General features: G+C 51.2%; 320 protein-coding genes, 2 tRNA genes, 1 other RNA gene and 2 pseudogenes (1 of these 325 running past the window's edge). 191 read left to right on the top strand and 134 right to left on the bottom strand.

Annotation, left to right across the window (positions count from 1 at the left end; genetic code table 11):
• Positions 1-139: 139 nt before the first annotated feature.
• The 12 genes from J3P34_RS21110 (at position 140) to J3P34_RS21055 (ending at position 8,258) form a co-directional block, all read left to right on the top strand.
• Positions 140-832, top strand: a complete 693-nt coding sequence (locus J3P34_RS21110) for a helix-turn-helix transcriptional regulator (protein ID WP_210490600.1) — start codon at positions 140-142, stop codon at positions 830-832.
• Positions 833-909: 77 nt separating this feature from the next.
• The gene (locus J3P34_RS21105) at positions 910-1,302 is read left to right on the top strand and encodes a RidA family protein (protein WP_210490599.1); all 393 of its coding nucleotides are present in this window, start codon (positions 910-912) and stop codon (positions 1,300-1,302) included.
• 1 nt (position 1,303) lies between these two features.
• Positions 1,304-1,885: a YdeI/OmpD-associated family protein gene (locus J3P34_RS21100; protein ID WP_210490598.1), complete on the top strand. Its 582-nt coding sequence runs from the start codon at positions 1,304-1,306 to the stop codon at positions 1,883-1,885.
• A gap of 100 nt (positions 1,886-1,985) precedes the next feature.
• On the top strand, positions 1,986-2,342 hold the full coding sequence (locus J3P34_RS21095) for a hypothetical protein (RefSeq protein WP_210490597.1): 357 nt from the start codon (positions 1,986-1,988) through the stop codon (positions 2,340-2,342).
• Positions 2,343-2,437: 95 nt separating this feature from the next.
• Positions 2,438-2,875, top strand: coding sequence for a VOC family protein (locus J3P34_RS21090; RefSeq protein ID WP_123128710.1), 438 nt, complete (start codon positions 2,438-2,440; stop codon positions 2,873-2,875).
• Between the two features lie 28 nt (positions 2,876-2,903).
• Positions 2,904-3,296, top strand: a complete 393-nt coding sequence (locus J3P34_RS21085; RefSeq protein WP_210490596.1) for a DUF1801 domain-containing protein — start codon at positions 2,904-2,906, stop codon at positions 3,294-3,296.
• Position 3,297: 1 nt separating this feature from the next.
• Positions 3,298-3,663, top strand: a complete 366-nt coding sequence (locus J3P34_RS21080) for a DUF2200 domain-containing protein (protein ID WP_210490594.1) — start codon at positions 3,298-3,300, stop codon at positions 3,661-3,663.
• Between the two features lie 91 nt (positions 3,664-3,754).
• On the top strand, positions 3,755-4,222 hold the full coding sequence (locus J3P34_RS21075) for an SRPBCC family protein (protein WP_210490593.1): 468 nt from the start codon (positions 3,755-3,757) through the stop codon (positions 4,220-4,222).
• Positions 4,223-4,294: 72 nt separating this feature from the next.
• Complete coding sequence (locus tag J3P34_RS21070; protein WP_210490592.1) at positions 4,295-5,572, top strand: outer membrane beta-barrel protein; 1,278 nt, start codon at positions 4,295-4,297, stop codon at positions 5,570-5,572.
• Between the two features lie 354 nt (positions 5,573-5,926).
• Complete coding sequence (locus tag J3P34_RS21065; protein ID WP_210490591.1) at positions 5,927-6,661, top strand: cupin domain-containing protein; 735 nt, start codon at positions 5,927-5,929, stop codon at positions 6,659-6,661.
• A 512-nt stretch (positions 6,662-7,173) separates the two neighbouring features.
• Positions 7,174-7,608: a hypothetical protein gene (locus tag J3P34_RS21060; RefSeq protein ID WP_210490590.1), complete on the top strand. Its 435-nt coding sequence runs from the start codon at positions 7,174-7,176 to the stop codon at positions 7,606-7,608.
• 65 nt (positions 7,609-7,673) lie between these two features.
• Positions 7,674-8,258, top strand: coding sequence for a c-type cytochrome (locus J3P34_RS21055; RefSeq protein ID WP_210490589.1), 585 nt, complete (start codon positions 7,674-7,676; stop codon positions 8,256-8,258).
• Positions 8,259-8,334: 76 nt separating this feature from the next.
• Here the strand turns inward: J3P34_RS21055 and J3P34_RS21050 are convergent, their stop codons facing one another.
• A complete protein-coding gene (locus J3P34_RS21050) occupies positions 8,335-10,170 on the bottom strand; it encodes a glycoside hydrolase family 10-like protein (protein ID WP_210490588.1) in 1,836 nt (611 codons plus the stop codon).
• Between the two features lie 248 nt (positions 10,171-10,418).
• Here J3P34_RS21050 and J3P34_RS21045 point away from each other — a divergent pair, with 248 nt between their 5' ends.
• From J3P34_RS21045 to J3P34_RS21025, 5 genes are all read left to right on the top strand, one after another.
• Positions 10,419-11,246, top strand: coding sequence for an ion transporter (locus J3P34_RS21045; protein ID WP_210490587.1), 828 nt, complete (start codon positions 10,419-10,421; stop codon positions 11,244-11,246).
• Positions 11,247-11,325: 79 nt separating this feature from the next.
• The gene (locus tag J3P34_RS21040) at positions 11,326-11,673 is read left to right on the top strand and encodes an MmcQ/YjbR family DNA-binding protein (RefSeq protein ID WP_210490586.1); all 348 of its coding nucleotides are present in this window, start codon (positions 11,326-11,328) and stop codon (positions 11,671-11,673) included.
• A gap of 699 nt (positions 11,674-12,372) precedes the next feature.
• Positions 12,373-13,458, top strand: a complete 1,086-nt coding sequence (locus tag J3P34_RS21035) for a 3-oxoacyl-ACP synthase III family protein (protein ID WP_210490585.1) — start codon at positions 12,373-12,375, stop codon at positions 13,456-13,458.
• Positions 13,459-13,518: 60 nt separating this feature from the next.
• The gene (locus J3P34_RS21030) at positions 13,519-14,655 is read left to right on the top strand and encodes an FAD-dependent monooxygenase (RefSeq protein ID WP_210490584.1); all 1,137 of its coding nucleotides are present in this window, start codon (positions 13,519-13,521) and stop codon (positions 14,653-14,655) included.
• Between the two features lie 265 nt (positions 14,656-14,920).
• On the top strand, positions 14,921-15,808 hold the full coding sequence (locus J3P34_RS21025; RefSeq protein ID WP_210490583.1) for a DUF3822 family protein: 888 nt from the start codon (positions 14,921-14,923) through the stop codon (positions 15,806-15,808).
• Positions 15,809-16,015: 207 nt separating this feature from the next.
• Here the strand turns inward: J3P34_RS21025 and J3P34_RS21020 are convergent, their stop codons facing one another.
• The 3 genes from J3P34_RS21020 to J3P34_RS21010 all read right to left on the bottom strand — a co-directional run bounded on the left by J3P34_RS21020 (position 16,016) and on the right by J3P34_RS21010 (position 17,415).
• On the bottom strand, positions 16,016-16,648 hold the full coding sequence (locus tag J3P34_RS21020; RefSeq protein WP_210464627.1) for a cytochrome c oxidase subunit 3: 633 nt from the start codon (positions 16,646-16,648) through the stop codon (positions 16,016-16,018).
• Between the two features lie 203 nt (positions 16,649-16,851).
• Complete coding sequence (locus J3P34_RS21015) at positions 16,852-17,205, bottom strand: hypothetical protein (protein ID WP_210490582.1); 354 nt, start codon at positions 17,203-17,205, stop codon at positions 16,852-16,854.
• A gap of 3 nt (positions 17,206-17,208) precedes the next feature.
• Positions 17,209-17,415 carry a hypothetical protein gene (locus tag J3P34_RS21010; RefSeq protein ID WP_210490581.1) on the bottom strand — a complete coding sequence of 69 codons (207 nt, stop codon included), beginning with the start codon at positions 17,413-17,415 and terminating at the stop codon, positions 17,209-17,211.
• A 162-nt stretch (positions 17,416-17,577) separates the two neighbouring features.
• Here J3P34_RS21010 and J3P34_RS21005 point away from each other — a divergent pair, with 162 nt between their 5' ends.
• Together J3P34_RS21005 and J3P34_RS21000 are read left to right on the top strand one after the other, a co-directional pair.
• The gene (locus tag J3P34_RS21005; protein ID WP_210490580.1) at positions 17,578-18,321 is read left to right on the top strand and encodes a TapB family protein; all 744 of its coding nucleotides are present in this window, start codon (positions 17,578-17,580) and stop codon (positions 18,319-18,321) included.
• A gap of 66 nt (positions 18,322-18,387) precedes the next feature.
• Complete coding sequence (locus J3P34_RS21000; RefSeq protein ID WP_210490579.1) at positions 18,388-18,885, top strand: DUF4920 domain-containing protein; 498 nt, start codon at positions 18,388-18,390, stop codon at positions 18,883-18,885.
• A gap of 112 nt (positions 18,886-18,997) precedes the next feature.
• On the opposite strand, the gene J3P34_RS20995 is transcribed toward J3P34_RS21000, so the two are convergent.
• Together J3P34_RS20995 and J3P34_RS20990 are read right to left on the bottom strand one after the other, a co-directional pair.
• On the bottom strand, positions 18,998-19,432 hold the full coding sequence (locus J3P34_RS20995) for a hypothetical protein (RefSeq protein ID WP_210490577.1): 435 nt from the start codon (positions 19,430-19,432) through the stop codon (positions 18,998-19,000).
• A 28-nt stretch (positions 19,433-19,460) separates the two neighbouring features.
• Positions 19,461-20,291, bottom strand: coding sequence for an alpha/beta fold hydrolase (locus J3P34_RS20990; RefSeq protein ID WP_210464621.1), 831 nt, complete (start codon positions 20,289-20,291; stop codon positions 19,461-19,463).
• A gap of 494 nt (positions 20,292-20,785) precedes the next feature.
• On the opposite strand from J3P34_RS20990, the gene J3P34_RS20985 reads away from it, so the two are divergent.
• Positions 20,786-21,502 (top strand): 3-ketoacyl-ACP reductase, encoded by a 717-nt coding sequence (locus J3P34_RS20985; protein ID WP_210490576.1) that lies wholly within the window; start codon positions 20,786-20,788, stop codon positions 21,500-21,502.
• A gap of 110 nt (positions 21,503-21,612) precedes the next feature.
• On the opposite strand, the gene J3P34_RS20980 is transcribed toward J3P34_RS20985, so the two are convergent.
• Together J3P34_RS20980 and J3P34_RS20975 are read right to left on the bottom strand one after the other, a co-directional pair.
• Positions 21,613-22,758, bottom strand: coding sequence for a DEAD/DEAH box helicase (locus tag J3P34_RS20980; protein ID WP_210490575.1), 1,146 nt, complete (start codon positions 22,756-22,758; stop codon positions 21,613-21,615).
• Between the two features lie 61 nt (positions 22,759-22,819).
• Positions 22,820-23,338: a gluconokinase gene (locus J3P34_RS20975; RefSeq protein WP_210490574.1), complete on the bottom strand. Its 519-nt coding sequence runs from the start codon at positions 23,336-23,338 to the stop codon at positions 22,820-22,822.
• Positions 23,339-23,486: 148 nt separating this feature from the next.
• Here J3P34_RS20975 and J3P34_RS20970 point away from each other — a divergent pair, with 148 nt between their 5' ends.
• The 4 genes from J3P34_RS20970 (at position 23,487) to J3P34_RS20955 (ending at position 28,709) form a co-directional block, all read left to right on the top strand.
• On the top strand, positions 23,487-23,855 hold the full coding sequence (locus tag J3P34_RS20970) for a GxxExxY protein (protein ID WP_210490618.1): 369 nt from the start codon (positions 23,487-23,489) through the stop codon (positions 23,853-23,855).
• Positions 23,856-24,245: 390 nt separating this feature from the next.
• Positions 24,246-26,297, top strand: a complete 2,052-nt coding sequence (gene ligA / locus J3P34_RS20965) for an NAD-dependent DNA ligase LigA (RefSeq protein WP_210490573.1) — start codon at positions 24,246-24,248, stop codon at positions 26,295-26,297.
• Positions 26,298-26,772: 475 nt separating this feature from the next.
• Positions 26,773-27,780: an amidoligase family protein gene (locus tag J3P34_RS20960; RefSeq protein ID WP_210490572.1), complete on the top strand. Its 1,008-nt coding sequence runs from the start codon at positions 26,773-26,775 to the stop codon at positions 27,778-27,780.
• Positions 27,768-28,709, top strand: coding sequence for a gamma-glutamyl-gamma-aminobutyrate hydrolase family protein (locus J3P34_RS20955; RefSeq protein WP_210490571.1), 942 nt, complete (start codon positions 27,768-27,770; stop codon positions 28,707-28,709). Before J3P34_RS20960 ends, J3P34_RS20955 begins: the two co-directional genes overlap by 13 nt.
• A 213-nt stretch (positions 28,710-28,922) precedes the next feature.
• On the opposite strand, the gene J3P34_RS20950 is transcribed toward J3P34_RS20955, so the two are convergent.
• Complete coding sequence (locus J3P34_RS20950; RefSeq protein ID WP_246853828.1) at positions 28,923-30,851, bottom strand: OmpA family protein; 1,929 nt, start codon at positions 30,849-30,851, stop codon at positions 28,923-28,925.
• A 3-nt stretch (positions 30,852-30,854) separates the two neighbouring features.
• Positions 30,855-31,436, bottom strand: coding sequence for a 7-carboxy-7-deazaguanine synthase QueE (locus J3P34_RS20945; RefSeq protein WP_210490616.1), 582 nt, complete (start codon positions 31,434-31,436; stop codon positions 30,855-30,857).
• Between the two features lie 342 nt (positions 31,437-31,778).
• Between J3P34_RS20945 and J3P34_RS22290 the strand changes: the two genes are divergently transcribed.
• From J3P34_RS22290 to thrC, 4 genes are all read left to right on the top strand, one after another.
• On the top strand, positions 31,779-31,901 hold the full coding sequence (locus J3P34_RS22290; RefSeq protein WP_282597098.1) for a hypothetical protein: 123 nt from the start codon (positions 31,779-31,781) through the stop codon (positions 31,899-31,901).
• Positions 31,902-32,002: 101 nt separating this feature from the next.
• Positions 32,003-33,409, top strand: coding sequence for an aspartate kinase (locus tag J3P34_RS20940; RefSeq protein WP_210490570.1), 1,407 nt, complete (start codon positions 32,003-32,005; stop codon positions 33,407-33,409).
• Between the two features lie 115 nt (positions 33,410-33,524).
• Positions 33,525-34,490 (top strand): homoserine kinase, encoded by a 966-nt coding sequence (locus J3P34_RS20935; protein WP_210490569.1) that lies wholly within the window; start codon positions 33,525-33,527, stop codon positions 34,488-34,490.
• Complete coding sequence (thrC, locus tag J3P34_RS20930) at positions 34,487-35,806, top strand: threonine synthase (protein ID WP_210490568.1); 1,320 nt, start codon at positions 34,487-34,489, stop codon at positions 35,804-35,806. The genes J3P34_RS20935 and thrC overlap by 4 nt, the downstream gene beginning before the upstream one ends.
• 381 nt (positions 35,807-36,187) lie before the next feature.
• Here the strand turns inward: thrC and J3P34_RS20925 are convergent, their stop codons facing one another.
• The 7 genes from J3P34_RS20925 to lepA all read right to left on the bottom strand — a co-directional run bounded on the left by J3P34_RS20925 (position 36,188) and on the right by lepA (position 44,923).
• Positions 36,188-37,069, bottom strand: coding sequence for a bifunctional 5,10-methylenetetrahydrofolate dehydrogenase/5,10-methenyltetrahydrofolate cyclohydrolase (locus J3P34_RS20925; protein ID WP_210490567.1), 882 nt, complete (start codon positions 37,067-37,069; stop codon positions 36,188-36,190).
• Between the two features lie 388 nt (positions 37,070-37,457).
• Positions 37,458-39,005, bottom strand: coding sequence for a DHA2 family efflux MFS transporter permease subunit (locus J3P34_RS20920; protein WP_210490566.1), 1,548 nt, complete (start codon positions 39,003-39,005; stop codon positions 37,458-37,460).
• A 3-nt stretch (positions 39,006-39,008) separates the two neighbouring features.
• The gene (locus J3P34_RS20915) at positions 39,009-40,049 is read right to left on the bottom strand and encodes an HlyD family secretion protein (RefSeq protein ID WP_210490564.1); all 1,041 of its coding nucleotides are present in this window, start codon (positions 40,047-40,049) and stop codon (positions 39,009-39,011) included.
• Between the two features lie 18 nt (positions 40,050-40,067).
• On the bottom strand, positions 40,068-41,441 hold the full coding sequence (locus tag J3P34_RS20910; protein ID WP_210490563.1) for a TolC family protein: 1,374 nt from the start codon (positions 41,439-41,441) through the stop codon (positions 40,068-40,070).
• Positions 41,425-42,069: a TetR/AcrR family transcriptional regulator gene (locus J3P34_RS20905; RefSeq protein WP_210490562.1), complete on the bottom strand. Its 645-nt coding sequence runs from the start codon at positions 42,067-42,069 to the stop codon at positions 41,425-41,427. The genes J3P34_RS20910 and J3P34_RS20905 overlap by 17 nt, the downstream gene beginning before the upstream one ends.
• Before the next feature lie 258 nt (positions 42,070-42,327).
• Positions 42,328-43,086, bottom strand: a complete 759-nt coding sequence (locus tag J3P34_RS20900; protein WP_210490561.1) for a DUF4184 family protein — start codon at positions 43,084-43,086, stop codon at positions 42,328-42,330.
• Positions 43,087-43,135: 49 nt separating this feature from the next.
• The gene (lepA, locus tag J3P34_RS20895; protein WP_210464604.1) at positions 43,136-44,923 is read right to left on the bottom strand and encodes a translation elongation factor 4; all 1,788 of its coding nucleotides are present in this window, start codon (positions 44,921-44,923) and stop codon (positions 43,136-43,138) included.
• A gap of 230 nt (positions 44,924-45,153) precedes the next feature.
• Between lepA and J3P34_RS20890 the strand changes: the two genes are divergently transcribed.
• Positions 45,154-45,717 (top strand): DUF1003 domain-containing protein, encoded by a 564-nt coding sequence (locus J3P34_RS20890; RefSeq protein ID WP_210490560.1) that lies wholly within the window; start codon positions 45,154-45,156, stop codon positions 45,715-45,717.
• 60 nt (positions 45,718-45,777) lie between these two features.
• Here the strand turns inward: J3P34_RS20890 and J3P34_RS20885 are convergent, their stop codons facing one another.
• Positions 45,778-46,404 (bottom strand): trimeric intracellular cation channel family protein, encoded by a 627-nt coding sequence (locus tag J3P34_RS20885; protein ID WP_210490559.1) that lies wholly within the window; start codon positions 46,402-46,404, stop codon positions 45,778-45,780.
• Between the two features lie 281 nt (positions 46,405-46,685).
• On the opposite strand from J3P34_RS20885, the gene J3P34_RS20880 reads away from it, so the two are divergent.
• The 3 genes from J3P34_RS20880 (at position 46,686) to bamJ (ending at position 51,301) form a co-directional block, all read left to right on the top strand.
• Entirely contained in the window at positions 46,686-50,093 is a 3,408-nt protein-coding gene (locus J3P34_RS20880) for a methylmalonyl-CoA mutase family protein (RefSeq protein WP_210490558.1), read from the top strand.
• 353 nt (positions 50,094-50,446) lie between these two features.
• Positions 50,447-50,575, top strand: coding sequence for a hypothetical protein (locus J3P34_RS22285; RefSeq protein WP_262897555.1), 129 nt, complete (start codon positions 50,447-50,449; stop codon positions 50,573-50,575).
• A 102-nt stretch (positions 50,576-50,677) separates the two neighbouring features.
• Complete coding sequence (bamJ, locus tag J3P34_RS20875; RefSeq protein WP_210490557.1) at positions 50,678-51,301, top strand: BamJ family beta-barrel-assembly machinery protein; 624 nt, start codon at positions 50,678-50,680, stop codon at positions 51,299-51,301.
• A gap of 225 nt (positions 51,302-51,526) precedes the next feature.
• Here bamJ and J3P34_RS20870 read toward each other — a convergent pair whose 3' ends face one another.
• Positions 51,527-51,946 (bottom strand): hypothetical protein, encoded by a 420-nt coding sequence (locus J3P34_RS20870; RefSeq protein ID WP_210464599.1) that lies wholly within the window; start codon positions 51,944-51,946, stop codon positions 51,527-51,529.
• 376 nt (positions 51,947-52,322) lie between these two features.
• On the opposite strand from J3P34_RS20870, the gene J3P34_RS20865 reads away from it, so the two are divergent.
• A complete protein-coding gene (locus tag J3P34_RS20865; RefSeq protein WP_210490556.1) occupies positions 52,323-54,281 on the top strand; it encodes a KUP/HAK/KT family potassium transporter in 1,959 nt (652 codons plus the stop codon).
• A 125-nt stretch (positions 54,282-54,406) separates the two neighbouring features.
• Here J3P34_RS20865 and J3P34_RS20860 read toward each other — a convergent pair whose 3' ends face one another.
• On the bottom strand, positions 54,407-56,203 hold the full coding sequence (locus J3P34_RS20860) for a M61 family metallopeptidase (protein ID WP_246853827.1): 1,797 nt from the start codon (positions 56,201-56,203) through the stop codon (positions 54,407-54,409).
• Between the two features lie 125 nt (positions 56,204-56,328).
• On the opposite strand from J3P34_RS20860, the gene J3P34_RS20855 reads away from it, so the two are divergent.
• Positions 56,329-56,931: a C40 family peptidase gene (locus tag J3P34_RS20855; protein WP_210490555.1), complete on the top strand. Its 603-nt coding sequence runs from the start codon at positions 56,329-56,331 to the stop codon at positions 56,929-56,931.
• 613 nt (positions 56,932-57,544) lie between these two features.
• On the opposite strand, the gene J3P34_RS20850 is transcribed toward J3P34_RS20855, so the two are convergent.
• Positions 57,545-57,913, bottom strand: a complete 369-nt coding sequence (locus tag J3P34_RS20850; protein WP_210490554.1) for a hypothetical protein — start codon at positions 57,911-57,913, stop codon at positions 57,545-57,547.
• Between the two features lie 117 nt (positions 57,914-58,030).
• Between J3P34_RS20850 and J3P34_RS20845 the strand changes: the two genes are divergently transcribed.
• Positions 58,031-58,462 carry a DUF2147 domain-containing protein gene (locus J3P34_RS20845; protein WP_210464595.1) on the top strand — a complete coding sequence of 144 codons (432 nt, stop codon included), beginning with the start codon at positions 58,031-58,033 and terminating at the stop codon, positions 58,460-58,462.
• Between the two features lie 137 nt (positions 58,463-58,599).
• On the opposite strand, the gene J3P34_RS20840 is transcribed toward J3P34_RS20845, so the two are convergent.
• From J3P34_RS20840 to J3P34_RS20830, 3 genes are all read right to left on the bottom strand, one after another.
• Positions 58,600-59,070 carry a hypothetical protein gene (locus J3P34_RS20840; protein ID WP_223808909.1) on the bottom strand — a complete coding sequence of 157 codons (471 nt, stop codon included), beginning with the start codon at positions 59,068-59,070 and terminating at the stop codon, positions 58,600-58,602.
• 216 nt (positions 59,071-59,286) lie between these two features.
• Positions 59,287-61,275, bottom strand: coding sequence for a M1 family metallopeptidase (locus tag J3P34_RS20835; protein ID WP_210490553.1), 1,989 nt, complete (start codon positions 61,273-61,275; stop codon positions 59,287-59,289).
• A 102-nt stretch (positions 61,276-61,377) separates the two neighbouring features.
• Positions 61,378-62,475 carry a T9SS type A sorting domain-containing protein gene (locus J3P34_RS20830; RefSeq protein ID WP_210490552.1) on the bottom strand — a complete coding sequence of 366 codons (1,098 nt, stop codon included), beginning with the start codon at positions 62,473-62,475 and terminating at the stop codon, positions 61,378-61,380.
• A gap of 147 nt (positions 62,476-62,622) precedes the next feature.
• Between J3P34_RS20830 and J3P34_RS20825 the strand changes: the two genes are divergently transcribed.
• From J3P34_RS20825 to coaD, 3 genes are all read left to right on the top strand, one after another.
• Positions 62,623-64,761, top strand: coding sequence for a sensor histidine kinase (locus J3P34_RS20825; RefSeq protein ID WP_210490551.1), 2,139 nt, complete (start codon positions 62,623-62,625; stop codon positions 64,759-64,761).
• 31 nt (positions 64,762-64,792) lie between these two features.
• A complete protein-coding gene (locus J3P34_RS20820; RefSeq protein ID WP_210490550.1) occupies positions 64,793-65,530 on the top strand; it encodes a response regulator transcription factor in 738 nt (245 codons plus the stop codon).
• A 638-nt stretch (positions 65,531-66,168) separates the two neighbouring features.
• Positions 66,169-66,660 carry a pantetheine-phosphate adenylyltransferase gene (coaD, locus tag J3P34_RS20815; RefSeq protein ID WP_210490549.1) on the top strand — a complete coding sequence of 164 codons (492 nt, stop codon included), beginning with the start codon at positions 66,169-66,171 and terminating at the stop codon, positions 66,658-66,660.
• Here coaD and J3P34_RS20810 read toward each other — a convergent pair.
• Positions 66,611-67,342, bottom strand: coding sequence for an NUDIX hydrolase (locus J3P34_RS20810; protein ID WP_246850160.1), 732 nt, complete (start codon positions 67,340-67,342; stop codon positions 66,611-66,613). The genes coaD and J3P34_RS20810 overlap by 50 nt on opposite strands.
• Before the next feature lie 56 nt (positions 67,343-67,398).
• Between J3P34_RS20810 and pyrE the strand changes: the two genes are divergently transcribed.
• The gene (gene pyrE, locus J3P34_RS20805; RefSeq protein WP_210490548.1) at positions 67,399-68,037 is read left to right on the top strand and encodes an orotate phosphoribosyltransferase; all 639 of its coding nucleotides are present in this window, start codon (positions 67,399-67,401) and stop codon (positions 68,035-68,037) included.
• 209 nt (positions 68,038-68,246) lie between these two features.
• On the top strand, positions 68,247-68,744 hold the full coding sequence (locus tag J3P34_RS20800) for a metallophosphoesterase family protein (protein ID WP_210490547.1): 498 nt from the start codon (positions 68,247-68,249) through the stop codon (positions 68,742-68,744).
• A 101-nt stretch (positions 68,745-68,845) separates the two neighbouring features.
• Here J3P34_RS20800 and J3P34_RS20795 read toward each other — a convergent pair whose 3' ends face one another.
• Positions 68,846-69,025 carry a hypothetical protein gene (locus J3P34_RS20795; protein WP_210464587.1) on the bottom strand — a complete coding sequence of 60 codons (180 nt, stop codon included), beginning with the start codon at positions 69,023-69,025 and terminating at the stop codon, positions 68,846-68,848.
• Positions 69,026-69,101: 76 nt separating this feature from the next.
• On the opposite strand from J3P34_RS20795, the gene J3P34_RS20790 reads away from it, so the two are divergent.
• Positions 69,102-70,130, top strand: coding sequence for a threonine aldolase family protein (locus tag J3P34_RS20790; RefSeq protein ID WP_210490546.1), 1,029 nt, complete (start codon positions 69,102-69,104; stop codon positions 70,128-70,130).
• A 72-nt stretch (positions 70,131-70,202) separates the two neighbouring features.
• On the opposite strand, the gene J3P34_RS20785 is transcribed toward J3P34_RS20790, so the two are convergent.
• On the bottom strand, positions 70,203-71,717 hold the full coding sequence (locus tag J3P34_RS20785; protein WP_210490544.1) for a hypothetical protein: 1,515 nt from the start codon (positions 71,715-71,717) through the stop codon (positions 70,203-70,205).
• Positions 71,718-71,919: 202 nt separating this feature from the next.
• On the opposite strand from J3P34_RS20785, the gene J3P34_RS20780 reads away from it, so the two are divergent.
• From J3P34_RS20780 to J3P34_RS20715, 14 genes are all read left to right on the top strand, one after another.
• Entirely contained in the window at positions 71,920-72,645 is a 726-nt protein-coding gene (locus J3P34_RS20780; protein ID WP_210490543.1) for a hypothetical protein, read from the top strand.
• A gap of 12 nt (positions 72,646-72,657) precedes the next feature.
• On the top strand, positions 72,658-73,239 hold the full coding sequence (locus J3P34_RS20775) for a hypothetical protein (RefSeq protein WP_210490542.1): 582 nt from the start codon (positions 72,658-72,660) through the stop codon (positions 73,237-73,239).
• A 371-nt stretch (positions 73,240-73,610) separates the two neighbouring features.
• Positions 73,611-74,645, top strand: a complete 1,035-nt coding sequence (locus tag J3P34_RS20770) for an aspartyl protease family protein (RefSeq protein WP_210490541.1) — start codon at positions 73,611-73,613, stop codon at positions 74,643-74,645.
• Positions 74,636-76,117 carry a glycogen-binding domain-containing protein gene (locus tag J3P34_RS20765; RefSeq protein ID WP_210490540.1) on the top strand — a complete coding sequence of 494 codons (1,482 nt, stop codon included), beginning with the start codon at positions 74,636-74,638 and terminating at the stop codon, positions 76,115-76,117. The genes J3P34_RS20770 and J3P34_RS20765 overlap by 10 nt, the downstream gene beginning before the upstream one ends.
• Before the next feature lie 69 nt (positions 76,118-76,186).
• Positions 76,187-76,897, top strand: a complete 711-nt coding sequence (locus tag J3P34_RS20760) for a hypothetical protein (RefSeq protein ID WP_210490539.1) — start codon at positions 76,187-76,189, stop codon at positions 76,895-76,897.
• Between the two features lie 202 nt (positions 76,898-77,099).
• Entirely contained in the window at positions 77,100-78,722 is a 1,623-nt protein-coding gene (gene pyrG / locus J3P34_RS20755; protein WP_210464579.1) for a CTP synthase, read from the top strand.
• Positions 78,723-78,737: 15 nt separating this feature from the next.
• Entirely contained in the window at positions 78,738-80,561 is a 1,824-nt protein-coding gene (gene yidC, locus J3P34_RS20750) for a membrane protein insertase YidC (RefSeq protein ID WP_210490538.1), read from the top strand.
• Positions 80,562-81,402: 841 nt separating this feature from the next.
• Complete coding sequence (locus J3P34_RS20745; RefSeq protein ID WP_210490537.1) at positions 81,403-82,083, top strand: metal-dependent hydrolase; 681 nt, start codon at positions 81,403-81,405, stop codon at positions 82,081-82,083.
• A gap of 8 nt (positions 82,084-82,091) precedes the next feature.
• A complete protein-coding gene (locus tag J3P34_RS20740) occupies positions 82,092-82,871 on the top strand; it encodes a ParA family protein (RefSeq protein WP_149091568.1) in 780 nt (259 codons plus the stop codon).
• A 23-nt stretch (positions 82,872-82,894) separates the two neighbouring features.
• Entirely contained in the window at positions 82,895-83,824 is a 930-nt protein-coding gene (locus J3P34_RS20735; RefSeq protein WP_210464576.1) for a ParB/RepB/Spo0J family partition protein, read from the top strand.
• Between the two features lies 1 nt (position 83,825).
• Positions 83,826-84,479, top strand: a complete 654-nt coding sequence (locus J3P34_RS20730) for a DUF5683 domain-containing protein (protein ID WP_210490536.1) — start codon at positions 83,826-83,828, stop codon at positions 84,477-84,479.
• Positions 84,480-84,482: 3 nt separating this feature from the next.
• The gene (gene dapB, locus J3P34_RS20725; protein ID WP_210490535.1) at positions 84,483-85,202 is read left to right on the top strand and encodes a 4-hydroxy-tetrahydrodipicolinate reductase; all 720 of its coding nucleotides are present in this window, start codon (positions 84,483-84,485) and stop codon (positions 85,200-85,202) included.
• 10 nt (positions 85,203-85,212) lie between these two features.
• Entirely contained in the window at positions 85,213-86,319 is a 1,107-nt protein-coding gene (lepB, locus tag J3P34_RS20720) for a signal peptidase I (RefSeq protein WP_210490533.1), read from the top strand.
• A 282-nt stretch (positions 86,320-86,601) separates the two neighbouring features.
• Positions 86,602-87,324 (top strand): class I SAM-dependent methyltransferase, encoded by a 723-nt coding sequence (locus J3P34_RS20715; protein ID WP_210490532.1) that lies wholly within the window; start codon positions 86,602-86,604, stop codon positions 87,322-87,324.
• Between the two features lie 123 nt (positions 87,325-87,447).
• On the opposite strand, the gene ung is transcribed toward J3P34_RS20715, so the two are convergent.
• Positions 87,448-88,110 (bottom strand): uracil-DNA glycosylase, encoded by a 663-nt coding sequence (gene ung, locus J3P34_RS20710; protein ID WP_210490531.1) that lies wholly within the window; start codon positions 88,108-88,110, stop codon positions 87,448-87,450.
• Between the two features lie 106 nt (positions 88,111-88,216).
• Between ung and apaG the strand changes: the two genes are divergently transcribed.
• Both apaG and J3P34_RS20700 read left to right on the top strand, forming a co-directional pair.
• On the top strand, positions 88,217-88,603 hold the full coding sequence (gene apaG, locus J3P34_RS20705; protein ID WP_149091575.1) for a Co2+/Mg2+ efflux protein ApaG: 387 nt from the start codon (positions 88,217-88,219) through the stop codon (positions 88,601-88,603).
• A gap of 29 nt (positions 88,604-88,632) precedes the next feature.
• Positions 88,633-89,403, top strand: a complete 771-nt coding sequence (locus J3P34_RS20700; protein ID WP_210490530.1) for an O-methyltransferase — start codon at positions 88,633-88,635, stop codon at positions 89,401-89,403.
• Between the two features lie 97 nt (positions 89,404-89,500).
• Here the strand turns inward: J3P34_RS20700 and kdsA are convergent, their stop codons facing one another.
• Both kdsA and J3P34_RS20690 read right to left on the bottom strand, forming a co-directional pair.
• On the bottom strand, positions 89,501-90,313 hold the full coding sequence (gene kdsA / locus J3P34_RS20695) for a 3-deoxy-8-phosphooctulonate synthase (protein ID WP_210490529.1): 813 nt from the start codon (positions 90,311-90,313) through the stop codon (positions 89,501-89,503).
• 169 nt (positions 90,314-90,482) lie between these two features.
• Positions 90,483-91,100, bottom strand: coding sequence for a methyltransferase domain-containing protein (locus J3P34_RS20690; RefSeq protein ID WP_210490528.1), 618 nt, complete (start codon positions 91,098-91,100; stop codon positions 90,483-90,485).
• Positions 91,101-91,205: 105 nt separating this feature from the next.
• Here J3P34_RS20690 and J3P34_RS20685 point away from each other — a divergent pair, with 105 nt between their 5' ends.
• Entirely contained in the window at positions 91,206-92,147 is a 942-nt protein-coding gene (locus tag J3P34_RS20685) for a hypothetical protein (protein WP_210464567.1), read from the top strand.
• A 152-nt stretch (positions 92,148-92,299) separates the two neighbouring features.
• Here the strand turns inward: J3P34_RS20685 and cphA are convergent, their stop codons facing one another.
• From cphA to J3P34_RS20640, 9 genes are all read right to left on the bottom strand, one after another.
• A complete protein-coding gene (gene cphA, locus J3P34_RS20680; protein ID WP_210490527.1) occupies positions 92,300-94,939 on the bottom strand; it encodes a cyanophycin synthetase in 2,640 nt (879 codons plus the stop codon).
• Positions 94,940-94,979: 40 nt separating this feature from the next.
• On the bottom strand, positions 94,980-95,879 hold the full coding sequence (locus J3P34_RS20675) for a cyanophycinase (protein ID WP_210490526.1): 900 nt from the start codon (positions 95,877-95,879) through the stop codon (positions 94,980-94,982).
• A 682-nt stretch (positions 95,880-96,561) separates the two neighbouring features.
• A tRNA-Cys gene (locus J3P34_RS20670) sits at positions 96,562-96,632 on the bottom strand.
• A gap of 133 nt (positions 96,633-96,765) precedes the next feature.
• Positions 96,766-98,658: a 30S ribosomal protein S1 gene (gene rpsA, locus J3P34_RS20665; RefSeq protein WP_210490525.1), complete on the bottom strand. Its 1,893-nt coding sequence runs from the start codon at positions 98,656-98,658 to the stop codon at positions 96,766-96,768.
• 402 nt (positions 98,659-99,060) lie between these two features.
• Positions 99,061-99,672 carry a hypothetical protein gene (locus J3P34_RS20660; protein WP_210490524.1) on the bottom strand — a complete coding sequence of 204 codons (612 nt, stop codon included), beginning with the start codon at positions 99,670-99,672 and terminating at the stop codon, positions 99,061-99,063.
• 21 nt (positions 99,673-99,693) lie between these two features.
• The gene (locus J3P34_RS20655; RefSeq protein WP_210490523.1) at positions 99,694-100,203 is read right to left on the bottom strand and encodes an HNH endonuclease; all 510 of its coding nucleotides are present in this window, start codon (positions 100,201-100,203) and stop codon (positions 99,694-99,696) included.
• A gap of 266 nt (positions 100,204-100,469) precedes the next feature.
• A complete protein-coding gene (locus J3P34_RS20650) occupies positions 100,470-101,249 on the bottom strand; it encodes a C40 family peptidase (RefSeq protein WP_246853826.1) in 780 nt (259 codons plus the stop codon).
• Positions 101,250-101,390: 141 nt separating this feature from the next.
• Positions 101,391-101,864 carry an SsrA-binding protein SmpB gene (gene smpB / locus J3P34_RS20645; protein WP_210490522.1) on the bottom strand — a complete coding sequence of 158 codons (474 nt, stop codon included), beginning with the start codon at positions 101,862-101,864 and terminating at the stop codon, positions 101,391-101,393.
• Positions 101,865-102,260 (bottom strand): thioesterase family protein, encoded by a 396-nt coding sequence (locus J3P34_RS20640; RefSeq protein ID WP_210464560.1) that lies wholly within the window; start codon positions 102,258-102,260, stop codon positions 101,865-101,867.
• Between the two features lie 84 nt (positions 102,261-102,344).
• Between J3P34_RS20640 and J3P34_RS20635 the strand changes: the two genes are divergently transcribed.
• Entirely contained in the window at positions 102,345-103,604 is a 1,260-nt protein-coding gene (locus tag J3P34_RS20635) for a serine hydrolase (RefSeq protein WP_210490521.1), read from the top strand.
• 59 nt (positions 103,605-103,663) lie between these two features.
• Here the strand turns inward: J3P34_RS20635 and J3P34_RS20630 are convergent, their stop codons facing one another.
• A complete protein-coding gene (locus J3P34_RS20630) occupies positions 103,664-103,897 on the bottom strand; it encodes a hypothetical protein (protein WP_210464559.1) in 234 nt (77 codons plus the stop codon).
• Positions 103,898-104,127: 230 nt separating this feature from the next.
• Positions 104,128-105,120 (bottom strand): MBL fold metallo-hydrolase, encoded by a 993-nt coding sequence (locus J3P34_RS20625; RefSeq protein WP_210490520.1) that lies wholly within the window; start codon positions 105,118-105,120, stop codon positions 104,128-104,130.
• Positions 105,121-105,326: 206 nt separating this feature from the next.
• Between J3P34_RS20625 and J3P34_RS20620 the strand changes: the two genes are divergently transcribed.
• From J3P34_RS20620 to J3P34_RS20610, 3 genes are read left to right on the top strand one after another with little or no spacing between them, the layout of a single operon-like run.
• On the top strand, positions 105,327-108,422 hold the full coding sequence (locus J3P34_RS20620; protein ID WP_210490519.1) for a SusC/RagA family TonB-linked outer membrane protein: 3,096 nt from the start codon (positions 105,327-105,329) through the stop codon (positions 108,420-108,422).
• A gap of 53 nt (positions 108,423-108,475) precedes the next feature.
• The gene (locus J3P34_RS20615; RefSeq protein ID WP_210490518.1) at positions 108,476-109,897 is read left to right on the top strand and encodes a SusD/RagB family nutrient-binding outer membrane lipoprotein; all 1,422 of its coding nucleotides are present in this window, start codon (positions 108,476-108,478) and stop codon (positions 109,895-109,897) included.
• 20 nt (positions 109,898-109,917) lie between these two features.
• On the top strand, positions 109,918-111,150 hold the full coding sequence (locus J3P34_RS20610) for a hypothetical protein (protein ID WP_210490517.1): 1,233 nt from the start codon (positions 109,918-109,920) through the stop codon (positions 111,148-111,150).
• Positions 111,151-111,341: 191 nt separating this feature from the next.
• Here the strand turns inward: J3P34_RS20610 and J3P34_RS20605 are convergent, their stop codons facing one another.
• The 5 genes from J3P34_RS20605 to tsaD all read right to left on the bottom strand — a co-directional run bounded on the left by J3P34_RS20605 (position 111,342) and on the right by tsaD (position 117,994).
• Positions 111,342-112,574 carry a nucleoside recognition domain-containing protein gene (locus J3P34_RS20605; RefSeq protein ID WP_210490516.1) on the bottom strand — a complete coding sequence of 411 codons (1,233 nt, stop codon included), beginning with the start codon at positions 112,572-112,574 and terminating at the stop codon, positions 111,342-111,344.
• Between the two features lie 368 nt (positions 112,575-112,942).
• Positions 112,943-114,010 (bottom strand): mandelate racemase/muconate lactonizing enzyme family protein, encoded by a 1,068-nt coding sequence (locus J3P34_RS20600; protein WP_210490515.1) that lies wholly within the window; start codon positions 114,008-114,010, stop codon positions 112,943-112,945.
• Entirely contained in the window at positions 114,007-115,080 is a 1,074-nt protein-coding gene (locus J3P34_RS20595) for an N-acetyltransferase DgcN family protein (protein WP_210490513.1), read from the bottom strand. The genes J3P34_RS20600 and J3P34_RS20595 overlap by 4 nt, the downstream gene beginning before the upstream one ends.
• 91 nt (positions 115,081-115,171) lie before the next feature.
• Positions 115,172-116,704 carry a M14 family metallopeptidase gene (locus J3P34_RS20590; protein ID WP_246853825.1) on the bottom strand — a complete coding sequence of 511 codons (1,533 nt, stop codon included), beginning with the start codon at positions 116,702-116,704 and terminating at the stop codon, positions 115,172-115,174.
• 285 nt (positions 116,705-116,989) lie between these two features.
• Complete coding sequence (tsaD, locus tag J3P34_RS20585; RefSeq protein WP_210490512.1) at positions 116,990-117,994, bottom strand: tRNA (adenosine(37)-N6)-threonylcarbamoyltransferase complex transferase subunit TsaD; 1,005 nt, start codon at positions 117,992-117,994, stop codon at positions 116,990-116,992.
• 117 nt (positions 117,995-118,111) lie between these two features.
• On the opposite strand from tsaD, the gene J3P34_RS22405 reads away from it, so the two are divergent.
• The 11 genes from J3P34_RS22405 (at position 118,112) to J3P34_RS20530 (ending at position 130,698) form a co-directional block, all read left to right on the top strand.
• Positions 118,112-122,662, top strand: a complete 4,551-nt coding sequence (locus J3P34_RS22405) for a translocation/assembly module TamB domain-containing protein (protein ID WP_210490511.1) — start codon at positions 118,112-118,114, stop codon at positions 122,660-122,662.
• A gap of 217 nt (positions 122,663-122,879) precedes the next feature.
• Positions 122,880-123,779, top strand: coding sequence for a cell division protein FtsX (locus J3P34_RS20575; protein WP_210490510.1), 900 nt, complete (start codon positions 122,880-122,882; stop codon positions 123,777-123,779).
• 14 nt (positions 123,780-123,793) lie between these two features.
• Positions 123,794-124,009, top strand: coding sequence for a DUF3098 domain-containing protein (locus J3P34_RS20570; protein WP_210490509.1), 216 nt, complete (start codon positions 123,794-123,796; stop codon positions 124,007-124,009).
• Positions 124,010-124,849 (top strand): undecaprenyl-diphosphate phosphatase, encoded by an 840-nt coding sequence (locus tag J3P34_RS20565; RefSeq protein WP_210490507.1) that lies wholly within the window; start codon positions 124,010-124,012, stop codon positions 124,847-124,849.
• Between the two features lie 2 nt (positions 124,850-124,851).
• On the top strand, positions 124,852-125,562 hold the full coding sequence (gene truB / locus J3P34_RS20560; protein ID WP_210490506.1) for a tRNA pseudouridine(55) synthase TruB: 711 nt from the start codon (positions 124,852-124,854) through the stop codon (positions 125,560-125,562).
• Entirely contained in the window at positions 125,540-126,466 is a 927-nt protein-coding gene (locus tag J3P34_RS20555; RefSeq protein WP_210490505.1) for a bifunctional riboflavin kinase/FAD synthetase, read from the top strand. Before truB ends, J3P34_RS20555 begins: the two co-directional genes overlap by 23 nt.
• A gap of 97 nt (positions 126,467-126,563) precedes the next feature.
• A complete protein-coding gene (locus J3P34_RS20550) occupies positions 126,564-126,968 on the top strand; it encodes a hypothetical protein (RefSeq protein WP_210490504.1) in 405 nt (134 codons plus the stop codon).
• A 115-nt stretch (positions 126,969-127,083) separates the two neighbouring features.
• On the top strand, positions 127,084-127,776 hold the full coding sequence (locus J3P34_RS20545) for a CoA transferase subunit A (protein WP_210490503.1): 693 nt from the start codon (positions 127,084-127,086) through the stop codon (positions 127,774-127,776).
• 88 nt (positions 127,777-127,864) lie between these two features.
• Positions 127,865-128,146 carry a four helix bundle protein gene (locus J3P34_RS20540; RefSeq protein ID WP_345890387.1) on the top strand — a complete coding sequence of 94 codons (282 nt, stop codon included), beginning with the start codon at positions 127,865-127,867 and terminating at the stop codon, positions 128,144-128,146.
• A 121-nt stretch (positions 128,147-128,267) separates the two neighbouring features.
• On the top strand, positions 128,268-128,924 hold the full coding sequence (locus J3P34_RS20535) for a CoA transferase subunit B (protein WP_210490501.1): 657 nt from the start codon (positions 128,268-128,270) through the stop codon (positions 128,922-128,924).
• A gap of 220 nt (positions 128,925-129,144) precedes the next feature.
• On the top strand, positions 129,145-130,698 hold the full coding sequence (locus tag J3P34_RS20530; protein ID WP_210464540.1) for a GNAT family N-acetyltransferase: 1,554 nt from the start codon (positions 129,145-129,147) through the stop codon (positions 130,696-130,698).
• Between the two features lie 93 nt (positions 130,699-130,791).
• Here J3P34_RS20530 and J3P34_RS20525 read toward each other — a convergent pair whose 3' ends face one another.
• Complete coding sequence (locus J3P34_RS20525; RefSeq protein WP_210490500.1) at positions 130,792-131,703, bottom strand: chain length determinant protein; 912 nt, start codon at positions 131,701-131,703, stop codon at positions 130,792-130,794.
• A 263-nt stretch (positions 131,704-131,966) separates the two neighbouring features.
• Here J3P34_RS20525 and J3P34_RS20520 point away from each other — a divergent pair, with 263 nt between their 5' ends.
• The 16 genes from J3P34_RS20520 (at position 131,967) to J3P34_RS20445 (ending at position 151,071) form a co-directional block, all read left to right on the top strand.
• Positions 131,967-133,439 (top strand): oligosaccharide flippase family protein, encoded by a 1,473-nt coding sequence (locus J3P34_RS20520; protein ID WP_210490498.1) that lies wholly within the window; start codon positions 131,967-131,969, stop codon positions 133,437-133,439.
• Entirely contained in the window at positions 133,426-134,550 is a 1,125-nt protein-coding gene (locus J3P34_RS20515; RefSeq protein WP_210490497.1) for a glycosyltransferase family 4 protein, read from the top strand. The genes J3P34_RS20520 and J3P34_RS20515 overlap by 14 nt, the downstream gene beginning before the upstream one ends.
• A 13-nt stretch (positions 134,551-134,563) precedes the next feature.
• Positions 134,564-135,682, top strand: a complete 1,119-nt coding sequence (wecB, locus tag J3P34_RS20510) for a non-hydrolyzing UDP-N-acetylglucosamine 2-epimerase (RefSeq protein ID WP_210490496.1) — start codon at positions 134,564-134,566, stop codon at positions 135,680-135,682.
• Positions 135,683-135,687: 5 nt separating this feature from the next.
• Positions 135,688-136,779 carry a glycosyltransferase gene (locus tag J3P34_RS20505; protein ID WP_210490495.1) on the top strand — a complete coding sequence of 364 codons (1,092 nt, stop codon included), beginning with the start codon at positions 135,688-135,690 and terminating at the stop codon, positions 136,777-136,779.
• Positions 136,780-136,799: 20 nt separating this feature from the next.
• Positions 136,800-137,741 (top strand): glycosyltransferase family 2 protein, encoded by a 942-nt coding sequence (locus tag J3P34_RS20500; protein ID WP_210490494.1) that lies wholly within the window; start codon positions 136,800-136,802, stop codon positions 137,739-137,741.
• A gap of 9 nt (positions 137,742-137,750) precedes the next feature.
• Complete coding sequence (locus tag J3P34_RS20495) at positions 137,751-138,734, top strand: glycosyltransferase family 2 protein (protein WP_210490493.1); 984 nt, start codon at positions 137,751-137,753, stop codon at positions 138,732-138,734.
• Positions 138,731-140,041 (top strand): O-antigen ligase family protein, encoded by a 1,311-nt coding sequence (locus J3P34_RS20490; protein ID WP_210490491.1) that lies wholly within the window; start codon positions 138,731-138,733, stop codon positions 140,039-140,041. Before J3P34_RS20495 ends, J3P34_RS20490 begins: the two co-directional genes overlap by 4 nt.
• A complete protein-coding gene (locus tag J3P34_RS20485; protein ID WP_210490490.1) occupies positions 140,022-141,143 on the top strand; it encodes a glycosyltransferase family 4 protein in 1,122 nt (373 codons plus the stop codon). The genes J3P34_RS20490 and J3P34_RS20485 overlap by 20 nt, the downstream gene beginning before the upstream one ends.
• A 67-nt stretch (positions 141,144-141,210) precedes the next feature.
• Entirely contained in the window at positions 141,211-142,326 is a 1,116-nt protein-coding gene (locus J3P34_RS20480; RefSeq protein WP_345890386.1) for a glycosyltransferase family 4 protein, read from the top strand.
• Positions 142,292-143,545: an O-antigen ligase family protein gene (locus J3P34_RS20475; protein ID WP_210490489.1), complete on the top strand. Its 1,254-nt coding sequence runs from the start codon at positions 142,292-142,294 to the stop codon at positions 143,543-143,545. The genes J3P34_RS20480 and J3P34_RS20475 overlap by 35 nt, the downstream gene beginning before the upstream one ends.
• Before the next feature lie 136 nt (positions 143,546-143,681).
• Entirely contained in the window at positions 143,682-145,064 is a 1,383-nt protein-coding gene (gene hisS / locus J3P34_RS20470) for a histidine--tRNA ligase (protein WP_210490488.1), read from the top strand.
• Positions 145,064-146,569 (top strand): histidine ammonia-lyase, encoded by a 1,506-nt coding sequence (hutH, locus tag J3P34_RS20465; protein ID WP_210490487.1) that lies wholly within the window; start codon positions 145,064-145,066, stop codon positions 146,567-146,569. Before hisS ends, hutH begins: the two co-directional genes overlap by 1 nt.
• Positions 146,566-148,215 carry a T9SS type B sorting domain-containing protein gene (locus J3P34_RS22400; RefSeq protein WP_210490486.1) on the top strand — a complete coding sequence of 550 codons (1,650 nt, stop codon included), beginning with the start codon at positions 146,566-146,568 and terminating at the stop codon, positions 148,213-148,215. The genes hutH and J3P34_RS22400 overlap by 4 nt, the downstream gene beginning before the upstream one ends.
• Positions 148,216-148,374: 159 nt before the next feature.
• Complete coding sequence (locus J3P34_RS20455) at positions 148,375-149,463, top strand: acyltransferase family protein (RefSeq protein ID WP_210490485.1); 1,089 nt, start codon at positions 148,375-148,377, stop codon at positions 149,461-149,463.
• Positions 149,464-149,693: 230 nt separating this feature from the next.
• Positions 149,694-150,029, top strand: a complete 336-nt coding sequence (locus J3P34_RS20450) for a YbaB/EbfC family nucleoid-associated protein (protein ID WP_210464526.1) — start codon at positions 149,694-149,696, stop codon at positions 150,027-150,029.
• A complete protein-coding gene (locus tag J3P34_RS20445) occupies positions 150,019-151,071 on the top strand; it encodes a glycosyltransferase family 2 protein (RefSeq protein ID WP_246853824.1) in 1,053 nt (350 codons plus the stop codon). The genes J3P34_RS20450 and J3P34_RS20445 overlap by 11 nt, the downstream gene beginning before the upstream one ends.
• Here J3P34_RS20445 and J3P34_RS20440 read toward each other — a convergent pair.
• Positions 151,036-151,254, bottom strand: a complete 219-nt coding sequence (locus J3P34_RS20440) for a PspC domain-containing protein (protein WP_210464525.1) — start codon at positions 151,252-151,254, stop codon at positions 151,036-151,038. The genes J3P34_RS20445 and J3P34_RS20440 overlap by 36 nt on opposite strands.
• Positions 151,255-151,384: 130 nt before the next feature.
• On the opposite strand from J3P34_RS20440, the gene J3P34_RS20435 reads away from it, so the two are divergent.
• From J3P34_RS20435 to J3P34_RS20425, 3 genes are all read left to right on the top strand, one after another.
• Positions 151,385-153,166, top strand: coding sequence for a tetratricopeptide repeat protein (locus J3P34_RS20435; protein ID WP_210490484.1), 1,782 nt, complete (start codon positions 151,385-151,387; stop codon positions 153,164-153,166).
• A gap of 141 nt (positions 153,167-153,307) precedes the next feature.
• Positions 153,308-154,291 carry a pyruvate dehydrogenase complex E1 component subunit beta gene (locus tag J3P34_RS20430; RefSeq protein ID WP_210490483.1) on the top strand — a complete coding sequence of 328 codons (984 nt, stop codon included), beginning with the start codon at positions 153,308-153,310 and terminating at the stop codon, positions 154,289-154,291.
• A 104-nt stretch (positions 154,292-154,395) separates the two neighbouring features.
• The gene (locus tag J3P34_RS20425) at positions 154,396-154,815 is read left to right on the top strand and encodes a hypothetical protein (protein WP_210490481.1); all 420 of its coding nucleotides are present in this window, start codon (positions 154,396-154,398) and stop codon (positions 154,813-154,815) included.
• 104 nt (positions 154,816-154,919) lie between these two features.
• On the opposite strand, the gene J3P34_RS20420 is transcribed toward J3P34_RS20425, so the two are convergent.
• On the bottom strand, positions 154,920-155,636 hold the full coding sequence (locus J3P34_RS20420) for a class I SAM-dependent methyltransferase (RefSeq protein ID WP_210490480.1): 717 nt from the start codon (positions 155,634-155,636) through the stop codon (positions 154,920-154,922).
• Between the two features lie 443 nt (positions 155,637-156,079).
• On the opposite strand from J3P34_RS20420, the gene J3P34_RS20415 reads away from it, so the two are divergent.
• The 8 genes from J3P34_RS20415 to J3P34_RS20380 all read left to right on the top strand — a co-directional run bounded on the left by J3P34_RS20415 (position 156,080) and on the right by J3P34_RS20380 (position 163,843).
• A complete protein-coding gene (locus J3P34_RS20415) occupies positions 156,080-157,603 on the top strand; it encodes a sensor histidine kinase (RefSeq protein ID WP_210490479.1) in 1,524 nt (507 codons plus the stop codon).
• A complete protein-coding gene (locus tag J3P34_RS20410) occupies positions 157,584-158,291 on the top strand; it encodes a sensor histidine kinase (protein ID WP_210490478.1) in 708 nt (235 codons plus the stop codon). The genes J3P34_RS20415 and J3P34_RS20410 overlap by 20 nt, the downstream gene beginning before the upstream one ends.
• Before the next feature lie 45 nt (positions 158,292-158,336).
• A complete protein-coding gene (locus J3P34_RS20405; protein WP_246853823.1) occupies positions 158,337-158,813 on the top strand; it encodes a response regulator in 477 nt (158 codons plus the stop codon).
• Between the two features lie 62 nt (positions 158,814-158,875).
• A complete protein-coding gene (locus tag J3P34_RS20400; protein WP_210464519.1) occupies positions 158,876-159,304 on the top strand; it encodes a response regulator in 429 nt (142 codons plus the stop codon).
• Positions 159,305-159,319: 15 nt separating this feature from the next.
• Positions 159,320-161,653, top strand: a complete 2,334-nt coding sequence (locus J3P34_RS20395; protein WP_210490477.1) for a hybrid sensor histidine kinase/response regulator — start codon at positions 159,320-159,322, stop codon at positions 161,651-161,653.
• 74 nt (positions 161,654-161,727) lie between these two features.
• Positions 161,728-162,249, top strand: coding sequence for a DinB family protein (locus tag J3P34_RS20390; protein WP_210490476.1), 522 nt, complete (start codon positions 161,728-161,730; stop codon positions 162,247-162,249).
• A 71-nt stretch (positions 162,250-162,320) separates the two neighbouring features.
• On the top strand, positions 162,321-162,803 hold the full coding sequence (locus tag J3P34_RS20385; RefSeq protein WP_246853822.1) for a nucleoside deaminase: 483 nt from the start codon (positions 162,321-162,323) through the stop codon (positions 162,801-162,803).
• A 281-nt stretch (positions 162,804-163,084) separates the two neighbouring features.
• Entirely contained in the window at positions 163,085-163,843 is a 759-nt protein-coding gene (locus J3P34_RS20380) for an OBAP family protein (protein WP_210490475.1), read from the top strand.
• 46 nt (positions 163,844-163,889) lie between these two features.
• Here the strand turns inward: J3P34_RS20380 and J3P34_RS20375 are convergent, their stop codons facing one another.
• The gene (locus J3P34_RS20375; protein ID WP_210490474.1) at positions 163,890-165,200 is read right to left on the bottom strand and encodes a family 8 glycosyl hydrolase; all 1,311 of its coding nucleotides are present in this window, start codon (positions 165,198-165,200) and stop codon (positions 163,890-163,892) included.
• 298 nt (positions 165,201-165,498) lie between these two features.
• The gene (gene ffh, locus J3P34_RS20370) at positions 165,499-166,836 is read right to left on the bottom strand and encodes a signal recognition particle protein (RefSeq protein ID WP_210490473.1); all 1,338 of its coding nucleotides are present in this window, start codon (positions 166,834-166,836) and stop codon (positions 165,499-165,501) included.
• 217 nt (positions 166,837-167,053) lie between these two features.
• Between ffh and J3P34_RS20365 the strand changes: the two genes are divergently transcribed.
• The 3 genes from J3P34_RS20365 to J3P34_RS20355 all read left to right on the top strand — a co-directional run bounded on the left by J3P34_RS20365 (position 167,054) and on the right by J3P34_RS20355 (position 171,405).
• Positions 167,054-168,373: a glycosyltransferase family 4 protein gene (locus J3P34_RS20365; protein WP_246853821.1), complete on the top strand. Its 1,320-nt coding sequence runs from the start codon at positions 167,054-167,056 to the stop codon at positions 168,371-168,373.
• A gap of 80 nt (positions 168,374-168,453) precedes the next feature.
• On the top strand, positions 168,454-169,773 hold the full coding sequence (locus tag J3P34_RS20360; RefSeq protein WP_210490472.1) for a polysaccharide deacetylase family protein: 1,320 nt from the start codon (positions 168,454-168,456) through the stop codon (positions 169,771-169,773).
• A gap of 129 nt (positions 169,774-169,902) precedes the next feature.
• Positions 169,903-171,405: an oligosaccharide flippase family protein gene (locus tag J3P34_RS20355; protein ID WP_210490470.1), complete on the top strand. Its 1,503-nt coding sequence runs from the start codon at positions 169,903-169,905 to the stop codon at positions 171,403-171,405.
• 34 nt (positions 171,406-171,439) lie between these two features.
• Here J3P34_RS20355 and J3P34_RS20350 read toward each other — a convergent pair whose 3' ends face one another.
• The 4 genes from J3P34_RS20350 to J3P34_RS20335 form a co-directional block, all read right to left on the bottom strand.
• Entirely contained in the window at positions 171,440-172,525 is a 1,086-nt protein-coding gene (locus tag J3P34_RS20350) for a glycosyltransferase family 4 protein (RefSeq protein ID WP_210490469.1), read from the bottom strand.
• Positions 172,526-172,545: 20 nt separating this feature from the next.
• Complete coding sequence (locus tag J3P34_RS20345) at positions 172,546-173,232, bottom strand: class I SAM-dependent methyltransferase (RefSeq protein ID WP_210490468.1); 687 nt, start codon at positions 173,230-173,232, stop codon at positions 172,546-172,548.
• Positions 173,233-173,259: 27 nt separating this feature from the next.
• Positions 173,260-174,273, bottom strand: a complete 1,014-nt coding sequence (locus J3P34_RS20340; RefSeq protein WP_210490467.1) for a Gfo/Idh/MocA family protein — start codon at positions 174,271-174,273, stop codon at positions 173,260-173,262.
• A 106-nt stretch (positions 174,274-174,379) separates the two neighbouring features.
• Entirely contained in the window at positions 174,380-175,510 is a 1,131-nt protein-coding gene (locus J3P34_RS20335; RefSeq protein ID WP_210490466.1) for a DegT/DnrJ/EryC1/StrS family aminotransferase, read from the bottom strand.
• 224 nt (positions 175,511-175,734) lie between these two features.
• Between J3P34_RS20335 and J3P34_RS20330 the strand changes: the two genes are divergently transcribed.
• Positions 175,735-176,601: a DUF6565 domain-containing protein gene (locus tag J3P34_RS20330; RefSeq protein ID WP_210464507.1), complete on the top strand. Its 867-nt coding sequence runs from the start codon at positions 175,735-175,737 to the stop codon at positions 176,599-176,601.
• A gap of 102 nt (positions 176,602-176,703) precedes the next feature.
• Here J3P34_RS20330 and J3P34_RS20325 read toward each other — a convergent pair whose 3' ends face one another.
• The 5 genes from J3P34_RS20325 to ffs all read right to left on the bottom strand — a co-directional run bounded on the left by J3P34_RS20325 (position 176,704) and on the right by ffs (position 179,689).
• The gene (locus J3P34_RS20325) at positions 176,704-177,591 is read right to left on the bottom strand and encodes a glycosyltransferase family 2 protein (protein ID WP_210490465.1); all 888 of its coding nucleotides are present in this window, start codon (positions 177,589-177,591) and stop codon (positions 176,704-176,706) included.
• A complete protein-coding gene (locus J3P34_RS20320) occupies positions 177,581-178,291 on the bottom strand; it encodes a cell division ATP-binding protein FtsE (RefSeq protein WP_210490464.1) in 711 nt (236 codons plus the stop codon). The genes J3P34_RS20325 and J3P34_RS20320 overlap by 11 nt, the downstream gene beginning before the upstream one ends.
• Before the next feature lie 113 nt (positions 178,292-178,404).
• On the bottom strand, positions 178,405-178,608 hold the full coding sequence (locus J3P34_RS20315; RefSeq protein WP_123128844.1) for a fructose-6-phosphate aldolase: 204 nt from the start codon (positions 178,606-178,608) through the stop codon (positions 178,405-178,407).
• Between the two features lie 89 nt (positions 178,609-178,697).
• A complete protein-coding gene (gene fsa, locus J3P34_RS20310) occupies positions 178,698-179,354 on the bottom strand; it encodes a fructose-6-phosphate aldolase (protein ID WP_210490462.1) in 657 nt (218 codons plus the stop codon).
• Positions 179,355-179,589: 235 nt separating this feature from the next.
• Positions 179,590-179,689: signal recognition particle sRNA small type (ffs, locus tag J3P34_RS20305), an RNA gene on the bottom strand.
• 215 nt (positions 179,690-179,904) lie between these two features.
• Here ffs and J3P34_RS20300 point away from each other — a divergent pair.
• The 4 genes from J3P34_RS20300 (at position 179,905) to J3P34_RS20285 (ending at position 184,474) form a co-directional block, all read left to right on the top strand.
• A complete protein-coding gene (locus J3P34_RS20300) occupies positions 179,905-181,248 on the top strand; it encodes a TolC family protein (RefSeq protein ID WP_210490461.1) in 1,344 nt (447 codons plus the stop codon).
• Positions 181,238-182,359 carry an efflux RND transporter periplasmic adaptor subunit gene (locus tag J3P34_RS20295; RefSeq protein WP_210490460.1) on the top strand — a complete coding sequence of 374 codons (1,122 nt, stop codon included), beginning with the start codon at positions 181,238-181,240 and terminating at the stop codon, positions 182,357-182,359. The genes J3P34_RS20300 and J3P34_RS20295 overlap by 11 nt, the downstream gene beginning before the upstream one ends.
• Positions 182,360-182,370: 11 nt before the next feature.
• Positions 182,371-183,618 (top strand): ABC transporter permease, encoded by a 1,248-nt coding sequence (locus J3P34_RS20290; RefSeq protein WP_210490459.1) that lies wholly within the window; start codon positions 182,371-182,373, stop codon positions 183,616-183,618.
• A gap of 166 nt (positions 183,619-183,784) precedes the next feature.
• Entirely contained in the window at positions 183,785-184,474 is a 690-nt protein-coding gene (locus J3P34_RS20285; RefSeq protein WP_210490458.1) for an ABC transporter ATP-binding protein, read from the top strand.
• A gap of 256 nt (positions 184,475-184,730) precedes the next feature.
• On the opposite strand, the gene J3P34_RS20280 is transcribed toward J3P34_RS20285, so the two are convergent.
• Positions 184,731-185,393, bottom strand: a complete 663-nt coding sequence (locus J3P34_RS20280) for a hypothetical protein (protein WP_210490457.1) — start codon at positions 185,391-185,393, stop codon at positions 184,731-184,733.
• Between the two features lie 272 nt (positions 185,394-185,665).
• Here J3P34_RS20280 and guaA point away from each other — a divergent pair, with 272 nt between their 5' ends.
• The 3 genes from guaA (at position 185,666) to hemL (ending at position 190,305) form a co-directional block, all read left to right on the top strand.
• Positions 185,666-187,195, top strand: coding sequence for a glutamine-hydrolyzing GMP synthase (gene guaA / locus J3P34_RS20275; protein ID WP_210490456.1), 1,530 nt, complete (start codon positions 185,666-185,668; stop codon positions 187,193-187,195).
• A 26-nt stretch (positions 187,196-187,221) separates the two neighbouring features.
• Entirely contained in the window at positions 187,222-188,907 is a 1,686-nt protein-coding gene (locus J3P34_RS20270; RefSeq protein ID WP_210490455.1) for an ABC transporter substrate-binding protein, read from the top strand.
• A gap of 99 nt (positions 188,908-189,006) precedes the next feature.
• Positions 189,007-190,305 carry a glutamate-1-semialdehyde 2,1-aminomutase gene (hemL, locus tag J3P34_RS20265; RefSeq protein ID WP_210464497.1) on the top strand — a complete coding sequence of 433 codons (1,299 nt, stop codon included), beginning with the start codon at positions 189,007-189,009 and terminating at the stop codon, positions 190,303-190,305.
• 79 nt (positions 190,306-190,384) lie between these two features.
• On the opposite strand, the gene J3P34_RS20260 is transcribed toward hemL, so the two are convergent.
• A complete protein-coding gene (locus tag J3P34_RS20260; RefSeq protein WP_210464496.1) occupies positions 190,385-190,615 on the bottom strand; it encodes a hypothetical protein in 231 nt (76 codons plus the stop codon).
• Positions 190,616-190,784: 169 nt separating this feature from the next.
• On the opposite strand from J3P34_RS20260, the gene J3P34_RS20255 reads away from it, so the two are divergent.
• From J3P34_RS20255 to J3P34_RS20215, 9 genes are all read left to right on the top strand, one after another.
• On the top strand, positions 190,785-192,101 hold the full coding sequence (locus J3P34_RS20255; protein ID WP_210490454.1) for an NCS2 family permease: 1,317 nt from the start codon (positions 190,785-190,787) through the stop codon (positions 192,099-192,101).
• Positions 192,102-192,284: 183 nt separating this feature from the next.
• Positions 192,285-192,983: an SDR family NAD(P)-dependent oxidoreductase gene (locus tag J3P34_RS20250; protein WP_210490453.1), complete on the top strand. Its 699-nt coding sequence runs from the start codon at positions 192,285-192,287 to the stop codon at positions 192,981-192,983.
• A gap of 112 nt (positions 192,984-193,095) precedes the next feature.
• Complete coding sequence (locus tag J3P34_RS20245) at positions 193,096-193,497, top strand: acyl-CoA thioesterase (RefSeq protein ID WP_210490452.1); 402 nt, start codon at positions 193,096-193,098, stop codon at positions 193,495-193,497.
• A gap of 59 nt (positions 193,498-193,556) precedes the next feature.
• Positions 193,557-194,429: an alpha/beta hydrolase gene (locus J3P34_RS20240; RefSeq protein ID WP_210490450.1), complete on the top strand. Its 873-nt coding sequence runs from the start codon at positions 193,557-193,559 to the stop codon at positions 194,427-194,429.
• A 127-nt stretch (positions 194,430-194,556) separates the two neighbouring features.
• Positions 194,557-196,491, top strand: a complete 1,935-nt coding sequence (locus tag J3P34_RS20235; protein ID WP_210490449.1) for a sialate O-acetylesterase — start codon at positions 194,557-194,559, stop codon at positions 196,489-196,491.
• Positions 196,492-196,516: 25 nt separating this feature from the next.
• Positions 196,517-196,804 carry a GIY-YIG nuclease family protein gene (locus J3P34_RS20230; protein ID WP_210490448.1) on the top strand — a complete coding sequence of 96 codons (288 nt, stop codon included), beginning with the start codon at positions 196,517-196,519 and terminating at the stop codon, positions 196,802-196,804.
• A 201-nt stretch (positions 196,805-197,005) separates the two neighbouring features.
• Positions 197,006-197,989, top strand: a complete 984-nt coding sequence (locus J3P34_RS20225; protein ID WP_246853820.1) for a glycoside hydrolase family 5 protein — start codon at positions 197,006-197,008, stop codon at positions 197,987-197,989.
• 206 nt (positions 197,990-198,195) lie between these two features.
• On the top strand, positions 198,196-198,732 hold the full coding sequence (gene dcd, locus J3P34_RS20220) for a dCTP deaminase (RefSeq protein ID WP_210464489.1): 537 nt from the start codon (positions 198,196-198,198) through the stop codon (positions 198,730-198,732).
• A gap of 225 nt (positions 198,733-198,957) precedes the next feature.
• On the top strand, positions 198,958-199,437 hold the full coding sequence (locus J3P34_RS20215) for a hypothetical protein (protein WP_210490446.1): 480 nt from the start codon (positions 198,958-198,960) through the stop codon (positions 199,435-199,437).
• A 65-nt stretch (positions 199,438-199,502) separates the two neighbouring features.
• Here the strand turns inward: J3P34_RS20215 and gldC are convergent, their stop codons facing one another.
• From gldC to J3P34_RS20165, 10 genes are all read right to left on the bottom strand, one after another.
• Positions 199,503-199,865, bottom strand: a complete 363-nt coding sequence (gene gldC / locus J3P34_RS20210) for a gliding motility protein GldC (protein WP_394344096.1) — start codon at positions 199,863-199,865, stop codon at positions 199,503-199,505.
• Between the two features lie 546 nt (positions 199,866-200,411).
• On the bottom strand, positions 200,412-201,536 hold the full coding sequence (dnaN, locus tag J3P34_RS20205; RefSeq protein ID WP_210464487.1) for a DNA polymerase III subunit beta: 1,125 nt from the start codon (positions 201,534-201,536) through the stop codon (positions 200,412-200,414).
• Positions 201,537-201,945: 409 nt separating this feature from the next.
• Entirely contained in the window at positions 201,946-202,713 is a 768-nt protein-coding gene (locus J3P34_RS20200) for a hypothetical protein (RefSeq protein WP_210490445.1), read from the bottom strand.
• A 319-nt stretch (positions 202,714-203,032) separates the two neighbouring features.
• Entirely contained in the window at positions 203,033-204,127 is a 1,095-nt protein-coding gene (locus J3P34_RS20195; RefSeq protein ID WP_210490444.1) for an AMP-binding protein, read from the bottom strand.
• 210 nt (positions 204,128-204,337) lie between these two features.
• Positions 204,338-205,162, bottom strand: a complete 825-nt coding sequence (gene menB, locus J3P34_RS20190; RefSeq protein WP_210490443.1) for a 1,4-dihydroxy-2-naphthoyl-CoA synthase — start codon at positions 205,160-205,162, stop codon at positions 204,338-204,340.
• A gap of 109 nt (positions 205,163-205,271) precedes the next feature.
• Complete coding sequence (locus tag J3P34_RS20185; protein ID WP_345890385.1) at positions 205,272-205,745, bottom strand: DoxX family protein; 474 nt, start codon at positions 205,743-205,745, stop codon at positions 205,272-205,274.
• A gap of 294 nt (positions 205,746-206,039) precedes the next feature.
• A complete protein-coding gene (locus J3P34_RS20180) occupies positions 206,040-206,516 on the bottom strand; it encodes a DoxX family protein (RefSeq protein ID WP_210464483.1) in 477 nt (158 codons plus the stop codon).
• A gap of 65 nt (positions 206,517-206,581) precedes the next feature.
• Complete coding sequence (gene menD, locus J3P34_RS20175; protein ID WP_210490442.1) at positions 206,582-208,294, bottom strand: 2-succinyl-5-enolpyruvyl-6-hydroxy-3-cyclohexene-1-carboxylic-acid synthase; 1,713 nt, start codon at positions 208,292-208,294, stop codon at positions 206,582-206,584.
• Positions 208,291-209,508 (bottom strand): chorismate-binding protein, encoded by a 1,218-nt coding sequence (locus tag J3P34_RS20170; protein WP_210490441.1) that lies wholly within the window; start codon positions 209,506-209,508, stop codon positions 208,291-208,293. Before J3P34_RS20170 ends, menD begins: the two co-directional genes overlap by 4 nt.
• A 7-nt stretch (positions 209,509-209,515) precedes the next feature.
• The gene (locus tag J3P34_RS20165; protein ID WP_210490439.1) at positions 209,516-209,935 is read right to left on the bottom strand and encodes a hotdog fold thioesterase; all 420 of its coding nucleotides are present in this window, start codon (positions 209,933-209,935) and stop codon (positions 209,516-209,518) included.
• A 52-nt stretch (positions 209,936-209,987) separates the two neighbouring features.
• Here J3P34_RS20165 and J3P34_RS20160 point away from each other — a divergent pair, with 52 nt between their 5' ends.
• Together J3P34_RS20160 and J3P34_RS20155 are read left to right on the top strand one after the other, a co-directional pair.
• Entirely contained in the window at positions 209,988-210,602 is a 615-nt protein-coding gene (locus J3P34_RS20160) for a histidine phosphatase family protein (RefSeq protein ID WP_210490438.1), read from the top strand.
• Between the two features lie 137 nt (positions 210,603-210,739).
• On the top strand, positions 210,740-212,476 hold the full coding sequence (locus J3P34_RS20155) for a pyruvate dehydrogenase complex dihydrolipoamide acetyltransferase (protein WP_210490437.1): 1,737 nt from the start codon (positions 210,740-210,742) through the stop codon (positions 212,474-212,476).
• Between the two features lie 496 nt (positions 212,477-212,972).
• Here J3P34_RS20155 and nagB read toward each other — a convergent pair whose 3' ends face one another.
• The gene (gene nagB / locus J3P34_RS20150; protein WP_345890388.1) at positions 212,973-214,913 is read right to left on the bottom strand and encodes a glucosamine-6-phosphate deaminase; all 1,941 of its coding nucleotides are present in this window, start codon (positions 214,911-214,913) and stop codon (positions 212,973-212,975) included.
• Positions 214,914-215,239: 326 nt separating this feature from the next.
• On the opposite strand from nagB, the gene hslV reads away from it, so the two are divergent.
• The 5 genes from hslV (at position 215,240) to J3P34_RS20125 (ending at position 220,038) form a co-directional block, all read left to right on the top strand.
• Positions 215,240-215,779 (top strand): ATP-dependent protease subunit HslV, encoded by a 540-nt coding sequence (hslV, locus tag J3P34_RS20145; protein WP_207431224.1) that lies wholly within the window; start codon positions 215,240-215,242, stop codon positions 215,777-215,779.
• Positions 215,780-215,888: 109 nt separating this feature from the next.
• The gene (locus J3P34_RS20140; RefSeq protein WP_210464477.1) at positions 215,889-216,860 is read left to right on the top strand and encodes a deoxyhypusine synthase family protein; all 972 of its coding nucleotides are present in this window, start codon (positions 215,889-215,891) and stop codon (positions 216,858-216,860) included.
• Between the two features lie 139 nt (positions 216,861-216,999).
• Entirely contained in the window at positions 217,000-217,704 is a 705-nt protein-coding gene (locus J3P34_RS20135) for a VOC family protein (protein ID WP_210490436.1), read from the top strand.
• A 105-nt stretch (positions 217,705-217,809) separates the two neighbouring features.
• Positions 217,810-218,406 (top strand): DUF4136 domain-containing protein, encoded by a 597-nt coding sequence (locus tag J3P34_RS20130; protein ID WP_210464475.1) that lies wholly within the window; start codon positions 217,810-217,812, stop codon positions 218,404-218,406.
• 198 nt (positions 218,407-218,604) lie between these two features.
• Entirely contained in the window at positions 218,605-220,038 is a 1,434-nt protein-coding gene (locus J3P34_RS20125; RefSeq protein ID WP_210490435.1) for a pyridoxal phosphate-dependent decarboxylase family protein, read from the top strand.
• A 54-nt stretch (positions 220,039-220,092) separates the two neighbouring features.
• On the opposite strand, the gene J3P34_RS20120 is transcribed toward J3P34_RS20125, so the two are convergent.
• Positions 220,093-220,668, bottom strand: coding sequence for a 2'-5' RNA ligase family protein (locus J3P34_RS20120; protein WP_210464473.1), 576 nt, complete (start codon positions 220,666-220,668; stop codon positions 220,093-220,095).
• A gap of 398 nt (positions 220,669-221,066) precedes the next feature.
• Here J3P34_RS20120 and J3P34_RS20115 point away from each other — a divergent pair, with 398 nt between their 5' ends.
• Complete coding sequence (locus J3P34_RS20115) at positions 221,067-222,995, top strand: ABC-F family ATP-binding cassette domain-containing protein (RefSeq protein ID WP_210490434.1); 1,929 nt, start codon at positions 221,067-221,069, stop codon at positions 222,993-222,995.
• 223 nt (positions 222,996-223,218) lie between these two features.
• Positions 223,219-224,547, top strand: a complete 1,329-nt coding sequence (locus J3P34_RS20110; protein ID WP_210490433.1) for a type IX secretion system plug protein — start codon at positions 223,219-223,221, stop codon at positions 224,545-224,547.
• Positions 224,548-224,809: 262 nt separating this feature from the next.
• Here the strand turns inward: J3P34_RS20110 and J3P34_RS20105 are convergent, their stop codons facing one another.
• From J3P34_RS20105 to rsmA, 3 genes are read right to left on the bottom strand one after another with little or no spacing between them, the layout of a single operon-like run.
• On the bottom strand, positions 224,810-225,784 hold the full coding sequence (locus tag J3P34_RS20105) for an NAD(P)-dependent oxidoreductase (protein ID WP_210490432.1): 975 nt from the start codon (positions 225,782-225,784) through the stop codon (positions 224,810-224,812).
• 47 nt (positions 225,785-225,831) lie between these two features.
• Positions 225,832-227,184, bottom strand: a complete 1,353-nt coding sequence (mgtE, locus tag J3P34_RS20100) for a magnesium transporter (protein ID WP_210490430.1) — start codon at positions 227,182-227,184, stop codon at positions 225,832-225,834.
• Positions 227,174-227,956: a 16S rRNA (adenine(1518)-N(6)/adenine(1519)-N(6))-dimethyltransferase RsmA gene (rsmA, locus tag J3P34_RS20095; RefSeq protein ID WP_210490429.1), complete on the bottom strand. Its 783-nt coding sequence runs from the start codon at positions 227,954-227,956 to the stop codon at positions 227,174-227,176. Before rsmA ends, mgtE begins: the two co-directional genes overlap by 11 nt.
• Before the next feature lie 54 nt (positions 227,957-228,010).
• On the opposite strand from rsmA, the gene J3P34_RS20090 reads away from it, so the two are divergent.
• The 9 genes from J3P34_RS20090 to accC all read left to right on the top strand — a co-directional run bounded on the left by J3P34_RS20090 (position 228,011) and on the right by accC (position 236,297).
• Positions 228,011-229,450 carry a leucyl aminopeptidase family protein gene (locus J3P34_RS20090; protein WP_210490428.1) on the top strand — a complete coding sequence of 480 codons (1,440 nt, stop codon included), beginning with the start codon at positions 228,011-228,013 and terminating at the stop codon, positions 229,448-229,450.
• On the top strand, positions 229,451-230,458 hold the full coding sequence (gene pdxA / locus J3P34_RS20085; protein WP_210490427.1) for a 4-hydroxythreonine-4-phosphate dehydrogenase PdxA: 1,008 nt from the start codon (positions 229,451-229,453) through the stop codon (positions 230,456-230,458).
• Positions 230,459-230,777: 319 nt separating this feature from the next.
• Complete coding sequence (locus J3P34_RS22180) at positions 230,778-231,338, top strand: YceD family protein (protein ID WP_210490425.1); 561 nt, start codon at positions 230,778-230,780, stop codon at positions 231,336-231,338.
• Between the two features lie 32 nt (positions 231,339-231,370).
• Complete coding sequence (rpmF, locus tag J3P34_RS20075; protein WP_062544815.1) at positions 231,371-231,565, top strand: 50S ribosomal protein L32; 195 nt, start codon at positions 231,371-231,373, stop codon at positions 231,563-231,565.
• A 64-nt stretch (positions 231,566-231,629) separates the two neighbouring features.
• The gene (plsX, locus tag J3P34_RS20070) at positions 231,630-232,571 is read left to right on the top strand and encodes a phosphate acyltransferase PlsX (protein ID WP_210464458.1); all 942 of its coding nucleotides are present in this window, start codon (positions 231,630-231,632) and stop codon (positions 232,569-232,571) included.
• A gap of 36 nt (positions 232,572-232,607) precedes the next feature.
• Positions 232,608-233,606: a beta-ketoacyl-ACP synthase III gene (locus J3P34_RS20065; protein WP_210464456.1), complete on the top strand. Its 999-nt coding sequence runs from the start codon at positions 232,608-232,610 to the stop codon at positions 233,604-233,606.
• A gap of 123 nt (positions 233,607-233,729) precedes the next feature.
• On the top strand, positions 233,730-234,293 hold the full coding sequence (efp, locus tag J3P34_RS20060) for an elongation factor P (RefSeq protein ID WP_210464454.1): 564 nt from the start codon (positions 233,730-233,732) through the stop codon (positions 234,291-234,293).
• A gap of 4 nt (positions 234,294-234,297) precedes the next feature.
• Positions 234,298-234,792 carry an acetyl-CoA carboxylase biotin carboxyl carrier protein gene (gene accB, locus J3P34_RS20055; protein ID WP_210490424.1) on the top strand — a complete coding sequence of 165 codons (495 nt, stop codon included), beginning with the start codon at positions 234,298-234,300 and terminating at the stop codon, positions 234,790-234,792.
• Positions 234,793-234,953: 161 nt separating this feature from the next.
• Positions 234,954-236,297 (top strand): acetyl-CoA carboxylase biotin carboxylase subunit, encoded by a 1,344-nt coding sequence (gene accC, locus J3P34_RS20050; RefSeq protein WP_210464450.1) that lies wholly within the window; start codon positions 234,954-234,956, stop codon positions 236,295-236,297.
• A 194-nt stretch (positions 236,298-236,491) separates the two neighbouring features.
• On the opposite strand, the gene J3P34_RS20045 is transcribed toward accC, so the two are convergent.
• Entirely contained in the window at positions 236,492-237,067 is a 576-nt protein-coding gene (locus J3P34_RS20045; protein WP_210490423.1) for a DUF3109 family protein, read from the bottom strand.
• 403 nt (positions 237,068-237,470) lie between these two features.
• On the opposite strand from J3P34_RS20045, the gene J3P34_RS20040 reads away from it, so the two are divergent.
• The 10 genes and pseudogenes from J3P34_RS20040 (at position 237,471) to J3P34_RS20000 (ending at position 251,988) form a co-directional block, all read left to right on the top strand.
• Positions 237,471-238,202: a hypothetical protein gene (locus J3P34_RS20040; protein ID WP_210490422.1), complete on the top strand. Its 732-nt coding sequence runs from the start codon at positions 237,471-237,473 to the stop codon at positions 238,200-238,202.
• Positions 238,183-239,013, top strand: a pseudogene (locus tag J3P34_RS22485) (carboxypeptidase-like regulatory domain-containing protein); the annotation flags it as partial. The gene J3P34_RS20040 and the pseudogene J3P34_RS22485, both read left to right, overlap by 20 nt.
• A gap of 87 nt (positions 239,014-239,100) precedes the next feature.
• Positions 239,101-241,053: a TonB-dependent receptor plug domain-containing protein gene (locus tag J3P34_RS20035; protein ID WP_428480485.1), complete on the top strand. Its 1,953-nt coding sequence runs from the start codon at positions 239,101-239,103 to the stop codon at positions 241,051-241,053.
• A complete protein-coding gene (locus tag J3P34_RS20030; RefSeq protein ID WP_210490420.1) occupies positions 241,053-242,195 on the top strand; it encodes a DUF4249 domain-containing protein in 1,143 nt (380 codons plus the stop codon). The genes J3P34_RS20035 and J3P34_RS20030 overlap by 1 nt, the downstream gene beginning before the upstream one ends.
• 150 nt (positions 242,196-242,345) lie before the next feature.
• Positions 242,346-244,682 carry a hypothetical protein gene (locus tag J3P34_RS20025; protein ID WP_210490419.1) on the top strand — a complete coding sequence of 779 codons (2,337 nt, stop codon included), beginning with the start codon at positions 242,346-242,348 and terminating at the stop codon, positions 244,680-244,682.
• Positions 244,683-244,799: 117 nt separating this feature from the next.
• Positions 244,800-247,037 carry an ATP-dependent helicase gene (locus tag J3P34_RS20020; protein ID WP_210490418.1) on the top strand — a complete coding sequence of 746 codons (2,238 nt, stop codon included), beginning with the start codon at positions 244,800-244,802 and terminating at the stop codon, positions 247,035-247,037.
• A gap of 212 nt (positions 247,038-247,249) precedes the next feature.
• Positions 247,250-247,912, top strand: a complete 663-nt coding sequence (locus tag J3P34_RS20015) for a DUF4290 domain-containing protein (protein WP_210464438.1) — start codon at positions 247,250-247,252, stop codon at positions 247,910-247,912.
• A gap of 6 nt (positions 247,913-247,918) precedes the next feature.
• Complete coding sequence (murA, locus tag J3P34_RS20010) at positions 247,919-249,223, top strand: UDP-N-acetylglucosamine 1-carboxyvinyltransferase (RefSeq protein WP_210490416.1); 1,305 nt, start codon at positions 247,919-247,921, stop codon at positions 249,221-249,223.
• A 514-nt stretch (positions 249,224-249,737) separates the two neighbouring features.
• The gene (locus J3P34_RS20005; RefSeq protein WP_210490415.1) at positions 249,738-250,559 is read left to right on the top strand and encodes a DUF4349 domain-containing protein; all 822 of its coding nucleotides are present in this window, start codon (positions 249,738-249,740) and stop codon (positions 250,557-250,559) included.
• Between the two features lie 184 nt (positions 250,560-250,743).
• Entirely contained in the window at positions 250,744-251,988 is a 1,245-nt protein-coding gene (locus tag J3P34_RS20000) for a serpin family protein (RefSeq protein ID WP_210490414.1), read from the top strand.
• 148 nt (positions 251,989-252,136) lie between these two features.
• On the opposite strand, the gene J3P34_RS19995 is transcribed toward J3P34_RS20000, so the two are convergent.
• Positions 252,137-253,318 (bottom strand): THUMP domain-containing class I SAM-dependent RNA methyltransferase, encoded by a 1,182-nt coding sequence (locus tag J3P34_RS19995; protein ID WP_210464433.1) that lies wholly within the window; start codon positions 253,316-253,318, stop codon positions 252,137-252,139.
• 233 nt (positions 253,319-253,551) lie between these two features.
• Between J3P34_RS19995 and J3P34_RS19990 the strand changes: the two genes are divergently transcribed.
• The 3 genes from J3P34_RS19990 to J3P34_RS19980 all read left to right on the top strand — a co-directional run bounded on the left by J3P34_RS19990 (position 253,552) and on the right by J3P34_RS19980 (position 256,567).
• Positions 253,552-254,847, top strand: a complete 1,296-nt coding sequence (locus J3P34_RS19990; RefSeq protein WP_210490413.1) for a sugar MFS transporter — start codon at positions 253,552-253,554, stop codon at positions 254,845-254,847.
• 148 nt (positions 254,848-254,995) lie between these two features.
• Positions 254,996-256,015, top strand: coding sequence for a UDP-N-acetylmuramate dehydrogenase (gene murB, locus J3P34_RS19985; RefSeq protein WP_210490412.1), 1,020 nt, complete (start codon positions 254,996-254,998; stop codon positions 256,013-256,015).
• Between the two features lie 18 nt (positions 256,016-256,033).
• Positions 256,034-256,567: a hypothetical protein gene (locus tag J3P34_RS19980; RefSeq protein WP_210490411.1), complete on the top strand. Its 534-nt coding sequence runs from the start codon at positions 256,034-256,036 to the stop codon at positions 256,565-256,567.
• Positions 256,568-256,668: 101 nt separating this feature from the next.
• Here the strand turns inward: J3P34_RS19980 and J3P34_RS19975 are convergent, their stop codons facing one another.
• From J3P34_RS19975 to J3P34_RS19960, 4 genes are all read right to left on the bottom strand, one after another.
• On the bottom strand, positions 256,669-259,077 hold the full coding sequence (locus tag J3P34_RS19975; protein ID WP_210490410.1) for an endonuclease MutS2: 2,409 nt from the start codon (positions 259,075-259,077) through the stop codon (positions 256,669-256,671).
• A gap of 418 nt (positions 259,078-259,495) precedes the next feature.
• Entirely contained in the window at positions 259,496-260,275 is a 780-nt protein-coding gene (locus J3P34_RS19970) for a TIGR02757 family protein (RefSeq protein ID WP_210490409.1), read from the bottom strand.
• 222 nt (positions 260,276-260,497) lie between these two features.
• On the bottom strand, positions 260,498-261,514 hold the full coding sequence (locus tag J3P34_RS19965) for a septal ring lytic transglycosylase RlpA family protein (protein ID WP_210490408.1): 1,017 nt from the start codon (positions 261,512-261,514) through the stop codon (positions 260,498-260,500).
• A gap of 287 nt (positions 261,515-261,801) precedes the next feature.
• Positions 261,802-264,267, bottom strand: a complete 2,466-nt coding sequence (locus tag J3P34_RS19960) for a type IA DNA topoisomerase (protein ID WP_210490407.1) — start codon at positions 264,265-264,267, stop codon at positions 261,802-261,804.
• Positions 264,268-264,578: 311 nt separating this feature from the next.
• Between J3P34_RS19960 and J3P34_RS19955 the strand changes: the two genes are divergently transcribed.
• Positions 264,579-265,955 carry a hypothetical protein gene (locus J3P34_RS19955; RefSeq protein ID WP_210490406.1) on the top strand — a complete coding sequence of 459 codons (1,377 nt, stop codon included), beginning with the start codon at positions 264,579-264,581 and terminating at the stop codon, positions 265,953-265,955.
• A 121-nt stretch (positions 265,956-266,076) separates the two neighbouring features.
• Here J3P34_RS19955 and J3P34_RS19950 read toward each other — a convergent pair whose 3' ends face one another.
• The 10 genes from J3P34_RS19950 to J3P34_RS19905 form a co-directional block, all read right to left on the bottom strand.
• Entirely contained in the window at positions 266,077-267,639 is a 1,563-nt protein-coding gene (locus J3P34_RS19950; protein WP_210490404.1) for a SulP family inorganic anion transporter, read from the bottom strand.
• Between the two features lie 376 nt (positions 267,640-268,015).
• The gene (locus J3P34_RS19945) at positions 268,016-269,401 is read right to left on the bottom strand and encodes a HAMP domain-containing sensor histidine kinase (RefSeq protein WP_210490403.1); all 1,386 of its coding nucleotides are present in this window, start codon (positions 269,399-269,401) and stop codon (positions 268,016-268,018) included.
• Between the two features lie 2 nt (positions 269,402-269,403).
• Complete coding sequence (locus tag J3P34_RS19940) at positions 269,404-270,081, bottom strand: response regulator transcription factor (protein WP_210464410.1); 678 nt, start codon at positions 270,079-270,081, stop codon at positions 269,404-269,406.
• Positions 270,082-270,284: 203 nt separating this feature from the next.
• Entirely contained in the window at positions 270,285-271,367 is a 1,083-nt protein-coding gene (locus J3P34_RS19935; protein WP_210490402.1) for a hypothetical protein, read from the bottom strand.
• A 2-nt stretch (positions 271,368-271,369) separates the two neighbouring features.
• Entirely contained in the window at positions 271,370-272,998 is a 1,629-nt protein-coding gene (locus J3P34_RS19930) for an FAD-dependent oxidoreductase (RefSeq protein ID WP_210490401.1), read from the bottom strand.
• Positions 272,999-274,510, bottom strand: coding sequence for a polyamine aminopropyltransferase (locus J3P34_RS19925; RefSeq protein ID WP_210490400.1), 1,512 nt, complete (start codon positions 274,508-274,510; stop codon positions 272,999-273,001). It lies immediately after the preceding gene.
• A gap of 11 nt (positions 274,511-274,521) precedes the next feature.
• Entirely contained in the window at positions 274,522-274,740 is a 219-nt protein-coding gene (locus J3P34_RS19920) for a DUF350 domain-containing protein (protein ID WP_240337098.1), read from the bottom strand.
• Between the two features lie 5 nt (positions 274,741-274,745).
• Positions 274,746-274,919 carry a hypothetical protein gene (locus J3P34_RS19915; RefSeq protein WP_210490399.1) on the bottom strand — a complete coding sequence of 58 codons (174 nt, stop codon included), beginning with the start codon at positions 274,917-274,919 and terminating at the stop codon, positions 274,746-274,748.
• 7 nt (positions 274,920-274,926) lie between these two features.
• Positions 274,927-276,246 carry a DUF4178 domain-containing protein gene (locus J3P34_RS19910; protein WP_210490398.1) on the bottom strand — a complete coding sequence of 440 codons (1,320 nt, stop codon included), beginning with the start codon at positions 276,244-276,246 and terminating at the stop codon, positions 274,927-274,929.
• On the bottom strand, positions 276,233-276,724 hold the full coding sequence (locus J3P34_RS19905) for a hypothetical protein (RefSeq protein ID WP_210490397.1): 492 nt from the start codon (positions 276,722-276,724) through the stop codon (positions 276,233-276,235). The genes J3P34_RS19910 and J3P34_RS19905 overlap by 14 nt, the downstream gene beginning before the upstream one ends.
• Positions 276,725-277,676: 952 nt before the next feature.
• On the opposite strand from J3P34_RS19905, the gene J3P34_RS19900 reads away from it, so the two are divergent.
• Both J3P34_RS19900 and xrtN read left to right on the top strand, forming a co-directional pair.
• On the top strand, positions 277,677-280,220 hold the full coding sequence (locus J3P34_RS19900) for an XrtN system VIT domain-containing protein (RefSeq protein ID WP_210490396.1): 2,544 nt from the start codon (positions 277,677-277,679) through the stop codon (positions 280,218-280,220).
• Positions 280,217-281,590, top strand: a complete 1,374-nt coding sequence (xrtN, locus tag J3P34_RS19895; protein ID WP_210490395.1) for an exosortase N — start codon at positions 280,217-280,219, stop codon at positions 281,588-281,590. The genes J3P34_RS19900 and xrtN overlap by 4 nt, the downstream gene beginning before the upstream one ends.
• Before the next feature lie 124 nt (positions 281,591-281,714).
• Here the strand turns inward: xrtN and J3P34_RS19890 are convergent, their stop codons facing one another.
• From J3P34_RS19890 to J3P34_RS19880, 3 genes are all read right to left on the bottom strand, one after another.
• The gene (locus tag J3P34_RS19890; protein WP_210490394.1) at positions 281,715-282,941 is read right to left on the bottom strand and encodes a multidrug effflux MFS transporter; all 1,227 of its coding nucleotides are present in this window, start codon (positions 282,939-282,941) and stop codon (positions 281,715-281,717) included.
• 728 nt (positions 282,942-283,669) lie between these two features.
• Complete coding sequence (gene glgP / locus J3P34_RS19885; RefSeq protein ID WP_210464406.1) at positions 283,670-285,328, bottom strand: alpha-glucan family phosphorylase; 1,659 nt, start codon at positions 285,326-285,328, stop codon at positions 283,670-283,672.
• An 865-nt stretch (positions 285,329-286,193) separates the two neighbouring features.
• The gene (locus J3P34_RS19880) at positions 286,194-286,700 is read right to left on the bottom strand and encodes a cupin domain-containing protein (RefSeq protein WP_210490393.1); all 507 of its coding nucleotides are present in this window, start codon (positions 286,698-286,700) and stop codon (positions 286,194-286,196) included.
• 649 nt (positions 286,701-287,349) lie between these two features.
• Here J3P34_RS19880 and J3P34_RS19875 point away from each other — a divergent pair.
• Entirely contained in the window at positions 287,350-287,700 is a 351-nt protein-coding gene (locus J3P34_RS19875; protein WP_210490392.1) for a hypothetical protein, read from the top strand.
• Between the two features lie 187 nt (positions 287,701-287,887).
• Here the strand turns inward: J3P34_RS19875 and J3P34_RS19870 are convergent, their stop codons facing one another.
• A complete protein-coding gene (locus J3P34_RS19870; protein WP_210490391.1) occupies positions 287,888-289,024 on the bottom strand; it encodes an AI-2E family transporter in 1,137 nt (378 codons plus the stop codon).
• 250 nt (positions 289,025-289,274) lie between these two features.
• Positions 289,275-290,759 carry a tetratricopeptide repeat protein gene (locus J3P34_RS19865; RefSeq protein WP_210490390.1) on the bottom strand — a complete coding sequence of 495 codons (1,485 nt, stop codon included), beginning with the start codon at positions 290,757-290,759 and terminating at the stop codon, positions 289,275-289,277.
• Between the two features lie 466 nt (positions 290,760-291,225).
• On the opposite strand from J3P34_RS19865, the gene cysM reads away from it, so the two are divergent.
• Together cysM and J3P34_RS19855 are read left to right on the top strand one after the other, a co-directional pair.
• The gene (gene cysM, locus J3P34_RS19860; protein WP_210490388.1) at positions 291,226-292,104 is read left to right on the top strand and encodes a cysteine synthase CysM; all 879 of its coding nucleotides are present in this window, start codon (positions 291,226-291,228) and stop codon (positions 292,102-292,104) included.
• Positions 292,105-292,165: 61 nt separating this feature from the next.
• Positions 292,166-292,789, top strand: coding sequence for a TlpA family protein disulfide reductase (locus J3P34_RS19855; protein ID WP_210490387.1), 624 nt, complete (start codon positions 292,166-292,168; stop codon positions 292,787-292,789).
• A 25-nt stretch (positions 292,790-292,814) separates the two neighbouring features.
• On the opposite strand, the gene J3P34_RS19850 is transcribed toward J3P34_RS19855, so the two are convergent.
• The 12 genes from J3P34_RS19850 to J3P34_RS19795 form a co-directional block, all read right to left on the bottom strand.
• Positions 292,815-292,967 (bottom strand): hypothetical protein, encoded by a 153-nt coding sequence (locus J3P34_RS19850; protein WP_210490386.1) that lies wholly within the window; start codon positions 292,965-292,967, stop codon positions 292,815-292,817.
• An 83-nt stretch (positions 292,968-293,050) separates the two neighbouring features.
• Positions 293,051-295,618, bottom strand: a complete 2,568-nt coding sequence (locus J3P34_RS19845; RefSeq protein WP_210490385.1) for an alpha-L-arabinofuranosidase C-terminal domain-containing protein — start codon at positions 295,616-295,618, stop codon at positions 293,051-293,053.
• A gap of 120 nt (positions 295,619-295,738) precedes the next feature.
• Entirely contained in the window at positions 295,739-298,144 is a 2,406-nt protein-coding gene (locus J3P34_RS19840) for a glycoside hydrolase family 127 protein (RefSeq protein WP_246853816.1), read from the bottom strand.
• Between the two features lie 460 nt (positions 298,145-298,604).
• Entirely contained in the window at positions 298,605-299,981 is a 1,377-nt protein-coding gene (locus J3P34_RS19835; RefSeq protein ID WP_210490384.1) for an aminopeptidase P family protein, read from the bottom strand.
• A gap of 171 nt (positions 299,982-300,152) precedes the next feature.
• Entirely contained in the window at positions 300,153-303,341 is a 3,189-nt protein-coding gene (gene lacZ, locus J3P34_RS19830; RefSeq protein WP_210490383.1) for a beta-galactosidase, LacZ type, read from the bottom strand.
• 171 nt (positions 303,342-303,512) lie between these two features.
• The gene (locus tag J3P34_RS19825) at positions 303,513-305,495 is read right to left on the bottom strand and encodes a glycoside hydrolase family 97 protein (protein ID WP_210490382.1); all 1,983 of its coding nucleotides are present in this window, start codon (positions 305,493-305,495) and stop codon (positions 303,513-303,515) included.
• A gap of 101 nt (positions 305,496-305,596) precedes the next feature.
• On the bottom strand, positions 305,597-307,807 hold the full coding sequence (locus J3P34_RS19820; protein ID WP_210490381.1) for a S9 family peptidase: 2,211 nt from the start codon (positions 307,805-307,807) through the stop codon (positions 305,597-305,599).
• Positions 307,808-307,968: 161 nt separating this feature from the next.
• Positions 307,969-309,741: a DUF885 family protein gene (locus tag J3P34_RS19815; protein WP_210490380.1), complete on the bottom strand. Its 1,773-nt coding sequence runs from the start codon at positions 309,739-309,741 to the stop codon at positions 307,969-307,971.
• A gap of 90 nt (positions 309,742-309,831) precedes the next feature.
• Positions 309,832-311,079: an NAD(P)/FAD-dependent oxidoreductase gene (locus J3P34_RS19810; protein WP_210490379.1), complete on the bottom strand. Its 1,248-nt coding sequence runs from the start codon at positions 311,077-311,079 to the stop codon at positions 309,832-309,834.
• A 1-nt stretch (position 311,080) separates the two neighbouring features.
• Positions 311,081-312,082 carry a 4-hydroxyproline epimerase gene (locus J3P34_RS19805; RefSeq protein ID WP_210490378.1) on the bottom strand — a complete coding sequence of 334 codons (1,002 nt, stop codon included), beginning with the start codon at positions 312,080-312,082 and terminating at the stop codon, positions 311,081-311,083.
• A 6-nt stretch (positions 312,083-312,088) separates the two neighbouring features.
• Complete coding sequence (locus J3P34_RS19800) at positions 312,089-313,543, bottom strand: aldehyde dehydrogenase (NADP(+)) (protein WP_210490377.1); 1,455 nt, start codon at positions 313,541-313,543, stop codon at positions 312,089-312,091.
• 114 nt (positions 313,544-313,657) lie between these two features.
• The gene (locus tag J3P34_RS19795; RefSeq protein ID WP_210490375.1) at positions 313,658-314,590 is read right to left on the bottom strand and encodes a dihydrodipicolinate synthase family protein; all 933 of its coding nucleotides are present in this window, start codon (positions 314,588-314,590) and stop codon (positions 313,658-313,660) included.
• A 204-nt stretch (positions 314,591-314,794) separates the two neighbouring features.
• Here J3P34_RS19795 and J3P34_RS19790 point away from each other — a divergent pair, with 204 nt between their 5' ends.
• Positions 314,795-315,703 (top strand): AraC family transcriptional regulator, encoded by a 909-nt coding sequence (locus tag J3P34_RS19790; RefSeq protein WP_210490374.1) that lies wholly within the window; start codon positions 314,795-314,797, stop codon positions 315,701-315,703.
• 70 nt (positions 315,704-315,773) lie between these two features.
• Here J3P34_RS19790 and J3P34_RS19785 read toward each other — a convergent pair whose 3' ends face one another.
• From J3P34_RS19785 to J3P34_RS19745, 9 genes are all read right to left on the bottom strand, one after another.
• Positions 315,774-318,089: a S9 family peptidase gene (locus J3P34_RS19785; protein WP_210490373.1), complete on the bottom strand. Its 2,316-nt coding sequence runs from the start codon at positions 318,087-318,089 to the stop codon at positions 315,774-315,776.
• A 107-nt stretch (positions 318,090-318,196) separates the two neighbouring features.
• Entirely contained in the window at positions 318,197-319,861 is a 1,665-nt protein-coding gene (locus tag J3P34_RS19780; RefSeq protein ID WP_210490372.1) for a M1 family metallopeptidase, read from the bottom strand.
• 134 nt (positions 319,862-319,995) lie between these two features.
• Positions 319,996-321,966, bottom strand: coding sequence for a glycoside hydrolase family 127 protein (locus J3P34_RS19775; RefSeq protein ID WP_210490371.1), 1,971 nt, complete (start codon positions 321,964-321,966; stop codon positions 319,996-319,998).
• Positions 321,967-322,532: 566 nt separating this feature from the next.
• On the bottom strand, positions 322,533-324,125 hold the full coding sequence (locus tag J3P34_RS19770) for a RagB/SusD family nutrient uptake outer membrane protein (protein ID WP_210490370.1): 1,593 nt from the start codon (positions 324,123-324,125) through the stop codon (positions 322,533-322,535).
• Positions 324,126-324,141: 16 nt separating this feature from the next.
• Positions 324,142-327,141, bottom strand: coding sequence for a SusC/RagA family TonB-linked outer membrane protein (locus J3P34_RS19765; protein ID WP_210490368.1), 3,000 nt, complete (start codon positions 327,139-327,141; stop codon positions 324,142-324,144).
• A gap of 972 nt (positions 327,142-328,113) precedes the next feature.
• Positions 328,114-329,799 (bottom strand): cytochrome-c peroxidase, encoded by a 1,686-nt coding sequence (locus J3P34_RS19760; RefSeq protein WP_210490367.1) that lies wholly within the window; start codon positions 329,797-329,799, stop codon positions 328,114-328,116.
• Positions 329,800-330,001: 202 nt separating this feature from the next.
• Complete coding sequence (locus tag J3P34_RS19755; protein ID WP_210490366.1) at positions 330,002-331,504, bottom strand: PhoX family protein; 1,503 nt, start codon at positions 331,502-331,504, stop codon at positions 330,002-330,004.
• A gap of 347 nt (positions 331,505-331,851) precedes the next feature.
• Positions 331,852-337,569, bottom strand: coding sequence for a PAS domain S-box protein (locus J3P34_RS19750; RefSeq protein ID WP_210490365.1), 5,718 nt, complete (start codon positions 337,567-337,569; stop codon positions 331,852-331,854).
• 279 nt (positions 337,570-337,848) lie between these two features.
• A complete protein-coding gene (locus J3P34_RS19745; protein WP_210490364.1) occupies positions 337,849-338,571 on the bottom strand; it encodes a winged helix-turn-helix domain-containing protein in 723 nt (240 codons plus the stop codon).
• A gap of 142 nt (positions 338,572-338,713) precedes the next feature.
• Here J3P34_RS19745 and J3P34_RS19740 point away from each other — a divergent pair, with 142 nt between their 5' ends.
• Positions 338,714-340,045: a S41 family peptidase gene (locus J3P34_RS19740; RefSeq protein WP_210490363.1), complete on the top strand. Its 1,332-nt coding sequence runs from the start codon at positions 338,714-338,716 to the stop codon at positions 340,043-340,045.
• A 139-nt stretch (positions 340,046-340,184) separates the two neighbouring features.
• Here the strand turns inward: J3P34_RS19740 and J3P34_RS19735 are convergent, their stop codons facing one another.
• The gene (locus tag J3P34_RS19735) at positions 340,185-341,861 is read right to left on the bottom strand and encodes a GH39 family glycosyl hydrolase (RefSeq protein ID WP_210490604.1); all 1,677 of its coding nucleotides are present in this window, start codon (positions 341,859-341,861) and stop codon (positions 340,185-340,187) included.
• Between the two features lie 620 nt (positions 341,862-342,481).
• Between J3P34_RS19735 and J3P34_RS19730 the strand changes: the two genes are divergently transcribed.
• The 7 genes from J3P34_RS19730 (at position 342,482) to J3P34_RS19700 (ending at position 349,889) form a co-directional block, all read left to right on the top strand.
• Positions 342,482-343,564: a glycoside hydrolase family 5 protein gene (locus tag J3P34_RS19730; RefSeq protein ID WP_246853814.1), complete on the top strand. Its 1,083-nt coding sequence runs from the start codon at positions 342,482-342,484 to the stop codon at positions 343,562-343,564.
• 632 nt (positions 343,565-344,196) lie between these two features.
• On the top strand, positions 344,197-345,498 hold the full coding sequence (locus J3P34_RS19725; protein ID WP_210490362.1) for a site-specific integrase: 1,302 nt from the start codon (positions 344,197-344,199) through the stop codon (positions 345,496-345,498).
• A gap of 54 nt (positions 345,499-345,552) precedes the next feature.
• Positions 345,553-346,545, top strand: coding sequence for a hypothetical protein (locus J3P34_RS19720; RefSeq protein WP_210490361.1), 993 nt, complete (start codon positions 345,553-345,555; stop codon positions 346,543-346,545).
• Positions 346,546-346,844: 299 nt separating this feature from the next.
• Positions 346,845-347,168 (top strand): helix-turn-helix domain-containing protein, encoded by a 324-nt coding sequence (locus tag J3P34_RS19715; RefSeq protein WP_210490360.1) that lies wholly within the window; start codon positions 346,845-346,847, stop codon positions 347,166-347,168.
• A complete protein-coding gene (locus tag J3P34_RS19710) occupies positions 347,158-348,510 on the top strand; it encodes a DUF3987 domain-containing protein (RefSeq protein ID WP_210490359.1) in 1,353 nt (450 codons plus the stop codon). Before J3P34_RS19715 ends, J3P34_RS19710 begins: the two co-directional genes overlap by 11 nt.
• 99 nt (positions 348,511-348,609) lie before the next feature.
• Entirely contained in the window at positions 348,610-349,539 is a 930-nt protein-coding gene (locus J3P34_RS19705; RefSeq protein ID WP_210490358.1) for a DUF6371 domain-containing protein, read from the top strand.
• Positions 349,540-349,580: 41 nt separating this feature from the next.
• Positions 349,581-349,889, top strand: a complete 309-nt coding sequence (locus J3P34_RS19700) for a hypothetical protein (protein ID WP_210490357.1) — start codon at positions 349,581-349,583, stop codon at positions 349,887-349,889.
• A 158-nt stretch (positions 349,890-350,047) separates the two neighbouring features.
• Here J3P34_RS19700 and J3P34_RS19695 read toward each other — a convergent pair whose 3' ends face one another.
• Complete coding sequence (locus tag J3P34_RS19695; protein ID WP_210490356.1) at positions 350,048-350,491, bottom strand: hypothetical protein; 444 nt, start codon at positions 350,489-350,491, stop codon at positions 350,048-350,050.
• 273 nt (positions 350,492-350,764) lie between these two features.
• Between J3P34_RS19695 and J3P34_RS19690 the strand changes: the two genes are divergently transcribed.
• Positions 350,765-351,433, top strand: a complete 669-nt coding sequence (locus tag J3P34_RS19690; RefSeq protein ID WP_210490355.1) for a recombinase family protein — start codon at positions 350,765-350,767, stop codon at positions 351,431-351,433.
• A 610-nt stretch (positions 351,434-352,043) separates the two neighbouring features.
• Here J3P34_RS19690 and J3P34_RS19685 read toward each other — a convergent pair.
• Positions 352,044-352,697: a hypothetical protein gene (locus J3P34_RS19685; RefSeq protein WP_210490354.1), complete on the bottom strand. Its 654-nt coding sequence runs from the start codon at positions 352,695-352,697 to the stop codon at positions 352,044-352,046.
• A gap of 400 nt (positions 352,698-353,097) precedes the next feature.
• Between J3P34_RS19685 and J3P34_RS19680 the strand changes: the two genes are divergently transcribed.
• The 16 genes and pseudogenes from J3P34_RS19680 to J3P34_RS19605 all read left to right on the top strand — a co-directional run bounded on the left by J3P34_RS19680 (position 353,098) and on the right by J3P34_RS19605 (position 379,774).
• Positions 353,098-354,435 (top strand): hypothetical protein, encoded by a 1,338-nt coding sequence (locus tag J3P34_RS19680; RefSeq protein ID WP_210490353.1) that lies wholly within the window; start codon positions 353,098-353,100, stop codon positions 354,433-354,435.
• Between the two features lie 430 nt (positions 354,436-354,865).
• A complete protein-coding gene (locus J3P34_RS19675; RefSeq protein ID WP_210490352.1) occupies positions 354,866-356,350 on the top strand; it encodes a hypothetical protein in 1,485 nt (494 codons plus the stop codon).
• Positions 356,351-356,368: 18 nt separating this feature from the next.
• Positions 356,369-359,779 (top strand): hypothetical protein, encoded by a 3,411-nt coding sequence (locus tag J3P34_RS19670; protein ID WP_210490351.1) that lies wholly within the window; start codon positions 356,369-356,371, stop codon positions 359,777-359,779.
• A complete protein-coding gene (locus tag J3P34_RS19665) occupies positions 359,766-360,614 on the top strand; it encodes a hypothetical protein (protein WP_210490350.1) in 849 nt (282 codons plus the stop codon). The genes J3P34_RS19670 and J3P34_RS19665 overlap by 14 nt, the downstream gene beginning before the upstream one ends.
• A 5-nt stretch (positions 360,615-360,619) precedes the next feature.
• On the top strand, positions 360,620-362,287 hold the full coding sequence (locus J3P34_RS19660; RefSeq protein WP_210490348.1) for a hypothetical protein: 1,668 nt from the start codon (positions 360,620-360,622) through the stop codon (positions 362,285-362,287).
• A 3-nt stretch (positions 362,288-362,290) separates the two neighbouring features.
• The gene (locus J3P34_RS19655) at positions 362,291-363,070 is read left to right on the top strand and encodes a hypothetical protein (protein ID WP_210490347.1); all 780 of its coding nucleotides are present in this window, start codon (positions 362,291-362,293) and stop codon (positions 363,068-363,070) included.
• 9 nt (positions 363,071-363,079) lie between these two features.
• Entirely contained in the window at positions 363,080-363,823 is a 744-nt protein-coding gene (locus tag J3P34_RS19650) for a S1C family serine protease (protein ID WP_210490346.1), read from the top strand.
• A 384-nt stretch (positions 363,824-364,207) separates the two neighbouring features.
• A pseudogene (locus tag J3P34_RS19645) lies at positions 364,208-366,601 on the top strand (type I restriction-modification system subunit M).
• Complete coding sequence (locus J3P34_RS19640) at positions 366,594-367,856, top strand: restriction endonuclease subunit S (RefSeq protein ID WP_210490345.1); 1,263 nt, start codon at positions 366,594-366,596, stop codon at positions 367,854-367,856. Before J3P34_RS19645 ends, J3P34_RS19640 begins: the two are co-directional and overlap by 8 nt.
• Positions 367,857-368,152: 296 nt before the next feature.
• On the top strand, positions 368,153-371,404 hold the full coding sequence (locus J3P34_RS19635) for a type I restriction endonuclease subunit R (protein ID WP_210490344.1): 3,252 nt from the start codon (positions 368,153-368,155) through the stop codon (positions 371,402-371,404).
• Positions 371,391-372,077 carry a M48 family metallopeptidase gene (locus tag J3P34_RS19630; protein WP_210490343.1) on the top strand — a complete coding sequence of 229 codons (687 nt, stop codon included), beginning with the start codon at positions 371,391-371,393 and terminating at the stop codon, positions 372,075-372,077. The genes J3P34_RS19635 and J3P34_RS19630 overlap by 14 nt, the downstream gene beginning before the upstream one ends.
• 21 nt (positions 372,078-372,098) lie before the next feature.
• Positions 372,099-373,985: a hypothetical protein gene (locus J3P34_RS19625; RefSeq protein WP_210490342.1), complete on the top strand. Its 1,887-nt coding sequence runs from the start codon at positions 372,099-372,101 to the stop codon at positions 373,983-373,985.
• Positions 373,972-374,985 (top strand): hypothetical protein, encoded by a 1,014-nt coding sequence (locus J3P34_RS19620; RefSeq protein ID WP_210490341.1) that lies wholly within the window; start codon positions 373,972-373,974, stop codon positions 374,983-374,985. Before J3P34_RS19625 ends, J3P34_RS19620 begins: the two co-directional genes overlap by 14 nt.
• Positions 374,986-375,039: 54 nt before the next feature.
• A complete protein-coding gene (locus tag J3P34_RS19615; RefSeq protein WP_210490340.1) occupies positions 375,040-377,175 on the top strand; it encodes an AAA family ATPase in 2,136 nt (711 codons plus the stop codon).
• On the top strand, positions 377,165-378,424 hold the full coding sequence (locus J3P34_RS19610; protein WP_210490338.1) for an McrC family protein: 1,260 nt from the start codon (positions 377,165-377,167) through the stop codon (positions 378,422-378,424). Before J3P34_RS19615 ends, J3P34_RS19610 begins: the two co-directional genes overlap by 11 nt.
• 780 nt (positions 378,425-379,204) lie before the next feature.
• Complete coding sequence (locus tag J3P34_RS19605) at positions 379,205-379,774, top strand: hypothetical protein (RefSeq protein WP_210490337.1); 570 nt, start codon at positions 379,205-379,207, stop codon at positions 379,772-379,774.
• A gap of 115 nt (positions 379,775-379,889) precedes the next feature.
• Here the strand turns inward: J3P34_RS19605 and J3P34_RS19600 are convergent.
• Positions 379,890-379,963, bottom strand: a tRNA-Ile gene (locus J3P34_RS19600).
• Positions 379,964-380,035: 72 nt separating this feature from the next.
• Here J3P34_RS19600 and J3P34_RS19595 point away from each other — a divergent pair.
• Together J3P34_RS19595 and J3P34_RS19590 are read left to right on the top strand one after the other, a co-directional pair.
• Positions 380,036-380,680, top strand: coding sequence for an HAD family hydrolase (locus J3P34_RS19595; RefSeq protein ID WP_210490335.1), 645 nt, complete (start codon positions 380,036-380,038; stop codon positions 380,678-380,680).
• Positions 380,670-381,794, top strand: a complete 1,125-nt coding sequence (locus J3P34_RS19590; protein WP_210490334.1) for a site-2 protease family protein — start codon at positions 380,670-380,672, stop codon at positions 381,792-381,794. The genes J3P34_RS19595 and J3P34_RS19590 overlap by 11 nt, the downstream gene beginning before the upstream one ends.
• 563 nt (positions 381,795-382,357) lie before the next feature.
• On the opposite strand, the gene J3P34_RS19585 is transcribed toward J3P34_RS19590, so the two are convergent.
• The 4 genes from J3P34_RS19585 to J3P34_RS19570 are packed head-to-tail and all read right to left on the bottom strand — an operon-like array spanning position 382,358 to position 388,003.
• Entirely contained in the window at positions 382,358-382,663 is a 306-nt protein-coding gene (locus J3P34_RS19585) for a rhodanese-like domain-containing protein (RefSeq protein WP_210464345.1), read from the bottom strand.
• Complete coding sequence (locus J3P34_RS19580) at positions 382,660-384,495, bottom strand: T9SS type A sorting domain-containing protein (protein ID WP_210490332.1); 1,836 nt, start codon at positions 384,493-384,495, stop codon at positions 382,660-382,662. The genes J3P34_RS19585 and J3P34_RS19580 overlap by 4 nt, the downstream gene beginning before the upstream one ends.
• A 10-nt stretch (positions 384,496-384,505) precedes the next feature.
• Positions 384,506-385,300: a PASTA domain-containing protein gene (locus J3P34_RS19575; protein ID WP_210490331.1), complete on the bottom strand. Its 795-nt coding sequence runs from the start codon at positions 385,298-385,300 to the stop codon at positions 384,506-384,508.
• Positions 385,301-385,303: 3 nt separating this feature from the next.
• Positions 385,304-388,003 (bottom strand): D-alanine--D-alanine ligase family protein, encoded by a 2,700-nt coding sequence (locus J3P34_RS19570; RefSeq protein WP_210490330.1) that lies wholly within the window; start codon positions 388,001-388,003, stop codon positions 385,304-385,306.
• Positions 388,004-388,294: 291 nt separating this feature from the next.
• Here J3P34_RS19570 and J3P34_RS19565 point away from each other — a divergent pair, with 291 nt between their 5' ends.
• The 4 genes from J3P34_RS19565 (at position 388,295) to J3P34_RS19550 (ending at position 392,385) form a co-directional block, all read left to right on the top strand.
• Complete coding sequence (locus tag J3P34_RS19565) at positions 388,295-389,665, top strand: serine hydrolase domain-containing protein (protein ID WP_210490329.1); 1,371 nt, start codon at positions 388,295-388,297, stop codon at positions 389,663-389,665.
• A gap of 280 nt (positions 389,666-389,945) precedes the next feature.
• On the top strand, positions 389,946-390,692 hold the full coding sequence (locus tag J3P34_RS19560) for a hypothetical protein (RefSeq protein WP_210490328.1): 747 nt from the start codon (positions 389,946-389,948) through the stop codon (positions 390,690-390,692).
• Positions 390,693-390,938: 246 nt separating this feature from the next.
• Complete coding sequence (locus J3P34_RS19555; protein WP_210490327.1) at positions 390,939-391,289, top strand: hypothetical protein; 351 nt, start codon at positions 390,939-390,941, stop codon at positions 391,287-391,289.
• Positions 391,290-391,932: 643 nt separating this feature from the next.
• The gene (locus J3P34_RS19550; RefSeq protein WP_210490326.1) at positions 391,933-392,385 is read left to right on the top strand and encodes a GNAT family N-acetyltransferase; all 453 of its coding nucleotides are present in this window, start codon (positions 391,933-391,935) and stop codon (positions 392,383-392,385) included.
• Positions 392,386-392,483: 98 nt separating this feature from the next.
• Here J3P34_RS19550 and J3P34_RS19545 read toward each other — a convergent pair whose 3' ends face one another.
• The 6 genes from J3P34_RS19545 to J3P34_RS19525 all read right to left on the bottom strand — a co-directional run bounded on the left by J3P34_RS19545 (position 392,484) and on the right by J3P34_RS19525 (position 400,277).
• The gene (locus J3P34_RS19545) at positions 392,484-393,317 is read right to left on the bottom strand and encodes a class I SAM-dependent methyltransferase (RefSeq protein ID WP_246853813.1); all 834 of its coding nucleotides are present in this window, start codon (positions 393,315-393,317) and stop codon (positions 392,484-392,486) included.
• Between the two features lie 84 nt (positions 393,318-393,401).
• The gene (locus tag J3P34_RS22280) at positions 393,402-393,530 is read right to left on the bottom strand and encodes a hypothetical protein (RefSeq protein WP_282597097.1); all 129 of its coding nucleotides are present in this window, start codon (positions 393,528-393,530) and stop codon (positions 393,402-393,404) included.
• 260 nt (positions 393,531-393,790) lie between these two features.
• Positions 393,791-395,224 (bottom strand): TolC family protein, encoded by a 1,434-nt coding sequence (locus J3P34_RS19540; protein ID WP_210490325.1) that lies wholly within the window; start codon positions 395,222-395,224, stop codon positions 393,791-393,793.
• Positions 395,214-398,420 (bottom strand): efflux RND transporter permease subunit, encoded by a 3,207-nt coding sequence (locus J3P34_RS19535; RefSeq protein ID WP_210490324.1) that lies wholly within the window; start codon positions 398,418-398,420, stop codon positions 395,214-395,216. Before J3P34_RS19535 ends, J3P34_RS19540 begins: the two co-directional genes overlap by 11 nt.
• Positions 398,421-398,445: 25 nt before the next feature.
• On the bottom strand, positions 398,446-399,528 hold the full coding sequence (locus J3P34_RS19530; RefSeq protein WP_210490323.1) for an efflux RND transporter periplasmic adaptor subunit: 1,083 nt from the start codon (positions 399,526-399,528) through the stop codon (positions 398,446-398,448).
• Positions 399,529-399,842: 314 nt separating this feature from the next.
• Entirely contained in the window at positions 399,843-400,277 is a 435-nt protein-coding gene (locus J3P34_RS19525; protein ID WP_210490321.1) for a hypothetical protein, read from the bottom strand.
• Positions 400,278-400,522: 245 nt separating this feature from the next.
• On the opposite strand from J3P34_RS19525, the gene J3P34_RS19520 reads away from it, so the two are divergent.
• Positions 400,523-401,536 carry a zinc-binding alcohol dehydrogenase family protein gene (locus J3P34_RS19520; RefSeq protein ID WP_210490320.1) on the top strand — a complete coding sequence of 338 codons (1,014 nt, stop codon included), beginning with the start codon at positions 400,523-400,525 and terminating at the stop codon, positions 401,534-401,536.
• A gap of 232 nt (positions 401,537-401,768) precedes the next feature.
• The gene (locus J3P34_RS19515; RefSeq protein WP_210490319.1) at positions 401,769-402,977 is read left to right on the top strand and encodes a phosphoglycerate kinase; all 1,209 of its coding nucleotides are present in this window, start codon (positions 401,769-401,771) and stop codon (positions 402,975-402,977) included.
• Between the two features lie 421 nt (positions 402,978-403,398).
• On the opposite strand, the gene J3P34_RS19510 is transcribed toward J3P34_RS19515, so the two are convergent.
• On the bottom strand, positions 403,399-405,132 hold the 3' portion of the coding sequence (locus J3P34_RS19510) for a RecQ family ATP-dependent DNA helicase (protein ID WP_210490318.1). 180 nt of this gene lie beyond the right edge of the window; 1,734 of the gene's 1,914 nt are visible here — the last part of the coding sequence; its start codon lies off the right edge, out of view; it ends in the stop codon at positions 403,399-403,401.

The raw sequence follows: 405,132 nt of genomic DNA, 5'->3' as shown, positions 1-405,132 counted from the left end.
CCAATTGTCCATGAACAATCCAGACGGTAAAAGCCCAGCAAATAACCACACCTATACGGTAGCTACGCCACCGCATAGCCCAGTACGTTAGGCGTAATACCACCAAACACTCTACAAACATTAACAGTCAGACAAATAAATGAACGAAAACGATACAAAGCGACTTTCACGGCTGACTGCAATTTTGACACAACTGCAAACGAAACGACTGACGACAGCGGCAAGCCTAGCAAGCAAATTCAACGTTAGCATCAGGACAATATACCGAGACATCAGGGCATTAGAACAAGCAGGTGTTCCTATCCTGACAGAAGACGGTAAGGGGTATTCCTTAATGGAAGGATATAAAATCCCGCCTGTCATGTTTTCTGAAAGTCAAGCCAATGCTTTGATCCTTGCCGAACAGTTAGTGCTGAAGAACAAAGACACGTCTTTCATCAGGGATTACACTGAAGCAATAGACAAAATAAAAGCAGTTTTAAGGCAGACAGAAAAAGACAAAGTCAACTTACTCGCTGACCGTACCCGTTTTGAGCAAAATTTAAACAGAGAAAGAAACAGTGACAATATTTCACAACTACAATATGCTCTAACCAATTTTTATTTGGTTAGAATAGACTATACCAATGAACAAAATAAAACAACCCATCGCACCATTGAGCCTTTTGCCCTAATTAGCACCACAGAAAATTGGTTGCTAATAGCCTGGTGTCATCTAAGAAATGGATTTAGATATTTTAGGTTAGACAGAATTACGGCATTGGAGATTTTAACCGAAAAGTTTGACCAACATAAAATGACGTTACAGGAATATTTCGATAAATTTCATTAACTCAGTCTAACCCCTGACATAGGGCTGTCATAACGGTGCTTCACCTTTGCATTGTAAATTTTAAAACACTGCAAAAAATGGAAAAGCAAACATTTGACCTTTGGGTTTGGGGTAAAAACACCAATTCAGTACAGGCCGTTGAAGTAAAAAACGTTACTGGGACCCTTTATTGCTCAGGACAAGTTGCCCTTGATGTCCACGGAGTTCCAAGCAATGCAGATATGCGTTCGCAGTTAATCCAGGCAATTGCTAATTTAAAGCAACTGATTGATGAATCGGGTTACGAATGCAAAAACATTGTCAGACTCAATATCTACACAACCTCAACGCAGGAATTTTTCACTACTTGTATGGATGTATATGTGCCATTTATACAAAAACATGGCATCCAGCAAGCAACAACTTTAATTGAAGTAAAAGGGCTTTTTGCCACTTTAACAGTTGAGCTTGAGGCTACTGTGGTCAAGTAAAATGCAAGAGAAAGAGATAGAAATATTTCATGCTACAAGCTATACAGCGTGGTGGAAGTGGTTAGAGAAAAACCATCTTTCAAAGCAGGCTGTATGGCTTGTGTTTTACAACAAAAGATCTGCAAAAAAAGCTATTACTTGGAGTGAAGCCGTAGATGCGGCACTATGTTTTGGATGGATAGATAGTAAAAAAATAAAGGTTGACGAAGAAACAGCACATCAGTTTTTTAGCAAACGCAAACCAACTAGTACCTGGTCAAAAATAAATAAAATGAAAGTGCAGGAACTGATTGGCAACGGACAAATGACAGATGCTGGTTATAAAAGCGTTGAAATTGCCAAGCAAAATGGTTCCTGGACCCTATTAGATGAAGTGGAAGATTTAATCATCCCAAAAGATTTAGAGACAGCATTCGCCAGCAAACCATTTGCAAAAGACTTCTTTTTAAGTTTGAGTAAGTCTGCCAGGAAAGCAATATTACAATGGCTAGTACTTGCCAGGCGGCCTGAGACAAGGAATAAACGAATAATTGAAATAGTAGAACTTGCAGGCCAAAAATTAAAGCCAACACACTTGCTGTAAAAGGCACATATACCTAACATTGTGTAAACACTATGCCACGGCCGACGGCTTTGCACATTGTTTACACTAAGCCGTTAGGCGTAACTGCTATATTTTCAAATTGTTCAATATCAAAGGAAAGCTAACCATAGAAGATGTTCATCTTTGGATGGACGGAGGATCGGTAACTCTGGTTATGCAAGACCAAAGTTCTCAAACTTGCGAAATTGAGTTTGTGCAGAGAGCAACCTTAAAAAGATTTGACAACCTTCCCCGGCCAGGAAGCCTTCTGCTAAACAGAAAAGAAGTTGAAGTAAGATCAGACCTTGAAAAGGAAATATTGCTTGCAATTCAAGGAGCTGTGTGGGGAGCCGGAATTTCTCAAGATGAAAAATTCCTTCTGAAAAGGGCCATAGAAGACTGTGTTGATTTTACTAAATCAGAACACTACATAAAATCAGCCCAAACATTTAAATAAAAATAATTTAGAATCCAAGATTACTTATAGCTTTTGGTTACGGGTGTCTTGAATAAGGTTAGTTAAATATAAAAATCAAGTCACAATTTGAAATTATGGCGAATATCAACCCACACATTAATTTCAACGGAAATGCAGAAGAAGCATTCAACTTTTACAGATCAGTATTTGGCGGAGAGTTCGCCAGAATAATGCGTTTCAAAGATTTGGCAAGCGCTGAATTCCCAGTAGCAGATCATGAAAAGGATAAAATCATGCATATTGCTTTACCCATAGGCAAAAGTGTCTTGATGGCCAATGATGTACCTGAAGTACTGGGGCGAACAAACGAAAATGAGAACAGAAGTAAAATTGTGATTAGTGCTGAAAGCAAAGAAGAAGCCGACAAACTATTTCATGGACTCTCGGCAGGCGGGCAAATTGAAATGCCTATTTCTGATAGCCCTTGGGGCTCCTATTTTGGTATGTTCAGAGACAAATATGGAATTGAATGGATGGTAGACTTTGACCCAAACCATAAGGGACAAATATAGCCGAGGAGCCACCCCCAAGAAAACCACCATGAAAGAGAAAATACAAGCCTATCACCACAGTCAAACAGCGGCCGACCAGGAAATCTGTGACCTTCTGGCAAGGGTTATTGACGCCGAACTGACCGAGGCAGAAAGCAAAATCTGGCATGCCCACCCGGTATGGTTTCTGGAAGGCAACCCTATTGTTGGGTACAGCAAATTGAAGGGCGGGGTCCGGCTCATGTTCTGGAGCGGTGCAGATTTTGGGGAAGAGCAGTTGAAGTCGGGCACCGGCAAGTTCAAAGATGCCTCCATCACCTATACCTTAGTTGAACAGGTGGATGAAACCCAGGTGAAGAACTGGCTGAAGAAAGCCAGGGAAATTCAGTGGGACTACAAGAACCTGGTGAAAAGAAAAGGACAACTGGAAAGATTGAAATAACATGAAAGCAACACCCGAGCATGATGCCAGAATAGCCAGCATGACCTTCTCCTCGGTTTACCCGCACTATGTCACCAAAGTAGAGCGCAAAGGGCGCACCAAAGAAGAACTGCACCAGGTCATCCATTGGCTCACGGGGTATGAGGACCAGAAGCTGCAGGAATTGGTGAACGAGAAAGCAACGTTTGAGACATTCTTCCGGGAGGCCAACCTGAACCCCAATGCCCACCTGATTACCGGCACCATCTGCGGCTATAAGGTAGAGGAAATTGAAAACCCCTTGACCCGGCAGGTCCGGTACCTGGACAAGCTGATAGACGAACTGGCGAAAGGCAAAAAGATGGAGAAAATTCTGCGCCAGGGATAAAGGCAGAGGATAATCTATCTGCCTGTTTTATATATTATACTTCCTAGTGACCATTGCATAAAACGCTTTACTCTATCCCCTTTTCCTCGGTATGTTAGCAGAACCTATCCCCTCTTCCCCCGACGAGTGCGAGATTGTCTGCACCCGTGTTTTTAAGGGCTCCAAAGAGCTGGTTTTCTTGGCCTGGGCTAATCCAGAGCATCTACAGAACTGGTGGGGTCCGGCGGGGTTTACCAATACCTTCCATGAGTTTGATTTCAGGCCCGGAGGTATGTGGCGTTTTACCATGCACGGCCCCGAGAAAGGGAATTACCAGAATGAATGTGAGTTCATCAGGATAGACGCCCCATCCCTTATTCACTGGAAACGGCACTCTCAACCGCTTTTCCAGGTATTGGTAACCTTTGAAGAAGTAACCGCCAACGCCACCCGCGTCATCTTCAAGATGCTTTTTGACACTGAGAAAGAGTGTTCGAAAATCAAGAAATTTGCGGTTGACAAGAATGAAGAAAACTTTGACAAATTACAGGTAGAATTAACCAGGATGGCTTCTATCTAATACCAATAACCAATTCCTATCTTGCCATTTTATAACCCAATTCATACCCATAGCCTATCATTACAACTTTACATGATTTCTTTTAAGTACAAGATTGCCTTTTCCCTACTTACATTTCTTTTCCTTTTTTCAGAAACTAAAGCCCAAACAGATTTCAGGCCTGGTTACATTATCACATTACAAGGTGATACGGTAAAAGGCTTCCTCAATTACCGGAGCGGTATAGCCAACGCCAAAAACTGCGTCTTCAAAAAAGAGCAGGATCAGGACAAAGTGGTCTATACCCCTGATCAGATCAGGGCTTACCGGTTTCAGGATGGAAAAAATTACCTATCCAGCATTCAATTTAATTACGGGTTAGAAGAAGACGTTTTTATTGAATCTGTCTCCCAGGGATTGATTAGTGTATTTTATTACAAAGAGGATGTCAAAGACCACTTCTTTGTGTCAAAAGGAAACCAGGTGGTGGAACTGGACCATCATGATAGGTTTGCCGGGAACTTAAGGAATGGCGGTATTAACCAAGGGCAAGCAGTTCCGGAGAAATTCAGGGGGCAGTTGAAGTATCTCATGTGGGATCAGCCCTCTTTACACCCCAGTATAGAGAGAGCCTCTTGTACTATCAAAGATCTGGTATCCCTGGCCAAAGCCTACCAGCAACTCAGTTCTCCCTCCCAGGAATATGTGCAGTTTGAAAAACCTGCCCCTAAAGGAGTTAAATCAAAGTTTGGGGTATTTGTAGCAGGAGGCCTCTCCCACCTGGATTCTCCGCCTTACAACATGTATATCAGTGATTATGATGTAAGGAAGTACTTAGATTTTAAACCAAGTTTCACTTATGAAGTGGGTGTACTGGTAGACCTGAGTCTGAACTTTATAGGGGAGAATAAATACTTCCTGCAGTTGGCTCCCGCTTTGAATATTGCAGAGTATATATCGCAAAAAGAACTAGCGCTATATCCCTTATTATATAGCTACAAAACAAACATCCAATTCACCACTCTTAAACTCCCCCTCATGTTTAAGTACTCCTTCTATAGAAGTAACGCATCGGTTTTGCCCTTCTTTAAGTTTGGACCGGGCTGTGACATCTATTTAAATCAGAAAGGAAGGTATGAATACACGTCTGGGCCCTTGGATGGCGCTTCAAACCAAGAAACGGTATATACAGCGTCTTTAGATACAACTTATGATGACAAGCCTATCATGTTCTATTTTATGGGAGGTGCTGGGGTTGACATAAAGACGGGCAAAAGACCTTTTTCCATAGGCGTAACTTATAAAAAAGGAGCAGGTCCTTTAGATAGTTACAGATCTGATTTACAGTTGCAAATGGGTTTTCAATTCTAACCTGTTTTCAGCGGCAAGAGCAAGTTAAAACCAAGTCAAATGGGGACCTTTATGTTTGGGACCTATTTTCCGCCAAAGGAACCCAAAACACAGGACTGCTCATCTGTACATCACCAACACCCAATATCCTTCTCCCCGCTATTAGGAGGAGTATCGCTTGCGGGACGACAAACTGTCTGATCCGCAAGTGATACTCCTCCTTTTATTCTAAAGATAAACCTTTGGGAGTCAACTATTTTGGTTAATTCTTTAGAAAATAGCCTCAAAATAAAGTATATTTAATTACACCATCCGGATCTGCCATGTGAACTGAAATGCTGAGGAAAAAATCTTTCATTTTAAAAACCACTTATCATGAAAGCCTTCTCGCCCTTCTATTTAGCGGTTTTTGTACTGCTTCTTCTTTCTTCCTGTACTAGCCGCTCGGCCAAAAAAAACGACACCCCTACCAGCAAAACCTCCACTGAGAGCAAGGCCAAAGAGACCTTCCCCTTAAGTAATCTGGTAAAGGAAAACAAAGTAACTCCAGACCAAGCCATGGTAAGGCTGCATGCCCAGCACCATCCGCACAAAGTACTGGAAAGACGAACCGTGCCGGGTCCGTTTACCGCCCCATCCATGAAGTACTACTCCCACCACGCCGTCACCCTGGACAAAATGCCCACCATTAACCCAGGCCCCGGCGAATACGTGCATGTCATGGAAGGTCAGAGAAATGGGTACAACAACCTGACCATTGGTATCACCGAGACTTTCCCGGGCGGTTATCCGCCCATGCACACGCATGAAGGCGAAGAATCACATGTGTTGCTGGAGGGGGACATTTTATATGCCTTAGGCGATACTACCTTCACCATCAAGGCCCCCTACATGGTGAACATCCCGCCTATGGTTCCGCATGCGTTTAAGAACGTGGGAGAAGAAACAGCAAACCTGGTGGTGATTTTCCCCACCAACGTCTGGAAATATGATGTGGTAGATTATTTCCCTTTTGACAAAAGCAAGCAGGCTAAAAAGCAGGATAATACCCAGGGCGCACCATCCACAAAAGTGGCTGTTTCAGACAAAAAGCTGAGCGCTAAAAACTAAGAATTAGCCCTTAAAGCAGGTTCAAACATAGGTTGCTAAAATTAGGAGCCATCGCTCCTAACCAGATTCCTATTGCCTGCTTTGAAGAAATACCCTGCCTCCTGCCTCCTTCCTTTTTCTCACATGGTCAGGTTTACTTTAAATCCCCGTAGTTAAAACCCTGTCAGGAAAGCGCTTTAATACTGCTGCGTTTGGAACCTGTGTTTAAAGCCTTTTTTCTACAAATGAGCCCCAAACGGGAACCCGCATAAAAAAACAGCCGCACCAAATAGTGGAAATCTTTGTTCAGGCTGTCTTCCTGATAAGAAGGCGAAAGTACCAGCCACAAAGCGCGACCTGTAAGCTGGGATTGTATCAGCTTACATAGGGCGTATCAGCCATTCCAAAGTACCCTAACATCGGCACCAGGAAATCGCCTTTATTGAGTTCACATTACCTCAAAACCACCATTATCCCGCAGGTGGCTTTATGGTCTAAATAGATTCCAGATTAAATCATAAAAACGCAAACATATGCAAGTAAAGGCACTTTTTTCAAACTGGACCCGGGTAGCAGCCCTGTTATTGATTGGCGGCGCTTTGGCCTGGACCATCAAGCTGGGGGTTATTATTTCCACAGACGGCAGGATCATAGACACCGGCGCCGCTGCCTTTTTGATGAAGGTGGGCATTATCCTGCTGGCCATAGGATCCACCGGGGTGGGCTACAGGCTGAGCATCCATCGGCCGGTATGGGTTCGGGTTCTGGCCATTATTCTTTCTCCGGTGGTGGTATTTGGCCTGTTTCTGCTGTTTGCCAGAATAGTAGCGCCTTTTCTGGTTGAACCGCTGCTGAAGAATAGCAACATCTGGTATGCACAGCAGGAGGCGCCCATTGGCTTGGCCGTGTTGTTTTTCTCCATTGTAGGGTTCCTGCTCTTGAGAAGCTATAAACCGGTTCCCAGTTAAACCCCAGGATTTTACTTATATCCTATTCAATATTCTATTCCTCAGGCTATACCCTGTCAAATACCATGGCGCGTAAAATCTTTAAATGGACCGGACTGGTCTTGTTGGTCCTGATTGCCGGGGTCGCGGTGGCTACCATGCTTCGCCAGCACCTTACCTACGAAGCACCTTACCCAGATATCAAAGCCTCTCAAGATCTGGTAGTGATTGAGCGCGGGAAGAACCTGGTTCTGGTCACCAGAGGATGCGTGCAGTGCCACAGCCCGGTCCAGAACGTAGACTCAGTTTTGAAAATGGGGCATGAGCCTTCCCTGGCCGGGAATAAGAAAGTGGAAACACCCTTCGGAACGATCTTCACCACTAACATCACCCCAGATGTAAAAACCGGGATTGGGGGCATGACCGATGGGGAGATTGCCCGCGTGCTCCGCTACGGGGTAAAAAAGAACGGGGAGGCAGTGCTGCCTTTCATGCAGGGACAAAACATGAATGACGAAGAACTCACCGCAGTTGTCTCTTACCTGAGATCCATAAAACCGATAGAGAACAAAGTACCTGACCACGAATTTACCCTATTAGGCAAGTTTGCCCGGGCCTTTGTGCTCAAACCCTCCCTCCCTGAGCAAACGGAAACCCTGGCCAGGAATTAACTTACCACCCTCCCCAAAACAGAGAAAGCTTGCCGTTGGCAAGCTTTCTCTGTTTCTATCTACAAGAATCAAGAGCCTAATTAAACACCACTTTCTGCACGCTTCTTTGGCCGGCGTACTCCAAAACCAGCATGTAGGTGCCTGGCGCCATTTTGCCCCTTGGGATAGCCAGAGTGTGGTTACCGGCTTTGTATTTCTCCTTCAGAACGCGGGTTTTCTTTTTGCGGTCCATGGTGTACAGCTCGGCCTTTACCCCAGATTTCTTCTTCAGGTTGATGGTCACATAAACGTTATTGGAAGTGGAAGAAACAGGCGTGCCAGGAGAAGCTACCGTCTCCGGGGCTCCATTGCCGAGGCCTAATTGGTCTACGGTTAAGATAGGCTTTTCTTGCTGGGCCAGCACTGGTACCGTGTTTCCTACCACCACCACGTTGCTCAATTCGCTCTCTTGGTTTGCGGGACTCAGTTCCGTCACGGCCCAGAATGCTGTGGGCGAAGGAACCTCCGCGGCGGGAATGGTCACCGCTTCTGCGGTGGTGAAGGCCCTAACAGAACCATCCGGGATTAGCGCGCCCGTGGCCGGCATAGAAGCAGTGGTGTACAGCAGGTACCGTTTGAAGGCGTGGGTATTCAACGAGCTTCGAGTCCAACGCACTTCGTAGTTGCCGGTGGCTTCGTTCAGGGTCACCGTAAGGCCAGACGGAGCGGCGGGGGCTTTGCCCGTCATCCAGGACATGGCAGGCGGCGCAGCCGGCAACCGGAACGTAGCGGCTTTGAAAGAGGTGGCGATGAGGTTGGAGTTATTGAGGATATTGGCGGCCCGAAAGATGACACTGCCCAAAGCGTTCTTCTCCTGGTTTGAGCGCGAGATCTCAATCTGGTGGGGCACTTCCTCTGGCGTAAATCCTGTTTGCTGCACGATATGGCCCGGGTACAGGTGCCTGGAGGCATTGGCCGCTTTGTCTGACCACCAGTACAGCAGTTTGCGGTAATCCTGGCGGCCGCCGATGGCCCAGTAGAGCTGCGGCGTGAGGTAGTCTACGTAGTGGTTGTCCAGCCAATAGACGGCATCGGCGTAGATGGCGTTGTAGGCATCCATCCCTGAGATACCCGCCGGTTCATTGTTCTTCCAGATCCCGAAGGGGCTCACCCCAAACCGTACCTGGGGCTTGGTTTCTTTGATCTGGGCATTGACCAGGCGCAGGGTCTCATTTACGTTATAGCGCCGCCAGTCTTTAATATTGGCAAAACCAGACCCGTACTGCTGGAAAGTCTGGGCGTCTTCGTTGGAGATACCGTTGAAAGTGCCTTCAGGGTACGGGTAGAAATAATCATCGAAATGGACGCCGTCAATGGCGTAGTTTTGGGTTACTTCTTTGATGAGCGAGGCAATGTACTGGCGCACCTCGGGCAGGCCCGGGTTCAGGATCTTTTTGCCATTAGAGAAACTCAGAAGCCACTCGGGCCGTGATTTGGAGACGTGCTGGGCATTGTACACCGCCGGGTTGGGAACCGTGCTCACGCGGTACGGGTTAAACCAGGCGTGCAGTTCCAGGCCGCGGGCGTGGGCCTCCTCAATGGCAAAGGCAAGGGGGTCATAGCCAGGATCTTTGCCCTGGGTACCGGTCAGGAACCTGGACCACGGCTCCTTGCTGGACCGGTAAAAAGCATCGCACTCGGTCCTAATCTGGAAGAAAACCACGTTCAGGTTGGCTTCCTTGATCTTGTCAAACATTGCGCGCAGGGCGGCTTTCTGGCTCTCAGGGGAGGCGCCCCGCACGGGCCAGTCCAGGTTGGCCACAGTGGCTACCCACACGCCCCGGAACTCGCGGTTGGGCAATTCCTGGGCAGTAACCTGGGTCAGGGAGAGGAAAAGGGCAAGCGCAATAAGAAGTCGAAAAGGCTTCAGCATAAGTGGTAAAGGGTGATGTAGCTGGGGTAAGTTCTGGGAAATGTTCTACAAAGGTAAGGATAAGGGAGTTAAATACAGGTTTCGCCTCAAATTTAGCTGCCCCCTGTCCCTCTGAGAACCTCGCCCGTACTCAGAATTTATGCCATCTTATAGAATTTAGTCCTGGTTCCTGCGCAACTCTGCGGTATTTTCTGTGTACTATTGGCAGTTTACCTTTATTCTTCGCCAGAACATCAAAAAAATCATTTATGGGAAATGCCGCGCTGAGGAAAAAGATATACATTATCATTCATGGCACAGACACGCCTGCCGGCCGCCGGTTTGACGTGGTCCTGCTCTGGATGATTCTGCTCTCTACCCTCACCGTTTGCCTGGAGAGCGTTCCTTCTTACCGGCAACAGTTCAATGTGTACTTCAGGGCCCTGGAAATGGTCTTCACTGCGGCTTTTACCCTGGAATACCTGCTGCGTATCTACAGTAATCCCCGGCCATTGAAGTACATGTTCAGCTTCTTCGGGATCATAGATTTCTTATCCGTCATTCCCACTTTCCTGGCGATCTTCGTGCCCAGCCTCCGGTACATCATGGCCATCAGGATTCTGCGTTTACTGCGCGTTTTCCGGATTCTGAAGCTCACCAGCTACGTAGAGAACGCCCAGATCATTAAGAGTGCACTGGCTGCAAGTTTGCAGAAAATCACGGTCTTCATTCTTACTGTATGTGCCCTGGTGCTGGTGATTGGGACGGTGATTTACGTAGTAGAAGGGGAAGAAAACGGGTTCACCAGTATCCCGCAGAGTATCTACTGGGCCATTGTCACCATCACCACGGTGGGGTACGGAGACATTACCCCTAAGACGGCCACCGGACAGGTGATTTCCTCGCTGGTAATGCTCATTGGTTACGCCATTATTGCGGTGCCAACCGGTATTGTAACGGTAGAGTTGTCCAAAGTGAAAGCGGCAGGAACCGGCCCTACTGGCCCTCCCCTTACCTGTGGCAACTGTGACCGGGAGGTAAACAAAACCGATAACTATTGCTCCAACTGCGGGAACCCGTTGGTGCGCATGAAGTAAGCTTCTCTATTTTAAGCCCGGTTTTACTAAAGTGCCCTAAAACCGGCTTATCTTTCGGGACCTAAATTGAATTGACCACATGAATCTTGAATCATTACGGGCGCTTTGCCTGTCTTTCCCGGCCGTGACCGAAGACATTAAATGGGGCCACGACCTTTGTTTTTCTTTGGGTGGCAAAATGTTCTGCGTGGCCAGCATGGAACCGCCCTTCACATTCTCTATGCAGGTGCTGGACCATGAATTTGAAGAGCTGATTGCCCTTCCCGGCATTATTCCGGCCCCTTACCTGGCCCGTTACAAATGGGTGCTTCTGGAAAATCCTTTTGCCCTGGAGAAAACCAGACTGGAAAGCCTCATCAGGCAATCTTATGAGCTCAAGAAAAACAAACTCTCCAAAAAGGACCTGAAACTGGCCGGGCTGGTGTAGCCTTAAGTGGAGTTCTTTGGGCCTGAATCTCTTGCTTTGGGCCTATCAACCTTCTCCTGTCAGTTGACTATAGGGTAATTTCCTCAGTTATCTGGCAGGGATAAAGGAGGCTAGCTTTTCACTTTTTGTGGAGGAGGCCAGTGAACGGGTGTTTCCTCTTTTTGAACTGTTTTATACAAAATGGCTTAAAAACACGTTTGTTCCTGGTAGCTTTCAACGTGCGTATTTTCGTATAACCCCTATTTAAGACTATGTCAAACTGGAAAAAAGGCTTAAAAAGGATAGGCATTGCCGGATTCCTGTTTTTCCTGATCAAAGGCTTGATCTGGCTTTTCGTGCTTTTGGGTGGCTGGAAACTGTTATTTGAATAGTTATCCGCCCTTGCCTCACCTTGTCTTCCGTAACCAGTACATCTACTGGGTTCTTAGAGAAGCTTTACGTATTTATTCCTAATCTCCCGTTTTAGGGCTTATTTCTTAAAACTAGGTAAATTACTACACTACAAGCACTTGCCCATTGGTTTCGCTTTTTCCGGGCTGGCTTTTTTTGGTTTCCGAAAAATAATCTGCACCTTGACTTTGCAGCGGATAATAACCGGGCTTCCTCTTTCATTTTACCTGGAGGAACTCCCATCCAGGCCCATCCCCCAGAACGCCTGAAACCTGCTGCTACCCTTCACCACTTGTCTTTTTACCTATTATGTTGCCCCATACGCTTTCAACTGTCATTACCGGGTCCGGGAGATTCCTACCTACTAAAATAGTACCCAATGAAGATTTCCTGGAGCATTCGTTCTTTGATGCCGCGGGTAAGAAATTGCCCAATTCCAATGAAGTCATCATCCAGAAATTCACCCAGATCACGGGCATCAAAGAGAGAAGATACGCCACCGATGACCTGGTGGCCTCAGACCTGGGATTCAGGGCCGCGCAGGAAGCCATTGCTGATGCCGGCATTGACCCCGAGACCCTTGACTACATCATTGTGGCCCACAACTTCGGGGATGTGAAAGCCTGCTCCCGGCGGGTGGACATGATGCCGCCGCTGGCTGCACGTATCAAGCACAAACTGCAGATTGCCAACCCCTACACCGTGGCATATGATTTGCCTTTCGGGTGCCCGGGTTGGCTACAGGGGGTGATTCAGGCGCACTATTACCTGCAGTCCGGCGATGCCAAACGCATCTTGGTTATCGGGACGGAGACGCTGTCCAGGGTTTCTGATGCCCATGACCGCGACAGCATGATTTACTCAGACGGTGCCGGGGCCGTGATTCTGGAGGCCCGGCCGGGAGAAGCTAAAAACGGCATTCTGCAGCATCTTACCGTTTCAGACACCCTCACGCAGGCCTTCTGGCTCAACTCCTCCCCTTCTTATAACCCAGATCTTTCCCGCGAGAACCTCTACATCAAAATGGATGGTCGCAAGATCTATGAATACGCCCTGACGCGGGTTCCGCAACTCATCAAAGACTGCCTGGATAAAGCCAACATACCGCTGTCCGAGGTAAAGAAGGTGCTCATTCACCAGGCCAACGAGAAGATGGACGAAGCCATGCTGGACCGGTTGTTCAAATTGTATGGGGAGGAAAACATTCCCGTAGACATCATGCCGATGACCATCGGGACGCTGGGCAATAACTCGGTGGCTACCCTGCCGGTGCTTTATGATTTGGTGGCCCACGGCGAAATGGACGGCTACCGTTTCCAGAGCGGTGAGGTGCTGGTGTTCGCCTCCGTAGGAGCCGGCATGAACGCCAATGCGGTGGTTTACAGAATCCCTTAATGGTTTCTCCTACCGTATCTTCGCCTCACCTTTGACGTTCAGGAACCAGCAACAGAGCACATGAAGATTGGAATTATTGGGGGCGGCATAGCCGGACTGACCACCGCCATTGCCTTGCAGCAAATTGGCCTTACCGCGCAGGTGATTGACGCCGCGCCCAGGTTTGAGCCCGTGGGTGCCGGTCTGGCTTTGGCGGCCAATGCCATCAAAGGTTTTCAGCGCATAGGCATTGCTGAGAAAGTCATTGCCGAAGGGAACTGCCTTGATGGCTTCCATATTTTTGACGAGCACGGCCGCCTCATCAACCGCACCGATAGCCGAAAAATTAGTGAGAAGTACGGCCTTGACAACTTTGTCATCCATAGAGCCTCCCTGCACCGGGTTCTGGTGAACCAACTGCCTGGAGATACCCTGCACCCCAATAAACGCGCCCTAAGCACCACTTCTACTCCCGCGGGAATCAACGTGCATTTCCAGGACGGGGAAACCGCGACTTTTGACCATCTGCTGGTAGCGGACGGGATTAACTCCGCCATCCGGAAGCAGTTGCTGCCGCAATCGGTGATCCGTTACGCGGGTTACACCTGCTGGCGCGCCATCATTGAGAACCCCGGGCTGGACAGTATATTCGCCTCAGAGACCTGGGGCAAAGCCGGTCGCGTGGGTTGGACACCTTTGAAAGGAAACAAGATCTACTGGTTTGCCTGCATCAACGCGCCGGAACAAGACCCCAGTATGAAAGCCATGCGGGTAGGGGATCTGCAGCGGCACTTTAAGCATTATCACACCCCCATCCCTGAGCTGTTTTTGCACACCAAACCCGAGGAATTGCTCTGGCACGATCTCTATGACCTGACACCTTTGCCGCAGTTCGCTTTCCAGAATGTGCTGCTGTTGGGCGATGCCGGGCACGCCACTACCCCCAACATGGGCCAGGGAGCCTGCCAGGCGGTGGAAGACGCCATTGTCTTCGCCGATGAACTGCAAAAAGACTTTGATTTCAACCGGGCGGCTAAACGCTTTGAGGCCCGCCGCATGCCCCGCACCCATTGGATTACCCGCCAGTCCAGGTTCCTGGGAGAAGTGGCCCAAAATGAGAACCCGTTGTACATGAAAGCCCGCAATTTTGCGCTGCGCCACCTGCCCACCTGGATCAATGACAAGCAACTGGAGAAGATCTACTCCGTGGATTTCTGATCTGCTTCTTTTTATTTGGGCTAAAACCGCAGTTAATGTTTTACACCTCTTTTCTAAAAAAACAGGTGCAAAAGGGAATATACTTTCACGGGAAATGGCAGCTCCTCATCCGGTTCTGGTGAGTTCTTTTTTCCCCCTTTAGGCTAGTAGCCAATGGCCTAGGGCTTGACTAAACGGGCGAATCCGCAGCAATCTGGCGGGGCGGCATGGGGAGTAGGCATAATTTGAGTAATATTGTAATTCATTTTTCACCTAAGACTTACCCTTGACTACGTCCGTGCCGGCTTTCAGACAGACGCAACGCGTCCTAGATGACGCTTTTGACCCTAGCTCCAGTGCCAGCGCTCACCTATACATCAATTTCGGGGCCCACCGCATCCGTTTGGGGGTGCTGGATGCCCAGCGCAATAAATTCGTTGCCCTAGAAGACTATGAGGCCGAAAGCCCGTCCTCAGTGGAAAACGCCATCTCGCAGCTACAGCAATTGCGCAGCGTCTCTCCCCTGCTGGAGGAAAGAAAATGGCAACAAGTACGCATCGGGATCAAGAACCAGCAGTTTACCCTTATTCCAGAGGCCCTTTTTGACCTGAATGCCCGCGAAGAGTACCTGAAGCTGAATGCCGTGGTAGAACCGGAACTGGAGGTAGTGCACCACCACGAACATCCCCGGTTAGAGCTTATCAACGTGTTCACGGTTCCGGCCTCCCTGGAGGCTTGGTCGGGCACCCATTTCCAGAATAGCCCCATTGAGTTTGTGCACCAGACCTCGGCGCTGATGGAAGGGATTCTGCACATGGCGGAGCGCAGCTCCCGGCCCCAGCTTTTCATCTACGTAGACAAGAACTACGTGACACTGGTGGTGCTGCAAGGCCTGAAACTGGAGTTCTGCAACTCTTTCTTTTTCACCTCCTCAGAAGACTTCATCTACTACGTGCTGTTTGTGCTGCAGGAAAAGAAGATGAACCCCGACCAGGACCAGGTCACCGTGTGGGGAGAATTACTCCTGGACTCGCAGCTGCATGAAGTTCTCCGGACCTATATCCGGCACGTGCAGTTCGGGAAAAAACCCACGGGCGTGGGGTTCAGCTACCGTTTTGACACCCTGTTCAACCACCAGAACTTTGACCTCTACAGCCTTCACTTTTGCGATTGAGTGTGTTATTGAGTGAATAAGTGATTAAATGATTGAGAGAATGAATAAGGAGTGGTTGAGTGAAGGAATGAATGGACGGTGAAATCTGATAGCTTGAAAAATTTGAATCCACCTATATCTGATAAAATAAAGAGGCGAGGCCGGTAAATTCAGTTTACCAACCTCGCCTCTTTATTTTCTTGCTTTATTCTCTCAATCACTCATTCCTCACAGCGCAAACAGGAAAATAAAGAACAGCGCAATCCAGATTACGTCCAGGAACTGCCAATAGCTACGCAGCATCTGCACCTGCATGAGGCGGTAAGGGTCACGGTTGAAGATAAGTGAACGGATTGGGTCTGTGGAGGCTCTGTTCACTTTCACGTAGAGGTAGGAGGCAAATGCCAATCCTCCGGCAATGTGCAGCAAGTGCAGAGCCGACAAAAGGTACAGAAAAGTGCCCGCCGGATGCCCGTCAAAGAAAACCCTGGCCGAGGCCATTTCATACCAGGCCACAATCTGCGCCACGGCAAACGCCATGCCCAGGACCAAAGACCACATCAAGCCTTTCTTCATTTGCACCAGGTCGTCCTGAAGGTAGAAACCGGGCACCTGCTGCATAAAGAAGCCACTTACCAGGATAAGAACGGTACTTACAGAAAAAAGCTTAGGCAGTACAAAGGAGGTAACAGAGGCAGACTCGCCGGTCTTATAGAGAAACATCACCGTCAGCATGAAAAACAACATGGCCATACCAGCCATGCTGACATAAAGGAGCATTTTGAGCGGCGGTACCTTCTCTATTTTTTCAAAGCTGGACATTTTGCCAGCGCCTATTTTATTTTGATTCTCAGATTTCATGACTTAAAAGTTCATTAGCCTTACATGCTTACCAGACTGTTTGAAACACTTCCTTTTCTCTTATGTACTACCTTGAAAATCAATAGAATGTTTACAGGTTTTCTCATATTTGATGCACTTTTCTGCAAGAACGTTGCATCCACCTATTTTTATATTAAATAATCCATTTTCAGGGAAGTTTCTGGGCGCATGGAAGGCAGGAATCAGCTTCTTTTAAACCACGAACCCACCTGCCCAAACACCGCACTGGCCGTAATCCGGGGCATGTTACCGGTACCGAATTCCACGTACGTTTTGTTGTTGACCCGTACATCTACCACCAGGCCGGCCCGTAGCATCCAATGGTTCAGCTCTTTGGCTTTTTCCATCTTGGAAGCGAACCCACCGCTGCTTTTTCCCTGGCCCGAAGGCGGCAGCACATTCTGGAGCACCCGCTCCAGGGCCGGGTGGTCTTTAAAGTTCACGATGACGTAATTCTCCTCGGCCACTACCAGCACGTGGTCTTCCAGTACGGTGAGCACCAGTTTACCGGCAATTTCAAACGGAAACGCATCCATGGCTTATGATTGGTTAGCGCCTGAGGACTTGGTTTTGAGCGTGAGCTTGCCGTTGAGTTTCCACTGGCCAGGCTGGCCTGCGGGGCCAGGTCCCTGCACAGACATTTCCTGAAAATCCAAGGTGATGTCTGTCTGGGCGGCCTTCAGTTTCTCCAGGAGGATGGCGGCAAGGTCAGACAGTTTCTGAACGGGTTGGGTAGAGTTTTCCATATTCTCTAAGTTGGTTTGCAGATGCGGTTACAAAGACAAAAAATACGAAGCTTAAAACGCCTCGTTTCATTCCCTATTATAATTTGAAAAGTCCAATATATCCAAGCAAGGGACTGCTACGTATAAATAGCAGCTATCTACCCCGGAGTGGGGTAACTCTCTATGAAAAAAATTTACTTCTACGTGCTAGGCCTGGTGTGGCTTGGGGCTTCCGGCATGGTGCCCGGAGCGGCACTGGCCCAAAACTGTCTGCAACCGCTGGGCTTGGCCAAGAATACTGAGTTCGTCTTTCAGGTAACCGACAAGGGGCGCAACAAAGGCACCCTCAACAACAAAGTGGTACAACAGGTAACCGACAAGGACGGCGCTTACGTGACCACCTTCAAAAGCGCCCGCAGAAACAAATCTAACCGGCCAGAAACCGCTGAGGAGTACCACATCCGGTGCGTCAATGACACCGTTTACCTTGATGCCATGCTTCTGCTCAGGGAACAGGTAATGAAAGCCTTTGAAGGAAAGGATTTTGACTTTACCCCGGTAGATATTGCCTATCCGCAGCAGATGAAAATAGGCCAGAAATTGCCCGACGGAAAACTGGGTGTCAAGGTCCGCTCCTCTTCAGTAAATATAACCCAAATTTCCATGGTAGCAACAGACCGCAAGGTAGAAGCCATAGAAAAAGTAACCACCCCGGCCGGCACCTTTGACTGCTTTAAAATCACCTACAACTATGAGGTGGATCTGGACGCTATGGGCCTGCCCCTGCGCGATGTTTTCAAGGTAGAGGAGTATTTCTCCCTGGAGCACGGCCTCATCAAATGCCAGTACTATAACAAGCGCGGCAAGAAAGCCAAAGGCCTGGAACTCATAACCAAGCGGAACGCGGCCCAGGCCCTACAGAAATAAACAGTTCTGTGTTTGCACCTTAGCCTAAGTTGAGTAGCTTTACTCATAGTTAAATCCAAGACTGCTATGAAAAAGCTTCTCTTCCCAGCCTCCCTTGCTTTGGCCCTTCTTTTTGGAAACTGCGCCAGAAACCCTGAGGCCCCTGCTTCTGCTGCCCAGAACTCTGCGCAACCGGTGAAAACCTTCGGTACCAAGATCACTCCCAAAAACGCCATTGCCGCCACCCAGCTGCCCACCATGCTGGAAACCCAGGACTCAGCCAAGGCAACCATTGCCGCCAATGTGCTGGAGGTTTGCCAGGCCAAAGGCTGCTGGATGAAAGTAGCCTTAGATGGGCAGGAGCCCATGCGGGTCACCTTCAAGAACTACGCGTTCTTTATGCCCAAAAACATTGTAGGCAAAGAAGTGGTGTTTGAGGGGGTGGCGTTCAGAGACACCGTGAGCGTGGCAGACCAGCGCCATTTCGCCGAGGATGCCGGAAAAAGCAAAGAAGAGATTGCCGCCATCACCAAACCAAAAGCCACCATCACGTTTGTTGCTTCCGGCGTACAGGTCAAAGAATAGTTCTTTGGTTATAGATATTGTGGCCTCCGTTTCAGGGTTGATTTTTGGAAATCAGCCCTGAAACGGAGGCTGTTATTTTATGTGTAGAGTATTCCTAAAGGAAGAGAAGAGATTAAGCCAATTGCTTGAGGAGCCATTGCTCAGCCTGGGTTTGTTCTTCAAAAGACCTCACAATGATCAGCGGCTCTTTCATTTGGGTCTGGAACTGATCAAATGACCTCTTCCCGAATATGCCCGGGGACAAGACATGGGCGAAGTACCTCAGGCCCAATGAGCTTGCGGCCGGTGCCCATTTAAAAGCCATGTATGGCACAGCCACCTCCCAGGGGCCTATGAGTTCGCGGTTGCTGTTGAGTAAACCCCGGCAAGGTTTTTCCCGCAGCATAGCAAGGATTTGATTACCGCCCATCACTACCGTTTCAAGAGACTGGATCCCAATCCAGTTCACGTGAATGTACCCATTCAGCAGCAGCCTTTGCGCCTCAAAATAAACATCACCATTCGCCTTCTTGAGCTCCGTTTTATCCATTGAGTTGATTTCCCACATTCTGTTCTGCCTTTTAGGGGCCAGAACTTTACACTGTGCTTTTGGCTTTCTCCTCAGATTTTACATCAAGGCTTAAAAATTCTTTAATGGCAGCAATGGTCTCTTCCGGGGCACTAAGGTTAGGGCAATGCCCGGTGGCTTTCAGGAGCTTGAAGGTGCTGTTGGGCAGGTTCTGGTGCATGTACTCCCCTACCGGCAGAGGCGCAATCACGTCATCAGAGCACTGCAGGATCAGGGATTCGGTTTTCACGTTCTTCAGGTCGGCCCGGTTATCTGAGAGGAAAGTGATGCGGGCAAATTCCTTGGCCACCTCTATGTTGCTTCGGCAAAAGCTCTGGGCCAGTTCCTGCCCCAATTCGGGCCGGTCTTCGTTGCCCATGATAATGGGCGCAATGCTGTGTGACCAGTTCAGGTAATCGCTGTCCAGCGAAGCCAGCAGGCCATCTATGCCCTCCTGGGTAAATCCTCCGGTGTAATCTTCATCGTTGATGTAACGGGGCGAGGGCCCGATCAACACCAGTTTGGAGAACCTGTCTGGGTCAATGATGGAAGCCAGCACCCCGATCATGGCACTGACCGAGTGGCCCACAAAGATGACATCCTCCAGTTCCAGCTCCTCGCAGATTTCCAGGATGTCTACGGCGTAAGACTGCAGGGAGGAATAGCGCTCCAGAACGTACGCAGAGGTATCTGCCTTCCCGAAACCCACATGGTCAAAGAGTATTATTTTGTAATCTTCTTCAAAGGCAGGCGTAACGTAGCGCCACATAGACTGGTCGCAGCCGTAGCCGTGGGCAAACAGCATGGGTTTCTTCCCCTTGCCTTTGACCTGTACATAATTTCTTTTGGTAGCTTTCATATTTAGGGGGGTAATGAAGGGCAAACACATATGTCCTGCGTTTCAGGAGGAGCTGACGAAATATACGAATCTTCTATATAAGAAACGGACTTTAGGGCTTTTTTATCAGAACAGCCTATGAATAAGCCTGGTTCTAATTTGCACCCACACAAGATAATATTAAATTTTAAAAAGCAGCGTAAGTCACCATTCCAGGAAGCCATATTAGAAATACAGGTATTTTAAAGCAGGAATTATCCTTTGAAATGGGAGAAACTGTTTCTTTTTGCTTTACAGAAAACAGGCTCAAAACAGCTTTTGCCATTCTGTATTCCTACTCTGCCGGTAATGCAGGGAATCTACTCAAACCAGCTCCATTCCTTAAAAAGAAATCCAACTACCAGAAATTTTGCCCGTTTAACCCATGACAAGAAGCACAGTAGTTGGCAGGAAATGGCCCGCACCAAGGTGTGCAGGGCCGTATCTGCAGGTATTAGAAATTATAAGTACACTTTATGGAATCTTTGAAAGGAAAAACTGCCCTTATTACGGGCGCCGGCAAAGGAATTGGGCGCGCCATTGCCCTTGCGCTGGCTAAAGAAGGAGTGAACATTGGGTTGCTGGCCCGCACCAAAAGTGATCTGGAGAAAGTGTCTTCTGAGATAGAAGCCCTTGGCGTGGAAACATCCATCGTGACTGCCGATGTCACCCAGATCCGCAGCGTGAACGAGGCCGTGGAGCAGGTGCAGCAGGAATTGGGCTTTGTAGATATCCTCATTAACAACGCTGGTACAGCTTCCTTCGGGAAGTTCCTGGACCTGGAGCCGGACCAATGGGAGCACATCATCAAAGTAAACCTGATGGGGCCTTACTACGTGACCCGCGCCGTACTGCCCGCCATGATCTCCAAGAAAACCGGCGATATCGTGAATATTTCCTCTACTGCCGGGCAACGCGGCTCCGCGGTGACCAGTGCCTACAGCGCCTCAAAATTCGGGCTCATTGGCTTGTCTGAGTCCCTGATGCAGGAGGTCCGGAAGCACAACATCCGGGTGACTACCCTCACCCCCAGCACCGTGGATACAGGTTTATCGGCTGGCCTGAATCTCACCAACGGCAATAACGACAAGATCATGCAGCCTGAAGACTTCGCTGAGTTTGTGGTTTGCCAGCTGAAGCTGAACCGTCGGGTTTTCCTCAAAGAAGCGGGCATCTGGTCTACCAATCCTTAGGTGAAAATATCGGCTACCGCCGGATAGAAAACTATAAAGGGTTTCGGGGCTGTTTTTCAAAAAACAACCCCGAAACCCTTTATAGTTATTGCTCTCTTTCCAGAGCTATATCAAAAGCCTTTCAAATCAATGTCGCCGGTTTCCTGAGTGGGAATCACCCGTTTGGTTTGCTTCTGGATGATCTTGAAATGGTGGGCATCCTCGGGAGTAACCAGCGTGATCGCTTCCCCCGCCGACTCTGCCCGGCCCGTGCGGCCAATCCGGTGGATGTAGTCTTTAGACGAGCGCGGCAGGTCATAGTTGATCACGTAGGGCAGGTACTGCACGTCAATTCCCCGCGAGGCCAGATCAGTAGCCACCAGCACTGTTACTTTCCCTTTCTTAAACAAGGCCAGCGCCTCGGTGCGGGCTCCCTGGCTTTTGCCGCTGTGCAGCGCCACCGCTTTAATGCCGTTGTTCGCGAGTTTGGTCACCAGATGATCGGCGCGCTGGGTAGCGGAGACGAACACCAGCACCTGTTGCATGTTGTTGTGTTTGATGAGATAGCGCAGGAACGGACCTTTCCTTTCAGTGGCCACCAGGTAAGCCATCTCGGAGATCAGCGACGGCCCGGCGTCTTCCTCTTCTTTGATGTCCACCACAATAGGCTCATGCAGCAAAGTTTCCTGGATGGCGTCTACCTTCTTGTCCAGCGTGGCTGAGAACAAAAGATTCTGACGTCTTTTTGGTAAAAGAGCTAGAATTTGGCGCATCTCCTCCTCAAAACCCAGGTTCAGCATTTTATCGGCCTCGTCCAGCACCAGCGTTTCTACCTCAGACAAATGCACGGCTTTTGACTCCACCAGGTCCAGCAAGCGGCCCGGCGTTGCCACCAGGATATCGGTTCCCTGCAGTTTCATCATCTGCGGATTGATAGACACGCCTCCAAACACCGCCAAGGTCTTGATCTGGATAGGAATATGCGCGCTGAAAGTCAGGAATACCTCCCCCACCTGCAAAGCCAGTTCCCGCGTGGGCACCAGAATGAGCGCCTTCACGTAGCGGTTCCTGAAAGCCCGGTTCGTCTGCATTCTGTCCAGGATAGGCAAGGCGTAAGCCGCGGTTTTCCCCGAGCCCGTCTGCGCAATTCCCAGCAAATCCCGTCCCTTCAAAATCTCCGGGATGGCGATTTTCTGCACCGGGGTGGGTTGAGGGAAATTCTGAGTGGCCACGGCTTTGACAATGGCGGGCGATAAACCTAACTCTGAAAAGGACATACTTTAGTCTTGAAGGATATTGTAGCCCAAAGATAGCCTTTAAATACGGGTTCTGGATTGCTTAGGCCTCGGCGCCGGTGTCGGCAGCACTGCCTGGCGGGAAATTACGGATGATTTCCTCTGCCAGCACCTCCGGCGGATGCACCACATCCAGAGACAAGGCCTGAACGGGCACCTCCAGCGTGTTCAGCTGGGAGGCCAGCAAAGTAGCAGGCATGTAGTGCCCCTCCCGCGCGCTCAGGCGGCTCTGGAGCAAGGCCGCATCACCATTCAGGAAAGCTATTTTGAGCTCGTTTTTCAGGTTCTGCTGCAAAACCAGGCGGTACTTCTCCTTTAGCGCCGAACAGGCCAGTACAATCTCCTGCCCCGCTTTTTCCGCCTCCTGCAAAAGTCCGTTCAGTTTCAGAAGCCACTCAGCGCGGTCCTCGTCCGTAAGTGGAATGCCGCTGCGCATTTTCTCAATGCTGGGCGCCAGGTGGTAATCATCGGCGTCAAAGAAATGTAAGCCAAGTTTCTGCGCCAAAAGCTTCCCCACCGTGGTCTTTCCGCTCCCCGATACACCCATTACCATGTATGACATGTTCTTGATTTTTTTCCTCAAAGAAGCAGGATTTTCAGGATTGAACAAATTTTTTGGATTTAAGAATTAATAAGCAGGAACATTCAAAGCAATAAACAAGATTTTGAAATTTCGTAATGACGTAAAACCGGTACCTACAAAAAAACAGATGAGCTTGGACCAGATTACCTATAAAATCATTGGGTGCGCCATGGCGGTACACAGAACTTTGGGTAGCGGTTTTCAGGAAATTATCTACCAACGTTGTCTGGCCATTGAGTTGGAAAAAACAGGGCTTGGGTTTGAGCGTGAAAAAGAGCAATCCATCTTTTACCATGGTATTCAGGTAGGCTCCAGAAGGGCAGACTTTATTGTTGAAAAGGACATTGTGGTGGAGCTAAAGGCTTTACAGGCGCTGGAAGACATTCATTTTGTTCAGACCAAAAATTACCTGGTTGCTTATGGCTTACCTCTTGGTTTATTGATCAACTTCGGAGGCGCAAGCCTGCAATACAAGAAAATATTTCCTCGTCCCTGAAGCAGGATTTTCAGGATTGGAGGAATTTTCAGGATTGATCATGGAGATTTGAGTAGAGAAAAAATTAATATTAAGAGCGGCTTGGTAATTCATCAATCATACTTGAAAGTATACGCTTGTATTCTCCGTCCAAGTACATGCTCCTGTTTTAAGCCTGTATTCAGGAAAGTAGCTGCGAAATAGTGATGATAGCAAGTAAAGGGAAGCGTCCTTTATTATAGAAGAAAAGGATGAGCAAATTCCCGGTACTCCAATTTCATTTTAGCACCTACTTACTATAGTATCTCCCCTCCCCAGAATAGAGCAATTTTCAACTTTCAAATCCTAAAAATTTATTCAATCCTGAAAATCCTGCTCTACCTTTGCCCTAGATAAAAACACCAAGCACCCATGCCAGAGCAGAACCCTGAAGCCCGCATTTTGGAGCTTACCCAGCGCCTGAACTACCTTAACTACCAATATTACCAGAATAGCGTCTCGGAAGTGTCTGACTATGAGTTTGACCAGATGCTGAAAGAGCTGCAGCAGTTGGAAGAGCAGCACCCGCAATTCCGCTCAGACAACTCCCCCACCCAGCGTGTGGGCGGCACCATTACCAAGAGTTTTCCTACGGTAAAGCATAAATATCCCATGCTCTCCTTGGGCAACACCTACTCTGAGGATGAGGTGCGGGAGTTTGACACCCGCGTGCGTAAGGTCACCGGTGACCACGTGGAGTACGTTTGCGAGCTTAAGTTTGATGGGGTAGCCATGAGTCTCACCTATACCAATGGCGCGCTTACTGCCGGCGTCACCCGGGGCGACGGAACCCGCGGCGATGACATCACGCCTAACGTGCGCACCATCCGTACCATTCCGCTGCACCTGCATGGTGAGAACATCCCGGCAGAAGTAGAGGTGCGCGGTGAGGTATTCATGCCTTTCTCCGTGTTTGAGGAACTGAACAAAGAGCGCGAGGAGATTGGGGAGGCATTGATGGCCAACCCTAGAAACGCCACCTCCGGCACGCTCAAGCTGCAGGATTCCAAAGAAGTGGCCCGCCGCCGCCTGAGCATGTTCGCTTATAGTCTGCTCAGCACCCCTACCCTGTTCGACAGCCACTCACAGAGTTTAGAGGCCTTGCAGCGTTGGGGACTAAACGTATCGCCTACCTGGCGCGTGTGCGTCACCATTGAAGAGGTAATGGACTTCATCCATGAATGGGAAACCAAGCGTTTTGAACTGCCCATCGCTACGGACGGTATTGTGGTGAAGGTGAACTCCTATGCGCAGCAGGAGGAGTTGGGCTATACGGCCAAGAGTCCGCGTTGGGCCATGGCCTACAAGTACAAAGCCATGGAAGCCATCACTGATCTGCTGGGCATTGAATACAACGTGGGCCGCACTGGCGCTGTGACGCCAGTGGCGCTCATGAAACCAATACTGCTGGCGGGCACCACCGTGAAGCGTGCTTCCCTGCACAACGCCAACGAGATAGAACGCCTGGGGCTGATGATCGGGGACAAAGTGGTGGTAGAGAAAGGCGGCGAGATCATTCCCAAGGTGACGGCGGTAAAAACTGAACTGCGCCCGGAGAACGCCGAAGCTATTATCTACCCTACTATTTGCCCGGCCTGCAACACCGCACTGGTGCGCACCGAGGGTGAAGCCAACCACTATTGCCCCAATGAGAAAGGCTGCCCGCCGCAGGTGAAAGGCAAACTGGAGCACTTCATCAGCCGAAAGGCCATGAACATCATGAGTCTGGGCGAAGGCAAGATTGAGTTGCTGGTGGAACAAGGTCTGGTCACCAGCCCCGACCATCTGTATGATCTCACTTATGACACGCTGTTCGGGCTGAAAAAGACCTTTGTGAACGAAGAGACCGGCAAAAGTCGGGTGGTGACGTTTCAGAAAACCACCGTGGAGAACATCCTCAAAGCGTTGGAGAACTCCAAGGAAGCACCATTTGACCGGGTGCTGTTTGCCCTGGGTATCCGGTTTGTAGGGAACACAGTAGCGCAGAAACTGGCCCAGCACTTCCGGAACATAGACGCCCTGCGCACCGCCACCGAGGAAGAACTCATTGCCGTGCCCGAGATCGGGGGCCGCATTGCCGCCTCGGTGCGGGAGTACTTCCAGGATGTAGCCAATGTACATTTGGTGGAACGCCTGCGCATTCATGGGTTGCAACTGGACCTGGGTGAGGTGGCCGTGGTAGAACCCCAATCCGATAAACTGGCGGGCCTCACCTTTGTGGTGTCCGGGGTATTCTCCGGCTACTCCCGCGAGGAACTGCAGGATACCATTGTGGCCAACGGCGGCAAGATTGTCTCCTCTATCTCCAAGAAACTGTCTTACCTGGTAGCCGGCGACAAAATGGGTCCTAGCAAACTGGAGAAAGCCACTACCTTGGGCGTGAAAATCTTAAGCGAAGAGGAATTCAACCAGATGTTGACGTAAACGGTTTTTGGCACAGACGCTCGCAGGACCTCCGGACGCTGCGAGGTCTTTTGAGCACACGGTAATACCATCGGCTAATTGTTCTCCTTTAAAGCGGGAAAAGGATGCATCCCTTGTAAGCGGTATATTGAGACTGCTACAAGGTTGTTGCATTGCTTCTGGGCAAATAGGGAAAATGTAAAAGGTGATTTAGGCATCGTTTTAGAAAAACAGGCCTAAATCACCTTTTTTGCTTAGATTCTGGGATAGCGCCTGCTCAAAAGACCTCGCAGCGTCCGTAGGTCCTGCGAGCGTCTATGCCAACTGATATCCCCAGTCTTTACATCTCCTCAAACTTCTTCTCCTCCCCAGGAAATCAAAAAACCTACTGGGAAAGACCATCCTTTCGTTTCAAAACACAATAAAATTGTACAAAAGGTGTAACGCTTCGCTTCTATCCTCGTTCGTGTAGGAAACTGTGTAGACCTTTAAAACTATGACATTCAAGCCACTGCCAATTGAGAGAAACAAGGAAGGAAAGGTGCGGACCGTGGGTTTTGAGTTGGAGTTCGCCAATGTGGGCATCAAAGAATGCCTGGAGATTGTGCAGGTGCTGTACGGGGGCGATATTGAATGGGAAAACCGATTCTCGGCTAAGCTGGTGAACACCCGGCTGGGAGACTTCAGCGTGGAGATAGACCTGAAGCTGCTCACCGAGAAACAATATAAAACGCTCTTCGAGAAGCTGAACATTGACGTGGAACATGTCAAACTGGGCAATGAGACCTTGGAGAGTTTCATAGACGATGCCCTGGAGGCCGTGATCCAGAAAGTGATTCCCTATGAAATAGGGGTGCCGCCGCTTCCCTATGACCAGCTGGAACAATTGGAGGTGCTGCGCCAGACCTTGTATGAGCACCACGCCAAAGGCACCGAGGCCTTCATCACCAATGCCTTCGGGACGCACATCAACACCGAGATCCCCGATACCGAGCCTGACACCATCCTGCGGTACATCAGGGCGTTTCTGCTTTTGTACCCCTGGCTTCTGGAGGCTGGCGAGACTGATTTCGCCCGCAAGAACCTTACCTCGTTCATTAATCCTTTCCCGGCCGAGTACAACCGGCTGGTGTTGGACCCGGCCTACGCGCCCACGCTGGAACAACTCATAGACGACTACCACCAGTATAACCCAGACCGGAACCGCCCGTTGGATATGTACCCCCTCTTTGCCTCCGTGCGGCCTGAGCAAGTGAACCAGTATACAAACCTGGGCAGCGTAAAAGCCAGAAAGACTTTCCATTACCGCCTGCCCAACTCCTGTATCTCTGACCCAGACTGGACCCTGGCCCAGGAATGGAACAATTGGGTAGTCATTGAAGAACTGGCCAATGACCCAAACCGCATCACCCAGATGAGCAAAGAATACCTCAGCCTGAAAGAGAACACCCTCATTGGGTTTGAAAAAAAATGGTGCAAACAAACTGAGCAGTGGCTACCGTAAAGAAGACCAACTATAAGATCCACCGTAACCGGCCCACTATTGGCATTACCGGCCCAGACAAGGGCGGCGAGGTGGCGTGGGTATTCACGGCCTTCGGGGTTTTGCTGGCCGGCGGCCGACCCGTGCATATCACCCCGTCAAACCCGCGTACCGCCGATGGCCTGCAGGGCCTCATTGTGGGCGGCGGCGCCGATGTGGATCCTAAGACGTATCAGCAGGAATCGGTCTTTCAGGAGTACCTCAAACGCACGCTCAAGAACCCCAGGAAAAACTTCTTCCAGAGAATCTGGCGCTTCACCCGCTGGATCTACTACCCTGCCCTTTTCTTCGTGCGCAAACTCTTCAGCCGAAAGCCGCAGTGGTCACTGGACCATGACCGCGACCACCTGGAGTTTCAACTCATAGACCAGGCAGTAAAAAAGAACCTGCCGGTGCTGGGCATCTGCCGGGGCTCACAGCTATTGAATGTGTACTTCAGGGGAACCCTGCACCAGGACATCAGCGATTTCTACAAAGAAGAGCCCAATCCGTCCAGCATTTTTCCGGTGAAGAAAGTCACCTTCAAGCCAGGCAGCAAACTGGAGCAGATTATAGGGGCCCCAAAACTCAAAGTGAACGCGCTGCACCACCAGGCGGTACATACCCCCGGCAAAGGCCTTGACATAGTGGCCACAGAATCTAACGGGGTGGTGCAGGCCATTGAACATGTGGGGCGGGATTTTATCATGGGCGTGCAGTGGCACCCAGAATACCTGCCCCGAAGACAGGAACAACGCCGGCTCTTTCAGACCCTGGTGCAGAAAGCCAGGGAGGTGAACCGGCAGATTGAAGAACCAGATATGGCAGATGCCCTGGCCCAACCACGTGATGCCGCCCTGGTGTCACTGGACCAGCAGGTAGCGGAAACCGCCGAGAAAAGCGCACTGTAAGAATGGCTTGACAATATCTTGTTGCAAAGGACAAGCTGATTGTGTTTCAGCCTTGTTTTGGTGAAATCAGCTTTAAAACAAAAAAAGCGGCCGGATTAAATCCGGCCGCTTTTCCTTTCTACTAAATCAATTAAACAACTAAACCTTAGGTTTTACTAGCACTAATACAACCAGCAAGGCTTTGGATTGTTTGTTCTTTTCTAAAATTTATTCTTACAGAATACGCATCTCTATGCGGCGGTTAAGCTGGCGGTTCTCTTCTGAGGTGTTGGGGGCATCTGGTTGGGTCTGGCCGTAGCCTTTGGCCTGGAAAATAGAAGCCGGGGCGCCTTTGGAGACCAGGTATTTCACCACGGCTTTGGCCCGGGCCTCGGAGAGTTTCTGGTTTGCGGCTGGCTGACCTACGTTATCGGTGTGGCCGGCAATCTCCACCTGTATCTTGGGGTTAGCCTTTAGGAACTGGAAGATTTTATTCAGTTCTGTCTGCGACTCTGGCCGAAGTTCGGCTTTGCCGGTGTCAAAGAAGATGTTGCTGAGCACGGCTTTGGCGCCTTTACCCAAAGGCTGCAGGTAGAAGTCCAGGGCCAGCGGCGCCGAGGTGGAGGTTGCTGCAATATGGCGGCTTTCCAGCACGTGGTCTGGCGCTGTCACATACAAGGCGTAGCGTTGCTTCTGGTTCAGGACAATGGTATACGCGCCCGAGGTGCCATCTGAGTTCACCTGCTGGGAGATCACGCTGGCTGAATCCAGGTCATACACCTGCACGGTGGCTTTGAGCGGCTTTTTGGTGACGGCGTCAAACACCCGGCCCTGGGCAAAGGAAGAAACCGTTTTGCTTTTCCAGACCTCAGGCACCTCAAACTGCAGCAAGGCTACTTCGGCTTTGGTCCCCGCCACCGCCTGACCCGAGTAATAACCGGTTTTGTTGTCGGGGGAAATGAAGATGGAGCTTTCGTCGCGGTGGGTGTTCAGCGGGTAGCCCATGTTCTGGGGCGTGCCCCAGCCGTTTTGCTCCCGGTTTACCTTAAACAGGTCCAAACCGCCCATGCCCTGCAATCCATCCGTAGCGAAGTACAGGGTGTTGCCACTGGCGTGCAGGAAAGGCGAGTTCTCGCGGCCCGGGGTATTCACTTTGGGCCCCAGGTTCACCGGCAGGCTCCAGTTGCCGTCATCCTGCTGTTTGGTCATCCAGAGGTCCTCGCCCCCTTGCCCGCCTTTGCGGTTAGAGGCAAAGTAAATGGTGCGCCCATCCGCCGAGAGACTTGGTTGGGAATCCCAGGAAGGGGTGTTCACGGTTCGGCCCATGTTTTTGGGTTTGCTCCACTCATTACCCTCGCGGTAGCTGATGTACAGGTCGCAGGAGCCATAGGAATCCTGGCGGTTGCAGGAGGTGAAGACCAATACCCGGCCATCACCGGATAGTGAGGCGGCTCCTTCGTTCAATTCTGAGTTGATGGCATCTGAAATAGGAACTGCGGATTGCCACTGCCCATCCTTGCGGGAGGCCAGGTACAGATTTTCATCGTCCAGTTCCCCGCTGCCGTTGCGGGCAGTGAATAGCAGCGCCTGTTGGTCGGCAGTGAGCACCGGGGAGTACTGCAGGTTGAATTTGTTTACCCCCTCACCCAGCGGCTGGGGTTTGAAGTCTACCGGCGTTTTGATGGCGTTTTGGGCAAATTTGGCATTTTCCAGTTGCTGGGTCGCGCGCTGCATCTGGCGGCTGTTCTTCTTCCCGTACTGCATGTAGTGCTGGTAATAGGTAGAAGCCTGGTCATATTGCCCCCGGGCGAAGGCCAGATCAGCGTAGTTGTAATAATCGGCGGAGCGGCCGGGTTTTAAGTCCATTTTGGCCAAACCACGGCGGAAATACTGGTAAGCCTCCTCCTCTTTCTGCAGTATACGGTACAAACCAGCGGCCTCCAGGTAAGCCTCGCCAAAGGTGGTATCCCGTTTCACGGCGTCATTGAACGATGACAGCGCCTTCTCAAAATCCCGGGCCTGGATGTATTTCAATCCTTCCTGGTAAGCGTTCTGGGCTTTTTTATTCGCAGAGCCACCTTCTATTGGCTTTTGGGCAGATGCCTGGGTGGTTAACTGGAGAAAGAAGAAAAAGAAAAGGCAAAGAAGCGGGAGACGCTGCATGGTTTAGGGGATATTCAGGAATTTATGGGTTTGCAACGAAATGCGCCACTTAGGGTTGCTTTTCACATACTCCACAATCTGGGGCATCATCACGTCAGCTTTGCTCCACTCGGGTTGCAGGTAGAGGCGCGTGTTAGGTCCCACCTGCGAGGCATGTTCCTCGGCCCAGGCGAAATCGCTTTTGTTGAACACAATCACCTTCAGTTCGCCGGCGTGCGGCTGTACGCTGGGGTGCGGACCCTTGAATTTCTTGGGCGAAAGGCAGATCCAGTCCCAGGTTCCGCTCAAAGGGTAAGCCCCCGAGGTCTCTATGAATGTCTGGATGCCGCGTTTCTGCAGTTCTGAGGTAAGGTAATCCAGGTTGTAGATCAACGGCTCGCCGCCCGTCACCACCACGGCTTTGCCGGGGTATTGCTCGGCCTGCTGCACAATCCAATCGGTATCGGTGAGGGGGTGCAGGTTCGCATCCCAGGACTCTTTCACGTCGCACCAGTGGCACCCTATGTCGCAACCGCCCAACCTGATGAAGTAGGCGGCTTTGCCGGTGTGGTACCCTTCGCCCTGGATGGTGTAAAAATGCTCCATCAAAGGCAGTTTGGTGCCGTCTTTGGGTACTGTGTGCACTGAGGCAATCTTGATATCTGCTGTCGCTTCCAATTTCTGAGTAATAAGCTAAACGGTTTAGGACCCGTTTTCATGAAAACTGTCCCAAAACGTGAATTGTTGTATTAACCCAACATCTATTCAACGGTATAAGTTGCCGCGCGGGCATGCTTTACCAATTGGATTTTGCTTGGGCGCCGCAAAGTTAACTATTCCTGCCCAGAGTTGCAGACCGGCTTTTTCGAGTGATTTCCCGTGGTCCAATAAAATTTTTTCAGCTTTTCACTTTTTCCTTTGATAATTTTTCAGAAATTGCCAGTACCAATGGCACAAACTCTCAACATAGTATCCCTTCTGCTTTCTCCTGCCATTCAGGAGACGGGTACCGGTGTGTTGGCGTTTTCCATTACCACAGGCATTATTACCATTACCCCTCCGGGGGTATAGCTGCACATATCGTCCCTTCCAAAGGCCAAATTCTAGCTGGCCTTTTCGGCCTGCGGCCGGAAATCACCGTAACAATTATCGTTTCCTAAAAGCCTGATCTTATGCTGGTTTTGAAATTTGGAGGTACCTCCGTGGCCAATGCCGGGGCCATCCGTCAACTGATCTCCATTCTGCGGGAGAAAAACAACCCTAAAATGCTGGTGGTGGTCTCCGCCATGTCCAAAGTCACCGATCTGCTCATCAGCCTGTACCAGAAGGCCGCGGCCCATGACGTCACCTACCTGGAGCTCCTTTCGCATCTGGAGAGCAAGCACATGGAGGCCATTGAGGAACTGGTACCCATGAGCCAGCAGATTGACATCAAAGGCCGCATCAAGATGATTTTCCGGGAGTTGGAAGACTTGTGCCGCGGCATTTACCTTTTGGATGAGCTCAGCGACTCTACCAAGGCTCGGGTTATGGCCTACGGCGAGCGCCTGTCCTCGGCCATTGTGTCGGTGGCGTTCCAGCACCACGGTCTGCCCAACGTGCTGGTAGACAGCCGCGACTTCATCCAAACCGACAACAATTACCTCAACGCCAAGGTGAACCTCAAAGCCACCTACGCCTTTATGCGAGACAACCTGCCACAGGCGGATCTCCTAGTGGCACCCGGCTTCATCGCCCGCTCCGGCGATGGCAAAACCACCGTTCTGGGCCGGGGCGGGTCTGACTATACCGCTTCACTGTATGCTGCTGCCTTGAATGCTGATCTGCTGGAGATCTGGTCCGATGTGGACGGCATGTACACCACTGATCCGCGCAAAGCGGCGGCCGCTTACTCAATTGAGGAACTGAGCTACGAGGAAGCCATGGAGCTGGCCTATTTCGGGGCGAAGGTGCTGTACCCGCCTACCATCGCGCCCTTGGTGGCGGCCAAGATTCCGCTGGTGCTCAAGAACACCTTCAACCCTTCGCATAAGGGAACACTCATCTCGGCCAACCCCACTCCTAGTCCGCAGAACGTGAAGGGAATTTCCTGCATTGACCACATTGCGGTGCTCACCATCAGCGGGAGCGGTATGGTGGGCGTGCCCGGCGTGGCCATGCGGCTGTTCAAGGCCGTGGCCCTGGAGTGCATAAACGTCTACTTTATCACGCAGTCCTCTTCCGAGCAAAGCATCACCATTGGCCTGGCCGAGGCCGAGGGAGAAAAAGCGGCGCACGCCATCAACGAGGAGTTTGCCGGTGACATTGAGCAGGGCCTTCTGAACCCGGTAAGTGTAGAGACGCCCATGAGTATTGTGGCCATTGTAGGAAACGGCATGGTGCAGCAACCCGGCATCGCGGGCAAGGCTTTCTCGCTACTGGGTGACCATAACATCAACATTAGGGCCATCGCGCAGGGTGCTACTGAGCGGATTATCTCCGTGGTTTTGAACACCAATGACGCCCACCGCGCCGTGAATCTGCTCCATGATAGGTTCTTCCTGGCAGTCCCGGAGAAACCAACCGCTACGCTGGCTTAAACGCTTTACCCGAAGTTTTCAAAATTCAAGCAATAAACTAACCATCTTAAACTGATTAACAGACCTCTACCAGTTTAAAGTCTTAGGTCTGACATACAGATACAGCGCCTTTCTTATGGATAACAACGATTTTGTCAAAGCCTACGCCCCGGCTACGGTGGCCAATGTCTGCTGCGGCTTTGACGTGCTGGGCTTTGCCCTGGACGCTCCCGGAGATGAAGTATGGGCCCGTAAAACCGATACCCCGGGTGTCACCATCTCCGCCATCCACGGCATTAATGGACTTTCCACTGATGCCAACGAGAACGTGATAGGCGTGGTGGCCCAGAAAATGCTGGAGGCCCTGAACATAACCCACGGTCTGGAGTTGCAGCTGCACAAAGGCATGCCCGTGGGCAGCGGCCTGGGGAGTAGTGCCGCCAGTTCGGCCGCCGCGGCCTTCGCCGTGAACGCACTGTTAGGTTCGCCTTTCACAACGCAGGAACTGGTAATGTACGCCATGGAAGGCGAGCGCAAAGCCTCTGGTTCTGCCCACGCCGACAATGTAGCCCCTTCTCTTCTAGGTGGGTTTGTGTTGGTACGGGATTATGAGCCCCTGGATGTTGTGTCGTTAGGGGTGCCGCTGGAATTGTATTGCACCATTCTATACCCGCAGATAGAACTCAAAACTTCGCTGTCGCGCAGCATCCTTAAACAGGAAATCCCGCTCAAGAAAGGCATCCGGCAGTGGGGAAATCTGGCGGGTTTGATGGCTGGACTATTGAAGAAGGATTATGGCTTGGTTGGGCGCAGTTTGCATGATGAGATCTTTGAGCCAGAGCGCTCGGTGCTCATTCCTTTGTTCAAGCAGGTCAAAGATGCCGCCATAGGTGCTGGGGCTTTGGGAGCCGGAATTTCGGGCTCGGGGCCATCTATTTTCGCTTTGTCGGCTACGCTGGAGCAGGCCCAGGAGGTGAAGAAAGCCATGGAAGCCGTTTACGCCGGCAGCGGAATTGAAACCAAAACGTATGTATCACAGGTGCCGGACCAGGGCGTACGCTTGGTGGCCCAGTCAACCTTCCAACCCGCCGTATCGCTATGAAATACTACAGCACCAATGACTACGCTGCCCAGATGAGTTTCAAGGAAGCCGCCATTAAAGGACTACCCCAGGACAAAGGGCTCTTCTTCCCGCATGAGATCCCTACCCTGGGCGAAGACTTTTTTGAAGCGCTCCCTTCCCTCTCGCTGCCCGAGATTGCCTTTGAAGTTTTACAACCCTATGTCACCCCAGATATTTCACCGGACGACCTGCGTAAGATCTGCGCCGAAGTGTTCAATTTCCCGATTCCGTTGGTGGAGGTGGAGAAGGACGTCTACGCCCTGGAGCTGTTCCATGGGCCTACCTGCGCTTTCAAAGACGTAGGCGCCCGGTTCATGTCCCGGTGTTTGCAGGCCTTTGCGGAGCCTGGCCGTCCGGTTACCGTACTGGTGGCCACCTCAGGCGATACCGGCAGCGCCGTAGCCAACGGTTTCCTGGGCCTCGACAACATTGACGTAGTGGTCGTGTACCCTCAACAGGGCGTGAGCGAGATCCAGGAAATGCAGTTCACCACCCTGGGCCAGAACACCAGCGCCGTAGGCATTGAAGGCACCTTTGATGATTGCCAAACCCTTGTGAAACAGGCTTTTTCAGACGAAGAGTTAAACCAGAAGAAGAACCTTTCCTCGGCCAATTCTATCAATGTGGCGCGGTGGCTCCCCCAAATGGTGTATTACTTCTATGCCTGGGGCCAATGGAAAAGTCTGAACCCAGAGGCTGCTGAGATCACTATCGCGGTGCCCAGCGGAAACTTCGGGAACCTGGCTGCCGGATTGTTGGCCCGCCAGATGGGCTTACCCGTTACCTACTTTGTAGCCGCCACCAACCGCAACCGCATTGTACCCCATTATCTAGAGACCGGGGAGTATGCACCTGCTGCCTCGGTATGCACCATTGCCAACGCCATGGATGTGGGGAATCCCAACAACTTTCCGCGCATCCAGGAGCTGTTCCGCCATGAACTGGGGGCCATGCAACAGGTGGTCAAAGGCTTCTGGGCCGATGACGAGGAAATCAAAGGCACGATTAAACTGGTGCACCAGGACACAGGCTACCTCTTAGACCCGCACGGCGCCATCGGGTACCTGAGTCTGCGCCAATTACTGCCTGAGCTGAAAACCCCGGGAATTTTCCTGGAAACCGCGCACGCGGCCAAATTCAAGAAAAGCATGGAAGAAGTCTTAGGCCAGGAGATAGAACTGCCGGAGCAACTGAAGGTCTTCCAGGGTCGGCAGAAACAAGTCACCGATATGCCCAATGACTTTGCCGGGTTCAAACTGCTCTTGATGCAGGAACATAAGGAAGGAACCCTGTAATGACGTTTAGAAGTGCTTTTACCTTAAGTGAGTCCTAAACGGAAAACGCCTCACCTGCTCAGGGCAGGTGAGGCGTTAAATTTATTGAGGTTGTGCTTTATTTAATTTGAGCGTTGAGTTAGCGTAGCGCTCTACGCTACAAAGGACAGCCAATCTCCTGATTGGCGGGCTATCAGCGCAGACGCTCGCAGGTCCTCCGGACGCTACGAGGTCTTGGAGCAGCCTGTATTGCCTCGGCAACCATTTCATATTTCTATGGCGCTGAAGTTATAGTTCTAGAAGGTGATTCTTCATTTAGGGCTGTTTTCAAAAAATCAGTTTAAATACAGAAACGCCTCAGCTGCATTGTGCAATTGAAGCGTTTCTGTTTTATGGCTTATTCTAAGCGTGTACTTCTTTCTTAGCGGCCCTAAGGGTGTTCTTCAGCAGCATAGAGATGGTCAACGGACCTACGCCGCCAGGTACCGGGGTGATGTAGCTGCATTTAGGGGCTACTCTCTCAAAATCCACGTCGCCGCGTAGTCTCCAACCTCTTTCGCGGGTGGGATCGGTAACGCGGGTGGTTCCTACGTCAATCACCACGGCGCCTTCTTTCACCATGTCCTCGGTGATGAGGCCGGGTTTGCCAACGGCCACGATCAGAATATCCGCCTGGCGGGTGTGGTGCGCTAGATCAACAGTGTTGCGGTGGCAGATGGTGACGGTAGCCTCGCCGGGGATGGTGCATTTGCTCATGAGAATGCTGATGGGCGTTCCCACGATGTTGCTGCGGCCCACTACCACGCAGTGTTTGCCTTTGGTTTCAATGTTGTAGCGCTCCAGCAATTGCATGATGCCGTAGGGTGTGGCGGGCAAATAGGCCGGCAGACCGGCTACCATGCGACCTACGTTCACCGGGTGGAAACCGTCCACGTCTTTCTTGTAATCCAGCACTTCCAGCACTTTGTTCGGATTGATATGCTTGGGCAGGGGTAACTGCACAATCAATCCATCAATGGCGTCATCCTCATTTATCTCCCTGATCTTATCCAACAGTGCTTCTTCGGTGATATCGTCCTCGTAATGCAACAGCGTGGACTCAAACCCTACGCGCTCGCAGGCCAGTACTTTGTTGTTTACATACGTCATTGAACCACCGTCATGGCCAACCAGAATAGCGGCCAAGTGTGGTACCTTTCCTCCTTGTTCTTTGATGTGGGCAACTTCTGCGGCAATCTCGCTTTGGATGGCTTCAGAGGTTTTCTTTCCGTCTAAAAGGGTCATGGGTAAGAGAATGAGAGATGATACGAAGCACAAAAGTACATGCCAATGGGGAAAGGTCCACGGGTTTTCGCAGTTATTTCCTGAGCCTGAGTTATATATAAGAAAAAAGATATTCCAGTTTGGCTTAGTGCAAGTCTTATTGCACCTAACACCGTAATTAATCCTGTCTTATAGCCTTTTATGAAAAAAGAAGCTTAAAACGAGACGAGGAAAATCCGAAGTTTGAACTGTCCATTACAGAAATTACAAGGTCCGTTCATCAGCTTTACTTCACATCAAAGGCATCTCTATGGACCCGAACTCGTCTGTAAAAGAAAAATCCCTTTCGGAGCTGTTATTGGGAAAACGGGCCTGAAAGGGATTTCTGATTATTGGTGTTCAGGGTAGATCAATGCACGTCTACCGGCACGTTGGAGTTCTTCTTGAACTTCTGCAAGTAGAGCAGCGGAATGGAGCAGAGCATGATCATCCCCGATACCCAGAAGGCATCGGTGTAGGACAAGAGCGCGGTCTGTTTCATCACCATGCCTTCAATGGCTTTGTAAGCGGCTTTCTGCGCGTCCATGAACGTGTAGCCTTTGCTCAGGAAGTTCTGCATAAGGCCATTCAAACGCTGCGTGAACACGGGATTATACTCGTTGATGTTCACCAGCAGGTTATTGCGGTGGAAGCCCTGGCGCACGTGAATGAGCGTGGTCAAGGCCGCTATCCCGAAGGAGCCGCCCAACTGGCGCATCATGTTGTTCAGACCGGTCCCCTGCCCTACCTCAGGTCCTTTCAGGTCCTGAATCGCCAGCGTGGTCAAAGGCACGAACAGCAGCGCCATCCCGATTCCCCTGATCGCCAGGGGCCAGAAGAAGTCACCGGTGCCCGAGAGCAAGGTGGAGTGGTTCATCATCATCGCGAAGACAAAGAACAGGAGCATCCCGCCGGTTGCCATAAACTGGGCCGGCACACCGCGCTGCAGCATCTTCCCGATGAACGGCATCATCATGATGGTGAACAGACCACCCGGCAACAGCAGCTTACCCGATTGCTGCGCCGTGAAGCCCAGCAGCCCTTGCGTAAATACCGGGAACACGAACATGGAGCTGTACAACCCGAAACCCAGCACAAACGAGGTGAACATGCCCACCGAGAAACTCCGGTGCCGCATGATCTTGAAGTTCACAATGGGGTACTCAAACGTGAGCTCACGCCAGATGAAGAGCAGCGTCCCGATGACCGCCGTGGCGGAAAGCACAATGATGTAGGTGGCCGCAAACCAATCCTCGGTCTCGCCTTTCTCCAGCACAATCTGCAGACTGCCCACGGCAATGGCCAGCAGCGCAATGCCCCACCAATCCACGGGTTTGCCGCCCAGCTCGCGTGGCGTCTTCTTGATGAAGAGGTACGTGGCAATGGCAGCCATAATGCCCACCGGAATGTTCACGTAGAAAATCCAGGGCCAGGAGTAGTTATCGGTGATGTACCCCCCGATGGTGGGTCCCAGCGTGGGTCCTACCACCGCGCCCAATCCGAACAAGGCCGTGGCGGTTCCTACCTGTTCCTTAGGCCAGGCCTCCAGCAGGATGGACTGCGAGGTGGACAGCAATCCGCCCCCGGCCAAACCCTGCAGAATCCTGAAGATCACCAGTTCTTCCAGGCTGGTGGCGTTCCCGCACAGGAAAGACACCAGGGTGAACACGATGATGGAGAACAGGAAGTAGTTCTTGCGGCCAAATCGGCTGCCCAGCCACCCCGACATAGGCAGAATGATCACGTTGGCCACCGCGTAACCCGTCACAATCATGGCCACGTCTTCCAGCGTGGCGCCCAGGTTCCCCTGGATCTGCGGCATGGCCACGTTCACGATGGTGGTGTCAATGAGCTCCAGCAGCGCCGCCGAGATCACCGTAATGGTGATGGCCCATTTTCTTAATCCAGTTTCAGCCATAGCTTATTCTTGCGTCAGGACCGATGTTTTCACGCTCATGCCTGGGCGCAGTTTCTTCATCAGTTCTGGAGAGGCTTTGATTTTGATTTTCACGGGTACGCGCTGTACCACTTTCACGAAGTTACCGGTAGCGTTGTCCGGGGGCAGCAATGAGAACTTGGCGCCGGTGGCCGGTGAGAAGTTATAGATCTCCCCTTCCACGTTGGCTTCCGGGAAAGCGTCTACCTCAATCTTCACTTTCTGTCCCTCGCGGATGTTCTCCAGTTGGGTTTCCTTGAAGTTGGCGGTCACGAAGATGCTGTTGTCATTCACGATGGAGAACAGGCTCTGGCCGGCTTGCACCAACTGACCTTTCTGCACGTTTTTCTTCGATACAATGCCGCTGGCCGGCGCCGTGATGGTGGTGTAAGACATCTGCAGTTTGGCAAAGTCCACATCGGCCTGGCGCTGGTTTACGCCCGTGTTGGTCACCGCCAGTTGCGAGCGGGTAGTACCTACCTGCTGCAAAGCGGCTTTGTACTGGTCCTGCGCGGCCTGGTAGTTCGCCTGGGCCACGTCGCGGTCGGCTTTGGCCTGGTCAAACTGCTGCTGGGTAATAGAACCGTCTTTGATCAGGTTCGCGAAGCGGTTGTAGTCCTGGGTAGCTTTCCAGAGACGCACGCGGGTGGCCTCAATGTTCGCCTTGGCGGTGGTAGCAGTGGCGGCGGTGGCGGTAATCTGAGCCTGATTTACGCCGGTGCTGGCACTGGCGCCTTGTGAAGCAGCCATAGCCTGCTCTACTTTGATGGCGTAGTCACGGTCATCCAGTTTCACCAGCACCTGGCCTTGCGTTACGTGGGTGTTTTCCTCAAACATGATGGTATCCACGTAGCCGCTTACGCGCGCCACCACTGGGCTGATATCGGCGTCAATCTGGGCGTCATCGGTGTCTTCGTGCTTGCTGAAATACAGGTATTCTTTCACGCCAAAGAATCCACCAATGATCAGGACCAGGCCCAGGATGATGGGAATTACTTTGTTCGATTTCTTTTTCTCAGTTTCCATTTGGGTTATATGCGGTAATTAGTTAAGGATATTTCCGGTTGATTTTAATAAGGTATAGTAAGCCAGGCCAGCGTCTGCTTTGGCCAGTTCCAGGTTGATGAGCGCCTGGTACAGGCGGGTCTGCGCCTCAATTCTGTCGGTAGCCGAGGCCACTTTGTTCGTGTAGCGCGAGGCCTCGCTGCGGTCGTTCTCCTCGGCTTGCGCGATGGAGGTCTGCAGGATGTTGATTTTGTCCAGGGCCAAGAGGTAGCGCTGGTAGTTCTGGTTCACCTCGGTTTTCAGTTGGTCGGTGGTCAGCTCGCGGCTGATGTCCAGCTGGGTTCTCTGGATTTTCGCCTCAGCAATCTTGTTTTTATTTGTCCAGAGGCGGTCAAAGTTCCAGGCGGCAGTCAGACCTACCGTCCCGATGGCCAGATAACCACGGGCCGGCGGAATCACGGAACCGCTGGGATTGATGTGGTAGGCATCGGCGGAGGCCACCAGGGCGGGCAGCGCATCGGCTTTGATAGACTTGATGTTGTTATCGGCGGCGCGGCTGTTCAGGTCAATGGCCTGCAGTTCCTTCCGGTTGGCCAAGGCAGAATCCACGTAAGCGGCCAAAGACACGTTGCGGCCGTCCGGCGCGGCGGCGTTTTCCACTACCAGGTCATTGTTCTCCGGCAAGCCCAGCAGCACGTTCAGGTTATAGACCACAATCTTGCGGTTCGTCTCCAGGTCGGCGCCGGTGAGCTCCACATTGCTGCGCTGCAGCTGGAAGCGCAACACATCGTTCTTGGTCACAATGCCCTGCTCAAAGAACCGCTTCGCCTGCTTTATCTGCTTGTCAATGGCCTGCAGGTTCTGCGCCACCACTTTCTGGCTCTGCTGCAGCTTATAAAGGTTGAAGTAGGCATTGGTCACGTGGAAGGCAATCTCGTCTTTGTCCTTCTCGGCGTCCAGACGAGCCACCTGGGCCATCAGGTCAGTGGATTCTTTGGCGTACTTCAGTTTGTTTCCGGCAAAGATCACCTCCTGAACAGAAACCGTTCCTAAGAAGGCATCGGCGCGCTTGGGCAGGAAAAACGGCTCAGCGTCTTTGGACATCTGCAGGATGTTAGAAGGGATCTCGGCGTGGTTGTAGGTGTAGCTGGCGCTGGCTTTAGGCTTGGCCTCGTCTTTCACCTGGTTGTAGCGCGAAATGGCCTGGTCAATCTTGGTTTGGGAAAGGCGCAGTACCTTGCTATTCTGCACCCCTATTTGCACGGCTTCCTGCAGGTTCAGGTGTTTGGCTTCCTGGGCCGCCACCGGTTGGGCAAACGCCATCAGGAAACTAAAGCCTCCTACCACGGCCGCCGAAAGGACACTCCGTCCAAAGGCAGGACGCTCAGCAGAAGCATTATTTCTCAGTTTCATTTTTAAGTAAGTGTGTTTTAAGAGAATCTTGTAAATAAGCCAGCAGGCGCGGCTTCATTTCTTCCTGCAGCACCTGGTCATCCATCAAATCCATTTTCAGGATCTTGGAGGCCAGCCGGCGGGAGTTGATAAGATAGTTTACCGTCCCGAAGATGCCGGCCACGGTCATTTCAATGTCTACTTCCCGGAACTCGCCTTTCCGGATGCCTTCTGCCAGCACCTGGTGCACCAGCATCACATTCTGGTAAAGGTTTTCCAGCACGAAGTCGGTCACCTCGGACCCGGTGCGGATCACGGAGATCTCGCGGAAGATGATTTTGTGGAAGTATTTGCTCGTGGCCACCCGGCTCACATACAGCTGCACGATCTGGTTAATTTTCTCCCAGCACGGCATGTCTTGGTGGGCGATCATCTCAAACTCTTTCCTGGTTGAGGACATCCGGCGTTCTACTACCGCCTTCAGCAGGCCGTCTTTGGACCCGAAGTAGTAATTGAGCATGGCCATGTTCATGCCTGCCTCCTGGGCCAGCAACCGGGTAGAAGCGCCATCGTAGCCCATCTCGCCAAACACGCGTTCCGCCACGTTCAGCAGGTGCTCTTTCTTGTCTATTTTTTCTTTCTCTGCCATTTTATAAAGTGGCGCAAAGTTAATCAATCGATTGATTAATAAACAAGGCAAGATTCTGTTTTGTTTCCGATTTTATGAAAATGCATGAAAAACGAAGGGAGTTGTTCTCGGAGGAAGTCTACCCGGAAAACCGTTAGAGGCAGTTTTCCATGTCAACCAGACCCGGTGCTGTCTCTACGCTGCTTTCCTTGGAGTTGAAAAGATCAGGTTTCCATATCAGGCCTACTTTCAGGAAAACAGCCCCAAAATATTTGCAGGTTACACAGGGCTGATGGGCGCACGTTGCTTTTTTCTGGCGAACTGGGCGGCAGAGGAAGCGATGACAATCCCCAGCAAACCAGCCGCAATGGCGGTCATAATCATGTCATTCATGATCATCTCACGGTCCCGGAGGGCAAAGCGCAGGAAAAAGGTAGGAACGGCGACCAGCGCCACCAAAACCCAGTACCGGAAGAAAGCAGCTTGTTCATCGGCGGAATGGATGGCGGGCAGGCGCAATGCCTGGATGACAAGGAGGACGCCCAAGACTAGGCTGCTCAGGTATTGGTTGAGGTGATAGCCTGGCACTTCCCGGCCAAAAATGTCATAGGAGGCGGCCAGCACGGGTATATGCTGCGCGGTATAGCCATAGTGGTGGGTGAAGTCATCGCAGAGCAGGTGCAGCACCACGCCCAGAAACCCCGAGGTAATCACCACTACCCAATTCTCTTTGAAGTAAGCCGTCCAGTTGAACCGCGTGTAAACCGATAACCGTTTCTGCAGGAAAACCGGTAAATGACCCAGAAACGGGTTCCTCACCCAGCAATGGTACAGAAACGCCATGACCACCACCACCGGAATATCAAACAGGAAAATGCCTTTCAGGGTGTGACTGATATCAGTTTCGGCCCGCATTCTGAAAAAGAACTCGAAATCAGGCGCCATGCTACCCAGCACCATAGCGGTAAGGGAGACTTTCTGGCCGGAGACCGACTTGAACGGCAACACAACCGCGGGGTGGGAAAAGGTGAAAGGCATGGATTACGACGTAAAAGAAAACCCGGTGCAGTGGCACCGGGTTCTGAAATCAATCTAGTTTTAGAACTGCAAGGAAGGCTTCCTGCGGAATCTCCACGTTGCCTACCTGGCGCATACGCTTCTTCCCTTTCTTCTGTTTCTCCAAGAGCTTCCGTTTACGCGAGATATCCCCGCCGTAGCATTTGGCCAACACGTTCTTTCTGAGGGCTTTCACCGTCTCACGGGCAATAATCTTCTGCCCGATGGCGGCCTGGATGGCGATCTCAAACATCTGGCGCGGCAACAGCTCCCGAAGTTTCTCGCAGAGGCGCTTACCCCAGTCATAGGCCTTATCGCGGTGCACAATGGCAGAAAGGGCATCCACTTTCTCGCCGTTAAGCATGATGTCCAGCTTCACCATGTGCGACTCCCGGAACCCGATGAGTTCGTAGTCAAGGGAGGCGTAGCCCCGGCTAATGGTTTTGAGTTTATCGAAGAAGTCGAACACGATCTCTGCCAGTGGCATCTCAAAGATGAGCTCCACACGGTCTGAGGTCAGGAAGTTCTGGGCTTTCAGGATACCGCGCTTGTCCATACACAGGGAGATGATCGGACCGATGAACTCGGCTTTGGAGATGATCTGCGCCTTGATGAACGGCTCCTCAATATGGTCAATGAAATTAGGCTCTGGCATCTCAGACGGCGCGCTTACCGCAACCTCGCCATCTTTGGTGGTGAATGCCTTAAACTGCACACTGGGTACCGTGGTGATCACGGTCATGTCAAACTCGCGCTCCAGACGCTCCTGCACAATCTCCATGTGGAGCATGCCCAGGAACCCGCAACGGAATCCGAAACCGAGCGCCGCGGAGGTTTCCGGTTCCCATACCAGAGAGGCATCATTCAACTGCAACTTCTCCATTGAGGAACGCAGCTCTTCGTACTCCGTGGTTTCTACCGGGTAAATACCGGCGAATACCATGGGCTTCACCTCTTCAAAGCCTTGGATCTGGATAGTATCTGGGTTGGCGGCGTGGGTGATGGTATCCCCTACCTTTACTTCTTTCGCGTTCTTGATACCCGAAATGAGGTAACCCACGTTTCCGGCCCCCATCACCTGTTTAGGCTCCTGGTTCAGTTTGAGTACGCCAATCTCGTCGGCCTCGTACTGCTTGCCGGTGGCAATGAATTTCACCTTATCGCCTTTGCGCAGCGTACCGTTCATAATCCGGAAGTACACCTCAATACCGCGGTAAGAGTTGAACACCGAGTCAAAGATCAAGGCTTGCAACGGCGCCTCGGGGTCGCCTTTGGGCGCCGGGATGCGGTCACAGATGGCCGCAAGGATCTCCTCAATACCAATTCCCGCTTTTCCAGAGGCGTGGATGATGTCTTCCCGTTCGCAGCCAATCAGGTCTATGATCTGGTCACTTACCTCCTCGGGCATGGCGTGCGGCAAATCAATCTTGTTCAACACCGGGATGATCTCCAGGTCGTTCCCAATGGCCAGGTACAGGTTGGAGATGGTCTGCGCCTCAATCCCCTGCGAAGCATCCACAATCAGCAGCGCGCCCTCGCAGGCGGCGATGGAACGGGAAACCTCGTAGCTGAAGTCCACGTGGCCGGGCGTGTCAATAAGGTTCAGGATGTAGTCCTCGCCTTTGTAGTTATAGTTCATCTGGATGGCGTGGCTCTTGATGGTGATGCCGCGCTCCCGCTCCAGGTCCATGTTATCCAAAAGTTGGTTCTGCATTTCCCGCTCCGTCACTGAGGAAGTAAACTCCAGCAGGCGGTCGGCCAGGGTGCTTTTGCCGTGGTCAATATGCGCAATGATGCAAAAATTGCGGATGTTCTTCATAGAAATCGATTACAATCAACAAAGATAATAAAGAAATGCGAGCCGCTGGAAAGCATCTGGGAGCCTGGACTTACTTTTTACGTTTTCTGGCCTCTTTTGGGCCTGTTTTCTGAAAATAAGCATAAATACAGACTTAGCTCAATAATCTGGCCCGGTTCAATGAATTTTCTTTTGTTTAAAACCCCCTCTTTTCGCGGCAGCCGTATAACCCGTGTTGAAATTTATCTGATATGGCTGAAGAGAAGGACGTTAGTGTGTTCCGGGGAACGGAGGGCCACATGGCCGAGATAGTAGAACGCAACATCAAGGCGCTGCTGGACCGGCGCAAACAGGAAGATCGTTCCCGGAATTTGTCTGAACGCATTTCTGACGCGGTAACCAAATTCACGGGCAGCATGCTGTTTGTGGTTATTCACCTGTTGCTGTTTGGCACCTGGATTGCCTGGAATTCTGGTTGGTTGGGCCTGAAACCCTTTGATGAATCCTTTGTGGTACTGGCGATGTTCGCCTCGGTGGAGGCCATTTTCCTCTCTACCTTCGTGCTCATTAGTCAGAACCGGTCCAACATCCAGGCCGACAAACGGGCTGATCTGGACCTACAAGTCAGTTTATTGGCCGAGCACGAGATTACCCGCCTGGTAACCCTGGTGACCGCCATGGCCAAACAGATGGGCATTGAAGCAGCCCATGACCCTGAGATTGATGAGCTCGCTAAGGATGTCCAGCCAGAGAAAGTGATGGACACCATGGAGAAGCAGCAGGAAAATCTGGAGAAGGAAAAAAGCAAAAGTTAATAACTCGCCGCCTGTATCCGTTTCAAGACTATTTATCTGAAAACGGCTGAAAAACGAATATCACTCTTCTGGTTTCAGGTTGGGGAAAGCCCACTTCAGCCGCACGGCCAGGATTCTGATGAGAATAATAATCCCGATGGCGATCCAAACGGGTACCCCGGGCGGCACCGGGGCCAGGCGCATGAGCAAGTAAGAGGCGCCGCCCGCCAGGCAAGCCGTGGCATATACCTCCCTTCTGAAAATCAGGGGAATTTCGTTACAAAGGATATCGCGCACCACACCCCCGAATACCGCTGTCACCACCCCCATCACCAGGGCAATCAAAGGCGGCACGTTCAGCCGGAGGGCTTTTTCCATGCCCAGAATGGTGAACAGGGCAATTCCCACGGTATCAAACAGAAACATGGTCCTTCTGAATCTACCGATGATCTTTCTGAAAAACACGGTCACCATCACCGCTGCAAAAACCGTAATCAGGAGCCGTTCATCCTGTACCCAGACTGGTCGTAGGTTCAGCAACAAGTCCCTTACCGTTCCTCCCCCCAAGGCCGTCGCGAAAGCGATAACCGATGCCCCAAAAGGGTCCAGCTTCTTATCGGCGGCAGTTAAGGTGCCACTGATGGCAAACACGAAGGTACCTACCACGTCAATAAAGGGAATGAGGGCGGGGGCGGGCAGTTCAGGCATAGGCAGATTTTTTAGTAAACTACGCAAAAGCGGGTTAGTAGCGGCAACCGTCTCTGAACGAAACCTGGTTTGAGCCTGTTTCAGGAAAAATAAGGCCTAAACTGCCAGCCTGCGCCAGGCACTTTTTCCAAGGCTTTGAACCCATTCTCTTCTTCTGTAAATCCGTAAAGAACGGTAGAGTGGCCTGCACTGAAACTTGCTCGCCCGGTACTAAGGATTGCGCCTCCACCATTCGTCTAAAATTCGTACTTTCGCACAACGTTCACCAGCTAAGCTAACAAATGTCAGTTACCACTGTACAACCCTACAAACCGGTTAACCACATCCGCATTGTCACTGCTGCCTCTTTGTTTGACGGCCATGACGCGGCTATCAATATCATGCGCCGGATCATTCAGGCGTCTGGCGCCGAGGTCATCCACCTGGGCCACAACCGCTCCGTGCAGGAGATTGTGGACTGCGCCATCCAGGAAGATGCCCAGGCCATTGCCATCACCTCTTACCAGGGCGGTCACCTGGAGTACTTCAAGTACATGTATGACCTGCTTAACGAGCGGGGCTGCGGCCATATCCGCATCTTCGGGGGCGGCGGCGGCGTGATCCTGCCCACTGAGATTGAGGAACTGCACGGTTACGGCATCGCCCGCATCTATTCCCCAGACGATGGACGCGCCATGGGTTTGCAGGGCATGATCAACGACATGCTGCAGAAGTGCGACTTCCCTACCGGCCAAAACCTGAACGGCGAGGTGAAGCACCTGAAAGAAAAAGACATTAAATCCATTGCCCGCCTTATCTCTGCCGCCGAGAACTTCCCCGAGGAGTTCGCCAAGGTAAAGGATCAGTTATTGAATGGCGTTGAACAGCAATCTACCAGCCCACAGCAGGTAAGCACCCCGGTTTTAGGTATCACCGGTACAGGCGGTGCGGGTAAATCGTCTTTGGTGGATGAACTGGTGCGCCGCTTTCTGATGGACTTCCCGGACAAGACCATCGCCATTATCTCGGTGGACCCTAGTAAGCGGAAAACCGGCGGTGCCCTGCTGGGCGACCGTATCCGGATGAACGCCATCAGCAACAGCCGGGTGTACATGCGCTCCCTTGCCACGCGCCAGAGCAACCTGGCCCTGAGCCGCTATGTGCAGGACGCTGTGGACGTGGTGAAAGCCGCTCAGTTTGACCTGATCATCCTGGAAACCTCAGGCATTGGGCAGTCAGACACAGAGATCATTGAGCATTCAGATGCCAGCCTGTACGTGATGACGCCCGAGTACGGGGCCGCTACCCAGCTGGAGAAGATTGACATGCTGGATTTTGCGGATATCATTGCCCTGAACAAGTTTGACAAGCGCGGCGCCCTGGATGCCCTGCGCGACGTGAAGAAACAGTACAAGCGCAATCACCAGCTGTGGGACGTGAGCGATGACCAGATTCCGGTGTTCGGGACCATCGCCTCGCAGTTCAACGACCCCGGCATGAACCGCCTGTACAAAGCCCTGATCGCGAAGATTTCGGAGAAAACCGGCGTCTCTTTTGACTCCAGTCTGCAGGCCACGGGTGAGATGTCTGAGAAAGTTTACATCATCCCTCCTGCCCGTACGCGCTACCTTTCTGAGATCGCGGAAAACAACCGCAGCTATGACAAGTGGGTACAGGACCAGGCCGCCGTGGCTCAGAAACTCTACGGCATCCGCCAGTCAATTGAAGCCATCCAAGCCATTGAGGTGGAAGATAAAGACCGCCTGATTAAAGGTTTAGAGTACGCCTACGAAGAAACTGCTTTAAGGCTTGACGGCCAGAACAAGAAGCTGTTGGAGCAATGGCCCGAGAAGCGCCAGAGCTACAAAAACGAGTTCTATGAGTTCAAGGTGCGGGACAAAGTGCTAAAGGTGAAAACCCACACCACCAGCCTGTCGCAGTTGGAGATACCTAAGGTGGCCACGCCGCGCTACGAGGCCTGGGGCGATTTGCTCAAGTGGAACCTGCAGGAGAACGTACCAGGCGAGTTCCCATACACCGCGGGCGTGTTCCCCTTCAAACGTGAGGGCGAAGACCCTACCCGTATGTTTGCCGGCGAAGGCGGACCGGAACGCACGAACCGTCGCTTCCACTACGTAAGTAAAGGATTGCCAGCCAAGCGTTTATCCACTGCCTTTGACTCCGTTACTTTATACGGAGAGGATCCGGATCTGCGCCCGGATATCTATGGCAAGATCGGTAACTCCGGGGTAAGCATCTGCTGCCTGGATGATGCCAAGAAGCTGTACTCTGGCTTTAACCTGGCTGATCCGATGACCTCGGTGTCCATGACCATCAATGGTCCGGCCGCCATGCTCACCGGTTTCTTCATGAATGCCGCCATTGACCAGCAGTGCGAACTCTACATCAGAGAGAACGGCCTGGAAGCAGAGGTGAACGACCGTATTGAGGCTATTTTCCAGAAATCAGGCCAGAAGCGCCCTACTTACCAAGGCGATCTGCCAGAAGGCAACAACGGCTTAGGCCTGATGCTTTTAGGCGTAACTGGTGACCAGGTGTTGCCGGCTGATATCTACGCCCAGATCAAAGAGCGTACGCTGGCCTCGGTACGCGGTACCGTGCAGGCCGATATCCTCAAAGAAGACCAGGCGCAGAACACCTGTATCTTCAGCACCGAGTTTGCCCTTCGCTTGATGGGTGATGTGCAGCAGTACTTCATAGATCACAACGTGCGCAACTTCTACTCGGTGTCTATCTCCGGGTACCACATCGCTGAGGCGGGCGCCAACCCTATCTCGCAGTTGGCTTTCACGCTGGCCAATGGCTTCACGTTTGTGGAGTATTACGTGAGCCGCGGCATGGACATCAACGCGTTTGCGCCTAACCTGAGCTTCTTCTTCTCTAACGGTATTGACCCAGAGTATGCGGTAATTGGCCGTGTGGCCAGAAGAATCTGGGCCAAAGCCATGAAGCTGAAGTACGGCGCCAACCCCCGCTCGCAGATGCTGAAGTACCACATTCAGACCTCAGGCCGCTCCCTGCACGCGCAGGAAATCGACTTCAACGATATTAGAACCACGTTGCAGGCGCTGTACGCCATTTACGACAACTGTAACTCGCTGCACACGAACGCATATGACGAGGCCATCACCACGCCTACCGAAGCTTCTGTGCGCCGTGCCATGGCGATTCAATTGATCATTAACCGGGAATTGGGTCTGGCCAAGAACGAGAACCCACTGCAAGGTTCCTTCATCATTGAAGAGTTGACCGACCTGGTGGAGGAAGCCGTACTGCTGGAGTTTGACCGCATCACCGAGCGGGGCGGCGTGTTAGGCGCTATGGAAACCATGTACCAGCGCGGTAAGATCCAGGAGGAAAGCCTGTACTACGAGACCCTTAAGCATACCGGTGAGTACCCTATCATTGGGGTGAATACTTTCCTGAGCAGCCAGGGCTCGCCTACCGTGATTCCGTCTGAAGTGATCAGAGCCACCGAGGAAGAAAAGCAGTACCAGATCTCCATGCTGCAGGAATTGCACGCCCGGCACGCAGACAAAGCTCCTGCCCTCTTGAAGCAACTGCAGGAGGTGGCCGTGCAGAACGGCAACATCTTTGAAGCCTTGATGGAAGCCTCTAAGTATTGCTCTCTGGGTCAGATCACAAATGCCTTGTTTGAGGTAGGTGGTCAGTACCGCCGCAACATGTAAAAATCAGCTCAGCGCTTAGATTCATTTTTGGCCTGTTTTTAAAAAAGGAGCCTGCATTTGCAGGCTCCTTTTTCATTTAAGAGAAAATGAAAAAGGATTTTTGAGCAGAAAAAGAGATTGTGAGTAAGTCAGGAGTGGGCTACAATCAGATGAACAACTTTGAAAGTCTTCCCACTACTTCCCAGCCAAGCAGGATGCATCCTGTAGTAAATTCACCAGTGTAGATATTCTTTCTCTTCTTCAAAAATAATCTTGTGCCCAACTATTTAATTTAATACAAGAATAATGTAAATTTTACCTGGGAGTTAACAAGATTGAAGAATTTTACGTTTGTTATATAAACGCAACAAGCCATGAAAATCATTACAACCGTTACCACTATTTTAGTGATTGGTGCCTTAGGCTTTTTAGCAACCACTTGGTTATCGCCCGGAAATATCCCGCTGGACCTTTCCGATGAAGATTACCATCTGTACCTGTAAGGTGAAAAACTAAGGCAAGGAACTCCGCCGGAGGGCGGATTAGCGTTCTTGTACCATCCAAATTCCATAGAAAACGTACCTTTACCTAACAAAAGATAAACTATGGAATTAAACGACCTTTCAAAAAGAATCAGCTACATCATTGGCCGCGACATGGCAGCCAACTTTGCCAAACAGGGCATTGAAGTAGAACCAGAGGCCTTGCTTTTCGGGCTGAAAGAAGCCATTAGCGGAAATCCCTCCAAACTGGACCAGAACGAGGTGCAGCAAGCCATGATGCAACTGCAGATGCAGATGCAGGAAAAACAACAAGCCCAGGCCGGAGCGTCTGGCGAGCAAAACAAAAAAGAAGGCGAAGCTTTCCTGAAGGCCAACCAGGAAAAAGAAGGAGTTCACTCCCTGCCAAGCGGTCTGCAATACCAGGTGCTGGAAAGCGGCTCAGGCAAAACCCCGTCCAGAAACTCTAACGTAACTACCCATTACCACGGCACGTTGATTGACGGCACCGTATTTGACTCATCCTATGAGCGCGGGGAGCCGGCTTCCTTTCCGGTTAGCGGCGTAATCGCCGGCTGGACTGAGGCACTTCAACTAATGAAAGAAGGCGACAAATGGCGCCTGTTTATACCAAGCAACCTGGCCTACGGTGCCAGAGGCGCGGGCGGAGACATTGGACCAAACGCCACGTTGATCTTCGATGTGGAATTGATTACGGTTAACAACTAAGCTTTACCGGCAGAATAAACCAAAGGAGGATGCGCTCAGGAGCCGTCCTCCTTTTTTATTGTATAGGCATAGAAGGCTTAACTGCGTGGTAAGGACCCATGATTTTGGGATACCTAAACAGCTGATTCACACACGTATCCCAAGCTCTGCTATGACGCAGAACAGTTTAGGGTGCATTTTTACTTTATTGAACCAGAAACGGAAAGATTGTTGCCCAGAGATAAATCAGGAGGGAATGGTTGACTGGTGTTCTAACCAATCAATGGCTTCGTCTACCTGGGTAAAATAATGAATATGGATGGGTAAGTTGATCTTGCAGACCTTGTTCAGGGAATAGTCATGGATCATCTGCTGGTATCTCTCCTCAGACATAACCAACGCCACCTGCAAACCCTCGGGCACAGAGGGAAGGGCCTCGTTTTGCAGGATACTTAATTCCCACTCCTCGGCTTCAATAGAAAGAACTCCCCTGCTAGAGTTGTTGATAAGGCATTTCTCCAACTTTTCGGCAGAGATCAAATGAAACAATTCATTCATCCCTTGCTGACATTCCTCCAAGCCCACATCTTTCTTCCAATTCAACACTGCTACTCTCCGAGGGGTATCTAACCAGACTTTAAAATAATCAGTCTCAGCTTGAACCATAAATCCATCTTTTAAAGAAATATAACTTTTCAAATTATTTAATATTACTATTTAATTATTTTATATACTTTTTTTAATCAATATATAATGTTGCTACATAAATTCCAAATAAATTTTGGAATAATGCATAATACAAGGTTGTAGAAGGCTTCTAGATCAAGGTTAGAGGCTTAAAAAGGCCATTTAGCATCCCTTTATAAGGCAAAATTTAAACCTTGAAATTCAGTGAATAAGTGCATTGAATTTACAGTGCACCTGTTAATTTTGCCCGCTTTCTTCAAAGGAACGCTTATTGGTTTCCTTTTGGAGAAATCTACTATTTGCCCCTTCAGACTTCTAATAAGCCAAAGGGGAAAAATTTTACCGGATTACAATAATGAATACCAACAATCACTCCCAAAGTCACTCTCAGGGAGTATCGGGTGCAGGTTTGCTCATTGCCTTAGGTATCATTTACGGCGACATCGGGACTTCTCCGTTGTACGTGATGAAAGCCATCATTGGATCTACTCCCATCAATGCCACCTTGGTGTACGGCGGCATTTCCTGCGTGGTATGGACCCTTACCCTGCAAACCACCATCAAGTACGTGATCCTGACGCTTCAGGCAGACAACAAAGGCGAAGGTGGCATTTTCTCGCTTTACGCCCTGGTGAGAAGGAAAGCGAAATGGCTCACCATCCCGGCCATGCTGGGCGGAAGCGCCCTGCTCGCCGATGGGGTTATTACTCCCCCCATCTCCGTCTCCTCGGCGGTAGAAGGTCTGCTGCTTTTGAACCCGAATATTCCCACTGTTCCCATTGTTATCGGCATTCTGGTGATCCTGTTTCTGTTGCAGAGCTTCGGGACACAGATTGTGGGCAAGGCTTTCGGTCCGGTGATGTTCATCTGGTTCAGCATGCTGGCTACGCTGGGCATCCTGTCGGTGCTGGAACACCCGGAGATCCTCAAATCACTGAACCCCTACTACGCTTATGACCTGCTGGTGAATTACCCGGGCGGTTTCTGGCTTTTGGGGGCTGTGTTCTTGTGTACCACCGGGGCCGAGGCGCTTTACTCAGACCTGGGCCACTGCGGCAAGGGCAACATCAGGATCAGCTGGGTCTTTGTGAAAACCTGTCTCCTGCTCAACTATTTCGGGCAGGGTGCATGGTTGATGCAGTTCGAGGGGAAAGAGTTGGTCTCTCTGGGAACTACCAATCCCTTCTATGGCCTGATGCCTGACTGGTTCCTGCTCATCGGGATTATCATTGCCACCATTGCTGCGGTCATTGCCAGCCAGGCCCTCATCACCGGGTCTTTCACCCTCATCGGCGAAGCCATCCGGCTGAACATGTGGCCCAAGGTGCGCCTCATTTACCCTACCAACGTGAAAGGCCAACTCTATGTGCCCAGCATGAACTGGCTGCTGCTCCTGGGTTGCGTGGGTGTGGTACTTTACTTCCGGGAATCTGCCAACATGGAGGCGGCGTACGGTCTGGCCATTACGGTTACCATGTTAATGACCACCACCCTGCTCAGTTACTATCTTATCATCAAAAAGGTAGCCAGAGTAGCCATCCTCCTTTTTCTAGTGGTGTACCTGGGCATTGAGGGCTCTTTCCTGCTGGCTAACCTCATCAAGTTCCCGCACGGCGGTTGGGTTACCCTACTGATCGGGTTCCTGCTGATCTCAGTGATGTACATCTGGCTCAGGGCTTTCTACATCAAGCGCCGGTTAACGGAGAATGTGTCTTTGAAAGAGTACGTACCGGCCCTGCGGGAGCTGAGCGAGGATGAGACCATTCCTAAATATGCCACCCACCTGGTGTTCATGACCAGCGCCGAGCGCACTACGGAGATTGAGTCCAAGATCATCTACTCCATCTTCCAGAAACGCCCCAAGCGCGCAGACATTTACTGGTTCATTCACGTGAACACTGTGGATGATCCGTATACCATGGAGTACAAGGTGAAGGTGCTGGCCAGCCAGGATGTGGTGCGCATTGACTTCAACCTAGGTTTCCGGGTAGAGCAGCGCATCAACCTCTTCTTCCGGAAGGTGGTGGAAGACCTGGTGAAAAACAAAGAGGTGGACATCACCAGCCGCTACAGCTCTCTGAACAAGCAGAACCTTATAGGGGACTTCAGGTTTGTGGTGCTGGAGAAGTTCCTGAGCTACGAGAACGACCTGCCTTTCTGGGAGAACACCATCATGCAGTCTTACTTCAACATAAAACAGTTCACCACCTCAGAAGGAAAATGGTTTGGCCTGGACACCAGCTCGGTGAAAATTGAAAAGGTGCCGCTCATCATCAAACCGGCCCGAGAAGTTGAACTGAAGCGCATCAAGTAAAGGCCAGTTTTCAGGTCATATTATTGAAAACAGGTACAAAACAGAAAGGCCGCCCCTGAGGAGCGGCCTTTCTGTTTTTAAAGAATACGGTTTTAAGGCTGATTTGGAAAAAGCAGCCCTTAAACCTATTTAGCGCTGGTCCACTTTAAATAGCTTTTCTTCTGAACGTCGGTGGCGTTTGGCGCCAAATCAGCGCGGAACTTGATGGTTTGGTCTTTGAGAAGCGTCACCGGCAAGATCATCAGCTGTCCGCTGCGGCTCACCACCAGTTCCAGCACATCGCCAACGGCGTAGGCTGGGATGGATTTGTTGATGTCATCAGCCACGCGGTAGCCGTTCATGCCTATGATTTCATCGTTCACGTTAAGGCCCGATTGCCAGGCACTGCCGTTGCGGGTAACGGTAGTCACTACAGGTTTGCCGGTGGTGGTAGAGATGGCCGCGCCCAACAAGGGATTATTGGTGCCTTTGTTCAAATCCGTAAGGGTGATGCCTACGGCGCTGAAGAAGGTGTTATAATCCGGGGTTTCCACGCCGTACACGTAGCGGCGGAAGAAATCATCCATAGATCGGCCCGTGAACTTCTCTATGCCCTGCTGGAATTCCTGATCGGTGAAGCCGCGCTTCTTTTTCTTGTAGTACTCATCATACATGGCTCTCATGGCATCGTCCAGGCTTTTGGAGCCGTTGGAGGCCTTCAGGATCTCCATGTCCAGGAGCATTCCCAGGAGACCGCCCTTGCTGTAATAAGAGAGATGCGTGTTGTAGGAGTTCTCATCCGGGCGGTACTGCTTGATCCAGGCATCAAAGCTGGATTGCGCCGCTGACACTACCTTATTTCCCGGGGTGTTCTCCACGCTGGTGATGCTGCTCCCGATCTTCTCCAGATGCTCCCGCTCAGAAGTGAACCCGGCCCGGCGCATGATCACATCGGCGTAGTATGAGGTGAAGCCTTCAGAGACCCACAGCATACGCGAATAGTTCTCCTGGTTATAGTCAAATGGCCCCAGGGCGATGGGGCGCAGGCGCTTTACGTTCCAAAGATGGAAATACTCGTGGGCCACCAGGTTCAGGAAGCCTTCATAGCCTCTCTCGGTTCCGTAAGTGGTGCGGGTGGTAGACAAAGTGGTAGAATTGAGGTGCTCCAGTCCGCCGCTGCCACTGGCCAGGTTATGCACGATGAACAGGTAGTAGTTCACCGGCAACTCACCGAACACCTTGGCCGCTTCTTCGGTTACCTTCTTCATATCGGCGGTGAGGCGCTGGGCATCATAGTTGGCGTCGCCGTACATGGCCACGTCGTGCTTTACCCCGTTGCTTTCAAAGGAGAGGATCTCATGGTTGCCTATTTCAAAGGGAGAATCGGCGAGGACATCATAGTTGGGCGCTTTAAAGGTGAAGGGTTGCCCCGCAACCGCCGGAAGGCCAGTAGACACTTTGCTCCAGCTTTTAAAAGGCACTACGGTGACGGTGGACGGCAGGTCTTTGTGGCCCTCGGGGTACATGAACACGCTGGTACCGTTCAGGTATCCGTGGCTTGCGTCAATGAAGCTGGTGCGCACGCTCAGTTCAAAAGCATAGACCTTGTATTTCACGGTGACGTCTTTTCCGCCGGAGACTACCCGCCAGGTGTTCTTGTCCAGCTTGCCTGAGGAAACCCGGTTACTGCCTACGTAAGCCTCAAAAGCCTCCACGTTCTTGGGAAACTCCCTGATGAGGTAGGAGCCCGGCGCCCAAACAGGCATGGTAAGGTCCAGGTTTTTGCCTTTGAAGTCCTCCAGCCGCATCTCCACTTCAAAGTAGTGGGTCTGGGGTTCGGGCATGGAAAGGCGGTAAGAGATTTTAGGCGCCGCAGAAGCTGAAAAAGCCACTGCCAGCAGCAGAAACACTCCGGCTGCCCAAGAATGGATTATTTTTTGCATAAAGTTGTTTGGGTAGTAAGTACAAAGGCGCATAATACGGCTAAAAACCGGCTAATACAAGGAAAGAACCAGCACCGGTAACCGCAAACCGCGGTAAATACGTATGTACAGCAAAGGAAAATAATATGAAAAAAATATGGATTCTTTTTGGGGTGCTCCTTTCTGTACTCATCCTGTACAAGGTCTTTTTCGCACCCGGTGATTCCCTGGGCGGCGCGATCAAACGGACCAGTTCAGATGGTGGCGACAAGGCATTCCACAACGACTCCACCCTGGCTCACCCCGTGCGCAACGCAGCCTCCGCTCCGGGTTTAGGGGTGCTGAAAGGAAACTACGCTACCAAATCAGACAGTCTGGTGGCCTTTGCCCTGCAACGCTATGGCACAGAATATACCTATGGCGGGGTCACCGAAGAAGGCTTTGACTGCTCTGGCTTTATCACCTATGTCTATAACCAGTTCGGGCTCAACCTTCCGCACGGCTCCTCGGCGCAGGCCAAGTTAGGCGAGAGCGTACCGGTTCAGCAAGCCAAAAAAGGCGACCTGGTCATTTTCACAGGCACGGACCTCAAGGATAGAACGCCCGGTCACGTGGGCATTGTCATCACCAACTCACCCAAAGCCGTGCAGTTTGTGCACTCTTCCTCCAACGGAGGCGTGAAAGTAAGTGAACTGGAAGGCACTCTTTACCAGGACCGTTTCCTGGATATCAGGCGGGTTATTCCCTGATTTCTGCCATCCTGTTTCTGGGCAGGTTTAGGAAAACAGGGCTTAAAACAATCTAAACCAATTGTTTGGCTACCGACCCGTATGGGCTTTGGCAGATGGTATCCTCCTATCCTTTCCTCTTTAACCCTCACTCCCTGAGGTTTGCTGTATTATTCCCGGGATTATAATCAGGTCTAAAATGCTGGTCATCTTTTAAATACAAATTTCAACCAGCTGATTATCAGTACATACTGAGGCATTTTCAAAAAGTACGGACAAAAAAATACCCGGCCACTGCAGTAGCCGGGTATGGAATCCTTTGAAATGGTATCAAGCGACACGAAAGAGAACTGCCTCTCAGTCGCATTGGGCTACCTCATGCCGGATTCGCCAGTAGACGAAGTCTAGTTAGCAAGCTTCAACACGGTTAACGGTTGACACATGAGCTAGGCTTAATACATTTTTACTGGGATTAGACACTTTTACCTCCTTTCTTTAAGTCCGACATAAACCCGACCGCTTACACCAAGTAAATTATGGGTTTGCCAGAGGGGCCCGGAGCACTCGCTTCCGTTTTATAAAGTTAAAAGACGGAAGGATAGTTCAAAAGGTTTGATGAAAAAATTTATGTTTTTTATTTCCCGGTAGATTCCCGGGTTTTGAAAAATACATAGACCCAAGCCAGCGCCAGCAAGAACTCCCCCACGGCATCCAGTAGGTACACATCTCTGATCACTTCATGGGTGGCGTACCGCACATCCACTGCCCCTAAACCCACTGCACTAAAGAAGCCCAGCACCCCGGCGCTCCGCTCTTCCTGCCGCTGGAAAGCCGCCGTAAATAGGGCCGCCCCAATAGCCAGCACCAGTATGCCCACCGTTACCACCAGCCACACTTCATTCTTAGGTCCTGTGACCGCCAGGAAACTGGGCATGTGCACCAAGGGCCAGATTCCGGTTAGGGCATAATAAATGCCCTGGGTGATGAGCAGCGTTTTTAGCATGGGTTTTCTGTTTTTGGGCTTCTTTCAAACATTCTACGGCAAACGGGCGCAGCGGAATATTTTTGGATTATAATTTGCTTATATTTAGAAAACCATAAAACAAACATCAACACACGTATGAGAAAGATCTTTTTGTTTGCCCTTTTCCTTTGCCTTGCCTCCACCCTTGGTTGGGCTCAGAAAAAATCTCCAATTGGCGTTTGGACCAACGAAGAGAAAGAAGCCCGTTTTGAAATTTACCAGTGCGGCGATAAACTATGCGGAAAGATCATATGGCTCAAAGAACCCAACCGGGATGGTAAACCCAAAGTAGATCAGTTCAACCCAGACCCTAAACTGCAGAAGCGCCCTATCATGGGCTTGGTTTTCCTGAAGAACTTCTCACCGGTAGGCGGAGACAAATGGGACGATGGCACCATCTATGACCCTAAATCTGGCAAGACCTATTCTTCATACATGAAATTACTGGGCCAGGATAAATTGGAGGTGAAAGGCTACATCGGCATTTCCCTTATCGGTCGGTCCCAGACCTGGACGCGGGTGCAATAATCAACCACACCCCTATAAAAGCAAAGCGGGAACCTCATGTGGGGTTCCCGCTTTGCTTTTAGGCCCGTGCTTCTTCTAGGGGGGAAGAGCGCTATCCCTAAATATTTTTTGTTGATAGGAATGGTGTGAATAGAATACTACAACAGGTCCAGGATGGTGATTTTCTTGTCTCTGAAGATGAAAGACTCTCCTTTGGTTTTGCCGGCCATGGCCTGGAAAACCGGCGAGGCCGCTGAAATGGCGAAGTATTTCTCCCCATCTACGTTGATCTCACCCAAACTCACCGAGATGAAATAGTTCTGGGCGTCTGTGCGCACAATGGACCCTAAAGAAACATCCTCATTCACTTTGCTGCGCACGATCCGCTTAAGGATGCTCAGTTTCCCAATGGCCTCATCCAATTGCTTAGCGAACATATCCCGCTGGATCTGGCAAGCCTCCCTGAATGACTCAAACTTATCTTCAATTGCCCCCTGGCTTTCATTGGCGCTGGACTGGGCTTCTTCCATGGCTTGCCGGGCGTGGTCCACAAAATCTGTCTGCTGGCGCAGGCACTCGTCTAATAACCTATGCTTTATATCTAGGTCAAGGGCGGTTTCAGTAGTCATAGACATAGTTTTATAAGGTACAATTTATATATCCAACAATGGTTTATCTGTCTGCAGATGGAATACATCTGACCAGTAGACAGGGCGTTTTAAGGCTATTTTGAGGAAATGAGACGTAAAACAGCAAGGGAGCAGTTCAGAAGAACTTGCAAAGCTTTAAACTGAAAAACTAAACTTTTGTTGGCAAAAAACAACTAAAAAAGAAGAATAATATTATTACAGCTTCAGTACGCGTACTTGCGTGAATTTGTCTCCGTATTTAAGCCGCAGGAAATAGGCTCCCGCGCCCAAATCCGCAATGGAAAAAGAAAGGCCCGTTGGCTCAAAAGTCCGGATGTGCCGGCCTGCCATGTCATAGATAGAAATCTGCTCAGGCACGCCCTGCAGGCTTTTCAGGTTCACCTCGCCCTGGGTGGGATTGGGATACACCAGCACCGTTTCCTGGTCTGTCGGGATTATGGAGGCATCCTGCTGCACGCTGCTCACCGATTCCAAAAGCCACTGGTCTGGGTCTACCTCAATGCCCAGGACCTCCCCCGCCACGGTAATTTGGTAATCCTGGGTGGGTTGGTTCTGCTGCACCACCACTACCGTGTCTTTCACCGAGGTACTGATCTTGTACTCCACCTCGGTGGTGAAAAAAGGCGTCGCCTGGCTGGTACCTGTTTGTTGGCTTTTGAGGAATAGTTGCTTTCCCCGCTGCGCCCAAGAGATATTGAATACGGGGAATCCCTCGCCATAAACCCACTGGTCAAAAAAGTACTGCAGTGAGCGCCCGCTCACGCGCTCCACCACTTTCTGGAAATCACGGGTGGTAGCCACTTTGTACCTGAATTCGTTCCGGTAAGCCTGAAGCGCCTGAAAGAAGAGTGCATCGCTCTGCAGAGTGTGCCGCAGCATGTGCAACACCATGGCTCCCTTGCGGTAAGAAAGGGCAGCGCTGAAGATGCGGCCCACGTTGGTGCTGTCCTTCACGAACACCGATCCCTGTGGCTGGGTCTGGGCGCTCTGCACCGACCGGTTCAACCAGTTCAACCGCTGGGCCGGCAGCAGTCTCTCAATGGCCAGGAACTCGCCGTAAGAGGCAAAGCCCTCATTGAGCCAAATGTGGCTCCAGTCAGCGCAGGTCACCTCATCGCCCCACCACTGGTGCGCCAGTTCATGGGCCGTGAGCGAAAACTCGAAGGTAGACTGGGTGGTCATGGTCTGATGCTCCATACCGCCGCCAATGGGCGCCATGCTGTGCCCGTACTTCTCTTTGTAAAAAGGATATAGCCCGAACAACTCAGAAAACAGCTGCAGGAATTGCCCGGTGCGGTCTACCTCGGTTTTGAAAGTGCCCAGCGCTCCCGGGTAAAGGAAGTTCTGTACCAGCATGGGCTGCGCGGCTCCGGGCAACGGCACCTGGTAAGAATACTCCTCGTACTGCCCCACAGCCACCGAGATCAGGTAATACGCAATGGGGTAATTGGATTTCCACTCATAGCGGTGTTTCTGGTTTAGCAGGGGCGTCACCCGCTGCAGCAGCCCGTTAGAACCTACTTTGTTTGAGACATCTGTGGTCACCCACACTTCCACAGAGTCTGCCTTGTCTTCCAGCAGCTGCTTCACCGGGAACCACTCATGGGCCGCGAACGGTTCGCTCAGGCTCCAGGCTACCTGCTGGTTCCAGGGCTGGGCTACCTCGGTAGAGAATCCGTTCCCAATGGCGGCGCTGGCGCCAGCGGGAGCTTTCCCTGAATAGAACACCTGCACCCTGACCTTCTGCTGCCGCGCCTTTGCGGTGGGCAGCACCGCCACTACCTCCACCCCGTTGCGGCGCACAGTACAAGGTGCACCGTCCAGCAGCACCCGCTGGATGGCAAAATTAGGGTGCAGCTCAAAGGCGAACTCGGTTAGATTATTGGCCTGCACAGAGGCATACAAAGTCACGCTGCCGCTGATGTCCAGGGAAGTCCTTTCCAGCGCCAGGTCCAGTTTATACCAGAGCATATCGTACTGGCGCATAAGGCCCCTATGGTCCTCAGAAGTGATACCATCGGCTAACAGCATGGGGGTACCGGTAACCCTGGCGGCCGCGCAGGATTGGGTTTCAATGCTTTGAGCAAAAAGACAGCCAGAAGACCCTATCACCCAGACAATCAAGGCTAAAAGGAGGTTCTTTGAAGCATAAAAGGGAGAGAGAACGGGTAAGGGTATTTTCATACTCCTGCTATACGGTAGTGCGTGAAAAAGTAGTAAATCTTGAACGCAAAAGAGGCCCGGAAATTACTTCCAGGCCTCTTTGCCAAACATACAAATAAAAAGCTATTGCACTACTACTTTCCCCGATTGGGCGGTCTTACCCAGTTGCAATTGCACCACGTACACGCCCTTGCCATACCTGGCCAAATTCATACGTTTGTACACTTGCCCTTGCACCGCGCCCAGGTCTTCCTGGTACACTGTTTTGCCCTGACTGTCTACCACCCGCACCTGCGCTTTGGTCTTCTTTTGCGAAAAGAAGTTTATATTCACCTCCCCGTTCGTAGGATTGGGAAAGAACTGCAGGTCCAGTTTGGCAGGAACCTCTGCTTCTTTTTTCTTACTCTTTTTAGAGGCTTTCAATGACTGCTTCTTTTCATCCGGTTTGCCTGCTTTGGAAGGCCTCAGGATGATGAGGTTGTTCTGGCCAGGGTTTCTGAGTTTGATGACGTTGTATTCACCAGTTTCCAGGGCATCTCCCGCCCTGCCCGGCCTAACCCGAATGACCTTTACCTTGCCATCGCCTCCGTCCTTCTCCACCCTTATGGTTTCATTCAAAAGGAAAGTATCGACTTTCAGTTGAAGGGCACTGTCTAACCGGATGAACTTATGAGGGCCAAGGAGGGAATCAACCTTGATGGACTCCCGGAAGATAGCCGGATGTCCCATTACCCGCACGGCTTGGATTTTGTCTCCTATGAGGCTATCTACTAAAATGGTGCGAGCCTCAAAGACCCTTATAGGACCACCTTTGGTGAATACGGTATCTGAAATGGCTCTTTTGAACACCACGGTTCTAAGGGAGTCCTGGCCAGAGGTAACCAGGTACCGGGTACCTTTGAATTCTTTGGCGGCCGAAATCTTTTGGGGTTTCAGTTCTTTTGCCCCCATGCTTTTAAAGGAGACGCCGCTGGTCTCCAACCTTCTCACGGCCTCTTCATGAGACATGCCATCGGCGATGGTGAGGGTGGTGTCCAGCACAAAATAGGAGTCGCCTTCCTGCTTCACTATCTTCACCCGGGCCTGCTTGCCGGGAATGGCCTTGGTTTTCTCTTTGGCCTTACCCTGTGCCTTTTCCTGTGCCTGGGCGGGCAGAAAAGAGGCCGTTGTCAGGAACAGTAAGGACAGCAGGCAGAGGAACGTGTATTGTTTCTTTCTCATAACAATTGTAATTTAGATGAGGCTATGGTGTTGATTCATACAATATTACCGGGTATCTTTTTGGAAAGAGGTTAAGGCTCCGTTAAAGTCTGTTAATGAAAAGTTAAAGTAAGGTTTGCCCTCATTTAAGCCTTTATCTTTGTAGAGATGAGAAAGAAAACATTGCTTTGGGTCATTGTGCTGATGACTATCTCGCTCATAGGGCTGATAGGGTTCCAGGTCTACTGGATCCACCATGCAGTACGGATGGAGGAAGAGGTTTTTGACCGGAACGTGCATGATGCGCTGCAACAGGTAGCCCGCCGGTTAGAAACCAAGGAGGCAGTGTATTACCTCCAGGAGAAGGCTCCCCAGATCAGGGCGGCGGCCTTGTCTACCGAGGCTCCGGTGGCTGTAGAGAAAAGCCGGCCTGTTTCGGCTTTAAAAGCGAAAAAACAGCCTAAAAAGACCCATGCCCCCGCCCCTGCGGCACCCGTCAATGTCACTACCGTGCCCCCCGCCCGACTTACCTTGTCTCCTGTGAAAGTAATGGTCACCCAAGCCGAAGCCATTACCATGGGCCGGGCCCAGGAAGCAACCAGGTACCAGGAACTGCATGGCAGAACGTACGTGCGCGATTCCCACAGCGGCCCGGTGAAAGACAACCTGGAGATCTTCGGGAAAGGCCCCGCAGATTCAGTCATCGTCTGGAAAATACTGGCTTCCCAGAAACCGCAGATAGACTCCCTTTTCAAAAAAAGCAGCCCCACTCATTTCCAGCGGTCTAAAGTTGACTCAGCCTTCGTCCTCCGGATGAGCTATGACTCGGTCACCCGGGCCAGGCAACAGCAGTTGCTACGGCTCCCCACTAAGAACATTAGAGCGGTGAACGTGCGCGGCAATGTCATTGACGTGGTCACGGATACCCTGCTGGGTAATCAGGTCTGGCAAGCCCTTACCATTTCCAAGGACACGGTGGTGCATGGCCATAAAATGGCGCGGTACTACCCGGCTACCAAAGCGGCCGCCAAAGGGAGCACCATTGTCCTTCAAGGGGCCAGAACGCTTACCCCAACGCAGATTCCTTTGGCTGTGCAACCCGGCAAGGCACCCACTGTGGCGCCCGCACAGCACGTATTCCATGAAAAAAACAAAAACCAGAAAGCCGTAGCCAAAGCCCAGTCCCTGAATAAAGTGATGCAGCAGATGGCCGTGGAGTACGTACGCAAGGAAAAACCGCTGGCCGAGCGACTGCAGGAGCTGAAGGTAAATGACCTGCTCATCACCGAACTGGCCAACCATAACATCAACATCCGCTATAACTGCACCTTGCGCACGGCAGCCACCCCGGGAAATAGCAACCTCATACTAACCTCCTCCCCCAACGTGCTCATTCCTTCCAACCTCCGGGAGAATGAATACGCGGTGCGCCTTTTCCCTAATGACGTGATGACCGCGCCAGGCTTCCTGCTTCTGAACTTCCCAGACCGTAACCTCTATGTCTGGCAAAGCCTACTGCTCCCGTCGGCTATCTCGGTGCTGTTCACGCTTATCATTATCCTGACTTTCTCCTTCACCCTGTACACCATCCTGCGGCAGAAGAAGATCTCCGAGATCAAGAATGACTTCATCAATAACATGACGCACGAGTTCAAAACGCCCATCGCCACCATTTCGCTGGCCTTGGATGCTTTGGTGAACCCTAAAGTGCGGAAAGACGAAGTGCGGGTAGACTATTACGCGCGCATCATCAAAGACGAGAACCGGCGCATGCACCAGCAGGTGGAGAAGGTACTGCAAACGGCCCAAATGGAGCGCCGAACCCTGCAACTAGCCTTTGAGGAAGTAGACGTGCACCAGCTGATCAAGAAAGCGGCCGAGCCGTTCCAACTCCATATTGAGCAGCGCCAGGGCACTCTGGACCTGAAACTAGACGCCCGCACCCCTTACGTCTGGGCCGACCCCGGTCACCTGTCTAACATGATAGGCAACCTGCTGGACAACGCCAACAAGTACTCGCCCAACGCACCCAAGATCGTGATCCAGACCACTACTATTTCCAAGGGCCTGCACATCTCCGTGGAAGACCAGGGCTCTGGCATGTCGCGCGAGGCGCAGAAGAAAGTGTTTGAGAAGTTCTACCGGGTGCCCACCGGCAACGTGCATAACGTGAAAGGCTTCGGGCTGGGCCTGAGCTACGTCAAAACCATGGCCGAGGCGCACGCCGGCAGCATCCACCTGCGCAGTGAATTAGGCAAAGGCAGCAAATTCACTTTATGGCTTCCTTTCCAAAAACATGCAGTTTAACGCAATTCAATCATCCTTAAAGTAAGATTTCATGACAACAAACCCTGACACCCGCCTTTTACTGGTAGAAGATGATCCTAACTTCGGGATGGTTCTGAAAGATTACCTTGAGCTGCATGACTATGCGGTAACACTTTGCACCGATGGCATGCAAGGGCTTCACATGTTCCAGAAAGAGACATTTGACGGTTGCATTCTGGACGTGATGATGCCCCTGAAGGATGGTTTCTCCCTAGCCGCCGATATCAAGAAAGCCGACCCATTGATGCCCGTGATCTTCCTCACGGCCAAAGCCATGAAAGCCGATATGCTGGAAGGTTTCAGGATTGGTGCCGATGACTATATCACCAAACCTTTTGACTCTGAGATTCTGCTCTGCAAACTCAAAGCCATTCTGCAGCGGAAGGCCGCCCCGGCTCCGGCCGAGAAATCCACCGCCACGGAGTACAACCTGGGCTCTTACCATTTCAACTTCAAGACCCGCCTCATTACCCGCGGCGCGGAAACCCAGAAACTATCGCCTAAGGAGGCCGAGCTGCTCCTGCTGCTATGCCAGTACCTTAATGACGTGCTGCCGCGCGAAGTGGCCCTTAGTAAAATCTGGAAAGACGACAACTATTTCACCGCCCGAAGCATGGATGTGTTCGTGACCAAACTCCGGAAATACCTCAAAGGAGACCCTACCGTGGAAATCATCAACGTACACGGCAACGGCTTCCGGTTGGTGGCACCCGTGAACGAGGCCCAGGTCTTGGCTCCTTCTGTTTAAGCTCCGCATTCATTAGCCCTAAAAAATTTAAGCGTGTTTTCTGCCCCTTTATGTAAAACGGGGCAGAAAACACGCTTAAATTTTGCTCACGATATAGGAATGTAGGGGCAATCCCTTGTGGTTGCCCTTTCGCAGGCCACCGCAATACATATTATTGGTAATAACACCAACAAATGGAACCAAGGATTCTCCCCTTGAGAGGAGCGCAGAGGGGTTTTGACACCTGCAGGTCATGGCATTCCCGAGAATCATTTTGAATTGTTTCTTAGCCGGCACTGATGGTTCTTCTAACGGTACTGTCATCCCCCTAACCCCTTCAAAGGGGGACGGAATACGTGGTTGTTTCCTTTATTTTATGGGCTTGGTAATCTTCTATTGAAAAGTCTCCGCCGTTGTTGGTGTTATCACCAACAACTTGAAATGCAGTAAGAGACGCATGGGCAACCACAAGGGATTGCCTCTCCAAAATCACAAAAGAGGAAGGAAAAAAGCCTAAGGCTTAGAAGCTGTTTTCCGGAAAAGAGGATTATATCAGCAGAGGTGGAAACATTTGGGGAAATGGAAGGGTACAGGAACAGAATATTTTCAGCATCTTCACCGCCGGAAATTCTTACAACCCACCTCTCACCTGCTACCCTATGAAGCGCATTGCCATCTTTCCTGGTTCTTTTGACCCTTTCACCAACGGCCACTATGATGTAGTGCAGCGGGGTTGTGAGCTGTTCGACAACATTATTATTGCAATTGGCAACAACAGCAGCAAGAACCGCTATTTTCCGGTGCAGGAGATGGTGTCCATCATTGAAGTGGTGTTCAAGGATAATCCGCAGGTGTGGGTGCAGGCCTACAAAGGCCTCACCGCCGATTTCGCGAAAGAAGTGGGCGCCAGGTTCCTGCTGCGCGGTTTACGCAACACCACAGATTTTGAGTACGAGAACACCATTGCGCAGGCCAACCGGCACATTAATCCGGAACTGGAAACTGTTTTTCTCATTACCTCACCATCGCTGGCGGCCATCAACTCTTCTATTATCAGGGAGATTCACCGTTTTGGCGGCAACGTGCAGGAGTTTATTCCTTTCAGCCTTTCTTCATTGCCTTCAGATAGTCCCGCACCACAAACTGAATAGAGGTGTAAGACTCGGGCAGCACCTCCAGTACTTCGTCTGGGGTCATGAAGCGCACTTCTTCAATGAATTCCTCGGCCTGCGGTTTCATGTAGGTGTCATCCAGGCACTGCATGGTAAACCAGCTGGTCTTCTTCAGGATCTTGTTCCCTTTATAGGCATAGGAATGCCAGGTGTTGGGTAGTTCACCGGTGATGGCCACTTTGATGTTGCACTCCTCCTCCACCTCGCGCAGGGCGCCTAAGGTTGTTTCCTCAGATTTCTTGATTTTGCCTTTGGGCAGATCCCACATACCCATGCGGTAGATCATCAGGATCTTTCCTTCTTTCACCACCAAGCCACCGGCTGCCTTAATGATCTTGAACTGATCTTTGAGGTGCGCAATGAGTTTCTTCTTTTTGTCGGTGACCAGCGTGAGGGACTCCAGTTTCTTGAGTTTCTTCACTTCCATGAGCCGCACCAGACGGTCAATAAGAACAGAGTCAACGTCGCGGATGAGCACATCGCCCACCAAATCCTTGGAAGTAAACTGATCGTCTTTACCGAGCACTAAATCGTATTTGTGCTTAAAGATCTTTTCACTGCTTTTTTTAATAATCAGTGGGATGTCGTTGATAAAGACATTCATGAAGTTGTCGCTTATGTAAGGCGCGTAAGGAGGTACAAAATAAGAAAGAATTTTCATAGGGCACAAGAAGTAGGATGCAGGAAAACATTACTACTATTTGTGTAATTTCGCCCATGCCACACACAGAAACTGCCGCTCAGATTGCGGCTTACCTCCTTGAAACCCAAGCGGTGCGGCTCCGTCCGGAGCAGCCATTCAAGTGGAGCTCCGGCTGGAACTCCCCCATCTACTGCGATAACCGCGTTACGCTCTCTTATCCGCATATTCGTTCTTATATTAAAAATGCCTTGGCAGAGGCCATTCAGCAGCAATTTCCGGGCGTACAAGCCATTGCCGGGGTAGCCACCGCTGGCATTGCGCAGGGTGCCCTGGTGGCAGATATACTGAACTTGCCGTACTTATACGTACGCCCCGAGCCAAAGAGCCATGGAATGGGGAACCAAATTGAAGGAAAATTACAGCCCGGCCAGCGGGTTGTACTTATTGAGGACCTGATTTCCACGGGCGGATCCTCGCTCAAAGCCGCCAAAGCCGTGCAGGCCGCCGGAGGCGAGGTCATAGGTATGGCCGCCATTTTCACCTACGGCTTTGCCCAGGCCGATGAAAATTTCTCCGCCGCCGGTATCCCCACCATCTGCCTCAGCAACTACAACGCCCTCCTGGAAACCGCCGCTACCCAAGGCTACATCTCCCAGGAAGCCATCGCCACCCTGGAGCAATGGCGCAAGGCACCCGAGACTTGGGGAGTTTAATGTGCTAATTGATTAATGTGCTGATGTGCTATTTCTTTAAATTGGAAATTTGGGGATGTGCAGATTTGGAGATGAAAACCTCAGTTTTCGGCTTGTTTCCATAAAACAAGCCGAAAACTGAAGCTCCGGTGAGGCCGTATCCTACCTTATCTGCCCAACAGGTATTCTGAATAGCACATCAGCACCTTAAATAATTAGCACATTACCACATGAAAATCGGCCTGATCTCTGATACGCACAGTTACCTGGATGACCGTATTCTGGCGTTGCTGGAGGGGGTTGATGAGATCTGGCACGCGGGCGATTTCGGGGTTGCGGCCGTTTCTGAGCGGCTGGCCACGGTAGCGCCGGTGCGGGGCGTATACGGCAACATTGACGGGCCCGATGTGCGGGCGCTTCACCCCAAGAACCTGCGGTTCGATTGCAATGGGCTGGATGTGTTGATGACTCACATCGGGGGGTACCCCGGCAAATATGCGCCAGAGGTGCGCGCGATGATCAAAGAAAATCCACCTGGCCTGTTTATCTGCGGGCACTCCCACATCTTGAAAGTAATGCAGGACCCTAAGCACGGCAACCTGTTGCACCTTAATCCCGGAGCGGCCGGGCGGCACGGCTTTCACACCATGCGCACCATGATGCGGTTTGAGGTACAAGACGGAAAGGTGCAGAAACTCCAGGCTATTGAGCTTGGCAAAAGGGCATAAAAAAAGTGTAACCAACAGAGGTTACACTTTCAACTATCTTGTAGTAAGAGTAATCGCGTACAGTTTGCCGAAAGGCAGTAGGCGAACGAAAAAACGCAGAATTACTCAGCTGTAGCAACTTCCGCGCTAGCGGCTGGAGCAGAAGTGAAACGAGCTTTCAGCTCTTCAACATCCACGTTCTTAATTACCGGAGTAGACAACAATTGCTTGATCACACGCACTTTGTTGTTCTGTCTTGCTTTATTCTTACGATCTTTTCTTTTTAATCTAGTAACTGCCATCGGTCAATATTTAAAATTGAATCGCAAAAGTAAGTTATTACTTTTACATTCTCAATAGTTCAGCTTAAAAAAACACATGAATCCTTTGATTGATCTGCGGAGCGACACCGTTACCAAACCCACTCCGGCCATGCTGGAGGCCATGTTCCAGGCCCAGGTGGGTGATGATGTGTACAGTGAAGACCCCACCGTGAACGAGTTACAGGAATACGGCGCCAGCCTGTTTGGCATGGAAGCCGGCCTCTTCTGCCCTTCCGGTACCATGACAAACCAGATTGCCATCAAACTGCATACCCAGCCGCTCACCGAGGTGATCTGTGACCGCACCAGCCATATCTATCTTTATGAAGTGGGTGGCATCGCCTTTAACTCTGCCGCTTCTGTCAAACTGATTGAGGGAGTGCGGGGCCGAATGAGCCCGCAGCAAATTGAAGCGGCCATTAATCCAGACAATATCCACTACCCGGTTACCAGCCTGGTGTCGCTGGAAAATACCAGCAACAAAGGAGGCGGTTCTTATTACACGGTAGAGGAAATTGCCGCTATCTCAGAAGTTTGCCGGCGGCATAACCTGCCTTTGCACTTAGACGGAGCCCGGGTGTTCAATGCCCTGGTAGCTACCGGTGAGAACCCGAAGGAATACAGCCGCTACTTCAACACCGTCTCGGTTTGCCTTTCAAAAGGATTGGGCGCGCCGGTAGGCTCCCTGCTGCTGGGACCGAAGCGCATGATTGAACAGGCGAAAAGAGTGCGCAAAGCTTTAGGCGGCGGCTGGCGGCAAGCTGGTTTTATGGCGGCAGCCGGATTGTACGCCCTCCAGAATAACATTCAACGTTTGCAGATAGACCACGACCGGGCCAAACTCTTAGGGAAAGCTTTGGAGGCTGCGCCTTACGTAACCGAAGTGCTTTCTGTGGACACCAACATCGTCATCTTCACCCTGGCCCCTGAGGTTAACCCCGATGGCTTCATCAGCTACCTGGAGACTCAAAACATCCTGGCCACCACCTTCGGGCCGCAGCAAATCAGGTTTGTGACCCACCTAGACCTGACAGATGACATGATCTCCGGCATTATCAACGCCATTTCAGATTTTAAGGCCTAAGCCTCCCAGTATGCCAAGTCCCCGTTTAGAGCCAGTTTCACTAGAATTTGGCCCTAAACGGGGATTTATCTTTTAAGAAGCATGGGCCAGTTCCAGCAGCACATCATAATACCGACGGCCCTGCATCTTGGCCTTGAGCCAGGCATAGAAGCTCATGGCCTGCAAATCCTCCTGCTCGGCGGGCACAAACGTGAGCATGGTTTCAACCTGCTGCAGAAACAGCTTGCGGGTGGCCAAATCAGGTTGTTCTATCAAAAAGGTGATGAGCTGAAGGAAAGAACTGGCGTTGCTGTAAGCCGGAAGAGACAGCAGGTCTTTATAACTGCGCCGGATGACTTTGGCCCGGTCCAGCGCCAGATCCAGGTTCCCGAACTCATATTGGATGATCAGCTCGCCCAGGTTCTTCTTGAGCACCCACTCCCGCCCCATGATCCGTTCGCACCATTTATCTGAGTGGTTGATGTACACCAGCAGGTTGTTGGCCTTCTGGAAATTACCCTGCGCGAAATACAGAAAGCTCAGGCCCATGCGGGCGGTGAGCATGTCACGGTGCGGCAAGGTGATGGTTTTAGCCTGCAGCAGTTCTTCCAGCAGTTGGATGGCCTGCGGCAGGTTCCGCTGGAAGGCCCCGTTGGCGCTTTTCAGGAAAAGATATTTGGGGTAGAACGTGGTGAGATAACTTCTGCCCTGGGTCTGCAGCACCGCGTGCATCTCCTCCAGGTACCCGTTTGACTGGGCAAACTTGCGGTTGCGGTACAGTACGTGCGCAATCATGTACAGTAACCTGATCTTGTAGTACTGGTGCGCCTGGGTCATGTTCAGGTGGGAGGACATGGCCCGGTAACGCTCTATTATATAAGGCTCAAAGGTATAGTAGTCGCGGCGGGCCAGGACGGCAGCCCGGGCAATGGACATGAGTTTGAAGAACAGCGGCGGCCGCTGGCTCACCGCCTCGGTAAGGCCGTAGGTCTGCAGCACCGCTTGGATGGTGGCCGCAAACTGGAGATCCCGCCCCTCACGCCGGGAGCGTTCCAGCCGCTTGCCTATGATACTGCTGGCAATGTTGGCGCGCTCGTCTTCATCGGCGGCGGCCTTATTTTGGTTCCGTTTTTTGATAATCAGGTCCAAATCGTCGGCGAACTCGCTGTCGGCTTTTTCAATCTGGAGGTTGTACACTGAGTTGAGGAGATCAAACTGCTCATGGGCGGCGGCCAGTTGCTCGGCTTTCCGGAGGAGGTTCCAGGCCAGGCGGTCCGCCTGCGCCTCAAACAGGTAGCGGGCCATGGAAAGCGCTCCCATAATGCTGGAATCTGCGGTGGGGTCTTCCTGCATTCGCTTCAGCACTATGTAATCGGTGAGGTGCTGCATGAGGCGCTTGCGCAGCGCGTAGTACGCCGATTGATTCGGCTCCGGGCCATACAGCCTGTCCATGATCTGCGTCGGACCCAGTTTCTGCTTTTGCAGCAGCAACTTGAACAACTCATAATCCTTCCTGTCCTTCCTTTTCTTGTGCCGCTGAATAAAAGAGGCGAACTCCTTCACACCCTCCGGGGACAATGTGGAAATGGTGATTCTCAAATCATCCATTGATAGTAGTAAGTGAAGGCTTAGAAGAGTTCACGTGAGTTCTTAAAGTAAGATAAAATAAACACTTCAATCTATTTTTCAAATACTTACGCCATATTATAAGCTTATACAAAAGTAAGGATTCCATAAACTTAATATTCTTTTCCTGAAATCCCAATCTACCTTCACTGCACCTTATAGTTTAACCATTACCTGGACAATTATGAAAAAAGCTTTACTCTTGCTGGTGGTCCTTTTCTCCTGGGGTATGGCTCAGGCTCAGGATTTGATCATTAAGCGCAACGGCGAGGAGATCTCGGCCAAGATTCTGGAGATCACCCCTGATCTGGTGAAGTACCAACGGGCTGATTACCTGGAGGGACCTCTCATCTCTATCCTCAAAAAAGAGGTGTTCATGATTAAGTATGCTAATGGCAGCAAGGAAACCTTCAACGCGCCGGTGCCCTCGGTGAGTAACAGTGTCACTACCCCAACTGCCACCACTTCTGATAACCAACTGATGCCCCACGTGAAGCTAAGCGGCCCCCGGCTGGGGTTCACCCTCATCTCCGGTTCCCTCGCAGACAAAGCCAAGGAGGAATTCAATGTAAACCCGTTTCTCACGCAGTTTGGCTGGCAATTTGAAACCCGGATTTTCACCACCTCCAAGGGCATGTCTGGTTTGTTTGAGTTCATTCCCTTGGTGGGCGGTCTGGAGCAAGGTAAGTTTGTGCCAAGCCTCAATGCCATGGTGGGGCTGCGCGGACCCAAAGGCTTTGAGTTTGGGGTGGGGCCCAACCTTACGCCCGCCAGTGCCGGGGTGGCTTTCGCCATTGGTACCAACTTTAAATCTGAGGGAATCAATTTCCCTGTGAACCTGGCTTTTGTACCCGGTAATGGCGGCGTGCGGTTCAGCCTTTTGTTCGGGTTCAATTCAAGACAATTTTAACTGCGTACACCTATGAAAGCCTTTACTTACCTGTTCCTGCTCTTCTTTTTAGGCGCCTTGCACCAGACCCTGGCCCAGGATATCATCTTCAAAATCTCGGGTGAGGAGATTAAAGCCAAAGTGCTGGAGATTACCCCAGACAAGGTGCAGTACACCCAACCAGCCAAGTTTGCCGACAGCCTCTTCACCCTCGCCCGCAAAGAGGTTTTCATGGTGAAGTACGCTAACGGGGAAAATGAACTGATGCACCCACCCGTAGAGGAGAAAGGAACCACACCTGTTCTTTCTTCTCAGGATATGTACCGGCAGGGCCAGATGGATGCCCGGCAGTATTACAGGGGCACCAATGCCGTGCTGGGGTCTATAGGGGCAACGCTGTTGTTGGGCATCCCGGGCACCGTGCTCATCGCGGCCATACCGCCCAAAGTCAATCCCAAGGAAGTACCCAACCCTGCCCTGCTAAGCGACCAGTATTATTACAATGGTTACCGGCACCAGGCCCACAAACGCAAAGTAGGCAAAGCGGCCATTGGCGGAGGCATCGCCTTGGCCGCGTTTGTGGCTATTCTGGCCTCTATACCGTCCACCCAATAATTGAAAAAGCTGTTCAGGGGTCGTTTTTTAAAAACGCACGGGTAACACAGGTTAACCTTGTCAACTGCCCTGCGCTTTGGGCCTGTTTTTAGAAAAGCAGGCCCAAAGCGCAGGGCTTTACTATTGAGAGAAAACAGTTACCCGAAACCAAAGAATGCCTCCCGTTTATCTTGAACAGGAAGACCGCTCAATTGAATTTCCCCGGATAAAAACAGAATAGGCCAAAGCGTTAATCTTGTGTTAAATAGGGAAAGGTTGTTTTATCAATATAAAGATTTTGCTATCTTTTATGCTACTTTGCTTTGGCAAACCCAGACCTGCGAAATACTGGCTCCAGACTTCCCTACAGCATAAAGCAATCTCCTTACAATATGCTTTTTCAGTTCCGTTCCATAGTGGTGAGGCTTGTGGCATTGCTCCTGCTGATGTTGGGCAATGGTGTGGTGGATGCGAAAACAAAGGAGACCGGCAAACCCCGCAACCACCCCAAACTGTCTCTGCCAGCTTTGGGCAGAACGCTTTCCTCCTTTTCCATCCCCTTCCTTTTTGCCGGGGATGATTCTGCCTCCTCCGTAATTCCCTTCACCCGGGCCGGCAACCTGATTCTGCTGCAGGCCCGTGCCGATACCACCTTGGGCAACTTCATTCTGGATACCGGCGCCCAAAACCTGGTCCTCAACATCACCTATTTCCGGGATTACCCCAAGACCCGGGACAGCGGCGCGCAGCGGACCAGTGTTACCGGCTCCACCGCCGGGGTAAGTAAAACGGTGGTAAAGAATTTCACCCTGGGCACCCTCCGCTACAACCGGCTCAAGGCAGATTTAACCAGTTTAGGGCACTTAGAGAACACCAAAGGGGTTAAGATATTAGGGCTGCTGGGCATGGAACTGTTCAGGCAGTGTGAGATGATCATAGATTACGAGCGAAGCCTCATTTACCTGCACCAGATAGGCAAAAAGGAAGCCGATACGTACCGAAGCGCTTTCCTGCGGGACACTTCCACTTACCACAACATCCCCATTGACCTGAAGGACAACCGCATCATTGCCCATACCGAGATGGCTGGCAAGAAAATTGATTTCATCATTGATTGCGGCGCTGAGACCAATATCCTGGACAGCCGTCTGCCCAACAAGGTCTTTGAGAACGTAGAGATTACCGGCAGGGTCTTGTTGAGCGGCACGGGCAACCGGAAGATTGAGGCCCTTCGCGGCGATATGAAGAACGTCAGGTTCGGAACCCAGGACATTCCCTCGCTGCCGGTGCTTATCACCAGCCTTGAGAACACCTGCTTTTCCTACAACGGCTGTATCAATGGGGTGCTGGGGTTTGACTTCTTGGCAGTGAACAATAATAAAATAGGCTTTAATTTTGTGAGGCGCGAATTATACATATGGAAATAAACACAGACCGGTCCTGTCTACTGCGGCTTCTCCGCCTTTGCTGGTGCACCCTCTTGTTGGGGTTGGCCCTGCAGGTGCAGACCTATGCCCAGGCGCCGGTTAAAAAATACATGGTCAGAGACGGCAAGATGTTCATTGAGCTGAGCAAGAAGATCTCCCCGGCCGCCCTTGACTCTTTCCTGGTGCAGTTCAATCTCACAGACGTTGGCCTGAAACAGTTCTTCAGAACCCAATCCGCTGATTCCCTCTTTCAGCAGGGCTGGCGGATGGAGCAGAACAATAACCAAGTGGTGGTGTTCAGCAAGCCCCTCATGGTGTTTGAGGATATCAAAGACCCGGTAGACCGCATCATCTTCAGTGACAAAGAGGGTTACCGACAGGCGCTTTTCCCGGTCATCAACCAGAATGTGGTGTTTGGCCATAACCGGTTCAAAAACAAGAAGGCTTTCCCAGAGAAAGACTCTGTGGTCACTTTTTACCTCCGCAATGCCTTGCAAGCCAGGAACGTGTTTCTGGCCGGCAGTTTCAATCTATGGGCCCCTAACAAGCTGACCATGGCCAAAACTGACAGCGGCTGGATCGCCCGCGTTCCGCTGCAGCCCGGTAAGCACTGGTACAAGTTTGTGGTGGACGGCAATTGGACCATTGACAGTGAAAACCAACTGCGGGAGAATGACGGCCGGGGGAACGTAAACTCTGTGTATTACAAGACCAATACGGTTTTCAGGCTTCCGGGCTACCCCAACGCCAAGCGCGTGTACCTGGCGGGTTCCTTCAACAACTGGCGCGAACGCGACCTCCTGATGAACAAAACCGCTAAAGGCTGGGAGTTGCCTCTGTTTTTATCCCAGGGCACGCATATCTACAAGTACATAGTGGACGGAGAGTGGCACCATGACCCCACCAACCCCGAAACCGTTCCCAACGAACACAACAGCGTCAACTCCATCCTGCGGGTGGGGCCAACCCGCTTGTTTAAACTGGATGGCTATACCTCAGCCAAAGCGGTCTTCCTGGCGGGCTCTTTCAACAACTGGCGGGATTTTGAGTTGCCCATGAAAAAGACCGCCACTGGTTGGGAGCTTCCTTACTCCATCGGGCCGGGAAACTACTCCTACAAGTTCAAGGTGGACAACCAATGGATACTGGACCCGGCCAATCCCTTGAAAGTGGGCAACCCCGAGGGTACGGGCAACTCTTACCTCATCATCTCCCCCAACCATACTTTCCGGCTGAAGAATTACGGCAAGGCCAAGGAAGTCTATGTGGCCGGGGACTTCAACAATTGGGATCCCAAGGCGCTTCTTATGAGAAAAGAAGGAAACGACTGGGTTTTCAATGTCCATTTACCCATAGGTAAGAACCGCTATAAATTCATTGTAGACGGTGAGTGGATCATTGACCCGGACAACAAACTCTGGGAACAGAACGAGCACCACACTGGAAACTCCATTATCTGGATTGAACAATAGTTGTTTATCTTAACAAGGATTTTCCAGCCAGACTTTGTCTGTTTTAAGGCCATTTTGCGCAAAACACCCATGAAACAAAACCTCGCTTCTGTCCTTTCCTGCCTTCTGCTGAGCGCATGTACTGTTACCCAACCAGAGGTGAGACCGTCTTTGGAACAACAGGGGCTTATTTCTTTCGTGGATCCCCTGACCCAGTCCCTCTTCAATGACAAGGCCTCCACCATCTCCGAGGAGAACATCCAGCGGATGCTACAAGCGTCTTACAAGCTTCCATCCCCCATAAGGGTGGCGGTGGTGAACCTGGAAAACGCCGCGGTAAAAAGGTACCAGTGGACCGATGAGACCTACCAGAAAAGCCAGCAGGCGTACGCCGATCTTCTGGAAGACCACCTGAAAAAATCCGGAAAAGTAACCAAAGTGACCATTGTCCCTGACCTGCTTCTGCCTCAGCCGGCCACTTTCACGGGCTTGCGGGAAGCTGCCGTGCGGATGCAGGCTGACCTAGTGCTGGTCTATTCCTCTACCCATGACATGTACTCCCAGTACAAGCTCTTTTCCAAGTCTGATATCAAGGCCTTTGCCACTACTCAGGCTCTCCTGCTGGACGTAAGAACCGGCATAGTGCCTTTCTCGGTCATCATCACCAAAGACATGCTTGGTCAGAAAAAGGAGAACGAGTTAGACCAGCAGGAAGCCAGAAGACGCATCCAGCAGGAGGCCGTGATGCTCACCCTCCAGGAAATGGGCCAGCGCCTGCAGGACTTCCTCAAAAACAGCTAAGCTGGTATTGACCTCCGGTTGATTTTTGCAGATTCTGACTGCCTACAGCCTTGGAAGCCAATTCAGGCCTGATTCTGTGAAAACAACTCTAAAATGCCCGGTATCGTTTTAAGAAGTTGGACTTTCAGGGCAAAGCCAAACATTTTCCCTGCTGTTCAAATAATTTAGAGTAACTTTGCAGTCCATAAGACAAACTCAACTTATGGCTTCTGCTAAATACATTTTCGTTACGGGAGGTGTTACTTCTTCACTAGGAAAAGGCATTATCTCCGCTTCTTTGGCTAAACTTCTGCAAGCGAGAGGTTTCTCTGTAACCATCCAAAAATTCGATCCTTATATCAATATCGATCCGGGTACGCTGAACCCCTATGAACACGGGGAATGCTACGTAACCGAAGACGGCGCCGAAACGGACCTTGACCTGGGTCACTACGAGCGCTTCCTCAATACCCCCACTTCGCAGGCCAACAACGTGACCACGGGTCGGATTTACCACAACGTGATCACGCAGGAACGTAAAGGTGAGTACCTGGGCAAAACCGTGCAGGTGGTACCCCACATCACTGATGAGATCAAGCGCCGCATGCTGGCCTTGGGCGAGACCGGAGAGTTTGACGTGGTCATCACCGAGATTGGCGGTTGCGTGGGCGATATTGAGTCTTTACCCTTTATTGAGGCGGTGCGCCAGCTGCGTTGGGACCTGAACCCCAATGACACCGTAGTTATCCACCTCACCTTGCTCCCCTACCTCAAAGCCGCCGGCGAACTCAAGACCAAACCAACCCAGCACTCGGTGAAAGCCCTGTCTGAGTCCGGTGTGCAACCAGACATCCTGGTTTGCCGTTCTGAGCACCCTATCCCTTCTGAGATGCGCCGCAAGATTGCCTTGTTCTGCAACGTGGCCCCTAACGCCGTGATTGAGTCGCTGGACGCCGAGACCATCTATGACGTGCCGCTGCTCATGAAAAAAGAGAAGCTAGACGAGCGCGTGATCAAGAAACTGAAACTCACCAGCCGCCAGGACATCAACCTGGACTCTTGGAAAGAGTTTCTGGGCCGCCTGAAGAACCCCACCGAGGAAGTCAGCATTGCCCTGGTAGGAAAATACGTGGAGCTTCCGGATGCCTATAAATCCATCATAGAGTCTTTCATTCATGCGGGTGCAGCGAACGAGTGCAAAGTACACCTGAAATCCATCCAGTCTGAGTTCATCACCGCCGAGAACGTGCACATGCACCTGGAAGGCATGAACGGCGTGTTGGTGGCCCCTGGCTTCGGCGAGCGCGGCTTTGAGGGTAAACTGGAGGCCATTCGCTACGTGCGCGAAAGCCACATTCCGTTCTTCGGGATCTGCCTGGGTATGCAGTGCGCGGCCGTTGAGTTTGCACGCAACGTGCTGGGGCTGAAAGATGCCGCCTCCACTGAGATGAACCCTAACACACCCTATCCTGTTATTGACATGATGGAGGAGCAGAAGAACATAACCCAGAAAGGCGGCACCATGCGCCTGGGTTCTTATATCTGCGACCTGAAGAGAGGCTCCAAGGCCCAGCACGCCTACGGTAAAAGCCATATCTCAGAGCGTCACCGCCATAGATATGAATTCAACAACCAGTACCTGCAGGCCTTTGAGGAGGCGGGTATGGTGGCATCGGGCATCAATCCAGACACCGGCCTGGTGGAAGTGATTGAGTTGCAGAACCACCCTTGGTTTGTGGGCGCCCAGTTCCACCCAGAACTGAAAAGCACGGTGCTTGCCCCGCACCCACTGTTCGTGCGCTTCATCAAGGCCGCCATCACCCAGTCTAAAAACAAAAACAAATAACCCTTCTTATCACTTATGGATAAAAATTCAGCAATAGGCATGGGCCTGATTGCCATTCTCATACTGGTATACAGTATTTTCTTTATGAAAGGGCCGGAAGAACAACCGGCGCAAAAAGTAACAAAGTCTACTACCGCCTCCGCGGCCACCCCAAACCAGACACCTGTAAATGATTCTTTGGCCAACGCCCAACGGGCGGCACAGCTAGGGGCCTTTGGGGGGCTGGCTACCGGGCAGAACCAGACCACCTTACTGGAGAACAAAGTGCTTCGCGTGTCTCTGGGCACCCAGGGAGGTAAAGTAGAGGAAGTAGAGCTTAAAAATTACAAAACCTGGGACAAGAAGCCATTGGTGCTGTTTGACACCCAGACAAGCCAGCAGGAATTCAGCTTCCAGACCAAAGACGGCAAAACCATCCGTTTGTCAGACCTGTTCTTCCAGCCATCGGCGGTATCTAACGTCACGGTGAACGAAAAACCGGCCAAGGCCATCACCTTCACCGCACAGGTGGCTCCAGGCCAGTCTATTGAGCAGGTGTACACTTTGCAGGACGATTCTTACGAGGTAGGCTACCAGCTGAACTTCAGAGGCATGGAAGCCCTGGTAGCCCAGCAACCTATTCTCCTTACCTGGACCGATAAGCTGAAGCGCCTGGAGAAAGACATCAAGCAGAACCGCAGCCACTCCACCATCAACTACTACACCGCCGACGAGAGTTTTGACAAGCTTTCTGCCAGCGCCACGGAGACCGAGACGGAGAAACTGGAGGAGCCGGTGAAATGGGTGGCCAACAAGCAGAACTTCTTCACCGCCGCCATCATCGCGCAGAACAACTTCGCCAATGCCGAGTTAACGGTTGAACCCAACGATGCAGACACCACGCAGGTGAAAACCCTGCGCTCCAAACTGACCATTCCGGCAGCCGATGCTCTGACCGGGAAAGCCAACTTCACCTACTTCTTCGGCCCCAATGACTATGATGTCTTGAAGAACGTGTCAGAAGGCTTTGACCGCAACCTGGAACTGGGCTGGGGCATCTTCTCCTACGTGAACAAGTACCTCATCATCCCAGCGTTTGACTTCCTGGAGGATTTTGTGCCTTCTTACGGCATCATCATCATCCTGCTAGTACTCTACATCAAACTCCTTTTGAGCCCACTGACGTACAAGTCTTACATCTCCATGGCCAAGATGAAGGTGCTGAAGCCGGAGATCGATGCCATCAAAGAGAAGAACGACGGTGACATGCAGAAGACGCAGGCCGAGACCATGTCTCTGTACTCCAAGATGGGTGTGAACCCCATGAGCGGCTGTATTCCTATGCTGCTGCAGATGCCTATCCTGTTCGCGATGTTCAACTTCTTCCCTAACTCCATAGAGTTACGCCAAGAGCCGTTCCTGTGGGCGCATGACCTGAGCACCTACGATGTGTTCGCGATGCTGCCGTTCACCATTCCGTTCTATGGAAACCACGTGAGTATGTTCACGCTCCTGATGACGGCCTCTACCATTCTGTACACGTGGTCTAACAACCAGGTGAGCACCGTGCAGGGACCTATGAAGTTTTACTCATACCTCATGCCGGTGATCTTCATGTTCGTGCTGAACAGTTTCCCGGCCGGTCTGAGCTTCTATTACTTCGTGTCTAACATCGTTACCTTCGGGCAGCAGGCCTTAATCAGACGCTTCGTAGACGATGCCAAGATCCGGAAGAACCTGGAAGATTACCAGGAGAAAAACAAAGGCAAGGAGCCAAAAGGAGGCTTCCAGAAACGCCTTCAGGAAGCCATGAAAGTAGCCGCTGAACAGGAAGCCAAACGCAAGAAAGGCACCAAATAAGGTCAACTTCACCAATGAGAAAAAGCCCGGTTTGTACCGGGCTTTTTTGTTTTTACAGCCTTTCCACCCACTTAATACCTTTCTGTTTTACAAATAATTACAACATAACAGACTTAAAACAACTTTAACTCAATCACCCGCTTCAAGGCAATCATTTTGATTTATGGTTGAGTTGTTTGGGGCTGTTTAAGGCTCGATCAACTTATAAGCCCATGAAACGGATTAGCCTCTGGCAGGGCTTCTGCCACGCTCAAAAAACCACCCCTAACCCTTGCAAGGAGGGGAATACCTACTTTCCCGGTTTCGAGCTATCCCATTCTAGACAAATCTCTTTTAAAAGCCATTTAGGTGGCTTAAAACATGGATTCCAAGCGAGAATGCATTAGACAACCGTTTTGAGCTTATTTTGCCGTAAATGGGCTTAAAACGGCATTTATGGCAATGCTTTGCAAAGGGGGAAGCCAGCACAGACCTGTTTAGCTGATCTCTTGTCTTCCCATGTAAGAATGCCCTAAAGTGAGCCCGAAACGATTATCCAGCACCCAATTTGGCAGGTGCCTGTACCCGTAGCAAGAAAGCCTGTAAAGCCGTGGAACATCAAGGAAACAGGTGCCTGCCACCTCAAGAAATAGTCTCACTAACACCGTTTGCCAGCGCACCTAAGAAGATAAAGATCAAGCAACTATGCTGACTTGATTCAACCTGATTGCCAAGCCAGATTTTAACCTAAAATGGGGATAAATAACTTAAAAGTGTTAATAAGTCTCTCTCCATTTTACCTTATCTTTGTAAAAGCGTATGCTCGATCTTGTAGTTAATCGTCTACCTTGCCTTTACACAGATGAAAATCACTTATTACGGACAATCCTGCTTTCTCTTTGACATGGGTGGTACCAAGGTTCTGTTTGACCCTTTCATCACCCCCAACCCTTTGGCTTCGGAGATTGATATAGATTCCATAGAATGCGATTACATCCTGCTCTCCCACGGGCACACAGACCACGTGGCAGACGCAGAGTACCTACTCAAGAAGACCGGTGCCACCCTAGTGGCCACGTTTGAGATTGTGAGCTGGTATCAGAAAAAGGGCATTGAGAACGTTCACCCTATGAACACCGGCGGCAAGGTGCATCTGCCCTTCGGGACGGTGAAAATGGTGAACGCCATCCACTCAAGTTCCCTGCCAGACGGTTCCTACGCCGGATCAGCAGCAGGCTTTGTGGTGGAGAGCGCCGAGAAATCCTTCTACTTTGCCGGAGACACGGCCCTGCACATGGATATGAAACTCATCGGGGACCGCTACCACCTGGATTTCGCGCTGATGCCCATCGGGGACAACTTTACCATGGATGTGGAAGATGCGCTGATAGCCGCCAACTACGTGAATGTGAAAAAAATCATCGGGATGCATTATGACACCTTCCCGTACATAGAAATTGATCATGTGGAGGCGTTGGAACTTGCCCGGCGCCAGCAGAAGGAGTTGATTTTGATGGAGATTGGTCAAACTTTAGAACTGTAACCTGAAGAATGGGAAAGATAATTGCCGTTGCTAACCAGAAAGGCGGGGTGGGAAAAACCACTTCGGCCATTAACCTGGCAGCCAGCTTAGCCGCATTAGAGTACAAAACCCTGCTGGTAGATGCTGATCCGCAGGCCAATGCCACTTCTGGCATCGGGTTTGACCCGAAAGACATTGAGAACAGCATCTATGAGTGCATGGTGGACGGTGTGAAAACCGAGGACATCATCCTGACCTCTCCTATTGATTTTCTGGACCTCATCCCTTCCCACATTGACCTGGTAGGTGCTGAGGTAGAGATGATTAACCTGCCCAACCGCGAGGAGAAGATGAAGCAGGTGTTGGTGCCGCTGAAGGAGAAATATGATTTCATCATCATTGACTGCTCTCCTTCCCTGGGCCTTATCACGGTGAACTCTTTGACCGCTGCAGACTCGGTGATTATTCCGGTGCAGTGTGAGTACTTCGCCCTGGAAGGTCTGGGCAAGCTCCTGAACACCATCAAGATCATCCAGTCAAGGCTGAACCCAGACCTGGAGATTGAAGGCCTGCTGCTGACCATGTACGATGTGCGTCTGCGCCTGTCTAACCAGGTGGTGGAGGAAGTGAAGATGCACTTCCAACAGATGGTGTTTGACACCATCATTCCAAGAAACGTGAAGTTGAGTGAATCTCCTAGTTTTGGAGTGCCGGCCATTCTCCACGACGCGGAAAGTAAGGGAGCCATCAGCTACCTGAACCTGGCGCGTGAAATTGTGGAGAAGAACGGTGTGGCAGTTGCCCAATAGTACCTTTAGTCTAAAATATTTACATGTCTGATAATTCAGCCAAGAAGAAAGCAGGGGGCCTTGGAAGAGGCCTCAATGCCCTTATCACGGGGCAATATGATCGTAAAGCCCCAGCAGAACAACCAGAATCAACATCATCCACCCCTAACGCTGCCAACACCATCGCAGATATCAGCTTAAACCAGATTGAAACCAACCCCTTCCAGCCGCGAACCCACTTTGACCAAGTGGCCCTGGAAGAATTGGCTGAGTCTATCCGCATCCAAGGCATTATCCAGCCTATCACGGTTCGTCAGCTTAGCGCCGATGCTTACCAGTTGATATCTGGGGAGCGCCGCTACCAGGCCGCCAAAATGGCTGGTCTGGAAACCATTCCGGCGTACATCCGCAAAGCCGATGACCAGCAGATGCTGGAGATGGCTTTGATTGAGAACATCCAGCGGGAAAACCTCAACGCCATTGAGATTGCCTTGAGTTACCAGCGCCTGCTTTCTGAGTGTAGCCTGAAACAGGAGGAACTGGGGGAGCGCGTGGGCAAGAAACGGACCACCGTTACCAACTACCTGCGTCTGCTCAAATTACCCCCGGACATCCAGATCGGGATCAGGGACAACCTCATCTCCATGGGCCACGCCCGCGCCGTCATCAACATTGAAGACGTGGATAAGCAGCTGGAGGTATACCGCAAGATTGTAAACGAAGAACTGTCTGTGCGGAAAGTGGAGGAACTGGTGCGCAATATCAACCTGGCGAACAAAAAACCAGACCCACAGACGAAATTAGACCTGCATCCGTTTGAGAATGAAGTGAAACGTGTGGAGTCCAGGTTGTCTTCCTATTTTGGCACCCGCATCCACGTGAAAGCCTCTGCTGAAGGCAAAGGGGAAATTAAAATCCCGTTTGTGTCTGTAGATGAGCTCAACCGTATTCTGGAAATCTTAAACTACGCCTAACATGCGGCAGCTCGCGGCCCTGTTTCTCTTCCTGGGTATTTCTTTCGGCACTAGCCTCACCAGCACCGCGCAGGTGGTGACCACCGGGGCAGACTCCGCCCGGGTGGCTACCCCGGCAGTGGTGGAGGCGCCAGATACCACCCGGAAATGGAAACCCATTAGCCAATGGAGCCGCCCTGCCAAAGCCGCGTTCTATTCTGCGGTGCTGCCCGGCCTGGGCCAGGCCTACAACAAAAGCTACTGGAAAATTCCTTTGGTGTACGCCGCCGGTGGGGTCATTGGGTTCTTCATCTATGACAACAACCGCAAGTACCAGGACTTTGCCAAGGCACTGCGGATAAGACTGGACGGTGACTCCACCACCGTAGATGCTTACGCCAACACCACCGGTGTGTATTCGGCAGACTTAGCCAATAACCAGGGCACCCTTAACCTGCGTCGCTCCCGCGATTTCTTCCGGAAGTACCGTGACCTGGACATCATCCTGGGGGTGGTGGCCTGGGGCCTGAACATTATGGAGGCGCACGTAGATGCCCACCTCAAAGCCTTTGACGTAAGCGAGGAGCTTTCCCTTCAATTAAAACCCAATCTTCAGCACATGGGCGGTACCACCTCCTACTCGGCAGGCCTTACCCTCCAACTGAACCTCAAATAAACTATGCGCATATTACTCATTGGCTACGGCAAAATGGGCCAAACTATTGAGCGCCTTGCTGTGGCCAAAGGCCATGAAATAGTGGGAGCCCTCACCGTACATGACGCCGATAAACTTTCTGGCTATACCGCAGACCAGGTAGACGTGGCTATTGAATTCACCAGCCCAGACGTGGCCCTGGGCAATATCATCACCTGCTTTGAGAAAAAGATTCCTGTGGTAGTAGGCACCACCGGTTGGTTGCAGCATCTGCCCCAGGTGAAAGCCAAACGCCATGAATTGCAGGGTGCGCTTTTCTACGCCTCCAACTTCAGCGTGGGCGTGAACCTTTTCTTCCACTTCAATGAGTACGTGGCCCAGAAAATGCAGCAGTACCCAGAGTATAACGTACAGGTAAAGGAGATTCACCACGTGCACAAGCTGGACAAACCCAGCGGAACCGCGCTTTCCATTGCCGATGGTATTCTGAAGCACTTTCCAGAGAAACAGGGTTGGATCAATGACGTGTCACAGGAACCTAACTTATTGGGTGTGGTCTCTGAACGCGAAGGTGAAGTTGTAGGAACACATATTGTGCAATACACCTCAGAAAACGATACCTTTGAGTTACACCACATTGCCCACAGCAGGGAAGGATTTGCCTCTGGCGCTCTTTTGGCCGCTGAGTGGTTGCCCGGTCGCCAGCCAGGTATTTACGGCATGACTGATCTGCTACAACTCTAACCTTGATTACATGAGTATCCGATTCTGGACCAAGAAAGAAACCAAGCCCAAACAGAAGAAAGGCTTTTTCAGAGAATGGGGAGACGCCATTCTTTTTGCCGTTGTAGCGGCCACCTTAATCAGGTGGGCTACCTTTGAGGCCTACACCATTCCTACGCCGTCCATGGAGAAGTCTTTGCTGGTGGGAGACTATCTCTTCGTGAGCAAACTGCACTACGGGCCGCGCACGCCTATCACACCGTTGCAGGTGCCCTTGACGCACCAAACCATCTGGGGCACCAACATTCCCTCCTACTCAGATGCCATCCAGCTGAAATCTTACCGCCTGCCCGGTTTCTCTACCGTGAAGAACAACGATGTGGTGGTGTTCAACTGGCCTGCCGATGTGGCCCACCCCACTGACCTCCGGATGAATTACATCAAACGCTGCATTGGTATTGCCGGCGATAAGATCCAGATGAAGGACATGCAGGTGTACATAAATGACAAACTGGTGCCTGAGCCGGAAAGAGTGCAGTACGCCTACGGTCTGCTTACCACCACGCCCATCAACGAGAAGTTTTTCAAGGAGAACGACATCACAGATGTGCAGGAGGCTTTCGGGGGCGTGGGTTACGTGGTGCATACCACCCCGGCAACGGCAGCCAAACTCAAAGGCTTTGACTTCATTAAAGAAGTGGTTTTGTACAAAGACAGCATCGGCTCTGTGCGGGCAGATGTATTCCCGTTCAAGCCGTCCATGTACCCTTACAACAAAGACAACTTCGGCCCTTTTATCATCCCCAAGAAAGGCATGACCGTGGACATCAACCCCCAGACCATTCCTTTTTACGAGATGGCCATCAGGAAATACGAAGGTTTTGGCAAAGATGAAGTGACTGTCTCAGATGACAAAATCCTTATCAAAGGCCAGGAAATCAAGCAATACACCTTCCAGCAGAATTACTACTGGATGATGGGCGATAACCGCCATAACTCTGAAGACTCCCGTTACTGGGGTTTTGTGCCCGAGGATCACGTGGTAGGAAAAGCCGTCCTGATCTGGATGTCCGCTGACCCTACCGAGACCCTGTTCAACAAAATTCGCTGGAGCCGCATCTTCAAAGGCATTGAATAACTCATTAACCTTTGGGATTATTGAAATAAAGAGACCCTGAATTGAAAAACCCCTCCTAAAGTGATCTCAACAATTGAGTGCTTAAGGAGGGGTTTTTCTTTGGTACCTTTCTTACGGGTAGATCCAACTACTCCTTTCTCTTATTGGTGGATCACCTAGTTTGGGCCTTCTGTTTTAGGGCTGATTTTTAGAAACAAGGAGAGAAACGGTGCTCTTTATAGCTTGAAAATTGTAGATTGTACTGGTATACTATAATCAGCTGTACCATTCAAATCTTCTGCGATGACCTTAGCATTACATGAAAAATCCTCCCCAAAAGAGATAGAGGAAAGATTCAACAAGGATGTGGATCGCTTCTCAAACTTAGACACGGGGCAACTCTCCACCATTGACGCCCCGCTTTGTCTGGAACTGATGACGGCCGCTGCACAGCATGCCAACCCAAGGGCAACCCATCTTCTGGACCTTGGTTGCGGCGCCGGTAATTTCACCTTAAAGATGCTCTCCAGAATACCAGATCTCAATTGTACGCTGCTGGACCTAAGCAATCCAATGCTGGAAAGGGCACAACAAAGGGCTATGCCTGCAACCAAGGGTGAGATAACCCTGATACAGGGAGACATCAGGGAAGTAAATCTGCCGGAAGAACATTTTGACATCATTCTAGCCGGGGCCGTACTCCATCACCTAAGGGAGGAGGCCGAGTGGGAAGCTGTATTCCAGAAACTCTACAACGTGCTCACCCCCGGTGGCTCCCTCTGGATTTCAGACCTGGTTGTGCATGATGATCCTGGTATCCACCAACTTTTCTGGAGCCGCTATGCAGATTACTTAACAGGTGTAGGCGGAGAAGACTACAAAGACCATGTGCTGGCCTACATTGAAAAAGAAGATTCACCGCGCTCCGTCACCTTTCAACTTGACCTCTTACGCAGAGTAGGATTCAGGCACACCGAGATTTTGCACAAGAATGCTTGCTTTGCAGCTTTTGGGGCTATCAAATAACAGGTCTTATAACTGCCCTCAGAAACTGTGTTCTGAGGAGTTTGCGAAAGACCAAAATTGAACAAACTCTAGGCCTGTTTCCAGGCTGGTTCACAAAAACCAGCCTGGAAACAGGCTTTGCTTTTACCAGTCAATCTCAGGTAAACCGTGCTCGCGCAGATAAGCGTTGGCTTTGCTGAAATGGCGCGTCCCAAAGAAGCCCTTATCAGCGGCGAAGGGCGATGGGTGGGCTGCCTTTAACACCAGGTGCTTTTTCTCATCAATGATGAGGCCTTTCTTCTGAGCGTAGGCCCCCCACAACAGAAACACCACGTGTTCTTTCAGATCAGAGACTTTCTTGATAACGGCATCGGTGAACTCTTCCCAGCCCTTCTTCTGGTGGGAACCGGCCTGGTGCGCACGTACGGTGAGCGTGGCATTAAGCAGCAATACCCCCTGCTCTGCCCAGCGCTCCAGGTTGCCAGAGCGCGGAATAGGTTTACCAAGATCTGCCTCTATCTCTTTAAATATGTTCAATAGAGAAGGTGGGGTTCTGATTCCTTCAGCCACTGAGAAAGCCAGGCCGTTGGCTTGCCTTGGGCCGTGGTACGGGTCCTGGCCTAGGATGACTACGCGCACCTGGTCGAAGGGGCATTCATCAAAGGCATGGAAAATCTGCTTGCCCGGCGGATATACTTCAGCTGTACTGTATTCCGATTTCACAAACTCAATCAGGTTCTGGAAATAGGGTTTCTCAAACTCATCCTGGAGTACCTGTTGCCAGCTACTTTCAATTTTTACCTGCATAAGGGAGGTATAGGTTAACGGTTTTTGCGTATTTTTACTTTAGAATCCGGCTGGTCAAACTAAATGGCCAGAAAGCCTGTTCCCAATATACCAAAATAAGGCACGCATGGATACGAAAACAACCCAAGGAGTCACTGTCAACGTCACGACAAATTATCTCCCTGACTATTCCAGTCCGGCCCAGCAGCACTTTGTCTTCGCCTACAGGATCACTATCCAGAACAACAGCGAATTTACGGTAAAGTTATTACGCCGCCACTGGCACATATTTGATTCCAACAACGAGGTACGCGAGGTAGAGGGCGAAGGTGTGGTAGGCCAGCAACCGGTGCTGGAACCCGGCGAGAGCCACCAATACGTTTCGGGCTGTAACCTCAAAACCAGCATCGGGAAAATGGCGGGTACTTACCTCATGGAGCGACTGGTAGACGGCCGGCAGTTCTACGTGACCATCCCGGAGTTCACGCTCATTATTCCTTACAAGTTAAACTAATCCCGCTTCTGGCTTTGCAGCACGCCGCCATGATCTACAGGTACGCCTCCTTCTGGTGGCGTTCAGGGAATGCGCATGGTCTGCACTCCCCTTTCGTTTTCAACCTCTATTGTCATATCATCCATCACGAGGGGCATTTCCCGGCGTATGATGCCGTGGAAAGCCTGCGCGAGAATTTGCTGCAGAACCAGACGCTGCTGCAGGTCACCGACTTTGGGGCCGGTTCCCACACCAGCACTACCCGCCAGCGGAAGATTGCCGATATTGCCCGCACCGCCGCCAAGCCTGCGCGGCTTGGGCAGTTGCTGTTCCGGCTGGCCAACCACTTCAAACCCGCCACCATTCTGGAGCTGGGCACTTCTTTGGGGCTGACTACCAGCTATCTGGGCCTGGCCCGTAAAACCGCTGACCTGTACACCTTTGAGGGCTGCCCTGCCATTGCCGCGGAGGCCCGGAAGAACTTTAAAAAGCTAGGGCTGGAGAAGGTACAACTGGTAGAGGGCAATTTGGATGTGACGCTTTCCCAAACCTTAGCCAGCTTGGAAAAGGTGGATTTTGTATTCTTTGACGGAAATCATCGGTACGAGCCTACCGTGCGGTACTTTGAAGTGTGCCTTGCCAAAGCCCACGAAGGCAGCGTCTTTATCCTGGATGACATTTATTGGTCAGGCGAGATGGCGCAGGCCTGGAGAGAAATAAAGCAGCACCCGCAGGTACTGCTCACTGTAGACCTTTTTTACCTGGGCCTGGTTTTCTTCCGGACTAACCAACCCAAACAGCACTTTACCTTAAGGTTTTAATCCGCTTAATATAAAAATCAAAAACCCGTTTAGGAGCTGATTTCTGCAAAACAGCTCCTAAACGGGTTTTCTTGTTCTAACCGGAGTTATCCTTTTTCTACCGGATAGCTTCTCTGATTCTGATCAGCTGGCGCATCAGACCTTCTAATTCGGCCAGGGGCAGCATGTTAGCTCCGTCTGAGCGGGCAGTGAGCGGCTCTGGATGGGTTTCAATGAACAGACCATCGGCACCTACCGCAATGGCGGCTTTGGCGATGGTCTCAATCAAGGCTGGGCGGCCGCCGGTTACCCCTGAGGTCTGATTAGGTTGCTGCAGGGAATGGGTAACGTCCATGACCACCGGCACCTGGTTTCCGCGCATGATGGTGATGTTGCGGAAATCCACTACCAGGTCTGAGTACCCGAAGGAGTTGCCCCGATCCGTCAGGATCACATTGGGATTGCCGGATTCCTGGATCTTCTCTACGGCAAACTTCATAGACTCCCCTGACAGGAACTGACCTTTCTTGATGTTCACCACTTTGCCGGTCTGGGCCGCCGCGATGAGCAGATCGGTCTGGCGGCACAGGAAAGCCGGGATCTGCAGCACATCCACGTACTCAGCGGCCATGGCAGCCTCGTGGGTCTCGTGGATATCCGTTACCGTTGGGATACCGAAAGTTTCGCCCACTTTGGCCAGGATCTTCAGGGCTTTCTCGTCTCCGATGCCGGTGAAAGAGTCTTTTCTGGAGCGGTTAGCCTTGCGGTAAGATCCCTTGAAAATTAAGGGAATCTGCAGGCGGTCAGAGATCCGGACCAGCTCCTCGGCAATGCCCATGGCCATTTCCTCGCCTTCAATGGCGCAAGGGCCGGCCATCAAAAAGAAGTTGCCCGACTCTGTATGCTTTAGTTTGGGAATGTTAATCGTCATATGGTAAAAAGAATAGGTCTTGAGAATTAGCTTCTAGAAGTACTCAACAAATACTGAAAGATCCTTTTGGGGTTGTTTTCATAAAATCGGGCCCAAAACCAATTAGACGGTTTCGCCAATTATCTGGATGCTCGGCCTGATTTTCCCTTCGGCTCAAAAGTACAGAATTCTACGCGATAAACTGCGGCTTGGGTCGGCGCTCCAACTCTATAAACAGCTCTCTTCCCTGCCGTGGCTTGATGGAATTGGTGCAAGGCTCAAAGCGCAGGAACTGGAAATACGGCTCAAAGTAAGCCTGGTACTCTATCGCTGAGCCTCCGAACGGCGGACCAGGGTTCTGGAATTCCTCGGAGAAAAGGACACCGGCCAACCTGCCCTGCGGCTTTAGCACATCGAAAACCTGGCGGGCATAATTGGCGCGCAGGTTCCGAGCCAGGGCGCAAAAGAACGTCTGCTCCAATACCAGATCATACTGGCCCGGCGTTAAATGAAAGAAATCCTCCTGCAGTAAGTGGTCTGATGGAAAAGATGGTACCCGGGCCTGAAAGTTGGCCAGCGGTGATGCCGCGAAGTCAAGGAGGAAGACATTTGAGAAACCCTTCTGGTGCAGGTACTCGGCTTCGTAGCCGTTGCCGCCGCCCGGCACCAGGATACGGATACCCTTATCCGGCAGTTGGTCAATATAGGACTTTATTGGCGGGGTGATATCGCCTACATCCCATTGGGTGTTATTCTGCCTATACCTTTGCTCCCAATACGCGTGGTCTAAATTGTCTTTTTCACTCATGCCCGGAAGTAAGTATTTTACCCTCTTATTTGCAAAGGATAGATGAAAACGTATTTTTGTAAGAATAGGTAGTGCCTTAAAAACCCTAAACCACCTTCATCCGCTATGTCGACTGAAACACCCGAAAAGGATAGCAACCGCAAACTGTTAGTAGTAGGCCTCATCATTGTGCTGCTCAGCATTAACGGTATCCTTATTTACATGCAGCAACAGAAAACCCAGGAAAACGAGGAGCAGAAGGAAATTATCAAAGTAAAGAGCACTGAGCTGGAGAACCAGATCAAAGTCTACGAAGACCTGAAGGCCAGCTACGAGAAGCAAAGCGCCGAACTGAGCGCCATGGGCATCACCAACGACTCCCTGGAGTCAAGGATAGCAGCCATCAACGCAGACCTGGCGCAGCTCCGTTCGTTCAGAAACAGCTCTTTCACCGTAGCTGACCAGAGACGCTTCCAGCAGAAGGCCCAGAGCCTGGAATTGGCGCTTAAAAAGAAAGATGAAGAAGTGGCCAAACTCCACGATGACAATGAAGAACTGTTCACCGAGGTAAAAGGCCTGAAAACCACTCAGAACAAACTCACCGATTCCATTACCACCCTGGCCACTGACAAAAAAGCGCTGGAGGAAAAAGTGAGCCTAGCCTCCAAACTGGAAGCCCAGAACATCATGGTTTCTGTCATCAACGCCAAGGGCAAAGAGAAAGAAGACACTGAGGAAGAATACAAAGCCAAGCGTGTAGACAAAATCAAGCTTTCTTTCCGGTTAGGCAAGAACGAAGTGGCCCCCAAAGAAAGCAAAGAGATCCTTATGCGCCTTATTGAGCCAGACGGGTCGGCGCTGTACAACCTGGCTACTGGTTCCGGCACCTTTGAGTTTGAGGGCAAAGAGCAGTTCTACACCGCCAAGCGCGACATCGTGTTTGACAACACCCAACAGCAGGTTTCCTTCATCTACTCCAAAGGCACCCCATACAAAACCGGCAAGCACCTGATTGAGATCTACGCCGACGGTTACCTCATTGGGACAACCTCTTTCACGTTGAAATAGCCGCTTCTACCTTACATCATAAAAAAGAGCCCCGAAACGTTGGTACGTTTCGGGGCTCTTTTTTATGATGTAAGGTGCTGAATGAGTGATTGAATGATTGAGAGAATGTTGGCAATCATATTCTCTCGATCATTCAATCACTCATTCTCTCACTAGTCTACCATCACTCTCCGGTCCTGGATTACTTTGAAGTTCTCAATCATTCTGATGGCCTCCGGAATATCCTCTGAGAAGATAGTGATGAAGGAGTTGCGCTCGGCGTGCTCCAGCGCGTAGGCGATGGCCACCATTTCCTGACCGATTACCTTATATGGTTTGTTAGGGTCTACCTGTTCAATGCCCTGGATCACGTAATGGTTGATTTCCTCGGCGGTGCGGCCCCGCAGGTCTTTGTCTGACCTAATGATGATTTCATCAAACATCTGCGCCGCCATTTTACCCAGTTCCACCATGTCCTCGTTGCGGCGGTCACCTACGCCAGCCACAATACCCACGCGCTTGCGGGCATCCACGTTCTGCAGGAAGTCGGCTACCCCTTTCATCCCGGCCGGGTTGTGGGCGTAGTCTACCAGCACCTCAAAGGTCGGGAACTTGAACAGGTTCATTCTGCCCGGAGTCTTGGTGGCCGATGGCAGGAACGTACGCAGCGCCGTCTTGATCTCTGATATCTCAAAGCGGGAAACATACCCAGCAAGCGTAGCGGCCAATACGTTCTCAATGTTGAACTTGGCGCGCCCCCCGAAGGTGAGTGGGATATCGGCTACACGGTCTACCCGTATTTTGTAGGTGTTTTTGAAAATAGAGATGAAACCGTTCTCAAATACGGCCGCCAAACCACCCTCGGCCACATGCTTCAGGATGCGCGGGTTGTTCTCATCCATACTGAAGAAAGCCACCTTACATTCCAGTTCCTTGGCCATGTTGAAGACGTTGTCATCATCGGCGTTGAGGATGGCGTAGCCGGTTTTGCTTACGCTTTTTGGCACCACGGCTTTCACGCGGGCCATGTCCTCCAGGGTATTGATATCACGGAGGCCCATGTGGTCTTCGGCTACGTTGGTTACAATGCCAATGTCGCATTGCTGGAAACCTAAGCCTGAGCGCAGCATCCCGCCCCGGGCGCACTCTAATACCGCGAAGTTCACGGTAGGGTCCCGCAACACAAACTCGGCGCTTTTAGAGCCCGTGGTGTCGCCTTTCTCCAGAAGTGTATCCTGGATGTATATGCCGTCTGTGGTAGTGAAACCAACCTGGTAGCCCACCGATTTCACCATATGCGCAATGAGGCGGGTAGTGGTAGTTTTGCCGTTGGTACCCGTAATAGCGATTATCGGAATACGGGAAGGGCAATTGTCCGGGAAGAGCATTTCGATTACCGGATCGGCTACGTTGCGGGGCAGGCCCTCTGTAGGTGATACGTGCATCCGGAAGCCGGGCGCGGCATTCACCTCAATCACGGCACCGCGTGCTTCAGGCAATGGGATGGCAATGTCTGAGGTCACTACGTCAATCCCGCAGATGTCCAGACCAATGGTGCCGGCAATCCGCTCGGCCATCAGAACGTTGTAGGGGTCAATCAGGTCGGTCACGTCGGTGGCGGTACCACCGGTAGAGAGGTTGGCGGTGCTTTTCAGGAAGAGCTGCTCCCCTGCGGGCACAACGGTATCCAAGGTGTAGCCTTTCTTCTCCAGCATGCCGTAGGTGTCTTTGTCCACTGTGATGCGGGTGAGCACCTTTTCGTGGCCTACCCCGCGGCGAGGATCGCTGTTGACCTGGTCAATGAGTTGCTGCACGGTAGAGGCGCCGTCGCCCACCACCATGGCAGGAGTGCGCTTAGCCGCCGCCACAAACTTCTTGTTCACCACCAGTAACCGGAAATCATAGCCTTCTATGAACTGTTCTACGATGACGGCTTTGTCAGCCTTGCAGTACTGCAGGGCTACCTCAAAGCCAGCCACGGCATCTTCCCAGTTCCGGATATTGATACCGGCGCCTTTGCCATGATTTCCGTCCAGGGGTTTGGTCACAATGGGGTACCCAAGCCACTGGATAGCGTCCCTGAGTTCTTCTACGGTGTACACGATCTCTCCTTTGGGCACCGGTACGCCAGCCTCGGCCAGCATGTCTTTGGTGGCGCTCTTATCGCCGGCGATCTCCACGGCAAAAGCAGCCGTGCGGCAGGTCATAGTGGCCTGGATGCGCTTCTGGTGCACGCCGTAGCCTAATTGAATAAGAGAGCTTTTGTTCAGGCGGATATAAGGAATGCCCCGCGCCACCGCCTCAGAGACGATGGAATAAGTGCTTGGCCCGATGTGTTCATCTTCGCGGATTTCGTGCAGTTCCTCTACATCCGGGGTAATGTCATATGGTTCATTTCTGGCGAGGGCCGTGGTGACCCTGATGGCTGCCTCCGCCGCATACTCCCCTGCTTTCTCTTCCTGGTAAGAAAATACCACGTATTCAAAACCTGGCTGCGGGGCGGGGTAAGTACGGCCGAAGCCTGAGTTCATGCCGCCCAGGGTTTGCAGCTCCAATGCCACGTGCTCCACTACATTGCTCAGCGGTACGCCTTCTTCTCTTACTCTTCTCAGGTAGCCTCCCTCCTGGCCTTCGGTGCTACGGTGCAGGACCATTCCGGGGAACATGGTTTCCAGCCTGTCAGGGAAACCGGGGATATCGGTGGTGAGCACCCCGGCAAATTCATCCATGTCCAGTTTGAGCACTACAATTTTGGGGTGTTTTACAGACCAATAGTTTGGTCCTCGCATAATGCGTAGTTCAGCGATTTTCATAGATTGTTTAATCTAATATGAATGCGGCGATTTTGAATAGTTAAAAAATTTCCAGCGTGTACGTATCTCCTTTTCCCAGAAGATGCACCTTTAGGTCTCTCATGGTGACAGGAACACCTTCCTCCACCTCATATATATTGGTATGCGTACTGCCGCGGCCATCTACAATTACCACCAGGCCACTTCCTATTACTTCAAGTTCTTTTCCTTCTTTCACTACTATTCCGGTGTCTTCCTCCAGCCCCACCCCAATAAAAGTTGGGTTGGTGGCCAGCATCTGCGCCATACGTACTATACGGCCCCGGGTTATAAAATGGGTGTCAATGGCCACATCATTCAAAAGCTCCAGACCAGCTGTAATACTCACCGATCCTTTGATGAAGCCAGCCCCGCTCATACCCTGGTAGATCATCTGGGTTGACATGGCGGCCGCTCCAGCACTGGTGCCGCCCACCACCAAAGAATCGTTGTAATACCGTTCTTTAATCAGGCGCATGAAATCCGTTCCACCCAGAATAGAAGTAAGCTTGAGTTGGTCGCCGCCTGTGAACATGATTCCGGCCGCTTTCTTTACCAACTCTATGTATTCTTCTTTACAGGCATCTTCCCGGTTGCGAATATCCACCACTTCCACGTTTTTCACCTTGAGATCATGGAAAACCTTCACATAAGAAGGCCCCAACTCTTCTGGTAAAGACGATGCCGTAGGAATAACCAGCACCAAAGGATTTCTTCCTTTCAACTCTGTTACAAACCGACTGAGAATCTCAGTCTTTTCAAAGTTGGCATTTTCTGAGTTCATGGACTCATCCTCCGGCTCGTCTCCTTTATTTTCTGCACCACCTATGGCAATCAATGTTCCACTAGGCACCTTACCCTCAATAGCTTGCCTTAAATTATCGGTTTTAGACCCTGCTTTATCTGTTTGTTTTTTGCTCATGTTCCTGCAATTATCAATTGCCAGAGCCAAAAGTTTCAGCTTTTATTTTTGTTTTACCTATTTCTTTTAAAGGGAAATTGAAAGCTGTTTAACCTAATATGGTCCTGGCGGATGTCTCGGCATACGCATAACCAAGCCAAAAGATTACAGAATTAGAATATATAGGATTTACCGTAAAAAAAGCTGCGGAAACTACTTAGATGAAGGTTAAGTGCAGCTCAAAAATAAAGTATATACTAAATTATACGTATAAGTTTAAAAAATGTGTAATAAACCCCAGCTAAAATGCGGCAAGATTCACAATTTGTTATATTACTATACTTTACACCCAAACCGGCACTTGCTGGTATGGTTAGGTAATTCTGTCTTTTATTGGCTTTAATTTGCGAAGTGAATCAAGGGTAATTGATAATGAGTTACTTACTGTAATTAGGTGCACTTAATGGCAAGCTATATAAATTTATATAGAAGGATAAAACAAAATACAGAATATCTCTATTAAAGGAAGAGGCAAATAATAAAGGCAAATAAATAGGGGATGAATTAGAAGGGTGTTCCGGATTGTATGGCCTGAATTGTTTTGCCCTAGCCTGACTTGGAGGAATAGCCCGGTTATGTAGAAGAGACGTTTTGGGCCTGAAAACAGAAAAGCCTGCTCAAAATGAGCAGGCTTTTTCAGGAGAGGTAACGAGCGGATTCGAACCGCTGTACGAGCTTTTGCAGAGCTCTGCCTAGCCACTCGGCCACGTTACCGTGATTGGGAGTGCAAATATAGACAGGAATTAATACGGTCACAACCCTGACGCAACTTTTTTCAAAAAAGGTGTAAAAAAAAGAGCCTCCTTGCGGAGGCTCTTTCCAAATCTGGTAGTTTCCTACCTATGAATTACTCAGCAGATTCAGTTGTGTCAGCGTCAGCAGCATCGGTAGACTTGCTAGCACGGGCCTGAGCGGCAGCGGCTAATTTTTTCTCACCGGCTTCTTTTTCGCTTTCCATCATCTGGTCTTTCAGAGCAGAAAGGGCATCCAGGTCACCTAAAGTAGAACGTACTTCTTCTTTCTTAGGAGTAGCTGGGGCTGCGGCAGCTTTAGGGGCGCCAGCAGCAGGAGCATCTTTCTTCTCAAACTTCTTACGCTTGGCGTCTTCTGGCTGGGCAGTGTGAACGGCAGTGTGCGACAAGATGATCTTACGATCTTCTTTAGAGAACTCAGTTACTTTGAATTCTACTTGCTCACCAGCTTCAACCGGAGAACCGTCTTCTTTCACCAAACCTTTAGGGAAGGCGAATCCTTCAATACCGTAAGGCAGTTCCAGGGTGGCACCACGGTCAGATTTCTCCAACACGGTTGCTTTGTGCGTAGAACCTACGTTGAATACGGTAGCGAAAGTATCCCATGGGTTCTCTTCCAGTTGTTTGTGACCAAGGGCCAGACGACGGGCAGCAGCATCAAGCTCCAGAACCACTACGTCTAATCTGTCACCAACTTTCACGAACTCAGAAGGGTGTTTGATTTTCTTAGTCCAGGACAGGTCAGACACGTGAACCAGACCGTCTACACCTTCTTCCAGTTCAATGAACAGACCAAAGTTTGTCAGGTTTCTAACCACACCAGTGTGCTTAGTTCCAACTGCGTATTTGGTCAATACATCTTCTTTGGTCCAAGGATCTTCGGTCAATTGCTTAATGCCCAGAGACATTTTGCGGTCATTGCGGTCCATTGTCAACACAACAGCCTCAATCTCGTCACCTTGCTTGATGAAGTCTTGTGGGTTGCGCAGGTGCTGAGACCATGACATTTCTGATACGTGGATCAAGCCTTCTACGCCTGGCATCAGTTCTAAGAACGCACCGTAATCTGCTACGTTCACGATCTTGCCACGTACGCGTGAGCCAACTTCCACTTCGGCAGGAAGAGCATCCCAAGGGTGAGCAGTCAATTGCTTCATGCCCAAAGAAATACGTTTCTTGTCGTCGTCGAAATCCAACACTACCACGTTTACTTTCTGGTCTAGCTCCAACACCTCTTGCGGGTGGTTGATGCGTCCCCATGAAATATCGGTGATGTGCAACAGACCATCTACACCACCCAGGTCGATGAACACACCGAAGTTGGTCATGTTTTTGATCACACCTTCCAGAACCTGACCTTTTTCCAGGTTGTTCAGGATAGCGGCGCGCTGCTGCTCCAGATCTTTCTCGATCAGGACTTTGTGCGATACTACTACGTTATCAAAAGCGGCGTTGATTTTCACCACTTTCACTTCCATCTTACGACCTACATAAATGTCGAAGTCGCGGATAGGCTTCACATCGATTTGTGAACCTGGTAAGAAGGCTTCTACGCCATACAGGTCGGTGATCAGACCACCTTTGGTTCTGCGTTTCACTACACCTTCCAGTACAGTGTCGTTCTCCAAAGCGCCGTAGATCATCTCCCACGCTTTCACGATTTTGGCTTTCTTGCGGGACAGGATCAATTGGCCGTTAGGGTCTTCCTGGTCCTCAATGAATACCTCCACCTCGTCACCGATTTTCAGGTCCGGCATGTCGCGGAATTCTGAAACCGGTACCAGTCCATCGGACTTGAAGCCGATGTTCAGGATCACGTCGCGATCGGTGATACCAACAACGGTACCTTTGATCACTTCCTCTTCCTGAACGGTGTTCAGGGTGTCGGCATACATTTGTTCCATCTCAGCACGCTCTGCAGGAGAGTACGCGCCGCCGAAACCCTGAGACTCAAATTTGCCCCAGTCAAAATCTTCTAAATTTGCCATATTGCTATGCTGGTTCACAAAATATAACGACATGGCACAGAACCACTTGCCAAGCCGTAGCTTATTTTACATCCCTTTCCCAGACATTGGGCCAGGGGCATTCACCTTGAACGCGGCGCAAAGGTACAAAAACCTCTTCCGCTATCCAAGATTTGCGCCCACACTTCTGGAAATCTCTTTGAAAACCAATTACATTGAGAAAGCCCTATAAATGAAAAGCCGTTTTAAGCCCCTTTTCAGAAAAGGAGGCCTAAAACGGTTTTAGTTAACCTTAAACAAAATTCAACTTGCGGTAGCTATCCCGCAGAAACTGCCAACAAGGAGAGAATCTTAAATTCAGGGTTTTAGACCTGTTTTCAAAGAAAAAGGCGCTAAACGCTTCCTGCTTTTAAGTGAACTCTTTTAGTTTTTATTTCTAAGCTGGTTGAGAACATGCTGTTCCTTCTCCGCAGCAAGGGTGATTAAGATCACCCCGTTCTCTCCCTGCTTTTTAAACCGCTTTTCGGCCTCAGCCCCCTTCAAGACATTAATAGATTTGATCCATTCTGGGTTCAGGCTGGAGATGGCTTCTTTGCTCACGGCCACTTCCCCGGCTTTGGTTTGGATAAAGTACAAAGGGTCAGCCATGGTTTTGCCTTCTCCACCGTCTAACCGTATGTTCTTCTCCGCAGCAGCTGTGTATTTGGGGTCCTTTAAGGTTTGCAGGAAAGTGCGCTCCTGCGCTGGCTTTATCTCAATCAGGATTACACCGTCTTTGCCCTCTGGCCCGAACTGGTCTACCGCATTCTTGTCTTTCAGCACCGTGATGGATTCAATCCACTCCTTATCCATTACCTGGATAGCCGCAGCAGAAAGAGGCACGTTGACCGAATCAGTTTTCAGGAAGTACAGGGGACTTGCTTTGGCTTCCTTCACGTTGGCAGCCTTTTCTTTGGCAGGGACAACCTGGGCCTCTGCAGCAAAGGGCAGCAAACCGGCTGCCAAGAACAAGCCTAATACAATAGGTTTATACATAAGGGTAATTTTAGTCAATTTCTAGGCTCTGGCGCGTTCGGCCAAAAAAGGAATCCAGACGTGGTCTGTGTCCTGGATACTGTCTCTGAGGAACGATACCAGCGAGGGCTTGTAAGGTTTCCGGGAAAGTTTCATGGAAACTTCTTCGGGGGTGCGGTCTCCTTTCTTGGAGTTGCAGCGGGCGCAGGCGGTGATAAGGTTGTACCAGGTGCTCTCTCCGCCGCGGGACCGGGGCACCATGTGGTCTAGCGTGAGATTTCTGGTAGAGCCGCAGTACTGGCACTGGTTGCGGTCACGGCGCATGATGTTCTGCCGCGTAAGTGAGATGCCTTTGTAGGGCATGCGCACGTAGCGATGCAGCCGAATCACCAGAGGTCGGGGAAAGGCTTGCCGCACCGTGCGCAACACATTCAACTGATCTTCCGCAATGAGTTCTGCTTTCTGGAGATAAATCAAGACAAATGCCTTGTGCAGACTGCACGTGGCAATGGCGGAGTAATCTTGATTAAGTAAGAGTACCTTATCATTCATACGAATTCCTGCTCAGTAGATCCTTCCGTAAGTTACGTAAAATAACGCAACAACAGATTTTACTAACTGATTTTCAGGGATTCGTGTTGCAAATTTTATCTCAACTCACCTGGTTTGAGGCTGAATTTTAACTTTTTTGAGGCTCGGTACTTAAAGTCTACTGGCTAAGGTGTTCCAGTTTATTCTATAAATGATTACAGACTAACAACCAGAAACCTGCGTAGCAAATCCACAAATAATCCTCGGCAAAAAAAGAGAAGCTTGAATTAGTCAGGGAGGATTCTTTTGATGATGCGCAGTTTGTGGGAATAGCGCTTACGCTCTCGGTTGTAGATGCCGTGGTGGTCCAGTTGGTCAATGCGCACTTCGCCGGAGGCGTGGATAATGCGTTGGTCTTCCAGCACAATGCCCACGTGCACAATGCGGCCTTCCTCGTTGTCAAAGAAAGCGACATCACCGGGGCGGGTCTGGGTCACGAAATGCACTTCCTGCCCATGGACAACCTGCTGGTAGGCATCGCGGCGGAGCTGGTGGCCACACACCCCGTACACCTGTTGCACAAACCCGGAGCAGTCAATCCCGAAGATAGATTTGCCGCCCCACAGGTAAGGCGCGCGCAGGAACTGCAGGGCTATTTTTTGCAGGAAATTCTCGCGGTAAGGCAGATTGGGGTTGGAGGCCCGGCCGTTGTAGAGCATGCGCTCCTCTCCTACCCTAATGCTCATCCCGTCAAAGAAAGGCAACACACTTCCCATCCCAATAGGCGTAATTCCCTCCTCATTGCTCACAGTCTGCACAAGGTCTATAGAACGGGAATGGCTGGTATTGCGCCACTCCTGGAAATAAGCATCAGAAACAGGGAAATGCTGCTTGAAATCAATCCAACCTTCGTAGTCATCGGCGGCGTTCCTTACCTGTATCCACTTTTCCTGGGTCTGCAGCACCTCATAGCACTCGCCAAAAACCAATTGGGTGATCTGTTCGCTTTTATCAGAAGGCTCCCGGCGCACCGGCACCAGACTCAATTTACAAATCCCGAAGTTCAAGGTGATAATTAAGAATTAGGAATGAAGAATTAAGAATTAGGATTATAAATTAAGAACTACAGAAAGGAGAAATGAAAAACTTTAATGATTCTTAATTCCTAATTCTTAATTCCTAATCGAACGATTTTGGTGCTTTCAGCGCTAGTATCGTTCGCGGGCCATTTCGCGCTTGACGTCGCGCTCTTTGATGTCTTCGCGCTTGTCATAGAGCTTTTTACCTTTGGCCAGGGCGATCTCCACCTTCGCGAAACCGCGGTCTGAGATAAAGAGCCGGGTGGGGATGATGGTGACCCCTTGCTCCTGTGCCCCCTCCTTCAGCTGTTTCAGCTCACGTTTGTTCAAGAGCAGCTTGCGGTCGCGGGTGGGTTCGTGGTTGTAGTGGGTACCCTCGGTGTATTTGGAGATGGTGATCTGGTGCAGGAACAATTCATTGCCGTGGAAGGTGCAGTACCCGTCAGACAGGTTCACCTTTCCTTCCCTGATAGATTTGATCTCGGTGCCGCGCAGCATGATGCCGGCGGTATACTTCACTAGAAACTGGTATTCATAGGATGCCCGCCGGTTTGAGATATTTACCGTTTTCTGCAGCCTGTCTTTCTCTTTTGATTTCGCCATTTAGTTTCTACTGTTCTTCAAAAGTCGGTGGATCTTCTCTTTTTTCAAAATTTTTTGGCCGGTTTGCCCGGAGGCCACCAGCCGCTGACCAGCCTTTACGGTGATGTCACAGCGTAGTTCGTTCTGTTGCAAGGTCTTGAAAACGGCCTCCACAATTAAGGTCTCGCCTTCAAAAGCGGGGCTGTGGTGGTCAATGTGTACCATGGTGCCAATGCCTTCCTCATCTTCATCCTTCATCTCCAGCACAAAAAGCCTTGAGGCCCATTCCATGGCCTGCGCCAGCGCGAAGGTGGAACAGACCGGGTGCACCAGCCCCGCTTCAAACTGTGCAAAATCAGCCTCGGTTACGGGCTTGTGGTACGTTTTGGAATCTCCTTCCTGAAAGGGGTTCTGCATATTTTCGTTTTTCCGGGAACGAAGATTAAGAATTTCTACGCATATTCAACCCCGTCCGGCTAAATATCAACCCTTGCCATGAAAATGTATTTGCTTTCACTGCCCCTGCTCTTGGGTACGACCCTAACGTTGGCCCAGGCCAAAACCGACAAACTTCTGACCCGTCTTTTGGAAGAAAACCCTGCCAACTTCAAGACTTTGCTCGCTGATCCGGAGAAATACAGAATCCAGATCCTCTACACCCAGATTGACCGCGACAAAAACAACAAGCCTTCTTTCAAGACTTACCATTACCGGGTAAACGCGCAGGAATACTTCAATCCGGCCAGCACCGTGAAACTGCCCGCGTCCCTCATGGCGCTGGAGAAAATCAACACGCTAAAGGTGCCCGGCCTGAATAAGGAAACCACCATGCTTACCGACAGCGCCTACCAGGGGCAGACCAAAGTGCTACAGGATTCCACCTCGGCCACAGGCTTTCCGTCCATCGCGCACTACATTAAGAAGATCCTAGTCACCTCTGACAATGACGCCTACAACCGCCTCTATGAATTCCTAGGCCAGGAGCCCCTGAACGAAGGCCTTAAAGCGAAAGGCTATAAAAGCATCCGGCTGCCCATCAGGCTGTCCAGGTTTTTGCCAATTGAGCTGGACAAGTACACCAACCCGGTGCGTTTTATGCAGAACGGAAAGGTGATTTACCAGCAGGGCATGGTGAAAAGCAGCAAAGACTACAAGAACCCCACCCCCATTCTCCTGGGCAAAGGCAACATGACCAACGATGACAAACTGGTGATGGAGCCCCGTGATTTTGCCTTTTCCAACACCTTTGCCCTGGAAGACCAGCACCTGATGCTGCGGGCGCTGCTGTTCCCTGAGTCGGTACCGGCCCAGAACCGTTTCAACCTCACCCCCGACGATTACCGGTTCCTGTACCAGTACATGTCCCAATTACCGCGCGAGACAGCTTACCCTCAGTACCCCGAAAAAGAATACCCCGATGCCTTTGTGAAGTACCTACTCTTCGGCGGACCTCCCCGCACGGAGAGAATCCCGGACCACATCCGCATCTTCAACAAGATTGGCCAGTCGTTCGGGTTCCTGACGGACAATGCCTACGTGGTGGATTTCAAAAACAACGTGGAGTTCCTGCTCACCGCCACCGTACATGTGAATGAAGACGGCATCTATAACGACGGCAAGTATGAGTACGATGAAATTGGCTTCCCTTTCCTGCGCGACCTGGGCCAGGTGGTGTATGACCATGAACTGCAGCGCAAAAGAAAGCACGCGCCAGACCTGAGCCGTTTCAGGCTCGTTTATGACAAAACCGCCCAAAACTAAGTAAGACGGCCCCACCTGATAGACCAGGTGGGGCCGTCTTACTTTAAGGAGGAAAGTCCTTAGTGGCTTCCGGCAGAGTTACCGCTTATATCGCCTCCGTCCTCGGAGCTGATATTACCTCTGCGGCCAGTGCCGCTGGGCGTAGTGCCCGGTGCTTCGCCGGTATGCGGATTTGTGGCAGGCACATCGCCGCGCAGCGGAGCGCCTTCACCGGGGGCCTTGGTTTTGCCGGAGCTTGGGTTGCCTAATTTATCTTTACGATCGTCTCGGTTCTTATTCGTTTCGTTTGCCATCTTCTTTAAGATTAAAGTGATTACTCAATACCTTATTTCATACGGAATGGCAGCAGAACAGATACCTTTTTATAGATAGAACAGCAGGTGGCAGCATTTAAATGCTACAAAAGCCACCGCCATTTTTAAGCTCCTTTTCCAAAAACAGGCCTAAAACAAGGCATTTGCCATTTCTGCCTTATCAGATAAAACCCGATCTCAGATAGTCTTAATTGGCTTTGGATTCCCTTTCAGCTCAAAGGCATGGCTTCGCCGATGTCCAGGATTCTGAGTTTTCCCGGAATCTCCCCCTGGGCCTCCAGGCGTTTGAGCCAGCGTACCGGCTCCCCGAGGGGTTCATCAGACAAATCAAACGTGCCGAAGTGCATGGGCACCAGGGTACCGCCTTTGAGGTCTTTGAACGCCTGCACGGCCTCGGCGGGGTTGGTGTGGCTGGGCTGCATGATGAAAGCCGGGTTATAGGCCCCCACCCCCAGAATACAGGTGTCTATCCGGGGGAACAGCTTCTGGATTTCTTTGTAATGCTGATCGTACCCAGAATCGGCGCCAAAATACAAGGTATAGGTTGGGGTCTGCAGCATAAAACTGCCCCACAGGATCTTGTTGTTGTCCGTCATGCCGCGCTTGTGCCAGTGGTAGGCCGGTAGGTAAAACACCCGGGGACCGTTCTTCTTAGTCTGGTATTCCTGGTACCAGCCGGCTTCCTGCACCGGGTTAGATGGCATCCAGCTCTGGATCAGGCTCTTCATCTTGAGGGATGTGAGCACGGTAAAGGAATGGGTTTTGGATAGTGTCTTGAGGCTGGTCTTGTCGCAGTGGTCAAAGTGGCCATGGGAAAGCAGCACGTAATCTATGTGCGGCAGCTCATGAGGCTGCACCGGGAAAGGCACTTTGCGCTTGAGCATGGAAACTCCGTAGAACAGCGGGTCGGTGAGGAACGTGACGCCGCCCAGCCTGATGAAGAACGTGGCGTGCCCCAGCCACACTATACCATCTTCTTTTCCTTGCAAAAAAGGCCTGGGGTCTCTTACCCCAGGTAGCCAGTTATCAGATTTTTTCTCCTCTCTCTGCGGGTTTTTGGTCAGTTTCCACCGCAAGGCCAGCAGCATGGACTGGTTTCCCTGCTTGAATTCCCCTACAAAGCGGCCATCATTAAGTGGGTTGCCTTTCCAATCGTTTCGGATGACCCTAAGATCGGGGTTCAATAAAAAGCTTTGTGTCATGTTAAATTATACTGAACTAAGATTTCCAACCCGGCACACCTTACTCCACAGGGGCTAAATTAACGCAAAAAAGTTGATAACCCATTTAAATAATTGTACCTACATACTTATGCCTCAGCCAATTAATCCATTCTAACTATTGGATTCTACGCCAGAATCTATAAATTATAACCAAATCATTTCCCTCACTACAAATCCCAACGCACATGAAAAAACTCTACAGATTGCTTTTGTTCTTTTGTGCTTTCTGCTGCATGGAGGAACTGGCAGCCCAGGAACGGCAGATTACCGGCCGGGTACTGTCTTCCGCCGACGGCACACCCGTGATTGGGGCTAGTGTGGTGGTGAAAGGCACTACCAGCGGCACCAACACCGATGCCTCCGGGAATTACACCGTGTCTACCACCGCTGCCGCCACTACCCTGGTGGTTTCTTTTATTGGGTTCACCACGCAGGAAGTACCCATCAACGGCAGAACCTCCATCACCGTTTCCCTGGTGCCGGACGTGCAGCAACTGAATGAAGTGGTAGTGACGGCCTTCGGGCGGGAGCAGGAGAAAAGAACCCTGGGATACTCGGTGCAGGAAGTAGGCGCCGAGCAGATTGCCCAAACCCGCAACCCCAACGTGGTAAACTCACTGCAGGGACGGGTGGCCGGGGTGCAGGTGCTGGGCACCGGGGGTACGCCGGGCGCTGGTTCCCGCATCCAGATCAGGGGCATCAACTCCCTCTCGCCGGGAGCCAATAACCAGCCTTTGTTCGTGATTGACGGGATTCCTATCAGCAACGAGACCATTGCCGGTAACCAGCTGCCCAGCGCGGGTACCGTGGCCACCGCCGAAGCCGGCGGAAATGAGCAATCCTTCGCGTTCACCAACCGCGCCGCCGATATCAACCCCGAAGACGTGGAAAGCATGACGGTGCTGAAAGGGGCCGCGGCCACCGCCTTGTACGGTTTGCGGGCGGCCAACGGCGCCATCATCATCACCACCAAGAAAGGCCGGGCAGGTGCAACCACCGTTAACTTCAGCACCAACTTTGGGGTAGATGAAATCAACAAGACGCCGGAATACCAGACCAAATACCGCGAAGGGTTGGGGGGCCGCCTCAGGGTTACCTCAGCCGGCGCGCCTAACCGTTTCCAGACCTTCGGGCCGCTCATCACCGATGAACCCTTCTATGACAACTTCAAGAACTTCTTCCAGACCGGTACCCGCTTTGATAACAACCTCAGCGTATCGGGCGGGAACGAGAAGGCCACTTTCCATACCTCAGCTTCGCATTACAACCAGGAAGGCATCGTGCCCAACTCAGACTGGAAACGCACCACTGTGAAATTAGGCGGGAACGTGAACTTCTCTGAGAAATTCGCGGTGAACGGTACCGTCAGCTACAGCCAGTCGGGCGGGAATAAAGCAGCCTCTGGTGACAAAGGCATCATGTCAGCGCTCACCTATCACACCACCACCTTTGACGTGAATGATTACATCAACCCCGACGGTACCATGAAGGTGTATGCGCCCGGCGTTATTGATAATCCGCGTTACCTCGCGGAGAACAGCACCCTGAAAGACGATGTGAACCGCGTCATAGGGAACATAGGGTTCAACTATGATTTCCTGCCCTGGCTGCGCTTCAACTACAAATTAGGCGCCGACGTTTACAGCGATAACCGCACACGCCTGGTGCCGGGTCCTATCTTCCAGGGTGCGCCCACGCTGGACATCGCGGCCGGTACGGGGGGCTTTATCATTGAAGAGCGGGTCAATTACCGGGAGATCACGTCCAATGCCTTTTTGACCGCCGAGCACTCTTTCTCAGAGAACCTCAATGCCTCCCTTATGCTGGGAAACAGCATTGAGAACCAGGCCTCAGATATCCTCAACACCCGCGGTGAGCGCTTCACGGTTCCGTTGTTCTACCATTTGTCCAACACGGCCAACATTTTTACCACCAACGCCATCAGGGACCGGCGCCTGATTGGGGCCTTCTTTGACGCCAAAGTAGATTACCGCAACATGCTGTTCCTGAACGTGACTGGCCGCAATGACTGGACCTCTACCCTGCCCAAAAAGAATCGCTCGTTCTTCTACCCATCGGTGAGCACCAGCTTTATCTTCTCTGAACTGCTGGGACTGGAGGATAACCGGTTCTTTAATTTCGGGAAAGTGCGGGCCTCCTGGGCCGAGGTAGGAAAAGACACCCAGCCTTACCAGGTGGGCACTTACTTTGGCGCGGCCACAGGATTCCCCTTCGGTAACCGGAACGGCTTTGTGGTAAGCACCGCCGTGGGTGACCCCGAACTGAGACCCGAAACCACCACTTCCATTGAATTCGGATCTGAGCTGCACTTCTTCCAGAGCCGCTTAACCGTAGACGCCACTTATTACCGGTCCAGAAGTAAAGACCAGATCATACCGGTGCCTACCAGCGTAACGGCTGGTCTGCTCAGCTATACCACCAACGCCGGCGAGATCCAGAACACCGGGGTAGAATTGCTGGTATCGGGCACCCCGGTGAAGATCAATGAATTTTCCTGGGACGTGGTGCTGAACTGGTCCACCAACAAAAGCAAGGTGCTTTCCATTACACCTGCCGTGCCGGAGATCATCTTCCAGGATGACCGCATCATGAACAAACTGGTGGTGGGCGGCTCGGCCGGCGACCTGTACGGCCGTCCTTTCCTGCGCGATGACCAGGGCCGCCTCATCATCGGGACCAACGGCTTACCTACCTTGAGCCCGGCCACGCCGCTGATCAAGGTGGGCAATGCTTTACCAGACTGGCAAGGCGGTATCACCAACACCATCACCTGGAAAGGCCTGAGCTTGACGGCGCTCATTGACATCCGCCAGGGCGGCGACGTTTATGACGTAAGTTTGCGAAATCGCATCAGAAACGGGATTGACATTAGAACGGAGAACCGCTACCAGCAGATCATCTTCAACGGGGTAAACGCCAACGGCGAGCCGAACACCATTCCGGTGGTGCTTGATGAAAATTTCTACCGCAACGGGAACAGTTTCAATGATGCCTCAGACGTGCTGCTCCAGGATGCCTCCTGGGTGCGCCTCCGCAACGCCCAGCTTTCCTACACCCTGCCGGCCAGCGTGATTGGTAAATCGCCTTTCAAGAGCATTCGCCTGAACGTGACCGGCAACAACCTTTTCCTGATTACGCCATTTGAAGGTTTTGACCCCGAGACCCCCACCTATGGCTCTGGCAGCAATGCCCTGGGTTATACCGGCTACGGCATCCCGGCGGTGAGAAGCTACACCTTTGGCCTGAATGTAACCCTTTAATCCCCCTACAGACTATGCTACATATTTCCAGAAAATACATAAAAATCGGGTTGATGGCATTGCTCCCGCTGGCGGGATGTGACTCATTCCTGGACGTGAACGACGATCCTAACCGGGCGAATACGGTGAGTTCAGACGCGCTGCTCTCCCCCATTCAGGTATCCACCGCCGATGCGCACTACCAGTTGGGCCAGTACACCAGTTTGTTTTCGCAGCAGCTGGCCGCCTACACCTCGGGTCCGCAGATCGCCGACCGGCATATTGATGTACGGGTGAACACCGCCTGGAACACCATTTACCTGCACAACCTGAACAACCTGCATTTGCTGGTGCAGCAGGCGGCTAATGAAGGCTCTTCTTACTATGTGGGCATTTCAAAGGTGCTGCAGGCCCTGAACCTGGGCTTACTCACCGATACCTGGGGCGACGTACCTTTTTCCAATGCCTTTCAGGGTCCGGCCGAGCTGACGCCCCAGTACGACACCCAGGAACAGCTGTACACCACCATCCAGACCTTGCTGGACGAGGCCATTGTAGAGCTCCAGAAGCCTAACTCCACCCTGAAGCCCGCCGCCGATGACCTGATCTACGGCGGAAGCACCGCCAAATGGATCAAAGCCGCCAACGCTTTGAAGGCCCGCTACACCATTCACCTGGTGGAAAAGCAAGGCACCTCTGCCGCCAACGCCGCCCTAGGCTATGTGGCCAAGGCCTTCTCTTCCAACGCCGATGACATGCAGGTGATCTTCAACGACCGCAATCTGAACCCTTGGAACCGGAATATCGCCATAGGCACCACCACGGGTAACTTCATTGTGGCCCCATCGCAGACCTTGATTAACCTGCTGAACGGAACCGCCATCCCGGGCCTGGTAGATCCCCGCTTGCCGCTTTTGGCAGACAGAGGCACCAGCGTGGCTCCGTACGCCGGTTACCGGAATGGCGCCGGCACCGGCGGCAATACCAACATCACCGCCAACACTTTCTACGCCAAGCCGGCTTCTCCCCTTTTAATGGTGACGTACAGCGAGATGAAGTTTATTGAGGCCGAGGCCCGTTTCATCGCCAACGGGGGCACCGCTTCCTCTACCGGCAGCACCGAAGAAGCTTATCAAGCTTACCTGGCGGGCATCAGGTCGCACATGGATAAACTGGGTGTGGCCGCCACGGACCGCGAGGCTTACCTCAGTAACCCCCGTGTGGCGGTAGGGGCTGCCAACCTCACCTTGTCCCTGATCATGAAGGAGAAGCTCATTGCGCTCTACCTCAACCCTGAGGCCTGGGTGGATGTGCGCCGGTACGACTACTCACCGGACATTTACCCCGGCATGGCCCTGCCCGCCGAGCATAACCCGGCCCTGAACGGCCAGTTCATCCGGCGGGTACTTTACCCAGAATCTGAGGCAGCCCGCAACGCCGATGAGGTTGCGAAAGCCACCAAAGGCCTGGCCGAAAGAATGTGGTGGGATCAATAAAAGCGCAAAAACCTAAAGACATGAAAAGAATCATCAGCTATATCTTCCTCCTGGTCCTGGGTTGTACTGCCCTCACCTCCTGCTATGACGAGCCCGATTTCATCAAGGACAACACCACCCCCACGGGCAAAGGCAGCGTGCCGGTGAGCGGCAATGACCTCATAGACTTGGCCAACGGCCGCATCACCATCTCTACCTCGGCCACGGCCCCTAACAGCTACGCCTCCGGCGAACTGATTTCCTTTGAGTTGGGCTTTTTCTCAGAAAGTCCGGTGAAGGAGATCAACGTGTACGAGACCATTGGCGCGGGCACCCGCACCAAAGTGCAGACCATTCCCTACAAACCTGCCTTTTCTGCCACCGACCGCCTGGACACGCTCATCATCAACTACACCGTGCCGCAGGCCCCCAGCAGATCAGTCATCAAGGTGGAAACAGAGATCCTGAATGAAAACGGACTGAACCTCATCCGGACGTTCTACGTGCAAGTGGGTCTGGCCCAACCCACCATTGCGGTGAAGAGTGTTCTCAATGTGCCTTCCAACGGCGTCACCGCCGAGGGGGACTCGGTGGTCTTCAACATCGCCCTGAATGAAAGCACAGCTGAACTGTACCGCCCGCTGGATTCCCTGAGGATTTATTCTACCGTGGAGGGCGAGGCCGAGCAGTTAGTCCGCCGGGAGGCGCTCACGGGCAACACCCTCACCCGGAACTTCGGCGTGAAAATCCCGGCGGGTACCGCGGGCAAGTCTATTACCTACCGCTTTGTGGTGGTATCCCGGAGACCCAAGCTGACAGCCTCGGCTTCATCTACCCTGCAGGTGAACAATCCCAGCCCGCTGTCTGGACAGGCTACCGGCATGGTGACTTTCGACAATGCAGCCCCGGATGCGGCCGCCTACAACCTGTTGACCCGCACCAATGTACCGGCCACCGGCAGTGATGCAGACAAGGACCTGGTGGTTACCTCGGCATCGGGTAGCGCCTTTACTTTGGGCAGCAAAAACGAGACGCGCTTTGTGAAATCCACGGCGGCGGTTTACAATGTGGCCAACCACAACTCCATTGCCTACCAGTATCTGCGGGGCAGCGCCACAGCCAGTGCCACCATTGCCAACGCCAGCGTGGGCGACGTGTACATTGCCAAGCTTAGAGGCCAGAACCAGTTTGCCATCTTCACCGTGACCAGCATCACCAAAGCCCCGGGCACCGGCTCTCCGGCTTCTATGAGTTTCACCGTGAAGTACCTGTAGTTTTAGCTCTGTTTTACAGAAAAGGCTCCCAAATGGGAGCCTTTTCTTTTAGCGAAGTGAATTATGCGGCGTGCCATTCACTTTGCTAAAAGAAAAGAGCCCGGGCCAGCATGAGTATTTTGCTGGCCCGGGCTCTTTAGCTAATCTATTTTGCGGGTACTTTCGGCAAAACAGACTTGAAACATTTTCTATTAATGAAAGAACAGGTACGCCAGCCAGATGGCCGCCACAATACCCACCAAATCGGCGATAAGGCCGCAGATAACCGCATAGCGGGTTTTCCGGATGCCCACGGAGCCAAAGTAAACAGCCAGGATGTAGAAGGTAGTCTCAGTAGAGCCCTGAATCACGGCAGCTACGTTCCCAACGAAAGAATCCACGCCGTAGGTTTTCATGGCATCCACCATCAGGCCGCGGGCGCCGCTGCCGCTCAGGGGTTTCATGAGCGCCACCGGAAGCGCCGGCACGAAATCGGTGTTAAGCCCCAGGAAGCCCACCAAGGCTCCAATTCCCTGCACCAGGATATCCAAAGCCCCGGATGCCCGGAACACCCCGATAGCCACCAGCATGGCAATGAGATAAGGGATAATGGAGATCGCCACCCCGAAGCCCTCTTTCGCGCCTTCAATAAAGGCCTCGTATACATTCACCTTCCGCACCAAAGCCAGCGCGATAAAGGAAATGATCACCGAAAACAGGATGATGTTACTGGCTACCGAGGAAATTAACGCAATTCTTTCCTGCGAGATGGTACTGAAATAATAGATCAGCCCTCCGATCAAAAGTCCCATAGTGCCCAGGTAAAGCAAAATCACCTTGTCCAGCAGGTTAATGCGCTGGTAAATGGCCACGGCCAGCAAACCGCCCAGCAAAGAGAAAAAAGTACCCAGCAGAATAGGAATAAACACCGCGGAAGGATCTACCGAGCCCATCTGAGCCCGAAACACCAGCACGCTTATAGGAATCAAGGTGAGGCCGGCGGTATTGAGCACCAGGAACATGATCTGGGCATTGGAGGCGGTATCTTCGCTGGGATTCAACTCCTGCAGCTCTTTCATGGCTTTCAACCCCAAGGGCGTGGCCGCGTTGTCTAAGCCCAGCATGTTGGCTGAGAAGTTCATCAGGATGGACCCGAACACCGGGTGGTTTTTGGGCACCTCGGGGAAAAGGCGGTTAAAAAAGGGACCCACGGCTTTCGCGAAAATGGCGATGATGCCACCGCGCTCCCCCACTTTCATGAGGCCCAGCCAAAGGGTCATGACCCCGGTAAGGCCCAGGGATATCTCAAAACCCAGTTTGGCGTTGTCAAAAGTACTGGTAACCAGTTGCTGAAAAACGGCGGTATCTTGTAAGAATATAAGTTTAAAGAGCGCAATGCAGAATGCGACCAAAAAGAACGCAACCCACAAATAATTTAAAACCATGCGTGATGAATGAGAGAATGAATGATTGAGAGATTGAGTGATTATTAAATTAGTGATTATTAAAAATGAGTGAATGCGAGATTTAGAGAATGAGTGATTGATTTTTATTCAGTGTTGCGCCAGCGCTTTTCTTCGCTCAGATTCAAGGCAAAACTGACCGAAAGATACACAGCCGGAAAATAAAAACCGCAGGCGCGTCTAGACGGACCTGCGGTTTTATAGAAGGAATCGTTTTGTTCTTGTTTTACATCTCGTGAGGGGGACTTGCTTGCGAAATCGTTTATAGGGACATTTTCAGAAAACGCCTTGAAAACCGTTCATCAAGGCGTAAGCCACCGCGTAAATCCATAGGAAAATCCACTCACTCACTAAATCCGCTCCACACCTAAGCCGGGTTTGCCGTTGGGGCGCATGATTCCGTTCTCCAGGATAAACCCACCCGAGACTACATCGCGGGCCAGGTCCAGGCTGCCGTCAAGGTCAATAAAGCGGGTGTTGGCGCAGGAGAAAGCCACGTGCAAGGCCCCCGAGATACTCACTATGCTTTCATCATTACAACCCCACATAAGGTCAATACCGGCTTGCTGCGCTATGGTGGCAATCTGCCGGGCCGCATACACGCCGCCGCATTTCATGAGTTTGATGTTATAGATGCCGCAGGCACGCGGCGGCGTGGCCAGTTGAAACGCATCCAGGGGAGAAAGCAACGATTCATCAGCGGCCACCAAATCTTTGACGGCATCAGGCAATTCCCGCAGGTCATCAATCATGGGGGCGGGCAGCGGCTGCTCTATCAGTTCAATGTCCAGCGGTTGGGCCTGGGTGCAGAAGTTGGCCAGGTCATAGGTCGTCCAGCCCTGGTTTGCGTCTATCCTGATGGTGACTTTGTTGCCGTGGGCTTCGCGCAGTTTCACCAGCCGTTCCAGGTCCTGCCCCACGCTTTCGCCCACCTTCACCTTGAGGTGCGTAAAGCCGCGGCCCACGTACTCCTCGGCCTCGGCCAGGGTTTCCGCCACAGATTTGATCCCGATGGTGATAGAGGTAGGCAAAGAATCCAGGCGCTGACCCAGGAAGGACACCAGCGGCACGCCCAGGAATTTGGTGAACAGATCATGCAGGGCAATATCCAGGGCGGCGCGGGCTGCCGGATTATGAGTAAGGCGCACGGGCAACTCGGCGCAGATGGCCTGGAACTCCCGCAGGTCGCGGCCCAGGAGCCACTCCAGGTGCTCGGGTTGCAGCACGGCCAATGTCTGGGACAGCTCCTCTCCCACTACCTCTTTGCTGGGGTTCCCCGCGCCTATGCCCGTAAGGCCGTTTTCCGCCACCAGTTCCACCAGCACGTTCTCTACCGCCGATACGGTTTTAAAGGCAATAGTATATGGACGGGTAAGTTCAAGATCGGCTTTCCAGACGTTGATTTCCTTTATCTTCATACCGCCGAGGCCTCTTTCTCCAAAACTTCTTTCACCAGGTCTATGATCTGACCCACGCCCTCTTCCAGCGGCAGCACCACCGGGATGTTCAGTTCTTCCTGGTATTGCTTCTGGTATTCACGGGCTTGTTCCAAAGTAAGCCCCGCGGTATTGAGGGTAAGGGCCAGCACTTTGGCGCCGTACAGTTCAATCAACTGGATCTCGGTGGAAACCGGCGGGATTTTGATGCCCCATTCTTCGTTGTCGTCAAAGTAGACCCGGGCAGGCGCGTGCTGCAACACCACATATTTCACCTGCCCAGAAACCAAATATTCAGAGCCGCAGGGGCCGCTTGGGTTGCGCAGGGCGGCCTGACCTTCTATGAAAAAGACATCGGGGCGGTTTTCCCAATAGCTGGAGAGGATGGCGTGCTCCAGTTCCCCCGATACGAAATCATTGTAGGTAGAATCCAGGATAAAGCCTTTGCCCCGTCCCTGCATCCAGCCGGTCTGGCCGGTGAAGATCATCTGGGCTTTGAGGCCGGCGGCCTCGGCGGCCTGGGTGAGCAGCCGGGTGGTGGTGCGCTTGCCCATGCGTACATCGGTGCCCAGCACGGCCACGCGCGGCGCCCGAACGTCTTTGATCTTGCCGGTCCAGAAATGCAGCTCACTTTTAGGTTTGGGCTTGCGCACGTCAATGAGTTGTACGCCGTGTTCCTGCGCCAGCGCGGCCAGTTCGGGCATGTCACTGATGTACTCATGCAAACCACTCACAATGTGCATCTTCTCCCTGATGGCCTGGGCAATGGTCTCCTGCATGCTGGCGGGTAGTTTCCCGCCCTTCGGGGCGATGCCCACAAGGCAGTACTGCGCTGTTTCGGGGCTGTTTTTAAGAAAATCGGCTAAATCTGCGTACACCGGAATATTGCGTTTCTGGCCGTCCACTACTTCGCCGGCATCAAGTCCGGCGCATTCCGCGTCTATGACGCCAATGATGCGGAACCGCTCCGTGCCCCTGATGAGGCCGTGCGCGGTTTTGGCAGGATACTGTCTGAGCAGTCCATCGGTAAGGATAATGGCATTTCCGTCCATTGTAAAGATGTGTTTTGGGAGAGAATGATGAAGGAGTTTAAGGTTTGTTTAAGGGCCGATTTCTCTAAAACGGCCCCTAAACAGTAAGATATTATAAAACCAAGCCGTGGAAGAGCGCAGGCATCTCTTTGCTCAGGTCATAGATGAACCCGTTGACAATAGCGTAGCGTACCTGCCCGTCTGGGGTTCTGAGGGTGAAGTTGGCGCCCCGGTCCAAAGCCAATGAGTGGTTTACTTTTCCGTTCACTGCCACCACGTTCAGGCGCAAATCCACTGGGTTGTATTCCACTGGAATTTTCTGGAGCCTTACGGTGGTGTAGCCAGAGGCCAGCAACTCGCGGGTTCGTTCAGGGGTGAGGACCTCTACGTTGTCCAGTGGGGTTTCGTAGACTTTGCCGGGCGTCAGGACCAAGCCATCGGCGTTGACTTCCTCGTAGCCGGAGAACACGCTCATGTCGCCTATCTCCTCCACCGAACTGCGGTGGAAAAAGCCCTGAGGCGTGTTGGCGTTGCTTTCATTCCGTAGAATACCTATGTCTAGCAGCGTGTCGCGGCCCTGGTCACGGTAGCGCACTTTCCGCAGCACCACGTCAAACAGGTAACGCTCATTCTGCGGAATTTTGAAGTAGTCCTTCTTGTCATAGCGGGTGTAGCCTTGCTCGCCAATGATTTGCAGCGCAGAAAGGATTGCCGCGAAGTTCAGCTGCCGGATGTACTGCTTCTCCGGATCGCCCTGGTATCCCCCGGATTCAATTAGGATGAGGCTGGTGCCCCACTTCTGGATATTGTCACCGAAGGCCCTGGGCTCATGCTCATCTGAGTACTTGGCCACCTGCCCGGGTATAAACTGCTGGATGCTCTCGTTCATGCCTACAATGGTGCGCATGGCCCGCTCCCGCACAGGATTTATGGTCTGGGCGTGGTTGAAGGCCGGAGCCAGGAACGAGATGGTGGCCGGTTTGCCGGTGGCGCCCACTGTGTACAGGCGGCTCTGGTCATGCAGGTTGAACCCGAAATCAGGTTTGATGCTGTCGCGTAGGGACTTGAGAAGCTTGGCCTCAGGACTCTGCAGGCGCAGCGCGTCGCGGTTCAGGTCAATCTCCAGGGCATTGCGGCGTATGAACCGCTCGGCACCATCGGGGTTGAGCATGGGCACGAAGTACAGCGTGTTGTTCTTCAGGATCTCCTGCCGGATGGGATCCAACTCATCAGAGGCTTGCAGGAAGTTGAAGATGTCCAGCAGCGCCATGGTGGCCGTGGACTCATCGCCGTGCATCTGCGACCAAAGCAGGACCTTGTTTTTGCCCGTGCCAGCCTTTACCAGGTAGATATCGCGTTTCTCCACGGATTTGCCCGCCACCTGCACCTGGAACAAGGGGTTCTGCCGAAGCTTCTCCAACAGCGGCACCAGGTCTTTGTGCTTGAACCGGCGGTGGGTTATACTGGCTTCTTTATAGCGCCCGTGTTCATCAAATACTAGTCGGGCCATTTCAGCGGGTTGGTTGCTTACGGAGATTTTGCTGGCCTTGGACGGAGGATTGCTCTTCCCGGAGACCATACTGCTTTGGCACTGGGTACCCAAAAGTGTCATGAAAGATAAAAGGTAAATGAGGGGTTTTCGCATGGTACCACAAGCTGTTTTAAGTGGTGGCAACTCAGCAAGCCCAAGAAAGAGATTTACCTGTGGGCTGCCAAGAAAGTTAAGGGCGTTAATGTAAGTACGATTTCCGGGTTCATGAAAAGATTTCCGCAGAAATTGCCCCGCTGCGCACCAGACGCACCTTGGCCCTACCCTATTTCCTGCAGGATGGTATTGAATATCAGGTTAGGTCAATGAAGAGTACTTGGTAAAAGCACGAAGCCGTTTTAAGGCCGATTTTCACAAATTGGGCTTAAAACGGCTTTGCGATTACACCTTCAGCCTTGGATCTGGGCTGGCGTATTGGGTGGTGAAGTCGCCGGCGAGGAACTGGTAGTGGGCGGCCATGGCGATCATGGCGGCGTTATCGGTGCAGTACTCAAAGGCGGGGATGTAGACGTTCCAGCCGTGTTTCTGGGCGTATTCCTGTAAAGTAGCCCGTAAACCCGAGTTCGCCGAGACGCCCCCGGCGATAGCGATTTCCTTGATGCCCTGCTCCTTGGCGGCCAGCACCAGTTTCTTCATGAGCGTCTGGATCAAAGCCCACTGGATGCTGGCGCAAATATCCGCCAGGTTGTGCTCTACGAAGTCAGGATCGGCGGCGGTGTTCTTCTTCACGAAGTTGAGGATGGAAGTCTTGATGCCGCTGAAAGAGAAATCGTAGCCATCCATGTTCACGATGGGGAACGGGAATCGGTTAGGGTCACCGGTGGAAGCCAGTTTGTCCAGCATGGGTCCGCCAGGGTACGGAAGCCCCAACAGTTTGGCAGATTTATCGAAGGCCTCGCCCACGGCGTCATCGGTGGTCTGGCCCAGCACTTCCATGTCCAGGTGGCTGCGCACGAGCACAATCTGGGTGTGGCCGCCGCTCACGGTGAGGCACAGGAACGGGAAACTGGGCTTAGGATCGTCAATGAAATGGGCCAGGATGTGGGCCTGCATGTGGTTCACCTCAATGAGCGGTAAATCAAGGCCTAAGGCAAATGATTTGGCGAAGGAACAGCCTACGAGCAAGGCACCTAAAAGTCCTGGACCGCGGGTAAAAGCCACCGCATCTAATTGGCTTTTTGCTATATTTGCTTTTTGCAAAGCCTGGGAAACCACGGGGATGATGTTTTGCTGGTGCGCCCGCGAGGCTAACTCTGGCACCACGCCACCGTATTGCTCATGGATTGCCTGCGTGGCTACAATGTTTGACAACACGTGGCCGTTTTGAATGACAGAGGCCGAGGTTTCATCACAGGACGATTCTATTGCTAAAATTGTAGGGTTCATAATCCGTTGGAGACGCAAGACCAAGAAGAGACGCTAGAAAAAAAGAAAAACTACCCGCAAGTTATAGCAAAAGCTCTGTTAAAAATAATTCTGGGCCTGCTAATCCTGGTGGTAGTAGTGGCGGGTACCCTCGTCCTGGCGCTGCGTTTTCCGTCGGTTCAGACCAAAGTAGCCCAGAAAGCGGCCAAGACCCTCTCCCAGACCATCCACCACCAGGTCACCATCGGGAGCGTGGACATTAGGTTCTTCAAGAGCGTGCTGCTCAACGATGTGCGGGTGCTGGACCGCCAGAAAAAGACGCTCTTCTACGTGGGCGAAGTGGATGCGAACATCGGCTTTTTCCAACTCTTCAAGGCTGACAAGTGGCGCATTCCGGTAGGAAGTGACAAAGTTCTGGCCATCCCCACCGTGAAATTCCAGCCCGACCGGCTGCACATCGCCTCGCTCACCCTTACCCGGCCCGAGGCCAACCTCATCAAATACGAAGGCACCGATACGCTCAACATGAGCACGTTCATTACGGCTTTGTCTAACCTCATCACCAAAGACACCACCAAGGCCAAAACGCCCTTCGATTTCAAGATTGACGAGATTGTTCTGAAGGATGGGCTTTTCACCTACCACAACTACAACTCACCCCGCACTGACTATGGCCTGGACTACCAGCACATGGACCTGGAGCGGATTAATGGCCGTTTTTCGGAAATCAACCTCAAAGGAGACACCATCCATACCGTGGTCACCAGCCTCACCACTATGGACCGGAATTCCAAAACCTACCTCAAAGACCTGGACACCCGCATGACGTTCGCCCCTACTTTTTGGGAGTGGGACAACCTGAACCTGCGCGTGAACAACAGCCACCTGGCCAAATACGTGCGCTTTGACTACCGGGTCTTCTGGAATTTCAAGGAGTTCAACGACAGCATGAACGTGACGGCCAACTTTGACAGCACCTACGTCACCTCAGATGACATCGCCCTTTTTGCCCCGGTTTTGAAAGACTTGAACGAAAAGGTGCTGCTCTCCGGTAAGGTCAAAGGCAAGGTGCGGAACTTCGATGCCCGGGACATAGACCTGCGCTACGGCCAGTACACCCACATCACCGGCGATGTCTCGGCCGACGGTTTGCCCAATTTCAAGAACACCTTCGCCGATCTGCACCTGGGGCCCAGCTCCATCAATGCCAGGGACATTAAGAAGTTCCTGCCCAACAAAGCCTATGAGATGGCGGCCCGGGCGGGCACCGTGCGGCTAGAAGGCGAATTCACCGGTTTCTACAATGACTTCGTGGCCAACGGCTCCTTTAAAACCCCGCTAGGGAACCTGGTCTCCGATATCAACCTCAAGTTTGACAAGAACAACATTGACCGCTCGGCGTACCGGGGTTACCTGCGCACGGGCGGTTTTGACGTGGGTGGTTTGTTGGGTGACCGCAGCGTACTGAAAAAAGTAGCATTAGATGGCAGGTTGCAGGGCAGCGGTTTCAGTCTGGAGACGGCCCGCCTGAACATGGACGCCAAGATCAACGCCATTGACCTCAACAACTACAACTTCCGCAACATTGTGGTGAACGGTGACCTGAGCCGCCAGACCTTTAATGGCGACCTCAGCATTAATGACCCCAACCTGAAAATGTCGGCCACGGGCCAGATCAATATGCAGAACAACCGTCAGGTCTTTGACCTGAAAACCAACATCAAAACCGCCGATCTGCGTGCCCTGGGCTTCACCAAACAAGGTATTGTGGTATCTACCGTCGCTGACGTTGACTTCACGGGCATTAAGCTGGACGAGATTCATGGGTTGGCCAACTTCAAGAACACCAAACTGCTGTACAGCGGCAAGCAGGTAGCCATTGACTCGCTTTCCATTGAGTCGCACTTTCATAATGGTATCCGGGAGCTGCACGTGGGCTCTGAGGTGCTGGCGCTGCAGTTGGGCGGTAATTTCCTGTACTCCACTTTCTTCCGTGACCTGGAGACGCTTTATGAAGAATACCGCCTGAACCTGGAGAACAACCCCTTAAGAATAGACAACTACTACCGCCGTAAGTCCCCTATTCCCCCGGCTTATTACGAGGTGGATTTGGATGTGCACCTGCGGCGAATCAACCCGGTGCTGCACGCCTTTTTGCCCGATGTTTCCATCTCTGACTTTTCTACTATGAAAGGTACTTTCCGAAACGGGCCTACCACCATGTTAACACTTGTAAGCCAGATAGATACCATCTTCTACGGCAAGAATGAGTTTTACGGCAATAACCTGGAAGTCACCTCCTCCAAGCTCTGGAATAGCCCCGATGTGCTGGCCAACACCCTCATCACTTCTGAGCGGCAGAAACTGGGCAGCGCCGGCGATACCGAGAAGCTGTATGTGGAAGGCGTCTGGAGCGACCGCCTCATCAGGTTCTCCAGCAACATCGCCCAGACGGGCACCACCAACCGCGCCAACATCAGCGGGAACGTGTCTTTTGAGCGGGACCAGATCCAGGTGGTCTTCAACCAGTCCAACATCAACGTGCTGGACAAAGTCTGGAACATCTCGCCCAACAACACCATTGTGTTTGACGGCGGAGCCGTGCGTTTTGATAACGTGACCCTGTCCAACGGGCCGCAGAGCGTGAACATCTTCGGGGTGCTGTCCCGGAATCCGCAGGACCTGCTCACGGTGAGTCTGGCCAATTTCCGGCTGGAGAATCTGAACCCGCTCCTCCCAGACAAAATAGACGGCCGCCTGAATGCCGAGCTGCAGATCCGGGACCTCTACAATGAAATACAGCTGTCATCGCAACTGGCCGTGGACACATTTATGATTGGGAATCAGCTCATCGGTAACGTAGCGGGCACCACCAGTTGGGAAAACCGCCTGCACCGCATGAACGTGGACCTGGGCATCAGCCGCGAAAACAAGAAAGTGCTCTCCCTCACAGGTACCTATGCCCCCAGTGCCCCAAAAGATGAACTGGACCTTTTGGCCGTCTTAGACGATGCCCAGATGAAACTGGTAGAGCCAATTCTCAAAACCATCATGTCTGACCTGGGCGGAACCATGGACGGCCGCGTGCGGATCTCGGGGAGACTCTCCGGGCCCATCCTGAAAGGCTCGGTGATGGTCACCGATGGCTCTTTTGTGTTCAATTACCTCAAAACAAAGTACACTTTCTCTGACCGCGTCTATTTCACTGAGAATGACATTTCTTTCCAGAATGTGCGCGTGCGAGACATCTATAACAACGTGGCCGTGCTCAACGGTGGCATTTTCCATGATGGCTTCCAGAACATGGTGCTGGACCTCAGGGCCCGGTTCAACAAGTTCATGGTTTTGAACACCACCCGTGCCGATAACCCGCTGTACTACGGAACCGCCTTCGCCACGGGCGAGGTTACCGCGCTGGGCGCCACCTCTAACCTGCAGGTGAATGTGACCGCCCGCAGCGAGGAACGCACCAACATCGCCATTCCGCTGGATAACACCACCGCCCTGGAACGGCAGAACTTCATCACGTTCGTGAACAACAACCCCGCCCGGCAGGATACCACCACTGCCCGGGACACCACCCTGGTGAAAAGAGGCGTGGATCTGAGCGGCATCCGGCTTAACTTCAACCTGGACGTGAATGAGAACGCCTACATAGAACTCATCTTTGACGAGCGTACGGGAGATATCATCCGGGGCCGGGGCCGCGGCAACCTCCGGATGGAGATTGACACCCGCGGTGAGTTTGCCATGTACGGGAACTACGAGATCGTGCAGGGTCGCTACAACTTCACCCTGCTGGGCGTGATCAACAAGGAATTCAACGTGCGGCCCGGCGGCACCGTCACCTGGAACGGCGACCCGCTGGAAGGGCTCCTCAACATCACCGCCGAGTACACCCAACGGGTTTCCCTGGCTCCTATTCTGGCTGATTTAAGTGAGCAGCAGCAGCAGAGTGCGGCGGCGCGCTCCCGCTACCCGGTAACGGCCGTAATGGACCTGGACGGGCCGCTCACCACCCCCCAAATCAGGCTGAACCTGGAGTTCAATGATACGCCCAGCTTGCTGGAAGACCAGATCACCCGCTACCTGAACAACATCAGGAACGATGAACAGGAACTGAACCGCCAGGTCTTCTCCTTGCTGGCTTTCAAGCGATTATCAGCCAGGGATGAATTACAGGTAGGTCTGGGCGTGGGGGATCTGGGCAGCAGCGTGGGCGAGCTTTTCTCAAACCAGCTCAGCTATTGGCTCTCGCAGATAGACAGCAATCTGGAAGTGGACATTGGGGTGAGCGGCAACGGAAACCAGGTTCTGGACGATGTGCAGCTGCGGCTGAGCTATACTTTCCTGGAGGGTCGCCTCAAAGTAACCCGCGAGGGCAGCGTAAACAACAACCGCCTGGGCAACAATCGCTCCACCGCCGCCGGCGACTGGTCAGTGGAGTATTACCTGAGCCAGAGTGGTCAGTTAAGGCTGCGGGCCACCTACGAGACTACCCCGCGGGACTTCGAGGCGAACGCCACCGCCAGCCGCCAGACCGTAAGCGTGCTGCACCAGGCCAACTTTGACCGTTTCGGGGAGCTTTTCCGGCGCCGCAAGCTGAGTAAGCGAGCCCAACGCGCCGCCGAGCGTGAGCGCATCCTGCAAATCCAGGATGATACACCTACCAGCATCCAGGACCTTTAAGATGGTTTAGGGTCTGTTTCTGAAAAATCGGCCCTAAATCAGGCAGTAAAAACCTTTCAGAGGACAGAAGAAGCTGGTTTCAGGTAGTTAAAAAGTGAATCGGCAGAGGCTTGGGCAAGGCCTCGGTTTTAGGACTCTTTTTCAGAAATCAGGGGAAAAACGGCTGGTGCGCCGTTCTTCTTCTAAATAATTACTATTTTTGCCGGCACACGTTTTTATGGCTGCTAAACCGCTCAAACATACCCGCAAGAAAAAGCTAGGCAATTACCCGCACACCATGGTGATCTTCAGTATCACGTTGGCGTTGTTTGTAATAGGTTCCTTTGGGCTGCTGCTCATCCATGCCGGCAAGCTTTCTAACCTGGTGAAACAGAATATAGAAGTGCAGGTGTACCTGGACCGCGACATTACCCCGCTGGAGGTGGAGAAGCTGAAAAAGACGCTGGGCCGCAAAGAGTACATCGCCTATGAGGAAAACCAACCCCAGGTCCTGTTCATGTCCAAAGAGCAGGGCGCCAAAGAATTCATAGACGAGAGCGGCGAGGATTTCCTCACCTTCCTGGGCGAAAACCCGCTCCGCGACGCCTTTATCCTGCGCATTAACCCTGAGTTTGCCACCTCTGAAAACCTCAAAAAGATAAAGCAGGACCTTCAGAACACCCTGGGTGTGTACGAAGTGGATTACGTGGAAAGCCTTATAGATTCCATCAACCATAACCTGCGCCGGGTGAGCATCGTACTGCTGGCCTTCGCGGGCATTCTGGTGCTGGTGGTCATCATCCTTATCAACAACACCATTAAACTGGCCCTTTTCTCCCAGCGCTTCCTTATCAGGAGCATGCAGTTGGTGGGCGCCACTTCCTTTTTCATTCAGCGTCCGTTCCTGAACCGGGCTACTTTCCAGGGCTTAGTAAGCGGGGCACTGGCCTCCATCCTGCTCTATGCTTTGCTTCAGTACGCCTACCACGAGATTAGCGAACTCTACCTGCTCCGTGATGAGCGCCAGATGCTGCTGCTCATGGCCGCGTTGCTGATTCTGGGCGGGGTGCTGGGCTTTTTCAGTTCTTACCGGGCGGTTAAAAAGTACCTCCGGGCTTCTCTAGACGATTTATATTAAAGACAATATCCTTTATGGAAAACAAGACCCCCTTTTCTTTCGGTCGGCGCAATTACCAGATTATGATTTTAGGTTTAGTGGTGATGGCCATTGGGTTCATACTCATGGCTATGGACACTGAGCCGTATGGTTACGGTTTCCTGGGACTCACCCTGGGGCCTATTGTTTTGGTGGTAGGTTTCATTATCCAATTCTTCGCTATTCTGGCAAAACCCCGCAAAAACGTTTAAATGAGTATTTGGCAAGCCATCATCCTGGCCATAGTGGAAGGATTGACGGAGTTTTTACCGGTGTCATCTACCGGGCATATGGTCATCGCCTCCAGCCTGATGGGCATCAGTGCTTTTCAGTTCACCAAGATGTTTACCGTGGCCATCCAGTTTGGGGCTATCCTGTCTGTGGTGGTGCTGTACTGGAGACGGTTCATCAATTCCTTTGACTTCTATAAAAAATTGATGGTAGCCGTGATTCCGGCGCTGGCCATTGGTTTTGTGCTGAAGGACGTTATTGACGCCATGCTGGAGCGGGTGGAGATTGTAGCCATAAGTCTATTGTTGGGCGGCTTGATCCTCATCTTTGTGGACCGTTGGTTCAAAGCAGGTCCAAGGCCGGTGACTACCCCCAGCTATAAGAATGCGTTAGTGGTGGGCCTGTTTCAGTGTATTGCCATGATTCCAGGGGTTTCCCGGTCGGCTTCTTCCATCATTGGGGGACTTACCCAGCACATGACTCGCAAATCGGCGGCTGAGTTCTCTTTTTTCATGGCCGTTCCCACCATGCTGGCTGCCGCTACCTACACCGTCCTCACCGATCTGCTGCACCTGGAGATTTCAGACGTAGTTAAGTTTAACCTCCCCAAGATCCAGGCGGGCTTTGCCTCCATCACCCCGCAGGAGTGGCAGGTGCTGGCGGTTGGCAATATAGTGGCGTTTCTGGTAGCCATGGCGGCCATCCAGTTCTTTGTAGGCTTCCTGACCAAACACGGCTTTAAGCTGTTTGGCTACTACCGCATTCTGGTGGGCCTGGTGATTCTGTTGTTATTGTCCATGGGGGTTGATATTCAGTTATAGTAATGCAGGAAACTCCGTATGATTTTGAGGCCGGGGCCATTCTTTTGATAGACAAGCCCCTTACCTGGACCTCCTTTGACGTGGTCAAGAAAACCAAGTACGCTCTTCGCATCAAGAAAATAGGCCACGCTGGCACGTTGGACCCATTGGCCACTGGCTTGCTGATTTTGTGCACCGGTAAGTTCACCAAGCGCATTGAAGAAATCCAGGCGCAGGAAAAAGAATACACCGGCACGTTCGTCCTGGGCCACACTACGTCTTCCTTCGATCTGGAAACCGAGATAGATAGCACCGCTCCTACAGAGCACCTTACCGAGGAAATGCTAAGAGAGGCCGCTACTTCTTTCCTGGGCGAAATCGACCAGACCCCTCCTATTTACTCGGCGGTGAAGGTGAACGGCGAGCGAGCCTATGCCCTGGCTCGCCGTGGCGAGGAAGCCGAGATCAAATCCAAGCGCATCACCATCAAAGAGTTTACGCTTACCGGCGTGGAGGGCAACCAAGTGCACTTTAAGGTAGTATGCTCCAAAGGAACCTATATCCGTAGTTTGGCGCGGGACTTTGGTCTTAAACTGGGCTGCGGGGCTTACCTCTCCAAGTTGGTGCGGACCCGCATTGGGGACTACCGTTTGGAGGATGCCATGAGCTTAGATCAACTTCAGGAGCTCCGCGAAAAACAACAGGCGCACTATGATCGTCATCCGGGAGCTTAAAGACTTTCCTTCCCTTTCCCATGCCGTAGTCACCTCCGGTACGTTTGATGGCGTCCATATAGGCCACCAGAAGATCCTGTCCCGGCTTATTGAGGCTGCCCGCCAATGCGATGGGCAGAGCGTGGTGATTAGCTATTGGCCCCACCCGCGCACCGTGCTGCACCCCGAGGACAGTTCCCTCCACCTGCTTTCCACCATTGAGGAACGGATTGAGGCCCTGAGAGCTTTTGGGGTGGATTACCTATTACTGCTGCCTTTCACCCGTGAGTTCGCGCAGCTCTCCTCAGAAGAATACATCCAGCAGATTCTGATCCAGGCCATCGGGACCAGGAAACTAGTAATTGGCTATGATCACCGTTTCGGGAAGAATCGGGAGGGCGGTTTTGACTACCTGCAGCAGAATGCCCAGCGGTACGGCTTCACTGTAGAGGAAATCCCGCGCCAAGATATTGACGCCGTGGGCGTGAGTTCCAGCAAAATCAGAACCGCACTGGAGCGCGGCGACGTGGTCACTGCCGCCAAATACCTGGGCAGACCTTATTCCCTTGCCGGTACCGTGGTCAAAGGCAAACAACTGGGCCGCACCATTGGCTACCCCACCGCCAACGTGGAGCCCCAGGAAAAGCTGAAGCTGGTGCCCGCCCAGGGCATCTATGCCGTCACAGTGCTAACGCCAATGGGCCGATTCAAGGGTATGCTGAGCATCGGCATGAACCCAACGGTGCAGGGCACAAAACAAACCATTGAAGTGAACATCTTTGATTTTGAGGCTGACCTGTACGGCGAGGAAATCACCCTTTCCTTTGTCTCCTACCTGCGCGCCGAAGAGAAATTCGATGGGTTGGAGGCACTTACCCAACAACTCCATTTAGACAAGGTAGCAGCCTTACAAGTGTTAGGATAAATCTGGCAAATCCGTAACTTCACCCCGGGCTTTCACGAAAAAGGAAGAGGGGTAAGGAAGCCGGGGGCTGGTTTTTCATCTAACACTAGACTGTTCCATGTTCAGAAGCATTCTCGCAGTTTTAGGCGGAACGGCGGTTGGCGTATTTACCATCAGCCTGGTCCAGACCATGAGCCAGCAGCTCTACCCTACTCCGGCGCAAATCATTGTTCCGGAAGTGAATGTCATAGCTGGTTCCCTTCCCGGATACCCCACTGAAGGTCTTTTAGTGAACTTACTAGGCTTTGCCCTGGGCTCTTTCTTCGGGGGTATGGTGGCAGCCAGGGTTACCCATCATAGATTAATTCTGCATGCCCTGCTGGTGGGCATCTTTTTACTGGCCATGGGCCTGGCCAATCTCCTGCCCGCTTCTTACCCGCTCTGGTTTAAAATAGTCGCTTTCCTCATTTTCCTGCCCATGGCTTACTTTGGCGGAATGATGTCGGCACGCCGCATGCCATGAGCTGGGTTCATTTCAAGACTGTTTTCTTAAAAAGAAGCCCTAACCAGAGGGATGGCCAGCAACTTCGCTTTATAAATAAAGATTATATACTTCCTACAGATACTGACCTAATTCTATGATAAACAAAGTAGTACAAGACGCCGCATCAGCCTGTGCAGACATCCCCGATGGCGCCACCCTCATGCTGGGCGGTTTCGGCCTGTGCGGTATCCCTGAGAACTCCATCCAGGAAATCCTGCGCAAAGGCATCAAAGACCTCACCTGTATCTCCAACAACGCCGGGGTAGACGACTTCGGCATCGGGTTGCTGTTGCAGCGGCGCCAGGTGAAAAAGATGATCTCCAGCTACGTAGGCGAAAATGCCGAGTTTGAGCGCCAGTTGCTTTCCAGCGAGTTGGAGGTGGAGTTGATTCCGCAGGGCACGTTGGCCGAGCGCATCAGGGCCGGCGGAGCGGGCATCCCAGCGTTCTTCACCCCGGCCGGCTACGGTACCGAGGTGGGTGAAGGCAAGGAAAGCCGCGAGTTCAACGGCAAGATGTACCTCATGGAATCCTGGCTCAAAGCCGATTTCGCGCTGGTGAAAGCCTGGAAGGGCGACACCGCCGGCAACCTCATCTACAAAGGCACCGCCCGTAACTTCAACCCCATGATGGCCACCGCCGGCAAGATCACCATCGCCGAGGTAGAGGAACTGGTCCCCGTAGGCGAACTGGACCCCAACATGATCCATACCCCCGGCATCTACGTCCAGCGCATTTTCCAAGGCAAAAATTACGAGAAACGCATTGAGCAAAGAACTACTCGTTAATGTGCTAATTTTTTAATGTGCTCATGTGCTATTCCTTGATAATTGATCAATAATGGAAAATGAGCCTGTTAAGAAAGGGAATGTCATTGTGGCAAAGTCATTTGACTTTGCCTTGTCAATCGTTCAATACAGCGAATCGCTGGAAGAACTTCGGAAGTTTGTGGTGGCCAACCAATTTTTGAAAAGCGGCACTTCTGTTGGCGCCAACGTCTGGGAAGCCCAGCACGCGGAGAGCCGCGCTGATTTTGTCCATAAACTCAAGATTGCCGCCAAAGAAGCAAATGAAACGGATTACTGGCTCTTGCTCAGTAAACACAGCCAACAGTATCCTACCATCGAGGACAGACTGGAGAAGCTGTTAGAACTATAGAAACTACTTTCCAGAATCATCTCCTCCTCAAAAATCAAATAGCACATTAACTAAATATCACATTTCACAATTAACCATTACAAATAGCACATCAGCACATTAACTCATTAGCACACTAACCATGGCTTTAGATAAACACGGCATTGCCAAACGGATTGCAAGGGAATTGCAGGAAGGATATTATGTGAACCTGGGCATCGGGATACCTACCCTGGTGGCCAACTATATCCCTGAGGGGATGAACGTGGTGCTGCAGAGCGAGAACGGGCTGCTGGGCATGGGGCCTTTTCCTACCGAGGAGGAGGTGGACCCAGACCTCATCAATGCCGGGAAACAGACGGTGACAACTTTACCGGGCTCGGCCATCTTCAGCTCCGCCGAGAGCTTCGGGATGATCAGGGGTGAGCATGTGCAGCTGACGGTGTTGGGTGCCATGGAGGTTTCGGAGCGCGGCGACATTGCCAACTGGAAAATACCGGGCAAGATGGTAAAAGGCATGGGAGGCGCCATGGATTTAGTGGCCTCGGCCAAAAACATCATCGTGGCCATGCAACATACGTCCAAAGACGGGCAATCAAAGCTTCTGAAAGACTGTACCCTGCCCATCACCGGCTTGCGTTGCGTGAAGAAAATTGTCACGGATTTGGCTGTGCTGGAAGTCACCGAGGATGGGTTCAAACTGCTGGAGCGGGCGCCCGGCGTCACCGTGGAGCAGATCAAAGCGGCCACCGCCGGAAAATTAACCGTGGAAGGTGAGATTCCGGAAATTAATGTGTAACTATCTTTGTTACCAATCGGCCTAAAGCCAGTGGACCTAAGCGCAAAAGCCTTTTTCCGCCTGTTTTCAGGAAAACACAGCCAAACCGCCGTATACGCTTAACTTAACGCCGGATTAGAGCCGTTGAACCTTTGATAGAACGCCTTGTCTGCGGCGCTGGCTTCACTTTTGAAACCAGGCCCCCACTGGCAGGAAGCGTTTTTAATGAATTTTTACCAACATGAGTGAAAACACCGAACATAAGTTAATTCTCCGTCAGCTTACCACTTCTGACTACAAGGAAGTGAAACAAATCATGGAGCTGGTCTACACCAACATAGGGGGCTCCTGGACCCAGAAAGAATTCGCCTCCCTGTTAAGGCGCTTCCCCGAGGGGCAGCTTTGTATTGAAGACAAGGGCCGGGTGGTAGCCGCGGCGTTGAGCCTGATTGTGCAGTATTCTGAGTACGGCGACAAGCACACCTATGAGCAGATTGTGGGTGGCGGTAAGTTTGATACCCATGACCCGGATGGCGATACCCTCTACGGTGTTGACGTTTTCGTGCACCCAGAGTACCGCAACCTCCGCTTGGGCCGTCGCCTCTACGATGCCCGTAAGGAGCTTTGCGAGAACCTGAACCTGCGGGGAATTATCCTGGGCGGCCGTATCCCGGGCTACAAAGAGCACTCAGAGAAGATGACGCCCGGCAAGTACATTGAGCAGGTAAGAAACAAGGAGATTTATGACCCTATCCTTACCTTCCAGCTCAGCAACGGCTTCCACGTACGTAAGATTATCAGAGGCTACATGCCCCAGGACAAAGACTCCAAAGCCTATGCCTCCCTGTTGGAGTGGATCAACGTCTACTACGAGGAGAAGGAAACCCTGGTGGGCGGAACCAAACGCGTGGTGCGCATTGGGGTAATCCAGTGGCAGATGCGCCAGATGACTTCTCTGGAGGATTTTGAGCAGCAGGTAGAATTCTTCGTGGATACGGTGAGTTCCTACAAGGCCGACCTGGTCATGTTCCCCGAGTTCTTCAACGCGCCTTTGATGGCCCTTTCAGACGAGAGTACGCCATCAGCCGCTATCAGAAGGCTGGCCGGCTACACCGATGGTATCCGGGAGCGTCTTATTCACCTGGCTCTGGCGTACAACATCAACATCATTGCGGGCAGCATGCCGGAGTACATTGACAACAAACTCCACAATGTGAGCTACCTCTGCCGCCGCGATGGTACCTATGACAAGCAGTACAAACTGCACGTGACCCCTGATGAGTCTCAGTACTGGGGCATGCGCGGAGGAAACAAGCTGAGCGTCTTTGATACCGATTTCGGGAAAATTGGTCTCTTGATCTGCTATGACGTGGAGTTCCCAGAATTAGCGCGTATGCTGTCTGACCAGGACATGAAGATCCTCTTCGTGCCTTACCAGACCGATACCAAGAACGCTTACCTACGGGTGCGTCACTGCGCCCAGGCCCGCGCCATTGAGAACGAGTGCTACGTGGCCATTACGGGTAGCGTGGGTAACCTGCCGCGCGTGGAGAACATGGACATCCAGTACTCGCAATCGGCGGTCTTCTCCCCTTCCGATGTGGCCTTCCCGCACGATGCCATCATCGCGGAGGCTACGCCCAACACGGAGATGACCCTCATTGCCGACCTGGACCTTGACCTGCTCAAAGACCTGAACACCACCGGTAGCGTAAGGAACCTGAGAGACCGCCGCAAGGATTTGTACAACCTGAGCTGGCTGCACCAGAAAGAAGACGATTTAACCGAGATTTAATCAAAACAGCCCCAAAACAGCGAAGGCCGGTACGTACCGGCCTTCGCTGTTTTGGGGCTGTTTTCTTGGTTTCCACCAGAGAAACGTAGGTTTCTACAGGTTTTCAATTCTCCTTCTTCTCTGTACTAACCTATATTCGTACCAAACCGCCAATATGAACGCGGCAAGGAAACCCAGCAAGGCGCCGACCACCAAATGCAGTTTCTCTTTGGGTCCGGTTGGGTGCGTAATGGGGGCAAAACCCACCACCACCTGTACAGTCTCCAGATTCCGCAACTGAGCCTCTAAATAGGCCTGCTTTTCAAACAACTCGGCACTCTGCCGGTAAAGGTTAGTAGGGTCCAGGGGCTCACCGTACACAAAGCCATTCACAGGTCCTCTCAATTCGATGGCGGCCCGCTTGATGCTGTCAATGGAGGCTATATCTACCCTTAGTTTTTCAATCATGCTTCTCATCTGCTCCCGCTTGGCCTGGGTGCTTCTGGAGAAATAAGGGTTGTTGTCCAGATGCCTTAACAACGCTTGCTGCACCGGAGTGAAAAACTTATGGTCATACAATTCCACATCTACCCTGAAGGGCGCCCCCTGAAGTATACTGTCTGCCGGAACTTTCTCTGGGTCAATGTTGAAATACCCGATGGCTTTAATCTGGGAAGCACTGTCCACACTCATGTTAAGGTCAGCGGCGACCACCTCAAAGTTCCCGTCCTGCACCAGTTTAGACAATCTGTTTACCTGGTCCTGAAAAAACTCGTTCCTGATGGCCGATGCCGGCAACACGGTCATGGAAGATCGGTAAAAAGGTCTTTTGCTTTTGAAGTCCAGATAACCTAACCCAATCCCCAGCAACGTCAGCAGCAGGAAGAAAGGCCACCGGCGGAGTACCAACAGAAAAGCACTCTTGACATAGCCGAAAGCCTTTTTGAAAAGGTAACCTATCTTCTCAAAAACCACCCTCAAGTCGATTTCATCGGCTGACCTTTCCTCCCGGGATATTCTGTTCATGGTGCGTTTTTATGGAACTGAAGGCCTCAAAAATAGAAAAAACTTTATAAAATCAATCAGAAAAGCATTCCCTCTTATTTCTCTATCTTTGGCTGGTTCATCCTAGCAGCCATGGCACCAATACTTTACCATAAGCACTTACAAGCAAGCAGGTTAAGCTGATTACAATTCAACCGCTGCTTACGATTGCTTTCCCCACTCCTCCATACCTGATGATATTTGAATTAAAAAAAAAGCTAAGCTCCCTTCTCTTCTCTGAAAGCTTGCTTGGAAGGTTCAACAAAGGCGCTTTCTGGATTCTGGTAAGCACCGTGGGCTTGCAAGGCTCAAATCTTTTGGTAACTATCTTCCTGGTCCGCTTTTTCGAGCAAACCGGGTACGGGGAAATCAGCCTGACGGTGAGCACTTTTGCTTTGTTAGGGGAGATTGCCGGTCTGGGTTTTGGGCTTACCACCACTAAATACGTAGCAGAACACAAGCAGAAAAATCCCCTTAAAGCCAGCAGGATCATTGGTTTGGCGCTGGCTTTTTCTTTGGTCCTGGGTTTAGGCGCCACGCTGCTTCTGCTCTTCTGGCCCCAGATAATTACGGAGCCTTTTATCCAGGAACCGCGCTTGAATCCTTTGTTCCGGATTGGGGCGCCGCAGATTTTTTTCAATGCCATCTCCGGGGTGACCCTGGGAGTACTCTCGGGCCTGGAGGCTTTCCCGGGTATAGGACTGAGTAACCTGCTCAGGGGCATTCTTTATATGGCAGCGGCCTTCATAGGGTCATATCTGTTTGGTATTAACGGAGCGGTCATGGCTACTACCCTCTCCTCAGGGTTGGGCGTGTTCATTTCTTTCTTGTTTCTGAAAAATAACTTAAAGCGGTTTGGTTTAAGCATCAAATTCAAAGGCGTGCTTGAGGAAGTTTCCATTTTACGCCAATTCGCGGTACCGGCGCTTCTGAGTAACCTCTCGGTCATTGCCGCGGTCTGGGTCACCAATCTCCTGCTGGTGCGGCAGGTGGCTGGGTTTTCTGAACTGGGTCAGCTCAACGTGGCCAACCAGTGGAAGAACCTGCTCATGCTCATGCCCAACATCATCGCCCAGGTGCTTCTTCCGCTGCTTTCAGCGGAATTATCCGGGACCGAGGATTCTTCTTCCCATAAAACTTTGGGGCTTTTTCAGAGCATTACGGTGCTGGTGATTTTCCCGGTAGGCACCCTGTTTATGTTCTTCCCAGACACGGTTCTGTTTATCTATGGCCAGGAGTTCAAAAACAGCCGGGATGTGCTCATCGGGTCCGTTTGGAGCGTGATTGTGGCCAGCGCCGGCAGTGTTTTGGGGGCGTTTGTCCAATCCACGGGCAAAATGTGGATCGGGTTTACCACCAACCTCACCTATGGCCTTTTACTTATCCTTGCCACCTACCTGTTTGCGGGGGCATACGGGGCCAATGCCGTCGCCTACGGAAGCGGCGCGGCTTACCTGTTTATTAATTTTCTGAGCCTTTACCTGCTCCGTAAGCATATTGCTGCCCAACTGGTGAAACAGATCCTGGCGGCGGTGTTGCTCAGCGTTTTACTCGTGGTCGCCTCCTTGGCTGTTAGCAATAGCTACCGTTTCCTCTTTGGAATTGTAGCCATAGTGGTGGTGGAATTAATCCTCTTTAAAATGGTGATCAGCCACGAGGTTAGGATGGGCGTTTCAAGGCTGTTTTCTAAATTTCTGCTCAAAAATGGCAAAGCCTGAAAAAGCGCCCATCAAAATAGGCATCTTCACCTATGCCTTCCACGGCGGCGGCATGGAAATGGCCTTGCTACGTCTGGGCAAGTATCTGCAGGCCCAGGGCATGGAGGTAGAAATAACTGTCTTTTCTGAAAAGGGTGCCTGGTTTGACCAGATAAGGGAAACCAGCCTAAATGGTATCTTTCTTTCGCATAAGGGCCTTGAGACCAAACTGCAGAGAACTTTCCATTACTTAAAGGCTTTGAAATACATTTTCCAGAAGAAGTACGATGTCATTTTCCTCAACCATACCCGGTATGGCCAGCGGGCGGTTCCGTTTCTAAGACGTTTTTCCAAAACCAGGACCGTTTCGGTTTTACACAACACTGATTCCTCCATCTTTGAGATTGGGCTCATGCATGCCGCATCCCTGGATGCCGTGGTTGCGGTGGGACCTTTGGTAGAGGAACTGGCAAAACACTGGGCGCCGCACAGCAGCATTTACCAGATCAGGAACGGCGTGGACCTTCCGCAGACCTTCGGGTTAAAAGAAAATAGACAGGGCAAGCCCTTCACCATGGTGTTTGTGGGCCGACTGGAGCACGCCCAAAAAGGAGTCTTTTTCCTGCCTGAGATTCTGGAAAACTGCCGAAAACGAGGGTTGGACCTGCACCTCATCATCGCAGGCACCGGTCCTGATGAAGCTGAACTGAAAAGGTTATTCGGGGAAAAGAACCTTCTGGGGGTGGTCCGGTTTGCAGGCTCCCTCCAAACCAAAGAGGTGTACCAATTGCTGCTTTCTAGCCATGTGATGCTCATGCCTTCGTTTTTCGAGGGGTTCAGCGTAGTTCTGCTGGAGGCCTTGGTGTGCGGCTGTCTTCCTTTGGTGACCAGGCTGGAGAATATCACCACCCCTGTAATAAAAGACGGGGAAAACGGTTTCTTAATTGATGGGAATGATAATATAGATATGTTTGCAGAGAGAATCACCTATCTGTACACCCACCGTGACCAAATGGAGAAGATGAGTCACGCCACTTCTCTTGCTGCCGCCCAGAACTACTCGGTAGAAGCCATGGGCCAAAAATACCGGGACTTGATCTTATCCCTGGTCGGCGGCGAAAGGAAGGAATAGGAAACGCAAATCCATGAAGAAAATCCTTTTTGTCTTTGGCACGCGCCCGGAAGCCATCAAAATGGCGCCTTTGATCAAAGAATTCAGCCGTTTTCCTGAGCTCTTCCAGACCGTTACCTGCATCACCGGCCAGCACCGGCACATGCTGGACCAGGTGCTGGCGTTCTTTTCCATCACCCCAGATTATGATCTCAGCCTCATGCAGCCAGATCAGAGTCTGTTTGACATCACCTCCAATGGCCTGAAAGCCCTGGAAGCTGTTTTGGAAGACTGTGCGCCCTCCCTGGTGTTTGTGCAGGGAGATACCACCACGGCCTTTCTGGGCGCGCTGGGCAGCTATTACAAGAAGATAAAAGTAGCCCACTTAGAGGCAGGCCTGAGAAGCGGCAACCGGCAGTCCCCTTTCCCGGAGGAAGGCAACCGGATCATGATTGGTCACCTCGCTGATTTCCACTTCGCGCCTACACCGGCTGCCCAGAAGAACCTGGCCCAGGAAAACATTCAGGACAATGTCTTTGTGGTGGGAAACACGGTTATTGACGCGCTGCATTTAGGCTTGAGCATTATCAAACATGACGAGGTGATTTACCAGGAGTTCTTCAAGGACCTGGATTTTACCAAAAAAATCATCCTGGTGACCGGTCACCGCCGCGAAAGTTTTGGCGAACCCTTTGAGAACATCTGCCTCGCGATAAAGGAAATCGCCCAGACGTTTGATGAGGTGGAAGTGGTGTACCCGGTGCATTTAAATCCCAATGTGCAAGGAGTAGTGAACCGGGTTTTAAGCGATTTGCCCAACATTCACTTGCTGCCTCCTTTGGAGTACCCTCACCTGCTGTGGCTCATGGAAAAAAGCTACCTGGTGCTCACCGACTCGGGAGGAATCCAGGAAGAGGCTCCTTCGCTGGGCAAACCGGTGCTGGTAATGCGGGACGTTACCGAAAGAACCGAAGGGATTGAGGCAGGCACGGCTGCGCTGGTGGGCACAAACCGGCAAGCCATCGTGCAGAAGGTAACTGAGTTGCTCACAGACGAGCCGGTGTACCAATCCATGGCCAATGCCGTCAACCCTTACGGAGATGGTACCACCTCCCAACAGATTGTCTCGCTTTTCCAGGAAATCAAACTGTAGTCAAGATGCCCAAAGAAATTGTTTTCGTGGCGCCTTACCCTACAGACCGCACCATTGGGGAAGGAATGATGCAGCGGGTCAAACACATTGATGACTGCTTGAAAGGGCATAGACGCACATATCTGAATATTAGGCTGGTAAGGGCCTTCAGAAAGACTGAATTAAGGGAGGGGCAGCTCACCATTCTTACGCTAAACCTTTTCACCCACTTCTACCTGATTCTGCAGATATTTAGGCAGGCGGACCTGGTTTACATCCACTCTATTTTCAATGCTTTACCTGCTTTACCTTTCCTTAAGCTCAACAACCGTAAAACGAAGGTGGTACTTGATGTGCACGGCGTGGTACCGGAGGAGCTTGCGTTTTCAGGCGAAATAAAGAAAAGCAGGCTATTTACATGGGTTGAACAGGAGGCTGTGCCTTTTGTAGATACCTTCATTTACGTGACCCATAAAATGAAGGAGTATTACCTTCAGAAACACCCGGCCATCAGAAACAGAAACCATCTGGTTTACTCCATCAAACCCAACATACCGGCTGAATTAGACTTAGGTTTACTAAACAAAATCAGGGAAGAATTAGGCCTTACCGGTTCAGAGGTAGTGTTTATCTATAGCGGCTCGGCTCAGAAATGGCAGAATGTGGACCTCATGTTTCAGTGCATGCAAAGGTTCCAGAACCCAATCTACAGATTTATCATCCTCAGCGGCGAGGTAGAGGCGGTAAAAGCAGTGGCAAAGCAGGTGGGTTGCAACACTGCTGATTTCATCTTCAGAAGCGTGCCTCCTTCCATGCTGGGCTATTATTATGCGTTGGCAGACTATGGGTTCATTCTCAGAGATGACCATATCCTGAACCGGGTGGCCAGCCCCACCAAATTGATTGAGTACCTTTACTTTGGCATCACGCCTATTGTAAAGCTGCAGGACATTGGGGACTTTGCCGACCTGGGATATGAGTTTCTGGACTACAGATCTTTGAACGATGGTTTAACCAAACTGAAAAGCCAAAAGAACAAAGAGATTGTCTTACAGCTGCTGCAAGACCCCTTGACCATTGAAGAGGCTCTCTTCCAGACAGAGGCGTCTGCACAATAACCGTTTTACCTGAAAAGTCTATGGCAGAACCGCTGGTCTCAATTGCATTGGCTACCTACAACGGGGCAAAGTACATTAGGGAACAGCTTGCCTCTATTTTTGCCCAAACCCACCAACACCTTGAAGTCATTGTATTCGATGACGGATCAACAGACGGAACCCTTGAGATCCTTAAGGAAATTTCTTGGAACAGGCACAACCTGATTATTCACGCTAACGCCCAGCAAGCCGGGGTGGTCCAGAATTTTTCCCGGGCCATGGCCGCCGCCACCGGAGACTACATTGCCTTATGTGACCAGGATGATGTCTGGTTGCCAGATAAGTTAAAGACGAGTCTAGCCCGTCTGCAGGAACTAGAGAAAAGCTCTTCCAAAGAAACACCCGCCCTGGTCTTTACCGATTTGAAGGTGGTGGATGAAAACCTGGAGGTGATAGATGCCTCCTATTGGCACCACATGGGGCTAAACCCGGAGAATAATTCATTAAACCGGGCCTTGGTTGAAAACGTGGCTACAGGGTGCACCATCCTCCTCAATAAGGCCACGAAAGATCTGGCACTGCCTATTCCAAAGGAAGCGCTCATGCATGATGTCTGGCTGCTCCTGACGGCCAGCTACTTTGGCCAGGTAAAATACCTATGCGAGCCAACAGTTCTATACCGGCAGCATTCTTTTAATGCAGTGGGTGCCCGGCGCAAAGGTTTATTCCGTCATTTAGCCTTTGTTTTGGAAAAAGCCCTGAAAAACAATCTGCAGCTTTTATCAGACGAGATAAAACAAGCCGAAGCTTTTCACTTACACCATCAGAACAGGCTATCCTTGAACCTGGCTAATAAAAGGATTTTAGAAGCCTTTATCTCTTTGAAAGACAAAGGCTTTTTGGCAAGAAAACAGCAATTGATCAAATACCGGTTTTACAGGTCTTCCTGGAAAAATAACCTGAGCCTCCTTTTAAGAGGATAAGAGAGGAACATGACCGTGCAGGAACAACAACCCAAAGTATACATTGTGGTGCTCAACTACATGAGCTGGCAAGACACCGTAGAGTGCCTGGAAAGCCTGTTGAGACTAAACTACCAAAACAAGGAGATCATTGTGGTGGACAATGATTCTCCCAACGGGTCATTTCTTCATCTAACCAGCTGGGCTCAAGATAACCTTCCCTCCTTTTTGGCTTTGAAAGAAAGCGAAGCCACCCAAAGCAGTGCCCTTTCTGGACAAAACCCACCAGTAGTGTTTATCAAGGCCGACAAAAACGCGGGGTTCGCAGCAGGCAACAACTTGGGGATACGACATGTCTTGCAGAAAAATGACCATGATTACCTGTGGCTTCTGAACAACGACACTACTGTTGACCATGATTCTCTGGATGAGTTGGTGAAAAGGGCCCAATTTGACCAAAGCTCTGTTAAACCCGTGGGCATCTGGGGCTCAAAACTGCTGTACTATCACCAACCCGAGGTAATACAAGCCCTGGGCGGTAAGCTGGATCTACGCACTTTCACCACCCATCACCTTGCGGAGGGAGAACCGGATGGCCCACAGCATAACGTGCCAGCGCTGCAGCAGGACTACGTGATTGGCGCTTCCCTCTTTGTCAGTAGAAAGTTTCTGGAGGAGGTTGGGCTTTTAAGCGAGGATTACTTTCTTTACTTTGAAGAGCTGGACTGGGCCCAAAGAGCGGAAAGAGCCGGATATGGTTTAGGGTACGTGTGGTCTAGCCGGGTTTACCACAAAGAGGGACAAACCATCGGGTCAAGTTCCTCCGGTAAGCAGAAAAGCGCCTTAGCCGATTACCACGGCATCAGAAGCAAAATTATTTTTTTCAGGAAGTTCTACCCCCAAAGAACCCTTCAGCTTTATTTGTTACTCATGGCCTCTGCTTTGCTGCGGGTGTCTAGGCTGCAGTTTAAAAGAGCCGCCACAGTATTCAAGTTGATCCTCCAGACTAAATGAAGCAGGCAGCGCAGTATAAGGTTTCCATCTCCCACATCTTACTATTACTCTTAATAGTGACGCTGCTGTTTAGTGGCTTTATCACCAATTTCCTTTCCTTCACCAAGCTGAATCTGGGTACGGTCTTGATTGACCTACTCATTGGGCTTCTCCTGGCCCACGCCGCCTTTTCCCTGGCATTTTTTGGTTTAACAGAAAAAAAGGTCCATACAGATTACGCCATTTTTGCCCTGTTTTGGCTTGTTTTACTCTTCCTCACCACTTTAAAGCTCTCTTTCATTGACGATAATTCCATAAGGGAAAGGGTTTTAGGCCTCAGGAATACCATTTTTTACGCCGCCCCTATTATCTACATCCCGCTGTTGTTCAGGAAAGAAAAGCCAATTGACAACAGCCTGGCTACCATCGTGCTGGTGGGAGTTATCCTTTGTCTCTATGCCATATTCCAATTTAAGTTCTCTTCTAAACTGCCCCTTTCCTTCCTTGCCCTCAGGGGCGAAGGCACCTTCCAATTCTACAATGAGGAAATTGTGAGGCCCACCGCCCTGTTGGGCAACACCATCATTTTCGCCAGTTTCACCATTACTTTGTTCTCTGTGCTGGTAGCCAAACTGCTGACCACAGGTAAAAAGATTTACCTGCTTTATCTGGCTATCATTGTCACCGCTAACATCTTCACTTTCACTAGGGCTACCTTGGTGGGCCTCCTATTATCAAGCGGCACCATTCTGATTCTACACTACGGAAGGTTCACCATCAACTTCGTGATCAGGATCATCCTGGTTAGCTTTGTACTGTTGATCACGCTCCTTTCTCTGGCTTATTTTTACAAAGACAGCTTTATCGTGAGAAGGGTGACCGGGCAGGAGGCCAGCACCATCGCCTCCACCACAGAGCATTACAACCAGATAGACAATTCCCTGGAGTTCCTCAAAGAAAATTATCTGTTTGGGGCGGGAACCGGGACGCAGGGCCCCAGCAGCGACGCCACCAGCATGATCATTACTGATGGGTACTGGCTGCAGCTTTTCCTGGAAAATGGTGTTTTCCTGGGTCTGTTTCACTTCTGTTTGTACCTCATCTGCTTTTATTATGCGCTGCACACCTTTTACTTTGCAGACAACCTCCTCCTGAGACAGCTTTGCCTGGCTTTTCTGGGAGCCAGTATGTATTTCTTTGCGGGGAGCCTGATCAACTCCGCCCTCATTGGCAAGGTGAACTATATCCTGTACTGGATTCTTTTCGGGTTGCTCTTAGCGCAAAGTATTATCTCCAAAAGACGAATGAATGCCCTCCCTAGTCATTGATGCCCGCATGGTCCATTCCTCCGGGATAGGAGTTTACCTGAAGCAATTGATCCCCTTTCTTCTACCCTCTTTTCAGGTGTCGGTACTGGGTAAGCCTGAAGAAATCAACGAGTTCGCGTGGGCATCTTCGGTACAGGTTATCCCGGCGGAGGCGGCCATCTACTCCATCAAAGAGCAGTTTGAACTGGCCTCTAAAATCCCGCCCTGTGATATTTTCTGGTCGCCGCAGTACAATGTCCCGCTTTTGCCTATCAGGGCAAAGAAAAGGGTGGTGACCATTCATGACACGTACCACCTGGCTTACCGGCATACCTTGCCCCTGGCGCAGAAGGTGTATGCCACAGCGGTTATGAAAGCCGCGGTGCGGCTGGCAGACCAGGTCATCACCGTCTCCCACTTCTCCCAAACAGAGATTGTGAAGTACACCAGCTGCCCTCCTGAGAAGATCAGTGTCATTTACAACGGGGTGGACACGCTCCGTTTTAGGGCAGATTTACCGGAAACGGCATCAAAACAGCTTAAGGACGCCCTGCCGGAGCTCCCAGAAAATTATCTGGTGTACGTGGGTAATGTGAAGCCCCACAAAAACCTGATTACACTTCTGAAAGCCTATGCTGGTCTGGATTCACCGCTACAAGCAAAGTACCATTTGGTGATAGTGGGTCAGAAACAGGGGTTTATCACGCCGGATCAGGAGGTTTTCCAGTTTCTGGAGCAGCAACCTTCGCTGCGTGGCTTGGTTCATTTTACCGGTTTTGTGCCCGATGAACTATTGCCATTCCTGTACAAATGCGCATCTTTGTCGGTTTTTCCGTCGGTGTACGAGGGTTTTGGGTTGCCGCCTTTGGAGTCTATGGCCTCCGGATGTCCGGTGGTGGCCTCCTCATCGGCGAGTATTCCCGAGGTTTGCGGTGACGCGGCGCTGTACTTCCGGGCCCTGGACGCCGAGGAGCTCAGGGCCCTGCTGAAAACCGTTCTCACAGACGAGCGTTTGCGGGCCGATCTGGTAAAAAGAGGCTTAAAACAAATAGAGGAATACACCTGGGAGAAATCAGCGGCCCGGCACCTGAGCGTTCTGAAAGGTTTGCTGACATCAGGTTAAAGAAACTTCTTACAGGAACAAATTGAGGCTATATCGCAGGACACCTGCATCATCATAATTATTCTTTGTGAAAGTAGCGATTGTACATGAGTGGTTTGTGGATTACTCCGGATCGGAAAAAGTGGTGGAGCAGCTCCTACGCATTTTCCCGGAGGCCGACCTGTTCTCGGTCATAGATTTCATGCCCGATCACCTGAGAAAGCACATTTTCAATAAAACCGCCACCACTACTTTCATCCAGCAATTACCATTCGCCCGGAAACACTACCGCAACTACCTTTTTTTGATGCCCCTGGCCATTGAGCAGCTGGACGTGTCTGCCTACGATGTGGTTATTTCCAGCAGCCACGCCGTGGCCAAAGGCGTTCTGACCCATGCGGGGCAGCTGCATATCTGCTATTGCCACTCGCCGGCCCGCTACGCCTGGGACCTGTACCACCAATACCTGAAGGAATCCGGCCTGAATTCTGGCCTCAAAGGCATGCTGGCCAAACTGATCCTGCACCGGTTCCGGAACTGGGATGTGGCCACCGTGAACCGGGTAGACCATTTCGTGGCCAATTCAAAGTACATCGCGCGGCGCATCAAGAAGAATTACAACCGCGAGGCCACCGTCATTTATCCGCCGGTAGACGTAGAGAATTTTTCGCTTTCGGTGAAACGGGAGAGCTTCTACTTCACCGCCTCGCGCCTGGTGCCCTACAAACGGATTGACCTCATTGTGGAGGCGTTCAATGAGATGCCAGACAAGCAATTGGTGGTGATTGGCGAAGGTCCAGACTATGATAAAATAAAAGCCAGTGCCGCAGCCAACGTGACGTTGCTGGGATATCAGCCTTTTGAGGTTTTGAAAGACCATCTGCAGCGGGCCAAGGCGTTTGTCTTCGCCGCCGAGGAGGATTTCGGGATCACGCCGGTAGAGGCCCAGGCCTGCGGCACACCCGTGATTGCCTTGGGCAAAGGAGGCGCACTGGAAACCATCACCCCTGATACCGGTATTTTCTTTTCTACCCAGGAGAAGGAAAGCCTGAAAGAAGCCATCAGGTTGTTTGAAGGCAGAGGAGCCCTGTATGACAAACAAATCATCAGATCATCTGTTGAGAAGTTCAACCAAATCAGGTTCAGAGACGAAATGCGGCAGTTTGTATATGAGAAATACGATGAGCTTAGGCGATACAACTAGTAAAAAAAGCGCCCTTGGCCAAGAGGTCTTTGCTTTCCTGGTTTACGTATATGCCGTTGCCGTTCCGTTGAGGTCTAACTTCAAAACCGAATTCCTGCTGGTGCTGCTCTCGGGCTTCGTCTGGAATGTCTACCGGCAGGGGAACGGCCTGGGGTCCATTTTCAAAAGCCAGGTGTTCAGGGCCATTGGGTTCTACTATGTGCTTTGTATTTTATCGCTGGTGTACAGCTTCCAGACCAAAGCCACGCTGAACTTCATTGTTTTGCAGGGCACCCTGCCCTTGCTGCCCATTTTGTTTTACAGGCAACTTACCAGAAGGCAGATCAATACAGCGTTGCTGTTTTTCTCATTGGGCTGTTTTTGCCTCTCGGTCTACGCTTCCGTTGATATTACGCGGCAATACTTTGAGAAGTACCCCCAGCATTGGGAACAACTCCAGCTCATTGACTGGACGTTCTTTTCCTACTTCCTGCCCCAGAACATCCGCTTTCATGCACCATATTACAGCCTCTACATTGGGGCTTGCCTTCTAATCCACGGCTACTTTCTGTATACCACTAAGTTTACCCGGAACAAGGCATCTTTTCTGCTGCATCTTTTCTTCTGCGTTTTCTACTTTGGGTTTCAGGCGTTATTAGCCTCCAGAACCGCGCTGGTGGCTACAGTGTTGGTGATGGCTTTGGTGGGCGTTTACCTGGCGTTCCGGGCCGGGAAATACGTGGTGCTGGTTGGCGTGATTCTGTTCACGATTGCCTCCAGCGTGCTGGTGTTTCAAAAAGTAACCTACCTCAGGATCAAGTTCAGTGAGAGCGCGGGCGTTACCCAAAGGAAGATGATGTGGACTTCGGCAGTGGATGTCATCCAGGAACATCCGCTGCTGGGCGTAAGCCCCGGCCAATCTGAAGAAGCCTTGGTGGAAAGCTACCAGTATAACGGTTTCCAAGAGGGAGTAAATGCCAGGTACGATGCACACAATCAGTTCCTCATGTACGGGGTTTCCCTGGGCATTCTGGGGGTGCTGGCCTTTGCGGTGCTGGTGTTTTTCCTGCTCAAGGAAGCTTACCAAAAGAAAGACTTTATCCTGTTCAGTTTTGTGGCCGTTTTTACCATTTGCTGCTTAACAGAATCACTCATGCAGCGCAGAGACGGAACGCTGCTGTTTTCTTTTCTGATAGCCCTCCTGGTGTTTGCCCCAAAAACAGACCGGAACCAAAGCTAATTTTTCCCTCCGCCCTTTTAAGCATGATTTCAGGAAAACAGCCCTGAAACGAGGCTTGCGTTCCATGAGGTTACCGGCCCAACTGGCCTGAATCATGTATGAATTTGCTATCTTCGCAGCATTAGCAAAATCATCCATGAGCCAAGACAAACCTTCTATCCCTAAGGGCACCCGCGATTTTGGGCCCGCCACGGTGGTGAAACGCAACTATATCTTCTCCGTCATCAAGCGTACCTTCGAGAAATTCGGGTTTCTTCCCCTGGAGACGCCCGCCATGGAAAACCTGAGTGTGCTTACCGGCAAGTACGGCGATGAGGGAGACCAGCTTATTTTCAAGATCCTCAACTCCGGTGATTTCCTGAGCAAGGTATCTGCCCAGGACCTGGAGCAAGGCTACAAGCCGCTTACCCGCAAAGTTTCTGAGAAGGCGCTGCGCTATGACCTTACCGTGCCCTTCGCCCGTTACGTGGTCATGAACCGCAACGACATCGCTTTCCCGTTCAAGCGTTACCAGATCCAGCCGGTGTGGCGCGCCGACCGTCCGCAGCGGGGCCGCTACCGCGAGTTCTACCAGTGCGATGCCGATGTGGTAGGCACTAACTCGCTCCTCTGCGAAGCCGAGATCATCCTCATGATAGACGAGGTCCTGAGCAACCTGGGCCTGGACGATTTCACCATCAAGTTCAACCACCGCGGACTGCTCGCCGGTATTGCTGAGGGCATCGGAGCCCACGGCCGCGAAACAGATCTTTGTGTAGCCATCGACAAGCTGGACAAGATTGGTCAGGAGGCCGTGAACGAGGAACTGCGCCAAAAGAATTTCTCCCAGGAATCCGTGGAGAAACTTGGGCCAATCCTCAACCTCACCGGCGATATTGCTGATTTGCTCCCGCAGCTGGACATCTTGCTGCAAGACTCAGAAGAAGGGAAACGCGGCTTGCGTGACATCCGCAGCATGCTGTCGTTTTTGGACAGTTTTACCGTAAACAAGGCTAAAATACAGCTGGACGTGACGCTGGCCCGAGGTCTCTCCTACTACACCGGCTGTATCTTTGAGGTGAAGGTGAACAACGTGCAGATGGGCAGCATTAGCGGCGGCGGCCGTTACGACAACCTAACGGGCATGTTCGGGTTGCCGGGCGTGTCAGGCGTGGGATTCTCCTTCGGAGTAGACCGCATCTTTGACGTGCTGGAGGAACTCAGCCTGTTCCCGCAGGAAAGCCAAACCATTACGCAGCTGCTCATCGTGAACTTTGACGAGGCCTCCATGCGCTACTCCCTGCCCGTGCTGCAGACGCTGCGGGCGGCAGGTATCTCGGCGGAACTGTACCCTGAATCGGCGAAGCTGAAGAAGCAGATGGGCTACGCCGATCAGAAAAAGATCCCTTACGTGCTGCTGGTAGGCTCTGAGGAGATGGAAAGCGGCCTTTTGAACCTGCGTAACATGCGCACCGGCTCCCAGGAAAAACTCCCGCTCCAGGATATATTGACCACCCTGCAAAACAACTCCGCTAAATAATGGCCGAACAGCACCTGGTTTCCCTGGCCCCGCTCTCGCTCAGAGAGATCAAGGGCATTCTGCAAAGCAGAGCCACGCTGGCCCTGTCTGAGGAAGTGGAGGGGCGAATTGACGCCAGCCATGCCTACCTGCACCAGCACCTGACCTCGGCGCAAAAACCGGAGTACGGCATTAACACAGGCTTTGGCGCGCTCTGCAACACCACCATCTCCCCCGGTAACTTGGAAACCCTCCAGCGGAACTTGGTCATGTCGCACGCCTGCGGCACCGGCGAGGAGATTCCGGCGGAAATAGTGAAACTGATGCTGTTTTTGAAGGTGCAATCCCTAAGTTACGGGTACAGCGGGGTGCAGTTGAGCACGGTACGGCGCTTGTTGGCTTTCTTCAACCGAGAGGTCTACCCCATTGTCTACCAACAGGGTTCATTAGGCGCAAGCGGCGATCTGGCGCCCCTGGCCCACCTTTGCCTGCCCTTGATGGGCCTGGGCGAGGTGCGGTTCCAGGAGTTCAAGCTTAAGGGCCACGAGATTTTGGATATCTTCAGTTGGGAACCCATCCGGCTGCAGGCTAAGGAAGGATTGGCGCTCTTGAACGGCACCCAGATGATGACTGCATACGGAACCATTATCTGCCTCAAGGCCCGCCAGATCTCAGCGGCCGCCGATGTGCTGGCCGCGCTTTCCCTGGAGGCCTTTGACGGATTGGCTTCCCCTTTCCTGCCCCAGATCCACAACGTGAGACCCCACGGCGGGCAAAGGAAGACCGCCGCCCGCATCCTGCAGCTTTTGACCGGCAGTGAATTGCAGCAAAAGGAAAAACCGCAGGTGCAGGACCCTTACTCTTTCCGGTGCGTGCCGCAGGTGCACGGCGCCAGCCTTGATGCCCTGGAATACGCCGAAAAGGTTTTCACCACTGAGGTAAACTCAGTCACGGACAATCCCAACATTTTTCCCGAGGAAGACCTGATTCTTTCCGGCGGCAACTTCCACGGACAGCCTTTGGCCCTGGCACTGGACTTCCTGAGCATCGCCCTGGCGGAGTGGGGCAGTATCTCGGAGCGGCGCACGTTCCAGTTGATCTCAGGGCAGCGGGGCTTGCCGCAGTTCCTCATTCAGGAGCCGGGCCTCAACTCAGGGTTCATGATTCCGCAATACTCCGCCGCCTCCATCGTTAGCCAAAATAAGCAGCTGTGCACCCCGGCCAGCGTGGATTCCATTGTGTCGTCAAACGGACAGGAAGACCACGTGAGTATGGGTGCCAACGCGGCCACCAAGGCTTACCAGGTGGTGCTGAACGTGGAGCGGATTCTAGCCATTGAGCTGTTGGCCGCCGTACAGGCGCTGGAATTCAGAAGGCCGCTGCGTACCTCTCCCGCTTTGGAGAAAGTGGTGGATGCCTTTAGATCGCAGGTGCCTCCGCTGGAGCAAGACCGCGTTTTACAGCCAGATATTGAAAAAAGCATCAAATTTATCCAAGACTTCCCCTTTGAGGAATTGATAGCGTGAGAAAACGGTTTGCACTTCTGCTTTTTTGGCTGGGGATTTCCCTTGGGGCCTGGGCACAACAGGCGCCCTGTTTCCTCGCCTACAACCAGCAGAACCAACCCGTAGAGACCTTCTGCGTGGGTGAAACCGTCACCTTCAAAGACAACTCGGGCCAGACCACCGTCACAGAATACTATGACTTTGATGACCGAGACGGACTCGATTTCTCCGCCAAACAGATCTCCCACACCTTCACCACCCCCGGCCGTTTTGTGGTCACCCAGCTTAAAGGGGTAGGCAATTTCTGCCCGCGCACCTTTGACGTGAAAGCCGCCGCCCCGGCCACACCCCCGGTTTTGCAGAAGCTGACCTTGCAGAGCGCAGGGGTGCAGATCCAATTGCAGACCTCCGGGGTCAATGATCTGGTTTTGGAAAAAGCGACTTCCGCAGGCGGACCATTTACGGCCATAGAAACCCTCTCCAGCGTTGCTGCGGGCCAAAGTCAGCACACTATTAATTTGAACCCTACCACCGGTTGTTACCGGGTGCGCGTGACCAATATCTGCTCTGGCCGCGAAGACATCGTGTCTAACACGGTTTGTTCCCAAACGGTGAGCGTGTCGGCAGGTGATCGGCAGAATGTGCTTTCCTGGTCGGCCAACTCTAGCCCGGGCTCTGTGGTCAATTACCAATTACTCCGGGGCGGTCAGCCTTACCAGAATCTATTGGGTTCGCAGACTTCTTTCACCGATAGCCAGGTAGCCTGCGGCCGGAAGTACACCTACCAGTTGATCTCGCTTCTGCAAAACGGATCCCAAAGCGCCTCCCAACCAATTGAAGTAGAAACCATCGGCACTACCCCTCCTGCTCCGGCGCTTCTGATTGCCAGTTTTGACCTCCAGAATAGAGTCAACCTTGAAACGGTTGTTCCAGCGGAGGAAACCTTTAAAGAGCAATCGGTTTACAGGAGCCAAGGCAGTGGCGGTTTCAGCCTAATTGGGGAAAAACAGCCCAAAAACACCCTGGATGCCTCGCCTGGCAACCTGGCGGCTCCCTTGTGCTACCAGATTGCCTACCTTGATTCCTGCAACGTTTCGTCGCGCCAAAGCAACAGCGCCTGCCCGGCTGTATTAACGGCAACCCTGCAGGCAGAGGGAGGCGTTCAACTCAACTGGAGTTCCTACCAGGGCTTCCCGTCAGGTATTGGAAGTCAGACGCTGCAACTTCTGGATGACCAGGGGCAGGTGTACTGGAGCATTCCTGTCTCGGGGCAGAGTTACCTGGATTCAAAACCGCAGGAGAAATTTCAGCGGCTCACCTACCGCCTGTTGACCACCGCCCAGAACGCCCCTTACCAGAGTTTCTCTAACACCGCCGTCATAGACCAGGCTTTCCAGTTCCACTTCCCTACTGCTTTCACACCCAACAACGATGGCCTGAACGATATCTTCCGCCCGGTAGGCACGCCTTTCGCCTCCAGGTTCACGCTGCAGGTCCTTAACCGCTGGGGCCAGATCATCTTTGAGAGCAAAGACCCCAAAACCGGTTGGAACGGCACCCATGCGGGCAAACCCTCCCCTCCCGAGGCTTATATCTATCGGCTGGAAGCCGTGGACGTCAATGGCAAGAAAATCACCCAGAAAGGAACGGTTACTTTAATCAGGTAAGCGGTTAAGGGCAGGTTTTATAAATCCGTGCTGAAAATCCTCAGGGTTTTAATTACAACTTCCTGACAGGAGTTTTTTAACTAATTAGAAAAAGCCTATATTAGGTTTATCACCTTCTATTATTACAATATTTAAGCTGCTCCCCAACCAAGAATCGCCTTGAAAAGTATAGATACAGACACGCCCTCCCTAAGCCAGCCATTCGCCCAAGCATCTTCCTCCAGATTAGAATTCCTTGATTTTCTACGTTGCATAGCCGCCTCTGCGGTGATGCTGCAGCATGCCCTTGAAAGCAAATCGCCCGCCTTTGCAGAATTCTGTACAGATTACTTTCAATTCGGGTTGTTTGGCGTAACTCTTTTTTTCCTGACCAGCGGTTTCATTATCCCGGTCTCTATTGAAAAAGCCAATTCCATCAAATCCTTTTGGATTAGCCGCATTTACCGGTTGTTCCCGCTTTATCTGGTCAGCATTCTGGTGACATTGTTGCTCGTCTACCTGGGCTCTATGGAAGGAACCTCACCTACTGCGGCCAGCCTGCTGGCCAATGCCGTGATGCTGGCTAAGTTCTTAGGGCAACCTTTGATTCAGGGATTGTATTGGACCCTTAATCTGGAGATGGTTTTCTACCTGCTGGTGACCGGATTGTTTCTGGTGGGGCTGCTTAAGAAAAGTGCTTTGTTGGCTCTGGGCGCCCTGGCCTCGGCCCTACTGGTTGGGGTGGTAGGAACGCAGGTGCTGCACCTGTTTGAAAGCGGCTGGGGTTTGTGTTTCCAGTTGGCGACCATGTTTGTGGGCACCGTCTATTTCCGGTATATGGGTGGTCAGGCCTCGGCTAAAACGTGGGCTTTCATCTTTGTCGCCGCCCTGGGCGTACTATTCACCATCACCTATTTTAACCTGTTCCACCAGGACGTACCCGAAGCGCTGGGCACCCGAAGTTTCTGGCCTGTTACCAATGCTTTCCTGGCGGCCTATCTCCTATTTACGTCCTGCTTTTTGCTGAGAGGCGGGTCCTACCCGGCTTCCTTTCTCTTTCTGGGGCGCATCAGTTATTCGCTTTACCTGGTGCAGGCAACGGTGCTGCCCCTGGTATTGCCTCACCTGGAGAATGTGCTTTTTTCAACCCTGGTTGGACTGGGCACCACGGTACTGGTCTCTTATTTCACCTACACTTATATTGAAAAGCCTTTTATCCATTTGGGCCGTAAAGTTGTCCGCAGAATCAGGGTATCTGTACCGCAGTAACCGCTTACCTCCTGGCCGTTGCAAAAAGCATGGCCTTTTCTCAGGTCTGTTGTAGAAGATATCATTTCCGCTTTTAAAGTCTTTTGCCAGAATCGGGGTGAAAACAGATGGATGCCGGGGTGTTTCCATTCCCCTAAATCCATTAATTTTGACCCGGGAATAGCGGCAGCAAGTATCTTCTGCCTTTGTTTACCCGTTATGCTCTATAGAACTTACTAAAAGAGAAGATTATGTTTGACATGTTCGGGATGATGAATAAGGTGAAGGAGATGCAGGCCAAGATGAAAGAGGCCCAGGATAATCTCAAGCACATAAGGGTGTCTGCTGAGGCCGGCGGCGGCATGGTGAAAGCCACTGCCAGCGGGGACCGGCGGTTACTGAAGGTGGAGTTTGACGAGACCCTTATGAACCCCAACGACAAAGAAATGCTCGCTGATCTGGTGGTAGCCGCGGTTAACAAAGCCCTGGACGAGGCCGGCGAGCGCGCCAAAGAGGAAATCAAAAAGAACACCGAAGGCATGCTGCCCAACATCCCGGGTTTAGATCTGAGCAACTTTGGATTATAGTACGCCCACCGTGGCGGTGGTCATCCTCAACTGGAACGGCCGCCGTTGGTTAGAACAGTTTTTACCCTCGGTGCTGCAGTACAGCGCCGGGGCCCAAATAGTGGTGGCCGACAACGCCTCTGCAGATGATTCCCTTCCATTTCTCCGGCAGCACTACCCGCAGGTAAGAACCATTGCCCTGCCTGAAAACTACGGCTTCTGCGAAGGCTACAACCAGGCCCTTCGCCAAGTAGAGGCCACGTATTACGTACTCCTCAATTCAGACGTGGAGGTAACGGCCAATTGGCTCCAGCCCATGGTGGAGCTGTTGGAGAAGCATCCGCAGATAGCGGCCTGCCAACCTAAGATCAAATCTTTCCATCAACGCACTCATTTTGAGTACGCCGGTGCTGCGGGCGGATTCATGGATGCCTACGGGTACCCATTTTGCCGGGGCCGCCTGTTTGACACCCTGGAAGAAGACCGTGGCCAGTACGATGACGTGCGCCCGGTGTTCTGGGCTACCGGTGCCTGTCTGTTCATCAGGTCAAGCGCCTATTGGCAAGCCGGCGGCCTGGAGAAAAGGTTCTTTGCGCACATGGAGGAGATTGACCTTTGCTGGCGATTGCAGAACCTGGGTTATCAGATCTATTACCAGGGCCACAGCACCGTCTACCACGTGGGCGGCGGCACCCTTCCCAAATCAAACCCAAGAAAGACTTTCCTCAATTTCAGGAACGGGGCAGCGTTGCTCTATAAAAACCTGGCTGAGGAAGAACTTAACAGAATCCTGTATACCCGTTTGGTGCTGGATGGCGTAGCGGCGGCCCAGTTTCTACTGAAAGGACAATTAAAGGAGGTGCAGGCCATCTATAAAGCCCACCGCAGTTTCTTCTCTAAAATGAAGTTCTGGAAAGAGAAAAGAAAGGAAAACCCAGTGCATAAAACCACGGCACAGCTTACCGGCTGGAGCCAGAAGAGCGTGGTTTGGCAGTATTTTGTGAAAGGGAAAAAGGAATTCAGGGAATTAAACGTCCCAAACGGTGCTACGCTCCCGGCGTAAGTGCTTGCGTACGTTAAGCCAGAAAGCCATGATCAGGTACACCAGGACAGGCGAGCCGAACGTTAGGAAAGAGAGGTAAATGAAATACAGCCTGATGCTGCTGGTAGCGAAGCCTAACTTTTCCCCTACTTTGGTGCAAACTCCAAAGGCTTGGCTTTCCAGGAAATACTGAATATTTTTCATGGTGTGAAAAGTTAAACTCCTAAGATAATAAATTTACAATTTCTACCGTAACTTTCCCATTGCTAAGGATTCAATTTTGAGTCTAATAACGTTTCTATACGTTTCTTGTTGTAGTTAAGATATGCCTTTCGTGAATCCCCGTATAAATTCCTTTCTCAGTCTTTTCCTTTTACTGCTTCTTTTTACCGGCTGTACCCTTTCCAGATTCGCCAAGAAGGTGGAGAAAGGCCAGACCATTACCGCCCAGCCCAGTGTGCTCATGGTGCGCGGAAACCAGGTTCCGGTAGAGGTGCAGGCGCAATTACCCAAAAACCTGCTGAGAGATGATTACCGCTACGGCATCAGGGTGTTCTACAAAGCCGAGAAAGGCGTAGAGGAGCACGTGGGCTCTTTAGGATTCGATTTCGGGAACTACAATTTCGTGGATGGCAAACCCACCATGGGCAGCTCTTTTGCCTTCCCGTATACGCCGTCCAAAATAAGGGGCCAACTCATGGCCCAGGGCGTGGTCACAGATCCCAAAGGACGCAAGCGATTCACCAAATCCAAGGTACTGGCCGAGGGCATCATCACCACGCCGCAATTGATCCAGACCGTGCATGCACCGGCCTACGTACCAGAGAATTTCAAGAACGAGGCCCCTGGTCCGCTGAAGTTCCCCATCTATTTTGACCAGGGCCTGGCCACCTTGCGCCACGGGTACGGCACCAACCTGCAGTTATTGGAGGATTTCATCAAAACGAACCAGAAAACCCAGAAGATAGAAATCCTGGCCATGCACTCCCCCGATCAGATGGAGACCACCACCCGCAACCTGGCTTCCCGCAGAGCCGTGGCCGTGGAGCGGTTCATCAAACAAAAAATTGAGACCGAGGTTTATAACAACACCGTAGCAGACATCAAATTCAACTTACGCACGCTGCAAAAAAACTGGGCCGCGTTTTTGGGCCGCGTGCAGAACTCGGCCATGCCCGAGGAGCAGGTGCAGCAGATTCTGGACATCGTGAACGGCCCCGGTTCCTTTGAGGAAAAAGAGGAAAAACTGCAGGCGCTCTCCTCCTATGACTACCTGGAGACGTACGTGTACCCCGTGCTGCGCTACGCCGAGGTGACCATTGATTACCAGCCTAACCTGCGCCGCGACTACGAGATCTACCTTCTGGCCAAGAAAATAGTGGAGAACCGCGCCAACGCAGATGCCCTCTCCGCCGACGAGATGCAGTACGCCGCCACCCTCACGCCTTTGCTCGCCGAGAAAAAGAAAATCTATGAGTCTGCGGTGGAGACCTACATGAACTGGCAGTCTCTGAACAACCTGGGCATGGTGTTCTATGAGCAGGCGCAGAAGGAGATGCGACCCAAAGTAAAACAGAATTTATTAGCCAACGCCATTCTGAACCTGCGTTACGCCGCCCACCGCAAACCAGACGCCCAGCAGTTCTATAACCTGGCCGTGGCCCACCACCAGCACGGCGATGTACTGGAGGCCCTCCAAAGCTATGATTACGCCATTCGGTTGGGTGGTCCGCTGCCCGTGCTGCAGCAGGTCTTTACCGACAAAGCCGCCCTGGAACTGAGCGTGGGCCAGTACGATGATGCTGTGCGCAGCCTTTCCTACGCCGGCAAAGGCTACGCCGCCCAGTTCAACATGACCCTCCTCTACTTCCTGAAAGAAAACTACGAGGGCGCCGCCGAACTGGGAGAGAAACTGCTAGTGGAGTATCCGCAGGATGCCAATACTCATTACCTCATGGCCGTGATAGGGGCCCGCAGCCAGAAGGAGGACCTGATGGCCCAGCACCTGAAACTGGCCGTGAAAGCCAAACCCGCGCTGGCCGGCAAAGCCATAGATGACCTGGAGTTCAAACAGTACCACAAATCGGCGGCTTTCGCTGAGGCCCTGAGACCATAGAACCCAATTTAGGCCTGTTTTGAGAAAATGAGGCCCAAAACGGAAACCTTGTTGTAACTTGCCGCCCAAGACAGATGCGTTTTTTTATTTGTGCGGCATGTCTTAATTTTACCCCTTAGATAGACGTAGATAAATCTTACTATGCGAACCATACAATTCAGAGAGGCATTGCGTGAGGCAATGAGCGAAGAAATGCGCCGCGACCCAAAGGTGTTCCTGATGGGCGAGGAAGTTGCCGAGTACAATGGTGCCTACAAAGTGAGCCAGGGCATGCTGGACGAATTTGGACCTGAGCGCGTGATTGACACCCCTATTGCCGAGCTGGGCTTTGCCGGTATCGGGGTAGGTGCCGCCATGAACGGACTCCGTCCCATCATTGAGTTCATGACCTTCAACTTCTCTCTCGTAGCCATTGACCAGGTGATCAACTCGGCCGCCAAAATCATGTCTATGTCTGGCGGACAGTACTCTGCCCCTATGGTGTTCAGAGGGCCAACCGGTAACGCCGGTATGCTGTCTTCGCAGCACTCGCAGAACTTTGAGAACTGGTACGCCAACACCCCAGGCCTGAAAGTAGTGGTTCCTTCTAACCCCTATGACGCCAAAGGTCTCCTGAAGTCTGCCATCCGCGACAACGATCCGGTGATCTTCATGGAATCTGAGTTGATGTACGGCGACAAAGGCGAAGTTCCGGAGGAAGAATACCTCATTCCAATCGGCGTAGCCGATATCAAGCGCCCAGGCAAAGACGTAACCATTGTGTCCTTCGGGAAAATGGTGAAGCTGGTGCTGCAGGCCGCCGAGGAACTGGCCAAAGAAGGCGTGGATGCTGAGGTGATTGACCTGCGTTCCGTTCGCCCGATTGACTACAAAGCCATCCTTGAGTCTGTAAAGAAAACCAACCGCCTGGTGGTGGTGGAAGAAGCATGGCCGCTGGCCTCTATCTCTTCTGAGATCGCTTTCCACGTACAGCACAACGCTTTTGATTACCTTGATGCCCCGGTGAAACGCGTAACCGCCCGCGACGTTCCGTTGCCTTACGCGCCAACCCTCATTGAGGCTTCTCTGCCCAACGTGAAGCGCGTGATCCAAGCCGTGAAAGACGTGACTTACGCCAAAGCGTAAATCTTGACACAATAAACCGCAAGAGCCGACCTTTATAGAAATGGTCGGCTCTTGCTTTTATTGGCGTCTTGTGCCTGATTTGCCTAAAAGAGCCCTTAAACAGGATGATTCAAAATAGATTAACAGCCTTTTTAGCCTCCGCGGTTCTGCTCCTGGGAACGGTGGCCGCTTGTACCGAGACTTCCCAGCTGGAGGAAGTAGTGAAACCCGTACCCGTTGAGAAAACTGATGGGTTCCCCCGGGTGCCGGTGAAAGTAGATACGGTTCTCACCCTTAGAGTGCTTTACCGCCCGGAAAACGGCTGCGGCCGTTACTCCAGGGTAGACTCTGTAAAAACCACCCAGCAAACCGACATCCAGATCTTCGCGGCCTATCCTATTGAGGAACAGAACGCCGTCTGCGCCGATGTGTCTAACCTGAATTCCTTTACGTTCCGGTTCAGGACCACCACACCGGGCGTGCACCGTTTCAGGTTCTGGCAAGCCGACAACAAGTATCTCCTGGATTCTGTGGTGGTGAAATAGAAGGTCAGGTCAGAAACTCACATAAAACCTGGGCCTCCGTTTCAGCGCTGTTTTTCATAAAACACGGCTAAAGCGGAGGCCCAGGTTTTTTCTTTATCCGGGGTTTAAACCAAGGTGAGGCGGGCAATGAAATGGTCATCTTCTTCCTGCAGGAGCAGTTCGGCGGTGAAGCCGGCTTCCTGGGCGTATTCCTGCAGAAGGTCAAAGCTGATAAAAAGCCAGGGGAAAGGCTCAGTGCGCTCCTGCCCAAATTCCATCATGTAAGTGAGTTCCCCGTAATAAGCGCCGTTCAGATCAAGCAGCACAGATCCGTCTTCCTCCTCATACAGGTACAGGATATCCGATGATTCTAGCAGAATCTGTCCACCGGGCGCGAGCCACTTTTTGCAGGTGTCCAGGAAATGCGGTAAGCCTTCTAGCGTACCAGCTATACCAACGCCGTTCATGAGCAGCAGCAGCGTATCATGGGGCGTGGGAGGCAAAGTGAAGAAATCGCCATGGAGTACGTTCTTTACGCCTCGGGCTTTCTGCACTTCTGCGGCCCTGGCCGATATCTCCAACGCCGTTACCTCCAGGCCTTTTTCTTGCAAGGCCAATGCATGCGAACCAGCCCCTGCCCCTACGTCCAGCACCTTACCGCAAGCTTCGGAGAGCGCGAACTGCTCCCGCTCCGGCATCTCTGCGAACTCCCGGAAAAGATAGGCGGCGGGTAGTTCATCGGCTTCCATCTGGTCAGAGTATACCGTGACCGCCGCGTCTTTTCTGCCTTCCCAATATGCCTTGATGGCCCCTCCTATAGGATCTGGTGTGTCTAACTCCATAATGTAAATCTAAAAACCAAAATTACACATTCTGCCCCAGCTAACGGTAGGTTTTGTACCAGAAGCCCGCCAGCAGCCCTGCAGTCTGGTAAACACATGACTTTAACGAGGATTATACCCCATTCACCGAAAATTGGCAAGGGAAGGATATAAATTCAAGAATTTGAAATCTATTTCCCTTAGGAGCACCTATGCGCTGCAGAGGAATAAACCTTATGTAAAGTTGGGGGCCAAAATCTCCAATTTGTACCATAAAATTTCCCCTTACACTTCTTCCATGGAGGAGTAAGGAAAGACAAACAGAAAAGGCCGGAGAAAAACGCAGGTTTTCCTTTAGCTGCCACGCATAAAGCATACATAACTTAAGTACCGGGTAGCGCCGTATCCTCTATCTTTGAGGTTGACTTCAGCCACCTAAGGCCTCCCCCCTGAGAGGTAAACCTATGAAACTAATCACTACCATCTATACCGCCATTGGGTTAATATTGGTCATGCTATGCATTGTAACGGTAGGCTATATCCACCAGACCCGGAAGGTGAAGAACAGTATTGAAGACGTTCTTTACACTTCCAGCGTCATCAGGGAGGGTGAGCGCGCCCAGAAACTGATCCTGGACCTGGAAACCGGCCTGCGGGGTTATCTGCTTACGGGGCAGCACGCGTTTCTGGAGCCTTACCATCGGGGAAAAACCGAGTTTGAGGTTAGCATGAGAAAGCTTGACTCACTTACGGAGTCGTACCCAGAGCAGAATGCATTGGTGCATGGGATAAAAAATGATGCCGATGTGTGGCTGAACTCGTTTGCCGCCCCGCTGCTGAAAAGCAAAGCCCGCGAAAGACTCAGCGCCGTTGACAAAGCCCAATATGATTCCCTTTTCAACAACACCGTGCAACTGGGAATAGGCAAGAGCCTAATGGACAAAGCCCGTGGCCGCTTTGATAAAATCAGGGACCAGGAGGAACGTATTAAAGAAGACCGGTTAAAGGGGTTGAACGCCTCCCTCATCAGAACAAACGAAATTGCCGTGGGCCTTACCCTGCTGTCTATTATTGCGGGTGGGTTTATGGCTTATCTTTTGGGAAAAACCATCAAAAGAAGGTTCAAGCGCATGAATGAACTGGCCCACAGTATTGCCCAAGGCGATTACAGCGTTTCATTAGAAGACAAACGCAATGATGAAATCAGTAGCCTTACCAAATCATTGAACGTGATGGCCGCCAAACTACAGAACAGTTTCACCCACCTCACCAAGATGAATAAGGAACTTGACCAGTTTGCCTACGTGGTTTCCCATGACCTGAAAGCCCCTTTGCGGGCCATCAATAACCTGGCCGAGTGGATTGGGGAAGACCTGCAGACCCAGGACCCGGATATCATCAAGAACCTCTCTATCTTGCGGGGACGGGTACACCGGATGGAAAACCTCATCAACGGTATCCTGGCGTATTCCCGGGTGGGCCGTCAATCCCTGCCCTCTACCCGCTTCTCGGTGCAGGACCTCTTGAAGGAAACGCTGGAAAACCTGGCGCCTCCGGCCAGCTTTGAGATCAAAACGCTTACACCGCTGCCCACCCTCACCGGGGAACGGACCCTCTTTTACCAGGTGCTCTCTAACCTGCTCAGCAACGCCTTTAAGTACCACCACACCCAGAACGGCCGCATAGAGATACAAGCCAAAGAGTTACCGGGCTTATATCAGTTTGAGATTAAAGACGACGGCCCGGGCATACCCAAAGAATACCAGACCAAGGTCTTCGGGATTTTCCAGACCATGGAAGCGCGTGATGTGAAAGAAAGCACAGGCGTGGGGCTTTCCATTGTGAAAAAGATAGTGGAAGAGAAAGGCGGCCAGATCTGGATTGAATCTGAGAAAGGGCAAGGCACCACCTTCGTGTTTACCTGGCCTAAGGCGCAAGTGACAAATCAAACGACAACCTCATACTACCATGATGGAGCAAAAGCATAACTGCCAGCAACAGTTAGAGGACCTGCGGAAAGAATACGAGGAGTTCGCCTACATCGTGTCCCATGACTTGAAGGCTCCCCTGCGGGCGATCAGCAACCTATCAGCGTGGATAAAGGAAGATATGGGTGATAACCTGGAGCCCGATATCCAGAACAACATTCGCTTGCTGCAGAACCGCACCGACCGCATGGAAAGGATGATCAACGGCCTGCTGGACTTCTCCCGCGTGCCCCGCTTCGATCTGGAAATACGGGAGGTAAACGTGCAGGAAATGGTAGCGCAGCTGGCAGCCCAGATGCGGGAGCAGCATTCCCTCATTTTGCACGCCCAAAACCTGCCAACTCTTACCACCTACGCTAGAAAACTGGAGACCGTATTCCAGCATTTGCTCCAGAATGCCGTTACTTACAATGAAAACCAGACCCGAGAGGTCTGGGTGGAAGCCGCCGAGGCGGAGAACACCTACCAATTCCGGGTGAAGGACAACGGCATTGGGATCTTGGTAGACGCGCAGGAAAAGGTGTTCAGGATGTTCTATACCGTGCAACCCAAAGACCAGCAGGAATCCTTGGGCGTGGGCCTCACCATCACCCGCAAGATCATTCAGTTTGTAGGCGGCACCCTGGAACTGCGTTCAGAGCCGGGCCAAGGCACGGAAATTACCTTTACCTGGCCAAAAACAGTATAATAGCATTTTATATAAACCATTTCATTCAGCCTAACCCACGGACCTATGCACAAGCCCAGCCAATTTTCAGAATCTGGAGTTGACCAGAGTTCCGGTTACAGAGACAACATGGAAGACAAAGAAGTAAATATCCTTCTGGTAGAAGACGACGAGGTAGACATCATGAACGTGCAGCGGGCCTTCAAAAAAAATAACATCACCAATCCGCTGCACATTGCCCATAACGGTCTGGAGGCCCTGGAGATGCTCAGGGAGGGTGCCATTCCCATGCCGCCTATCATCATTCTGGACATTAACATGCCCAAGATGAACGGCATTGAGTTTCTGCAGGAACTTCGCAAAGACCCGTCCTTGAACCGCATCAGCGTATTTGTTATGACCACCTCAAACGAAGACAGTGACAAAATCAACGCCTACAACTTCAATGTGGCAGGCTACATTCTGAAACCGCTTTCGTTTGAGAAATTCCTGACTTCAGTGGCCACCTTGAACAGATATTGGAAATTGTGCGAACGGCCCTAAGAAGAGTGCAAAATTGTTTGTATTTTTAGATTCTCCCCCTGCTTACCTCTAACTCAAAAGTTTTGAAAACGAACCAAGCCCATATACTCTTAGTGGAGGATGATCCGCAGGATGTTGCCGCCACCAAACGTGCTTTTCTGGCGCAAGGTGTTGAAAGCCCCATGCATGTGGCTGCCAACGGGAAAATTGCCTTGGATATGTTGCAAGGCAGGGGAACGCCTGCGCTACATCCGGTTCCCCGGATTATCATCCTGGACCTGGACCTCCCTGAGATGGGCGGTCTGGAGTTCCTGAAGGAGCTCAGGAAAGACGAGAAACTCAAGTCCTGCAGTGTTTTCGTGATGACCGGCCAAAGCTCTGAAAAAGACGTTCTGGAGGCGTATGACCTGAATGTGGCCGGCTACATTGTGAAGCCCATTCAGTACGATTCTTTTCTGGAAGCCATCGCTACCCTGAATTCATTTTTAAACCTGATTGAACTCCCTAACTAACGACTTTCCACCCCCATGGAGCCCGCAGTAAAACTTTTGATTGTAGACGACGATGAAGTAGACCGGATGATCATAAAAAGGTCTCTCCGGACCGCCAAGGTAGAAGCTTCCATCACCAACGCCGCCCTGGGCATGGAAGCCCTGGAGGCGCTGGAAAAGCAAACCTTTGATTTCATCTTCATTGATTTCATGCTGCCAGACATGAACGGTCTGGAACTGCTGCAGCAGATCAGGGAGAAAGGCATTACCACCCCCGTGCAGATTGTCACCTCTCAGGGGGATGAGCGTATTGCCGTGGAAGCCATCAAAACCGGGGCTTCAGACTACCTGCCCAAAACCCTGCTTACCCCAGAAGGCATTTCCCAGAGCATCAGAAGCGCCATAAGGCTGCACCGGATTGAGCAGGAAAGGCTACAGACGCAGGAGCAGCTGGCCGGCACGCAAAAGCAACTGGAAACGGTGATCAACGGGGCTCCCATAATCCTGTGGGCCGCCGATCAGGACGGCATCATCACCATGGCCCGCGGTAAAGGCCTCACCCTCATCGGGAAAGTGGAATCACAGTCGGTGGGCTCGTCTATTTATGAAATCTACGGGGCATACCCTAATTTTCTTACCTGTGTAAAGCGCTCCATCCAGGGGTACCAGGCCAAATGCACCATCAACATCAGCGGTGTCTGGTTTGACTGCCTTTTCCTTCCCTTAAAAGACACGCACGGAAAACCAGGCGGCGTCATTGGGGTAGCCTATGACATTACCGAGCGAATCCTTATTGAGGAGGAACTCAAGAAAGCCAAAGATGAAGCCCTTAGCATGGCCCGGGTCAAAGAACAATTCCTGGCCAACATGAGCCACGAGATCCGCACGCCCATGAACGGGATTCTGGGCCTGAGCGAAGTACTCGCCAAAACACCCATGGACGAGAATCAGCGTGAATACCTGCAGGGCATCCACACCTCGGCCAACAACCTCATGGTGATCATCAATGACCTGCTGGACTTCTCTAAGATAGAGGCCGGCAAAATCACCTTTGAGATCATTCCCTTTGACCTGAAGCAACTCATCAAACAGCTGCTGGATGTCTTGGAGATCAGGGCCAAAGAACGGAAAAACGCCTTGAAACTGCTTATAGACCAGGATATTCCAGCCATGGTGGAGGGCGACCCGTTCCGTCTGAGCCAGATTCTCAACAACCTACTGGGCAACGCCATCAAGTTCACAGAGGGCGGCACAGTGCGGCTCAACGTGGAAGTCATTGCCCAGGAAGAAGACCAGCTACAGCTGGAATTCACCGTGAAAGACACCGGCATTGGCATTCCGGAGGAGAAGCTGGAAACCATCTTTGAGAAATTCACCCAGGGCAGCAATGACACTACCCGCAAATTTGGGGGCACGGGCCTGGGCCTTTCCATCGCCAAGGAATTGGTAGAAGCGCAAGGGGGCCAGATATCCGTGGAAAGTACGCTCAACGTGGGCAGCACTTTCCGTTTTGTGCTTCCTTTCAGAAAAGTAACCGGAAAACCCGACCAATACGCCAGAACTTCGCAGCTTCCCTCCCACAATACGCAGCTGCTCCGGCACGCCCGGATACTCCTGGCCGAAGACAATGCGGTAAACCAGATGCTGGTGACCAAGGTATTGCGGGACCATGAAGTAGAGGTGACAGTAGTGAACAATGGCCGCGAAGCCCTGGACTTGCTTGCCCAGGAGACCTTTGACTTGATCCTGATGGACATGCAAATGCCTGAGCTGGACGGGTACGAGGCCATGCAGTATATAAGAGAGCACCTGCCCGCCTGCCAGGAGATTCCAATCATAGCTTTGACGGCGCATGCCTCTGAAGGTGAGTTCAAAAAGTGCCTGGCCGCCGGCGCCAATTCCTACATCTCCAAACCCTTCAAAGCCGAGGACCTGCTGCAGGAAATTTCCGGTTTGCTCCAAGCCGGAGGTAAAGAGGAAGAAATAGACCGATCTGTTGACCAAGCCCAGGAGGTGCGCATAGACCTGTCTTACCTGGAGAACTTCGCGAACGGCAACGTTGAGTTCATGCGTGACATTCTGCGGCTCTTCATTGAACAGACGCCCAAGTTGGTGCAGGAATTAACCAGGGCCGTTTCGCTCTCCAACTGGAACGAAACCAGGACCCTTGCCCACAAAATCAAGCCGTCTATTGCCTTGGTTGGTATCCGGGAACTGGAGGACCTGAACAACACCATTGAGCAGTTTGCCTTGAACCGCACCAACACCGAGCAGATTCCGGCGCTGGTGCAGCAAATGGTGCTGTTGGTGAACCGGTCTGTCCAGCAACTCAAAAAAGAGCTGGAAAGCCTACAAGGGAAGTTGGTTTAGTCTGCCCTTACTTGTTTAGGGGGTATTTTCATGAAATCGGCCCCTAAATGGGTTCTACCCAATAAACTTACGCCATGAACCACCAGCTGCAATCCTCTTTCCAGCACCTTGAAAAACAGCGCGAGGAGTTCAGTGCGTGGGTACAAAAGGCCCCAGCCGAAAGGCAGCACCGCAAACCGACTCCGGATCAATGGTCGGCGGCGCAGTTGCTGTATCACCTGTCCAGGGTAGACCAGCAAGTGGTCTTGGGCCTGGAGAAAAGATTAGGCAGCGGCAAGGCTTTGCGACCCATGCGGCTGGGCACCAGAGTGCGATCTTTTCTTCTGAACCTGTTATTAAGGCTGCCTATCAAGTTCAAAGCGCCGCCCGCGGTGAGCGAGGTACCCGAGGAAGTGCAGATTTCAGAGGTGATGAAAGATTGGGGAGAAACCCGCGCCCGGCTTCTGGCCATTGTATCCACATTTCCAGAAGATCAGCTTAACCGGGAGGTGTTTTTCCATCCGCGGTCCGGCATGATTACCCTTCCGCAGACGCTCCAGTTTATGATTGAGCACACCGAGCACCACCGTCGGCAGATGCGGCGGCTTCTTTCTTAACCTTCCTTTCTTATCTTTGCAGCCCTTTTGCCGTAATCTGGCATAATCTTACTTATTTAACCTTTACCCTCATGGCTGATACCTCGTCCAAAGAAAACTTCATGCGCGAAGCCATCCGGCTTTCTATAGATAAAATGAAAGAAGGCAAAGGCGGACCGTTTGGTGCGGTGGTGGTGAAAAACGGCGAGATCATCGCCCGCGGCTTCAACAATGTGACCTCCAGTAACGACCCCACGGCCCACGCCGAGGTAGATGCCATCCGGAAGGCCTGCCAGGCATTGGGTACCTTCCAGCTTTCAGGTTGCGAACTCTACACCAGCTGCGAACCCTGCCCCATGTGCCTGGGCGCCATTTACTGGGCCCGCCCTGATAAAGTGTACTTTGGGAACACCAAGGCAGATGCCGCCGCCATCGGGTTCGATGATGCCTTCATCTACGAAGAACTGGAACTCCCCCTCCACTCCCGCTCCCTACCCATGGAACAGCTCCTCCGCGATGAAGCGCTGGAAGGCTTCAAAGAATGGGAAAAGCACGAAAGCCGCACGGATTATTAATTGCTGATTGGTGATTGTTGTTTGTTTTCAGGGAGGCACCTATCTGGTAACTTCGGCCTAACTATTTTGCACCTGGCAGGATTATGGGAATGCTGCTCAAAGGCATACCACCTAAGCGGCCATCCAAAACCAAATGAAAACGAGAAAGGCTGGTAAACGCATTTACCAGCCTTTCTCGTTTTGGGCCTGTTTTATAGAAATCAGCCTTAAAACGGATTCCTTAAGTATCAGCCTAAGAGATTTTTCCGCCGTAGTTAGAAGCAGTACCCAAGCTCCTGACTATGAAAAAGAACCTTTTTACTCCCCTATGCTATTTTGCTTTCCTTTTGCTGGTTTCCTGCGGGGGAAACAACACCGATTCTAACGTGACGGCACCCGGGGCGGAGAAAAACCCCAAATCCAAGGTGATGGAGGCCGGCTCCGATCTGCTGCAGAAAAAGTCGCCCATCTCCAAGATAAACATGTACCTGGACGGGTTCCATTTCTACAACGGCAACCTACAGGGCCAGATGGAGGCACACCATTACGTGACCCAGGTAAACGAAGACCTGCACCAGGCCCTGATGTACGACGGCAACGGACCCAACGCCAAACTGATGGGTGTGGAGTACATCATCTCCGAAAGGTTGTTCAAAAAGTTGCCCCTGGAGGAACGCAAACTCTGGCACAGCCATTCGTACGAGGTGAAATCCGGGGAATTGATTGCGCCGGGCATCCCCGATGTGGCAGAACATGAGCTCATGGAAAAACTGGTGAGCACCTACGGAAAGGTCATCCACACCTGGCACACCGACCGGGACCTGGAACTTCCCTTAGGCAGCCCGATGATCATGATGGGCTTCACCAAAGACGGGCAGTTAAAAAAGGAACTGATAGCAGACCGGGACAAGCGCTTCGGGGTCTCCACCGCTGATAAACGGAAACAGCGCGCGGATATTCCCATGCCCCAAGTGGTGCAAGGCGCCAACGCCTGGGAAAAAGGCGAGGTCCGCCAACTACAGATCACGAACAAATACGAAGCCCCCGAGCACCAGCATTAAAGGCTTTTTAAGGCTGATTTTCTAAAAACAGGCTCTAAACAGAACCTTACTGCGGCGGATAAATCTGGAACTGTCCGCTGCAATGCAGCAGGCTCATCAGGTAGAGCAATCCACCGTAATAGCGGTCTCCCAGGGTATGCGGCACGGGCAGATTCCAGAGGGCCTCCACAAATTCCTTTGCCACCGGATGCGTTGCGGCCAGGCTTGCTACTGCGTTCGTGGAAACCAAACCCGCGGAAGGTCCTGGACTTACCTTTTTACCATCAAGGGTGTAGATGTGGCCATAGGATGAGAGCCCCTCCCTGGCAAAAAAGGACTGGATTCTGTTGCTAAGTTCTACTTCCCGCGGGTCTTTCTGCCACCAGGCCCAGTCCACGCTCCAGTTCATGGCCGTCCGCCAGGAGTCATAGGCAAAGTGATGCGAGTTGGGGTTGAACGGCGTAGTCACCGGTTTCCCGTCAAAGTGGGCGTAATCCGGAGCCAGGCCTGTCACCGGGTGCGTGGTTTTCTGAAAGTAGGCCCGGCTTGTATCGGCGGCGGCTTTCCAAAATGCTCGATCTGGCTGAGGTCCCCATAGGGCCCATAATTCATAGAAAGCAGGCAGGTGGTAGGAAGGATCAGAGAACTTGCGGCCCTGGTTTGTGGGCACAAACAAAATCATTTTGTGCTGCTCATTCACCATAGGGCCTGAGGTCTGCGGCCCGAATTTGGTTGTACCCGAAATCTCCGGGTGATGGCGCATGGTGGTGAGGATCTTGTCAGCCCAGGCTTTGTAGTTATAGATGCCCTCGCCGTTGCCCCACCTTCCGGAAGCAAAATACAGTGCCGTCACAAAGTATTCTTCCCCGTCAGGAGCCGGTCCTTCTGAGTTGCGGGTGCCATCCGGCTTCACAGACCAGGCAAAGTACCCTTCAGAAGGGTGTCCCGGCTGGTCTATATACATGTACGTAAGGGCGTAATTCCAAAGTGCATCAAACTCGGCTTTCTTGTCCAACTGCACGGCAATCATCATCCCGTAAGACATGCCTTCGCTGCGCACATCCTTGTTGTAGACATCGTAGATATAGGATATCGGCCCCTGGTCATTCTTCCCTGCCTGGAAGTAGATTCTCTGGGTGGCAGAGTCTCCCTGGAACAGTTGCTGGTAGCCTACCTTTATCTTCTGGTTGATTTCCTCCTCTGAATGGCCGTTCTCTTTGAAAAGATTCCGAAACTGCTTTGTAGCATAGGCACCCTTACCGGCATTCTCCTTTAGTATGGTAGATAGGGAGGTACTCTCTCTTGGCGCGCAGGAAGTAAACACACCAGCAAAAACAGTAAACGCCAAAGCAGCAGTCCAAACACGAGCTTTCATCATTTGTCTTGTTCTTAAGAGAAGGTTGGAATAAGGAATTGAAAGATACTCTTATTTTCCTATTGATGAACTAGCGCTAGAATTTGGTTGGACTTCCTGATGAAGGGAAATCCCAAATTGACAGCACACGCATATTTTCCCCCTTTGAAGGGGGCAATATGCGTATTGGGTTTCTTCGGAGAACACGCCCCATTTATACCCTGTTTTCCTGAAAACACCCCAAAAACAAAAGACCCGCACCAAGTTAGTGCGGGTCTTTTTATTAAATATGCTTGTTGATCTTCTAACAATTTACAATTGATTACCTACGTCCCATCATGCTGCCCAGTTTGGCAAGGCCGCCTTTGGTGCCGGCCATTTTGTTCATGCTGCGCATCATCTTACGCATGTCATTGAACTGCTTCATGAGGTTGTTCACCTGCTGGATATTGGTGCCGGAGCCTTTCGCGATACGGTTACGGCGGCTGCCGCTGATCATATCCGGGTTCTGACGCTCTTCTTTGGTCATGGATTTGATGATGGCCTCAATGGGTTTGAAGGCGCTCTCGTCAATCTCCACGTCTTTCAGCATTTTGCTTACGCCCGGGATCATGCCCACCAGGTCTTTGATATCACCCATCCGCTTGATCTGCTCCAACTGTGACAGGAAGTCATCAAAGTTGAACTGGTTCTTGCGGATGTTCTTGTTGATACGCTTGGCTTCTTCCTCATCGAAGGTCTGCTGCGCGCGCTCCACCAGGGAGATCACGTCACCCATCCCCAGGATACGCTGGGCCATCCGGTCTGGGTAGAACAGGTCCAGGGCTTCCATTTTCTCACCGGTAGAGATGAACTTGATGGGTTTCTCTACTACGGCTCTGATGGAAAGGGCCGCTCCACCACGGGAGTCACCGTCCAGTTTGGTCAACACCACGCCGTCAAAGTTAATGCGCTCGTTAAAGGTTTTGGCGGTGTTCACGGCATCCTGACCGGTCATGGAGTCTACTACAAACAAAGTCTCAGTAGGCTTGATGGCCTCCTTAATGTTGTAGATCTCTTGCATCATGGCCTCGTCCACGGCCAAACGACCGGCGGTGTCAATGATGACTACTTTCTTGCCAGTACGCTTAGCATGTTCTACCGCATTACGGGCGATGGATACCGGGTCTTTGGATTCGCGCTCAGCGTAGAACTCCACGCCTACCTGGTCAGCCAGGACGTTCAGCTGGTCAATAGCGGCGGGGCGGTACACGTCACAAGCGGCCACCATTACGCCTTTTCCCTGTCTTTTCAGGAAACTGGCCAGTTTACCGGTGAACGTGGTTTTACCAGATCCTTGCAGACCGGCAATCAAAACAATAGCCGGAGAGCCGTTGATGTTAATGTCTTTCTTCTCGCCACCCATCAACTCGGTGAGTTCTTCGTGCACGATCTTCACCATCAGCTGGCCCGGTGACACGGCAATCAGCACGTCGCGGCCCATGGCCTCGTCTTTGATTTTGTCGGTCACAGTTTTGGCCACCTTGTAGTTCACGTCGGCATCCACCAGCGCGCGGCGCACCTCTTTGATGGTCTGGGCAACGTTGATCTCGGTGATGCTGCCTTGCCCCTTCAGGGTTTTGAAGGCGCGGTCCAGCTTGGTACTTAGATTCTCAAACATGTGTGGTATATGACTGAGTTAGATATTTTTCAAGGATTGACAAAGACAAAAATAAGGAGAATTTGCGGAAGTTCACCATCTTTTACCCGCAGGTGCGTATATTCGGACTTAACTATACAGCGGTGAGCGCAACCTGTTTTTGCCTTGTTTTCCCTAAAACAACCCAAAAGCAGATTACGTTCGCTCCATTGATTCTATTACCTGAAGTTTAAAGCCCTTGAAATCACCGGTTCCCACAACTCCCCAGCATGCTTTATTGGTCACCTACTACTGGCCGCCGTCTGGCGGGGCCGGCGTGCAACGCTGCCTCAAGTTTGTAAAGCACCTGCCCGAGTTTGGGGTAACGCCTACTGTAATCACCGTGGATGAGAAACAGGCCTCCTACCCGGTCTTGGACCAGACGTTGACCGCAGAGGTGCCCGCCGGGGTGAAGGTGATCAGGACTTCTACGCGGGAGCCGTTTGAGTTCTACAAGAAGATCACGGGCAAGAAAGACATTCCCTTCGGAGGATTTGCGAATACGGGCGGGGAAACCTGGAAGCAGAAGCTGTTCAAGTTCCTGCGGGGTAACCTGTTCATCCCCGATCCGCGGGTGGGCTGGAACCGCTACGCCTTCGCGGCGGCCCAGAAGGCCCTGACCGCCCAGCCCGTGAAAGCCATTGTCACCTCCAGTCCGCCCCACTCCACGCAACTCATCGGGCTGAAGCTGAAAAAGAAATACGGGCTTAGATGGATTGCCGACATGCGCGACCCCTGGACCGATATCTACTATTACCAGGACCTGAACCACACGGCCCTGGCCCAGCGCCTCGACGCCAAATACGAGCGTGAAGTGCTGGAGCTCGCCGATGCGGTAGTGGTGGTCTCGGAGGACATGAAGCGGCTGTTCCTGAATAAATCCCCGAACATCAACCCCAAGAAGATCCACGTGATCCCCAACGGGTACGATGAGGCCGATTTCGTGCATCCATCCACGCCTTCATCAGAGGAATTCATCATCACCTACACCGGCACGCTCACCGAGGCCTATAACGTGATCGGGTTTTTCCAGGCGCTTTGCGAGGTTATGACCCGGAACCCGCTCATGCGCTACAAACTTCGGTTCGTGGGTAAGGTATCGGCGGAGGTGCGACGGCAGATTGAAGAGGCCGGGTTGCCGCTCATCACCGAGTACATTGACTACGTGCCCCATGATGAGTCCATCAAATACCTCATGGCCAGCACCGTGCTGTTTATGGCTATTCCGGACGTGGAGAACAACCACGGCATTCTCACCGGCAAGCTGTTTGAGTACATGGCCGCGAACAAGCCCATCATCTGCATCGGGCCCGTGCATGGCGACGCCGACAAGATTCTGGACGAGTGCGGCGCAGGTCGGGTTTTCCATTATGCCGGCTACGACCTCATGGTGGATTACCTCATGCAAATGACCAAAAATTGGAAAATCAACCACAACCTGGACCTGCCCATCATCAATTACACCCAGTACTCGCGCCGCTCGCTCACCGAGCAACTTGCCAAACTGATAAACGGCTGAGCCGATTCATTTTAGGGCCATTTTTCTTAAAACGGCCCTAAATCCTATACCAGAACCAGAAAAAGCATCGTTTACAGCCCGTGAACAGCATTTTTGATTACGTCCTTTTTCATTTCCAGCGCCTGTACTATTTGCCCTCACCCATGGAGGTAAGTTACGGTCAGGATAACAAAAGCCGAATCCAAGTAACTGCCACCTCCAGCACTTTCTTCGGGCGGCAACTGCCCCACCCCGTGCAGACCGTCTGGAAAGAATGGCAAGGCACCAAGATCCCCCTCTTCTTTGACGAGACCCCGGACGAGCCCTGGTTTACCCAGAACGGCCAAGGGCAAGTGGTGATCCACTATGATTTGGTGACCTCGGCGTTTTACCTGTTGAGCGGCTGGCAGGAATTCTACGGCAAAGACCGCGATGAATTCAACCGGTTCCCGTACCGGGCTTCGCAGCAAAACCGCCACCGTTTCATCACCAAACCTCTGGTCAATTATTATCTGGAGATTCTTAAGGAAGCGGTGGAACTTGCCTACAGTCAGGAAATCAAGCCCCGCCTTTTGAACGGCAAACCCTTTGTCACCTGCCTCACCCATGACGTTGACTACTGCCAGAGCGCCTGGAAAGTGGCCGGGAAGCCTGCCCTGAAAAAGGGGAATCTAAGTTTGTTCCTGAAGTTGGCGCAGCAGAAATTCACCGGCCACGATGCTTGGTTTAACCTGCCGCAGGTAGAGCAAGAACTACAGAAACTCAACTCCAAAGGCACCTTCTTCTTCCTGCCCGAGGCCAAGCCCTTTGATGGTCACCCCAACGCCGACTATGACGTGGCTGACCCCAAGATCCAAAGTGAAATCATGCGCTTGGCCGCGGCAGGCCACGAGATTGGCGTGCACGGCAGCCACGGCACCGGCGCCAAAGCCCGCCAACTACAGACCGAGGTCGAGAAGCTGCCCCTGCCCGTCACTGGGAACCGTTTCCATTACCTGCGCTTTGACCCGGTGAAGACGCCCGCGGTGTTGGAGGAACTGGGTTTTGCCTATGACAGCACCCTGGGCTTCCCCGAGCATTACGGTTTCCGGAACAGTTACTGCCACCCGTTCCGGCTGTTCAACTTCAAGGACCGGAGCATGTCGCCCATCTGGGAGTTGCCCCTGAACCTGATGGACGTGACCCTGAACCACCCCAAGTACCTGCAGTTGCAGCGCCATGAGGTGTTGCCCGCCATTACGCCCATGCTGGAGGAGATCATCCGGTTCCACGGCACGTTTACCCTGCTCTGGCACAACGAGAACTTCAGCCCCTACGGCATGAAAGGCGGTTTGGAGATGTTCCGGGAGATCACCGGTTACCTGCAGAAGCGCCAGACCAGCTTCTGCACCGCCCGGGAAGTAATCAGCCAAATGCAGTAACGACGCGGTCAGGTCAATTTTACGGGCCATAGCGAAAGCCACCGCAGAAGCTGCTATTTTTGCGGTTCGGGCCGAGGCTATTTTAAGCCTGTTTTTGTAAAAACGGCCTCAAAACGCCGTACGCACTCCATGGATGTCATCCGCAAACAGGGCTATCTGAATACCATCATCTCCACCCTGGGGATGGTCATCGGGTACCTGAATACAGTTTTAGTTCTCCCATATTTCCTCGGCGACCCGGACAAAGTGGGGCTTACCCGATTTCTGCTGAGCGTTTCGCCCATGTTCGCGCAGTTTGCCGCCCTGGGGTTCACCAACACCAGCGCCCGCTTTTTCCCCTACTTCCGCGACCGCGACAAACAGCACAACGGCTTCCTGTTCCTGATGCTGGCCATTCCCATGCTGGGCTTCGCGGTGGTCACGGTGTTGTTCCTGCTGCTGAAACCGGCGGTGTTTGAGCTGTATCGGGTCACCTCGCCTTTGGCGGTGGATTACTATTATTACATCATCCCGCTCAGTTTTTTCACGCTGCTGTTCCTGCTGCTGGATGCGTACCTGCGCTCGCTCTACAAAACCATCGTGCAGACGTTCCTCCAGGATTTTCTGGTGCGCATTTTCACCATGATCTGCGCAGCGCTTTATTTTTGGGGCTGGATTGACTTTCAGTGGTTCGTGATTCTGTTCATCGTGGCTAATTCCAGCACAGCGTTGATCTGCATTGTGTATTTGCTGTGGCTTCGGCAGTTCTTTGTGCGGCCCGGCCGGAACATGTTCCAGATCGTGCCTATCAAAGAAGTAGTACAGTACGGCTTGTATGCGTTCCTGGGCAACATCTCCGGTACCATCGTGACCTTCACCGATACGGCCATGATCATGATGTACCGGGGCCTGGCCGATGTGGCGTTCTACACCACGGGGTACTTCATCACCAGCGCCATCCTGGTGCCGTACCGGTCCATGAACAAAATCCTGAGTCCGCAGGTAGCCGATCTTTTTAAGCAGGAGGACATGCCCGCCCTGGCGCGGCTCTACAAGAACATGACGCGGGTGAACCTGCTCATCGGGTTGCTGTTGTTTCTGGGCATCTGGTGCAACGTGGACAACATCTTCGCCTTCATGCCCGCCGAGTACAGCGCCGGTCGCTACGTGATCCTGTTCATGGGCATCGCCCGCATTTTTGAGCTGGCCACCGGCCTGAACGCCATGATCCTGGTGACCTCGCACAAATACCGCTATGACCTGATCCTGAACGTGGTTATGGTGATCCTGGTCATCTTCACCAATTACCTGTTAATCCCTACCTACGGCATCAGCGGGGCTGCTTTCGCCTCCATGCTGGTGCTCATCTTCATCAATGTCTTCCGGGTGGTGTTTGTGGGCTATTTTTTCAAAATGCAGCCCTTTGGGTGGGATTCTCTTCTGCTGCTGCTCATTGCCGGAGTAACTTACCTGGCCTCCTGGTTGTTGCCGCAACTGCCAGATGTTTTCGGGGGTACGCCATTGCTGGACATTGCCGTGCGGTCCATTTTGATTACCGCCGTGTACGGAGGTCTGGCCATCGGACTGAAGGTCTCGCCGGAGCTGAATAACGGCATCAGGAAAACCCTGCTGCGCTTTGGGCTGGCGAAATAGGTGGTAACTAGTACAGGTTCTGGTAAATGGAAGGTTATTTCTTATTGATCAACTGCGGAAGCAAAGCCAGCAACTCCTGCTCTCTTCTTGTCTCTGGATATTGCTCCTCGATGTTCGCTCTGGCTTTTTGACCGCGTTCAAGAAGATTATCAGCAGAATCAGCATAAAGGGCTTGCCTGATCAGTTGCTCCAGTAAATCCAGGTTTCTTTCCTGTAGCACAAAACCGCTTTCGCCAATTAGATCAGGCATAGCGGCCACGTTGCTGACCACAGGCACGCAGCCGCACAGCATACTTTCGCTCAGCGCATTCGGGAAGCCTTCTGACATGGAAAGTTGCATATAGAAGGTGTGGGCACTATAAATAGCCTTTAGATCGGCCAAGGGCATTTTAGGCAGCAGCTTCACGTTAGCCGGCTGGTTAGGGAAACGGAAACCGGTAGGCGCTCCTACAATGGTGAACGTTGCCTCCTGTACGCGGGGTGCTGCTTCCAGAATCAAATCCACGCCTTTTAACCGTTGGGTGAAACGCATGTCCAGTCCGGCGCAAACAGTCAGGAAAGTATTGGGCTGGCGGGTCACCGTAGGATCAGGTCTCCAGAAGGAGGCATCATACCCGTTGTACACCACCGTGTGCGGCGTCTTCAAATCAGGGCAATGGAACCGAAAACCCTGGTGCGGGAAATCGTGGGGTTGGTAGGTATAGTCCTGCCACACCAGTTTCTCATGCACCGGCACGATGTGCGCGGCCAACCCGTACGACCATCGGGCGAAACGGCCTAATAGCGGATTGGCGAAAACCCCGTACCCGATGCTGGGAAAAGCCACGCAGTCGGTGCCGCCAGCGACGATGAGGCAGGGTTTTCGGGCTATTTTCCCGAAAAGGGCCGGAAAATAGGAATGGTAGCCGGCGAACATAACCACCAGGGCCTGGGCTTGCCAGATATGGCGCAAAAGGAAAAGCACCTGACCCAGCCAGACCAAAGGCGTCTGCCACTTCTTCTTCGGCATAAAACCCCGGTGGCGCACTTCGTACTGCTGCTCCATAAGCCGCAGGTCTTTCACCACGAAGGAGGACTGGGCCGGGTAGAAATAAAGCAGAACGGGTTTACGCGCAGACATGGAAAAACAGGCTTAAAACGCTACAGCCACTTAGAGGACAGGTCCTGTAGCTTGAGGTCAACCTTAGACTTGGGTTGCACGGTTTCCGGCACCAGGCGCTGCCTCAGGATGATCCACTGGTAATCCTCTACCTGCGAGAACAGCGAATAGCTTTCCAGTTTGTGCAGGTACAGACCGGCGGAGTAGGTGTTGCGCAAGAGTTCATCTGTGTGGATGGGCTGGTCAATCACCTGCAACAGCTCCGGCTGATGCTCGCGCACCCAGGTCAGGTAAAGCGGGTGCGGAATGTTGATGGCCACGACAGACTTCTTGTGCAGATGCCGGGAAATCACCTGGAACAGGTTGGGGTGCTGCTCCAGCGGGATGTGTTCAATCACATCGGGCAAGACCACGAAATCGTATTTCTCCGGCCGGTTGAAATCGGTCATGTCAGTGACGGCGAACTCCACGTGGTTGAACTGCTGGTTGAACCGGCGGGCCATGTCAATGCTCTTCGGGCTGATGTCTACGGCCAATACTTTCCCCTGCGGCGTGGCTTTGCCCAAAAGATGCGTCACCGTGCCAATACCGCAGCCAATCTCAAGCACTTTGGAGTCAGCCTTCAGGCCGGCGGCTTTCAGGTTCTTCAAGATGGTCCGGTGCCGGATGTGGATGCCCTTCTGGAACTGCTGCTCGGTATAGTCGTCGTAAAAATCAGATACTGACATGGGTTTTTCTCTGTGGCCGGAAAGCCGTTACTTTTTCAATTCGTAAATGCGTTCAATGATCTCCACCACTTTAAGGCCTTCCAGGGCGTTAGTGGTGGCGAAGGTCTTCCCTTTCAACGTGTCAATCACGTTCTCGAAGATGAAATGATGGTTGGCGGCGCTGCCTTTGTAGTGGCCGTAGTCGTTGGCGGGGCTGCTGGGCGGAAGCTCCGGCATCACGTAGTCCTGCACGTGGCAGTACTCCACCTCGTTCATGTACTGGCCACCCACTTTGATGCTCCCCTTCTCCCCGATGATGGTCATGCTGCTTTCCAGGTTCGTGTCCCACACGGCCGTGGAATAGTTGAGCGTGCCGGCGCCTCCGTTCATGAAGTCAAAATGGATGAGTCCGCTGTCCTCGAAATCGGTGAGGTGTTGGTGGTTGAAATCCATGAACCGGCCGTGGATGTTCTTGATGTCCCCGAAGAGCCAGTACATAATGTCAATGAAGTGGCTGAACTGGGTGAACAGCGTGCCGCCGTCCAGTGCCTGGTTTCCTTTCCAGTTGCCGGCCTTGTAGTAGCGGTTGTCGCGGTTCCAGTAGCAGTTGATCTGCACCAGGTAAATCTGGCCCAGGCGCTGCTCTGAGATCATCTCCTTCAGCCACAGTGAAGGCGGGCTGTAACGGTTCTGCATCACGCAGAACACCAGCTTGGAGGTCTGCAAAGATTTGTAGATGATGCGCTCGCAGTCGGCTTTGCTCAGGGCCATGGGTTTCTCACAAACCACGTGGCTGCCGTTCTCCAGAGCCAGCATGGCCTGCTCGGCGTGGAAACCATTGGGCGTGCACACGCAGATGACATCGGCCTTGGGACCTGAGGCCAGGTACTCTTCCATGCTGGTGAAGAACGGCACCCCGAAAGGCTCCACTTCATCCAAACGGCCTGAGTCAGTGTCTACCATGGCTACTAATTCCCCCTCGGGGTGGCGCTGCACCATTGTGGCATGGCGCTTCCCTATGTGTCCCGCGCCGATGACGGCAAACTTTATCTTATCTGACATTATTCTAATTGAGAATTAAGAATCAGGAATTAAGAATTCCAGGATCCTGATTCATATTCCTTTTATGTTCCTTGTGGGTGCATTCATTAAAAAGCACCTGAATTGGCTATCCTTTAAAAAAGCTGATGACCGCTTCCGCGATGTAGGTCTGCTGTTCCTCGGTGAGTTCAGTGTGCATGGGCAGGGAAATCACCTTATGGCACAGTTCCTCGGAAATAGGGAAATCACCAGTTTTGTAGCCCAGGTTGGCGTAGGCTTCGTGCAGGTGCAGCGGCACCGGATAGTAGACCATGCTAGGAATCCCTTTCTCCTGGAGGTAGGCTTTCAAGGCATCGCGTTTCTCTGCGGGCACCTGGAGCGTGTACTGATGGAAGACGTGGCTGCTGTAAGGCGCTAGAGAAGGTATTTTGATTTCTTCCACCTCCGCGAAAAAGGCGTCATAAGTGCCGGCAGCTTTCTGGCGGCGCAGGATGAAATCGTCCAGTTGGGTGAGTTTCACCTCTAGCAAGGCGGCCTGCAGCGTGTCTAATCTAGAGTTGACGCCTACGCGGGAGTAGTGGTATTTCTTGTGCTGACCGTGGTTGGAAATCTGTTGCAAAGTAGAAGCAAGGTCAATGTCTTGGGTGAAGATAGCGCCGCCATCTCCCATGCAGCCCAGATTCTTGGACGGGAAAAAGGAAGTGGTCCCGATGTGCCCGATGGTACCGGCAAACGAGGTTCCGCCCTCGGCGTCTATGTACTGCGCCCCGATAGCCTGGGCATTGTCTTCAATCACGAAAAGCTCCTGCGCGATGGCCAGGTCCATGATCTCCTCCATGGGCGCACACTGCCCAAACAAATGCACCGGCATGATGGCCACTGTTTTCTCCGTAATAGCGGCGCGCACTTTGGCCGGGTCAATGCAGAAGGTATCGGGCAGCACATCCACGAACACCGGCTTGAGGCCCAGCAGGGCGATTACCTCAGCAGTAGCCACGTAGTTGAAAGTGGGCACAATCACCTCTCCGCCCGCGGGCAAATCCAGGGCCATAAGGGCGATTTGGAGGGCATCGGTGCCGTTGGCGCAGGGAATCACGTGGCCTACTTGCAGGTACTGGCCCAGGTTCTGGGCGAAGGCTTTCACCTGCGGTCCGTTGATGAAAGCGGTACTGTCTACCACCGCCTGCATGGCGGCATCAATCTGGGGTTTCAGGCGCTGGTACTGACCTTTGAGGTCTACCATCTGGAGCTGGTTCATGTATTCAATAGAAAAGACAAATATAAGTAGTAGTTACCGGAACCATACGTACTTCTCCCGGATAATTCCTGCCGCCAGAACAACAAACCGTTTCAATAACATTATTTGCAAAATACAATTACAAACGCTAACCATTAGCATTCTTATGTTAAACGAAACCTCTATAAACCGTTCTCGTTCAAAGCAAAGACAATTACCTTGTTCCATAAAACAACCTATAGACTATGAAAATGTACAATCCTGTTAAAAAAAGCACACTGGTGTTTGCGGCCTCTTTGGGGCTGGCCTTTACCCAGTTTGCGTGTAACCGCACGGAAAAAACCGACACTGCGGCTTCTACTACCACCACAACTACCTCTTCTCCAGACCAAGCCTACAATGATTATAAAAACCACGTAACTACCCTGGAGTCTGATGTACAACGCGGCTGGGATACCACTACCGCTGATGGCGATGCCCAAATGAAAAAGTGGCAATCTGACTATGAAGCCAAGCGTTCAGCAGTAGCACAGTACGAGAACGATTTTGACGAGAACCGCCGGAAAGAGTACTCCGAACTGCAGTCCCGATACAACACTGCCTGGGCTACCCGCGAAGAGCAGTACAACACCTGGCGCATGAGCCATCAAGGCACAGGTTTGGCCTCAGATTCCAGCAGAAGCACTTCCAGCCATACCGCTGATTTGGATGAAAGCAGAATCCCAACTTACACCGCTACCAACATCAGAACGGCGTATGAGGATTTCGTGAAGCACGTGGAAGCCCACAAATCCGGGTTCAGCAACGAAGACTGGAGAACCGTAGAGAAGTACTGGAACCAGTTGGATGACCGCAAAAACGCCATCCAAAGCCAGCTGACCGACAAAGACAAGTGGGAAATTGCCAAGGCCAAAACCAAATACGTGGCCATGAAAAACGCCAACAAAGCCGGCAACACCGCTTCTAAAGTTGGTTCAGACGTGAAAGAAGTGGGCAAAGACGTGTCTAACAGCAAAGTAGGTGAAGCTACCAAAGATGCAGGTAAGGCCGTAGGTAACACCGCCAAGAAAGCTGCCCAAAAAGTAGGCAACGCCGTGAAAGACAACGATTAATTAGGACGTCCTTTCATTGAATAAAAAAAGCCTCTCCGGTTGGAGGGGCTTTTTTATGCCTTCTGTTTGGCCTCGGATTGGTGAAAACAGGTCAGAAGCAGATTACTTCTTCAGGTACTTATCCAGCAGCAGCAGTCGATAAAGATCAAACATGCGCAGGTTTGGTTTGCGGGAAACCAGATTTTTCTTTAACAGAGGGAACAACCAGTTGCTGTTTTCCCGCAGAAGCTGGCCTACTTTCCACCTGGCGAGGGAGGCGTGCGCTTTCAGGAGTTTAGTATCTTTTCCAAGCCCGTGTTTACGGTGGAGGAGCACCAGGTTATGAAGCGCCTGTTGGGTCTTGAGCAGAAAAACATCGGCGGGCTCCAGGCCCAGGTGCCAGACTGGGTTGTCAATATGATGGACGTCTATCTGGCTCTGCTGCAGTCGCCAGGCGAAGAGCGTGTCTTCATGGCCGTAGCCGCTGAGTTCGTTTTGCGAGAAACAGGCCAAAAACACTTCTTTAAGCAGAAACAGGTTACTGGAGAAGACGCGCTGGTAAGGATTCTTCTGCCTTTCTCGGGCTGGGGCTTCCTCTCGGGCCTTGCCGTATTTCCAGCGCAGTTCCTGGCCAGTCGGAGGATTTTCTTTATACGCGACACCACCTACCGTTACTCCTTCGTCCCCAACCACAAGATACCTTTGCAGGAAATCAGGGTAAACGGGCAGTACATCATTGTCCAGGAAAAGCAGGTGCGGGAAACGGGCTTCCTGGGCTAGTTTGTAGCGGATTTGGGAGCGGCCTACGTTTTGGGGCAGCTTCTGGTAAACCACGCCGGAAACGCCTTCCAGGGATTGGTTCTGATGTTGGATTACTGCGTTAGAACCATCGTCATAGACCCTGATCTCAAAGGAGATGGGCAATGAACTGGCTTCCTGGTGCAGGGTTTCTACCAGCGCGGTAACGTTCTGGTTAAAGACGGGAATGAGTATGGATACCTCAGATTCCATCTATAAGGGAGAACTCCTCGCGGGTAGAGTCCAGGACCAGGCCTTTTTCGCACTTGAGGATGCGGCGCGGAAACCGTTTCAGGATGTGGTGGTTATGGGTGGCCATGAGCACGGCCGTGCCGCTGTTGTTGATCTCCTGGAACAGGTCCATGATGCCGTGGGTCACATCGGGGTCCAGGTTTCCGGTAGGTTCATCGGCGAACAGGATGAGCGGCTCGTTCAACAAGGCCCGGGCGATGACCACGCGCTGCTGCTCCCCGCCGGAAAGCTGGTGCGGCATTTTATTTGCCGAGGAGTCAAGGCCTACGCGCATGAGCACCTCAGAGATGCGGTTCTTGATGCGGGATTTATCGCCCCAGCCGGTGGCTTTGAGCACGAACTTGAGGTTGTCTGCCACGGAGCGGTCAAACAAGAGCTGGAAATCCTGGAAGACGATGCCAATCTTGCGGCGCAGGAAAGGCACCTGTTTCCAGGTAAGCGTATGGATGTTGTAACCGGCCACCTGCGCGGTGCCCGCCCGCAGGGGAAGATCGGCGTACAGGGTTTTCAGGAGCGAGCTTTTGCCGCTCCCGGTGCGGCCCACCAGGTACACAAACTCCCCTTTCTCAATGGTAAAGGTCACATCAGACAAGACGGTGTTCACATCCTGGAAAATAGACACTTTGTGCAGCGACACCACCGGGTTAGACGAGAAATCCATAGCAGGTAAAAGGTAAAGTTAAATGCTGCCAGGCAGCGGGTAATCTTGTGATAACGGCTTTAGAACAGCTAGTCAGGGTATCAGCGTTTTGCCGCCGTTCTCTAAAAACAGGCTTAAATTTCCAGTTTCTGCAGCTTGCCAAACTCCAGGCCGGCAATGACAGAGGCCAGCTCCTCCTCCTTGTTGTCCAGGCCGTAGCGGTCCAGGTTCTTCAGCGGCCGGTCGGCCCTGAAATAGGCAATCAGCACGAAGTTCTCATCGCGCAGCTGAATGTAGTCCGGGATCTTGGCCTTGCCTTTTACTTTGATGATGTACACCTTCTTTTAATTAGGAATTAGGAATTAAGAATTAGGAATGATGATTGCGACCCTAAATTCTTAATTCCTAATTCTAAATTCTCAATTATTTATGCGTTCGCTTTCTTGTGATCGGCGAGGAACTTGGCCAGGCCGCTGTCGGTGAGCGGGTGGTTCAGTAGGCCGGTGATCACGTTCAGCGGGCAGGTCACCACATCGGCGCCAATCTCGGCGCACTGCACCAGGTGCATCACGTGGCGCACAGAAGCAGCCAATACCTCGGTTGGGAAGCCGTAGTTCTGGTAAATCTGCACGATCTGCTCAATCAGGTTCAGGCCATCGGTCCCGATGTCATCCAAGCGGCCCACGAACGGAGACACGTAGGTAGCCCCGGCTTTGGCGGCCAGCAAGGCCTGACCTGCCGTGAAAACGAGCGTACAGTTGGTTTTGATGCCTTTATCAGTGAAATATTTTATGGCTTTCACGCCGTCGCGGGTCATAGGAACCTTCACCACGATGTTCGGATGCAGCTGGGCCAGCTCCTCTCCTTCTTTCACCATGTTGTCAAAATCAGTGGCAATGACCTCAGCGCTGATGTCTCCGTCTACAATCTCGCAGATGTCGCGGTAGTGCTTCATGACATTGTCATACCCCACAATGCCTTCTTTGGCCATGAGCGAAGGGTTGGTGGTAACGCCGTCCAGCACGCCTAAATCATGGGCTTCGCGGATTTCAGCAAGATTAGCGGTATCAATGAAAAATTTCATAGTTGAAGTAGTTTGGAAACACAAATCTAGTTCAATCTGCTGTAAAACCGAATGGCCGCCGCAAGTATTTTAGCCTAAAGGAATTGCCTTGGTCAGTTGATTAGACTTGGCTGAAAAACTGAAGGTAATGTGTTCGTTTCAGGCCTCTTTTGGGAAAATCGGGCTTAAAACAGGCACTTGGGAAGGAAGTGGGGTGTTGATTGACGGAAGGAAATCCGTTGGGGTATGGGCAAAAAAAAGCGGCAAATCGAGTATCGCGCCGCTCAACCACCTACCCTTGCTCCCTTCCGGGCCTGGGGGAGTTCAGCAGGAGCTGGCCGTACCGATTTGCCGTTGCAAAGATAGGAACACTTTTGTTCACCGCAAGCGGTTTTCTGTCTATTTTCTGAAAAACAGGCCAAATACACAGTTTTCGGCCACCCGTCTTACAAGAATAAATCCCTTAACGCTTGATAATCAACCCGAAAAATGAGTAACTTTTTGCAAACATTTTTTTCAAGCTCCTTCCCACTCATAGCTTAAGCACAGAACCTTGTTCCTTCACCCTGAAATGAACAAATACCTCCTGTTCTTTTTTCTCCTGGCCGGCGGGCGGGCAACGGCGCAGGTGACCTTCGGTTCCCTGCCCGAAGCTACAACCTACGCGCTCCAGCACCGCCCCGATCTGCACAACGCAGACCTGGCCCGGCAAGTGGCAGAGCAGGGAGCCATTCGCGCCAAGGCACCATTGTATCCGCAGGTGAAGGTCTCCGGTGCCTTTGACGACTATTTGGCCCTGCCGGTGCAGTTGATCCCGGCAGAGTTTGTGAACGGTGAGAAAGGCGAACTGGTGGCGGTACAGTTCGGGACGCAATACAATTTAGCTTTCCACCTGGAGGCGGCACTGCCTTTAGTAAGCGTGCAGGCGTGGAAAAACCGCCGCATCGCCCAAGCTGAAGTCCAGTACAGTTATTACCAGCAGCAGGACGCCCAGCAGAGAGCCAGCGAGGAGATTGCCAGAATGTATTACCTCTGTCTCCTGAACCGCGAGGCCACCGCCCTCTCCCAGGAGAACCTGCACGTGAACGACACCCTGCTGCTCACCGCCGCGGAGCGTTTCAGGAACGGCCTGGCCGAACCTTTGGAACTGAACCGCCTCAAAGCCCTGCAACTGGAAAGCCGCCAGCAATTGAACGACAACCAGACCGTGTACCGGAAAAACCTGGCCCGCCTGAAAATGCTCTGCGGCATCAAACTAAAGGAAGACTTGCAATTAACCGAGACCTTGAGCGACCAAGAAACTGCCGCTCCCCCACCCCAGCCCACCGTGGAGGCTTTGGGCTTATACCGGGCCCTGCAATGGCGCATCCAGGCCGCCGAGACCGAGGAACAGAAACAAAGGCTGAGCTGGCTACCGGAGGTCTCCATGTACGGGCGGTTCACGCAGCAGGCCCAACGCAACGCCTTCAACTTTACTGATTCCGCTTATCCCTGGTACCAGGTAGGTTGGGTGGGCTTGCGGGCCGAGTGGCTTTTGTTCAGCGGCTTCAACCGGAAAGCCGAGTTCAGGAGAGCCACCCTGCAGAAGCAGATGGCCGTGAACGAGCTGCAGCATTTCGCCCTGCGGGCGCAGGAAGAAAACGAGGAGATCAATCTTTCCCTGCAGAACGCGCAGAGCAGCCTGGAGAATTACCGTCAGCACTACGCCCTGTACCAGGAGAACTACACCATTGCCCGTTACAAATACCACCAGGACGTGTACACCGTGGACCAACTCCTGCAGGTGTACACCGAGAAGCTCAAGTCTCAGAACTTTTACCTCAACGCTATGGCAGATTATTACGTGAACCGCGCGTTGCTGCAGATCAAGAACCACTTTGCCCAACCTGACAACCCAGCGCTGTATGTTAAGTAGGCACAAATCATTTCATGCCAAGTCCTTAGTCCTGTTCTTGTTGGGCAGCGGCACGTTTCTTTCCTGCCGGAACGGCGAGGAAACGGTTACCCCGGAGATAAAGCCGCTTACGGAGGCGGTGTATGCCTCGGGGCACGTGGTGTCTGACCAGGAGTACCAGATCTTTGCCCAGGGCGAGGGCGTGCTGGTGAAAAAGCTGGTGCAGGAGGGTCAACCTATCAGGAAAGACCAGGTGTTGTTTGTGCTGGAAAGTCCGCAGCAGAATGCCCGGCTACAGTATGCGCGGGAAGCATCCAACATGGCCGCCGACAACTACCGGAACGGCAGTCCGGTTTTACGGGAGGCTGCTGCGGCCTTACAAGCTGCCCAGGCCAAACGCGCTTATGACTCGGCTAACTTCGTGCGCTACCAGAACCTGCTGCAGAACCGCGCCACCTCCAAAGCCGAATATGACCGCTATGCGTTGGCTTACCAGAACAGCCGCAGCGAGTACCAGGCGCAGCTGAGCCGCTACAATAAACTGAAGAACCAACTGTACCTCGATGTCCAGAATGCGCGCAGCAACCTGCAGGTGGCCCAAAGCGAGCGCGGCAACTTCACGGTCCGGAGCAACATCAACGGCACGTTACTGAAACTGCTCAAAGAACCAGGCGAGCTGGTGCGCCGCAGCGAGGCCATTGCCGTAGCCGGGCAGTTAGACGAGTTTTACCTTCGGTTGCTGGTAGACGAACTAGATATTCAGCGGGTGAAGCCGGGTCAGAAGATTCTGGTGAAAATAGACGCATTTCCGGGCAAGGTTTTCAACGGACAGGTAACCAAAGTTTACCCCATGGTAGACCCGCAGAGCCAATCACTGCGGGTAGACGCCAAACTCACCGATTCTTTGCCCGGCTACTACTCTGGCCTGGCGCTTGAGGCCAACATCATCACGCGGCAGAAAGACAAGGCGTTGGTAATTCCGCGCACCCTGCTCCTGCCCGGCGACTCCGTGGATGTGGAGCAGAACGGCAAACCCACCCGGGTGAAAGTGACCAAAGGCGTGGAGACCCTGAACGAAGTAGAGATCACCTCGGGCCTCACGCCCCAGACCAAACTCATTCTTCCTTCTTAACTGATGAAAGCATGAACCTCGCGCTGCGGATCGCCAAAACCCACCTGCTGGCCAAACCCCGGCAAACCATTGTGGCCATGCTCGGTGTGACCTTCGGGATTGCCATGTTCATTACCATGGTGAGCCTCATGACGGGTCTTAACGATTTCACCGAGGAACTCACCATGACCTCCACCCCGGACATCAGGATGTACAACGATGTCACCGAGCCCCGCAAAAGCATCCTGGAAGAGCAGAAACCCAGGGGCTTGGTGGTGGTCCACCATCCTAAACCAAAAAACGAGACGCCCAAAATCAGAAACGCCTTCCAGATTGCCGAGCAGCTGCGGCAGGACCCTTTGGTTCTAGGCGCCGCCCCGCTCCTGAGCACGCAGGTGTTCTACAACTACGGCCCCGTGCAACTCAACGGCAACCTGGCCGGGGTAGACATTCTGGAGGAGGACAAACTCTTCAAGCTGCGGCAGAAGATTAAGACCGGCAGCCTGGAGGATCTGCTGGTCTCCACCGATGGCATCATCATGGGCGCGGGCCTTGCACGGAAACTGAACATGATCAACGGCGACCGCGTAGTCATCACCACCCCGCAGGGTTATACCATGACCTTGAACGTGGTGGGCACTTTTCAGATGGGCCTGGGCACCATTGACAACGCCAAAGCCTACGCCAACATCAGCACGGTGCAGAAGATCCTGCAGAAAGACCAGAGCTACGTCACCGACATCAACATCAAGCTGCGCGACCTGGATCTGGCCAAGCACAAAGCCGCCGAACTGCAGCGCCTTTACGGGTACAAAGCCGAGGACTGGGAAACCGCTAACGCCACTTTTCTCACCGGCTCCATCATCCGGAACATCCTCACCTACTCGGTTTCCATCACCCTGCTCATCGTGGCCGGTTTTGGGATCTACAACATCCTCAACATGACCATCCACAACAAGATGAAGGACATCGCCATCCTCAAAGCCACCGGTTTTGCCGCCCGTGACGTGCGCAACGTGTTCCTCATCCAGTCCATGGCCATCGGGTTGATGGGGAGTGTGCTAGGCCTGGCCGTGGGGCTGGGGCTCTCCTACCTGGTTTCCCTGGTGCCCTTCAACGGCGGAGACATTGTGACCATGGATACGCTGCCCGTCAATTTCCACCTCAAATACTACCTTATCGGACTGATCTTCGGGAATGCCACCACTGCCTTCGCCGGCTATCTCCCCAGCCGCGCCGCCGGAAAAGCAGATCCCATTGAGATTATAAGAGGACAGTGACATTTAATTTGGAGATGAGAAGATGTGGTGATGAGAAGATGGGGAGGGGTATTTCAAGAGAGAAAGATTTTGAGGTCAATTTCAGAAATCAGGCTAAAAAGATAAAAATAATATCAATATCATTTCATCATCACACCTACAAATTTTCAAATCTCCAAATCTCCTTATGGAACCACTGCTCATTGCTCGGCACCTGAACAAGTACTTCTATGAGCCGGAGAAATTCCAGGTGCTCACGGATATCAATCTGGAGGTGCCGAAGGGGGAATTCGTGTCGTTGGTGGGGAAGTCTGGGTGTGGGAAATCTACGCTGCTGTACCTGCTCTCCACCATGGACACCGACTACGAGGGCACGGTGGAGCTGAACGGGGAACTTTTGACGGGCAAGAACCAGAATGAACTGGCAAGGTTCCGGAATGAGCACATCGGGTTTGTGTTTCAGTTTCACTTTCTGCTGCCCGAGTTCACGGTGTTGCAGAACGTCATGATTCCGGCTTTGAAACTGAAAAAGCATTCTGAAAAAGAGATTGAGGCGCGGGCCATGGAAAAGCTGAAACTCTTGGGTGTGGAAGAACAGGCACAGAAACCGGCTAACAAACTCTCAGGCGGGCAGCAGCAGCGCGTGGCCATCGCGCGGGCGCTCATCAACGATCCCAACATCATCATGGGCGATGAACCCACCGGCAACCTTGACTCTTATAATACGCAGGTGGTTTTGGACATCTTTCAGCAACTCACACGCGAAATGGGCCAGACCATCATCTCCGTGACGCATGACAACGAATTCGCCGCCAAATCTGACCGCATCCTGGAAATGAGCGACGGCCATATCATCGGGAACATCAAGAATCGTTAGTAAGCATGATTGCCTTGCCGGTTTATGGGCTTCTTTTGGCAAAGCAGGCTGAAAGTGGAAGATGATTAAATTGACTTTTATATTAAGCAGTAATGATTCGCTGTAGCGATACCGGTCGAGAATGCCCCCCACCCAGAAGGGGAATACCTGCAAAATAACCTTATTATATGAGTAGAAAAGAAAAACCGTTGCGGGGCTGTTTAGTTGATAACAGCCCCGCAACGGTTTTTATGAGTTTGCTTAAAGGAACAAGCTCTTAGTTGCCGGAATGACTTCTGATGTTCTCGAAAGTGATATTCAGGTTACGGCTGGAGCCGCTGCTTTTTAAGGCGTTTCCTGCCCGGTTAGGGAAGGAATATTCCGGCACGTAGTATTCCAGGCCAAATTTCAGGTTGGCTACCGATCCTGAGAGCACTTTGGTGAGGGCGTTGTATTGCAGGGTGGCTGTACCATCCAGCACTATTACGCAGCCGGGTGACATGGCGCCGCTGCCGTCAGAGAAGTTCTGGCCATTGTGCACGCAAACAGCTGACGCGTCTTTGAGGGAAATAGAAGCGGGCAGGTTCTGAATGGTGCGGTTTTTAAAATGCACCGATACCCATGACCGGGTGTTCACTGTGGACGTGTCTCTGAAGTACAGGGTAATGCCGTTGTTCTCCTCAATGAAATAGGCCTCTAATTTGTCCTGCGCATTTACCTTGTAGGTTTTACCCCGCAGGTTAGCGTACGCCTCTGGGTACATGTTCTGGTAAGCGGCATCCACCTTAATGCTGTCTACCATAGAAAAACTGGTGTGGATGGGGGCTGCCTCAGGGGTAGGCTCCGTGGAATCTGAATCTGCCTCACAGGCAAACAGTAGGGAAGCGGTGAGTACCACCCCTAATGCTGTCCGGAAAGGGAGAAGTAAAGCTTTTAACATAATATCTGTTTCTTTAGTTAGAATCTGGTCGGGCAACCGGGAGCTTTTCTTCATGATCAAAGACCCCGGAAGATTGCACTTTTAATTAACAAAATACGTGCCTTCTTTTTGGTTTCGTAAAATACGTCCTTTTTTCTGGCCGATTTTTCAAAAATGTGCTTGAAACGGACAAAAGCTCCGGTCAACTGTATTCATGACAGGCGCTGCCGCCTTCTCCCCTACTCGGCCGCAATTTCATTTTCATGTTTTAAAACGGGCACGTACCTTTGCACATGCCAGAAAAAATTCTCATCCTCGATTTCGGGTCTCAGTACACCCAACTGATCGCCCGTCGCGTCCGCGAGCTTAACGTCTACTGCGAAATCCACCCTTTCAATAAAATCCCGGAAATCACCCCAGATCTCAAGGGCGTGATCCTGTCCGGTAGCCCGTCATCGGTGCGGGAAGAAAACTATCCCAACCCAGACATTACCCCGTTTCTGGGCAACCTGCCGGTGTTGGGCGTGTGCTACGGTGCGCAGCTCATGGCGCAGGAAGGCGGCGGCGAGGTGATCGCTTCTACCATCAGGGAATACGGCCGGGCCAAACTGAGTCACGTAGACCACCACAACCTTCTCCTGAAAGAAATCACCATTGATTCCCAGGTGTGGATGTCACACGGCGATACCATCAAGCATATCCCGGACAACTTTGAAGTCATCGCCAGCACCGACTCAGTGGAAGTGGCGGCTTACAAGGTGAAAGACCAGGAAACCTACGGCATCCAGTTTCACCCCGAGGTGACGCACTCCACCGAGGGCAAAACCCTGCTCCGTAACTTTGTGGTGCACATCAGCGGCTGCTCCCAGGACTGGACCCCAGACCAATTCATTGAAAGCACCGTGGCCGAACTGCGCGAGCAGATTGGCAATGATAAAGTAATTCTAGGCCTCTCCGGTGGCGTGGATTCATCTGTGGCGGCCATGCTCATCCATCAGGCCATCGGGAAGAACCTGTACTGCATTTTCGTGGATAACGGCTTGCTGCGCAAGAACGAGTTTGAGGATGTGCTGCACTCCTACAAAGACATGGGACTCAACGTGAAAGGCGTTGACGCTAAAGACCAGTTCTACTCCGCATTGGCCAATTTAACCGATCCTGAGGCCAAGCGCAAAGCCATCGGACGGGTGTTCATTGAGGTCTTCGATCAGGAGTCGCACCAGGTAGAGGACGCTAAGTGGCTGGGCCAGGGCACCATTTACCCAGACGTAATTGAGTCTGTGTCGGTGAAAGGCCCGAGCGCGACCATCAAATCGCACCACAACGTGGGCGGTCTGCCAGATTTCATGAACCTCAAAGTGGTGGAGCCGCTCAAGACCTTGTTCAAAGACGAAGTCCGGTTGGTGGGCAAAACCCTGGGCATTGCAGATACCATCATCGGGCGCCATCCGTTTCCGGGCCCGGGTCTGGCCATCCGTATCCTGGGCGACATCACCCCGGAGAAAGTAGCCATTCTGCAGGAAGTGGACCATATCTTCATCTCATCGCTGAAGAAAACCGGTCTTTATGATCAGGTTTGGCAGGCCGGCGCTATGCTGTTGCCTATCCAGAGCGTAGGCGTGATGGGCGATGAACGGACCTATGAGCGCGTGGTGGCCTTAAGAGCCGTAACCAGCGTAGACGGTATGACCGCCGACTGGTGCCATTTGCCGTATGAATTCCTGGCCGATGTGTCTAACGAGATCATCAACAAGGTGCGCGGGGTAAACCGCGTAGTCTATGACATCAGCTCCAAGCCACCGGCTACCATTGAGTGGGAATAGGTTTAGCGCTTATTTTTCTGAAAACGATGAAAAAACAGATTGTACTTGCCACGGCCGGATTGGCTCTTTGCTGGAACGTGCAGGCCCAGACCTCTGCCGACCTGAACACCAAGCTACAGAACGGAAGGTTGTTGCTGGACCAGGAGAAGTATGCCCTGGCCATGGCCGAGTTACAGCCCATCTCCAGCAAGGTTACGGGTAAAAACTACGCTCCTGATGCCGCCTACCTGTACAGCGTGGCGGCATCAAGGCAGAAGAAGTGGGCCGAGGCTGACAAGATGCTCACCCAACTCACCACCGAGCACACCAACTGGGGCGGCCTGGCTGATGCGCAATACCTGCACGGGCAAGTACTGTTTGAGAAAAAAGAATACCTGCGGGCTCTGAAAGCACTGGCGGTCATTGATGAAAAATCAATGACCGATGAGGTGGCAGCCATGAAGCGGCATTACATGATGCTGCTCACTGACAAAGCCACGTTCCAGTACCTGATGCGCCAGTTCCCCGAGGACGCCACCCTGGCCCGAGCCTACGCCGACAAACTGGTGGGCGGCTGGTTCACCCAGCAGGACCGTGCGGATCTGGAGGCCCTAGTACGCAACTTCAAGCTGGACCGCAGCTATTTGGATCGCTCACAGAACATCAAAAAAGATGCCTACAACGTGGCGGTGCTGCTACCTTTCAACGTCTCGGACAACACCATCAAAGTAGACAAAAAGAACCTGTACCTCACTGATTTCTACGCCGGTATTCTGTCGGCGAGGGATTCATTGCAGAGGCAGGGCGTGCGGGTGAACGTCTTCCCTTATGACGTGAACAATGACACGGCGCAGGTCAGAAAGGTCATGACCCTGCCAGAGATGGGCACCATGGATCTGGTCATCGGGCCGATCTATAAAGGGAACAGTGCTTTTGCCGCCAAAATTGCCCAGCAGCGGAACCTCAACATGGTGAACCCCTTCTCAGACGATGCCGACATTGCTAAAGGCAACCCGTACCTGTTTTTGATGGAAACTTCGGTGGCTACCCAGGGCCAGCGTGCTGCGGCCTACGCCTACCAGACGTTCCCCAAGAAAACGGCCATACTGGTGTTTGACAGCGAGAAAAACGACACCGTCTTTGCCGGAAACTTCAGACGCACCTATACCGCCTTGGGCGGAAAAGTGGTGAACGCGCAGAAGATCAACTCCAAGACCAGCACCAATGTAGCCGGGGTTCTGGGAGCCGTGAACCTGAAAGATTTGGGCGTACTGGTGGTGCAATCCTCTAACCAGGCAGTGGCCACCAGCACCGTTAGCTTGCTGGAGCAGAAAGCGGCCAAAGTGCCGGTGATTGCCCCGCAGTCCTGGCTGGAGAACCCGCAGATCAGCTTTTCGCAGCTCGATTTCCTGGAGATGTATTTCCCCGCGCCTAAGTTCATTGACCCAGAAAACCCAGCGGTGCAGAATTTCAAGCGGGCTTACACCAGCCGTTATAACCTGCCTCCCTCAGCTTTCACCTACACCGGTTTTGAGTTACTGAACTACTATGGCCGCAGCCTGCAGGAAAACGGATACTCCGCCCCTCCTAAATTAAGCGGCGTTCAGCCCGGCGCCTTCTACCAAGGCATCGGCTATGAAGCCGGATCCGGCAAACAAGCCCAGGACAACCAGTACCTTCCTATTGTTAAAGTAGAGAACGGCCGTTTACTGGTGGTGAACCCGGTGCTTTAATTTTAAATGAGTGATTGAGAGATTGAATGATGAATTGAATAACATTTCCAATTTTCATTCTCTCATTCACTCCTTCTCTCCATCACTCAATTACAACACATGTCACTTAACCATACAACCAGCCAGGAGCTATTTCAACGTGCACAAGAATCAATTCCCGGAGGCGTGAACTCACCGGTAAGGGCGTTCAGGGCTGTGGGTGGAAAGCCGCTTTTTATGAAATCCGCCAAAGGTGCCTACCTCTACGATGAAGACGGAAACCAGTACCTGGACCTGATCAACTCCTGGGGACCGATGATCCTGGGCCACGCCCACGAGGTGGTGGAGAAAGCCGTGCGCGATGCCTTGCCTGGTTCCCTTTCCTTTGGTGCGCCAACCCGCCGCGAGGTGGAGATGGCCGAGCTGATCATCAGCATGGTGCCCAGCGTGGAGAAGGTGCGCATGGTAAACTCCGGTACCGAAGCGACCATGTCGGCCATTAGGGTGGCGCGGGGCTTTACCGGCCGTGACAAGATCATCAAGTTTGAAGGCTGTTACCACGGCCACGGCGACTCTTTCCTGATTGCCGCCGGCAGTGGCGCCATAACCCTTGGCGTTCCGGACAGCCCCGGCGTGACCAAAGGTGTGGCCAACGATACCCTGACTGCTCCCTACAACGATCTGGCCGCGGTACAGACCCTGATTGACGCCAATCCCGCCCAAATAGCTGCCATCATCCTCGAGCCGGTGGTAGGCAACATGGGCCTGGTCCCTCCTGCCGAAGGTTTCCTCCAGGGCCTCCGCGACCTGTGCACCAAAGAAGGCATCGTGCTCATTTTTGACGAGGTGATGACCGGTTTCCGGTTAGCCAAAGGCGGTGCGCAGGAACTGTATGGCGTGACCCCAGATATGACTACCCTGGGTAAAATCATTGGCGGAGGCATGCCGGTGGGCGCGTACGGCGGAAAAGTAGAGATCATGAACAGCGTGGCGCCGGCCGGTCCGGTGTACCAGGCGGGCACCTTGTCAGGAAACCCCATCGCCATGTCGGCGGGGATGGCGGCTTTGTCTTACCTGAATGAGCACCCCGAGCTTTATGGCCAATTACAGCAAATCACCGATAAACTGGTGAACGGCACAAAGCAGAATATGCAGGAACTAGGCCTGAACTACACCATCAATCAGGTGGGCTCTATGTACAGCGTGTTCTTCACCCAGCAACCGGTGACGGATTTCGCTTCGGCCAAAACCTCAGACCTGGAGCTGTTCGGTCGGTATTTCCACCAGATGCTGCAGCGCGGCATTTACCTGGCCCCTTCCCAGTTTGAGACCCTGTTCGTTTCCGCTGCCATCACCGATGATCTAGCGGATGCTTACCTGGCTGCCAACCGCGAAGCCCTGCAAGCTTTACAGGCATAATTGCAAAACCAAGTAAAAGGCATAAGCGGCACCTGAAACAGATCAGGTGCCGCTTATGCTTTATAAGTAGTCCGAACGCTTACCTGCTGTTCTTCACCTTCAAGTAATTGAGGTACACGCCCAGCATCATCAAGGCAGAGGTTCCCAACAACAGCAGGAAACCCAGGTTTCTCTGGGTTAACAGGCTTTGGCTGAAGAAATTTGTCATGGCCAAGACCATTGATACCGCCGCAAAGCCCCAGAATACCGTTAACAGCACCAACTGCTTTTTGGTGGGATGGCTGAGCCAGGTTCCTTTTGGTTTCTCCATAGCCGCTGGTTTAACGTTTTGGTAGCCGCACTTTTACCGTTTGCTTACGTCTAAATTAGGCGAAGGAGCCGGAATGAAGCAGAAACCTTTTACTTTGGCTTTTTAACGGGCTTCCGCTTAAGGTTCTCCCTGAGAACAGTTGCAGACCAATCACCCAACCCAGACATCCATGAACTCCTTTTTTGAGCTGAAGAAATACGGAACCAACGTCCAGACCGAGGTCATTGCCGGCATCTCCTCTTTCCTGGCTACGTCCTATATTATTGTGGTGAACCCCAGCATCCTGAGCCAGGCCGGAATGCCTTTCTCCGCCGTGCTGACCGCCACGGTGCTGGTCTGTTTCTTCAGCAGCCTCATGATGGGCCTGTACGCCAAGAATCCCATTCTGGTGGCTCCCGGCATGGGCCTCAATGCCTTCTTTACCTTCACCGCCGTTTTGGGCATGAAAGTACCTTGGCCGGTGGCATTGGGGGCGGTTTTCTGGTCCGGGATTGTGTTTCTGCTGCTCTCTGCGTTCAACATCAGGACGTACATCATCAAGGCCATCCCGAGGCCGCTACGGTACGCCATTGCGGCGGGCATCGGGTTGTTTATCTCGCTTATCGGGTTCTCAAACGCCAAGTTCATCGTCTCCAATCCAGCCACCATCATCGGGATCGGGCCTTTGACGCCGGCGGTGCTTACGTTCCTGGCCGGGTTACTAGTAACGGCCGTGCTGGTTACCAAACACGTGAAAGGCGGCATCCTGATCGGGATTCTGTTCACCACGCTGGCGGCGTATCCCATCGGCCGTTGGTGGGGCGTGGAGCCGGGTGCAGAAGCCAGCACGCTCATTACCTGGCAGGGCATCTTTGCCGCCCCTGATTTCAGCCTGTTTTTGAAATTAGACCTCCTAAACTCTTTGCAGTGGGCGGTAGTGCCGGTGATCTTCGCATTTGTCTTCACCGATATGTTTGACAGTCTTTCCACCCTGGTAGGCCTTGCTGAGGCCGCTGACTTGCTGGACGAGCACGGGGAACCGCGTAACGTGAAGCGTTCCCTCATGGTAGACGCCATTGCTACTACGCTGGCCGGACTGGTGGGGTCCAGCCCAGGTACGGCTTACATTGAATCAGCGGTGGGGATTGAAGAGGGCGGCCGGACCGGCCTCACGGCGGTGGTGGGCGCTTTGCTGTTTCTGCCTTTCCTGTTTCTGGCTCCGCTTTTATCGGTGGTGCCTGCCATTGCTACAGCTCCGGCGGTAGTATTGGTGGGTGTGTTCATGGTGCGGCCGGTCACAAAGATCAACTGGGATCAGCTGGATGAGGCCATCCCGGCCTTTCTGGCCATGGTGCTCATTCCCTTCTCCTACTCCATCACCCAGGGCATCATCTGGGGCTTTCTTTCCTGGACTGCCTTGAAACTGATTTCGGGGAAAAAAGAAGATGTGACCCTACCCTTGCTCATTGTGGACGTTTTCTGTATTGTGGCGCTGGTGCTGGAATAGGTTTCCGTTTAGCGGCTCTTTTTTAAATTTCAGCTCAAAGCAGGGGTCTTCCGGAGGCCTAGTGCTATTTAAGAGAGTGGCTCCTCTTCTATCGCACCCGCAATGATTTGCCGCAAAACTTGTCTGGTGATAATCTGTTTTCCTTTGGTATAAGGCCACAAGCCATGAACCACAAAGGAAAACATGAAAAACTATCTGATTATTGGCGGTTCCTCAGGCATCGGGAAAGAACTAGTGCAACAGCTTGAGCTTGAAGTATGCCGCGTTTATGCCACCTATTGCCAACATCCGGTAGAAACCGAAAACCCAAACACCACTTTTCATTTTCTGGATGTGCTACAAGACAACCCAGATTTGAGCTTTTTGCCAGAGACGCTGGATGGCTTGGTGTATCTGCCCGACAGCATCAACCTGGTTCCTTTCCACCGCCTCAAACCCGGTGATTTCGTGACCGATTTCCAGTTACAGGTGAATGGCGCCATCAAGGTAGTACAGGCTGTTCTTCCGCACCTGAAAGCTGCCGGGGCAGCCTCCATCGTGTTCTTTTCTACCGTGGCGGTACAGACCGGCTTCCCTTTTCATGCGCAGGTGGCTGTTTCCAAAGGAGCCATCGAGGGACTGACCAGGGCACTGGCCGCCGAGTTTGCGCCAGCCATCAGGGTGAACGCCATTGCGCCCTCCCTCACCGATACACCTTTGGCAGCCAGATACCTGAACACCCCCGAGAAGACGCAGGCCAACGCGCAACGGCATCCTCTGAAAAGGCTGGGCACCGCCCCAGACCTCGCGGAAATGGCGGCCTTCCTGTTATCCTCAAGATCCTCCTGGATGACGGGGCAAATCCTGCATGTAGACGGAGGCATGTCCAGCATTCGGTTATAGTATCACTTTCTTGCCCCCAGAAAAGCAGAAAGGGTTTGTAGCCTGTTTTTACGAAAAGTGTTCCAAAGAACTTTATATTTGATTCACTCTCACCTCTGCTTACAATCTTACCATGGCCAAAGAACACCTGCACAAATTCAACATTGACATAAAAGTAAACGAGGCCGATATTGATGCCTTGGCCCACGTGAACAATGTGGTGTATTTGCGGTGGGTGCAGGAGGTGTCTGCGGCGCATTGGGCGCATGTGGCTCCTGGCCACATGCAAGAGCAATACCTGTGGGTGGTGCTTCGGCACGAGATTGATTTCCATAAACCAGCCTTCGCGGAAGATACCATCACTGGCTACACCTGGGTGGGCGACCACCAGGGAGCTAAGTTTGAGCGCTTCGTGAGTCTGTACCGCACCGGAACCGAGGACCTGCTAGCCTCGGCCAAAACCACCTGGTGCCTGTTGGATGCGCGTACCCTGCGCCCCAAACGCATTGAGCAGGAAATGCTGGATCTGCTGTGATAGAGGTTTTACATCCGGAGATTGCAGAAATCCATCACTTTTCAAAAACAAGACTTTAAATGAGAATCCTTCTCCCGGTTTATTTCATGCTGCTTTTCACGGCATCGGCATTCGCCCAAAAGAAATCCTCTACCTCAAAAGACACAGTCAAACCTTTTGTGCTGGGGCTAATAGACGAGATTACCTCTAAGGAGCTGGGAGAGAAAAGGATCTTGAACATTTACCTCCCGGAAGGTTATAACCCGCGAGACACCACCAAATATCCGGTGGTGTACCTGCTGGACGGGTCTGCCGAGGAGGATTTCATCCACGTGGTGGGGCTTTTCCAGTTCAACAACTTCCCCTGGATAGACCGGGTACCCAAATCCATTATCGTCGGGATTGCCAACGTGGACCGGAGAAGGGATTTCACTTACCCCACCACCCTGGAAAAAGACCAGAAGAGATACCCAACCAGCGGGCACTCGGCCAACTTCATGGCTTTCATTGAGAAGGAGCTTCAGCCGTACATAGAGAAGAAATACCGTACCAATGGGGCCAAAACCATCATTGGGCAATCACTGGCTGGCCTTTTTGTCACCGAACTACTGTTGAAGAAACCCACTCTTTTCAATAAATACATCATCATTAGCCCAAGCATCTGGTGGGACAACGGTTCTATCCTAAACCAAACCTCTCCCCTACTTACGAGCAGCTTCTCCCAGAAAACAGACATCTACATTGGAGTGGGCAAAGAAGGACTTTCGCCCAGCGATATTCCCCACGTGATGGAAGTAGACGCGAACCTGCTTGTAGAAAAACTCCGGACCAAGAACCCCCAGGTTAAAGTCTACTATGACTATTTGCCGGAGGAGGACCACGCCACGGTTACCCACCAGGCCATCTTCAACGCGCTGCGGCTGTTGTATCCTGATAAAAGAGAGGCCAAGTAACTTAATGCTCACGCTGGTGTAGGACTTGGAGTTTGGCTACTACCTCAGGTTCGTCTTGCCTAAATATTTGGTTCATGAAATGAACATCAAAATGGAAAACCCAATGCTTTCCTTCCGACCATCGTTTATGCGGTTTGCTTTAACCCTTTCGCTGCTAATAGCCCATTCCCTGGTTTTCGGGCAAGTGCGTTTACCCAAGGTTTTCAGCGACCATATGGTCCTTCAACGGGGACGGAATATTCCGGTTTGGGGAACCGCACAGCCGGGGAAGCAGGTTTCGGTGGAATTTGGCGGCCATAAGATTAAGGCAACTACTGGCCAAGATGGTAAATGGATGGTGCATCTGCCCCAGATGCAGGCGGGCGGCCCGTACCTTATGCAGGTGTCTGAAGAAGACAAAACCAAACCGGTAATTTTGTTTAAAGACGTGCTGATAGGCGATGTGTGGCTGGCCTCGGGGCAATCCAACATGGAGTGGCAGGTACAGCAGGCCATGAATGCTGAAACGGAAATTAAAAACGCCCACTCTCCTAACATCCGGTTCTTTAATGTACCCCATAACAAAACAACCAATGTCCAATCTGATGTGCTGGGCGGCTCTTGGCAAGCCATTGACTCAACTACTGTGAAAACCGCCTCGGCGGTAGCGTACTTTTTTGCCCGGGAACTACAGGCTGATCTAAAGGTACCCATTGGTATTCTCCAGTCTACCTGGGGCGGTACCCCGGTGGAGGCCTGGACTAGCCGGGAACAGTTGCTTTCTTCTCCCCTCACCCAGCGCACCGTCCTGCAGAATGACTCAGTGACCGAAAAGCATTTCATCAAAGACAGCCTGGATCTGGTGCGGTTCTGGGACATTGTGAACAACCCCAAAAACAAAACCGATAAAACCATTCCCAACCCAAAATTCAACGATGCTAAATGGCCGGAGCTGATGATGCCCGCCACCCTTAAAGACCTGAACATGCCCGGTTACGAAGGCATGATGTGGCTGCGGAAAACCATCAACCTTCCCCAAAACATAGCCGGGAAAGAAGTCACCCTCCACCTCGGTCACCCTGAGATGAACTACTCGGTTTACTTCAACGGGAAAGAAATCGCTAAAAATGTCTGGAATGCCAACCCCACCCACCATTACCGTTTACCGGCTAATTTGGTAAAACAAGGCAAAAACGTGATCGGGGTAAGGATGGCCTTCCTATGGTCGGGCGGCGGCTTCAATCCGCCTGCGGAGGAAATGTACCTGACAGACGGAGTCTCCAAAGTAAGTCTGGCCGGGGGCTGGAAATACCAGAGAGACCTGGAACCCACCCTTCCTACCATCAAGAACTACTACCAATATCCTACATATCTCTACAATGCCATGATCCACCCAGTGGTCCCCTACGGTATCAACGGCGTGATCTGGTACCAGGGCGAAAACAATGTATACGTCCCAGGTGACTACCGCACCTTGTTTCCTATGATGATCAATGACTGGCGCATCAGGTGGCAACAGGGGTATTTCCCTTTTCTGTATGTTCAACTAGCCAATTATATGAAACAGCAGCCGGAGCCCTCTCAAAGCAACTGGGCAACCCTGCGCGAAGCCCAAACCCTGGCTTTAGCGCAGCCCAACACCGGCATGGCATCCATTATTGACCTGGGCGAGGCAGACAACATCCACCCCAAAAACAAGCAAGAGGTAGGCCAAAGGCTTGCCCTGGTGGCAAAGAAACTAGTCTACAAAATGCCAATCCAGGCCTCAGGACCCATGTACCAAAGCCATCAGGTAGAAGGAAACCAGATCAGAATCCAGTTCACCGAGACAGGTTCCGGCTTAGCCACCAGAGGCAACGAAAAGCTTACAGGTTTTGCCATTGCCGGGAGTGACCAGAAGTTCTATTGGGCAGATGCCGTGATTAACGGAAGCACGGTAAAGGTAAGCTCCGAGAAGGTGAAGAATCCGGTGGCGGTACGCTATGCCTGGGCCGATAACCCAGCGTGCAACCTGATCAACAAGGAGGGCTTGCCCGCTATCCCCTTCCGCACCGATAACTGGAATACGGCCGAGGTAAAGTAATTCCTTAAGTTAAAACAATTTTCCTATGCAGGTCATTTACAAAATAACGTATCCTAATGGCAAAATTTACATCGGCCAGGACCGCACAGATAGTATTAACTATTTCGGAAGCGCCAGCAATGAATTGATAGCCCAGGATTTCACCAGAGAACAGAGAATGGATTTCACCATCAGAAAAGAAATTTTGTGGCAATCTGAAGTAGCATCTGTCAAGGAAATCACTGAAAAGGAAATAGAGTTCATCAGAGCTTTCAACGTCAATGATCCTGCCGTAGGTTACAATAGGTGGCCAAAGTTGAAGCGTCAGGGTTAAGGCGCCTTCGTAAAGTTCTGGCCCTTGTTTTCCCAAATTGTACATAAAACACTAAAACTATACCTTAAGATTAAATCTTTGATTATGTTACAAGGCTTTGTTGGCAACTCTAATCTGGTAAAAGAAATGCTAAAGGAGTGTTATACCCTGCAAGGCATAATTTTCTTTCTTTGAGGCTCAACCTCCACTGTACCTATGTCTTTGAATAAGATAATTCCTACGCTCCTCCTGGCAGGCACCAGCCTTTTAGCGCCCGCCCAAGCGGTGAAGAACCATGGCGCATTGCACGTAAAAGGCACCCAACTCATAGATCAGAAAGGCCAACCCGTGATGCTCAGGGGTATGAGCTTTGGTTGGCATAACTTCTGGCCTCGCTTCTACACCCCGCAAACGGTGAGCTGGCTGGCCAAGGACTGGAACATCAACGTGATCAGGGCCGCGATGGGCATAGAGCCGAAGAACGGTTACCTGGAAAAACCTGATTGGTCCAAAGAGAAAATCAAAGCGGTGGTAGACGGCGCCATTAAGGAGAACATCTACGTCATCATTGACTGGCACAGCCACAACATCAACCTGCCGGAGGCCAAGGCATTCTTCACCGAGATGGCCCAGACTTACGGCAGGAACCCGCACGTGATCTATGAGATCTTCAACGAGCCCGACCAGGAAACCTGGCCCGAGGTAAAAGCCTATTCTGAGGAAGTGATCTCCGCCATCAGGGCTGTAGACCCGGATAACCTCATTCTGGTAGGCACGCCGCAATGGGACCAGGACGTGCACGTGGCGGCCGATAACCCCATCAAGGGCGTGAAGAACCTCATGTACACCCTGCATTTCTACGCCGCCACCCATAAGCAGGAACTCCGCGACCGAGGCGATTATGCCTTGAGCAAGGGCTTGCCGCTTTTCATCTCAGAATCGGCGGGCATGGAGGCCACGGGTAACGGGCCTCTGAACGAGGAGGAATGGAAGAAATGGCTGGACTGGGCCGAGCAGCGCAAGATCAGCTGGATTACCTGGTCAGTCTCTGATAAAGACGAAACCTGCTCAGTGCTGCTGCCCTCTGCTTCTGCTACCGGCCAATGGAAAGACAGCGACCTAAAACCATCGGGCCTAAAAAGCCGCGCGCTCATTAAGAGCTATGCTGCCCAGCCGGTAAAGAAAACGAAAACCGCCAGCAAGTAACAAGCCTCTTTCAAAGTAAACGGCCCTCATGTTTGTAGGCTGTTTCTGCCAAAACGCCCGGTAAACCCTTCTAAGAAAAGGAGCTGCCGGGCGTTTTAGGCTTCTTTTGGGGGAAACAGGGCAAAAACGGTTCTCCGCTGCGGCACCCGTGGCAAGAACCGGATTTTACGCGTACCTTGCATCTTTATTTTAAGCTACCAACCCGCATGATCCTCACCGACCGTCAGATTCTGGAAGAGATAGAAAAAGGCACCATTGTTATTGAGCCTTATGACCGCTCCTGCCTGGGTACTAACTCTTACGATGTGCACCTAGGCAAATACCTAGCTTTTTACAAAGACGAGGTGCTGGATGCCCGCAAACACAACCAGATAGAGGTGTTTGAGATCCCGGAGGAAGGCTACATTCTGGAGCCCGGCAGACTTTACCTGGGAGTTACCGAGGAGTATACCGAGACCCACGCCCACGTGCCTTTCCTGGAGGGTAAATCCAGCGTTGGTCGCTTAGGCATTGACATCCATGCCACAGCCGGCAAAGGCGATGTGGGCTTCTGCAACAACTGGACCCTGGAAATTTCGGTGAGCCAGAAAGTGCGCGTGTACCACAACATGCCTATTGGGCAGCTGATCTATTTTGTGGTGAACGGCGGTATTGAGAACTACTATAACCAGAAGAGCAACGCCAAGTACAACCAGCGCTCTGTATACCCGGTGGAATCTATGATGTGGAAGAACAAATTTTAGATTTTTCCGCTTTTCAAGGCTTCTGCACCAGATTTTTGTATAAATCTCACATAAGGCTTGTAGTACAGGAAGAACTTTATTTTCAGCTATTTATAGTGGCGTAAAAAGGAAACAAAGTGGCTTGTGGCACGTTCTTTTTTACAGAGATTCAACTTTTTCGCCATCGGTTTTGTTCTAAAATAGATGGCACAGGAATTGTGTAGTAACTCTCAAAACTGAACAACTATGAAAAGATTAGTGTATACTTTGGCCCTTGTTCTCTCCGTAAGTTTTGCTTCGTTTGCCCAAAACGGCGGAACCGCCGAGCAACGCGCCAAGAACCTGTCAGACAAAATGATTAGGGAGCTGCAGCTGAACAACTATCAGTCCAGAAAGCTGAGAGAACTCAACCTGGCCAATGCCCACAAAATGATCGCTTTTGAGACCAAATACGCTAACAACCCGGCCGAGCTGGAAAGATGTATCAATGGGGTGTGTAAAGAGCGTGATGCGGCCTTGGAAAAGGTTTTAAGCACGGCCCAATACTCTCGCTACTACGGTGCACGTAAGTCTTTCAACAGCTATGACCGCGCCTATGCCCTGCAGTTAGAAAAAGAAAACGGCAAGGCGGCCAAAACCCTGGTGGCCCAGGACAAGACAGACGCCAAACGTACCTTCCCTCAGCCAGAGACAGCGGTGATCAGAGAAGCCTCTCCCCGTAACTAAATAGATTTTATACAAACAAAAAAGCCGCTCCAGGGAGCGGCTTTTTTGTTTGTATAAATCACAGATTACTGCGGGTTCTGGGCCGCGTTACGTTTCTGCTGCTCTTCAACGTGCTGCATAAGTTCCTGGCACAGGCTGCGCATTTTCTCGGCCATCAGCTTGTCATTAGTTGCCGTTTCAATGCTTTGCGCCATCGCCCCGATGGTATCAATGTAGAAGTATTTCATCTCATCAACTGGCATGTCCTTTGTCCAAAGGTCAATCTTCATGGTGCCGGAGTCGTTGCGGTCCCACAGGGAAATGTTAATGGCTTTGGCGAAGTGAATGTCATTACCGGCATCGGTAGCGGTCCAACTGATGGCCTCCGGAACCCGCTGCTCGTCTAAGGCAATGCTGAAGTGTATCTCTGATTTTTTCATTTGTTTCATGGTCTTTCACGCCACCGGCGCTTCGTTCAAAGCACAAAGGTAAATGTTTTTCGGAGTTCTGCGGATACAAGAATTTGCTTTTCAACAACGGCTCTGTTTTGGGCCGTTTTTCCGGTAAACAGCCTCTAAACAGGAATGACACAAATAGGTACAATCCATATAGTAACCACTGGCTGTCTCTCCGTTATGTTGTGCACGCATTTCGTCCCCCTTTGAAGGGGGTAGGGGGATGACAAAGGCGCTTGGAGAACCGATTTGCTTTTCTACAGACCGGAGACTTCAAAGGTGCTCCTCATCCAAGGGCAACCACAAGGGATTGCACCTACATTTCGGGAATGCCATGATCTGCACGAGTGATCATCCCCCTACCCCCTTCTAAGGGGGACGGAATGAGTGGAGATTCCCGGGCACAAAGTAGTTTACTTCAAGATGCGAATCCCCTGCGTTTCTGTTTCAAGGGTCATTTTTCCATATCAGCATAAAAAGAAAAATCCTGCCTGGGTTTACGCCGGGCAGGATTTCTGTATTCTTAAGTAACTTTAACGCTTACACGTAGTTGTTGAGCATAACCGGCATCACCAACATCAGGATGCTTTCTTCGTCATCGTTGGTAGATGGCATAAGCAAGCCGGCGCGGTTTGGCGTAGACAGCTCAAGGGTGATCTCGTCTGAGTCTATGTTGCTCAGCATCTCGGTGAGGAACTTGGCGTTGAACCCGATTTCCATGTCCTCGCCGTCGTACTGGCAAGTGAGGCGCTCGTTGGCCTCGTTGGAGAAATCCAGGTCCTCAGCAGAGATCTGCAGTTCGCTGCCGGTGATGCGCAGACGTACCTGGTGGGTGGTTTTGTTTGAGTAGATGGAGATACGTTTTACTGAACTCAGGAAATCGTAACGGTCAATGGTGAGTTTGTTGGGGTTCTGAGCCGGAATCACATTCTCGTAATCTGGGTAGCGCTCGTCAATGAGGCGGCAGATCATTCTGATGTTATCGAAGCTGAAGAACGCGTTGGAAGTATTGAACTCTACTCTAACCGCCGTGGCCTCATTAGGCAACGTGGACTTGAGCAGGTTGAAGGCTTTCTTAGGGATGATGATGGAAGCGGCGTTGTCGCTGCTCACATCCTGGCGGCGGTAGCGTAGCAGGCGGTGTCCGTCTGTGGCCACAAAGGTGATGTTACCGCTGTTCAACTGCACAAAGATACCGGTCATGGCTGGGCGCAACTCATCATTGCTCACCGCGAAGATGGTTTTGTTGATGGCCCGGCCTAGCACATTGGAAGGGATCTCAATAGCGTTGCCGCCACGCACCACTGGTACCTTAGGGAAATCGGTGGCGTTCTCACCAGAGAGTTTGTAACGGCCATTGGAAGAACTGATCTCAATGGTGTAGGTCTCCTCGTCAATGGTGAAGGTTACCGGCTGGTCTGGCAGGTTTTTCAGGGTATCTATCAGGATACGGGCCGGCGCGGCGATGCGGCCGTTCTCGCGGGCTTCCACGTGTATCTCCGTGATCATGGAGGTTTCCAGGTCACTTGCCGTGATGGTCAGGACGCCGTCGTTGATCTCAAACAAGAAGTTCTCCAAAATCGGCACCACCGGGTTGTTGGCCACTACCCCGTTGATGCTAGTAAGCTGCTTCAGCAGCGCCGTAGAAGATACAATGAATTTCATCCGTTATAGTAGGTTTGGATAAGGAGCTTTATCGGGCAAAGTTAACCAAAAAAGGATTTTTTCCTATCCCAGGGGGCGTTTTTGTTTCCGCCAAACCACCGTTTTAAGCCTCTTTTCCCAAAAACCTGCCCTAAACGGACTAACGACTTCTCTCCGGGTTAAATCCTACCTATTTCTACACTTACTTATTCATTTTCACCAAAAGGTATTGCCTTTCCAAACCTGCTTTATTAAAGCATAGATTGAGGGATTGTCCTTCTAATAATCAAGGATGCGCTCCAAGAGAAAACCACTATAAAAAGCTGTTTCCAGTCCAATTATCCTCACCAGCCTCCAGCCCCAGGGGCAAAACAAAGAATCCTGCTGGGACCTTTAGGGCTTCGGCTGTATTCTTTGTTGCATTCAAAGATTATCGCTGTTTATTCTTTTTCTCCCCTTTGGCGGCCTTCCAGGAAGCCATCTTCATTTTTTTAGATGTCTGGGCGTTCATAGAGCCTTCTGGGGTAGTAGGGAAACTGTACACCAGGTTGGGCTCGGCACTGGAGACAAAATCCTGCTGGTTGAACAAAGTGAGGATCTCCAGAATACTAGCAGAGGAGTTTTTATCGGCGCTGAGCACGTGAACCTCGTCAGAGAAAGAGAAGACAATGCTGGTTCTGGTTTGGGCAATCAGCTGTTCTAACTGCGCCATCTTACCGGGTTCAATGGACACCATGAACTCATTAGACAAACCGATAAAGGGTTCCTCGGGATCTGCCGAGGTGCGGTTGAAGAACGGTGCCACATAGGTAACTGTGCCTTCCCGGAGCAATTTCAGGCCAAACCGCTCGGCATCGCCGCATTCTGCATTAGGCACTAAACGCACTACCGTTAAGATACCAGAGTCCAACGCAATCTCTCCTTCTATGCTATGGAACTGCGGATATCTGCTCAACACCTGCCGCCGAGCCTCCAAAGACAGTCCATCAGCGAACCTAACCAGAATTTTATCAGCGTTGGCTGTGCCGAAGTTAACGGTACCGGAGAGTTTATTGAAATAGGAAAAGTTGATACATCCAGCGGTACGGACCTCGTAAACCGAAGTCGCCTGTAAGGTTGGTTCCACCTCTTCTTTTTCGCAGGAAAACAAGAAGGAAGAAGCCAGGCAAAGACACGTCAGAGATAAAAAATGTTTCATAACAGAAGAAGTACTAAAGTGTGCTGCTCCTATTACGATTTCTCAGAAAAAAGGAAAGCTATTTATAACTAATTTAACTCAACCAACCTATATACATCTAGTTCACAGTCATTTAAAATTTTACTATTTAAAAAAATAGCATTAATCTTATGGCAACTCTCTCTTAAACAGGGTATTTGACCGTTAGGATATTTAGTCTAATCAGACCGATTATTGGCAGACCCAACCCAGCTAGCTGATTAGCAAACTCCTCAACCACTGCCTTTCACATCACTACCTGGTTGTTTATAGCTTTATTCTGAAAAACAGGCCAAAAAGGCTAGATCAAAGCCATGCCTCCGCGCCGGTCTATCTTGCCGGTGGCAGTCTCAGGCAGGCGGGGCAGATAACCAAAGTGCTTGGGGATTTCATACTTAGACAGGGCTTCGGTGAGTTTGCCTTTGAGGTTGGTTTCAACCTCATCGGTGAGGGGGCTTCCCTCCAGTACGGCGATGAGGCGTTCACCCAGGGTTTCATCTGGCAAGGCCGCGGCAAAATAGCGGCGCGAGATACCCAAACCAGCCAAGGCATCTCCTAAGGCTGCCTCCACTTTCTCCAGCTGCACTTTCACCCCTCCCGAGTTGATGGTATTATCGGCGCGGCCTAGCCACCGGAAAGAGTTGTTCACTAATAGTTCCACCAGGTCATTGGTGACGAGGGTTTCACCGCCCGTTACCTCCGCCGAGATGGTGAGGCAGCCCCGTTCATCCTGGCCCAGCGTCACCTCCGACGGGGCTGTATAGTAATCGGTTTTCTCCGGTCCATTCAGGCGGCGGACGGCAATATGGGAAATGGTCTCGGTCATGCCATAGCTTTGGTACACCGGCACCTCCAGGGGCTGAACTGCTTCTTCCAGGGTTTTACTGATGGCGGCGCCCCCCAGCAGAATGGCTTTCATTTTGTTTAGTTTCTCTATCTTTCCCGGTGTGCCTTCCAGAATGGTCTGTAACTGAAGCGGTACCATGGCAATGAAATCAAACTCGGCCTCCGGGTCTACGCTGGCTAATGGATTCCCGATGGGCTCGATAATGGTCATGTGCAGGTTACCCACCAAACCGCGCACCAGCATCATCATACCGGCAATGTACTCGGTATTCATGCACACCAGCACCCGGTCTTCTGGCTCCAGATTGAAGATGCGCAGGGTACGCCGGGCACTCGCCTCCATCCTATCGCGGGTGAGTTCAATGAACTTCGGGGTACCGGTACTCCCTGAGGTCTGTACGGGATATTCCTGTACGCCCTGCAGCCACTGCTTACAGAACTCCAGCGTCTTGGCCTCATACCCGTCAATGGGAATGCTCTCCCGGAAAGAGTAATGCTGGATCTCGTCTAAAAAGAATTTTTTGCCATTCAGGAGCAGGTGGTCGGGCATGGTATTGGGTAGCACATAGTGCGTATCAGGTATCACGATAAACAAAGTAAGAAACAATCTTCTTACCGATGCCTTCTCTTACTAGAGAGGGGACTAAAAAAGTTTCGGAGCAGCCCTGAAGTTATTTCAGAACTGCTCCGCATATTATCTGGTATCCGTCCAGGCACCACTACTTAAGTCTTGGTACCTGATACGTGCTTATTGCTACCATCAAGGGAACTTAGGGTACTTAGAGAAGTCTGGTTTGCGCTTCTCCAGGAATGCGTTCTTGCCTTCTTTGGCTTCGTCTGAGAGGTAATAAAGCAAGGTGGCGTCTCCGGCCAACTGCTGCACCCCAGCCTGTCCGTCCAGCTCGGCGTTGAAAGAAGCTTTGAGCATGCGCAGGGCCAGCGGGCTTTTCTCCAGGATTTTGCCGCACCACTCCACGGTGGTTTCTTCCAGTTGCTCCAACGGCACTACTTTGTTCACTAAGCCCATGTCCAAAGCCTCCTGGGCGTTGTACTGGTCACAGAGGAACCAGATCTCGCGGGCCTTTTTCTGTCCCACAATGCGGGCCAGGTAAGATGCCCCGAAACCTCCGTCAAAGGAACCTACTTTAGGGCCAGTCTGGCCAAAACGGGCATTATCTGCAGCTATTGAAAGGTCGCACACCACGTGTAGTACGTGACCACCGCCAATGGCCCAACCCGCCACCATGGCAATCACCGGTTTAGGGATGCGGCGGATCTGCATCTGCAGGTCCAGCACGTTCAGGCGCGGCACAGTGTCCTCACCGATGTAGCCGCCATGGCCGCGCACGCTCTGGTCACCGCCCGAGCAGAAAGCCTTGCCGCCTTCGCCGGTGAAGATGATCACCCCAATTTCTGGGTTGTCGCGGCAGATGTTCATGGCATCAATCATCTCAGCCACGGTGCGGGGCGTGAAAGCGTTGTGCACGTGCGGCCGGTTAATGCTGATTTTGGCGATGCCGTTATAGAATTGAAAAAGTATCTCTTGGTATTCTTTAAGCGTAGTCCAGTTGAATTTACTTTGCATGAACCTCTGGTTTGGGTGGAACAATGTGGGCGTAAAGGTACTGTGCCCTTGCAGGAAATTGCAAAGGTTTACGCAGATTTGCGCTCCACCCTAATACATTACCCCACCATCAAAGGTTGTTTTGCATCCGTTTCTTCTCTTGCAGCCTCCTCTCGTTCACTTCAAACCTATGGTCTACAGAATAGTAGCCAGAACCACCCACAAAGTAAAAGATGAGGGCAATAAGGGTAATGAGTGAGATCCCGAACTGAGCGTTAACCGAGAAGAATCCCTGGTCTGGGTTAAAGAAGAAAACCGCCCCAATCAGGATAGGAATCTGGAACGCGATGGCCACCCTGGTAATCAACCCAATGGCTATCAAGAGGCCACCTACCAGGTGCGCGAACGCCACATAATGCGCCAGCCCCAGGGCTACCCAGTGAAATTGGCTGTTCTCAATGATCTGCGCCAACGCGTCAGTGTCTGCAATAAACGTGAGGCCTTTGTAGAAGATGAAAAGGCCCAGGATGATCCTTCCGTAGTCATAGGCCACGGGCCGGTGCTCGTTTTGCCACCGGTCTACTTGTTGTACCCAATTCATCATTTTTGTATCGCCGTTAAATCAGCGCCTCCAAGTATATTATACGTTGAATATTAATATATTATAATAACCAACTTAACTTTTCCCTGAGTTCTGATTTATTCCGCGTTTGGGGTCAGCGGCAACATTCCTCAGGATTTCAGAGGGAGCAACGATCATAGCCCTCTACCAGCACCTTCCGGCTAAACCGGTGATCCTGGCAGAAGGCATGAGTGGGATATCTTAGAAGTATGTGTTTCAATGCAGGTCACCTCTACCACCAGAGGTAGAGTAGCTAAGGTGGAGGTGACCGGCTGCCTATCTAGAAGACTTTCTGTATCTGTAGGCTCTGCTGTGGTCAAAAGAATAGTAACCCGCACCACCTACTAAATAAAAGAGCAAGAAAAGCAGCGTGTAAATAGTTACCGCAAACGGAGAGTATAAGGAAAAAAAGTCATGCTTAGGCGTAAAAAACAACAATGCACTAAACACAATAGGAATCTGTAACAACAATGCCAACCTGGTTTGCCACCCCACTGTAATCATGGCCCCGCCCACAATATGGATTATTACCACAGTGTAGGCCAGGAAAGTGGCCATTTCATACAGCTTACTATCCAGGAGGATTTGCTCCAGGGCAGTGATGTTAAACAGAAAAGAGATGCCTTTGAATACCAGAAAACAGCCCAAAGCTATTCTTCCGTAATCATACAGGACCACATGATGCTTGTGGTGCCATTTCTCTACGTTCTTTGTAAACTCCACAATAATACCGCCATTATACAGCGTCTCCAATGGTAGTTACGACTAATTTTTGGCTTAGTCAACAAAGAAAGCGTTAAATTTCAAGCTCCTGAGGCTCAAAGCCCTATGCTGGAATTCACCTGTTTTCTGTAGTCTTCAAAAACTGCAAAATTCTCTAGGCTGCTGGTTTCCACCTCCAATAATTGTGGTCCTGCGGAAAGGCTGAAGAAATTGGACAGCGCCGCTTTCAGGGAGGCTAAATCCGTCACCCGCGTATAGGTTAACCCCATGTCTTCGGCGGTTTTCTGGGCCGTCTGCCGTTGGTCAGTTTCAAAGAAAGGCCGTAACTCCGGCTGGCTCCGTGGTCCCTCAATCATCCTGAAGATACCGCCCCCGTGGTTGTTCAGCACCACAATTCTGAGGTTCTGGGGAGGGTAATTGTGCCATAGGGCATTACGGTCATACAGGAAAGCCATGTCGCCGGAGAGCAGGGCCACCAGTTTATCAGTGCTCAGCGCCGATCCTACGGCGGTGCTGGTACTGCCGTCAATCCCACTGGTGCCGCGGTTGGCAAACACCTCCACTCCTTCCAATCCGGCTACCCCAATGAGGTTGGCGTACCGCACGCTCATGCTGTTGGCCAGGTGCAGCAGGCTGTACTGGGGCAGGTTCCTGAGCACCTGGTGGCATACCTGGAATTCCGAAAAAGGGCTGTTTTCCTGAAAACGCTCCAAAACCGCTTTACCCTGCATTTCCAGTTCGTACCAAGCGTTGGTAAAGGCTGGTGAAACCTGTAAACCTGCTCCGTTTTGGCCTACCTGCGCAAAGAAATCCTGGGGGGTAGTCCTGATGACGCGGGTGAGGGACTGAAAGGTATCTGCGACCATGCCGGCCGGTTGCACGTGCCAGTGCTTCAGGTGCTGCTGCTTGCGCAGGAACAGCTTCAGGTTTTTAGAAATCAGAGATTTATGGAAAGTAATCAATAAATCTGCTTGAAGTGCCTCAGCGGTGTGCAGGTGCTTGGCGCCAAGGAAAACATCGTGGTAATTGATGGTCTCCCCGGCTACCTGTTGGTTACTGATGGAATCGGTGATGAAGACGGCCCCGGTGGCTCGGCAGAACCGCACAATCTCGTCGTGCAAAGCATCATCTCTCCTACCCTGACCGGCCACAACCAGCACTTTTCGGTACTGTTTTAGCTCTGTTTTCAGCTGTTCCCAGGCCTGGGCGGGCAACCCGTACCCCGAGGGCAGTTCCTCAATGATCTTCACGTCGGCGGAATAGGCAAACTCCTCGTCCGGCTCGGGGTAAAAGGGCTCCCGTAGGGGGACATTCACGTGCACCGGACCTTCTGGAAAGGCTACTGCTTCATTCAAGGCTTCATTGAGCAAACGGGCAGCATACCACTGGGAATCAGCGTGCTTTGTATCAACCGGAAAATCAAAGCTTCGCTTCACATGACCACCGTAGATGTGCGCCTGCCGGATGGTCTGGCCGTCCAGTTGATCGATCCATTCGGGGGGGCGGTCAGCGGTGAGAACTAGCAGCGGGATGTTCTGGTAAAAGGCCTCGGCCACGGCGGGCGCATAGTTGTAGGCCGCGGTACCCGAGGTGCAGACCAGTACCACCGGCTTGCCCGTCCGCTGCGCGATGCCCAGGCCAATGAAGGCGGCGCTCCGCTCGTCAGGCACGGTGCGCACCCGTAGCTGCGGATGGCGGGCAAAGGCCAGCGTCAAAGGTGCGCACCGGGAACCCGGTGACAGCACTATATCCTCCACTCCTTTGCGGGCGCAGATTTCGGCAATATCTATAACGGATTGTAAAATCATGATTCAGACGCTTGAAAAAGACGGAGCACGGTTTGCATCTTGAGCTCGGTTTCCAGCCACTCTTTGGCCGGCACAGAATCGGCGGTCATGCCGGCACCGGCGTAGGCCGTGACGGTGTCCTGCCCCAACTCAACGCACCGCAGGTTCACGAACAGGTTCGTCTCCTGACCCAGCTGCACCGGGCCCATAAAGCCGCTGTAGTAACGGCGGTCATGTAGTTCCAGTTGATTTATCATCTGCAGGGCCGCCGCCTTGGGCATACCTCCTACCGCTGAGGTAGGGTGCAGCAGTTCCAGCATCTGGGTACCTAGTTTAGGAAAGCCCACCTCGTCCATGGCCGCACTGAAATCCGTGCGCAGGTGCAAGAGGTTCCCGGCGATGATGGTGCGGGGTCCCATTTCCACGTACTCGCGCAGGCGCAGATGCCTGAAACAACTCACCACGTACCGCTGCACCAGGGCTTGCTCCTCAATCTCCTTCTGGCGCCAGATGGCATCAGCGGGCGTGAGCCCATCGGTAATGGGTTGCGTGCCGGCCAGGGCCACCGTGCGGAATACTCTATGCCGGTCAATCTGCACCAAGAGCTCGGGCGTAGCGCCCAGCCAAGTTCCCAAACCAGGGATAGCTACTAAGGATACAAAGGCCGTTGGGTAGAGTCTGGTTAGTTGGGTGAAGGCGGTGAGCAGACCGAAGCCATTGAAGAGCGGCAGCGTTTTGGTGCGCGACAAGACCACTTTCTCCAGGCATCCGGCCTGCATGGCTTTCACCGCCGTGGTCACCGTCTGTTCAAAGGCATCTCGGGCAATGGACTTCTCAGCCCCTTCTGGGTGGCTGGGCCACGGCAAGTCTTCCTTCTGCTTTCGGTCTGCTTTCTTTAAATAGGCATAGAAACAGGTGGGCAGCTCGGTCTCACCTTTTTCCGGGGCAGCATCGGCTTTGCCGGAGAAATAAAGGTCAGCGGGCAGAAAGGTGTTGGGCGTGGTGGCCGAGGCCTGAAAGGGGCAGAAGGCGAAGCCTCGCTGCGGACCTTCCAGGGGCGGCAGGTTCTGTTGCACCTGGGCGGCCACCAGCACCTGCACTTCTTTGGTGTTGGGCAATCGCCAGAGCGCTACCGGCAGGTTACTGGCCAGCGCCGCCCTGAAAATCCTGAAAGCAGTTTCCTCAGAGGAAGAAGCGAAAGAAATTGGGGGAACAGAAGGTTGGGTTAGGGGCATGAACAATTTATCTATCCAGAACGGCCATGGTGATGCGGCTGATGCAGACCAGATCACCGGCCTCGGAGGTAATACGTATTTCCCAGACTTGGGTCTTACGGCCAATGTGCAGGGCGGCGGCTTTGCCGTACACGTAGCCGCTGCGCACGCTCTTGATGTGGTTGGCGTTGATCTCCAGCCCAACGCAGTACTGTTTTTCCAGGTCCAGGAACATGGTGGCCCCCACACTGCCCAAGGTCTCAGCCAGGGCCACCGAGGCGCCGCCGTGCAGCAATCCCAGCGGCTGGTGTGTGCGGTGGTCTACGGGCATGCGCCCGACAAGGTAATCATCGCCAATCTCTGTGTATTCCATGCCCAGGTGCTCGCCCAAGGTGTTTTTATTCCAGGCATTTAGCTGTTCCAGGGTCACATCGGGGCGTCTTTTCATCCGTAGTTCTCGTAATTATGGCCTATCTTAGGGCCTGCAAATTAGCGTAAAATTGAGCCTCAAAAAAATCTTCCTCGTCCGCCACGGCCAAACTGACCTCAACCTGCAGGGGATTGTGCAGGGCAGCGGTGTGGACAGTCCCCTCAACGAAACCGGCTTCTGGCAAGCTGAAAGGTTCTTCCAGGCGTACCAGGGCGTGGCCTTTGACAAGGTATACACCTCCGTGCTGCAGCGCAGCGTGCAGTCTGTGCAGGGCTTCATTGACTTGGGCATCCCGCATGTGCGGCACAGCGGCCTAAACGAGATCTGCTGGGGCACCCGTGAGGGCTCCCGCATCACCCCCGAGGAAGACGCCTACTACTATGACATGCTTCGGCGCTGGCAGGAGGGCGAGACGCACGTGCCCATTGAAGGCGGCGAAAGCCCGCAGGACGTGGCCGACCGCCAAAGACCCGTTATTGACCTTATCCTTTCCCGCCCTGAGGAGAAGACCATCCTCATCTGCATGCATGGCCGCGCCATGCGGGTATTGCTGGCCCAGTTGCTGCGTTACCCCTTGTGCCAGATGGATAGGTTTGTGCACCAGAACCTTTGCCTTTACGAGCTCAATTTCACGGGCTCTATGTTCTGGGTTGAGCGCTTTGCCGATGTCTCACATTTAACCTAGAAAAAAGAACAACATTCCCGTTTTTGGGCCTATTTATTATAAACAAGCCAAAAACCGGCATAGATTCTCTTAAAAGCATATTTGTATTACAGCATTTTTGCCTCTATTTTTGAGGCCTTAAAACCGAGCAAAAAACTATGGCCGAAATCATCCGAATGCCCAAGATGAGTGACACTATGACCGATGGGGTCATTGCCTCATGGTTAAAGAAAGTTGGTGACTCTGTGAAATCTGGGGACGTTCTAGCCGAAGTGGAAACCGATAAGGCAACCATGGAATTGGAGTCTTATGAAGATGGGACGTTACTGTACATCGGCCCGAAAAATGGTGAATCTGTTCCTGTTGATGGCGTGTTGGCCATCATAGGCAAACAAGGTGAAGATATCTCTGGCCTCATGGCCGAAGTGAACGGTGGCGCCCCTGCCCCCAAACAAGAAGAAGCCCCTAAAGCCGAAGCCCCCAAAGCGGAGCCTGCTCCTGCTCCTGCTCCTGCTCCTGCTGCTCAGACAGCCCCTGCCGCTAAGGTGAATGCTGAAGTGGTACGCATGCCTAAGATGAGCGACACCATGCAGGAAGGCACCATTGTTGCCTGGCACAAGAAAGTGGGCGACAAAGTGAAATCAGGTGACCTGCTGGCCGAGGTAGAGACCGACAAAGCCACCATGGAGCTGGAGTCTTATGAAGACGGTACCCTCCTATATGTTGGCGTTGAGGCTGGTGCCTCCGTACAGGTAGACGGCGTGCTGGCTATCATTGGTGAAGCCGGTGCCGATTACCAGGCCCTGCTCAACGGCGGTGCTACATCGGGCGGTAAAGCAGAAGACAAAGGTCCGGATGTAATGACTGGCTCCATTGAGGAAGTTACGCGTGCCGAGAACCATAAATCAGACGCGCAGTCCCTGTCCGGTGACGGCGTAAACCAGACCGTTGGTGCTCCGGTACCAGGTCCGGGTGTAGAAGCGGGTGCCGCTGGTTCCACTGCGAACCAGGGTCGCGTGCTGGCTTCTCCGCTGGCCAAGAAAGTTGCCCAGGAAAAAGGCATCAGCCTAGCCCAGGTGAAAGGTTCGGGCGAGAACGGCCGCATTGTATTGCGTGACGTGGAGAACTTCACACCTTCAGCCGCTCCTCAGGCCCAACCACAAGCCGCAGCTCCTGCACCTGCTCCGCAGATAGCCGCTCCGGTTCAAACCGGCGAAGCCTTCACCGAGGTTCCGGTATCGCAGATGCGCAAGGTGATTGCCCGCCGTCTGTCAGAAAGCTTGTTCACCGCGCCGCACTTCTACCTGACCATGGAGATAGACATGGACAAAGCCATGGAAGCCCGCGTGAGCATGAACGAGGTGGCCCCGGTGAAAGTCTCCTTCAACGACATGGTGATCAAAGCCGCTGCCGCTGCCCTGCGCAAGCACCCAGCTGTGAACTCCTCCTGGTTAGGCGACAAGATCCGTTATAACAACGTGGTGAATATTGGCGTGGCCGTTGCCGTGGAAGAAGGTCTGTTGGTACCAGTTGTCCGCAACGCCGATCAAAAATCTCTGTCCACCATCTCTGCCGAAGTGAAAGACCTGGGCGGAAAAGCCAAATCCAAGAAACTCCAGCCGGCTGACTGGGAAGGCAGTACCTTCACCATCTCCAACCTGGGTATGTTCGGGATTGAAGAATTCACTGCCATCATCAACCCACCAGATGCCTGTATCCTGGCCGTAGGCGGCATCAAGCAAACCCCGGTGGTGAAGAACGGGCAGATCCAGATCGGCAACGTAATGAAAGTAACCCTTTCCTGCGACCACCGTGTGGTAGACGGCGCCGTTGGTTCCGCCTTCCTCCAGACCCTGAAAGGTTTCCTGGAAGATCCGGTGAGAATGCTGGTGTGATTTAGTAATAAGTGATTAGTTGTTCGTGATTAGTACACGAACCTGATATAAGAAAGAGCCGAGGGAGAAATCCTTCGGCTCTTTTGTTTTAGGTGTATTTTTATAAAAACGGCCCCTAAACCGAGAATGGAGATCATCCATTAGTTGATATTGATGTAGGGGCAATCCCTTGTGGTTGCCCTTATTCATGTAGCAAGAGCAGGACAGCTCTTGAAGCGGCTTCGTCATCCCCCTACCCCCTTCAAAGGGGGACGGAATGCGTGGTTGTTTATGATTTTACAATTGTTGGTAAAATCGCCGTTGTTGGTGTTATCACCAACAACTCAGCTGCAATGGCATGCGTTAGGGCAACCACAAGGGATTGCCCCTACGTCCTATTTTAGGCTCATTTTCAAAAACGAGCCTTTGCACGCTCCTTTCCTGCCCTACCATTAAAAATAAGTAAGCCGCCCCAGGTACTTCCCGAGGCGGCTTTATATTGGCTTTTCAGAAATGATTAATAATGGTACCGCACGAAGGCCTCCATAGCTTCATAATCTGCGAGGCCGAGTTGGTCATAGCGGCGGGCGGTTTCGCGGTTGCGTTCCTGGGCGCGTACCCAGAACTCGCGCTCATCGTCGCCGGGGAAAACGGGGCGGTCTTTCTGGCTTTGGTGCTTGAAGATAGCGATGCGCTTACGCTCCACTTCCTGCGGCGACAAAGGCACAGCCATCTCAATCTCGTGGGTCTCAAACTCGTGCCAGGCGCCGCGGTACATCCACAGCCAGCAATCCTTCACCCAAGCCTCACCTTGCGCCTGCAGCCTTCTCAAGGCCTCCAGTATGATGTTGAAGCAGACAATGTGGGTACCATGCGGATCCTCGAAATCGCCGGCGGCGAACACCTGGTGCGGCTTCACCTTCTGCAGCAGTTCCATGGTGAGCTCAATGTCCTTATCGGTGACGGGGTTCTTCTTCGTTTTACCGCTCTCGTAGAAAGGCAGCGCCTGAAAATGGATATGGTCATCGGGTAGGCCGGCGTAACGGGCACCCGCAATAGCCTCGCTCTTCCGGATGAAGGCCTTCACGTTCTGGATTTCCGGGGTGTCTACCTGGTTGGGTTGCTTCTCCCCTATAAAGGTGCGCATCTGCTCGTACACCGAGGTCAATGTCTCCCCGTCATGCCCGATGCTGCGGCTAAAGTCAATCGCGAACTCCATGTAGCGCAGCACGTCATCATCCCACACCGCCGTATTGCCGGAGGTCTGGTAAGCCACATGCACATCATGGCCTTGGTCTACCAACCGGATAAAAGTACCGCCCATGGAGATCACGTCGTCATCTGGGTGCGGCGAGAAGATGAGCACCCGTTTCTGCGCCGGAGCGGCCCGCTCCGGTCTTCCAGAGTCATCGGCGTTCGGTTTGCCGCCAGGCCAGCCGGTGATGGTGTGCTGCAGTTGGTTGAAGACGTCTATGTTGATGTTGTAGACCGGTCCGCGGTTAACCCCCAGTTGGGCCATGCCGTGGGCGTTGTAGTCCTCCTCAGTCAGTTTCAGGATAGGCTTCTTCACATTCTCCGAGAGCCAGAGCACTGCTTTGCGGGTAAGGGCAGTGTCCCAGACGCAGTCTTTCACGAGCCACGGCGTCCCGAAGCGGGTTAAATCTTGGGCGGCGTCTTGGTCCAGGACAAACTCCACGTTGTCAGAGAGCTGCAGGTAAGTGGCAGGTACCTCGCCGGAGATCTCCCCTTCCACGGCTTTCCGCACGATAGAAGCTTTTTTGCCGTTCCAGGCCATGAGCACAATCTCGCGGGCCTTAAAGATGGTCCCTATTCCCATGGTGATGGCCTTGGTGGGCACGTTCTCCTTACCCCCGAAATCGCGGGAGGCATCGCGGCGGGTAAGGTCATCCAGGGTCACCAGGCGGGTACCGGAGTTGGGAGCGGAGCCTGGCTCATTGAACCCGATATGCCCCGTACGACCGATGCCCAGCACCTGCAGGTCCAAACCGCCCAGGGCCTCTATTTTGCGCTCGTACTCCAGGCAGAAAGCCGGAATCTGGTCCAGGGGCAAGGTTCCGTCCGGGATGTTCACGTTAGCCTTGTCAATATCAATGTGGTTGAACAGGTTCTCGTCCATGAAACGCACGTAGCTCTGCGGCGCGGTGGGTTTCATGGGGTAATACTCATCCAGATTGAAGGTGATTACGTCCCGGAAAGTAAGGCCTTCCTCGCGGTGCAGGCGGGCCAGCTCGGCGTACACGCCCACGGGTGTGGCGCCCGTAGCCAGGCCCAGCACGGTTTTCTCGCCTTTGGCCTGCTTCTCTCTAATCAAGGCGGCAATCCGCTGGGCAACTGCCCTGGAGGCCTCGTGTTGGTCATGATACACCGTTACCGGCACCTTCTCGTACCGGGTCTCCTCCAAAAGGTTAAGCCTGCTCATAGTAGTATTTTGTTTAATGGATGTTGCCAGGGTGGAGCCTACAAAGGTAGAAGGACCTACAAATTCACAAAATTTAAAAAGATGAAATTTGTTATTAAATTTTATCTACAAACCCCTTTTTTCTCAATCCCTTCTCTTGCAATGAAGTGTTTTTTCAGGATTGCCCGGTGTTTTTAAGCTGATTTTGGGAAAACAAGTCAAAATTGCCACAATGCTTTGCTACATCCCGAGAAGGAGCGGCGGCATTGGTGTGGTTAAGGGGTAAGTTCGGGTATTAGGAAACTTTGTCGTACTTTCGCGGCACTAAACCAGAGGCCAAGGCTTCTCATTAAGAAAGGAATAGCATGACGAAGATACGTTCAACCACCGTGCTGGGCATCTACCATAACGGGGAAGTGGCTTTGGGTGCCGATGGCCAGGCCACCATGGATAAATATATTGCCAAGAGCAACGTTCGCAAGATCCGCAAGCTGCAGGACGGCAAGATTGTGACGGGCTTTGCCGGCTCCACCGCCGATGCCTTCACCCTGCTGGAGCGCTTTGAGGAAAAACTGGCCGCCTATAGCAACAACATGAAGCGTGCGGCCATTGAACTGGCCAAGGACTGGCGCAAAGACCAGTACCTGCGCAAGCTGGAAGCCATGATGGTGGTGGCAAATAAAGAGGAACTGCTCATCATCTCAGGCACCGGCGACGTGCTGGAACCCGATTACCAGATCGCTGCCATCGGGTCTGGCAGCACCTACGCGCAGTCTGCGGCGCTGGCGCTGAAGAAGCACGCTCCGCACCTCACCGCCGAGGAAATGGTACGCGAGGCCCTCACCATCGCTGCCGATATCTGTATCTACACAAACCATAATTTCATCATAGAAAAACCGAACTAAGCAGGTAGTATCTGTGTTTGCACTTTGAACCTCAGAAAGCGAGAAATCTGAAAGCCACTAGAGGTTTAAATTGCTTTATTTCAAGCTTTTTAAAACATTTAACAACAGAATGAAGGTAACTCAGTTCCTGAAAGACCATTACAAGCACTTCAACGCTGCTGCGTTAATTGATGCCGCCGAAGGCTATAAAACGCACCTGAACAACGGCGGTAAAATGATGATTACCCTGGCCGGTGCCATGAGTACCGCCGAACTGGGAATCATTTTAGCCGAAATGATCCGTCAGGACAAAGTGCAGGCCATTACCTGTACCGGCGCCAACCTGGAAGAAGACATCTTCAACCTGGTAGCCCACGATTTCTACGAGCGCATCCCTAACTACCGCGACCTGACCCCTCAGGACGAGCAAGACCTGCTGGACCGTCACCTGAACCGCGTAACCGATACCTGTATTCCGGAAGAAGAGGCCATGCGCCGTCTGGAGCACACCGTATTGAAATACTGGCAGAAAGCCGATCAGGCCGGCGAAGCCTACTTCCCGCATCAGTTCTTCTACCAGATCCTGTTATCTGGTGATTTGGAGCAGTATTACCAAATTGACCCTAAAAACAGCTGGATGCTGGAAGCGGCCAAGAAGAACCTGCCTATCTTCGTACCGGGCTGGGAAGATTCTACCCTGGGTAACATCTACACCGGCCACGTAATCTCTGGTGATATCAAGAATGTGCACACCATGAGAACCGGTATCCAGTACATGATGGAACTGGCCGAGTGGTACACCCAAACCGCTACTGAGGAGTCCACCATCGGGTTTTTCCAGATTGGCGGCGGTATTGCCGGTGACTTCCCTATCTGCGTGGTGCCTATGCTGCACCAGGACTTACAGCGCACCGGGGTTCCGTTGTGGGGTTACTTCGCGCAGATCTCTGACTCTACCACCTCTTACGGTTCTTACTCCGGCGCAGTGCCAAATGAGAAGATCACTTGGGGTAAACTGGGCATTGACACCCCTAAATTCGTGATTGAATCTGATGCTACCATCGTGGCGCCGCTGGTGTTCGCGATTGTGCTGGACATGTAATTACCATATTTGTAAAAACCTGAAAAGGCGGAAGTTTCTTCCGCCTTTTTTTATGCCTTAAAGTTGTGAATATTTCAATATTATTTGATAACTTGTATATAAGACACCATTTACTGGAGCCTAAAAGCAACTGGTAATCATGATGATACAACGCCTTCACCTTTCTGCCAGGAACCTACCGAAACAGCGGTATTTTTATACCCAGACGCTGGGGCTTGCCTTGCTGGATGCTTCACAAACCTCTTTCACCTTCCAGGCAGGAGCCTCGCGGATAACATTTGAGCAGGCCGGTAAAACTGAAACGCCGCACTATCACTTTGCCTTCAACATCCCAGAGAACCAACTCACTGAAGCCAAAGCCTGGCTTCAATCCCGCACCAGTCTGTTGGCCAAAGACGGCGCCGACGAATTTTTGTTCGCCCCGGCCTGGAACGCCGAAGGAATCTACTTCCAGGATCTGGATGGAAACGTGCTGGAGTTTATCTGCCGGCATAATCTGGCTACTGCCACTGCTGCGCCTTTCGGGGTTGAAAGTATTATCTGTGTGAGTGAGGTAGGCTTGGTGGCACCTGAGGTCGCCCCAGTAGTAGGGCTTTTAGCCCAAACAGCGGGCATGGAGGTTTGGCAGGAAGCCGGACCGGACTTTAAGGCGTTGGGGACAGAAACAGGCTTGTTCATCCTGGTGAAAGAAGGCAGATCCTGGTTCCCCACCCAACTGCCTGCCAAGGCTTCTGACCTGCAGGTGATCTTCAGGCATAGGAGTAGAAACTTTTTGTTAAAGGGTACAGAAGGTACTGTACAGATAAAGGAATTAATTCAGGAAAAGGAGGAAATACTGGCCTGATTTGTGGTTAGCCTGTTTTTTTCATTTTCCATTAAAATTTTAAAACCTTCCCGGATTGCAAAGTCGTAAGTAACGGAGATACAGAATTTTAAACACGAAAGAAAAATGAGAAAGCACTACCTTCTGTCAACAATCCTTCTGGTGATTTTAATGGCTGGCCTGAGTGGCTGCCTGGGTTTCGGACACCGCAAATTTGGTTCAGATTACAGTTACGCGGGTGCTTTCCATAAGTACCGGACCTTCAATTTCATCACCCACGCCTCTGAAGAAGACAGCACCACCCTCAAGAATTACGAGGTGCTGAAGAAATACATCAGGGAGCGGCTGGAAATCCAGGGCTACGAGTACAGTGACAAGAAACCGGATCTGCTGGTGAGTTACTACATCTACTACAATGACCTGAACATGAAAGGGTACGAGCAGGAAGAGTTTGACATCTGGCTAGTGAACAACGAGGAGCCCAACAATACTGAGCATGAGGCCTACCGTCCTATTAAAATGTACATGAGCCAGGGCACCCTGCTGGTCACCCTCCTGGACCATAAAAAGCAGAATGCCGTCTGGCAGGGTTACACCTCAGGTGTACTCTCAGACCCTACCACTGAAAACACCGCCTACCTCAACCGGGCCGTGAGAACCATCTTTGACCAGTACCGCGTCTTCCGGAAAGGCTATCTCAGAGAAAATTCCTCGGCTAACTAAGGTTAAGCCAGGCTTCACATATTCCATTTTGTTTTGAGTGGGTTTTGCGTCTGATTCAGAAAAATCGGCCGCAAAACCCACTTTTATTTTATAGCTTGGTTCCCGAAAAACAGCCCGAAAAGGAAAAGGAAACACCTAGGCTTCTTCCCTCCTTTAGCCAGGCGCGTTGCTATTCCTGATAAAACGACTTTTGCTTTAATGATTTCTCCCAAATATCCCCTGGAACCCACTGAACCAGAACGTTTAGCGGTTCAGCAGGCCGTGGAAACTTACGTCCAGAATTTCCTTCACCAACTTCCTTCCCTACCTGCCTTTGTAGACACGCCTGAGAAAGGCGCTGGCCTCCTGGAAAGCCCGCTGGCAGAAACCCCCATTCAGATAGAAGAGGCCTTGGGCCTGCTGCAGCGCGAGGTTGACGTGCCGGGCATTAACTCGGCCTCCGGCGGACACCTGGGCTACATTCCGGGCGGTGGGTTGTATTACTCCGGGTTGGGAGATTACCTGGCGGCCGTCACGAACAAATATGCGGGCATCTTCTTCTCGGCCCCCGGCGCGGTGCGGATGGAGAACATGCTGCTTCGCTGGATGGCCAGCCTTATTGATTTCCCGGCAGACGCGGCCGGTAACTTGACTTCTGGAGGAAGCATTGCCAGCCTCATTGCCTTGGCCACGGCCCGTGACGCGCAGAAAATCACTAGCCGCATTATCCCCGATGCCGTAGTCTACACCACCGCCCACGCGCACCATTGCCTGGACAAAGCCCTCCGGATTGCCGGTCTGGGGGAATGCCCGGTGCGGCACATCCCCATGGATGCCCAGTACCGCATGCAACCCCAAGCCCTGGAGCAAGCTATCTCAGAGGACAAAGCCGCCGGATTGAAGCCCTGGCTCCTCATCGCCTCGGCGGGCACTACCGATGTGGGCGCAGTTGATCCCTTGCCGGAATTAGCCCAGATAACCAAGAAACATGGCTTGTGGTACCATGTGGATGCAGCCTACGGCGGATTCTTTGCGCTGGCTCCTTCGGGTAAACCAAGGCTGAAGGGAATTGAAGCAGCTGACTCAGTGGTGATGGACCCGCACAAGGGTTTGTTTATTCCCTACGGTTTGGGCGCGGTGCTCATCAAAAACCGGAAGCAGACCGCCGAGACACACCATTACTTGGCCAATTACATGCAGGATGCTCTTTCTGCCACTGAGGAAGCCTCCCCTGCGGATCTGTCACCGGAACTGAGCAAGCATTTCAGGGGGCTTCGGCTGTGGCTCCCCTTGAAACTGCACGGAGTGGCCGCTTTCCGCGAAGCGCTGGAGGAAAAGCTTAACCTGGCGGAGTACGCTTATATGGAATTACAGCAGACACCCGGGTTTGAAGCACCGGTGGCACCGGAGTTATCGGTGGTGATTTTCCGCTACGTTCCTGAGGTCGCCACTGACGTGAATGAGTTCAACCAGAAGCTGATCAAAGCGGTGCAGCAGGACGGACGCGTGTTCCTATCCTCTACCCTGCTGGAGGGGAATTTCATGCTGCGGCTGGCCATCCTGTCGTTTAGAACGCACCAGAACACCATTGATTTGGCCTTGGAGATTCTTCGGAAGAAAGCTGAGGAGTTGGCAGGGGAGCTAAAAAGCTAAGAAAGCTTCGCAAACATGGGAATGCGCTAACGGCTGAGTCTTTATTAAAGGTGTTTATTTGGAGGTCGAGAGTTTGATGACATCTTTCGCCTCTACCTCCACCAATGGAAAGACGCCGTTTTTGAGGAACAGGTCACCGTTTTTAGTCAGCAGGGTGAGGTTGTCCAGCTCTACCTTCCACTGGTAGTTTTTGCGGTTCAGGTACACCATGGCCTGGGCTACCAGTTCCGGCGTGGTGTCCCCCAGGGCCAGTGACAGGTGCGGCATCCAGACATCTGGGTGGTAATAGGGGTTTATCTCATTGCTCAGGAGGCAGACCGCCTTGTAGAGCTGGTTGTGGAAATGGTTCACGTTGGCTGTTCTCAAAACCGGGATGTACAGCACGGGCTTCTCTCCGGGGAAAATGCCTAGGCCGGTGGTGTTGATCCGGAAGCGGCAGCAGATCCCGGCCGCGTGCCCCAGCGTTTTCTGCAGGTTATGCAGGCTGCCGTCGTTCACCGTGAGCCAGGTGATGTGCGGGTACGGGGTTTTCTGTACTTCCTTCAGCCCAAATTCACGCTCTAAGCCGTAAATCAGTTGGTTCATCCGGTCTGAGTGTTCGGCATCGAGCAAAGAAACTATAGCTACCATATCTTAAGATTAGCGTTTTGGGGCTGATTTTCCAAAATAACGGCAGAAACGGTGAAACGTTGATAAAGAAGGTGAAATGTTCTTCAGGGATAGGTTCAGAACGCTAGAAATCTGGCACCTTGAAATATGTTTTCATTTTAGGCGTGTCCTTTTGTGCGTTTAGAGCCATTTACAAATTGAATCTGTTTTCTGCCCTTTCCTGAGAAAACAGCCACTAAACAGGTTCATTCGTTCTCCTCGCCCTTTCTCCTCAGCTATTTCCCACCGGACCTCGGCACGTTTTCGGCTGGTTTTGTGTTAAGAACAAGCCAACATAAGCCTTAAAGCACCCCTGGAGGAAAAGGCGGACGCCGATTATTTTCAAAGTGCTACCTTTGCCCTCCGATACTATTTGACCCATGATTTCCATTAATAACCTCAACTTCCATTTCGGGAGCCGCACGCTGTACGAAGACGCCAACCTGCACATCAAACCCAAAGACAAGATTGGGCTGGTAGGCCTGAACGGGACCGGCAAATCCACGCTGCTGCGCCTGCTGGTGGGTGAATACAAACCCGACGGCGGCAGCATCCAGATGAGCCGCGACACCACGCTGGGTTTCCTGAACCAGGATCTGCTGTCTTATGACACCCACGAGAGCATCCTGAACGTGGCCCTGCAGGCGTTTGAGGAAGCCATTAACCTGCAGCGCCAAATTGACGAGGTGCTGCATGAGATGGAAACAGATTACCAGGACGAGCACATTGACAAACTGGCCCGCCTGCAGGAGCACTTTGAGGCCCTGGACGGCTATAACATACAGGTGAAAGCCGAGGAGATCCTGGAGGGTCTGGGCTTCACCACGCAGGAACTGCAGCAGCCCCTGAAGACTTTCTCCGGCGGATGGCGCATGCGCGTGATGCTGGCCAAGATCCTCTTGCAGAAACCCTCCCTCCTGCTTCTGGATGAGCCTACCAACCACCTGGACTTACCTTCCATCAAATGGATTGAAAATTACTTGGCAGCCTATGAAGGTGCGCTGGTGATTGTTTCCCACGACCGTGAGTTCCTGGACCGGACCACCAACGTTACCGTGGAAGTCTCCGGCGGTAAACTGAACGTGTACGCCGGCAATTACAGCTTTTATTTAGAGGAAAAAGAACTGCGCAACGAGATTCAGAAAGGCGCTTACGAGAACCAGCAGCAGCAGATAAAGCAGGCCGAGCAGTTTATCGCCCGTTTTAAGGCAAAGGCCACCAAAGCCAAACAGGCCCAGAGCCGCATGAAGGCGCTGGACAAAATGGAGCGCATTGAAGACGTGGCCGCCGATGCCCCGGTGGTGAACTTCAAGTTCCAGTTCACCGTGCAGCCCGGCCGCAACCTCCTGCGCCTGGAGAACGTGAGCAAAAGCTACGGCGAGAAACTCATCTTCAAAAACACCCACGTGAACATTGAGCGTGGCGATAAAATCGCTTTGATCGGTGCGAACGGAAAAGGGAAGTCCACACTCATGCGCATCATTGCCGGCGATGAACCCATCAAAGGCGACCGTCAGTTGGGCCACAACGTGATCATGGCCTTCTACGCCCAGCACCAGTTGGAGAGCCTGAACGTGGAAAATGAGATCCTTCAGGAAATGGTACAGGCCGGCAGCCGCCGCACCGAGATGGAGTTGCGCGGCGTACTGGGCTCCTTCCTGTTCACCGGCGATACCGTTTTCAAGAAAATAAAAGTCCTCTCGGGTGGCGAAAAAAGCCGCGTGGCACTGGCCAAAACCCTGATCTCCGAGGCCAACTTCCTCTTGCTGGATGAGCCCACGAACCACTTGGACATGCAGAGCGTGAACATCCTTATCCAGGCGCTGGAACAGTACGAGGGTACCTTCGTGGTCATCTCCCACGACCGGTACTTTGTAGAGAACGTGGCCAACAAGATCTGGTACATTGAAGACCATGAGCTAAAGGAATACCCCGGCACGTATCATGAATATGAGTACTGGATGGAGCAGCGCGAGAAAACCGGTAAACGCCAGACTACTCAGCCAGCCGCCGCTGCCAAAGCCCAGCCCAAACCGAAGCCCACCGCCAGCCAGCAGCAGGAACTGGAGCAGGAGCTGAAGAAGATCAACCAGAAACTAAAGCAGATTGAAGGCTTGGTGAATGATCTGGAAGGCAAGCTCAAGAACTGCGAAAGCAAACTGGCCCTGCCCAGCACCTACTCAGACCCCAACGCCCTGCACGAGGCCACCCAGCAGTTCAACAAGGTCAAAGCCCAATTGGACAAAGAACAAACCACCTGGGAACAACTCATGGAACAGGTAGACGAGCTGGAAAACCAGCTTAAATAAAGATTCACTGAAACCCCACCGTCTTGCAAGGCCGGTGGGGTTTTCTTTTTCAGGCCTGTTTTTAGAAAATCAGGATAAAAACAGAATTTTGGGCAAGGGCACGCCAGGGGCCATCGTTTAGAAGCGAAGTTTAACTTAACTTGAGAACCCGAAAACCCCGGCCTCCCGTTTATCGGTATTTCCCTTAAACGCGGATTACATTGCCCTATTTGAAACTCCTCACATGATAAAGAACCTAAACTGGAAACACAGCCTTCTAGCCTTTGCGATGGTAGCCTCCACCCTCACCGGCTGCGTGCCGGTAGAAACCACAGGCACTGGTGGGGCGGCCACCTCGAGCACCGGATCCGTCAGATTTGAAGATGCCGTCTACGCCCAGGATGTCCGGTCGGTGCAGTTTTACTCCAGAAGCCTCAACGTAGGCGATGTGCTAGCCCCGCCGGTGGTACCCATTGACCAGTCCAGCCCGCTGGTGCTGGAGTTTGACCGCATGACCGCGCCCCGGGGCCGTGCCGTGGTGAAATTCTACCACTGCAACGCCGATTGGAAGCCCTCGCAACTCCAGCCGCTCCAGTATGTGCAGGATTACAACGAGTTCTACATCATGGAAGTGGAGCCTTCGGCGGGAACCAAGGTGCCATACTGGCATTACCGGTTCCAGCTGCCGCGCGTGAAAATAAGCGGGAATTACCTCATGGAAGTCACCGAAGAAGGCGGAAACCTGCTGCTGAGCCGGCGCTTCGTCATTTTTGAGGAGTTGGTGAACGTAGGGCTGAAACCGGTGGCCACCCCGGGCGCCGGCGACCGCTACGTGCGCCAGCAGTTGGACTTCAACATCTTCTATGCCCAATACCCGCTGGTGAACCCGGCCCAGGAGATCAAAGTGGTCATGCGCCAGAACCACCGCTGGGACAATGCCAAGTACTTCACCCGCCCCACCTTCATCCAGGAATCGCAGCGCCGGCTGGAGTACCAGTTGTTTGAGCCCGAACAGGCGTTTCTGGGCTTGAATGAGTTCCGGGCCATAGACACGCGCAGCGAGCGGTTCAGCGGATTTGGGGTGGAGCGCCGCGATGTCTCTGCTAACCCGGACCGGGTGTACGCCATCACCGGCCGAAGCCGCGCCCGTGAAGCCTATAGCACCCAGCCAGACGCCAACGGTAAGTTCCTCTTCGGGAGCCGCGAATACGGCAACGCCCCCCTTAACGCCGATTACCAGCAGGTAACCTTCTCGCTTCAGGCCGCAGAGCCCGCCCCTGGCCCCGTGTACATCTTCGGGGGTCTATCTGACTGGCAACTGCAGGAGCCTTTCCGGATGACTTACGATGCCGAGAAACAGGCCTACACCGGTACCGTCCTGCTCAAGCAAGGGTACTACAACTACTATTTCGCGATGAAAGGCGCCAACGGCCAGCCAGATCCCCGCCACTTCGAAGGCAGCCACTTCGCCACCGAGAACGTCTACGATGTGCTGGTCTACTACCGCCCACCCGGCTCCCGCGCCGACCAGATCATCGGGTACTCCACCATCCAGTTCAACCCGCAGAAATAAAACAGAAGCGCCTCTCTTAGATTAAGAGAGGCGCTTCTGTTTTAAGGCCGTTTTTTGGAAAACGGCTGTAAAACCTAATCTGTAGCGGCGTTACACCGTAACGCCGTGTGACTATGAAACAAAACCGTCCCTCCACCCGCAAACCTTTCCTAAAAGCGAGAATTCAAAACTGGGGTTGGTGATGGGGACCAGGGCTGCTGCGTTGAACAACGGCGTTACGGTGTAACGCCGCTACAATCGGGCTATTTTCAGGAATACATGCTTAAAGCGATTCTCGACTTCTAGTGGCTAGAAAGCCTGCCAGTTTGTGGACCAAAACCTCATTGATGCGCACGTAGGATTCGTGGGTCCAACCGGCGATGTGGGGCGTCAGTATCACGCGCGGATGATCCATCAAATAAGTCAGTCTTTCATGCTGTTCTGAAGTGAGCGTTTTCAGTTTCTCGTTCTCCAGCACGTCCAAGGCGGCACCAGGAACCTGCCCGGTTTTCATAGCCTCTACCAGGGCGGCGTGGTCCAACACTTCGCCACGAGCGGTATTCAGCACCCACAGCGGATGCCTGAACCCGGCTAGCACTTGGGCATTCACAAAATGATGGTTCTCTTTGGTGTACGGGATGTGCAGGCTCAGCACCTGCGCCTTTTCCTGGATTTCCTCCAAAGACGTCAGCCGGACGTGCGGAAAAGGGTTCTCTACCGGTTGTTGATCAAAGGCCAGCACCTCGCAGTCAAAGCCCATCAATCTTTTGGCGAAGGATTTACCCATGTGCCCGTACCCGATCAGCCCGATGGTTTTGCCGCCGATTTCCTCACCGCGGTTGTCTTCGCGCAGCCATTGGCCTTCCCTTATCTGGCGGTCACCTCGGGTGATTTTCCGGAACAACGCCAGCAGCAGGCCCAGGGTATGGTCGCCCACTGCGTCGCGGTTACCTTCGGGGGCGTTGATGAGGGTAATGTTACGGGCTTCCAGCACGCCATCGTCAATGTTGTCTACGCCGGCGCCGGCCCGGGCCAGGATCTCCAGGTTGGGGGCATGTTTCAGGAAATCGGCCGTGATTCGCATTTTGCTGCGCACCACCAGCATCTGGTAATCTTGAACCATGTCAGGGACTTCTTCCTTTTTCACGTCCGGCACGTAGGTCACCTCCACCCCCAGGTTTTCCAGCATGGGCAACAGGCTTTCGTGCATCAGGTCAATTACAAGACAACGGAAGGGTGAAGTAGAAGGTAATATCATAGCAAAGATGATTCAGGCCCGAAAAGGAGGCAAGCTGTTAATGAAGTTTAAAGGTTGAGCAGCAAATGCGCCACTAAGAAATACACCGCTAGGCCCAGCAGGTCATTGGCGGTAGTGATAAAGGGACCAGCGGCCACAGCGGGGTTGACGCCGTATTTATCCAGGATCATCGGGGTCACCGTACCCATGAACGAGGCAAGCAGCACCACGCTGAACAAGGCCACTGCCACCACTACCGACAAGGTGAGTTGCACCCCTAGGAGCACATTGAACCCAAACACCAAACTTGACATGACCAGCCCGTTGATGATGGCCACTAACAGCACCTTCACAATCCGGGAAGTAAAATTATCAAAGAGGATGGTTTTGTTCGCGAGCGTCTGGATGATGATGGACGAAGACTGGATACCCACGTTTCCTCCGGTGGCGGTGATGAGCGGCGTGAACATGGCCAGCGCCGGAATAATGGAAATATCGCCCTCAAAAAGCCCGATGAACCGGGCGCCCAGCAAGCCGCCTACCATACCCACCATGAGCCAAGGCAAGCGCGCACGGGACAAGCGGAACACGCTGTCGTCTTCCTCAATGTTCTCGGTGATACCCGTCATGAGCTGGCGGCTCAACTCGGCCTGCTCCTGGATCACATCCAGCACGTCATCAATGGTGATGCGGCCCAACAGGCGGCCCTGGATGTTCACCACCGGAATGGCGTCCAGGTCATATTTCTGCATGACGGCGGCCACTTCCTGCTCATCTTTGTAAGACTCAATGGAAATCACATCGGCGTCGTAGATCTGGGAAATGGGCGTGTGGTCATTGGAGAGCAGCAAGGTTTTCATGCCCAGGCGGCCCACCAGTTTGTCGCGGTCGTCCACCACGTAAATGGCGTAGACTTTCTCCACTTCCTCGGCCTGCCGGCGGATTTCCTCAATGCACTGCCCTACCCGCCAGTTCAGATTGACCTTGATCAACTCCTTGGCCATGAGACCGCCGGCGCAGTCCTCGTCATAATGGAGGAGCTCAATAATATCCGCTACGTGCTCCTGGTCTTCCAGCAGGGCGATGATCTCTTCTTTGCGCTGCACGGGCTGCTCGTTGAGCAAATCCACGGCGTCATCTGAGTCCATCTCGCCAATGTAGCGGGCAATCTCCTCAATGGTGAAGTTCTTGAGGAAATTGGTGCGCACGTCAGAGTCCAGGTCGCTGAGGATCTCGGCGCCCACCTCGGCGGGTAGCACGTCCATTACGTACTTGCTCTGCTCTGTGTTGAGTTCATAGAGCACGGTGGTGATGTCCACGGCGTACATCTCCTCCATGTTGGAGAGAATGAACTCGCCATCGCGGCGCTCAATGGCGTCCTCTATCTGATCAATAAACTCACGGGTGATTTCAGACTGCATGCTGCTGGATCAGAAGGGTCAGGTTGATAAAATCATTCACGGAAAGCTGCTCGGCGCGCTTGTCAAACAGGGTATCCTGGGCAACCTCGGCGGGCAGGTTAAACGGTTTAAGGCAGTTCCGGAGGGTTTTGCGGCGGGTGGCAAAGCTGGTCTTCACCACTTTGAAGAACAGTTTCTCGTCACACGGAAGTTGAGCCACCTCATTGCGGGTGAGCCGCACCACAGCGCTTTTCACTTTAGGCGGCGGGTTGAACACGTGCTCGTGCACCGTGAACAGGTACTCAATGGTGTAGAATGCCTGCAGCAGCACGCTCATGATGCCGTAGGTCTTGGAGCCGTGAGGCGCCGCGATGCGCTCTGCCACCTCTTTCTGGATCATGCCCACTACCTCGGGCACCTGATCGCGGTGGTCCAACACCTTGAAGAAGATCTGGCTGGAGATGTTGTAAGGGAAATTCCCGATGACCGCGAATGGCCCGCTGAACAGCGTTTTGAGGTCGGTTTTCAAAAAATCGGCGAAAAGCACGCGGCCCTCCAGTTGCGGGTAATGCTCGTTGAGCCAGGCGATGGACTCCCGATCAATGTCCACAATGGTGGTCCTGTATTCGGGGTGGTTTACCAAAAACTGGGTCAAAACGCCCATGCCGGGACCCACTTCCAGCACTTCCTGTACCCCGTTGGGCAGGCGCAGCGCCTCCACTATGTTCTGGGCGATATTGAGGTCAGTAAGGAAATGCTGACCCAGGTGTTTCTTGGGCTGGACGGGCTTCACTGGTTTTGGTTTCCGTTTGTTAAGGCTATATTGCAGCTCAAAGATACACATCTTATGCGCACAGAACTGACCTACGCTGCAACATTACCCGCGAATACCAGCACCGCCGTACTGGTACCGGGCCGCGAGCATCTCCCCGAGGAACTTTTCTCCGCCGATGAGCTGACTTATATTCACCGCCAGCTGGAGCTGAAAAGCACCCTGGTGGGCATCAATAAATTCACGCACCAGCTGTACCTGGTTGTCACCGAGCCCAAACGCAAAGGCACCGAGACCCAGGAAGCCTTGCGCAAGGCCGGCAACGCCCTGCACCAGCGCCTGCAGGCCGACAAAGTGGACCACGTGGTGCTGCTGGACGGTGCCGACGGCGAGGCGTCCCTTTTTGTGGCCGAGGGCCTTGTCCTGAGCAACTATGCTTTCCAACGATACAAAACCCAGAAAGCCACCCCTCCTACCTTGCAGACGGTGACAATCACGGGCGTAGGCGTGTCGCAGACCCAGGTAACGGAACTGTCCCACCTTTTGGAGGCAGTCTACAGAACCCGCGACCTCATCAACACCCCGCCCAACATGCAGACTCCTACCCTGTTGAGCGAGCAGATCCAGGAGATGCTGGACGGTTCCGGGGTAGAGATGGAGGTGCTTGACCTGGTGCAGATCCAATCCCTGAAAATGGGTGGATTATTGAGCGTAAGCCAGGCTTCTGACGAGTCGCCTACCTTCAACATCCTGGAGTGGAAACCGGAGAACGCCACCAACGCCCAACCGGTGATCCTGGTGGGCAAAGGCGTAGTCTACGATACCGGCGGCCTGAGCCTCAAGCCCACGCCCAACTCCATGGATTACATGAAATCCGATATGTCCGGCGCCGCGGCCGTGGCCGGAACCCTGTACGCCCTGGCCCAGAACAAAGTACCGCTGCACGTGATCGGGTTAATCCCGGCCACCGATAACCTCATCAGCGGCAAAGGCTTCGCCCCGGGCGATGTGATCACCATGCACAGCGGCCATACCGTGGAAGTGCTGAACACCGATGCCGAAGGCCGCCTTATCCTAGCCGATGCCCTGCATTTTGCCAAACGCTACAACCCTGCTTTGGTGATTGACATTGCCACCCTCACCGGAGCCGCTGCCCGCGCCGTGGGCCGTGAGGGCATTGTGATGATGGGTACTGCCGATGATCTCATTAAAACAGACCTGAAACTGGCTGGCGAGGCAGCCCATGAACGCCTGGTGGAGTTGCCGCTTTGGGAAGAGTACCAGGAGCACCTGAAATCTGATATCGCGGACCTCAAGAACATCGGCGGAGCCGAAGCAGGCGCCATCTCGGCGGGCAAGTTCCTGGAGTTCTTCACCAATTACCCCTGGGTTCACCTGGACATCGCCGGCACGGCCTACCTACTGAGCCCAGACTCTTACCGCGGCAAACACGCCACGGGCAGCAGCGTTCGGTTGCTGTACCATTTCCTCACCTCACAAGCCACTGCTTTATAAATGGAGCAAAAGACCAAGCCCCGCATAGGGATTACCATAGGAGATATCAGCGGCATCGGGCCAGAAGTTGTACTGAAAACCCTTTCTGATAACCGGGTGCTGCATTACTGCACACCTATTATATATGGCACCGCCTCGGCGGTGAACAAGTACCGCAAGCTGCTAGGGCTTGAGAACTTCAATTTTCAGACCATCCAGGCTTTTGACCAGCTGCACCCTAAAAAGACCAGCGTGCTCAACTGCGTGGAGGAAGAGATTGACTTCACGCCTGGCACTCCTACGGCGGCCACTGGTGCATTGGCCCGCGCGGCGCTGCTGCGTGCCGCCCAGGACCTGAAAGACGGTCACATCCAGGCGGTAGTGACGGCCCCTATTGACAAAGACAACACCCAGGGAGAAGGCTTCGAGTTCCCAGGCCATACCGAGTTCTTCACTACCTACTTTGACGCGCCGGAGAGCCTTATGTTCCTCGTAGCAGATGGGTTCAGGGTGGCCACCGTGACCGGGCATTTACCTTTGAAGGAAGTCGCAAACCAGATTACCCCGGAACTGCTCATCCGCAAGCTCTCCATCCTGGACAACTCCCTGCGCCGGGACTTCGGCATCCAGAAACCCCGCATCGCGGTACTGGGCCTTAACCCACATGCTGGTGAGAACGGCCTGCTGGGCACCGAGGAAACGGAGATCGTGATACCGGTCATTGAGCAGCTGAAGAACAAAGGCAACCTGGTGTTCGGCCCCTTCCCCGCCGATGGCTTCTTCGGGACGCGCAGCTACCAGAAGTTTGATGCCACCTTGGCGCTTTACCATGACCAAGGGCTTATCCCGTTCAAGACGTTGGCCTTTGATCGCGGCGTGAACTTCACGGCCGGGTTGCCCATTGTGCGCACCTCCCCTGACCACGGCACCGCCTATGACATCGCCGGGCAGAACCGCGCTGATGAGACCTCGTTCCGCGAGGCCCTATTCGCCGCCATTGACATCCTGCGGGCCCGGTCCGGAGTGTAGGCACCTGTTTTATAAGAGAGACCAGAAAGCGTTTCGGGGCTGTTTTGCGTAAAGCAGCTCTGAAACGCTTTCTTGCAATGGGCCCAGAACAGCCTTTGAGGTTGGACCTTTACAGATAATGGCCGTATTACGGGAAGGAAGACCAGAAAACGACAGGTACCCAAAGGTATCTCGCTCACAATGAACTACTCCTGATTATGTGCTGTTTTCCCCAAGACACGCCGGAAAGGGCTATTTATTAACCAGTGCAAAAAAGGCATTTGTATTTTATAATTCAGATATTCTTGCTAATTTTGCGACTTGCAAAAAAAGAGGCAACGTGAAGGAGATTAAGAAATACGATATCAACCTTGTGAAGCTTGGCAACAAAAGCCACAGCTACGAGTTTGAGTTGGATGACCGCTTCTTTGAGTTGTTTGAGCAGGAATTGATCCTGGGCGGCAACTTGAAGGCAGAGGTGGTGCTGCATAAGTCGGAGCTTCTTTTGCAGTTCGATTTCCACATCAAAGGAACGGTTCGCCTGACCTGCGACCGGAGCTTGGAGGAATTTGAGCATCTGTTGGAAGTGGAGCAGACGCTGCTCGTGCGCTACGGCCCGGAAGACCTGGAACTGGATGTGAACGTGCTGCAGATTACCCCAGACACCCAGTACCTCAACATCGCCCAGCATTTGTATGATTACATTGGCCTGGCGATACCCATGAAGAAACTGGCCCCCAGGTTTATAGAAGAAGACCAGGAGCGCGAGGACGACCCAGAGGCAGAAGGCCTGCTGATCTACTCTACCGGCTCTGACGAAGACGATGAGGACGGCAATGATGACGATGACGAGGACGGTCCTGTAGACCCGCGCTTCGCCGCCCTTAAAAAGTTAAAATAAGTTTATAACCAATTTTGTAATAATTACCTGAGATGGCACATCCTAAGCGAAAAATCTCCAAAACCAGAAGAGATAAGAGAAGAACGCACGACAAAATCACTCCAAAAGCGATTTCTATCTGCCCTAACACCGGTGAGGTGCACCAATACCACAGAGCCTACGTAGTGGACGGCGACCTGTACCACAACGGAAAAGTGGCCATCAAAAATTATACCTCTGTTGCCTAGTAAAGCTTGCCTAGACAGGCTTTATTTTAGTTACTTGTAGGATAATTTACGAAACACGCTTTACATGAAAATAGCTCTGGATGCAATGGGTGGCGACTTCGCTCCCGAAGCAGTTGTAGAAGGCGCACTTTTAGCGGCTGAGACTTTGACGGATAAGGTTGAGATTTTCCTCATTGGAGACGAAGATATTATCCATTCACTCCTGCAAAAGCACGGCTACAAAGGTTCCAGAGTAAAGGTTGTTCACGCATCCCAGGTCATTGGGATGGGTGAACACCCTACCAAAGCCCTCACCCAGAAACCAGACTCCAGCATTGCGGTAGGTTACGGCATGCTGGCTTCCAAGAAGGTAGATGCATTCTGCAGCGCCGGAAATACCGGAGCCATGCTGGTGGGCGCCGTCTTCAGCGTGAAGCAGGTAGAAGGAATTTTAAGGCCAGCTTTGGCCAGCTTCGTGCCCAAACTCACGGGCGGGTACGGCGTCATGCTGGACGTAGGCGCCATTGCCGACTGCAAACCCGAGATTCTGGAGCAGTTTGGTGAAATTGGGTCTATCTGCGCAAAAAACCTCCTGGACATCAAGAAGCCCCGCGTGGGCCTCATGAACCTGGGCGAAGAGGAAGGCAAGGGCACCATGGTGACCCAACCCACTTACAAACTCCTCAAAGAAAACACCTCCATCAACTTTATCGGTAACATTGAAGGACGCGACCTGTTCAACGACAAGGCCGATGTCATTGTGTGTGACGGGTTCACCGGTAACGTTCTCCTCAAAATGGCAGAGTCTATTTTTGACATTCTGCAGGAGAAAAAAATCTCTGATCCATTTTTTGATCGCTTCAACTATGAGGCGGTAGGCGGCAGCCCCATCTTGGGCGTTAACGGTAACGCGGTCATTGGCCACGGCGTCTCCAGCCCTACCGCTATCTGCAATATGCTGCACCTGGCCAACAAAATGGCCGAGTCCCATATTTCGGAAAAATTCAAGAAACACTTTAGCGCCTAAGGTGCGCCCCTTCACCAGACTTTCCTTCAGAACGATATGAGCAAAATTACCGCCGCGATCACCGGTGTGAGCGGATATGCCCCCGAGTACGTGTTAACCAACCAGGAGTTGGAGACCATGGTAGAAACCAACGACGAATGGATTGTTAGCCGCACGGGAATCAAAGAAAGACGCATCCTGAAGGGCGAAGACCAGGGCACCTCGGCCATTGCTATTCCGGCGGTTCTGGACCTCCTTAAGAAAACCAACACCAAGCCAGAGGAAGTAGACCTGCTTATCTGCGCCACCACTACTCCAGACATGGTGTTCCCGGCTACGGCCAACATCATCTGCGCCGAGGTGGGTGCCGTGAACGCATTTGGCTATGACCTGCAGGCTGCCTGCTCCGGGTTCCTTTTCGCGCTGGCTACCGGTGCGCAGTTCGTGGAGACCGGCAAATACAAAAAAGTCATCATCGTGGGGGCCGATAAAATGTCGGCCATTGTGGACTACACAGACCGCGCCACCTGCATCATCTTCGGGGATGGCGGAGGAGCGGTGATGCTGGAGCCCAACACCGAAGGATTGGGTGTACAGGACAGCATCCTGAAGTCTGACGGAACCGGTGCTCAGTTCCTGCACATGAAAGCCGGTGGCTCCCGCCGCCCGGCCACCGCTGAGACCCTGGCCAGAAGAGAGCACTACGCTTTCCAGGAAGGCCAGCAGGTGTTCAAGTTCGCGGTGAAAGGCATGGCCGATGTGTCTGCCGAGATCATGGAGCGCAACAATCTCACCGCCGACGACATTGCCTGGCTGGTGCCCCACCAGGCCAACAAACGTATCATTGACGCCACTGCCAACCGCATGGGCGTAGGCTCTGAGAAAGTGATGCTCAACATCCAGAAATATGGCAATACCACCAGCGGCACCATTCCTTTGTGCCTGTGGGAGTATGAGAACCAACTCAAAAAGGGCGATAACGTGATTCTGGCCGCTTTTGGCGGTGGTTTCACCTGGGGATCTATTTACCTCAAGTGGGCTTATGACCCCAAGTAATCCCCTCGTTTTTAAGGCACTTTTCTAAAATAGATCAAAAAATTCGGCTATCTTTGGCCGAATTTTTTTATGTCCGGCCGGGAAAAACCCGCTGGCATCTTAAACCGAAACACACTACTAACTATGGCAACTACCGCTGATTTCCGCAACGGGCTTTGCATTGAATTTAACGGTGACCTCTGGCTCATCACTGAGTTTCAGCACGTGAAACCCGGCAAAGGTCCAGCCTTCGTGCGTACTAAACTAAAGAACATTAAAACCGGCAAAGTGGTGGACAACACCTTCACGGCCGGTGTGAAAGTAACCACGGCCCGCGTGGAGCAGCGCCCGCACCAGTTCATCTTCAAAGATGACTACGGCTACAACTTCATGGACATGAATACCTTTGAGCAGGTATCTCTGGACGAGAAGATGGTGCCCTTCGCTGACCTGATGAAAGAAGGCCAGGAAGTAACCATCCTGTTCCACGCTGAGACCGAAACTCCGCTCACTGCCGAACTTCCTACGTATGTAGAGCTCACAATTACGTATACAGAACCCGGCATCAAAGGAGACACCGCTACCAACGCCTCTAAACCAGCCACTGTAGAAACAGGTGCGACTATCTCGGTTCCCTTGTTTATTGGGCAAGACGAAAAAATCAAGGTAGACACGCGTACCTATACCTACGCCGAACGAGTAAAATAAAACTATGAAAGCAAAGGAAATCCAAGAACTGATTGATTTCATCGCGAAATCGGGCCTGAACAAAGTTGACATTGAGACAGAAGAGTTTAAAATCTCAGTAGAACGCGAGGCGAGCCAGAAAGTAAAATTTGTGCAAGGAGGTGCTCCCGCAGCCGCTCCGGCCCCTGCCCCGCACTTGCCTGCTCCTGCTCCGCTTCCAGCGGCCGCACCTGCTGCCCCCGCCGCTCCGGCTCAGCCCGCCGCAGATGACACGAGCAAATACATTACCATCAAAGCCCCTATGATCGGCACGCTGTACCGCTCTGCCAATCCAGAGTCTCCGGCGTTTGTGAACGTAGGTGACGAGGTGAAAAAAGGCCAGGTGATCTGTATCATTGAAGCCATGAAACTCTTCAACGAGATTGAATCTGAGGTTTCTGGCCGCATTGTAAAAGTACTGGTAGACAACGCCAGCCCGGTTGAGTACGACCAGCCGTTGTTCTTGGTAGATCCTAGCTAATGTGCTAATTCTTTAATGTGCTGATGTGCTGATTGAATGGTACGGACGGAATCCTTTAAGTTTGACTTAAACCTCCCTCCTTCCTTTGATTGGTTTATCAGCACATTATTTTTTGAGCCATTAGCACATTAGCACATTTATCCATTAGCACATTAAACTACATGTTCAAAAAAATACTGATTGCCAACCGTGGCGAGATTGCGCTGAGGGTTATCCGGACTTGTAAAGAAATGGGAATAAAAACGGTAGCTGTTTATTCTACCGCCGATAAGGAAAGCCTGCACGTGCGCTTCGCGGATGAAGCGGTGTGTATCGGGCCTGCTCCTTCTTCCCAGTCTTACCTCAACATCCCCAACCTGATCGCGGCCGCGGAGATTACCAACGCCGATGCTATTCACCCAGGCTACGGTTTCCTTTCTGAAAATGCCGAGTTTTCCAGAATCTGTGCCGAAAACGGTATCAAGTTCATCGGGGCCTCCCCGGAGATGATCAACTCCATGGGCGACAAGTCATCGGCGAAGGAGTTCATGAAGAAAGCCGGCGTGCCTACCATTCCTGGTTCAGACGGACTGTTGTCTTCTGCTGAGCAAGGCAAGAAACTGGCCGCTAAAATCAAATATCCGGTAATCATCAAAGCCACGGCGGGTGGCGGTGGACGCGGTATGCGGATCATCAAATCTGCCGATGAGTTTGACAAGGCCTGGAACGATGCCCGCCAGGAAGCCAAAGCCGCTTTCGGCAACGATGGCATGTACCTGGAGAAATTCGTGGAAGAGCCGCGCCATATTGAGATCCAGATTGTGGGTGACCAGTACGGGGCCGTTTGCCACCTGTCTGAGCGGGATTGCAGCATCCAGCGCCGTCACCAGAAACTGATTGAGGAAACCCCATCGCCGTTCATCTCTGACGAGTTGCGCGAAAGAATGGGTCAGGCCGCCATCGCCGGCGCCAAAGCCATCAACTACGAAGGCGTGGGTACCATTGAGTTCCTGGTTGACAAGCACAAGGATTTCTACTTCATGGAGATGAACACCCGTATTCAGGTGGAGCACCCCATCACCGAGGAAGTAGTGAACTATGACCTGATCAAGGAACAGATCAAGGTAGCCGCCGGTATTCCAATCTCTGGAAAGAACTACTATCCACAGATGCACGCTATTGAGTGCCGCATCAACGCCGAGGATCCTAAGGCAGGTTTCCGTCCTAGCCCGGGCAAGATCAACGTACTGCACATCCCAGGCGGTCACGGTGTACGTGTAGACACGCACGTGTATGCGGGTTACACCATCCCAGCCAACTATGACTCCATGATCGCGAAGCTGATCGTGAGTGCGCAGACACGGGAAGAAGCCATTGTGAAGATGAAGCGGGCATTGAGCGAGTTCGTGATTGAAGGCGTGAAAACCACCATTCCGTTCCACATAGCCATGATGGATGACAAGAACTTCAACGAAGGCGATTTCACCACCAGCTACCTGGACACCTACGATTTCGCTAACGTTTAGAAAGTACTTCACCAAAGTATAAAACAGAAAAGCAGCCTCACTTAGGCTGCTTTTCTGTTTTTAGGCCACCACTGTATAACGGTGCCACAATTGTAAGTCCTATAAAAAGGCCTCCCCTGCTTGTGCGCAGATGAGGCCTTTCTTTTGTTTCAGGGCTGTTTTTAAAATACGAGCCTCTAAACGTATTTATTTCCTTATTTTGCCAGGGCCTCTTTGGCTACCATCTTATCCAGTTCGTTGAACCATTCCTCTCCGTACTTCCGGATCAGGGGCTCGCGCAGGAACTTGTACACCGGCACGCCCAACTCCTGCCCGAAGGAACAGGCCGGGTTGCAGATTTCCCAGCGATCGTAGTTCAGCGCCTCAAAGCCATCGTACTTGGTGATTCTGATGGGGTACAGGTGGCAGGAAATGGGTTTCTTCCAGGAGATTTTCCCGTCAAGGTACGCCTGTTCAATCGCGCATTTGAGGGTGAAGTTATCATCGTAGATGGCATAGGCGCACTCCCGGTCCCCGATGGTAGGGGTGCTGTAGTCGCCTTCAAAGTCTTCCACAAACAGGCCTTGCTCATCCACCGCTTTAATGCCCTCCAGGGACATATAGGGTTTTACATGTTCGTAGGCTTCGGCTAAAATGGGCAGTTCGTCTTTATCAAGGGGGGCGCCCAGGTCACCTTCCACGCAGCAGGCGCCTTTGCACTTCTCCAGATTACAGACAAAGAACCTGTCTTTGAGGTCATCTGAGAGAACGGTATTTTGTAGTACAATCATGAGCTAATTCTTACAGCAGAAAGACAAAAGTACCGCTATTTAAGTTCGGGGGCAAAAAGGGAATAGGAATATTGAACCCCTGCCAGACAGCCGTTTCGGGCAAGTTTTCAAGTAAATAGGCCAAAAGCAGAATTGGCCCCTTCTTCCTGCCCATCCCTTAACCTAAATTTGAACTATTCAGGCGAATGAAAGGCAGCAAAAGATGGTGCAATACAGAAGAAAATACCCTTCTTTTTTACGGTTTTATTCCAATTCATTGAACAGGCTGATGGATTTCACAACGGGCATGACAATCATCTATCATTTAACTAAACTAAGATGATATTGTGGTTTAAAAGTGATAGATTGGGAATTCATATATAGATCCTTTTTGATGCCCCCTGTCTTACCGCATAAACTGAAGGTGAAGCTACTTCTTCTGGTGCTCCTTCTTTTCTCTGTTACCTTTCACGGATGGTCCCAAACTGCCCCTTCAGGCTACCCCACCCAGCCAAATCAAGCCAGTTACCCCATCAGCCTCTACCAGCAGGCCACCAAATCCGAGTCACACCTGTTGAACGGCCCTGAGTACGTGGATTACCGCAAGGTGAACCGCGTGGGGCACCAGTTCTTCCTGCAGGACCAGAAAGCCCCGGGCAGCGTGCTCTATGATGGCTCCTGGTACCATGACGTGCCCATGCTGCATGATCTGGTCCTGGACGAGTTGGTGATTGTCTCCAATGGCTTTTTGCTTCAGAAACTGATCAAAGAAAAGGTAGACGCCTTTATGTTGGGTCGGCATACGTTTGTGCGCTACACAGCACCAGACTCTGCCAGTGACCATTCCATGCCCACCGGTTTCTATGATGTGCTCTACGCCGGCAACACCCAATTGCTGGCCAAAAGGATAAAGCTGAAAACCTATGCCATTGAAGACATGAAAGAGGTGGAGCATTATGATGAAGAAGACAAATTCTTTGTGAAGAAGGGCGACGCCTATCACCAGGTCAGCAGCGGAAAGTCGGTGTACAAGGTATTTGGGGACCAGAAGAAAGAACTGAAGAAGTATGCCCGCGCCCGGAAACTCAACTTCCGTAAGGCACAGAAAGCCGCCTTGCTGGCCCTTGTGATGCAGTATGACGCCCTCCAGAAGTAACATGAAGCCCAATCCATTTTCCTTTGGCACCTTATCCCCCTCCTTTGCCGCAAATATGAATCACTTTTACCGCTTAGCTTTTTTACTTCTGGTACTGCTCTTCACCGGGAGAACGGTGTGTAGTGCCCAAACCAGCTCAGAAACGCTATTAACGCTAGACCTGAAACAGGCTCCTTTCCAGGATCTGATCAAGGCAGTGGAAGCCCAGAGCAAGTACCGCTTCTATTTTGAGCCGGCCGCGGTAGACAGCTTCACGGTTACGTTGCAGGCCTCGCAGAAGCCGCTGAAAAGCATCATGGAACAAGCGGTGGCCGGCACCAACCTTATGTTCGCGATCACGAACGAGGGTCATGTGCTCTTGACCCAAGGCAAAGAGTTTATAGCCAACTTGCCCGAGGACTTTTTCAGAAGGGATGTCTCACCTGGGAACGCAAGCCAAAGCCTGGCTTCTACTGGTGCCGGCAATAAGCCCTACGTAGCCGGGGAAACCACCCGGAAGAAAGCAGTATCAGAGGCCAAGCTCTATGAAATTGGGGTAAAACGCGAAAACTCCGCCGGAAACGCCAACCTGGCCGGTCACCTCCGCGACGCCAAATCCGGGGAGCCCATTATCGGGGCCTCGGTGTACATTCAGTCGCCGCTGCTGGCCACCACCTCTGACCAGTACGGTTATTTCTCCCTCACCCTGCCCGTGGGCCAGCACGAGTTGCTCATCAGGGGCATCGGGATCAAGAACTCCAAACGCCGCATTGCCCTTTATTCAGACGGCAAGCTGGACATTGAGGTGGAGGAAGACGTTCGGTCCTTGAAAGAAGTCTTGGTAGAGGCCGAGAAGGACCGCAACGTGGCCGGCATGCAGATGGGCATGGAGCGCCTGGATATGCGGGCGATCAAGCAGGTGCCCACCGCCTTCGGGGAGACCGATATCCTGCGGGTGGTACTCACGCTGCCGGGGGTAAAATCGGTGGGCGAAGGCAGTACCGGCATGAACGTGCGTGGCGGCTCCACCGATCAGAACCTCATCCTCTTCAACGATGCCACCGTCTACAACCCCTCGCACTTGTTCGGCTTCTTCTCGGCCTTCAACCCCGATATCGTGAAGGCGGTGGAACTGCACAAAAGCAATATCCCTGCCCGGTACGGCGGCCGCCTTTCCTCAGTGCTGGAAGTGACTACCCGCGACGGGAACAAGAAAAAGCTGGCTGGTTCCGGCGGCATCGGATTGCTCACCAGCCGCCTGACCTTGGAAGGCCCCATTAACAAAGACAAAACCTCGTTCCTGGTGGCGGGCCGCAGCACGTATTCAGACTGGCTTCTGAAGAAACTGCCGCAGGAGACATTCAAGAAAAGCTCGGCCTCCTTCTACGACCTCAACGCCCAGATCAGCCACGAGTTCGACAGCAAGAACACCCTGTATCTATCCGGGTACTTCAGTAAAGACAAGTTCAGGTTGGGCAGCGATTCGCTGTACAACTTTACCAACCGGAACGCCAGCGTGAAATGGAAGCATATCTTCCACAACAAACTCTACAGTGTGCTAACTGGCGCCTACAGCTACTATGGTTACGGGGTAAATGCCGAAAACAACCCGGTAAACGCCTCAGAAATGTCTTTCAACATGAACCAGGTGAACCTCCAGGCCGATTTCAACTACTTCCTGAATGGCAAACACACCGTGGATTTCGGGGCCAGTTCCATCCTCTACAACGTGTCGCCGGGCAGCCTCAAGCCGGTGGGCTCCGAATCTCTCATCATCCCTGATGTGCTGCAGCGGGAGAAAGCGCTGGAGAGCGCCGTTTACGTTTCTGACCAGATCGATATCTCCCCCCGGTTCTCGGTTTACTTAGGCCTTCGGTATTCCATGTTCAACGCCTTGGGGCCACGGGAAACTTACCTTTACGCGCCTAACGTGCCCAAAACGGAAAGCACCATCCTGGACACCCTTGCCTACAAGTCGGGTCAGTCCCTGGCCACCTATCACGGCCCTGAGTACCGGATCTCTGCCAGGTTTGGGCTTACGGACCATTCCTCGGTGAAGATGAGCTTCAACCGCATGCGCCAGTACATCCACATGCTCTCCAACACGGCCACCATGTCCCCCACCGATACCTGGAAACTGAGTGATGCCAACGTAAGGCCGCAGGTGGGCGACCAAATCTCACTGGGCTATTACCAGAACTTCAGGGCTAACACCGTGGAGTTCTCCGTGGAAGGTTACTACAAAAAGATGAAGGACTTCCTGGATTACCGCAACGGGGCCACCATCATCCTCAACCACCACATTGAGACCGATGTGGCCAATGCCGAGGGCAAAGCCTACGGTGTGGAAGTCATGCTGAAGAAACTTACCGGCAAGCTTAATGGCTGGGTGAGCTACACCTACTCGCGTACGCTGGTGCGCCTGAACAACCCGCAGGTGTCTGAGATCATCAACCAGGGCAAGTGGTACCCCAGCAACTTTGACAAACCCCATGATGTCACGCTTATCAGCAATTACCGATTCAGCCAGCGGTTCAGCACCTCATTGAACTTCACTTATAGCACCGGCCGACCCATCACCCTGCCCATCGCCAAGTATACTGATGGCAACGTACAACGCATCTTCTACTCAGACCGCAACCAGTACCGCGTGCCGGACTATTACCGCGTGGATTTCGCGATGAACATTGAGGGGAACCACAAGGTGAAGAAACTGGCCCACAGCTCCTGGACTTTGGCCGTGTACAACCTCACCGGCCGCAAGAACCCTTACTCGGTATACTTCCGGTCAGACAACGGAAAGATCAAAGGCTACAAACTCTCCATCTTCGGGCAGCCCATCCCCACCATTACCTATAACTTCAGATTCTAATGCGTTTTCATAAAATCAGACTCAAAACAGCTTTTTACCTGCTTTGCCTCCTTTTCCTGGCAGGCTGCGAGGAACCTTACACCCCCGAGGTGCTGGAAAGCTCCAATAACTTATTGGTGGTAAGCGGCTTTATCAACAGCAACGGCCCCACCACCATCCAACTTTCGCGCACCCAGAACTTGTCTGAATCCAGCGCTCCCCTCAAGGTGACCAATGCTACGGTGGCAGTGGAAGAAGAAAACGGTGAGAAATTCCCTCTGCTTGAAACCGCCGCCGGCACTTATTCCAGCAGCACCTTAAACCTGAACCCGGCCAGGAAGTTCCGGCTTTACATTAAAGCCGCCGGAAAAGAATACGCCTCTGACTATGTAGTGGTACAAATGACCCCTGCCATTGACGCCGTGACCTGGGAGGCTGCCTCAGACGGTTTGCAGATCAAGGTGAGTACCCATGATGCGCAGAACAGCACCCGCTACTACCGTTGGGAATACGAAGAAACCTGGGAGTACCAGGCTTTCTTCCACTCGGTGATTGAATACGTCAACAAAGAGTTCATTGACCGCACGCCCGATAAAATGATCAATCTTTGTTATCGCTTTAATAACTCCACCAGCATCCAGATCAGCAATACAGTAAAACTTAGCCAGGATGTGGTAAGTAACTTTCTTTTGGTGAAGGTACCCGCCAACTCTGACAAGCTGGACCGGAAATACAGCATACTGGTAAAGCAGTACGCCCAGACAAAAGAATCTTATGAGTACTGGGAAGCCCTTAAGAAAAACACCGAGAGTTTGGGCTCCCTGTTTGATCCGCTCCCTACTCAGCTTACCGGCAACATCCAGTGTCTTACTACGCCATCAGAACCTGTCATTGGGTTTATAAGCATCTCCTCTGTCACGGAGCAAAGGATTTTTGTCACCAATGCGGAGTTGCCCGGCAAGTGGCGCTCCCCCAGTCCCTATTGTACCTTTGATACCGTTCTAGTGGGCAAAGAAGCTGAGTATTTCTCTAGTGGTTCCAATGTTCCCATTGATCGCATATACTCCAACAACATGTCATTGATCGGGTATGCGGGAGCTTCTAAACCGTGCGTAGACTGCCGTGTTCTGGGCACCACCACTAAACCTGCTTATTGGGAATAAAGGATGGTCAGCATGAAATCACAAATGGAACATACACAACCTTTGCCGGGCGGCAGATCTAAGAAAAACTGTTTTAGCAACCCTTTTAAGATAACCGGCTATAAACTCCTTTTGTCCCTGGGGCTGCTGGGCCTCTCGGCAAGTCAGGGCATGGCCCAAACTCGATCTTTTCCCAGCCTGGTCGCCGAGTTTCAGGAACACGGCAGAAAATCCTTCCAGGAAAAGATCTTCCTGCACCTGGACCGGCCTGCCTACGCCGCAGGCGAAACCATATGGTTCAAGGTATACAACGTAGAGGGCATGCGGCACCAGCCGCTGGACCTGGGCAAAGTGGCCTACGTGGAAGTGCTTGATAATGCCCATAAGCCGGTGCTGCAGGGCAAAATCGCCCTGAGGGAAGGCGCCGGCAGCGGATCATTTGTGTTGCCGGTTACGCTGGAGGCAGGCCATTACACCGTGCGGGCCTATACCAACTGGATGAAGAACTTCAGCCCGGCCTTTTATTTCCAGCAGCCCGTCACCATCATTAACACCTTCCAGCCGCTGGGCCTGAAAACCGCCTCGGACACCGCTGCCTACGCCATCCAGTTTTTCCCCGAGGGCGGGAACCTGGTGCAGGGCCTGCCGGGCAAAGTAGCGTTCAAAGCCACCAACAGCAAAACCGGCAAAGGCGCTGCCTGCCAGGGCGAGGTGCTGGACCAAGCCGGGAAAGTAGTCGCCAGTTTCCAGCCCGGCCGGTTCGGGATAGGCAACTTCAGCTTCACGCCCTCGGACGCCGGGGAATACACAGCCGTGGTGAGGTTTGCCGGCGGGAAAACAATCCGGCAGAAATTGCCGCAAGTGCAGGAACAGGGCTATACACTACGGGTAGAGGAAAGCAGACTGGGCCAGCTGCAGATCACCGCCCAAAGCACCCAACCAGAGGCTGAACAGTTATATCTGTTGGGCCACACGCGCGGAACAGTTGCGGTAGCCGCCACGGCCACCCTGCAGAACGGCAAGGCTTCTTTTTCGGTGGTGAAAGATTCGATGGCCGCTGGCATCACGCATTTTACCCTGTTTAACGGCCAGCAGAAACCCGTAGCTGAGCGCCTTTTCTTTACTCGCCCCACCAAAGGCCTTGAGATTGAAACCGCGTTGGGCAAAAACCAGTTCGGACCGCGCGAGAAAGTCACGCTGGATTTACTTACCAAGACCACGTCCGGAAAGCCAACGGAAGCCAACCTCTCCCTGGCCGTCTTCCGGAATGACCGCCTGCAGGCCACTGACCCTGCCGATATCAAAGCCTACCTCTACCTGACCTCCGATCTGAAAGGCACGGTGGAGAACCCGGCGGCCTATTTCACAGAAAACGGCCCGCAGGCCGAGGAAGCCCTGGACAACCTGATGCTCACGCACGGCTGGAGCCGCTTTACCTGGGACGAGGTGCTGAATCCTAAAGCTGCCACTTACGCGTTTGTGCCGGAATTCGGCGGGCACCTGATCCGGGGCAAAGTCACCCATAGCGTCACTGGCGCACCAGCCAAGGACATCAGAACCTACCTGGCGGCGCCGGGCCGAAACGTGCGGTTCTACAGCAGTATCAGCGCCCAGGACGGCTCCGTATTGTTTGAGGCTAAGGACTTTTTCGGGCCCAAGGAAGTGGTGGTGCAGACCAACTGGCTCAAAGACAGCACCTACCATTTCCAGCTTTTGAACCCGTTTTCTGAAAAACACGCAGAAAACAATCTGCCCAACTTTGACTTGAGCGAGAACCTGGAAGAAGCCATCCTGCGGCGCCACCACGATGTACAAGCCCAGAATATTTACTTCGAGCGAAACCTGAACCGGTTCAGGGCCCCTGGCATTGACAGCATTTCCTTCTACGGCAAACCAGACCAGCAATTCCTGCTGGATGACTTCACGCGCTTCAAAGTGCTGGAGGAGGTGATGCGGGAGTACGTGCCCGGCGTGATGGTGCGCAAGCGCCGCAACGGGTTCCACTTTCTAGTGATGGATCTGCCCAATGACCGCTTTTTCCAGGAAGACCCGCTGGTACTGCTGGACGGCGTTCCGGTCTTCGACATAGACCAGATCATGGCCTTTGATCCGCTCAAGATCCGGAAACTGGAGGTGATGACGGGCAAATACTACAACGGCTCGCTGGTGTCCAGCGGCGTGGTGAGTTATACCACCTACAAAGGCGACCTGGCCGGTTTTCCGCTGGATACCCGTGCCCTGCTGCAGGAGTACGAGGGCCTGCAACTGCAGCGCGAGTTCTACGCCCCTACTTATGACACCGAGGAGCAGAAACTCAGCCGCCTGCCAGACTGGCGCTCCCTCCTGTTCTGGTCCCCGGACCTAACCACCGATGCCTCCGGCAAAACCTCCGCCAGTTTCTACACCGGTGACCAGGCGGGCACCTATACCGTGGTGGTACAGGGCCTCACCAAAGACGGATTGCCCGGCAGCAAGATGGTAACGTTTGAGGTGAAGAAACCTTTGTAGAGAATCGGCGCAGCCGTTTTGGGCAAGATATTCAGAAACCAGCCTCAAAACGAGGTCAGGAAATGCGACTTTATTCCGTAATTTTGTGTTCTCCCTGAAGAAAGAATAATTGTGAGCATGGATTACCTGAAACTCCTGAATGAGTCACAGCGAGCCGCTGTTTTAAATACCGAGGGCCCTTGTATGATTATAGCGGGTGCGGGCTCGGGCAAGACCCGGGTACTTACCTACCGCATCGCGCATTTGCTGGAGAAAGGCGTGGACCCGTTCAACATTCTCTCCCTCACCTTTACCAACAAGGCCGCCAAAGAGATGCGGGGCCGGATTGAGAAAGTGGTGGGCCCTGAGGCCAAGAACCTTTGGATGGGAACCTTCCACTCGGTTTTCTCGCGCATCCTGCGGGCCGAAGCCCAGAAAATAGGCTATCCCAGCCACTTCACCATCTATGACTCCGATGACTCCAAGACGCTCATCCGGAACATAGTGAAGGAGATGAACCTGGACGATAAGCTCTACAAGCCCAACATGGTGCTGGGGCGTATCTCCGCGGCCAAAAACAAACTGATCTCCGTGGCCCAGTACCTCAGAGACCCGGCCATCCAGGCGGATGACGAGGCCGCGCTGCGCCCCAAAATAGGTCAGATCTTCAAAACCTACGCCGAACGCTGCTTCAAGGCCGGCGCCATGGACTTTGACGATCTGCTCTTCAACACCAACGTGCTCTTCCGCGACCACGTGGATGTTCTGAACAAATACCAGCACATCTTCAAATACGTGATGGTGGATGAGTACCAGGATACGAACTATAGCCAGTACCTGATTACCCGCAAGCTCTCGGCCAAGGACCGTAACATCTGCGTGGTGGGTGATGATGCCCAGAGTATCTATGCCTTCCGCGGCGCGGATATCCAGAACATCCTCAACTTTGAGCGCGATTACCCAGAGCTAGAAGTGTTCAAACTGGAGCAGAACTACCGCTCTACCCAGCACATCGTGAAGGCGGCTAACTCTGTGATCAAGAACAACAAGGCGCAGCTGCGCAAGAGCGTGTTCTCTGAAAATGAGGAAGGTCAGCTGATTGACGTGATCAAGGCCAGCTCAGACAACGAGGAAGGCAAACTGGTGGCCCACGCCATCTTTGAGGAGAAGATGAACCAACACCTCTCCTACGAGGACTTCGCCATCCTTTACAGAACCAACGCCCAGTCCCGGGCCATGGAAGAGGCCCTGCGCAAGATGAACATCAAATACCGCATTGTGGGTGGTCTGTCGTTCTACCAGCGCAAGGAAATCAAGGACTTGATCTCGTACCTGCGTCTGGCCATCAACCATAATGATGAGCAGGCCCTGCGCCGCGTGATCAACTATCCCAAACGCGGCATTGGCGATACCACCATAGAGAAACTGATTGTCACGGCCAACGAGACCAACCACAGCATCTGGGAAGTGGTGAGCCACGCGAGCCAGTTGGTAGGCGGCAGAGCAGGCCAGGCCATTACTGATTTTGCCACCAAGATCAAGAGCTTCGCGGTCATTGCCCAGGAGAAAGATGCCTTTGAGGCGGCCACGTATATCGCTAAGCACTCGGGGCTGGTAGATGACCTGTACGCCGATAAATCGGTGGAAGGTTTGGCCCGCTACGAGAACATTCAGGAACTGCTGAACGCGATCAAGGAGTTCGTGGATGATCCCGAGAAAGAAGACAACTCCCTGGCCCTGTTCCTGCAGGACATCGCCCTGCTCACTGATACCGATACCAAAAAAGAAGAAGAAGGCGAGTACGTGACCATGATGACCATCCACTCGGCCAAAGGTCTGGAGTTTAGGAACGTGTTCATCGTGGGCATGGAGGAAAACCTGTTCCCGAGCCAGATGATGCTGCAGTCCCGCGCCGATCTGGAGGAGGAACGCCGTCTGTTTTACGTGGCCATCACCCGCGCCGAGAAAAAGCTGACCCTCTCCTACGCCACCAGCCGCTACCAGTGGGGGAACCTGCGGGCCGCCGAGAAAAGCCGGTTCATTGACGAGATTGACCCAACGTTCCTCAACTTCAAGTTTGGCGATGAGCGCGGTCCGTTTGAGAAAGTACTGCAGCGCAAAACGCCGGCGGCCCAGCTGATTTCCCCGGCCAAGAAACCGGCTGCGGCCCCGTCCTACAATCCGCCCGCCGACTTCACGCCTAGCGATACTTCCAACCTAACGGCCGGCATGCGCGTAGAGCACCCTAAATTCGGGTTCGGGACCGTCACCAAGATGGACACCCAGGGCAATTCCAATAAAGCCATCATTGAGTTTGAAGGCGTGGGTGAGAAAACCCTGCTCCTGAGCTTTGCCAAGCTGCGCATACATGCGTAGTTGTTAGTGATTCGTTTTTAGTTATTAGTCTTTGTAAGGTTATCATGCTGTTTTGGCTCCGTTTCAGGAAAACAGAGCCAAAACAGCATGATAACTACTTCATTTCCATAGCCTTTGAAACTACCTATTGCGGCCTTGCAAACACTAATCACGAATAACTAACAACGAACAACTAATTTTCCTAATTTTGACTTTGCAACACATTCCATTACATGGTAGCCAGTTCCACATTTAAACAAGAGCTCTTGCTGCGGGAGTACGGCCGCAACGTGCAGAACATTGTTCAGTACATCCTCACGGTAGAAGACCGGGGCAAACGTACGCAGTTGGCACAATTGCTCGTGAACCTTATGGGTCGGCTGAACCCTAACGTAAAGGACATTCAGGATGCCCAGCAGACGCTCTGGAACCACCTCTACGTGATGTCTGACGGCAAGCTGGACGTGGACGCGCCCTTTACCCTGAGCGCCATGGAATACCTCAATGACAAGCCGCAACGGGTAGATTATCCAGTGCAGAACCCCAGGTTCAAGCACTACGGCACCAACCTGGAGCGCCTCATTGACAAAGCCAAGCAAATCAGCGATCCGCAGGAGCGCGAGGCCGCCATCGTCTCCATCGGGAAATTAATGAAGGTGCTGTACCGCACCTATAACAAAGACAGCGTGACCGATGAGGTGATCCTGGAGAACCTCCGCGACCTGTCTAAAGGCGAACTGGATCTGGATCCTTCGCTCCTGGAAAAAGGAAATCTGTTTGAAAGTACCGTAAAGGCGCCGCAAGGCCCGGGTAACAACTACCAGAACAACAACCAGAAGTACAAGAACAACAACCAGAACAAGAATCAGAATCAGAACAGAAGTAAGAATAAATAAGAACGCATGGCTTCTTTTGAAGTAATAGGCGGCCGTACTCTACACGGCGAGATTATCCCACAGGGAGCAAAGAACGAGGCGTTGCAGATTCTGTGCGCTGTGCTTTTAACCGCTGAGCCGGTTATTATCTCCAATATTCCCAACATCAGGGATGTAAACAAGCTGATTGAGCTTTTAAGGGACATGGGCGTTCAGGTGGAGCAGACTGCGCCAGACACCTATATCTTCACGGCCGCAGACGTTATCCTTGATTATCTTACCACCGATAAATTCATTGAGCAGGCCCGCGCCATCCGTGGATCGGTGATGATCCTGGGTCCTATGCTGGCCCGTTACGGAGTAGCCAAACTGCCTAAACCGGGCGGGGATAAAATCGGTCGCCGCAGGTTGGACACGCATTTCCTGGCATTTGAGAAATTAGGTGCCAAGTTCACCTACGATGCCAATGACAGCTTCTACCACCTGGAAGGCAAAAACCTGAAAGGCACCTACATGCTGCTGGACGAAGCCTCGGTGACCGGAACCGCCAACATTGTAATGGCCGCCGTTTTAGCAGAGGGTATCACAACCATCTATAACGCCGCCTGTGAGCCTTACCTGCAGCAGCTTTGCAAAATGCTGAACCGCATGGGTGCCAAGATCAGCGGCATCGGGTCTAACCTGCTCATTATTGAGGGCGTGGAGAAACTGGGCGGCACCGAGCACCGCATGCTCCCAGACATGATCGAGATCGGATCTTTCATCGGCCTGGCCGGGATGACCGGTTCTGAGATCACCATCAAAGACGCGCAGATCCGTGAGCTGGGCTTAATCCCGGATACCTTCCGCCGGTTGGGCATCAAGATGGAATTTCACGGCGATGATATCTACATCCCGGCGCAGGACCATTACGAGATTGATACCTACATTGACGGCAGCATTCTGACGGTTTCTGACCACACTTGGCCAGGTTTCACTCCAGATTTGCTTAGCATCGCGCTGGTGGTGGCTACCCAAGCCAAAGGAACCGTGCTCATTCACCAGAAGATGTTTGAGAGCCGCCTGTTCTTCGTAGACAAACTCATTGACATGGGCGCGCAGATTATTCTCTGCGATCCGCACCGTGCCACCGTGATTGGCCATAACAGACAAGTATCCCTGCGCGGTATCTCTATGACTTCGCCTGATATCAGAGCCGGGGTAGCCCTGCTCATCGCCGCGCTTTCCGCCGAAGGCCGCAGCGTGATCCACAACATTGAGCAGATCGACCGCGGCTACCAGAACATTGACGGCCGTCTGAACGCCCTGGGCGCACAAATCAACCGTATCTAGTTCTTAAGCGGAGTTGTCCGTTTATAACCCATAAAGCAGAAAAGGAGCCTAAAACAGGTTCCTTTTCTGCTTTATGGGTTTTTTGGTTGTGGAGTTATTTGCTCAAGGATAGCTTGTAAAGCTCGTAAGCTGAATAACCCACACCCCTACCCCTCCGAGGAGGGGAATCTACTTTGAGCCACTTATACTAATAATAGGCGTCTTTTCAGATCTAAAAGATTGCAGTACTCACTTCCACATTATCCTATACTTCCTTCTTGGGTGGAAGTAGGCTTAACTTTTGCCCCTTTCCAAAACGATATTCAATATTTTTAGCACAATTTCCCAATTCCTATTTTAGGCATATTTCCTCCAAAACAGGCTTAAAACAGCCTACTGCTTCCGAATTCACATGAATTCCAGCTGGCTAAAAATGTTCGGCAAACGCTTAAGTTGGTCTTTATATTGTCCTGTTTTTGCGGGTTACCTTTTTGAGTCAGATAGGATTAAGGTGAAACCTAAGCGAATGAAACCTATGAAAACCAACCTCTCCCTCCTCTCTCTTCCCTTTTTAATTGCAGGTTCCGTGCTGTTCAGCGGGTGCGCGGCCAAAGAGTCTGCCTCGGTCATGGAGGATTCTGCGCAGCAGGCGACCACAGAAAGTACTCCGGTGACAGACAACGCAGCCAAAGACAAGGCAAAGTCTAAAACCCAGGACCACGTGATCCGGCAGGCCGAAGTGAAGTTCCAGGTGCAGGACCTATCAGCTAGTACGCAGCGGGTGGAGGCTAAGGTAGATGAAATGGATGCCACGCTCGCCAACACCACCCAACACCAGAGCGATGACGCCAAAACGACGGAGTTCGTCATTCGGGTGAAACCCGAGAACTTTAAACCGCTATTGCGGCAGCTGCAGAAAGAGAGCGTGGTGATAGATGAGCGCACCATCACCACTGAGGATGTAGGCATGGAGTACGTGGATCTAGAAGCCCGTAAGAAAGCGAAGTTGGCGGTGGAGCAGCGGTTCATGGGCTTGTTGAAGGAAGCCAAAAACATAAAGCAGATCCTGGAGGTGGAGCGTGAGATACAGCTTGTACGCGAAGAGATTGAAAGCACCGAGGCCCGCCTGCGTTACCTGCAGAACCAGACTTCATACAGCACCATCAAGCTTGCCATGTACCAGGTGATTCCTGTGCCGGTAGCCGTGGAGCCAAGCTTTGTGACCAGACTTGTGGAGGCCATGAACACGGGCTGGCAACTATGGCTCTCGCTGATTGTGGGTTTGTTCTACATCTGGCCGGTTTGGTGCGTAGTGCTCGGCATTTTCATCTTCCTCCGGAAGCGGAATCTGGCCTAGCCGTTTAGGTCCTGTTTCTAGCAAAAGACCGCCAAAACATAAACTAGCGGTCTTTTAGTTTTACAATGTAGAACAGGTTAAATTTAACTTTTAGTAGATGCAACTATCTGCCCGGGTAAAGGGTCATCTTGCTGAATAACCTGATCTAAAACTTACAACGGCATTTACCTTAACCCCACCCTCCATGAACAAGACTTTACTGAAAACATCTTTTCTGGCCATAGCAGGCTCCCTGCTGATGCTCACCAACGCCTGTGAGGGCCAGGATCCTAGCCCGGAAGACAATACGCCCAAAACCCGGCCGCTTACGGTCCAGGAATCCAAAACCGTGGCTGGTTCCAACGAGTTCGCCTTCAAATCCTTCGCGCAGATAAGCCAGCTGGAGGAAGGCAAAAACGTGTTCATCTCGCCACTGAGCCTGAGCATGGCCCTTAACATGACTTACAACGGCGCGGCCAACGGCACCAAAGAAGCCATGAAGCAAACCTTAGGCTTAGGGGATGCTTCAGACGAGGAGATCAACGCATCGTTCAAGAGCCTGGCTGAGCTGTTGGTGGGCATGGACAAGAAAGTGGAATTCACCTCGGCTAACTCCATTTGGCTGAACGATCATTTTGAGTTGCTGGCGCCTTTTGTGAGCACGAACCAGAATTACTTCCAGGCCACCGTGAAGCCGCTGGACTTCTCCTCACCCACCGCTAAAGACGAGATCAACAACTGGGTGAACGACAAGACAAAAGGCAAGATCAAAACCATTGTGGAGCAGATGACGCAAGATCATGTGCTCTTCCTCATTAATGCCATTTACTTCAAGGGAGCCTGGACTTACCAGTTCGACAAGCAACTCACCGCCCCAAGGCTGTTTAAGTTAGAGAATGGCGCCACGGTATCGCACCCGTTCATGACCCTACGCAAGGGCAAGTACCTCATGTACCGAGATGCGACTAAACAAGTCATTGACCTACCCTACGGCAACGGTCAATACAGCATGACCATGATTGTGCCCTCGGGCCAGCGCACGGTACAGGACCTTCTGCCGGAGTTGTCCCACGCCAATGTGACGCAATGGTTAGCCGAGGCAGATACTTCTTCCCTGGAGCTGAAAATGCCCAAATTCAAGCTGGAGCTGAAATATAGCGAAAACCTTGAGCAGGCTTTGAAAAACCTGGGCATGGCCGTGGCATTCAGCGACCAAGCCGATTTCAGCCGGATCAATGCCACCGGCAACCTCAGTATCTCCGAGGTGAACCACAAGACTTTTGTGGAAGTGAACGAAGAAGGCACCGAAGCCGCGGCGGCCACCTCGGTGGGGATTATGGTGACTTCGGTCCCGCTTTCTGTTATGATTGACAAACCGTTCGTGTTCCTTATCCGGGAAAAATCAACCAACGCCATCCTCTTCATCGGGAGACTCATGCAACCCCAGTAAGGCGCTTTGGCGAAAGCTAAAAATACAAACCCCGTTTAAAGGCCAATTTCCCGAAAATGGCCTTTAAACGGGGTTTGTATTTTTATAAGAGACTTACCAGTTAAAAGAAGCAAAGTCTAATCCGCAACTCACTCACTCACTCACTCACTCACTCACTCACTTCTTTCTCTCTGCGGCTGCCGCGGTAGAGTTCATATTTGAAGAGACGGCACTCAATGGGGCCGTTGTAGAGCGGGATGCGGCGGGATGGCTTTAACCCGATGTGCTTGGCGGCTTCCAGGTTACCGGTGAAGATGGCAGCGTCCCAATCCTGGAAGTTGGCTTTGAGGGTGTCGCCAATCATTTTGTAGAGGCCGTTGATCTCGCTTTCGTCACCAATCCGTTCGCCGTAGGGCGGGTTCATGACAATGATGCCTCTATCTGTTGGTTTCACCGCTTCCTTAAAATCTAATTCTTTGATGCGCACGAACTGGTCCAACTCAGCATACTCCAGGTTCTGGAAAGCGGCTTCCACAAAGTCGGGGTCCACGTCAGAGCCATAGATATCCACTTCCACCTCCAGGTCTTCTTTGGAGAGGGCATCCTGGTACACGCGTTTGTAGAGGTCGGCATCATAATCTGGCCAGCGCATGAAGCCGTAGTCGCGGCGGTACACGCCCGGCGCTATATTGTGGGCAATCATAGCCGCCTCGGCCAGAAACGTCCCGGAACCACACATGGGGTCATACAGCGGTGATCTTTTGTCCCATCCGCTCAACAGCAAAATGCCGGCGGCCAGTACCTCGTTCAGCGGGGCCACATTGGTCTGTTGGCGGTAACCCCGGCGGTGCAGTGAGTCGCCCGAGGAATCCAGGGCCAGGGACACGATGTTCTCGTGCATGTGCAGGTTGATCCGGACATCCGGGGTAGTCACATCAATGTTTGGACGCCGGCCGGTTTTCTCCCGGAATTGATCCACGATGGCATCTTTGGTCAGTTGAGACACATACAGCGAGTGCTCAAACGTGGAGCGCGATACCACCGCGTTGATGGCGAAGGTATCATTCAGGCTCATGTATCTGTCCCAGTCCAGTTCCCGCACCTTCAAATACAGCTCTTTCTCGTCACGGGCTTTGAACTGGGCAAAAGGCTTTAGAATTCTGATAGCAGTGCGGCAGCACAGGTTGGCCTGGTACATCAGGTATTGGTTTCCGCTGAAGGTTACCGCCCGCACGCCTGGTTTCACGTACTGCGCTCCCAGATCGCGGAGCTCCTGCGCCAGCACTTCTTCCAGACCCGCCAGGGTAGTTGCCGTCATATTGAAATTACCCGATGATTTTGCCTTGGCCATGTGCGGAGCGTTAAGTGATGCGTCTGTTTTACGAGGCCGCAATTTCGAAAAAAAAGCAGGGACAACCGCAGCTTTTACCGCAAGGACTAACTCTATTTGACTTTTTGAATACAATTAACCGTCTTCTGAGCCTGGCACGCGGAAAAAACATAAACTTTCGGGCTTGCGATGGTTTACCGCACAGAGATAATTCTTAATATTGATACTCGTGGAAAATTCTTCTAAACGTAGCTATGTCTAAAATAATGTCTTCGGCTTCTTCTCCTAGTCAGGTACAAGCCCCCCAAACAAACTACACCCGGGCTATGGCCATCATTGGGGCACTGTTCTTTGTGTTCGGGTTTGTGACCTGGCTCAACTCCGTCCTAATCCCCTACCTTAAGATCGCCTGTGAACTGACCAACTTTGAGGCTTACCTGGTGGCGTTCGCTTTTTACATCGCTTACCTGGTCATGGGGGTGCCGGCGGCCTGGCTTCTGAAGAAAACCGGCTACAAAAAAGGCATGTCGGTGGGTCTACTGATCATTGCAGCGGGAGCGCTGCTCTTTATACCGGCGGCCATGACGCGCACGTACGCGGTGTTCCTTTTGGGTCTGTTTGTGCAGGGAACCGGTTTAACGGTGCTGCAGGCGGCAGTGAACCCTTATATCTCCATCATCGGGCCACCCGAAAGTGCGGCCAAGAGAATCAGCATCATGGGAATATGCAACAAGATGGCAGGTTCCGCGGCCCCTTTTATCCTGGGTAGTATTGTGCTGGCCGGCGCCGATGAACTGGTAGCCAGCTTGGCCACGATGGATGCCGCGCAGAAAGCCGCCGAATTAGATGCACTTGCTTCACGCGTGATCACGCCTTACCTGGTAATCATGGCGGTGCTGGTCCTTTTATCAGTTTTCACCTACTTCTCAGGCCTACCAGAGGTAGATACCGACCAGGAAAGCGAGACGGTGGCCGCGGCCAACACCGGCAAAACCAGCGTGTTCCAGTTCCCGCACTTAGTAATCGGGGTAATCAGTTTGTTTCTTTACGTGGGCGTGGAAGTGATGGCCGGCGACACGGTCATAAGCTACGCTGCCAGCCAGGGCGTTCCGCTCTCCGATGCCTCGCAATACACTACTTACACTTTGTGGGCCATGATCACGGGTTATGTGATCGGGATCATCGCAATTCCTAAAATCATCAGCCAGCACAAGGCGCTGCAGATCTGCGCTGTTTTAGGGGTGATTTTCACGTTGATGGCCATTTTCACCGACGGCAATACCTCGGTACTCAGCATCTCTTTACTGGGTTTGGCGAACTCGCTGATGTGGCCTGCCATCTTCCCGCTGGCCATCGCTGATCTGGGCCGGTTTACCAAAATAGGTTCCTCGCTCCTGATCATGGGTATTGCCGGGGGCGCATTGCTGCCACTGCTGTACGGTTTTCTGGTAGACGTCCTGAACCCGCAGAGCGCCTACTGGATGATGGTCCCTTGCTACCTGTTCATCTGGTACTTCGCTGCTTTGGGTTATAAAATAAGAACCAGATAAGCTTATGGTCAATTTTAAGGCCGATTTTTAGAAATCAGCCTCAAAACAGGAAAGCCACCTCTATCCGGGGTGGCTTTTTGTTTACAGCCTCTTAGAGTAATATTTTGTATAGTTGCGTACTTTTGCCCTTTCACTCCACTTGCCACCCATGAAAATTGAACGCGACGCCTCGCTGCAGCCTTACAACACCTTCGGAATTGATGCCAAAGCCACCCTGCTGGCCGAGTTCGCCTCGGTGGATGAACTGCGGGAACTCCTCCAGAATTCCGAAGTACAGGTGTTGCCCAAACTGATTCTGGGCGGCGGCAGCAACGTGCTTTTCACCCAGAATGTGGAAGCAGCCGTTCTCCTGAACCGCATCAAAGGCATTACCCAAACCCCGGAAGAAGACGGGAAACACGTGCTGGTGACCTCGGGTAGCGGTGAGACCTGGCATGAACTGGTGCTGTACACGCTAGAGCATGACCTGGGCGGCATCGAGAACCTGTCGCTGATACCTGGTACGGTGGGCGCCGCTCCCCTGCAGAACATTGGGGCCTATGGTGTGGAGCTGAAAGACACCTTTGTTTCTCTGGAGGCACTGGAGATGGCTACCGGCAACGTGGTGACGTTCAACAAGGAGCAATGCGGTTTTGGGTACCGCGAGAGTGTGTTCAAGAAAGAAGCCAAAGGCCAGTACATTGTCACCTCAGTTACCCTCCGCCTCACGAAAGAGCATACCTTCAACACTTCCTATGGTGCCATCCAGGACACCTTAGCGCAGCAGCAGGTGAAGGAACTGAGTCTGAGAGCCATCAGCGAGGCCGTGTGCCACATTAGAAGAAGCAAGCTGCCAGATCCGGCCCAGATAGGGAACGCAGGCTCCTTCTTCAAAAACCCCGAGATTGCTTTGTCCATGTTTGAGATGCTGAAAGCGCAGTACCCCGGCATCCCGGGTTACCCGGTGAGCCCCGAGATAATGAAGGTTCCGGCAGGTTGGCTTATTGAGCAATGCGGCTGGAAAGGAAAGGTGCTGGGCAAACACGGCGTGCACAAAGACCAGGCGCTGGTGCTGGTGAATTACGGCGGCGCGGCCGGCAATGACGTGAAGGACCTGGCCTACGAGATCATCCAATCGGTGCAGGATAAATTCGGCATCACGCTCACCCCCGAGGTAAACATCATCTAAGGCTATCCGCCAGCACGCATGACCACCGCAGATTTCCAGGAGCTCCTGACCGAAGGCAAACCCAACAGTAAGGGTCGTGCCGATGAGGTTGCCCAAATCATCCTGCAGAACGGCGAAGAAACCCTGGCTGCTCTATGGCCCTGCCTGTACCACTCTGAATATGGTGTGCGGGCCCGGGCGGCACATGTGGTGGAAGCCGTCGCGAAAAAGCAACCCGGGTGGTTCAAGCCCTACCAAGAAGAAATCCTTGAGCGATTGGCCCTACCTGACCTGGACCCCGCTTTCAACTTTTTCATCCCTTCTTTACTGGGTCTGCTGCCCTGGTCTGATGAGGCCGTGCCCACCGTCTTGGATCGGCTGCAATACTGGCTCCGGCACCTGGACCACCAGTTTGTGAAAGTGTTCTGCCTGCAGTCCCTCACCGACCTTGCCCGGCAGCAGCCCTGGCTAAAGCAGGAGGTGGTGGAATTGGTGCACTACCACATGGCCAAGGGCGGCAAAGCCATTAACGCCAGAGGCCGGATGCTCCTGAAAACTCTGGCAAAACTATAAGACTTAGTATCCTGAAATAAAAAAGGGCCCGCGTTTCTGCAGGCCCTTTTTGTATGTACTTGATTTGAGGCTATTTTCTGGAAAACAGCCTTAAAACGATCTTACTTCAGCACGATGATGGAAACCCCGTCTCCACCGCGTTCTATGTGTTCATCGGCTACGCTGGCTACTTCGCGTAGGGTACGCACGTAATCCCGGATGATCTGCTTGAGAATACCGTTTCCGCGTCCGTGAATGATTTTCACCTCAGGCATGCCCAGCATGATGGCGTCATCCATGAAGTTCATTACGGTGGTAAGGGCTTCCTCGGCGCGTTGACCGCGAACGTCAAGCGTGTATTGGAAATCGGCCATGCGTTGGGTCACATCTAGTCCTTTGGAAGGCACGGTGGCCGTGGCCAGTTCCTTTTCCTTCTTGGCTTTCTCGCGCACAACGTTCGGGTCAGGGCGCTCCAGTTTCTCCAGCTTCACAATGGTTTTCAGTCCGCCGAAGCTCACTTCCGCCGTCTTCCCTTTGATGGCCAACAGCTCACCCACCGAGTCCTGCCCGATCAAGGCCACACGCTCACCTGGCTGCAGAGGTCCGGTTGGCACCGATCCGTTCCGTTTGAAGACCGGCTTCGGCTCGGGCGTGAGGGTCTCCTTGAACGTCTCCAGTTGCTGACGGGCCGCTTTGGTTTGTTCCTTGTCGGCCTGGCTTCGTTTGATCTGCTCAATGGTGCTCTCGATCTGCTGGTTCGCGTCTTTCAGGAGCAGCTTGGCCTGGCCTTTGGCGGTCCGGATGATGTCCTGCTTGCTTTCCTCCAAGTGCTGCTTGAGGGCAGTGTACTCATCTACCTGTTTCTGCAGTTTGCGCTCATGTTTGGCCACGGCCGCGTTTTTGCGTTCCAGGTCGGTTTTCTCCTGCTCCAGTTGCTCCAGCAGTTTGTCGTAGCGGATCTTCTCCTTCCCTACCAGCGTGCCGGCTTTGTCAATGATGTTCTTCGGCAAGCCGATTTTGCGGGCAATCTCCAGCGCAAAGGAAGAACCCGGTTTCCCGACCTCCAGTTGGTACAGCGGCTGCAACTCTGCGGGGTTATAGCGCATGGCTCCGTTAACGATGCCTTCGTTTTTCTCCGCGAAGTTCTTCAGGTTGGTGTAGTGGGTGGTGATCACGCCAAAGACCTTCTGCTGGTGCAGTTGCCCCAACACCGCCTCGGCAATGGCCCCGCCCAGCGCTGGCTCCGTCCCGGTACCGAACTCGTCGATCAAGACCAGGGATTTTTTATCTGCCAGCAGCACAAACTGCTTCATGTTCTGCAGGTGAGAGCTGTAGGTACTCAGGTCGTTCTCAATGGATTGCTCATCGCCCATGTCCAGGAAAATATCCCCGAACAGACCAGCCTCAGAACCCTCGTCCACCGGAATCAACAGACCGCACTGCAGCATGTACTGCAACAAACCAGCGGTTTTCATGGCCACCGATTTACCCCCGGCGTTAGGTCCGGAGATCAGCAGGATGCGCTGTTCCTGGTCCAGGTCCAGCGACAAAGGCACGGCTTTCTTGCCTTGCGCCTGCAAGGTCAGGTGCAAAATGGGGTGACGCGCGTTCCTCCACTTCATCACCGGGCGCTTGTGTAATTCCGGCATAATGGCACCTAGCTTGTTCGCAACCACCGATTTAGCTCGGATGAAGTCCAGGAGCGCCAGGAACTGGTAAGCCTTGCGTAGCGCCGGCAAGTGGTGACGCACCTGATTGGTAACGGCCGTCAACAGCCTGATCAGCTCGCGATGGTAAGCATTCTCCAGGTCTTTGATGTCGTTGTTGAGTTCAAAAACGCTCTCGGGCTCCAGGTATACGGTCTGCCCGGTAGCCGATTCATCGTGGATTAGGCCCTTGATGCGGCGCTTGTACTCGGCAATCACCGGAATCACCAGACGACCGCCGCGGATGGTTGGCTCAGCATCGCCGGGGGTCCAGCCTTCGTTTTTGGCGTGGCGCAGGATACTGCTGATGGTTTTCCGGAGTTGGGTCTGTTGCCCAATCAGGTCTCGTTTCACGCGCTGCAGTTCCGGCGAGGCATCGTCTTTCACGTTGCCGTTATCGTCAACCAGTTTCTCCAACGCAGCCACCAGTTGGCGGTCTACTTCTACCCCAATGGTAAGGGCTTTCAGGGCCGGGTACTCGCCTTCCTCAGACTCCACGAAGAAGCCCAAAGCCTGACGGATGGCCCGCAAGGACATCTTCACCTCAAACACGCCGCGCACCTCCAGGAAAGCTCCTTCCAAGGCGGCGCGGTTCAAGTGCTCGGTAACGTCAAAATAATAGCTGGAGGGGAAATCCTCGCCGGAGCGCAGGATGTTGGCAAACTCGTGGGTTTGCTGCAACAAACGCTGAACTAGGTCAAAGCGGTCCAGGAAAGAAACCCGTTCCACGAATTTCCGCCCCAATGGGCTTAAACAGGCCTCAGACAACATCTCTCTGATCTGGGTGAAGCCTATCTTCTGTTCAAAATTTGATGGATATATCAAGTCTTTGTTTTTTCTAGTTTTATTTCGTTTCAAGCCCGCTTTTGCAAAAATAACTTAAATACGGGATTGGTCAGGATTATAGAACATAGTCTGGGCATTCTATGTTCCTCGTGGGTATAAAGATTTACAAGAGGGAAACGTATTTAACATATTTTTTAAGACAAAGACATAAGTAGTACTTTGCCCTTGGCCCTTCATTGGGCATTGTGCTTGTTGGTGATAACACCAACAAGGGCGAACGAAGGTGTATTGCTTTCTCTCCAATGACGTAGATGCTTCTATTTAATAGAGAGCCTCCCTCCCCTCTTTGTCATCCTGAAAGGACCTTGTGAGCGGACTGCTAAAGCAGTGGCTCCAAGCCTTTCTAGTTCGCCCACAAGATCTTTCCAAGATGACAAATTGAGAAAAAAGCAAAACCTCAGAACTTCTCCTCAATGCCTAACCCAAATAAGGCATAGTCATACTTTACCGGATCTGCGGGGTCAAACTGGCGGAGGTTTTGGGTGAGTTCCTCGGCCATGGCCCAGTCTGATTGGGTGCGTTGGATCAAACCCAATCGGCGGGAGACGCGCTGCACGTGCACATCGCAGGGACAAACCAGGTCCGCGGGCGACATGCGCTGCCATATCCCGAAATCAACGCCCTGGTCATCCTGCCGCACCATCCACCGCAGGTACATGTTGATGCGTTTACAGGCTGATTTTTTAGCGGGTGTGCTAATGTGCTTGCGGGTGCGGTGCGGGGCCTCAGGTAAGGAGAACACCAGGCTGTAGAAGTGCTCCAGACGGGCTTTCTGAGAGTGAATCGGTGTTTCGCCATTACCCAGAAAGGCTTTCTCCAGGCTGTCGTGCTGCTCATAGAACCAGCGGAAGAAGTACACCAGGTATAGCAGATCGGTGTCGTTGAAGGTGCGGTGCTTGAACCCGAGGAGGTTCTTCAGGTCCTCATCCTGGTGTTGGGTGATGAACTGGTACGGAACGTTGTCCATGCGCTGTAACAGTTCCCGGCACTTGTTGATGATGGTCTTCCGCTGGCCCCAGGCCAGAATGGACGCAAAGAACCCGGCGATCTCAATGTCCTGCTTCTGGGTGAACAGGTGCGGAATAGACACCGGGTCGTGCGGGATGAAGTCTGGGGTGTTGTATTTCCGGTAACGGTCTTCCAGCAGGTTTTCCAGTTGCGCGAACGAGTAAGACATTGAATTAATTAGGAATGGGGAATTAAGAATTAGGAATAAGGGACAAGTCCCGAAGAAGATCTACAGCTTTTGCCGAAGACAAGTTGAACTCACTGGGCCACCTCTCCCCTGATCTGCTTCCGGCCTGTTTTCAGGAAATAAGCTTAAAAACAGAAGAGGCAAAAGACGGGCCGTAGTGGCTTCCGTTTTTTGCCTCTTCTGAAAAAATGAGGTTATAATCGCTTAAGGCATGTAGGATACTTCTACCCGGAAGCGTTTGTCAACGGCGCCAATTTGCTGGCAGGCTTTTCTGGAAAGCTTCACCACCACTTTGTCGTTATCACCGGTAGCGGGCAGTTTACCAATTACGCGCACGTACACGGTTTGGTCATTCATCGGGTTTTTCACCGCCATGATGGTGCCTACCGGGGCCGACTTGTGCAAGGCCAGGAATTTGTTCGCATCGGTGCGGGTTTCAATCTGCTCGGCCATGCCACTCTCGTTCACCCTTGAAACATACTCAGAAGTCTTAGAGGCCGGTTTGTCGTCATCGGCATCAGCTTTGTCGGCTTTTTCTGCTTTATCTGCCTTAGCAGAGGCGGCATTGGTGGTTCTGGATGAAGTGGCAACCGGAGTGGCCGGGCTGGCAGCCGGCGTGTTGGAGGCCTGCTTAGGCGTGGTAACTACGTCATCAGACTCAGGCACGTACACTTTGGCGTTGGCAGCAGCAGCGGCCGGGGCTTTTTCACCGGTGCCTACAATGAGTTTCTGGCCCACTTTCACGGTTGAGGCAGTGAGCTTGTTCCACTTTTTGATGTCATCAATGCTTACCTGGTGCTGGTTGGCAATGGAGAACATGGTCTGGCGGGCCTGCACCGTATGGATTTTGTTTCCTTTGGCATCTACCTCGTAGGTGCGGTTTGCGGCCGGGCTGGCTGCGGTCTCCGCCTGTTTGCTGGAGGCGGTGGTGGAATTAGAAGCAGAAGCAGAGCTGCCACCTTCAATGGGAATAAGAACCGTTTGGCCCACAATCAGGGCTTTGTTCACGTTCTTGTTAGCGGCTACAATTTTGTCAACGGCTACCGCGTACTTGCGGGCCAGGCCGTAAAGGGTTTCGCCGGGTGTTACTTTATGGGTGATGTAGGTTTTTCCGTTCTGGACCTTCACCCCGGTTGAATCACGCAGGAACAACGTCTCTGCGGAGGCAGCGCCGTATGATACCATGAGGCATCCCAGAACAAACACAAACTTCTTTAACATGGACTCTACTTCGTTTAATCAATTACAAACATAGGGGGAGTTCAAAACTTGCCTATTTCAGAGGTTTTCTGCCCCAGAGAATACTTTTCCCTAATTCAGAAAGGCGGCTCCTGGTTCCAAAGCAGCACCAGAAGGCTTAAACAACCCCGCTGAATCTGCTAAGAGGGTGTAAGTTACCAAAAAAACCGAAAACCTTCTGCCTTCCTTTCCCGTTTAGAGCTCCTCCCAAACTGCCTTCCTCCGGCTCAGCGGGCGGAAGGCAGCCTTTCTTATAACTGATTTTCTCCCTAAAACTGATATACCACCTTAAATTCCTCGTTCAATTTAAGCGCAGCCTCAAATTTGTTGCCAGTCTTGGGCGAGGTGAAGCCTTTGATCTTACCGGTCTTTCCTTTCAGGATCAATGCCTGGATCTGGCTTTCAGATAAGGTCTTCCCGTGCAGCTCAAATGGCACCATGAACTGGCAACCTTCCCTGAATCGGCTGCACCCGTAGGCGGTCTTTCCTTTGAGCATCTGCCCCTGGCTGCATTTGGGGCAGATCATGACCACGGGCTTCTGTTCCTTGGCCTGGGCTTTCTCCAGTTGCAGTTCATGGGTGGGCGACAACATAAAGGCGGCGTCAAACTTCTCGCCGGAGGCCTCGTCCACGAAGCCTTTCACCACTGTGCTCTTGCCTTTCTTCAAGAGCGCCTGCACCTGTTTCTCGCCCAGCGGCTTGCCCTGGAAGGTCATGGGCAACCTGAACGTGCAGCCTTCCCTAAAGCGTGCGCAGCCGTAGGCCTGGCTCCCCTTCAGGATGGAACCGGTGCCGCAGGCCGGGCAAGTACCTAATCCACCCGCGGGCGATGGGACGTTTTTGGCCTCTTTTTTGGATTTCGGCTCTTTTTTGGCGGGCTCTTTCTCCTGGGTTTTGGCGGCAGCAGTTCCAGCGGGTTGCAGGGTCACGGTTTTGTTGTCCTGCTTTACCTCCTGCACCATTTCCCACACCAGGCCCTTGAGTTCGCGCAGGAAATCATCGGCGGAGAACTCGCCGCCTTCAATCTGCCGCAGTTTCTTCTCCCACTGCCCCGTCATCTCCGCAGATTTGAGCGTAGGGTTCTTGATGACCTGGATCAGGTCAATGCCCATCTGGGTAGGCAGAATTTTCTTTTTCTCCTTCCGGATGTAGTTGCGCTTGAACAGCGTCTCAATAATAGCCGCCCGGGTGGAGGGCCTTCCAATTCCGTTTTCTTTCAGCGCTTCTTTCAGTTCATCGTCCTCCACCTGCTTGCCGGCGGTTTCCATGGAGCGCAAGAGCGTGGCCTCGGTGAAGTCCTTAGGCGGGCTGGTGGATTTACGCTCCAGCAAAGGCTCGTGCGGGCCGCGCTCGCCGGCATCAAAGTGCGGCAGCACAGCCAGGTCCTCTTCTTTCTCCTCGCCTTCGGCGGATGGTTTTCCGGCCGGTTTGGGGGCCGCTGGGTTTTCCTCGGGCCCGTAGACCACGCGCCAACCGGGCTCTAGGATCTGCTTTCCCTTGGCCCGGAACGCGTGCTGCGCCGCCTCGCCGTTCACCACCGTGTTGCTCACGATACAGTCTGGGTAGAACGCCGCAATGAACCGTTTGGCCACCACATCGAAGACCTTGGCCTCGGTCCCGAACAGCCCCCTGGCCTCTGAGCCCGTAGGAATAATGGCGTGGTGATCAGTGACCTTGTTGTTGTTGAAGACCTTCGCCGACTTCCTGATTTTCTTGCCCAGGAGTTCCTGTGTGAGGTGCTGGTACCCGGTGAGGCCGCTCAGGATACTGGGAATCTTGGGGTAAATATCATCGGGCAGGAAAGTCGTATCCACGCGCGGGTAACTGACTACCTTTTTCTCGTAAAGGCTCTGTACCGTCTTGAGCGTCTCATCCGCTGACATCCCAAACTTGTTGTTGCACTCCACCTGCAGCGAGGTCAGGTCAAAAAGTCTGGGCGCACTCTCGGTGCCCTTCTTCGTCTCCACATCCTTGATCTCGAACTCGGCGGGCCTGATCTGCTCCAAAATGGCCTGCGCTTTGGCCTCGTCTTTGAAACGGCCCGAAGTGCTGCTGAAGGTGACCTCGCGGTACACGGTCTTCAGCTCCCAGAACGGCTCAGACTTGAAGTTCTGGATTTCCAGGTGACGGTGCACAATCATGGCCAGGGTAGGCGTCTGCACGCGGCCTAATGACAGCAGTTGCCGTCCCTGCGCGTACTTCACGGTGAACAAGCGGGTGGCGTTGATGCCCAAAAGCCAGTCACCGATAGCGCGGCTCTTGCCAGCCTGGTACAGCTGGTCAAACTCCTTGCCGTCGCGTAGCTTGGCAAAGCCTTGCCGGATGGCTTCCTCGGTCAAAGAAGAAATCCAGAGGCGTTTGAAGGGCTTGCGGTATTTGGCCTGGTGCAGAACCCAGCGCTGGATCACCTCCCCTTCCTGGCCGGCATCGCCGCAGTTGATCACCTCCTCGGCATTTTCCAGCAAAGTCTGGATGATCTTGAACTGCTGTTCTACCCCTTTGTTGCTGATGAGTTTGATGTCAAAACGGTCCGGCACCAGGGGCAGGTCCGGTAGGTACCAGCGCTTCCAGTTGGGGTTGTAGTCATCGGGTTCGCAGAGCTGGCAGAAGTGCCCGAAGGTCCACGTGACCTGGTACCCATTGCCCTCAAAATAGCCGTTCATCTTGGTCTTGGCACCAATCACATGGGCGATTTCACGGGCTACACTGGGTTTTTCGGCGATGCAGAGTTTCAAGGCTATTTATAGGAAAACGGGTCAAAAACAGACCACAAAGGTACAAAATTTAGGGCCTTAACCCAATTCCGAAGCTTGAACGCGCATATATCACTTTACCTATATATTGGAAATTTTGCAGCACTACATCGATTTTCTTTACCATTTATTTATCAATCAGTTACCCCACTTGAAAGCCCTTACATCCGTTAGGTTTTTACACCGCATTTTGGGATTTATACTAAACAAGGCCAAAATGGACTCGTATACATTAATCGGTGCCCCCTGGGGCATCATATGAATCCATCATTCACCTTAAACTATAAACAACTATGAGAAATCACGGAATGGGGTACGATGCGTTTAACTCGTATCGCTCTGGAAATGAGAACACCAGTCGTAGTGAGTGGGGCAGCTTAGGCAACCGCACAGAGGGACAAGGAAATAAAGACTATCAATCTTACGGCGGTAGCATGAACCGCGGCAATACCGGAGACCGCGGTGAAAGCAATTTCACCAGCCAAGGCGGCTCTATCTACAGTGGCCACCAAGGCGACAGACAAGAAAACCATTACAGCAGCCAAGGCTCTAACTACGGCGGAAACCAATACCGCACTGGAAACCAAAGCGACCAAAACAGAGGCGGAATGGGTGGCCAGCACGGCAATACCAGCGGCTGGAGCGGACACTCCATGCAAAGCGGCAATATGCAGGGCTCCTCCATGCAAAACCGGGGCGGCTCTAACCAGGGCAGCTACGGCTCTTCTATGGGTAGCGGCTCTAACTACGGTTACGGTTCCTCAATGGGCAACCAAAGCAGCATGAACCAAGGCGGATACGGCTCAGGATCTAGCCAAGGCTCTTCCGGCAACTACGGCTCTTCAAACTACGGATCACGCGGTGGCTCTAACTACGGCCAAAGCGGATCTTCCAACACCGGCGGCTCTTCTCGTGATATGGGAACATACGGCGGCGCCCGTTCTGGCTATGCCGGTTCTTCTTCCGGGCACTCCATGGGAGGCGCCATGGACAGAGGAAACGCCTACAGCAACTATGGCAGCTCTAATGACTTCAGAGGCTCAGGTTCTGGCTACGGCTCATCAAACTACGGGAGCCAAGGCGGACAACAGTCTGGATCCAGCAACTACGGCGGGTCTTTTGGACACAGCGGGTCTTCGTATGGGGGCAATACTGAATCTAATTACGGGCAGTCTTCCAGAGGCGGTTCTGGATATGGAATGAGCAGCGGCTCAGGCATGGGCTCTTCTTCTGGCATGAACAGAGGCTCCAACTCCTGGGACCGGGACAATGACCGTCACTCCAGCGGAACCTCCAACATGTACGGCACCAACAACCAAAGCAACTACCGCAGCGGAAGCAGTGGCAGCAGCTGGATGAACGATGATGACCATGATCATGCCCGTTTCAGCCACGGAAACGCCAACGAAAACCGTTACTCAGATGACTACAGCCATCCGTCTAACATGAACCGCGGCAGAGACTATGATCAGGATAGATATCAGAACCGCCGCAATGACGACAATGACGACAACCAGGGCGAAGGCTTCTTTGAAAGAATAGGCCACGGTATTAAAGATGCCTGGAACAGCATTGCCGGTGACGACGATGACAATGACAACAACCGCAGAAACTCTGCCGGTGGACCTCCTTACAACTACGGCGCAGGATCTAACAACGCCGGGTGGTAAACCACCGCTTTGAATAAGTGATTTAAAAAGAAAGCCCCGTCAATATGGCGGGGCTTTCTTGCTCAACACTAAAACAGTTATAGGAACAATTAATCTGGGGATATGCGATGGGTTACGTCCACTAATGCATGTCCATGGTTTTCACCCCAGGTATGTCGCGCAGCGTAAGCCGGATGTCTTTTTCGTGGGCAACGGTTCTGAAATTCTGGATGGCTTCCAGTACATCGTAGTCAATGTAGGTAGACTGAGAACCGTCAATCAATACTTCGCTGTTCTCCGGCAGATGGTCCAGGGTAAGGGCCACACTGGCTTTGTTCAGGAAAGAAACGTTCTCGCTAAGTTTGATATGGATTTTCTCCTGGCCGTTGTGGTTCTCGCGCTTGAAGAAGTAAGGCGATTTGTAGTTGGCCTTAAGGATGTAGAAGACCCCTACCACCAAACCAATGCTGATACCTTTCAGAAGGTCAGTGAACAGGATGGCCACAATGGTGATGATGAACGGCAGGAACTGGTCCATGCCTAATTTCCACTGCGTTTTGTAAAGAACCGGTTTGGTGAGTTTAAAACCTACCATGAGCAATACGGCAGCCAGGGCAGCCAAAGGAACCAAGCCCAGCACATTGGTCAGGAACAGAATGCTCAGCAGCAGGAACACCCCGTGGAAGAAGCTGGACAGTTTTGACTCACCTCCGGCGTTTACGTTAGCGGAGCTACGCACAATCACCGCGGTAAGCGGAATACCGCCAATAAGACCACTGATCATGTTACCAACACCCTGAGCCTTCAGCTCACGGTTGGTGGGGGTGCGGCGCTTATGCGGATCAAGTTTATCAACGGCCTCTACACTCAGCAAGCTTTCTAAACTGGCTACAATGGCCAGGGTAATGGCAACCACCCAAACGTTGGCGTTGGTGATGGCGGCCCACTCAGGGAAACGCAATTCATTCAAAAGAGAAGCCGGACCAGAGATTTCCGGCAGGTTCACCAGGTGCGAGTCTGCGATGGCCAAAGCAGGGAAAGAGTTCTGGAACAGCAGGAACAAGCCAATGGAAACAAGTACCGCAATAAGGGCCCCTGGAATCAGCTTGAAAATGGCAATTCGCTGCATAAACGGACGCTCCCACAGAATAAGAATGGCCAGAGAGACCATACCCACAATCAGGGACCCTAGCTGTAGTTTGTTACTGAAAGCGTAGCTAATCTCAGAGAAGGTATTGCGCCCATCAGATTGGAAGAAGTCAAGGTCACCCAGGAAATCATTGTCAGCGCCCAGGAAGTGGGGAATTTGCTTGAGTATGAGGATAAGCCCGATAGCGGCCAGCATTCCTTTGATTACCGATGATGGGAAGTAAAGCCCAATGATACCGGCTTTCAGGAAGCCCAGGATCACCTGGAACACCCCGCTCAGCACCACGGCCAGGAGAAATACCTCAAAACTCCCCAGGCTCTGTATTCCGTTCAGTACGATAACCGTCAAACCCGCGGCCGGACCGCTCACGCTCAACTGTGACCCGCTCACCCACGAAACCACCAAACCACCCGTAACCCCGGCAATCAGACCAGCGAAAAGTGGTGCCCCGGAGGCCAGGGAAATACCCAAGCATAGCGGCAACGCTACCAAAAACACCACTAGTCCCGCAGATAGGTCTTTCCCTACCGTACTAAATAATCCTCGCTCTTTCATAATTCCTGTTCCTTGCGCCAAATTGCAATTCTGGCAAGCCAATAACCCTTTTAGTGTAATCTATCCTACAAAAGTCATTGAATGAAATTAAGACCGAATTAAAACGAGATTAAAAATTGATTAAAATGAAAATACAGGGATTAAGCACTCTTGGTACCTTTTAGCCCAAAATCAGCTGTTTTGAAGCCTTTTCTAACAAAACATGCTTAAAACATAGCCTTAAAGCAGGTTAAAAATTTTCTTAAGTTCACCTTAGAAATCACCTGAACATGAAAAAACCGTTTAAGGGCCAGATTGTAAAATATGGTCCCTAAACGGTTTGCTTACTCAGGAAAATGCCAGCGGCATTGAGCACCAATAGACTAGTAGAGGCTGCTTAAATCTTGAAGACCTCGTAGAGTTTTGGGAGGGTGATGGTGACTTCGGTGCCCTGATTCAGCTGGGAGTACACCGCAATGGAACCCCGGTGCAGCTGAATGATCTTCTCCGCCAACGGCAACCCGATGCCGTGGCCGGAGATATCGCGCACGCTTTCGGCCCGGAAAAAAGGCACGAACACCTTGCGTACGTCTTCCGGCGCCATGCCTATCCCCCGGTCGCGCACCCGCAAAATCAGATCCTTCGGCTTCACCTCAATGGAGGCCGATATGGTTTTATTCGCACCTGAGAACTTGCCGGCGTTCTCCAGCACGTTCACCGTGGCAATGAGCAGCAGCGCCTCGTTGCCTTTAATGATGAGTTCGTTTTCGTCTTCGGGCATATCCAGGAACTCTACCTCTACCACCATGGTGGGCTGGCGCTTGCGGGCCTCGCCGCAGGCTTGCCACACCAGTTCGTCCAGCCGCAACTCACTCATCTGTATCTTGGAAGAGTCTGTGCTGGCCTGCACCATCTGCAGCAATCCGTTGGAGAGCTGGGTCAGCAGTTGGGCATCTTCCAAGATAGATTGCAGCACCCGCTCATACTCCTCCGGCTGGCGCTTGTTCATGAGGGCTACCTGCAACTCACCAATCATGGCGGTGAGCGGGGTACGCAACTCATGAGAGGCATTGGAGACAAAAGTCTTCTGCACCTCAAATGCGGTTTCCAGTCTGTCCAGCAGGTTGTTGAAGGTTTTAGCCAGCATGGCCACCTCATCCTCCCCATCGCCTTGGCTCAGGCGGCGGTGCAGGTCAGAGGCATTTATTTTCTCCACCTCAGAAACTACTTTCAGGAAAGGGTTCAGGGCCGCCCGCGAGAAAGCCATGCCGCAGAGCACCACAATCACCAGGGCCATTACAAAACCCGTGATTAACAGCGTGCGTAGGTGATACAGCTTGTTCAGGTTGTACAAGTCAATGGAAGAGGCGAACACAAAATGCACCTGGCCGCGGTGCAGGTATCTGATGCCCACCATCTGACGGTCGCCTTCCTCCATATGCACTTCTCCTTCTTTTTTCAGGCGCTCCAGAAGCTTGGGCGGCACCTCCACGCTTTCTTCTCCCTCACTGAAAATAAGGTTCTGGTTTTGGTCAAAGACTTTCACCACCTCACGGGGCAGCATCTGGAAGTAAAGGCGCTGGTCCAGGGCGTGCTGCTGTTGGCTCACGGTATCAGCATCCAGCACATAGTGGGCGGTGGCGTAAGCCCGGTTCAGGATACGGCCGTAGAAATCGTTCTTGCGGTAAAGGGCGCTGAAATAATACACCGACAGCGAGAAGAAAAGCAGGATGCCGGTGAAGATCAGCGTGAAGCGAAGGGTGAGAATGGTCTTGATCTTCATCGCTATTCCATCTCCTTCATCACGTAGCCCATGCCCACCAACGTATGGATCAGTTTAGGCGAAAAGTCTTTGTCTATCTTTTTCCGCAGGAAATTAATGTAGACGTCTATCACGTTGCTGCCGGTGTCAAAGGAAGTTTCCCAGACCTGTTCAATGATGTCTACCCTGGAGACCACGCGCTCTTTGTTACGCAATAAATACTGTAATAAGGAAAACTCACGGGCGGTAAGCGAGATGGGCGTGCCGTTGCGCTGCACGGTCTTCTTCTGCACATCCAGCTCCAGATCAGCGATCTTCAGCACCTCGGTGCCCACACTTTCCTGCGAACGCCGTGTCAAAGCCCTGATGCGGGCCAACAGTTCCTGAAACTCAAAGGGTTTGACCAGGTAATCATCGGCACCGGAGTCAAGGCCCAGGATCTTGTCATCGGTAGAGCCCAGGGCGGTGAGCATGAGAATAGGCACCGTCAGGTTCTGCTGCCGGATGAGCTTACAGACCTCCACCCCGTTCATGCGCGGCAGAATCACGTCCAGGATCACCAGCGCGTACTCGTTCTCGGTGGCCAGTTTAGCGCCATAGAAACCGTCGTAGGCCTGCTCTACCTCGTACATCTGCTCCTCCAATCCCTTCTTGATGAAAGCACTTACTTTAGGTTCGTCTTCAATGAGCAGTATTTTCATGGGACAGGGTTCAGAATGCTGGACTGCAAAAATAGGGAGAATTTGACTTAGACATAGAAGTCCGGCATTTAAAGAGGAAATAGCCTTGATGGTTCTTCGGAATAAAAGTTGATTTGGGGCTATTTGCCTGAGAACGGGCTTAAAACGAACTTAGTACCGCTTGGCATAATCACACATCAAATAAAGTTTTTAAGGGCAATAAGCTAGATATGACGGGATTTGTCTTTTGACGCTTTCCAGATGAATCCATCCAGAATGTAGTGCGTCATTTGGGGAAGCGCCAGCAAGGGCACCAACACAGAAAGAATCAAATTGTCATTCACCTGCGGCAGCAGTTGAAAAGAGGAAAACACCTCCGCATGTTCGCGCCACACCAAGGCATCCCACAGACCTTCTTCCAGGTAGGCCAACACCACCACCAAGCCAATAAAGAAACCAACTCCAACCATGCCCATGGAGAATTTCTCCCGCCAGGAAGGTGCTACTGGTTGTGCTACCCGGCTTTTAGGCTGTTTTCTGGAAATCCAGACCAAAGCTAAGTACGGAATGCCGTGGGAAACCACGTTGAATGTGGTGAAGATCAAATCACCGTTGTAATGCACAATGCCAATGTACCAGGCTAGAAACGTGCCGGTGATGACCAGATGCCTGGGAAGGTTGAACCTTCCAGTTTTCCAGCAAACCCAAGCCTCTTTTAGCAGATATCCCAGTAACAGACTTATGTTCAAGTAAGCTATCCAAGGCGCCGCGACAGGAAAGGAAAGTGGCAGAAAATCATGGTCTACAAACCAGTTGAAGTTGCGGCTGCCCTCCAGGTGCCAATATAGCAAAGGTAAAATGGTAGCCGCGTACACACAGAAAGCATCAAATTGGTGCTCCTTCCTGGGCCGATGCTCCTGCCGCGAGTACAGCCGCATGAAGCCGTATTGCTGCCGCACGAAATGGTATACGGCCAGGTACGCCAACACGCGCCAGAAAATACCTTCTCCCAAAGAATACAGCAAAATGCCACCTGCCCAAGCCCCAAACGGCACCCAGAGCAGAAGCTGCCTTCTTTGTTTTAAGATTTCTTTCTCAAAATAGGTCCTGAACAACGTGCTGTACACGTGCCCTACATCAATGAGCAAAATCAAGAGTACCCATGCTGGAACGGGCAGGCTTTTCACGTGCTGCTGAAAGAACCCAGGAAACAGCATAATGGTCAGCAGACAGAGAAACGGAGGTGACAGGATAAACAACCCGTCTACCCAGGGAGAACGAAGCCACGGCTGTTTAGGGAGGTTCATGGTTAAGCGGTTAAAATCTGCTGGGCGGCCTTGATGCCCTGGTAAAAGGCCTCCTCAAAGATGGAGATGCCGCTCAGGTCAGAGTGGGCGAACACAATCTTGCCGTCCAGCGGCGCAGCGGCTTTTTGCCGGTCTTCGCCCCAGATAAAGCCTGGCGTGGGTTTGATCATGCCGTGTCCCCACACCCACACATCTACCTGCTCCACTTCCCGGCGGATGCCTGGATGCGCCTTCTCCAGTTCCTGCAACACTGTTTCAACCCAGTCTTCCCGCTTTTTAGTGTAAACCGCTTGCCTTGCGGCCGGTGAGGTATCTGGGATGGGATAGTAAAAGGTAATCACCCGTTTTTCAGGGAAGCCCTGCACGCTTTGCTGTTGCGCGTTCACGTAGCCCAGCGAGCGACTGCTGTAAATGACATTGTCCCAGCTTAGAGGCGTTCCTTTGCCGTTGGGCAATTGGTTTAAGGTAAGGTTGGTCACCACCCAAGGGGCGTAAGAGAACTTCTTTTCGGTGGGTTTTCCGGCTGTTTTTGAGATTTTAGCTAATAAACGCTCCCGTACAAACTGCGGAGCCGCCATGACGCATTTCTTTGCCACAATACGGGTGGCCTGGTTATTGGCAAGGTTGAGATAGTCCACCTGAACGTTTCCGGCCTGGAATTCCAGATTATACACCAAAGCACCGGTTCTGATGTCGGGGCCGGCTTGCTCCCGCAGCCGCTCCGCGAGCCAGTGATTTCCCTGGGGCCAGGTGAGCACCCGGTGGGCATCTGAATTGCCAGCCTGGGCTTTACGGGCGGCAAAATAGTGGATGCCCGCCCAAGCTGAGGTTTGTTCCAGCGTAGCCCCGAAATCATCTAGGCAGCAATACTCCACGTACCAGCGCAGGTATTCAGAAGTAAGTTTCTGCTGATAAAGCCACTCCTGCATGGTGACCTTGTCTAACTGCCGGTACCGCTCATCGGCGGAGGACCTGTCTAGTGGAATGTCAAACGCAAACCTACCATCCTGGCCTTTGGCCTGCTTCATTTCTTCCATCAAAGCCAGAAAACGGTCAATCTGCTGCAGATCCGGTTGGGGCACGCTCCAGTTGGGTACCAGCCCTTCCTGCCAGTAACCGTTGATGAATAGCCGTTCCTCGGGGTCAAAGCACAGGTGGTACTCGTTGTAAAGCGGCAAGCCCGCGGCATCATAGCCCGTGATCACCTGGGCTTCTTCCAGAAACTGCAACAGCTCGGTATTGGAATTATTGGGCAAAGGCAGGTAATGCGCCCCCCAAGGATACGCAGAAACGGCGTTCTCCCCGGATTGACTGTTGCCCCCGGTTCTATCCTCCAATTCCAGCAGGCAAACCTTAGCCTTGGAATGCTTGGCCAGCCAGCGGGCCGCCGATAAACCGGAAACACCACCGCCAATGACCACCACGTCCACCTCCTCGGTTTGGGTGGGCACCATATTGATCCCTGTCCTCAGCAAATGGCCCGCTTTGAAAGAAGGCCCAAACATCCTTCCGGTGATCTGCTTTTTCTCTTCTACTCCACAACCGGGCAATGAAACTCCACCTAAGGCCAAACCACCCAGGGCCAGGACACTTTGCTTCAGGAACCTTCTCCTTTCCTCCTGCTCTGCCATTTAGTTCAGATAGCTGGCCCATTCGTCCTCAAAATAGCGGACTAGGGCTTGGTTGTTCAATTTGTTGATTTCGGTCTGGCGGGCGGGCATGTCTTTGGGGAACACCTGCATCTGCTCAAAGGTAGGCTTGTCTAAGTAGCGTAACTGCGCCAGAAACTGGCCATTTACCTGAAACTTCTGCTGCGGCGAGGCCAGCACAAAACCCCAGTCGCCGAAGGAAGGCACGTGCGCGTGGTACGGCAAGGTGGTAAATCCGCAGCTGGCCAGGGTATTCACCACACACCAATAGGCGTTGGGCGCCACAAACGGCGAAGTAGCCTGAATCACGGCCGCCCCGCCCGGCGTAATAGCCTCGCGCAGCACTTTGTAAAAGGTATTGGAATACAGCTTCCCGATGGCATAGTTTGCCGGGTCAGGGAAATCGATCACCACAAAGTCAAACTGCTCCTGGTTGTTTTTCAGCCACTGAAAGGCATCGGTGTTGATGACCTGTACTTTTTTAGACAGTAATGCCTGCTGATTGAGGTTCTTCAACACTTCATGGCTGGAGAACAACTTGGTTACCGCCTGGTCCAGGTCTACCAGCACCACTTTTTCAATAGAAGGATAGCGCAGAATCTCCCGTACCGCTAAACCGTCGCCGCCGCCTAGAACCAACACTTTTCTAGGATTTTGCACCGAATTCAGGCCGGGGTGCACCAGGGCCTCGTGGTAGCGGTATTCATCTGAACTGCTGAACTGCAGGTTGCCGTTCAGAAACAGCCGGAACTCCCTGTCGTTCTTGGTGAGCACAATCTTCTGGTAAGGCGATTGCACCGAGTAAATAATCTTATCGGCGTACGAAAGACTTTCAGTGAAGGCCAGAATGCGGTCGCTGAGCACAAAGCCCGCCACTAAGGCCACGATGGAGATAGCGCAGGAAGTGCGTAGAAAATAAATCCACCGGTTTTCTTTGCTGAAATAGAAGCATAGCCACAGCGCCACCCCGGCATTTAGTAACCCGAAGAAAAAGGAGGTGCGCAACAGCCCCAGGTGCGGCACCAGCAACAGCGGAAAAATCACTGAGGCCAGCAGAGCCCCAATATAGTCAAAGGTGAAAACCTTGGAGACCAGCTCTTTGAACTCGAACCGGTCTTCCAGGATGCGCATGATCAACGGGATCTCCAGCCCCACCAGAATACCAGTCAGGGAGACCAGCATGTACAAGACAATCTGGAAGGAAGTCACCCGGTCAAACAGTAGAAACAGCAACGTAGAGCTGAAACCACCCACCAAGGCCACCAGCACCTCTACCTGGATAAACCAGGCAATCAGGTTCCGGTTGAAGTACCGGGAAAGGTAACTCCCAATGCCCATGGAAAACAGGTACACCCCAATAATGGTGGAAAACTGAGTCACCGAATCTCCCAGCAGATAACTGGCCAACGTACCCGCTACCAACTCATACACCAACCCGCATGTTGCCACTACAAACACAGAAAAAAGCAGCAACACCTGTACGTTTACTCGCATGAAAATATTTTTTACCCGTGAACGGATGCCCCTATAATAATGGCGATGGCAATGATAAAGGCCGCGAAAATGACCGCTAGGGCCATGTTCTGTTTCTCCAGAATCTCCTTCCAGAGGTTTTCAGGCGTGATTTTCTCCAACAGCCAAAAAGTGAAAAACAGAATGGCGATGCCGATGAACGAGTACAGCAGAGAGGCTGTGACCAGTTTGTAGTTGATGAGTGATTCCATAGTTTCTATTTGTGGTAAAAGGTATGTCTTCTATAACTGCCGGAGGATCTGCTGCCTCCGTTTTCTGATTCTTCTTTGTCGTCTCCCAGGAACCGGGTACCAGTAAATCCGGCGTAGGTGAAATAACCAAGTACCAACAACAGGTAGCCCAGTAAAATATGTTTCAGGTATTTACTCATGTGGTTTCTATTCAGAATAAGGAGAATAGTCGCTGTTCATCCAGCGGCTTTTTTCAAATGAATAGGACCTAATTCCCTGTACAAGGGGTAAGGCCGCAATCAAGACAAAAGCTATCCAGAAGTTGGACCAGATGGGTACGCCTTCTACCAGTCGTAAATGAAAAATTTCTGGCAGGTTGTTGCCAAACGGCATGACTTCCCGAGAGGGTTGAAGGTAAACCTGGTAGGTGCCGTGCGGAATGGCCGAAAGAATCTGATAAGTGTCGTTGCTCCCTTCGGTCCAGGATTCGCCGCCTTCGGTACCGTAGTAATACTCCACCCCTACCTCCACGAAGTACTCCCGGCCCGTTCGCACGTTCAGCATTGAGATACCAGTAGCAAACCAGGTGTTGGTGACCGGAGACTTGAGATAGACCTGCAAACTGGTAGATCCCATTCCCGAAGAACCGACCTCAATGGTGGGTCCGGGCACGGGTAAAAGCGTTCCTTTCCCGGCCTCTTCCGTGACAGAAAAGGTCTTATCCAGCAGAACCTTATTTTGCTGAAAATTGGAAAAAAACACCTGAATCAGGATCAATAACACCAGGGCTACCCCGGCTATGGTATTCAAACCCTTGGTGGAAGAGTTCCGGATGAAGGGCTCCACGGCGCCTACGTCAATCCGGTCAGGCATGGGCTCTGTAATGGAGAAGGCTTTCTGCACTTCCTCGGGCTCCAGGTGCTCCCCCAGCATCCAGGACTGCTCGTCCTTGTTCACTGAGAGCGTGAGCATATACGGCGGCGCGATATACTCAAAGTGTTGGCTGTTGTCCTGCGCAATCCGCCAGAAGAATTCTCCCCGCGCATACATCACCTGCGAGCGGTATTTATTGTACAGTTTGAACTCCTCCCCCAAGTATTGAAGGGTAGTTTGGGTTTTCTTCGCGCCGTTGGAAAAATCGCCAATGAACTGGAAGAATGTCCAGTGGCCGTCATACTCAGACAGAATGGTATATCCATGCACCGGATTGAAGAGCACATACTCCCGCCATCTGTATTTCAGGTTGTGTTCTTTGTAGACCAGAAACCCAACCACTTTATATAAAATGCCCTTGATGCGTCCTTCCTCGCCTATAGGCAGCAAGGGCTCGCGTTTCTCTTTGTCAATGGCCTGGATCTGCACCAACCCTTTTTCCTGTAGCTCAGAAAGGCGAGAGCAAGCGGCACAGGCTACGTTTTTGGCCTGGGCAAACGTATAAAGCAGAATCTGTCTTTTGCAGTTGGGGCACAACACCTCCAGCGGCAGCGCCGGAAGTTTGTCTTTCTCTTTTACCTCAAAGCCATTCATGGTGCAAGCGGGTTTCCTGTAATGAAAGATCGGTCAGCTCTACGTACTCCCCCAGATAGGCATGAGGCGTTCCGTCGGGGGCAACATGAAGAATGCCCATGTCTCCGCTGGGGCTGAATAGCTCAATGGAGGCATGGCCTTTTTCCAGAAGTCCCTGCTCCGGTACTTCCCCTTCCCAGAAAATAAACTTCACTTTGTCCAGGGTTTCTATTTCCAGGGAGGTGTTCCCGATTGGAAGGGTTTCCCCTATCAGCCGCCCCGTGACAGGTTCGAATCCCGTGTAAGTAGATTCTTTAAAGAGGCTGTAATTGCCGGCCCAATCGCCTAACCAACCTGTTTTACCATTTTGGTAGAGGATAAACCAATGGTTGCGATACCCTTCCTGAAAAAAGTACTGGATGCGACCAATCACCTCAAAAGATTCTCTCTTGAAGGTGCCTTTGGTACCCACCCGCAGAATGGTCAACTCCTCTTTCATCAATGCTGCTTTCTGAAGAGGTACATGCTCCACTTGTGCCTTCCGGACCACCGTTTGGCAGGTGGGGCAAACCTGGGCTAAAGAGAGTTCGGTTCTGAAAACAAGATTGGCACCACAAGACGGACATGAGAATGGAGTGGCCACGGGTACCATCATACAACTAGAAGAATCCAATAGAGTTTTGCCAGGGGCATTGGGCGTTTCTGGAATGTTTTTCTAAAAATAAAGCAAAAACAGTAAACCAGAAAACCTCTCTGGAGGTCGTAAGTATTTCAGAAGTACATTAGTTTTAAATTCAGGATTCAAGTTCTTTAAGCTTAAGGCCTCGATTTTTATTTCAAAAGCATTCTCTGAATAGGTCAAATATGATCATGATACAGAATAAACTGTTCATTTCTAGTCCTTTTTGAATAAGGATGGCTAATAACGCAAACAGTAGCAAGAGATAGCAGAGTAATAAATCCGAGTTATTTTGCCAAGTATTATTAACATTCTAGTGCTTTACCTTCCTCACACCAAACCAAAATTATTTCCGGAAAACTATTGCAGAACCCAATAGTACCATTAACTTTGAAATACAAAGTACTTTTAACAAACCCTTGTTATGAGCACATGAGGACTGTGGAAAAGTAATCGGGAACGTTCTGGACCATTCTTTCTCCTGCATTATATGAGGCGATTCCCTTAGGTTTTTGGGTTTGGGGCCTACCCAATCTTTACGGATCTATGAGGAATTAAAATATGACAAGGGGCAAAACAAGGTTAAGCATTATGTAAAGTTGATGGTACCGGAGTGGAGATTCCACCCTCAAATTTAAAAATCCTCCACTTCACCAACAGCAAGCTGGCTTACCTCCTACCATCCATGCTGGTAATAAAGCCCCAAAGCACCTTTACAATTGAAGTAATTCCTTTTAAGCAATAGCCAAATCTTTAAACAATATTTATATCCATGAACATTGAAACACAAAAGACTTTAGAGCAGACAATCTTTGAGTCCCCCGCTAAAAAACTGGTTCGTAGCCCCCTTCTTCTCATCGGGCTAGCTTGTATTGTGGTGTCTTTCGGCCTCTTCCTGCTACAGGAAGGACGGAGATGGTACACGGGCAATGACTCTAATGGTCTTTTTCTGTTTCACTACATGATAGCAGGTGGCTATTTGCTAACACTTATTTTTCAGAAACTTTTCCGTTTCAGAGCCCCATTACAGGTGCTGGATCATTTAATGCTGTTTCTGGTACTAGCGCTCATCAGTTGCTTCAGCTTGAACAAAGAGATGCAGATTTTCCAGCCATCGGTGGATTGGTTCACGGGTTGGTTGATTGTGACGGCAGTGGCCATGATCGGGTACTCTTTCCGGCTTTTGTTACCCAGGGTGCTTCAGTTGGTGATCATATTCTTCCTGGGTTCTGGGATGGTACTATTCAGTTATTTTGCTCTGTACCTGGTTCCCTTCAGTTGGGTGGGGTTACTGGGAGGCATTTTGCTTGGGTTAGGTCTGCACATCTTCGTACCCCTCTTCTCCGCCATCGCTCTGGCAGTGGCAGCCACCAGAATGGGAAAAGAGGATGTGGCTGTGAAGCGTACGTTTCTGGCTGGTATTTCGGTAACGCTGCTTTTCACGCTGGTGTACCTCAGCCTTTGGCAAGCCGGCCTGGAGAAAATCAACCGCATTCTGAATTCTTATCAACTCCAGGAAAACCAAAGTCTGCCCCGCTGGGTAGCCTTGAGCCAGCAGGTGCCTACCACGCCCATCTTTGAGCACATCGTGCAAACGGACTTGGTTTATCAATCGGCCAATGAATCTTTGAGCATTTTTGACTTCCCGGAGCGCCGGTTTGAAGACCACCAACTTCATGATCCGCTAGTAGTGGTGGCTACCCGCTTGTTTCCTAAGCCTCAGCTGACCACCGAGGAAAAAATCAAGATCATGGAAAGCCGGTTCAACTCCCGCCACCTGGCGCAGGAACGGTTATGGTCGGGCACGCACCTTGCTACCAGCAACATCATCACCCAGGCGCAGATTTTCCCCAAACACAGGTTCAGCTACACAGAGAAAATTTTGACCGTGCAGAATAACAGACCCAGCAGTTGGGGGCAGGAAGAAGCCATTTACACGTTTCATTTACCCGAGGGCAGCGTGGTCACTTCGCTTTCTCTGTGGATCAAGGGCCGGGAAGAGAAAGGCTACCTCACTACCCAAAGCAAAGCCGATAGCGCCTACAAGACTGTGGTGGGCGTGGAAGCCAGGGATCCATCGGTGGTACACTGGCAGGAAGGGAACACCGTAAGTGTGCGCGTATTTCCCTGCACACCGCAGGAAAGCCGCCAATTCAAAATAGGTATCACCTCGCCATTACAGATGGAGAATGGGCAACTGGTGTACGAGAACATCTTCTTTGACGGACCATCGGCGGACCGGGCGGCAGAAACTACCTTGGTACGGCTGGAAGATACAAGTACCCAACCTGAGCTTCCGAAGGACTTCAAGTCCACCATCCCCGGCCGGTTTGAACGCTACGGCGAATATGACCCCGACTGGAAGATAAACCTGCCTGCCCCAGCCCTTAACCCTCGGGCCTTTTACTATGATGGCTTCGCTTACCAGACGCAGGAGTATAAACCCCAATTGACAGGCTTCTCCCCCATCCGCGTGTACCTGGACCTCAACAAAGCCTGGATCGAGGAAGAATTCATTACTCTCTGGAATTCCCTCCGGAACGTAAAGGTGTATGCTTACCAAAACCAGATGATCAAGCTTACCCCAAAGAATCACCTGGAAGTGTTTCGGCAACTCCAGGCTCTGAACTTCTCTTTGTTTCCCCTGCATATGGTTAAAGACCCTGAGCAAGCTCTCCTCATTAGCAAAAGCACTGACCATTCGCCCAACCTGAGTGATTTGAAGGAAAGCTCCTTTGCCGATGATTTCAAGAAAACAGCCCTAAAACAACAGCCTCTTAGGTTTTTCCAATTAGGCCAGGAAACCACTCCTTATCTCAAGACCCTAAAAGAACTGCGTCTTTTACAACCAGCCCAGGGCACCCTGGAAGAACTAGTGCAACTGCTCCGGGCAAAGCAATTTGTGGCACAAGACGAGAACCCCAATACCGTAGTGCTACCCTATGCCAAGGTGAAACTGACCAAGACGGCTTCCACAGACTCCAGCCAGGCAGGTCCTGACCATTTACTGCGCCTATTTGCCTACAACCACCTGCTGCAACAAATAGGTCCTAACTATTTCCGGAAAGACTACCTGGAGCAGCACCTGATTGAGGAAGCAGCCCAGGCCAATGTGGTGAGCCCGCTGTCCAGCCTGGTGGTGCTGGAGACGCAGGAGGATTACGAGCGGTTTGGCATTGAGGAGAGCAAGAACAGCCTGGGCAATGCCAGCGTGAAATCCTCCGGCGCCGTACCCGAGCCCCATGAGTGGGCACTGATCATCCTGGTGATAGTGATTGTAGTGTTTTCCATCTTCAAACCTCGGTTATTCGCATGAGAGCACTTCATTTCAGGTCTATTTTTGTGGATCCGGGGCAAAAACGGATTTTCCTATTGCTTCTGGGGATCGGGTACCTGATCATCGCCTTTGTATTTCTGCGCAAGTACCTGCTCTGGAACCCTCAGTGGCTTTTGGGGCTGGCGTTGCTCCCGCTTGTAGCCATGCCCGTACAAAAGAAAATCTCTCCGGTATTGTTGGTTTGTTTGGGACTCACCTTAGGTCTGGCCGCCTTCTCCCAAGTCGTAACCATCTTCTTTCTGGGCTATCTGCTGGCCCTCTGGTGTACGGGGCAGCACTTGTTGGGCAGGTCGGGGTTTTATGCTCTGCTTATGCTGCTGGTGGCCTCGCCCATTTTCCAGTACGTAGCCGATGTGTGGAGTTTTCCCCTGCGCCTTCAGTTAACCCAGGCTGCTGCATCCATCCTCAGTTCTTATGGAGCCTCCGCAGAAGCAGCCGGGAACACCCTTCTATTGAATGGCGAAGAGTTCTCCGTTGACCCCGCTTGTGACGGGTTGAGCATGCTATCCTTCTCCTACATGATGGGCGTGTACTTGCTGGCTTACCTGCACCGAACCACCCAGAAACCATGGCCTTATTGGCTGGCCGGTGCTCTGCTCTTGGTCTTATTGGGCTTGAACCTGGGCGGAAACCTCACCAGGATTCTGGTTCTGGTGCTGCTGCGCATTGGACCGGAGGAGATGATGCACGGGGCGGTAGGTTTGGTTTGCCTTGTCTTGTACACGCTGCTCCCCTTCTTCCTCCTGGCAAGATTCATCAACCGCAAAATGCTGGTCCAGACGGATGTTGCCCCAGATGAAAAGGAGCAGGAAATCTCCCCAAACAAACTTCTTTGGCACGGCGCCTTACTTTGTTGTCTGGCAGGGATTGGGGTTATGGTACAGAACCAGAGTAACGCCATCTCCACGCCCGCTAAAGAGGAAATCATGGGCTTCAAGCTAGAAGTTTTACCCACTGGTGTTTTTCAATACACGAACCAACAGGCGCTTATTTATATGAAACCTATCAAGGCTTTCTACTCAACGGAGCATCACCCATTGATTTGCTGGGAGGGCAGTGGATACTTGTTTAGGCAGGTGGCGCAGCGGGAAGTGGCCGGCCAACAGGTTTTCACCGGGATCTTAACCAAAGGGAAAGACCGTCTTTACACCGCGTGGTGGATGGACAATGGCTTCCATCAGACCATTACCCAAACTGATTGGCGCTGGCGCATGGCGAAGAGAGAGCCCAGTTTCAAGTTGGTAAACGTCACAACTAATTCTGAGGCAGAATTAATAACTCAGGTAAAGCAGCTACTGAAAAAGTCCGGACCTCAGAACGCCATGCTTCCCCGAAGAAGTCATGACTAAGACATATCCCGTTATTCGATGACATCCCACCTCCACTAGTTCTCCCTTACCATGTAAAAGGCCCTGTTTCCTTGCTAATTTTTAGAAATTAGCAAGGAAACAGGGCCTTTGGTATGTATTAGCTTTACAGCTCAGGAACCGCACCGGCCAATTCGGCTTTCCGGTATTCCTTTGCGCTTTGCTGGCCCAAAAAGTAAATCAGGATGCCCAAAACCGTGCAGGAAGTCATAACTGTCACCATGGGCAAGGCCGTGCCGTTATGCAGCAAACTCACCGCTCCGGAAACCAAGGCCCCGATGCCCATCCTGAAGCTTCCGCCTAACGCCGAGGCGCTACCTGCGAATCGGGAGAATGGTGCCAGAGACAAAGCCGAGGCATTGGGTGCGGTAAGCCCCTGCCCCAGTAAAAAGAGAAACAACACAATGATGAGGGCCAGTTTGTCATACCAGCCCGCATATACGCCTACCGCCATCAGGGTGCCCACCACGGTTTGGTACAGAAGACCCATTCTAATGATCTGCTCGCTTCTGAGTTTCCGCAACAGGATGTGGTTGAACTGCGGCGACCCAATCATGGCCACCGACAGGATGGCGAATATCCAGCCGTACTCCTGCTCACTTACCTTATAGATGTTCATGAACACATCAGGGGAGCCGGAGATGTATGCGAAGGGAGCAGCCGAGGCAATGCCGCCCACCAGCGTATATACCAGGAACTGGGGATTCCGCAGCACAGTGAGGAAATTACCTAGCACCGCCCGGGGCTTTAGGGACATGGAAGAATCTGGCTGCTTCCCCTCGGGTAAGGCAAAGAAAATACCGGTCAGAATCAACAAGGTAATGCCGCCCAAAGCCAGGAACACCGAGTGCCACCCAAATGCCGCCGTCATGTAACCCCCCACGGTGGGCGCGATCATGGGCGACACAGCAATCACCAGAATGAGCCAGGAGAAAACCTTGGCCGTCTCGGTAACCGGGAACAGATCCCTTACCAAAGCTTGCGCCGCCACCATGCCCGCGCATCCGCCAACGGCCTGCAGGAAACGCATGGCAATGAGCATATCGGGCGAAGTGGAAATAGCACACCCAATGGAGGCCAGTATGTACACGCCCAACCCCACGTACAAGGGATACTTCCGCCCGAAACGGTCCAGAAGCGGTCCGTACAGCAACTGCCCCGCGGAGATCCCAATCAAATAGGCCGTAAGGGAAAGTTGAACGGTAGAGATGGTGGTTTGAAGATCCTCGGCAATTGCCGGAAAGCCCGGCAGGTACATGTCAATGGAAAAGGGACTGATGGTGGAGAGGGAACCCAGAATCAGGATTATAAGGAAATATTGTTTACGCGTCATAACTGTAAGCCAAAGAAGGCAAAGGTACGGCTTATCCAGGCCAATCACCCAGAAAACCCCATTGTACCAAGTACCATCTGTGAAACCAGCTTTTACTTACGGGTATCATCCACAATAGGCCCAATGTTTTGAGGGTGTTTTAGAAAAATCAAGGTAAAAATAGAATGATGGCGCCTACAGGAAAAAACACCTTTCTTTGCCATTATTGCAGGAAATCTCTGCTATGATAAAAATAAGGTAGAAACCAGTGAGTGGCAGAAAGAGGACATAAATGTGGATTGAGGCTAACGCCTCTCGGCGGTTGCAAACTGCCGACCATAGTAGGTCCAAGTCGTAGACTTGAACCATGTCATAGTATTTAGAAGACCTCACAGGTTTAGGAAAACATGTGGGGTCTGAGGCGTTCCTTGCCGGCGCATTTCCTTTTCCAGACTTTCGGTTGAGCGCCTTGCCAGGTTCCGGTGCCGTGAGGCATTGCGACTAAAAGGAGCAAAGGAAGCTGGCGCAGCGCGAGGCCGGAAGGCGGGGCCTCGCGGCCGTGAGCGCACGGAGCTTAGCTATGCAACAATAAAGTGATTGAACCCACGCAATCAGCGGCCCCACGCAAGAGAAAGCGGACTACGCATGCCCATAACACCCCCACATTTTACCTACAAAATAAAAAAGGATGTCCAAAAAGGCTTTCACCTTTTCAAACACCCTTGTAAAAGAAACGCTAAAACTAAACCTTATTTCCCGTCCTGATAAAGCAAATGATAATACTCATCCGCCATCCTTTCTGACCCAAAATACGCCGTTACATCCCGCATGCTTTGCTTCATGATGCTCACCCATTTTTTGCGGTCAACATAATAAGCCGGGATTACCTCTGTCTCCAGAATGTGCATCATGTTGTTGTAATCTATCTGGTCCTGCTCAAAGTCTGGCAAGGAGGTGTCCACTATTGGGAACAGGTAGCTGTTCTCGCCATGCTTCCCGAACTCAGGAATCCAGCCGTCCTGCACTGAGAAGTTGATGGCGCCGTTCATGGCGGCGGTCATGCCGCTGGTACCAGATGCTTCCCTTGGACGTCTTGGGGTGTTCAACCAGACGTCTGCGCCTTGTTTCAGTTTGGCGGATAGATCCAACTCGTAGCCGGTTAAAACGGCCACGTTCTTTTTCTGGTGAGAGACCTCAATAAGTTTATTAAAGATACTGATGGCGCCGTAGTCAAAAGGATAAGGCTTTCCGGCCCAGATCACCTGCACGGGCTGCCCCTCGCGGTTGATGAGCTCAAAGAAGCGGTGCAGGTCATAGAGCAGCAGATCGGCGCGTTTATAGGCGGCAAACCGGCGGGCCCAGACAATAGTAAGCACATCGTTCTTGAAGAGCTTCCCGGTCTGGTCGGCCACTACGTCAAAGAGCGGCTTCTTCATCTCGCACTTCAACTGCACCAACCGCTCATCATCATTGGCCTCCAAGGCCTGTCGCAAGGAAGTGTTCTGCCAGTAATTGATGTTCTGGGCATTGGTGATGGATCTGATCTCGCTTACGCCCTCGTTGCCGTACCACATCTCGCGGGAGACATCGCCGTGCAGTTTAGAAACCCCATTGGCTATTTTGGCCAGCCGCAGCGCCGTGAGCGTGTAGTTGAGGCTGGGACCAAAGGTGCCGGAAATACGCCGGGCCTCCTCCACGGGCAACGGCCCGAAGAAAGACATCTTGGCCAGCAGATCCACGTCATTCTCCTCGTTTCCGGCTTTCTCTGGAGTGTGCGTGGTGAAGACCATGCGTTTTTTCACCTCATGGATATCGCGGTACTTGTCAAACAGGTGGAAGACCAAAGGCAGGGCGTGGGCTTCGTTCATGTGGTAGATGGCTGCCCCGCCCAGGGTTTCCACTACTTTGGCCCCGCCAATCCCCAGAATAATGCTCTGCGCGATGCGCGTGGGTAGCTCAGGGTCGTAGAGCCGGTGCGTAATGGTGCGGCTCAGGAAATCGTTTTCGGGGATATCGGTGGTGAGGAAATACATGGGCACCGTCCCTAAAACCTCGGCGGGCAGTACCAGCGCTTTGACCCAAACCGGATTGTTATGGATGGTTACCTGCACCATGATGCCTGTATCTTCCAGGAACGCATAATACTTCTTCTGGAACTGAACCCCCATCATCTGGTCATCGGTGCGCACCTGGTCATAGTACCCGTACCGCCAGAGAATGCCAATGCCAATCATGTTCTGCCGCAGTTCATAGGCGCTACGCATGTGCGAGCCGGCCAGATACCCCAGACCACCCGAGTAGATTTTCAGGGCCTGATGGATTGCAAACTCCATACTGAAGTAAGCCACTCGCTCACTGTACTTCTCATTAATGGTATACGGATGATACCACTTGTTATAATTTGCCATATGATGTGGGCCGACGATGGGTAAAACAATTCTGAACGCTTGAATTTGCCTTAAGTAACTCCTGTACCATATTCTGAACCTGTACAAGAGCTCCGCAAGGAAAATGCGTATTAATACTAGCTATAATCTTATTCAGAAACAAATACTTCAATATTTCTTTACCCACAGTTTGGGAGAAACCCTTTAATTACATCCATAACCTATACTTATTACCTTCTGCAGGGAAGTAGACCAGGATAACCGCCATGCGGCTCATTCAGCTTTTTGGCCTTAAAAGAGCCATTTTAGAAGGTTTTTCCTAAATCGGTTCTTACACACAGACGCGGTACTCACTGCCGCGGTTTCCCAGTCCAATCAAGATGATGGGCAACTTTGGGCCAAATAACACTTTTCATTTTACCGGGAAGATGAATAGAGCAAACTCGGGCTAATACCGCAGAATGCCTATTCCCTACAAGGCTGATCTCCAATATGTAAGCGATGATTGACTTACTTGCCTTTGGCAAAAAATGGCCTTAAAACGCAGTATATGCACTTAAGGCCAAACCGGCACTGTTCAGCATCATCGCAGATTACCTTGCCCACTTAGAAACAAAGAAACAACGGAGGTTCTGCTGTGCGTGAACTCACTATTGACCTAGACAGGTAGCACCAGTAAAACAAACCGTAGCTCCTACCCTTTAAAAAAAGAGCACCTCCGTTCTGGGGCTGATTTCATGAAATCGGCCCCAGAACGGAGGCGTTAAAATATTTGGTCAAGGACTTGCCACTAGAACCAGGGAAGAAAGAAATATCAGCAAGGATAAAGCTTGCCAATGGCTCTGTTTAATCGTCAAATAACTTCTGACAATAAATATGGATCAGCCTATCGGCCGAAATCGTCCTGCACGCGAACGATATCGTCTTCGTTGGACGGGTTGGTGGCATCGGTGTGCTGCCAGATCTCCGCCAGAACACCCCACTCGTCTAAGCCCACTAGGCGGTGACGCTCAGATTGTTTTAGAGTGATAAGCGCTCCGGGCTCCAGGCGCTGCAGCTGGCCTTCTTCATCGGTGGGGCTGGTAACCACGCCTACTTTTCCTTTTACCACTTTCCAGATCTCGGCCCGGCGGTGGTGGTACTGCCAGGAAAGCCGCTTCTCAGGGGCCACTACCAGAATCTTGGGGCTAAGTTTACCCGATATCCGAAGGTCATCAACGGAGATCCCATCAAAGTAAGTATCGGCAAACTCCTGGGCCTGGTTTTCATCAATCACGAAGAAGCCGCCCCAGGGTCTGGTTTGGTCCTGACTGGCCACGGTAAATCCCTTGGAAGTCAGTTCTTGTTCTATCTCTTGAAATAGGGCTTGTTTCTGGTCTTCAGTAGCAGACATAGTGCATTGGGGTATAGATGTACAGCGGCTAATTTAATAGCGCATTATTAATTAACCACATTATTTTTTTCGAAGATGGGCTACCTGGGCCTTCTACTGCTTTAGGGCTGCTTTCAAAAAACCGGTCCCTAAACAAAAAACGTATCTAGGTCGTCATTATTGGTTTATTGACAAGTGTGAAAGGGCAGATTCATAAAATGGTAAAATCTTTTGCCATTTATCGGCAATAAGTATAAAAAAACAACATAGCACAGTCAAGGCCACACCATAGGTATTTTCCCATTTTTAAAACCTGATATTATATCCCAATCGCTCTTACCACACTTGGTAAATTCTACCTTTGCCAAACTTTAAAATCAAGGCCTGCAAGAATAAGTCTTTCACACCGGCCATGAACAATGACGTCTAAAAAACACTTATTTCAGAGCAAAAACCAATACTTACAGATAAGGACGCCTTGGTTTTGCATGATAATTAGCTTCTGATTTTCAGAAGAAGAAGAAAGAAGCCTCCAATGATTTTAGCAGTGACTTGCAGGGCAATATCTACCTAATAGATGCTACTACATTGTTTGAATAATGAAATTTTTATCACAATTCAATCAAGTATCTTTGTAAGAGAAAATTAAAAGTAATGGAGAGGAAAATCCATGGGAAATTTCTACAACTCACCCTCAGCAGGAACTCCTGAATACTTAGACGCCAGAATAGCTGGGAAACTGCTATACTTGCTTCAATCCGAAGCTTATGAACGCGGCGAAGCCATAGAAGAAGTTCTATTGGTGGCTACATCCTACAGAGAAATCCTGCGCGAAAACGCTATCCCAGAAGATGCTGAACATACCGATGGTGTGACATGGCATCTTGATTCGCTCATTCTGGAGGCGGAGAACATGCAGAATAGCCCTAAGAATGATCTTTTTCTGTATTTGAGGGCTTTTCATTCCTTTAAGGAAAAGATGAAGGATATGTTCCCTTTCCTTAATATCTCCGCTGCTTAAATTTTAAGATCTGCTCTCAAGAGCCCTTTTGTAATCACGATGGGAAAGGCGTTTATGCCTTTACACCAACTCCCCTGCTGAGCATTTAGTTATTGATTAGAATAACAACCCGGGAAACATTTCCAACCGCGGCAAACCCGGGATCATTGAACTGAGGTACTGGTCCAACCATCCATTCGGTTCCCGCCTACCCTTTCTCGTTCCGGTCCTCGGCATCTACATATTTCTCCATCCTATCCGGCACATCAGGCACTCTGGTGTTAGGCGACAGCTGACCCGGGTAACTGTCTGGGATCTGGTCCCCGAGTATTCTGCCCCAGGGTTTCAGGTCCTCAATCCGGTCAAAGATGATTTTAAGTACCGCCACCAATGGAATGGACAGGAACATGCCAGATACGCCCCACAAGGCGCCTCCCAGCAAAACGGCCAGCACCGAGATCAGGGCGTTGATCTTCACCTTGGAGGAGACAATGCGGGGCACCAGCACATTGTTATCTATAAACTGAATCAGGAGGTAAGCCCCGATGATAAACAACTGAGTTGAGTAGCCGTCCTGGGTCACCGTTGCCATCAAAACCGGCAGCGTAATCGCGATCAGTCCGCCCACGTAAGGAATCATATTCAGGATAGCCCCAATAACACCCAGCAGTATTGCGTACGGCACCCCTAAGATCAGGAGCGCCACGGAGTTCAGAACCGCCACAATGGAGGCTTCTATGAGCAGGCCCACAATGTAGCTCTGAATAGCCGCTTTGGTCTCGTGCAGAATCTCCGCCACAGAATGGGTATTCTTCGTGGAAAACACCTCAAAAAGGAAATTCAGGATGAGGGGTTTATACAGGAGAAAAAGAAAGATGTAGACCGGAATGAGGAAAAGCAAACTGAAGACGCCCAGCACACTGCTCACCGTTTGGCCCACCAGGGCTTTCCCGCTGCTGGCGGTGTCTTTCAGGAATTGGGTTTGCTTCTGGATACTGATCCCAAATTTGGTTTGCAGTAGGTTCTGCAGGTCTGTAAGGATCTGGGTAAACTTCAGCTTAAGGGCAGGCATCATCTCGCCAAACTGGATGATCTGGGCGGAAAGAAAATACAGGATAATGCCCAAAATGATAACCGCAATGAGCAGCGTAAGCAGAATGGAGAGAACCGTAGGTACCTTCAGGCGCATAATGCGGCTGTTCAGAGGGTTGAGCAGAATAGCCAATAAAAGCGAAAAGGCAATAGGTACCAGAATATCAGCCAAAATATGCATCACGTACACCAGCAGAATGATACCTAATAATACCAGTGTACTTTTCTTGTAAAACGGTTCTGAAGCAGTCATAGCAAGGTTTACTTGAAAGATGCGAGAATGTTTCCCAGGCAATACCCGGTCCTATTTAGAAGGATTGGCATTTACCTTCTAAGTGCCAAGCAACAGAACCATTGCATTAGGTCAGGAATTCAAAAGGCAGTACTTGACAACTCCATATTTTTCATTCACGGTTCTTATGAAGTAATACGAAGGCAGCCCACTTCTACCTAATTGAAAGTGGGCTGCCTTTGCACGTTTGTACCTATCAATCAAACCCGGCTTACTTATTAGACGCCAGCTTGGATTTGGCCATAGAGGCTTTCACCAGGGCGAACTCGGGGCCGGGCTCGTTTAGAGTATTGAGTTTTTTCTCTAGTTGGGCAGATTTCTCGCTGTTACCTGATTTGGCTTCGGCCAGTGATTGGTAATACAGCACCCGGGGATTGTTTTGGTCAGCTTCTGCCAGGTGGGTTAGGGCTTCTTTCATATTGCCCTGCTGGTAGGCAATGATACCCATGAGTTTGTGGTAATTCTGCATTTGACCAACATTGGCGGAGGCATCCACCTTCGCTTTAAGTTCTGCGGCTTTGGCATTGGCTTGGGCGAAATCCTTGGCTTTGGCTGCGATCAAGGCTTCCACAAACAGCTGATGGTGCTGGAGGTTGGCTTTTTGGTAAGGAGCTAGCTCAGGACTGTTCTGGGCAGCATTAAGATGAGCAAGGGAGGTTTTCGCTTTGGCCAGGTCATTCATCTGGATGTAGATCTCGGCTTGCTCCAGACTAGCCCAAGCCAGGTAGTTGTAGTTCTTGTGCTGCTGTAGCAGTCTTATGCCCCTATCAGAGGTTTGCAAAGCTTCTTTGTAGCGGCCTTCAAAGAGGTAAGACTCGGCCAGGGCCATGATGTTGTCCACTTTGTCGGTGTAGGTAGGTGCTTTGCTTTCTGCGTACTGGTAGGCTTTGCGGCTTTCGTCCAGTTGGCCCATCAATAGGTAATTGTGCCCTACTTTGGTGAGGGAGACGTTGAACTCGGGGTCCATGGCTGCGGCTTTCTTATAGTTCTGGATGGCTTCCTGTTGTTTTCCCCGTTTGGTCAGCAAATCGCCCATGGAGTCATAGGGGTTCGCCTCCCTGGGTGCCGCCTTAATATAGTTTCTGAACGCCTCCTCGGCCTTGGCATAATCCTCTTTGCTGGTATAGGCGTACCCCAATAGGTTGTAAGCGGCCCCAAAATTAGGGTCCAGCGCCACCGCTTTGGAGAAGTGCGTGATGGCTTTGTCCGCATCATTACGGCCCATGGCGAATTGCCCGTTCATCAGGTGCACGTACTTGTCATTGGGAAAGCGCTGCGCGAGTTTATCCAGGTTGCTCATCGCCTCCTCCGGCCTGTTCTCCACGTTGGCCTGCATCACGGAGATCATCAGCTGCTCGCCTTCCGATACGTTTTCCCTCAGGGCCAGGGCTTTGTTGTAGTGCTCCCTGAAACTTTGCCGGTCTGGTCCAGCGGCCTGGGCCCTCAGCATATGTGCCAGGGCGAAATCGGGGTCCAGTTGCAGGGCTTTGTCCAGGGCCTGGGCCGCTTTGTAGATCTGAATGTTGCCCATGTGGACGCGGGCCTGGTTGAAATACTGCCGGGCCTCAGCAGATTTGGTGGTGATGGGGATGGGGGCTTCCATTTCCTGCCGGGCCCATGTAGGCAAAGTATTGAGCAAAAGCAGGCCCAACACCAGACAGGAAAGGAGAAAATGGTAATGTGATGGTTTTCCCATGATTTTCAAGAATTGAAAGAGAAAGGATACAGATGACACGGCGTATGCGTGTAGCCTATCAGGGCGGACATTTACGGCTTAACCAGCCATAACTTGGGAGCAGGAAGGTATGGATTGGACATACCAACGCCAGAGAGGTTCAATTCTTACTTAAATTTAACTATTTCGTCTTTACCACCTGAGTAAAATATTGATTTTCTTAAACTTAGGACAGTATCTTTATCTTTATAGGAAATCATTGACCTTTAAAAATAATACAAATTTAATCCCTTAGGTAAAGAAAGAAGGGTAAAGCTCCCTTCTATTCGGTTCCTTGTTTTCCCACTGTTTCTCTAAAACCAGCCGCTAAACAGGCGTAATTTCCAGATCCCTCCTAACTTTGAGGCAAACTCAGCGGCATCATTAGCACCATGGTCTTGATCCATGGACGCTGGTGCAACGTACGCCTTACCCAACCTGAGAACCTATGACCCTATTTGACCTGATTGGCAACACCCCTTTGGTGGAGCTTCAACATATTTCTCCTTCCCAGAACGTGCGGATTTTCGCCAAGCTGGAAGGCCAGAACCCGGCGGGCAGCGTAAAAGACCGCCCGGCTTATAACATGATCAAAAGTGCCTTGGACCGGGGAGACATAAAACCCGGCGACAAACTAGTAGAAGCCACCAGCGGGAACACGGGCATCGCGCTGGCCATGATCGCGCAGGCGCTGGGGCTCAGGATCTCCTTGATCATGCCAGACAACTCCACCGCTGAGCGGGTAAAAAGCATGGAAGCCTACGGGGCCGAGGTGATTCTGACCCCTTCTGCCAAAACCATTGAATATTCCCGCGAGCTGGCCGAGGATATGGCGGCAAACCAGGGCTATTACCTCCTGAACCAGTTCTCTAACCCAGACAACTTCCTGGCGCACTACAAAACCACCGGCCCCGAGATCTGGCGAGACACCCAGGGACAGATAACCCATTTCGTGTCGGCGATGGGCACCACGGGCACCATCATGGGCGTCTCCAGGTACCTGAAGGAACAGAATCCTAGTATCCAGATTGTGGGCACCCAGCCCGGCCCCAACTCCAACATCCCAGGCATCCGGCGTTGGTCGCCGGAGTTTTTGCCCCAGATTTATGAACCGGCGCGGGTAGACCGCATCCTGGACATCAGTGAACAGGAAGCTACGCTGATGACCAGAAGGCTGGCCAAAGAGGAAGGGATTCTGGCCGGCATGAGCAGCGGCGGCGCGCTGCAAGCCAGCATCAGGGTAGCCCAGGAACTGGAGGAAGGCGTGATTGTCTTTATTGTCTGCGACCGGGGAGACCGCTACCTCAGCACCGACCTATTTGAGTAAAACCTTGCCAACTCTTTTAAGGAGTGGTGTAAGAAAAAGGGAAAGAGGCTACTAAATACATATGAACAAGCAAGGACTTTCATTCCGCAATATCCCGGGCTGGGCTATTGTTCTGGCCATCTTCGGGATTTTGTACCTGACGGGGCTCCACACCGAGGCCATTGGTCAATTACAGCGGCTCTTGCTGGCCACCGGACTCAAAAAGGCGGATGTTCCCGAGGGCACCACCCCAGATAGAATGGCCGGGACTGACCTCTCCCCTACAAGCCAGATGGCAGGAGCCGGTTTCCAGTTGACCACCCTGGACGGCAAGGTTGTTTCCTTTGAGAGTTTGAAAGGTAAGGTAGTGTTTCTGAACATCTGGGCCACCTGGTGCCCACCCTGCGTGGCAGAAATGCCCAGCATCCAAAGTTTATACGAGAAAGTAGGCTCAGATAAAATTGCCTTTGTGATGCTATCCGTGGACCAGGCAGGATTGCCGAAGGTGCAGAAACACATCCAAAAGAAAGGCTATACTTTCCCGGTGTTCCTTCCGGCCAGTCCCTTACCCCAGGAATTTGACAGCCCCTCCATCCCCTCCACGTTTATCCTTTCACCAGAAGGCAAAATCGTGTCCAAACAGATAGGGATGGCGGAGTATGACACGCAGGAGATGCGGGATTTTCTGGTAAAACTTGCCAAATAAAGGGTAATATGGTCCTCTTTAACTCTTAAGAAACGAAACTCAGGTTCCTCAGAAAGGGCATGATGTTCTCGTTGGTGATGAGGAAGACGGTTTCATTTCCGCCGCCTTTCACCTGGGCTTCCAGCGACAAGGCTGAGAATAGCCGGGCTGTATCTACTTCCTCCTCTATCATCTCCACCCTACTCAATCCCGTTTCCGGTTGTTCTGGTTTTAAGCCAGTTTTAAAAAAAGAGGCGCTAAACGCTCCTTGATTTCACCTGCTTACTTCCTGGTCTTGAGCCGGAAAACCGAGATGGAATACGGTTTCACACCTACCTCAAAAGAAGAGGCGACATTGGTTAATCTGGAAGTCTGGGGCACATACTTTTTGGGCGCTTCAAAGGAATTCTCCGCCTGGTAGCTTTCCGCCGATAGGGTTGTTACTTCACCCACCGGTGACAAGTTTGGGGCGCCTTTCAGGTTAAGGCTGGTCTGGAAGGTTTCCGGGGAGCCGTTCACCACTTTCACAATGATGTCGCCGGTTTTCTCGTCTACCCCCGAGATGCTGTAGAACATATCCGGAATGGTGTAGCTCATGAGGAACTTATCGTTCAGGTAGCAGTCCACTTTGTTCAGGCCTACCTCCAGCCGGATGTCATACCACTTGCCCGTCTCAATTTTCTCGGGCAGTTTGGTGGAGGAAGACAGGTTGGCGACTTCGGTGCCCTCGGTGACCTGCTCGAAGACGCCGTACTGGTTCCAGTAAGAGCCTATGTGCGCCCGCACCTGCGTTTTGCCGCCATCCTTCACTGCGAACGGAATGATGAACGCGTTGTACCCGCTGAGCTTGCGGCCTTTCAGTTTGAGGGTGTAAGTGTCATAGGATTTGTCTTTGAGCATGGCAAAAAGCTGCGCGCCTTCGGCGGTTTGGCCCATAGCCCCTTCCTTCACGCCCCAGGTGCCCCGCACCTTCTCCCACTCACCTTCAGCTTTGTCAAAATTGCTGCTGTAGACCACTTTGCCCTTCTGGATAACCTGGATGTCTTTGTACTCGGTCTGAGTGTCCCAGGTACTCAAGCCGATGCCCCCGGCAAAGGCCGGCTTAGTCACCTTGGCGGGCTGCACCTGCACCGAGGTCGCCAGGTTCTGGTCGGCGCGGTGCTGGTTCAGCATCTGGATGGCGTAGTAGGAAATCCGCGCGAAACTCTGCGAGTTGTTGAAGTTGATCAGGTTCACCGGCCAGTCCACATCGTTGGTATTGACCAGCAGCGGGGCGTAACTGGACATGGTCACCAGGTCGCCGTTGCGCTCCATGGCCAGGATGTACACGGCGTCATTCAGCGCCGCGAGCATGTTCCCGCTGCCCACGCCGGCGTTGGTGGCATACTCGCCCACGTACAGTTCCCAGTCGCCCCGTTTATATTTGTCAAAATGATCGTAGTTGTTCATGGCCCAGTACGCCGATTTGTAGGCGTGCTCATCGGCGATGTCCAGCTTCTTCATCCCGTCCAGGGTGTGCCGGTTCACATCGGCAATGCCCATGCTGGCAATCACTTTCAGGCCGGGGTACTTGGCTTTGATGGCGTCGTAGAACAGGTTGAAACGGTTGGCGTACCAAGGGCCGTGCTGCTCGTTGCCCACCTCCACGTATTTCAGCGGAAAAGGCGCCGGGTGTCCGTTAGCCGCCCGTACTTTCCCCCACTTAGAGGTGGCCGGCCCCACGGCGTATTCAATGGCATCCAGCACATCGGCAATCACCGCGGGCAGTTGGGCATCGGGCAGGAAGGTGCCGCTCCGGAACTCGCAGGCCACGCCGGCATTGAAGACGTACATAGCATCAGCGCCAGTGTCTTCGCAGAACTGCAGGAACTCATGGTACCCCAGACCGTCGCTGGACCAGTAGCCCCACGGACTGAAGGTGCCCGGTCTTTTCTCCACCGGCCCGATGCTCTCTTTCCAATTGGGCGCACTCTCCACGGTAATTCCCTCCACGAAACAACCGCCCGGCCACCGGATGAAAGAAGGTTTGAGATCAGCTAAGTACTGCGCCAGATCGGGCCGCAAGCCGTTCTCCCGGTTCTTGAAGGTCTCAGCTGGAAAAAGCGAAACAAAGTCCAGAAACAGCGTACCCGTACTTCCAAAGCTGATAACGAATTTGGCTTTCGGGTCAGAACCTTTGGCAACCAGTTCACAGCTTAGCTTTTGCCAGGCTCCGGTTTTGATGGGATTGTCGAACACGTGGCTGGCCAGGGTTTTCCCGTCTTCGCTCTGCAGCGAAACGGTCAGCGGTCCTTTGTATTTCTTCTCCGATCGGGCGTAGAAATTGAGTTTGTAGGTTTTGCCCTGATCTACCTTGATGCTCCAGAACCCTTCATTGACCAGACTGGCCTTGCCCGCTTTATCCAGATCAGAAATCGTTATCTTCAGCGAATTGGGCGTTGCTTCATTCAGGGGCTTTTCCTGCGTTAAGCCGAGTGTCACCTTGGCTTCGCCACTAGTTTGGGCCGACCAGGCCGGCCAATCCGATTTCAGGGCCCAGGGCATCTTCCAGTCGCTGGCCTGACCGTTGGGCAGGTTGTAATGCGGGGCCGGATTCGGCACCAGGAACCCGTTCTGCAAAGTGGTGCCTTTCGGGATACGCACTTCCTCAAACCCCCGGTTCTGGATCAACTCGCCGTACAAGCCGCCCTCGCCCCCGTGGCTAATTTCCTCAAAGAAGATCCCGTGGAGCGTTCGTGAGACTTTGTTTCCGGGCTTTTGGGCATCCACGGTGATGGTGGCCTGCCTTTGTCCCAAACAGACCGAAGCCGTAAGGCCCCACAGCAGCAGCGCTCCTACCCTAGCCTTCATGGGGAAACAACCTTTTAGATTTTATAGCTTGACGCATTTTCGTATTCGGTCTGTTTTTAAGGAATTTACTCCAAACTGAATTTGGCTAAACAAGCTCCTGATGAGCGTGAAAGCGGGAGATTACTTCACGGCCCACTCATGGATACCGGTCGCGGCTTCCTTAGGCAATTGGATCTCCATGCGTAAGGCGGTGGTTTTCACCGGGGCGAACTTGACCATGTTGTACTTGTCCTTGGAAACCTCGTAGGCCGTGGTGTTTTTCACCGGCACCCATTTATCGCCCTGCTTGTAGAAGATCTGGTACGAGGCCGGAATGGTGCAACCGCCCCAAGGGCTGTCATCGAACCAGTACACCTGCGACTCAGACACGGTATGCTCCCCGTCAAAATCCAGCTGCACAAACTCTTTGGTGTTTTTGTTCGGCCACCAGTGCAGGTAGGGATAGTTGGAGTCGCGGGAATCCTGCGGATCGTACTGGTCTACCAATGCAGCCAGGGTTCTGGCGTTCTTGATGGAGGCAGAGATCTTGCTGGTGGACGCGATGGTAGGCGCCGGCTGCGGCTTGGCGGCCGAGGCCTCATACGGTACCCACACCGTCATGTCCACCGATCCGCGGTTGGCCCAGGAGAAGTACGGAATGGCCTTCACGGCCTGCTTTGTTTGCAGCAAAGCGGTGGTGTTGGCCTGCCGTTTGGTGCCCACGCCGTTGGTGTTGATCACCTGCACGCCCTTCAGCAGACTCGCCTCGAAGGTTTCCTCCACGGGGGCGTTTTTGTCCACCAGGATGTTGTGCACCAGGTTGTCTTTGTTATCGGGGCCTTCCAGGCAGTACACCAACGGACCGCGCTGGAACGAGAACTTCCCGAGGTCGTCTTTCACGTTTTTGTTCGCCAGCACTTTCTCGGTTTCCATGGGCAGGTCAAGCGTGATTTTGTCCCCTTTTCTCCATTTCCGCTTCAAAACGGCATAGCCTTTCTCGGTGCTGTATTGGATGGGTTTTCCGTTCAATTTTAAAACGATTGGTTTCTTCGTGGCATCGGCGAAGGTGTACAGATCGCCGGGCACCGGCTGTTGCTGTGCCCATCCGGGAATCCTCACCCGGAGGGTGAAATCCTTGTTTTTCTGCGGGTCTACCTCCAGGTCCACGGTGCCGTTCCAGGGGTAATTGGTGGTCTGTTTCACCTTCACCTGACCCGCGGGCAGGCTGATGTCGCTGGCGCTGGTCATGAACAGGTTCACATACAGGTCATTGTTGTTCTGCGCGTACACGTAGCCCGGCACCGAGGGCAGGAACCGCGTCATATTGGAGATGCAGCAGGCGCAGCTGAACCACTCACCCCGCTGGTGCTGCCCCATGGAGGCCAGCGGATTAGGATAAAAAAACCGATTTCCGGTGAGGGAAATGCCGGAGAGCAGCCCGTTGTACAGCGTTCTTTCCAGCACGTCAATGTACTTGGCGTCGCCGTGCAGCAGGAACATGCGGTTATTCCAGTACACGTTGGCGATGGAGGCGCAGGTCTCGGCGTAGGCCGACATATTAGGCAAGTCATACGCCTTCCCGAAGGCCTCGCCAGCGCCCGTGGCCCCGATGCCGCCGGTAATGTACAGCTTTTTGTTCACCACATCGTTCCAGATGGCGTCAATCGCTTTCAAGTAACTTTTGTCCCCGGTGAGCGCCGCGATATCGGCCATGGCGGTGTACATGTAAGTGGCCCGTACCGCGTGCCCCACCGCTTCCTGTTGGTCCACCACCCGGGCATGCGCCTGGTTATACTCGGTTCCTTTGGGTCCGCGCACGTCCAGGAAGAACTTGGCCAGATTCAGGTACTCTTTCTTGCCCGTGATCCTATAAAGTCTCGCCAACCCGATCTCCACCACCTGGTGGCCCGGATATTTTTCCTCTTTGCCGTACCCGAAATCCTTCACCAGCAGATCGGCATTTTTGGTGGCGATGTTCAGCAGGTTCTTCTTACCGGTAGCTTGGTAATGCGCCACCGCGGCCTCAAACAAATGGCCCGAGTTGTACAGCTCATGGCTGAGTTCCTCCTCTTTCTCCCAGCGCTTATTTCCGATCCACTCGTGGGGCTTAGCCGCCTTCACCGTCCGGAAGGTAAACAGGTACCCGTCCGGCTCCTGCGCATTCCCGATGATGGTGATGAGCGAATCCACGTAGGCATCCAGCTTGGGATTCTTTTGCACCTGCATGGCGTAGGAGGCGCCTTCAATGACTTTGTAGATATCGGTATCATCGAAGGTGAACTGGCTGAGCTTATCGCCACTCAGCTTGCCAGCAGCCTGCAGGAAGTTGTCGATTCGGCCCTGCTCCCGGCTTTTCTCCAGCGTGTGCGGAATGGTCACGGTGGCGTTCACCAGCATCTTGGGCGCCCAGAACTCATCATGCACATGCACGTGGGTAAACGGCACCGGCTGGATGGGATAGTCATTGTGCTGATGCTGCGCCATCACGGGTTTTGCGAGAACCACCAACCCGGTGAGGGCAACGGCCATGAGTCTGTTTAAGAACATAGGGTGAAACGTTAAGGCTTTGGATACTGAAGAAGGATGGAAAACCGGAACAGGTTTGCCAGCGAAAAAACGTGTCTAAAAGACACCATTCATCTAACCAAATTTAGATTTCCCTAACCACTTCCCCTGACCGGATATTAGCCGATGCTTCCACCATATTAACATGGAGGTAACATCGACCTCCGCCAATTAGGTGAAACCCGTTTTCGGCCTGATTTATCAAATCTCACTTAAAATTTATCAAATCTCACTTAAAACATAGGTAAGCAAAATGCTGAAAAGCAAAACGGTCACCTACGCATGGGTAAGTGACCGTTTTGCTTTTTATGGAAGTTCCGTTTTCGGGCTAATTCCTGGAAAACAGGCAAAAATCAGCTTCCAAACTGAATACTTACTTAAGCGAAACCAACCATATAATTTTTAATAAAGCCTAGTTATTGCCGAGGTGCTATTACCCCACCTAACTTCTGAATTCTTCCATATTTCTTGGAACGGGGTTTCCCAGCAGCCTGCTTCCCTCAGGGGTGATCAGAAAATCCTCCTCAATCCTGATGCCGCCGAAGTCTTTGTAGCCCGTGACCTTGTCATAGTTAATGAAGTCTGCGTGCATTTTCTCCCCCGCCCAAAGGTCTATCAGATCTGGGTTGAAGTAGAGGCCGGGTTCCACCGTCAACACAAAGCCGGGTTCCAGGGCGCGGGCTAGCCGCAGGGACTTCAGTCCGAACTGGGTGCTCTTCTTTTGGTCCTCGGCGTAGCCTACGTATTCCTCGCCCAAATCTTCCATGTCATGCGTGTCCAGGCCCAGCATGTGGCCCAGTCCGCACGGGAAAAACAGGGCGTGGGCTCCCTGCGCCACTGCCTCCTGCGTATCGCCTTTCATGAGGCCGAATTGCTTGAGCCCGTCTACGAGCAAGGCACAGGCCCGCAGATGCACATCTTTGTAGTGCACGCCGGGTTTAAGCATGCTCACGGCTTGTTCATAGGCCGTCAGCACCACGTCAAACATTTCCTTCTGCCGGGTCGAGAAGGCCTGGTTCACCGGAAAAGTACGGGTCATGTCACCGGAGTAATGCATGGCCGAAGCCGCGCCGCAGTCTACCAGCACCAGCTGTCCTTCCTGCAGCATAGTGGGGCTGTAATGGTTGTGCAGGATCTGGCCGTTCACCGTCAGGATGGTGGGGAAGGCCAGGTTCCCGCCGGCCTTGATGGCGATGGCCTGCAGTCGTCCCGCCAGCTCGGCTTCGGTCATTCCGGCTCGGGCTATGAGTGCGGCTGTTTTCAGCATCTCCCCGGTAGTGTTGATGCCCTTTTCGATTTCCACTACCTCTTCCGGGGTTTTGATGGACCGCTGCGCCACGATGGCTTTGATCAACGGCACCGAAACCATGGACTTGATGGAAGCCGGGGACGTTTGCAGCCAGGAACTTAACTTCAGCAGGTTCTCCGGGCGGTAAGGCGGCAGAAAATGGATTTCACGCTTTTTCGCCAAAGCCTCCCGGAAATAAGATTCCAGCGAAGACTGCGGATTGGTCGCGAAAACCCCTACCTCACTGGCCTGCTCCCGGATGGATTTCTGCGGCCCCATCCAAACGATATCATCCGGCGTCAGTTCATCCCCGAAGATAACCTCGGCATCGTCTTCTACATCAATCACCGCCACCAACCCGGCCCGATCAATCCCGAAGAAGTACAGGAAGGTGCTGTCCTGCCGGAAAGGATACCAATTGTCTTTGTAGTTCATGCTGCTCTGCTCGTTGCCCAGCAGCACAATCAACCCGCTTCCTACCTGCTGCTTCAGCCGTTCTCTCCGGCTTACATACGTTTCTTTGTTGAACATACTTTTATATTATGGCAGGTGCCCGAACCCCACCGGAAACGATTCCGCTGATGGTATCAGGAACATCCTATTTCTTTAAATTCTTTCTGAATACCGCTGCCGCTCAGGTCTGATGATGCGGAGCCGTTTTAAGGCAATTTCCTAAAAACAACCTTAAAACGACTCTTGATGCTATTTACTTTTAAGCTGAGCCTGCGGCTGAGCAGTTCCCTTGATAGGCTTGATCAGGAACTGCATTTCATAGGAGGCATACGGCAAACGGTACTTCTCCAGAGGCCAGGAACGCCAGCTGTCCACCCCGCCCACTCCCATCTGGGCGGCATCTATGTTAAGCTGGGTTTGGGGTCTGGGCTTCAGTTCGGCGGCGTGGCGTTGCTGTTTTTCTTCGCCATCATCTAAGTCCTGGTCAAAGTAATGCAGGGCACTGATGCTGAGCGGGGTCTCTGCCGTTACAAGCAAACCGTTTCCGGCGCCATTGGTAACTTTGTACCAGCGGATATCGGTTTTGTTTCCGGTCTCCTGCGGGCGCACGTAGGGAAAATACTGGTCCGCCACGGTTTGCTTGTACACGCCCATATGCGCGCTGAAATTCCGGTCCTGGTAGTTCTCGTGCGGACCTCGACCGTAGAATTCCACGGCGTTGAAGCCGGCCGGCAAAATCCACTGCATCCCGAAACGGGGCAACATGACCACTTTCTTGGCGGTATCGGCTTGCAGGTGCTGCCGTACCAGCATCTCGCCGGCACTGTTCAGCAGGTACTGCACCGATAGCTGGCCTGACACTTCCGGAAGCGTGTACACCGCCTCCACGGTCACCACCTTGTTCTTTTCTGAAGATGTGAGCTTCTGCAGTTTGGCCTGCTGCGGCACGTTTTTCCAGACCTTCAGCTTGGTTTGTAGCCCGGCCCCGAAGTCATTGTCGTTGGGCGCCCGCCAGAAGTTGCTTTTCAAGGCAGCGCCGGCCTCAAGATAATTCACGCCTTCCACCACGTACTGGCTTAGCCAACCGGTTTTCTTGTCAAAGCTGATGGTGCCGGAAGCCAGGGGAATCGTGAGTGCATTCGCGGATTCTTTTACCTGTAAGGCTGCTTGTCCTTTCAAGGCCAGCTGTTGCGGGGTGTTCTTACGCAGCGTCAATTGCTCCGTGGCGATGATATGCCCAGCGGGTACCAAAGGCTCGGCGTTCTTGAGTTTGTAGGTCAGGTTCAGGAAGACCTCGCCGGAATTGGGGAGTTTGACGGGCACTTTCACCTGGGCTGTTTCCTGCGGACCTACTTCCAGCCGGTTCACCACGCCAGACTTTTTCCTCACGCCATCCACCACCAGTTCCCACTCCAGTTTCACGTTCTCCAGCCCGGTAAACAGCTTCTCGTTGTACACCCCAATGGTGGTGGGGCTCACCAACGTGGAATGAATATCCTGGTATACTTTCATCATCTCCCAGGCATGCGGATACGGCTGGCGGTTGGCGTAGAAGATGCCGTTGCAGACAAAGTTCTTGTCTGAGGGAATGTTCCGGTCCTTAGGACCATAATCCCCGCCATACATGTAAATGGTGTCGCCGGCGGCGTTCACTTCCTGAAAAGCCTGGTCCACGAAATCCCAGATAAAGCCTCCCTGGAACGCGTGTTTGTTCTCCCGAATCAGCTGCCAGTAGTCAATGAAATTGCCCAGTGAGTTGCCCATGGCGTGCGCATACTCGCACATGATAAAAGGACGAGCCGGCGTAGGGTTGGCTTTGGCATAGGCGGCCATGCCCTCGGGTGTGGGATACATGGGAACCACAATGTCTGAGTTCCACTCCCAGGTAAAGGTCTTGTAATCGGCCACGGCACGCTCGTACTGGACCGGACGAGAGGCGTCGCGGGCTTTCATCCAGAGGTAAGAACGGTAGAAATTGTACCCGTTTCCGGCCTCGTTTCCCATACTCCAGACAATAATAGACGGGTGGTTCTTGTCCCGTTCCATCATGCGCTGCACCCGCATGAGGTGGGCATCCTCCCAGGTGGGTTTATTGGCGATGGTCTTGGTGATGTCATAGCCCATGCCGTGGGTTTCAATGTTGGCCTCATCTACCACGTATAGGCCGTACTGGTCGCAGAGCTCATACCAATACTCGTCGTTGGGGTAGTGGCTGGTGCGCACCGCGTTGATGTTGAACTGCTTCATGAGTTTGATGTCGCGCAGCATGGCTTCTCTGGAGATGGTCTGCCCCGTTTTAGGATCGGTCTCGTGGCGGTTCACGCCTTTCACCAGCACCGGTTTACCGTTCACCAGCAGCTTTCCGGCTTTGATCTCCACCTCCCTAAAACCCACCCGCTGCGGTATGATCTCGGTAACATTCCCCTGTGCGTCTTTCAGCCGGATAATAGCATGGTACAGATTCGGTGTCTCGGCGGACCAGAGCTCAGGAGCCGTCACCGCCAGATTGAAGACGGCAGAATCTGAGCTAAAGGAAACCTGCTGTTGCTTGATGAGCTTCTTCCCGTCCAGCAGCTGAAAATCGGCGGAGACTGGCTGCGTGGGTTTCCCGTTCAGTTTGAGTTTCACCCGAAGTGAGGCGTTTTTGTAGGCATCGTCCAGATTAGGGGTAAATTCAACATCAAACAGGTGCACCGGATTGCGGGCCAACAGGTAACAGTCGCGGGTAATGCCGCTGATGCGCCACATGTCCTGGTCTTCCAGGTAGCTGCCGTCACACCAGCGCATGAGCTTAAGGACAATGAGGTTCTTGCCGGGTTTCAGGTAAGACGTGACATCGAAATCAGAGGGCAGTTTGCTGTCTTCGCCGTAGCCTACGTAGGTGCCGTTCACCCACACCGCCAGGTTAGATTTGGCCGCCCCGATATGCAGCACCACCTGTTTGCCTTTCCAGTTCTGGGGCAAGGAGATCTCGCGACGGTAAACGGCCGTGGGGTTTTCCTGCATGGGCACCACCGGCGGCGTAGGCGGCATGAGGTAGACAAACTCGTACCCGCCGCTGGAGTAGATGGGGAAGCCGTAGCCGTTCAGCTCCCAATTACCCGGTACCTGGAAGGTTTTCCATTGGCTGTCGTTGAAATCTGTCGCCTCAAAGCGGGCGGGCAGATCTGCCGGGTTCTCCACCCATTTGAACTTCCAGTCTCCGTTCAGGCTTAGGTAGTTGGCCGATGTTTTCCAGTCGGCTTTCTGCAATGCCGCCTCTGTTTCATATACCTCATACGAACTGTGCATAGGCATGCGGTTCTCTTCGTTCCTCCGTTCATCCAGCCACATAGGTGCCTGCGCCTGGGCCGCTAAACCAGAAACTATGAATACTAAGGGAGCTATTCTTCTGAAAAAGGAAAGAAGCAAAGGAGGATGGAAAAAGTAAGGTATCATGTTCTCAGAAGAAAATCCTTGCCTGCGTTTCAGGGCTGTTTTGCTAAAACTGCGCCGAAAACAGGCAAGATGGTAAGCAAATTTAATGGTGGGCTTTTGTCTAAACTTCTGCCTCAGACCTTTGTGGTTTTGGGGGTATTTTTCTAAAACCAGGCCTAAAACCGTGAAGGGTTATTCTACGGGTGTTAGGATGGCAGCCCAGCCGCCGCCCCCGCTCATTTTCAAAGAAACAGTATCCCCGGCCTTCACATTTCTGCTCTCGATTTTGTAGTCCTGCGGATGACGGTCAGCGTTGATGCCATCGCGGAGGATTTCCATCTGGTAAGTCTTTCCGTCCAGGAACGTGAGCGGGAGGCTCAGTTCCCGGGCATCCCAATTGGTCATGCCCCCGATGTACCAGTTTTTACCGTGCTGCCGGGCCATGGCCACGTACTTCCCGGACTCCCCGGCCAGGGCCACCGATTTGTCCCATGTGGTGGGGATCTGGCTGATGAACCTGGTGCAGTCCGGGTCTTTGAGGTAATTGGTGGGGCTATCGGCGAGCATCTGCAGCGGGCTTTCGTAGATCACGTACATGGCCACCTGGTGCGCCCGGGTGCCCTGGCTCATGGGTTGGTTGAAGACGTCTTTGAAGCCCTCCTTGGTGGAGTTCACCATGGCGCCGGGCGTGAAATCCATGGGACCCGCCACCATGCGGGTAAAAGGCACCGTGACGTTGTGCGTGGGCGTGATGACGTCGCTCCACTTGTTGTTCTCCAAGCCTTTCACGCCCTCGTAACTGAGCACGTTGGGGTATTTCCGGTTCAGCCCCACGGGTTTGTAGGCCCCATGTAAATCTACCAGCAGCTGGCGCTGGGCGGCGGCTTTGGCCACGCGCTCATAGTAGTTGACCATGTACTGATCGCCGCGGGCCATGAAATCGACCTTTACTCCTTTCACGCCCCATTTCACAAATTGGTCCAGAATCCCGTCAATGTCTTTGTCCAGGGTATTCCACAAGGCCCAAAGAATTACGCCCACGTTCTTGCTGTTAGCATATTGCACCAACGCGTTCAGGTCCAGGTCTTTGTTTGGTGCCATCAGGTTGGTAGTGGCCGCCGACCAGCCCTCGTCCAGGATGATGTACTCCAAACCGTATTTAGAGGCGAAATCAATGTAGTATTTGTAAGTATCGGTGTTCACGCCGGCCCTAAAATTCACGCCGTACACGTTGTTGAAATTGTACCAGTCCCAGGCCACTTTGCCAGGCTTGATCCAGGTGGTTTGCTGCAGCACGTTAGGCGAGGCCAGTTTGTACACCATCTCCGTTTCCAACAGGCCTTTGTCATCGGTGACGATGAGCGTGCGCCACGGAAACGTTCTTTTGCCGGAGGTGCGGGCGATGTACCCGGCTTTGCGGGTGATCTGCTCGTCCCGGTCGCTGCGGGGTTTCAGTTGGGATTCCAGGATCACTTTGGGGAAGGCTGACTTCAACCCTGTCCCACCCGTCCCGAAGAGAAACAGATTGGGGTAGTCGTACAGGTCAGATTCTGTGAGAAGCACTTTGGTACCCTTGCCTGAGGTGAACAGCAAAGGCAGGTACCCGTACTGCTGGCTCCCGATAGCGGCCAGCGTGGTGTCTTTGAACGTTGCCTCATAATGAGACTGGAACTCGGGGTCAGTTTCCTGAGGCCAGTACACCTGGTAATTGCCTCCCATTTGGAGATCGGCGGTTTCGTGCTGCACCTCTATTTCCCTGGCGGGAAGATTTGTCTCAAACCGATAAGCAGCCCCATCGTTGTACGCCCGGAAATTCACCACGTAGCCGCCTTTGCACTGCAACTTCAGCTCGTTGTATACATCAGGTATTGAGCGATTCTTCACCGGCACCACCGCCGTAATGGTCTCCTTCACCGATTTCCTGCTATCCTTCTGCACCACCGGATTCACGCCCAGCTTCTCCCCCGAGATCAACGTCATACTCAGCGCACTGGGCAACAGAACCGTCTCACCTTTCCGGGCCACAGACCATTTGATCACATCGGTCACCGACACCTTGACCTGAATGTTTTTGTCTGGTGAGGTAAGCAGATAGTCTTTCGCGAAGGCGGCGGTGCTGGTGAACCAGAGACACAGTTGCAGGACCAGAATTTTCCCGAGGAGATTGCGTTGCATGGATTATCGTTTCGTTTGCTCAAGGTTGAACTAGAGCTGTTTTAGGCCTGATTTCTGAAAAACTGACTTAAAATGGATACAATGAAAAGCAGGATATAAAACTACCGCCCACCCGGCGGACAGTATTGTTTCAAGAAATTGGTGAACAAGGTAGCCAAGTGCGTAGAGGTGCCCTCTCCTTCCGAGATGCTGTGCGAGCGGTTGGGGTACGGCATCATCTGGAACTGCTTGTTGTGCTTGATCAACTCGTTGATGAGCTGCTCGGCGTTGTTGTAATGCACATTATCGTCGCCGGTGCCGTGAATGTAGAGCAGGTTGCCTTTCAGGTTTTTGGCGTGGGTGATGGGCGATCCGTTCACGAAGTCCTCCAGGTTCTCCTGCGGCAGCCCCATGTAGCGTTCCTGGTAGATATTGTCATAGGTGAGTTGGTTACCCACTGCGGCCACGGAAATTCCGGTCTTGTAGATCTGCGGATATTGGAACAGCAGGTTGAGCGTGGCCGAGCCGCCGCCGCTCCAGCCCCACACCGCCACCCGGGAAGTATCCAGGAAAGGTTTTTTCAGGATCTCCTGCGCCGCCATCGCCTGGTCTTTGATGTTGAGTCGACCTACCTGCCTGTAGATGCTTTTGCGCCAGTCCCTGCCCTTGGGACCGGGCGTGCCCCGGTTATCCACGGACACGTACACATAGCCATCCTGCGCCATGTTCCCATTGTACAGGTTGTTCATGCCGGTGCCGTAGGAGTCCAGCACCGTCTGGCCGGCGGGCTCGGTGTAGACCTGGAACACCACGGGGTACTTCTTCTTCGGGTCGAAGTTGGTGGGCTTTACCATCCAGGCATCCATTTCTACGCCTTCGGAGGTTTTCACCTTGAAGAACTCCACGGGAGAGTTCGCTTTGTTGGCTTGTGCCAACGCCTGCTCTACTGCACTGGCACCTCCCAAGGCTTTATGGTCGGGCAAGGAAATGGATTCTGAGGCGGGTCTGGTATAATGGTTAGAGAAGCTGTGGAAGGCGAACCTGGCGTTGGGTGACACGGTGTACTGGTGCGTACCCGGTTGCGAGGTTGGGGAAAGCCGCTCCAGTTTGCCTTTGCCGTTCAGCTTTACGCGGTATAGGTATTTCTGCGTGGCGTTCTCCGGCGAAGCCATCACGTATACATAGCCCTCCGGCTCGTTTACGTTCACGATGGACATCACATCATAGGCGCCTTTGGTGATGAGGGTTTCCTTTTTGCCGTCGCGGCTCACGCGGTACAGGTGGCGCCAGCCGTCTTTCTCGCTCGCCCACAAAAATTCTTTCCCCTTGCTGAGCCAGTCCCAGCCGCCGTTGTTGTAATTAGAGTCCCAGGTAGAGATCACGTCAATCCAGGCCTTGTCTTTCTCGGTGTGAATGTTGGTGGCTTTGCCCGAAGCGGCGTTGCAGAGCAACAAACGGCTTTCGTTCTGTTTGCGGTTCAGTTGTTGCAGGATGATTTCGTTGGCATTGGCCGCCCACTCCATGCGAGGCACGTAATTCTGACGCGGATCGCCGGGTACTTCCATCCATTTGGTAACGCCCACGGGCACGTCAATTACCCCGATTTTGTAAGGCGAAGGCGCCTCTCCGGCGGAGGGGTATTCCACTGGCAACACTTTGGAATAGACGCCATCGGTAAGGTTGAACATGAAGTAGTCTTTCACGTCGGAGGCATCAATTTGCCAGAACGCGATCTTCTTGCTATCAGGGCTCCAGCGGAACCCGTCGCGGCAGGCAAATTCTTCTTCGTAGGCCCAGTCAAAGGTGCCGTTGATGCGCTTCCGGGTTCCGTCTGTAGTGAGTTGCTTTACCTGTTGCGAGGCGATGTCCTCTGCGTAAATGTTGTTTTCGCTCACGTACGCTACCAGCTTGCCGTCTGGCGAGAACTTTGCGAACATGAGCGAAGAAACCGGACGGCTAGCGCCCAGCTGCTGCAGTTTCTTGGTTTGGCGGTCATAGACCCAATAATCGCCGCGGGTGTGGTAACGCCAGACTTTTTGGGTGTTGGTAAAGAGCAGCACTTTCTGCTCGTCGTCTGAAAATGCGAAACTGCGTACCTTCAAAGGCTCGGTTTTCCCGGTGGGCACTAACTGTCCTTTCTCTACCAGCACAGCTTTGGTTTTACCTGGCAAGGTATAGGCGGTGATGTTTCCCTCTTCCGGCACCACATAGGTATTCCCGGACTTGAGCCAAACCACGCCTCGCTGCTGTGCGAAGCCGGGCAGGCACAAAGCCAGCAGTAGAATGAAGAAAAAGAAAGTCGGCTTCCCGAAGGTGGTATGTACCCTATTCATAGTTCTTTGATGATGATTCATCTGCAGTATCGTGTATTTTAAAAGAGCCTCTAAGTGCTGGTTTAAGACAACCCCTGTTTTCGGGCTACTTTCCTGAAAACAGGCCGAAAATAAGGTTTAGAAAGGATGCCGTTACCTAAGTTTTCCGGCTCTAACTCACCTTATTTTTTGGAGGCGGATTTCCCAGTGGCGTTGCCGTAGAAGCGCCAGTTGGAGGTAAAATCTTTGGGTAATTGCTGGTTAAGCAGAATGGCGCGGGCCATCTCCACGGGTAGGTTGTTCTCCTGAATAATGGCGTCATGCAACTGCTTATTCGTCATTTTGCCGGTCTGCACCAGTTCTTTGTGCAAGGCGTAGAATTGCAAACCACCAATCATGTACGCCAGCTGGTACAGCGGACCGTACCGGCCCTCAAAGGAGCGGCGCACCTCGCCCTCGGCATTGGCGCGTTCATGGCCTACGCGGTCTACCAGGAAATCAATGCACTCCTGCGGGGTCCATTTGCCCAGGTGGTAATTGAGCGAGAAGATGATGCGGGCGCAACGGTGCATCCGCCAGAAAAGCATGCCCACGCGGTCCTCAGCGGAGCGCGGAAACTTCTGGTCCCAGAGTTGCATCTCCCAGTAGAGCGACCAGCCTTCGGTCCAGAAGGGCGTAAAAAAATTGCGGTAGGCTTTGTAGCGGTCGTTCATGAAGCCTTGAAGGTGATGCCCGGCAATGAGTTCATGGTGCACAGTGGCGCGGGAGAAGTGCGGGTTGTTGCCGCGCATGCTCATGAGTTTATCTTCGTGGGCCATGGTGCTGGTGGGGTACGAAATGATGAACGTCTCGCCGCCCAGGAAAAAGGGGTTCACCAGTTGCCGCTCGGGGCTCATCATCTGCATGCGCCAGGTTTCCTCGGCCACCGGCGGAATGGTAATCAGGTCCTTTTCTTTCAGGAAAGCCACCGATTGGTTGTAGAGATCCAGCATGGCCTCGGGCTGCTTCCCGGCCGGTACGTACAGGTTCTTTACCTTTTCCAGGGCCGCATGCCAGTCTTTGCCAAAGCCCATCTCCTGCGAGGCCTTCAGCATCTCCTGGTCGCACCAGGCGAATTCCTTGTTGGCGATGTCAATCAGCTCCTCGGGGGTGTAGGGGATCATCTCATATTGCAGTTGCCGGATGAGTTCATCTTTTCCGATGGGGTTGCCCACGATACCGCTCTGGTCTATTTTCTGCCCTTTAGCAGGAACCTTGCCTTTTTTCTCGGCCAGGGCCGCATATTGGGTCAAGAGGGTGTCTACCTTTTTGTACGGTTCTTTGGTCCACCACGAGAAGCTGGGCTCATAGTCATAGTAGAACGTGTAGACACTTTTGAGGGCATCCTTCAGGTCCAGCGTCACGCCTTGTAAACGGTAAGCCAGGTCCCGGTCTAAACGGGGCTCGGCCTCCAAAGCGGTTTGGGAGGCTTTGAGGCTTTTCTCGATCAGGTTCAGTTCGGCCGCAATTTTCTGCCCGTCTACGTTGAGGCCTCGGCGACGGGGTTTCTCCAGGGCGTAGATCTTCTCAGCGAAGGGCACCCATTTACTGATCTGGTTGTATTCTTTGGCAGCCACATCCAGTAGGCGCAACTCCTCGGTCAGGTTCCGTTTGGTGAGCAGGTAGTCTACCCGGCTGCCGGTATTCAGCTGGTCGTAATCCAGCGTGTTGAGCTGCTGCTGGTATTCTCGGTACAGTTTCTGAAAACGGGCCGTAAACTCCGGTGAGTTCTCCATGAAATAAAAGCGCCGCAGACTCCCTTCATCGGCTTTCAGTTTTACCAAAAGGTTGTTCACCTCGCTTGTCTGCTCATACAGTACATGGGGGCTCTGGGCAAAGATGGACCCTGAACCCAGGAGAGTAAAGACAACCGGTAAACAGGAAAGTTTCAGAAAGCGAGCGCAACGGTGGATCATGGGTTTAATAAGGGCTTAAAGGTCTGGGGAGAGCAGGGTAAGCGCAATTCAAGTATCCCTCTTTCTGGAAGGAAGGAACCTACTAAGATGTTAGCTGTACCGATCTGGCGAGAAGGCGTCAATGCCCACCGATGATTTTCGGCTCATGAGTTCTTCGGTGAGCAGCTTTCCGGTGGCGGGAGCCAGGCTGAGGCCCATCATGCTGTGGCCAGTGCCAAACAATACATTGTTCCAGCGGCTGGTCGCGCCAATGTATGGCAACCCGTCTGGCGAGCACGGACGCAGCCCGCTCCAGATTTGGTCTTTTTCCGGAAAATCGGCTTGAAAACCGCCGTAGTACTTGGAGATGGAATTGTGGATGCCTTTTACCCGGTTCAGGTTGATGCTGGTGTTGTCATTGGTGATTTCCATGGTACCACCAAACCTTACCTGCTCCCCGAAAGGCGTCACCGCTACGCGGGCCTCGGTGAGGATGGCCGGGCGCTGAATGGCGGGCGAATTCTTCGTAAGGAAGCTGTAGCCTTTGCCGCCCAGCATGGGCATGTTGATCTTGAGCTTGCGGGCCACCTCGCCAGCCCAGTTCCCGGCCGCGATGATGACCTGGTCAGAAGCAAACTGGCCTTTGTCGGTGATGACGGAGGTGACAGTTCTCCCGGAGGTGGCAAAGTCCAGCACCTCAGCGTGGCGCACAATCTTCACGCCTTTCTGTTCTAAGTGCCGCACCAGGTAGGCGTGCAGCTGTGACGGATTCAAATGGGCGTCACCTGGGAAAAAGACCCCGCCTCGCACGTCTATGCCGGCGTACGGTTCCAATTGCTTCACTTCGTCCGGCGACAGGATCTCGGTTTCCAAGCCGTGCTTGCGGGCCAGGTGCGCGAACTCTACTTCCTCGTGCGCTGCCTCCTCAGATTTATAGAGCATCAGCAGTCCTTTTTCCTGGAAACCCACCTCCGGCGAGTTGTGCTTACCGACAAAATCCACGTACAGGTTTTTGCTGTACAAACTCAGGTTCTTGAGGTACGGGATGCTGTATTCCACGTGCTTTTTGGTGGCCGCCTTGTAGAAAAGCAGGCACCACTGGGCCAGGCGCAAATCCAACTTGGGGTGGATGTAAAAAGGGCTGGTAGAGGAAAGCATCCACTTCATACCTTTGGCGATGATGCCTGGCGAGGCCAGCGGCACGATGTGGCTGGGCACGATCATGCCGGCATTGCCAATGGAGCAGCTGTTAGACAGGTCTCCTCTGTCTATAATGGTGACCTCGAAGCCTTCATCAGACAAATAGTACGCGGTAAAAAGGCCGATGATGCCGCCCCCTACAATGGTAACTCTGCTCATATCAAATCACTTGGAATCCGTGAACATAAGGGTCTTCGTCATCAAAAAAGATGGTGTTGAGCCCCGTAACAATGGCCCAGCCTTCAATGCCGGGCAGAATGGCGGGTTTGCCGGCGACGGTGGTTTCGCCCTCAATGGTGCCGTTGAAGATAGACCCGATGTAGCTTTCATGCACAAACACATCGCCCGCTTTCAACTTGCCTTTGGCGTACCACTGGGCCATGCGCGCCGAGGTTCCGGTACCGCAGGGCGAGCGGTCAATGGCTTTGTCGCCGTAGAACACGGCGTTGCGGGCGGTGGAGGTGGGTTGCAGGGTATCGCCGGTCCAGAGCACATGGCTCATGCCCTTGATGGTGGGGTTCTCCGGATGCACGAAGCTGTACTTCTCATTCATGCGCTCCCGAATGACGCGGCTCCAGGAAATCAGCTTATCGGCGGTGAATTCCTGCAGACCAGGAAAGTTCTCCTGCGGATCAATGATGCCGTAGAAGTTTCCGCCGTAGGCTACGTCAATTTTCAGCTCGCCCAAGTCCGGGCAATCTATAGTCAGCCCATCGGCCTCCAGGTAAGAAGCCACATTGGTCAGCTTTACTGATTTTACCTTTTTGCCTTCCTGGATGTATTTGATTTTCACCAGGCCGGCCGGTGCCTCCAGGCGCAGTTCGCCGGGCGTTTTAGGCGTAATCAGGCCCTCTTCAATGGCAATGGTGACGGTTCCGATGGTGCCGTGACCGCACATGGGAAGGCAACCGCTGGTCTCAATGTATAAAACGGCGACATCGTTCTCTGGGTCATGCGGCGGGTACAGAATGCTCCCCGACATCATATCATGGCCGCGCGGCTCAAACATGAGGCCTTTCCGGATGTAATCGTATTCCTGTAAGAAGTGCTGGCGCTTTTCGCTCATGTTGGCGCCCTCCAAAACGGGTCCGCCCCCGGCCACCAGGCGCACGGGGTTCCCGCAGGTGTGGGCATCAATACAGAAGAAGGTTTTTCTTGCCATAAAGGGTTAAATAGGGTCTTTGGTGAACTGTCCATCCACGGTGCGCCAGATGGAAAGGGGGTTCTGATCTTTTAATTCATCGGGCAGCAGGTCCTGCGGCGCCGATTGGAAGGTGATGGGCCGGGCAAACCGTTTGATGGCGTTGGTACCCACCGAGGTGCTGCGGCTGTCTGAGGTAGCCGGGAACGGTCCGCCGTGGGTCATGGCCGGACTAACCTCCACGCCCGTCGGCACACCGGCGAACAATAGCCGGCCGCATTTCTCGCGTACCGTGTCTACCAGGTTTCCAGCAGCTGCTAATTCAGTTGCGGTTCCCCAGATGGTGCAGGTGAGCTGGCCCTGCAGCACTTCTGCTGCCTGCTCCAATTCTGCCATGTCGTTATAGGTCACCACCAAGGTGAACGGCCCGAAGACCTCTTCCTGCAAAGCGGTGTTTTTCAGCCACTCGTGCACATTGGTTCTGGCTAAGGCGGCATGGCCAGTCAGCACATCTTCCTCCGCTGTCACCAGCGTTTCCACGCCGGTTTCGGCCAACAGCCTTGTCAGGCCCTGGTAGTAGTTGCGGGAGATGCCTTCATGCAGCATTTTATCGCCGGCAGATTCGCTCAGTTTCTGGGAAAGGAGGTCTAAAAAGGGTTCTGTGGTGGAGGACAGCGGATAAAACACCAAACCCGGACAGGTACAGAACTGCCCTACGCCCTGCAACACCGAGGCCGCTGCCTGTTCTGCCAAGCCTACCGTTTCTGCTTCCGCTTTCTCAGGCAGTATGAATATAGGGTTGATGCTGCCCATTTCGGCGTACACCGGAATAGGTTGCTCGCGCCGGCAGGCCTGGTCAAAGATGGCTTTTCCGCCTTTGTAAGAACCGGTGAACGCCACCGCCTTGGTTTTAGGATGCTTTACCAGTTCCTGCCCTACCTCAATGCCACCGCTTACGTGCTGGAAAACTCCAGTTGGCAAGCCACATGCCCCCAGCGCCTGTTGAATAGCCCCGAAGACCATTTGGGAAGTCTTGGGGTGCCCCGGATGCTCTTTGTACACCACCGGGCAACCCGCTGCTAACGCCGAGGCCGAATCTCCGCCGGCCGTAGAAAAAGCCAATGGGAAATTGCTGGCCCCAAACACCACTACTGGTCCCAAGGGAAACAGCATGCGGCGCAAATCTGGTCTGGGCAAAGGTTTTCTGTCTGGCATGGCCGGGTCAATGGTGGCTTCGAGCCAATTGCCTTGGTCCAGGAGATCGGCGAAGGCGCGGAGCTGGTTCATAGTGCGGCCCCGTTCTCCGGTCAGCCGCGCCAGAGGCAGATTGGATTCCTGGCTGGCTACCTGCAACAGTTCCTCGCCCAGATTTTCTATCTCGGTGGCAATGGCTCTCAGGAAAGTAGCTTTTACCTTTGCAGGTGTTTTTTTATAGGTATGAAATGCTTCCTCTGATGTTTGCAGTACTTGGTCAAGCGGCATGCTTTGCATTGATTATCCTCCGTTTTAATAAATACTCTTCCTTTCGGCGCAAGCCATCTTACCAGATGGCCCTATAACACCTAAGCCCATGTTCAATAACATGGGCTTAGGTGTTTACAAAGAGATAAGTTCTTTTTCTTTTTTGAACTCGGGCAACACTGGGCGGTTTGCCAGGGCCTCGTTGATAATGGCCAGAACTTGCACGCGCTCTGCGCCTTCCAAGGGCAGGCGGGGCTGACGTACGGCCTCGGTGCCCAAATTTGTGCAGACTTCAGCCAACTTGATGTTCTGCACCAGTTTAGGATGCACATCCAGCTCCAGCAGCGGATAGAACCACCGGTTGATCTTCACGGCTTCCTCTAAGCGGCCGGCTTTTACCAGTCGGTAAATGGCCACGGTCTCAGCAGGGAAAGCGCAGACCAAACCGGCTACCCAACCCTCGGCACCCAGCACCAGGCTTTCGAGAGCCAGGGTATCTACGCCGGAAAGGATCTTGAACCTATCCCCGAAGCGGTTCTTCATTTTGGTGATGTTGCCTACCTCGCGGGTAGATTCCTTTACCGCCTGGATGTTCTCCTCAGAAGCCAGTTCTTCAAACATATCCAAGGTTACCTCAATGCGGTAATCAATGGGGTTGTTGTAGATCATGATAGGGAGCGGCGTAGACTGGGCCACGGCCTTGAAATAGGTCACGGTCTCCCGGGCATCAGCTTTGTAGCGCATAGGCGGCAGCAGCATAAGTCCGCTGGCCCCGTTTTTCCGGGCTTCTTCGGCCGCCTGAATGGCTTTGGCAGTGGACTGCTCGGCTATGTTCATCACCACGGGCACCTTGCCGTCTACAAACGCAACGGTTTCCTTTACCAACGTTGCTTTTTCATCATCTGTTAAGGTGCTGGCTTCCCCTAGGGTCCCTCCTAATATGATCCCATCCACCCCGGCATTCAGTTGAGCCTCAATGTTGCTCAGAAACGCAGGTATATCAAGTCTGTCTTGCTCCGTGAACTTGGTGGTGACAGCAGGGAAAACTCCTTTCCATTGTACATTCATGGCGTGCTTTTTTAATGTTACTGTATTTGATTTTATGATTTCTAAACCTGTATAAGAGCTTAACAAAACTACCCTATCGGGTTTGAAGGGAATTCCTACATTTTACCCATTGGTGATACAAGATTATCAATTGGACTGCTTGTACCGATTTATCAATTATGTTAGTTAAATTTAAGTACGTTCTCCTTTTTCTTTACCCAGACCATGAAACCCCTACATTTCAAAATCCCGAAGACGTCAGGCGAATCCGTCCGGATTCAGTATGATGAACAGCGCCATTTCTATGAGAACCTGCATTTCCACCCAGAACTGCAGATCATGGTGATTTGTGAAAGCACCGGAACCCGTTTCATTGGTGACAGCATTGGCAACTTCAATGTCGGCGACATCATTGTCCTGGGCTCTAACCTGCCGCACGTATTCCGGAACGATAAAAGGTACTACGAACCAGACTCTGAGCTCAAGGCCAAAAACATCTCGGTCTTTGTAGACCTTGCGGCTTTTGAAGATAATCTTTTCTCCCTTCCTGAGGCGCACGCGATCCAAAAATTATTACTCAACAGCAAGCGGGGGTTACTTATTGGGGGAGAAACCCGGGAAAAGGTGTCAACCCTGATCCAGGACATGCGCACGATGAAGGGTTTTGAGCGGATTATCCAGGTGCTCATCATCCTCAACCTCCTCTCCCACTCCAATGAACTGGAGATGCTCTCCTCAGTGGGTTTCAACGCGAACCTCAATGAGTCTGACAACCGCAAGATCAATGATGTCTTCAATTACATCATGAACAACTTCACCGAAGACATCAAACTCAGCGATGCAGCCAACGTGGCCAATATGAGCGTGAATGCATTTTGCCGGTATTTTAAGCAACACACCCAAAAAACGTACTCCCAGTTCCTGAACGAGATCAGGATTGGCCACGCCTGCAAGCTCCTGATTGAGGACAAATGGAACATCAGGGAGACGGCTTTTGAATGCGGGTATGACAACATCTCCTACTTCAACCGCCAGTTCAAAGACATCACCAACTTCACCCCTACTGAGTTTGTGAAACTCCACAACACCAAGTTCACCAGCGACTTTTCCTTACTGGAAACAACCCAAGCGTAAAGCTTGGCCAATGGCTTATGCCACCTGGCAAATTATGTTTTAGGGCTGTTTTTGGGGTTTCGGGCGCAAATCAGCTTTTGGCCTTTTCCTGGTCTTTGGCTTCCCAGGCGGGCGGGTCTATGCCTAGTAAATGCTTCACGAAGAAGTCGCGGCGTTTGTGCTCGCCGTATTCTCCACCGGAGGAGTGGCCCATGCCAGGTACCATCAGGAAATCGAAATTCTTGTTGGCTTTGATGAGCGCGTCAACCAGTTGCAGCGTGGAGGCTGGGTCTACGTTGTCATCCAGTTCTCCTAAGATCAGCATCAGTTTGCCCTGCAGTTTATGGGCGTTGACCACGTTAGAGGAAGCAGCGTATTCCGGCCCGATGGGGAATCCCATCCACTGTTCGTTCCACCACATCTTGTCCATGCGGTTGTCATGGCACCCTGCCGAGGAAACCGCCACTTTGTAGAACTCCGGGTGAAACAACAGGGCCCCGGCCGAACTCTGCCCACCGGCGGAAGTCCCGAAAATGCCCACCCGTGTCAAGTCCAAAGACGGATATTTCTGGGCAGCGGCCTTCATCCAGGCAATGCGGTCCGGGAAACCAGCGTCTTTGATATTCTTCCAGGCGACATCCTGAAAAGTTTTGGACCGGTTAGAGGTTCCCATGCCGTCTATCTGCACCACCACAAACCCTAACTCTGCCAATTCCTGCATGTGTCGGGAGCCGGAATTGAACGTCTTGGGCACAAAAGCACTGTGCGGACCGGCATAGATGTATTCAATGACGGGGTAGGTTTTGGCAGGATCGAAATTGGTAGGCCGCACCACAATGCCCCAGATATCCGTCTGTCCGTCGCGGCCCTTGGCGGTAAATACTTCTGGGGCTTTCCATCCAAATTTAGGAAGTTCAGAGGCATCGGCTTTCTCCAGTTCCATCACCAATTTACCGTCGGTCGCGCTTCTGAGCACCGTCACAGGAGCCACATCTACCCGGGAGTAATTGTCCACGAAGTACCTGAAGTCAGAGGAGAAGGTGCCGGCGTGGTGGGCGTCTTTCTTCGTGAGCACCGTGAGGCCGGAGCCGTCGAAGTTCACCCGGTAGTACTGCACCAGGTACGGGTCCTGCCCCGCCTCCCGACCGCTCCCTTCAAACAAAATGCTGCGGTCTTTCTCGTCTACGTGGATTACCCTCCTGACTACCCAATCGCCTTTGGTGATCTGGTTTTTGACGTTGCCGGTAGCGCCGTCATAGAGGTAAAGGTGGTTCCAGCCATCGCGTTCAGAGGCCCAGATGATTTCTTTCCCATCGGCTACATCGTGCCGGAATTTCTTGCCGCTATAGTCAATGAAGGTCTTGCTTTCTTCTTTGATCAGGTCCCGCACCTTGCCGGTGAGGGCATCCACTTCCACCACCTTGTAGGCCTGGTGCCCGCGCTGGTTGTACTCCACCGTGAAAGCCCGTCCATCTTTCCGCCAGCTGGGGTTAGAAAGATCATATTGCGTGCCCACTCCGAAGAGGGCCGGGTCCACCCGTACCTGCCGTTTCTCCTCTACCAGGAAAAGCTGCGGAGCTCTTTGCGGCAGCGCATCGCCGGGTTTGAGGTAATTGCGGGTATGTACTTTAGGCTGTAACTGATCTAACGGGGAGGATTCAATCAGGTACAGGAGGTGTTCTTTGTTGGGCCGAACCCGGTTGGTGGCCAGTTTCTTTGAATCCGGGGACCACTCCAAAAAGGACGAATAGTACTCCCCCGCCGAGCCGTCAAAACTGAGCTGGTGTTCAATTTTCTTATCCTTGGCAGACCGGATGTAAACGTTGTGGTTCTTGATAAACGCCTCCCACTGTTTGTCCGGGGAAAGTACCGGCTTATTGCCCTGGTCACTCCAGCGGTCGCCCCAATAGCGGTTGTTCTGTTCCTCGGCTTTGCCCAGGTTCTGCAGTTTGTAAGAGCCCAGGGCAGTGCGCCACTTCGTTCCGCCGGCGATAAATTCCAGGGCTTTGCCGTCCTCTACAAACATGATCTCGGTGAAGGGTAGGTTGTAGGGCTCCACCGTTTTACCTAAAGCCGACGACAATTCTTTGGCTAGTTTCTGCTGATCGAAAGCTGGTTTTTTTGAGCGTTTCTGGGCATTGACCAGCATGAATTCTTTCCCTTTAGGCGTCTGCCGCACATACCAGAAAGTGTCCTTCCCCTTTACCCAACTGAAACGCGAGGGTGCGTAGAACACCTTCGTATTCATGGCCACCTTCAGCTTCTCCGCGCGTTCGTAATCTGATTTGGTTCCCTGCGCCTGCACAGCGCCAGCGCCCAGTAACACGAGGGCACAAACCAAAACCTGTTTCAGCGCAGCGGAATACCCACTAGGTGAAGCTGTAGAAAGGCGGGGGAAGAGATGCATAGTGGATTGTTTGATGGATATGTATTGCAATATTACTCTGATATAAACAATTTCTGTTCAGTATTTTAGCACGTCCTGATACCATATTAGCAGACCTGCTGTATAGCCTAGATGCTCTTTTTAACCGCAGCTTCCACATAGAAATTAGGATCAAGGGTAAGCTCCGTGCCGGGTTTTACGCCGCTAAGTTCCTTCCAGGTGGTCACCGGCTCCAGCCATTTCTCCTTTCCGTTCAGGTACACTTTCACAGGCAGGTTGAACCCATCCACAGTGTTGCTCCAGCGGTACTTGAAGGTATTGCCGGCGAGTTGGTATTCCAGCTTAGGAATCCGGATGTCGCGGAGGTACTGGTTGAAGAAAGTCGTAAGGTCACGGCCCACTTGCTTGCTCAGGTAGTTCTCAATCTGCTGCGTGGTCACGGTCTGGTGGTAGAATTCTTTGTTGAGTCCCCGCAGGATGTCGCGCCACTTTTCGTCGTTGTTGACTACCTGCCGAAGCGTGTGCAACATGTTGCCGCCCTTGGGGTACATGTCGCCGGAGCCTTTGTGGTTCACGTTGTACTCGCCAATGATGGGCTGCTTGTTCCCGATGCCGGCCCGGGTCCCGATCACGTACTCGCTGCCGGCCTTCTTGCCGTAATGATACTCCACGAACAGGTTCTCAGAGTAGTTGGTGAAACTCTCGTGGATCCACATGTCGGCGATGTCTTTGTAGGTGATGTTGTTGGCGAACCACTCGTGCCCCGATTCATGGATGATGATGAAATCGAACTTCATGCCCCAGCCAGTGGAACCGCTGGGATCTTTGCCCCGGTAGCCGTTCTTGTACCCATTTCCGTATGTCACGGCGCTCTGGTGCTCCATGCCGGTGTAGGGCACTTCAATCAGTTTGAAACCGTCTTCATAGAACGGGTACGGCCCAAACCAATGCTCAAACGCCTTGAGCATGCGAGGTGCGTCTTTGAACTGCACCTTTGCTTTCTCCAGGTTCTCTTTCAAGACGTAGTAGTCCAGGTCCAGCAGGCCTTTCTCACCCTTGTATTTCTCTGAGAAATGCACGTAGTCACCGATGCTCAGGTTCACGCCGTAGTTGTTGATGGGGTTGGTCACAAACCAGTGGAAGGTCTTGGTGCCGTCATTATTCTGACTCACGCCCCGGAGCTTGCCGTTGGAGACATCCATTAGGTTCTCGGGCACGGTGACGCTGATCTGCATGCTGTCGGGTTCGTCGTACATGTGGTCTTTGCAGGGCCACCACAAACTGGCGCCATCGCCTTGATTAGAATTGGCCACGAAGGGTTGGCCGTTAGCGTCTTTTTTCCAGGTGATGCCGCCGCTCCAGGGTGGGTTCTTGCTCACCACGGGTTTGCCGCCGTAATACACTTCCACGGTGTTCACCGCGCCCTTCGTCTGTTTCTGATCTAACTCCACAAACCAAGCATTGCCGTCGCGAGTGAAGGTGAGTTCTTTTCCATTCTGCGTTACTTTCTCCATCTGCATGGGCGGCTGTAAATCCACCTGCAGGCGCTGATTGGGCGTGAGGACTTTGTAGGTAATGGCATTCATCCCCTTAATGGTACTATCGGCGGGGTTCACCTTCACGTTGAGGTGAAAATACGCCAGATCCCACCAGGCCCGCTCCGGGGTGATACTCCCCCGCAGGGTATCCTGACGGGTAAATGTTTTGGTCTGGGCCTGCGCGGTGGTGCCCCACAGCAACAGAAAAATGACCGACAAAAAACAGGTTCTCACGCTAAGTGACTTAAAATTCATACGAAAACTGATCAGGTGTTTCTGGCCCGATTTTCAGAAAACAGGACCTAAACGGGTAAAGTAAAATCAGAAGTACTCGCTGGGTCAGACCTGCCGAAAAGCATTCATCTAAGCTAGCGTGCCTCTACCTTTTATCACTGGGTATAATTCAGCATGATGCCGTTGATCTTGGTGGGCAGCCAGACCTGCATGGGGCTTTTGCCGCGGTTGGCCCAGGAATAGTACGGGATGGCGGTAATGGTTTTCCGTTGGGTAACGGTAGACAGACCATCGGCACTCACGGAGATTACCGGCACTTCGGCCTTTAAAGCTACTACCCCGTTTAGGAGCTGTTGGTTGAAAGTAGCCTCAAAACGGGTATCCTCGGGCACCACCATGTTCCAGGCTTCCTTGCCGTTGTCCACGCCTTCCACGCAGTACACCAGCGGGCCTCGTTGCAGAGCGATTCTGTTCTGGTTGTAGGTCAGGCTGTCTTTGGCCACTACCTTTTTCACCTCCATGGGGAAGTCCAGCTCCAGGCGGTCTCCTTTTTTCCACTTCCGGTCGATGACAGCGTAACCTCTTTCCATTTTGTAGGGCACGGCTTTCCCGTTCAGTTTCAACGTGAATTTCGAAGGGGTCTTGTCAGAGAAGCGGTACAGATCACCAGGCACGGGCTCACCTTGGACCCAACCTGGAATGCGCAGGTGCAGCGTGGCGGTGGTCGCCTTCGCCGGATTCACGGTCAGATCCACTTTGCCCTCCCAGGGGTAATTCGTTTTCATCTCCAGCGGCAGGTTCCCGTTGGGGGTATTGAGGTTGGTCTGGCTCCCGATGTACAGGTTCACCCAAACTCCGTTCCCGGACTGCGCATAGACGTAATTGCCCAATGAGGCGATCAGGCGGGAAATATTGGCGGGGCAGCAGGCCGTCCCGAACCACTCGCTGCGTTGGTGGTTTCCGCGTGAGGCCAGCGGGTTTCCGTAGAAGAACCGGTCGCCGCTCAAGGACAAACCGTCCAGGGCCCCATTATACAAGCTACGTTCCAGCACGTCTACGTACTTGCTATCGCCGGTCATGGAGCTCATGCGTTGGTTCCAGAACACCATACCCACCGAGGCGCAGGTCTCGCAGTATGCGTGCTCGTTAGGCAGGTCATAGTCTTTGGAGAAACCTTCGTTACGGCCCGAGGAACCGATGCCGCCGGTGATATACATGTTTCGGTAGACCACGTCTTCCCACACGTTTTTCATGGCGCCCATGTACGCTTCATCGCCTTTCAGGGCAGCCACATCCGCCGCACCGGTGTACATGTACATGGCGCGCACGGCGTGCCCCGTGATCTCCTTCTGCAGCTTCACCGGCACCACATCCTGGGCGTAGGCAGTGTCTTTCCAATCGGTCCAGGTGTAGCCTTTGGCCAGTTTGCGGCCGCGTTCCTCCAGAAGCCAATCAGCTAAGTCCAGGTACTTTTTGTTTTTGGTGGTTTTGTACAGCTTCACCAGCGCCAACTCCAGTTCCTGGTGCCCGGTTACCCAGTGCTGCTTGCCCGGCCCGAAAAGCGAGGCGAAATGGTCGGCGAATTTGGTGGCCACGTCCAGCAATTTGCGTTTGCCGGTAGCGTCATAATAGGCCACCGCGGCTTCTATGAGATGCCCGCCGTTGTAGTCCTCGTGCATGCTCATGTCGGTCCAGCGCTTCTCGGGGAACTGGAGCGTGTAGTAGGTGTTCAGGTATCCGTCGGGTTGCTGGGCCTTGGCGATGAGGTCAATCCACTGATCGGCTTTCTTCTCCAGCTCCGGAGAGGGTTTGTTTTTGATGGAATAGGCAATCGCCTCCAGGGCCTTGTAGACGTCGGAGTCATCGTAGAAAATGCCTTTGAACTCGCCTTTTTTCAGGCCAGCCATGATCTCGAAATTCTGAATGCGGGGCGTTTTCACCTCGGTTTGCTCAATACAGACCGGAATGGTGACGGTGGCCACCTGGTCAATGCGGGGTTTCCAGAAGGCATCGTTGATGGTGACTTTGGAGAAGTTAACCGGCGCGATGTTCCTGATGCCGCCCTGCGCGAACGCCCCCGTTTGAACCAGGCAAAGAGCCAGCAGACTAAGTAGGTTTTTCTTCATTTTAGGGGTCTTTTACAAAAAACAAAGCGTAAACACCTGATGCAAAAAGGCCAGGGGAAACTGTATCCTGATCCTTGAATGAAATATCATTTGACAGAAGCCCTTCCTGAGGCCGCGTTTTCCTTTACCATCCGCACGCCATAAACCGGACCGGCACTGTTCTTCGGCTTGGCCTGGAGGGTCACCGTTACCTGCCGTTCATAAAGTTGCGGTCTTACTTGATGATACTGAAATCACCGGGGTATTCTCTAGTGCAAAAATGGACCAACCGTCAGCTAGTATAACTGATTCCTGGTGCGTGGGTCAGAGCACTTTCTTATATCCGAAGGATAGTTTTGGGCCTTGTTTCAGAAAAACGCACCTAAAACGGTTCTCCCCTGAAATCTTCCTCTAATGCAATAAACATGATAAACCTTGAAAGAAACTTCAGCATGTTAGCCAATGGTAATACTATGTTAACAGCCGCTTAACAAACGGGAGGAGAGGAAAAGAAAACTGCCCACCCTCACCCCTTGTTTCCAGGAGGTTTGAATGAGCAGATCCTCAACAAACAAACCAATTACGCTTTAATATCCAGGGTTTTGTGCCAGTTTAGGGTTCTTATTTATCTCATCTGCCGGGATGGGGAACAGGGCTTTGGCATCACTGCTTGGGCTATGGTTAAACCAGGCTTTGCGGCCAAATACTCCGAAACGGATCAGGTCTTGTCTGCGGTGTGCCTCCGCGGCAAATTCCCATCCCAATTCGTCCAGCATTCTTCCATATTGGATATCGGCACCGCCGCTGCCGGGACCAGCCTGCACGTTTCCGTTCACATCCTGCAAACCGTAATTATAGGAACTGCCTTTCTTCAGGTCATCACCGGTCACGGTGGCTTTTGCGGGGTTGGTGTTTTTGAAGGCCCGCTGGCGCACCTGGGTCACCAGTACGGCTGCTTCATCGGCCCGGCCCAAACGAAGCAGGCTTTCGGCTTTCATCATGAGCACGTCGGCGTAGCGCAACATGGGAAAATCATTGTCCAGCGAGCCGGTGGCCCCTTCCTTGATTTTATACTTCCCAATGCGGTAGCCTTCGTTTGATTCAGTGGCGGCCATGCTAGGCATCAGTTTCACATAATCAATCACCACTTCACCAGTGGTGGCGTTCTTCTGCGGCCCCATGATCCAGGTGTCTTTCAGGCGGCCATCCTGAGGGTCATAAGTATCAATAAACTGCGGAACGGCGGCATTTCCTCCCCAAGGCCCGGCCTGCATTTTGTACACGAAGCGGCTGGCCGGATCTAAGGTTTTCATATGCACGATATTGCCCGTACCATAGATTTGGTCATAGGGAATAGCAAAAATAATCTCCTTGGAATTTTGATTTGTGTAGGTGAAGACATCTGAATAGTTAGTGTCCAAGGAGTATTTCTGGCTATTGATAATCTCATCGCATTGCTGTATACATTTTTCCCACTGCGGAGTACCTGTATATACCCCGGCGTTCAGGTAAATTTTTGCCAACAATGCCTGCACCCCCCATTTGTTCAACTGCCCGTATGTGGACTGGGGATCATCGCTCAGGGTAGGCATTACTTCCTGGAGTTCTTTTACTACGAAGTCAAACACCTGCTGGCGCGTTTTCTGGTCAGGCAGCTGCGTGTCTTTGTAGTTAGTCACAATAGGCACATTGCCATGATTGTCAAGCAGCAGATAGTACGCAAATGCCCTTGCCGCCCTCAGTTCTGCCACTAAAGCCTCTTTTCCTGTTTCTATGGCTATTTCACCATCCTCAATTTGGGCCAGCACCCGGTTGGCAAAGTTAATGCTCCGGAAGGCACTACCCCAGGTATTCTGGGGTTGCCATTGCAGCGGCGTCCAGGTGTGGGTGTGCATACGCAGATACGTGCCCCCATCGTACCAACCGTTGGGCCGGGCCGGGGTGGCAATGGCATCTGCGCTTTCCTCCTGCAAATCAAAATACCCTTGCCAGCCCATCATCAATCCCCTAAACGAAGCGTAAACAGGTGCAATAATGCTTGGAATGTCCTTTTCGGTTGGTTTAAAACTATCGGCAAGAACCTGTGAATAAACATCTTCATCCAGGTTGGTACAGGAACTGATAGCACCTACGGCACCTATGGTAGTTGCCAGAGAATAGGCAATAAATTTCTTTTTCATGATCTTACTTTAAAACCTAGAAGGATACATTAATACCAGCCGTGAACGTACGCGTAGTTGGGTATTTATCGCGCTCATCATTACCTGGAGCGAACCCTGAATAACTCACCCCTTCCGGATCCAAGCCTTTGTAGCCAGTTATGGTAATCAGGTTCAGGCCAGACACATAAACCCTTGCATTTCTCACGATCTTGATCAGGTCTTTGGGCAAGGTGTACCCAAAAGTGACGTTATCAATTTTCACGTAGTCTCCCTTTTCAATGTAGTGGCTAACATACACCAGGTCGTTATTAAGCCGTTTTCCATAAACCGGGTCATAAGCGGTTTTCAGCATGTTGTAATCATCATTCTTAGGGTTCTCATAAAACATGCGTTGGAAGTTGAGGATGTCATGCCCAAAAGCGCCTCTGATGTTTACCTGCAGGTCGAAGTTCTTGAACCGGGCTGAGTTGTTCCAACCCAACACATGTTTTGGAATGGCGTTGCCGTAGTATTGGCGGTCTTCCTGGGTGGCGTCATTAATAGGAATCGCCTCACCTGTTCTGCTTTCTACTAGCCATCCGCCGTTGGCATCCACTCCAACTGTTTTCCAGACATAGAAGCGTCCGATGGGTTCACCAACTGCAACCCGGTGGGTAAAGTCTTGAATGGGTTCTCCAGTATACCCAGCATCAAAGTAATCTAGTGTGTTCTCAAACTGGTCATTGGTTAGGGAAACCAACTTGGTTTTATTTGTAGAATAAGTCACATTGGAGTTCCAGGTAAAATTCTTGGTTTCAATGGGCACAAAATTCACCAAAGCCTCAAACCCTTGGCTGCGCAGGGTACCAGCGTTGATGGTCATAAACTCATACAAATAAGGAGGCACAGGAACCCGGAAATCGTAAAGCAGGTCTTCAATGTCACGTCTGAAGAAATCCAAAGAACCACTGATGCGATTTTTTAGAAAACCAAAGTCAAGTCCCACATTGTACTCCCCTTTCTTTTCCCAACGCAGGTCTGGGTTGAAGTTTCTTACAGGAACAAAGCCCCGCACCCATTTACCTCCGATGAAGGCTCCATTGGCTTCATCAAAATTGTAGCTAATCTGTGAAATATAGGGAGCGTTGGCAATGGTACCTGTTACTCCGTATCCTGCTCTAACTTTAAGGTCTGTGACAAATCCCATGGATTTCATGAAGCTCTCCTGGCTGATTCTCCAGCCTACCGATACGGCCGGGAAGGTACCCCACTTGGAGTTGGCCCCAAATTTAGAAGAGCCTTCGCGCCTAACGCTGGCCATGAAGAGGTATTTATCGTTCCAATCATAGGTGACCCGCCCAAAGAAACCGATCAGTTTCCAATTGTCTTTGTAGCTACCCATGTTGGCATCACCAGCCTGTAGTGCTTGCCCTACGCCCAGGTTGTTCCAACCGTAGGCATCAGTAGGGAAATTCCAAGTATCAGCGTTGAACCCTTCGTTGGTTTCATCTTGCCAGCTATACCCTCCTAATACACTGAAGCTATGGGCACCGAACGTTTTGGCGTAGTTAGAAGTGAGTTCCAATAAGTTGCTTCTGTTAGCGCCGGTGCTTCTTCCCGCGTTGCTGAACCGTTGATCCAACTGCGTATCTGAGTGGTTGAACGTGGAGGCGTACCCGTACAGGGAACTTCCCTGAATGTGTGAACCTAAGATTTTGAAATGTAAGTCTTTGATTGGGGAATAGTCTAAGCTTCCGTTCATTCTCATCTCCCGGGTGGTATACTCCTGGTTGAACTCCTCTATCCTGGCCACGGGATTGAGGTAGAAGTAAGCATCGCGTTCTTGCCACGCTCCAGTTTCGGTCCGGACGCGGTCTGTTGGGTTCCGGATAATTGCCTGCCGGTAGGCATATCCATCACCGCCGCCTTGCACTGAAGAACTTACGGTATTGATCAATTGAATATTTGCTTTCAGTTTTTCATCAAACATGGCGTGGTTTACATCTGCTCTGGCAATGAAGCGCTCCTGCCCAGTCCTTCTTATGAGCCCTTCCCAGTTTTTATAGTTGAGGGAGCCTGTAAAATTAGTGGCTGAATTTCCGCCGAAGAAAGTGAGGTTATGGTTATGGCTTACAGGCGTCTGAGTAATCTCATCCAGCCAGTCTGTGTCTCCACCAAAGTCCTCATAGCCAATACCCTCTTCCCTGATCAACCGGCGATAATCTTCGGCAGTCAACAGTTCAGGTCTTCTGGCAATGGTCTGCACGCTGGTATAAGCGTTGTATTCTACCGTGCTGCGGTCGCTCTGATTTTTGCGGGTGGTGATCAGGATTACCCCTCCGGTGGCTCGCGTTCCGTAGATCGCGGCGGCAGATCCGTCCTTCAACACGTCTACTGATTCAATATCCTCAGGAGCCACGGTATTCAGATCCCCGGGAACGCCATCTATAATCACTAAGGGGTTGGAGCTTCCCTGGATAGAACTCATGCCCCGCAGGTTGATTTGGGTGGTGGCATTGGGGTCTCCGCTGGGGGTGGTTACCCGCAGACCGGCTACTTTCCCTTGCACCAACTGGGCTGCATCACGCACGGCACCCTGCACGAAGTCCTCACGGTCTACCCCGGCCACGGCGCTGGTTACATCCCCTTTTTTCTGGGTACCATAACCAATTACCACTACTTCTTCCAACACCTGGCGGTCAGCCTTTAAGCGGACATTCAATTGGGACTGGTTAGACACCAACACTTCCTGAGGAGTATACCCTATGTAGCTGAAAATCAAGACTGCGTTACCAGGAACCGAGATCTGGTATTTGCCATTGACATCGGTCATGGCCCCCGCGGTACCGCCTTTAAGAGAGACAGAAACCCCCACCAATGGAGAACCATCCTCAGCGGAGGTCACTGTTCCAGACACGGATCTGTCTTGCCTGGAGACCACCCGATGGTCTCTAACCCCAGCATAGGCACTTTCCTGCGGCAAACAGGGAAGGAGGGCGTACAATACCACAGTACCCGACAGGGCGAGTACCCTATTCGTAAATTTCCATTTCATAAAGTCAATTGTTTAATTACAAATTGAAAAAACTCACCTACCCTCCAGAAATGGAGGTGCCATCTACCAGAACCAGGAGGCGCTGGGTTGCCATCTGAGAAATTGACAGATAGAAGCTGTAAAACGAGCAGCCTAAGCTGGATTTAGCTACACCCGCCAGCAGTGCGGGTATCAAAGAGAATGGAAATGCTGCTGAACACCTCCAACTCTCAGGAAAAGCGTGGAAAAGCCTGTTGCCTTAAACTTTATGGACACAGGCAGGAGCACAAGAAGAGGGAACACCTGATTTTATCAAACCTCTTTTGTGGAATTTCTTATTGGCAAGTCCTTTTTAGTGAACTTTATAGAGAGCCAGGGGCAATTTCAAGGGAAGTCAGGAGGCAAACGATTCTTCCTCCATGAATAATCCAATTATCCATAGAAATAACAGGTTCAAATAACAATTACATGTTATTTGAATCATCATATAACTAGCCCTTACTGGGGCGGGTTAATGCGAATACAATTCACCGTTTAATTTCAGCCCTGTGCGCCCTTTCTCATGTCAATTAAGAAAATGGTTATAGTTCTTCAGATAATAAGACAAGGTTTTCTGCATTCACCATCGCTTCTGCGTTTATGATGTATAACAATTGTTGTTCTACCTAATCTGATATTTTGAGTGCGGCACCTGTACAAATCTACTATATACTCTAATGCAACTCCTCTTCTGGATTATCTAATACAGATACTATATTAACAATAGGTTAACACCCCACACAGAAAGAGGACAACAGAGGACTAATACTGAGGCAGGCTTTTAAAGGCAGGAAATAATACTTACCACCACTAACCAGGGGGGGTTAAATAGATGGGCATACAGGAGCGGCCAAGCCCAAGAGGCCCGGCAGACCCGTTTAGGGGCCATTTTTCCCGGAACGGCACCAAACCTAAAGGCTTAGGTACTTTAATAGGCAGGTGATACTTTATTGACTACAACTGCGGGCGGTCTGTTAGGGAATGAAGAAATGCCACAATCGCTTTCTGCTCCTGGGGGCTTAAATGGAGTTGATCACTGGGCAGGGTCTGGTTCTCCAGCGAAAGGCCCAGCCCCACTCCCCCACCCTGGTTGTAAAAGTCGATCACTTCCTCCAGGGTTCTGTAGGCGCCGTTGTGCATGTAGGGAGCGGTTTTGGCAATGTTCCGGATGGTAGGCGTCTTAAAGGCAAATTTCAGCTCGTCTATCTTATTATGGACGAATCTTCCTTCATCAGGGTCCAGGATGGGCTTTTTGGCTTTGGGGGATTGGGGTACGCCTAACACCTCGCCTTCGGTATTGGCGAAGGCCGGACCGACTGTGCCGTTGAAGACGGGCATGAAATGGCAGGTACCGCATTTGGCCTTGCCCATGAAGAGGTTAAACCCAGCAATCTCCTGGCTGTTCAATTGGCCTTCCTCGCCCCGCACGTACAAATCAAAGCGGGAGTTGAAAGGAGACAGTGACCTGACGTAGGCGGCCAAAGCCATCATCACGTGCCTGGGAAGGATTTCTTTCTCCAGGGTAGGAAATGCTTTCTTAAACGTCTGTAAATAAGCAGGCTGGCTATTGAGCCTGGTGGCGGCTTCTTCCACCGAGGCATGCATCTCGTCTTTGTTAGCGATGACATCCAGCGCCTGGTTTTCCAGGGTGGGTGAACGCATGTCATAAAACTGCGCGTGCTGGTACCCTGCATATAATAGCGTGGGTGCGTTGCGGCCCACAAACTGGCCTTTTTGCAAGGCATTGCTCCTGGGCAGGCCATCGGTAAAGGCCAGGTCAGGCTGGTGGCAACTGCTGCAGGTAGTGCTGCCCGAGGAAAGGATGGGGTTGTAGAACAGGTCTTTTCCTAAAGCTACTTTCTGAGGCGTGGGCCGGGCCTCCAGGTTGCCTACAAAGTAATTCAAGTTGAGGGCTTCGGGGTCAAACAAGGTAGCGGCCATGGGGTTCAGTGCCAATGCCGGCGGCACAAACGGGATGCCCAGCTCCTTCTGCCAGGCCACCATGCCGCGGGTAATAGGGTTGACGTACTGCCTAATGAACTTCATGCGGTCAAAGGCATCAAAGTCTTGGCTTTGGGCGGTAAAGGTAATGGTCTGCTGTAGCAGCGTTTGTAAACGGGGATTCTCCCCGAAAAAGGAAAGCACTTCCTGTACCGCTGCCAAGGCCACCGCCGTCTCTTTTACGCCTGTTTTTGCCAAAGGAGTGTCAAAACCGGTAATGCCCAGGATCATGGTCCGGAACACCTCCTGCTTGGCGGCATCCAGGATATGGCCCTCGGTGAACACGGTCTCATCCAGAATCACGCGGGTTCTTCTAAGGGTAGATAGAAAGGCTTTGATCTCCCGCACCAGCGCTGCCCGGTCCGTCGCCTGCGGTTCTGGGTACATGTATTCTTCAATAACCTGCAAGCCCGAGGGCGGAAATACCCGCGTCTCTTCAATCTCTATCTCGGGCAGCGGCGCCCCATTCAATTCCTTGCTGGCGGTAGGAGCATAATACTCCGTGAACCATTCTATTTTCTTATAGGCCCGCCGGGTTTGCAGGAAAGCTTTTTGCAGGGTTGGCCCGTCCCCTTTTTCGGCACTCGGGAGCAACTGCCCTTCGGTGATCTGCTGCAGAGAATCAAACTGAGCCTGCAAATGCGCCTTTGTTCTGGCGGGTATTTCAGGCTTCTTTTCCGGAAAACAGCCGCAAAACAGAAAAGCTATAAGTAAGAAAAGCGAAAGGTTTAGGTTTAGTCTCATGGGGCTTGAACAGGTGAAAGACAAAAGCCTTACCGAAAATCGGAAGGCTTTTGCGACATGACAGACGATGGTGTATGGAAGATTTAAAGCTGGTTTTCTAGCGGGCTACTCCGGTGAGGATCACGGTCTGGCCGCCTTCTTTGTTGTTGATGACGCCGCTGCCATCGGCTCCTTTTCCGCCGGGCAGGAAGCTGTCGCTGGTCCAGGTGTGGGGGTGAATGTTCACTACAAACGTGCCGGGCACGCCCACCAGGCTGGAGATATCATACATGGCACCGTATTCCCAGGAACTCAGGCGGGTGTCATTGCCGGGGTTGTATTTGGCGTTGTAGGTAGGGTCTGATCTGCGGTGGTCCATCTCCAGCATGGGTTTGATCTGTTTGGTGGAAATGCTGTATTGCCAGATGCGGCCGTCATGCTTGTTGTTCTTATAATAAGAGTCTCCGTCTTCCTGGATGTACACGAAGTTCTCCGTTACGCAGATGTTGTCTGGGTTCACGATGCTGTTGCCCGGGTCTACCGCGCCGTCAATTAAAGGCGTGAGTTTACCAGCTAATGGATTATTGGCATCCAGCTCCAGTTTGTACACCCGTCCCCACATGGTAAGGCCCGTCACCGGCGTGATCTTGTCTCCCTGGCTCACGCCCGTGGAAGTGAAATAAAGGGTTCTGTTGGCATTGGCGGTGCCTTTGCCGTAGTCCAGGTCTTCTACGCGGGCAAATTGCAGGGCGCCCTGCTCCACCGTTTGGGCTACTAGTTGCGCACCGGTGCTGGTGGCCACATCTTTGTACTCCACAAACTCCACGTCATAAGCTGTGTTTACCTGCATATCAGTTTCCACGGTGTTCTTGTTTGTCCGGCGCAGCATGTACAGTTTACCGTTCTGTAAGTCGCCGGTGGTGTTGGAGAGGTAGAGATTCACCTGGCCCAGGCTGTTGGCCGTATTGCTTTCGTCTTCCCCTATGAAGATGGCCGTTTTCCCCGGATAAGCGGTCTTAGGTAGCGGCACTGCATTTTCTGCGCTGCATTTGCCAAGGGCCGGCAAAACCCGGTTGGGGTTGCTCTTGTCATTGGTAGACCCGAAGGGGTTGATGGCATGGATCATGGACTCAATTCCGCTCTCGCCTGCGGTCAGGAACGTGGGGCCGAAGCCATGCTCTTCAGGGGTGGCTAAGGTGGCCGAGCAAAGCCTCCAGCGTCCGCCCGCACCGTCCACGATGTACTCCCCTTTGGTGGGTTTCAGGTTTTTGTCCAGGTACACCCGTGACACAGACTGCAGGATCTCATGGTTCGTGATCATGACGTAGCCTTCGCCATCGGGGTTCTTCAGCAGGCCGGAGCCATCTGGCTGGGCACCGTAGATAAAAGAGGGGGAACCCTCCAGTTTGTCATCGCTGCTGATGAGCGTATTGATTTTCACGTTCTCAAACCCAGACAGCAGTTTCACCAGCGAGGGCGTCACCGACTGGTTCTTGATCTCCAACGCTGGTGAAACCGGGGTAGTCTCCCCAGAGGAGTCATCGTCCTGGCAGGCGCTTAAAAAGAAGAGAGCGGTTAGGCCCACCGCAAAGGCTGATTTTCTGGTAACAAAAGGTTTCATGGGTAGGGGTTGAGTTTATACCTCAAAAGTATTTCCCTGTTGTTACCCCTTCATTAGTTCACTTTTAACCCATTGTTAATTCTGGCTCCCGCCTTTAACGCTTTGGTAACATGAGCCATTGCCTGTTTAGGAGACACACTCCCCCCTGAAGTTTCAGCAGCTGGTCATCTTCATCTCCGGACTTGCCGAGGGAGTTAACAGACCCTTCCTTATGCTGTTTGCTTTCAGCCAAACCCCAGGCCTCAGACAAACTTTATGGTTCGCTAAAAAAGCAAATGCTGATTTAAAAGGGATAAAGGAATGGCCTGGAGTGCGAAACGATTTTTCCTCGTTTTCTTGAAAACACCTCAAAAACGGGCCGGCACCTGAATGGTGATTAAGGTGCCTTTTCCGGATTTTGGCGCGGAAACGGAAAGCGTGCCGTTGAGCAGCTTCACCCGGTCCTTGATTGACTTTAGCCCGATGCCTTTGCCGTTGCTTTTCCCGGCCTTGATGCCGCGCCCGTTGTCCCTGGCCTGGAGCTGAATGTGCTCTCCTTCCTTGCAGATGGACAGGGTGGCGGCGGTGGCCCCGGAGTGCTTTAAGATGTTGTTGACCAGCTCCTGGCTCATCCGGAAGAGGGCGATCTCTAGGTAGGGCTCCAGCCTTTGCTCCAGCCCCTCCACTTTGCACTGCAGGAACAAGGCGCTGTCCTCAAACTTGCGGCACATGCTCTCTAAGGCCACTTGTAGCCCGAACTCCTGCAGCAGCATGGGCACCAGCTCATGCGACACCCGCCGGGTCTCGTTGATGGCCTCTGTGAGCAGGTCTTCCACGGTTTGGAGCGGTTGGTTTTCCTCTTTGCCGCTTTCAACGTCATGTTCTTTGGCTCGGCCCAGGTTCAGCTTGGTGGCGTACAGGATCTGGGCCACCCCATTGTGCAGCGATTCTGAAATGCGGCGACGCTCTTCTTCCTGCGCTTCCAGGATGGCCAGCAGCAGGGCTTTCTGCTGTTCTAGCCGCATCCGAAGGTTCTCCTGCTCCAGGCGGTGTACCTCAGAAAGGTCAAGGTCCACGCCAAGCACCTTCTCCACCTCGCCCTGCCCGTTGCGCAGCGCAACGCCTTTGATCTTGAGGAGCAGTTCCGCCTCACCCACCTTCACCCGGAAGGTGTCTTCCTTGGGCTCGCGGCCCTGGCGCAGGCCCTCCACCATCTCCCGGGCCGTGCCCCGGTCTTCCTCCACCACGTACTCCAGGTAGGTCTCGGGGTGCACCGGGGCATCAAGGGGTAGCCCGAACAGGCGGTACATGCCGTCCGACCACCGATAGACGCCGGTTTGCAGGTTGTACTCCCAGCTGCCCATGCGGGCCACCTCCTCAGACTGCCGCAGCAGGGTGAGGTGCTCCGCCACGGATTTCTCGGCTTTCTTCCTTTCGGTGATGTCTTCCACGGAGATGAACAACCCGTCGTCTAGTTTAACGGCCAGCCACCGGAACCAACGCTGACTTAAAGAGAAGTTTTCTTCAAAGTCTACCCTGCCGTTCTGGTCCACGGCTTTCACATAGGCATCAAACAGGCCAATTTCTTTTATATGCGGATACAATTGCAGCATCCGGAGCCCGGTCACGTCCTCGCCCGCCATTTCCCGGCTCACGGCGTTGAGCCACACGTACTCAAAGTCCATGATGCGGCCGGAGGCGTTGCGAATGCTTTTCACCACTACCATGCCCAGCGGGGAGGTATTGGCAGAGGCTTCCAGCAGTTCCTTGCTTTCTTGCAGGGCCTTGGTGCGCTCGGTTACCTGCTGCTCCAACTGGGCGTTGAACTCCTGCAGCTGCTCCTCGGCCCTGCGGCGCTCGGTGATGTCCACGGCCATGCCCACAATGAAGCGGCGCCCGTCTTTGAGCGTTCCCGGCGAGGAGGCGCTGAAACTCCAGTGTCGCACCTCGCCGCGCAGGGTGCGGACCGGGAAATCTATGTCTACGGTGCGCCGGTGGCCCGTGAACAGATGCTGCATGTGGCTGCGCACTTTCTCGGCCCCCTCGCCGTAAGCCTGGGTGAGCCAGTGGTCAAAGGTGGGCACCTCCTCCTGCCGGTAGCCGGTCAGCTCGGTCCAGGAGTGGCTTATCTGCAGCACCTCCCCGTCCTCGGCGTGCATGATCACCGGGATGGGGGCATCCTCTATGGCCCTCCGGAACTGCTCTTCTGAGTCGGCCAAGGCCCTTTCCGCCTCGGCTCTCTCCACGGCCGCCCAGGTGCGCTCAACCGTTTCCTCCAGCAGCATACGCTCATGGTAGGTCCAGAAGCGTGGCGTGGCCATGGCGGCCGCGAGCGCCCAAATAACCTGGCTCTCTCCCTTCCGGAGCGGAACGACCAACAGGGCACGCAGCTGTAACCCGGCCAGCAGTTCTTTCTCGGAGTCAGAGAAGCTTGGATCGTGGGCCACGTCCTCAATGACTATAGGGTGCATCACGAGCTGGCGCATCGTCTCGGGATAATCCGACAGTTGAAAGACGCCCGACATGGGAGAAAGATCCGGTCGAATATGCTCCGGGCCGACGGTGGAGATTCCTTTCTGCTCGAAGACCTCGCTGATATAGCAGCGGTCCAGGCGCAAGTGCCCGGCAAGCATTCTGACGGCCTGGTCTTTGATGGACGCCGCATCAGGTAGGGTCCGCAGCGCATCGCTGAGCCTGAGCAAAAAAGCCTGTTGTTGCTCTTGTTGCTTGCGTTGGGTGATGTCATTGAAGACTGCAGCAATAAGCCGGCTGCCTTCCCCGCCGATACGTGAATATTGATACGTAATCCAACGATTTAAATCTGCTGCATAGTTTTCACTACGTAACGGCTTACCTGTTTTGTAAACCTGGGTTAAGGCATGTAGCCAGTGCTGTTCAAGATGGGGAACAAGTTCACTGGCTTTTTTGCCAAGTGCATTTTTCATTCCCGTGTGTTGCTCAAAAGCCTCGTTTACTTCACGGTAAATTAAATCAACTACATTTCCACCTTGATCTGTTAACACTTCCTGTATAGCAAAGCCTTCGTCAATAGATTCAAACAAGCTGCGGTATTTTTCTTCGCTTTTATGTAACGCTTCTTCTGCTTTGGCTCTTTCTACTGCAGCCCAGGTACGTTCTGCTACTTCTTCAACCAACCGCACTTCATCTGGTGTCCAATGACGAGGCTTTGAGTTGATAGCCACCATTGACCAAAGCGGCTTATTCTCCCTTTTACGTACCGTTGCAGCCACCATTGCACGCATTCCTAACGTGGCACTGTTTTGCTTTTCGTTTTCTGATAAGCCTTGTCTTTCAAAGTCATCTTCTATAACAAGGGTCTGATTTAATACCGCTTTGTAAGCCCCAGGATAATGAGAAAGGTCAAATGTATCCGGCAAAGGTGGCACCGTTTCATTGCCAATTTGGTAATCAAGTAAAGCGATGTTCTTATCTAAATAATAAGAAACGATATAGCTGCGATCAAGCCGCAAATATTCAATAAGCATTTCGAGCGCTCTAGTAGCCACTGCATCTGCTATTCGTTCTGCACGAAGATTATCTGAGAACTGTAGCAGAAACTCCTGTTGTTGTTCACGGCGTTTGCGTTCGGTAATATCTTCAAATACCGCTGCAATTAAATTGCTTTCTGGCCCGCCAAGGCGCATACGATAAAGACGCAACCACCTGTTGACGTCATTTATATACACTTCATCCAGCGTTGTTTCACCTGTTTCGCTAAGGCGCTGATAGAATTTGAAGCGGTTAGGATCCTGGTTTGGAATGGTTTCGGTGGATCTTTTTCCTACTACATTGGTAAGACCGGTGTGGCGTTCGAAAGCCTTGTTTACTTCCCTGTAAATAACATCTACCACATCGCCCTGCTCATTACGCACCAATTCCATGATGCAAAAGGCTTCTTCGATTGTTTCAAACAGCGTCCGGTATTTTTCTTCGCTTTCGCGCAACGCTGCTTCGGCTTTCGCTCTTTCCACCGCTGCCCAAGTACGTTCAGCCGTTTCCTGTATGAGGGCGATTTCATGGTCAAGCCAATGACGGGGCGTCTTTTGGTGAACAGAGAGAGCTGCTACTAACTTCCCCTGCTTAATAAGCGGTACTGCAACAACCGCATGCACATTACTGGAATAATACGCCTTTTTTGAATCATCATCCACCTCATCAGTTACATCATGCATGATGAGGCTTTTACCTTGTTTGAGTTTTTCGCCGGGAGATCCTAATGCAGTAAAAGGAAAACGACCGATTACTTTGTGAACGGACTTGCTTGTATAATTATCTGTTGTTTCAAACCAGTCTTCATCAATGTTTATCTCAGCATATATAGCCCGGTCTACAATTAAGTGCTCTCCTAAAACTTGCATTGCTACCCGTTGAACTTCTTTGGGATCTGCAATGGGGCGCAATGCATCATTCAGCCGGAGCAGGTAGTCTTGCTGTTGCTCACGCTGTTTGCGATCAGTGATGTCATTGAAAACGACACCAATAAGCGGACTGCCTGCACCGCCTATCCGTGAAAATTGATATGTAATCCAGCGACCCAGGTCTACTGTATAATTTTCGCCCCGTAAGGGCTTGCCTGTCTTATAAACATGTGTCTGGGTATCGAGCCAGTGTTGTTCAAGATGGGGAAGCAATTCACTTGCCTTCTTGCCAGACACTTCCTTCATTCCGGAGATCTGTTCGAAAGCTTTGTTAACCTCAAGGTAAATCACATCAGTAACGTTTCCATTTTCATCTGTAACCACCTCCTGTATGGCAAACCCTTCATCTATGGAATCAAAAAGTGCCTTGTATTTATCGGTTGCTTTTTGCGCTATCTCATCTTTCAGACGATTAATTTCCTCTTCGGCTTTTTTGCGTTGGGTAATATCTTCTGTGTTCATCACAAAGCCATCGCCCATCTTGACCAGGGTTTGATGAAACCATTGGTCCTGAAACTGTTCATGCGAGTAAAATTGCTCGTGGTCTACGGGAATGCCGGTTTCTGTTACCTGCACAAATTTTTCAAACAAGCCTGTTTCTACAACCGCGGGGTTCTGTTGCAACAGGCTTTTGCCAATCATTTCCCCATAAAGCTCATTCCATGCATTATTGGTGAAAATCCAATTGAAGTCCACTATTTCCCCGCTTTCATTTCTCACCGCCTCAAAGGCCTGGATAACGTAAAGGGAACTGTCTAGCGTGGCCTGCAGGTTCTCTTTGGTTGTCTTTATTTGTTTCTCCGCTTTCTTCAGCTCGCTGATGTCAGTTGTGGTGGTGGCCACCCCGTCGTTCAGTTTCACCACAGATTGGAAAAACCAGCCGTTAAACTGCTCGTGCACATAGTGCCGCTCAGACTGCTGGGGCCGGCCGGTTTCCACCACGCGTTTGAAGGTGTCAAAAATCCCTTTTTTGCGCACCCCGGGGTTTGATTGCAGTAAGCTCTGCCCGATGACGTTGCCGTACCATTTCTCAGAGGTATGGTTGTTCAATACCCATTTGAAGTCAATGATCTCGCCGCTTTCATCCCGTACGGCTTCAAATACCTGGATCATGTCCGGGGAACTGTCCAGGGTGGCCTGCAGCAATTGCTGGTTCTGCTTTAGTTCTTCCCCTGCTTTTTTCTGTTGGGCGTTGTCCCGGGTGATGGCCTGCACCGTTTCCCGGCACAGAGTCAGTTCGGTCTGGTCCTCCACCTTTACCAGCAGGTACTGGAGTTCCTGGTGGCCGTTGAAGCCGGGGGTTAAGTGCAGGCGCAAGAACTTCTCCCCTGGTTTACTGGTATCGTTGGTGCATGGGAATTCGCTGTGGAGGTGCAGGGACAGTTCGTGCGGCTTTTTGCCGGATAGCACCTGCCGGAAGGCATCTTCCACTTTTGCGGGGGAAAAAACATGCTGCTCCAGGTTGCCAGGCAAGGCTCCCCCGAACAGGTTTTTGCCCATCCACTCTTCCCGCCCAGACCTTGAAGCCCACAAAAAGGCATCTGAGGCCGTTAGTACCTCCAACTCCGGAGACAGCACCAGGTAGAGGTCTGGCACGGTCTCAAACGCTTTCAACACTTCCAATGGCACTAAAGTGGCAGGCTTCATATTCAAGTCTGGAACTTATTACAAATACAAAGGAACATAATTCTTTATAGCGTTATTCCTCCGCTGGTTGATGAACAAATACGGTATTTTAGGAGGGAAACACGGTAAATTACCTTTAGAAACCATCTTCCGTTTCTCTCCCTTTTTCAAATCAAATCCTGTTAGAGACTTATGTAAAGGAGTTCTTTTGCAAATGAGGAAGTGTCCTGGAAGAAAAGGAGACAAAACTTCATAAGCTTAAGTAAAGCTGAAAGCCCGGAAAACCGGGCTTTCAGCTGCTTAGTTTTTCAATCCAATAGCGTTTCTCCTTTTTAACTCTTTACGGAGGTGATGAATAAGATCTAAATGTCCTTCCATCTCCTCTGGAGTAAGCAGGCTGCCATTGATGTAAAACTCTGGCCGGCGGTCACCCTCCACTTTCAGTTTATACCGGGTACTATCATTCCCAAGGGTGGTGATGGTGTTGTAAGGAGTCTCCTCTATTGGCCTGTTCACCGTGGCAAATGGTACCTCCATCTGTTTACCCTGGGCTATTTGCTCCTCTTTTGCAGCATTTTCTTTTGAAGGTAGCGCCCTCACTAGGTATATACCCATGACCAGCACCAGGCAAACCAAGCCATATAACACAGGCTTTAAGGGCCTTGCTTTCCTTTCTGTTTTTGTAACCTGCTCCTGCTGACCAGCCTCCTGGATTTGGGCATGAAGCATATACCCTTTCTTAGGAATAGTCTCTATCAGCTCCTTGGAGGTGTCATGGAGCAATTTTCTCAAGGAGGAGATGGCGTAGGTCAGCCCCTCCTCGCCTCCCCCGTAATTATCCCATACCTCTTTCACCAGCTGTTCCCTGGTCACTAACTGGTTCGCATGGCTGGCCAGCATACATAAAATCTTCATCAGCCTGGGTTCAATTCGCACCTCATTTTGCGAAAAGGTGTCTGAAACGGAATTAATGTTGGGCCGCACCAGATATCTGCCTTGTAGAAGAAAGTCTTTCTGTTCCATAAATATGTCTCCTTAGCTAAATATACAAGTTATTGATGACCAGCCATGGTGAAATCTAAAGGATAGCTTAAGAAATTCTAAAGCCTGTGAAGGGCATGTTGCTTTATGTTTACGGCCACTGTTAACCTCAACAAAAATCCTTATGAACTTTAAATCAACCGTGCTCACAGGTTTGCTCTGGGTTTTACTTTCCTGGCCTTCCACCGCCCAGGAGGCCACTAAACTGGATAGAACTGTCAGGAGGCAAGTAGTGGATAGCCTTAGCAGGGTCCTGAATCGGGTTTACGTGTACCCTGAGAAGGCCAATGAAATGAGTAGAGGCATCCAAAAGAAGCTGAAAAAGGGTGAATATGACCACCTGCCTGACAACCCTCAACTGGCGAATGCCCTCACCAGGGATTTAATAGCGCATCACCATGACAAACATCTGGTAGTAAGATATGACCCTGAACTGGAGAAAAGAATCCGGAAGTTTGTAGCCACCTCCCAACCAGACCAAAAGGACGCGGAGAAAGATAGAAAGCAGAACTTTTACTTCAGAAAAGCCGAGGTCCTGCCCGGGAACATCGGATACCTGGTGTTCAATAACTTTGCAGACCTCAACGAGCTTTCTAAAAAAACCGTGCGAGCGGCCATGCAGTTTGTAGCCAATGCAGATGCGCTTATCCTGGACCTGCGCAACAACATGGGAGGTCGGCCAGAAATGGGTCAGGAGATAGCCCGTTACTTTTTCAGCCAACCCCAACTGGCCGGAAAAACCTTCAATAGAATCACCAATAGCTGGACCGAAGAATGGGTGGGCCGTAAGCCAGAAAGCCTGGATGCTTTTTACCTTGAGATGCCAATCTACATACTGACCAGCAAAAGAACCTATTCTGCCGCCGAAGGCCTTGCCTATCACCTGAAACACCTGAAGAAGGCTGTAGTTGTGGGGGATACTACCCGGGGAGGTGCCCACGCCACCAGGAGCTTTGCCTTAGGAAACGGCTTTGTGGGGTTTATCCCCTTCTCGCGGTCAGAGCATGTAGAAACGAAAACAGACTGGGAGGGTATTGGGGTTGTTCCCAACGTTGCCATCCCTGAGGACAGCGCCTTCCTGAAAGCCCAGGAATTGATTTTCTTAAAGTTCCTGAGCAATACCAGCGAGGTTACTGAAAAACGTAAGTTCCAGTGGTTACTGAACGACCTACAGGCAAAAACCAGGAAGCTGGCATTACCTGATAAGACACTTGCCCAGTATACCGGCACCTTTGAAGAGTTTAAATTTACCGTAGAAAAAGGCCAGCTTTGGTGCAGAAACCTGCATCAGAAAGATAAAATGGACTTGCTGATACCAATCAATGAAAGTCTCTTTAAGGTAGACAATGAAAGCCAGGTAGAATTTATCAGAGATTCAGGTGGTAACATTAGTGCCATAAGGCTCTTCTGGAATGATGGCTGGGTGGATGATGTCAATAAGAGTCAACAACCTTAACCCTTTACAAACCACTAATTCCCTTCTGCTCTTTTGAGGCTATTTTTCTGAATTGGTCACCTAACCAGATTGATTATTTTTCCTCCCTTTCAAGATCCACGTTTGGTTCAACTCCTCTGTCGGCTTTCCAAAGGCTTTCTTACCACTGTAGTCTCAGTAGCGCTACCCCTTGACGTTCCAGTTTCATATCAACTACCGCTTTTCCGTTGCTGACAGAAACCGTCCGGGGTGAGCCCTGCATCTGTAGCTGACCTGCTTTCTCCAATTCTTTTATTTGCTGTGCAGTAGGATTCTGTGGTGACCCCATCTTTTTCCAAAGCTCATAAGAGTTGCTGTGCTCGCTGTCTATGAGGTACTGCGTCAGTTTTACTTTTTTAGCCGGAACGCCGCTGAGGCGCACCGCTATGGCTTCTGCTTCGGTTTTGACATCATCATCATGGTAGTTCCAAAGCATGACAGTGGCTTCCCTGGCATCTTTGCAGGCCAGCGCGTTGATGTCGGTGAAGGATTTGCGGAAGCTGGAATCAACGGCCGTACGCAAATCATACCCCTGCGCTGAGGTTACCGCCACTCTGTCGCCTTTCATCATACCAAACATGCGGAACACGTTCAGTACCGGCTTATCTACGCCATTGGTAGCCAGATCCCTGAAACCATAAAACCAGGGTTGATTCTCAAACTCAAACGACCAGGAAACAGCCCCGGCAAAGTTTACCTGGTGCAGGTCGGCCAGCAGGTACTTGCGGGCAAACGAAGCAGCCGTATAACTGGAGTACATGGTACCGTTGCGATAGGCGTTCTCAGGGTTTGTGGCCATCCCACAGGCCGCACATCCTTCAGGGTCTGACTCTCCTATGATGACTGGTAGATTCCTGAACTGCGGGTAAGCCTTTACAAACTTAAAGCCTGCCTCTATGTCTCTTAGCTGAGTCCCCATGTTCATCCGTACGTGTCCATCCACTATCCGCGGCGCTCCTTTGGCGTGAAAAAGAATGGCATCTACCGGAGAACCCCTTTTACCGGTGGCGTAGTTGGTACCCTCCAGGCAGTGCTTTGCCCAGGCGTGCATCCAGCGTTGCGCGTCTCTCCCACCAGTGCCCGCAATATTGATACCCCCAACTTTGGCGGTGGGCAAGGCTCTTTTAATCGCATCGGCGGTATAATCATACAGCTTGAAAAACTCTTCCATGGAGCCTTTCCAGTAGTGGCCGTTCGGCTCATTCCAGGGCTCCCAATACCAGCTCTCTACTTCTTTCTGGCCGTAGCGCTCCACCGAGTGCCGCACCCATTGGAATACCAGTTCGGCCCACTTGTTGTAATCTTTCGGTGGATAGGCCCAGCCGGTAATGATGTCTGTGTAAGGGTCGCCGGGCTTCCAGTGATGCCGGTACGGTTCTGGATTGGTGGAAAGCGCCTGGGGCATAAACCCTACCTGCGCCAAAGGCTTCATGCCTCTTTGGATATACGTATCAAAAATGCTGTCTATCAGTCGCCAGTTGTAGATCGGGTTTCCAGCCGCATCTTCGGTATAGGCATTGGTAGATCCCCATTTGAGGGCAGCCTCCCCATCACCGGTGACCAGCAAACTGTGGGTCCGGACATACACCGGTACAGGGCTTAGCTGGGCAATCTCGGTCAGCAGCTTCTTGCCGTCCTTCATGTAGGTATAGTTTGGCTCATCATAGCCAAACCAGGCCCAGGCCGGATACATTTTGCCGATGGATTTAGTAAGATCAATCTCCACCGACACCTTTTTTTCCTGGTTATTGCTTCTCGTTTGCGCGTTACCGTTCTGGGCGAAACCTCCTATAGCCATTACCCCTGCAAGGGCCATGAAGACCAATCTTGAGGTGCAAGCCGTAATAAATCTCCGTATCATGTCCTTTGTTTGTGAGTTAAACTTTTGATCTGATATCTGAACAAGTCTATTCTACTGCCAGGGGTATTTGAGGTATGCTGTGGTGTTTCTCTAAAGCAATATAGTGTTTTTTTGACACTTATTTAATCTTTTGCAAAATTTGGCTATTAAATCACCTAAATAATAGCAGAATAATATAGACAAACCTGCTACCCACTATGGAAACACATTAGCGGATATACAACTTTGGAATTAAGGCATTTAAAGTTACCTGTGAATTTACCTTTTAAACCTGGTGGGTTTAGGGCCCATCCTTGTTCTATAACGGCTTATAAATTCAGTAGAATTCTTGAATAAGCAGACGCTAAAAATAGAGGTACCAGGCAGCTCAAAGCCCTAGGCCAGCCAGGTAGGGAGAAGGTTTGGGTACTGGTTTTAAATGATGCTTTGCATGCTTCTCAGGGCCTGGCATCAGACCTCATCAAAAAATCTTAGTAACCTTGCCGAAGGTTACAATCACTTGCTTATATTTAAAAGTATAGCCAGCCGAAGGTTTGTATAATGCCTAATTGCCTCTGATGCTCGAAAACCTGAACCGTCGCCATTTTATTAAATTAGGGCTAAGTACTACTGCCATTGCGCTGGTGGGAGTGCCTTTCCCATTAGCCGCCCGCGATAACCCCAACCCAAACCACTTGCCGCGCTGGCGGGGCTTTAACCTGCTTGAGAAGTTTAACGGTGCCCATAACCAGCCTTACCGGGAAACCGACTTTCAGATGATGGCCGAATGGAGTTTTGATTTTGCCCGCTTACCTATGTCGTACCATTGCTGGTCCAGGCCCGATAATTGGTTGCAGATGGAGGAAAAGGTGCTGAAGGAAATTGACCAGGCTGTTGCCTTTGGCCGCAAGTACAAGATACACGTAAACCTGAACCTCCACCGAATTCCAGGCTACTGCGTGAATCCACCGGAAGAGCCGCTTAACCTCTGGAAAGATGAGAAAGCCCTGGAGGCCGCTGCTTTCCACTGGCAAACGTTTGCCAGGCGCTACAAAGGCATCTCCAATAAAAGGCTCAGCTTCGATTTGATTAACGAGCCCTCCAAGGTGGAGGAACCCGATTACGTGCGTGTGGTGACGCGGCTGGTGGAAGCCATCCGGTTCGAGGATCCGAAACGACTTATTATTGCCGATGGCATGCAGTACGGCACCAAGCCTGTTTTCGGCATCAAAGACCTGCAGGTGGGCCAGAGCACCCGCGGTTACGGGCCTTTCCAGCTTACGCACTACAAGGCGTCCTGGGTATCCGGCTCCGATACATGGCCCCTGCCAACCTGGCCCTATAAACAAAGTGAAACAGATGTGTGGGACAAAGCACGCCTGCAACGCGAAATATTTGACCCATGGAAGAAGCTGTCAAATGAAAATGTAGGCGTGCATGTGGGCGAATGGGGAGCTTACAGGCACACGCCCCACGACGTGTCTCTGGCCTGGATGAAAGACAATTTGGAGATATGGAGAGAAAACGGCTGGGGATGGGCGCTGTGGAATCTACGTGGCGATTTCGGTGTGCTGGACAGCGGCCGGGCTGATGTTGCCTATGAAGACTACAAGGGGCACCAGCTGGATAGAAAGATGTTGACGCTGCTTCAAGCTTACTAAAAAAAGGGCCCACGAAAGCATTCCCCGCAACACATCCTGAATATGTAGCGGTTTATTGCATTTCGCAACCTGCGAGCCATCTGCTCTTTTCTATCATATAGATGAACCGTAAGGATTCCAATTTGACATGGCACATGTTAAGCAAAAGAGGCTGACCCAATACAACCTTTAGGGCTGTTAGATCAGCAGGCTTCGCAACAAGTTCTTTGATTGCTTATGATGGAAGCCCCTTCTGTAGCACCCTGCACTTAATCAGATAGAAACGCAGGAAAATATAGTTAAGGAGAATGGACTAGTAATTAAAATACCTCTGCCTAAGGTAATATCCCAGCACTTGAAGTACCTAGATGGACCAAAGCAGATTGAATTGTTTGGAAATTACTTGGAAACAAAAAAGCCACTCACAAGCTTTACCTCGTAAGTGGCTGATTATGAAGTGGGCCCACTTGGAATCGAACCAAGCACCTACTGATTATGAGTCAGAACAAGTACCTTATCATTATTTAAACTTATTTGTAAAAACCGCCTTTTTAGGCTTTAAACGCCGTTTTCATTTCTTAGTAGTTGTCGTTTTTTGTTGATTTTCTATAAAAGTGTGTGCAAATTGTGTGCAAATTATTTGACACACAGGCATGGCAACAGAAGTATTGACTACCATCTTCCATGACACCAGGAGGGCCCGCAAGGACGGCACCTTTCCCGTCAAACTCAAAATCACCTACAACAGGGAGCGAAAATACTACCCCACAAAGTACAGCCTCTCGGAGGAGGACTTCCTGAAGACCCAGGAGCCGAACCCCAAGAAGAAATACAGGGAAATCCGAATTAGCCTCAACGCCATCGAGCAGAGCGCCATTGAGGTGATCGAAAAACTGCCGGCCTTCTCCTTCCCCGAGTTCGAGAGAAGGTTCAGGAACTCCGTGGCCAACGACGACGTCTTCGCCGCCTTCGCCCACTCGGCCGAGAGGCTCAGGGAGGCCGGGCAGATAAGGACTGCCCAGTCCTACGACCACGCCAGCAACTCCCTGCTCTCTTTTCTGAACAAGGCGCACACCGGCAGGAACAAGGGGATGTCCCTCTCAGAGGCCAGTTCCCAAAGGGAACAGCTCCAGCGAAGGAAGAAGCCCCTTCCCTTCTCCGCCGTCACCCCCGAGTTCCTTCAGGAGTACGAGAGGTGGATGCTGGCAGGCGGCAAGTCCATCACGACGGTGGGCATCTATCTGAGGAACCTGAGGACGCTCTTCAACGACGCCATCTCCAACGGTGACCTCCACCAGGATCTCTACCCCTTCGGGAAGAGGAAATACCAAATCCCCTCCGGAAAAAACGTCAAGAAGGCCCTCTCCATGGAGGAGATCGGGAAGATCTTCGACTACGGCCCCAGGCACGAGCGGGAGGCACGGGCGCGGGACCTGTGGCTCTTCTCCTACCTGTGCAACGGGATGAACATGAAGGACATCGCTAAGGCCAAGTACAGGCAATTGGCAGGCGATATTATCACCTTTGTGAGGTCCAAGACCGAGAGGGCCACCAGGCAGGAACAGAGGAAGATCGTCGTGACTCTTGTGCCCGAGGCGCTGCAGATCATAGACCGGTGGGGCACCAAGCCCACTCACCCCGAGGCATATATCTTCCCCATTCTCCGAGACGGGCTCTCCCCCGAGGAAGAGATAAAGGCCATCAACCAGGCCATCAAGACCATAAACAGCTACATGAAGGGCATAGCCCAGAGGCTCGGGATCGAGAAGAACGTCTCCACCTACGCCGCCAGGCACTCCTTCTCCACCATTCTCAAGCGGGGCGGCGTCTCCACGGCATTCATCTCCGAGTCCCTGGGGCACTCCTCCGAGAAGACCACCCAGAATTACCTCGACAGCTTTGAGGACGACACCAGAAGGAAGCACGCAGCCCTTCTCACCGCATTCAGGAAATAGAAGTCACTTGTTTCACCTTGACCTATCATACCTATATAATATATGTAAGACAAAATGGAAAAGGAAACCACGAAAACAGCACCTTCAATAGGAAGTCGGGGGAAAAAACATAAGCCATATGACCCAAAAGCCGAATACGACAGGATTTTTGCCAAGATGGTCTATTTCCACCCCTATTTCACCTATCACATCGAAGCCACCCACTGCTACAACACAGGCATTCATTATGTAGAAGAAACATACCCTCCCTATTCTATTCCCAGATACACTTGGGATTTGAATCAGCACAGTATTTACCCACATGATATTGATGAGGCCTCAGTCCGGACGGGCTTCTGCTATTCCATCAAAAGGCATGGCATTGAGGAAATCCATCCGTTCCTCGATTATCAGTACGGGAAATATGCGGAAAAAGAAGGAAAGGGTGAGGACCCACATGCCTACCTTGAATATCTAATTTCAACCATTGAGTCTTTCAAAGAGTGGCACAATAATGATTATTATAAGCTGAAAGAAATAGGCAAGTGGATTAGATCCCACAAAGGGTTTAAAAATGATTTCAATCTAAGACTTTGGAATTGGCTGTACTTAAACCCTGAGTTCGTGCTATTATATGATAAAGAGAGAAAACTTATAAACTCAGTAGAAAAAGAACCTGCTTCTGAAGCAGAAACTTTTGCATATCCTGAGGAGATAGATTTTTATACAGTCAGTGACTTTAAGAAACGCCTTGAGGCTTCCGGCATTCTTTCTCAAAAGCCTACTCAACTAGTCTTGGCAATGTTCTACTTCTATCTGATAGCGGCTGATTATGTAAAGCCATTTGTTAAGGGGACCAAAGGCAATAGAATCAAACAAATAGTCTCTATTCATGGTGGAAGTCCCAACACCTTGAGTCAGTTTTTCACGGTTGTTACTGTTAAAAGCAATAGAATTTCTCATTCTAATTGCGTCAACCTTGAAAAGGTTTATAAGTTCTTAGAACCTTTTCCGGAGGCAGCTGAGTTAGCAAAAAACGACTTAACAAGAGCATGGACTTCGAATTAAATAAAAGAAAGCACACTGAAAAAATTTTAATGCTCGTGCAAAACCATCTCTAAATGATGTAAGCTATTGTGTGTGTGAATAAAGTCAAAATCCATAAATGAAGTTAATGAAACTGTACCTCTTAGAAAGTCAGATTTTAGTTACTGCTTATCACGTTTCGCACCTTAATTTATGTTGATCCACCCACCTTAAATTTAAAATAACCCCTTAGCATAACCCTTAAATCGGATTTTCCTGCCTCCCATTTTCAAAATTTGTGGAATAAAATTCATTCACATTTAATCAAAACAGCAGGAGAAATGGATAATCCATTTATCGTACTTGATGAGAAACTCAGCAACTTGGAAGCCATGGTGCTGGAGTTTGTAAGCAATGCCCAATCTTTGGTGCTAGGGCTTGTGCAGGAGAAACCAATGAATATAAAGGAGGCTTCAGAGTTCCTTAATATTCCATTAAGCACCCTCTACGCGCTTACCAGCCGCAGGGAGATCCCACATTACAAAAAGGGAAAACACCTTCTGTTCTACAAGGCAGAACTTAACGAATGGGTGAGGGAGGGCCGGCAGAGGACAGTCGCCGAGATCCAAGCCGAAGCCAGAAAGGGGGTGCGCCTTGGAAAGTAAAACCGGCCTTTTCGACTTCCTGCCGAGTCCGGACGGCAGCGGGGCACTTAGGTTCCCCACCCACGCCTTCCCGGCAACCATCCGCCGGATCATCGAGGCCACCCGTGACTGCCTGCTCTACCCCGAGGACTTCATGGGCACGGCGATGCTGTTCGCCATCGCCCTCTCGGTGGGCAATACCCTTAGGGCGCAGGTGATGAGGGGCTGGCACGAGGGCTGCTCGCTCTTTCTGGCCCTGGTGGGCAGGCCCGGCACGGCCAAGAGCCACCCGCTCACCTTCGCCCTGGAGCCCGTCTTCAAAAGGGACCGGGTGCTCTACACCGAGTACAGGGAGAGGCTCAAGTTATATAAGGATGAGTTAGAGAGGCACAAGAAGAGCAAGGACCCGGGGCCGAAACCCGAGAAGCCAGTCATAAATAAGAGCCTTGTGCAAGACAGCACGCCGGAGGCTCTGCTGGAGATCCACCAGCACAACCCCCGGGGCCTAGGTCTCTACATGGACGAGCTGATGGGCTTCCTCAACAACTTCAACCGCTACAGCCAAGGCAGCGAGCAGGAGACCTGGCTGACGGTCTGGAGCGGCAAGCCCCTGATCCAGGACCGCAAGTCCGGGGAGCCGATCCACATACCCCAGCCCTCCGTCTCGGTGGCCGGCACGATCCAGAACGGGCTGCTGGCCCAGCTGGCCGGGGGGAACCGCGGCTGCAACGGGTTCGTGGACCGCTTCCTGTTCGCCTTCCCTCCGAACCTTGTGAAGATGCCCTGGTCGGAGACCGAGATAGACCCCTCCGTGGCCCGGGACTGGGAGAGGATTATAAACAACCTATTCAAGATCCCGCTGGAGGAAGCGGAGGACGGCACGCATATTCCAAGAGTGATCCCCTTCACCCCTGAGGCGCAGGAACTGCTCCGTGGCTGGCAGGCCATGAACACCAACCTGGTCAACTCCGCCCCCACTGAGTCCATCGGGGGAATGTACGTCAAGCTGGAGACCTACTGCATCCGGCTGAGCCTCATCCTGCAGGCGGCTTACTGGGCGTCGGCCGAGGGCGACTTGGACGCCATAGGTGAGCGGGCCGTGACCGGGGCGATCATGCTCACGGAGTACTTCCGCCAAACGGGAACCATGGTCAATGATGTGGTGAGCCGCTACGCCCCGCTCGAGGCGCTGCGCCAGGACAGGCGCGAGTTCTATGAGTCCCTGCCCAATGAGTTCACTACAAGGGAGGCAGAGGCCTTGGCCACGGGGCGGGGCCTTCCCCGAAGGACCTTGTTTGATTTCCTCAAGGACAGGACCCTGTTCAGACGCCTGAACCACGGCATATACCAGAAACTTATATAAAGGCAGCCTGCACTATCCGCACTATCTGCACTTTCCCCATGCCTATTCCCGGAAAAGTGCGGAAAGTGCGGGAAGTGCGACAAATAAAAAGAAAAGAAGATGAAGAAATTCCGTTACAGCCTGGAGAAATACTCTGGGCCGGGCAGCCGCCATGCGTGCCCGAACTGCGGGGCAAAAGGGAAGTTCTCCCGCTACGTTGACAACTACACAGGTGAACACCTGCACGAGGAGGTGGGCAGGTGCAACAGGGAAAACACTTGCGGATACCACTTCAAACCCAAGGATTACTTCAGGACCACCGGCACCAGGCCGCCCAGCGTGGCCGCCCCGGACAAGAATATGCAGGCCCCCAAGCCACCTTCCTACATAAAACCCTCCATGATGGCAAAAAGCATGAGGGCTTACCGCAAGAATACCCTCGCGATCTTCCTGGCCGACAGGTTTGGGGAGCAGAAAGCATGGGAGCTGCTAAAGCGATACAACGTGGGCACCTCCAGGCACTGGCCGGGTGCAACGGTCTTCTGGCAGGTGGACTCTGAGGGCCGAGTGCGCACGGGTAAGGTCATGCTCTATGACGCACAGACGGGAAAGCGGGTGAAGGAGCCGTTCAACCACATCCAATGGGCGCACAGGTTACTTGGTAAATCTAACTTCCACCTGAGGCAGTGCCTTTTCGGGGAGCACCTGCTCAACGTGGAGCCCGGCAAGCCCGTGGCCGTCGTAGAGAGCGAGAAGACCGCCCTCATCGCCAGCGCCTTCTACCCAGAGTTTGTCTGGCTTGCCTGTGGCGGGGCCTCCCATTTGAGTCCGGAGAGGTGCCTGGCCCTGAAAGGCAGGGAGATCATTCTCGTCCCTGACAAGGATAAGTTCCATACATGGGTCGAGAAGGCCCGGAAGTTGGAGGAGTCATTGTCTAGCAAGGTCAGGATCTCCAAGTGCCTAGAGGGCATCGCTACTGGCAAGGAGCGGGAGAAAGGCTGGGACATAGCCGATTACCTGCTCAACGGGACATCAAATTTGATTATTTGAAACTAAATCAATCATCCATTATTAACATTAATAATACTGTAATGACCATTGACGACTTAATCGACGCATTGGAAAATGAAGATAAATTCCCAAATCCTATCCTCCACAAACTGAAAGAGGAGGTAATTAGACACAATTACTTTATCTTCATTGTAGAGACATGCCTTGAATTGGCCAAGAATGAATTGGAAACCCTTGAGGCGAGGGGAAAGGAGATCAAGATAATGGAGGGCGAGGTTTATCCCTCATCAAAATACTTCCCCGAATTCATGGACACTATCATCAAGGCTGATAACCTTCGTGTACTCATCGAAAAACTGGAAGAGGGACTAGAAAAAGGACACCTTTGAAAAACTGCTAAATCTTATGCCTGAGCCTACTTATTAGGCTCAAGCATTTATCTAATATTCCATTATCAATTTGAAGTATCCAAATTAGTTTGTATGAATATTCAGTACCGATGCAGTGCAAAATCTTATATTAATAGTAAGTAGATTACTTGCCTATATTACCATAGCCTTGCAGGGTATCGACCACTAATCTTATACTGTTGCTCTTCTGAAATTCGTCTTACCTCATCACAAACCATTTTCACTAGCTGAATCCCCTTAAAAGAGAGTTCATATCTTTCAGGTTGGAATGGCTTTCCAGGCACTAAGATATTTAGGTATCCTTTAGTCACAAGCAGGTTCATAGACTCATATATACTAGGTAAGTAGTAGCTACCTAGAAGATACTGCTCCACCTTGGCTGTGGTGAAGGTGAACTTGGAGAGGGACAGTTGGTGGCAAGCACAAAGAATTTCCCAGTCCCTTTGGCGTAAACCATATTCCTTTTTCAACTTCTTTATTAAATAGTGCTGAGAGGCGAAAATTCCCGTCAAATCTCTTGTATAAGCCATAATGCATAATATTGGATATAAAAAGTGTGTTTTGGGAAGTACCTGGATCATTCTTGTGTGTATCTTTCTAATCTCTACCTAACCCTTACTCCCTCTATAAATTTATCCAATTATTGGCACAATTCCCGATGATAGAACTATACTCCATCTTCAAAGGATTTAGTGTGTCAAAAAAAAGATACCCGAAATGGTGACAATTGGTAAATAACCTTTAGCGGTTTTTCTAGCGTTTTACTGTATCACAATAAACATTTGTCTAATTTGACACAACAAACTACATTGGAGTTATGAAAGGTTAAGCAATTAAGAGACCACAATCCAATCATGAAGGCTGCAATCTATACACGCGTATCAACTAGGAAGCAAACCACTGACCGACAAATAACTGAACTGCAAGAATATGCTAAGAGGAATGGCTATGAAGTTATATTTTCTGTCTCTGAGACTGTGTCCGGTAGCAAGAACAAATACGAACGCCCAGGCTTAAAGAGGATATTTGAACTTGCAAAAAAAGGAGATATAACAGAAGTCCTTTCATTAGAGCTTTCCAGACTAGGAAGGAATGCCATGGACGTGAGAGAAATCATCTTAGATTTGGCTGATTTAGGAGTGTGTACTCATATTGTGAATAAAAATCTTCGCTCTTTGGATAATAAGAGAAAAAAAGACAACATCACAATGCTCATCCTAGGTGTACTAGCTGACCTTGGGGAGATGGAGAAAGAAACCCTTACAGAGCGGGTAATCAGTGGTCTAGAACAAGCCAAAAGGAAGGGAAAGATTTTAGGAAGACCAGAGGGCACTATAAAGGAAATAGACACTCTACTTACTGAAAGAAAGGATGTAATAAGATATCTTAAAGCTGGTAGGTCTATCAGGGAAACTTCAAAAATTTGTGGAGTTGCACCCAATACAGTGATGAAAGTTAAGAAGGCTTTAAACGAAAGAGCATACTTACTTAAGGATAACAGAAAAGGTACTCAATTAATATAACGACGTCAGCATGTAATTAAGTAAGCATTTCCTAACACGTTTCTAATTATTTATCAATATCAAAGAAATCAAATTTTAACTTAAATATACAAGCTAGCTCTCTTTTAAGTTTTAGAATTCACCAAATTAATATCTATTCTATTAGAGCAAAAAAGCCAATATTTCATAAAACGAGGGTACCCAGTCTGACCTAAAGCGTTCTAATTCACCTTCCCCTCCCCCACCCTGCTTATAGTAAGCCCCAAAGGGAAGCCACTTATCTTTTGAACTAGTAATTCCATATCAGTCGCTCAATAAATTAAATAAACCATTTAATTAACTATCATATTCACCAAAGGCTATAATGGCCATTAAAGGTTGTATTTTTTGGTTCATTTCTGAATATTTAACCTAGCCACCCCTCTCTTTAAGCTTTATCCCAAGCGCCACTATACTTCTTTCTAAATTCAGTTTGGTTCCAACACTGCTTAGCAACCTTGAACACATTTTCCTTTATCCATCTTGTTTTTACCTCTGTATTTGGAAATAAAATATTATTCCACTTATGTCTAATTACGGACCTGTATGCTATTTCGCTAAGTCGCCTAAGTTCTATGAGAGATTTACAATCCTAAGCTAAACTTTTTACCCAATCCAAACGAATCCTTGCCCTTACATAGATTTTTTGCTGTTGAAGGGATTCATCAAAGATCAATTCATTTAGCAAGCCCTCACTATAAGCCTTATTATAAGCACCAGGGTATTTGCTATTGTACTCGGCCTTGTTCCTGCATGACTTCGCTGCTTCTAGGGCTTTCGGCTTTGTCCACTTGACTTTCACAGGAATATCAGGAAATATCAATCTCTGCCACCCACCTTTCACTACTGATCCATACGCTCCACCATTTAAATCTTTAAGCTCTTTTAAACTTTTACAGTTTTTAGAGATCTCAATACACCTTTCAAGAGTCCGGAATCCTTTAGGTTTACAGTTTCTTGTCTTAGGAAACAGTTGATCGAGTATACCCAACTCTCTAGCCTTATTAGCCGCACCACCTCTTTGTTTATAGAAAGTTTTCCGGTCTTTAAACATAGGGGCTTCCTCCCGGATGGTTTCCTCCAATAAAGTCCAATCCCTCCTACTAACACTCGTTATATGACTACATATAGCATCCAGCCAGCGATTTTTCAAAGCCCTTCCGTATGCTCCTGGAGAATTATCTTGAAATTCAGCCCTCAAGTGGTATTTATTAGCTTCGATTTGCCAGGCTGCCGCCCTAGCCATTTTCCAATACATCGAGGTCTGGTACAACCGTAGGAGAATCCATTCTTCCCTTAACTACTGTACACGCCACAGATGCAGCAACTATTAACCAATAAACTATAGCCGCCTAACTTGCTGTCCACTTTTCCTTGCAAGTCCATTGCTCAACTTGGTCCCTATTTATGAGATAGCTTCCAATATTAAAATTTAAATTTGCTTCCTATATTTTACAAAGTGTATATTTAGAATGCCATATTTATTTAAATACTTAAAATACTATATTAAAAATATACTCCCAACTACTTTCAATTAACCAATTTTTTATTAGATTATTCATAGACTTCATAGATAATCTAATTTCTAAAATAAAAAATAGAACTTTAATCCATTAAAACGGAAACACAATTACTACAATCAATACATGAGGCTTAAGAAATACTCAGTAGCAATTGCTATTGCATCTCTAGTTTTATCATCATCCTGTGATGATGGAAGGAGAAAACGTCAAATGGAAACCAACCGTAAGGAGTCCATCGAAAAAACTAAAGTAACAACTGGATCATCAAGGACACCAATCGAAAATTCAAATCAATTGGAAACTGAGCTTTCTAGTATCAAAACTCTTAGATTCTTCTTTGAGAATTCTGGCAGTATGAATGGCTATGTCTCAGAACACTATGAGATTAAAACTGCTATTTCTAGGTTACTAAGCGAAGCTGAATATGAAAGTTTTAATGCTTATTTAATCAACACAGAAATACATCGGTTCCTAGTAAAGCCAGAAAACATATCATCATCTTTAACAAAGGCTGGCATTGAAAAAGGGAACATTCATACAAGTGATCTTAATTTTATTCTTAAGACTGTGCTTGACAGCACTAAAAGATACGATGTGGGGGTGCTTGTTACTGATGGAATATATTCTATTGCAGGAAATGCTAATACTGTATTAGGGCAACTCCAATCAGCTTCGAACTTCACAGCAAAGCATTTTGAAAATCGTTTAAAGCAGGATAAAAATTTACAAACTGTGCTTATTAAATTGAATTCTCAATTTAAAGGTAAATACTTCCCTGTGCAAGGAAAGGGTATTGCCATTAACCAGCGGCGCCCTTATTACCTGTGGTTATTTGGTTCTTCAGGAAGTATAGCATCCATTCAGAACAGCTTGAATTTTTCTGAACTAACAGGCTACCAGCACCACCTTATTTTTAATACCACTGCGAATAAGAAAGTTGATTATAACATTGTTCCAGGATTTATGAATAAGGGATCTTTTAGGCAACATCAAGATCCCAAGCTACGACCCAACCATATTACAAGTGTGAAGAAGGACAGAAGATCAAAGGATTTTCAATTTTCGGTTGGTGTAGATTTAAGCAGTTTGCCAGTTCAAAAGAGTTATCTTCTAATTAAAGCAAATTATGAAATCTTAGAAAACGCAGAATACACAATACAGGAGATTCACGAAGTTAAGTCTCTTTCGCCAGCTCAAATTAATAAGCTGAATAACCCTAAAATATCGCATGTCATTGTGTTACATACTTCAAAAAATCCTTATGGAAGCCTAAAATTAGCTTTAAAAAAACAGTTGCCTACATGGGTATCACAGACAAACTCTTTAGATGACACCAATATAAAGGGTGATGAGAAAACCACACTTGGTTTCAATTACTTAGTTGGGGCTATTGAAAGAGCTTATAGCGATGTTTCAAATACGCAACATTACATAAATCTACCATTAAACATTCAAAATTAATATGAACAGCTTTTTCGCCATGCTTTATGATTGGTTAGAATACCATAATGATTTCTCAATATTTTTATTTGATTCACACAATTATAGTGGCTACACCTACCTCGGGGCAATAATCATATTTTGCTCAATTGTTTTTATGTCTTTGTTCTATTATGCTTGGAATCCAACTTACGGCAGATGGTACCACTGGCTTTTCATAGTAATACTATCCGCTATAGTAGCTGCAATTGTAACTTATTCATATTTAAGCAATACATTGATAGAGTATGTTGACAACAGCAAATATCCTGACACTGAATCATTTATTATAAACATATCCTTAATGACTTCCTTTTATACATTCATATTTTCGCTTCTTTCGAGCTTTGTCATTCGGATTTGGAGTTCAAAGAATAAGGCTAATCCTTTCGCATTAAACTTAAGATAAGCTATGGCAAAACTTTATGTATTCGGAATCGGCGGCACCGGTTCTAGAGTTCTTCGCGCGTTCACGATGATGCTGGCAGCTGGTGTAAGATTGGATAGCAGTATAGATACGGTTGTACCAATTATTATTGATCCAGATTCTGCAAATGGAGATTTGAACCGTACAGCTGATATACTTACAAAATATCAGGAAATTAAAAAACCATTTGAAAACGAGGATAGTGGATTCTTCAATGTAAAGATTAAAACCCTTTCTCAATTAACAGGAGCAAGTCAAACAGATGTATCTGATAACTTTAAGTTTGAAATAAACGGCACACACAGCCAAAAATTTAGAGAATATATAGGCTATAATAGCTTAGACAATAATACCAAAGCTTTTGTAGATTTATTATTTTCTGCGCACAACCTTGCTGCCGACATGGATGTTGGCTTTAAGGGCAACCCTAATATTGGTAGTGTCGTGCTGAACCAATTTACGCAAAGTGAAGAGTTTACCCAGTTCTTAGACAGCTTCGGCAATAATGATCGCATTTTTATAATCAGCTCAATTTTTGGTGGTACAGGTGCCTCAGGCTTCCCGTTGTTACTTAAAAATCTGAGAGAAATAAACACTCACGACGGTAGAACTTACCAAGTTAGAAACGCGGTTATTGGTGCTTTAACGGTATTGCCGTACTTTAAATTAAAGTCAGGTGAGGCAACAGGAAGTGAGATTGACTCAACATCTTTTTTAGGTAAATCAAAAGCTGCTTTAGCGTATTATGAACGTACTATTGTAGCCGATAAACGCTTAAATAGCTTCTATTATATAGGTGATGAAGATGGAGGCATGTATGACAACTTTGACGGCAAGGATAAGCAAAAAAATAATGCCCACTTTGTTGAGGTAGCAGGCGCTTTGGCCATTCTTAATTTTGCTTCCGAGGCTGGCAACCTGTTTACAACGAATGGCAAAGCTGATAATCCAACCTACAAAGAGTTTGGCATTGAGAGTAAGGATGTTAGTCTAACTTTTAAGTCTTTAGGGTATGAGTCATTTACTTATCTTACAAAGCCATTAGCACAACTCTCCCTTTTCTCGAAATATTTGAAATTGGGACTGCCAAAAGCAATAAGCGCTTCCACCATTTGGTTAGAGGAAAAACACAGAGGTGTGCCAAAGCAATTTTTCAAAGCTTATTACTACACTAATACTTTTAATAAATTCATCCAGCATTATGATGAGTGGCTAAATGAGCTTGAGGACAATACACCATCCTTTAAGCCATTCAACAATAGCGTAGACTTTGGTAATGCATTGGAATTTATTGAAGGCTATGAGCCTAAAAAGAAAAATTTGTTCTTTAAAGACGCAAGATTAAAGTTAGTCGAAGACAAGCTGACAGAAACCATTACACGTCATACGTCTCTCCCAAACGAAACGAAGTTTGTAAAGGCTTTCTATGACGCGACTGGTGAAGTGTTGGCAGAAAAATTAGGTATTTAATAAAGCAGAAGCATTGCTATGAGCAAGAAAGTATTTCGCATCCATAATGCTGGTCCAACTGAATCAGATTGGTTTCCATCATTGGAGCCAGGTGGCAATATTGTACAAACGATAAACGATAACGATAATCAAGTCAAGATTTTACCTACTTCAATACCATCGCCATTTGCGAGAATGGACTTGGTAAGGTCTGCTTTTCATTTTGTTAATGTCAATGTCATAGACGGTGCTACTTATCACCATAAATTAGTATCTGATGCTCTGGACATAGGACAAATTTTGTTTAATTATGACATTAATAGCGAAGACTTAGAGCTAATTGCCTGGAACAAATGGGATCAACTAAATGCTCTCAAGGCATCCTCTCATCCAGAGCATAGAGCATTAGCTGAAACATTTGAATTGTTCATTAATCAGGATACACAATTCAACTTTGGAAAGGTTGATAATTTCTACATCCTGAAGTATAGCCATCGTGTAATTGGCGGCATCTCACCTACTACGTTGTTTTTTGCTGCGCCTTTCAACGACAATAAGCCCGCACAAGACAGATTGCAGGTAGATATTCGGTTTGGTAATGATATCATGCTGGATGAGCACTACTTGCCTTTGTACCAGCGTGAGCCCAAATACATTAAATATCTGTATGCCCTTTCCAGAAAAGACAATTTTGCCAATACTTTTAAGGAGCTATATCAGTACATTGACCTTACTGTAAAAAAGCTTGCAAAGGAAAATAAAGATTTGTTTAATGAGCTAAATACATTAGACATTAACGATTACTTTTCAGGACTGCAGTATCTGCACATAAAAGGCAATTCTGGCGATACAGTACATGCCCTGTCAGAACTGCCACTTTATAAGTATAGCGCCGATCCAGAGAGTATTCAGAGTGACTTTGCTATTGCAAGCCCCAAGCAGATTGAAGTAAACGGAAAACTTCTAACCCCTTTGGTGTTGCCAGTAGAGCGATTCAATTTCGATCTTACTTATACCGTTGAAAAATGGAATCCCGCTACACCTGCACCACGCCGTGATGATACGCCCATAGAGTTACGTCGTCTACCACACGTGAGGGATCAGTATCCATACCTGACACAGGCAGACTTCTTGGAAGACTATCTTATTAAGGTGCCTTACAAATTGAATAGTAACAAGTTCTACACTCTTGGAAAAAACTATTTTCTGCCTCTTAAGCCTATTTTCTTTGAGTATTTTACTAAAGAAGAACTAACAAGCCAAAAGCTTATAGAGATTGTGGATCATGCTCAGTCAGTTGAAGTAAGACTTAATATCCCGATTAAGGGTGGCAAAGGGGTTAACAAGATTACTTATTGTAAAATTTATAAGAAACCGTCTAGTGTAACATCCATTGGCGGTTTATCTGGCTTAGGCGAGCATGATGGTATTTTGGTGGATGCTGATTTGGCAGTAGCTATAACGCCGCTCGTAAATGGAAGCTTCCCACACAAAGATTACAGAATAGGTTTAGTCAATGGCATGCCAACTCGAAATGTGGATTTGCAGCTTTATGATGCCAATGGATTTAGAGTAAATGCCAGATACAACAATACGCGCTTAAACAAAGGTGCTTCATCGCTATACTATGTAGTGCAGGATAGTTTTAATTATGTGCAGCTACAGGTTGATGGCAACATACAAGGTTTATTGATTCCTGAATTCAAAACATACGAACCAGGCAACAACCAATTTAGTTTTGCTATCGATTTTGGTACATCGAACACCCACATTGAATACAAAAAACAAAATGAAAGAGACAGTAGACCTTTTAAGGTTGAAAAAGAGGAATCACAGATAGCTTACTCGTTTAATCATACAGAAAAATCAAATCTTATTAAGCAATTTTATTTCCAGTTCAGTCATGAGTTGTTACCAGAGGTAATAAACGATGGTTCTAATGACTATAAGCTACCGATGCGTACTGTTGTGCTTTATAACAAGAACGTAAACGTGAATCACGGTACTTATACTTACAACCACTATAACATTGCCTTTGATTTTGAGAAAGCCCAAATTCAGCCACATTTAAATCATAAGACAAACATTAAGTGGAGTAACTACAACGATAACGAAAACAGGAAGCAGCTTGAGCACTATATTGAGCACATACTTATACTTCTCCGAAACAAGGTGCTGTTGAACGATGGTAACTTAGAAGAAACCAAGATTACCTGGTTCTACCCATCAAGTATGGGCGAAAATAAAATTAATGCTTTGGGGCAAGTATGGCGTGGTAAAGTGGGAGGAATTTTTGGAGCAAGAGTTGTAGAAGCGATGAACAGCTTGCCCGAAAGCCTTGCACCCTTCTATTTCTATAATAATGAAGCAGGTGTTACAGCTCAAGCACTGCCAGTAGCATCATTGGATATTGGCGGTGGTACAGCAGACTTGGTTATTTATAAGGAAGATAAACCACAACTGCTCACTTCTTTCAAATTTGCTGGTAATGCCATCTTCGGAGATGGGTACGGCGGCAGCATGGCGACTAATGGTTTCCTTAAAAAGCATTTGGATAAGTACCGTGAACTTGTGAAAACAAATTCAGATACCTTAAACGATGTCCTTGAGCAACTATCTGCTAGCAGAAACTCTGAAGACATTATTAACTTCCTGTTTAGCTTAACAAACAATAAGACATTAACACAAAACAATGTCAGGATAGACTTTGCCACAGAGTTAGCTAATGACCAGGATTTAAAATTAGTTTTCTTGCTTTACTATAGTGCAGTATTCTACCATTTGGCAAAAGTGATGCACACAGCTGGCTTTGAAAAGCCGTCTATATTGTTGCTTAGTGGATCAGGCTCAAAAACAGCTTTTATAGCTGATAATACTAGTAATCAAGCAAACCTATCGTTGTTGTTCAACAAAATATTTGAGAAAATATCTGGTGAACAAAGCAGGGTAAAAACTGAAATTAAGATAGAAGCTAATCCTAAAGAAATAACTGCCAAGGGCGGCTTATATACAGCGGCTTATGATAGAATAGACCTAGAAGAGCTAACTGTTGTATCGCTTGGAAGTACTATTGATAATGGTCTACTAAAACCGTATGATACGTCGAGCACCGCACAGAAATATTCTTACAGAGAATTGAATGCATCGCGAGAACATCTACAAGGTGTAATAGACGAGGTGCTTCACTTCTTAAAAGTTTTCATGGAGTTACATAAAGAAATCAATCTCAAGAACAAGTTCGATGTAAGCCAGACTTCGCTTAATGTCATTGATGAAGTAATTGAGAATGGTAATCACGATTTAATGAACTACTTAATGCGCGGATTAGGTGAGAAACAGAAAGAGCTTGACAGTGATGATGTGACGGCTGTTGAAGAAACGCTCTTTTTCTACCCACTAATTGGCTTAATGAATAAATTGGCAAAAGATTCTGTAGATGGCAAAGCGTAGAAGCAAAAGTAAGCCTGCCTCTTTAAAGAGCCAGGCTATAATTGTAATTATAGGAAGCGTAATTGCTTATACTCTGCTTGTTATAGGTATAAAAATAGGGCTAGTAGGTTGGTTAATAAATCTAATTTTCGCGGTAATCTTACTTGTTGCAATAGTAGTTAATTTGCTTTTAGCATATAAATTATTTGATAACTATGAAAAACTTAAACACTCTAAAAATGAAGCAGATTCGTCTTCCACTTTCAAAATTGAAAGCGCTGCAAAAAGTGAGTCAATAAGTTTAAATACTTTAAAGTCTAAGTATGGAAACCTTGAAGCACATTATGAAAAACTAGAAAAGGTCAAAGAATCTTACAAAGAGAAAGTTTTACAGCTTGAGCATGAACTCTCTCAAATACGAAAGAAAGAAAAGGAAAAGCTAAAAAACAGCACTGAAGCTATCCCTGTTCAAGCAGAGGAAACTGCACATATAGTCCCAGAGCCTATACCTGCCAAGCCAGCACCTCCGAAAAACAGCTCATTATATTTTGATGGTCCATATGATGACCGTTTGTTTTCGGAGACAAATGCCGCTTCTGAAAAGAGACACAGGTATGTCTATAGGATTGAATATGCGACGGCAGAGCCATCAGTAGGCAAACTGCACTTAGAGCCTACCGCAGATGAGTATGATATTTTGAGAAGCTATTCAGATACCGTTTTAAAACCTGCCTGCGCATTCGATAACGCGTTTTATACAAGCTTCCATAATATAAGTCAACTTGCCCCAGGGACAGTTCATAAGCAGGGTAACGACTGGTATGTAAAAGAGAAAGTGAAAATCAGATTTAATTAACTCACATGAATTATCTAGAATACATTCTCATTATTGGGATTATTATTGCCCAGTTTTTTATTGCCTACAACTATATTTTTTTAAAAATAGTAAACTTAGCTTCAGTTTTTAAACAAACTGATGAAGCCGACATCTTGAGTGGTGATGTGCCTGTCAAGATGATTGAACAGGGAAGTTTAGAAGACATACAGACGCATCTTGAAACTAATACCTATACATCCTTAGATGAAAAAATTGTAGAGGTTGCCCTAGTCGATTATCCTACCAACAGCGATGCCGAGCAGCAGATTTTGGATGACATCAACAACTACCTGGTCAAGAATAAAGGTGCTGTAGCTGATTATCATCTACTAAAAGATATCGTTGACCGCAATATTGACTCGCTGGATGAAGAGATAAATAACTCCATGCCCGCCCCTTTATACCTTGGTCTTGCGGCTACGATGCTGGGTATCATCATCGGTTTGTTCCAAATGGAAACCAATGCAGGAGTTGATACTGATAATATGTTGACCAATATTCTCGGAAGCGTCAAAGTTGCCATGATTGCCAGTGCCATGGGTTTAGGTTTAACAACCGCTCTTTCTATTTTTCTATATCGTCCAGCTAAGTCTAAGGCAGAAACAAACAAGAATAAATTCCTTTCTTTCTTACAGGTAAATCTGCTGCCTGAACTAATCAGAACAGAAACGTCAGGTATATCTGCGCTAAACGACCGCCTAAAAGGTTTTGCGAATACACTCAATCCTGCTGTTAAAGAACTTTCTGCCGTGATGGACAAATCATTTGAAGCCATCAAAATTCAAGAAAGCACGATGGCTAAAGTAGAGCAACTTGATACGGCTAAAATGGCAAAAGCCAATGTGGCAGTATTCAAGGAGCTTAGTAAAATGATGGAGTCTTTTCATCAGTTTGCCAACTACTACCAATCGCTTAACCAGTCTATGGTGCAAACGGTAGAATTGACCAATAATTTGAAAGCACTTGTTAACCGAACTGTGGAAGTAGAAAGAATTGCCGCAGGTATTGATTCTACCTTCTCACAGAACCAAGAATTGAACAAGTTCTTAGCAAGTCATCTGATTGAGTTTACAAACCATGGCGAAGCCTTGAATGTGGTGGTGGATTCCGCTCAACGCAATGTGACACAGAGCATCGACATAATGAAGGAGGCTGTTGAACAGAAAATTCGGGAAGTACAGGATGTTACTATCGAAATGGAGCCGCACCTTAAAAATGCTTTTGAACAAGCTATTGAGTCTGTTGAAACTATGACCAAAGAGCAAGTGATGCAGCTTGACAAAGCATTTACAGAAGCGAGACCAAAATTTGAGCAACTGGATAAGTTGGAAACCATTGATACTGGTCTGCAACTGTTGGCGGAGCAAGGCAGAGAAAGCACACAGAAGCAAGAGTTGATGCTGCAAGCCTTAAAAGATCTTACTAATGCTATTAAAGACAACTCTAAAAAAGCTGCAGAAGAATCGAAAATAAATGATGACTTCTTGAATGAGTTTCGGGTATTAAACAAGCACCTGACAAGCAATGGAACTCAACCTAAACAAAAAAGCAACAAGGCTGTAACAGCACTACTGGCACTGAATGCAACAGGTTTTTTAGGGCTGGCTGGTTTCCTTGTATATGCTATCATGAAAGGAATAATTCAGTTATAAGCTATGAAGAAGACCTCATATTTTTGGGTAGGCTTTTCTGACCTTATGACAAGCTTATTCTTCATTATGCTTGTTTTGTTTGCTATTGCTTTCGTAAAACTTAAAAGCTCTGCTAACAATGAAGATAAAATTCAAACCCTTGAACAGCAATTAACAGAATTAATTGAAAAGAATAAACAACTCACAATTGAAAATAGACAACTCACAATTAAAAATAAACAACTCACAATTAAAAATAAACAACTTGTAACAGATAAAAAGAAGTTTGATGAGATACAAAATGTTGAAAAGGCTCTCTCTACGTTAGATCAAAACTATTATACTTTTGATCCTAAAAATAAAAGGTACCGCTTGAACATTGATGCTAGATTTAAATCTGACGAATCTGACATTAATTACATTGGTCTTAATGAGCGTAAGCAATTATTAGATGCTGGTAGAGAACTTTACAACAAGATAAGCACCCTTATTAAGAAACATAAAGAGATTGATTACCTATTAGTCATTGAAGGAAACACACAACGTAATTTAGAATACAAAAATTGGATTAGTGCACCCGATAGAGGCTATAAGTTAAGTTATGAAAGGGCCTTGGCTTTACATAACTATTGGAAAGCTAATGGGATCGATTTTGAGAAATTAGGCTCCAATTGTGAAGTTATTCTTGCGGGCAGCGGGTACTTTGGACAATCACGCGACGAAAAGAACCCTGATAATAACCGCCGATTTACAATACAAGTCACATCCAAAGTGGGCAAATTTCTGCAAAACAAGAAGTATTAAGTTGATTACATGAAATTACAAACTATACTTCTAGCTTGTCTATTATCATCTCTTAGTAGCTGCTCTGGTTGCTCTAAGTCTGGGAAAGAATCAAAGCGTCGAGCCCAAACGGCACAAGCTGAACTCCCAAGAACAATTCAAAATCCTGAAAAAGTTAGACCAAAACGAGGCACCAGAAATGCTCCTGTTACTGAAGTGAACAAGACTTCAATCTTGAGCTCTCTTTATGAGCAGCGAAAAAAAGGCGTGTTCCTTGTCTTCTCAACAAACGACGGTAGAAGTGGTGTGCAAGGCAGCGGTTTCTTTATTTCAGCAGACGGGCTCGGAATTAGTAACCAGCATGTTTTTGATGGTTTTAACGAGCACTTCATCAAGTTACATGACGGCACATCCTATGAAGTATCTCAAATTATAAGATCGAGCGATGCCAATGATTTAGACTACGTGCTATTTAAAGTAAACACAAGAGGTAGTAGTGTACCCCATGTACCTATTGCCGCTACTTTGGCTGCAATAGGCGAGAACGTCTTTGCAATCGGTAACCCCCGGGGACTTGAGCAGACTCTATCAACTGGGATTGTATCTAGCTACAGAGAAAATCAAAAGCTGATTCAAACTACTGCTGAAATCACTAATGGTAGTAGCGGTGGCCCTCTCTTCAACATGCAAGGAGAAGTGATTGGTATTACCACCTCGGGTGTAGGCGAAGCAAACTTGAATTTTGCTGTAAATATTCAACGCCTTAATCTCTGAAATAAAGGACCTTCATAAACCTATTTATTTGGATTACTAATATTAGGAGTTTAAGTAATCGAAGTAAATAGGTTTTTACATATTCAAAGGCTTTATAAAAGGGCGATCTTTCTCTAGCTGATTCTTACATACACAGATAATAAACTATTCAAAAAGTCCTATAGATACTTCTTTATGCTTTCGGCACAAGCATTGGCTTAAATCATTCATGTTGTCCCTGTTTTAGAACTGTTTGTGCAAAAGTTTTCTTTAAACAGCTGCACAACAATACGGTTGCGGCATTTTGGACTGAAAACTCACCCCAAAAAATAGAATATTTACAACTGGTTTCTTTTTATTCTTTCGCCTATTTTTCATCCTGAGAAATTGTGCACCTACATACCCATGATAAAACAGAAACTAACCCTACCCAAATTAGAATCCCTATTACTCAAAGCATGCGACATTCTGAGGGGCAATATGGATGCCTCGGAGTTTAAGGAGCATATCTTCGGGATGCTGTTCCTGAAGCGCTTGTCTGACAAGTTTGAGGAAGACCGTGCCATCCTTAAGAAAGAGTACGAAGCGAAAGGCCTGAAAGAAGAACTCATTCAGTTGCAGCTCAACAACCCCAACAAGTACAACTTCTTTATACCAGAGCAAGCATTGTGGCACAACATCCGGCACTTGAAGAAAGATGTGGGTACGGCGCTGAACAAGGCCTTAGCCGCCATTGAAGATGCCAACCCCAACACCTTGCAAGATGTGCTCAAGGGCATCAACTACAACAAGAAGATTGGGCAGAAGGCCATGGATGATGCCAAGCTGGTGGAGTTTATCCAGCACTTTGAGAACATCCCGCTGAAGGATTCAGACTTTGAGTTCCCTGATTTGCTGGGAGCGGCCTATGAATACCTGATTAAGTACTTCGCGGATAGCGCGGGCAAGAAAGGCGGCGAGTTCTATACGCCTGCCGAGGTGGTACGCCTGCTGGTGACCATTCTGGAGCCAGCCCAGGGCATGAGCATCTATGACCCTACAGTGGGCTCGGGCGGTATGCTTATCCAGAGCAAGAACTTTGTGGAGGAAATGGGCGGCAATACCCGCGACCTGGCCTTGTATGGACAAGAGATGAACGGTACCACATGGGCGCTTTGCCGCATGAACATGTTGCTGCACGGCTTCTACTCCGCTGACATACGCAACGAGGACACGCTCAAGAATCCGCAGCACTTGCAGGAGAACGGCGAGTTGCGGCATTATGACCGGGTAATTGCCAATCCGCCGTTTAGCCAGAACTTCAGTAGTAATGGTATGTTGCACAAGGATCGCTTTAAGTTCTGGATGCCCGAGAGCGGCAAGAAAGGTGATTTCATGTTTGTGCAGCACATGGTGAGCACGCTCAAAGCCAACGGCAAAATGGCGGTGGTGATGCCGCACGGCGTGTTGTTCAGGGGCGGTGAATAGAAAGCCTGCCGCACCTGGTTAGTGACCAAAGGCCTGCTGGAAGCGGTGATTGGCTTGCCTCCGGGGCTGTTCTACGGTACCGGCATACCGGCCTGCGTGCTGGTGATTAACAGAGCAGGAGCTGATGAGCGTAAAGAGGTGCTGTTTATTAACGCCGATAAAGAATACAAAGAGGGTAAAAACCAGAACAAGCTCCGGCCTGAGGACATTGAGAAAATCAGCTACGTGTACCATAACCGCCTGCCGGAAGAAAAGTATGCCAAGCTGGTAAAACACGAAGACCTGGAGAAGGAAGAATATAACCTGAACATCCGCCGGTACGTGGACAACTCCCCTGCCCCCGAGCCGCATGACGTGCACGCGCACCTGAACGGCGGCATCCCGGCCAGTGAAGTGGAAACGCTGCAACAGAACGGCATGGCGCATTACCAGGGTCTAAAAGAAGATTTGTTCTGTGACCTGAAGCCCGGCTACCTGCAGTTCCAGGACCACCTCACCCAGAAAGAAAGTTTAAAGCCAATGGTAGAGGCGCACACGGGCGTGGCTCAGGTGCTGCAACAGTACCATACCCAGTTCCAGCTGTGGTGGGGCCAGTACCAGCAGGAGCTGCAGAGCTTAACTTCTGGCAAACCGCTGCACCTGGTAAAGCAACAGGGCACAGCCTCTTTGGTGGAGTTCTTCCAGCCTTTGCCCATGCTAAACGGCTCACAGTTGCGTGGGGCCTTCGCTGGGTTCTGGAGCGAACTGAACAGCGACCTGAAATCTGTAGCCGCCAGCGGCTGGGGACCGGAACTCATACCCGATGCCGACATTCTAGCCTCACAGTTCCCGGAACAGCTGGAGAAGATTGAGCAAAGCCGCGCCCGTGTGGCCGAGCTGGAAGCCCTGTTTGAGGAAGCCGAAAGCGAAGACTACGACTGGGAAAACAGCGAAAGTGGTGCCCTACCCAAAGCCCAGCTCAAAGACCTGAAAGCCAAAGCCAAGTATGACAAAGAAATAAAGCAAAGAGTAGAAAAGCACGAGATTCTGGCCAAAAGCTACAAAAACCTCAAGGCTGGCATTACCGCGATTGAGAACGAAAAAGATAAACTGGTAGAAGCCGCCCGCCAGAAGATCACCCCTGCCCAAGCCGAAGAACTGATTCTGCTCCGCTGGAAAGATGCGCTCTGGTCTGGTTTGCAAACGCACTTGAAACAAAATCAGCAAAATGTGCTAGCGGAACTGGAAAACCTATTTGAGAAATATCAAATTAACCTGAAGGAATTACTTAGCAACAGAGAAGAAGAGCAAGCTATTTTACAAGAGTTTTTAATGGAACTTGGATATGAATAATTGGAGTAAAAGACCTCTTATAGACTTAGCTTTCTATTATAATGGCTACGCATTCAAACCTTCAGATTGGAAGGATCAAGGAATTAAAATTATCCGGATTGAACAATTAACGAATCCGAAAAGCCAACCTGATTATTTTATTGGATCTGTCCCTGAAACTAATCGAATTGAAAATGGAGATTTAATTTTTTCTTGGAGTGCCACACTGAAAGTAGTAATCTGGAATCAAGGAAAAGGTGTATTAAATCAACATTTATTCAAAGTTGTTCCTAAAACAGGGATAACAAAAGAGTTATTATTTTTCATTTTAGATTTTTATATGGATGAACTTGGCGGTAATAGCCAAGGCTCAACCATGCGACATGTAAAGAGAAGCGACCTTGAGAAGTTCTTAGTTCATGTTCCTAATAATATCAAGGAACAGCAGAAAATTGCCAAAATCCTACAAACGGTAGTTGGACAGATTGAGAAGACTGAGGCCATCATTGCCAAATACAAAGCCATCAAGCAAGGGCTCATGCAAGACCTCTTCACCCGAGGCATTGACGTGGCCACCGGCAAACTCCGCCCCCGCTACCAAGACGCTCCTGAACTCTACAAACCCTCCCCCCTCGGCATGATTCCGAAGGAGTGGGAAACTACTCCGCTTGATTATTTAACTAATCTAGTAACTGATGGTAAACATGGAGATTGTGTTGACCAAGAGAATTCAGGATATTTCTTTATTAGTGCTAAAGACTTACAAAATGGAGAAATCGTTTTCGATGAAGCAAGACAAATAACTAAAGGTGATTTTGAAGAGACTCATAGAAGAACCAATCTACAAAAGGGAGACCTATTAATGTCAAATGCAGGTACTATAGGTAGAATGGCAATTGTGAAGCAGCATGAAAAGTATCAAAAATCTACTCTCCAAAAAAGTGTTGCTGTCATAAAGCTTAAAGCAAATTTAATAGATGTTAAGTATCTATACAGCTATTTTGAATTCTCAAACAGTCAGTTAAATGATGTTGCACGAGGGTCATCACAAAAGAATCTTCTCATTAGTGATTTAAAAAATTTACAAATTTTATTGCCATATCAAATTGAGCAAGATAAAATCACAAAAAAGATTCAGTCTCTTTTTAATGTATTAAACAGAGAGAAGCAAAAGTTTAACAAGCTTCAACAACTTAAAAAAGGCTTAATGGCAGATTTACTTTCGGGCAAAGTACGCGTGCAGGTAGAGGAAGAAGAACTTTGTTCTGCCAGTTAGCAAGATTTCTTACATTCCTGTTTCCGGCCTGTTTTTCAGAAAACAGGCCGGAAACGGAAAAATAACCAATAACCTGCCACTTTTGTTTTAGGCCCTATTCCTGAAAAACAGGCCGGAAACGTAAAAAGCAGACGCTGGAACCAGAGAAGAAAATTCTTCGCTCATTATTTAATACCATGATTTTTCAAGCAAGCCAATCCCTTTCTGTTTTCGGCCTGTTTTCTAAAGAATAGCTTAAAAACGCTTCTTCATAAAGGGTAAAGGAAATAGGAGAAGCCGCAAAATTCTATACCATCATGACGGAACAGACCTTAGTAGAGCAGCCTCTGTTGCAGCAACTGGCTAACCTGAGTTGGCAGGTGTACCAGCAGCCCGCCGGTATTCCCACAGACCCCACGCTTTCACTGCGCACCAGCTTCAAAGAAGTGCTGCTGCCGGGCGTGCTCAAAGAGGCCATCCGGAGTATTAACCTAGACGAGGCCGGTCAGCCCTGGCTCAGCGAAAAACAGGTAGAAGAGCTATACACAGAAATCAGCGACTTCGGGCGCAAGTCCCTGCTGGAGGCCAATAAAACCTTTACGCACACGCTGCTCCACAACAGCCTGCGGGCAGACTACCAAGACGACCCCGCAGACCCGCGCCCCGTCAAGCTCATAGACTTTGACCAACCAGAGCGCAATAGTTTTATTGCCATTAACCAGTTCAAGATAGACACGCCGGGGCTGGGCAAAGCCTGCATCATTCCAGACGTAGTACTATTTGTGAACGGGCTACCGCTGGTGGTGGTAGAGTGCAAAAACACCAACGCCTACACCACCAACCCGCTGCACGAGGCCCTGAAACAACTACAACGCTACAGCAACCAACGCCCCGCCACCCACGCCGCCGGCCTGAAAGAAGGCGAGGAAAGTCTGTTCTGGTACAACCAAGTCTGCGTGGCCACCTACGGAGACAAGGCCTGCTACGGCACCATCACCAGTCTGGACGAGCAGTTCTTCGCGGAGTGGAAGTACATTTACCCCGATGCTTTTCAGCACTACATAAAACCGCTAGACGTAGAGCGCAGCCAAGAACGGCTGGTGCAGGGAATCCTTCCGCCCGCTACCCTGCTGGACATTGTGCGAAGCTTTACTTTGTTCATGCCTTTGAATGGCGGAAAAGAAGCCAAGATTGTGTGCCGGTATCAGCAGTACCGCGCCGTGGGTAAAATAGTAGAGCGCCTCAAAACCGGCCAAACGCCCATGGAACGCTCCGGCGTAGTGTGGCATACTCAAGGCTCCGGCAAAAGCCTCACCATGGTCATGCTCATCAGGAAACTGCGCACTATGCCTCAACTGGCTGATTACAAAGTGCTGCTGGTAAATGACCGCACAGATTTAGAGGAACAACTAGGTGACACCGCCACGCTCACCGGTGAGAAGATTGACTACGTAGAAAGCATCAAAGACGTAAAGCCCAAGCTCTCCACCCCCACCAGCAACACCGTGATGGTGATGATGCACAAATTTCAGGCGAAAGAGTACAAGCTAACGGGCTTAGCCGGAGAAATACTGAGTCAAGCCGCAGACCCGGTGATGCTGTACAATGTCTTCGGCGAAGTAAACCCTTCAGAGAAAATCCTGATTCTCATAGACGAGGCCCACCGCACCCAGAGCAGTGATTTGGGCAACAACCTGTTTGAGGCTTTTCCTAATGCCACCAAGATTGCCTTTACCGGTACGCCCCTCATTACCGAGCGGCACAAGAAAAAGACACATGAGCGCTTTGGCGGCTATATAGACCAGTACCGCCTCCGCGATGCCGTGAACGACGGGGCCACTATTCCTATCCTCTACGAAGGCCGTCAGCCAGACAACGCCATTAAAGAAAAAGCCGAGCTTGACCAGAAATTTGAGGAAGCCTTCGGTAGCAAAGAGCAGAAAGAGAAAGAGCTCATCAAGCGCAAATACGCCATAGGCAGTGACCTGCGCGAAGCTGAGAACCACGTGACCGCCGTTGCCAAAGACATTGTGCAGCACTATACCCAAAACATTCTGCCCGATGGATTTAAGGCCCAGGTAGTCACCAGTTCGGTATTAGCCGCCGTGCGCTACAAAAATGCCCTGCAAAAAGCCCTACAGGAAAAAGCAGACGAACTCAAAGCCCAGCCTACCCCAGACCAGGAACAAATCAAAAAGCTGGAGTTCCTGAAGGTCTATGCCGTGGTCTCCAGCCAAGGGACCAACGAAGAAGCCATCATCACGCAGGCCCGCAAAGAAGCCGCCTCTGCCAACGCTGTTGACAATTTCAAAAAGGCTTTTGACTATCAGAACCCAGACACCGGTATAGCCTTTTTGGTGGTCTGTGACATGCTGCTCACCGGCTTTGATGCGCCTATTGAACAGGTCATGTACCTGGATAAAAAGCTGAAGGAGCACAACCTGCTGCAGGCCATTGCCCGCGTGAACCGCACCTACAAAAACAAGCCTCGCGGTTTTGTGGTAGACTACGCCACCAACACCCAGAACCTCCAGGCTGCCCTCAGCATCTACGCCACCGATGAGGTACAGGAAATTATGGAGAATCTGAAGGGCGTGGAAACCGAGATACCTGTGCTGGAAGCCCGGTACCGCCGCTTGTTACAGCTCTTTGAAGGCAAGGGTGTAGCCACAATAGAGAAGTACCTGAACCAGCAGATAAAAGACATTGCCGCCCAGCTGAAGATCCAGGAACAATGCATTGAACTAGCCGAAGACATAAAATTCCGCTCCAGCTTTGATGTGTACTTAAAGCAGTTCATGGAAAGCATGAACATCATCTTGCCCCGACCTGCCGCCTCGCCGTACCGCATCCCTGCCAAGCAATTAGGGCACCTGCAAATCCTCATCCGGAACCGCTACAAAGACGACACCATCACCATTGAGGGAGCCGGAGAAAAGATACGCCAGCTCATTAATGAGCATTTGGTAAGCCTGGGCATCAATCCTAAAATTCCGCCAGTAGAGTTGCTGTCAAAAGACTTCGTGAAAGAGGCCAAGAAGAACAGCAATCCCAAGGCCGTGGCCTCGGAAATGGAGCACGCCATCAGAAAGCACATCAAGGTAAACCTGGATGATGACCCCGCCTTCTACACCAAACTAAGCGAGCGTCTGGAGAAACTCCTCCAACAGCACAATGAAGACTGGGATGCCATGGTAAAGGCCTTGGAAGACCTGCGCAATGAAGCCGCTGCCGGAAGGCAGGAAGGCATAGCTGGGCTTTCCGCCACCGAAGCCCCTTTCTATGACCTAATGCTGCAAACGGCCTACAAAGGCAAAGCCCCATCAACTGAGGACGAAGAAAAGGCTAAAGCCGTCTTGAAAGAAGCCGTAAAGCTTATGCGCGGCACTATCAAGTTCACCAGCTTTTGGGAGAAGGGCAACGAGATAGGCTTGTTGAAAGGTGATTTATCAGACATCCTCATTTCCTCTGAGGTGATGCCCCTCATTGATAAAAGCGACAAGATTATAAATGACCTGCTGGATTTGGCCAGGCGCAGACACAACGAGTTGATTCATGAAGAGCAGTAAGCACCTAATACCATATAACCTGAAACGCAGCCATCGCAAAACAGTCAGCATTTATGTTGAACGGGACGGCGAAGTCATGGTCATGGCTCCAAAAGACCTGCCAGACATTGCCATTGATGAATTAGTTGATAGCCGCGCTTCCAGCATCTTTAAGCACCAGGCAGAGCTAGAAGAGCTGAACCAGGTAAGAAAAGTACGCGAAGCCGTCAACGGGGAAAGCTACCTCTATTTGGGCCGAAATTACCGGCTTGAGTTAGTGGAAAAACAGGAAGTCCCGCTCAAGCTGAAAGATGGTTATTTCCGGCTGCTTAAAAAAAAAGCCGCAAACGCAGAAAAGGTTTTCAAGCTATTCTACAAAGAGAAAGGCACCAACCGAATTAATGCCCGAGTTCACTTTTACAAGAAACTGTTAGGGGTCACTACTGGTAAAATCCGCATCATAGAACTGCAAAACCGCTGGGCCAGCTGCAACCCAAAAGGAGATCTTAACTTCCACTGGAAGTGCATGATGGCCCCCTTAAAAGTTCTGGACTATATTGTGGTGCATGAGTTGGCTCACCTACTTCACCCCAATCACAGCGAAGCCTTCTGGAATGAAGTTGATAAGGTGTTGCCTGATTACCGGGAACGGAAAGAGTGGCTGCGGGTAAACGGGGCCGAAATGGATTTATAGATTGAATTTTAATATTATTAAATGGACTTAAAATACCTCTGGATTAAAAAATTCAGAAACATCGAAGAACAAGGTTTCTCCTTTACAGATAAGTATATTATTAGTTACAGCTCAATCACTAAGGAGCTATCTACAACTCCCAATGCGAATTCTATACCTGAGGGATTTTATACCAGCAACATTGTTTCTCTAACAGGAATCCTAGGAGAAAATGGGGCAGGAAAATCTAATATTATAGATTTCATTATGACTAGAATAGCATCTGTTGGTAATGGATCAACAGATTTATATGAAGAAGAAAACGTATTTCTAGTCATTTTAGAAAATATAATATTCAAGCACAAAGATATTGAGTTAGTTAACCAAGAACAGTTGCGGTCACTTGGATTCGTGCTTTTAGAATTCGATGAGGATATACTAAGGCTGAATGGTTCAAGCAATTGTGATTGGGATTTAAAAAGTAAAATCTACTCAACTAAGTATATCTTCTATGCTTCTAACTTTGAAAGACCTGGCACGTATGGCATATCGCATTTAATAGATATTTCAACAAGCTATAAAATATATCATTCAGCAGTCATAAGAGATGACTTCCCCGCAGGTTATTACAATGAAGAAATAAAAAACCAAACCGAGTTCTTATTATCAATTAGAGGTGATAGGCACATCAAATTACCCTTTGATATACCATCTAAACTTCATATTACTTTTGAAAAGGCGGAAGATGTAATAAAGAAAATAGATTTAAGTGAAGAGTTCTTTGGAACAGTTGAGCTTGATCAATTAAAATATTTAACTAATGAATCTCCCAATTTTTACAACAGACAATACAATCCCTCACTTAGTAAAATTGAAGAACTTACTATACTAATAAATTTAGACCTTCTGCTTATAATACTTAAGCACCATCCTGAATATTTTAAAGAAATTGAACCACAAGATTTTAACAAACTTGTTTTTGGCACTTTGGAAGGTGATTCAAATATTTCAAATGAACTTAAAGAGATTGATCAGGTTCTAAGCCAGATAAAACACTCACTAGTAAGTTTATTTGAAAGAGGATTACTTATTGTAGAGGAACAAGAAGAAGCAAACTCTTATATTCGTAAAGTAAATAGATCTTTTGTCCTTACAATAAACGAAGATTCGAAGGAAGATTTTTACACCTTCATTAGATACTACACAGAGTTTTCTAATAGTGTTGACATAATTAAAAGATATTGGATGGGATTAAGCTCTGGTCAACAAGCTTATCTAAATCTTTATTCAAGATTTTTTGAAGCATATAAAAGGATTTTAGATGCTGAAGGAAGCGACGTAATATATGATAATGCAGAACATTGCACAATAATGATTGATGAAGGCGAGACCTTTTATCATCCTCAATGGCAAAAGCAGTTTGTAAAACAAGTTACTGACTTCTTATCTATGATTTTTGCAGGGTACAATATTCAAGTCATTATAGCTTCAAACTCCCCTTTCATTGCTTCCGACATACCAACTGCTAATATTAATTTTATTAAAAGAGGAGGAGATGGAAAGTGCGAAGTAGATACACTTATTCGCCCAAATAATACCTTTGCTTCAAATATTCACACCTTGTTAACCGAATCCTTTTTCTTAAGCGGAGGATTAATAGGTGATCTAGCTAAAAACAAGATTAACTCTCTTATTGAATTCTTGAACACCCCTAACAATATTCCGGGCGAGGAAGAAAGCCAAGAGCAGTTATCTAATACAAAAGCAAGAATGAAGAGCCTTATAAATATAATAGGTGAACCTGTTATAAGAAGAAAATTAGAGTCTATGTGGGTTGAAAAATTTGGCCTTGAAGAAGAAGTTGAATTACTAAGAATTAGATTAGAAGAGGCTCAAGAAAAACTACGAATTAGAAATGGTCAGAATTAACATTAAACAACCACTCCTTGACAAACTTGTTACACAACATTACAGAGCTCTAATATTACCACCTTATAGTCTATTTGCAAATCTTCTGAACTTTCCCACAACTACGCATAAAGAAGGTTTATTTATAATTACTTTAATTAAAAATTTCAAAAAAATTATCACTTCTAAACCTGATGAATTACAAACCCTTGCAAACTTAATTGAACCATTACTTAATGATGTTTTAGAAGAGAAGAAATCAACAAAGTCTACAAAAGAGGCAAAAACCGAGGCTGTAAAGGAGTATAAGAAAAATTTATTAGAAATTTTTAACTATAAAAAGTTTACAACTGATTCACCAAATTATAAATCTTACACTTTGGCTGAAGCACTGCAAGTGGACGTTTGCCCGTATTGCAATAGACAGTACACTTTTACATTAAACACTAAATCTGGAAAAACTAGGCCAGAGTTCGATCACTTCTTTAATAAATCAACTTATCCATTCTTTGCATTGTCTTTCTATAACCTTATACCTAGTTGTCATATCTGTAATTCGAATCTCAAAGGATCAACAAACTTCCAGAATGACACACATTTAAATCCCTATGTAGCTTGCTTTGATAAGGTTTTACAGTTCTCTATTGATGTTACCAAAGCAGATTTTATAAATGGTGTAAAAAAAGACTATACTATTTCTTTGAAGCCAGTACCAGGAGCTGACCCCATCTTGATACCAAAAGCAGAAGAAAACGCTAAAATATTTAAACATAATCTTCTTTACGAGCGCCACAAAGACCTTGTATCTGAGCTTATTCAAAAAGCTTATTATTACACACAATCAAGAATTGATGAGCTAAAAGAATTATCTGACGAGAATGGTCATTATTATTTATTTAAAGATGAGGAAGAGGTTAAAAGGTTTATAACTGGCGTATACACCAAAACATCAGATATAGGTAAGCGCCCTATGTCTAAACTGATTAGTGATATAAGTATTGATTTAGGACTTATAAAATAACCCCAACATTCACTGAACTATTTTATCTAATGTATTTTAATATTATCTAAACCTATGACTAATATTTCACCTCTAATAAGTCAAACCACTTCTTCTTTCATTTATGAAGATGAATTGAATGAACTCATTACAGCATACAAAGCTAAGATTACTAAAACCGAAAACCGTGACGAAGTTTATAAATGGAGATTAATAAAAGATTTTCAAACCAAATGGAATGAAGATGCTGAAGATTTCCCCAAAATGCTGGAATCAATCAACTTCGCAAATTTAGTCTACCATCAAAGCCGTGGCGTAATAATCCATATTGCAAGAGTTTTTCCAGAAGAGACAAGAAAAAACTTTAAGATGTTGTTTGATGAGTCTAAATCCTTACAACAAAGGATAGATGATTTCAGAGAAAACAACCGGCTACTATATGATAAGATTGGTAATCAAAGCTTGGGTACTCATCAAGATGAAAGAACAATTGCAACTTATTTAACTTTTAGATACCCCTCTAACTACAGTTTCTATAAATCTTCTTTTTTTAGCAAACTTACCAAGATGCTTAAGATCAAGAAGGAGAAACCCGGTAGAATCTATGTGCAGTATATGGAATTTGTAAGACCTTTCATTACACACTGCATCCAAAAAGACTCTCATCTACTGCAATTAAAAAACATCTATTTAGATGATAACTGCTATCCTGATCCAAATAACCTAATTCTAGCTCAAGATATTCTCTATCAAATGCTGGATCAACCACTACCTGAAGAAAAGAAAAAGTATTGGAGAGTTGGTTCTACTAGTGGAACAAATGGCCCTAGTATGCTATCAGAGATGATCAAGAACAACCACATATCCATTGGTTGGTCAGAGATTGGGGATTTGAATAACTTGAGTGATACAAATAAAAATGATATTCAACAGGCTTTACAAACTAATGGTATTTACAAAAACGATAACAGATTAGCTAGCCAAAAAGCAGGTGAAATATCAAATTTTTTTAGCGGTATAAACATAGGAGATATAGTAGTTGCAGCCGAAGGAAAAAGAGTTTTAGCTGTTGGTGAAGTCAGAGGTGAGTATGAGTTTGATTCAACTTTTGATTTCTCCCATTGCCGGGCCATTGATTGGTTACTCCCTAATGTGCAGGGCATATTTATTGATGAGGGACTTTTAACTACTGTGAAGCAAATTGTGGAAGAGCCTAATACAACCTTACTTAACAAACTGATAGAAGAAGCCAAAGAGCAGGAGTTACATGAAATCAATGAACTTCTAGTCTCCAAAAATATTATTCTTTATGGCCCTCCTGGCACAGGTAAAACATATGAGCTAAAAAATAAAATTTTCAAGCACTTTATCAATAAGGTTACAGGTGAAAAGAATTATGATTTCACAACATTTCACCAATCCCTCAGTTACGAAGACTTTATAGAAGGAATCAAGCCTGAAACTCATAACAATTCAGATAAAATCACATATAAGGTAAAGCCTGGTATTTTCAGAAAAATTGCAGAGAAAGCAACCAGTGACCCTAATCAAAAATATGCAATCTTCATTGATGAAATAAACCGAGGTAATGTGTCTTCTGTTTTTGGAGAATTGATCACTTTGATTGAAGATGACAAACGCTCTGGAACTGTAAATGAACTAAGCTGTACCTTACCTTACTCTAATATTGAATTCAGTGTACCTCAAAACCTTTATATCATTGGCACTATGAACACTGCAGATCGTAGCGTTGAAGCTTTGGATACTGCTTTAAGAAGAAGATTCTCATTTAAAGAAATGCTCCCTCAGCCAAATGCCATAAAAAACCATCCTGATCTGGATGTTGACCTTCCTAAGCTTCTTACTATTATAAATGCACGCTTAGAAAAGTTACTTGACCGCGACCACCAAATAGGTCATAGTTATTTGATCAACATACCTGAATCAACAGAGCCGTTTCAAGAGCTAAAAAAGGTTTTTGCCAATAAGATTCTTCCGTTACTACAGGAATATTTTTATGGTAACTATAATAAAATAGGCGCTGTTCTTGGGAGTAGCTTTGTTAAGTTAGAAGAACCCACTGCAGGTGATAACTTAATCTTTGGGGATGGATTTTCTCCAGAGGACTCTGAAGTGAAGGAGGTATACACCCTAGCCAACCCAATGGCATTCACCTCTTCGGCACCTTTCAGAAATATTTATGGAGGTTAAGGAAAATAATTTCATCCAGGTTTTTGAACATGACTATTTAAAGGTAGGTGAGCAGGGCTTTGGCCCTGCCCACTTTGATGCCCTAGTGCGCCTTAATGAGCAGCACGGTAATAAATATTTTACAGTTGGCCTGAAAAGAATCAAGTTCAATAGCTATGTTGGTGTACTCCAAGTTAAGGGAAAAACTATCGAAGTGCTTCCAAAGGCAGACAAAACTGGCAGTACAGATAGTGCAAAGAAGAAATGGAAAAGTGCTTTACTTTCAATGCTTAAAGTTTGCAAAGGAATCGATCTGCATCCTGTCTCAAATGCGAATTTGTCTCTAAAAAAATCCTCCCTTTTAGACCTCTATGTGAATAATTTCTTAAAAGAAGTAGATACACTTTTGCATAAAGGGCTGATAAAGAAATACAGGAGAGAGAAAGAAAACTCTTTAGCGCTTAAAGGAAAACTTATTTTTTCTGAACATATTAGTAAAAACTATATACATAAGGAAAGGTTTTATACAGAGCACCAAACATACGACTCTGATGTGCTTTTAAACCAAATTCTGAAAAGGGCTCTCGTAATTCTCAGACAGGTGAGTTACAGCTCATCCATTCGGAGCAAAGTCCATAGCATGCTTCTACATTTTGATGGAATTGCTGACGTACAGATAAAGGAGGCACATTTAAATTCTCTTCCAACACTCAACCACAAAACTTCGCATTATGAAACTGCCTTGCAACTTGCAAGACTAATTATCTTGCAGTACAACCCTGATTTTAGTTCTGGTCAAGAAAACACCATAGCGCTTTTGCTTGATATGAATGAACTCTTTGAGGAATATATCTATGAAATTTTAAGAAAGGAGCTTAACTCTACTAATTACAAAGGATATAGCATTAAGACCCAAAGCAAGAGGTTATTTTGGGGTAATCAAACCATAAGGCCTGATATTATTTTAACAAATATTGTTGGTAAAAAAATTGTGATTGACACTAAGTGGAAAATTGTTAACGACTATCGTCCTTCAGATGCAGATTTAAAACAGATGTATGCCTATAACATACACTTTGGGGCCAGTAAGAGCATATTATTGTATCCAAAGTCTTTGGTGGACATTCCTTTACTTTCAAACTTCCATAAATCTGTTCTTATGAAAGCCGAACATAGTTGTGGTTTGTTTTTCGCTGATATATTTGAAAATGATGGCAAGCTTAAAGCTAATGCTGCCAGAAATATATTAAACTATGCATACTCTAACTGAGGATTTTATAAAGCTACGTACAAGTTTTACCTCCCAATCGTCTGCTTAGCCAGGAATTAAAATTGAACTAAATAGTTTTAATTAATTTAAATAAAGTGAGTCTTTATTATATCTACTCATATTTATCATATTCCGGAACCTCATTTTAACATTTACACTTAATTATTATATTGTAAAATCTTTCGAAGGTGAGAACACTTGTTTTACAAAAAAGTAGAACATCTCAAATTCATGGAAAAATAGCAACCTTCTACTCTTTGCAGAGAAGAACTTTACCGCATAGTTTGGGAGATACCTGCGACTAGACTTGCTCTACAATATGGTCTCTCCTATCAAGAATTTAAAAGCATTTGCGAAAGATTATCTGTACCCCTACCAAAATCTGGACATTGGTCTAAGGTTAGATCTGGCAAAGGAAGCCCTATTATACCTTTACCATCCAACTACACTGGACCTCAAGAAACAGCCATAAAACCAGCGCCAAAGTTATCCTTAGTTAAGGCTACCCAAAAGGAGGTTAAGAAAGTATCTCAATCAACATTAAAAGTCCTAACTAAACTCACCGACCCTGATAAGCTAATATTAGCGGCGAAAGCGCAGCTTGAAAAGCAAAAGCTTGGCTTTTTTGATGGCCTTGTATATACTCACTCTGATTCCATCAAAATCAAGGTATCTCCTGCACAAGTACCTAGAGCGTTACGTTTTACGGATGCTTTAATTAAGGCTTTAAAAAAGAGAGGCTATCAAATTATAGCTAACCATAACTCATGCTTAGCAATTGTGGAAGAGGAAAAGTTTGAGATAAGCTTACGGGAAAAGCTTAATAAGGTAGTAGAAAAAGGGCCAAGATGGGATAGCCCCAGTCATTTTCCAAGTGGCTCATTAATTTTTAAAATAGAGCCTAATTATAGGCCAAAAGAATGGAGAGATGGCAAACTGCCTCTAGAAGACTATCTCTCTGATATTGTGGCTACCCTAGAGCACAAAGGGAAAATGGAGAGGGAAGCTCGGTCTCAAAGACAAATAGACGAAATCAAACGTTTGGAGCGAGAAAGGATTCAACGCGAGTATGAACAGCAACAGGAAAATGAGTTAGCCCGCTTCAAAAACCTTTTGCAAGAGGCTAATTTTTGGAAACAGGCCAATGTCATCCGGGATTACATTGAAGCAATAAAAATAAAACCCTTAACCTTAGATATTGAGTCTGAAAGACTTACGGAATGGATTGCCTGGGCAAGCATAAAAGCAGATTGGTATGACCCAACGGTGAAAGCCAAAGACGAATTACTGGATGGGGTAGACAAGATAACCTTAACTCTAAAGAATAAGCACCCTAATTATGGCTGGTGAAAATTTTGAGCCTGGGGCTGAGTCTAAAGATGAATTTAGCACTAAATGTGTGCAAATTGTGTGCAAACAAAAAAGCCACTTACAAGTTTTACCTCGTAAGTGGCTGGTTTTCAGGTGGGCCCACTTGGAATCGAACCAAGCACCTACTGATTATGAGTCAGTTGCTCTAACCGAATGAGCTATAGGCCCGGCCAAATCTTTGATTTGGGAGTGCAATTCTACAAATTTGCGTTTAAATCGCAAAATATAGACTCAATAATCGTGGACTTTTCTTCAATCAAAAATATCATCTTTGACCTGGGCGGCGTGATCATCAACATTGACTATGCCAAAGGAACCGATGCCCTGAAAGCTTACGGCAGGACCGGCGCCAACGTAGATTTCAGCCAAAAGAAACAATCTGAATTGTTTGACCTCTATGAGCGCGGCGATATCTCCTCTGAGGAATTCAGGGAAGGGCTCCGGGCCGAGTACTTCATTGAGGCCTCTGATGCGCAGATAGACGAAGCCTGGAACAGCCTGCTCCTGGACATCCCGGCCGAGCGAATTGAGCTGCTCCGCGAGCTGAAAAAGCACTACAACCTGTACCTGCTCAGCAACACCAACGCCATCCACATGTTGGCCTTCAACAAGATTGTGGAAGACAACTTCGGAATCCCCAGCCTGGACAGCCTCTTTGATAAAACCTACTACTCGCACCTGGTGCGGATGCGGAAGCCCGGCGGAGAGGTTTTTGAGCACATTTTAGCAGAAAACGGCCTGAAACGCGAAGAGACCCTTTTCATTGATGACAGCATCCAGCACATTGAGGGCGCTAAACAAGTGGGTCTGCAAACGCTTCACCTGGCTCCTCCCCTTACCATCAACCAAGCCCTGAAAGAGGCCCTGCCCGCGCATGAAGCGTAACTTTTTCCTGCATGCGCTGCTTTTCCTGATCACCCTCGCCACCACCACTTTTGCGGGGGCAGAATGGCGTTACGGGAGGTCGTTCTTTTACGGATTGGAGGGATTTATCTGGCCCCCGGCGATCACCACCCAGGAGGTGGCCGGCGGCCTGGTGTTTTCCCTGGCTTTCCTGGGGTTTCTCACGGCTCATGAGTTCGGGCACTATCTCACCGCCCGCTTCTACCGGGTACGCGTGACCCTGCCCTATTACATCCCCGTTTGGCTGGGTGTCACCTTCGGGATTGGGACCATGGGGGCTTTCATCAAGATCAAGGAGCGCATTTTCTCCCGGAAGGAGTTCTTTGACATTGGCATTGCAGGACCGTTGGCCGGTTTTGTGGTGGCCCTTGCGTTGCTGGGCTACGGGTTCACCCACCTGCCGTCAATGGAGTACCTGTACGCCATCCACCCAAATTACCGCGCCTGGGGAGAGAATTATCAGGCCTTTGCCTATCTCCAGCCCGATGACCTGGCCATTGGGAAAAACCTGCTGTTCTGGCTTTTCGAGGAACTGGTAGCAGATCCGGCCTTGCTGCCCAGCCGCTACGAGATCATGCATTACCCCATCCTGTTTGCGGGGTTCCTCTCACTGTTTTTCACCGCCCTTAACCTGCTGCCCATCGGTCAGTTGGACGGTGGCCACATTCTGTACGGGATGATGGGCTACGAACGCTTTAACCGGTTGTCTCCCATTCTCTTCACCATTTTCGTGTTTTACGCCGGCCTGGGTCTTTTACCGTTGCAGGTCAATATGGAGGAGGACTGGTGGAAGTGGGGTGGTTACGCATTGTACCTGATCATTGTGTTCCAGCCGCTGTTCCCGGATTCGCGCCGGGGTCTGCTCGTAGCCGCCGGGGTGCTAAGCGGTCAGTTGGCCGTACAGGCGATTTGGCCCCAGGTGCAGGGCTACAATGGCTGGCTCGTCTTCGGGTTGGTACTGTCCAGGGCCTTGGGCGTGTTCCACCCACCCAGCCCCAACGAGGAGCCATTGAGCAGGGGAAGGTTAATCCTGGGTTGGTTTGCCTTGGTAGTCTTTGTGCTCTGCTTCAGTCCGGCGCCGTTCATTATAGATTAAGTTTTAGTTTTGGGGAAAGTAGGGCTAAAATGGAACCCACCCCTACCCCTCCGAGGAGGGGAATCAATACGCTCAAGGTAGCATTGCCCTTCAATCAGTTAGGCTGCAGCTTCTGGCTTTATCCTTTGTAGGACAATCCCTTGTGGTTGCCCTTACACCTGCCACCGCAGTTATAGTTGTTGGTGATAACACCAACAACGGATGAGGTCCTATTGTTGAGAACGCAGAAAACGGCAGGCAAGGAGACCTCCAGTATTCAAATCTGTAATCCTTCCTCTTCCAAGGTTGCCTGCATCTTTCTGGTGTGAGGCTGTGGGTGGCATCATCTGCAAAACCCATTTGAGGCTTTGCCTCACTTATTTGCAAACTTCCGGCATGTTGGGTCCAAGTTGAAAACTTGAACCAGGTTTTTAGGTGAATGGACAAGCGCCAGGCTTTTCTAGACAAGCTATTTAGCCAGCAATTCTTACCCAGTTAGACCTTAAAGAAAGAACCCGTTTGGAGACTGTTTTCTGAAAAACAGACCCCAAACGGGTTCTCTCCTTTATAAAAAAGTTGATTGCTTAAGCTTCGTTGTAGGCCAGGATACCGCCTAACACGTTGCGCACGTTGGTGAAGCCTTGCTGTTGCATGAAGGCCTGGGCGGTGGCAGAGCGTTTGCCGGAACGGCACTGTACCAGCACTTCCTGGTCTTTGTATTCTTCCAGTTCATGGAGCTGCTCTGGCAAAGACCCCAGGGGAATCAATTTGGCGCCGGGGATGCTTTGCTCCTCAAACTCCCACGGCTCGCGCACGTCAATGAGGATAGGTGTTTCGTTGTTGGCCAGGCGTTGTTTCAGCTCGGCGGCGGTGATATCTGAAGTAATCATTTATGATGGATTAGTTTAGCGGTTCTAAATTGCTTTCCTTTTCGGGCTTTTACAAGATAAATTCCCGTGGCCAACCCTGTAGGTAACGTCAACCGCTGGCTGGCTGTTCCTTTAGTCCAGGTTTGCAGTAATTGTCCGGTGAGGGTATAAAGCTCCAGTTGGTCAAAGGCCTGGCTCAGGTAAAACTCTCCCGAAGTGGTGGGGTTTGGGTACAGCAGGGTTTCAACGGTAGCAAGTTCATCCCCTGCTGCCGTCAACGTGCCAGCCATCACGGGTCTGATAAGCACAGCCCCGCCTAAATTTGCCACTGCGCCCCAGGCCGTGGCGCCGTTCATGGCAAACAGCTTTCCGTCAGCGTTCTCGTTCAGGTCAAAGCCGATGTTCACAAACACCCCGCCCGAGGGCTGCCGGTAGCCCACGTAAAAACGTCCCTGCACTTCTATCTGCCGCTCAAGGGTAATGTCCAGCCAGTTGTTCAATCCAGTGGCCGTGGGCAGCACGAAGCGTTGCTCGTACACTGGTTGGGTCCCTGGCTGACCGTTGTTGTCGTTCCAGATGCGCAGGAACAGCTCAGTGCCCGGGGTGTTGGTGCCAGTAAAGTAGATTCTGACAGACTTGATGCGATCGATTTTATTCAGGTCGAACTGGTAGGCCAGCTGCACCGCCGTGCCTGAGGGATAGCTGAAACCGGTTTCGGCGGAGCCATCGTCATAGGCATAGAAATCCTGGAGATCTGTTTGGCGCCGCAGGGTATCGTTGTAGCGGGTGTAGAAGTTTGGTTCTTTGGTGTTCAGGAACAGCAGAGTCTCCAGGGAATAAGGCTGGTTTTGGCTGCCCAGGAAAGCGCTGGACGGGGCTGCCGTGATGGGGGTTTTGGTCCCGGCGTTGATGGGCGCACTGCCGCGCAGAAAAGTATCCACCACGCCGGTAGTCAGGTTCCGTACCGAGGCCCGCCAGCTGATGGCCGCGGGCACGTTGCTGAGGTTGCCCATCTCGGAACCCACTTGTTGCCGGGTTTCGGCGGCGGGGTTCTCCAGGAATTGCCAGATGGGCATGGCGGTATAGCGTTGCAACAAGGAAGGCAGCCGCTGCGTGAGGGCTACGTCAAAGGTCTGCAGTTGGCCCATGCGGCGGTTGCGGTCCAGGAACACGTAATCCACGTGCCAGACATCCCTCAGCCCGCTCTGCCGGCCGCTGCTCACCCACCGGAACTGGAAACCATTGTAGAGGTAGCGGTTTTCCTTCAGGGACAGCATCACTGCGGCAAAATCTGTGGAGCGGCCGTTTCCCTTTTGGGTCCAGACGGGGTTCCAGGCGTTGTTGGCGTCTTTGAACTCCAGCTGCAGGTAGAAAAGGTTGGAGCTGGAGAAATCAGGGGCATCCAGCAGACCGCCGGACTGCCAGTAAAAACTGAGATAGATAGAATCCTGGGGCTGCAGGCCACCCAGGTTTAGGGGCTTGGAGGTAAGGGTATCGGTGGGCCCGATGCTGGTGATTATGCCATACGGCTGCCCATCGGCCTGTAAGCCGTCAAAGGTTGCCGCGAAGATAGAGGGAGGATTGGCTGCGTACCGGTTGGTCACGGAAACCCCGCCGCGGCTGGTCCAAAGAGCTGGGTCAGGAGCTCCTTCGCTCTTGGCGAAATCATCAAAGAAAGGAAGGGCCAGGGTATCGCCGGAGGCCAGCGGCTGCGGGCCGTCACCGGTTTTCAGGGCCGTTTTCCCTAAATCTGCCCCTAAACGGGGAAGTGAGTTAAGTGGGGTCAGCACCTGTGCGCGGGCTGTCCATCCCCCTAAGATTAAAATCAGAAAGATGGTCAGGCCCTTGAGCATAGAGGTCTTTTTATTGGATTGGCGTTACCGGTTGCGGACCGGCCACCCAGATGTCTATAAATTGGCCCGTCCGGATCATGGTTTTCACGCTGTCCGTGGTGGTGGGCCTTTGCTTCAATACGGTTCCGTTGGCTTCTCCGTTGGGGGCTTCCATGTAGCTCACTGAACCAATCTGTAAGCCTTGACCGGTTACCAGCATGGTGGCTTCGTCAATTGGCATACCCACCAGCAGCGGCACCTCAAGTTCGGTGTTGCCCAAACCATTGCCCACTTCCAGGTCAATGCGTGAGCCTTTGGCCACCGGCTCACCGGGCTTGATCTCACGGCCGTTCACAAACTGGCGCAGGATGGAGTTCTCGGCCAGGTCCGGCACGTACTTGATGTCGCCCAGGTTCAGGTCATAGCTCTTCAGGATCATCTCGGCGTTCTTCACCGATCCCTCAATCAGCTTAGGCATCTTGATGAGCGGCGGGTTCTTCATGTTGATGCTCACGTAGATCTTGCGGCCTTCCTTCACCTTCTCCCCTGCCTTGGGCTCCTGGGTAATCACGGTGAAAGGTTGCTTGCCCTGCTCATAGGTAGAGTCGCTCACGTAGAAGCGCAAATCTTTATCCGCCAGGAAATCCTCCAGTTCTTCCACGCTCATGCCGGCCAGGTTGGGTACCGAGATGGTTTCGCCGTGGTTGGTGGTGCTGGGCAGATACACAAAGAAGAACAAGAACAACAGCACCAACACAATGGCCGCCATGATGAACAGGTGCTTAAACAAATCGCCCAGGGTTTGGGCCTTCAGAAAACCACTCATGAATTAAGAAATAACTTTTTTGGTGCGCTCCATCCCAAACTGCAGGATGCGGTCAATGAAATCGTAAGGCTTGTACCCGTTGATGGCGGTCTGGTGGAAGATACACGTGGCCGGCGTCATGCCCGGCAGCGAGTTCACCTCAATGATGATGGTCTCCACGCTGTCATCGGGGTGCACCCGCACAAAGGCATCTATCCGCGCGTAGCCCTCAATTCTAAGGATCTCGGCCACCCGCTTCAGGTCCTGTTTCACCTGGTCTGAGATGCGTTGGCGCTCCTCAGGGTCGCGGGCGTAGCGGGCCGGGGTGATGTTCTGCCCCTCGCCGGCTAGGAACTTCTCCTCCAGACTCAAAACCTCTCCTTCGGCCAACGCCTCAGAAGCCTCAAATATTTCGTACTGGGTACGGCCATCGGGGCCGTAGCTCGTGAGCAGACCGCCGGTGATCTCCAGGAAGTGCTTCGCGCCCTCGCGGGAGATGAGGTTCTCAATGAGGAAGTAGCCTTTCAGGGGCACCTCTTCCTTGAAGCTCAGCTTCAGCACGCGTGCCGGGGTTTCCGGGATTTCGATCTGACTTCTGAAAATCAGTTCAGCAAATGCCTCAAGTTCCTCGCGGGTTTTGATCTTCTTCACCGCCGAAGAACAACCGTCATCGGCGGGCTTGGCGATGAAGGGATAGCGGAAGTTTTGCTCAATCTGGGCGAAAAACGCCTGAGGGTTCTCCTGCCAGTCTTTCTTGAAGGCCAGCATGTGGTCGGCCACTGGCACGCCGTTCTGGCGCAGGATCTTGTTCGTCTCAAACTTGTTGATAGTCACCTGCGAAGACTGGATGCCTGATCCGTTGTACGGGATGTGGAATTTCTCCAGTTCAGTCTGCAGCTCGCCGTCCTCGCCGGGTCTGCCGTGCAGGGCAATGAACACCGCGTCTACCAGCCCTTGCAGTTGCTCATAGGTCAGGCGTTGCGGTTTCTGCAAAGAGTTACCGGCGTACAGGCGCGTGATGCCCGAGGCCGCTTCCTTGATCTGGGCCAGCACCGGGTGCGTAGGCACGCCCGCCTCAGAAGCCTCGATCTTCTCCCTGATGTCGTCGGCGTTGTCCTTCAACATGATGTTGATAGGAATCTGGTACAGCTGATGCGAGTCCTGGTCGCCAGTCAAAAAGATAGGAATGGGCTCGTATTTGGTAGACGAAGACAGCTTCTCATAGATGTTGCGGCCGCTTTCCACCGAAATATGGCGTTCAGAGGAATATCCGCCCATGATCACGCCCACCCGCAGTTTGTCGTGGCGGTGCGCGCGTTCATCGGCCATGGCCGTGTCTAACTTCTTCAGCAAGCCGGTCAAGTAGGCCGTGTTCTTCCCGCTTTTCACCCGCTCAGCCAGAGACGTGCGGATGATGTAAGTCAGGAACTGCGACGGGTTCAACCCGATCTCCGCGGCCTGGTGGAAGAAGAACGACGACGGCAACATGCCCGAGGTGGTGTTGGGGTCATTGAGGAAGATCTCGCCGGCCTCGGTGATGAAGCCATCCAGACGCGCATACACGTTAAAGCCCAGGCTAGTGTACAGGCGCTCGCACTGCAACCTGATTTCCTGGATCTGGTCCGTGGGCAAATCTATCGGCGTGATCTTGCGGCTGAGGCCCGGCAGATATTTAGAGCGGTAGTCAAAGACCTCGCCGCCTTTCTTAATTTCAGTGGGTGGCAAGGCCACCGGTAACCCGGCCTGATCCTGCACCACTATGCACGAGAACTCGCGGCCGTTGATGAAGGCTTCTATGAGTACCTGCGTCTCGCTCTCCACGTTGGTGAGGGTGAGCGTTTCGGGGCCGTTTTCTGAAAAAGTGCCCGAAAGCAGGCTCAGCAGTTCCTCGGGGGCGTACACCAGTTTTCCGTCCTGGGTCTGCACCGGCAAGCCGATGCCCTCACGGATATCGGTCAAGGTTTTGATGAAGTTCAGCTGCTGCGCGGCGCTCTTGCTGCTCCACTCGCTCTTGCGGATGGTCAAGGTGAACAAACTGCGCGCGATGGCTTCTTCAAACAGTTGCAGGTTTTTCTCCTTGATGATAGACACCCCGATGGAAGAACCCTGGTGCGGGGCTTTCAAGACCAACGGCAAACCCAGATCAGCCACCAGGCTGTCCAGCAACGCAGCGCGGTTTTGGGTGGCGTGCCACTCCTGCAAGCTCAGAATGCGGTAATCTGGCGTGGCGAACCCGTGCTGCTGCAACAAGGCTTTCTGCGCGATCTTGTCAATGCCAATAGCCGATGGCAGAATACCCGAGCCAGAATACGGAATGCCATACCACTCCAGCAAGCCCTGGATGCTGCCATCCTCGCCGTAGGGCCCGTGCAGGGTCAGGAACGCGAAGTCAAACAGCTCCTTGAACTGGTGCGGATGGATGCGCTTTCCTACGCGCGAGGCGATGTCATTCAGTTCCTCCTCGCTAAGCTGGCCCAAGCTCTCCAGGTACATCTGCAGACCGTGCTCCGTGTTAGGCAGCACGTCTACCGGCGGGTAGAAATCGCGGATGGTTCCTTTGTAGATGTAGTGCCAATCCAGCAGAATGAAGTTCCCCAGGCTGTCGGCAAATACCGGAACGGCCTCAAACAGGGATTTATCTAAGTTATCGAAGACGGTGCGGCCACCGGCGAAAGAGATTTCGCGCTCCCGGGATGGTCCACCAAAGATGATTCCAATTTTCATTAAGGCAAAGATACTGGTTTTTGCTCTTTCGTTCCTAGTGCCAGCGGTTTCCTTCTAACGTAAGCCTGCCGAAAGGAAGAATGGCAACTCTCAACAACAAGGGAAGTGGCTACGGCTGTTCCGTTTTGGGGTTATTTCCTGAAAATGAGGCCTAAAACGTATGCACCTGGTCTTCTAAGCAACAACGGTTTAAATGTCTCAGGCTGGTTTGCTGTGAGATGTTCGTTAAAATAGAATTTATATATATTTGGTGCACATCCCCTATGACCAATTCCGCAACCAACCGCCTGCATGTCCTTACCCCTTAAATCAACGCCAAGTAATTCCTTCCTTCTTATCCTTATTTCATGTTTAGCTATCTGCCTGCAAAGCCAGGCCCAGCACGGAACCACCCAGCAAATTGAGGCCCTTCTGGACAAAGCCGTGGCCCTGCACCGGTTCAACGGCACGGCGCTGGTGAGCAAAAAAGGAAAAGTGATTTTTGAGAAGGCCTACGGTTTCCAAAATATTGCCCAGAGAAAACCCAACACGTTAAACACCATCTATCCCATTGGCTCCACTACCAAACAATTCACGGCGGTAGTGGTGCTGAAGCTGGTGGAGCAGGGAAAATTATCTTTGGATGACAAACTAAGCAACTTCTTCCCCGATTTTAAGCCGGGGCCAAACATCACCATCAAACAGTTGCTCAGCCACACTTCAGGCATTTTCGAGCTTTTCAGAAGTCCTGAATTTCTACAATTAGACAAGAGCGCGCCCATCAGCAAAGAGCAACTGCAATCTTTCTACCTGACCAAACCCCTTGATTTTGCCCCCGGTACCCAGTTCAATTATTGCAACTCGGGCTATCACCTGTTAGGGCAGATTATTGAGAAAGTGACCGGCCAACCCTATGAACACAATGTACGGGAGTTGGTATTAAAGCCCTTGAAAATGAAGAAATCAGGCTTTGACTTTACTGGTCTAGCATCAGAGAACAAAGCCACTAGTTATAAACTATTCTCCAAAACAGCCCAGATGGCCGCTGCCGCCTGGGATTCAACCGCCACCTACGCGGGCGGAGCACTTTACAGCACCACCCATGATTTACTCTTGTGGCACAAAGGCCTGCAGAAAAATAAAATTATTGAAAAAGGAAGCTTGACTTTGGCCTCTACTCCAATTCTGGGAGGATATGGGCTGGGCTGTTGGATTGATTCACTGCACCACCGCAAAATTGTGTCACACGGCGGAAACATTGAAGGCTTCACCAGTTATTTTGGCAGCATCCGGGAAGAGGACATGAGCGTCATCTTGCTCAACAATATCTACAACAAGGAAATTGAATCTATTGGCCAGGCCATTTTCTCCATCATGCTTGGGAAGCCGTATCAGTTTTTCAACGAGGTGCAGTTGCCGGTAGAAACCCTGGAGAAATATGTGGGTCAGTACGATGTCAATCCTAATTACCAGGTAAAGATTAGCCGCACCAACCACCACCTTTTCCTCGCCATCAACAACGGCACCCCAATTGAGGTTTTTGCCGACAAAGAGCATTCCTTTTACGACAAAAACGAGGACTTCCGAATAAAATTCACAGGGCAAAATGGCCAGATAAATCAAATCACCGTCATACAGGGCTTAAGCACCAAGCGGGGTGACAAACTAGTTGATAGGATTTAAAAGACACTTATAAAGAGTCATACAACAACCTGCAAATACCTAGCAAACCTCTTTTAACTGCTGTTCTGTTTTAGTGCAGTTGTGAGTGAATTGGCTCTGAAACAGAAATAATCACTGGGTACTCTGCCTTTACCGAATTTGTATATTTCGGCTAGGCTCTAAGTATGTTCGCTATCTCAGGTCTGGTTACCTGGTATTTTTAATGGTTAACAGGAGGTAATAGGTTTATGTTTAGCAGATAAACAGAGGTGTTCCTTTTATCCAGTAGTTGTAGCAAATTATGAAGAACCAAAAAAAGAGCATTTGTATAGTTGCATTGCTTCTATCTTCCTGCAATGGAGGTGAATGGAACACCGACATGTACATTCAACGAATTCCTAACAGTAGCAAAGTTATTTACGATTATGATGCGTGGGGTGGTCGAGACTCACATCAGTTTGGAATTGTAATAATGGACTCGACAGAAGATTTTGAAGTAAACAAGGTGTGGAATTTACCAATTTCATATTTCACGGAAGTACCTAATAGTAGCCGAATTCACGCAATAAGCCTTCAAAATGCTGATGATGACAGTATTGCTTTACATCCAATCGAGAATCAGGAAATCCGTGTCTCTGATATTAGTTTAGTCATCAATAAATATAAAAAGTATAACGGGTACTCTGATGCAGGATGTATCCTGAATGAATATCAATTTCAGACATTTAAAGAGACAAAAGATAGTCTGTACCTCTTTGGACTACAAGAAATCTTCGGTGGAAATCTTGAAGGAAAAGATGATGTTGGATTCAAAAAAGCGAATATCAAACTCATTGCTGACTCAAATGGCAAACTCATTCGTTTAGAAATAAAAGATTTGTTTAAGGGAAAAGCCAATAAGCATAAGTATAAAAAAGGAACAGCAGAAATAATTGAGAGAACCAACAACAGTCCTGTGGTTTGCTTAAGGACCTACTATTTCAAGCACCTAAGAACTGTTTATTCGAGGGAATTTACAGACTACGGGATTTTTAAACCAGTAATGTAAAACACTTTGCCTAACCACACCTAAACTTCAGCTATGCCGTTGTTTAGCCAAGTACGTTAGGCAATAGTAAGGGATAAAGAAATGAATTTCTTTAATTTTAATATTTTATCTTAAGGTTCCAATACCTGCTCTTGCGAAAAATACCATCCCATTGAATTAACCCGCGATGAAATAAGTAAAAGAGTAAAGGAAAGTAAAGGCATAAAAAAAGAACTCGAATTAAAAGCAAAAACTCTGCAAGGTCAGTTGCTTTACCAATGCCTCTATTGTCAACAATTCTGGCAAAGTAACAGGGCATGGAACTGGGGTAATAAAGAATACTTAATTAAAGTCCCTGCTATTGAAGTGGAGGACTGGAAAGTTGATCCCTATATGCAGCCAGACCAAATGTTGATTTATTCTGCATTAATGATTGAGTACTTTGAAAAGAATATCCTTGCTGATTCAGAAAAGCTATGCAGCAAAGAAAGTTGTAATAGACCTGCTCTGACGACAAGTGTTCTTTGCAAAGACCACTTTATCCAGAATTTACAAGAGTTCCATCTTTTGCCCAAAAGACCCAGTGGACGTCTGTTTGAGCCTTACTATTTTTTATAATTCTGGCGCGAAAAAGTAATTATCAATGAATACCATTGCCTAAAAAGACAGCCTGCGCTCTAGTTTAACAAGTCCATTGGGCGGTATTGAAAGAACTAATCAAGGGATTAAATAACAGGGAGAAAAACATCAAAGACTACAATGACGAATAAGGTATTTGACTTATGCTTCTTTATAGCACTCATTGCATTGTTTGTCCTTTTCTATAAAGACCGTAAAGTCCATAATGAACACCATAGTGAAGGCGTAATTGTTGTAAACTTCTGGAGCCCTTCAACCTCTTTGCCATTCGATTCAACTTATGGTGACTACAAAAGGGTAAGTTTAACCGGTGATAAACAGAATGACAGCCTAAAGATGGCTGAAATCAAAAGCCATCTTTAGGGGTTTACAGCAAGAATAGACGAGGTGAGCGGTGTCCACATCGTTTTTACTGGCAACTCAAAGTATGGTGACTTCATAGAAATTCTGGACTATTGCCTGCAAGAAGGAATTTTCCGGCACATTCCTTACAGGAACAATCTATGGATTCCTTCAAGCAGGAATCTTATAAAATGAGTTAAAACCAACGTCTTCCAACACCAACTAAACCTTAGCTCCGCCGACGTTTGGTCGAGGCGTGCGCAATAGAATTAAAAGAAACGTGGAAATCAGAACCTATAAACCAGAGGACAAAGCTTCAGTGATTAACCTTATAAAGTTGAACACGCCCGAGTTTTTCCACCCTACAGAGCAGAAGGATTTGGAGCATTACCTGGACCATGAGGTGGAGGATTACTTTGTGGTGGAAGAAGATGCTGAGATCATTGGAGCAGGTGGAATCAACTATTTCCCCGAAGAAAGAATTGCGCGTATTTCCTGGGACTTCATCAAACCAGATCTGCAAGGGAAAGGCATTGGTAAAAAGCTAACCGAATACCGGATCAACCACCTGAAAAAGAATGAAGTGATTGAGCTGATAGTGGTAAGAACCACCCAGTTGGTTTACAGATTCTATGAAAAGATGGGGTTCACCCTCACCAAGATTGAAAAGGATTTCTGGGCACCAAATTTTGACTTGTACCAGATGGAGTTAAAGAATAAAGCAACCATGTAAACGGCAGCTATGGCCAACGACCTTGCTGCCGTTTACATGGTTGCTTTTGGCTGATTTTCTTCAAAACGGCTTGAAAACAGTTCAAACAGCCTGTTAACTTAGCATTGCACCGTAACCCTTAGGTAAGTAGCCGGAATGGAGGTACTGTTCTCAGAGGTGCTTTTGTTCTGGCTTTTGAACAGTTCTTCTAAATCACGCTGCAGGTCCTGGGCTTTTCCGTTCTTTTGTGCGGCTTCAAAGGCATTCATGGTGGGGCCGTAGTAATCCCTGAATTTACCCAGGAACTCTGAGGGCGGGTATGGGGCCGAAAAGGTAAAAGTGTCCCTGGTAAAAGAGATGTTTTCCATTGGTACGCCAGCCTTCTCGAAACGTTCAATAACCTGATCTTCCTGGCCCCACAGCATGGGACTTACAAATCCTTCGGGCGGAGGCGGGGTGTAGGCAGAACTGATTCTCAGGATTTGGGCTACCAACGTAGGGTCGCCGGGAATCCAGTTTCCCATGACAATCCTCCCTCCCGGCTTGGTGACCCTGACCATCTCCCGCGCTACGTCAAAAGGCTTGGGAGCGAACATCGCCCCGAAAATACTTACCACCAAATCAAAGGTGTGATCCTGCAGTTCATGTAAATCAGTTGCGTCTCCTTCCTGAAAAGTACAGTTGGTAAGGCCTTCGGCTTGTGCCCGTTTGTTCCCGGCGGCCACCAGGTTCCGGGCAATGTCAACGCCCAAAACCTGGGCGCCCAATCTTGCTTCTGGCAGGGCGGTGGTTCCATCACCGCAGCCAAGGTCCAGCACGCGCATGCCTTTTTTAATGCCCAGCTTGTCAACCAAAGCCGCCCCGCTTTCGCGCATGGTTTCGGCTAGTTGGGTGAAATCGCCTTTTTCCCATAAGGCTTTGTTGGGGTTGATTTGTTCTGTGGTTTGAAACATGTGACTAGTTTTTAAATACTAAAAAGCAGGATTTAGCAAACTTTTCACGTGATCAGGTATTGGAGGTAAATACCTTGGGGAGGCTTAGGATAAGGCCGGTAATTCCTTTGTCGGATCAGGAAATCCGGTTTTTGCTTTATTTACCAAAAACAGCCCAGAATCAGAATAGCTAATTTTAGGTGGTAAACCAACTGCCGCTTTAGGTACAATCATGGCTATTAAGGCCTTAGCCTAGTATTAAGGTAATAGGAATCAGCTTGTTTTGCAAACCCTTACCTGTCTTTCCTGCCTTGATGCCTTAACCAAACCTAAGCCGTAATTCTAACAAGCCCCTTAATCCTCATTTGATTTGGACAAACTATTTCCTGAGTCAGATGAAAAAATAAAAAGGAAGCCCCTTTCACTACCTTGTGAAAGGGGCTTCCTTTTTTCAAAACTGGCCTCAAAACAAATCTGGTCTTTTGTGTACTTCCTTATTGAGCCCAACCGCCGCCCAACGCCCTGTACACATTTACCATGGCATTCATTTGCTGCATTTTGGTTTCAACCAGGTCAAACCTGGACTCCAGGGCATCGCGCTGGGTCAGGAGCACTTCCATGTAATCTGCCCGGGCAGAATTGAACAGGGTGTTTGAGATATCAATAGACTGGGTAAGCGCCTCCACTTCCCTGGACTTCAAATCATAGCTTTTCTCCAGGTTGCTGATCTTGGCCAGTTGGTTCGCCACCTCTACGTAGGCGTTCAGAATAGTACGCTCATAGTTGTAAACCGCCTGGATTTGCCGGGTATTGGCGCTGGCGTAAACGGCCTTAATGCCATTTCTATTCACCAACGGTGCCGCAACATCGCCGGCCAAAGACATGAGCATGGACTCTGGTTTCAACAGAAAAGTTGGATTAAAGGCCTGGAAGCCTACCCCTGCCGAGATCCCCACCGAAGGATAGAACCTGGCTCTGGCTACCTGCACGTCCAGTTTAGCCGCCGCCAAATCCAGCTCGGCTTGTCTGATGTCCGGACGGTTGGCAAGCAACTGGGCCGGAACCCCGGCATTCACAACCTTAGGCGTTAAGCTGGCAAAATCTTGGGTATTCCGTTGCACCGGTTGCGGGAACCTACCCACCAGGAAATTGATGCGGTTCTCAGTCTCAGTGATCCTCTGCTGAATCTCGTACTGCAGGCTTTGGGTATTGAGCACCTGGGCCTGAAACCTGCGCACCGGTAACTCGGTCACGCGGGCGGCTTCCTTCTGCAGTTTCACAATCCTGAGGGCGTTGCTCTGGATCTCAATGTTCTGCTTCACAATGGCCAATTGGTTGTCCAAGGCCAGCAGCTCATAATAGGAGTTCGCGATCTCAGAAATGAGGTTCGTCTGCATGAAGTTCCGTCCTTCTACCGAAGACAGGTACCGGTTTACGGCTGCCTTTTTAGCGTTGCGCAGCTTATGCCAAACATCCACTTCCCAGGTTGCAAAAGCGCCCACCAGGTAATCCTGCAATGGCTCAGGCATCTCTCTCCCGGGCTCAATGTTGGTGGTGGCTTCCAGCGCCCCGATGTTGGTGAACCGGGCCACTTTGTCTACGCCCGCACCAGCCCGCAAACCTACCGAGGGCAGGTACTCCCCTTTTCTGGCTCTTACCTCATTTCTGGTAATCTCAATTTCCTGCAAGGTGATGTTCAGCTCCTGGTTGTTGTGCAGAGCAGTGTCAATGAGGGCCATCAAGTAAGGATCGGTGAAGAAGTCCTTCCACCTGGCTTGGGCGGTGTTGGTAGTATCCTGCGAGTTGTTGAAACTCGCAGGTACTGTTCTGTTTTCTGATTTCTGCACCAGCGTGGGTACGCTGCAGGCGGTATAGGTAAGGGCTACCAACGTGATCCCAAACCAATTCCTTATTCTTTTAGTGAGCATTGATTTCGGTTTCTAAAGGTTGGGGAAAACTGTCAATGGCATGCACGTAGTCTTCCGTTAAAGGACTTTCTTCTTCGTCTTTGATCAGGTGACGACCATCGGCTAGTTTGGCGAAAATGTAGTACAAGCCGGGCACGATGATGACTCCGAAAACTGTCCCGAACAGCATACCGCCCATAGCAGAAGCCCCAATGGTTCGATTCCCGATGGCCCCGGCCCCGGTGGCAATCACCAACGGAATCAACCCCGCGATAAAAGCGAACGAAGTCATCAAAATAGGCCGGAAACGTACTTTGGCGCCTTCAATGGCGGCCTCCAGAATAGAGTAGCCTTGCTGTCGCTTGAGCACGGCAAATTCCACAATCAACACCGCGTTTTTACCCAGGAGCCCCACCAGCATGATGAGCCCGATCTGGGCGTAGATGTTGTTCTCCAGCCCCATCAACTGCAGCACCATGAACGAGCCAAAAACCCCTACGGGCAGCGAGAACACCACCGCCAACGGAATGATAAAGCTCTCATACTGGGCAGCCAGCACAAAGTAGACGAAGGCCACCACAATAGCGAAGACATAGATAGACTCATTCCCCCGGATGGATTCATCATAAGAAAGACCTTCCCAGGCGATGTCATAACCTTTGGGCAAGGTCTTGGCCGCTACTTGTTGAATAGCCTGGATAGCATCGGCGGTGGTATAGCCCTTGGCGGGTTGTCCCTGGATGGAGGCCGAGTTGTACATGTTGAAGCGGGTGATCTCATTGGGACCCTGCGACTTTTTCAGCTTCATGAACGCCGAGTATGGCACCATTTCGCCGGCCTCGTTCTTCACATACAGGTTCAACAGGTCAGACGGGAGCCTTCTGAATTTAGGGTCTGACTGCACGTACACTTTGAAGAACTGGTTGAACTTGGTGAAGCCCTGCTCATAGGTAGAACCAATCAAGATGTTCAGGTTATCCATGGCTTTGCCGATAGACACACCCTTTTGCATGGCCTTGTTGTTGTCAATCTCCAGTTCGTACTGCGGGTAATTGGCCGCGAAGAAGGTGAACAAGCCTGTGAGCTCAGGCCGCTTGCGCAGATTATCCATGAACTCCTGGTTGATTTTGTCGAACTCGTGGTAATCGGTATCGGAGTTCTTGTCCAGCAAGCGCATGGAGAAACCGCCGGAAGAACCAAAACCTGGGATTGCGGGTGGCTCGAAGAATTCGATCACCGCGCCCAATCCTTTGGATTTCTCCTCCAGTTCTTCCATGATCTCTTTCACGGTGTGCTTGCGGTCTGACCAGTCTTTCAGGTTGATCAAACAAGTACCAGCGTTAGAACCGCGGCCTTCGGTCATGATCTCGTAACCGGCCAGAGAAGACACCGATTCCACGCCATCAATCTCCTCGCAGACTTTCTGCAGCCTTTGAGAGACTTGGTTCGTTTTCTCCAGGGTAGAGCCCGGCGGCGTCTGGATGATGGCGTAAATGGTGCTTTGGTCCTCATTCGGGATAAAGCCTGATGGCACCATCTGGTTCTCGATGAAGATACCGGCGCAGAAAGCCAGCAACACCCCAAACGTAAGCCATCTTCTGCTCACGATGGACTTCAGCAAGCCCACGTATTTTCCGGTCATTTTATCAAAACCACGGTTAAAACTGTCTAGGGCTCTGGTAAAGAAGTTGCTCTTCTTGGCGTGACCATGGTGGTTTTTCAACAGCATGGCGCACAACACCGGTGTAAGCGTCAAGGCAATCAACGCCGAGATCACGATAGAACTGGCCATGGTGATGGAGAACTGACGGTAGAAGGTACCCACCGGACCGGTCATAAAGGAAATAGGCAGGAACACAGACACCATTACCGCCGTGATAGCGATGATCGCGCCGCTGATCTCGCCCAGCACTTTTTTCACCGCGCTGAACGGCGATAGGTGCGGCTCTTCCTCCATTTTGGCGTGGACCGCCTCCACCACCACAATGGCATCATCCACTACAATACCGATGGCCAGCACCAGGGCAAAGAGCGTCACCAGGTTGATGGAAAGCCCGAAGAACTGAATCACGAAGAACGCCCCAATCAAGGAAACCGGCACCGCAAGGATAGGAATCAAAGTAGAACGCCAGTCGCCCAGGAAGATGAACACCACAATGGCCACCAAAATGAAGGCATCGCGCAGGGTATGCACCACTTGTTCAATAGAGGCATCCAGGAACTTGGAAACGTCATAGCTGATTTTGTAATCCATTCCCGGAGGGAAGTAAGGCTTCATTTCCTCCAGCTGGGCTTTCACATCAGCAATCACATCGCTGGCGTTACTGCCGTAGTTTTGCTTCAATACAATCGCGGCGGATGGGTGGCCATCCAGGTTGGAGTAGATATCGAAGAATTCACTGCCCAATTCTACTTTGGCAATATCCCTCAGGAGGATGCTCTCGCCCTGGGAGTTGGCCCGGATGATGACATTTTCATACTCCTCGGGTTTGTTGTACCGGCCTTTGTAGGTCAGCACATATTCCAGGGACTGCGCGGCAATCCCGGAGCTTTGCCCAATGCGGCCCGGACGGCCGATGATGCTTTGTTCACCCAGGGCTTTCATCACTTCCTCCACCGAGATGTTGTAGGCCCGCATACGGTCTGGGTTGAGCCAAACGCGCATGGCATACCGGCGGCTACCCAGGATCTGTGCCCGCGCCACCCCTTTGATCCGTTGGATCTCGGGGATCATCTTCACGGTGGCGTAGTTGAACAGGAACTTCTCGTCCATGCTCTCATTTTTGGAGTAGAGGTTGACGTACATCAACATACTAGGCTGTACCGGAGTAATCACCACCCCCTCACGCTGAACTAATTCAGGCAAGAGCGGCATTACCTGGTCTACCCTGGTTTTCACCCGCACGACCGCATCATTGGGATCGGTGCCGGGTTCAAAGATAATCCTCAGGGTAGCCTCGCCGGCGCTGGTGGCATCCGTAGCGATGTAGCGCATACCTTCCACCCCGTTTATAGCCTGTTCCAGTGAAATCAGGGTGGATTTGACCAGCACATCGGCGCTGGAGCCAGGGTAAGCGATAAAGATATTGACGGTGGTGGGTGCGATGTCCGGGAACTGGGAAATAGGCAGTTTCCGGATGGCCAAACCACCCACAAAAACGATCATGACCGATATTACGATAGCGAATACGGGTCTGCGTATGAACTTGCTAAACATGTCTTCTGGTTTTTAGGATACCCGCTTACTCAGCATACAAATTCAGCTGAGATAGGACAGTTTTAGGCTCCACGTATTTTGAGTGTATTTTTTCGTTTTCGCGCACTAAACGCAAACCTTCCAGCAGGATCTTGTCATTGGCTGACAAGCCTTTCTGTACCACATAAATGTGCGGCAACTCGGCGGCCACGGTGATTTCGCGGGAGCGCAGCACATTGCCTTTGTCCAGCACATAGACATACTTCTTGTCCAGGACCTCAAAGGTGGCTTTCTGCGGGATGAGCAGGGCGTTCTTCATGGGCACTTCCATGAGGATGTTGCCGGTCTCGCCGTGGCGCAGGAGTCCTTTAGGGTTGGGGAAGGTAGCCCGGAACGCGATGTTACCGGTCTCGTTGTTGAAATCGGCCTCAATGGTTTGCACCACGCCAGCGTAGTCAAACACCTGGCGGTTAGCCATTTCAAGCTTCACCTGGGTTTGGTTCTCGCTTTTCTGGCTGGTTCGGTAATCCAGGTATTCGGCCTCGGGCACGTTGAAATACACCCACATCTGGCTGTTGTCTGAAAGCGTGGTCAGCAGATCGCCTTCGTCTACCAAGCTACCCAACCGCACCTGGAAATGGTCCATAATGCCATCGAACGGGGCTCTGATCTGGGTGAAACCCAGATGCACCTGGGCCAGTGAGACCTCGGCTTTGGCTTTGTTCAATTTGGCTTTCGCCATGGCCAGTTCACCGGGCGCCACCACGTTGCTGGAGGCCAGCTTTTTGGTGTTCTGGTATTCAATCTCCGCGAAACTGGCTTCGGCCTGGGCTTTCTGCAGCTCGGCCTGGTACATCACGGGCATGATCTGGAACATGAGCTGCCCCTTTTTCACGTGCTGTCCTTCATCCACGAAGATTTTCTGGAGGTAGCCTTTTTCCAGAGCCCTTACCTCAATGTGACTGATGGAGCGGATCTGGCTCACGTATTCCTTGGTGATCAAGGTGTCTTTTGCTAGAGGGCTGGTGACTAAGAAATTAGTCGCTTCTTCCTTCTCTACTTTCTCTGACTGGCAGCCCGTTTGCCACAACAAGGCACACAAGCCCACGAGCATGAAAATTCTCTTCATACTGTTTGGAATTATAATAAAAGGGTTGGTTTATGATTTCTCCTTAGAAGTGTATCGCAGATACACCCGTGCCTGCCTGCAGGAACCTGCGCGACGAGCACTTATCAGAAAGGATTTGTGTTGGATTGGGGCAGGCAAGGGTATTATTGCCCACCAGGGTTTCTGCTCAAATGCCGTGCGGGCAGAACAGGAGAACCCATGATTTTTTAAGGTGTGTGTTTACACATGTGCCACCAGGTAGCGTCCCGCCAGCTGGTTCATGGCAATAAAAAGGGAGTGTGCGGTAACGGGTAGCTACCTCAAAGAAAAAGGAATCAAATCCGGAAGACCCGGAACAGGAGATACCACCTGTGATAGGAAAAGAATGCAATCTGCTTACAGGTGTGTAAGATCTGTTGCAGGTATCTTAAAAGGAAGGCTAGCGCGCCAGCGTAAAAAACAGCGGATAGGAAGTAGCTGCTTTCAAAATTATTCTGGAGGGTAACAAATTCGTCATCCTCCGCCTCAGTTTCTGAGGGGGCAATCTTGTCATGCCCGTTGGCTACATCAAGTAGAGTAGCCTTAAGATGAAAATTGTGGAGTTTCTGGATTCCCGCAATACCACCATGCTCAACTCCTGCAAAGATTTTTACCGGAGAAAAGAAAGTGCTCTGTTGATAGGTATGGGCAGAGAGGTAGCCGTATACTCCCAACAGGAGAATACCCAGACACAGAAGATATTTGAGCAGAGCCTTTAACATCTGGCGCAAAGGTATATTAGGCAATTAAGTTAGGCAAGTACCAAAACCCATATTTTCGCCAAGCCAAAATTGACAGACTATGAACATTCTTTACCCAAAAACGAAACATTGAAACTTAGCTATCTTTGCGCTCCTTTTTTTAATAATTTCATAAAACAGGAAAGATTAAGGGTAGCCTTTTAAGAGAAAAGAAACCGGGCGGTACCACTGAACCAAACGGACGTAGAAAAATAATTTTCAAATTATTCTGAAAAATGAAAGCAGTAGGATTCAAAACCTCCCTCCCGGCCTCAGCGCCAGACAGTTTCATAGATTTTGAGGCCACCAAACCCACCCCGCAAGGCCTTGATTTACTGGTAAAAGTAAGAGCTGTTTCCGTGAACCCGGTAGACTTCAAAATCAGGCAGAATGCTGCCAGAGACACCGTGTTGGAACAGCCCAAGATCATTGGTTGGGATGCCGTGGGCGTGGTGGAAGCCGTGGGCGAAAAGGTGACTTTGTTCCGGGAGGGTGATGAAGTATACTATGCCGGTGACATCACCCGGGCAGGCAGCAATGCTGAGTACCAGCTGGTGGACGAACGCATTGTGGGCAGAAAACCAAGCTCCCTATCAGATGAAGCCGCCGCGGCCATTCCGCTGACCGCCCTAACCGCCTGGGAAATCTTCTTTGACCGCATGCGGCTCTCCCGCGAGCGAGACCAGAACAAAACCCTGCTCATCATTGGGGGCGCGGGCGGCGTTGGTTCCATTGCCATTCAGATGGCCAAGAAACTGTTGGGGCTCACCGTCATTGCCACGGCCTCCAGACCTGAGACTATTGATTGGTGCCAGAAAATGGGCGCCGATTATGTGGTGAACCACCGCAACCTGGTAGCCGAAGTGAGGCAAGCCGGATTTCACTACGTGGACTACATCGTGGACTTCGTGGATACGAACCAATACTGGGACATCATGGCCGATCTCATCAAACCGCAGGGTCATATTGCCTCCATCACCGGTAGCGCCACCCCTATTCCGCTGAACAAAATCAAAGGCAAGAGCGTGACTTTCTCCTGGGAACTGATGTACACGCGCTCCACCTTCCAGACCGAGGACATGGTAGAGCAGCACCACATCCTGAACCAGGTAGCCGACCTGCTGGACCAAGGCGTTCTGCAGGGCACCCTGACCCAGACCCTGCAGGGCCTCTCGGCCGAAAACCTGAAAAAAGCTCATGCGCAGCTGGAGTCCGGCACCACCATCGGTAAACTCGTGATCACGTTCTAATTATCGTTGGTCTAGCCCTCCTTTGGTTTTTCCAGGCAGGATGCAGTTGCGCTTAACTGAATAATCGCTCTCCGTTTTTGGGGATTTTTCCGTAAAACAGCCCTGAAACGGATGCGGAAACCAGGTTTCATCCGCAAGTGGGGGCAAATGCACAAAGAAAAATAGAATTACTATATTTGCCCCGACCTGTTTCGGCGGGAATCCGTAGCTACTATCAAACCTTTACCAGACTATGATAACCATTGACCAATACAATTTCCAGGGCAAGCGGGCCTTGGTTCGGGTAGACTTTAACGTACCTCTGAACGGCAACTTTGAAATCACCGATGACACCCGTATCAGGGCGGCGGTGCCTACCATCAGGAAAATCCTCAACGATGGCGGCTCGGTGGTGCTGATGTCTCACCTGGGCAGACCCAAAGGCGGTCCGGAGGAGAAATACTCGTTGAAGCACCTGCTCAAACCTTTGGAAGAAGTCTTCCAGATGCCCATTCAGTTTGCCCCAGATTGCATTGGCAGTGAAGCCGTGGAAATGGCCAGCAACCTGCAGCCCGGCCAGATCCTGTTGGTAGAAAACCTGCGGTTCCACAAAGAAGAAGAACAGGGCAACCAGATCTTCGCCGAAAAACTGAGCCTGTTGGGTGATGTGTACGTGAACGATGCCTTTGGGACGGCCCACCGCGCCCACGCCTCCACCGCCATCGTGGCCGACTACTTCCCGCACGACAAAGTGTGTGGTTCTGTGATGCAGGCCGAGCTGGAAAACGCCCAGCGCGTACTCAGCTACGCCGACCGTCCTTACACCGCCATCATGGGCGGCGCGAAGATCTCAGATAAAATCCAGGTGATTGAGCAACTGCTGGACCGCGTAGACAACCTCATCATTGGCGGCGGCATGAGCTACACCTTCGCCAAAGCCCAAGGCGGTACCATCGGCAATTCCCTGTTAGAGGAAGACAAGCAGGATTTCACGCTTGAGCTCCTGAAGAAAGCCGAGGAAAGAGGCGTAAAACTCTATCTTCCTTCAGACACCGTTATCGCTGATGCTTTTGACAACAACGCCAACAAGCAGGTGGTAGCCAGCGGCACCATTCCAGACGGCTGGATGGGCCTGGACATAGGACCGGAAACCATCGCGCAATTCTCTGAGGTAGTACGCAATTCCAAAACCATCCTGTGGAACGGCCCGATGGGCGTATTTGAGTTTGAGAACTTTGCCATCGGCACCAAAGCTATTGCCGAGGCCGTGGTAGAAGCGACTAAAAACGGTGCGTATTCCCTCATTGGAGGCGGTGATTCAGCCGCGGCGGTTACCCAAATGGGCCATAGCCACGATGTTTCCTACGTGTCTACCGGCGGTGGCGCGCTGCTGGAATACATGGAAGGCAAACAACTTCCAGGCGTAATTGCACTGCAATTGGAAGAAACTCCTTTAACGTAATCTGACCAAAAACAAAACAGAAAGGGCGGCAAGTGATCTTGCCGCCCTTTCTGTTTTAAGGCTGTTTATGGAAAATCGGACTCAAAACTCTTTTCAGTTATTTAACATATTAATTTCAATCATAGACACCGCTTTGCTTTTCGTTGGAGGTTGCCCCCCCCCCACTGGCGCAAGCGTCCGCTTGTGCCGCGGTTTATTGTTGCTTTCGTGAGAACAGGTTTAAAACAGGAATTAAAATTAAATAAAGACACAAGCGGAGGCTTGGGCCAGATATTATTTAAAAATTGCTTATCCAAAACAGAACAGGCAGTATTGGGTTTGGCCTTTCGCTCTCTTTTAAGGCTGTTTCTTTTAAGGCTATTTCTAAAACCAGCTTTGAAACACCCCACAACTACTTAACATATTTTTTCAACCAGAGACACTACTTTGCCTTCCGCTGCAGATTCCCTTCTGAGGTATAAGCCACTACCCCATTCTCCAGCATCTCCTGAATAAGGCCGCCCAGTAACTCCTGCTCTGAGGAACTGAAGTGCATGGCGATGGATTTGGGGTGCAGCGGCGTTTCTTTTAGGTGGCTGAGCACCCGGGCTTCCATGTGGAGTTTGTTCTCGTCCAGCTTCTTCTTCTTTTTCTGGGCCAGGCAATAGTCACAGATGCGGCAAACCGTGGTGGACTCCTCGCCAAAATAGGCCAGGATCTGGATGGTGCGGCACTGCTTTTTGTTCTCCATGAAGTTGAGCACCGAGTTGGCTTTCTCCAGCGCCCGTTCCCTGAAAAGCAGCAAGCGTTTCTGGTCTATTGGTAGCGAACTGGCATCAAACCGGGGCTGGGTAAACTGCACCTGCGGGCCATCGTGCTGGGGCTCGTAGACCAGGACCTTGCGCTGGTGCAAATGCTGCAGTTGCTGCTTGATGGTTTGCTCAGGTACCGCCAGGTGTTTGGCCAGGCCTTTCTCCGAGATCTTCACGAAGTCCCGGAACATCTCGCCCCCGTAGAGGCGCAGTAATCCTTTGATCACCGGCTCCAGACTCTCGTTCAGGAGCTGAAATTCGTATAGCTGCGTGTTACTGAGCAGGAAGCTTACCTTGGACGGGCTGTAGAATCCCTCGTTCAACTGCAGTAATCCCTCGGTCTCAAGTTGCTTCAAGGCGAAATGCACCTCTACCGGCGAGAGTTGGTAGGTGCGGCTGAACTCCGCTAAATCAAAGTCAAACGACTGGAAAGCGCCGCTGCCGGTAGCCAATTGGTAGAAATTGGCCAGCGCCTGGTACACCCGCTTCAGGGTCTCTATGGGTGGATACGCTTCTTCCGTTTTCTTCAAAAGCAGACCTCCATCCTCGGGACCCAGCAACACGGTGGCGTAGCTGTATTTTCCATCGCGGCCGGCGCGGCCTGCCTCCTGGTAATAGGCCTCCAGAGAATCAGGTAAGTCCAGGTGTACTACCAGGCGTACATCGGGCTTGTCAATCCCCATCCCGAAGGCGTTGGTGGCCACGATCACACGCACGCGGTCCATGAGCCAATCGGTTTGCGCGCTGGAGCGGGTTTGGTGCGGTAGACCGGCGTGGTAAGCGGTGGCTTTGATGCCCTGCCGCTGCAGCCTCTGGGCCAGTTCCTCGGTACGGCGGCGGTTGCGCACGTACACAATGGAGGTGCCGTTCATTCTCTGCAGGATCTCGCGCAGGCGGCCTTCCTTGTCCTCGGTGGGCAACACGGAATAAGACAGGTTCTTCCGCGCGAAACTCTGCTGAAACACCTGCCCGTTTTTGAATCTGAGCTTCTCCTGGATATCGGTTTTCACAGCCTCGGTGGCCGAGGCGGTCAAAGCCAGCACCGGCACCTGAGGCAATAGCTCGCGGAGCTTGGCAATATCTAAATAAGGTGGCCGGAAATCATAGCCCCACTGCGAGATACAGTGCGCCTCGTCCACGGCCAGCAAGGTCACATTCATGCGCTTCACCCGCTCCAGAAACAGATCGGTCTGCAGGCGCTCCGGCGATACGTACAGGAACTGCACCCCACCAAACACGCAATTGTCCAGGATGATGTCGCGCTCCCGCTCCGGCTGACCCGTGTGCAGCGCCGCCGCTGAGATGTCCCGCTTCCGGAGGTTTTCCACCTGGTCTTTCATGAGCGCCACCAACGGCGACACCAC

It is taken from the genome of Rufibacter aurantiacus, from assembly GCF_017916345.1.
Classification (GTDB): Bacteria; Bacteroidota; Bacteroidia; order Cytophagales; family Hymenobacteraceae; genus Nibribacter; species Nibribacter roseolus.
The sequence above is the reverse complement of the archived record's forward strand: the minus strand, read 5'-3'. Positions and strand labels throughout refer to the sequence as shown.

Excerpts from the sequence above, each read along its gene's own strand:
- coaD (WP_210490549.1), top strand. The coding sequence starts at position 66,169 with ATGAAGCGCATTGCCATCTTTCCTGGTTCTTTTGACCCTTTCACCAAC.
- J3P34_RS20915 (WP_210490564.1), bottom strand. The coding sequence starts at position 40,049 with ATGGAAACTGAGAAAAAGAAATCGAACAAAGTAATTCCCATCATCCTG.
- plsX (WP_210464458.1), top strand. The coding sequence starts at position 231,630 with ATGAAAATAGCTCTGGATGCAATGGGTGGCGACTTCGCTCCCGAAGCA.
- yidC (WP_210490538.1), top strand. The coding sequence starts at position 78,738 with ATGGATAAAAATTCAGCAATAGGCATGGGCCTGATTGCCATTCTCATA.
- J3P34_RS20425 (WP_210490481.1), top strand. The coding sequence starts at position 154,396 with ATGATTCAAAATAGATTAACAGCCTTTTTAGCCTCCGCGGTTCTGCTC.
- J3P34_RS20535 (WP_210490501.1), top strand. The coding sequence starts at position 128,268 with ATGGCTTTAGATAAACACGGCATTGCCAAACGGATTGCAAGGGAATTG.
- J3P34_RS19865 (WP_210490390.1), bottom strand. The coding sequence starts at position 290,759 with ATGGGAAAACCATCACATTACCATTTTCTCCTTTCCTGTCTGGTGTTG.
- J3P34_RS19965 (WP_210490408.1), bottom strand. The coding sequence starts at position 261,514 with ATGTTAAAGAAGTTTGTGTTTGTTCTGGGATGCCTCATGGTATCATAC.
- dnaN (WP_210464487.1), bottom strand. The coding sequence starts at position 201,536 with ATGAAATTCATTGTATCTTCTACGGCGCTGCTGAAGCAGCTTACTAGC.
- J3P34_RS20475 (WP_210490489.1), top strand. The coding sequence starts at position 142,292 with ATGAGAAATACGATGAGCTTAGGCGATACAACTAGTAAAAAAAGCGCC.
- guaA (WP_210490456.1), top strand. The coding sequence starts at position 185,666 with ATGCCAGAAAAAATTCTCATCCTCGATTTCGGGTCTCAGTACACCCAA.
- J3P34_RS19615 (WP_210490340.1), top strand. The coding sequence starts at position 375,040 with ATGACTAATATTTCACCTCTAATAAGTCAAACCACTTCTTCTTTCATT.
- J3P34_RS20640 (WP_210464560.1), bottom strand. The coding sequence starts at position 102,260 with ATGCAGAACCCCTTTCAGGAAGGAGATTCCAAAACGTACCACAAGCCC.
- hisS (WP_210490488.1), top strand. The coding sequence starts at position 143,682 with ATGAGCCAAGACAAACCTTCTATCCCTAAGGGCACCCGCGATTTTGGG.
- J3P34_RS20155 (WP_210490437.1), top strand. The coding sequence starts at position 210,740 with ATGGCCGAAATCATCCGAATGCCCAAGATGAGTGACACTATGACCGAT.
- J3P34_RS20430 (WP_210490483.1), top strand. The coding sequence starts at position 153,308 with ATGCGAACCATACAATTCAGAGAGGCATTGCGTGAGGCAATGAGCGAA.
- accB (WP_210490424.1), top strand. The coding sequence starts at position 234,298 with ATGAAAGCAAAGGAAATCCAAGAACTGATTGATTTCATCGCGAAATCG.
- J3P34_RS21055 (WP_210490589.1), top strand. The coding sequence starts at position 7,674 with ATGGCGCGTAAAATCTTTAAATGGACCGGACTGGTCTTGTTGGTCCTG.
- J3P34_RS19945 (WP_210490403.1), bottom strand. The coding sequence starts at position 269,401 with ATGAAGATCAAGACCATTCTCACCCTTCGCTTCACGCTGATCTTCACC.
- lacZ (WP_210490383.1), bottom strand. The coding sequence starts at position 303,341 with ATGATACCTTACTTTTTCCATCCTCCTTTGCTTCTTTCCTTTTTCAGA.
- murB (WP_210490412.1), top strand. The coding sequence starts at position 254,996 with ATGAAAATTGAACGCGACGCCTCGCTGCAGCCTTACAACACCTTCGGA.
- J3P34_RS21100 (WP_210490598.1), top strand. The coding sequence starts at position 1,304 with ATGCAAGAGAAAGAGATAGAAATATTTCATGCTACAAGCTATACAGCG.
- J3P34_RS21080 (WP_210490594.1), top strand. The coding sequence starts at position 3,298 with ATGAAAGCAACACCCGAGCATGATGCCAGAATAGCCAGCATGACCTTC.
- hemL (WP_210464497.1), top strand. The coding sequence starts at position 189,007 with ATGTCACTTAACCATACAACCAGCCAGGAGCTATTTCAACGTGCACAA.
- J3P34_RS19855 (WP_210490387.1), top strand. The coding sequence starts at position 292,166 with ATGAACAAGCAAGGACTTTCATTCCGCAATATCCCGGGCTGGGCTATT.
- J3P34_RS19870 (WP_210490391.1), bottom strand. The coding sequence starts at position 289,024 with ATGACTGCTTCAGAACCGTTTTACAAGAAAAGTACACTGGTATTATTA.
- hslV (WP_207431224.1), top strand. The coding sequence starts at position 215,240 with ATGACGAAGATACGTTCAACCACCGTGCTGGGCATCTACCATAACGGG.
- J3P34_RS19785 (WP_210490373.1), bottom strand. The coding sequence starts at position 318,089 with ATGCATCTCTTCCCCCGCCTTTCTACAGCTTCACCTAGTGGGTATTCC.
- J3P34_RS20385 (WP_246853822.1), top strand. The coding sequence starts at position 162,321 with ATGGCTGATACCTCGTCCAAAGAAAACTTCATGCGCGAAGCCATCCGG.
- J3P34_RS20920 (WP_210490566.1), bottom strand. The coding sequence starts at position 39,005 with ATGGCTGAAACTGGATTAAGAAAATGGGCCATCACCATTACGGTGATC.
- J3P34_RS20345 (WP_210490468.1), bottom strand. The coding sequence starts at position 173,232 with ATGTCAGTATCTGATTTTTACGACGACTATACCGAGCAGCAGTTCCAG.
- J3P34_RS19755 (WP_210490366.1), bottom strand. The coding sequence starts at position 331,504 with ATGAAACCTTTTGTTACCAGAAAATCAGCCTTTGCGGTGGGCCTAACC.
- dcd (WP_210464489.1), top strand. The coding sequence starts at position 198,196 with ATGATCCTCACCGACCGTCAGATTCTGGAAGAGATAGAAAAAGGCACC.
- J3P34_RS19875 (WP_210490392.1), top strand. The coding sequence starts at position 287,350 with ATGGGAAATTTCTACAACTCACCCTCAGCAGGAACTCCTGAATACTTA.
- J3P34_RS19780 (WP_210490372.1), bottom strand. The coding sequence starts at position 319,861 with ATGAATTTTAAGTCACTTAGCGTGAGAACCTGTTTTTTGTCGGTCATT.
- pdxA (WP_210490427.1), top strand. The coding sequence starts at position 229,451 with ATGGAGCAAAAGACCAAGCCCCGCATAGGGATTACCATAGGAGATATC.
- J3P34_RS19630 (WP_210490343.1), top strand. The coding sequence starts at position 371,391 with ATGAAGAGCAGTAAGCACCTAATACCATATAACCTGAAACGCAGCCAT.
- J3P34_RS20810 (WP_246850160.1), bottom strand. The coding sequence starts at position 67,342 with ATGAAAATTCTTTCTTATTTTGTACCTCCTTACGCGCCTTACATAAGC.
- J3P34_RS19795 (WP_210490375.1), bottom strand. The coding sequence starts at position 314,590 with ATGAATGTACAATGGAAAGGAGTTTTCCCTGCTGTCACCACCAAGTTC.
- J3P34_RS20410 (WP_210490478.1), top strand. The coding sequence starts at position 157,584 with ATGATGGAGCAAAAGCATAACTGCCAGCAACAGTTAGAGGACCTGCGG.
- J3P34_RS20200 (WP_210490445.1), bottom strand. The coding sequence starts at position 202,713 with ATGAAACATTTTTTATCTCTGACGTGTCTTTGCCTGGCTTCTTCCTTC.
- J3P34_RS20215 (WP_210490446.1), top strand. The coding sequence starts at position 198,958 with ATGAAAAGATTAGTGTATACTTTGGCCCTTGTTCTCTCCGTAAGTTTT.
- J3P34_RS19530 (WP_210490323.1), bottom strand. The coding sequence starts at position 399,528 with ATGAAGAGAATTTTCATGCTCGTGGGCTTGTGTGCCTTGTTGTGGCAA.
- J3P34_RS20885 (WP_210490559.1), bottom strand. The coding sequence starts at position 46,404 with ATGCCTGAACTGCCCGCCCCCGCCCTCATTCCCTTTATTGACGTGGTA.
- J3P34_RS20660 (WP_210490524.1), bottom strand. The coding sequence starts at position 99,672 with ATGTATAAACCTATTGTATTAGGCTTGTTCTTGGCAGCCGGTTTGCTG.
- J3P34_RS20835 (WP_210490553.1), bottom strand. The coding sequence starts at position 61,275 with ATGAAAATACCCTTACCCGTTCTCTCTCCCTTTTATGCTTCAAAGAAC.
- J3P34_RS20270 (WP_210490455.1), top strand. The coding sequence starts at position 187,222 with ATGAAAAAACAGATTGTACTTGCCACGGCCGGATTGGCTCTTTGCTGG.
- J3P34_RS20380 (WP_210490475.1), top strand. The coding sequence starts at position 163,085 with ATGAAAAAGAACCTTTTTACTCCCCTATGCTATTTTGCTTTCCTTTTG.
- murA (WP_210490416.1), top strand. The coding sequence starts at position 247,919 with ATGGCTTCTTTTGAAGTAATAGGCGGCCGTACTCTACACGGCGAGATT.
- J3P34_RS20635 (WP_210490521.1), top strand. The coding sequence starts at position 102,345 with ATGTATTTGCTTTCACTGCCCCTGCTCTTGGGTACGACCCTAACGTTG.
- pyrG (WP_210464579.1), top strand. The coding sequence starts at position 77,100 with ATGGCTTCTGCTAAATACATTTTCGTTACGGGAGGTGTTACTTCTTCA.
- rpsA (WP_210490525.1), bottom strand. The coding sequence starts at position 98,658 with ATGGCAAATTTAGAAGATTTTGACTGGGGCAAATTTGAGTCTCAGGGT.
- J3P34_RS20785 (WP_210490544.1), bottom strand. The coding sequence starts at position 71,717 with ATGGATGATTTGAGAATCACCATTTCCACATTGTCCCCGGAGGGTGTG.
- J3P34_RS20715 (WP_210490532.1), top strand. The coding sequence starts at position 86,602 with ATGACCTTAGCATTACATGAAAAATCCTCCCCAAAAGAGATAGAGGAA.
- J3P34_RS19515 (WP_210490319.1), top strand. The coding sequence starts at position 401,769 with ATGATAACCATTGACCAATACAATTTCCAGGGCAAGCGGGCCTTGGTT.
- J3P34_RS21085 (WP_210490596.1), top strand. The coding sequence starts at position 2,904 with ATGAAAGAGAAAATACAAGCCTATCACCACAGTCAAACAGCGGCCGAC.
- J3P34_RS20690 (WP_210490528.1), bottom strand. The coding sequence starts at position 91,100 with ATGAGTGAAAAAGACAATTTAGACCACGCGTATTGGGAGCAAAGGTAT.
- J3P34_RS20555 (WP_210490505.1), top strand. The coding sequence starts at position 125,540 with ATGATCGTCATCCGGGAGCTTAAAGACTTTCCTTCCCTTTCCCATGCC.
- fsa (WP_210490462.1), bottom strand. The coding sequence starts at position 179,354 with ATGAAATTTTTCATTGATACCGCTAATCTTGCTGAAATCCGCGAAGCC.
- accC (WP_210464450.1), top strand. The coding sequence starts at position 234,954 with ATGTTCAAAAAAATACTGATTGCCAACCGTGGCGAGATTGCGCTGAGG.
- J3P34_RS20745 (WP_210490537.1), top strand. The coding sequence starts at position 81,403 with ATGAAAATCACTTATTACGGACAATCCTGCTTTCTCTTTGACATGGGT.
- J3P34_RS20860 (WP_246853827.1), bottom strand. The coding sequence starts at position 56,203 with ATGCAAAAAATAATCCATTCTTGGGCAGCCGGAGTGTTTCTGCTGCTG.
- J3P34_RS20390 (WP_210490476.1), top strand. The coding sequence starts at position 161,728 with ATGAACCACCAGCTGCAATCCTCTTTCCAGCACCTTGAAAAACAGCGC.
- tsaD (WP_210490512.1), bottom strand. The coding sequence starts at position 117,994 with ATGAACCCTACAATTTTAGCAATAGAATCGTCCTGTGATGAAACCTCG.
- J3P34_RS20330 (WP_210464507.1), top strand. The coding sequence starts at position 175,735 with ATGAAAATGTACAATCCTGTTAAAAAAAGCACACTGGTGTTTGCGGCC.
- J3P34_RS20615 (WP_210490518.1), top strand. The coding sequence starts at position 108,476 with ATGGCATTGCTCCCGCTGGCGGGATGTGACTCATTCCTGGACGTGAAC.
- J3P34_RS21075 (WP_210490593.1), top strand. The coding sequence starts at position 3,755 with ATGTTAGCAGAACCTATCCCCTCTTCCCCCGACGAGTGCGAGATTGTC.
- J3P34_RS19775 (WP_210490371.1), bottom strand. The coding sequence starts at position 321,966 with ATGAAGAAAAACCTACTTAGTCTGCTGGCTCTTTGCCTGGTTCAAACG.
- J3P34_RS20525 (WP_210490500.1), bottom strand. The coding sequence starts at position 131,703 with ATGAACAGAATATCCCGGGAGGAAAGGTCAGCCGATGAAATCGACTTG.
- J3P34_RS19535 (WP_210490324.1), bottom strand. The coding sequence starts at position 398,420 with ATGTTTAGCAAGTTCATACGCAGACCCGTATTCGCTATCGTAATATCG.
- J3P34_RS20115 (WP_210490434.1), top strand. The coding sequence starts at position 221,067 with ATGATTTCCATTAATAACCTCAACTTCCATTTCGGGAGCCGCACGCTG.
- J3P34_RS20235 (WP_210490449.1), top strand. The coding sequence starts at position 194,557 with ATGCGGTTTGCTTTAACCCTTTCGCTGCTAATAGCCCATTCCCTGGTT.
- J3P34_RS20960 (WP_210490572.1), top strand. The coding sequence starts at position 26,773 with ATGACATTCAAGCCACTGCCAATTGAGAGAAACAAGGAAGGAAAGGTG.
- J3P34_RS20765 (WP_210490540.1), top strand. The coding sequence starts at position 74,636 with ATGGAAATAAACACAGACCGGTCCTGTCTACTGCGGCTTCTCCGCCTT.
- J3P34_RS20595 (WP_210490513.1), bottom strand. The coding sequence starts at position 115,080 with ATGGACGGAAATGCCATTATCCTTACCGATGGACTGCTCAGACAGTAT.
- J3P34_RS21110 (WP_210490600.1), top strand. The coding sequence starts at position 140 with ATGAACGAAAACGATACAAAGCGACTTTCACGGCTGACTGCAATTTTG.
- J3P34_RS20260 (WP_210464496.1), bottom strand. The coding sequence starts at position 190,615 with ATGGAGAAACCAAAAGGAACCTGGCTCAGCCATCCCACCAAAAAGCAG.
- J3P34_RS20325 (WP_210490465.1), bottom strand. The coding sequence starts at position 177,591 with ATGGAATCTGAGGTATCCATACTCATTCCCGTCTTTAACCAGAACGTT.
- J3P34_RS20280 (WP_210490457.1), bottom strand. The coding sequence starts at position 185,393 with ATGTTAAAAGCTTTACTTCTCCCTTTCCGGACAGCATTAGGGGTGGTA.
- J3P34_RS20300 (WP_210490461.1), top strand. The coding sequence starts at position 179,905 with ATGAACAAATACCTCCTGTTCTTTTTTCTCCTGGCCGGCGGGCGGGCA.
- J3P34_RS20140 (WP_210464477.1), top strand. The coding sequence starts at position 215,889 with ATGAAGGTAACTCAGTTCCTGAAAGACCATTACAAGCACTTCAACGCT.
- J3P34_RS19745 (WP_210490364.1), bottom strand. The coding sequence starts at position 338,571 with ATGGAACAGAAAGACTTTCTTCTACAAGGCAGATATCTGGTGCGGCCC.
- J3P34_RS20795 (WP_210464587.1), bottom strand. The coding sequence starts at position 69,025 with ATGGCAGTTACTAGATTAAAAAGAAAAGATCGTAAGAATAAAGCAAGA.
- J3P34_RS20295 (WP_210490460.1), top strand. The coding sequence starts at position 181,238 with ATGTTAAGTAGGCACAAATCATTTCATGCCAAGTCCTTAGTCCTGTTC.
- J3P34_RS19545 (WP_246853813.1), bottom strand. The coding sequence starts at position 393,317 with ATGTTTCAAACCACAGAACAAATCAACCCCAACAAAGCCTTATGGGAA.
- J3P34_RS19690 (WP_210490355.1), top strand. The coding sequence starts at position 350,765 with ATGAAGGCTGCAATCTATACACGCGTATCAACTAGGAAGCAAACCACT.
- J3P34_RS20905 (WP_210490562.1), bottom strand. The coding sequence starts at position 42,069 with ATGGCAGAGAAAGAAAAAATAGACAAGAAAGAGCACCTGCTGAACGTG.
- J3P34_RS20120 (WP_210464473.1), bottom strand. The coding sequence starts at position 220,668 with ATGGTAGCTATAGTTTCTTTGCTCGATGCCGAACACTCAGACCGGATG.
- J3P34_RS20880 (WP_210490558.1), top strand. The coding sequence starts at position 46,686 with ATGTCAGTTACCACTGTACAACCCTACAAACCGGTTAACCACATCCGC.
- J3P34_RS20505 (WP_210490495.1), top strand. The coding sequence starts at position 135,688 with ATGCCCAAAGAAATTGTTTTCGTGGCGCCTTACCCTACAGACCGCACC.
- J3P34_RS20775 (WP_210490542.1), top strand. The coding sequence starts at position 72,658 with ATGAAAGCCTTTACTTACCTGTTCCTGCTCTTCTTTTTAGGCGCCTTG.
- J3P34_RS19655 (WP_210490347.1), top strand. The coding sequence starts at position 362,291 with ATGAAGAAGACCTCATATTTTTGGGTAGGCTTTTCTGACCTTATGACA.
- J3P34_RS21035 (WP_210490585.1), top strand. The coding sequence starts at position 12,373 with ATGTTGCCCCATACGCTTTCAACTGTCATTACCGGGTCCGGGAGATTC.
- J3P34_RS20850 (WP_210490554.1), bottom strand. The coding sequence starts at position 57,913 with ATGCTAAAAACGCTGCTCATCACCCAGGGCATTTATTATGCCCTAACC.
- J3P34_RS22285 (WP_262897555.1), top strand. The coding sequence starts at position 50,447 with ATGAAAATCATTACAACCGTTACCACTATTTTAGTGATTGGTGCCTTA.
- J3P34_RS20255 (WP_210490454.1), top strand. The coding sequence starts at position 190,785 with ATGAACTCCTTTTTTGAGCTGAAGAAATACGGAACCAACGTCCAGACC.
- J3P34_RS20415 (WP_210490479.1), top strand. The coding sequence starts at position 156,080 with ATGAAACTAATCACTACCATCTATACCGCCATTGGGTTAATATTGGTC.
- pyrE (WP_210490548.1), top strand. The coding sequence starts at position 67,399 with ATGCCACACACAGAAACTGCCGCTCAGATTGCGGCTTACCTCCTTGAA.
- J3P34_RS19825 (WP_210490382.1), bottom strand. The coding sequence starts at position 305,495 with ATGCAACGCAATCTCCTCGGGAAAATTCTGGTCCTGCAACTGTGTCTC.
- J3P34_RS20975 (WP_210490574.1), bottom strand. The coding sequence starts at position 23,338 with ATGTCATACATGGTAATGGGTGTATCGGGGAGCGGAAAGACCACGGTG.
- J3P34_RS19880 (WP_210490393.1), bottom strand. The coding sequence starts at position 286,700 with ATGTCTGCTACTGAAGACCAGAAACAAGCCCTATTTCAAGAGATAGAA.
- J3P34_RS20530 (WP_210464540.1), top strand. The coding sequence starts at position 129,145 with ATGAGTGAAAACACCGAACATAAGTTAATTCTCCGTCAGCTTACCACT.
- J3P34_RS20980 (WP_210490575.1), bottom strand. The coding sequence starts at position 22,758 with ATGTCCTTTTCAGAGTTAGGTTTATCGCCCGCCATTGTCAAAGCCGTG.
- J3P34_RS19925 (WP_210490400.1), bottom strand. The coding sequence starts at position 274,510 with ATGCGAGTAAACGTACAGGTGTTGCTGCTTTTTTCTGTGTTTGTAGTG.
- J3P34_RS20375 (WP_210490474.1), bottom strand. The coding sequence starts at position 165,200 with ATGATGAAAGCTCGTGTTTGGACTGCTGCTTTGGCGTTTACTGTTTTT.
- J3P34_RS20350 (WP_210490469.1), bottom strand. The coding sequence starts at position 172,525 with ATGTCTGCGCGTAAACCCGTTCTGCTTTATTTCTACCCGGCCCAGTCC.
- ffh (WP_210490473.1), bottom strand. The coding sequence starts at position 166,836 with ATGTTTGAGAATCTAAGTACCAAGCTGGACCGCGCCTTCAAAACCCTG.
- J3P34_RS20000 (WP_210490414.1), top strand. The coding sequence starts at position 250,744 with ATGAACAAGACTTTACTGAAAACATCTTTTCTGGCCATAGCAGGCTCC.
- J3P34_RS20245 (WP_210490452.1), top strand. The coding sequence starts at position 193,096 with ATGGCCAAAGAACACCTGCACAAATTCAACATTGACATAAAAGTAAAC.
- ung (WP_210490531.1), bottom strand. The coding sequence starts at position 88,110 with ATGCAGGTAAAAATTGAAAGTAGCTGGCAACAGGTACTCCAGGATGAG.
- J3P34_RS20025 (WP_210490419.1), top strand. The coding sequence starts at position 242,346 with ATGGCCCAAACTCGATCTTTTCCCAGCCTGGTCGCCGAGTTTCAGGAA.
- J3P34_RS20550 (WP_210490504.1), top strand. The coding sequence starts at position 126,564 with ATGTTCAGAAGCATTCTCGCAGTTTTAGGCGGAACGGCGGTTGGCGTA.
- ligA (WP_210490573.1), top strand. The coding sequence starts at position 24,246 with ATGCCAGAGCAGAACCCTGAAGCCCGCATTTTGGAGCTTACCCAGCGC.
- J3P34_RS20355 (WP_210490470.1), top strand. The coding sequence starts at position 169,903 with ATGGATGTCATCCGCAAACAGGGCTATCTGAATACCATCATCTCCACC.
- J3P34_RS20125 (WP_210490435.1), top strand. The coding sequence starts at position 218,605 with ATGATTTCTCCCAAATATCCCCTGGAACCCACTGAACCAGAACGTTTA.
- J3P34_RS20900 (WP_210490561.1), bottom strand. The coding sequence starts at position 43,086 with ATGCCTTTCACCTTTTCCCACCCCGCGGTTGTGTTGCCGTTCAAGTCG.
- J3P34_RS19750 (WP_210490365.1), bottom strand. The coding sequence starts at position 337,569 with ATGAAGCCTGCCACTTTAGTGCCATTGGAAGTGTTGAAAGCGTTTGAG.
- J3P34_RS20405 (WP_246853823.1), top strand. The coding sequence starts at position 158,337 with ATGCACAAGCCCAGCCAATTTTCAGAATCTGGAGTTGACCAGAGTTCC.
- J3P34_RS19800 (WP_210490377.1), bottom strand. The coding sequence starts at position 313,543 with ATGCCGCTTGACCAAGTACTGCAAACATCAGAGGAAGCATTTCATACC.
- J3P34_RS19520 (WP_210490320.1), top strand. The coding sequence starts at position 400,523 with ATGAAAGCAGTAGGATTCAAAACCTCCCTCCCGGCCTCAGCGCCAGAC.
- J3P34_RS20015 (WP_210464438.1), top strand. The coding sequence starts at position 247,250 with ATGGTAGCCAGTTCCACATTTAAACAAGAGCTCTTGCTGCGGGAGTAC.
- J3P34_RS20320 (WP_210490464.1), bottom strand. The coding sequence starts at position 178,291 with ATGGATTTCTCGTCTAACCCGGTGGTGTCGCTGCACAAAGTGTCTATT.
- J3P34_RS21020 (WP_210464627.1), bottom strand. The coding sequence starts at position 16,648 with ATGAAATCTGAGAATCAAAATAAAATAGGCGCTGGCAAAATGTCCAGC.
- J3P34_RS19715 (WP_210490360.1), top strand. The coding sequence starts at position 346,845 with ATGGATAATCCATTTATCGTACTTGATGAGAAACTCAGCAACTTGGAA.
- J3P34_RS21070 (WP_210490592.1), top strand. The coding sequence starts at position 4,295 with ATGATTTCTTTTAAGTACAAGATTGCCTTTTCCCTACTTACATTTCTT.
- truB (WP_210490506.1), top strand. The coding sequence starts at position 124,852 with ATGCAGGAAACTCCGTATGATTTTGAGGCCGGGGCCATTCTTTTGATA.
- J3P34_RS20945 (WP_210490616.1), bottom strand. The coding sequence starts at position 31,436 with ATGGAGCATTTTTACACCATCCAGGGCGAAGGGTACCACACCGGCAAA.
- J3P34_RS20995 (WP_210490577.1), bottom strand. The coding sequence starts at position 19,432 with ATGTGGGAAATCAACTCAATGGATAAAACGGAGCTCAAGAAGGCGAAT.
- J3P34_RS19845 (WP_210490385.1), bottom strand. The coding sequence starts at position 295,618 with ATGAAGGCTAGGGTAGGAGCGCTGCTGCTGTGGGGCCTTACGGCTTCG.
- J3P34_RS20590 (WP_246853825.1), bottom strand. The coding sequence starts at position 116,704 with ATGCGAAAACCCCTCATTTACCTTTTATCTTTCATGACACTTTTGGGT.
- J3P34_RS20495 (WP_210490493.1), top strand. The coding sequence starts at position 137,751 with ATGACCGTGCAGGAACAACAACCCAAAGTATACATTGTGGTGCTCAAC.
- J3P34_RS20950 (WP_246853828.1), bottom strand. The coding sequence starts at position 30,851 with ATGCAGCGTCTCCCGCTTCTTTGCCTTTTCTTTTTCTTCTTTCTCCAG.
- J3P34_RS20625 (WP_210490520.1), bottom strand. The coding sequence starts at position 105,120 with ATGACACAAAGCTTTTTATTGAACCCCGATCTTAGGGTCATCCGAAAC.
- efp (WP_210464454.1), top strand. The coding sequence starts at position 233,730 with ATGGCAACTACCGCTGATTTCCGCAACGGGCTTTGCATTGAATTTAAC.
- J3P34_RS20985 (WP_210490576.1), top strand. The coding sequence starts at position 20,786 with ATGGAATCTTTGAAAGGAAAAACTGCCCTTATTACGGGCGCCGGCAAA.
- J3P34_RS19670 (WP_210490351.1), top strand. The coding sequence starts at position 356,369 with ATGAGCAAGAAAGTATTTCGCATCCATAATGCTGGTCCAACTGAATCA.
- J3P34_RS20020 (WP_210490418.1), top strand. The coding sequence starts at position 244,800 with ATGGATTACCTGAAACTCCTGAATGAGTCACAGCGAGCCGCTGTTTTA.
- J3P34_RS20490 (WP_210490491.1), top strand. The coding sequence starts at position 138,731 with ATGAAGCAGGCAGCGCAGTATAAGGTTTCCATCTCCCACATCTTACTA.
- J3P34_RS20610 (WP_210490517.1), top strand. The coding sequence starts at position 109,918 with ATGAAAAGAATCATCAGCTATATCTTCCTCCTGGTCCTGGGTTGTACT.
- J3P34_RS19695 (WP_210490356.1), bottom strand. The coding sequence starts at position 350,491 with ATGATCCAGGTACTTCCCAAAACACACTTTTTATATCCAATATTATGC.
- J3P34_RS20855 (WP_210490555.1), top strand. The coding sequence starts at position 56,329 with ATGAAAAAAATATGGATTCTTTTTGGGGTGCTCCTTTCTGTACTCATC.
- J3P34_RS20420 (WP_210490480.1), bottom strand. The coding sequence starts at position 155,636 with ATGGAGTTAGACACACCAGATCCTATAGGAGGGGCCATCAAGGCATAT.
- J3P34_RS19920 (WP_240337098.1), bottom strand. The coding sequence starts at position 274,740 with ATGGAATCACTCATCAACTACAAACTGGTCACAGCCTCTCTGCTGTAC.
- J3P34_RS19700 (WP_210490357.1), top strand. The coding sequence starts at position 349,581 with ATGACCATTGACGACTTAATCGACGCATTGGAAAATGAAGATAAATTC.
- J3P34_RS19660 (WP_210490348.1), top strand. The coding sequence starts at position 360,620 with ATGAATTATCTAGAATACATTCTCATTATTGGGATTATTATTGCCCAG.
- J3P34_RS19940 (WP_210464410.1), bottom strand. The coding sequence starts at position 270,081 with ATGAAAATACTGCTCATTGAAGACGAACCTAAAGTAAGTGCTTTCATC.
- J3P34_RS20820 (WP_210490550.1), top strand. The coding sequence starts at position 64,793 with ATGACAACAAACCCTGACACCCGCCTTTTACTGGTAGAAGATGATCCT.
- J3P34_RS20165 (WP_210490439.1), bottom strand. The coding sequence starts at position 209,935 with ATGAAAAGACGCCCCGATGTGACCCTGGAACAGCTAAATGCCTGGAAT.
- J3P34_RS20195 (WP_210490444.1), bottom strand. The coding sequence starts at position 204,127 with ATGCCCGACCACCTGCTCCTGAATGGCAAAAAATTCTTTTTAGACGAG.
- cphA (WP_210490527.1), bottom strand. The coding sequence starts at position 94,939 with ATGAAAATCGCTGAACTACGCATTATGCGAGGACCAAACTATTGGTCT.
- J3P34_RS19725 (WP_210490362.1), top strand. The coding sequence starts at position 344,197 with ATGGCAACAGAAGTATTGACTACCATCTTCCATGACACCAGGAGGGCC.
- J3P34_RS19835 (WP_210490384.1), bottom strand. The coding sequence starts at position 299,981 with ATGTTCAACAAAGAAACGTATGTAAGCCGGAGAGAACGGCTGAAGCAG.
- xrtN (WP_210490395.1), top strand. The coding sequence starts at position 280,217 with ATGAGAGCACTTCATTTCAGGTCTATTTTTGTGGATCCGGGGCAAAAA.
- J3P34_RS21010 (WP_210490581.1), bottom strand. The coding sequence starts at position 17,415 with ATGGAAAACTCTACCCAACCCGTTCAGAAACTGTCTGACCTTGCCGCC.
- J3P34_RS20970 (WP_210490618.1), top strand. The coding sequence starts at position 23,487 with ATGAGCTTGGACCAGATTACCTATAAAATCATTGGGTGCGCCATGGCG.
- menD (WP_210490442.1), bottom strand. The coding sequence starts at position 208,294 with ATGATTTTACAATCCGTTATAGATATTGCCGAAATCTGCGCCCGCAAA.
- J3P34_RS19585 (WP_210464345.1), bottom strand. The coding sequence starts at position 382,663 with ATGATTACTTCAGATATCACCGCCGCCGAGCTGAAACAACGCCTGGCC.
- glgP (WP_210464406.1), bottom strand. The coding sequence starts at position 285,328 with ATGGCAAATTATAACAAGTGGTATCATCCGTATACCATTAATGAGAAG.
- J3P34_RS19765 (WP_210490368.1), bottom strand. The coding sequence starts at position 327,141 with ATGAAATGGAAATTTACGAATAGGGTACTCGCCCTGTCGGGTACTGTG.
- J3P34_RS20250 (WP_210490453.1), top strand. The coding sequence starts at position 192,285 with ATGAAAAACTATCTGATTATTGGCGGTTCCTCAGGCATCGGGAAAGAA.
- J3P34_RS21005 (WP_210490580.1), top strand. The coding sequence starts at position 17,578 with ATGAAAAAAATTTACTTCTACGTGCTAGGCCTGGTGTGGCTTGGGGCT.
- J3P34_RS19650 (WP_210490346.1), top strand. The coding sequence starts at position 363,080 with ATGAAATTACAAACTATACTTCTAGCTTGTCTATTATCATCTCTTAGT.
- J3P34_RS19635 (WP_210490344.1), top strand. The coding sequence starts at position 368,153 with ATGACGGAACAGACCTTAGTAGAGCAGCCTCTGTTGCAGCAACTGGCT.
- J3P34_RS21045 (WP_210490587.1), top strand. The coding sequence starts at position 10,419 with ATGGGAAATGCCGCGCTGAGGAAAAAGATATACATTATCATTCATGGC.
- J3P34_RS20800 (WP_210490547.1), top strand. The coding sequence starts at position 68,247 with ATGAAAATCGGCCTGATCTCTGATACGCACAGTTACCTGGATGACCGT.
- J3P34_RS19570 (WP_210490330.1), bottom strand. The coding sequence starts at position 388,003 with ATGAAAATTGGAATCATCTTTGGTGGACCATCCCGGGAGCGCGAAATC.
- J3P34_RS21105 (WP_210490599.1), top strand. The coding sequence starts at position 910 with ATGGAAAAGCAAACATTTGACCTTTGGGTTTGGGGTAAAAACACCAAT.
- J3P34_RS20130 (WP_210464475.1), top strand. The coding sequence starts at position 217,810 with ATGAGAAAGCACTACCTTCTGTCAACAATCCTTCTGGTGATTTTAATG.
- J3P34_RS19665 (WP_210490350.1), top strand. The coding sequence starts at position 359,766 with ATGGCAAAGCGTAGAAGCAAAAGTAAGCCTGCCTCTTTAAAGAGCCAG.
- J3P34_RS19705 (WP_210490358.1), top strand. The coding sequence starts at position 348,610 with ATGAAGAAATTCCGTTACAGCCTGGAGAAATACTCTGGGCCGGGCAGC.
- J3P34_RS20335 (WP_210490466.1), bottom strand. The coding sequence starts at position 175,510 with ATGAACCAGCTCCAGATGGTAGACCTCAAAGGTCAGTACCAGCGCCTG.
- J3P34_RS19580 (WP_210490332.1), bottom strand. The coding sequence starts at position 384,495 with ATGCTCAAGGGCCTGACCATCTTTCTGATTTTAATCTTAGGGGGATGG.
- J3P34_RS19610 (WP_210490338.1), top strand. The coding sequence starts at position 377,165 with ATGGAGGTTAAGGAAAATAATTTCATCCAGGTTTTTGAACATGACTAT.
- J3P34_RS19980 (WP_210490411.1), top strand. The coding sequence starts at position 256,034 with ATGACCACCGCAGATTTCCAGGAGCTCCTGACCGAAGGCAAACCCAAC.
- J3P34_RS21030 (WP_210490584.1), top strand. The coding sequence starts at position 13,519 with ATGAAGATTGGAATTATTGGGGGCGGCATAGCCGGACTGACCACCGCC.
- J3P34_RS20825 (WP_210490551.1), top strand. The coding sequence starts at position 62,623 with ATGAGAAAGAAAACATTGCTTTGGGTCATTGTGCTGATGACTATCTCG.
- lepA (WP_210464604.1), bottom strand. The coding sequence starts at position 44,923 with ATGAAGAACATCCGCAATTTTTGCATCATTGCGCATATTGACCACGGC.
- bamJ (WP_210490557.1), top strand. The coding sequence starts at position 50,678 with ATGGAATTAAACGACCTTTCAAAAAGAATCAGCTACATCATTGGCCGC.
- J3P34_RS20865 (WP_210490556.1), top strand. The coding sequence starts at position 52,323 with ATGAATACCAACAATCACTCCCAAAGTCACTCTCAGGGAGTATCGGGT.
- J3P34_RS20185 (WP_345890385.1), bottom strand. The coding sequence starts at position 205,745 with ATGATGAATTGGGTACAACAAGTAGACCGGTGGCAAAACGAGCACCGG.
- J3P34_RS20575 (WP_210490510.1), top strand. The coding sequence starts at position 122,880 with ATGGCTGCTAAACCGCTCAAACATACCCGCAAGAAAAAGCTAGGCAAT.
- J3P34_RS20030 (WP_210490420.1), top strand. The coding sequence starts at position 241,053 with ATGCGTTTTCATAAAATCAGACTCAAAACAGCTTTTTACCTGCTTTGC.
- J3P34_RS20450 (WP_210464526.1), top strand. The coding sequence starts at position 149,694 with ATGTTTGACATGTTCGGGATGATGAATAAGGTGAAGGAGATGCAGGCC.
- J3P34_RS19910 (WP_210490398.1), bottom strand. The coding sequence starts at position 276,246 with ATGAATGGCTTTGAGGTAAAAGAGAAAGACAAACTTCCGGCGCTGCCG.
- J3P34_RS20780 (WP_210490543.1), top strand. The coding sequence starts at position 71,920 with ATGAAAAAAGCTTTACTCTTGCTGGTGGTCCTTTTCTCCTGGGGTATG.
- J3P34_RS20290 (WP_210490459.1), top strand. The coding sequence starts at position 182,371 with ATGAACCTCGCGCTGCGGATCGCCAAAACCCACCTGCTGGCCAAACCC.
- cysM (WP_210490388.1), top strand. The coding sequence starts at position 291,226 with ATGACCCTATTTGACCTGATTGGCAACACCCCTTTGGTGGAGCTTCAA.
- J3P34_RS19900 (WP_210490396.1), top strand. The coding sequence starts at position 277,677 with ATGAACATTGAAACACAAAAGACTTTAGAGCAGACAATCTTTGAGTCC.
- J3P34_RS20135 (WP_210490436.1), top strand. The coding sequence starts at position 217,000 with ATGATGATACAACGCCTTCACCTTTCTGCCAGGAACCTACCGAAACAG.
- J3P34_RS19735 (WP_210490604.1), bottom strand. The coding sequence starts at position 341,861 with ATGGCTATAGGAGGTTTCGCCCAGAACGGTAACGCGCAAACGAGAAGC.
- J3P34_RS19720 (WP_210490361.1), top strand. The coding sequence starts at position 345,553 with ATGGAAAAGGAAACCACGAAAACAGCACCTTCAATAGGAAGTCGGGGG.
- menB (WP_210490443.1), bottom strand. The coding sequence starts at position 205,162 with ATGCAAAGTAAATTCAACTGGACTACGCTTAAAGAATACCAAGAGATA.
- J3P34_RS19675 (WP_210490352.1), top strand. The coding sequence starts at position 354,866 with ATGGCAAAACTTTATGTATTCGGAATCGGCGGCACCGGTTCTAGAGTT.
- J3P34_RS20500 (WP_210490494.1), top strand. The coding sequence starts at position 136,800 with ATGGCAGAACCGCTGGTCTCAATTGCATTGGCTACCTACAACGGGGCA.
- J3P34_RS20940 (WP_210490570.1), top strand. The coding sequence starts at position 32,003 with ATGCTGGTTTTGAAATTTGGAGGTACCTCCGTGGCCAATGCCGGGGCC.
- kdsA (WP_210490529.1), bottom strand. The coding sequence starts at position 90,313 with ATGACGATTAACATTCCCAAACTAAAGCATACAGAGTCGGGCAACTTC.
- J3P34_RS20925 (WP_210490567.1), bottom strand. The coding sequence starts at position 37,069 with ATGACCCTTTTAGACGGAAAGAAAACCTCTGAAGCCATCCAAAGCGAG.
- J3P34_RS19970 (WP_210490409.1), bottom strand. The coding sequence starts at position 260,275 with ATGTCTTACTCGTTCGCGCAACTGGAAAACCTGCTGGAAGACCGTTAC.
- hutH (WP_210490487.1), top strand. The coding sequence starts at position 145,064 with ATGGCCGAACAGCACCTGGTTTCCCTGGCCCCGCTCTCGCTCAGAGAG.
- J3P34_RS20440 (WP_210464525.1), bottom strand. The coding sequence starts at position 151,254 with ATGAAAAATATTCAGTATTTCCTGGAAAGCCAAGCCTTTGGAGTTTGC.
- J3P34_RS19565 (WP_210490329.1), top strand. The coding sequence starts at position 388,295 with ATGTCCTTACCCCTTAAATCAACGCCAAGTAATTCCTTCCTTCTTATC.
- lepB (WP_210490533.1), top strand. The coding sequence starts at position 85,213 with ATGAGTATCCGATTCTGGACCAAGAAAGAAACCAAGCCCAAACAGAAG.
- J3P34_RS20565 (WP_210490507.1), top strand. The coding sequence starts at position 124,010 with ATGAGTATTTGGCAAGCCATCATCCTGGCCATAGTGGAAGGATTGACG.
- J3P34_RS19790 (WP_210490374.1), top strand. The coding sequence starts at position 314,795 with ATGAAACCCCTACATTTCAAAATCCCGAAGACGTCAGGCGAATCCGTC.
- J3P34_RS20685 (WP_210464567.1), top strand. The coding sequence starts at position 91,206 with ATGTCGACTGAAACACCCGAAAAGGATAGCAACCGCAAACTGTTAGTA.
- J3P34_RS22280 (WP_282597097.1), bottom strand. The coding sequence starts at position 393,530 with ATGATTGTACCTAAAGCGGCAGTTGGTTTACCACCTAAAATTAGCTAT.
- J3P34_RS19805 (WP_210490378.1), bottom strand. The coding sequence starts at position 312,082 with ATGGCAAGAAAAACCTTCTTCTGTATTGATGCCCACACCTGCGGGAAC.
- J3P34_RS20045 (WP_210490423.1), bottom strand. The coding sequence starts at position 237,067 with ATGATTGTACTACAAAATACCGTTCTCTCAGATGACCTCAAAGACAGG.
- J3P34_RS19950 (WP_210490404.1), bottom strand. The coding sequence starts at position 267,639 with ATGAAAGAGCGAGGATTATTTAGTACGGTAGGGAAAGACCTATCTGCG.
- apaG (WP_149091575.1), top strand. The coding sequence starts at position 88,217 with ATGGATACGAAAACAACCCAAGGAGTCACTGTCAACGTCACGACAAAT.
- J3P34_RS19685 (WP_210490354.1), bottom strand. The coding sequence starts at position 352,697 with ATGGCTAGGGCGGCAGCCTGGCAAATCGAAGCTAATAAATACCACTTG.
- J3P34_RS19575 (WP_210490331.1), bottom strand. The coding sequence starts at position 385,300 with ATGAGTGGTTTTCTGAAGGCCCAAACCCTGGGCGATTTGTTTAAGCAC.
- J3P34_RS21040 (WP_210490586.1), top strand. The coding sequence starts at position 11,326 with ATGAATCTTGAATCATTACGGGCGCTTTGCCTGTCTTTCCCGGCCGTG.
- J3P34_RS19815 (WP_210490380.1), bottom strand. The coding sequence starts at position 309,741 with ATGATCCACCGTTGCGCTCGCTTTCTGAAACTTTCCTGTTTACCGGTT.
- thrC (WP_210490568.1), top strand. The coding sequence starts at position 34,487 with ATGAAATACTACAGCACCAATGACTACGCTGCCCAGATGAGTTTCAAG.
- J3P34_RS19810 (WP_210490379.1), bottom strand. The coding sequence starts at position 311,079 with ATGAGCAGAGTTACCATTGTAGGGGGCGGCATCATCGGCCTTTTTACC.
- J3P34_RS20285 (WP_210490458.1), top strand. The coding sequence starts at position 183,785 with ATGGAACCACTGCTCATTGCTCGGCACCTGAACAAGTACTTCTATGAG.
- J3P34_RS20230 (WP_210490448.1), top strand. The coding sequence starts at position 196,517 with ATGCAGGTCATTTACAAAATAACGTATCCTAATGGCAAAATTTACATC.
- J3P34_RS19905 (WP_210490397.1), bottom strand. The coding sequence starts at position 276,724 with ATGAAAGAGGAGTTGACCATTCTGCGGGTGGGTACCAAAGGCACCTTC.
- J3P34_RS20700 (WP_210490530.1), top strand. The coding sequence starts at position 88,633 with ATGATCTACAGGTACGCCTCCTTCTGGTGGCGTTCAGGGAATGCGCAT.
- J3P34_RS20760 (WP_210490539.1), top strand. The coding sequence starts at position 76,187 with ATGAAACAAAACCTCGCTTCTGTCCTTTCCTGCCTTCTGCTGAGCGCA.
- J3P34_RS20395 (WP_210490477.1), top strand. The coding sequence starts at position 159,320 with ATGGAGCCCGCAGTAAAACTTTTGATTGTAGACGACGATGAAGTAGAC.
- J3P34_RS20730 (WP_210490536.1), top strand. The coding sequence starts at position 83,826 with ATGCGGCAGCTCGCGGCCCTGTTTCTCTTCCTGGGTATTTCTTTCGGC.
- J3P34_RS20840 (WP_223808909.1), bottom strand. The coding sequence starts at position 59,070 with ATGACTACTGAAACCGCCCTTGACCTAGATATAAAGCATAGGTTATTA.
- J3P34_RS20620 (WP_210490519.1), top strand. The coding sequence starts at position 105,327 with ATGAAAAAACTCTACAGATTGCTTTTGTTCTTTTGTGCTTTCTGCTGC.
- mgtE (WP_210490430.1), bottom strand. The coding sequence starts at position 227,184 with ATGCAGTCTGAAATCACCCGTGAGTTTATTGATCAGATAGAGGACGCC.
- J3P34_RS20005 (WP_210490415.1), top strand. The coding sequence starts at position 249,738 with ATGAAAACCAACCTCTCCCTCCTCTCTCTTCCCTTTTTAATTGCAGGT.
- J3P34_RS19995 (WP_210464433.1), bottom strand. The coding sequence starts at position 253,318 with ATGGCCAAGGCAAAATCATCGGGTAATTTCAATATGACGGCAACTACC.
- J3P34_RS19740 (WP_210490363.1), top strand. The coding sequence starts at position 338,714 with ATGAACTTTAAATCAACCGTGCTCACAGGTTTGCTCTGGGTTTTACTT.
- smpB (WP_210490522.1), bottom strand. The coding sequence starts at position 101,864 with ATGGCGAAATCAAAAGAGAAAGACAGGCTGCAGAAAACGGTAAATATC.
- J3P34_RS21065 (WP_210490591.1), top strand. The coding sequence starts at position 5,927 with ATGAAAGCCTTCTCGCCCTTCTATTTAGCGGTTTTTGTACTGCTTCTT.
- J3P34_RS20110 (WP_210490433.1), top strand. The coding sequence starts at position 223,219 with ATGATAAAGAACCTAAACTGGAAACACAGCCTTCTAGCCTTTGCGATG.
- J3P34_RS21090 (WP_123128710.1), top strand. The coding sequence starts at position 2,438 with ATGGCGAATATCAACCCACACATTAATTTCAACGGAAATGCAGAAGAA.
- J3P34_RS19955 (WP_210490406.1), top strand. The coding sequence starts at position 264,579 with ATGAGAAATCACGGAATGGGGTACGATGCGTTTAACTCGTATCGCTCT.
- gldC (WP_394344096.1), bottom strand. The coding sequence starts at position 199,865 with ATGAAACAAATGAAAAAATCAGAGATACACTTCAGCATTGCCTTAGAC.
- J3P34_RS20890 (WP_210490560.1), top strand. The coding sequence starts at position 45,154 with ATGGCTGAAGAGAAGGACGTTAGTGTGTTCCGGGGAACGGAGGGCCAC.
- J3P34_RS20935 (WP_210490569.1), top strand. The coding sequence starts at position 33,525 with ATGGATAACAACGATTTTGTCAAAGCCTACGCCCCGGCTACGGTGGCC.
- J3P34_RS19915 (WP_210490399.1), bottom strand. The coding sequence starts at position 274,919 with ATGAGTAAATACCTGAAACATATTTTACTGGGCTACCTGTTGTTGGTA.
- J3P34_RS20240 (WP_210490450.1), top strand. The coding sequence starts at position 193,557 with ATGAGAATCCTTCTCCCGGTTTATTTCATGCTGCTTTTCACGGCATCG.
- J3P34_RS19620 (WP_210490341.1), top strand. The coding sequence starts at position 373,972 with ATGGTCAGAATTAACATTAAACAACCACTCCTTGACAAACTTGTTACA.
- J3P34_RS20170 (WP_210490441.1), bottom strand. The coding sequence starts at position 209,508 with ATGCCCCTAACCCAACCTTCTGTTCCCCCAATTTCTTTCGCTTCTTCC.
- J3P34_RS20600 (WP_210490515.1), bottom strand. The coding sequence starts at position 114,010 with ATGAAGATAAAGGAAATCAACGTCTGGAAAGCCGATCTTGAACTTACC.
- J3P34_RS19730 (WP_246853814.1), top strand. The coding sequence starts at position 342,482 with ATGCTCGAAAACCTGAACCGTCGCCATTTTATTAAATTAGGGCTAAGT.
- J3P34_RS20675 (WP_210490526.1), bottom strand. The coding sequence starts at position 95,879 with ATGAGCAAAAAACAAACAGATAAAGCAGGGTCTAAAACCGATAATTTA.
- wecB (WP_210490496.1), top strand. The coding sequence starts at position 134,564 with ATGAAGAAAATCCTTTTTGTCTTTGGCACGCGCCCGGAAGCCATCAAA.
- J3P34_RS21050 (WP_210490588.1), bottom strand. The coding sequence starts at position 10,170 with ATGCTGAAGCCTTTTCGACTTCTTATTGCGCTTGCCCTTTTCCTCTCC.
- J3P34_RS21000 (WP_210490579.1), top strand. The coding sequence starts at position 18,388 with ATGAAAAAGCTTCTCTTCCCAGCCTCCCTTGCTTTGGCCCTTCTTTTT.
- J3P34_RS20105 (WP_210490432.1), bottom strand. The coding sequence starts at position 225,784 with ATGATATTACCTTCTACTTCACCCTTCCGTTGTCTTGTAATTGACCTG.
- J3P34_RS19625 (WP_210490342.1), top strand. The coding sequence starts at position 372,099 with ATGGACTTAAAATACCTCTGGATTAAAAAATTCAGAAACATCGAAGAA.
- J3P34_RS20770 (WP_210490541.1), top strand. The coding sequence starts at position 73,611 with ATGCTTTTTCAGTTCCGTTCCATAGTGGTGAGGCTTGTGGCATTGCTC.
- J3P34_RS19840 (WP_246853816.1), bottom strand. The coding sequence starts at position 298,144 with ATGTTCTTAAACAGACTCATGGCCGTTGCCCTCACCGGGTTGGTGGTT.
- J3P34_RS19935 (WP_210490402.1), bottom strand. The coding sequence starts at position 271,367 with ATGAACCTCCCTAAACAGCCGTGGCTTCGTTCTCCCTGGGTAGACGGG.
- J3P34_RS19540 (WP_210490325.1), bottom strand. The coding sequence starts at position 395,224 with ATGCTCACTAAAAGAATAAGGAATTGGTTTGGGATCACGTTGGTAGCC.
- J3P34_RS19820 (WP_210490381.1), bottom strand. The coding sequence starts at position 307,807 with ATGAATAGGGTACATACCACCTTCGGGAAGCCGACTTTCTTTTTCTTC.
- J3P34_RS19560 (WP_210490328.1), top strand. The coding sequence starts at position 389,946 with ATGAAGAACCAAAAAAAGAGCATTTGTATAGTTGCATTGCTTCTATCT.
- J3P34_RS20790 (WP_210490546.1), top strand. The coding sequence starts at position 69,102 with ATGAATCCTTTGATTGATCTGCGGAGCGACACCGTTACCAAACCCACT.
- J3P34_RS20630 (WP_210464559.1), bottom strand. The coding sequence starts at position 103,897 with ATGGCAAACGAAACGAATAAGAACCGAGACGATCGTAAAGATAAATTA.
- rpmF (WP_062544815.1), top strand. The coding sequence starts at position 231,371 with ATGGCACATCCTAAGCGAAAAATCTCCAAAACCAGAAGAGATAAGAGA.
- J3P34_RS22290 (WP_282597098.1), top strand. The coding sequence starts at position 31,779 with ATGGCACAAACTCTCAACATAGTATCCCTTCTGCTTTCTCCTGCCATT.
- J3P34_RS21015 (WP_210490582.1), bottom strand. The coding sequence starts at position 17,205 with ATGGATGCGTTTCCGTTTGAAATTGCCGGTAAACTGGTGCTCACCGTA.
- J3P34_RS20090 (WP_210490428.1), top strand. The coding sequence starts at position 228,011 with ATGCGCACAGAACTGACCTACGCTGCAACATTACCCGCGAATACCAGC.
- J3P34_RS19890 (WP_210490394.1), bottom strand. The coding sequence starts at position 282,941 with ATGACGCGTAAACAATATTTCCTTATAATCCTGATTCTGGGTTCCCTC.
- J3P34_RS19930 (WP_210490401.1), bottom strand. The coding sequence starts at position 272,998 with ATGGCAGAGCAGGAGGAAAGGAGAAGGTTCCTGAAGCAAAGTGTCCTG.
- J3P34_RS20870 (WP_210464599.1), bottom strand. The coding sequence starts at position 51,946 with ATGGTTCAAGCTGAGACTGATTATTTTAAAGTCTGGTTAGATACCCCT.
- J3P34_RS20605 (WP_210490516.1), bottom strand. The coding sequence starts at position 112,574 with ATGGTTTTAAATTATTTGTGGGTTGCGTTCTTTTTGGTCGCATTCTGC.
- J3P34_RS19680 (WP_210490353.1), top strand. The coding sequence starts at position 353,098 with ATGAGGCTTAAGAAATACTCAGTAGCAATTGCTATTGCATCTCTAGTT.
- J3P34_RS20515 (WP_210490497.1), top strand. The coding sequence starts at position 133,426 with ATGGCAAAGCCTGAAAAAGCGCCCATCAAAATAGGCATCTTCACCTAT.
- J3P34_RS20065 (WP_210464456.1), top strand. The coding sequence starts at position 232,608 with ATGAGCAAAATTACCGCCGCGATCACCGGTGTGAGCGGATATGCCCCC.
- J3P34_RS19770 (WP_210490370.1), bottom strand. The coding sequence starts at position 324,125 with ATGAAAAAGAAATTTATTGCCTATTCTCTGGCAACTACCATAGGTGCC.
- J3P34_RS20340 (WP_210490467.1), bottom strand. The coding sequence starts at position 174,273 with ATGTCAGATAAGATAAAGTTTGCCGTCATCGGCGCGGGACACATAGGG.
- J3P34_RS19590 (WP_210490334.1), top strand. The coding sequence starts at position 380,670 with ATGAAGCGTAACTTTTTCCTGCATGCGCTGCTTTTCCTGATCACCCTC.
- J3P34_RS20655 (WP_210490523.1), bottom strand. The coding sequence starts at position 100,203 with ATGAATGATAAGGTACTCTTACTTAATCAAGATTACTCCGCCATTGCC.
- J3P34_RS20740 (WP_149091568.1), top strand. The coding sequence starts at position 82,092 with ATGGGAAAGATAATTGCCGTTGCTAACCAGAAAGGCGGGGTGGGAAAA.
- J3P34_RS20990 (WP_210464621.1), bottom strand. The coding sequence starts at position 20,291 with ATGAAAGCTACCAAAAGAAATTATGTACAGGTCAAAGGCAAGGGGAAG.
- J3P34_RS20485 (WP_210490490.1), top strand. The coding sequence starts at position 140,022 with ATGCCCTCCCTAGTCATTGATGCCCGCATGGTCCATTCCTCCGGGATA.
- J3P34_RS19640 (WP_210490345.1), top strand. The coding sequence starts at position 366,594 with ATGAATAATTGGAGTAAAAGACCTCTTATAGACTTAGCTTTCTATTAT.
- J3P34_RS20830 (WP_210490552.1), bottom strand. The coding sequence starts at position 62,475 with ATGAGAAAGAAACAATACACGTTCCTCTGCCTGCTGTCCTTACTGTTC.
- J3P34_RS20545 (WP_210490503.1), top strand. The coding sequence starts at position 127,084 with ATGATAAACAAAGTAGTACAAGACGCCGCATCAGCCTGTGCAGACATC.
- dapB (WP_210490535.1), top strand. The coding sequence starts at position 84,483 with ATGCGCATATTACTCATTGGCTACGGCAAAATGGGCCAAACTATTGAG.
- J3P34_RS20735 (WP_210464576.1), top strand. The coding sequence starts at position 82,895 with ATGTCTGATAATTCAGCCAAGAAGAAAGCAGGGGGCCTTGGAAGAGGC.
- J3P34_RS21060 (WP_210490590.1), top strand. The coding sequence starts at position 7,174 with ATGCAAGTAAAGGCACTTTTTTCAAACTGGACCCGGGTAGCAGCCCTG.
- J3P34_RS20845 (WP_210464595.1), top strand. The coding sequence starts at position 58,031 with ATGAGAAAGATCTTTTTGTTTGCCCTTTTCCTTTGCCTTGCCTCCACC.
- J3P34_RS20570 (WP_210490509.1), top strand. The coding sequence starts at position 123,794 with ATGGAAAACAAGACCCCCTTTTCTTTCGGTCGGCGCAATTACCAGATT.
- J3P34_RS19990 (WP_210490413.1), top strand. The coding sequence starts at position 253,552 with ATGTCTAAAATAATGTCTTCGGCTTCTTCTCCTAGTCAGGTACAAGCC.
- J3P34_RS20910 (WP_210490563.1), bottom strand. The coding sequence starts at position 41,441 with ATGAAACTGAGAAATAATGCTTCTGCTGAGCGTCCTGCCTTTGGACGG.